We start from the raw sequence: 461,373 nt of genomic DNA, 5'->3' as shown, positions 1-461,373 counted from the left end.
GCTTTTATTATTGGCGAGAACAAGCTCCTATCAAAGATATTTTTTATCACCTACATCCAGAAGAATTAGAAAAATATACTCAAGAATATAAATATCTTTACTTCTCAGGAATATCTATTTCAAGATGGGATAATACACAGTTTAAAAGCTTTATAGAATGGTTAAAAAAATTCAAAAAATATAATCAAAAAAATGAAATTATTTTTGACTTAAATTATCGTCCAAAATGCTGGAAATCTAAAAAACAAGCTAAACTATATATCGAAAAAATTCTAGCTTATGTGACCATAGTATTAACTACTTTTGATGATGAAAAGCTCTTATTTAATGATACTAACTATCAACAAACATTAGATAGATATAATAAATTTGATATTCCTATAGTTATTATAAAACACGGTTCTAACCCTACCATACTACAATATCAAAACAATCTTAAAATGATAGCAGTTGAAAACCTAGTCAACCCTGTTGATACAACTGCAGCTGGAGATAGTTTTAATGCAGCTTTTTTGGCCTCTTTCACCAATAGTTCTAATTTAGTTAAAAATATTAAATTTGCACAAAATTTTGCTGCAGAAATTATTCAACATAATGGCGCTATAATAGACAATATTTATACTAAAAAATATAAAACTATTTTAAAGGAGTTATAAAGTGCAATTAAAAAGAATTTTAAATGAACATCCTATTATCCCTGTTGTTACTGCGAAAGATATTCATGAAGCTAATAGAATATTGTATAAACTTAGAAATAAAAATATAAATATTGTTGAATTTACACTAAGGAGTCCAGATGCTCTTAATATTATTAAGGAAATTATCGAAACAAATAATGATTTTATAATAGGAATAGGAACTATTACAAATCTTGAGCTGTTAAGAAAAGCAATGCTATTAGGTGCTGATTTTTTAGTATCACCAGGAAGTACTATAGAGATGCTAAGATTTGCAAGAGATCATAATTTACCTTATTTACCTGGAGCTGTTACGCCTTTTGAAATAATGACAATACTACAATATAGGTTTCATATAATTAAATTTTTTCCAGCAGAAGTATCTGGTGGTATTAAGTTGCTAAAGCACTATAAGGCTGTTTTTCCTAATGTCCAGTTTTGTGCTACTGGAGGTATTAACTCCACAAATAAAAATGAGTATCTAGCTCAAGAAAATGTAATATCTATAGGAAGTTCATCGTTACTATAAGTAGGAGATAATTAATGCTCAATGATAATATTTTAATGCCAATAGATAAGCAAACTAGAGATTTAGCTCTAGAAATTTATCATCATATTAAAGATTTACCAATTATTAGTCCTCATGGACATACTGATCCAATATGGTTTGATGAAAATAAAGCTTTTGAAAATCCCGTGGAACTTTTGATTAAACCAGATCATTATATTTTTAGAATGTTTTACTCACAAGGTCTAAGACTAGAAGATTTTGGGATAGATCGTAAAGATGGTAAACCTGTTGAAAATGATCCTAAAAAAATCTGGAAAAAAGTAGCTGAAAACTGGTATCTTTTTAGAGGCACTCAAGTAGGCTTATGGTTTGATGCGCAATTAAAAAATGTATTTAAGTATGAAAAAGCATTTACTCCTGAAACTGCCGATGAACTATATGAGCACATTGATGACTCTCTAAAACAACAAAATTTTCTACCTCGAGAAATTTGCAAACGATTTAATATAAAAGCTATTGCTACAACTGATGATGTTGCAGATGATCTTAATCATCATAAAAACATTACTAACTCAGATTTCAAATGTAGAGTTTTACCAACATTTAGACCAGATAGTGTAACTAATCCTGAACTTCACCCTGTTCATAAAAATATTAAAAAATTAGCTAAAAAATTAAATACTAAAATTGATTGTTATGAAGATTTCTTAAAAGTACTTGCTGAGCGTAGAGATTTTTTTAAAGAAAATGGCGCTACAGCAACAGACCATGGTGTTACCATCCCTCAAACATATGATTTAAATAAGTTTCAACGTCGAGAACTATTTAGAAAGATTGTTTCTAATACAGCTTCAGACTATGAAAAAAGAGTATTTAGCGGTCAAATGCTAACTGAAATGGCTAAAATGGCTACTGACGATGGGCTTGTAATGCAAATCCATGCTGGAGTATATAGAAATCATAACACAAGGATTCAAAGAAAATTTGGTAACGATAAAGGCTGTGATATTCCTGTGAAATGCGATTTTGTAAATGGTCTATCACCACTTTTAAACAAGGTTGGAAATAATCGTAATTTTAAAACAGTATTATTTACGATGGATGAATCTACATATTCTCGTGAGTTAGCCCCTCTTGCTGGACACTATCCAAGTGTGTTTTTAGGACCTCCATGGTGGTTTAACGATTCAGTAGAAGGGATGAAAAAATTCCGCCATGCTGTCACTGAAACAGCTGGTTTTTACAACTGTTCTGGTTTTATTGATGATACGCGTGCTCTACTTTCTATTCCTGTCAGGCATGATATTGCCAGAAGAGTAGATGCTATTTATTTAGCAGAGATGGTCTTGCTAGACCGGCTCTCAAAATATGATGCTTTAGCAGTAGCTTATGATATTACATATTCACAATCAATCAATATTTTTAACATTGAAATATAGTAATCTGGAGTAAATTTATGCAGTCTACAAAAACATATGTGTTAATAGTTGTAGCAGTAGCAGCTATTGGTGGGTTATTATTTGGTTTTGATACATCTATTATCGCCGGAGCTACACCTTTCATTCAGAAAGAATTTGTTGCTAAACATTGGCAACTTGAATTAGTTGTTAGTTTCTGCGTTTTAGGAGCTTTTTTTGGGGCATTAATTAGCGGCTATTTCACAGATAAGTTCGGGCGCAAAAAGGTAATGATCTCTACTAGTTTATTATTTATATTTGGTACATTAGTTGCAACCTTAGCACCTAATATTGAAATATTAATGCTTGGTAGATTTATACTTGGGGCTGCTATTGGTGTTGCTTCATATGCTGTACCATTATTTATTGCTGAAGTAGCTCCAGCAAGTAAACGAGGATCTCTAGTATTATGGAATGGTGCTTTTTTGACAGGTGGGCAAGTTATAGCTTTTGTGGTTGATTATGGTTTAACCAGTAGTGGTAACTGGAGAATTATGATTGCTTCCGGCCTAGTGCCAGCTATTTTATTATTCATAGGTATGTGTTTTATGCCATACTCTCCTAAATGGCTTTTTTCTAAAGGTAGAAGAAATGAAGCTCGTAAAACATTAACAAAAATTAGAGAAAATGAAACAGATATATCTGAAGAACTACAAGCTATACAAAATAATATAGAAACTTCAACCAAAACTAAATTTTCTGCTATTTTTAATAAAAAAATACGTCCTGTCCTATATATTGGTTTAGCCCTTGGAATATTTCAACAATTTTTTGGTATAAATACAGTCATGTATTATGGTCCTTACATTATGTCTAATATAGGATTCAAAGGTAGTGAAATGCAAATGTTAATGACTTTATCACTAGGTCTTGTAAACTTTATAGCGACTATAGTTACTATTATGTTTATCGATAGATTAGGTCGTCGAAGATTTCTATTAATTGGGTCTGCGATGGCTGCTCTCAGCTTATTTTGTATGATCTATCTTTTAAAAAGTCAAAATGATACATCTGCAGTATTAGCTTTAATCTGTTTACTTGTATATATAGTAGGCTATTGTATAAGTGTTGGTTCATTATTTTGGTTAATAATATCAGAGATTTTTCCTTTGAATGTTCGTGGAGCTGCTATGAGTTTTGTAGCTTCAATACAGTGGTTGGCTAATTTTGTTGTAGCAGCCACATTCCTAAGCATATTGACAACTCTTGGTGTTTCATTTACATTTGGAATGTATGCTTGCGTAGCAACTTTGGCATGTATTGTTACATATTTTTTTGTACCTGAAACAAAAGGTGTACATCTCGAAACTATAGAAGATAATTTAAATAAAGGTGTTCCAACAAGATATTTAGGCAAAACTGATTATCAATTTGTTAGAGATATTTAAGGAGTAAAGTATGGCTAATGCAAATAAAAATTCATTTGGTGAGTTTAGAAACTACATTGATAGCAAATTCCAAGATAGAGTCGAAAAAACTTATAAAGAAATGCAAATTAACCAAAACCTTGATTATGTACATAAGATGAAGGCTAAATATTTCAAACTTGATCTAGGACATATGGATATTTATGAAGTTTTTCAACTTTTAGAAAATGTTCACGATGAAAGTGATCCAGATAATGATCTACCACAAATAGAACATGCTTACCAAACAGCAGAAGCTTGTCAAAATAAGTTTCTCAAGAATGATATTCAAATTAAAAATGATACTTTAATAAAAACGTTATTTAGAGACCATGAGTGGAAAAGTATACCTAAAAAATGGCAAGATTTTTATTCTGAGAAAAAAAAATTAGCTAATTTATATAGTCATATTAAAGATTGGTCATGGCTTCCCCTAATTGGTTTTATACATGATCTAGGTAAGATTATGACATTACCTGAATATGGGAAATTACCTCAATGGTCTACTGTAGGTGATACATATCCCGTAGCTTGCCCTTTTTCTAAAGCAAATGTTTTTGCTCATAAAGAATTTTTTAGGGAATCAAAAAACTATGCTGATTATGATAAACAATGTAATAAAACATATGGAGTATACAAAAAAAATTGCGGTTTTGATATGGTCGATATGAGTTTTGGCCATGATGAATATATATATAAAGTTTTTGAACAAGGCAGCAATATACCTTATGAAGGCTTATATCTGTTAAGATATCATTCTTTTTATCCTTGGCATACCCCTCAAACAGGTGGCCATGCATACCAAGAACTTGCCAGTGAAAAAGATTGGATATTATTACCATTATTAAAAGCTTTTCAAAAGGCAGATTTATATTCAAAGCTGCCAGAACTCCCCCCTAAAGAAATCTTAGAAATCAAATATAAAACCCTATTAGATAAGTGGGTTCCTAAACAAAAAATCAACTGGTAATATTTTATATATAGTTAATCCGATAGTTATTTGACAATAATGTTATAATATTTAGAAAAAATGTCATCATATAGCCAAGATTTCAGAGATATCGTAATAACTAAATATAAAGAAGGCCTAACAGACAAAGAGCTAAGTAATTTTTTTAATATAGATATCCGTACTACTAGATCTTGGATAAACTTATACGAGACAACTGGTGATTATAAATCTAAGCAAGGCTTGGGTTGCGGTAGAGTAGCAACCTTTACAGATAAGGAAGCGATAGAAAGCTACTTAAGAACATATCCAGATGCAATGGCTTTAGATATTAGAGAAGCATTAGCTCCTGAAATACCTAGAAGCACATTTTATGATTGTCTTAACAGACTTGGTTTTAGTTTTAAAAAAAGACACCTAAATATAAGCAAAGAAAAGAACAAGATAGGCAAAGTTTTATAGAGGTTGTTGAGACTATTGAACCTAACAAACTTGTATATTTAGATGAAATGGGTATGGATAATAAACAGTCTGTACTAAGAGGATGGTCTCTTGTTGGTAAACCTAGCTATGGTGAAGTTATTGCTTATCAAACTCAGAGAAAAAGTATAGTTGCTGGTTATAACTATTTAGAAAAGAAGATTATAGCACCGCTAGAGTATACTGGATATACAGATACTATACCTTCCTGCTTATTCTCCTGATTTAAATCCTATAGAAAAAATTTGGGCCAATTTTAAAAGAATTTTAAGAAAAGTAAATAATTCTTTTGATAATTTATCTGATGCTATTACTCACGTCTTTAGCACAATATTATCAGATTAACTATATTACAAATTTTTTAAATAATATTTCATAATCTTGTTATAATTATTAATTATTTTTGTTATTGTTTTACAATAAAAAAATATTGATAAACAATAATTAAAATCTTATAATAACTATTAAATAAACCTGAAAGGAAAAACTTATGCAAAATTTACAAAAAACTAGCAGATTTTATAAAACTCTTTTTAAAATCATTTTTATTGGAATATTAATATTTGTACCTGTTTTTTGGATAATAATCCAAACAAATATAGACATATTTAATACTATTGGATTACCACAATCACTTTTCAAAAATATTTCTAACCCCCTGTCAACTAACACTAGAATATTAGCTTTTATCGTAAGCTTAATACCAACTCTAACTATACTTTATATACTTTGGTTACTAATCAAACTTTTTAGTTGTTATGAGAAGCTTGAAATCTTTTCTTCACTAGTTGTTTCGTTATACCAAAAATTAGGTTGGTCTCTAATTTATTGGTTTATTGCCCAGCTTATTTATGACCCTCTTATATCTTTGGTATTAAGTTTTAATAATCCAGTGGGAGAACGTTTTATTAGTTTAACAATAGGAACTACTAATATATTAGCATTAATAACTGGAGGGATTGTTATTACTATCTCATCTGTTATGCATAAAGCTAAAGAGATATCTAAAGAAAATGATTTAACTATTTAAATAAGGTTAATTATGTCTATTAAAACTAATTTAGCAAAAATTATGTTAGAAAAAAAAGTTAAATCAAAAGATTTAGCAAAAGCTATTGGTATTACCGAACAAAACCTATCTATCCTCAAAAATGAAAAAGCTAAAGCAATTAGATTTTCAACACTTGAAGCCATTTGTAAACACTTAGACTGTCAACCTGGAGATATTTTAGTTTATAAAAACTAAAATCTTTTAAATTTGAATAGTTTAACTATCTAAAATTATACAGATAAATTTTGCTGTTGTTCTGAATTAAGATTATCAGGAATCTTAAGTTTAAAATGATTATATGCTATTAAAGTGGCAATCCTACCTCTTGCAGTACGCATAATATAACCCTGCTGAATTAAATATGGTTCTATAACATCCTCAATAGTACCTTTTTCCTCACTTAGTGCTGCTGCTATAGTATCTAAGCCTACTGGCCCACCACCAAATTTTTCCATAAGAGTAAGTAAATATTTATGATCCATATGATCAAAACCTACAGGGTCAACTTTTAGCATAGTTAAAGCTTTATCTGCAATATCATAGTTTATTTGACCAGAACCCTTGACTTGGGCATAGTCTCTGACTCTACGTAATAGTCTATTTGCTATTCTAGGAGTCCCACGTGAACGCTTTGCAATCTCAACAGCTCCTTCATCTGTAATACTTAAACTTAAAAGTTTAGCAGAGCGATATACAATACTAGACAAATCTTTAATAGAATAAAATTCTAAACGTTGGATAATTCCAAATCTATCTCTTAATGGTGAAGTTAAAAGACCTGCTCTAGTAGTAGCACCAACTAAAGTGAAAGCTGGTAAATCAATTTTTATTGATCTAGCAGCAGGACCTTCTCCTATCATAATATCTAATTGATAATCTTCCATGGCTGGATATAGAATTTCTTCTACGACAGGACTCAATCGATGAATCTCATCAATGAATAAAACATCATTTTCCTCAAGGTTTGTCAAAATTGCAGCTAAATCACCTGCTTTTTCCAAAACTGGTCCACTAGTTTGTTTGAGTTCAACTTCCATTTCACTAGCAATAATATGTGATAGAGTTGTTTTACCCAACCCTGGAGGACCAAATATAAGAGTATGATCTAGAGCATCATTTCTAGATTTAGCAGCTGCTATGAATATCTCCATCTGCTCACGTACAATTGGCTGCCCTTCATACTCAGCTAAAGTTTTAGGTCTTATAGCTCTATCTACTACATTTTCATCCTTCGTTTTAACAGTACTAGCTGCGATTATTCTATCTGTTTCAATCATATCATTGCTCTATCAAATATTTAATAATAATTATAGCATTATTAAATCTATAAACTACCGAGCTGTATAGCCCCCATCTATGGGAATCAAACTACCTGTAATAAACTTACTTTTATCACCAAGTAAAAATATCACTAAATCAGCTACTTCTTCAGGCTTAGCAATTCTATTTAATGGAAATTCTTCCTCTTCCCCTTTATGAGCTTCAGCAAATGAAATTCCTATATTATCAGCATATTTCTGAATAATATTTCGATAAAAATCAGTATCAACCGTGCCAGGACAAACTGCATTTACTCTTATTTTATTTTTAGCTAAATCAATAGCTAAAGATTTCGTCATTTGTGCTATAGCGCCCTTACTCATGGTATAGGCAAAACTATTTTCCTTAGCTACAAAGCATTGATCAGACCCATTAAATACTATAGATGCACCTTGATTAATGTTATTTTCCAAACCTTTAATCAGATATATATTTGACCAAACATTTATATCCAATACTTTCCTGATACTTTCAATATCAACATCAAATATATTTCCTTTAACTAACACTCCAGCATTTAGGAATATACCATCAAATTCAACCTCTTTAAGTAAAACTAATGCTTCTAAAATTTCAGACTTTTTAGTTAAATCTGCTTTAATAAATTTCAGATTTTGATTAGTTCTATTATTATTGGTAATATCAAGATTAAAAACCCTATTATTTTCATCTTGTACTAGTAAGTTAATAACAGCATCACCAATACCATTTGAACCACCTGTGACTAAATAATTTCGCATACTTTTAGCTCCAAATTATATAATGGTATAAATAATAGCTGATAAGCTTTGAAAAAGATAAATATTTTGTCTAAAATTTAGTTATTAATTCCACACTTATCTAGGAGAAACTAGTGGATCTAAAAGACTTTAAAAAAATAGAACTTTCTCACTTTGATGATGTTAAATCAATTAATTATTTAAATGATGAAGTAAATAAATTACTTTATTTAAATAGCTCTGCATTACGTGTTTTTAGAGATTTTAAAAAACATAAAGCTCTAACGATCAGAGGAGACTATATCCTAAAAGATGTAAAAGCGAAATTAGTCGATAACCACAAAGATTTTATCCTTGTCACAAATGCTAATGATAAAGTTACAGGAACAATTGCTTTACATTATATCGAAGGCCAGTCACTACAAGAACGAGCTAGAAGCTACGGGATTAAACCTGCAGATTTAACGGCCAATGATGCTAAGACTCCCATTAATATGGTAAATACTGTATCTTATTCTATAATTGAAAATTCAAAAATTGGTCATATTCTTAATACACTTATAAACTCTGACTACCACCATATAGTAATTTATGATGAAGATGAAGATGGTAAAAGTTACATCCGAGGGTATTTCTCTTTACCTTTTATTAGGAGGAAACTTGGATTAGATTTAGCTCATGTATATCAAAAAGAAGGGCTTTCAAATATAAACAAAGGAATATGATTATAGGAATAAACCTATCTAAATCTTAATTAATTATAATAATTTTCTATAAGGTTATAAAAATTCTTAGCCATAATCTTATAGCCTTTTGCATTTGGATGTACTGGATCAATCATTAGATCTCTATTACCAAATAATCCAGCAAGGACATTAGGTACAAGTAAACAACCATTAGCTTTTGCAAATTCTATATAATCTTGTGCATAATCATTACTATAATATGGAATATCTAACCCTCCAATAATAACAAGAGCTCCATTAGCTTGGAGAATATCAACTATTTGCTTTAAATTATCAAAAACTACCCTTGCCGGTGTTTTCTTCTTAAGATCATTACCTCCAAGGATAATAATCACAATTTTAGGTTTCTTTGATAATACATCATTAACTCTTAATAATGCTTGCTGTGTTGTTTCACCAGATACACCCATATTTATAACTGGTTTATTTAGCATTTTAGATAATTGCATTGGATAACTACTTGACTTAACTATTCCGTACCCCGCTGTTAGACTATCTCCAAAAGCAACGATAGTTGCTCCCTGCGGTTTATTATTCACTATTGGCCAATTATTATAATTAACTGAGAAAAATAAATAATAAACCAAATACCCTAGGCTACATACAGTAATAGTTAGAATTGTTTTTTTCATAATATAAATACCAATAAGCTATTGCCAAATTATAAAAGTTTATTTTGAAAGTTCTATTGCAAATAATGACCTTTCAATTTGATATATATTTTGGATTTGTAAGCCTGCATCTTTAAATAGTTTTGTGAACTCATTTAAAGTCCTATCTTTCCCAGCTGACACATTTAACATATTTATATCATTAGTACAGCCATCAATATAGCTCTTATCATCTTTTATAACTACCCGATCAATGACAAGAATCTTTCCATTTTCAGATAATGCATTAATACAATTTATTAAAACTTCTCTACATAACTGATCATTCTTACCATGAAGAATTGCTTTGAGAATATATAAATTAGCATTTTGAGGGATTTCTTTAAGAAAATCTCCTGGTATATATGTACAACGATCCGCTATGTTTTGTTCTTGTAAAAACTTATTTGCTTTTTCTGTTAAACTTGGTAAATCCAAACAAACTCCTCGAATATCTTCATATTTTTTAAGGATAGCTACAAGAAAGTTTCCAATACCACTACCTAAATCAACTATTGTTTTATAATCAGCAAAACTATAAGTTTTAATTAATTGGTTAATATGTATTTCTGAATTTTGTGACATTGCATTATTAAATACTTCACTAGCTTTTTGATTGGTTTGTAAATATTCCCAAACTGTGGCTTTATATTCAATCTCAAAAGGAATGCTACCTTCTTTGAGAGCATCTGATAAATTAAATGCTGACTTATAAAAGTATTTAGCATGTAATTTAATAAAAGAGTTTAAACTACACTTATTATTAGTCAATAAATATAGTGACTCATTATTATTTATAAATTTTTTTTGTGGTAACTCTTCAAATATACCTTTAGCTGCGAGAAATCGTAAAACTCTGTAGAGTTTATCGTTATCGACATTTAATTTTTTAGCTAGAATTTCTATGTTATTTATATTTTGTTGTAATAAGTCAGCTATTTTTAATTTTGAAACTAAATATAAAGCTTGTGTTCCATAGTAACTAAGAAGAATATCTTTAATTAACATTTTAAACTATAGAAAAATTATTTCTTGATCTAATCATAATAAACCAATATGCTATATAACTCTAAATATTTTCTGTATAAATCCAAGCTTTACTTCCTGAACTTAGAGTCGCTTCTTTACGAATATAACTATCTACCTCATATTTATCAGCAAGTCTAAGTTCTTCATGAGTCAATGTAAAAACAGTACCATAAACTTTATTATCGATATTAGCTGTTTTTTTAAGGATTGGATGAAACAGCTTACCACTTTTTTTTACCACTTCATTATCAGTAATTTTAATTTCCGTGACGATATAGCCTACTAAAATATCAGTTTTACCACTGAGTACTCTACCAAAAATAGCAAGTTGAACATTTTCTTGCTGTAGAGTTCCATATGAAAATAAATTATTCAAAAATTTAATCTCCTAGCCTATTAATCTATCCAATTCTCTAGAAATTTTTTCAACTGAAAGATTACTTTTATTAAGTAATAACTCTTTTGTACCATGATTCAAAAATTTATCTTGAAGTCCAAAATTTCTTACTATTACTTTTTTAGTTAAATCCTTCGCAATAATATATTCATTAACAGCTGACCCTGCTCCACCAGCTACAGAATTTTCTTCTATAGTTAATAATATTTGATGAGATTTACAAACTATATCTATAATATTTTCATCAAGAGGTTTAACAAAACGCATATCGATAACAGTGGCTTGGTATTTTTCAGCTATTTTTATAGCTATAGGAAGTAAAGTTCCAAAATTTAATATTACAATTTTAGAGCCTTCTCTAATCAGTTTTGATTTACCTAACTCCAAATCAAATTCAGCAGTTATTTTAGTACCTGTGCCAGCTCCACGAGGATAGCGTACCATTGCTGGGCCATTATATTCATAGCCTAAATCTAACATATGGTGAGCTTCATTTTCATTACTCGGAGTCATAATTACATGGTTTGGAATACAGCGCATAAATGATATATCAAAACTACCATCATGCGTAGCTCCATCAGCACCAACTAATCCAGCCCTATCAACAGCATATAACACATCTAAATCTTGTATAGCAACATCATGAATAACCTGATCGTATGCTCGCTGTAAAAATGTCGAATAAATTGCGACTATTGGCTTTAAACCTTGGCAAGCTAATCCTGCTGCAAATGTCACAGCATGTTGCTCTGCGATAGCTACATCAAAATATCTATCAGGATATTGTTGAGAGAATTTTATTAAATCTGAACCCTCTTTCATCGCTGGTGTAATACCAACTAAACGAGTATCTTCTGCAGCTTTTTGACAAATCCAATTACCAAAAATATTTGAATAAGTTGGATTTGAATTTGAAGCTTTAGTCGTTGCTTCACCAGTATGAAAACTTGGCGCTACATGATGAAATTTAATAGGATCAGATTCAGCCTTAGAGTACCCTTTACCTTTTTTAGTAATTATATGCAAAAGCTTAGGGCCTTTATGATCTTTTAAAATTTTTAGGGTTTTAACTAACTCTTTAATATCATGACCATCAACTGGACCAACATAATAAAAACCTAAATCCTCAAAAAAATTTGCTGGAACAAACATTCCTTTTGTTTGTGTTTCAACTCTTTTAACAAACTCAAACATTGGAGGGATATTTTTTAAGACCTCTTTACCTTTTTCACGAATAGCATTATAAAAACCGCCAGAAATAATCTTACTAAAATGTGCAGATAACCCGCCAACATTATCCGAAATTGACATTTCATTATCATTTAACACCACAAGCATATCTTCTTTTATGCCACCAGCATGATTTAATGCTTCAAATGCCATACCTCCGGTTATAGCGCCATCACCAATTACAGCAATAGTATGAGATGATTTTTTCTTTAATCTATCGGCAGTAGCCATACCTAATGCAGCACTAATAGAAGTGCTAGAATGACCCACTCCAAAAGTATCATATTCACTTTCACTACGCTTAGGAAAACCAGAGATACCACCATCTTTTTTAATCGTTACTAGTCTATCTTTTCTACCTGTAAGAATTTTATGAATATATGTTTGATGGCCAACATCCCAAACAATATTATCATTTGGTGTATTATAAACATAATGTAGCGCAACGGTTAATTCAGTCGCACCAAGGCTACTGGCAAAATGGCCTCCACTAACATCTAGAGTATCAACTAAGCATTCACGCAATTCAAAAGATAAATCTTTAAGCTGAGACTGACTAAGCAACTTAAGATCATCAGGGTTATTTATTTTATCTAAAAGTTTATATTTTGACATAATTTCTAAGTATCTATTTATCTAATGGGTGATTTTTACCATCAAAATATTTAACATCTTTATAATCTTCAAGGTTTATATCATCAATGCAATTCATATTAACTCCATAAAAATTTGGATCAGTCCTACGCTTATTATGCGTATGTATACCACATATGGAACAAAAATAATGCTCAGCAACATGGGTGTTAAAAGTATACTTACTTAACTTACTTTCTCCCTTGATGATTTTAAGATTATCCTTAGCTACAAAAGTTATTATTGCTCCTTTTTTGCTACAGATCGAGCAATTACAACGGACAATAGTATCAATTTTTTGGGGCATAACTAATTCTAAATTAACAGCTTGACAATGACATGAAGATTTATAAACTTTATTCATCTACTATTCCCACTCTATAGTTCCAGGGGGCTTACCTGTTACATCATAAACTACTCGAGAAACTTGTTTTACCTCATTAACAATTCTATTTGATACTAAGGATAAAAAATCATAAGGTAAATTTGCCCAAGTAGCTGTCATAAAATCTATACTCACAACAGCTCTTAGAGCTATCACATATTCATATCTGCGTTGATCTCCAACCACTCCAACAGATTTGACTGGTAAAAAAACACTAAATGCTTGAGAAATATCATGGTACAAATTATGTTTATATAACTCTTCTGTAAATATTGCATCAGCTTTTTGCAAAATATCTACATATTCTTTTCTAATTTCACCTAATACACGTACACCTAGTCCCGGCCCAGGAAATGGGTGCCTATAAAGCATATCATGTGGCAAACCTAAACCTATACCTAACTTACGTACTTCATCTTTAAAAAGTTCTCTTAGAGGTTCTAAAAGTTTAAGCTTCATTTCTTTAGGTAATCCACCAACATTATGATGAGACTTAATCACATGTGCTTTTGATTTATTATTTCCAGCAGATTCGATCACATCACTATAGATAGTACCTTGAGCTAACCATTTAGCATTTTCAATTTTTGCGGCCTCTTCATCAAATATATCTATAAATAGTTTGCCTATTATTTTACGCTTTATCTCTGGGTCACTTTCTCCTGACAAAGCTTGTAGAAATCTATCTTTAGCATTCACACGAATAACATTAATATCCATATTATCAGCAAAGATGTTCATAACCTGATCACCCTCATTTAAACGAAGTAAACCAGTATCAACAAATATACAAGTTAATTGCTCACCAATTGCTTCATGTAATATAGCGGCAACAACAGATGAATCAACACCTCCAGACAAACCCAAAATAACTTTATCTGTTCCAACATTATGCTTTATTTCTTTGATATCATTTTCAATAATATTTTCGATATTCCAAAGAGTGTCACAGCCACAAATATTTACAACAAAATTTTCAACAATTTGTTTGCCTTTATCTGTATGGGTGGTTTCAGGATGAAACTGAACTCCATAAAACGGTTTCGTTTTATGAGCAACTGCTGCTATAGGAGCATTTACCGAAGATGCTATAATTTCAAAATTCTCACCCGGATTTGTAACTTTATCACTATGGCTCATCCATACTAGCTGCTCATGCTCAAGGTTAGAAAAAATATTATTATCTGAATTCAAGACACTAATAATAGCCTTACCAAATTCACTTTGATCAGAACCTTTAACTTCTCCACCATGTTGCATAACCATTGTCTGCATACCATAGCAGATACCAAGTACAGGCACACCTAATTCAAAAACCAAGTCTGGTGCATTAATATCTGAATCATAAACTGACTCTGGCCCACCAGAAAGAATTATGCCTTTAGCCTGATATTCCTTAATAAATGCATCATCAATATCGTGAGGGAAAATCTCACAAAAAACACCAACCTCTCTTACTCTTCTAGCAATAAGTTGAGTATATTGTGATCCAAAATCTAAAATTAAGATTTTATGATTGTGTATATCTGTCATTTTCTATAAATAAATATGAACGTTTGATAGGATATTTTATCTTAAAAGAAAGTAATTGTAATTAGCTTTTAATAATAAAGTTGGTATTTAACTACTTTCAAGGTTTTTAACCTCAAACATAACCTTATTGAGATTATCTTGAATATCTGAAGCTGGAGCTTGAGTAATAACAAATATTTTTAAGAATAAAGCACTAACTATAGCTACAACTAAATTATCATACGGAAAAGTAATCAGCATTAGCTCATGGGCATAGGATATTGCCCATAAACATATAATATATGCACAAACAAACCATGTTTGCTTAAATACTAGACTAAAATATTTACGCATAAAAATGAACCAATATATAAAGCATACCAGAGTAACTAGTACAACCAAACACAATAAATTAAAAGTGCCTGACCAATATATAAAATATGAGCACGAGATAAACCCTATATAGCCAAAAAACCTATAAAATGGTAACTTAAATTTTCTTTCTAACTGAGGAAATTTGTCTCTAAAAATAACTAAAACCACTGGACCTGATAGACAACTAAATAAAACTAATGATGATAAAAAATTAACTAAAGTTGTCCAAGTTGGAAATTGAAATAGGAATATCAACCCAACAAAAAAATTAATCCAAATACAAAAAATTGGTACATGATTTTTATTTAATTTTGTTAGAAGTGACTTCTTAAAAAACTCTAACCCAAACGCTTGTAAAATTCTACCTGTAACTGCCGTATAAACATTTCCTGTACCTAATGGTGCAATCATAGCATCAATAAATAAGATTGTATAAATCGCATGCAAGCTAAATAAGCTCAAAAGACCTAATAAAGGAGCTACTCCACCATTAAAACTTTTAACTGAGCCTGGTATGCAAAATATAAAGAGCATTGATAAAGATACATACATCGTTAATCCTACTACTACTGGAGCAATTAAAGATAGAGGTATTGCTAATTTTGGATTTTTAGCTGAGTTTGCAACAATCAATCCATTCTGAAATCCTGAGAAAGCAAAAGCTAAGCCAGACCCTGTTATAGCTAATAATATATGTTCAAAATTTACTGAAACATGTGCAGTATTAGCATGATAGTTTTTAAAAGAGCCATATACTGCTAGCATACCCACTGCAATAGCTAATGGTAATAATATCTTCCAGACACTTACAATAGAGTTTATTTTAGCAACATTTTTAAGCTGGAATGTATTTAGATAAGTTAAGCCAAGCATGACTAAAAAGGCAATAAAAACTCCATAATATGATAAAAACACACCTTTTGAACTAGAGTCAACTAAGTTAGGAAACCAAAAACCTAAATACTGTACAACAGACTGAGCCTCTAGTGGCAAATAAACAAGATAGCTTATCCAACCAAGCACAACAAATAAAAACCCTAAAGTTTTTGAATGAGTAATGCGTAAGAATCTCATTGCTCCAGAAACTATAGGCAGCATCGATGCTACTTCAGCAAAACATAATGCTACTAATAAAGTTAATAAAGCTGTAATAAACCAGGAAATTATAACTCCTTGCCCTGCTGTTTGAAAACCATAATATGGTGAAAACAACCAACCACTTCCAATCATTCCTCCAGTCGAAATGAAAATCACAGCCATTGTAGATAATTTTTTCATAGTTACCTTTTATTTAACTTACACATATGTATAAGTATTATCAGAATAAAGCTAACAAAACAATTTAATTATCTGGCGTTTAAAATTAAAATTAGGATACTCGACTCCAACAAAATATAATCCATGTGATTTTGCAGTCTCTGCGGCTTTTGTTCTATCTTTGGCTGCTAAAAGTTCTTTTATCCACTCTGATGATTGAAAACCAAGCCCTATTTTAAGTAATGATCCAACTAAATTTCTAATCATATGATGTAAAAATGCATTACCAACAACCTCAAAAACTATAAACTTACCATTTTTTGTAAATTTAGCTTTTTGAATATTTCTAAATGCTGTATTTGACTGACACTGTGAGGATCTAAATGAGCTAAAATCTTGTTCTCCTAGCAAATATTTACAAGCTTGATTCATTTTATCTATATTAAGTGGGCGATTCTCCCACATACTATGTTCAGCAAATATTGGTGAACTTATAGAAGAATTATATATAACATAATTATATGTTCTATTTATAGCTGTAAATCTAGAATTAAAATCTTGAGCTACTTTTCTAATATCAAGTATTTTAATGTCTTGAGGTAAAAGAGCATTAGTTCCTCGTTGCCATGCACTTAATGATCTATCTGCATTTGAGTAAAAATTTACTACCTGTGAAGTCGCATGTACACCAGTATCTGTTCTACCAGCGCAAACTACTTCAATTGGTTGGTTTGCAAGCTTTGAAAGGGCTTTTTCTAGTTCTTCCTGAATACTTGGTGAGTGGGATTGTTTTTGCCAACCACAATAGTTTTTACCAAAATATTCTATTTGTAACAAATAGTACTTCATAATTGCCCTAAAAATTTAACTACTCTAGAATGTAAAATATCCATTTCTTTTGGAATAAGTTTTGAAAAATTAATAAAACCATGAACTAAGCTATCAAAATGATAATGCTCGACTTCCACATCATGCCTAATAAGCCTTTCAGCAAATAATAATCCTTCATCTTTAAGAGGATCGTAACCTGCTGTCATAACCAGTGTCCTTGGCATATTGTCAAGATTTTTAATATAAAAAGGTGAAAGCTCTGGTGATTTTTTATCCAGATTTTCAGGTACATATAGTTCAGAATACCATGTCGTCTTTGCCTTGGTTAATATATAACCACTTCCAAAATCATCTAATGATTTAGTAGGCATATGTGATAAATCTACAGAAGGATATAAAATAATATTATTTGAGATCTTAACCTTAGCTGCTTGAATAAGGTTGTATGTAGCCAACACTGTAAGATTAGCTCCTGCACTGTCACCCATTAATGTAAATTTCTTTTTTGAAACGCCAAGTTTCTTAGAATATTTATAAACGTATTCAGCAACAAACTCAACATCATTTAAACCTTCTGGAAATTTATACTCCGGAGCTAGCCTATAGTCAACAGAAAAAACTACTCTATTAGTTGTAACTGCCAACTTACGACAGAAAGCATCAAATGAATCAAGCGTACCTGAAACAAAACCTCCTCCATGGGAAAATATAATTACTTTTAATTTTTCATCGACTTTTGGATTATAGACTCGGACACTTATGTTATGGCCATCATCATGAGGTATTTTAATATCTTCAACCTTCTGCAAATCGACTTTCGGATAACTATACAAATCTAATGATGCTGCTGCCTTTCGTGTAGCTTCTAAGTTTCTTCTATTTCCTTCACGATCAAACTTGCCTATAAAAGTAAGTAGATCTTGTATTTTTGCTGGTATTGTTTTTATACCTCCATATAGATCTGGAACTTTTTTAAGTACCTCTGATTCAAAAGCTTTCTCATGTTTAGAATTATCTTTGGCTATAATTTTTAGCCAAGCTCTCTTATTAGGTAACAAAGATTCTATTGGTGTAGATAAATATCTTGCAATGCCAAGTTCATGACAATCATTTTCAGCATAAAAAGGCAAATTATTAACCAACCACTTGAGTAGCTTTTCAGCCTTTAAATTATTAGTCTCTCTAATCTCTAAAACATTATATAAATTTCGAACATCATATGACCATGGTACATAGTCAACTATAAAATTACAGCTTATATAGTTTAGTCCTGCTTCTCTTGCCAAAGCAAATTCAGGAAAAGCTGTCATGCCAATGACTCCACCCCCCATGCTTTGAAAACATTTAGCATCTATTATTGTTGGGAACTGTGGCCCTTCTATACAAACATAACTTTGTTTAAAATGAATATTAAAATCAAATTCTTGTTTTTTTTCTCTTATTTCTTCAGCAATACTCTCTGTAATAGGTCTAGACAGAGAAACATAGTTTAGTAACCCTTGCTCACAAAAGGTGAATTCTCTCAAAGACTTTGTTCTATCAATAAATTGATATGGAATAACCATATCTCCAGGCTTAAGTTCGTCTCTCAAACTTCTAACTGATGATAAAGCTATAATAGAAGTGGCACCATGCTTTTTTAAGGCATATATATTGGCTTTATAATTTATTTGATGCGGCAAGATAGATTGCTCTAAACCTGTTCTATTTAAAAATATTGCTTCTTGACCATCTATTTTTATTTTAAATAGTCCATTTGAGCAAAGCCCAAAAGGTGTCTCTCTTGATAATTCTTCTACAATCTCAAAATCATCAAAATATTCAAAACCACTACTACCTATTATTGCCCACATATAAACTACCTAAAAATTTGCCTCTAATATTTTCTTAACCCCACAAAAAAGCTCCAATCTAAATGTATCACCTACTTCTACAATACCAACTCCTTTGGGTGTTCCAGTCATAAGTAAATCATTCTCAGCTATTGAGATATTATTGATCTGTAAAAAATCAACTATTTGCTGGGGCTTATAGATCATTAAGTCATAACTACCTTGCTGAATAAACTTCTCATTTTTATACGCTTTAAAGCTCAAAGCTGAAACTTCCTTACTAGTTATCTCAACGAAATTACTAATTACTGCGCTATTATCAAAAGATTTGGCTAGTTCCCAAGGTAACCCTTTAGCTTTTAATTTAGATTGTAACTTTCTATCTGTTAAATCTAAACCTAAACCAACAGCCTTTATTTTTGAATTTTCATCAAACATAAAAACTATTTCACACTCATAGTGAATTTCTCTACTCTTGGGTAATTCTATAGCTTTAGATATGCTTGACTTAGGTTTTAAAAAAATAACAGGATTTTCTGGCAATTCATTATTTAACTCATAAATATGATCTACATAATTTCTACCTACACAAATCACTTTTGATTTAGATATATCTTTCATTAGTCCTAAAATTCTCCACAAAAAGTATTATAAATTAATTTATTAATTCTATAATTTGAAATCCTCACCTAAATACACTTTTCTGACTGTTTCATCCTCTAATACCTCTTCTGGTGTGCCAGAGGCTAACATATTACCAGCATTTACTATGTATGCTCGCTCACAAATATCGAGCGTCTCACGAACATTATGATCAGTAATCAATACACCGATACCTCTATCTTTTAGATGTCGTACAACTTCTTTGATTTCAATTACAGATACTGGATCAACCCCAGCAAAAGGTTCATCTAAAAGAATAAATTTAGGGTCCATTGCAAGTGCTCTAGCAATCTCAACTCTCCTACGCTCACCACCAGATAAACTCATCCCTAAACTTTTACGTATATGCTGAATACTAAATTCATCCAAAAGTTGATTAAGTTTTTCATCAATCTGAATTTTGCTTAATTCTTTACGAGTCTCTAAAATTGCAACAATATTATCTTCAACACTTAATTTTCTAAAAACAGATGCCTCTTGTGGTAAATAACCAAGACCTCTCCTTGCTCTTAGATGAATAGGCATTTTAGTCACGTCTTCTTTGCCCATATAAACTTTTCCACGAGTAGCTGCAACAAGCCCTACTATCATATAAAATGATGTGGTTTTACCCGCCCCATTTGGACCTAAAAGTCCCACAATTTCACCAGTAGATACTTTCATTGAAACATTATTCACAACCCAGCGTGAACCATATTTCTTACCTAATCTTTTTGCTTCTAGAGTATATTTTTTCATATGTAACCTATATTTTTATATAAATTTACTTAGAATCAGAGTTATATGTATTTAAACCTACAACACTACCTTTGTGCTCATCTTTACCATGCTGACTAATAGGCGTAATACCTGTATTAATTCTTGTTTGATTTTGAACACCATCTAATATTATTGTTGATCTTTTTTCTTCATTACCAGGAATTGATATCAAATCATGCTCAACATCATAAATAACTTTTTCACCTTTATATTTATTATTATTTTGAGTGGCTATAGCATTTTGATATAACTCAAGATCTTTCTTAGTCATATTATAAATAATTTCCTGAGCATCTCCAACAACAGGGCCTCTTGTAACTGTTTTAAGTGTACTATAATCTGGATTTGAATTAGTTGGATAAGTATAAAATTGAGATTTTTCTGGCTCTTGTGATGACATAATTAAAGTTTGTATTTTTTTATCTTTATTTAATTGCATCACAAGTTTTTGGCCTGAAATAAAATGGCATTCTTTTTCTTCAGAACAAAGTTTTGCTGCTTTATCTAACCAACTTTTCTGTAAGTCTTTAAAAGATAAGTCTTTATCTCTAACAAAATATATTACACCACTTTTTGAGGTTTCTGGTTTATGACATAAAATATGTTTATTATGGATTTGCATAACAAAAACTCGACCAAAATAAGTTAGTACGTCCTTATCACTATCATATACAGCATTATCTGCACAAATAGTTATAGGTCCATACTCGCGCAACTGGTTATCTGCTGAATTATCTTCTGTCTCACCATCTGTAACATTATCTTCTTGCAAGGATGCATTATATAAAGGGATACTATAATCAATTTTATCGTTATCCTTAGCTAAAGAAGATGTATAAAAACATATACTACACGAAGCTATTGCCAACCACTTAGCTAGTTGCATAATAGCTCCTTACATCTTTATTAAGTTTAATAATTTTAGAACCAGAATTTCCAAGTATACTAATAGCCGTAGTATTATTAGCTGTTTTTGGATCATATATTTTTACAAACCTATCATTATAAAAATCTTTTGAATCTGAATTATAGAATATTTCAGAGGTTTTTATATACACTTGTTCAGGTGAATAACCACTTGAAGGCACTTTTTTTTGTTGATTACTTTTAGTAAAAATAATTGCATCTACTCCATCATATAGGTGTGTCAAGTTCTGACCTGTAAATTGTTGCACATAACCATATTTTGATTTAACTTGCCAAGTTTCTTTGCCAGTTTTTTTATCATAACTTTTTTCAGTTAAATTTGTCATTTTTAAATTTTGGTTTAAATAACGCTCTACATCCTCTGAAACAAGATTAGTCTCTAGATTTCCATTTTCATCATACTTATTATAATCAAATTTTGATGCTGATAACTCTACTCTATCTTTAGGAACAATTTTATCAACTGGCTTACCGCCATCAAGGGCTCTATTACTTATGTAGAGCATAGCAAATATTATAATCACTATAGAAATAACATTAGCAAATAAAGAATATTTAGTGAAAAACTTCATTATCCTTTTATTTTACCCCACCAGTTTCAAGAAAATCTTTTATAACTTGATCATATAAACCAAAATGTTTTATTAAATATTCACAAAATTCACGTACAGCTCCATTGCCACCATTATTAGTGCATATATAATCAGCATACTCTTTAACAATTTCCATACAATCAGCAGGAGCAGCAGAAAGACCAACCTTATTCATTAATGAAATATCTGGCAGATCATCTCCCATATATGCAATATTTTGATCTTCAATAGCATATTTTGATTTTAGCATATCATAAGCTCTAAGCTTATTTTTTTGACCTTGAAAAATATCACTAGCATCCAAACCAAGACTAGTTAGCCTATCTTGAACAATTCTAGACTCTTTCCCAGTAATGATTGCAATTTTAACACCTACCTTTTGGATAAGCACCAGGCCTAAACCATCTTTAACATCAAAATTTTTATATTCATTACCATCATTTGAAATGATTATTTTACTATCTGTTAAAACTCCATCAACGTCTAATATCAAGAGTTTAATACTTTTTGGATCACTTACTTTCATTTATTAAATTTAAAAAATAATTTATATTATGGAAATGATATTATCACAAATGATAAAAAGACTAAAATTTTAAAGACTAAAGAGATATTTTATTTATAGTTTTTTATAGATTTTTCAATTTCCTTCTTAGCGAAAGCTGCATTATCCCAGCCTTCAACCTTCACCCATTTTCCAGAATCCAAATCTTTATAATGAGTAAAGAAATGTTCAATCTTTTGCGTTAACAATTTAGGCAAATCATCAACATCATTGATATGATCATACTCTTTAGTTAATTTAGAGCTTGGAACAGCAACAATTTTAGCATCAACACCACCATCATCTTCCATCTTAAAGACCCCTACTGCTCTACAGTTTATTACACAGCCCACAGCTAAAGGATATGGTGCTAATACTAACACATCAATAGGATCACCGTCATCATATAATGTATTTGGTATAAAACCATAGTTACAAGGATATCTCATCGTAGAAGACATAAACCTATCTACCACGATCATATTACTATCTTTGCAAAATTCATATTTTATTGGGTCACTATCTTGAGGTATCTCAATAACAACATTAAAATCATTTGGAATATCATTTCCACAAGGTATATTTTTTAGCATCGCTATTTCTCCTATATTTTGCTAAATTATAAACGCTTGATACACTGTTTGAGAGTCTATCATAAAAACCTTTGTATTTATAATACATAAATATTAAAATACCCAAAGAACATGTCAAACACTACGCTTTAATAATTTTAAAGAGGGAAATATATGAAATTCAAAAAAATAGCTTTATTAACAGCTAGTTTAACTACAAGCATAGCTATTGCAGCTCCAAATATTACAAGTTCAGATCCATACTTTAATGGTAGTAGCAACCTTAAACAAAAAGAAATAATTGTTAAACCTGTAAATATACAGTTAGATGCTCCAGCATGGGTAGCTATGAACTACCGTACCGGTGATATTGTTAGTGAAAAAAACATGGACGTTAGAAGAGAACCGGCTAGTCTAACAAAAATAATGACTTCTTATATTATAGCTAGTGAAATTAAAGCTGGAAATCTTGAATGGGACACTATGGTTCCAATTAGTCAAAAAGCAGCCTCTACCGGTGGTTCAAAAATGTATGTTAAAGCTGGAGCTAGAGTATCTGTAAGAAACCTTGTTACAGGAATGGATGTGGTTTCTGGAAATGATGCGACTATCGCATTAGCAGAGTATATTGGTGGTACTACAGAAGCATTTACAGATCTAATGAACCAAACAGCCAAAGCCATAGGTATGAATAATACCCAGTTTGCAAACCCAGATGGATTACCAGGTGGTACGCAATACACCACTGCTCACGATATGGCCTTACTAGCAAGATCTTATATATATAATTTTCCAGAAGCATATGAAGTTTATGACAATAAAGGTTTAGTTTGGAATGCTACAAAACAAGACTCTGTAAGTATCGCAAATCGCAAACAATGCCTACCTAAATTTGATCGTTCAACAGGCGATGTTTTACAAAGTTACACAGTTAGTGATTTAGATGAACAATCAAAAGACAAATGTTCTAAACTTTTTCCAAAACGTGATAACTTTGTATTACAAAACAATAGAAATAAACTTCTTTTCACCTTTGATGGGGCTGATGGTATGAAAACTGGTCATACTGAGACTGCTGGATATTGTTTAGTTGCTTCAGCTAAACAAGATGGAGAAAGATTTATTTCTGTAGTTTTAGGCACAAATAGTAATGCCAAGCGAGATTCCGAGTCTGCAAAACTTCTAAGATATGCTTTAACTAAATATCAAGATATGCTGTTATATAAAGCTAACTCACCTGTAACAATAAGCGCTGATAACATACCAAATGCAAAAAAAGGTCAAAAAATAACTGTTATATCTAACCAAAATATCTATAAAACAGTTCCTAAAACTTATATACCACATCTAAAACAAGGTATAGTGTATGATACTGGTGTTAAAGCACCAATAACCAAAGGACAAACTGTTGGAAAGCTAGTAATTACAGTTGGTGATTCAAAAGAGATTATTGCAAGTATTCCTGTTGTGGCTCAAAATGATATTTCACAGAATGGCTGGTGGTAATTTTAAAAACTAATTATTTATAAAGGATATTAAAATGTCTGATAAAAACGATAAACAAAAAGAAACTTTTTTTGAGTTCCCTTGCCAGTTTCCTATAAAAATAATGGCAAACCCTCAAAAAGAAACTGTTGAATTTATACTTGGTGCTTTTGAAAAATATGTCCCTAATCATGATAAAATAGAATTTAAAACTAAAGAAAGTAAAACTGGAAAATACATATCTATAACAGCAGTATTTACAGCAGATAGCAAGGAACAATTAGACAACTTGTATAAAGAAATATCAGGACATCCTGAAGTTCACATGGTACTTTAAAATTTCTCACATGAATATAACCATTAAAAATATAGGACTTCAAGAATACTCTCAGACATATAAACAAATGATCGATTTCACTACTAACCGTAGCAGTGAAACTCCTGATGAAATTTGGTCTGTCGAGCATTATGCTGTTTTTACTCAAGGCAAGCATGGTAAACCTGAACATATTTTGAATCCACATAATATTCCGATAGTTGAAACAGATCGTGGTGGACAAGTTACTTATCATGGACCTGGGCAAGCTATAATATATTTTTTACTTGATATAAAAAGAAATAAAGTTGGCGCTAAAACTCTAGTTAGTAGCATAGAAAAAGCTTGTATTAACATGCTAGAAAAGCATTTTGACTTAAAAGCTCATACTATAAAAAATGCTCATGGTATCTATATTAATAATAAAAAAATTGCATCTCTTGGACTTAGAATAAAACAAGGTAAAAGTTATCATGGTATAGCCATAAACACTTGTATGGATTTAACTCCATTTAATTATATTAACCCTTGTGGTTATAGTGGTTTGCAGATGTGTCAAATAGCTGACTTTAACCCTGATGTAAATATAAATAAAGTACAACAACTATTTAATCAGGAGTTTTTAGAACTATTATAAAAATGATAATTATTTTTACCTGAGTGTTTAGCATCATACATTGCTGCATCTGCTTGATTTATTAAGTCATATGCTGTAGCTTGACTATGAACATCATATATAGCTATTCCGATACTTACAGTCTGAGAAATAAAGCACCCTTTAGTAACTTCTATTTTAGATCTAAAAAGTTCAAATATTCTATCAAGAATTTTTATAATATCTTCTTTTGAATTAAAATCAAGCAATGCTATTGCAAATTCATCTCCCCCCAAACGAGAGATAATATCTTTAGCTTTAAGATAACGTTGCAGTTTACTTACCACATCCACAATTACTAAATCGCCAACTGAGTGTCCATATACATCATTTATTGACTTATAGTTAATCTGATAATATTGTGCTAAAGACGTGAGTAATAGCATCAGATAAATTATCAAAAGAATTATTTACTTTTCTTAAAATTCTTTTAAAATTGGCCCAAATTTTTTCTATAGGATTTAAATCAGGAGAATAAGCAGGAAGGTATAGTATCTGTATATCAAACTTCTCTGCTATTTTAGCCAATTTAGGAGATTTATGAAAACTAGCATTATCCATAACAACAGTAGTCTTTGGAATTAACTCAGGATATAAATGCTCTTCAAACCACTGATTAAAAATTTGAGTATCTGTATATCCAGTATACTCTAGCGGTGCTATAATCTTCTTTTCTAAATAGTTATAACCAGCAACTATACTTTTTCTCTGAGTTTGATAAGCAATAACTTCACCATAGCTAGGTTTACCAACAAGAGACCATCCTCTTAGTACAGACTGTTTATTATCCATACCCATTTCATCTAAATATACAAGTTTGTTAGGTTCAATAGTCTCAACAACCTCTATAAAACTTTGCCTATCTTGTTCTTTTCTTTGCTTATATTTAGGTGTCTTTTTTTAAAACTAAAACCAAGTCTGGTAAGACAATCATAAAATGTGCTTCTAGGTATTTCAGGAGCTAATGCTTCTCTAATATCTAAAGCCATTGCATCTGGATATGTTCTTAAGTAGCTTTCTATCGCTTCCTTATCTGTAAAGGTTGCTACTCTACCGCAACCCAAGCCTTGCTTAGATTTATAATCACCAGTTGTCTCGTATAAGTTTATCCAAGATCTAGTAGTACGGATATCTATATTAAAAAAATTACTTAGCTCTTTGTCTGTTAGGCCTTCTTTATATTTAGTTATTACGATATCTCTGAAATCTTGGCTATATGATGACATTTTTTCTAAATATTATAACATTATTGTCAAATAACTATCGGATTAACTATAAAATCATCAATATCAATATATAAAACTGCGACGCTAGAATTATTAGCAATAGCTTTTGTTAGTATAGATGGCAATAATTTAAGAAAAGCGCCTCTATTTAACACCCCAGTTAAAGTATCTGTTGAACTTAAGATACGTAATTCTTTTTCTTGCTGCATCAACGCTTCTGCTTTAGCTGCTTTGGATGCATACTGATCTGCTAAATAAAAAAGCAACAAAACGATAGAGCTAATTATAAAACCGAGAATAAAGTAAAGGTTTGGTAATAATGGTAACAGGCTCTCATACTCTTTATCTGTGAAATATATTGAAGTACTCCAAGGCTTACCTAATAATGAAAAATCATATTCAAACACATAATGTAGATTATTACTTTTTATATTAAAATTTTTATACAGCACCTTATTTAAAGATTTAACTGTTATATGATAATTATCAGTATTGGTAGAATCTACCAACTCTTTAAATAAACTAGTACTAAATATAGCCACAAATAGATTATTTCCACCCTTAAGGCAATAATTTTGTGATTTTGTAGAATTACAAAGAGCTATCATTTGATCGGCTTCTTTTACAGAAATATCTGTATTTGAAAAATAATAATCCTGGCCATCCTTATTAAAATAAATCAATTTTAAGTTTAGAAAATGCTTTAAATAATTACTAATATCATTTTTTAAAAAATAAAAATTAACACCTGATGTCCAGTTAACCCTACTATCAAGCCTTAATATAGTATTTGACCTAGATTGAATATTATAGTTAATCTGATATCTCTGAAATCTTGGCTATATGATGACATTTTTTTTAAATATTATAACATTATTGTCAAATAACTATCGGATTAACTATATAACAATAATGAAGAATAGTTTAGCTACTTTATATAGTTTTAGATCTATCAATAATCCTGCAAATGTCAAACAAGCAAAACAAAAGGCTGTATTAAACTGCATATTAGGCCAATTAGAACTAATACTAGTCAGCTCATAGTTACTACTAAACCAACCATACATAACAACTAAAGCTAAACACAAGACAAATAAATTGCTTATAAATATAAGTTTTTTATTAATTATAACCATCTTTTTTATCCAGATTATTCGATTTTTGTGTTGTATTATTTAGCTCTTTCAAATTTTTAAGTAAGGTTGAGGCCTGACGATAAACATCTGTTGGTGTTTTATAACTTTCATGTAAATCAAGTACATTATTATCTTTTATATTAATTTTTAAAGATCTTAAATAATCAGTCTCTGTAAGCAACAGTTTGGCTAGATTAAGAACATTACTAGGATAAATTTCTTGCCCAATCTCCTTATCAGATAATTTGACTGTTGTGATATTATGGCCTATATTTTTAGCATATATTTCTAATTGGTCAACACACTGAAGTAATATATCATATACATCAGCTGGAGTTTTATCATTTTTAATCACAAAAGATTTTTCCAAACTCTGTGGTTTTGATAATATAGCTATAATATTTTTATTTGCTTGCACCATATCTTCATAAACTTCTCTAGGTGATGTTTTCTGGTATAGAATATTTTCTATTTGAATATTTGCATAAAAAATTTTATTTAAGACTTCAGATTTTGTTATATTTACTTCACTTAAAGCGCTTGGCTTAGTAATACTAATGCCTAACTGTTCTGAGGCTTGATTTATTCTATCAATATTTCTTAGCAATAAAACATCTACATCCGCTTGCTTTACTTGTAAGACCTTTTTAGGTGATGATACATACATACCGGTTACTTCAAAATTAAAACGATTAACTTTATCGTAAAGAGATATAGTTAATCCGATAGTTATTTGACAATAATGTTATAATATTTAGAAAAAATGTCATCATATAGCCAAGATTTCAGAGATATCGTAATAACTAAATATAAAGAAGGCCTAACAGACAAAGAGCTAAGTAATTTTTTTAATATAGATATCCGTACTACTAGATCTTGGATAAACTTATACGAGACAACTGGTGATTATAAATCTAAGCAAGGCTTGGGTTGCGGTAGAGTAGCAACCTTTACAGATAAGGAAGCGATAGAAAGCTACTTAAGAACATATCCAGATGCAATGGCTTTAGATATTAGAGAAGCATTAGCTCCTGAAATACCTAGAAGCACATTTTATGATTGTCTTACCAGACTTGGTTTTAGTTTTAAAAAAAGACACCTAAATATAAGCAAAGAAAAGAACAAGATAGGCAAAGTTTTATAGAGGTTGTTGAGACTATTGAACCTAACAAACTTGTATATTTAGATGAAATGGGTATGGATAATAAACAGTCTGTACTAAGAGGATGGTCTCTTGTTGGTAAACCTAGCTATGGTGAAGTTATTGCTTATCAAACTCAGAGAAAAAGTATAGTTGCTGGTTATAACTATTTAGAAAAGAAGATTATAGCACCGCTAGAGTATACTGGATATACAGATACTCAAATTCTTAATCAGTGGTTTGAAGAGCATTTATGTCCTGAGTTAATTCCAAAGACTACTGTTGTTATGGATAATGCTAGTTTTCATAAGTCTCCTAAATTGGCTAAAATAGCAGAGAAGTTTGATATACAGATACTATACCTTCCTGCTTATTCTCCTGATTTAAATCCTATAGAAAAAATTTGGGCCAATTTTAAAAGAATTTTAAGAAAAGTAAATAATTCTTTTGATAATTTATCTGATGCTATTACTCACGTCTTTAGCACAATATTATCAGATTAACTATAAAAGTGCATAATATATTTCTCTTTGAGATACATCTTCTAAAACAAAAATTTTTTGAACAGGCTTTTTTTACCTATAAAATTTGTAATTTTTTCTAGTTGATAATTTATATAATTAACTTTAGTAGTAATCAAGGAATTATTATTTGATGTCGCATCAGCACTAAAAGTGCAAAAAAAGAAAATAAAGATAACATATGCAGATAATAGTTCTTTTGTAAAAAAACATTATAAATAACCCTATTATTCCAACCATTTCACTATTATTTTATATTAAAAATGTACTAGCTACCATTTTATTAGTAAATTTAGTTAAAAATAAATAGGCTTTATGATATAAAATATTATAAGAATGTTTTCAAAAAAGAAGATCTTGAAGGGTGTTTTAGCTTTCTAAGAGCCTTAGCCTCTATCTGTCTGATACGCTCTCTAGTTACGTTAAACTGTTTACCCACTTCCTCTAGAGTATGGTCAGTATTCATACCAATTCCAAAACGCATCATAAGAACTTTAGCTTCTCTTTCAGTTAAGCCTGTTTCAATAAGTTCTTTTATAGCCTCTCTTAAATTCTCTAAATTTGCAGCCTCTATAGGAGAATAATTATTTTTATCTTCTATAAAATCACCAACAGTAGAGTCTTCATCATCACCAATTGGACTTTCCATAGATATTGGCGTATGTGAAATATTAAGAATTTTTTTGAGCTTATCTTTGGTCATATTAGGAGTATATTCGATAATCTCTTCTTCCGTTGCTTCTCGACCTTTCTCTTGAAGTATCTGACGCTTGATTCTATTAACTTTATTAATAGTTTCAATCATATGTACAGGTACGCGGATAGTTCTAGCTTGATCTGCTATTGAACGCGTGATTGCTTGGCGAATCCACCAGGTAGCATAGGTTGAAAACTTAAAACCTTTACGGTAATCAAATTTATCTACCGCCTTCATCAAGCCGATATTACCTTCTTGAATAATATCTAAAAAATGTAAGCCTCTATTTGTATATTTTTTAGCCTCAGATACAACTAACCTTAAGTTAGCTTCAATCATTTCTTTCTTAGCTTGTGTAATTTTTGCTTCACTTTTTGAAATCTCAATATTAACTTTTTTAAGCTCATCGATTTCCATCATCATTAAAGTTTGAAACTGATTTATTTGTTTCGTAAGATTGTGTATTTCACGAATAATGTTATCAGTAAACTTATATTTTTTAATCATTGGATCAAGCCACTTGATTGAACCAATCTTATAAGCTTTAATAAACTCTTGACGTGGAGTTCTGGCTCTTTCAACACATAGTCTAAGTATTTTTCTTTCAAACTCTTTAACTCTTGCAAATGGCAGTCTTATATAGTCCACAAGCTTTTGTAAATGTGATGTTGATAATCTTAAACATTCAAATTCTTCCACTATTTTAGTATATAATTTTTTTGTATGCTTTTCTTGATATTGATTAAACATAGACTCTAGATCTGTAAAAAATCCATATGCTCTTTGAGTATCTATCTTTTCATCATGATCATCCTCAGCAACCTTCTCTTCACTTACCTGTTCATCACTAAAACCAGCCATAATCTCATTAAAACGGATATATTTAGCGACTGGTTCATCTTCAATATCTTGAGATGACATATAATCTTGGGCTTTCTCTTCTAATTCACGAAAACGTTCTATATAAGTTTTAACAACAATTGGATAACATAAAATAGTACTAAAAACTTCTGTGGTGCCCTCTTCAATCCTAATAGCAATATCTGTTTCTCCTTTTTTATCCAAAAGATCAACAATACCCATTTCACGCATATACATACGTATAGGATCTGAAGTTTTACCTCTTAAGTCATCAAGGTTAGCCTCACTAACCTTTCTCTCGTCTTCTTCTTCTATCTGAGGGGTTCTATCATAAACATCAATACCAGCATCAACAAGTATAGCCTCTATCTCTTCATATATTTTGGGATCTTCTGAAACATCTCCAGGCAAAGCATCAAGTATATCAGCTCTAGTCAAATAGCCCCTTTCTTTACCGTCAACTATTAAATCTTTTAGATCTGAGAGCAAATCTTCTTTTGTCATCTAGCACTCCAATAGAATTCTTATTTTTATAAATTAAACTAACTTAGCAACTAAATATTTACGTTCCATTTCCTGAACTTCAGTCCTAAAGGGTAACGACCCTAAATATTTTAATCGCTTTTTAACACTTGAGCTTTCAACTCTCTTTAACATATTAAGCACTTGTTCTTGATACTTATCTTCAGCATGCTTTTTTAAGGTATTTTGGATACCATAGCTCAATAACTCAAAAAAATACTCTCTATAGTCAGGATAATCCTCTGTCAATAGCTGTATAAGTATAACAGCTTCAATTTCATTAGATGAGTCTTCTTTTAGAATTTTCAAGCTTTTTGCTAAAATATCAATATTTATAGATGCTACAAATATCTCAAAATCATTATTTTGTTGTATATCTCTAAAATCCCCAAGATTCACCAACATTTCTGCTAAAACGGTCTCTTCAAGCAAAAGGTTCTTAGAAATTTTTTTCTGTTGAATATTATTATCTATTTGTTCATTTATATCTGAGTAAGGCTTTTGCTTATGCACTTTTAGTAACTTTTTAACTTGATCAACTTTTATACCTATTTTACTCGAAATTGTAGTTATAATACTTTCTGAATATATATTTTCTTCAACCTCAATTAAAAAATGCTTTAATTTTTCTAGCACTTCAGCTTTAGCTTCAGCGGTTGTTAAATCTTGACCTCCAACAAAGTAGTCTATCAAATATTCTGAAACAGGTTGAGAATTATTTAATGCATCTAAAAAAGCAACCAATCCATACTCTTTTATATAATCATCAGGATCTTTAGCATTTTCAAGAGTAAGAATTTTTAATTTTTTATTACCTCCCAGTATAGGCAATACTATCTTAACAGTTCTAATTGCGGCTTTTTGACCAGCTTCATCACCATCAAAGCATAAAACTACTGAACTCACTTCTCTAAAAAGAATTTTTGCGTGATTATGAGAAAAAGCCGTACCCAAAGTAGCAACAGCACCATAAAACCCATATTGAGCTAAACCCACAACATCCATATATCCTTCGACAACAACCAGGTCTTGTTTTGATATTTCTGGATTTTGTTTTTTCCTCTCTCGATACTCATACAAACCATATAAAGTATTACTTTTCTGAAAAACAATTGTTTCTGGAGAATTTATATACTTAATGCCATCTTTATCATCTATAACTCTACCACCGTAACCAATTACATTTCCTTGAATATTGCGTATTGGAAACATAATTCTATCTCTAAAACGATCGTAGATATTACCCTTATCATTTTTAATAGCTAAGCCTGTTTCCACAATAATATTTTCAGAAATCTTTGCTGCTTGAGCAAGTTGAGTAATATTATTCCAACCTCTAGAAGAGTAGCCAATTCCAAAAAATTTAGCTAAACCACTATTTATGCCTCTTTTTTTCAAATAGTTTACAGCTTTATTTTTTGTTACTGAATTCCCCAAATTCCAACGGTAATATTTCTGAGCCATTTCTAAAAAGCTAATACATTTATTATATTGTTGTTCTTTTAATAACTCTTCTTGAGAATAATTCTCATACTCAATAGATTTGCCAACAATATCCGCTAGGCTTTTTACTGCATCAATAAATTCCAAGTTATTTATTTTTTTAACAAATGTGAGAGCATCTCCAGACTCTTGACAACCGAAGCAATGAAAAAAATTTTTATCGGGTGTTACAAAAAAAGATGGGGTTTTTTCATTATGAAATGGACAACACCCCTTGTAGTTCTTTCCTGATTTTTTCAAATTAACGAATCTTGAAACAACATCAACGATATCCGCACTAGCTACAAGCTCTTTTATAAAAGTGTTCGAAACTCTTTTTGCCATACCGATAACTTATATAAAATCCATGTTACACTAGGTTTGACTTTACAATAGCGCTAACTTTACTCATATCTGTTTTACCAGCAAGTTCTTTTTTAACGCTTGCCATAATTTTACCTATTTCTTTCATAGATGTAGCACCTACAGTTTCAATAGCAGTTTGCACTATAGCAACAACTTCCTCATCACTAAGTTGCTTAGGCATGTACTTAGTTAATATTTCAATTTCTTTCTTTTCACCCTCAGCAAGCTCAGCTCTATCAGCTTGTAAGTATTGGCTATAAGAATCTTGTCGTTGCTTAATCATCTTTGTAATAATTGTAATTACAATTTCATCTGTAATTTCTATTTTCTCATCTATCTGCTTTTGTTTAATTGCAGACAAAGCCATACGGATTGTCGTTAGCCTATTCTTATCTTTATTTTTCATAGACTCTTTCATATCTAGAGTCAATTGATCAAAAATTTGTGACATTTTAAAAAAGAATTCCTAGTAAAAGGTGAGAACTTTACGTTCTCAAAGGGTGATTAAATTAAAAGCTATATTCTAGCCATCATATTGCTCTTATGAGCTCTCTTAACTGCAACAGCTTTCTTCCTTTTACGTTCCCAGGTTGGTTTCTCAAAATACTCTCTACAGCGTACTTCTGATATTATTCCAGCATTCTCGCAAGATCTTTTAAACCTCCTAAGAGCAACGTCAAAAGGCTCTCTTTCTTTAACTCTAACACTTGGCATATCCTCACCTCACTTAAAATGCCAGTTTATAAGTTATCAAAATATAGGCCTTACGGCCGCAAACAAATTCACAGGCGATTATTTTAACATACTCTTAAATAAAAGCAAACCAAACTATAGATACCATACTGGCAATTCGACTAAATATCAAAAATTTACCCAAACTAAAACTTACTATATTTATAACCTATAAAATGTTATTATTCTAAGTTACGAATTTTGTAGAAATCATTTGGTTTAGAAATTTTGATTAAAAAAACTAAGCTTTTATTAGGGCTATCTCTGTTTTTAATAACTATTAGTAACATATATGCTGCAAGTACACGTAGTGAAATACAATACTTTGTAAAGAAATATGGGCTTTCTAGTGCTACAATTTCAATAGCAACTCAACGAACAATTACAGGGAATGATCTTTATTCATATGCTCAAAATAGAGCGATGAAACCTGCAAGTAATAATAAAGTATTCACCATGGTTGCTGCGCTTTTTGCTATTCCAGATAACTTTAGATTCACCACTTCTATTAACTACCCGTCAGATAGAGTTAAAAATCATGTTTTATATGGTGATATGTATATAAAATTCACTGGCAATCCTTCCCTCACAGGCACTCAACTTGCTACCTTGTTAAAAAAAGTCAAAACCCAGAAAGGCATATATCAAATTACTGGTGACGTTTATCTAGTGGGAGTCTTTTCTGGAGCATATATCCCAGATGGTTGGTCTGCAGGAGATAGTACATTTTGTTATGGAGCTCCAGCATCAAGCTTTACATTAAATAGAAATTGCACGGTCATAAAACTTGCTAAAAATTCTAATAGTTTAACAACCAAAGTTATAAAAATTAGTAATGCTAGCAATATAACTATCAAAAACTCAGCAATCTATACAAGCGCATCAAAAGCTACAACAATTTCAATGAATGACGATAATATTTTATATATTGGCGGATACTTATCTAGGGCTGCTGAAAAAATGTTTAAGTTAGCAATCAGAAATCCTGCCTTAAAGACTATGGATACTGTAAATGATTTCTTAACCTCAAACGGTATCAAGCACACAAATATTTCTATAGCAAATACCATACCAAGGGGCTATACCGAACAAATTGTTATAAAATCTGCGACAATTGGGCAACTTATAGATCAAACACTAAAGCATTCTGATAATCTATATGCTGAAACTATATTAAATACAATTGGATTAAAGGAAAAAGGTGTAGGCTCAACTAGCTCTGGTACTGAAGCTGTTCAAAGTATCCTTTATTCAAAACTTCATATAAATACTTCGGCTTTAAACATGTATGATGGTTCTGGTCTTTCGCATTTGGATAGAGTAAGCCCTGAATTTATGGTTAATTTCTTAACTAAATCATTCAATAGTAAAGTCGGTAAAAAATTCTATAACTATCTGCCTGCATCTGGAATGAGCGGTACTATCGCATATAGAATGGGAGGAAAACTGCTAGGTAAAGTTCATGCAAAAACTGGAACTCTTTCTGGGGTTTCAACTCTATCAGGCTATGTGCTTACCGCCAAAAATCATAGAATAAGTTTTTCAATAATGCTTAATGATCTAAAGAGCTCTCAGCGTTATAATGCTCGAAGATTTCAAGATAAAGTTGTTGATGTTTTTTATAGGTATTTATAATTATGAAAAATGTAATTAAATTAGTGTGCTTAGTTGGAATAATAGGTATTCTTGGCTCATGTAGTACCGACCGCCCTAGAAATATAAATAATGCGTGCAGTATCATTCATCAGTTTCCAGACTGGTATTATGATATGGTAAATTCATATAACCGTTGGGGAGTACCGATGAATGTCCAAATGGCCTTTATTCATCAAGAATCATCCTTTAGAGCTGACGCCAAACCAGCTATGAAATATTATTTCGGTTTTATTCCCAAAGGTCGAGCATCGAGTGCATATGGCTACTCTCAAGCTCTGGATGGCACTTGGGATCATTACAAAAAAGAAACTAAACAATCTTTTGTCTCAAGGTCAAGCTATGCAGACTCTGTAGATTTTATAGGATGGTACTTGAACAATGTTCATAGCAAAACTGGTATTAATAAAACAAATACCTACGATCTATACCTAGCTTATCATGAAGGTATAGGTGGCTATAAACGAGGTAGCCATAAAAACAATGCTTTCTTAAAAAATTACGCACGAAAAACATCTGAAGTCGCACAAAAATATTCTTCGCAGCTTAAGAGCTGTGAAGTTCCTCGCAAACCTTTACTATCTTATATTTTTTAAAAAGGTATATCTATGAATAACAAGGTCTATAAGCATATTGTAAATATTCGTTTTTCAGATACTGATAAAAATGGCCATGTAAATAATGCTAAGTATTTTGATTATTTTGAAGAGGCTCGTACCAATTGGGCATATGAAAATACCAATATTATGGAATGGAGCGAAAAAAATTCCATTCATTTTATAATAATTGAACAAAGCTGTAAGTATATTACTCCTCTTTTTCATCCCAACAAGGTTGAAATTACCCAGCACATAATAAAACATGGAGCTGCAAGTATTGAATTTGGATTTGAACTACGCATACTAGGGAGTCGACAAACATATACAACAGCTAAAGTTAAAGTTGCTTGCTACAATATTAAAAAAAATAAATTAGAAAAAATTCCTATCAACATAAAACAATCAATCTTAAAAAAACAATGATTAATAATAACCAACAAAGCCTTAAAAAACTTGAGAAGCAAATTCTAAGAAAAACAGCGCAAGCTATAAATCAATATAATATGATTGAGGATGGCGATAAAATTATGGTATGCTTATCAGGAGGTAAAGACTCATATTGCCTACTAGAAATGCTACTACTTCTACAAAAAAAAGCCCCTATAAAATTTGATATTATAGCTGTGAATTTAGACCAAAAACAACCAGGTTTTCCAGAAAATATCTTACCAGAATATTTAAGTTCTAAAAATATTGAATCCCACATTATTGAAAGAGACACTTATAGCGTTGTAAAAAGAGTTATTCCAGAAGGAAAAACAACATGTGGTTTATGCTCAAGAATGCGTAGAGGAATTTTATATGATTTTGCAGAAGATAATAATATTACCAAAATAGCTTTAGGCCATCACCGTGATGACATAGTAGAAACATTTTTTTTAAACCTTTTTTATAATGGCTCTATCAAAGCAATGCCACCTAAACTAATAAGTGACGATAAAAGAAATATTGTTATCCGCCCTCTAGCATTTGTAAATGAAAAAGAAACAACCAACTATTCACAATTTAAAAACTTCCCTATAATTCCATGCAACTTATGCGGCTCGCAAGACAATTTGCAAAGAGTTTTTATAAAAGATATGCTTAACAAATGGGAAGAAAAAAATCCTGATAGAAAAAATATAATTTTTAAAGCTCTATCAAACATATCACCATCACAGATGTTAGATAAAGAAATTTTTGATTTTTTAAATATTTCAAAAGACCACTTACAAAGATAAATAAGGAAAAAATATGAAATTAAAAAAAATAGCTGCCCTTGTATCCTGCTCTTTTTTAGGATTTGCAATTAGCTCATGCTCAGCTGACAAGGTTGATAATAATGCTAAAAACATTAAGAATCAAAATGCAAATACCACAAAAAACAATCCTACACAAAATAAAGACAATCCTGCCAAAGTAGTTAAGACAACTCCAATAACATCAAGACCAGCTTTAAAAATGAATGCAAACACCAGCTATACTGTTGGTTATCAAGTTGGATCTGGCATTGCAAAGCAAGATTTTGGACTTTATGATAAGCAAACCATTTCTGGGTTTGAGGATGCTATAAAAGATAATAAACCTAGGATTTCAGAAAACCAAATTCAAAAAAATATGGAATCTCTTAAAGACAAAATGATAAAAAAACAACTTGATGTTGCAAAAATCAATAAATCAAAATCAAAAGAATTTATAACTCAAGTTGCAAAGATGCACAATACCATTGAAGTTAATGACGGTGTATATTATCAAATGGTCAAACAAGGTGACGGTAAGAAGCCTACTCCTAATAGTCAGGTAACAATATCATATAAAGGAACCACTCCAGTTATAGCATATGAAGATGATAAATCAAAGCTTAACAAAGTTAAAGATGGGAAACTAATAGGCCCAATCTTTGACTCAAGTGATGAAGTTACATTCCCTCTGACAAATCTTATAGAATGCTGGAAGGATGCTATACCTCAAATACCAAATGGTTCAACAATAATATTATACTGCTCTCCTGATAAAGCATATGGAACTAGAGCACCTGCTGCAATAGGACCTAATCAAGCCCTAGCTTTCGAGATAACTCTTAAAAACTTCAAATAATTAATTTTTTTATTTAATAATTTCTATAGACGAGCTATTTATTTAGCTTGCATATATTTTATTATATTTAATTGATTGATATTTTATGATTATGATAAAAAGATATTTTAAAGATTATTATAAAGAATAGAAAAAATTAAAGAGATCTTACGTCGTAAGCTTCTTTACCTTTGTTTCCATCTCTAATTTGGAAGCTAACTTGTTGACCATCAGAAAGCGTACCATTTTCAATATTTGAAACGTGTACAAATACATCTTTACCAACAGATTCACAGTTAATAAATCCAAAACCTTTTGCATCATTAAAGAACTTAACAGTTCCTACTAATTCATTACTCATAATTATTTTCTTCTTCTTATTTAGTTAAATTGACTTTACATAGAAATTCTTAATCATAAATTAATATTCTAAATTTTACAATTTACTACAAAAATAAAAAGAAGAATTTAAAACTACATCGAGATAAATCTACAACAATCAATATACTACAAAAAAACTAATAAAGATACAAAAACCTCTAAATTTTTAAAATTCATTAAATTTATATAATAATAAACAAGTAATTATATCTATAAGAGAAATAATACTATAAGCTTAATACAAACACTTCATCAAAATGGATGCTTATTATGTCTAAATATGGCCTTAAGAATTCTCATAACGAAACTGACATACTGCGTAATTGGATAATTAAAAAAGATAGAATAGGAACTTCACTAAATAATTTAGCTGATAATATATTGTCTCAAGTTAATAAAAAAGAAAAAACTGATTCTAAGATTGCCAAGAAACCTCTCAAAAAATCTTAAATAAATTATAAAGTAATTTATTAGTTTTTCCTTTTGACCGCCAAATCACATATTAAATACAAAGCTTCTTTGTAATTAGACTCTGGTAGAAAACTTATGGATTGTTTTGCTTGCTCGGCATATTTACAAGCTATTTCATATGAATATTCAATAGCTCCGCTATCTTTAATAATTGTTACAATTTGAGCAACATCATACTCACTATCTTTTATAGCTTTTTTAAGTATATTTTGTTTTTCTATACTTATATTTGCTAAAGCATAAATAGTCGGTAAAGTCATTTTTCCTTCATCAAGGTCATCACCAATGTTTTTACCTAAACTTTCCACATCAGATACATAATCTAAAACATCATCTGCTATTTGAAAAGCATTACCCAAATAAACCCCATATTCTTTAATACTTCTTTGATATTGAGCGTATTGTTTTTTATCCAGACTAATAACTCCCGCTAATTCACAAGCTGCCTCAAAAAGCTTTGCCGTCTTACAATATATTACATTGGTATAATCTTTCTCTGTAAGCTCTAAGTTTCTAGCATTTAAAAGCTGAAGCACCTCACCTTCTGAAATTTTATTAGTAGCATCAGCTAATATTTGCATAATCTGCATGTTATTCAAATTAACCATCATTTGGAATGCTCTAGAATAAAGGAAATCTCCAGTTAAAATACTAGCTGCATTTCCAAAGACATTATTAGCTGTCTCCTTACCTCTACGTAGCTGAGAATCATCAACAACATCATCATGTAATAACGTAGCAGTATGAATAAACTCAATAATTGCAGCACAAGCTAAATGTTTGTTATCTTTACAGCCTAATGCGCGTGAAAATAGCATTACAAGTAGAGGCCTTAAACGTTTTCCACCACTATTTATTATATGGTGGCTTATTTGATTGATCAATACCACATCAGAAGAAAGAGAATCTATAATAAACTGATTATTACCTTGAATATCCTCTCTTATAAGTGACTGAATATCTTTTAGCTGTTGCATAGTTTGTTAGAACTAATTTATTAATTAGATTTAAGAATAAAGTAGCAGAATCTAATTATCAATAGCTATATTAATATTATGCTCTAATCGTTATCAGGAGTTATCTTGAAATGTTTTAATATTTGCTTATCCTCGGTGTTTAATGTTTCATTATTTGACTCTACTGCGCCATTAAACCCCTTCACAAACTCTTTATTATTAGATTTATTAAAAACTGTTATTTTCTTTAATTTTGACTTATATTGGGCAGCAATAATCATACCAACCTCATATGAATCTTCATCAGAGATTTTATCTATATTAGGCTTTTGATTTAGAATAGTATCATCAAAACCAGCTATAAAATCTTTTTTTACTAACTCATCTTTCGTAGCTTTAAAGCTTTTATGTGATATTTTACCCAATGACTGCCCAACTGCATATGGAGTATATTTATAACCTTCTGCAAAGGCATAGTTAAACGAAACATTTAATACAAAAAATAATAATATCAGAAACTTATTAAGCTTTCTCATTATAAGGTTATTATATAGGTCTTATTATGCTAAATATTTTAGCATATAAGTTAAGATAGTTTCAGAACCCTTTTGTAGCTCTTTATATTTTTATAATAAAAATATTGAACTATTTGAATCAAAATTAAAACAGACAAGCAACCAGAAACTATCACTGATACTATAGGCCAACCCAGAAATATAGCGCTATTTATATCACATAGTATACTTAAAAAAGAGAGTCCCAAATAAAATATACTAAAACCTTCAGCTTTTTTTTGACGAAAATTCTTATAAATCTGAGGTAACCAATAAATATTATAAATAATTCCACTAATAGAACCAAACCAAAGCAATACATCTTTATTTAGCTTAGCTAAGCAAGCAGTTGTAACTATTAAGGTTAAAAATATTAATATAAATATAGTATGTACAAATATGCGCTTTTCTCGTCTGTCATTTAAAATTTGAAGCTGCTGTATAGCTAAAAAAACCAACAAAATTATATCAACTAAAATGTATTGCCACTGCATACCAAAACCTACAGCATAGATTAGGTCAAAAGAATTTGCCAAAATCATCATTGTATGAGTCCAAATACTAATCTCAAAAGTTTTATGCTTAAGCTGATTATGTATACTTTGTGGTAAAAAATGTATAAAGTAAATTACTAAAGAAATATTTAATGTTATATAACCAATATTTTCCATTATTGTTTTCCTAATATTTTTAAAAATTAAAAGTTTGGATGATAATTATCTAGAAAATACCAAACAAACTCCCTACGCTAATATTAATTAGATCAGGTAATAAAAGGGTTAGTTCTCAGCTATTTTCAAAAAAAACAGCACCCCTGTTGTCTTGTGAGGCTTAATATAACATACTTTTCTTACTTTTTACATCTTCAATAAACAAACTAACGCATCAGTTTGACTACCATCAGATCTTTTATAATATTTCTTACGCAATGCAATTTCTTGAAACCCAAGTTTGTGGTAAAGTTTTATAGCTCTATAATTATAAACATCAACTTCTAGAAAAATTTCTGAGATATTTAACTTTGAAAGATAAGTACATGATTGCAACAATAGGTAATAACCAAGCCCTTTAGTTTGACTGGAGATATCTACACAAATATATAGTAGCTCAGCAATATTTAGAAAACTACTAAAAATTGATATTGCTACAAGTTCACCTTGACACAATAAACCTAAAACAAGGTCCTGATCCATAGATTCTAATATTTGCTTGTCTGACCAACTAAAATTTTTATCTGACTCCCTTATCAAGGAAATCACTTGGCTTGAAAATGTATTATTTAGTTGTGAAATCTGAATATTCATAGAGCTTTGAAAATATATACTTTTTGCTTTGCACACTTAACAAATTTTGATTATCAAGGATAAAATCTTTCGCAAATACATTAATGCCCTTATACTCTTCAATAGAATTAAGCTTCATTGATTGATATATATTAACCCTTGATTTAAAAAATAAGCTATTTAAAATATTTTTCAAAAAACTAATACTTACATCACTTGTTAAAAAAATATTTATAATTTTATCGCTATCATTTTTATTACTATAAAGCAATTTTGCTCTAGATGGGTTTACCAAACCTGAATATTCTCCAGCACCATTCTTATTTTGAATCTCACTAGAAGGCTGCTCATTCATATCTCTATAATTGGCCTTTAATAACCAGATATCTATATCAAAAATACCTTCTAATTGACTCTCAAAGTTCATTATTTTTTTTCTAACCTTTCTACAAGTTTTTTAGGAAAGGAATATTCCTTTAATTTAACTGATTTTCTAAGCTGATTAACTTCAGAAGGATTGAGCTCTAAGGTTTTACCTCGAGAAACAAATTTAGGAAGAGCTATGCTACCAAACCTAACCCTAGTAAGCCTACTAACTGTTGCTCCTATAGCTTCAAACATACGCCTAACTTCTCTATTTCGTCCTTCAGAAAGTGTTACATAGTACCAAATATTAGCCCCTTCGCCTCCAGAAAATTTAACATTATTAAATTTAGCGACACCATCTTCTAATTTTATACCTTCTTTAAGCTTCTTGATAGTTTCTTCTGATAGTTGCTCACCAAATACTCGTACAGCATATTCTCTTTCTATCTCATAAGATGGATGCATCAATCTATTTGCTAAATCACCATCGGTTGTAAACAATAAGAGTCCTGTAGTGTTTATGTCTAAACGTCCAACCATTATCCATCGAGATTTCGCTAGTTTTGGTAAAGAATCAAAAACAGTTTTTCTATCCTTTTCATCTTTACTAGTACAGACCTCACCCTCTCTTTTATGATATATTATTACTCTAGGTCTTGTTAAAGGTTGTCCATATAAATATAAAGCCTTACCATCAAAACTTATTCTATCTTTATCAGTCGCTTTATCACCTATAGTTGCAACTTTACCATTAACTCTAACTCTGCCTTGCTCTATAAGCTCCTCTACTTTTCTTCGCGAACCTATACCATATTTTGCTAATATTTTTTGTAACCTTTCAGGTTTATTCTCATCATTACAACTTGTTCTATTACGCATTCTTATTCATACCTCCTTGATCAGTTTTTGAAAAAAACTCATCCATATCTTTATCATTATAATTATTAGATGACAAAATGAGCTCAACCTCTGCAGCCTCATTCTTATTATGCGCATAATTAGCCAATTTAAGCCTTAGATCTAAAACACGCTTATTATTAAAAAATTCTCCATCATCCTTCATGCTATAAATAACTTTATAACATTCTTTATAGTCATTTTGCTCAAAATACATCTCTGCTAATCTTAATTTAGCAGCCCTATAATTTATCCTAAATTTATCAGCTTTTTTCATCAAAGCTAAAGCATCAACTTTCTTGCCTTGATTATACATACATTGAGAATATAAAAACAAAGTTTGTGCCATATCATCATTATTTGAGGTATACATAGATTTATTAAATAATTCTTGAGCTTTTTTATAATCTCGTTTCTCTTTACATAAGTACTGGGCATAAAAATTCATAGCTTCAAAGCTATCAGGATGATAATAAACACCATCTTCATAATATTTTGCAGCTATAGAATTTGCCCCTATCGTTTGATAATAATATCCCGCTGCATAATCAACAATTGCTAAACTATAGTCATGCTCTTTTGATAACTTCTGGGCTTTAATAAGCTTTTCTTTAGCTCTAGCCAAATAACCTTCAGTTGAGTAAATAATAGCTAATTCAGCATTTAACTCTGCTGCTTTTTTATAATTTGTTTCTGGTGTCTGATCATTTGGGACAACATATTCGACAACATTATCATCAGCATTTTTGGAAGCAGCTTTATTAGAGTTGTCTTGCTGTAAATTTTGTTTAGTATTGTTCGGGCTATCTGGATTCATACATGCAGACAAAACACTTGATAAAATAGTTATAGCCATTATTTTTCTAAAACTATTCTGCATTAGAGTCTCCAATTTTTTTTAGATACCTTTGCTTTCTACTTGTTTTATCCATTACATCACCAGCAAGTTGCCCACATGCGGCATCTATATCATCACCCCGAGTTTTTCTTACTGTCACTACAAAACCACTATTTTGTAAAAAATTTTTAAACTTATGTATTCTATTATTGCTAGGTTTTTTATATGGTGTACCTGGGTAAGGATTAAAAGGAATTAAATTTATTTTAGCCGGTACTTCTCTAGATTTCAATAATTCAACTAACTCTTCAGCATCAGAAATATTATCATTAATTTCCTGCATCAATGTATACTCAAATGTAATTTGTTTATGAGGACCTTTTTCTGCATATAATTTACAAGCAGCCAAAAGCTCATCAATATCATATTTTTTATTAATAGGCACTATTTCATTTCTCAATGTATTATTTGCAGCATGTAAAGATACCGCTAAAGACACTCCTGATTGTTCAAGCAAATCATATATCCTAGGTACTACCCCAGAGGTACTAAGCGTCACCTTACGCCTAGATAATCCATATGCCATATCATCCATCATAATGTCCATTGCTGGAACAACATTCTCAAAATTCATAAGTGGCTCACCCATACCCATCATAACAATATTTGTTACAGTATAATCATGCTCTTTATTATTTTTTGATAATGCTCTAGCAGCTATCCAAAGCTGTGCAATAACTTCTGCTACCGATAGATTTCGATTAAAACCTTGCTTACCTGTAGAGCAAAAACTACAATTTAATGTGCATCCCACTTGCGAAGATATACACAAAGTCCCTCTCCCTTCTTCTGGAATAAACACTGTTTCAACAGCACTTCCACCAACATCAATCAACCACTTATGCGTACCATCCTTAGATGCCTTACTAAACACAATCTTCGGTACAGCAATCTCTGCTTGATTTTTTAATTTAATTCGTAAATTTTTTCCTAAATCACTCATAGAATCAAAATCTATTATTCCTTTTCTATGAATCCATTTAAAAACCTGTCTGGCATGAAATTTTTTCTCACCTATAGAAACAAAATACTCTTCTATAGCTTTTTGATTTAATCCAAGTAAATTAATCTTATCTTGTTGCATAAACTATCTCTTTTAATTTATAAATTACTCATTGTAACCTATATCACCAGGTAAAATATTGTCATTCTCATTAGTCAAATTAGCAAAACTCACATACTGACCATCAAACCTTACATGAACAGTTCCAATTGGACCATTTCTCTGTTTACCAATGATTATCTCGCCTAAATTTTTATTATTTTCACTATCTTTATTGTAAACTTCATCACGATATATAAACATGATTAAGTCAGCATCTTGCTCTATTGCTCCTGATTCTCTTAAATCAGACATCATAGGACGTTTATCTTTACGATCATCCACCCCTCTATTTAGCTGTGATAATGCTATAACTGGTATATCTAACTCTTTTGCTAGAGCTTTTAAAGATCTTGAAATTTCAGAAACCTCAAGTGTCCTATTGGTTTCATATCCTGGAATCTTCATAAGCTGTAGATAATCAATCATAATCATTGAAAGACCATCATGCTCATTATATAGCCTACGTGCTCTTGAGCGCATTTCAGCTGGTGTTAATCCTGATGTATCATCTATATATAATGGCATCTCGCTCAAATCTTTCATAGCTTTTGTGATTTTGACCCAATGAGCATCATTTAATCTATTGCATTCTTTAAGGAGATTCATTTCAACTCGAGCTTGAGTTGCCAACATCCTCGTCACTATGTCCTCTGATGGCATTTCTAAGCTAAAAACTAATACTGGCTTTTGAGCAGACTTAGCAACATTCTGAGCAATATTAATTCCAAGAACCGTCTTACCCATAGATGGTCGGGCTGCAATAATTCCCATATTAGCTCTTTGAAGGCCTGATGTCATTTTATCTAAATCAATAAATCCCGTTGATATACCTGTCAACCCTGTACCAGCATCAACTATAGCACTCATCCTATCAACAAGCTTTGGGATAACTGATTTTATCGATTCTGGCCCCTTTGAAAGAGTTTCTCGCTCTTTGGTAATATCTAGAATCCTACTTTCTGCATAATCAATCACTTCATCTGGATTTTTAGCATCAGATGAGTATATTTTTTGAATTATATCATTAATACTGCTCTGTAAGCTTCTTAATTTTGCTTTATCTTTTACAATATTTGCATAAGTTTTAATATTGGATATTGAGGGTGTATTGGTTGCTAAATCAACTATATAAGCCTCTCCTCCAGCCTCATCTAGAAGTCCTTCGGTAGCTAAATATTCACTAACAATCAATACATCAAACGGCGTATTAGTCTGATTAAGTATAAATATTTGCTTATAAATAATCTTATGCCTTTTATCAAAGAAATCATCTATCAAAAGCAAATCTTCAACTAGTTCTATATTTTGATTATATAAAAGAATATTACCTAATATAGCTTTTTCTGCTTCAAGAGAATAAGTAGTTTCAGCCGCTTTAAAATGATACTCCATAGACATAAAGACCCTTACTTTATATACAAAAAAACCATGCCTAACACATGGTTTTTATAATTTATATAGATTGTGTTAGTCTGTATATTATAAGACTAACCTTCAGCAGCTACAACATTTACTTTAATATCTGCATCAACATCTGTATATATATGAACAGTTAACTCAAACTCGCCAATAGTTCTAATAACACCTTCTGGCATACGAACTTGGCTTTTTTCAATTTCTTGACCTGTTTCATTAGCAATAGCTTCAGCAACTTCTATAGTACCAACAGAACCAAATAATTTACCACCCTCACCAGCTTGTGCTGCAATAGTATAAATTTTATCTTTAATTGTACCTGCAGTAACTATAGCTGCTTCAAATCTAGCTTTTTCTGCTTTTTCTAACTCAACTTTTTGAGCTTCAAAAGTTTCAATATTTACTTTAGTTGCTTGAACTGCTTTACCAAAAGGTACAAGAAAATTTCTAGCATATCCTGGTTTAACATTAACAATATCACCTAATACACCAAGGTTCTCAACTTTTTCTTTTAAAATAACTTGCATTGTAATCAATCTCCAGATTAGTTAAAGTGACGATCACAGTATGGTAATAATGCCAAGAATCTGGCTCTCTTGATAGCTGTAGCTAGCTGTCTTTGATACTTAGCTGAAGTACCTGTTACACGACTAGGAACAATTTTACCTGTTTCAGTGATATAAGCTTTTAACTTATTTACATCTTTATAATCAATTTCTTTTACACCATCAACGGTGAAACGGCAAACTTTACGACGACTCATCTTAAAATACCTCTATTAAATTACTTCTTTTTCATTTGATTCCATCATAATAGATGGCTCTATTATAGCTTCTTTCTTTGAAAGAATTAAACGACGTAAAATAGCATCATTATATTTCAAAGATCCTTGAAGCTTCTCTAGAGATTCAGTGTCACACTCAATATTAAATATTACATAATGAGCTTTGTGAAGTTTCTCTATAGGGTAAGCTAATTGACGACGTCCCCAATCTTCAAATCTATGGATCTTACCACCTTTTTCTTCGATTATGCCACGGTACTTACTAAGCATTGTCTCAAGCTGATCTGACTGATCAGGGTGAATCATTAATACGATTTCATAATGTTTCATTTTATAAACTCCTTCCGGTTTATCATTTTATTAAACGTTACTGATAAGCCATGCGTTATTACTTCGCACAGCAAAGAGCAAGACATTATTATACAAAAAGCTCTTGTGAATAGCAATTCATTTATTACTTAATTTTACAAACTATTAATGACCACCAAATACGAAAGAAATACTTTAAATAAACAATAAAACCTTCTACTTTATGTAGAATAATTATAAATATTTATTCCAGCAATTGCTCTAATATAATAAAATCTTAGCTTCAACAAATTAAAAATCATTTATTTTTACAAGCATTTTTAATCACCTACTGCTAAAATATCAGTATAAAATCTAACTTTTTATTTCATAAATAGATCAATACAAGGTTTAAAACTATGCAAAAAAATATTTCTAAATTTGAAGATTTCCTCAAACAGCTACAAAAAAATATCACCTCAGCCTTAGAGAAATGTGAAACTAATGGAACTAAATTTATTAGCGATAAGTGGCACAAACCAAACACTCCTGACCAAAAACTCAAAGGTTATGGAAACTCAATGATTATTGAAAATGGTGAAATTTTTGAAAAAGGTGTAGTTGCTTTCTCAAGAGTTCATGGAGATGCTCTACCCTCATCTGCTACAGCTAAACGAAAGGATCTTGCAGGCAAATCTTTTTTAGCTACGGGAATTTCTCTTGTTATTCATCCACGTAACCCTTTTGTGCCAACATCTCATGCAAATTTTAGAATTTTTATTGCTGGAGCCGATACTGATAAACCTATATGGTGGTTTGGTGGAGGTATGGATCTTACTCCATACTACCCTTTTAAAGAGGACATCATCTATTGGCATCAAACTGCGAAAAATATATGTGATAAATATAACAAGGAGTATTATCCAAAATTTAAAAAATGGTGTGACGAATATTTTTATCTAAAACATCGTAATGAATGTCGAGGGGTTGGAGGCTTGTTTTTTGATGACTTAAATGATGAGTCATTTGATAAATGTTTTGATTTTGTAACTGCTTGCGCCGACTCATATATTCAAGCATATATACCAATAGTCGAGAAGAGAAAAAATATAGAATATCACCAAAACCACAAAGATTTTCAACTATACAGAAGGGGTAGATATGTAGAATTTAACCTAGTCTTTGATAGGGGGACAATTTTTGGCCTACAAAGTGGCGGGCGCACTGAATCGATACTTTCATCTATGCCTCCAGTTGCTACTTGGAAATATAACTGGCAACCTGAAGAAGGTTCTGAAGAGGCTGAAATTTATAAATATATAAAACCTCAGCAATGGTTAAAATAAGTACTTAAGTCACTTTAAAAAACAAACATCTCAATTTACCTAATTTTAGAAAAAAACTATTTTTTAACCTTAGTGCACTCTATGCTAAAATATGTTTAATGTATTTTCTAGAACATATTAGAGATAATGAAAATAAATTTCTGTGCTGGGCCTGCTGTACTACCTAGCTCAATTATTAAAAAATTACAACATTTTTTGATGGACTATAAAAAGACAGGAGTATCTTTACTATCAATATCACATAGGGATAATGTTTTTGAAGAAGTCTACACTTCAATTCAAAAAAACTTGCGTGACCTTCTTAAGCTTCCAGATGATTACTCTATTCTATTAATGCAAGCTGGAGCTACTGCTCAATTTGCAGCTATCCCAATGAATCTATCAGGAAAACATAAAAAAGCTTTGTATATATGTAGCGGTCAATGGTCTGAAAAAGCAGCTAAAGAGGCCTCAAAATTTATCGATGTAAATATAGTAAAATATGACAAAAATATAGATAAGAATTTTGAAGCTGATAAATATGATTATATATACTATACTGACAATGAAACTGTCGATGGCTTCCAAATAAACAAACTAGCTAGATCATGTAATACCAAACTAGTTTGTGATATGTCATCAAGTTTTTTGTCAAAATCAATCAATATAATTGATTATGGACTTATTTATGCTGGTGCGCAAAAAAATGCAGGTATTCCAGGTCTTACTATAGTAGTGATAAAAAACACTTTAATTCAAAAAAAATCAAATACTCCAGTAGTATTTGACTATTTCACTATGAAAAAATCAAATTCGGTTTATAATACGCCCTCTGTAATTTCTTGGGTAACGTTTGAATTAACTCTAAAATATTTAATAAAAAATTTTGGTAATATACAAGAAATAGAATTTTTTAATAATGAAAAAGCTAACTTGCTCTACTCAGCCATAGATAACTCAAGAATTTATAACAATAAAATTAAAACAAAATATCGCTCTAATATGAATGTAATATTTCATCTAACATCTCAAGAATTAACAGAAAAATTCTTAGGCAGTGCAGATAAAAAAGGTTTTTATGGCCTTAAAGGTCATCGTGATATAGGTGGATGCAGAGCAAGCTTATATAATGCTGTTTCTCTCGAAGATGTAAGAAAATTAATTAACTTTATGCAGGATTTTGAAAATGAACAATTGTTCTAAAATCATAACTATTGATGGGCCAAGCGGTGTTGGCAAAGGTACATTGGCAAAAGCTTTAGCAAAACAATTTGATTATAAATTATTAGATAGTGGTGCTATTTATAGGTTAGCTGCTTTACATTGTTTTAACAGAAATACTAACCTTAGTAGTGAAGAAGATGTTTGCCAAACACTTAAATGCTTAAAAATCAGTTTTCAAATTGAAAATAACTCAGTAAAATCTTTCCTAGCAAAAAATGATGTAACTAATGCAATACGCACAGAAAAAACTGGTATGTTGGCCTCAAAAATCGCAGCTTACCCTTCTGTTAGAAAGATATTACTAGACAAACAAAGAGAGTTTGCCAGTAAACATGGTTTAGTAGCCGATGGTAGAGATATGGGAACTGTAGTTTTTCCTGAGGCAAAGTATAAGTTTTTTCTAGATGCTAACACAACAATCACAGCTAGACGTAGATATGAGGAACTAAAACTTAAAGGATTAAATCCATCTTTTGAAACCATTCTAGAAGATATTAAAAAAAGAGATTATCAAGATCGTAATCGAAAAGTAGCTCCACTAAAACCTGCTACTGATGCAACTATAATAGATACTTCAGATCTTTCTATAAAAGAAGTATTTGAAAAAGTTATTTCAAAAATAATTTAAATTAAAACCCTGCTTTTATAACGCTGCCATTTGCTAAGCTAGCTATAGATTTTAAATATGCATTTGCTACATCCTTAGCCTTAACTGGTTGATAACCAACAAAAAATGGTCCATATTTACCTAAAGCTTCTTCAACAACTGTTGGACTTACAGCATTTATACGAAATTTTTTATATTCTAATGCTGCAGCTTTGATAAAACCCTCTAAACCAGAGTTAACAGTTGCTGCTATACTTCCCATAGCTATTGGCTCAACATTTAATATACCTGTTGTGAGTGTAAAAGAACCACCTTCATTAATATATTTTGAACCAATTTGAACAAGATTAATCTGACCTAAAAGTTTATTACCTAGACTCATATCCCAATCTTCAGATTTTATTTCATCTATTGCTTTGAAAGCAACTTTTCCAGTAGTTGATACTAAAGCATCAAAACCACCAATTTCTTCAAATAGATTTCTAATAGAATCGCTATTTTGAATATCTACAGCAAAATCACTATTTTCACCAGAAAAACTTACGGAAATAACTTCATACCCAGCTATTTTTAATACTTCTGATGTTGCTGAACCAATAGTACCACTTGCTCCTATTAAAACTATTTTTTTACTCATTTCTGATTCCCTATTCAAACTATTTATATAAATTTTTATTTTGTAACTGATAAATTATTAAATTTCTCATATCAGTAATGTACTCAATATCTTGCTTAGATAACTTTTTATCTTTAAGTAAATTATCTAGAGCTCCTATTGCCATAATTCTAGTTTCATCATTAGCATGATTAATACCTAATAATAATGCATAAGTATATCTTGCGACTACACTATTATTAGCGTTGTTTGCCATATCTAGCAAATGTTGATGATGTTTATCTAAACTTTCTTTGGAAGAAAATTTCTCTACAGATGGTTGTAATACTCCTAAATCAGATGGCTTTATTCCTTGATAAGAAAATGCACCTAAAGGCAATAAAAACAAGCTTGTAACTATAATTTTATTTAGCTTTTTCATTTTATTTCCTTATAATTTTGCTACTTAGCTTCTAAGTACTTTAAAATATTCTCTGGTGAAGACTCACCGTATGGATCATCATCAGCATTATCACGCTTACCAGGCTCTACAAACATTTTTTCAATCTTGCCATTATTTACAATCATAGCATATCTCCAAGATCTCTTACCAAAACCAATATTTGATTTATCAACAAGCATATTTAGACCTTCAGTAAACTCACCATTACCATCTGGAATAGGCTTAATATTTTTAACTTCTTGTGATTGAATCCATTTGTTCATAACAAAAGTATCATTTACAGATAAAACATAAATTTGTTCAATTCCAAGCTCTTTAAATCTCGCAGCATTATCTTCAAAACCAGGTAGTTGGTAAGTTGAACAAGTTGGAGTAAAAGCACCAGGCAATGAGAATACAATTACTTTTTTATTGTCAAAAATATCTGCAGATGTAACATCTTGCCATTTAAATGGATTCGAACCACCAATACTCTCATCTCTCACTCGAGTTTTAAAAGTTACATTAGGTACTGTTTTAGTCATATCTAGCTCCTTGGTTTTTTAACTCTACAGATATTATTGTATTACTCTTACACATAATTTAAAATATATAATATTTATAGTGACTATAAGCTTTACTTATATGAATACCCGCACCCTTGAATATATCATTTCCGTATATGAAACAAAAAGCTTTATCACAGCATCAGAAAAATGTTTTGTTAGTCAACCTGCATTGAGTATGCAAATAAAAAAATTTGAGGAACATGTTGGTATTCAAATATTTGAACGAGGAACAAAACAAATATTAATAACAAAACGGGGCATGAAAATTGTTAATCAAGCTTATAAGATCCTTGATGAAGTAAATAATCTTAAAAGAATCTCTGATCTATTACTAAATAATGGCAAAATCAACATATCTATTGGTGCTTTCCCCACTTTATGTCCGTATATAATGCCTAAAGTTCTTTCTGCTATAAAAAATGAAATCCCTAACTTAAGTATCTCTATTGTTGAAGAAAAAACAGATACTTTAGTAGATCTACTTAACCAAGGTAAACTTGATTTTACACTTTTAGCTACACCCACTGACAATTATCAATTTGAAAGAAAAAAATTATTTAATGATAAATTCTATGCTGCAGTAGCAAAAACCAACCCTCTTTCAAAAAATAAAAAAATATCTATAAAAGATTTAGTTAAAGAAAACCTTATGTTACTTGATGAAGGCAACTGTCTTAGAGATCAAACTCTTAAGCTATGTTCTTTACGTGAGTTTAATAATAATGATTTTAAAGGAAGTAGTTTAGAAACTCTTAGGCAGATGGTATCAATTGATGAAGGTGTTACTCTAATCCCTAAAATTGCTTGCACAAAAACAGACAATGTTAAATACATAGATATTGATAGTGCTGACTTTTACCGTGAAATTGACTTAGTTATGAGAAAAAGCTCTGTTTATGAAGATTTATTTGAAAAAATTGCTAATATTATTTCAAAAAACTATTAAAGCCATTCCTTCTTAACTTTATTATCTAAAATATTACTTTATCGACTAAACTCTTTTAATTTCACTATTGTAACTATCAAATAAATAATTTAATAATTCCTTCAGTGATATTGTTACATAATTTCCGTAATACGCTACCTGATTTTTTAGGTCTAATTATACTACGCTACATTATATTTAATTTATAAGTTGGTATTTGTACTTTCAAATATTTTATCCGCAGACTTAGCAACAAACCCTTGATAAAGATTATTATTTTCATCTTGGTAACGCTTAGCAAACTCATAATAACAACATGGAATCTGTTTTTTTCCATCTTTAAAATTAACTTCTGTTAAACCCGACATAGTACTAGATTGTTCAAGAAGGTCTTTTTTTGATCCTTTAATTTCACCTCCAGAAGAATTCAGCCTAAAATTATTTTCCTTGAGAAAATCATTTACTTGATAAACTTCATTAAAATTTTTAAGTTTATTTATAAAAACTGTAAAATGATTAGCTCGGAAGCCAAAGGCATAAAACCATGCTGCATACTCAGATTCTTCTAAAAGCTTTTTATAAGTCGAATAATTAATTTGCCCCCAAACTACACCAGACAATAAAAGTTGTTGTGGATCTCTAAGTAATTTCTCAGGTATTTCTTCTACACATTTTGTCAATACTTGTTGCAACTGCGCAGAAAAATTACTTGTTAAAAGCTGACTTATAAAAATTTTGGGTTTATTCTTATCCTCATGTTCTAAGTGAATAGCTTTTAATTTTTTTATTTCAAAATCATATTCATCACAGATCGTATAACCAATATTAATAAAAACTTGTGCTAGCTTATAAATATTAATTTTTTCATTATCTAATGTTCTAATGGCAATATGATCATTTACTGGATTTTCACCCCTCTTAATAAACAAATTATAAATTTCGTTAACATAAGGGTTATCAGCAATATATTGCTCCCATAACTTTTCTAATATAGAAGTTTCCATAAACTATTCCTCTAAATTAAATTTAATTCCTTGAGCAAGGGGCAGATCCCTACCATAATTGATAGTACTAGTTTGTCTGCGCATATAAGCTTTCCAAGCATCTGATCCAGCTTCACGCCCTCCCCCAGTATGTTTTTCACCACCGAATGCTCCTCCAATCTCAGCACCAGAAGTACCAATATTAACATTTGCAATACCACAATCACTACCAACACTAGAGAGAAAATTTTCGGCATTTTGTAAATTATCAGTAAATATTGAGCTTGATAAGCCATATTTAACAGAATTATTAAGTTTGATAGCTTCTTCTAGATCATCAAATGGCATCAAATATAAAATAGGACAAAAACTTTCTTCCAATACTATTGGCATATTATGATTTGCTTCAATAATAGTTGGTTCAACAAAAAAACCTGGTTTATCAATACTCTTACCACCACTTAAGACTCTACCACCTTGCTCTATCGCTAAATTTATTGTACTACAAAAATTATTAACTGATAAATCATCTATAAGTGGGCCCATTAAATTATTTTGATCTAAAGGGTCTCCAACTTTTATTTGTTTATATACATTAACTAGTTTTTCCTTAACCAAACTATAAATTGATTTATGTACTAATAGTCTTCTAAGGGAAGTACATCTTTGACCAGCTGTACCCACAGCTCCAAAAACTGCTGCAGGAATAGCAAGTTTTAGATTAGCAGATTTATCAATTATAGTTGCATTATTACCACCAAGCTCTAATATACTTTTGCCAAAGCGCTTAGCAACTTGTTGACCAACATTTTGACCAACTTTTGTAGAACCTGTGAATGAAACCAAACTAACTCTTTCATCATTAACTAATGCTTTTGATACATCTATATCTTTAGATATTACTGTATGAAAAATTTCTGGGAAATTATGCTTTTGTATTACTTTTTTACATATATTATGAACAGCAATAGAGCATAATGGAGTTTTTTCAGAAGGCTTCCATATCACTGTATTACCACATATGGCTGCAATAAAAGCATTCCATGACCACACAGCAACTGGAAAATTAAAAGCTGATATCACACCAACAACTCCCAAAGGATGCCATTGATCATACATCCGATGATTATCTCTCTCAGAATGCATAGTTGAGCCATAAAGCATTCTTGACTGACCAACAGCAAAATCTGCCATATCAATCATTTCTTGCACCTCACCATCGCCTTCCTGCTTAGATTTACCCATTTCTAATGAAACTAAACTACCTAAATGGTCTTTTTTATTACGCAACTCTTGTGAAATTAGCCTAACTAACTCTCCTCTTCTTGGTGCTGGCACTTTACACCACTCTGCGGCAACTCTCTTTGCAACTGTAATGGCATCTTCAATATCTTTGATACTATGATTTTTAACTTTAGCTAAAAGTTCACCGTTGGATGGACTATAGGTTTCTATTATATTTTCACCATTATTAACAAAATATTCCTCTAAATCCAGATCTAACTTCTCTAAAAAGCTCATTTTAATCCTCCTGTATTTAACTTGCTTGTACTAAAAGTCCCGAATCCTTATAATAATTACCAAATTTATTACTATAAAACTCATCTAAAGTGATTGATTCTTGCTGTATAAACCCTACTTTAGGTTTTTTTGAATTTAAGAACAAATCTATACTCACACATAGACTAGTAGCTGTTGTTAACTGCAATGCTGAAAAACGCCGGCCAAACATTACTTGAGAAGGATATTTCTGAGCAAAATGACGTTCAGACTTATGACCTTTGCGAATTCCATCTACAGATACATAAATCAAAACTATATCTTGATTAATCCTTGGTATAGCTCCATCCATAATCTTAACCATAAGATTTAGATCATCGCCTAATTTCATATCTTGGATTAAAAATTTCATTTTCTTACAATGGCCAGGGTGGCGAATACTTTTATAATTAATACTTTTAACCTGACCTGTATAAGTTTCAATCATAGAACCAACACCACCAGAAGTATTAAAAGCCTCATATGTTAAGCCATCAATTTTTATCTCTTCAGTATCTGTCAATGGAGCTAATGTTCTTTTTTCAAAATCAACAATACCCTCACAAGGTTTTATATATTCATTAATCAGACCCTCTGTTGACCAAGTCAAACCATATTGCAAAGTATTTGAAACATTCAACGGCAATGCCCCCACACGCATTCTAACCGTATCTATAGATTCAAACTCTTGCATAAGACTATTAGAAACAATACTAATAAACCCTGGTGCTAGCCCACATTGTGGAGCAAAAAAACTTGTGGTAGCATTTTTAGCTATTTTCTTAATATAATTAGTAGTATCAACATCCTCTGTTAAATCAAAGTAATTAAGTTCAAGCTCACGTGCAAGCTTAGCTATATCTTTATTGAAAAAAAATGGCAAACAAGATACCACTGTTTTAATATTATGTCTACTTATATAAGAACTCATATCTGATATGCTCGTAGCATCTAATTCTACGTATTTTAAATTATGAGAATTTTTTTCTATCTGCGGTTTATTATTTGGAATATATTTATCAACTAAGTGAACAATATATTCACCACTTTCAACAAGCAAACAACTAGTAAGAGAACCTACTCTACCAGCACCTAAAATTATAATATCCTTCATGAGCACCTCCTTTTGCGTCTCATTTAGTTATATCATTTGAGATGCAGTGAGTAAATAAATATGCTCTAGCGAAAATTAGTTTTATTTAAAATATTAAATAATATACTTTTTTGAATTTGCCGATATCAACAACCCATAAGAGAGTGGTTTTACCTTGTTTTATATCTATAGTTTGCCTAATATTGTTAATCTGAATGACATATTTACCACTATCTAGCTGTTGTTCAAATAAATCAATACTATTAGGTAGCAATAACCAACTTCTCAAATCTGATCGTTTTGGATCTGTTTTAGAAAGATCAAATTTTAAAGTACTTCCTAGCACCCCTCCCAAAGCAAAATTTTTATCATAATCATGCTTAAATGCTTCTATTACAACATTTTGTGTAATAAGTTTTGAGTATTCCTCTATCAAAGATTTCATAGCATATAACGTACCATCTAAGAGAGTTTCTGTATATGTATCTATTATCTTATTTGTTCCAGATGATATCGTAACTTTTTTGGGCTCAAAAAAACTATAGTCAGTTGCGTAGATAGGGAAACTCATTTTTCTTATACCAATATCGCCCAAATCTAAACCTATTTGCTTAGATCTACGAATATTTATAAGCCCTTGTTCATAAAAAATTACAACTCTTCCCATCCCCATCGAAAAAGGTGAAGTCTGATTTATAATGGCTGCTCTAAATTCGTTCATTGTCTGATTAAGATAAGTATTACCAACAGTATATTCTAGGGCTTTCTCAAGGTCTAATACTGACTTTTGATAGTCCTTTGAAACAGCAGATTCTAAAATAGCTCTAAGATAATAACTCATAGGGTTACCATAAGCATTTGGAATTTTTTTTGAAAAATTAAGCATGTTATTTAATGCTTTAAAACTTCCTAAACCTAAAGTATCACTAGTTATTTCATTTCTATCCAAATCTTTTTTAGCAAGTAGCTTCATACCCTCAGCAAGCACTTCTTGTTGAGTGCGCCATAATTTAGCTATATCTAAATCTTGAAGAGACTCTAATGCTTTGTTTGCATCATTAGTTTTTAGATAGTTTAAAGCTTGATATGTATATAGAAAACTAATCGCATAATCAGGAATGCTGTAAGCATTTCTAATATCATAATAATTATATGTATCTTTATTTAAAAGCACCTTTTTAGCTTGCTTTAAAGACTCATTTTGGTTTTTAGGAATAGACTTGATTGCCTTATCATAGAATTTAATAGAATCTTGATAATCACTATTAAGCTGGAAAAGCCTCGCTGATTCCAACTCATTAAGGTTCTTCAACTGCTTGGTATTACCTATATGATTATTTTTACTAAGAGCACCAGCTAAATCACCTTGTACTAAATCTTTTCGAACCGTATTAAATATCCAAGGGTAATTACTAGAAACAAACTCTACCTCTGCCATATCTTTTTTAGTAGTACTACAAGAGTTCAAAAACAAAGCAATAGAAAATATAGCTATAAATTTACTAACTTTTTTCATTTTGATAACACCAATGCCATGGCTCATAAATAAAACCAAATTCATTATTACGAGGAAAGCTCATCTTAAAATCAAATTTATATGCATTTTCTATAAGCCATTCAAAAGCTAATGTTTTCTCAAAATTTTCAGTTAAAACTTCTTTCTCTACACCACTGGTCAAATCAAGCGCCCTGCCTGTATGATGTTCACTCTTACCTGGTAATGCATTAACTTTCTTAATTTCTTTCAGGCTCTGGCCATCAGCAAGTTTTTTATTAATAATTTGTTGTTGATAGCTATAGCTCCTAAAACCAGATACTATAAATAAATCTATTTTGCAGTTATTTGCCGCTTCTTTTAATTGAAGCCATGCTTTATAAGTTTTTTTTTCTAATAGTAGATTTCTATTAAAAAAATCTTTACCTGCATTTAAAAGCTCATAGTCTTTAGCTTCTGGATAGATTATTTTCTTCACCATTTCACGTCTTCTTGTAGTTTTAATAAATCTACTAGGTAGTTATTATGTTTTTGTAAATTATCAATACTTGGTTCTGCTATACGAAGATTAAGCATAGTAAAATCAATATCTGAATTATTCTTACTTGTCTCTTTTATTGTTTGTAATGCCAAATCAGTTTGGCCACCTGTCATTACAAGGTATACATCTGCCAAAAGTTCACTATCTAGCAAAGCTCCATGAAATGTACGATGATCATTCCTAATGTGGTACCTTTTACATAGGGCATCAAGGTTATTTTTTTGTAAAGGATGTTTTTTTCTTGCAATCTCAAGAGTGTCTGTAATCTTATCAACATTTTTTTCTAATGTTCCAAATCTATTTTCTTTTAAAAGAGATAATTCCCAGTTTATAAATGGAACATCAAATGCTGCATTATGTATAATAATTTCAGCTCCCTTAAGAAAATCTATCATATCAGCTGCTTTTTCTTCAAAAACTGGTTTATCTGACAAAAATTCATTAGTCAGCCCATGCACAGCTAATGCGCCAGGTTCAACTTCATAATTAGGATTACAATAAAAATGTAAGTTATTACCTGTAAGCCTTCTATTAATTACCTCTACAGCACCAAATTCAACAATCCTATTGCCTATCTTATAATCAAAACCTGTTGTTTCTGTATCTATAAAAACTTGTCTAGCCATCAATTTTTTTTTACGAATAACGGTAACTATAATTATACCAAGAGATAACTATAAATATAGTGTATAGTTCAAAGAAAGGTAGTTCTGTTTTTCTTTCAAATTAGCACTCCGAGAATTTATATTTGTATAATCCAAACCTAACCAAGACCCATAAAACACATTATATCTAAAACCTGCTCCATATTGATATGAGTAGTTTCTAGTATTTTGTAATATCTGTGAATAATCAACATAAGGAATTAATCTTTTATTATATACTGTAGCTGTATAACTAGTCTGTACAGACCAAGAAGCTACATGCGACCCTGATCCTAAAAAACCATCATATATCAAATTAGCACTAGGTCTGATTGATCCAAAAAATGGTAATCCTGCTATATTTTTAGGACTTACTGCTGATGATTCATTTACTCCGCCAACCCCGTTATCAGTGATTAAAGCCTCAGCCTCAAAGTTTATATCTGATACTGCTAATCCATAGTTAATATCAAAAGCCCCAACATTTCCTCCTGATTTAGTTTGAAAGCCAGAAACATTAGAGTATGCAAGCCCAAAAAACTGGTAATCTCCTACTGTATTCATTTGATATATATACTTACTATTTAAACTAAAGCCCACACCACTTTTACTACCTGCATTTGTGACTCCAAAGTAACTATTAGTATTTGCATCCAAAAGTACAGCGTTAAGGTGTAAATCTGACGTATGGTAGGATAGATTAATATTACCACCAGACTGCATAAAATATGTACGTGTTAAGGTAGGTACGTAGTTAGAAACTATATCAAAATTACCATACATAACCGTTGAATTAGCAACATAACCAAAAAATGGAGTTTCCTGCAAATCACCAACTATAAAATATAAAGTACTAGGAAAAAAATTAAATCCATCATGGTCCTGATATAAAGAAAAACCCACTAATGAACTAAACCATTTTGATATAGTTGATGCAACATATGCATTAACATTATATGAAAATTGTTTATTTTCACCACCAGGTGGAACTTTATTTAATCGCTGCCAATCAATCAAACTAACCCTAGCACCAAAATAGATATAATCATCCTCTAAAATGCCTTGTTGGCGAGCTTGCAACATAAACAAAGGGTCACCAGTATCTTCTTGGGTATTTAGCATTGCATGAGTAAAGGTTTCACTTACTCTAAACCCATTAAAGAAAGAGGTTTTTATAGCATCTATATTCAATGCTTCATTTACTTTATTATCAAATGATTTTTTAGCAATTGCTTTCTTCTCACTATCAGTAAGAGCTTCACCTTCTTTTACTGCTAAATCTTGGATTGCTTGCTGAGCATTTTTTTCTTGTTGTTGAGTGCTAAAAGGTGCTTTATTTATTAAAAAATCTTGATTTGGAAACATTTTTCTAAATGCATTAGACTCGAGTTTTCTTATATCATTAGATGAATATTGATTATTCTTAAAATTTGGAAGATTTGATGTTGTATTATCTTGGTTTGATGCAGATACACCGATAGAAGCTATTATGAGGATGTTTAATATGACAGCTAACTTTTTCAACATGAAACTATAATTCTTCTATACTAGAACCGCTACTATTTTTGACAATATTTATAATTTGCTTCTGACTAAGAGCTTCGCCCTCTTTCATTTCAATATCATCTATCATATTAGCTACATTTCTATCTACAGGAATTTTTTTACCATCTTCATTTACATAATAAGCATAACAATAATTGCAAAAAAATATCAAAAATGTTGTAACTAATAAACCCATAAACTTCATCATTTCATTTTATACTTTTTTTACAAATAATGATTTTAATTTCATCGCCCCAAAGCCATCAATTTTGCAATCTATATCATGATCACCATCTACTAAGTGAATATTTTTAACTTTCGTACCAACTTTAATGACCTGAGATGATCCTTTTAATTTCAAATCCTTAATAACTGTGACAGTATCTCCATCCATGAGCGTATTTCCATTTGAATCTTTTATTTCTAATTTGTTTTCATTTATTTCATTTGGCTGCCATTCATAACCACATTCTGGGCAAATCAACAATTCACCATCACTATAGACATACTCCGACTGGCACTTTGGACATTCCGGTAAAGCAGACATATTTCAAAAACCTCTAAAAATTTGATTAATCACCACCTGCTAAATATAACATTATAAACCTCTAAATACCAATTAATGCCTACCGTCTCATTCTTATTAAAATCTTTAGCTCGTAAAATATCAATTATATTTTTTAAAATAAAATTATCTCTCTACTTATATAAATCAATAACTCATTACTAACTTATAAATAAAGATAAGACTACTAATTTAAAATAACTAGCTTTTAGATGCAAAATGACAGGAGAATTAGAAAACAATTAGATATTATTACAAGTCTACAACGTGATCAGATAGATATTCTGCAACCCCTGCTGGTGATGCTTTCATTCCCTCATCGCCTTTATTCCAACCAGCTGGACAAACTTCGCCATGTTCCTCATGAAATTGAAGTGCTTCAACCATTCTGATTATCTCATCCATATTTCTACCCAATGGAAGATCGTTAACAACCTGATGACGAACTACACCCTCTTTATCAATTAAGAAAGTACCTCTAAATGCCATACCGCCTTCTGACTGAACATCATATGCTTTAACGATTTCTTGATTAATATCAGCAACCATTGTGTATTTAACTTCACCAATACCACCTTCATTTACAGGAGTATTTCTCCAAGCATTATGAGTAAAATGCGAATCGATTGATACCGACACTACCTCTACACCCAATTCTTTAAGTCTTGCGGTTCTTTTATCTAAAGCTATAAGCTCAGAAGGGCAAACAAATGTAAAATCTAAAGGGTAAAATACTACAATTGCATATTTACCATTAATTGCTTCAGCAAAATTATAATTATCTACAATCTCACCATCACCTAGAACTGCCGGTGCATTAAATATTGGTGCTTTTTTTCCAACTAATACCATAACTTTATCCTCCATTTAGTAAATTTCATGGTTTACTTTTTTAATTTAGCGATACCAATTCTGCTCATTAATTATACTTATGTCAACACTATTTATTGTATATAATACATACATCAATAATGACTCAAATAGATTATATGCTTCTTCCTGTTAATAAAAACACTAAGCTACTAATTTTTGATTGTGATGGTACAATTGCAAACAATATGGATATTCATATAAATGCTTGGATTAAAGTCCTTAAAGAAACTCAAATAGAAATATCATCAAAAGATCTAGATAACTATCACGGCTTACCAACAGAATATATTCTAAAAGAAATATTTAATCTTGATAACAATAGCATCTCATCTATTAGCGATAAAATTAAAGAAGCATCATATGAGCTTTTAAGCAAAACCAAACCAATCCAACCAGTTATAGATTTAATTAAATATTATTATAAAAAAATTCCAATGCTAGTAATATCTGGAGGAAAAAGAAAAAACGTATATAAATCTTTGGATACTTTAGAAATCACCCACTATTTTGAAGAAATTATTACAGCTGATGATAATCACCCAGACAAAAGTAAACCCAAAGCATTTATATTACTTGCTGAAAAATATAATATTAAACCTAAATATTGCCATGTTTTTGAAGATGGTGTACCTGGACTTATTAATGCCCTAAAAGCTGGGATGACTGTTACTGATATTAGAAATATTGATTTATAATAATAACCAACCTTGAAAATTATCATGAAAAAAATAATATTATTAAACTTATTTTTATTTTCATCTTTAGCTTATACAAATATTGTTCAAAATAAGCTATGGAAAACTAAAGATATAGAAGAAAACTACCAAACAAAGTATTTTTGTAATAAAAATCTATCTAAAAAAGACTGTCAGAAAAATCATGATCACCTTAAAAATTATGGCATTAATATTAAATCATTAGCAAATAAAAATATTGAGAATATTGAACTAAATAAAGTCTCTTACAAAACTACAAATATTTTTCCTGCTTTAGGAGAAGTTACATCGAATGTCTCGGGATTATTAATGTTACCTGATATCAATAATCCTAAAGGTGTAATTTTATATTATCACCCCACTGTTTTTGATAATGCTGGTATACCATCGAATTTAGACAAAAAAAATAAAACTAGCTTAATGCTTAATACAATATATGCTGCCATATATGCAGCTAATGGGTATATAGTTGTATCACCAGATTATATTGGCCAAGGAGATGACTATAAAAACTATCATCCATATGTTCTCTTTCCTAGGCAAACAGTAAACACTGCTGTTGACATGCTCAACAATGTTAGCTCTATTATTCATAAAAAATACCCTCAGAGTAGCCAACTAAACCTCTATTCAGTTGGCTACTCTGAAGGTGGAGCATATTCAATATGGAGTGCGAAATGTCTAGGGTGGCACGGTAACTGCGAAGGTGTTAACCAATTGGATAAACTATATAAGTATAGAGCAGCAGCTGGACTTAGTGGTGCATATGATATTAGCCATATTACTCTAGACTTTATGACTGATAACAATAATTCTAAAGAATATGCTCTACATAATAAATTAATAACCTCTATACTAAAACCAGGATTGCTTGCAAATGTTTTCATGAGTTACCTTCATTATGGAAACGTTTCTAAAACTATTAATATTAAGGATTTTGATAAAGATTTTTTTGATATGAAATGTTCTACATTTGCACAAGAAAAATGCAATATTAACGGGAAGCACTATACCTTTAATAATTTATTTCTTCAAAAACATATATCTAATATAAAATTAGCTGATGCTATATTTAACAGTGCCTTATATAAAAAGTTTCCTCATCAAGAACTAGCCTCACACTATGTAGTACCAACTGGGAATAATTCAATGTATGACTTATTTAATCAAGAAATCTTTACTAATACAGAGTTATTAAAAACTATGGAAAGTGCAGATATTGTCAGCTTTGGTAAAAAAACTAGAACACCTATTTATCTATTTGCCCTAAATGAAGATTCTGTAGTTACTAGACTTAACTATGATGAATTTATGAGAAGTGCAAATGCTATTGTTGATGGGTTTGTTTTAGATAATAACAAAATTTTAACAAATACAACTGACTGGTTTCCCATACAACTTGATATAAATGAAGTAGATCATGTAACTGGTGAAATTTATGCTAACTTGTTTGCATATAAATATATAGATGATATGAATAGAGTCTATTCATAGTAAATACCTTAAATTATCTAAGTATAATAGCTAACTAAATCCCTTTTATAAAAAATATATCAATAACATAAATATTAATATTTATGCTAATATTTTCACAGGTAAATACTTCAATAAAAAAAGAATAAGGCTGATAAATTTAGAATGATAAATGCTATTACAGAAAGGACAGGTATTTTAGTAAACAAAAATGGTATAAGAAGCTTAGAAGAAGCTAATATTTTTGTTGCCGGATGTGGAGGAGTAGGATCTTTTATAATTGAAGCTCTTGCTAGAGCTGGAGTAGGAAAACTTACAATAATAGATATGGATGTAGTTGATTCTTCTAATATCAATCGCCAGCTTATAGCTTTACAAAGTACAATTGGAATATCTAAGGTAGAGGTTATGAAACAACGCATTCTCGATATTAATCCACAATGCAAAGTCAATGCCCTAGAAGATTTTATTAATCCGGATAATACAAAGACATTACTTACTGAATATAAGTATGACTATGTTATTGACGCAATAGACACCTTAAATGCTAAAGTGAACCTAGTAAAGATATCCCACGAGCTAAATCTTAAAACCATATCCAGTATGGGTGCTGGAGGTAAAACAGATCCTACTCAAATAAAAGTGGCTGATATCTACAAAACCGATGTATGCGCTCTTGCTCGAGCGATGAGAGTTCGATTAAAAAAGCAAAAAGTAAAAAAAGGTATCAAAGCTGTATTTTCAACACAAAAAAGTATAGCCCCATTACCACCAGAAGAGCCAAAACCTAATCAGCAAGGACGGTCTCGAGCTACTAATGGTACTCTTAGCTATATGCCATCATTATTTGGATTAACCATTGCTGGAATAGTGATTCAAGAGATTGTTGGGGATAATTTTAATAAGTAAAATTATTAAAAATAACTAGCAAAAAATATAGCTTACACAAAAACATATGCTTCCTATCTAAAAAATGTAAACTTTAAAACCTATAAGCTAATGTAGTCATAACCTTTGACTGTAGTTTCATAACCAACTTAATAGGTTTAGGAAGTTTTGTTCCTCCAGCTTTTTCTGCTTCAATCGCATGTTCTGATTCATCAATATACATTTGTTTAAGTATCTCACGAGAACGATTGTCATTTATTGGTAAGTTTTTAAGATGTAAATCTAAATGCTTCATCACCTGCTTTTCTGTTTCCGCAACAAATCCATAACTTAGATTATCACTTATAGATCCTGCTGTAGCGCCTATTCCAAAGGAGGCCCAATACCAAAATGGGTTAAGTAGGCTTGGAACAGCATCTAATTCCTGCAACCTCTGACCACACCAAGCTAAATGATCATACTCTTCATCAGCAGCATGGTATAAATGTTCTCTTGTAGTTACTGATTTAGCTACAGAAGCTTGACCTCTATATAAACCTTGTGCACAAATTTCTCCTGTATAATCAACTCTCATAAGTCCGGCAGAATGCTTTCTATCTGCTTCATTTAATTGTCCATCAACAATTTGTTTACTTGGAGACTCACGGTTTGGATTTAAAGGGGCTTTAGTGAAGTTTACATAATTATCCAACTCCTCAACAATTCTATCTAAAAATGACAACTTTCTCATAACTAATTTCCTAATTAATAAAACAGTACTATATATTAGCTGCTACCATTGCAAACAATATATTAAGTACTAAAAACACCCAACCAACGGTATACCCTTCTCGGATAGAAAATATTGAATAAATAGCCAAAGTGACTCCACCAATAATCATTGGCTCATTTCTGCCTAAGATTATACCAAAACATAAAGCAACAAGCCCTATAAAAGCACTCACTCTCGCTATATTTAACTTAAAATTAATAATATAGTATATAGAAAAAAACAAACCTAAAATTAAAATTAAAATTAAATTATATTTTTGCGGAAAATCACTAAAAACCACAATGGCACTTATAAACACTATCCCCTGTAACCCTCTAAAAAATGGCTCTTTTTGAATAATTGCAGAAAGAAATAAAAAGAAAGTTGCAAACAAAACTATCAAGTTTTTTTGATAAACATTAGTTTCTAATAAGCCAAACATAAACACTATTAGACCAATAACTCCTAAGCCAAGTCCTATATTTTTTATATATTTTTGTAACATAAATAAATTTAATAAGCATAATTAACCAATATTATAATTATAAATAATATATTGCGCAAAACATTTCATTGGAAAGAGTTAAATTATTAAGTTATAATTGCCCGCATTGACTCTTAGCAACTTTTTAGCATAATAAAGGAGATTTTAATGGCTAGAAAAAAAATAGCACTAATAGGTGCCGGTCATATCGGTGGCACACTTGCTCATTTAGCACTTATCAAACAACTGGGAGATGTGCTTTTATTTGATATAGCTGAAGGTATGCCTCAAGGTAAAGCTCTTGATCTACTACAAACCTGTCCTATCGAAGGTGTTGATTTTAAAGTTAGAGGAACAAACGACTTTAAAGATCTAGAAAATTCAGATGTTGTAATCGTAACTGCTGGAGTTGCAAGAAAACCAGGAATGTCGCGTGATGATCTTTTAGGCATCAACATTAAAGTGATGCAGTCTGTTGGTGAAGGTATTAAACATCACTGCCCTAATGCCTTTGTTATATGCATTACTAACCCTCTAGATATTATGGTAAATATGTTACAAAAATTTTCTGGTGTACCTGATAATAAAATAGTTGGTATGGCAGGTGTTTTAGATTCAGCTAGATTTAGAACTTTCTTAGCCGATGAACTAAATGTATCAGTTCAACAAGTTCAAGCATATGTAATGGGCGGTCATGGTGATACTATGGTCCCTCTTACTAAAATGTCAAATATTGCTGGTGTATCACTAGAGCAACTTGTTAAAGAAGGTTCATTAAAACAAGAAAGACTAGACTCCATTGTTGCTAGAACAAGAAGTGGTGGTGGTGAAATTGTTGCTTTACTTAAAACTGGCTCAGCATACTATGCTCCTGCTGCTGCTGGTATTCAAATGGCTGAAAGCTTCCTAAGAGATAAAAAAATGATTTTACCTTGTGCTGCTAAAGTAAAAGTAGGAATGTACGGACTCGATGAAGACCTATTTGTAGGTGTTCCAACCGAAATTTCAGCCAATGGTGTAAGACCTGTCGAGGTTGAAATTTCTGATCAAGAAAGAACTCAACTTCAAGTGTCTATAGATGCTGTAAAAGTTTTAAATAAAGAGGCAGCAGAGATTTTAGCAAAATAATTTCTCAAAAAGTTTAGGTAGTAATCCTTATACTACCTGACTCTTGCAAATCATTTTTTAAAGTCAACTATAATATTTCATTTTTTACTATTCTAAATTTTTTAAAAATTGATAAAATTTCATTATAAAAGCAAAACTATACTGAAATAGTATAGTTACAAATTTAATAAAATATATAAAATAGGGTTTTGTTATGTCCAAAGAAAAATACCTTGGCATTAATATTGATGTATCAAAAGATAGAGAGCTTTCTAAACAAGCTCAACAACTACTTACAAACTATTATTGTCTAGAAAATGAACCCTCTCCTCAACATGGTTTTGCTAGAGCGGCTGTAGCTTATTCATTTGGTGATATGAATTTAGCTCAGCGTATATATGATGCTGCTTCAAAAGGCTGGTTTATGTTTGCATCACCAGTTCTTTCTAATGCTCCTTTACCAGGTGCTAGAGTTAAATCTTTACCAATAAGCTGTTTTTTATCTTACGTACCAGATTCATTGGATGGACTTATTGAACATTCGGCTGAACTAAGGTGGTTATCTGTAAAAGGTGGTGGTGTAGGTGGACATTGGTCAAAAGTAAGAGCAGTCTCTGATAAGGCTCCAGGACCAATACCTTTTATGCATACTGTAGATGCTGATATGGTAGCTTATAGACAAGGTAAAACTCGTAAAGGATCTTACGCTGCATACATGGATGTTTCTCATCCTGATATTGTTGAGTTTTTAGGTATGCGTGTTCCAACTGGTGATGTAAATAGAAAATGTCTAAACCTTCATCATGCAGTAAACTTAACAGACAGTTTTATGCAAGCTGTTGCTAATAATGACGATTGGAAACTTATTGATCCTGATGATAAATCTGTCAGAGATATTGTAAAAGCACGTAAAATTTGGGAAACGATATTAGAAACTCGTTATCGCACAGGTGAACCTTATTTAAACTTCATTGATACAGCTAATAGAGCACTACCTAAATCTCAGAAAGATCTAGGCTTAACTATCAAAGGTTCAAACTTATGTAACGAAATACATCTAGCAACTGATGAAGATCGTACTGCTGTATGTTGCTTATCATCAGTAAATTTAGAAAAATATGATGAATGGAAAGACACTCACCTCATAAAAGACTTAATTCAATTTTTAGATAACGTTTTACAATTTTTTATAGATCATGCTGGTGATGAGATATCAAAAGCTAGATACAGTGCCTCTCGTGAAAGAAGTCTTGGACTTGGTGCGATGGGTTTTCATTCATATTTACAGATGCATAGAGTGGCATTTGAATCTAAAAAAGCTAAAGAATTAAATGAAGAAATCTTTAGGCGTATCAAAGAACAAGCAGTCGAAGAAACTTTGATGCTTGGTAAAGAAAAAGGTGAAGCTCCTGATATGATGGGTACAGGACGTAGAAATGCTCACTTACTTGCTATAGCGCCAAATGCAAATAGTTCTCTTATATTAAATACATCTCCAAGCATTGAACCATGGAAGGCAAATGCTTTTACTTCTCGAACAAGAGTAGGCTCACATTTAAATAAAAATAAATACCTCGAACAAGAGCTAGAAAAACTTGGCAAAAACAATGAAGAAGTTTGGTCTGACATTATCACAAATGGCGGCTCTATTCAGCAACTAGACTTTTTATCTAATGATATAAAAAGTATATTTAAAACCGCTATAGAAATGGATCAAGACTGGGTTGTTTATTTAGGGGGCGAGCGCCAAAAATATCTATGCCAAGGCCAATCACTGAATATATTTTTTCCAGCAGGGGCCTCTAGAGAGTATTTACATAAAGCTCATTTTAATGCTTGGAAATATGGTTGCAAAGGTCTGTACTATTTAAGAACAGAAACTTCTAATAGAGCTGAAAATATATCTAAAAAAGTTGAAAAACAAAGATTAGTCGAGTTCTCTGAACTTAAACAGTCAGAAAATGAATGTATAGCATGTGAGGGATAAGCAAAGCATGAATATAAAAATATACAGTAGAAATGGGTGTCCTTTTTGTATCTGGGCTAAACAATGGTTTGAAGAGAATAATATAACTTTTGAAGAAATTGTTATAGATGATTATAATCAACGTACCAAATTCTACAATGAAATGAATCAAAGCGGTAAGCTTAGCTTTCCTATTTCGACTGTACCACAAATCTTTGTTGATGATAAGCATATTGGCGGCTTTACAGAATTAAAAGCTAATGCTGATAAAATCTTAAATAAGAAGTAGGTAATAAATGATTGAAGTAAAAATATATACAAAAACAAACTGTCCTTTTTGTGATCTTGCAAAAAGCTGGTTTGGTACTAATGATATAACTTTCACACAAGTATCTCTTGATGATGATATTAAAAGAGCAAATTTTTACAATGAAATAAATAAGAATATACTTCTTGTAGAAGAGCATGTAAAAACTGTACCACAAATCTTTGTAGGTGATGTTCATATAGGTGGATATGATAGTCTGATGACTCGAGCTGGAGAAGTTATTAATCGTGTCAAAGGATCATCACTAACTACTTTGTCTAAAACATATAAACCTTTTAGCTACCCCTGGGCTGTTGACCTAACCATCAAACATGAAAAAGCTCACTGGATTGAGGATGAAATAGATCTATCAGAAGATGTGACGGACTGGAAAAACTCAAAAATAACCAAAATTGAAAAAGAATATATAACAAATATTCTAAGACTTTTCACACAATCAGATGTTGCTGTTGGTCAGAATTATTATGACCAGTTTATTCCTGCTTTTAAGAATAATGAAATTAGAAATATGCTAGGATCTTTTGCAGCACGTGAAGGAATACACCAAAGAGCTTACGCACTGTTAAACGATACATTAGGACTCCCAGACTCAGAGTATCACGCTTTCTTAGAATACAAGACAATGACTGATAAAATTGAGTTTATGATGGATGCTGATCCATCAACTCGCCGCGGACTAGGATTATGTCTAGCTAAAACTGTCTTTAATGAAGGGGTGGCCTTATTTGCATCATTTGCAATGCTATTAAACTTCCAACGCTTTGGTAAAATGAAAGGCATGGGTAAAGTCGTGGAATGGTCTATTCGTGATGAATCTATGCATGTCGAAGGAAATGCTGCTTTATTTAGAATATACTGCCAGGAAAATCCATATATTGTGGATAATCAATTTAAAAAAGAGATTTATCTAATGGCTACTGAAGCAGTAGAGCTGGAAGATAAATTTATTGATCTAGCTTATGAGCTAGGCTCTATCGAGGGACTCAAAGCTGAAGAAGTTAAAGAATACATTCGTCACATTACCGATAGAAGACTCAATCAGATTGGGCTAAATGAAATGTATAATATCGATAAAAATCCTCTTACATGGCTTGAATGGGTACTAAATGGTGCCGATCATACCAACTTCTTTGAAAACCGTGTAACAGAATACGAAGTAGCAGGTTTAACTGGCAAATGGGATTCTGCTTACTCAAGCTTTAAATAAAAATCTATCAAAATTCTCATATATCAATACCTAATATTATAATTTTTCATTAATTCTCTTGAAAAACCTCTAGCTCCTCTAAAGCTTCGAACCACTCTAATTCTATACTTTCAATTTTCTTTTTTAAAAGAGAGTGTTCAGAAATTGTTTGCTCTAGTTCTTCTTTATTATCATATAGCTTTTTATCTTGAAGAATTTCTTGAAATTGAAAATCTTGACGCTGTAATTTTTCCAAAGTTCTTTCAAGCTTTTTAGTTTTATCTTGGAGAAGTTTTAACTGCTTTCTTTTATCAGCTGATAACTTTCTAGGAGTTTTTTTTTGATTAGTACTAGACTTAGCAGCTGGTTTCTTAGTTTGATTTTCACTTTTTTTTATATTAATAATATATTTGTAATAATCCTTCATATCTCCTTCAAATGCTTCAACTTTCCCCTCTCCTACTAACATATATTCATCAACACTCGATTCTAATAAGAATCTATCGTGCGAAACCAAAATAATAGCACCTTGAAAACTTTGTAAAGCAACTGTTAGTGCTTCTCTAACACCAATATCTAAATGGTTTGTTGGTTCATCTAGCAATAAGAAATTAGGCTCTAGATAGACTATCATAGCTAATGCCAATCGTGCTTTTTCACCTCCTGAAAAAGTACCTACTTTTGCTAACGCCTTATCACCAACAAAATTAAAACTACCTAAAAATGTTCTAAGTTTTTCTTGTGTTGCCTTGGAGTTTAAACGCTGCATATGCAACAATGGAGATGCTTGTAAATCAAGCATATCTAATGAATGTTGAGAAAAGTACCCTACCTTAAGATTTGGATGTTTTTCAATCTTTCCAGATAAAACGTCAATTTCACCAATCAATGACTTAATCAATGTCGATTTACCAGCTCCATTTAATCCCAAAAGTCCTATACGCATTTCATTATAAATATTTAGCTTTACATTATTTAAGATTTTTTTATCACCATAACCGAGGTTTGAGTTTTGCAAACTGACAAGAGTTCCACCGAGGTGTTCTTTAACCTGCTTAAATTCAAAACTAAAATCTGATTCTGATTTCACAGATTCTATTCGCTGAATTTTTTCCAACATTTTTACACGACTTTGAGCTTGCTTTGCTTTTGATGCTTTTGCCTTGAATCTATTTACAAAACTCTCTAGATGCTGGATATGTTTTTGTTGCTTTTCAAATTGCTTCTGTTGAAGAATTTGTTGTTCATACACCTGTTTTTCATAAGAAGAATAATTTCCAGAATATGTATCTATATTCTTATTATCAATATGGAATATCTGCTTAATAACATTATCTAGAAAAATTCTATCATGTGAAATTAAAAGCAAAGAACCTTTATAATCTTGTAAATACTCTTCTAACCACAATACAGCGTCTAAGTCTAAATGGTTTGTTGGTTCATCAAGTAATAAAATATCTGATTCTTGTAACAGTGCTTGAGCTAAATTCAAACGAATTTGCCACCCTCCTGATAGTTCTTTAACTTTCTGTTGTAATTGACTAATACCAAACCCTAAACCTGATAATAACTTACCTGCTTGCGATTCAATAGCATATCCTCCCAAAGATTCATACTCTTCATGATATTTCGAATAATCAACATAGTTCTCAGTAGCTAAAGAATCATCCATTGCTATTTTTAAACTCTTTAAAGCTTCTATACCATTAACTACATAATCAATAACTCTTGCCTCAAAATCATCAACATCCTGTTTGACAGTCACAATACGCGTGTTCTTAGCTATTTCTATATTACCCTTATCGGCAACAATATTATTTTGAATAAGATTAAATAAGGTAGTCTTACCCGTACCATTTTTACCCACTAGACCAATCTTTTGATTAGGAAATATAGAAAAATTTATATCATTAAAAAGTTCTTTAACTTCTACCTGATAAGATACATCTTTAAAAAAAATCATTTGTTAATACTATTTATATTTATTGGAGGTAATTATATACACTATGACACAATATAAAAGTAGCTTATTTTATTGTAAATTTTATAATTACAAATATATGGTGAAATTATGGTGAATTAGAAACTCGCCAGTTACTTAATAAAAGCAATGACTAAATTAACCATTAATACAGAATATACTTTGCAGTTTATATCGATTCTTGGCTATTTTCTCAAATATGTCTGCATAATGATAAAAAAGCTCTTCTAATAAAATAGCTTAAGAACTTGATTAAACTGTGGCTGCTGAGTGTTCCAAAAAATAATATCGGCACCAATATAATCCTTATCAAAGCCATATAATTCAGTAGGTGTAAATTTTTTGGCGGTTTTAGGGTTGGTATATGTATAATCAGGTTCTTGCACTGCAATAGCAATAGTACTTAGTTCTGATTTATATTTATTAAAAAATTGATAGCTATTTTTCATCTGAGATTTTCTATTTGGAACAGTATCAGGATTACCTAAACCTATATTATTTTTAATGGCTGTATTAAATATTTTTTGCATGAAACCATGATCATTATTCCACTCACATGGTAAAAAATTTACATATTGAACAACTTTACTTTTCTTAAATTGTTGTTTAAGAAAAAGCATATTTCTTATAATTGAATCTAAATAAATATTACAAAAATCTTTGGTTAAGAGCTTATCATCAACATCTATGGCTGTTTCTGGTAAATTTATCCCCACTATCTTGCCATCAAATTGTTTTGCAAGCTGCTCTATGAGTTTATGAAATCTTTTTTCCACCTCTGGATTCCATTGTTTTGCTACCCAACCAGCACCTATAGGTTGACCTTCGCCAGCAAAATCAGTTTGCTGTATAACTCCATTACCATATTTTGAAGTTTGTAAATATTTTGGAACAGGTATGTTTTTTATATCAAAAGATCTATCTTGTAATTGAATAAATAGCTTTTTATGATACTTTTTTAGAAGTTGATAATCATCATTAATAGCAGAAAAATCATAACTATCTTTTTTTGGCTCTAATCTTTTCCAAGAATATATTATTTGCACTCCTGTAACCTCAGCTTTATCAATATAGCTAAGATGATCTTCTACGGAATCTCCACCCAGAAATAAATATAAATCAGGATTTTTTGCAAAACTTAAATTAAACACTATAAAACAAAATACAAGTAAAATTATTTTCTTCACCATCAACACCTTTGTAAAAAATAAATACATTAAAGTATAATATAAATTAATATATATCACAGCAACCAATGTAATACTATGAGCAAAACTAGAAAAATTATACACATAGATATGGATTATTTTTTTGCTCAAGTAGAAGAAAAAGCAAACCCGTCCCTAGCTAACAAGCCCTTTGCTGTGGGAGGTACAAACCCAAACCGAGGAGTAATATCAACTTGTAATTACATAGCTCGTAAATACGGTATACATTCTGCTATGCCAACCAAAATAGCCTTGCAAAAATGTCCTAATCTTATACTTTTAGATACTGATTTTGCAAAATATAGAGCTGCTTCCAAGCTAATTAGAGAAATTTTTAACTCTTTTACAGATAAGGTTGAACCATTATCATTAGATGAAGCATATCTTGATGTCACAAACATCAATAAATATCATAATAGTGCTACATTAATAGCACAAGCTATTAAAAACCAAATATTTGAAGAAACAGGACTTACAAGTTCTGCAGGTATTGCTCCAAATAAGCTTCTTGCAAAAATCGCAAGTGATATAGATAAACCCAATGGGCTTTATGTAATAACACCAAATCAAATCAATAAATTTATAGAAAACTTGTCAGTTAAAAAACTTTTTGGTGTAGGAAAAGTCTCTCAAATAAAGCTAAAACAAATGTCTATCGAAACCTGTTTAGAGCTACAGCAAGTTAGCTTAAATATACTAATTAATAAATTCGGTAAATTCGGTAATAGCCTATATAATTACTCCAGAGGAGTAGATGATCGTATAGTTAACCCTACAAAAATACGTAAATCAATAAGCGTTGAAAATACTTATTTAGAAGATTTAAAAACACTAGATGAATGTTTAGCGAAACTACCTATTTTATATAAAAAATTAACTAAGCGGATATCCAGTACATATATAAACCGTATTGTTGGAGTATTTATAAAATTCACTGATAATAAATTTAATAAAACTAGCATAGCAAAATCACTTAAAAATATTAATAATGATATAGTTAATCTGATAATATTGTGCTAAAGACGTGAGTAATAGCATCAGATAAATTATCAAAAGAATTATTTACTTTTCTTAAAATTCTTTTAAAATTGGCCCAAATTTTTTCTATAGGATTTAAATCAGGAGAATAAGCAGGAAGGTATAGTATCTGTATATCCAGTATACTCTAGCGGTGCTATAATCTTCTTTTCTAAATAGTTATAACCAGCAACTATACTTTTTCTCTGAGTTTGATAAGCAATAACTTCACCATAGCTAGGTTTACCAACAAGAGACCATCCTCTTAGTACAGACTGTTTATTATCCATACCCATTTCATCTAAATATACAAGTTTGTTAGGTTCAATAGTCTCAACAACCTCTATAAAACTTTGCCTATCTTGTTCTTTTCTTTGCTTATATTTAGGTGTCTTTTTTTAAAACTAAAACCAAGTCTGGTAAGACAATCATAAAATGTGCTTCTAGGTATTTCAGGAGCTAATGCTTCTCTAATATCTAAAGCCATTGCATCTGGATATGTTCTTAAGTAGCTTTCTATCGCTTCCTTATCTGTAAAGGTTGCTACTCTACCGCAACCCAAGCCTTGCTTAGATTTATAATCACCAGTTGTCTCGTATAAGTTTATCCAAGATCTAGTAGTACGGATATCTATATTAAAAAAATTACTTAGCTCTTTGTCTGTTAGGCCTTCTTTATATTTAGTTATTACGATACCTCTGAAATCTTGGCTATATGATGACATTTTTTCTAAATATTATAACATTATTGTCAAATAACTATCGGATTAACTATATATTCTCAAGCTTAGTTACCGAGCTATATAAAAAACAGAATAATTCAATTCGCTTAATTGGTATCGGAGTAAAACTTAGTGAAACTGATAACTTACAATTAAATCTTTTTGAATAGAATTATAAAGCGTAATTATCAATCAACCTTACACCTTCTACAGTAAATGCATATAATCTTCTATCATCCATATCTTCAACATAAATACTCTTAGCACCTTTAAGCTGATTAGTCTTTTGTATAGCATCTAAAACATTTTTCTCAGATTGAATAATTGATGATACTTTACTAGCTAGCTCAATACCTTTATCAGATAAATGATTATTACGTGAGCTCATAGCTAATCCAGATTCAAGCCTTAGTGTTTCACATGGAATTATATTTACATCTAGAAAAAATGCTAGAACCATCTCTTCTATTAACTTATATTGTTGATAATCTTTTTTACCAAAATAAGCATTAGTAGGCTTAACTATGTTCAAAAGCTTAAGTACAATGGTCAAAACACCATCAAAATGTCTTTTTCTTCCTCCTTCACATTTTGTAGCAAATTCTGAGTTGCAAATCATTCTAAAATCTAAATTTTCATGGTATATATTCTCTTCTGTTGGCAAAAATATACAATCAACTCCAAGTTGACTTGCTAGTTGTAAATCTTGCTCTAATGTCCTAGGATAATTTTCAAGATCATTACTACTATTAAACTGAGTAGGATTCACAAAAATACTTAGTACTGTAAGATCATTATTTCTCACACTTTCTTTGATTAAAGAACCATGTCCATCATGCAAATTTCCCATAGTAGGTACAAAACCAACTGATAGATTTTTATTTTTTAATTCTAAATGACTTCTCAATTCCTTAACCGTTTTAAAAATTTGTACCTCTTGTTTTTTACCAACTATACCACTTCCAAAACTATATTCAATGGATGGAAAAACACTACTATCAACTTCTTGACAATAATTAGATATAGCAGATTCCATTTCTGAACATCCATTCATATATTTTTTCACAAATTTAGGCGTAAAATCAGAATTCATACCTAACATATCTTGAATAACTATTACCTGACCATCTGTTACATTACCAGCCCCTATACCTATAGTTGGTATCCTTAATGCTCTAGTAATATTTTCAGCAACCTCATTAGGTACACACTCTAGAACAATACTAAAACAACCAGCCTCTTCAAGCTGTTTAGCTTGATCAAGCAATACTTCCGCACTTTTTTTAGTTTTCCCTTGGACCTTATAGCCACCTAATGTATTTACAAACTGTGGAGTAAGCCCTATATGCCCCATAACAGGCACTCCAGAATCTACTAAGTGCCTAATATATTGCTCATTACCATTTACACCTTCAAGTTTTATAGCATTAGCTCCTGCTTGCATTAATTTTATAACATTATTATTTAATGAATCTAAAGAACCTTTATAAGTCATAAATGGCAAATCAGCAATTATAAACTGTTTTGTTATTCCTTTAGTTACAGCTTGTGTATGCAATGACATCATTTCTATATCTGCATTTATAGTATCTGAATAACCATACATAGTCATTGCCAAACTATCTCCTACCAATACACAATCAATATCCGTATTATTAACAATCCGAGCCATACTATAGTCATAGCAAGTTATACATTTTATTTTTTTTCCAGCTTCTTTATACATTTGAAAATCTTGAATTTTCATTTTTGTTTCCTTCTATTATTAATTATTTTTGATTCATAAAAATCACAAAATGCTTTATAAACCATTTCAAAATCATCAGTTTTTAAACTATTTAAATTTGCTGCTATAGTATTTTTATCCTCTCTAATCAAAGGTCCTGTCAATGCTGTATTTATATCCTTTTGAATATTTTTAGATGTAGTTTCAACGTAATATTTTAACTTATCAAACGGCACATTAAATTTATCTGCCATTCTAGTCGCAAATACTTGCCATAATATAGTTGTAAAATTATTGGCACTTACACATAAAGCATGATAAAAAGGTTTTTGATCTAGTTCTATAGCAAAACTTGAATTAGGTAAATCAGGGAAAATATCACTAAACTCCAAAGCTTGTTTATTTTTATCATAAAAAAAACAAATTTGGCGATACTCTTCTATTGAATATTTTTGATTTTTAGCAAAACTCTGTAAAGGATGAACTCCTATTATATTTTCACAAGTTAATGAGCCTGAACAATGAATGACTAGTTTATCTAAACCAGGATTTTGAAGATATTCTTTTAAATACCTATTAGCAAATGATTCAATTGCGCTATCGCTTATTAAAAGTATTATTTTATTAGCGTATTGTATTTTGATATTTAACTCGTCTAAAGTATTTTTATTACGAGACCATGACTCATAATAAATATCCAATAAAGCAAAATAATGTCTAAAATGATTAGCTAACCTACCATCACCTATTAATAGATAATTATTTGATATACTCTGCATCTTAGGTTTTTTGCTTATTTATGCTTGAATCAATATAGCCTTTTACTTCTTGTATAGTATTCTTACCATCTACAAAGACTAGCTTTGGATTATGCGTTTTTAATTCTTTAGATTTATATGATGCATATGATGCTACTATAATTACATCACCCTCTTGCACATGCCTAGCCGCTGCACCATTTACACACATTTGTCCTTTATCACCTAAAATAACATAAGTCGCGAACCTGCTACCGTTATTACAATTATAAATTTCTACTCTCTCAAAAGGCAAAAGGTTTGCAGTCTCACATAACTCTCTATCTATGCTTATAGATCCATAATAATTCAAGTTAGCTTCAGTAACAGTCGCCATATGAATTTTTGATTTCAACATTGTTCTTTTCATAATATTCCTTAATATTGCTAAATAACTAACTATAGAAATAAAATTTATTCACTAATTTAAAAATTTACTTTAAAAGAAAGTTAATAAAAATCTCTTTATATAATTTTCGCAAAACACGATATACAATAATACCTATTATTGCAAGCTATTATCCAGCAGAAAACTTATAATTTATATAAACTTATTTTGATATAACTATTAATTATATTTTTTATAAAAAACATAATAATATAATGGTTAATAAATTTAATCTATAAGAACTTAAGCTATACATTTTTATCATAAAGTGTAAGACTTGGATATAAATTATAAATTCTCGAAAAAGGAAATATTAAAAATGTCTGTACTTTTAGAACCTATTAAATTAGGTGATTTAGAATTAAGAAATAAAATAATAATGGCTCCTTTAACTAGATGTCGTACTGACGATAATAGAATTCCTACAGATATGATGGTTCAATATTATAGTCAAAGAGCGACTGTAGGCATGATTATTACAGAAGCTACTTCAATATCTCCAATGGCTGTTGGATATCCCAATACTCCTGGCATCTGGTCTAATAAACAAATTGAAGGATGGAGGAAAGTCGTTAATGGTGTACATAAAGAAAATGGATTGATACTCTTACAATTATGGCATGTTGGCAGGATATCTGATCCTATATACTTAAGTGGTCAAACACCTGTTTCTTCTAGTGCTATTAAGCCTAGTGGCAATGTTAGTTTAGTTAGGCCTAAAAAAGATTTCATTACCCCTAGAGAATTAACAACTAAAGAAGTTAAAAATATTATTCAAGAATACAAACAAGCAGCTATTAATGCAAAATTAGCTGGTTTTGATGGAGTTGAGATTCATGCTGCTAATGGTTATTTATTAGATCAATTTTTACAAGATAGCACTAATAAGCGTAATGATGAATATGGTGGATCATTAGAAAATAGATCCAAATTAATATTAGAAGTAACTGATGCAGTTTGTGAAGTATGGGGAAGTGGTAGAGTTGGGGTTCATATTGCTCCAAGGTGTGATGCCCATGATATGGGAGATTCAAACCCATTAGAAACATTTACATACTTGGTAAAAGAGTTAGGTAGAAAAAATATTGCTTTTATATTCGCTAGGGCAAAAATAGAACATGACAATTTAACAAAAACTTTAAAAAGTAAATCTCAAACTAATTATATAATCAATCAAGATCTAGATAAAAACACTGCTGAATCATTAATAGATAAAGGGTATGCAGATGCTGCCTCATGGGGACAAATGTTGATAGCTAACCCTGATTTAGTATACAGATTTGCTAATAATATTAAACTTACAAAACCAATTCCAGACCTATACTATCAAGGAAATGAAAAAGGGTATATAGATTACCCTTTTGCAAAAAAATAATAAATTCCTTACCGTTAATTTCAATTAGATTAAACCTAAATTAGCTTAATGATTCTATAGGTTCTATTACAACAGAATGCCATAGTTTAGAACTATGGCAGCAGCAGCTCTGCACCCTTCTGAACTAATACTCTACAGCAAAACCCTAAAAATAAAAGCGTTACGGATGATAAGCAGGCAAATTCTATTGACATATATGAAGTCAAAAAGCCAGACCAAATGCTTCCTAAAAACTGAGAAAAGTACATACACATTAAGTAAATTGAAATTGCTCGTGTTGCAATTTCTCTTGGAAAGAGAGATTGAACTATTCCATTTAAGATTGCAACACTCATACTCCATCCCAACCCGAATAAAATTAAAAAGACTATAGTAAGTACATAATTTATCTCTATAAAAAATAAAACCCCTAGCATAGATACAAAACATAAAAAGTAGCATAAGTAGATTATATTATTTTTTGTAGTTTTTTTAACTAATGGTGGAAGTACAATGACAGTTAATAATGCCCCTATTCCTATTATGGCCATAAGCTTACCTTGTCCAGCCGCTGTCATATGTAACTTATAACGTGCAATATACGGAAGCATAGCCCATATATAGTTAATCTGATAATATTGTGCTAAAGACGTGAGTAATAGCATCAGATAAATTATCAAAAGAATTATTTACTTTTCTTAAAATTCTTTTAAAATTGGCCCAAATTTTTTCTATAGGATTTAAATCAGGAGAATAAGCAGGAAGGTATAGTATCTGTATATCCAGTATACTCTAGCGGTGCTATAATCTTCTTTTCTAAATAGTTATAACCAGCAACTATACTTTTTCTCTGAGTTTGATAAGCAATAACTTCACCATAGCTAGGTTTACCAACAAGAGACCATCCTCTTAGTACAGACTGTTTATTATCCATACCCATTTCATCTAAATATACAAGTTTGTTAGGTTCAATAGTCTCAACAACCTCTATAAAACTTTGCCTATCTTGTTCTTTTCTTTGCTTATATTTAGGTGTCTTTTTTTAAAACTAAAACCAAGTCTGGTAAGACAATCATAAAATGTGCTTCTAGGTATTTCAGGAGCTAATGCTTCTCTAATATCTAAAGCCATTGCATCTGGATATGTTCTTAAGTAGCTTTCTATCGCTTCCTTATCTGTAAAGGTTGCTACTCTACCGCAACCCAAGCCTTGCTTAGATTTATAATCACCAGTTGTCTCGTATAAGTTTATCCAAGATCTAGTAGTACGGATATCTATATTAAAAAAATTACTTAGCTCTTTGTCTGTTAGGCCTTCTTTATATTTAGTTATTACGATACCTCTGAAATCTTGGCTATATGATGACATTTTTTCTAAATATTATAACATTATTGTCAAATAACTATCGGATTAACTATATATGTTCCACTAAAAAATATAATAAAAGCATCAAAATAATTTTGCCTAAATGTAGGATTTGAGGTTATTTTCTTTACACAATCGTTAAAAGGTACTTTAGTTTTGACTATGGTCTTTTCTTCATTTTTGTATAACAAAAAATTAAAACCAACTAATCCAAATAAGATGCAAGAAATAATAAACACTAAATATGTTGGGAATAAAGCCAAAATAATTCCCGCTATAAAAGGGCCAAGTGTTCTACACAGATTAAAGCTTAAATTATTCATGATTGCCGCATATTTAATCTGATGTGGTTCCACCACCTCTGCAATGCCTGCTTGTGAAGATGACATTCTTAAAGTAGTCATAGTAGCAAATAGAAAAGTCATCAAAATTAATATTGTTGGATTCATAATTTGTTTATAAACAAATATACCAATCAATATGGCTAAAAAACTAAGTGCGAACTGTATAACTGTTAATATATGATATTTATTATATTTGTCACCTATTATTCCAGAAATAATACCAAATAGAAACAATGGCAAAGTAGTAGCTGCTTGAATTAAAGAGTTCTCTGTTGGTGAACTTGAAATATTTGTTAAAATTATTGCACAAGCCATATTTTGCATCCATATGGCACTATTACTTATTAAATTTGATATCCAAAAATTTAGATAATTCTTATTCTTAAATACTAAAAAACCTTCATATAACATTATATATCCTTAGCCCAATGAATATTATTTTCTCCCCAATCAGCTAACTGCCTCATTAAACTAACCATTTTATCTTCACAGTCTTCTTTAAGAATAAATTTTACAAGCTCTGAATTCGACATTTCCATTTGATTATATTGTTTCTCTTTGCATCCAAGAGAAAATGAATCTATTATGGAATCATGTTTTGGTAGATTAATGTCATTTTTTAGAATACCACGTTTTGGAGGGATGAGATATCTACCACCACAAGATTTCGGCTTATTACTAATAATACTTTGCTTTGATTTATTGTATACCAGTTCTAAAAAGAATAAATTTATATCTACTCCATATGCTAACTCAATCTCTTTTGATAGATTATTTCCTCCTAACCGGCAAGCAATTTCACGTAAAGTAATTTTATCATTTTTATCAATAAATACTTCTATATGAAATAGGGAGTGTATAGGCATATGATAAACATTAGTAACTAAATATTTTACAAACTTATAAAGATTTATTATTATCTAATAAACTACTTCGTAGCAGAGCTACAGGGTATTAATTCCTATATCAAAGTTAGTTGATTAGGGGCAACTGGATTCTGCCTATGCAATTTTTTGTATTTATATTTTTCATCACCACCTTGATTTTTAATATAGTTTGCAATCATATTAGCATCACCGTGTGCACCAACCATTGATACAAAATATCCATCTATCCAAAACTCTCCTTCCCATAAAGTATCTGGCTTTAATGAAGAAAACTTTTTGAATATTTATTTAGCTGTAATACTTTTAACTATTTGTACTATTTTTTTAGGACTATACATCGGTATACTTTAAACCAAAAAATGCACATGATCTTGGTCTATATCTATTTCTACAAATATAATTTCATAGCGCATAGATACCTATGAGTATCTATTTTAAAATCTTTTTATAAGTATTCAAAATTCTAAAAATCTCAGCTTCATCATCCAACTGATTAAGCTTCATCCTAAACTCTTTTGATCCTGGTAAATTTTGAAGATAAAAGCTTGCATGAGTACGAATCTCTTTAACTGCTACATTAGCAGTTTTTAGTTTTATTAATCTTCTTAAGTGCTCACCTAAAACCTCAACCTTCTCTAGAGAGGTTGGTGTAGGTATTATTTCACCTGTATTTAAATACTCTGCAATTTGTCTAAATATCCATGGATTACCACGTGAAGCACGCCCAACCATTACAGCATCTACACCAGTGTGCTCAATCATAGCTTTGGCACTTTGTGGGCAAAAAACATCACCATTACCAATTACTACTGTATTAACGGACTTTTTAACATCTCTAATAATATCCCAATTTGCACGACCTGTATACATTTGCTCACGGGTACGTCCATGTAATGCTATCGCACTCACACCAGCAGCTTCACAAGCTTTAGCAACTTCTATAGCATTTATGTTTTGATCATCCCAACCGATACGCATTTTTACAGTGACTGGTTTATGCACTGCCTTTACTATAGAACTAAGTATTTTATAGATTCTATCAACATCTTTAAGAAGCGCTGCTCCAGCTTGTAATTTCTTAGCTATTTTTGGCATTGGGCAGCCCATATTTATATCAAGAAAATCACATTCTGTATTTTTTGCAATATATTTAGAAGCTCCGACAAAGCTTTCCAAATCAGTGCCAAATATTTGTATTCCTAATGGTTTTTCACTATTTTCCATATAGAGCATTTCCATAGTTTCCCAGTTTTGCTCAATCACCCCTTTATTACTAACCATTTCAGTGTAAATTAATCCTGCTCCATGCTCTTTGCAAATAGTACGAAAAGCACTGTCGCAAAACCCTGCCATTGGTGCTAGTACAACATTATTTTCAATCTCAATATCAGCAATTTTAAAGTCCATTTTTTATTCCATCTAATAAAAACCATTGTCCCATTTGCCTAGGATTATTAAAAGTAATTCCATACTTCATAAATTCTTTTTGAACTTCAGTTACTTGATTTTCGATGATTCCTGATAGTGCTAACTTACCACCTTTCTTTAAGGAATCTACAATAATCTTTGCTAAACTAATTAAGATATTTGAGAAAATATTTGCTACTATTAAATCAAATTTTTGAGTTGGTAAATTATCACTAAAATAAGTTTTATTAGCTACTTTATTTTCTTGAGCATTTTTCTGTGATGACTCTATAGAGTTAAGATCAATATCAATACCCTCAGCATAAATAGCACCTAGCTTAACAGCCCCTATTGCTAATACTCCTGTACCACAACCATAATCTAAAACTTGCGTATCATTTGATACATGATTCTCTAACCACTCTAGGCACATTTTAGTTGTTTCATGATTACCACAACCAAAAGCTATACTTGGGTCAACTACTATATAAATATGCTTATTATCTTGTGGTGGTAACTTATGCCAATTTGGATAAACCACCATATTCTTACCAATATTAATTGGCTCATAATCATACAACCAAGCAGCTTCCCACTGTTGATCTTTAATAATTTCATAATTTATTTCACTAATTATACTTCCGCCAAATTGTTCTTTCAAATTAGCAATTATAATTTTGATATCATGATGATTTTCATATAATGTTGTCAGAGAAACTTCTTTATCTGACTTATTTATTGTAGTTATAGAACCTGCATTATTAATAAAAAGATAATCTTCGACCATTTCTAAAAAAGAAATTTTTACATCAAAAGTTAATTGGTGCCATTGTTGCATTTATTTGTAATTGTATAGCTAAAGTTTCATAAGTTAATTATAGCAATTATCCTTATAATTTATACGTTAAACTGATTCACATATAGTTAATCCGATAGTTATTTGACAATAATGTTATAATATTTAGAAAAAATGTCATCATATAGCCAAGATTTCAGAGATATCGTAATAACTAAATATAAAGAAGGCCTAACAGACAAAGAGCTAAGTAATTTTTTTAATATAGATATCCGTACTACTAGATCTTGGATAAACTTATACGAGACAACTGGTGATTATAAATCTAAGCAAGGCTTGGGTTGCGGTAGAGTAGCAACCTTTACAGATAAGGAAGCGATAGAAAGCTACTTAAGAACATATCCAGATGCAATGGCTTTAGATATTAGAGAAGCATTAGCTCCTGAAATACCTAGAAGCACATTTTATGATTGTCTTACCAGACTTGGTTTTAGTTTTAAAAAAAGACACCTAAATATAAGCAAAGAAAAGAACAAGATAGGCAAAGTTTTATAGAGGTTGTTGAGACTATTGAACCTAACAAACTTGTATATTTAGATGAAATGGGTATGGATAATAAACAGTCTGTACTAAGAGGATGGTCTCTTGTTGGTAAACCTAGCTATGGTGAAGTTATTGCTTATCAAACTCAGAGAAAAAGTATAGTTGCTGGTTATAACTATTTAGAAAAGAAGATTATAGCACCGCTAGAGTATACTGGATATACAGATACTCAAATTTTTAATCAGTGGTTTGAAGAGCATTTATGTCCTGAGTTAATTCCAAAGACTACTGTTGTTATGGATAATGCTAGTTTTCATAAGTCTCCTAAATTGGCTAAAATAGCAGAGAAGTTTGATATACAGATACTATACCTTCCTGCTTATTCTCCTGATTTAAATCCTATAGAAAAAATTTGGGCCAATTTTAAAAGAATTTTAAGAAAAGTAAATAATTCTTTTGATAATTTATCTGATGCTATTACTCACGTCTTTAGCACAATATTATCAGATTAACTATATAGAAAATAGCAACTTACTAAAATTTACTATAATAACTATTTTTTTTAAACTTCTAATTTCTATTAGTTAATAGTTTTAGCTATATAATCGCTAGGAAAAGCATAATTCTATATGCTAGACTGAAATTTAATAAGTTTTTTAAACGCATAAATACCACAACAAATTATTTATTGTGTGGCTTTTTTATTTATAGCAAAAATTAAAATCACTTCTAATATTTATACTTTAAAGGAGATATATAAAATGAAATATAAATCTAATGAAAATCCTGCTGGAACTAATGGCTTTGCATTTTTAGAGTTTACATCTACCAATGTTAACGAATTACATAAATTATTCTCATTAATGGGTTTTGTACATGTAGCAAATCACAAATCTAAAAATATCGAATTATGGAAACAAAATGATATTACATTCCTTATTAATAATACTAAAGGTGGATTTGCTGAAAAATTTGCTAAAGATCATAATGGTGGTGCTTGCGGTATGGGATTTTTGGTTAATGATGTAAACCATGCTTATGAGCATTGTATAAAAAATGGAGCAAAGTCTAAAAAATCAGATCAATGGCATAACCCTGTAGATACTAAAATTATCAATGGTATTGCTGATACTTGCTTATACCTCACAGAATGCGATGACTTATTAAACTCTGAGCTATTTGAAATAATACCAGGAGCTTTAGAAAAAGCACAAAAACATTCTGCTGGATTATTATATATTGATCATCTTACACATAATGTCTTCCGCGGCAATATGGATAAATGGGCTAAATTTTATGAAGATTTATTTAACTTTAAAGAAATTCGTTATTTTGATATCGAAGGTAAGCTTACAGGTTTAGTAAGTCGTGCTATGACTGGACCATGCCTAAAAATTAAAATTCCAATTAATGAATCCGCTGACGATATTTCTCAAATTGAAGAATTTTTAAACTTATACAATGGTGAAGGTATTCAACATATTGCTTTAGAAAGTGAAAATATTTTTGAAAGCGTTGAAAAATTACAAAATATCGGCATGAAATTTATGAAAACACCTGATAGTTATTATAAAAAAACTCATCAAAGATTACCTTATCATCCTGAAGATGTTGATAGAATGCATAAAAACCAAATTCTGATTGATGGTGCTCCTACAGAAGATGGTGGCTATTTATTACAAATATTTACTGATACAGTAATTGGTCCTGTATTTTTTGAAATTATCCAAAGAAAAGGTGATGATGGTTTTGGTGAAGGCAACTTTCAAGCACTATTTGATTCTATTGAAAATGACCAGGTTGAACGTGGCGTAATCTTAGATAAATAAGGAATATAAAATGATAACTTTATACGATTATTTTAGATCTACGGCTAGCTATAGGGTTCGTATAGCTCTTAATTTAAAAAACTTAGATTATCAGCTAAAAGAAGTTCATTTAGTTAATAATGGTGGAGAACAATTCTCTGATGAATATAAAAAATTAAATCCTTTAGCTCGTGTACCCACACTTGTTGATGATGATTTTACCCTTACTCAATCATTAGCTATTATTGAATATTTAGATTCTAAATACCCTACAAATAAACTAATTCCCGAAGATCTTGAACTAGCTGGACAAGTTAGATCTTTTAGCCAAATTATTGCTTGTGATATTCATCCACTAAACAATTCTGGTGTTATTAAATATTTACAGCAAGAGCTAGGTATTAATGATAAAAATAAAAACATGTGGTATCAGCACTGGGTAATCAACGGTTTTGATGCTATAGAAAAAATTTTAGAGTTTAACTCAGGTAAGTTTTGTTTTGGCAAAAACATAACTTTAGCAGATATTTGCTTAGTTGCTCAAGTATATAATGCTAATCGTTTTAATGTGCCACTAAATAAATATCCTAATATATTGAGAATAAATAATCATTGTTTAGAGCTTAAAGAATTTATCAAAGCTTCCCCTGATAATCATAATTTTTAAAAAATATTATTAATTTTTATTTTGTAAGGAGATAAAAATGTCATTGAAATATCAAAGTGGTTTCCAGAACTACTTTCAAACCGAAGCTAAAGACAATGCTTTACCTAAAGATAGAAATGCTCCTCAGAAAGTAAATTTTGGATTATATGCTGAACAGTTTAATAACTCAGCATTTACAGCTCAACGATATGCCAACTTTAGTACTTGGCAATATAAAATTCGTCCATCTATTAGCTCAAGTGGCAAAGCAGAATTAATCAAAGAACATTTTATTAGAGACATTAATAATCCTGATAAAGTTCTAACACCTCCTGATCAAATGCGTTGGAGTCCTATTGATATCCCTAACAAACCTACTGATCTAATTGATGGTTTAATGACTTTTATGTATAACTCAACAGCAGCAATACATTTATATTCAGCTAATAAATCAATGGATAGATATTTTTATTGTGCTGATGGAGACTGGCTATTTGTACTACAACAAGGTGCTTTACGTTTTAAAACTGAAATGGGAATAATTGATGCTGCACCAAATGAAATTGTAATTATGCCGCGTGGTATACGTTATCAAATAGAATTGCTTGATAATAATGCCAGAGGCTATATCTGTGAGAGCCAAGCTGCCCATTTTTTTCTCCCAGAAAGAGGTCCTATTGGAGCAAATGGTCTAGCTGAAGAAAGACATTTTTTAGCTCCAGTTGCCAGCTATGAAGACCTATCTGGTGATTTTGAAATGATAACTAAATTTCAAGGTCAAATGTGGAAAACACCTATCAATCACTCACCTCTAGATATAGTTGCTTGGCATGGTAACTTATATCCATATAAATATGATTTAAACTTATTTTGCCCTATAAATACTGTTTTAAAAGATCACGCTGATCCAAGTATCTTTACTGTACTATCTGCCCCATCTGCGATTCCTGGTACAGCAAATGTTGACTTTGTTATATTCCCTGAAAGATGGGTAGTCGGTGAAAACACTTTTAGACCTCCCTACTATCACCGTAACATTATGAGTGAATTTATGGGGCTCATTCAAGGTCAGTACGATGCCAAAGGTGATAATTTTTCACCAGGTGGTGGAAGTTTACATAATACTATGTCATCACATGGACCAGATAAGCAAACTTTTGATAAGGCATCTAATGAGATACTAAAACCTGTACGTTATAAAAACACATTAGCATTTATGTTTGAAAGTCGTGAAAGTTATCGTATTACTAAACTTGCTCTTGAGCATACTGCTAGACAAAAAGAATATATAAATTGTTGGGATGGATTAACATCTAACTTTAATAAATAATAAAGGAGTTTAAACTAAAAATGATTAGCGCAAATAACCCAAAATTAAAATCTTTTATCTCAATAAATACTGAGAATCACTTCCCTATTCAAAATTTACCTTTTGGAATTTTCTCAACAACTCAAGATTCTCAGAGAAGAGTTGGTGTAGCAATTGGTGAATATATACTTGATATTGCTGCATGTATAAAACAAGGTTTATTAAAAGATACTCCTCTGAAACAAGAAATGGTATATAAAAACCTAAATGAACTTATGCAACTAGGTAGGAGTAATATTACTAGAATAAGAAACTCCATAAGTGAATTACTTAGAGATACATCTAGTTTAAAAGAAAATAAAAATCTACAAACAAAAATATTAGTAAAACAAAAAGATGCTACCATGCATCTCCCTGTTAAGATATCTGGTTATACCGACTTTTATTCATCAAAAGAGCATGCCACCAATATAGGCACCTTATTTAGAGACAAAAATAATCCTTTATTACCAAACTGGTTACATATTCCTGTAGCTTATGATGGACGTGCAGGCAGTATAATTGTTAGTGATGAAGCTATTAAACGACCTCAAGGCCAAACTAGGCCAAACCCTGAAGAGCCACCGGTATTTGGTAAGTGCAAAGGTTTAGATGTTGAAGTTGAGGTAGGTATGTTTGTTGGCTTGGGTTCAAAACTTGGTAGTAGTATTTCTATGGAGCAAACCCCAGAGCATATTTTTGGTATGGTACTTTTGAACGACTGGAGTGCTAGAGATATCCAAAAATGGGAATATGTACCTCTTGGACCATTCTTAGCTAAAAATTTTGCAACATCAATATCTCCATGGGTTGTGACTTTAGATGCATTAGAGCCATTTAGAGTTACTGCACCTAAGCAAGATCCTGAAGTATTAGATTATTTAAAACGCAAAGAAGATTGGGCTATTGATCTAGAACTAGCTTTTGGTATTCAAACTCCAGAGATGAATAAGCCTCAATTCATTTCTCATACAAACTTTAAATATATGTACTGGGATATTGCACAACAATTAACTCATCACAGTATAAATGGTTGTGCCATGAATACCGGAGATCTACTTGGTTCTGGCACTATTAGTGGTCCTACTCCAGATAGTTATGGAAGTATGATCGAACTTACAGAAGGTGGTAAAAAACCAATTAAATTAGAGGATGGTAGTGAGAGAATTTTCCTAAAAGATGGTGATACAGCTGTAATTACAGGATTTTGTCAAGCAGATGGATACCGTGTAGGTTTTGGCCATGTAAGTGGAAAAATTATCCCATAAGGAACCATTAAATGAAAAAATCAAGTAAATATATATCAAGAATATCTGATGATAATGGATATATTAAATACCCTAGCAATGAACATAAAACATGGCATGATTTATCTCAAAGACAACTTAAAATAGTTAAAGACTATGCTTGTGATGAGTATATTGAAGGTTTAGAGTACCTTAAATTACCCACTGATAAAATACCTCAAATTCCAGATGTAAATAAGAAACTTAGTAAAGCTACTGGCTGGACTGTAGAGCCTGTAGCAGCACTTATAGGTTTTAATAAGTTTTTTAAATTATTAGCTGAACGTAAATTTCCATGTGCAACCTTTATTCGAACTAATGAGGATTTTAATTATGTTACTGAGCCAGATATTTTCCATGAAATATTTGGACATACACCAATGCTTACAAATAAAGTCTATGCAGATTTTATGCAAAAATACGGTGAATTAGGTATTGGGCAAAAACCATATATTCAAAAAATGTTAGCACGTTTCTATTGGTTCACAGTAGAGTTTGGATTGATTAAAACTTCCAGAGGTCTTAAATGCTATGGAGGTGGAATTTTATCATCACCTAGCGAAACGCTACATTCAATAGAAGAAAAGAATGTTCAAAGAAATAATTTTAATGCTTTAGATATACTTAGAACACCATACCGAATTGATATTAAACAATTAGTTTATTACAGTATTGAATCTTACTCTCAGATATATGATGTACTTAATAATGATTTTATATCAATAATCACCCAAGCACAAAAAATGGGGGAGTTCTCCCCCCTCTTTGAGCCAGCAACGGCTTAAAAAACAATTTAAAAACAATAATTATTAGGAGATAAGAATGAGCTTATTAACAGAAAAAAAATGTCAAATATGTGAATCAGGTGGAGTATTACCTTTATCAACTCAAGAAGCACAAGCATTACTACAATCGATATCTTGTGATTGGGAGATAAATGATAATAAACTAACTCGTGTCTTTAATTTTAAGGGATTCTATAAAACTATGGCTTTTGTCAATACTGTAGCTTGGATAGCTAATAGCGAAGGTCACCACCCAGATCTCGAAGTAAGCTTTAATAAAGCTACTGTAAATTTCACTACACACGCTGTTGATGGATTAACACAAAATGATTTCATCTGTGCTGCAAAAGTTGATGCACTTATAAATTAATTTCACTGAGGTAGGTTTTAAAATGAGTAATTTTCAAGAAACTATAATCAAAAAACTTGAGGCTTTTTCAGCAACTGAGCCAGAGATTGTTTTTCAATGGAAAGATAAAATATCACCAGCTACTGGAACATTAGTAATAAATTCTCTAAAAGGTGGTGCTGCAGGAGGTGGAACACGACTTCACAATAATATAACTCTAGGCGAAATCACAACTTTAGCAAAAATTATGGAGATTAAATTTGCCTTATCAGGGCCAGCTATTGGTGGTGCTAAAACAGGTATTAAGCTTAATCCTAATGATCCTCTAAAATATGATGTCTTAGAAAGATGGTATAAAGCAATTCAACCTATTTTAAAAAATTATTATGGTACAGGTAGTGATATGAATACTGATATCCATAAAATTAATGAAATTTTAAATAAGATAGGTATAAACAATTCTCAAGAAGGCATCATAAATAAATATACCCAAGGTAATGATCAACAAAAGCAAGCAGCTTTTGCTAATATGCAGCTTTTAAAAAGCAAATTAAATTTTGAAGATGGTAGCCAACCTTTACTTGCAGAAATGGTTACAGGATATGGTGTAGCAGCTGCAGTATTAGCTTACTATAAATCTGCTAACAAAGATATTCGTGGTAAAAAAGTGTTCATACAAGGTAGTGGTAACGTTGGCGCTGCAGCAGCATATTATTTAGATGCTGCTGGTGCATTAATAGTTGCTATGAGTGATAAAGATGCTGGATCATTTAATTTAAAAGGTTTCTCTAAACAAGACATCCTAAGTGTACTTGGATCTCGCCGTATCCTAAGTACCTTAGAAGATACTTTACCCCATGATAAGTTCTATCCCAAACTATTAAATACTGAAATTGATATTATGGTTCCTGCTGCAGGCTCAAACATAATTACTTATGATGATATTGAAGGGATGCTTAAAAATAATCTTGAAGTTATAAGTTGTGGTGCAAACCATCCTTTTAAGGAAGCTGAATATTGTTATGGTAAATGTTCTCAATATTTTGATAATAAATTAGCAATATTACCTGATTTCTTATCAAACATGGGAATGGCGAGAACATTCTATACTATGATGTCAAACCCGACTGAAAATATTACTCCAGAATTTATATTTAAAGATATAGATACAGTTATTCAAAGCTCTATAAACAAGGCTTATAGTAACCATAATGGTAAGCTTATGACAGCCTCTTTATATGAAATAGCTCTAGATAACATTAATAATACAATCTAAAAATAAATTTTAAATAACTTGGAGTAAATATGGATAATAGAGTTTCACTTATGAGAAGACTAGGTGCAGCATTAATTATAACTGGAACCTGTGTTGGTGCTGGTATGCTTGTAATACCATTAATAACCGCCTCTTTAGGGTTTGTTTTTTCATTAATTGTGCTTTTAGTAATAGCATTATTAATGACTGCTACAGCATACTTAATAGCAGAAGTTAATTTAGAAATGCCTGATGGATCGAACTTTAGCACTATGGCAAAACTTACACTTGGTCGTTTTGGTCAAATAATAGCATGGTTTAGTTTTTTATTGCTTATGTATGCACTTACAGCTGCATATACTGCCCAAGGCTCTTCATTACTTGGAGTTTGGTTATCTAATTTAGGTATATCAATACCATTATGGCTAAATAGCCTAATTTTTATATTAATTTTAGGAGCATTTGTTTATAAAGGAGCATTTGCTGTTGATTGCTTAAATAAAATTTTTATCATAATTAAATTTTTAGCATTTATAGCTCTTGTAGTATGTATATCGCCATATATACAAAAAATTCTAATATTAACTAAAACTTCTAATGTTAATTTTGTATGGATAACTCTTCCTTTATTAATAACTTCTTTTGGTTATCATACTGTTCTACCAAGCATGAGATCTTATTTAAAATCTAATAAAAAAGACTTACATACTGCTATTCTTATTGGTGGACTTATTATTCCTTTAATAATTTATATAGTCTGGGAAACTATAACTCTAGGCACAATTCCTCTTCATGCTCAGAACAATGGTAATTTCCAATATATAATAAATAATGGCAACGATATCACATCATTAATCCAAGCTTACCATATCTCTTATAATTTATTTTCAGTAGATACTTTTGCAACAACATTTACTTCAATTGCTGTTACGACATCTTTTTTAGGAGTTACTCTTGGACTTTTTAATTTTAACCAAGACACCTATAAGTTACGCTCTACTAATCATCGTTCAAAAGCATTAGTATTTATAATCACTTATTTACCACCATTTATTTTTGCTGTTTATTATCCTCAAGGGTTTGTCATGGCTCTTGGATATGCAAGTATATTTGTAGCAATACTACTTATAAGCTTGCCAGCTATGATGGCATGGAAAATACGTAATTCAAAAGGAACAAATAATTTAACTAGCAAAATCTATCTAAGCACAATAGCCTTGGCTGGTTTGCTAATGATATTTTTACAACTAGCAACAGAATTTAACCTATTGCCTGTATTTAAATAGCTTTGCTTATGACTGATTATAAGACCAAAAAAGTCGATCAGCATCTTGTCCTGGTCGAAAATCTGATTCTCTATTATCTATATATTCACCATATTTAGAATTAATAAACTCTCTGTTTGGTGGAACATATGCAGAACCTTCAGCCCGTTCCTCCTTTACCTCTGGGCCATCATACATATTGTATGGATCAGCTGGCCGCATAAAAGCATAGCTAAATATAAAACTTAATAACCCTAACAAAGTTAAAATCATTTTTTTCATAATATATCTCCTCATAAGGCTCATCAGCCTAATTTCAATTATAACTCTTTTATTATTTTTTATATGATAAATTTAATTTTTGAATAAACTTTATTTTGTTACAATTAGCTTATATAAACTTTAGCTTTAGTAACTTTATGCAAGTATATAATGAAAAATACAAGAAAAAAGCGGTTCTTTTGGTTAACCTTGGAACACCTGATAACTATGATGCTAAATCAATCAAAAGATATTTAAAAGAATTCTTATCAGACCAAAGAGTTATAGAAGCTAATCCTCTTTTATGGAAATTAATACTCAATTTATTTATATTACCTATACGTTCAAAGAAAAATATTCATAATTATAAAACAATATGGAACAAAGAATATAATAAATCCCCCCTTTTACTTTTTACTGAAAATTTAGCCAAAACTTTAGATGATTTGTTAGATGATTATATAGTTGATTATGCTATGCGTTATGGAAACCCAAGTATTGAAAATAAAATCAAAAAACTGCAGCAGCAAGGAGCTATTGAAATAGTCATACTTCCTCTTTACCCTCAATACTCAGCATCTACAACAGCTACAGTATATGACAAAGTTTATCAAATTCTTAGAAAACTACGTTGGCAACCCACTATAAAAGGTATAAATCCTTACTATGATAATATCCATCATATTCAAACTATTAGCTATCAAATTGATAAGCATTTGCAAAGACTAAGTTATATACCTGATGTGATTTTATTTTCATTTCACGGCTTGCCTAAAGAATATTTTGATAAAGGTGACCCTTACTATTGTCATTGCCATAAAACTTACCGTTTAGTAAAAGAAACTCTGCAAAATAAATTTCCTAACAGCAGTTTTGAGTTATCTTTTCAGTCACGTTTTGGCCCTAAAAAATGGTTAGAACCTTATACTACTATTAAGTTAGAAGAATTTGCTAAGCAACATAAAAACATAGTTATAATAGCTCCAGGATTTAGTGTTGATTGCCTTGAAACATTAGAAGAATTGGCAATAACTGAAAAACAGAATTTTATTGATAAAGGAGGCAAAGAATTTAGTTTAATACCATGTTTAAATGACTCTCAAGAACATGCTAGAATGCTATATAATATTATTAGAGAGGAAGTATGAGTAAGAAGATTGCTATCCATTGGTTTAGGCAAGATTTAAGACTTACTGACAATCCAGCCCTTGATAGAGCTAGCTATGCTAATGAGACAATACCTATATATATATTCGATGAAAACCAACCTATTGGAACAGCTAGTAAGCTATGGTTACACCACTCTCTTTTATCTCTAAATGACTCTCTGTTTAAAAAAATTAATTTTTTTAAAGGCAATCCTTTTGAAATAATATCTAAACTTATTATTGATGATAAAATCACAGATTTTTATTGGAATAGATGTTATGACAAGTATAGTATTAAACGCGATGTTAAAATAAAAAAGCTACTTCAAAATAATAATATAAATACCAAAAGCTTTAATGGAAGTCTCTTAATTGAACCATGGAAATGCATTAAAGGTGATGGTTCTCACTATAAGGTTTATACACCATTTTATAAATCTCTAATGAAAACACGTACATATAAACAAAATTTTGATAAACCATATTTTACAAAAATTACTAAGTTAACGAATGCTCTAGCATTCAATGATTTAAAGCTTATAGATACAAAACATTCATGGCAAAATATTATTAATAGCTGGCAAATAGGAGAAAGTGCAGCCATTAATAAGTTAGAAAATTTCTTAGCTGACAATATCCAGTCTTATAAGGTATTACGTAACTTTATGAAAGATAATGCTACATCTGTACTATCTCCACATTTACATTTTGGTGAAATATCTCCCAATCAAATTTTTAACGCTATTTATAACCAAGATGCTACCGATATTAATCATGAGCATTTTATCAAAGAGCTAATATGGCGTGATTTCTGCTATTACCAAGCATTTTATTATCCAGATTTAAATACTCAAAATATTAATAAAAAATTCAACAATTTTAAATGGAAAAACAATAAAGTTCTATTTAAAAAATGGCAACAAGGACAAACTGGTATCCCAATAGTAGATGCTGGTATGCGAGAGCTTTGGCAAACTGGATATATGCATAATAGAGTACGTATGATAACGGCTAGTTTTCTAATCAAGAACTGTCTTGTTGATTGGAAAAAAGGTGCAGCATGGTTTTTTGATACTTTATTTGATGCTGATTTTGCAAGTAATAATGCTAACTGGCAATGGGTCGCTGGTTGTGGATTAGATGCAGCACCTTATTTTAGAATCTTTAATCCAATACTTCAAGCTGAGAAATTTGAAGCTTATGAATATATTCGTAGATATGTTCCTGAAATCAAAAAATTACCAGATGAATATCTTGTTAAACCATGGCAGGCATCAGAAGAAATACTTAAAGAAGCTAATATTAATCTTGGAAAAGATTATCCTAAACCAATTGTTGATTTAAAAGTCTCAAGAGAAAAAGCTTTGGAGTTATACAAACAACTAAGTTAAAATTTTAATCATCTTCTTTACCATAACAGATGATTTAATAAGCTTAATACCAACTGCTTTTTCAAATTCAAATTCAAATTCATCATTATATGCTAGTTCAGATCGATTTTTCTAAAAAAATATATTTTAGTATTTATTATATAGATTTTAAAATTCTAACTTTATAAAATGTTTATATTGTTGATCTTTCTTCAGCTTTGCTGGGTGATTATCATAATTACCATCAAATGGACCAGGATACTGTGGTTCAAAACATATAGCATCATACTTCTTTAGTACATCACCATTAGCAAGCATATGCCCCCTACTAAAATTACAAGTATAAATTTGCAATGCTGGATATGAACTTGAAACTTTTAGTTTCCTACCACTAGTTTTATCTTCAAGCGCCACCTCTCCATCAATTATATAACAATGATCAATTCCTCCACTATTAAAATATTTTGAATCTTGATTTTTAAGTTTTTCGCCAATTTGTGATTTTTTGCTAAAATCCATTTCTTCAGGTAGGCTAATAATCTCTTTAGGTATAAGGTCTTTATCAATATTTACAAATTTAGTAGCCTCAATTTTTAATAAATGATCTTCGATTGTTCTTTTATAATCCCCAGATAAATTATAATGACAATGATTAGTCATGTTTAAAATAGTATCTTCTGAAGCTTTTGCATCAAAATATATAACTAAAGAATTATCTAATAACTCATAAGTTACATTTAGCGCTATATCTCCAGGGAACTTATCTTCTGAGGATTTCTGTATAGTACTAAATTTAATTTTATTATCTGCTAATTCCTCAAATTCAAACTGCTTATGAGTTACACAATTATAACCACCGTGCAATGTATGCTGATTTTGAAAATTTTTATCTAAAAAATATGTTTTATCATTAATATTAATCTGTGCATTTTTGATGCGCCCAGCAACCCTGCCTACAGTTGCTCCAAAATAAGAAGGATTTTTAATATATTCATGTATATCTCTATACTGTAGAACTATGTCTTCTAATCTACCATTTTTATCCTTAGTTTTAAGAGAATAAATCGAGGCTCCTAAGCCCAATAGGGTCAATTCAATATTTTCATTCTTAAGTGTTATCAAATTATAACATTTCCCAGCTATGCAAATTTCTCTAGTATTCACATCATCTCCTTAGCAAAGTCTAATATTGATTTTGCAATTTGGGCTTTTGTTAGATTAGTATATTCTTTATTATTTTGCTTAGACATTATCGTTACAGATGAATTATCTTTACCAAAGACATTAATCGAATTTGCTACTATCATATTTGATTTTTTCTTATCTAATTTAGATTTAGCATACTCTATTATATTTTGAGATTCAGCCGCAAACCCAATAGCAAATATAGTTGGATACTCATTTTTACAATTAGCCAAAATATCCGGATTCTTTGTAAACTCTAATGTCAAGTTATCATCATTTTTCTTAATTTTATTCTCAAACTTATTTTTTATTTTATAGTCTGCAACAGCAGCACAGCCGATAAAAACATCTTTGTTTTTTGCTTGCTTTAACATCTCGTAATTCATTTGATCAGCACTTTTAGTTTTTATAATATCAAGACAGGTATGTTTAAGATTAAAATCAATTGTTGTTTTTGCCTTAAGTACTGTCACATTAGCTCCTCTATTTAAAAGTTCTTTTACCAAAGCCAAGCCCATTTTTCCAGAACTATAGTTAGATAAATACCTAACACCATCAATATCCTCAACAGTAGCACCAAGCGTAATTACAACTTTTTTATTTTTAAAATCTTGTGATGATTCTATTAATGACTCAAATAAAGTCTCCGGCTCATGTAGTCTACCTCCACCGATATCTCCACAAGCTTGAATACCACTATCAGGCAATATTACATTAAAACCTAATTTTTGTAATTTTACTGTATTTTCTTGAGTTAAATTATTTTGCCACATATTTACATTCATTGCTGGAACTATATATACCTTAGAAGTATTATCATTTGCTAATATACACTGACTAAGTAAATCATCTGCTAGCCCATGTGCTAATTTAGCTATAGTATTTGCCGAAGCTGGTACGATAATTATTTTATTCGCCCAACGAGACAAGTTTATATGGGCTATGCTTTGCTTATAACATCTCATATCAAGAGATTCATCAGTATAGATATCACAGCCTAGCGCCACTAATAGTTCAGGCTTAATAAATTGTTGCGCTCCTTTAGTAATTATAGCTCTACATTTATCACCATTTTTTATAAATAAGCGAATTAAATTTATAGCTTTAAATGCTGAAACGCTTCCAGTAATTCCAAATAAAATTCTATTTTTCATATCTTATTTCTATCTATTGTAAAATTTTTTTTCTTTTATAAAATGCTATTATCAATAAAACTATAATAGCTACAACTATTGCTAGAATACTAATATTATGTCTAAAAAGTTGTTCATTTGTAACCCACCAAGCAAATATAGCACCAAACAAAATTGTACTTGTCCTACCTAATGCAAATATCATATTGCATGCTAATGAACGGATTTCTGTTGGAAATTCTGTTGCTGCATATTGCGCCCACATAATATTATAGCCACCACCTACTAAACCAATAAAAATACCATAGATAAATATGACATTGCCAGAGATATATTTATAAGCTAAGATACTAACTAAAAATATCACAATATTTATTACAAAAAATAAATTAGGTGACTTAAAATATTGATTATAAATACCACTAAAAATACAGCTAATAATATTTCCCACAAAAAAACCAAATAAAAATATTTTTACAAGACTAGCAAAATCAATATCTGACGCTATAAATTTAACCAGTGCAAACATCACAGTAATAATAAAAAAATATGGTAATGTAATTAAAAAATTCAGGATTAATGGTTTTTTATAATTTTTAAAAAGAAAAACTATACTACCAGCATTTTTAAACTGTTCTGTTTTGTAGAGTTTTATAAAATATGGGGATTCTTCTAACACTCTTCTTAATGCAAATATTGCTAATCCCGCAAAACCTCCAAAAACAAACATTACTTTATATGAAAAAATACCAAATAAGGTTGCTAATATGCCGCCCAAAACACCAAGAATATATAACAAGCTCATACCCCAAGCAGCAATTTTAGGAGGAAAAAATTCTACTATTAGCACGCTAGAAACTGCAAATTCGCTAGCCAAAGCAAGATATGCTAAAAATCTAAGTAACATAAACAAGTAGATGTTATTTACAAATATACAAAGTATTGTAGCTACAGAATATAATAAAATACTATACTTAATAACTGTTATACGACCAAATCTATCTGCTAATATCCCAAACAGTATAGCCCCAACTAATATTCCAACCATTTGAATATTATTTATAAGATAATATACCTGCTGTATCTTGGTCGTATCTAATATACCAAACTGTTGCTTCAACAAATCAACATAAGAAACACTAAATACAGTTAAATCATAAAAATCTATAAAATATCCTAAACATAAGATAAGTAGAACCCATTGCGTATTTTTCATTAATTAATCAGGAATAATTATACTAGATTGCTATTATAGATCCTATATAGTTAATCCGATAGTTATTTGACAATAATGTTATAATATTTAGAAAAAATGTCATCATATAGCCAAGATTTCAGAGATATCGTAATAACTAAATATAAAGAAGGCCTAACAGACAAAGAGCTAAGTAATTTTTTTAATATAGATATCCGTACTACTAGATCTTGGATAAACTTATACGAGACAACTGGTGATTATAAATCTAAGCAAGGCTTGGGTTGCGGTAGAGTAGCAACCTTTACAGATAAGGAAGCGATAGAAAGCTACTTAAGAACATATCCAGATGCAATGGCTTTAGATATTAGAGAAGCATTAGCTCCTGAAATACCTAGAAGCACATTTTATGATTGTCTTACCAGACTTGGTTTTAGTTTTTAAAAAAGACACCTAAATATAAGCAAAGAAAAGAACAAGATAGGCAAAGTTTTATAGAGGTTGTTGAGACTATTGAACCTAACAAACTTGTATATTTAGATGAAATGGGTATGGATAATAAACAGTCTGTACTAAGAGGATGGTCTCTTGTTGGTAAACCTAGCTATGGTGAAGTTATTGCTTATCAAACTCAGAGAAAGTATACTGGATATACAGATACTATACCTTCCTGCTTATTCTCCTGATTTAAATCCTATAGAAAAAATTTGGGCCAATTTTAAAAGAATTTTAAGAAAAGTAAATAATTCTTTTGATAATTTATCTGATGCTATTACTCACGTCTTTAGCACAATATTATCAGATTAACTATAAATCGCAATGACTATACATAAGGTTAATTAATCAATAATTATATTTTTTTCATTAGCTGTAGATTTACAAAATGACACGTAACGCTTATCAGTTACAAACAAATAAAATATAGCTGCCACAATTCCTTCGATAATATAATTGTTTACTGGTGAAACTATACAAACAAATATAATAAATGGTAGTACTAGAGGTAAAAGGTTTTTCATACCAATTCTTCTAAACTCAATGCTTCCATATATAGTCATTAAAACAACTAATATAATACTCATATATATATTAGTCTCTACTTCAACTGTGTTTAAAAGTAAAGTTAAGATTATAAAAACTACTAAACCATATAGTCTTGTTCGAGGAGCCAAAGCACCCATACTAACAGGTGCTGCCATATATCCAATAATATGAAAACCTGTTACAACAAGCATCAAACCAGACCAGTTATCTGAGAAAAACAAGAATATTGCTGCTAATAAAAAATTAGCTAATAAAGATCTACGTGATAAATTTACAATAGGTGTTATTTTAGCAAAGTATCTTGGCATTTGACCTTCAGAAGACATTGCATATAACATTCTTGATGAAGCACCTAAATAAGTATATCCTGTAGCTGATGGACTAATTATACTATCAATAATTAATAGAAAAGATATATAACCTAAACCTAATAAAGTAGCTAATTGCAATAAAGGTGATTCAAAATCTAAGCCTGCCCATCCACCTTTACTTACTAAATAAGCATGTGGCACTGCTTGCATAAATGCATATTGCAACCCAAGATACAAAATAAGTACTAAAGCTAAAGCACAAATGATTGCTAATGGAACATTCCTACCAGGATTTTTAACTTCACTAGCATATGCTACAACAGTTTGAAAACCATTAAATGTGTAAATAAGACCACCTGCCACAATTGCAGTTAAAGCTGATGTGAACCCAAAATTATTATTATTAGGAATATCTGCTGATAATAAACTTGCATGTTCGTTGCTATGCGTAAATGCATATGTGATAAATATCAAAACAATAACTACTGGTACTATTATTTTAAACGTAGTAATAGCATTATTAACTTTTGATAGAAGCTTAACACCATAGAAGTTAATTAAAAGATATACAAGTAATACAAAAAGTGAAAATGCTGTACCTGCAACAGTCAATACATTATTCTGCATTAACCAATCCATAGATTTAACCCCTGAAAGATACTGGGTAGTTGCTAGAGCTTCTGATGATATAACAACTACAATCCCAAACCAGTTTGCAAAAGCAAAAGGCATAGCAAATATATTGTTATGAGATATAGCGCTTGACCTAGTTGTAGCACCTCTAACAGGATACATAGAAACAACTTTACCCAAACATAGTGCGATCATTAAAACTAATATTGCCGCAAAAATCCATGCTAAAAATGCCCAATTACCTGCATTTTTAGCTGTTAATTGGGCGCTAAATAGCCAACCAGATCCAACCATCGAAGTAGCACCTATAAGAATAGCGCTAAACAATGACATTTTTTTAGTAGATTCATTACTCATTTTTATTTTCCTATTTTAGCTTAAAAAAATCAGATAAAGGAGAGTTTTTACTAACCTCTAAATAATGCTATTCTCTATAAAGAAAAAACACTATAAAACTTAAGTTATCACCTAGGAAATAGGTTTGCAATGTTTTTACTCCTCCAAACTCATTAAAGAGGCATTTCCCCCAGAGGCAGTAGTATCAACACTTACAGTTTTCTCAACTACAAATCTACGTAAATATAATGGTGATGCTGTTTCTATAGCTAAATTAGTACATTTATCATTTTTTGCAACAGTTTCAGCTACCAAAGGTATAATTGCTCCTCTACGCAAAGCTAATGCTTGATGTATTTGTTTAACAGAAGAGGTGCTTCCTGAGAATGCAACCAAAGCCACTTTACTATTAAATAACAAAGCTGATGTAATCTCTTCTTCATCAGATAATACTAAATGTAAAGCTTTTGAACTAACTCCAGCTTTAAGTAGTAAGTTAGTAATATTATAAGCTACTAAGTTTCCTGTATATGCTGGTTTTGCCACCACAGTATTGCCTGCTAATAATGCAGCAGTTACTTGACCTACAAACCTAATCAACAAGTCAGAACTTGAGCACATACTAACTACTACGCCTCGACCTTTTAAGCTTAACTCATCTATTTCACCAGTAGGACCTGGTAATATCTGCGGATGTGATAATTCTTTTTTAGCCTGTAAACAGTAATAAGCTACTTGTTGAATAGTTTTATCAATCTGTATATGTGCATCTTCAACTAATATATTTGATTCAACCACTAAGCAGGAAGCTATCATATAGCGTTCTTTTTCAAGTAAACCTAAAAATCTATCAATAAACTGAACTCTCTCTTCTGCACTGGTACTACTCCATGCCTCAGCTTTCTTATTGGCTAATTTGATTGCTTGATCAACAGTATTTACAGTTGCATAATACGCTTTTCCTATAACTTTACCATTTGCTGATTTTATAGCTTTAGCTTCACATTTTTTATCTTTTTTATCTCCATCAACAATACTAGCAATGCTATATTTATTTCTAATAAGTTTATTAGTTTGTTTTTCATCATTTGCTAGCTTTTCAGGATTATATCTCTCTTCAACAGCCCCAACACCTGATAGTTTTTCATTTGCTAAGCGATGCATATAATATGGGCCACCAGCCTTAGGTCCAGTACCTGACTTACCTTGCCCACCAAACGGTTGTACACCAACAACCGCTCCAACAATATTTCTATTCACATAAACATTGCCTGCTTTTATATTGTTTTTGACATAGTTCATCACTTCATTGATTCTACTATGAACTCCAGCTGTCAAACCATAGCCAGTAGAATTAATATCTCTTACTAATTCTGGAAGTTTATTTGCTTTAAATCTAACTATATGCAAAATTGGACCAAACTGCTCTCTACCCATATCTGATAAGCTATTTATTTCAAAAGTAGTCGGAAGCACAAAAGTGCCTTTTTCAGTCTGTTGATTTGATTGAGATTGGTAAACTAATTTAAATATATCTTTTTTCTCTTCAATATATAAATTTAAATCATCTGCTGCTGCTTGATCAATCACAGGTCCCACATCAGTATCTAAATATTTTGAATCGCCTATTTTTAACTCTTTCATTGCCCCAACTATCATTTTAATATAACTATCAGCAATATCTTCTTGAAGGCACAATATTCGTAAAGCAGAGCAACGTTGACCAGCACTATCAAAAGCTGAACGCATTACATCTGCAGTAACTTGCTCAGGCAAAGAAGATGAATCAACAATTAAGGCATTTTGTCCACCAGTCTCTGCTATAAATGGAACTATTTCACCATCTTTTCTAGCTAAATTTTGATTAATATCAGCAGCAACTTCGGTTGATCCTGTAAATATAACACCTTTACAGTCAGAACCTTTTATTAAAGCATTACCTAAGACTCGGCCTGAGCCAGGAACAAATTGCAATACTTTTTCAGGTAAGCCAGCTTTAAATAAAAGTTCTACCGCTGTATAAGCTATTATTGGAGTTTGGCCAGCTGGCTTAGCTACTACTGTGTTACCAGCTGCTAGAGCAGCTGTAATTTGACCTAAGAAAATAGCTAATGGGAAATTCCATGGGCTTATACATATGATAGCTCCTCTACCACTAAATTGAATTTGCTTTAAATTTTCTGATAACGCCGGTAGATCAGTCGGTTCACCAAATTCTCTTTTAGCTTGAGCAGCATAATAACGACAAAAATCAACAGCCTCTCTAACTTCATCAATACCATTTGCTAACGTTTTACCTGCTTCAATCATTGCTATAGCTATTAGTTTATTAGTATTTAATTCCAATAAATCTGCAAATTTTTCTAAAATTTCTGCTCTTTTTTTAGCTGGCGTAGCATTCCAAGTTTCAAAAGATTCTTCAGCGTTACTCATAGCTATTTTAGCAACATCAAAATCTGCTTTTTTAACTGTACCTATAACTTCATTATTATTAGGGTTTGTAACATCATCTGCTGCAACTTGATCAAACTTAATCCCTGTAACTATTGGTTCAACCTTATAATTATTTTTAGAACTGTATTTATCAATAGACTTATACATTTTATCTAACACCGCAAAATCATTAATATTATGACCTTGTGAATTTAAGCGCGGTGCAACTATATTTTTTGGATAAGGAATATTTGGATGTTGTCCACAACCATAGTCTATAGCTTTTTTAACTGGGTCCTCTATAAGCTCTTCAATAGGCAAGTTTTCATCAACGATTCTATTTACAAAAGAACTATTTGCTCCATTCTCAAGCAACCTTCTGACTAAGTATGCTAAAAGGTGTTTATGGCCTCCTACCGGAGCATATACCCTACATGGGATATCTTCATACCCCGGTTTACCAACTATATTATCATATAAAGCATCACCCATTCCATGCAAACACTGAAATTCAAAATCTTTATTACCATTAGCTAACTCCAATACTACTGCTACAGTTTGGGCATTATGAGTTGCAAATTGCGGATAAATATATTTATGTTGCTCAAAAAGCACTTTAGCGCACGCCTGATACGAAACATCCGTATGATATTTACGTGTAAATACTGGATAACCATCTAGTCCCTGTTCTTGAGCATGCTTAATTTCTGCATCCCAATAAGCTCCTTTAACCAAACGAACCATAAATCTTCTATTAGTTTTTTTAGCAAGATGGGCTAAATATTCAAGTACATAAGGAGCCCTTTTTTGATATGCTTGAACCACTATACCAATACCATCGAAACCTTCCAATGATTGCTCATGAGCCAACCTCTCTACTAGCTCTAGAGATAGTTGTAATCTCTCTGTTTCTTCAGCATCAATATTCATACCGACATTGTTTTGCTTTGCCAACTCAGTCAACTTTAGTAATTTAGGATAAATTTCTGCATGTACTCTTTGATGCTTAGCCACTTCATAGCGAGGGTGAAGTGCTGAGAGCTTTACAGAAATTCCAGGATTATTTTTAATTTCTTTATTGCTAGCATATTTGGCTAATTCGTTTATTGCATGTAAATATTGATCATAATAGTATTCTGCATCTTTCATAGTCATCGCTGCTTCACCAAGCATATCGTACGAATAACTATACCCTTTTGCTACTTTTATTTGTGAAACCTTAAGTGCTTCTTCAATAGTTTCTCCTAAAACATACTGCTTACCAACTATTTTCATTGCTTGCTTCATTGCTTGGCGAATCATTGGTTCACTAGATTTTTTAAGGAAGTTTTGAAAAACTTTACGATATGAACCTTTAGTATCTTTAAGGATTCTACCTGTTAACATCAAACTCCATGTGGCAGCATTAACAAATAAATGTTTTTCTGAACCTACATGCTCTTTCCATGCTGCACTTGTTAACTTATCTTTAATCAATAAATCAATAGTATATTTATCTGGAACTCTTAACAAAGCTTCAGCTAAACACATAAGGACTATACCTTCATCTGAAGACAAATCATATTCGATCATAAAAGCATCTATACCAGATTTTTTTAACCTGCTTTTTCTAACTTCTGCAACCAAATTATAAGCTTTTTCCCTAACTTGCGCTTTTTGAAGATTAGATATTTGTGCTTTATCAACAAGCTTTGTTACTGCTTCCTTTTCATTTATCAACCAATATTGAGAAATATTCATTATTTCCTTAGAAATAGGGTACTCACCTGTATGGTTTAGCAAATTAGTCATACAATTTCCTCTTCTAGCTTAGATTTTTGTGATTATATTTTTTCTTTTCTTGTATAATTTTTTGTATTAGATCTTTATATTTTTCTGGTGGCTCAAGCCCTTTAAAAAGCCACTCAAACATATCACTATCTTCTGAGGTTAAAAACTCAACAAACAATTTTTTATTTACAAGTCCCTCTTTCATATAGCAATTGTTTAAATAAGGTGCCAAAATTATGTCAAGCTCAAGCATTCCTCTTCGTGCTGAATATTTAATTTTATCAACAGAGCTAAATATAAGATCATTATTCTTTATTAACATATTTAAGAGATACATAAATATTAGAATTACACTAGTTTATACTATACTAACCATACAGCCAATATATACTTACTAAAATTATTTAAAAAATTACTCTTTAAATTAGTCAAACAATTAGGTATTATCTAATCTAGATTTACAAATTTATTCAAACAACTATTATTTATCTAAAATAGTTTTACCACAATAAAAATTATAAGGATTAAACCTGATGGCTATTAGTCAAAATGCTATAAAAATACTTCAAGAAATCGATGAATTAGACTTGTTTAAAAACATTTCTGAAGAGTGGTCAACTCTACTTAATGAATCAGACAATGAAATAAAGATCAAAAGACTTTATTCAGCTTTAGTTAAAGAAAGTATACGTCGTGAAACAGCTGAAAGATTAGCAAAGGATGCCAGATCATACTGTGACCTTGTACAAGAGCAATCTAAGCAAAGAATTTCTGATTTAAAAGAAAGTTTAGAAAGCCAAGTAAGTTTCCTAACTCAACAGATCAAAGACCTAAAAGATGAGTCTGCAAAAAACCTAGACTACTATAGAAATGAACTAAAAAAAGCTACTAAAGACTTAATTGATAGCAAAAGTTAGTAACTAACTTTTTCGATATCTAAAATCTCCACTAAATGAGAATACTTCACCGATACCGTTACATCCAGAAAAAACCGCTCTAGAAAAACGCTCTTGGTTATCTTTTTCTATTTCTAAACTATCACAACTAGCTAATTGACGCTTCTGACTATCTAAAACATAGTACTTAGCATCAGCTATACTTACTAAAATGAAAATTGATATTCCAAACACTAGATTTTTTTTAAACATATGCGAATATATTAAGTTTTTATTGAAATAGTATATAATATTAATATTTAAAACCCTAGACTTATTTAGATTCTACAAAAGTCCTCAAAGCTTGCATCGGTTGTGCTGAAAGCTGTAAATCGCCAATATCATTGATTAAAATAAATTTTAACTCTTTATTACTATTTTTTTTATCTACTAACATAGCATCAATATACTCTCGTATACATATATCTTTTGGCAAGTCTATCGTAATACCAAAACTAATAATAAAGTTTTTAAACTGCTGTGCCTGTTGTGGATTTATTTTTCCCAAAAAACTAGAAAAATCAATAGCTTGAGCCATACCTACTCCCACAGCTTCGCCATGCTTTAAACCCAAATATTGCTGACATTTTTCTATAGCATGACCAAATGTATGGCCAAAATTGAGTATGGCCCTAGTCCCTGTAACTTCCATTTCATCATCTGCAACTACTTGGGCTTTAATTTGACAACTTTTCTTAACCATCTCAATAAGAATTTTTTCATCTTTAGCCAATATTTTTTCTGTATTAGAGCTTAGCCAATTATAAAAATCTTTAGATATAAATGCATACTTGACAACCTCAGCTAATCCAGCAATATATTCTCTTTGTGGCAAAGATTTATAAAATTCTAACGAAGTATATACAAGTTTGGGCTGGTAAAAAGCTCCTAGCATATTTTTCCCTAAAGCATGATTTATCGCTGTCTTACCACCAACTGATGAATCTACTTGTGAAAGCAAGGTTGTAGGAATCTGTATAAACTCAACTCCTCTTTGGTATATAGCCGCAGCAAAGCCTGTAATATCACCAACAACACCTCCGCCTAAAGCTATAAGCACCGTTGACGAGCGGTTAAATTTATTCTCAAGCAATGATAATAATATTTTATCTAAACTGATTTGAGATTTATATTGCTCACCATCTTCTAAAATACAAACTTTCGTATCTATATTTTTAGGAAGAGCATTTAAAAGCTTATTTAAATACAAACTCTCAAGTATGGTATTAGTAACAATCAAGACTTGCTTATTAGCAATATAATACTGTAGGTATGAGAAATCCAATGATGAATCAATAATTATTTCATAGCTTTTACTAGATGTAGGCTTTATTAATAACTTATCTATCACAACATCGATTCTTCTACTAGAAATGTAGATATCTTATTAACAATATTTTTAACTGTTGCGCCATTTGTTTCAACAACCACATCAGCTATACTTCTATATAGAGGCTCTCTCTCTGACATAAGCTGCTCAAGTACAGGCTTTTTATCATCAACCCTTAATAAAGGCCTTTTTGTATCTTTAGCTGTTCTCTCAAGTTGCTGCTCAATTGTTGCTTCAAGATACACTACTTTACCTCTAGATGACAATAATGACCTTGTATCAGGGTCTAAAATTGCACCACCTCCAGTAGCTAGTACAATATTTTGTTTTTCAATTAAGATCTCGGAAATGACTTCTCTTTCACGATTTCTAAAACCATCCTCTCCCTCAAGATCAAAGATCCAGTTAATGTCAACTCCGCATTTTTTTTCAATAGTATCATCTGAGTCTATAAACTCTAATTTTAGTTCTTTTGCAAGTTGTTTACCAATAGTAGATTTGCCAGCACCAACTGGGCCTATTAAGAAAATATTTTTTGTTCTGATCATTTTTGACTCAAAATTATATGTTAATTACACACTGTGATAGTTAGCTACTAATCACCCCTTATATATAAAAATTATAGCTATATAAGATACCTAAATATTAACATATTTGCAACCATTTATATGCTTATCTCTGAAGTTTTGTTTCGATAACTTTAGGTGTAATGAAAATTAATAACTCACTATCGTCATCTGAAATCTTTGTATAACTAAATAAATAGCCCAAGTACGGGATATCTCCTAAAAAAGGAATTTTGGTTCGCGTTTCTGTTTGATTCTTTTCATAAATCCCACCAATCACAATAGTATCACCATCTTTAGTCATAACTTTAGTAGTTATTTCTCTTTTTATAATATTTGGAGGAAGATCTGCAGACTCTTGTGACCCTACACTATTTTTTGTTACTAGCAAATCTAAAACTATATTACCGTCTGGAGCTATTTGAGGAGTAACTTGTAGCTCTAATACGGCTTCCTGAAAGGCAATAGATGCTGCACCTGATGCTGTAGATTGATTATACGGTACATCTTGACCTTGTTTAATAAAAGCAGTCTCATTATTAGCAACTATTAAATGAGGTGATGCTACTTGGTTTGCTAGTGATTCATTCTCAAGAGCTCTAATTTCCATACTCAGCTTAACTCCTCCTGCCAAAGTATAAGCAAGCTCAGCCGTAGTTCCTATAAAGCTATCTTCACCCTCTCCTGCTGTTGAATTAAAAGTATCTAGACCTACAGTAACATTTCCAGATGGATCACTAACTCCATAGTTAAAACCTAGTTCCAAACCGCTTGTTCTACTTACTTCCACAATCCTAGACTCAATCAAAACCTGATCATTTGGAATATCTATTTCATTTACAACTTCTTTAATACGAGGTATTTTTTCTTCCGTATCTGTTACAATAAGGGTGTTAGTACGTGCATCAGAAGTTATACTACCGCGTGGAGACATTATGCCACCATTTTGCTTTGCCATAGATGTTATAACTGTTTGAGCCGCTTGTGCTGTAGTATAGTTTAGTGGAATAAACTGTGTGACTAAGGTTGCATTATTCTCTAAAGATCTTTTAGTTTGAAGCTCCAATTGCTCTTGAGCAGCAATTTCGGCAGCTGTAGCCACATATAATATACTACTCATTTTTTTAGTAGCAAGGCCTTTACTGACCAATACAATATTCATAACTTCATTCCAAGGAACATCTTTTAAATCAATAGAAATATTGCCTCGAACACTACTACTTACAACCAAATTTAATCCCGCAAATTCTGACAAAACTTGCAAGACTGTCTGTACAGGAGTATCTTTGAAAGATATAGAAATAGGCTCATTAATATTAAAACCTTCTACACGACTATTACGCCTATCTATTTTAAACTTAAATGTATCACCTTCTTTTAAATCGCTAAGTGTAATTCTATCAAGAGAATGAAGTACAAAAACCACATCATCTCCTTCCTTGTGAATTTTTATAGAATCAACTATAGTATTAAAGACTTTAGTATCAATATTACTAATCCACTTATCAGATATTGTTGTATCCTCAAATCTTATCTTTAATGTATAGCCATCTTCTGAAAGTTCAGTTTTATAGCCTGAGAAATTACTAATATTCTCCTCAAAAGTCACATCAAAGACTGCACTTCCATTTAAGCTACGATGAAATTCAAGATCTTTTATATGTTTATCATATGTTTTCTGGATATTTTCATCTCTACCCACAATCTTAGCTTCAGTTTCTTGCTCTTGTTGTATACTGTTTGAAGACAAAGTCTGGCTATCTTTAGAATCAGCTAAAGATACATTGCAACTCAAAAAACCACTTAATATTATAAATATAGCTAATAATTTCTTTTTTTCAAAAAACATTATTTTACCTTAATGTATAGTAGCTTGAATCTTTTCCCAGACTCTTTTTTGGGTATTTTTGTTCCATTGAGTAACAATCACTCCTTGTTTAGTTACATCTGACACTTGTCCATAATCTTGACCAACAAACTCTCCAATCTTTAAATATATAGGTTTACTTTCCATAGAGTTCTCAACTATGCCCCATTTTTCATTATTTTGATAAACAGTACCTTTAAATTTAAAAGAATCTAATGGGTACTGTTGTAACTTAGTGGTTTTGGTATTCATTATTTTTTGTAATTCCGGTGGTGTTATAATAGCTTTTAATTTAACAACTTTCTTTATAGTTTTTTCTTGTTTTTGGGGCACAATTTTTTCAAAAGGCAATAAATGATTAATATTAAATACATTACGTATTTTTGACAATCTCTCGAAAGTCAACGTATCACCTTTATACTCAGGTATATCAAGTTTTTCTGTACTTTTAACATTTTTCATTTTTTGATCAATAAATTGATCTACTTGTTTTACTCTAGATTCATAATTAGCAAAGCTTAAGTTGTAACAACTAACTACAAGTATAAAAAATATAATTTTTTTCTTATTATATTTATCCATATAGCTTAAGCCCCCACTCCTTGACGAGAATAGGTCTGTAAATTTAGCTCTGTAACCAATTTGTCATCAGACTCTTTTTTAATATTAATATTGGTAATTACTGCAATATCTTTCATATCAATCAATGCCACAAAGAGCTTAATTAATTGCGAAAAATCACCTGTTAACTTAGCTTTAAAATCTAAAGCATATAGATCAAGATATTTGTTTTTCTCAACACCTGCTGGTGATAAGTCTATAATTGCAACTCCAGAACTACTAATATCTTCATTTAAAGCTGATAAAAATATTGGCACAGAGTGGCGTTCTGGGATACTAAATCTTTCTTCGGCATTATGTTGCTCCAGTACTTTAACTTGCCCCTTTAGCGCAATCAAATCTTTTTGTTTTTTTACTAACATTGGAATTCGAGCTTCCATAGCTTCAATATGGTTTTTAATTTGTGTTCCTTTTGAAAGAACTGGGCTAACAAATAAACCATAAAAAATCACCATAAAAACCCAAAGGACTATTAGCATCACAGGCAACTTAAATTTTAAAGGGGCATATAAAAATCTCTTAGCGTGCTTACTAGATAAGAAATTTTCTATTTTACCCATCATCGAATACTCTCCCCTTTAAAGGCATTATCCTCACCAAACTTAAATTCAAGAGAAAAACTTCTTTTACCATTTCTTTCAGAACCTAAGTTCTTGAGCTCTACTTTTTTAACTCTAAATTCTATTTCTAAATTTTTCATAAAGACAGAAAGAAGCTTTAAATCCTCGACATCTCCATTCAATATTACATTATCAGTTCCAGAAACATAATTAATATTAGTTATATAAAGTTGGTCGGTAATAGCTCGAGAAATCTTTTCAATACCAAGTAAAATATAATATTGACTAGCTTTAATATTTGCCAAATCCGACGACATATCTAAAAGTTTATCTCTTTGAGTTTTCACAGAAGAATATTCAACAGCTTCTTTATTTAATTTTGTAATTTGAATCTGTATATAGTTTTCTATTTTCATATCATCTTCACTTGACCACGAAAATATTATAGAAAGTAAAAACATTAAAACAAATGCTACAACAGCCATAAAACCTAAATCTATTGCGATATATGTTAGCTGCTTTTTCCTCCAGCGGCCACGTATAAAATTAAGATTTTTCATACTATAACGCCTCCTGCATAGCTATTGCTATAGCAATAACATATCTATAAGGCTCTTTAATTTCACCATAATTTTCAACATTAATATTTATAAAAGGGTCTAATATTTGACATTTTTTTTGTGATAATTCTAGTATAGAAGCAAAAATACTTTCAAAATTTTGTTTAAGCCCATAAACATATACATTATTATCTTGAGCAGCATCAAAGTTTTCAAAGTCATTACTGCTAAAATCTAAAGACATAAAATCCATAAATCTTAACAGTAATTGTATAGCCTCATCAACATAGCTAGAATCAGACATATTAGAATCAAAAATTTTAACAATATCGTAATTTTTAATCTCCCCATCATAACTAAAACTATAAACCGATATTTTATCAGAATAGAGTCCTAAAAAAACACTATCATTAGAGTTTTTTGATATTTCTGATAAAAAAAGATCATTAACAAAATTAGTAATTACAAGCTTATCCAAAGTACAAACAGATAATGATTTTTTAACTTTTTTAGATATAGAATTTAACTGCTCTATTTTCTGAACATCCGTTATATAATATATATCTAGAGAGCCTTTTTCTTCCATATTAGAAGAAAAGTCATAAGCTATATCTTTATAGTTTTCTGGATATTTTTTTTTCAAAAAATGTTCACTAATATAAAAAGATGGCCCCTCCTTTGTAACAATTTCAAGAGCTTTTTTATCACATGTAATCTCTTCTCTTATAACATCAATATCGTTATAACTTGTAAAACCTAGTTTCACAAACCGTCCAAGCTTGTTTACGGCTATTATATTTGCGATAACACTAGCTATATAATCAGTTATTAATTCACCTTCAAAATATGCTTCTGAATTAAAAATCTCACTATCACAACTAACCAAAGCATAATCTTTTCCTGACTTATCAAGCTTGATAGCAGCAAGTGATGAATTATCATATTCAACCCCTAAAACAGTCCTTTGCGCTTGTTTCCGTCTCTTCTCAAGTAGTAGTGATATCATAAAGCTCTTTTCACCCATTTACTCCAAAACTAGATATTCTAATTCTAGATATATAACCCCTTTTATTCTATAATTAATTCCATACTAAGTAAACTATAGATTTTAAAGGTTAAGGCTGAAACAATTATGCGTATAATACTTCTTGGAGCGCCAGGTGCTGGTAAAGGAACTCAAGCAAAGATAATAGAACAAAAATATAATATTGCCCACATCTCAACCGGAGATATGATCAGAGAAACAATAAAGTCAGGTAGTGATATAGGTCAAGAACTAAAAAATATACTTGATGCTGGTCAACTTGTATCTGATGAATTTATAATAAAAATAGTTAAAGACAGAATCACAAAAGATGATTGTAAAAATGGTTTTCTACTTGATGGAGTTCCACGTACTATAGTTCAAGCTGAACAGTTAGATAAATTAGGCATTGATATTGATTATATAATAGAGATCAATATTGCAGATGAATTACTTATTGAAAGGATTACTGGTAGAAGAGTTCACCCAGCATCAGGTAGAACTTACCATACTAAATTTAACCCTCCAAAAGTTGAAGGAAAGGATGATATAAGTGGAGAATTATTAATCACTCGTACAGATGATAATAAAGATACTGTCAAAGAAAGACTTGCTGTCTATCACAATCAAACCTCTAAGCTGATTGATTTTTATAAAAATTTCTCATCAAATAACACAAAAACACCTAAATATATAAAAGCAAATGGTGACCAAAAAGTTGAAAAAGTAACTGATGATATTTTTAGTAAACTTAAATAAGAATTTACTTTATTCTAAGCATTTCAATAATAATTCTGGAAATGGAATATACTCTACTTTGCCATAATATGACAAGCCTATCTGACAGCTGCGATTAAAAGTAACTCCTATGTCACAATCTTTAATTTGTGCTTTTAAAGAATTAAGACTAGCTGCATTTAATTCTGGTGTTGTAAATCCTTTATCTCCAGCAAAACCACAACAGTATATTCTTTCTGGTACAACAACCTCATCACAGCATCTACTTAATGCATGAATATATTTTTGGTTTATATTTTGTTTCCTTGTTGAACAATCAATATGTAACGCTATTTTTTTAAACTTCTTAACCAAGTTTAAATTATTCAACTTACTAAGAATAATACTGTTAATATTTATTAAATTTACACCTTGATCTTTAGCAAAACTTGCACATGAACTATTATCAATAGTCACATAATCATATTTATTAAAATCAATACTTTTCTGAAGCAAATCTAGTGATCGTTTTTGTTGTTCAAAATTAGCTTGTGAATGATACATTTGACCACAGCATTGATTGTTTAAATTTTTTGGATAGCTAACATCAAAACCTAAGCTCTCTAAAATAGTTTGATTTGAATATTTCAGTTGTTTTTTTTGGCCTGCAAATATTCTATTTGGACAAGATGGTATTAATAAAATTTTTTTCTTAATAGTTTGCTTAGTATCTGTAAATATAGCTTTTTGTATACTAGGCATAGTTTCTAAATATAGTTAATCCGATAGTTATTTGACAACAATGTTATAATATTTAGAAAAAATGTCATCATATAGCCAAGATTTCAGAGATATCGTAATAACTAAATATAAAGAAGGCCTAACAGACAAAGAGCTAAGTAATTTTTTTAATATAGATATCCGTACTACTAGATCTTGGATAAACTTATACGAGACAACTGGTGATTATAAATCTAAGCAAGGCTTGGGTTGCGGTAGAGTAGCAACCTTTACAGATAAGGAAGCGATAGAAAGCTACTTAAGAACATATCCAGATGCAATGGCTTTAGATATTAGAGAAGCATTAGCTCCTGAAATACCTAGAAGCACATTTTATGATTGTCTTACCAGACTTGGTTTTAGTTTTAAAAAAAGACACCTAAATATAGTTAATCTGATAATATTGTGCTAAAGACGTGAGTAATAGCATCAGATTAACTATATATAGGAATAGACTTAAACTTACTATGTATCTGCTGAGTAACATATTGCAAATTTTTCTTTCCAACCACACTACCAACTATATTACCTAAGCTAACTTTCTGCTTAGCGTAATTTATTTGCTTAGCATGATTAAGCGATTTATTATTTTGTATTTTTCGACTAAGAATATATGCACCAGTATCTATATCTACCGGACAACGCATTTTGCATAAGCTCGTTGTAGCACAAGTTTTGACCCCATAATAATCAAAATCTTTAAGCCATTGTTTTTTTTGTAAACCTTCCAGAGTTTCTATTTTTCTAGCAACCGTATTTCTTTGTCTTGGTGAAAGACTAATATTCCTAGATGGGCATACAGGTTCACAAAATCCACATTCCATACACTTATCTATTTGATCATCAACATTATTTAGCTCTTTTAAGTTCTTTATATGTAATTTTTTATCTTTAGTAAGCTTAACATCCGGATTTAATATATTATTTAAATCAAATAGCTTTTTAATTTGCCACATAATATCCCAACATTTTTCACCCCACTCAACTATAGCGAACGGTGAAATATTACGACCACTTCCATGCTCAGACTTTAATGAACCATTATATTTTTTGGCAACTAGAGATGTAAACTCATGCATAAAACCATCATATTTTATGATCTGATTTTTATCATTAAAATCAGGAGTAAGAATAAAATGAACATTTCCTGCTAGCACATGGCCAAATATTGCTGCATTTAAATAATCATATTTTATAAACAGCCTTTTAATATCTAAAATAAGATTTGGTAAATCTAAAATATTTACAGCAACATCTTCAGTTAAAACACTACTTCCTCTAGGTCTTTGCCCTGCAATTGTTGGTAATACTCCATTACGAGCCCTCCAAAGGGTCTTCATCTCAGTTTCACCCGTTCTAAAGCCAGCCTGATGAAATATATTTTCATCTTTAGTATATTCGTTTATAACCTCTAACTTGCCATAAAGATTCTCTTTACTATCTTCAGCTAATTCAACCATTATTGCAGCAATATTTTTATCTTTTAAAGGAATCAAAAAAGGCTGTAGTTCTTCAATATTGGATACTGACTTTAATGATACATAATCCAAGAGTTCAACTGCTGATGGTGTAATTAACTTTAACTTTAGCGTTAATTCTATTAAATCATCTAACCTACCATATATAAGATTCAAAGCTTTATGTTTATATTCTGGAACAGTATTTAAAATAACGTTACTAATAAATCCTAAAGTTCCCTCAGAACCAACAATCAATCTCTCTATGATTTTAATAGGATCATCAAAATCTAAAAAAGCATTTAAACTATAACCGCTAGTATTTTTTATAGAAAATTTCTTTTTAAGAAAAGAAGCCATCTGCTGGTTATCCAATATTTGCTGGCGAATACTCAAAATTGAATCTATAAATTTTTTTTTATTTTTCTTAAATTCATCAATACTCTTAGTCTTTGCTGTATCAAGGACATATCCATCAGCAAAAATTATTCTCATAGAATAAAGTGTAGAATATGAATTTTTAGCTACTCCACAACACATCCCACTTGAATTATTTGCTATTATACCTCCAATCTTAGCAGTATCGATTGAGCCTGGATCAGGACCAATTTTACGATCATATATTTTCAAGTATCTATTAGCTTCAGCTCCAATAATACTAGACTCCAACTTGAGCTTAAAACCTTTGTTATAAACTTCATATTTAAGCCAAGAGTCTGCTGCAAGTACTACTAAAACCTCATCTGTCACAGCCTGTCCTGACAAACTTGTCCCTGCTGTTCTAAAAGTCAACTTAATACCATAAATATTTGCTAACTTAATTACTTCAACTACTTCTTGTTCATTTCTTACAATTAATACTAGCTTTGGAATCATTCTATAAAGGCTTGCATCAGTTGAATATGCATACCTTAGAAGCTCATTTTCAACAACTTGATCATAAGCTATAGAAGCTTTAATTTTAGCTTTAATTTTTTGAAACATTAATAAATTTCCCTACATATATCCTAAAAAAATTATACATTATAAAAAAATTAAGCTTAATTTTTCAATGCAAATAGAATATATCTTGTTAAGTCCCTAAGAGTATCCTGCTCTACAAAATCTGACTTATATAACCAAATTTTTAACTTTTTATTTGACCCTTGTTGAGTAACATACAAATATACCCATCCATTGATAATTATGTGTTTTTTTAGAACCCAGAAATCACTTTCATTTGAATCTATAATAAACTTTAAAGAGCCACCCTGTTCATCAGGCAAAATAATAGCTGTGATAGAAATTTTGTTTTTAACCTCATAAACAATCGATACAAACACTAGAAAAAAACCTAAATAAAATAAGAAACTTTTATCAAAATAGTAGCTTAGTATACAGCTAACAAAAAAAACTAAACACATATAAATAATAGTTCTATTTTTACGTGTTTGCTTAATTTTAATAACCTGCATACTTCCTACATCAAATCATAACCTAATGATTTTAAGGCACGATCATCATCAGACCATCCACTCTTAACTTTCACATGTGTTTTAAGATTAACTTTCATATTGACAAGCCTTTCAATATCTATACGCGAATCTGTACCTATTTTTTTCAATTTAGCTCCTTTAGCCCCAATGATTATGCCTTTTTGGCTATCTCGCTCAACAAGAATGCTAGCATAAATATCAACTATACTTTTCTCCGTATCTACTTTATAGCTATCTATTTCTACAGCTATTTGATATGGTACTTCATTACCTATAGTTCGCATAATTTTTTCACGAATAATCTCAGAAACCATAAACTTAACGCTCCTGTCTGTAATCTGATCATCTTCATAAAAAAAACTCTCTGACTCAGGCAAAAGCTTCTCAATTCTTGTCTCAAGTTCATTAACATTATGCCCCTGCTTAGCAGATACATAAATCACATCATAAAAGCTTAATTTTTCTTTAATAGATTCTATAAACATTGATGCTTCTAAAGATTTCTTCTTATCTACTTTATTAACTACTAGAAATATCGGCATCTGTGCATATTTGAGCTTTTCAACAATATTATCTTCAAGTTCTGTCCATTTACCAATTTCTACTACAAACAAAATCACATCAACATCCTTTACCATAGTAGTTGCTGCTTTATTCATAAATTTATTAATAGCTTTTGGCTCTTTTGTATGAATACCTGGAGTATCAACATATATAAACTGTGTATCACCAAGAGTCTTAACTCCTGTTATTTGATGTCTAGTAGTTTGAGGTTTACGCGAAGTAATACTAACTTTATATTTGAGTATATTGTTTAAGAGAGTTGATTTACCAACATTGGGTCTTCCTATTATTGAAATATAACCACATTTTTTCATATGCAAATTTAAAAGAGAAATAATAAGAGATTGTAGCAGTATTTAACTGGTGTGTCGATTAATGAATTTTGCTAATCTATCCATAGCTTTTTTTAATTCAGACATTTCATTAGCACAACTGATCCTAGCAAAATCCTCTAAACCAAACGCTACCCCTGGCATCATTGCAACAAACTCTTCTTTTAGTAATGCGCTACATAATTCAGCATCAGTTACAAAATTTGTATGTTTAATAAGTTCTCTTAAATCAGGAAAAAGATAAAAAGTACCATCAGCACTTTTCACATCTATATATGGCATGCTACGTAAACTATTGGTTACATAGCTCTCTTTCTCTTTATATGAATCAGCAAAATACTGTAAATCTGTTATAGGCATATTCATAGCAGTGATAGCTGCATATTGAGATATTGAACAAGCACATGTAGTTGATTGTGATTGAAATTTTTTCAGTGCATCATTTAAGGGTTTTGGAGCGATAGTAAATCCTACTCTCCAACCAGTCATTGCAAAATTTTTAGAAACACCACTAGCAATTACATATCTATCTGCCAAATCTGGGGCAACCTCAGTTATTAATGTCATTCTTTTTTTAAAAAATAATTGATCATAAATATCATCACCAATAATCCAAATATTTGGGTATTTTCTTAATAAGTTTGCTAAATCCTCAATACATTGTTTTGAGTAAATAAGGCCTGTTGGATTGTTTGGATTATTAATAATAATTGCTTTGGTTTTATCTGTAATATAATTCTCCAAATCAGCAACATCAATTTCAAATTTATTTTCAAATTTGGTGTTCATAACTATAGGCTTTGCACCAGTTAGAGAAATCATTGCAGGATAAGATACCCAATATGGAGCAAAAAATAAGGCCTCATCTCCATCCTCTAAAATACAATTAAAGATATTATGTAAGCTGTGTTTAGCTCCTGATGTTACACAAACTTGGTCTGCAGCAAAATTAACTCCATAATCTCTTTTATAACGAGCAACTATAGCTTCCCTTAATTCCTTAATGCCATCAACATTTGTGTATTTTGTAATATTCTGATTAATAGCATTTATACCAGCCTGCTTAACCACATCTGGAGTATTAAAACCTGGTTCACCAATAGCAAGTGAAATCACATCATTACCTTCATCTTTTATCTGTTTGGCCAAAGCTGCCATTGCATTAGTAGCAGAAGGAGATACATTTTGAATTTTCTTATTTAAAGAAGCCATTTTTATTCCTTATTTTATATTTTTTGTACTTTAAATTTATCTTCTGTAATCTCAATGCAAGAATAATTATCCACATAAGTATACAGTTCAGAACTAACTAATGGTTCTGATAATACAACATAACTATTCTTATGATTATTTACTTTAAATGGTAAATCAAGAGTTTTTAAAATACCTTCATAACTTATATAGTATAGCGATGGCTGATTTGTAATGGTAGACATTTTTAATGAGTAAGAAGTTTCACCATTTGAATATGCTATACTTGCCTTAACCCTTTCTTCTAAACCATTTTTAGATTGAATCTTCATAATCTGTTCAATAGACTTAACGATCGCCTGTTTTGGCTTTTTATCTAAACCGTTTGATAATGCTAATAAGAATATTGCTTCAGAATCTGTTGAACCAAACCTATATTTAAAATACTCTGGTTTAATCAGTTGCTCTATTTCTTTTCTAATATTATCAAAATCACCTACAGATCCATTATGCATAAAAATTTGATTATTAAAGCAAAAAGGGTGGCTGTTTAAATTAGCTGTTGGAGCGATAGTACTTGCTCTAACATGTGCCATAAAATTTCTACTTTTTATATGTTTTGCTATAGATAGTAAATTCTGATTATTCCATGCTGGTTGAGCATCCTTATAAATTCCAGGTTCTTTATGTAGATTTGTATACCAACCAATGCCAAACCCGTCCCCATTTACTGGAACAGCTCCAAGAGATGATTGTATACTTTGATGTATAAGTGAGTTTTCTGGATCCACCAAAAGATCACTCATCTTTATTTTATCTCCATGATACATTATCCATCTACACATATACTCTACTCCTTAACTTTCCAATGACTAGTACCCCTAAGATACACAGGAAAAGTTGCTTGAGTTAACTTATAATCTTTCTCCTGCTGTTTATATGTTTTATATACAAAATCAACAACATGGTCAACATCTAATTTAAAATCTTCATTCTTAACATCCAACTCAGCAATACTATCTCCTACAAGGTCATACCCCATATGTAAGTTTTTAGAATACTCTTCTAGTTTATAAACTTTTTCTGAAATTATCTTATCTAAAAGATTATCATATAAGCCCAAATAAAAATCACCCATTTTAGCATCAAGAATAACAGCTACATTTTCCGATTTGGTTTCAACACTTTTGGATATAGCAAACATACTAGAAAAACCAACCACAGGTATATCTAAACCAACTGCGAAGCCTTGGCAAACTGCTGCTGCAAGCCTAACTCCAACAAAACTACCTGGACCAACTCCATAAGCTATGAAATCTAATGATTTTTTATCAATCCCTAATTTATCAAAAGCTTCCTTTATCATTTCTAAAATATATTTATTATGCTGGCGAGGAATTTCTCTAGTATCATTATAAATTTTACCACCAGCTGATAAAACAATTGAGCAATATTTACTTGATGTATCTAATATCAAAAAATTCATTTCTTAATTAATAACCTTCTTTATCTGATAATTTTTATCTAAAACTACAAATTCAGCATCATAGCCTATCTTAATCTGTCCTTTTTTTAACCCTAATGATTTTGCCTGGTTTGTACTAGTCATTTTAACTGCTTCATGCAAGCTGCATCCTGTATATTTTAAAACATTTTCTAAAGCTTTATTCATGGTTAAAACACTCCCTGCAAGCACACCATTTTCTAGCCTTGCTTCACCATTTTTAACAATAACTTTTTGCCCACCAAGCTCAAAAACTCCACTTCCTGAGCTTTGAGCTGACATAGCATCTGTAATCAATGCTATATTATCACTACCCTTAATTTCATAAGTAAACTTAACCATATCAGGATGAAGATGTATGCCATCAACTATTAACTCTGCTAAAACTTTTTTTGACATTAATAGTGCTGCTGCTGCTCCAGGATTTCGATGCTCAATCGGAGTCATCGCATTAAATAAATGTGTCGCATGGCTACAACCTTGCTCTATAGCATCTAAAGCCTGAGCCATTGTACAACTAGTATGCCCAATTGAACTTATAATATTCTTACTATTGCAAAACTCTATAATTTTATTAGCGTTTCTTATCTCTGGAGCTATTGTTATTTTTTTGACCATATTATCACAAGCCATATGCCAAGCTGCCATTTTATTAACATCAGATTCTTGTAAATAATTAGGGTTTTGAGCTCCAATTTTACCTGAAGATATAAATGGACCTTCTAAATGAACACCTGTAATTCGTGCTTTTTCAAAATGATTTTGAGAATTATATAATTTAATAGTTTCCATAGCTTTTAATATTTGATCATTTGCTGCTGTCATTGTTGTAGCAAGATAACTCGTGACTCCTTGATAATATAATGATTTTGAAATAACACCCAAGCTATCTACATCAGCATCCATCACATCTGCACCTTTTGAGCCATGGATATGTATATCTATAAATCCAGGTATTACAAAATCTGCTGAATCTAACTCAATAGTTGGCAGATTAAAACTAGCTACTTTTGCATTGTCTACAATAGCACTAACAATATTATCTCTAACTATTATATCCTTATTTTCGAAACCTGTTTGATCATAAATTTTTGCTCCTTTAAGAATATAACTTTGCATATAATAGCTCTAATAGGTAAAATCTTGTTTTATATTAACTAAATTTATAATTTTTATCTACAATGTTACATTGGTTTCCTGGGCATATGCACAAAGCTACTAAAGAGTTTCGCAAAAAAATGCCATCTATTGATATTGCTATTGAAATTGTTGATGGCCGTATTCCCGACTCTAGCAGCAATCATGTTTTAGAACAGATTGTAGGCAATAAGCCTATTATTAAAATATTATCAAAAAATGATCTAGCTGATCCTAAAGTTACTAAAGAATGGCTAAATCATTATAAAGGAAGTGCTATTGCTGTAAATACACTTCAAGATAAGAATGTAATCAAAAAAATCATTGAACTTGCGCAGAGAAAATGTCCAAACAGAGGCACTGTCCTAAAACCAATAAGGGCTATTATTTTTGGATTACCAAATGTTGGAAAATCAACCATGATTAATAAGCTTGCTGGTAGAAAAGTCGCTAAAACAGGTAATGAACCTGCTGTCACAAAACTCCAACAACGTATAGACATTAGTAAAAACTTTATGATATTTGATACTCCAGGAATAATGTTCCCTAGTCCAAAAAGTGAGACTAGTGGTTTTAGAATTGCGAGTATAGGATCTATTCGAGATACTGCGATGGACTATGAAGGAACAGCTTGCTTTTTGATTGATTTTTTAAAAGAAAAAAATCCTAGTGGTTTTTTAAATCGCTATACTATAATAAATAAAAAAAGTCTTATAGAAAAACACCCCCAAGAAATACTCAAAGATATCTCTGGCTCAAAAACTAACTTCAATATAAAGCAAGCAGCTCAAAATATAGTTCATGATTTTAGAAATGGGCACTTTGGTAGAATTTCTTTGGAAGATCCGGATACTTTAACTAGAGAAAAAGAACAAATAGCTATCTCTCAATCTGAAATTTAATAAAAAACTTAATTATCTTAAATGTAAGATCAAACTATTATATAATCTAATTAGTATACCATTAGAAGCTATGCAAATGTCTGAAAAAGAGAACACTTCTAAAAAACCAAAAAAAATAGGGCCTATTACCCTAAATAAGAAAAATACAATAAAATCTCTAATCATACTAGGTATAATCAGCAGCTGTGTTTTTGGAGTTAATAGTTATTTAAGCTACAAACACCAAATGTTTTTAGAAGAACATTCAAATGCTATTTTAAGCATCCAAAATGAAGATAAAGAAGCATATAAAGAATCCTTTGAGATTCTTTCTAAATTAGCTGACAATAATAATGCAACAACTGAAGACTATTTTTATCTAGGTTACTTATATCAATACGGTTATGGTACTCAAAAAAATTACTCTTATGCCTATAAATACTATAAAAAAGCTACAACTAAAGACTATCCAAAAGCCTACTATCAAATTGCTATACTGTATAAAGATGGATTAGGAGTAAATAAAAATGACAAAAAAGCTATTGATTATCTAAAAAAATCTTATGATCTTGGTTATAAAAAATCTATTATCACCCTAGCCCAACTCATAGAAAATAACAATGTATTAATATCTATAGTTGAACCTGAAATTTTATATGAGATATATTTAGCATATAATTCCAACATGCTTATCGAAACAACTACTAATGCTAAAATCAAATATCTTACAACAGCTGCCAGAGAAGGTTATGAGCCCGCTATAATAATTCAAGCTCGTAACTTTTCAAAAGCTGGAGATAATTATAGATCCTTAATGCTGTGGCAGACTTTGCTATATAGCTCAGACCCCAAAGTATCTGAATTAGCAAAAAAACAAATAGTAAAAGTTAATAAACAGGTTAATAAACAAATTAAAAAACAGCAAGAAGAAGAAACAAAAAAACAAGCACAGGAGCGACTTGAAGAAGAAAAAATATTTAATCAAAAACGTTTAGAAAAAATTAAAAGAAATAAACAAATTCAATATAAAAAAAATGTTGGACTTTCCATACCTAAACAGGAACTTAAAGATTTTAATGGTTTAATTTATCTAAACTTATTTAATGTTGACAAAGCTTTACTCCAGCAATTTTATAAAAGTATCACCAATATTTATATACCTATAAGACTTATCAACAACTCCAAAAATATTAGTAATAACTATATGAATGACTTTTTTATAATCTCAAAACTCAAACATAATAAATCATCATTAAGAATAGACTTTGGTAATCAAAATAATAATAAATACGAAGGTATGGTTTATTATTTCTATAATGATAAAAGTAATTTTACGCAAAACATACTCAACAGTATTATAAAAAATATTAATCCAAAAAAATCTTCCTTAACGCCAATAATTATTAATCCAGAGACAGGTTTAGCACAACAAACATACCTAAACAACATAAGAACAAAAAATATTCAAGAAGAAAAGCAAAACAACACTCAAGAAGAAATAGAAGATAATATTCAACTAACTCATGAAGAGCAAATACAAAGAATGCAAGTTTTTGCTCAAAAAGGAGATTTCAGGGAGTTCTATAAACTAGAGCAAGCTGCAAAAGCTGATGATGTATATGCTATATATTATGTTGGCAAATACTACTATAATATTAAAGAATTTGACAAAGCCCTTAAATACTATGAAAAAGCAGCGGACAAAAACTATGGTCCTGCATATTATAAATTAGCTTCTTTATATTATAACGAAGAAAAAAATGGCGTTCCATATGATAAAGATAAAGCTATGCATTATTATAAGAAAGCCGCTGATCTAGGAGTCAGAAATGCTAAGCATATTTTAATGCTAATCAAGTAAATTCATATATTTATATCTACTAAATTTTAAACAAATTTACTTAAAAAAACATTCAGTATAAATATTTGCTATAACCATATTGAACGATTCAAGTATACATAGTAGTATCTGGTGCTACAAACTAGCATATCAGACCTTAACCTCCATGATTAATCAAATAAATAAAGATAGTTTCTATACTGAAGTTACAAAAAAAAACATAGGTGTATATACCCAAAAGCAGCAAAATAAATTACGTGATTCACGTATTATAATTTTTGGATTAGGAGGGGTTGGTGGCATGGAAGCAATTCTTTGTGCAAGAAGTGGTATTGGACACATAAGTGGTGTTGACCCAGATACTTTTGAGCTTTCAAATATTAATCGTCAAATGATCGCGATGTCTTCAACTATGAACAAATATAAAAGTGAATCTACTGAAAATTACTTAAAAGACATAAACCCTTTTCTCAGCACTAGTTTTCATAATATCAAAGTAACTGAGGATAATGTCGATGAACTTATCAAAGGACATGATTTAGTTATGGAGGCTCTAGATGATATGCCATCAAGGATAGTCGTGCATCGTGCAGCCAAAAATCACAATATACCTAGCATCTCAATGTCTGGTAGCCCCCCTCATCGTGGTTTTGTATCTGCTTTTTTCCCAGATGGCATTAGTTATGAAGATGCTTTAAATATCCCAACAAAAGGTAAATCAATATCTGATACTAAGATAACTGATCTTGTCAATGATATTAAGAAAAAAAGAGCCCAATACTCTGTTACAAAAGGAGCCCCTCAACAGTGGGCCAATGATTTTTGCGCAGCTAAAGCAGGATGGATAATTACACCAATAAGAGCAAGTCTTCTAGCATCTTTTAGTTGCCATGAAGCTATTCAGATACTTATCGGCGAAAAGCCATTAGCTACAGCACCAAAAGGTATATATATAGATATGGATAATCTCACCAATCCAGTGCAAGTTATCAATCCAGAATGTGGTCACTGGGAAGCTTATAAAATATAAATAAAGGATTAAGATAATGGCAAATATTGAACAACAAATCTACGCAAGAAATATTGGTGTAATAACACCTCAAGAACAAAGTAAGTTACAGAATACTAAAATTACAGTTATAGGAGCTGGCGGTGTCGGAGGTATTACTTTGATAAGCTTAGCAAGGATGGGTTTTGGTAATATTCAAATAGTTGATGGTGATGAGTTTGACCACAGCAATATTAACCGCCAAATGCTTTCTGGAATTTCTAGAGTAGGAAAAAATAAAGCTGATTGTGCTAAAGAAACTATTCTTGATATTAATCCAAGTATCAATGTCAATTCAATAAAAGAAATGGTTGATGAAAATAATATTGATGAAATAATTCTTGGCTCAGATATAGTTGTTGATGCGACAGATAACCTTGTAACTAGAGTAATAATTCATCGCGCTGCTCAGAAACTTAAAATTGATTCAATATGGATTGCTGTGACACCACCATTTAGAGGTGGAGTTATGGTTTTTAATGATAAAACCGATGATTATGAACTTGTACTTAGCCATCCTTCTCATGGTAAAGAACTAACTTCTGAGGTTAGAAAATCAATTTCTATTATCAAAGATAGACGTGCCAAAGTATCTGTTAAGCATGGAGCCTTAGCAGATTGGGCGGATGCATACGTAAGCAATAATGCCCCTTGGGCGGTAATTTGTCCCGTAGCTAATATAGTTGGAATTGGGGCTAGTTTTGAAGCATTTAAAATTGCTCTAGATAGGAAAAACCTACAACCAACCTACGCCCCAAACTTATTAAAAATAGATATGTCTCAACCAGTCATGATTGAAAAAATAACTCCTCAAAATGGAACTTGGAATAATGCAGAAATCTAAATTACTCTTTTTAACTTTAATAAGTTTTTATTTCTCTAGCCTTTATGCTAATAGCGGTATAGTTTCAAAAAACTATTATATTGAATATAATAATCAAAAAATTCACCTTAAAGAAAAAAACTCCTCAAAGAAAACTAATCAAGGTGTAATTATACTGCTAAATCCCTTAAGTATACCATCAGCTCAAGCTTTTGATGTACCTGACTATTCATTAATGGATTCATTAGCCATTAATGGCTATGATGTTTGGGCAATTGATTTTATTGGTGAAGGCTCATCATCATATCCAAACTCAATGCAAAAAAACCCTGCACCAAAAGGTATATATCCCCTTCAAGCAAAAGATGCTATTAAGCAACTAGCAAGAGCTAATGATTTTATTTTAACTCAAACCAAGCAAAAAGATTTAGCTCTACTAGGGTGGTCATGGGGTTCAATCGTTGCAGCAATGTATAGCATTGATCATCCTAAACAAGTAAATCATTTAATACTCTACGGTTCAATGTATGGTAGTCGCCTAAACACTAAAATGGATGCTATGGTTGTACAGCCATTTAAAGGTAAAAATAATAACTTTAGCGACGAACTCCCAGCTTACCAAAATATCACTTGGAAAATGATCGAACACCACTGGAAAACTATGCTTAAAAATAATAAATCAATAGTTAATCAAAAAGTTATAGACCAGGTTGGTAAAGATTATATTAAAATAGACTCAAACCCTATTATTAAAAATTCTTTACGCCGCCCTATGGGTCCTATGAAAGATCTTTTCTCAATATGGAATAACAAACCAATATATAATATTAATAAATTAACTACTCCAACTCTAGTTATTTATGGTGATCAAGACATGTTCGCAGATAGAAACTTATATAGTAAGTTAACCAATGTCAAATCAAAAAAACAAGTAGTACTTGAGCAAGCAACACACTGGCTGATTTATGAAAAAACCCGTAAACAGTTTTTAGCCCAAGTGTTAAATTTTTTAGGGAAAATGAATAATGAAGAAAGTTAAGATTCTTGATTGTACTCTAAGAGAAGGAGAACAGTCTCAAGGTGTATATTTTTCACTTGCTGAAAAAATAGCTATTGCAAACAAACTAAACCATTTTGGTGTCGATATTATTGAAATTGGTAATCCAAGTATTTCTGAAGATGACTTGCATAATTGTTGTGAAATAGTTAAATCTGTCAATAATGCTACGCTATTAGTTCACTCGCGAGCTAATATAAAAGATATTACTATCGCAAGCAAAACTAATGCTCAATGGATTGGTATATGGGCTTCCTTTAATGATATATCACTTGAAACCAAATTTAATAATAAATCACGCCAATGGATTAAAGAACAAGTAAACACATCTATCAAACTAGCTAAGGATTTTGGTTTTAAAATTAGATTTACTATTGAGGATGCATCTAGAACCTCTATAGATCAGCTTGTTGAGCTGGCTGAATTAGCTCAACAAGCTGGTGCAGACTGTATCAGCTTAGCTGATACAGTTGGAGGTTGGCATCCTAAACAGTGCTATGAAGTTATTAAATCACTCAAAACAAAACTTAACTGTCAACTTGAAATACATCTGCATAATGACCTTGGATTAGCTCAAGCAAATGCTATATCAGCAATTGAAGCTGGTATTGACATTATTGACACTTCAATAATGGGTATCGGAGAAAGAGCTGGTATCTGTGATCTAATCAATATCGCAAAAATTTTACAACATTTTTATAATTCTAAAAATTTTGATTTTAATCTTTCCCAAGATCTTACTGACAAAATCGCAAGAATAGCCCACTTTAGAGTTGAACCACACCACCCTTTAGTAGGTAAAAATGTCTTTACACACACCTCTAAATATCACACCAAAGCTGCTCAAAATAATCCAAAAGCTTACGAAATAATTGACCCAAAAGATTTTGGCCAAGAAAGAAAAATTCTTTCTAATAGTATAACTAAAACCAACGTACAGAGATTTAGCAATAATCTTGAAATATCAAAGCCTTTTATAAAAGGTGCTTCTGAGCTCTTACACCATCGTGATGGAGTCGGCTCAAGATGGGTATTTATGGATAATCGCCTTGATCCACGCAGTCAGTTATATATTATTGAAAGAACTTTCGATATTGACTATTCACAAACCTATGAAGCCCATGTAGATTCTCATGCACATAACTGCGATAGTAATTTTGTATTTATGGGTAATAATGATGATGGTTCAGGGTTAAAAGTAAGTGTTACATTTGGAAATTACCAAGACCAACACACACAAATTATTGAAAGCCCAGCATCTATATATATACCTAAAGATGTATACCATAGTTACTCCTATATTTCTGGTACAGGACGATTTTTGAATCTTGTTTTATCTCCAAATTACAATACAAGCATAGTAAATCAATAACTAATTCTTTCTTATTTATACACTCCTTCTTTCCAATGTTTACGACAAACAGACACATACCTAGTATCTATCTTTTTTAATGAATCATCGTCAACAACTATAGGATTACCTTCTTTTACTGCTTTGCCATTTTGTACCATCATATTGAAACTGGCCTTCTTACCACAATGGCAAATAGTTTTAACCTCTTCTAATGTATCTGCTATAGCTAAAAGTAATGCTGCTGTTTCAAAAGGATCGCCTAAATAATTAGTACGTAAACCATAACAAATCACTGGGATATTTAACACATCAACGATATCTGATAATTGCCAAATTTGCTCTATATTAAAAAAATGAATTTCATCTATCAAAATACAATCCAGCTGATCTTTATCATTATATTTTTCTACAAAATCAAAAATATTATCCTTATTAGACAATGAATAAGCATCTTGATCTATCCCTATACGAGATTTGACCTTATTAAGACCGGCTCTTTTATCTATTGTAGATGTTAAAATTAATGGGGTTTTATCCCTATCTTTATAATTGTAGGCAACTTTAAGAAGATCAAGTGTTTTACCCGCATCCATTGAGGAATACCTAAAATATAGTTTTGCCATTTTTTATAAAACCTTTCTTATTAAATTAATTCCATGACGAATAGGTAGAACTAAACTTTCTAAATCATCTCGTTGAAATACGTATTTATTAAAAGTATCAAGAGCTTTAGCTCGTTTATCTTGAGGATTTAAAACTTCTCCACGCCATAATACATCATCGACAATAATCAACCCATTATCAGATAATTTTTCTATTATAATATCAAAATAGTTTTGTATTTGACTTTTATCTGCATCTATAAAAGCAATATCTATTTGATTAGGTAAATTTGGTAAAATATCGATTGCATCTCCTTTAAAGTATTCAATATTTGGATACTTTGATATAAATTTTTTTGCGACATTTTCACCAGACTGATTGGGTCTATCTATAGTATATATTTTTATATCTGTAGAAATTTCAGCCATTGCAATAGCTGACATTCCTGTAAATGTACCCACATCAACACATAATTTTGCTTTTGTAATAAAAACCAAAAATTGTAGAAATTTAGCAACTATTTTTTCAGATAACATTTGAGCGCCATGGACATTATCTTTAGTATAAGTACTAATTTGATCTAAATTAATAGATAAATTACTAGTATGTTGAAGACAATATTGCCATATATCATCCTGAGTAAATTGATTTTGCTTCATCAGAAATTAAATTTAGTAAAAGACTTTTAGTATTTTGCATTAATAAGCTTTATTAGTCTAGTTAGCAAAAGTGCTTTTAATTAAATTTTATGGTAAAATTTATGCGCGTTTTATTATAATAAATCTCTAGTACTCTTATAGAAAGATTAAAATAACAAAAGAATTTAAAGGTTTAAATTAAATGAAAGAAGAAAAAAAAGTTTTCATAAAAACTTTAGGTTGTCAAATGAATGAGTACGATTCACAAAAAATGCATGACGTGCTCAATGAACATTATACAACTATAAAAACTGATGATTATAAAAGTGCTGATATTGTTTTAATAAATACCTGCTCTATCCGTGAAAAAGCTCAAGAGAAAGTATTTCATCAACTTGGTAGATGGAAAAAACTTAAAGATAAAAATGAACATTTAATCATTGGTGTTGGTGGTTGTGTAGCTTCACAAGAAGGTAAAAATATTATTAAACGAGCTCCTTTTGTAGATTTGGTTTTTGGACCTCAAACTATTCATAGACTTCCAGAAATGATTAAACAAAAAGATGAAACTAAAAAATCTCAAGTAGATATTTCATTTCCAGAAGTTGAGAAATTTGACTTTTTACCAGAGCCAAAAGCAGAAGGTGTAAAAGCATTTGTATCTATTATGGAAGGTTGTGATAAATACTGTTCATATTGTGTAGTACCATATACACGTGGGCCTGAAGTAAATAGACCTTTTGAAGATGTGTTAGGTGAGTGTGCTGCATTAGCAGAACAAGGTGTTAGAGAAATTACCCTTCTAGGACAAAATGTAAACCACTACATGGGCCCTATGGAAAATGGTCAAATAGCAGATTTAGCCTTATTAATTCATTTTATTGCAGAAATTGATGGGATTGGTAGAATTAGATTTCAAACCTCACACCCAGTTGAATTTTCAGAGAATTTGATCGATGCTTATGCAAGCGTACCAGAACTAGCAAATCACCTCCATCTTCCAGTACAACATGGTTCAGATAGAATACTTATCAATATGAAAAGAAACCATACTACTCTAGAATTTAAACAAAAAATTAGAAAGTTAAGAGCTATTCGTTCTGATATTACAATATCATCTGACTTTATTGTTGGTTTTCCAGGTGAAACAGAGGAAGACTTTCAAAAACTGCTTAAATTAGTTAAAGATATTAATTTTGATCAATCATTTAGCTTTATTTATAGTAAACGTCCAGGTACTCCAGCATCTGATTTACCAGATGATACCCCTATGGAAGTAAAAAAAGAAAGATTAAAAAGATTACAAGATTTACTAAATAGTAATGCTCAAATAATATCTAGACAAATGGTGGGCACAGAACAACGTATATTAGTAGAAGGAACCTCTAAAAAAGATGACAATGTCCTAGCGGGTAGAACAGAAAATAATAGAATTGTTAATTTTATAGGCAATAAAGCTTTGATTGGACAATTCACTAAGGTTAGAATAACAGAAAGCTTACCCAACTCTCTAAGAGGAGAAGTAATTTAATATATGAATAAAGCCCAACTTATTATAGAACCATATAACTATGACTCTATGATGTTACTTTGTGGTAATCTTGATGAAAATATCCGTGCCATAGAAAACTATTTCCATGTTGAAATAAAACATCGTGCTGATGAATTTGAAATAACTAGTGATTCAAGTACAAATAATACTCAAGCAAAAAGGTTTATTAAGTCTTGTTATGCAGAAATTCTTTCTGGAAACACCGATTTAGACCTAAAACAAATCACTACTATATTAAATGCTACAGCAAAAGAAAAAATTGCCAATGATTCTAATCCTAAGCAAAATCAACCACAAGAGACCGAGATCCAGCTTAGAGGAAAAAAACTAAAAGCAAGAACTCAAAATCAATCAATCTACCTAGATCATATAAATAATAATTTTGTAACTTTTGGAGTAGGACCTGCTGGTACAGGCAAAACTTATATGGCTATAGCCTGTGCAGTAGCAGCATATGAAAAAGGTGAGGTCAAAAGAATTGTACTTGTTCGCCCTGCTGTTGAGGCTGGCGAAAAACTTGGTTTCCTACCTGGAGATTTAGCTCAGAAAATTGACCCTTATCTACGTCCGATGTATGATGCTTTATTTGATTTTATGGGTGTCGAAAAAGTAACTAAACTAATTGAAAAACAAGCAATAGAAATTGCTCCTTTAGCATATATGCGAGGTAGGACAATCAATGACTCCTTCGTAGTATTAGATGAAAGCCAAAATACCACCAAAGAGCAAATGAAAATGTTTTTGACAAGAATAGGGTTTAATACCACAGCTGTTATAACTGGGGATATTACACAAATTGACTTACCTAAAAATGTGACATCAGGCCTAAATCATGCTCTTTCAATACTTGAAAATATTGATGGAGTTGCTATTAGCTACTTAAAATCTATTGATATTGTCAGACACCAAATAGTTCAAAAAATAGTCAATGCTTATGATAAACATGAAGGTAATGTTTAAATCATTTTTTAGATTTCCTACTTAGCTAATTACTTTTACTAAAACCTGCTGAAAAAAATCTTAATATTCCAGATAATGCAGATACTCCTAACACAGTACCTCCTAATATTTCGTGATTTTTGATGATTAATAAGGTTGAAGACCCTATAACAGCAAATATTACAATAGTCGCTAGAAATATATTTAGCATATTAAAACTAATGGCTTTATTTTCTAATTCTAACTGTTTGTTTGTATTAGCATGCCTACTTTGTTGTTCATTAGATACAATATTAATAACCTTATCAGCAAGCTCAGGGCTAACCTTATGTAATTCTATTAAGCTCTTACTATCAATAGGTAAGCTCTCAATATTTAAATTCTGTTGATAATTTACTGTAACCTTAGAGGTAAGACTTTCATCATTATTATAACTACCTGATTGTTCTAACTTGCTCATATGCTTTTGAAAAATCCTTTGATAAATTAGCTTTATCAACTTTGAAACCATTATTAATGTTGTTATCTGTATTATATTTATTTATAAAATATCCAGTAGGATAGTTTGTAGATAAAAAAATGGCATTAAATAATTTTTTTAACATATCCATTTAATAGCTCCTATTTATATACTACAGTCTACGATATTTATATATTAACATATTGCAAATATTTGTTCTATTTTATATTTTTTTAAGCTTTTCCTTAATAACTATAAAATCCTTTAAAATAAACTTTTATTTAAGATTAGTTAAATGTTTGCATTTAAGTTTTATATATTTTACAGCCAGAATTTATTATTACTTTGTACTAGTATTTAACATGAAAAGAAGTTATTTTCTCCATGTTTTGCAAAAGTATAGTTTTTTATTTTTAATCTATATGATCTTGTGCCTGTGTGTGATACCCTACTGTTAACCACTAAGTCAAAATAGACTAATATTTTTCTATGTAAGCTCTTTTGTAAACTTAGTTTATGGTATAAAATGTTAACTGATGTACTAAAAAAATGTATAATGCATTATATTTAAATACATAAAACTAAAATTTTAAATTAAAACATGTCAATAACAAGGATTTATATATTTATGTATGAGGTTCTATTTCATGTGTTAAATACTTATAACAAGCATGAAGAGAGTGCTTAAAATGGATAAATTTGACTTAAATATTATTAATGAAGATAACTACCACATACCGGATCATAACTTACTTTTAAAATGCTTAAAACTAGTTGCTCAAAAACATAATATCAATCATACTGAAGTAAATGTAAACATTGTTTCAAATGATGCAATGCAACAAATAAATAAACAATTCCGTAATAAAAATAAGCCCACAAATATTATCTCCTTTGAATTTGAGAAACCTCAAGGCTTACCTGATGATATCATCGATAATTTTTTGGGAGATATTGTTATAGCTCCTAGAGTATTAGAAATAGAAGCTAATGAACAAAGTAAAAATATTAATGAACATTGGCAACATATTTTCATTCATGGTTTGTTGCATTTATTAGGATATGATCACCAAAATGATCAAGAAGCAAATACAATGGAAGATTTGGAAATAGAACTACTAGCTGAATTAGGAATAGCCAACCCATATTTTATACAAGAGAGTTAAAATGTCAGATAATAATCCATTTATAAAAAAATTAACTTCAAGCATTTTTAATATTAAAAATGAAGATGCTCTTATAGAAGCTATAAACAAAGCAGCCAGTAATGAAGTAATTGATAAAACTTCACAAAATATGCTAATAGGAGCTATGAAAATATCTTCCCTTGATGTTGATGATATTATGATATCTCACACTAAAATAGTCGCTGTTGATATGTCAATGTCAGTTAGTGAAATACTTGATAAAACTATCAACTCAAGCCATACGAGAGTTCCAGTCTACTGTCAAAATAAAATCGAAGTTTTGGGTATACTTCACTCTAAAGATCTTTTAAAACTAATTTTTGAAAAAGAAATACAATCAGCACATGCTCAAGAATTAAAGCCTGAAGATATTAAAAACATTTTAAGGCCAGCTATTTTTATTCCTGAAACAAAAAAACTTAATGCTATGCTCAAAGATTTTAAAAATAGCCAAAATCATATAGCTATTGTTGTTGATGAATATGGAGCTATTTCTGGATTAATAACTATAGAAGACGTTTTAGAAGAAATTGTTGGAGATATTGAAGATGAATTTGACACAACTAGTGAAGATATCATCAAAATAGCAGATAATAAATACATCATCGATGCTACTACTTCAATAGAAGATTTTAATAAGTATTTTAGTACTTCTATAGATGATGATAGTGATTATGATACAGTAGCTGGATTGATTATTCAGACTCTAGAATGTTTACCAAAAAAAGGGGATAACATAGTTGTGGATGGTTTAAAATTCACGATTCAAGAAGCTGATAGCCGCAAGGTTGTTAAAATTTTAATTGAGAAATTCAAAAATAATGAAAAAAATAATCTTTAAAATACTCCCTCCAATCTTAAGCGGTATATTACTTACATTTGCTTTTGCCCCATTTAGAATTGATATATTAGCAATCATACCTTTAATATCACTTTTTTATATGCTAAATAAGTGTACTAGCATACGCAGTGCTTTCTTTATTTCAGCCTTATTTGGCATTGGTTTTTTTGGCACAAGTATTTCATGGGTGTATATAAGTATTCACCTATTTACTGAATCTATGGCAGCAGGTATATCAGCAGCACTTGCCTTAGTTATTTTGTTAAGTTTTTTACATATAATTCCTTTTGGAACTTTTAGTTATATCCTCTCTAGAAATGCTAATAATTTTGTAAAACTTTTACTATACCCAGCCTTATGGACATTGTTTGAGATAGTAAAAGCTAACCTATTATGGGGAGGTTTCCCATGGGTTTCTTTAGGTTATTCACAAACAGAATCACCTCTAATCTGGTATGCAAATATTGGTGGAGTATATTTAGTTAGCTACATAGTTGCTTTTATAGCGGCAATAATAGCCTTTTACTTATGTAATAAAATTACCATTAAAAAAATTATTATAATTCTAAGCTTTATGGCTTGTTTCTATCTGGGAGGCATAATTATTCACTATTACCAGCCTTCATTAACAACTAATAAATCTCAAAAAGTAGTTTTAGTTCAAGGGGACTTTGGTCAAGGCTTTAAATGGGAGCATGAAAATTTTGAAAAAATGCAAGAATATTATGAAAACATAGATAAACAATACAATAATTCATTAATAATACTCTCTGAAAATGCAATAGTTTCTTTCAGGCAATATATGTATCCTTATTTCAAAAACCTAACCACTATAGCTAACAAAAATAATAATGCTATGCTTATAGGCTCGTTAAGTATTGATCAGGCATCAACAACTAGGGCAAAAATTTATAACAGCTCGATAATGTTAGGCAAAGGAAGCGGGACATATGATAAACATCACCTAGTACCATTTGGAGAATATTTTCCGATTAAATTTTTTGGTTATGTAGATAGTGCTGGTCTTAGTAACTTTAATGCTGGCAAAAAAATACAACCTCTCATGCAAGCATTTGGATATTCCGTGGCTAATTTCATGTGTTATGAAACGGCATATCCAGAGCAAATTAGAGATCAACTACAAGGAGCGGGTTTTATCTCAATAATTAGCGATGATTCATGGTTTGGTGACTCTATAGCTCGTTATCAACAACTACAAATATCACAAGTTCGAGCAATAGAAAATTCTAAATATGTTCTTTCAACTACAAGTAATGGTATAACAGCTATCATAAAACCTAATGGTGAAATTATAAAAGAAATTCCTAAAGATATTAGAGCAAACCTTGTCGGTAAGGTATATATTAATCACGCTAAAACAATATGGACTTTTGTTGGTATGACACTAGTTTGGCTATTGATAATATTTAGTATGATAATTGGGCTAATTATAAAAGAAAGATCCCAAAAATAAATATTCTAACCAAGATTTTTCCTATAAAGAACACAATCAACATTTTTTAGTGTTTGTCTACGAACATAACTCATTCCAGCTTTTTTCATAACAGCTATCGAAGCCAGATGATCAATCGTTGCAAATGCAAAAATCTCACTAAATTCCAAATTATCTTTTGCCCAATTCAGTAAAGTTACCGCTATCTCTGTTGCATAGCCTTTTCCCCAATATTGATGATCTAGTAAGTAGCCTATTTCTATAGCATCTAGCTCTTCCGCATAAGCAAAGCCTGCTCGACCAATACAAGTACCTCTCTCATCAAAAACCATAAAAATAGGAGCCTTATATTTTTCATACCCACCTACAAACCTTTCTATCATTTTTGGAATATCTTTTTCTGATAGAGCCCCATTAGGAAAAAATTTTCTATTTATTGGGTTTGTATCTAATAAAACCGATAAGTTTTTATCCTCTTCACTTCTTGACATTAAACGATATTTCAATCTTGTAGATTTTGGTAATTCCATAAATAAAATCCTTAACAGTAAAACTTAACAATCTTATGATGTTGTAATACAATAACATAAACCTAATTGTTTGTTATTTTAAGCTAAAACCATGCTAGAGACTAATTATAAAAATGCTAAAGTACTGTTTTTTGGTTCAACTAATTGTGAGATGACTCAAAAGGCGATTCGTTTTTTAAAATCTCAACATTGTCAAATTACTGAATACTTAACTGACTATACTCCAACTGCAAATAAACAATCTTTGCTTACAGAAGATGTCAAAAACTGGTATGGTGATTATATAATTTGTTTTAAGACATTATTTTTAGTGCCTAGTTGGCTAATTAACAAAGCTAGTATTAATGGTATTAACTTTCATCCAGCACCCGTTGAGTATCCTGGCAGAGGTTGTATAAACTTTGCAATTTATGATAGATCTCCTACTTATGGTGTTACCGCACATATTATTGATGATGGTATAGATAGTGGTCAAATTTTAGAATGTAGGCGTTTCCATATATTTAAAAATGATGATTTTTTAAGCATTTTTGAACGTGCGCAAGCAAAAATGATGGATCAATTTTATGATATTATTACAAGCATACTTAATGGAGGACAAACACATATTAACACTCTAATAGCCAAATCAAAGCATGAGAAATGGAATGGTAGGCACCGAAAAATATCTCAATTAAATGAAATGCTAACAATTAAACATGATACATCTAAAGAAGATTTAGAAAAAATAATACATGCAAGTGATTTGGATAACAAACCACCTGTAATTTATAGTTAATCCGATAGTTATTTGACAATAATGTTATAATATTTAGAAAAAATGTCATCATATAGCCAAGATTTCAGAGATATCGTAATAACTAAATATAAAGAAGGCCTAACAGACAAAGAGCTAAGTAATTTTTTTAATATAGATATCCGTACTACTAGATCTTGGATAAACTTATACGAGACAACTGGTGATTATAAATCTAAGCAAGGCTTGGGTTGCGGTAGAGTAGCAACCTTTACAGATAAGGAAGCGATAGAAAGCTACTTAAGAACATATCCAGATGCAATGGCTTTAGATATTAGAGAAGCATTAGCTCCTGAAATACCTAGAAGCACATTTTATGATTGTCTTACCAGACTTGGTTTTAGTTTTAAAAAAAGACACCTAAATATAAGCAAAGAAAAGAACAAGATAGGCAAAGTTTTATAGAGGTTGTTGAGACTATTGAACCTAACAAACTTGTATATTTAGATGAAATGGGTATGGATAATAAACAGTCTGTACTAAGAGGATGGTCTCTTGTTGGTAAACCTAGCTATGGTGAAGTTATTGCTTATCAAACTCAGAGAAAAAGTATAGTTGCTGGTTATAACTATTTAGAAAAGAAGATTATAGCACCGCTAGAGTATACTGGATATACAGATACTCAAATTTTTAATCAGTGGTTTGAAGAGCATTTATGTCCTGAGTTAATTCCAAAGACTACTGTTGTTATGGATAATGCTAGTTTTCATAAGTCTCCTAAATTGGCTAAAATAGCAGAGAAGTTTGATATACAGATACTATACCTTCCTGCTTATTCTCCTGATTTAAATCCTATAGAAAAAATTTGGGCCAATTTTAAAAGAATTTTAAGAAAAGTAAATAATTCTTTTGATAATTTATCTGATGCTATTACTCACGTCTTTAGCACAATATTATCAGATTAACTATATATAAATGGTTACGAGTTTAGCTATAATACTAAGTGCAAAAAAAATATTGAAGCATTTAGCATTGCAAAAAAATATTTTTAATATACAATCTAAAAATTATTTTGATCAGCTATTCTTATTTATATGCGCTTATTCATAATTATTTTATCCTTATTTTTATTTATGCCACAGGCTAACTCGGCTCTAAAAGAATCTTTTAAAAGCTTGGAGGAGCAATATGGTGGTAAGCTTGGAATTTACATAATAAAAAATAATAAATCAACTATTACCTATAACAATAATTTTTATTTCCCAATCTGTAGCGTTTTTAAATTCTTACTAGTTGGCGCTATCTTAAAACAAGATATGCATAATCCAGGATTATTAGATAAAAAAATACTAATATCAAAACAATCTATAGCTAAACTTGGATACGCTCCAGTTACTGGTAAAAATATAGGAAAAAGCTTAACCATATCACAACTTTGCTATGCAGCTATACTTAGTGACAATCCTGCTGCAAATATCTTAATCAAAGAGCTTGGTGGTATCAAGAAACTAAATAAATTTATAAAAAATATTGGTGATGAAAATACGAATATTAAAAATTCTGAACCAAAAATCAACTATACTCAACCTAGTAGCAATATAAACAAAACAACTCCAAAAGCTATAACTACTGATCTATATAAACTAACGTTTGGTAATATTCTTGACCAAAAACATAAATTAATATTCACAAAGTATTTGCAAACTAACTATACTGGTGTAAATAGGATAGCTTACAGTACCCCTAAAACCTGGATTATTGGAGATAAAACTGGGACTTGTAGCGAATATGGAGCTACCAATGATATAGCTATAATATGGCCAAAAGATTCAGAACCTTTTGGAATTGGGATTATGTATACAAGCCTTAATAATAAAAAATCTCTTAGCAATGAAAAAATTATTCAACAAGCAACTAAATTAATCATAAAAGATCACTATAAATAAGCTGTTCGCCACATTGAAGAAACATTCTCAACAACTACACTTCGATTTTTAATATTAGTTAAGAAGTGCAGTCCGGTACGTTTTTCAATATCTTCTATAGATACCCTATAATTGGCAATTTTTGTTTTATTAACGCTTGAATTTGGCATAGCAAAAGCGATTGCTTTATTTTCAGATGGTACGTAAATTATTTTAAAGAAATAATCTGGCACTGCTATTTTATTATCACCAATAGTTTTATGGATCTTTTGTTTTTTATATATTGGTCCAGTATAAACATATATATTATTATACATATTTGCCCAAATACGCTCATCTCTTTCTAAGCGCTCCCAGCCTTGCCTATTCAAACCAGCCTTTTGTGGAGACATATTTGATAATAAAAATGATTCATCTGCTGATCTTTTACTAAAGTCCATAGATGCGTATGATGCTAAGTGACCTCTATCATAACCAGAATGAGAATAATCATCTAATGTAGCTCTATATACAAATGGAACGTCATCATCCTCTTTAAACTTATCATTACGCTCAAGTTTATTGGCTACTTTAGCTTTTGTAAGTTTAAATGCAACCCAGCTAGCTTCTTTAGTTGCATAATTATAACCAACCACATAACCATCTCTACATAAATAAAGATTTATTTGAGCCAAACCTTCTGTTACACCAAAACTAGGATTGCCATAGATTAAAAAATCATGGCAATAGTTTGTAACTGCAGGCAATACTCTTTTAGGTGCATATTGTTCTAAATTATCAAATTGATTTACTTGTTGTTTTTTAGCTTCCTCACTTTGAGAAAAAAACTTTGCAATTATATTTTCATTATCTTTCGAAGTATAATGTTTTATAGGTTTGCTACTAGTGAAATAATTATAAACAGCATGTCTAAAGTTTATAAATTTTTCCTTTAAATCAAATTTATCAAGGAATGCTCCTGAAAAACCCCCACAAATAGCTAAACCAAGTAATATAAATATTTTGATATATCTAAAGTTAGAATTTTTATTCTTATTTTTACTATTTTTCTTATGAGCCATGCTTATTTAATATGTCTAGTTTTAAACAATAAGAAATCTCTAACGTCTTGATCCTCTACCAAAGGCAAAACTTCCTTTCGAATCTTACTATAGTAACTATTTATAGCTTTTTTCTCAGTATATGTAAGCATCCATGTCTCTATAAGTTTATATTCATAAGGAATCAAGGTTAAATCCTCAAAACAATAAAAAGGCCCATGACCTGTTGGAGACTCTTGATTACGCTGCTTTACATAACAGAGATTTTCTATTCTAATACCAAATTCTCCAGGAAAGTACGCTCCAGGTTCATTACTTAAAATCATACCTGGCATTAGCTCTACCTTAGAAGCAGAATTTATCCTTTGAGGCCCTTCATGAACTCCCAAAAAACTACCTACACCATGGCCAGTCCCGTGACCATAATCAGCACAAAAGTGCCAAAGATGCTCACGTGCAAGTATATCAAGCTGAGAACCAACAGTACCTTTGGGAAATACTGCCCTACCTAGACCTAAATGCCCCTTTAAAACTAAAGTATAATACCTTCTATGTTCCTTTGTTGGGCTACCAAAATGCAGTACTCTTGTAATATCTGTAGTTCCATCTTTATACTGTCCACCAGAATCACATAATAAAGGTGCTTGATCATCTATTTTTTTTAGATGTGAATCTTTTTTAGCCATATAATGTATAATTGCACCATTTGCAGCATGGCCAACTATATATGAAAAACTATCCTCAACGTAACCTTTTTGCTTAGCACGAAACTCTTTGAGCTTAGCTGAGGCTTCAAGCTCATTAATACCTTGATAATTATTTTCCATCCAATGCCACCATGATATAAATGCGGCAGCATCTTTCTTATGCGCATCTTTTGCCCCGTTTATTTCGATAGAATTTTTCAGAGCTTTACTAAGTATTATTGGAGAATTATCTAAAAATATTTCACTCTTTTCTTGCTGTTCAATAGCTTGTTTCATTGCATAACTTGCACTTGAAATATCTAGTAGATATTTAGCTTCATAAGTTGTTAAATCTTCAAAAAATTGTAGGTATTTTTTTATAAGAATATTATTTGAATCAAGATAGTCTTTTACTTCTGTATTAATTTTAGAGTCATCTATATAGAAATAAACTTCTTCTAGAGTAATAATCAAATAACTAATTGCTAGAGGTGTATGACTAATATCTCTACCGCGTATATTAAGTGCCCACATAATTTCATCTAAACTAGAAATAACTAATGTATTTAGCCCTTTTTCTTTAAGATCTTTACGAATAGTATTAAGCTTGGACTCAATAGATTGGCCTGCATACTGTATTTCATGAACAAATATTTTTTCAGTTGGTACTGGTACAGCTTGATCTAATTCTTGCTGCACTAAGGCAATTAGGTTTTCACTATCAAAAACAACTTTACCACCATTTTTATTAGCAATTTTCAATATATTCTCAGCTCTAATAATCCCTATTTTTTTAGGGTCTATAGCTAATGTCTTATCTGTAAAGTTTGCACCTAACCATTCTTCTATTTTAGAGGCAAAACTTGTTTGCTTAAGTAAGGTAAAATCTTTTTTTTCTAATTGATAATCTGCCTGAGTAAAATATCTACCGTCAGCTGACAAATACGCATGGTCAGTAGTTACTAATACATCTCCCATCGAACCATCAAAGTTACTTATCCAAGCACGATACTGCCAACACTTTGGTACATATTCGTTATTATGATCATCAATTGAAGGTACTAGATAGAAATCATAGCCTTTTTGTTGCATTATTTTTTTTAACATTTGTAGTTTTTCTGACATACTATTCCTTTTTAAAGTTTACTCAAACCACACAAATGTGGCTTGCCTACCTGTGACACCCTCTTTTCGATAAGAATAAAACATTTTATTACTAAATGTACAAAGCCCAGAATCAACAATATCAAAACAATGATTATCATTTAATATCTGTCTAGCAACAAATTTCATATCAAAAAAATACTTATCTTTACTTTTCGAACGAAAAGCTTGGCTAAATACTTCATGTTGATCTACAAACTTATCGTATATATCTACACCAACCTCATAATAATTTTCTGATATACATGGACCAAACCAAGCAACTAAATCAAGTCCTACAAACTCTTTCAATGCTTTTTCTAGTATACCTTGAGATAAACCTTTCCAACCTGCATGCAACGCAGCAACTTTTGTCATTTTTTTATCAAATAAGATTATAGGCAAACAATCAGCTGTTAAAACAACACATGCTTGTTTTGGTTTATTTGTAATGATAGCATCACAAAACCCAGTTTTATATTCATCAAAATTTTTTATAATATTTGTATGATTCTGCCTTAACCACTTTATATCAGCATCTATATATGATTGAAATAAATTACGATTTTTCTCAACTACTATACGCTCATCACCAACATTATCTGCTAAATTAAATTTAGCATACTTTTCCTTACTAAAACCTTGAGTATTATTAGTATATCCTAGCTTTAACCTTGAAAATGATGTGTTAATAAAAATTACTGACATTTTTCCAGATTCACCTATGTATTATTACCATAACGATCCCTAACATATCTCTCAACAATCTCAATAAAATCGTCAGATATATTATCACCTCGTAAAGTATATACCTTTTTGCCATCAATAAATACCGGAGCAACCGGTGATTCTCCACTTCCAGGCAGACTTATACCTATATCAGCATTTTTAGATTCTCCGGGACCATTTACAATACATCCCATCACAGCTACTTTCATGCTTTCAACACCTTTATATTGTTCTTTCCATGAATGCATTTTTTCATCAAGATGATCTTTTACTTGACTAGTCAACTCTCTAAAAAATGAGCTTGTAGTTCTACCACAGCCAGGACAAGATGTAACACTTGGCGTGAAGGTTCTCATTCCAAGATTTTGCAATATTTCACGACAAACACGCACCTCCTCCGTACGAGGAGCATTAGGAGCTGGAGTTAATGATACACGTATAGTATTACCAATGCCTTGCTGTAGTAAAATACCTAAACTAACTGCACTAGCAACTATTCCTTTGGTACCCATACCAGCCTCAGTAAGCCCCAAATGTAAGGCATAATCACATTCTTTCGCTAGTTTTTTGTATACAGTTATCAGATCTTGGACTTCACTAACTTTACATGAAATTATAATTTTATCTTTTGCTAAACCAAGGTCTTGTGCATATTTAGCACTTTCTAAAGCTGACGATATCAAAGCTTTATGCATAATTTGTTGTAAAGTTAAGGGATTATCTTGTGCATTATTTTCATCAATAAGTCTAGCTAACAAAGCTTGATCTAAACTACCCCAGTTTACTCCTATACGTACAGGTTTATCATTTTCTATAGCTATTTTAATAATTTCAGCAAATTGAGTATCTTTTTTCTTACCAAAACCAACATTTCCAGGATTAATACGGTACTTAGCTAAAGCTCTTGCACACTCTGGATGCTTACTAAGTAGTGTATGACCATTATAATGAAAATCTCCAACTAATGGCACGTAACAATCATTTTTAGCTAGCTCTTTGACTATCATTGGCACTGCTGCTGCTGCTGGTTCATCATTTACCGTAAGCCTAACAATTTCACTACCAGCTTTGTGCAAAGCTAATATCTGCTTTACAGTCTTTTCAATATCTGCAGTATATGTATCTGTCATTGATTGAACAACAACTGGATTACTTCCTCCTACCAATACACTACCAATTTTTACAACATTTTTTATTTTATTCATATAAAATTCCAAAAAAATATAATTATATTTTTAAATATTTTGACTAAGTAAATATAATCTAAAATTATAACATCATAATCTAAATTATGAGATATCTATAGTTTATTAAAAACTCCTCTTTTATAAGCTTTTCTAAATGTTTTTATTTTCACCAATATAAATCCATTAATAAATTATTTTTTTTCATACACACTAAAAATAGCAAACTTGTTTCAAATAAAAGGCTAATTCTATACAATTTAAACTAATCCCCTTACAGAAACTATTTTTTAGCAACATGTACTTTAAAGATTTAGAAAATTACTTAAATGACTACTTAAATATAGAAAACTATATAGACTATGCTCCAAACGGTCTCCAAATCCAAGGAGATAAAGATATAAAAAAAGTTATAACTGGTGTTACAGCATGTCAAGAACTAATAGACGCGGCAATAGCAGAGAATGCTGATGCAATTATAGTCCATCATGGCTATTTTTGGAAAGGTGAAAAATATACGATAACAGGTATGAAATATGAGCGCATATCTAAATTAATAAAAAGCGGTATACATTTATTTAGCTATCATCTTCCTTTAGATGGACATAAAGAAATAGGCAACAATACTCTTTTAGCTCAAAAATTAGATTTGACTAATATTAATTTTTTTGGAGTAGGTCCAACTCCTAATATTTTAGTTATGGGAAATTATAATTTAAATTTAGAAAGTCTAGAAAAAAATATTGAAACAAAACTAAATAGAAACCCAACCACTATAAAAGCCAATAATATAAACAAGAAAATTGCAATTTGTACTGGCGGTGCTCAAAGTTATATTGAACACGCATATAATCTTGGGGCAGATACTTTTATATCGGGTGAAATTTCAGAGAAAACAACCCATATTGCTCGTGAACTAGGCATAAACTATATTGCTGCAGGCCATCATGCTACAGAAAAAGAAGGTGTAAAAGCTATAGCCAAACTTCTTAACGAAAAATTCAACTTAGAAACTAAATTTATAGATATATACAATCCAGCCTAGTTTATTTTTATTTCTTTTTTGGCTTTACTTATCAAAGATCTAAACTGATTATTTGAGTTTAAAGCTGAAAATACAGCTCCACCAAGCACATAACCGGCCTGTACATCACTAGACCAATGAGCTCCACATACTACTCTGCTTTGCCCATATTCATAACCTTTTTTAAGAATCTGCTCTTGATTTGATGGATTTATTTCTGCAAGCAGTAATGCAACAGCCCAACCCTCTGTGGTATGGCCTGATGGATAAGAACCATTGTTACGTAATTCTTTTTCACTCTCTGGATCACAAGTAGACTTATCAAAAAAAACAAAAGGTCTAACCCTCATATAATTATTTTTAGCAAAGCTTCCTGATTTAGATGAGGTCTTTATTGTTAAATCTATTAAATCATATATAACAGGAGTAGTCTTTTTTGAAATTTCATAACCAAAACTACTGGAAAAATTACTGGATATTTCTGTCGCTGTATATCCTGCATCTTTTTTTGCAACAATATAGCGCTGGTTATTCCCTTTGTTTCTTTTAGCAAATGATGCTTCAGAGATTGCTTTATCATTCATAAATGCAATGCTATCAGTAGAGGGTGGAGGAGGTAAAAGAGATAAACTATTTGGTACTAAGACTTTTTCTATATCTAATGCCTTTTCTGCATATACGTTAATTGAAAATATTAATAAACCAACTAAAATTGACAAATACTTAAACATATTAAACTCATTTTTTTTTAAGTTAAAATAATATACTATTAAACAAAAAATCTATAAGATTTATGAATTTTTAAATTTATTTTGCAAAACCTTGCTCAATTTCTTCAAGAGTAAGTCCATTAGTTCTTGGTATAAACTTAAATGCAATAAAGCTATATAACAGTGTACATAAACCACAAAATCCAAGTATAACCCCATAGTTTCCATTAAAATATTGAGTCACAGGCATTACAAAGGAGGCCAAAAGTGCTGAAGCCATACTATTTAAAAAAAGTGCAACCGCTAAACCTTTTCTCCTGATATTTGTCGGTAAAAGCTCAGACATAATTACCCATATATAGGCTCCTGGACCGATTGCGAAAAAGAAAATATATAATATAAAACCGATAAGTAATACCACACCTTTAGCTGATGTATCAGGCATAACATATAAAAGTATACTCAAAATTATCAAAACTATTGAAACCATCAATGTTCCAAATGTTATTACGAACTTTCTCTCAATTTTATCAGCGATAACAACAGCTATAGCTGTTGTTATAAAATTAAGACCCGTAATTGCAACACCTCCAACAACAGCAGCATATACAGAACCTAAGCCAGTTTGCTTAAGCATAGTCGGAGCATATTGTAATATGCTGTTTATTCCTGTCATTTGAGCTAAAATCGCAATAGAAAACACTATCAACATAGGAACTAAATAATGCTTTTTTGTTAAACTCGATAATATAGAACCTTCTTCTTTAGTTTTAGCAATTAATTCTTTAACCTCATGCATCTGTTTTTTTTGCAGCTATAACACCTATAGTTTTGATAAGTATTTTCTCTGCTTCGTCTTCTTTGTTTTTCATAATTAGCCATCTAGGAGATTTAATTAAAAATAATCCCCCGATAAACACAATTAAACCAGGGATTAAGGCTGTAAGAAACATTGCTCTCCAATCACCAATTTCTACTCCTGTACTAGGCTGTTTTGTTATAAATAACAGACTTACAGCTGTAGAAATCAAAATCCCAGCAGTTAGAAACAATTGAAAACAAGTCACAGCTAAACCTCTAATTAAACTAGGAACTGACTCAGTAAGATACAGTGGTACAGTTATTGCAACAAATCCAACAGCTATTCCTTGAATCAATCGTGAAACTAATAAAAAATCATAGCTTTTAGCATAATAAACCATAAGAACAGATATTACGAAAATAAGGCCTGATAATGTTATTACATTTTTTCTGCCAAAAATATCAGCAAGTATTCCACCTATAAGGATAGCAAAAGCACCACCAAAAAGGACTGAGCCTCCTAGCCAAGATTCTTGAACAGCCGTCATACCTAACTCTGATTTTATAAAAGGAAGCGCCCCTCCTATAATCCCTATATCATAACCATATAACATCCCACCCATAGCTGAGAAAAAAACAATCACAGTAATTCTAAGCTTAAATTTAATAGGCTTATCCATAATACTAGTACCTTTTTGATTTATTATTAAAAAAATTAAACAGTTTCAGTAATTTTTCTCAAATTACTTGGATTATCAGGGTTATATCCTAAAGATATAGCTAACTCATTGACCATAAGATAAAACTCTTGCAGCAACACAATAGGCTCAAGTATAGGATGAATATTTACATCTACATGTAAATGAACCTTTGCTAATGACTCAGAATCAGTAGTTGCAAAAATAGTTTTTACACCAAGATCTGTCATTTTCTTCACAATCTCATGAGTTCCTTTAGCGCTTTCATCATTTTGTAAAATTGTAAAGGTTGTAAAAGTTTGGTTCATTAATGCAAATGGTCCATGCAAGACTTCAGCTGAACTAAAAGCCTCAGCATGTATGCCACATGTTTCTTTAAACTTAAGAGCCATCTCTTGAACAATAGGAAACCCAAATCCTCTTCCTATTACAAACATATTTTTACTATGTTTCAACTCTTTTATAGCACATGACCAATCTGACTTTAGACTATGCTCTAATGCTGCTGGCAAAGAATTCAGACTATCTAATAAAAATTTATCTTGATTATATTCTGCGACTATACTAATTATAGCAACTAAAGATGTTATAACACTCTTAGTCGCTGCTACAGCATTTTCAATATCTGCTCTAACAGGTAAAACTAAATCTGCACATTCAGATAATGGTGATTTTTCTTTATTTACAATAGCTAAAGTTACACATCCTGCTTTTTTACAACCCTCCAGAGCCAATTTTAAGTCAGGGGATCCTCCTGATTGAGAAATAGCTATAGCTAAAGTTTTATCATCTCCAATATTCTTACCATATATTGTAGTTATAGATGGTGGTAAGGAAGAAACACTTAATCCAAACTGAGTTTCAAATAAATATTTTGCAAAATTAGCGACACAATCAGAACTACCTCTGGCAATAGTTATAATTCTTTTTATATTTTTTTCTTTTAAGATTTTTACTATTTCTTTAATTATTTTTTGGTTTAAATGAAGCTGATTGGCAACTTTCTCAGAACTGCTGCTAGCCTCAAGATACATAAGTGTTTTTGGCATATTTTTCACAAAAAAAGATTCGATAATTTATTATAATGTTGATTTATTTTTTTTACACTAATTTTTAATCAACCCTATAATATTTTAAACACAATATTTTCTTATTTTCATCCACATACTAATGTATACTAAATTAGTATATATAGATGTATACCAATTTGGTAAAGTATGTTAAACTCATCATCTTAACATTTATTAACTTAAGGCAAACTTATGGCGCTACTACTTATATTTTCGTTGTTTATTTTAATAATTTTACAGATTAAAAAAATCAGTTTTAACATCAGGACAATATTAGCTTTAATTATTGGGGTAACTATTGGAGTTTGTTATAATGCTCTTAATAGTAATAGCAATAGTTTTGTACAAATTAGTAATATTTTAGGTGATGGTTACATTTCATTACTTAAAATGCTAATCATTCCAATTGTTTTAACATCTATTACTCATTCAATTACGAACTTAAAAAACTATGATGGCTCTTATGTGGTTAAATTTGCATACAAAACCATAGCTATACTACTACTTCTAACAGGTGTAAGTGCTATTATAGGAGCTACTGTTGCAATTGTAATGAATCTTGGACATGGTATAGATTTATCAACTATTACAGGTAATGTTAGAGATTTAAAAACATCTTCAATATCTGAAACTATCTTAGGGTTTTTACCTGATAATTTATTCCACCAAATGAATAGCAATAATGTCATGGCTGTTGTAATTTTTGCAATATTTCTTGGTTTTTCAATGCTTATAGCACATCGTGAAGATAGCAAGCTTGCAGAGCCTTTCATTAATTTTATAGATTCAGCTTTCTTTATTATAAAAAAGCTAGCTAGAATGATAATTGCTTTAACACCATATGGTGTACTTGGTCTAATGACTCAAATGAGTATTGAACTTAATAAAGGCAGTATATCTACTGTACTTTATTTCATATTAACTTGTTATATAGCTCTAATGATCGTATTAATAATGCATATCGTTCTTTTAGTAATATTTAGAACTAATATAGTTAGATTCTATAAAAGTATTTGGAAAGCTATGCTAGTTGCTGCTACATCCAGATCTAGCATGGGTACTCTACCACTATCTATAGATGGCTTAAATAAGTACGGAACAACTAGTAGTATATCAACCTTTGCTCCTACAATGGGGACAACATTGGGCATGAATGGCTGTGCTGGAGTATTTCCCGCAGTTCTAGCTGTTATGGCAATGAATGCTACTGGTATTGATATCACATTTTCAACTATATTTATGATATCTATCATATGCATGCTTGCTTCGCTTGGTGTTTCTGGCATTCCTGGTACAGCATATGTTGCAGCTGGTGTAGTATTTTCATACTTTGGCTTACCTTGGCAAATGATTGCTTTGGTTATAGGAGTTGATTCTATTATAGATACCTTTAGAACTCCATTAAACATTCATGGAACTATGACTACAGCTATTATAGTTGATAGAACAACAACTTAAATAGCTCTTATGTACCGCAAAAAGTATACTTTACTTTTTCTTTCTCACTTGGAACTAACATATAATTTTTATTATCCTCATCATATTCATAAGGTTTTTTAATAACTTCTAATAAACTGCAAAAACCACTAAAGTTACTTTTTCCAGCAGATTTTATTGCTTTTTCTACTTGGTGGTTTCTAGGGATGTAGATAGGGTTTAATAACATTTTAGAATAATCTATAGAGTTTATAAGATATTTTTTTAACCATCTTTCCAAGCCTTTTTCTTTTAAACTGTCGTATCGTTTAAAAGCTAAATCGCAAAATGTATTTGTATAATCAAGTTTATTTTGATACATATTTATAAATAAGTCTGAAATAATTTCGTCATAATCCTTTATTGATTCATCTACTCCTAGCTTATTACAAAGCATTTTCTTCCACTTACTTTTATATATTTGTGAATACATTTGGAGCTTACTTTCAGCTAAAGCTATAGCTTCTTTCTCATCTGATGAGATCAGTAACAAAAGGCTTTCAGCAAGTCTGGCAATATTCCAACCAGCTATAGAAGCTTGATTTGCAAACCCATACCGCCCATCCTTGTCAATAGAACTAAAAACAGTATCAGGATTATATATATCCATAAAAGCACATGGACCGTAATCTATAGTTTCTCCAGAAATCGTCATATTATCAGTATTCATAACTCCATGGATAAATCCGACTCTCTCCCAGTCAACAATCAAACTACTCTGCTTTTCAATAACATATTCCAACAAACTTAAGGCTCTATTACCATCAATAACTGGAATACTATGCCTAGTAATAGCATAATCTAAAAGCTCTTGAACTTGTCTTTTGCCTTGAAGCGCTGCATATTGAAATGTTCCAACTCTAATATGACTACTTGCAACTCTTACAGCAATAGCTCCTTGCTCTAAACTATTTCTTTGAATTTTTTCACCTGTGAGTATCACTGCTAATATTCTACTTGTAGAGATACCTAGATTATGCATGGCTTCTCCTATAATATACTCTCTTAGCATTGCACCTAAAGTTGCCTTGCCATCACCTCCTCTAGAAAATTTTGTCAAGCCAGCTCCTTTTAAGTGAAAATCTACTAAACTACCATCAGCTTTTTCAAATTCTCCAATAAGAGTTGCTCTACCATCTCCTAATATTGTAAAATGACCAAATTGGTGTCCTGCATAAGCTTGAGAAATAGGTTTTTTACTATCATAACCAAGTAAAAAGCTTAACTGCTCTTTCTCTGTTAAATCATTTAAATCTAAATTTAAATCTTTTTGTAATGAATTATTCAAAAATAATAATTTAGCATTTGGATATTTATATACAGGTTGAGTTGAAAAAAACTGTTCTGGTAGCTCTGCATAAGTATATTCTAAAGAAATCATAAAATAATAAGCTTTATCAAATTTAATTTATTTAATAAATCAAATGGTATATTACAATAACTAACAACTAAACATATTTTTAGGTTAAAATATAGATATAAAGATATTATATTGGATCTTATGTGATGGAATATCTTAGACTAGCAATAGTAGACTCAGAAAATTATAATAATTTCACTTATATTTCTAAAAATAATTTTGATAGAGTTATCGTATTCACCAATAGCCAAGAACTTGACTCTAATTTTAACAAAACCCAAATTTATAATAACTTTGAACTTGTAACCATAATCTATGGTGAAGGTAACAAAGATAATATGGATGGTTATATCTGTGCCAAAGTTGGTGAATATATTGAAAGGTATAAAAACTTTCGTACTTATCTAAGCATTACAATATTTAGTAATGATCGTATATTTAAAGGAATTTCATCATATTATACACGTAAAAGTTTTAATGTTGCCACAGCTGCACCAACACAATGTGATACCGGCACTAGTAATACTGACCCTAAAACCCGTATAAAAAAATTTCTCTCATGCTTTGATGAGGTCGTAAATAAATCGTTTAAAAAAAATTTTAATGAAAGTGATAAAGATGCATTTTATCGTTTAATTAAGCGACATCTTGATAAAGATATTCCTCAACCAATCACTGATATTTTTATTGAGAATAATATTGTCTATTTCTCAAATCATTCACGTAAAATTGGAGTTGATGAGGCTAAATATAATCTATTATAATTTTAAAATCAATATTGCTTAAATTGTTATTCAAGAATAAAGAAACTACCAAAATCAAAAATAAAATACCTTTCAAAGATTATAAAAAAAATAATATAATCTATTTATGTTACTCCCTATGTCTTCATTGATATTAGGAGTTTTATTTTTTATAGGGATAAATTATGTATTTACTATAATCTTTTTAATTTTATTTAGATTGGGATGAAATATGAGTATTGCCAGCTTAAATGGAATAGTTCAGTCTCTTTTTCCAAAAGAAATTGCAACTCGATCAATTTCAATTTACTTAATATGCATGTACTTTTCTCAATTTTTTAGGCAGTATATGATCTGGTTTTTTTAACTTCATCTATGTCAATAGAATTTGCATACTTATCATCAGCAACGCTTTTATTTTAGGACTTTGTTGTAGAGCCTCAGTTCAGAAAGGCACAGAACTTTTGCGATCATAATTCTAAAAAAAGCTGTTTTCTTCTCCTTTTTCTGACATTAAAACCACCTCAAATTTACGGGATAGATCAAATTCAGGATTAAGTGTTTTAAAGTACACTAGCTATACAGCTTCTATAATGATAAAATATCGCATCTTTTTATTTTATTACTAAAAATTTTTATAGCTATGGAATACAGAAAATACATATGTATCGTTTGTGGATTAATATACGATGAGGCTGAAGGCTGGCCAGAAGATGGTATCGAGCCAGGCACTAAATGGGAAGATGTCCCAGAGGATTGGGAATGCCCTGACTGTGGTGTTGGTAAAGATGAATTTGAGCTTTTAGAAGAATAGTTCATACCAATAATAGATGTCCAACCTCTTTCAAAAAATAACTTTTGAAGGTAAAGATTTTACCATCATGAGAGACGATCTCAGCCATCCTATTTTTTCTGGTAACAAAGCTAGAAAGCTTGCATATATTTTAAATAATCTTAGTCAATATTCTCAAATTAAAACTATTATTTCTTTTGGTGGGAATCAGTCAAATTTTATGCTAGCACTCTCTCAACTAGCTAAGTTAAATAATTGGCGCTTTGATTATTGGTTGAAACCTTTACCTATTTTTCTAAAAAAAAATGCTAATGGTAACTTAAAGCTAGCACTAGAAAATGGGATGCGTCTTTTTGAAACTAAAGAAGACTTAAATTTAAAAAATATACAGAATAAATATCACTACAGCAATAAAGAATTATATTTTTTTGACCAAGGTGGTAGAGATCATAATGCTGAAGAAGGTATAGCTGAGTGCGCAATAGAGATTAAAAAATATTGCCGAGCAAATAATATTAATGACTATAGTGTAATAGTTGCTTCTGGAACAGGCACAACAGCACTCTATCTTGAAAAACATCTCCCAAATAAAGTTTTTACTATTCCCTGTATTGGTGATTCAAACTATCTAAAGCTTCAATTTAATATTATAGATAACGACTTATCTCTACCAAAAATTATCTCTCCTAATTTTAAATTTAAATTTGGACAACTTGATATAACAAACTACCAAATTTATAAAAAACTTTTAAAAGAAACAAATATCGAATTTGATTTGCTATATGACCCTATCGCCTGGCAAGTTTTATTAAAAAACTATCATGATCTTACTAAACCTATTATATATATTCATTGTGGTGGAATTAGTGGTAATGACACAATGATTTCAAGATATAAAAGATTTTTGAAAACTAAGCATATTGAGCAATAATAACTTTTTTTACACGCCTTCTAATTTCTTCAATATCTGTCTGCACAGAACGACATAAATTATGTGTTGTATCAAGCTTTTCTTTAGTTGAATTATTTACTTTAATGCTACTTAGGTTAGCCCCACTTGAAAGCTCAATAGCAGTTAAAACACCTGGCTCATCAAGACTTATAGGTTCCTGAATACAGCGTACAGCATGGCGAGCAAAAGCTTTGATTTTTTCCACATTATTATCATACTTATTATCATATTTTAAAAATTGTGCCATCTTATAGGCTATGGCCATGCGAGACTTTTCTTCTAACTGTACATATGCTAATTCATAATCAATATTTTGACTATTTACTTGCTCTGTTTTACCAAACCTCATTGAATGCCATTGAGATAGCTGTAAATCTATACGCTTTAATAATGTTTTAATAATACGCTGATTTTGGTTAAAACGATTTCTAGTTATTTGAAATTGTTTTTTTACTGACTTATCCAGCTCACCAATTCTAAGCTTTTTTATTTCATTTCCCAAAAGCTCAATATTATACTCAATATCCTCGCTAATATTTACAATCTCACATAGATTAACATTAGGTAGAACTTCCGATATAGTCAAAAATGCTTGTTTATAAACCCCTTGGATATGATTATATTTCTGCTCAATTTTTTCTCTTAATTTCTCGATAGAATTAAATAAATAATCCTTTTTTGAATCATCAAATTTAGAAATTGCTTTATAATAATAGATTCGGCGCCCAGTTAAAAGCTCGATAAAAAAAGCAATTGCATGATTAGCATCATCTAAATCAAATAGAGTATACTGACCACTACTATTATATATTTTACTTAAAAACCCAATTTTACGTTCCACACCCTTTTTAAGACTTGCATACTTACCATTTAGTGCTTGTATAAACTTAATTTTTAAAAGTTGTGGTAGCTTCTCATTAGTATCTACTTTTTTATAATATTTTGTGAATTTACGTCTATTAGTTTGACTATCAATTGGAAAACCATTTTCTTTATAAAGCTGAACTACTTGAGCAAATTCTGCGATTTCTTTACCTAGATGAATTTCAAAAGCATAAAAAATTTCCTTACTCGTAGGATGAGATTTACATAGTATTTCATAAGCAATTTTATTATTCCTAACTTCCTCAGTAAGATTTGCAAGACTCAGTTTTTTAGCTAAAAAAAGATGATTATATGATTCATCTATAACTGTGAGAAACTTATCTTGCATTTCTTCTTTTTTTCTATGTTGAATTGCATCAAATACAAGCTTACTAATAAAACCAACAAAACCAACAAAAAATGCATAAAAAGAAAAATACATAACTGTCTGAAAAGGTACTCTTGCTCCGTGACTCAAGTAATATCCTAATGAGATCGCAATAATTGTCACAGGCCCAGCAGCCCAAAAAATTGAAAAAATTGTCGAACGAATATTAGCTCTATGAATTGATGATACCAACTCATTCAAATATGAGTTATTGAGTGAATTTCTCCGAATAAATCTCTTTTTTAGATTTTCTATTTTATGTAACATTACTCAATAAATTTATCTAACTGCTTTTAATTCTAACAAATATTAACCTGCTATCCAACGGCTGCTTTGTAATGCTTTTTTATATAACTAAGTTAATTTTTTATATCAACTAGTGGCAATTAGCTTATATTACTATATAATTTACGGTGAACAGTTAGCTTAAATAATTATTATAAATCTATCTTTTCATAGTTCGTATATAATTATTTATCTTCATGAATACAATAAAAATTCAAAAAACCTTAAAATAAAGTATCTAAGTTTTTAGGTACTTTTGTCCATTATTAGTCTATAATTGTCTGTGATTTTATAAAAATAGGTAAAAACCAAATGATTGAAAATTTAAGAAATATTGCGATTATTGCGCACGTTGACCATGGTAAAACCACTTTAGTTGATAAGTTATTACAACAGTCTGGAACACTTAATACACGTGGAGCAGAAGTTGAAAGAGTTATGGACTCTAATGATATTGAAAAAGAAAGAGGAATTACAATTCTTGCTAAAAACACAGCTCTTAAGTGGAATGACTATAGAATTAACATAGTTGATACTCCAGGACATGCTGACTTTGGTGGTGAGGTTGAGCGTGTCCTATCGATGGTTGACTCTGTACTATTATTAGTAGATGCTGTTGATGGTCCTATGCCTCAAACGAGATTTGTAACTGAAAAGGCTTTTGCACAAGGTTTAAAACCTATCGTTGTAATCAATAAGATTGATAGAGATGGTGCTCGTCCAGATTGGGTTGTAGACCAAGTATTTGATTTATTTGATAGACTTGGAGCTACCGATGAGCAATTAGACTTCCCGATTATTTATGCTTCAGCTATTAATGGTTGGGCAACAAATGAGCTTGGTGAGCAAAAAGAAGATATGACTGATCTTTTTAAAGCTATAATAAATAATGTTGAGCACCCAGCTGTAGACGAGGATGGACCTTTTCAAATGCAAATATCATCTTTAGACTATTCTAGCTTTACTGGTACTATTGGTATTGGCCGTATCCAAAGAGGTCGTATAAAAACAAATACTCCTGTTACTATAGTAAATGCAGCAGGTGAAAAAAGAAATGGGCGTGTACTACAAATACTAGGTTATCTTGGTCTTGATAGAAATGAAGTCTCTGAAGCTAGTGCTGGAGATATAGTGTGTGTAACGGGGATGGAAGGTCTAAAAATCTCTGATACTCTATGTAATCCTGAACATGTTGAAGCTTTACCTGCACTTTCGGTAGATGAGCCTACTATTAGTATGACATTCCAGGTTAATAACTCCCCTTTCGCCGGTAAAGAAGGTAAGTTTGTAACTTCTCGCCAAATCAGAGAAAGATTAGATAAAGAGCTTATACATAATGTAGCTCTAAGAGTTGAACAATTAGAAGATCCTGATAAATTTAAAGTCTCTGGACGTGGTGAACTTCATCTATCAATATTGCTAGAAAATATGCGTCGTGAAGGTTATGAAATTGCAGTATCTCGTCCGCATGTAATCTTCAAAGAAGTAGATGGTGAAAAGCATGAACCATATGAACAAGCTATTATAGATATCAACGAAGAACATCAAGGTACTGTAATGGAAAGAATGGGCTTACGTCAAGGTGAGCTTAAAAATATGGAGCCAGATGGTAAAGGTCGTGTAAAGCTTGAATTTATAATACCATCTCGTGGATTAATCGGGTTCTATACAGAATTTCTAACTATTACATCTGGTTCTGGTATTTTAAATAAAGTATTTGACCATTATGGACCAATGAAAAAACAAACTCTTGAAACTCGTCAAAATGGTACTTTAGTTTCTATGGTATCAGGTAAAGCTGTTGCGTTTTCTCTTTGGAATCTTCAAGAAAGAGGTAAAATGTTTATTAGTCATGCTACAGATGTTTATGAAGGTATGATTATTGGTATTCATAATAGAGATAATGATTTAGCTATCAATCCTTGTAAAGGTAAACAGTTAACTAACGTTCGTGCTTCTGGAAAGGATGAAGCTCTTACTCTAGTAACTCCTATTAAGCTTACACTTGAATATGCTCTTGAATTTATTGAAGATGATGAGCTAGTTGAGATCACTCCTGAATCTATTAGACTAAGAAAAAAACATCTAACTGAATCTGACCGTAAAAAAGCTGCTCGCGGAGCTCTTTAAAAAAATCTGATTATTAGCAATATTATGTAATTTATAATATTGCACCAAACATATCCTATATCTTAATATGTCTTTCTTAAGAGGACTTAAACTAATGAATAGCAAAAAAGTCGACTTTAGTTCAGTATCGAAATCTTATCAAAAAGCTAGACCAAGTATTCCTATAGAAATTATTAATTTTTTGAAAAAAAACACAATATCAAAAGATATAGCCTGGGATTGTGGTACTGGTAATGGCCAAACAGCAATAAAACTAGCCGAATTTATGCAAAAAATCCATGCTAGTGATATTAGTTCAGCTCAATTGAGTAAAGCTTTTCAACATAAGAGCATAAAATATTTTGAAGCTGATGAAGCTAGTAGCTTATTTAAAGAAAAAAGTGTAAATCTCATAACTGTTTCTCAAGCTGCTCACTGGTTTAATATGCAAAGATTTGAGAGCGAATGCTTAAGAATTTTAAAACCCAATGGCTTGGTTGCTATTTGGGCATATCATCATAATATTACTATCAATGGAAAAACAGAAATAATTTATCAAGATTTTTATAAAGCTATCCGCCCATATTTTCCTAGAGGTAGAGAACATATTGATAATTTTTATAAAGACATAGTGATTAATCTACCTATACTAAAATCTCCTGAATTCAAGCAAACAAAAAAAATGATTTTTGAAGATTTTATAGAATATTTAAAGTCATTCTCAGCATATGCAGAATATGTCAAAAAACATAATACTTGCCCTATTTCATCACTTAATTTTTATGATAAATTTAAAGAATCTTGGGGTCATAATAAAAAAGAATATATTGTTAGCTGGCCAATTATATTTAAATGTTATATCAATAATTAATTAAACTTATGATTTAAAATAATGTTATTAAATAAATATATAGAACAAAATGGTTTTGGTAATCCTATAAACATCTTACAGCAAAAAGAAACTTTCTTATTAAAATATGAAAATATTCTAGTCAAAGTTCTACTTAGAACTATCAACCCTTCGGATATATTATCTATACATGGTGAGGGACAATATATCTATAACCACCCTATACCAAGAATACCTGGTTTTGAAGCTATTGGAATAATACTTAAATCAAAAATATTAGGTTATAATATTGGAGATAGAGTGTTAATAATGAAAACAGGTACATGGCAAACTTTCATGGATCTACCTTCTAAATTCTTATTTAAATTACCTAAGAACATTACAAATGAACTGGCTGTACAAGCCTATATCAACGGGCTAACTGCTTGGATTATCCTAACTGAAATAATAAATATCAATCCGAATGATACAATTATAATCAATGCTGGGAATTCTTCTATAGCTAAATTATTCATCCAACTATCAAAATATTTAAACTATAAAATTATAGTTGTTACAAGTAGTCAAAATTATCAAAAATTATATAACTATGGTGCAGATTTCATAATAAATACGAATGAATCACTAAAAGAACAAATAATAAAACGAAATATACCTACACCAAATATTGCCCTTGATGCAGTTGGCGGCTCTGAAGGTGCTAAATTACTAGATATTATAAGTAAGAATGGAAGCTTTATTATATATGGGTGCTTATCTATGCATAATTATCCAAATAATACATCAATATTACTTCGTAAAAAGCAGATAAAACCCAAAAGATTTTTTTTAAAAGAATGGGAAAATAAAGTTGGAATATTATTTAGAAACGCTAAACTTGATCAATTTATAAAATTCATATTGAAAAACAAAGTACATCTACCTGTTTATAAAATAATAGATATAGAAAACTTTAAAGAAGCTCTTCAAGAATACGAAATAAAAATAAATAGTAGAAAAGAAGGCAAAATACTACTAAGTAGCTATTAAGCAATTAGTCTAATTACTATCAAATATTACTAATATCCCGCTGCTAATTCACTACCTCTACGCGGATCTGTAGCTCCATAAACATATTGTCCATCAGACATTACTGATTCAGCGGCTCCCATAGCTGCGTATGGTATGATATTGTTGCCCATCTTTTTGAGTAAATTTATTGTATCTACAGATATACCTTCTTCAACACCCAGTTCCTCTGGCCATAGTTGGCTATGAATTCGAGGATTATTAACAGCTGATTGTAAATTCATATCAAAATCAATAATATTTAAGATAACTTGTAGAGTAGTTGTAATAATACGACTACCTCCAGGTGAGCCTGTTGATAAAAAAGGATTTCCTTTTTTATCAAGTATTATTGTTGGAGTCATTGAGCTTAATGGGCGCTTATTTGGAGCAACAGTGTTTGCCTCACCTTGGATTAAGCCAAATACATTTGCCACACCAACCTTAGAGGCAAAATCATCCATCTCATTATTTAACAAAATCCCTGTACCTGGTACAACGATACCATTACCATAGGAATAATTAAGCGTATATGTATTTGATACCATATTGCCATCTTTATCAACGACACTAAACTGTGTAGTTTGTAGTTTCTCATGATCTTCTGGATCTACATTACTGATTTCTTTACTAGGGATATGCTTATCAATTGTAATTTTTTGAGCTATTTGTTTAGCGTATTTCTTTGATAAAAATTTTGCTATATCCATCTTAACAAAATCAGGATCACCAAGATCGGAGTTTCTATCATTATAAGCATAACTCATCGCATTACTCATAAGGTTAATAGTTTTAGCACTATTATTACCATAATCAGATAATGGGAAATTTTCTAATATATTTAATAATTCTATTAAAATAACACCTCCTGAACTTGGCGGCGGCATAGAATAGATAGTATAACCACGGTATGTACCTTTTAATGGCTTCATCTCTTCAATATTATAGTTTTTTAGATCACTAAGAGTAATTAAACCATTATTTTTTTGCATACTTTTTGCTATTTTATGAGCTATAGAACCTTCATAAAATACTTTTTTACCATCCTTAGCTATAAGTTTTAAGCTCTTAGCAAGTTCTGGTTGTTTAAATATATCACCAACCTCTGGAGCAGAACCATCTTTTTTATAAAAAATTCTCATAGCTTCTGGAGATTTCTCTAACCATGGTTTAGCTGTTACAAGTGATTGATGAAAATCATAGCTTACAGGATAACCATTTTCTGCTAGCCTAATTGCAGGGGCTATTACCTGCTTAAGTGTTAATTTACCATATTTCTGTTGCGCATCAATTAAGCCAGCTACTGTTCCAGGGACTCCTGAAGCACTATATGAGCCTGAAACTTTGCTATAATCAACCTCTCCATCTTTATTTAAAAACATATCCTTAGATGCTTTAGATGGTGCTTTCTCACGATAATTTATAGCTATTGTTTTATGCTTATCTTTTAAATAAATCAACATAAATCCACCACCGCCAAGATTACCAGCTCTTGGTAAGGTAACAGCTAAAGCAAAGCCTACTGCTGCTGCTGCATCTACGGCATTACCACCCTGTTTAAGAATTTTTACACCCACTTTACTTGCCAGAGATTCTTGCGAAGAAACCATACCATGCGTTTTTACTACTGGCTGAGCTATCTGCATTTCCTCTTGAATTGGAATAAAATCATAGCCACTAGGAACTGGCGCTGCCGTTAAAGATATGCTTGGTAAAAGTACCACCATAGACATTATGGTTACAAAAAATTTTTTCATCAATAGTCTCAAGATAATTTAAAGTAATTCCTTAAATATATCAAAATTATGCTGTCAAAAAAATTTTAATGAAGTTAAATTCTAATTTATTTTGTAATAGCTTATGGTCTTAGACTAAACTTTAGCAGCTTCATTAACACTTACCAAACTACTTTTGATTATAGGAACATCAGAAGATGACTGCACAAATTTCTCCTCTCCACTAGAAGCGACTTCTGTATCAATATCTTTATTATGAATACCTAAAACACTTAGTACACTCTGGTTATCTTGTTTAGATAAGGCAGCCATTGGAACTTTTTGTTTCAAAACTTTAGCCATTCCATAATCATAGTTTTGTATATATGCATTTTCCATAGCTGCATAAGGGTCAATAGATACTTCTTGTAAATTAGAATACGCTGGGAGATAAGATACCCCCTGATTTGTATAATATACACCATACACACTCCAATTAATAGCGTATGCAGAAAAAGTCCCAACCCCTGGAGCTAAGAATAAATATGTCAATGGATTAAACATTGCATCTACACCACTAGTTATCCCTTCTAATGTCCCTGGACCAAAAATTGGCCATACAATATATGGTGAAGCATATCCCTTATCATATACCCCCCATTTATGCAGCGTCACAGCAAAGTTTTGATGATATCTAATCGGTAAATTAAACCAACTATTAGCAACATCAAAAAAACCTACTACTCCCAAAGTTGTATTTGTCACAAATCTCATACTATCATCACCAGCATAGCTCCACTGACCTTGAAACAAGTCGTTAGCTACTCTACTAGGTTCAAAAAGATTCTGAAAAATATTAAAAATGCCTTCTTGAAAAATATCAGGAATAATATAATTATAAGTTTTCGCTACAGGAGTTAAAAACTTATAAACTTTACTATTCCATTTATAAGTTTCTCTATTATATTTCTGATATGGGTCTCTTTTATCAATAGGAGTTTCCCACTGAATTGAACAACTAGACAAAATCGTGCTTAGAAGTATTGTTAATGTAACTATTTTAAATTTTGATTTCATAAGGTCTACACTATGCTTAGAATTTAACTGGTATATTATATAAATTTATTGCTATATATAAACTATTAAATTATGATTTTTTTGCTTTTTTTAAAACTTCTCAACCAAAATCGCTGTGGAGCTAAGATTTCAATTAATTTATCAAGATTAGATAACTCTTGTTTAGTTATTAGTGATGAAATAATTTTAGCTCCAAATAATGAAGAACAAAGCCCTTTTGATCCAAAACCAGATAATAGATATAATCCTTCTTCATATTTAAGCTGAGGAATTTTAGACTTCGGATAACCTTTTGATAATGGTTTATAAAAATCTTGCTCAAATGTTACATAATCAACTAATTTACCTATTAAAGGCAGATGGTCTGAAGTCACACACCTTGTAGCGACTCTTGATGCTACTATATTATATGTTTCTGTCTCTCTTTTTAGCATTTTCTTAATCTGTAATAGATTAAATTCATCATCTTCTATCCTTAGCTCTGAAGATATATCATCATTATTTCTAAAAGTAGCTCCAACAACTTGTAACCCTTGCTTATAATTTGGAATTATATAACCTTTATCCATAATAGTTTTATCAATCTCAAATTTTTTTGAAATAACTGTTAGCTGTCCTTGTGATGAATATACAGGTATCTTCTGTAAGTATGGCATTTTTTTAAAAAGCTCATACCCCCCAGCAAATATTACTATATCAAAATTATCATTAAAATTATTAAACTTTAGGCTCCAAGTATTATCTTTATTTTTATTTATCTCAACTAATTCAGTATCTAAGGTCAGGTTGGCGTTTGATAACTTAAGCCAAAGCTGACAGATACTTTTAGGAACTAAAGATAATGCGTTAGGATAATATATAGCCTCATGATTACTAGTCATATCTATAAATTTTGATAGCTCATTTTTAGATAGAAATTTTGCTAAATCTATAGGTATATTTCTTTTTTTAAAAATCTGATGATAGCGTTTTTGATCTTTCTTATCACTTAATATCTGCAAGACTCCCTGATTACATATTTCAATATCATCCTTATATTGATTGATAAAATCTAATATTATTTGGTAACCTTGTGTATGAAACTGATCTGAGTAATTATAATCACTAGTTAGGTATGGCGATAATATACCTGCAAAATTTCCTGAAGCACCACTTGCTACTTTAGTATTTTTATCAAAAATATTTATCTCAAAATCATCAGTCTGAGATAGCTCGTAAGCCATAGCACATCCTGCTAAACCAGCACCTATTATCGCTACTTTTTGCTTATTATGAACCAAAAGGTTTAATACCTTCTTTCTTGCGTTTTTGCTCAGCTCTTAAGATTCGAGCTTGCTTAGGATCTATCGTTAATTCTCGATAAATCTCAATACGATCTTTATCTTTGATAAAATCATCCAAACCAACTATCTTACCATATATTCCAACTGTTAAATTATCTATCTCCTTTAGATCTTGATAAACGTGAGTAATCTTTGATTGCTCAATAACTTGTTTAACAGTAAGAGAGCTCTCAGACTCCACAAAGAATGACTTCTGTTCTTCTGGAAGAGCATAGATAACTTCTACTTTCACTTTCCATAGACCTCTATAGCTCTTTTACAAAATGCATCTAACATTTTTTCAGCAAGTCCTTTAAATACAGGTCCCAAAGCCATTTCGACAAATTTATTTTCAAATGTGAATTCCATGTTTAATAAAACTTTTGATGAATTAGCTGTCAATGGCTCAAAAATCCAATCTCCTGTTAAGGTTTTAAATGGACCACTCATTAGATTCAGATGAATATGCTCATTTTTAATCATTGTATTGTGAGTAGCAAAATCTAACTTAACAAAACCTGATTTGATTTTCAAAGATGCCTTTTTTTCTGTAGCATCTTCTTGAAACATCTCAATATCATAACACATCGGTAAAAATTCAGGATAACTTCTAATATCATTAACCAAATTATACATTTGTTCCGCGGTATAATTTACTTCTGCAGATTTATTAACTTTATTCATTTATTTAATCTTTTGTGATTTACTGGTACTATATAAGGCTACATTGTATATCTTTTACAAAAAATAATAAAGTTATGAGTAAACATAAGGTTTCTCCAGCGACTATAGCTAGAAACAAAAAAGCATTTCATGATTATACTATCCTTGAGAAATTTGAGGCTGGTGTTGTCTTGCAAGGTTGGGAAGTAAAAAGTATCCGCGCGGGTAAAGTACAAATGGTAGATACTCACGTACATGTGCGTCATGGTGAAGCATGGCTTTTTAACTGCCTCATCACCCCCTTACTATCAGCATCCACTCACATTACACCTAATACATCAGCATCGCGTAAACTTCTTCTTAATCGCCGAGAAATAGATAAGATTATGGGCAAGATTGAGCAAAAAGGCTTTACCTGTGTACCGCTAGCAATGTACTGGAAAGGTTCTCGTGTCAAAATTGAGATAGCACTAGCTCAAGGTAAAAAAGTTCACGATAAACGTCAAGCTCAAAAAGACAAAGATTGGAAACTAGAAAAAGATAGATTATTCAAAAAGGCTCAACGCTAGAATGGCTAATTCTCAAATCTCTAAAATAGAAAAAAAACTTCGGCATTACATTACAAAAGCAATAGCTGACTATAAGCTTTTTAATAAGAAAGATAAGGTTATGTTATGCCTATCAGGAGGTAAGGATTCTTTTGGTTTACTAAAAGTAATGCATAATCTCATCAAAGAAAAAGAATATGATATAGACCTTCACGTATATACACTTGACCAATCTCAACCTGGCTGGGATGATAGTAACTTACGTAAGTATCTCGATGATCTAGGTGTATCTTATGAGATTGAAACCAAAAATACTTATGGTGTAGTTATTGACAAAATTCCAGAAGGTAAAACTTACTGCTCATTGTGCTCACGTATGCGTCGTGGTAATATTTATCGCTATGCAAAAGAGCATAAAATGGATAAGATAATCCTAGGCCATCATCGTGATGACTTGATTGAATCTTTACTAATGTCTATATTATATCAAGGACAGATTAAATCTATGCCTCCTAAATTTATCACTCAAGATGGTGAAAATACAGTCATCCGACCAATGGTATTAGTCCAAGAAAGAGATTTGATAGAATTTGCTAAAGAGCAACAATTCCCAATAATCCCATGTAATTTATGTGGCACTCAAGAAAACCTAAAAAGAAAAAAAGTTAAAAAGCTTATTCAAGATCTAGCTCATGAGAATCCAAAAGTACCAAGCAATATTTTAAATTCATTATCAAATGTATTACCTAGCCATTTGATGGATAGAGATCTAATCAGCTCTTTACAAGATTAAATTTAACCTCTTAAGCTTCAAAAAAAATTTTAAAGAATATTCTAAAACATTTAGTTAGATCATAACTAATTTATAACACTCTAAGAAAAACTAGTGATTTTAAATGTATTTGGACACCTACTTTGGTTAGCATTAGGTGTAGTAGCTAATAAAGTTGCTAAATTTTTTTGGTTTGGAGTATCCGCATTTTTAGGTAATGATATAGACACATCAACTAACATACCATCTTTGCAATTTAAATATACTTTATCACTAGAACCTGCTCCGAAACTCTGATTAAAGGCATTATCAAACCGTTTGATAGCTATATCCTTAACAATATTATGGCTAAATAATTGTTATATAGTTAATCTGATAATATTGTGCTAAAGACGTGAGTAATAGCATCAGATAAATTATCAAAAGAATTATTTACTTTTCTTAAAATTCTTTTAAAATTGGCCCAAATTTTTTCTATAGGATTTAAATCAGGAGAATAAGCAGGAAGGTATAGTATCTGTATATCAAACTTCTCTGCTATTTTAGCCAATTTAGGAGACTTATGAAAACTAGCATTATCCATAACAACAGTAGTCTTTGGAATTAACTCAGGACATAAATGCTCTTCAAACCACTGATTAAAAATTTGAGTATCTGTATATCCAGTATACTCTAGCGGTGCTATAATCTTCTTTTCTAAATAGTTATAACCAGCAACTATACTTTTTCTCTGAGTTTGATAAGCAATAACTTCACCATAGCTAGGTTTACCAACAAGAGACCATCCTCTTAGTACAGACTGTTTATTATCCATACCCATTTCATCTAAATATACAAGTTTGTTAGGTTCAATAGTCTCAACAACCTCTATAAAACTTTGCCTATCTTGTTCTTTTCTTTGCTTATATTTAGGTGTCTTTTTTTAAAACTAAAACCAAGTCTGGTAAGACAATCATAAAATGTGCTTCTAGGTATTTCAGGAGCTAATGCTTCTCTAATATCTAAAGCCATTGCATCTGGATATGTTCTTAAGTAGCTTTCTATCGCTTCCTTATCTGTAAAGGTTGCTACTCTACCGCAACCCAAGCCTTGCTTAGATTTATAATCACCAGTTGTCTCGTATAAGTTTATCCAAGATCTAGTAGTACGGATATCTATATTAAAAAAATTACTTAGCTCTTTGTCTGTTAGGCCTTCTTTATATTTAGTTATTACGATATCTCTGAAATCTTGGCTATATGATGACATTTTTTCTAAATATTATAACATTATTGTCAAATAACTATCGGATTAACTATATATTAAACATGGCAACTGCAATTGCAACAGCTGCTGCAGATCACTCCCCTATGTTAGTTATTTCTGGTGATGTGCCGCTAGATGAGACTGGCAAGGGTCTAATTCAAGATAGTAGTTCACTCGGTATAAATACTTCAGCTGTTTTAGCTCCATTAGTATCTGGGCAAGTTGAGGCTCATTCAGCACACCAGGTGCCATTTGGATTAAAAAGCTTAATGAGAAAAATGTTGACTCCTAGCACCAAAGGTCCTGTTCATTTATCAATGACACTAGATGTTCAAGAAAACGATATTTCCGAAGGGTCAACTTATAAAGCTATTTCAGAATCATTATTACATCCAAAATATTTAAATGAGTCTGCATTTTCAGAAGGCAAAAAGATTGTTATCTATGCAGGTAGCGAAGTCAGAAAATCCTGTTCATGGGATTTATTAACTAAATTTGCTGAGAGATACAGTATTCCTGTTGCCACAACAATCAGTGCAAAAGGTGTAATATCAGAACAACATAGTCTATCTTTAGGGATCGTTGGTTGGGTAATGCACCCATTTGCTAATAAAATTATAATGGAAGATGATATTGATGTAATGCTATGCTTGGGTGTGCAGCTTAATTCAGCTGAAACGATGGCTGGTAGTAAAGAGTTTGGTGCTAAAAAAACTATTGTTAGTTATCCAAATTTTCATAATGTATTTCAAAATGTTGAATATGATTATGAGGTTCTTGGTGACAGTTATTCGTTCCTTCAAAAAGCATTGGAAATTAATGATCAACGTAGTAAAATTTTATTAAAAAATAAAGTATTTCGTGAAGAATGGTTAAAAAAAGCAAAAACTTCATGCAATAACGTAAATTTTTATGATTTTGAAAATACTGAAAATACTAGCATACCAATTCATCCAGCAAGATTAGTTAAAGCGTTGCGTAATGTGTTGCCACAAAATTCCATTATGGCTATTGACTCAGGTGCTCACATGATGTTCGCTTTCCATTATTGGACAGTCACAAATCCAACCCAAGTAATTACCGCATTAGACTACATGGGTAGTATGGGCTGGGCATGGGGAGCAATAATAGGCAGCAAGGTTGCATTACCAGACCATCCACATGTATTATTTACAGGAGATGGTTGCACCCTAATGCATGGTATGGAAATTAAAACAGCTGTTGAGTATAATCTACCAATTATTTTTGTAATCTCTAATAATAGAGCTTATGGTAACCCAAAACTTCGTGCTATGAAGTTTAGTCAGAAAGTTAATGATTTTATGAACATACCGGCCTTTGATTTCGCAGCATTAGGACGTTCTTTAGGTGCTGAAGGATTTACAGTAACAGATCCAAATGAATTAGAAGCTACTATTGATAAAGCTTATAAATTAAATAAAGCCGTTGTAATAGATGTTATTGTTGGCAATGTATCTACACCAACTGAAATTTATGATAAATATTTTGCTCAGAGCTTTTTTCATGGTGGAAAATTATAGTCTTAATAATTAAGTGTAATCAAACAGTTTTTGATGGCACCGTTAATTATTGAACATACTCTTTTTCTGGAAGTCTTTTATTCATACTACTACTGGTAATATGACAAAATTAGACAATAAAAATATTAACATTTGCCATCAAGAGTCAAATTAGCCAGAATCTCTATCTTAATATACTTTTTTCAAAAAAATCTAGTAATTCGATTTTGCTAGTGATGGCAATATGCTTAATACATATCAAAATATTATTAAACAAGAAAAAATAGTCGACTTAAAAGCTAGAAAAAAGAAGCCTTGGCATGACTTTTTCCTTTTTATCTACTATATAGCTAATATTATTAGCTATATACAAAAATATTATCTGGACTCTCAATATTTACAATATAAGAATATTTCAATACAAATATTTTTTTAATCAAACCTATAATATTGATATCTAGATACCATAAGAAAGTATTAAATAATTAGTTACTCTACTCTCATGCTAAAATATATATTATTGATGATGAAGTTTGTTATATAAGTTCAGCTAATTTAACTCTTATGGGTTTTAGAAACAATTATGAAACTGTTGTAAAAATACACAATAAAGATAAAATCATGGAAATAAAACAAGAGATAAACAATCTAATACGTAGAGAATTTGTTTGTATAATGGATTATAAACCTATCATTGAGCTTCTATATACTGAACCTAAAAACTAATGGGGGTTTGAAGACTAATCTAAAGTTTTTTTACAAAGAAAATCATGAATCTATATTGATTCATTCCTATAAACTAACTTTTGACAAATTTGCTCCAGAGAAATGCCTTTTTCTCTTAACAAAACTAATAAATGAAATAATAAATCTGCCGTTTCAGAAATTAGTTCATCATTTGAATCCTGTTTCATTGCAGCAATTACAACCTCAACACCCTCTTCACCAACTTTTTGAGCTATTCTAGAAAGACCTTTCTTAAATAAGCTAGTTAGATAACTATTTTCAGGTAAGTAATCTTTTCTTTCTGCTATCAACTTTTCTAATTTATCTACTATATATAAAGAACTATTTCCTTCACCTTGCGTAAAACACGACTTACTACCAGTATGACAAGTTGGCCCATAAGGTATAGCTTTTATTAAAATTGAATCATTATCACAATCTATAGCTATATCTTTTAGCTCAAGAAAATTACCACTTTCTTCACCTTTAGTCCATAAACGTTTTTTACTACGGCTATAAAAGGTTACCTTACCTATATCCAAACTTTTTTCTAAAGCTTCTTTACTCATATAGCCTAGCATCAAAACACTACTATCAAGGGCTGACTGAATAATGACAGGTACTAAATTATCCATTTTTTTCCAAGCTATAGATTCTATGATTTTATTATTCATTGTTTATCCTATTTTACTATTCTTACAGGTATATTATTATCTAAGAGTTCTTTTTTTAGTCTTGTTATAGTTATGATTTCATCATGAAATACGCTAGCAGCCAAAGCACCATCAATATTTGTATATTTAAACACATCTATAAAATGCTGAACTTTTCCAGCGCCCCCAGATGCTATAACTGGAATGGAAACACTAGATTTAATTGCTTTTAAATGCTCCAAATCATAACCACCTTTGACACCATCTTGATTCATACAGTTAAGAACTATCTCACCAGCACCACGAGACTCTACCTCTTTTGCCCAACTAATGGGATCTAATAATGTCTGCACAGTTTTATCAGCACTACCTGTATATTGACAAACTTTAAACTCCCCATTAATAAATTTACTATCGATTCCAACAACAATACATTGTGTTCCAAATTCATAGACTAATTCATTAATTAGATCAGGCCTTGCTAATGCTGCAGAGTTTATTGATATTTTATCGGCTCCTTCATTGAGAATGGCTCTAGCATTTTCTATAGACTTTATGCCGCCAGCAACACAAAATGGAATATTTATTTTTTTAGCTATTTCTTGGACCCATTCTATAGAAAGTAATTTGTTATCAGGGCTTGCGCCAATATCATAAAATACCAACTCATCTGCTCCTACATCTGAATATTTCTGAGCAAGTTCAACAATATCACCAATAATCCTATGATTCCTAAATTTCACACCTTTAACAACTATACCATCTTTGACATCAAGACATGGGATTATTCTTTTAGTTAACATTCTAAAGCCTCTTGAAGTGTAAATTTATTTTCATATAGTGCTTTACCAATTATTACGCCATATGTATTTTGCTCTTTTAATAGCTGTAAGTCTTGTAAACTACCAACTCCACCAGAAGCTATAAACTTAATATCTGGATAAATAGCTGAATAAATTCTATATAATTCAAAATTTGGACCTTGAAGCATACCATCTCTAGAAATATCAGTACATAAAACATGCTCAAGACCATCAGCTAAATAAATTTGTAAAATCTCATCTAAAGTTGTTGTACTAGATTCTTGCCAGCCATGTGTTGCTATATAAGGAGTCCCATCTTTAATAAATACATCCAAAGCCAAAACCATTTTTTTAGCACTGTATTTCGCAAAAAATTTCTTAGTTAAAATGATATCCTTAACTGCTAAACTACCAACAACAATCCTATCTACCCCTATTTCTAAAAGCTTCTCAATAGTTTCAAAATCTTTAATGCCACCACCAACCTGTAATGTCATATTACAATTATTTCTAATTTGTTGAATAGTCTCAAATTGACAAGTTTGACCTTTTTTCGCACCATCTAGATCTACAACATGGATAAACTCTGCACCAGCTTGCTGGTATGCTTTTGCAACATTTTTTGGCTCAAGCCCATAGGTAGTAGTTTTATTAAAATCACCTTTTTCTAAACGAACGCATTTGCCATTTATTAAATCTATTGCTGGAAATATATTCATCTACAAAGCTCCTTGTATAAAATTCTCTAAAACTTTCAGTCCGATACTACCAGATTTCTCAGGGTGAAATTGAATACCATAAAAGTTATCTTTATTAACTATTGCAGTAAAATTATTTATATAATTATTAGTGGCTAAAGTATAAGTATTAAGCTCTGCATAAAAACTATGGACAAAATATACATAATCATCTACAGCTATATTTTTAAATAAAAAATGATCTTTATTTATATTTTGAAAACTATTCCAACCCATATGTGGAATACTAAAACCTTGAGTTTTTTTAAAAGCTTTTACTTTTTCTGAAAAGATACCTAAACACTCAGAATTTCCTTCCTCAGAAAATCTATACATAATTTGCATCCCTAAACAAATTCCTAATACTGGCTGTTTAAGCTGTGGAATAAGTATATCTAATCCATATTGTTTTAAATTTTCCATCGCTGATTTAGCATGGCCAACGCCTGGTAAAATTACACAATCTGCCTTTTTTATCACCTTAGGGTCATGAGTTAAAATTATTTTTTGACCTAGCTTCTCAAAAGAATATTTTATCGAGGCAAAATTGCTACCACAACAATCTACTATCGCTATCATAATACTCCCTTTGAACTTGGAATCTCATCTATACCATCTTTAGCAATCGCCTGCTTAAGAACTTTACCCAACCCTTTAAAACAAGCCTCTATCATATGATGAGTATTCTCACCGCTAACTTTAATATGTAAAGTAGCTTTTAGGCCTTCAGCAAAAGATATAAAAAAATGCTTAACTAACTCTACAGATAAGTCACCAACTATCTCACGATCAAAATTTGCTTTAAATGAACAATAATTTCTACCACTAAGATCTAAGGCTATCTCAACTAAAGCTTCATCCATAGGTAATAAAAAACCATAACGATTTATACCATATTTATCACTCAGAGCTTTTGCTATAGCTTGTGAAAAACTTATTGCAACATCCTCTACGCAATGGTGATCATCAATATGTAAATCACCTTTAGCTATAATCTCTGCACTTATGCCTGCATGTTTTACAATTTGGTCAAGCATATGATCAAAAAACCCAATACCTGTATCTATATTTCTAGTTCCTGAAACATCTAAGTTAACTTTTACAAAAATATCAGTCTCATTAGTTACACGCTTTATTTCAGCTATTCTCGGTTTATTTAGTATCTCACTAGTAATATCATACCAATTCTTATGTTTACCTTGGCCTATTTGGATAGGATTTATCTTTATATTATTAGCTAATTGAATATCTGTCTCTCTATCGCCAATAACATAACTATCCTTTAGAAGTATTTTTTGATCGATCAGATAATTCATTAATAATCCTACTTTTGGTTTACGACAAGCACAATCTTCATCAGCAAAATGAGGGCATATCAAAATATCTTCAAACTTAATCCCTTGAGATTCAAATATTTTTAACATCAGATCATGAGGAGCATCAAAGTCTATTTTCGGAAAAGATTTTGTTCCTAAACCATCTTGATTTGAAATCATCACCAATTTAAAGCCTGCTTTTTGTAATTTTTTAAGAGCTTCAAAAACACCATCGAAAAATTCTAATTTATCTATACTGTCTACTTGTTTATCTATAGCAGGTTCGATAATTAAAGTTCCATCTCTATCTATAAATAAATATTTATCTTGTTTCATATTCACTACTTAATTTTTGTAATACTTTAATTAATTTTTTATTTTCATAAGTTGTTCCTATACTTATCCTTAAAATTTTCTCATCATTAAAAAAATAAGCCATAGAACGAACAACTATCTTATTATCAATAAGCCTATTAAAGACATTCTCTTTAAATCTTACTAAGATAAAATTAGCATCTGATGACCATAATTTATCTAACAAATTCAGCTGTGATAACTTTTTGCATAAATACTGTCTTTGCACTTTTATTTCTAATATTTGATCAGCTATATTTACTAAATTTTGAGCATCAAGCATTGCTAATGCGGTATTTTCAGTAGTTTTTGGAATCGGATATGGGGCTAATATTTTTTTTAACCAAACTATTCTGTCAGCATTAGTGATTATAGTTCCTAATCTAAGTCCTGCCATACCAAAAGATTTTGATAAAGTTCTTAATACCACAAGGTTTTCATACTTATTAATAAGAAGAGATACCGACTTTTCATTGCTAAATTCAATATAGGCTTCATCAACCACAACTACACATCTACTTGATAATTTACTTAAAATTAGTTCAATATCAGCCAATATTATCGATTTACCTGTAGGGTTATTAGGAGTACATAAAAAAAGCAATTTACAGTTATTAGGTATGGTTGCTAAAAGTTCAGTAACATTAATTTCAAAATTATTCTCTTCTTTAAGCTTTAAAGTTTTATAACCTACTCCTTGCAATTGAGCTGCTATTTTATACATTCCAAAAGTTGGATCTACTGCAAATGCAGAATCTTTTTGATACTCACAATACAGTCTAAACAATAGATCAATTCCTTCGTCACTACCTCTGGTAACTAATAGGCTATTAGTACTAGTATTATATATATCTGCTAACCTCTCTACTAATAGCTTCGGCTGTGGCTCAGGATAGCGATTAAATAAGTTTTCATCACCATAGGGAGATTCATTCGCATTAAGCCATATATCTCCTTTTATTTTTAAAGAACGGGCCGATGCATAAGCGCTAAACTTTTGTAAATCTTTACGAATTAATTTCTCAGTACTCTGTTCTTGCATATTTTTATAAGTTCTCCAACCTAATTTTTATTGCATTTTCATGAGCTTTGAGACCTTCTATATCAGCTAGTCTCATTGCCATTGCACCTATATTTTCTAAACCTTCTTTGGATACATTTTGGACACTTATTGCTTTCATAAAATCTACAGTTGCTAAACCACTATAGGCTTTAGCATACCCATAAGTAGGTAAAACATGATTTGACCCTGTAATATAATCTCCCAAAGCCTCAGCTGCCCATGGACCAACAAATATAGCTCCAGCATTTTCAATACTCTCCACATAATCTTCAGCAGATTTTATATTTAAAATAAGATGCTCAGAAGCATATTGATTAGCTATATTAATAGCCTCTTCTATCGAATCTATAACTATAATTGCACTATTTACTAGAGATTTTTCAATTATAGTTCTTCTTAGAGCTATATTTGTCTGCTTAGTAACTTCTTCTTTAACTTTGTTTGCTAAACATTGACTATTTGTTATTAATAACGCTTGAGAGTCTACTCCATGCTCAGCTTGCGCTAGCAAATCTGCAGCAACAAACTTTGGATTAGCAGTATCATCTGCAATTACTAAGACCTCTGAAGGTCCAGCTGGTAAATCTATTGCCGCACCTCGACTATCATTTGCTACTTGCTGTTTTGCTTCTGTAACCCAAGAATTACCTGGACCATAAATTTTATTTACTTTAGGTATAGTTTCGGTACCATATGCTAAAGCTGCTATTGCTTGAGCACCACCTAACTTATATATTTTGGTTACATTACAAATATCTGCCGCTATTAAAATTAATGGATGCACCCTGCCATTTTGATCACAAGGTGTAGTTACATAAATTTCTTTACAACCTGCAATTTGTGCAGGAACGGCTAACATCATTAGAGTTGAAACTAATGGTGCAGAACCTCCTGGAACATATAAACCCACTTTTTCAATAGGCTTATAAACCTTTTTACAAATTACACCATCACCTGTATCGCAGGTAATAGCCTTAGGTTTCATTATCTTATGATAATTAGTTATACGAGCTACAACATTTTTTATTAAAGAAATTTCTTTTTCTGAAACTAAAGAATAACTATGTTTAATTTCAGCTTGAGAAACTGTAAAATTTTCTAAATTTACTCTATCAAATTTAGCAGCAAAACTTAAAAGAGCTTCATCTCCTTTTTGTGCCACTTCATGCAAGATGTTTTGTACACTTGTAACTAATTTAGATTTATTAGTATTAACTGGACGAGCTAAAAGATCTTGTTGCATTACTACACTAAGTTTTTGCCAATTATATATTTCAATCATTATATAATAATTACTCCAGCATTTTCTCTATTGGTAAAACTAATATAGAACTAGCCCCTGCTTTTTTTAATTTCTCTAAAGTTCCCCAAAAAACTCCTTCTTTTGTAACTAAATGTATAGCAACTTTATCATCCCCATATAAAGGCATAATAGTTTGACCTTCATGACCTGGTAAAATATGAGAAATAGTATCAACAGCATCCTTATTAATATGAAACATTATATATTTTCGTTCTTGAGCATGTTTCACTCCTTCAATTCTTCTAAGTAATAATTGGTAATACTCCTCTAGCTCAAGACTAAATTTGTGATTTGAGCGTATCAAAACTGCCTGGCTTTTCATTATTGTGTGTATCTCTTTGAGATTGTTTTCCTCTAATGTTCTACCTGTAGATACCAAATCACAAATGGAACTAGTCATTTTTAGATTAGGAGCTATCTCAACTGAACCAGAAATAGATAATGGATCTAAACCTAAATTATTTTCATCTGAAAATTTTTGGACTAAATAAGGATATGAAGTAGCTATTCTAGTATTTATTAAATCATTAAATTTATTACTAGCATCATGTGGTACCGCTATTGCTAATCTACACTTACCAAAGCCTAATTTTTTAGTTTTGACAATATCATTTTTCTTAGATGTTTTTTCAATGCTAAGTAAATACTCTTCTAGAACATTTTCTCCCACTATACCAAAATCACAAACATTACTATTTACTAACGTTGGAATATCATCATCTCTTACAAATAGAAAATCAATAGGTGCATTTACTGAGTGACATAATAAGCTACTTTTATTTGATAACTCAGTTTTAATACCTATTTTATTAAATAACTCCATTGAATTATCATATAATCTGCCCTTTTTTTGTATTGCAATTCTTAGTCTATTCCTCATTTGACCCCTCTTTTTCAATTTTGTCATAAATAATATTGTAACCTTCTGTACCATAACTAAGACATCTTGCTACTCTACTTATTGTTGTTAAACTAACTCCTGTTTCAGCATGAATTTGTCTATATGTTTTATTTTTCTTTAATTCTTTGACGACTTTCCAACGAGCTGCCATAGCTATTAAATCTACAGGTGTGCATAAATCTTCAAAAAAAAGTTGAGCTTCATTTACTGAATCAAGACTTGTAAAAACCTCAAATAAAGCCTCTAAATTTTCTTTATTATTATTTATTTCTGACATTTTATATTAAATACATAACCTACTGTAATAACATGTTATTACAGAGTGACAAAAATTACAAATATTTAAAATAAAAATATGGAATAAAAAGCTTATTCCTAATTATAGATGCTGGGATCGCATAAAGAGCTGAGTCCATTTAACCTATATATAGTTAATCCGATAGTTATTTGACAATAATGTTATAATATTTAGAAAAAATGTCATCATATAGCCAAGATTTCAGAGATATCGTAATAACTAAATATAAAGAAGGCCTAACAGACAAAGAGCTAAGTAATTTTTTTAATATAGATATCCGTACTACTAGATCTTGGATAAACTTATACGAGACAACTGGTGATTATAAATCTAAGCAAGGCTTGGGTTGCGGTAGAGTAGCAACCTTTACAGATAAGGAAGCGATAGAAAGCTACTTAAGAACATATCCAGATGCAATGGCTTTAGATATTAGAGAAGCATTAGCTCCTGAAATACCTAGAAGCACATTTTATGATTGTCTTAACAGACTTGGTTTTAGTTTTAAAAAAAGACACCTAAATATAAGCAAAGAAAAGAACAAGATAGGCAAAGTTTTATAGAGGTTGTTGAGACTATTGAACCTAACAAACTTGTATATTTAGATGAAATGGGTATGGATAATAAACAGTCTGTACTAAGAGGATGGTCTCTTGTTGGTAAACCTAGCTATGGTGAAGTTATTGCTTATCAAACTCAGAGAAAAAGTATAGTTGCTGGTTATAACTATTTAGAAAAGAAGATTATAGCACCGCTAGAGTATACTGGATATACAGATACTCAAATTTTTAATCAGTGGTTTGAAAAGCATTTATGTCCTGAGTTAATTCCAAAGACTACTGTTGTTATGGATAATGCTAGTTTTCATAAGTCTCCTAAATTGGCTAAAATAGCAGAGAAGTTTGATATACAGATACTATACCTTCCTGCTTATTCTCCTGATTTAAATCCTATAGAAAAAATTTGGGCCAATTTTAAAAGAATTTTAAGAAAAGTAAATAATTCTTTTGATAATTTATCTGATGCTATTACTCACGTCTTTAGCACAATATTATCAGATTAACTATACATAATCAAGAGACCTAAAATTAATGGTACTGTCCCACCCAACAAAAGTAGCTGTTGCTGTACTGATATAAAGAGCATCATAATACATGTAAGTATAAGTACTCCAACCTTATCTATTATATAAACTTGGATAAATAAGTGTGTCTATGGCAATACAAGAAACTAAGAGTACTTTCTTACGTCCAATCTTATCTGATACAAGGCCCCAAAATGGTGCAGTTGAAAAATAACAAATAGATGCAATCATAGTTATAAACATCGCCATATTTATTGAATAATGTAGTTCTCTTTCGAGCGTAGATGGTATGAATGCTGTTGATATATAGATCATAACATAGGCAAATAATTCAAAGTCAAAGTATTCATTACTCGTGGCTAAACTAGCAAAAATTATTTTTTTTTAAAGAGGTATTCTTATTTGTTTTGTTACTAATTTAATTTTTATACGATCAGTTTATAGTATTTATATTTTCTTCAAAGAATTTAGATAGCCAAAATATTAATAAATCTCATAAATAACTGTTGGTGTATCAAAATGTATAGATTCACTCAAACTATTGGATACAACAGCATATTTTTTACTATTTTTTATAAAAACTTTAGTGTCTGTACCCCCATAAGTTTTGTAGGTTTCTATAAGCTTGCAACTATCTTTGAATTGATAAATTATAGAATCAAGTACTGTAACAGGATTTTCTCTTGTACCACCAATAAAATTAGTTCTAAATAAATATGTATCATTACCCTCTTGGTAAACAAAAAAACTTCTTGCTGCCTCACCATCGAGACTTTGTATTTTAATAAAACTATTATTATCCCATTTATAAATTGAGCTACTATATAACAAGTTTGCAAATGCTAAATATTTTTTTCCATCATGAATAAAGTGACAAAAATCTCTCCCACCACCACGCGTCTCAATCTCTTGAAATAATTCAAATTTAGTACCATTCCATTGTAATATTTTAGATGCTCCAAGGTTATCAGCTAATGCTAAGAAGAATTTACCTCTCACTGAAAAAAAGCATGTTTCATACCCCCATATAACGGGAATACTCTGAAAAAGCTCAAATTTTAAACCATTCCAACGATAAATTTGTGAATAACTCTGTTTTTCAATATCAGCCCCTGGCTCTTTTACTCCTTGAGAATAAATAAGATAATGTTGACGCCCAATCTCAAAAAAATTACAACTTTTTGCAGCAAATGTATTAAATGCTTGAAAAAATATAAAATTATCATCAATCCATTCATAAACCTTTGAATCAACATCCATAGTAAAATTAGGGTTTACACCACCCCTAATAGAAGCCACTGCTAAAAAATGCCTCTCATTTATTGTGTAAAAGCTTACATGTTCATTTCCTTGTGATGAAATCTCCTGATACTTAACAAATTTATAATTTTGCCATTTATATATCATGACATAAGTTTCACTATTACCGCCATTCATATTAGGCTCATCACCTTTTATATCTTCAGATAATTGTGGAATTGCTAAATACAGGTCGTTTTTTATTTCAAAAACTTCCACACCTCTTGCACCACTTGATGAAATATTTTGGACTGGTCTTAGCTTCATTTTTTTACCTTTATTTTTGGGGTATCTGCTGGATAAGAACACAAACCAGTAGGAAAACCTTTTGTTAATCCTGGCAAATCCATCTTATCAAATTGCCATTTCTTAGCTACAGCTTCTCCTGCAAGCCAAAATCCAACTGTATTTGATAACATTTGCTTAGGGCTTGTTATGGAAAATTTTAACCTCTGAATAAAATGCTCTATTTGATCAGCTCTTGTTAATTCATAATCACCTGGTAGCACTTGCCTATATGGTATTTTTATATCTTTTACATGAGAAAATGCTGCTTGTGATATATAGTTAATCTGATAATATTGTGCTAAAGACGTGAGTAATAGCATCAGATAAATTATCAAAAGAATTATTTACTTTTCTTAAAATTCTTTTAAAATTGGCCCAAATTTTTTCTATAGGATTTAAATCAGGAGAATAAGCAGGAAGGTATAGTATCTGTATATCCAGTATACTCTAGCGGTGCTATAATCTTCTTTTCTAAATAGTTATAACCAGCAACTATACTTTTTCTCTGAGTTTGATAAGCAATAACTTCACCATAGCTAGGTTTACCAACAAGAGACCATCCTCTTAGTACAGACTGTTTATTATCCATACCCATTTCATCTAAATATACAAGTTTGTTAGGTTCAATAGTCTCAACAACCTCTATAAAACTTTGCCTATCTTGTTCTTTTCTTTGCTTATATTTAGGTGTCTTTTTTTAAAACTAAAACCAAGTCTGTTAAGACAATCATAAAATGTGCTTCTAGGTATTTCAGGAGCTAATGCTTCTCTAATATCTAAAGCCATTGCATCTGGATATGTTCTTAAGTAGCTTTCTATCGCTTCCTTATCTGTAAAGGTTGCTACTCTACCGCAACCCAAGCCTTGCTTAGATTTATAATCACCAGTTGTCTCGTATAAGTTTATCCAAGATCTAGTAGTACGGATATCTATATTAAAAAAATTACTTAGCTCTTTGTCTGTTAGGCCTTCTTTATATTTAGTTATTACGATATCTCTGAAATCTTGGCTATATGATGACATTTTTTCTAAATATTATAACATTATTGTCAAATAACTATCGGATTAACTATAAATGGTCTAGCATATATACTTCCCCAAACCTTATTTGATAAATATTCAAAGTCTTTAGATAAAAGATGGTTTTCTCCTAAATTACTAGGCAAATCGACATATGGAAGTATCAAAATACGCTTTGAATCTAGTATATCCCCAGCTATTGACTCAATAACAGGAACCAACCAATTTGAACCAGATGTTAACCCAGAGCCATAGTTTGTTCCTGCTAAATTATGAAGAATAATTTTGGCATGCTCCCAGTTTATTTTTTTATTAGATAGCGTATTATACAATTCATATACACTCATTAACCCCACGCAAGCAAAGCTCCCAATCATAACTGTATCAAATGAAATAGGATACTCTTCACTAGAAACATTTAAAAAATTTTTAATAACATTTTCACTAGAAAAACTATTCTTATTTTCCTTGACTGAAATTAAATAGTTTGCAGCTAATCCACAACCATAATCAACCATATTTTTTTACTAGCTCTTCTTTACCTCGTAAAACTGGTATTGATAGCTGATTTAGCCAATGCTTACTACCTTGAATTTGATTTAACTCACGCACTTCTGTTAAATGCATTATCATTGGATCAAGATGTTTTTCCCATGAACTATCTCCCATTGATTTTAAAGCTCCTAAATAGGCAATAGCTGGACCCACATGCGATAAACTAGTTAACTCATAAAACCCTGAGTTTGGTGTTGCTCGATATGATGCTGATGTAATTAAAGAATGTTTTTCATCTCCACTATACACATATATTCCAACAGAATCTGCTATGACTAAAGGACCAGATTGTGTTGTTGCATCCTCCGCTATAACCTTAGCTAAATCTTGAGCAATAGCTGTTCTATCTTGTGGATAGTCTGACTTTGTATAACCGGTAAAATCATAGTATAAATCATAAAATGCTTTTGGAGTTTCATATAATATCATTTATCTTCCTTATTAAATATTGGGGTACATATAAATGTTATGGGGCTTATAAATTGTTCTATAATAGAGTTCACTAATTCTGATTGTGTAGCAAAAGCAAAATGATCAATACCATTAATTTCACAATATTGCGAGCTAATAATATTTTTCCTTAAATATAAGCCAACTTCTACTGGGACCTCTTCATCTAAAACACTATTTATTATTAAGGTTGGAGCATTTATATTATTTAATAAATCTCTATTATCATCAAAAGCAATATTATTAAAAAAAGCTAAAATAGCTTCTTTTCTTGCTGCTATTAACATTTTAATAAACCAAGATTTCATTTCTTTCAACTGACTACTATTTTTTTCTTTTATTGCCGGTATGTATAAAATATTTGCTAACTCCTCATAGGTGCTTGTCGCCTTAATTTTTTGAGTAAAATCTGCCAATGATTCATCACTAAATCCCCATTGCCAATCTTTTTGTTTCTTAAAACATGGAGAGGCATTAATTACAATAAGTTTGCCTATCATATTGCTATGTTTGGCAGCAAAATTTAATGCTGCATGACCGCCTGATGCAAATCCAACAAGTATTGGTTTATTAAGTTTTAGTTTTTTTATGCATTGTTTAATATCAGAGACGTACAAATCAGTGATAGAATCAAAATGCTTCGGTAAAGCACTAGATTTACCATAACCACGTAAATCAATAGCTATATTGTGATAATCGCTTTTAAAATATTCAAATTGAGCAAACCAACTATCGGAGTTTAGAGGTAACCCATGAATCCATAAAATAGTTTGACCAGTACCACTTTCTTGATAATATAAATGTCCATTTTCTAATTCAATAATTTTCATTTATCATCAGCCCTTTAGATTTTCATATCAAAAATTTCATTCCCATAACTAGTCCAAATTTTATAAGCTCTTATTTATATATTTTTTAAAATCTTAGTTTTATTTCTTACCACCCTATAAAATATTGATTTAATTATGAAAAAAACTCTTATATTATCTTTTATATTAATATCAGATTTTAACCACCTATGCAAAACTCAAAAAAAGCTTTATTAATAATTTTATTCATATACCTAATTATACCAAATTTGGTTTTTTCAAAAACTAACAACACAAGTAATGATATACAAATACTAGCTTTTCAACAAAATGCTATTGCAAATGTTCAATACAATACCAATGTAACTGGAGGTGATACTGGTGTTACAACTAGAGGTGATCTAAATCAAGCTATTAAATCCTTACAAGATGCTATCAAAAACTCTCAACCTAAAACTTCTGCAATGTTACAACTACAACTATCTTTATTTTCTCTTCAAATAGATACTAAACAGAATCAGGCTGCTGAAAAAACTTTAAATTACCTTATTAAAGAATTCCCAGAGAACCCTATTGTTCAAATTTATGATACTGCTTATTTTTATGTGCTAAAGTTTAAAGACTATAGAGAATCGCTTAAAAAATTAAAAACATCAAAGTGGGCTCAGATGCCAAAATTTATAAAAGCTTTTGATGTAATAGATAGAAATTATAATCTCCATATAAACACAAGTGCCAACCAAATTGAAATAAAAGACGATTCTAATCCTGTAATTATTATACTGGGATATGCCCTTCATCAAGATGGTTCTATGGATGAAGTACTAATCCAAAGATTAGAAACTGGGTTAGAAGCTCACAAAGAATATCCTCATGCAAAAATAATTGTTAGTGGTGGTGGTGTTAGAGCTGGAACTACTGAATCTTATCAAATGAAGCAATGGCTTATAAATAAAAAAGTTCCTTCTAGCCTAATTATTCAAGAAGATCAGTCTATTAGCACCATCTGGAATGCATTTAATACTTTTAAAATCCTTGAGAATTTAAAGCCAAAGGTCAAAGATATTATTCTAATAACATCGGACTCACATATTAGAAGAGCTAATGCGGTGTTTGAGCAAGAAAGCTTAAATACTAATATGGATTTGAAGATTCATAATATAGCATCAGAAACTAGAGATTATAATATTTTAGACCCTCTTACAAACCATGAAAAAACTTTAATTGTCAAAGATACATTTAGAGTAGCTGGTATATGGCAAATGCCAGGTATGGTTTTATAATTTTCATATTAGCTTATTAATTGCGTTAATCCACCATCTCGCTTTATATCGTTTCCTGTCATAAAAACAATCTTTTATATATCATTATAAATTTGTAATAACTACTCTTTCTCAAATTCATCGATGAACTTTTGAGCTGCGGCTATTCTTTCTTTACATAATTTATAACTTTTAGAAGCTTGTTCAAGCATTGGTGCTAGTTCATCCAACAAAGCGGGGTTATCTTGTTCATCTTGTAATTTTTCATTTATTTCTTCCAAAATTTCATAATTTTTAGCAAATTTTTTACTTTGTGTCGCCACTTCTTTTTACCTCTACTTGTATTTGTCCATCTACATATATTATTTCTAAATTTTCACAAGCTTGTGCTTGATTTTTACTGGTTATATATCTACCATTTTCTAGCCTCGTTATACTAAATCCTCTCTTTAATGTAGGCCGTATAGATATTGATAATATTTGCTTATAAAGATACTCGCTAGTATGAGTGTAATATTTTATGGTACTTTTGGCAATACTACGTGATTGTTCATAAGCTTCATCTATACTATGATAATATTGCCTTATTAAATTTTGTGAATTTAGGATTACACTATCATACTGCATATCTATAGACTTAGTATATAACCTAGACATTCTTCTTGTTACTGATAGTATGTTTTTATAAAAATGCTCTATATTTTGATTAGTTTGATGCAAATAATTTTCAGTCCGATCGCTAAAACTAGTATATATATTATCCAACTGTGATTGGCTTTGTTTAGCAATATTTTTTGTTACTTTAACTATAGATCCATAGTTATACTCCGCAGCTTTTGCCTTATCAATTATAGTATTAATAATATAATTGATAACTTTTGATGGGGTATCAAATCGTTTAGTACATATTTCATCAAGGACTGTACTATCACGTTCATGACCAATACCTATCATCACTGGAATCTCACTATTACAGATATTTTGTGCTAACACTATATTATTAAACCAATCTAGATCTGCTTGTGATCCTCCTCCGCGAATAAGTACTACAGCATCATAATTGCGAGATTTTATTCTAATCTTATCAAAGGCCTCTGCAACACTTCTTGCACATTCAAGACCCTGCATTTTTGCCTCGTAAATATCAAATTTACACAAGCCTAATTTTTGAATCTTATCAGCCTCTTCAAAAAAGTCACCTTTACCAGCTGCTGTCAAACTTGTAATCACTGCAATACTTGTAAAATCTTTAGGCATACTAAGATTCTTATTTTTATCTAAAATATCTTTTTTAGATAAGGTTTCTAATATTTCTATTTTACGAGCCTGCCTATCTCCTAATGTAAAAGCTGGATCAATATCGATAATATTTAAACTAAGCCCAAAACTAACATGATAGCTTACAGATACTTTTAACAAAACCTTCATATCTACTTTTAGGTTTTCACCAGTGGTGATGCTAAATTTATTCTGAATATAATCAATCTTATTAGCCCAACAATTACATCTAATTTTCGCGATAGGATACTTACTAAGTCCATTATGCTCGATTAGTTCACCATAATAATGTTTTCCCGATTTTCTCCATTCAGAAAGCTCTGCCATTACCCAAAAACCCTCATAACCAAAACCCATCTCTATGGTACTTTTGATAAGCTCTAGAAAATCACTCAGCTTCAATGATTCATGCATATTTTTTATCGTACTAAGATTAATTTTTAAATTTTCACACTTATATAAATAATATACAAGCACTATCAACATTTAACTAAAAAACCCTAACCTTAATTATTAATATTATGTAATAATTCATATAGTTAAATATATTTCTTGGAATTACAGAATGATCGAAATATCAACGGATGCAATAAAGGAATTAAAAAGAATTCGCCAACATATTCATCAATATCCTGAATTAGGATTTGACGTACATAATACAGCCGACTATATAGCCAAAGAACTTGAAAATCTTGGATTAGAAGTAACTAAAGGTATTGGCAAAACTGGTATTATTGCAGATATAAAAGTTCAAAATGCTACGAAAACTATAGCTTTACGAGCAGATATGGATGCCTTGCCTATTCATGAACAAAATAATTGTAAATACAAATCTAAAGTTGATGGTAAAGCTCATATGTGCGGCCATGATGCCCATTGTGCTATGGTTATAGTTACAGCTCAACATTTGGTAAAAAATAAAGAGCTGCTAAATGTAAATGTACGTTTAATTTTTCAACCATCCGAAGAAGTTTTACCAGGAGGAGCTCCTGCAATGATAGCTGATGGTGCATTAAATGGTGTTGATGAAATATATGGTATACATGTTTCACCTGGTAATGATGAAGGCAAAATGGAGATCTGCACACCAGTTGCTCTTGCTGGTGTAGATCAGTTTCAAATTACTTTTCATGGTAAAGGAGGTCATGCAAGTACTCCTATGACAGCTAATGACCCTATCATTATGGCATGCCAGTTTGTAAATCAAGTTCAAACTATTGTTTCAAGAAATAGCGATAGTTTTGATCCAGTTGTCGTATCTGTTACAGCTATTGAATCTGGATCAGCTTTTAATGTAATACCTAACCAAGCTAAATTAAAAGGGGCTATACGCTATCTCAGCTCTAAAGGAATAAATATTGCTAAAAATCGCTTACATGAAATTGCTAATGGTGTAGTATCAACCTACCAAGGTAAAGTTGGTATTGAATATTATCATGGTTATCCTGAGACACGAAACGATAGTAATGCTGCAGCAAAATCAATCGCTGCAGCTAAAAAAGCATTAGGTGCTGAAAATATTATAGTCTCTAAATCACCTTGGATGGCATCTGAAGACTTCTCATATTTTGCTAAAAAAATACCTGCTTGTTATGCTTTTTTAGGTGTAAAAAATGAAAATAAAGGATTTATATCCATGGTACATGAGCCAACTTTTGATTTATCTAATGAAGCTATGCTAAATGGTGTTAAGTACTACACAACTCTAATAAACTTAGTTAGCTAAAGCAGAAGTTTCATCTAGTATAGAAGTAACTTATAAATAAATTATTATCTCATCATCAATGCCAACTACACTTTTATTAATTATTATTTTTTTGTAACTTTGCAATATAAGTACAAATATTTATTAGTTAAATCAATTTCATTTAAATAAAATATATCAAAACTTTAAAAAGTATTAAAATATTATGGTAATATGATTATGTTGTTATAATAAACAGGTTATTGTATGAGTCATGAAATTGATAAAAATGATGAATTATATGGATTTTTTGATAAAAGTAAGTCTGAAGATATTAAATTAAAAAACAAAAGTTTTACCAATGTAAATGTCTACCTTAATAAGGATGGAAATTACCTTTATGAAAATCAATATAAATTATATGCTTTTGAAAAATATTACTTAATCACAACAGCTAATAGCAATCTAAATCAATTAATAGACTGGGACTTATTCATTACTAGTCATGGTGGAAGCGAATCGACTTTTATTTCTTCAAAATATCATAATCTGAACCAGAATATTCAATATTATTTTTATAATTCATTTAATACTCTATTGTATGCTGGTAAAGAAATGATTAATTTAAGTTTATCGCCCTATTACATAGTGCATAACGGTCTTTTCCAACCATGCAACTATCAAGCAATTGATGATGTAAATAAAGATAGTAGAGCAATAACAGGATATAAATTTTATGAAAACAATGAAAAACTAGATAAAATGGTGAATATGATATTTCAACGAGAATTATTACAGCAAATTTCATCACCATGGTCGGATCAGGAAAGAGTTGAAAGATGTATTGCAAGTGTTTCAAACAACCAAATTCGACTTATACCAAGATTAGGTATGGAAATAACTCTAGAAGATATAGAAAATAAACTAAATAAATATGCATTTAATATAAGTCAAATACATATTTACGCATGCAGAACTCATAGAAATAAAGGTCTTCCATATCTTAAACCTCGAAAGGACGATTTTTATGACAAAAATCATGGTAAATATACTGAAGATGGTGTACGCACTAGTCTACAATATTTTTCATCGCCTGATAAAAAAACAATAAGTAAATTATTAAAAACTTGCTTTAATTTATATGGCAATAATATTAATCCTAATTTTTTTGAGATAATAAAAAAACGTATTAAAGAAAAAGAAGAAATATCTCTATCTCAAAGATGGTCTTAATTAATTTTATTTCTGAACCTATAATCTTTCTAAAAAATAGGATTTAGCACTATAAAGTAAGATTTTACTTTATAGTAGTATGAATTTAAAAGTATTTAACTAGGCAGTATCATAACTGGTCTTCCCTATGAGATAGAGCCATAGTCCCTCCATATATGTTTGCATGTATAGGTAGTTATCTGCTTAACATTATCATTACTAAAATTTATACTATAAGTAGAACTGAAAATATAACCCATCATCATGCTCATTGTAGTATCAAAAGGCATACGAAAACCAATGTAAGATCCATAGTTATACTCCGCAGTTTTTGCCTTATCAACTATAGTATTAATAATATAATTAATAACTTTTGATGGGGTATCAAATCGTTTAGTACATATTTCATCAAGGACTGTACTATCAGCTTCATGACCAATACCTATCATCACTGGAATTTCACTATTACATATATTTTGTACTAACACTATATTATTAAACCAACCTAGATCTTACAGTTTACAAATATTTTTAACAGAACCTTCATATCTACTTTTAGGTTTTCACCAGTGGTGATGCTAAATTTATTCTGAATATAATCAATCTTATTAGCCCAACAATTACATCTAATTTTCGTGTTAGGATACTTACTAAGTCCATTATGCTCGATTAGTTCACCATAATAATGTTTTCCCGATTTTCTCCATTTAGAAAACTCATCATTTGGTAAAAAATAAAAATCTATTAAATATAATTCAACGATTCAAAAAAGTTTTACCAGGAGGAGCTCCTGTAATGATAGCTGACGGTGCATTAAATGTCACAACTCTAATAAACCCGGTTAGCTAAAGCAGAAGTTTCATATAGTATAGAAGTAATTTATAAATAAATTATTTAATGTGTTATATTCTAGATAAAATGAATGAATAGTTTTATATAATTAACTATATTCCATAATTTATATGATTTATTTTTAAGGTTTTATTTAAACCAAATTATTATCTCTTTATCAATACCAGCTATACTTTTATTAGTTATTATTTTTTTGTAACTTTGTAATATAGATACAAACATTTATAGTTAATCCGATAGTTATTTGACAATAATGTTATAATATTTAGAAAAAATGTCATCATATAGCCAAGATTTCAGAGATATCGTAATAACTAAATATAAAGAAGGCCTAACAGACAAAGAGCTAAGTAATTTTTTTAATATAGATATCCGTACTACTAGATCTTGGATAAACTTATACGAGACAACTGGTGATTATAAATCTAAGCAAGGCTTGGGTTGCGGTAGAGTAGCAACCTTTACAGATAAGGAAGCGATAGAAAGCTACTTAAGAACATATCCAGATGCAATGGCTTTAGATATTAGAGAAGCATTAGCTCCTGAAATACCTAGAAGCACATTTTATGATTGTCTTAACAGACTTGGTTTTAGTTTTAAAAAAAGACACCTAAATATAAGCAAAGAAAAGAACAAGATAGGCAAAGTTTTATAGAGGTTGTTGAGACTATTGAACCTAACAAACTTGTATATTTAGATGAAATGGGTATGGATAATAAACAGTCTGTACTAATAGGATGGTCTCTTGTTGGTAAACCTAGCTATGGTGAAGTTATTGCTTATCAAACTCAGAGAAAAAGTATAGTTGCTGGTTATAACTATTTAGAAAAGAAGATTATAGCACCGCTAGAGTATACTGGATATACAGATACTCAAATTTTTAATCAGTGGTTTGAAAAGCATTTATGTCCTGAGTTAATTCCAAAGACTACTGTTGTTATGGATAATGCTAGTTTTCATAAGTCTCCTAAATTGGCTAAAATAGCAGAGAAGTTTGATATACAGATACTATACCTTCCTGCTTATTCTCCTGATTTAAATCCTATAGAAAAAATTTGGGCCAATTTTAAAAGAATTTTAAGAAAAGTAAATAATTCTTTTGATAATTTATCTGATGCTATTACTCACGTCTTTAGCACAATATTATCAGATTAACTATATGACGACACCGAGCGTCGTTTCTTAACCCTTTTGAGAGACATTAATATCAGCTATCTCTAAAACTACTAACAATAACATCATAAAATTGATTTCAAATAATTGAACAATTCTAATACATAATTAAGTTTAATAAAGAACCATATATTTACTCTACATCTTGCCTTTTCCTATAAATACTAAATTACACTCTATTATATCTATAACTTAACTATCATATTCTCATTATTGTTGTGATAGCCACCAACTTTTTTATATAAAAGCAACCCAATAAAAGAAAATATCAAACACATAATACAAATCACAACTGGCCCTAGCCAGATAAAACCCGTATTATCCATAACCACTAAACTAATCATGGGACAAAGACCTCCTACAAAAGCTGAATTTAAACTATAACTAAGAGCTACTCCAGAAAGTCTAAATTCTGTTGGAAAAATATCGCATAAGAAAAACAATGTGGTTGATGCTCCTACTGCATAACAGATAATCAAAACTATCATACCAATATATACACTAAATAAATCTGACATTAGGTAAAATGTTATAGGAATTACTACCAATAAAATTATACATCCTAAACTATAGATTTTTATAAGACCAATCTTATCAGATATATAACCAAAAGCTATTACTGCAATTAAGACAATTATTTGCACAAAAATCATTATAGAGCGTGTATCACTAATACCTAATAATTTTGTAATATAAAAATTAGAATATTGTAATAAAATTATGGCTCCTAAAGCAAAAAGCATTGCAAAACAAAAACCTGTAAAGATATTAATATAGTTTTCTTTTAAAAGAATTAAGATAGACTTTTTCTTTCTATGTGCAATTTTCTTAAATAATGGGGTTTCTATCAATTTTAATCTAGCATAAAATCCAAATACTGCTAACAAACCACCTAAAATGAACCCCGCTCTCCAAGCATATATCCCAAAAACATATTCTAATAAAATACATACAGTTGTAGCAAATACAAAACCTGATAACACAAAAGCAAACAAAATGCTTAATTTAAACCCTAATTGTCTTGAGCTTGATTCATAAACAATTACATAAGCAGCTGGCAACTCTCCACTTAATGCAAACCCTTGTAAGACTCTAAATATAACAAACATCACGCTTGAAACTATACCTAGCATAGCATAGGATGGCATAATTCCCATTAGAAATGATGCTAGACCCATAAGTATTATTGTAAATGTAAAAACTTTTTTTCTACCATAACGATCTCCAAATGTACCTAGAACTATAGCACCTAATGGCCTTACCACATAAGTTAAAGAAAATATTGCTACTGTAATAAAACTTTTAATTACAGGGTTTTGAATAGCTGTAAAAAAAGTATCAATAATCTCTTTTGAAAAAAGTACGTATAAGAGAAAATCATAAACTTCTAATATTGCGCCTATACCGGACAAACCTACTATCTTAAAATCTTGTCTCATATAACATCCTATTTATAGCTTAACTATCATATTCTCATTATTGTTGTGATAACCACCTTTTCTAAAATAAATACATACTCCTACTAATCCTACTATACCACAAACCATACCAACGATTGATGGTCCTAAAAAATGATATTTTGTCATAGTAATAATCATTGTACTAACTAGAGGTGCTATTCCTCCAACACAGGCAAAGGCTAAATTATAGCTTAACCCAACTCCTGAAAGCCTAACATCCGTAGGAAAAAGATAGCATAATAGAAATATAAATGTGGCTGAAACTAAAGAATAACATAACATAATTATTATAGAAGTTACTATTATAGAAAATACCGAAGCATAACAGCTCATTAGATAAAAAATAGGTAAAGCAAATATAGCAACAAGCCCAGATCCTGCTATAAACATCTTAGCAATACCAATTTTATCTGACAAATAACCAAAAATAAAAGTAAAACAAGTAAGGATAAATACGCTTGGTGTAAGTATTAAAGAAATTTGACCCGAGTTATAACTAGGTAAGATATCTTCAACAAATTTATGGATATAAAGTGTCAACATTACACCACCAAACGCAACTATAATTACAATACAGATTCCTGCAAATAAATTAGGTCCATAAGTTGATAATAATGAAGCGAATGAATGTCTTTTCTGCTTATCAATACCCTCAAACTCTGGGGTCTCATGTAAATTTCTACGTACGTAATAGCCTACAAAACCCAACAATCCACCGATTATAAATCCAGCCCTCCAAGCAAAATCACCAAAAATATATTCAAGTGCAAAGCCAACAAAATCTGAGAATAAAAATCCTCCTGTTACAAATGTAAACAAGATTGCTGTAGCAAAACCAATTTTACCTTTTACAGATTCATAAACAATTACATAAGCTCCTGGTAATTCACCTCCTAAAGCTATACCTTGCATTACACGTAATATGACAAATGCAAAGCTAGCGAATAAACCCCACTTAGCATACCCTGGCATTATTCCCATACATAAAGAACAACTCCCCATAAGTAATATTGTAAATAATAAAAGCCTTCTACGACCTATTAAATCTCCAATTATCCCAAGAATTGTCCCAGCAAATGGCCTAACAAGATAAGCTATTGAGAAAATTAAAACTGTCAAGAAAGCTTTAATTGTTGGATTAGTAATCTGAGCAAAAAAAGTTGCTGATATTTCTTTCGAAAAAATCATATATAATACAAAATCATAAAATTCTAATATTGCGCCTATCCCTGCAAGTAAGATTACATTTCTACTATTTCTATCGTACATTATAGTTATGAACTAACTTTGACCTAAAATCATCATACAAGGTTTTATTTTAGTTTAGAAGATATTATCCACATAATAATCATGTTTTAACTAATATTCAGGTAGGCTGACTATTTCTAAGTGCTGCATTTTAGTTTGTAAAAATGTTTCTCCAACAGCCTTAAACTTAAGTGGAATATCAGTAACATAAAATCTATATTTTGGAGTATTACTGAGTTCATTTAAAAGATTCTTATCAATGAGAGATTCATATAACATTTTACTCGCTTGTAATGATGGATCTATCAACCTTACATTCAAGATTTTGGATATAGTCTTTTTAATAATTGGGTAATGAGTGCAACCTAAAATTAAAGCTTCGATATTTTTATCTCTAAAATAATCAAGATATTCTTTAGATATAAGTTCGACAATCTTACCGCTCACAAACCCTTCTTCTATCATAGATACATATAAGCCACAAGCGTTACTGTAAACTTCAATCTTAGGATTACGCTTGTGAATTTCTAAAGCATAAGCATTACTACTTATAGTTGCAGGTGTTGCAATCACCCCTACACTAGATAAATCATTAACTAGACTAATACCTGCACTTATTACATCTATAACAAGTATTTCTTTAGCTATTTCTTGAATAATATCTTTAGCTATCGCTGAAATAGTATTACAAGCTATGATTATTGCTTTAACTTCTTGATCAATCAAAAACTTAACTGTTTGGACTGCAAATTTTTGGATAGTTGCTCTAGATTTTGTACCATATGGAATTCTAGCTATATCACCAAAATAGATAATATCTTCATTTGGTAATATATCCATTATATTCTTAACTACTGTCAAACCACCTATTCCTGAATCAAAGACTCCAATAGGCCTATTATTTATCATTATCTTTTATCAAGCTTCCTAATAATTTTCTTACGAGAACGTGTTGGTATTTTTTCTAAATAATCATCTTTTGCTTGAATAAATGGTAAGAGATTATCTAAAGAAAGTACTGCTTGGTTGGCATCATCTGCTATAAAGTTTTGACTTAATTGAGCATCTTCATTTGCAAAAATTACTACCGTAACTACTGGAATGCCTTTTATATATATTTTTTGTTTATATAAAAAAGTTTGTAAAACTTTTTTCTGAGCAAATGTTTGTCTAATCGGATTTTTTATAGTTTTAGCATAAACTTTATTATTTTGTGAGGTTTTTGACACATTCCATCTCTCCGCCATATTTGCAACTTGAATATAACCACGATTATTCTTTACTTCAACTATATATATTCCTTTACGAGATATAGCAATAAAATCAATCTCCCTATTGCCCACTGTAGATTTCTCATCGGGTAAAATCACTCTATTAAAAAGAACAAAATTATTACCTAGCTTTTTTAACTCCTTTAAGACAATACTCTCACCCTCTGCGCCAGATATTATTATATCTATAGGATTATCATCTTTTGTGATCAAGAAAAAAAATACAAATAGTATAAATGCTAAAGTAAAAGCTATCTCTAATGATTGAGCTACAAATTCAACATTTCCAAGATACAGGTCTACTCCTACAATCAATCCACAAAATATAATCGCAGAATATAAGCTTTTTTTTGCTCTAATTAGGTAATTTCGTAATCTCGCCCAGGTAAAACGCAGAAAAAGCCTATCTTTCTTTAATTTACTTTCTATTGCCATCTCTAATATACTTCTATTTTAAACTTATAGGTTAATAAACTTCTGCTTTACTTCTACTATCTTATCTCTAACCATCGTTGCCTTTTCAAATTCTAATTCTTTAGCATAAGCTCGCATACGCTTTTCTAAAGCTTTAATAACTTTAGTAGCTTCAGCCATACCTAGTATAGCTGAAACATCAACATCATCAACCTTTAAGCGCAAATTATTTTTATACGATTTTTTTTGCATCTCTGGAGAACTATCAAGCATATTATCAATATTTTTTATAATAGTTTTAGGTTCGATATTATATTTTTTATTATGCTCATCTTGCAATTTACGTCGCCGCAAAGTTTCATCCATTGCTTTCTTCATTGATTTTGTAACTATATCTGCATATAAAATGGCCCTGCCATTTTGATTACGAGCAACCCGACCGATTGTTTGAATAAGTGATTTCTCTGAACGTAAAAACCCTTCTTTATCTGCATCAAAAATAAGTAAAATTCCTACTTCTGGCATATCTAACCCTTCTCTTAAAAGATTAATCCCCACCAACACATCAAAAACACCCTGACGCAAATCATGAATAATTTGAACACGTTCAACAGTATCTATATCTGAATGCAAATACCTGACATTAACTCCATGCTCAGAAAGATATTCTGTTAAATTTTCCGCCATTTTTTTAGTAAGTGTTGTTATTAAAACTCTCTCTTGCTTTACTATGGATTTATTTATCTCTGATAAGCCATCTTCAACTTGTATTGCAACAGGGCGTACAAAAACTTCTGGATCTAAAAGGCCTGTTGGACGAATAATTTGCTCAACTGTATTTTGAGATTTTTCTAGCTCATAAATAGCCGGAGTTGCTGATACATATATCGTTTGTGGTACAAGTTTCTCAAATTCATCAAATTTCAGAGGTCGATTATCTAAAGCAGATGGCAATCTAAATCCATACTCAACAAGATTTGTTTTACGTGATCGATCACCTTTATACATTCCTCTAAACTGTGGTAAAGTTACATGAGACTCATCAACTATAACTAAAGCATTTTCTGGTAAATAATCTATAAGCGTCGGTGGTGGATCTCCTGGATTACGCCCTGATAAAAGTCTTGAATAATTCTCAATACCTGTACAGTACCCTAATTCTTGTATCATTTCGATATCATACTTTGTACGCTGCTCTATCCTTTGGGCCTCAAGCAACTTACCTTCTTCTTCAAAATGTTTAACTCTTTCTTTAAGCTCAATTCTAATATCATCTATTATTTGATCTTTACGTTCTTTTGATGCAACATAATGAGTACTTGGAAATATAGTTGCACGATGAATTGAATTTATTTTTTTAGAAGTTAATGAATCTATCATACTTATAGCTTCAATTTCATCATCAAAAAATTCAACTCGAATAGCATCTTTTTCAGAATCTGCAGGGAAAATGTCAAGTATCTCACCTCGCACTCTAAAGCCACCTCGACTAAAATCCATATCATTACGAGAATACTGCATTTCTACAAGTTTTATTTGTGCTTGTTTCATGCTTAATATTTCACCAACCTTCAAATGTAACAGCATTTGCATATATTGTTCAGGATCACCTAAGCCATATATTGCTGAAACTGTCGCAACTATAATCACATCATTTCGCTCTAATATCGCCTTTGTAGCAGATAACCTCATTTGCTCAATATGCTCATTTACCGATGAATCTTTTTCAATATAAGTATCAGATGCTGCAACATATGCTTCTGGTTGATAATAATCATAATATGAAACAAAATACTCTACCGCATTATCAGGAAAATACTGTTTAAATTCAGAATAAAGCTGAGCTGCTAATGTCTTATTATGAGCAACAATCAAACATGGCTTTTGAGTTTTTTGAATAACGTTTGCTATAGTATAAGTTTTACCAGAACCTGTTACCCCAAGTAAAACTTGGTGATCTAAGCCATCATTTATACCATTTACTAAAGATTTAATAGCCTCTGGTTGATCACCTGCTGGATCGTATTTTGTTACTAAATTAAATTTATCCATTCTTCCTAAATTTTTTTGATTTATTTGTTTTATAAAACATTCAAATACATTGGCCTAAAAAATATACTTTTCTATACCGACATATCTAGCCTACTAAGCAAAATATAGTGCATATCTACACTTAGAAATTATAGCTAATACCAGAAGTAATAAAATTAGCATAACCTTCTTTAAATGATTTAACATAAAGATAAGTAACTATAAAATCCATATTTTCAATTATTCCAGATGGCATTGCTAAAGATATAGGTAACGCAATCAAACCTGATTGAATATGTCTACCTTCCTGCAATTCATCTTCCTTAAAGATATCTCCTATTCCTAAGCCAATTCCTATACCTGCTTTTAAATTATCAAAAAACTTATAATTATATTTCACAAGACCTAAATATGAATTACCATCTAATTTGCTTTTCTTGTGATTAGCAAAATATCCAAGATATCTAAATTCTGCTGAGATATTTTTTTGAAAAAAATATCCCAATGTTGTAGTAACTACGCCTGTATTATGAGGAGAATCACTAACATATCCCCAACCTCCAGAAACTGTAACAAAAAAATCATTTTTATTAACAGTATTAAACTCTGATACTGCTCCATAAGCTATTGTACTTAAAAGATAAACTATCAAAACAATATTTTTAAGCATACTAGAAAAGGTACTCTTCTAACTCATATAGTAATGCTTGTTGTTCCTCAGTTAGGTCACGGTTTGCTCGTAAATCCTGCATTTCTTGATAAATATCTTCTAAAGTTTTACGTGTTTTACCTCTATGATCAACTAAAAAATCCTCAGCATCCAAACTGACAATTTTATTTAGATATTCTTGAAACTCTATTTGAGATCCTTCTGGTAGCTTTGAGAAATCTAATCTCCCTAATATACGTACAGCTCTAGCATAAAAATCTTTAGACAATTGTTTAAGTATTTTAGATTTTTGATTTATCGATAGACTATGAAATTTATTGCATTCTTTTTCATCTGCCAAACTCATAAAATTACTTTGATAAATACATGCATCACTATCAATATTCTTAATTTCAGGATATTTATACTCTAAAACATAGTCTATAAAATTAACAAAAATCTCAGAATTATGTTTTATAAAATCTTTATTTGCCTTAATAAGATCTAACCTATCTTGCGGCAACTTACCTACAAAACGAGTTTTAGCTGGCAATATCAATGGGATATCACCCCATTTCTTATTAATGGTCAAACGCCAATGTTCTGCCTCTAAACTACCAAATTCTTCAATAAAATCACTAAAGAGATAGCTATCTAATCGCAAAAATATTTCTTGGTTTTTATAATGCCTATGCTGACCTAGCTCAAGTATTGCTGACATGAAATTATTTTTATAACCAAAGACTCCACTAACTGAGATAGCTTGCTTAAATTTAAATTCTGCAACCTCTAAACCTATATCTAGTTGGGTTAAAGTATTTTCATCATTCTGTTTATTAAATTTAGCTAATAAAAATTGCCACATCTTTGAGTTTGCTGTTTTAAGATTTTTAGCTAACTCCACTGTAACTAAAACATCTGTAATAGCATCATGAGCCCTACCACCACTATAAAAACTATTCTCAATATTTAAATTTTCTAATTTTAGAGATACTTTTTTTTGTCCCTCATTGTCAATAACTTGAGGCCATTTTAATGCTGCATTACAAAATAGATAATAACAACTTACTATTGGAAATAAATCTGCTCTAGAGCAACTATTTTTAAACTGATGACTGTATGGAGGTAACATATTTTTAAAAAATGCAAAGCGTAAAAACTCATCATCAAACCCAAGAGTATTATAGCCAATGCTTATTGTTCCCGGGGTGTTGATTATTTTATGAATTTTTCTAATTGCATCATACTCTGAGATACCATAATTTGTTTGAGAAATTGAAATATGGTGGATAATTGTAGCTGTAGGACTAGGCGTCGTATCAGGATTTAATTTTACAAAAAAATTATATCTTTGTATTTCATTAAAATCTAGATCTGTTCTAACTGCAGCAAACTGCAAAACCTGGTCAAACGAATTATTAATCCCACTAGTTTCTAAGTCATAGAACAAGAAAGTCTGATTGCTAAACATTATAAGATTTTAAACTCTAATTTGATTGGATTCTTGACTAAGAATTTTAACATACCTTTAGAAAGATTAGTAACCTTGCCACAAATACCATTAAAAAATAAAATTAAAGTACAAACTTGTGTATAAAATATATTTCAATGAAGTATAGTGCTGATATCTCAAGTAAATATAATTACAAATATCTAAACTTACCTAAGATAGTCCTAATCTTAATTATTAGAAAATGGTGATAACCCAAATAAACTATTTTTACTTGCCCGTAACCTTATTTCCCCTGATCCATCTCCAGCAGCATAATTCTGAATTAATATACTACCATTTAATGTACTAATCATATAAGGAGATCCAGAAATTCGAAAATCAAAATCGGGAATATAATCAAATTTAGCTCTATCGCCTAACTCTATCTTGCCATCTTGTAAAGGAAAGCTTATTGAAAGATATGACTTACCCTCTAAACCAGGGTTTACAAACTTAAATGTAACATCTAAATTATTTCCTATTCTTGCCGTTTTAATAGGATATGCAGATACCCCTAAATCAGAAGGAGGAAGGCTCATATCTATCCGTTCTCCACGCTCGTTATAAAGTGTAATATCCACTACTAAATCATAACCAACCAAACTATCTGCTAAATCTTTATAATCATTTATAATATCACTTGTAGTAGCATTTAATTCAGTTATAGCCTGCGAGCAATTTAAAATCGTAGCACTTGGATCTTTTGCTAACTCTCCTACTAAAGATTGAATACTATAACATTTCTGTATAACTTTTGCTGCTGGCGAAAGAATCTGTGCATTCTCATTTATTTGTCTCATAGCTGTGAAATAATTGTTATTCTCAATAACATCTATATATTTCTGATAAAAATTATTTATTTTATTAACTAGCTCGGAGTTACCTGAAGCATTTAGCCAGTTTATAAAATCAGGGTTTAATAAGCGTGCTTTATCATTACGAGCATTATATAACGTACTAAGCATTTGTCCAGAACCCTCCCTCGTTTGTACAAGGGTATCATAATCATTTAAATGATTTTTATACTCAGTATCAACCCAGCCAGCTGGTGCTGCGTAGCTATTAAAAGAAGTAAAACCACTTGCATTAACCTCTATTGCTTTTAAAGGTAAATTATCTCCCTCCTTGGGATATAAATACTTTTTCTCCCTTGTTAGGTATCCTATAATACATTGTAGCAGTGTCTAACTCACCTTTAACATCACTAAATTTTTGATTAAAATCATCAGTAAATTTTTGCAAATCCTCAGGTTTAAAACTATAAGTATTTGCCTCTTCACTTTTAAGCTGCATAAGCTTATTTTCGGACTCACTACCCATAACCTTAAAATAAGAAACTGAAATACTACCATTAATATTAGTCTCACTAGCGACATTTTTTATTTCTTGAGTTAGATCGGCCACTTTTGGAATACCAAATGACATTTTAAAACGAAAGCTGTTGTAGTCACTTTGACTATTCAAATGCACACTAACCATGTATAAGATAGTAGCTTGCCCTACTGAACTTGTTGTAAAGTAAGGCCCACAATTTTCATATACAAAACCTTCTTCATGTTTAGTTGATATTTTAAAGCCACCGCTAGTCAAAGATACCTTCGTCCCACTTATAATATAATTCACTGTTAATGCACTTGTTTGTGTTTCATTCAAAGTATCTAATTCACCTCCTGCAGAAAAAGGCAATCCTCCAACCTCAAACTCTCCTTTAGCTCCTATATTTATCCCTAACTGATTAAAGGCCTGAGAAAAATTAAATTGTAAATTCCCGTTTTCATATTCATAAACTTGATTTGAATCTTGCTGAATTGGTACACATCCAGCTGAAAGCAGCCTAGGATCACGGTTTGGATATATACTAAGCATAGATCCTGGTACCGCACCATATCCAAGCATATTATTACCTGCTGAATACCCTATACCAACTCCAACCAAAGATCCAAAAACCAAAATTTTTATTATTCATATGCCGTCAAATAAGTTAATAAATAAAAAATATTAAATATTAAATATTAAATATTAAATATTAAATATTAAATTTATTATAAATTATATAGCATATATTTCAACTATTAATTACCTTGAAATAATCATCAAGACAACCATTGCGGCCAACCATTCTTTTATTAATATTTTTGCTTGAATCTAAAAGAAATACACAGAAACTAAAATATCTTGGTAAGTGAAAAATTAATATGATAAATTTGTTAATAAGTTTACTGGTGCTATAGTTAATCTGATAATATTGTGCTAAAGACGTGAGTAATAGCATCAGATAAATTATCAAAAGAATTATTTACTTTTCTTAAAATTCTTTTAAAATTGGCCCAAATTTTTTCTATAGGATTTAAATCAGGAGAATAAGCAGGAAGGTATAGTATCTGTATATCAAACTTCTCTGCTATTTTAGCCAATTTAGGAGACTTATGAAAACTAGCATTATCCATAACAACAGTAGTCTTTGGAATTAACTCAGGACATAAATGCTCTTCAAACCACTGATTAAAAATTTGAGTATCTGTATATCCAGTATACTCTAGCGGTGCTATAATCTTCTTTTCTAAATAGTTATAACCAGCAACTATACTTTTTCTCTGAGTTTGATAAGCAATAACTTCACCATAGCTAGGTTTACCAACAAGAGACCATCCTCTTAGTACAGACTGTTTATTATCCATACCCATTTCATCTAAATATACAAGTTTGTTAGGTTCAATAGTCTCAACAACCTCTATAAAACTTTGCCTATCTTGTTCTTTTCTTTGCTTATATTTAGGTGTCTTTTTTTAAAACTAAAACCAAGTCTGGTAAGACAATCATAAAATGTGCTTCTAGGTATTTCAGGAGCTAATGCTTCTCTAATATCTAAAGCCATTGCATCTGGATATGTTCTTAAGTAGCTTTCTATCGCTTCCTTATCTGTAAAGGTTGCTACTCTACCGCAACCCAAGCCTTGCTTAGATTTATAATCACCAGTTGTCTCGTATAAGTTTATCCAAGATCTAGTAGTACGGATATCTATATTAAAAAAATTACTTAGCTCTTTGTCTGTTAGGCCTTCTTTATATTTAGTTATTACGATATCTCTGAAATCTTGGCTATATGATGACATTTTTTCTAAATATTATAACATTATTGTCAAATAACTATCGGATTAACTATATCAATAAAAAAAGAACCAAGACTTACAGATAGAAAAGAGAAAACTTAATCAGTTAATTCTTTATTTAAGCTGGCTGACGAGTTGCTGCGATTGTTACATCTCTAATATTTATATTTTGAGGCTGAGAGTACATAAATATTGCCGTACGCGCTATATCATCTGCAACAAGAACTCCACCCATAGATTCCTTCCATTCTTCATATGAATCTTTTATTTCATCTGAAGTTGTATGGCTTAGAAGCTCAGTATCAACAGCTCCTGGGCATATTGTCATTACTCTTACATTATCATCTGCAACTTCTTCACGCACATTTTCACTCATTGAAGAAACAGCAAATTTTGTACCAACATACGCTGCATGATTAGGAAATGACTTTTTACCTGCAATAGAACTTATATTAATAATAGTTCCAGTTTTTCTAGCTTTCATACTACTTAAAACTGCCTGCATACCATTAAGCAATGCTAAAACATTAACATCAAACATTTTCTGCCACTCTATTGAATCCTGAGTATCTACTTGTCCAAGTAACATCATACCAGCATTGTTTATTAAGCAATTCACAGGGCCATATTCAGCTTCTGCTTCTTTTATAGCATTTTTAAATGCTAAAGCATTCGTAACATCTACTTTACGTATCATAGTATTTGGAAGACCTAATTCTTGGATTTTCTCTATACGTCTACCAATAAGTAAAAGCGAATGACCTGCTTCTGAAAAACGCTTTGCAATTGCAGCTCCAATTCCTGAACTTGCACCTGTTATTACTACTAATGATTTACTCATTTTTTTCTCCTTTGTTGTTAAAATAACCTTTACTTTCTTTCATTAATTGTAAATTCTATAGAACTTTATTAGACTAATAAATACATATAACCATAAAACATTGTTATAAAATAATGAACAATATTTACTGGCGTGGTATCTATGCTTTCATCCATGTTGCAGAAAAACAAAGCTTCACAAAGGCTGCAAATAGCCTTAACATGGCGAAATCTAATCTTAGTCAAAATATCAAAGATCTAGAAAATCATTTAAAAGTGCAACTACTCTATAGAAGCACAAGGCATGTTAGGCTTACAGAAATAGGTGAAAAATATTATCATAAATGTAAAAATCTACTAGAAGAGCTAGATATAGCTAGTCAATTAGTCACACAAGAAAATAATGAATTAAGTGGAAGTATAAAAATAAACTGTGTTGGTGGAGTGCTCGGTGAAGAAGTGGTTGCTCCAATACTATTAACTTTCCAACAACAAAACCCAAAAGTAAGGATTTATTTAGATTTTTCAAGTAACCAAACAAATCTTTTAGAAAGTGAGTATGATTTAGTCATCCGCATGGGAAACATTCCTGATTCAAGCCTAATTATTTCACCACTACAAACCGTTACTACCAAATATGTAGCTAATAAAGATTTTCTAAAAAAATATGGTGAAATAAATAATCCTAGACAACTAGAAAACATGCCGATCATTTATGGTAGTGTTAAACAATGGTCTCTAACTTCAATAAATGATAAATACACTCTTCATGCTCACAATAACTGTATATATGTAGCCAATGGCAGGGTAATGCAGCAAGCAGCCATACTTGGATTAGGTGTTACAAGATTATTAGATATATATGTGGAAGCTAATATCAAAAATGGCAAGCTAGTTGAAATACTTCCAGAATATGCAGAATCAACACAGTTAACAATATTATCTTTACCTGCAAAATATCAACTAAAAAGAATCACCTCTTTAATCAAATATTGTAAGGAAAATTTTAAGAAAAAATATCAAGACGTTTTTAATGATTAATTTTATTTAAGCACCCTATCATACCTAATTGTTATTTTTTTAAAGTTACTATTAATTTGTTCTTTTGTATAAGCAACCAACTCAATATATAAATCACTATTATGTTTTTTTTGTTGGATAAAAAGTGTTCTATATGTTTTCAGATTAATTAGCAATTCATCCATTAATAATAGTATTTTCTTATATTGATAATATTTCTTTGTAGTGGCAAATTCATATTTAGCATTCGTAAGCGTTTCGCTTAGTCCCATATTTTGATCAACAAGTGAAATTAATTTTTGATTCTTAACACTTCCATCTACTTCATCTACTAATCTTTTAAGTTCACCATAAATACTATACATCTCTTTATTAAAAAGTATTCTGTTCTTTTGTCCTCTAGTTAAGAAAGTAATCAACACAATACAAAGAGTACCTATAGCAACATTGATTACCCTAACAAAAAAAAGTTCCATACTCCAGCCTATAAACAAACCAAAATACATAACTAAATATATATGTATAAAAAAAACACTTGTAGCATAATTTAAAAATAATGAGTATATATAGAATGCAAGAGCTATCCCACATAGAACTGCAATAAATGTAAAATCTGCAGCTATATTTTTTTGTACAATCATCAATACTAAAGATCCACATAACGTTCCTAATAAGGAAAATATAACAATGGATTTACCTCTTTTATATATAACACTTGAACTAGTACTTGCTGCGACACTAATTACAGCTATTACAACCCAATAAATCCTATCTTTAAAATGTTGTTCATCAGTCATGCTAAATAAACAATACGCAATAGCCAAACCCAAAGTAGAAGCTAATAACACCCTATAAGCAAGTAACGTAGTATCAGCAAGCTTATCAATATGTTTATCCTTGAATAAGATCATCATAAGCCTCTTTAATGTTATCTATATTGATAAACATATCATCTAATAACAATACAATATCAAACAAAATTTTCTTCTTTTTTTTATCATTCTTATACTTTTCAATATAATTCATTTCAAACTTATATTTTAAATATTCTATTTCACTAAGCCTATTTTCTAACAAACTATTTTTTGCTTGTATATACAATATTAAAATTAATGTCTTTTTAAATATTTCTTCAAAATCTTGAGATAAATGTTCAACTTCCTCGATATTATCAAACCCTAAACGCATATGGTTGACATTCAAACTTTTATAATTAAGTATTAATTTAGTAATTAGCCTATTAAGCATGACCAGATTATGGCAAAAATATCTCCATTTATCTTGTTTAGCTTTGCGTAAAAACATCACCCCATGTATCTTTAAAGATTGAATATTTTTTAATTTAATATTACTTGCCTCAATAATTCTAGTTTGAGTAAATCTTCTGAAGCGAGATTTTTCAAACGTATCGTTATAATGCCTCACAAAGAACTTAAATGAATTTTTTGAAATCTTTTTAATATCTTCAACTTGCATAATCTTATAACTATTTATCACTAAAATATAAAAAGCTAGACCTATAATTAATGCTGATATGGTGAAATATTTATGGTTTTCAATACCTAAAGGATACCTAATAAAAGAGACGCAAGCCAAAACCAGTATCATTACTGGAAAAAAAGCAAAAGCCTCACCAAATTTTCTCATCCAGAAACCAACAAATATAACCAATATTATCAACATAAAGTAATTTTCAAAAATCGTATGTACATATGGTGAAATATTTATAATAAGAATAGATAATATAAGGTAACCAAAGAAAGCTCTTCTTCTTGCTTCTATGCTACCCATCAAAATACTGGCTGCAAAATTAATTATGTATAAAACAATTAAAACTATTAAGTTTTTATTAAAATCAGAAATTGTGGCAATTGCTAAAAATATAAAAAAAATTATAGCTGCTTTGATAGCACTATCCTGAAAGATTTTTATAGGGTCTTGATTAATATATTTATGATAAATCTCACTAATTTTTAGCATTATCACCTACCATATAAAATATAACCCCCTATAGTTTTAGATTATATGCCAAATCATTGATAATTAATATTAATGATGTAGTTATTTTTATAATAAAATGTAGTAAAATTTAAGAGCATAAAATAATATAAAATGATTTTCTAACTATGATTTATAATGATACATATGATGTTATTGTTGTTGGCGGTGGTCACGCGGGTGTCGAAGCTGCTGCTGCATCTGCCCGTATAGGAGCTAGAACTCTACTTTTAACACAGAATATAGACACTATTGGACAAATGTCATGTAACCCTGCAATTGGAGGCATAGGTAAAGGCCATCTTGTCAAAGAAATAGACGCTATGGGTGGAATAATGGCAAAAGCCATTGATATGGCAGGTATCCAGTTTAGAATATTAAACTCTCGTAAAGGACCAGCTGTTAGAGCTACAAGAGCTCAAGCAGATAGAGTACTATACAAAAAAGCTATAAATTCTCTAATAAATAACCAGCAAAATCTAGAAATTTTTCAAGACTCTGTAGATGATTTAATAGTTCAAAAAGATTCTGTCTGTGGAGTCATCACAAAAACAGGAATAACATTTAGATCTAAAAAAGTAATCCTAACGGTAGGTACTTTTTTGGGTGGTAAAATACATATTGGTAAAATTTCTCAATCTGGAGGAAGAGCAGGTGATCAACCATCAAATGCGCTTGCCGAACGCTTAAGAGCTTTGCCCTTCAGGGTTGATAGACTTAAAACAGGTACTCCTCCACGTATCGATAGACGTAGTGTTGATTTTAGCGTAATGGATGTTCAACATGGCGATAATCCAGCCCCTTATTTTTCATTTTTTTCTAAAGGAAAGGTAAATCACCCAGAACAAATACCTTGCCATATTACATATACAAATCCTAAAACTCATCAGATAATAACAAATAATCTTGATAAGTCTGCGATGTATAGTGGCTTAATAGAAGGAATCGGACCTCGCTATTGTCCTTCTATCGAAGACAAGGTTGTCAGATTTGCTGATAAAGATAGACATCAGATTTTTGTTGAGCCAGAAGGCCTAAATAGTATTGAATTATATCCTAATGGACTATCAACAAGCTTACCATTTGAGGTTCAATGTGATTATATCCGTTCCATCAAAGGGTTTGAAAGAGCATTTATAATGCGCCCAGGCTATGCAATTGAATATGACTTCTTTGATCCAAGAGATCTAAAACCAACTCTTGAAACAAAATATATAAATAATCTATATTTTGCAGGTCAAATAAATGGTACAACAGGTTATGAAGAAGCTGGAGCACAGGGATTAGTTGCTGGTGTAAATGCCGCAATAAGCCTAGATAGTGATAAATTCTGGTATCCTACTCGTGCCAATAGTTATATGGGCGTACTAATTGATGATCTTATAACAAAAGGTACGAAAGAACCATATAGAATGTTTACATCGCGTGCTGAGTATAGGCTAATTTTGCGTGAAGATAATGCTGATCTACGCCTATCTGATAAAGCTTGTGAATTAGGCTTATTAAATAAAGAAGACCAACTACATTACGTCCATAAAAAAACTGCTATAAATGATAATATAGCGCTAATGAAAAATACATGGATAGGTCCTCAAACACAAAAAGCTCGAGAGCTTGAAAAATTTCTAGAAAAAAAAATGACTCGAGAAAGCACTTTATATGATTTACTAAAACGTCCAGAATTAGATTACTCTAAACTACAGCAAATACCTGATTTAAACCTTAAACTAAATGATCCAGATACAATCGAGCAAATAGAAATTTCTGCAAAATATTCTGGCTACATAGAACGTCAAAATAAAGATATTGCAAAATCTGCTAGTTTTGAGCAAAAAATCATCCCTAATGATTTTAATTATAATCAAGTTAAAGGTTTATCTAATGAGGTTCTACAAAAGCTAACTGAACAAAGACCTACCACGCTAGGTGAAGCATCTCGAATACCTGGTGTAACTCCTGCAGCCATATCATTATTAACTATATATATGAAAAAAACTGGATTTATAAAATAGAGGTTAAATATATGCAAAGAAATATTTTTAAAATAACTTTATTGGCTTGTTTAACACTACTTCTTTTTTCTTGTGCCACTAGACAAAATTATATAAACCAACAAAAAGCATGGATTGGTAAAAATATAGAAGCCTATATAAAAGAATTTGGTATGCCTCAAAATGTAATCTACGTTGCTCCTAACCCAAATATTGAAACATATGTATATGTAAGTAAAGCTGTAAACCCAAATACGCCAGCTTTTGCAGGCAACCCAATGAATAGCTTAATCATGGCAAATAGAAACCCCAGATTTGTACAGTTTGGAGCACTTATGTGTACAACATGGGTTTCTATCAATAAAAACACTAAAATTATAAAAAATATTACATTTCGTGGTAATTATTGTGCAACAAGAAATTAAATCAGGGAGAGTAAATGAATATTAAACAAACATCCACACCTTTAGTCACAGGGCTTGTTTCAGCTTCTATCTGTTTTAGCTTTGGTTTTTTTACAAATGTGTTTAAATATAATGGCCTCGAGTTCTTTTATGCTTATATTGCCTTTTTAATATTACTATGTTACCCAATGAATCTAGTTGCAATATATCTACAACAAGCTTTTCCAAATTTAAACACCCATAGCAAACTAGTCACTCAAATTACAGGTAGCTCAAAGCTTAAGCCAATCAGTCTTCTACTTACAGGACTTATAATAATAATAATTTCTTTTGTAATGCTTAATATCTCATCTTATATTTTAGATTTTTTTGATAATGTTCCTGCCATAGATAGATTAAGTAACAGTAGCTTAAAATTCAGTAGTAATCTACCTGTTTATATTATCTTAAGCGCTATATTTATTACCATTTTTTTACTATTTATCTTAGTACATAGTAAAAAAATAAATCTTAATAAAATTCTAGAGACCTTAGCTCACATCTCTCTATACCTTGTTGCCATATTGATGTTAATAGTAATGTATTCACCACAATGCACTATAGGTATAAAAGAATTCTTTTTAAGCTTAAATTATCAAAATATTGGACAAATACGTAGTATGCTTGGCTTAGCTTTAGTCTTTGCAATACTTAGTAATTTCATATCTATTGCCTTTTATAAAAATATCATAAACACAAAAATCAACGACTATAACAAACTTAAAATTGACTCTTTGAAAAGCACTTTCTACAACGTTATATTTTCCCTGATAATTTGTATAACTATATATACGATTCTTGGCGATTATAAAATGTATCTACAACCAGATAATGAAATTCAAATAACAGCAATTTTTAAAATATTAGAACAGAATTCTCCTGCATACTATCTTTTACTTGAGGTTATTTTTATAACTTTAAACCTTATTGTTTTCATAGCTGCATTAAAATATATCTTTGAAATAACCAGCAAGCTTCATATAAGAATTCTCCTTTTACTTATTCCATTCATAATGACAATTAGTTTTATAACAGTCGATATTACTTACATTGATTTTTCAAAAATGCTAGGATTACACCTACTAATAATTTTTATATTCTTATTTGAAGTATTCATTATTGGATGGGTTTATGATGCTCAAAAACTAAGCTATGAAATACTAAAGAGCACAGGAACAAAACTTTCTTCACTATTTAATATAATGCTTAGAATTATTATTCCATTCATATGCTTATATGTAGTTATTGGCTACATTTTCTTGTCAATGTCAATAATCTGGCAATTCATAGCGACTTTAGCTTGTATGATAATCTATATCATCAAGGGAAGTGTTCTTAGTAAAATATTTAACAATAGAAGGTTTTAAAATGTTTTTAAATAAAAAAAATAACCAAAATGAACTTAAGAAACTCGCAGCTATTGAAGCAGCTAAACATATAAATTCTGAAATAACTCTTGGGGTTGGTACAGGCAGTACAGTAGTTTTTTTGATAGATGAGCTAATAAATTACAAAGATAAAATAAAACAAGTAGTTTCTAGCTCAGAAGACTCTACAAAAAAGCTTAAAGCGCTAGGTTTTGATGTAGTTGACCTTAATTACGCTGGTGAAATTGATTTATATATTGATGGTGCTGATGAGTGTAATAACCATAAAGAACTTATCAAAGGCGGCGGCGCTGCTCTTACACGAGAAAAAATTTGTGTTGCTGCTGCTAAAAAATTTATCTGTATCATTGATGAATCTAAAAAAGTCAATATTCTTGGGGAATTTCCCCTACCTATAGAGGTTATACCAATGGCTAGAAGCTATGTAGCTCGTGAGATAGTCAAACTAGGTGGCCAACCTGTATATAGAGAACAAACAATCACAGATAATGGTAATGTTATTTTAGATATACATAACCTAAAAATAAACAACCCTATAGATTTAGAAACTAAGTTAAATCAAATTACAGGTGTGGTGACTAATGGATTATTTGCTTTAAAGCCTGCAGATGTAGTTATTATGGCTAAAGCTAATGGAACTATTGATAGAGTTTAACTTCTTTTTTCAACCTATAGTTTTATTAAAAAATATAGCAATTATATTATAAACTTATAGTGCAAAATATTTAATCAAGAAGCTATCATTACTCTCAATTTTTGCATTAATTTCAAGCTTAAGATCTCTATCTATAGTCAATTGTATATAAAATAACATATCTTCAAGAGCTACAATATATCGTTACTTATGTATCATATAGCTTGTCTCGCTAAATATAGGAAATCAATATTCACAGATGAACTAGAGTATCTATCTAAAAGATATTTTGAAATATAATATAAACACAAAATAAACTAGTGTATTTTCCTACGAAAATAGTTCAAATGATAAACAGAACAGCTATAAAAACCTGTAAATTATAGTTAATCTGATAATATTGTGCTAAAGACGTGAGTAATAGCATCAGATAAATTATCAAAAGAATTATTTACTTTTCTTAAAATTCTTTTAAAATTGGCCCAAATTTTTTCTATAGGATTTAAATCAGGAGAATAAGCAGGAAGGTATAGTATCTGTATATCAAACTTCTCTGCTATTTTAGCCAATTTAGGAGACTTATGAAAACTAGCATTATCCATAACAACAGTAGTCTTTGGAATTAACTCAGGACATAAATGCTCTTCAAACCACTGATTAAAAATTTGAGTATCTGTATATCCAGTATACTCTAGCGGTGCTATAATCTTCTTTTCTAAATAGTTATAACCAGCAACTATACTTTTTCTCTGAGTTTGATAAGCAATAACTTCACCATAGCTAGGTTTACCAACAAGAGACCATCCTCTTAGTACAGACTGTTTATTATCCATACCCATTTCATCTAAATATACAAGTTTGTTAGGTTCAATAGTCTCAACAACCTCTATAAAACTTTGCCTATCTTGTTCTTTTCTTTGCTTATATTTAGGTGTCTTTTTTTAAAACTAAAACCAAGTCTGGTAAGACAATCATAAAATGTGCTTCTAGGTATTTCAGGAGCTAATGCTTCTCTAATATCTAAAGCCATTGCATCTGGATATGTTCTTAAGTAGCTTTCTATCGCTTCCTTATCTGTAAAGGTTGCTACTCTACCGCAACCCAAGCCTTGCTTAGATTTATAATCACCAGTTGTCTCGTATAAGTTTATCCAAGATCTAGTAGTACGGATATCTATATTAAAAAAATTACTTAGCTCTTTGTCTGTTAGGCCTTCTTTATATTTAGTTATTACGATATCTCTGAAATCTTGGCTATATGATGACATTTTTTCTAAATATTATAACATTATTGTCAAATAACTATCGGATTAACTATATATAAAACAAAAAAACTACCTTATTAATTTTCTCATCAATAAAGGAACTAATGCTAATATAGCTAAAACACTTAAAGCAGATATAAACTTAGCATCAATAAAACCTACTATATTTTCTTCTACAAGCATCTGCTTAAAATGAATTCCAAACCAAACATAAATAAATGTCACAGGAACGATTCCAAATAAAGTAGTAAAGAAAAATATATTATTTCTAACCTTCAATATAGCAGCTAAAATATTTGGTACAAAAAAAGGTATTGGTAACAACCTAGATATAAAAAGAATCATAATAGGATGATGCTCTACTAAAAACTTAAATTTTGAAACAATTTTATATTTAGATTTAGCAGATGTATCACCCCAATTATATTTTATAATTAAAAAAACTAGCATAGCTCCAGTTGTTGCTGAAAACATACAAATAATAAAACCTAACCACAACCCAAACAAAAGGCCTGCTAAAATTTTCAAAAATGGTTTAATAGGTATAGAAAAAAATACAGTAATTATATAAATAATTGAATATATAATACTAGCAATAATAGAATGTTGATTCACATAGAAACTAGTTTGAATATAAACTGACTTTAATTGTTCTAAGCTAAATGATTTATAACCATTTAAAACTAGAAATATAAGAATCCCAAAACTTAAAAAGATTATTAATAATAATCTTTTAATAAGTAATGGAGGTAAATTCTTCACTTAGAATTTTAAGAAATATTTAGGTAATAGGAATTATACTAAGCTAAAGCAGATTTTGCTTTTTCTACAACCGCTGCAAATGCATCTTTGTTATATACAGCCAATTCAGCTAATGCTTTTCTATCCAATTCAACACCTGCTTTATTTAAACCATTTATTAATTGGCTATAGCTAATATCATGTTGCCTAGCAGCAGCATTGATACGAACAATCCACAAAGATCTGAATGTTCTTTTCTTAACTTTACGGTCTCTATATGCATATTGACCTGCTTTAATTACAGCCTGTTTAGCTACTCTATAGACTCTTGAACGAGCACCATAGTAACCTTTAGCTTGTTTTAAAACCTTTTTATGACGTGCGCGCGCTGTTACGCCTCTTTTTACTCTTGACATGGTTTAGTTCTCCACTTTAAAATTATTTAATCTATGCATAAGGCATTTGTTGATTTAAGCTAGCTGTATCAACTTTTGCTACTTGATTCATACCTCTTAAATGACGCTTTCTCTTAGTTGTCATCTTAGTGTTGATATGAGCACGATTGGCACAACGATGTTTAAAACCACCCTTGCCAGTTCTTTTAAAGCGCTTAGCCGCACCACTTTTTGTTTTTAACTTTGGCATATTTAAATACTCCGCATTTATATTGCTTGTTGTTATTGTTATTTTTTCTTTGGTCCTAAAACCATTATCATTTGACGACCTTCCATTTTAGGTTGGTGTTCCACCGCACCGTATTCAGCTGCATCATTTGCCATACGCTTAAGCATTTGCATACCAAGCTCTTTGTGTGACATTTCTCTACCTCTAAATCTAAGTGTGACTTTTACTTTATCGCCTTTTTCTAGGAACTTTATCAGGTTGCGTAGTTTTACCTGGTAGTCACCCACATCAGTCACAGGTCTAAGCTTTACTTCTTTTACCTGTGTCTGTTTTTGGTTTTTTTTAGCTAGTGCTTTTTTCTTACCTTGTTCAAATAAGTATTTACCATAATCCATCAAACGACAGACCGGTGGTTTAGCATTTGCTACCATTTCAACCAAATCAACATCAGCCTGTCCTGCTAATGCTAATGCTTCATTAAGAGAAACAACACCTATTTGCTCTCCCTCAACACCTACTAGACGCACTTCTCTTGCCTTTATCTGGTCATTTATAAGTGCTTTCTTTTCTGCTTTAATAACTTTTTTCCTCCTAAAGAAATTGCTATCTTTTACTTTTTATTTCTGTACTTAGCATATCTATGAAATTTTCAACTGATATTTGCCCAAGTGATTCACCACTATGTTTACGTACTGATATGACTTGTTGCTCTTCCTCATTTCTACCAATAATCACAAAGTATGGTACACGCGAAAGAGTATGCTCACGTATTTTAAACCCAATCTTCTCATTTCTCAAGTCTAAATTTGCTCTTATGCCATTTTTTTCAAGGCACTGGTAAACTTTTGAACAATACTCGTCTTGATTGTTACTAATTCCTGTAACAACCACCTGTACTGGTGATAACCATAGTGGGAAATTACCAGCATGGTGCTCAATAAGCATACCAATAAATCTCTCAAGAGACCCAACTATAGCCCTATGTAACATAACCGGTGTTTGCTTATCTCCATTATGATCTATATAAGTTGCACCAAGACGATTTGGCATTGAGAAATCCATCTGGATTGTACCACACTGCCAACTTCTTCCAATAGCATCTTTTAGATGAAATTCTATCTTAGGCCCATAAAACGCCCCTTCACCTGGTAATAATGAAAATCCAATACCATTTTTCTTAAGAGCATCTTGCAAAGCTGACTCAGATTCATCCCATTCTTCATCACTACCAATACGATTCTCTGGTCTTAAAGCAATTTTTACATCAAAATTATCAAAACCAAAGTCTTTATAAACTTCAAAACATTGCTTTACCATTTGAATAACTTCTTCTTCTACTTGGCCTGCTGTACAAAATATATGCCCATCATCCTGAGTAAAACTTCTAACACGAAGAAGCCCATGTAATGATCCTGATGGTTCATTACGATGTACAATTCCAAATTCGGCCATTCGAATAGGAAGATCACGATAACTATGTAATTTAGTATTATAAACTTGTACACAAGTTGGGCAATTCATAGGTCTTAAAGCAAAATCTTTATTCTCAGACTTTGTTTTAAACATATTCTCCGCATATTTAGCTGCGTGACCTGATTTTTCCCACATTGAAAAATCAGCTATTAATGGAGTACGAATTTCTTTACAACCATACTTATTATTTGATGCACGCATATAGTCTTCTACTTCACGCCAGATCCTTGTACCATTATCATGCCAAAAAGCAATACCAGGAGAGTCTTCTTGAAAATGAAATAAATCTAACGTCTTACCAATCTTACGATGATCTCGTTTTTCAGCTTCTTCTAGCATATGTAAATATTGTTCTAAATCTTCTTTAGCTGCCCAACAAGTACCATATATTCTTGTTAACATCTCATTATCAGAATTACCTCGCCAGTACGCCCCAGCCAATTTGGTAAGCTTAAAAGCCTTAAGTAATGATGTGCTTGGAATATGTGGACCTCGACACAAATCACTAAAACTGCCTTGTGTATAGATTTTTACTGTTTCACTATCTATATTATCAATTATTTCAACTTTATAATTCTCACCCTGAGCTTTGAAAAACTCTACTGCCTCTTGCTTAGGAACAGCCTTATAAGTTACTGGAGTAGCTTTTTTTACTAACTCTTTCATTTTCTTTTCTATTTTTGGTAAATCAGACTCACCAATAGTTTCTTTAAAAGAAAAATCATAATAAAAACCATTATCAATAACGGGACCAATTGTAACCTCTGTACTTGGATATAATTCTTTTACAGCATGTGCCAAAAGGTGGGCACAAGAATGACGTAAAATTTCAAGCCCTTCATTATCATTTATAGTTATAAGCTTAACCTCACAATCATTTGTAAGAGCATCCTTAGCATCTCTAAATTCACCGTTTATGTATACTCCAACAGTTACTTTAGCTAAGCTAGAAGATATAGATTTTGCAACTTGCAAGGCATTAACCCCACTCTCAAACTCTTTCATAGAGCCATCAGGAAATTTAATATTTATCATGAGTTATACTTTCTTTTTATTAAAAATAATTACATACGGACTACATTATATGATATAGCTATAAATATGTAAATTACATTAATATATCCTACATCTAATAAAACAATTTTATATAAAAATATTATTATTAATCACATATAGTTAATCCGATAGTTATTTGACAATAATGTTATAATATTTAGAAAAAATGTCATCATATAGCCAAGATTTCAGAGGTATCGTAATAACTAAATATAAAGAAGGCCTAACAGACAAAGAGCTAAGTAATTTTTTTAATATAGATATCCGTACTACTAGATCTTGGATAAACTTATACGAGACAACTGGTGATTATAAATCTAAGCAAGGCTTGGGTTGCGGTAGAGTAGCAACCTTTACAGATAAGGAAGCGATAGAAAGCTACTTAAGAACATATCCAGATGCAATGGCTTTAGATATTAGAGAAGCATTAGCTCCTGAAATACCTAGAAGCACATTTTATGATTGTCTTACCAGACTTGGTTTTAGTTTTAAAAAAAGACACCTAAATATAAGCAAAGAAAAGAACAAGATAGGCAAAGTTTTATAGAGGTTGTTGAGACTATTGAACCTAACAAACTTGTATATTTAGATGAAATGGGTATGGATAATAAACAGTCTGTACTAAGAGGATGGTCTCTTGTTGGTAAACCTAGCTATGGTGAAGTTATTGCTTATCAAACTCAGAGAAAAAGTATAGTTGCTGGTTATAACTATTTAGAAAAGAAGATTATAGCACCGCTAGAGTATACTGGATATACAGATACTCAAATTTTTAATCAGTGGTTTGAAGAGCATTTATGTCCTGAGTTAATTCCAAAGACTACTGTTGTTATGGATAATGCTAGTTTTCATAAGTCTCCTAAATTGGCTAAAATAGCAGAGAAGTTTGATATACAGATACTATACCTTCCTGCTTATTCTCCTGATTTAAATCCTATAGAAAAAATTTGGGCCAATTTTAAAAGAATTTTAAGAAAAGTAAATAATTCTTTTGATAATTTATCTGATGCTATTACTCACGTCTTTAGCACAATATTATCAGATTAACTATATCAGATTAACTATATCAATAAATAAAACCTATTTACAAAAAATATTTTTCTATTGATATCAATTATTTTTATCAAAAGATTACTATTATTATGTCTAAGATCTTTTTATATTACCTACATTTTAAAATTCTTTAATTCTAATATTAAAATTAACATAAAAACATTCATATAATTTATTATTAAGCACTTTAGCTACTTATTTTAAATTTTTAAACAAAATTGATAATATTAAATAAAGCTGATCTGATAATAAAATTTAAATATCCGTATTTAAAATATATAAAGATAAGGAGTCTTATCATGAAACTAAATAAAATCACTGTATTAACAGGCTTAGTATTATTAATAAGCTCTCAAGCATACTCACATGGTTATGTAGAAAACCCTGCATCTCGTGGGCTATTATGTAAAAATGGAGCAAATAAAAACTGTGGGTCAAGAGCCCAATATGAACCCCAATCTATTGAACAAGTAGATGATTTTTTTAATTTAGGAACTCTTGACAATAATATGGGGAGTGCTGGTGTCTCAGGATTTGAACCTCTTGATGAACAAGAACAAAGCAGATGGGCTAAGACAGTTGTAAAACCTGATGAGCCATTAAAAATAAAATGGTTATTCACTGCAAATCATAAATCAAAACATTTTAAATTTTATATTACAAAGCCTAATTGGGATCCGAATAAACTTTTACAAAGATCTGATTTTGAAGATACTCCATTAAATTGTTATGATCCTCAGCCTGCTTGGGTAGCTCCTAATCAGCCACCTAAAGATGGCCTAACATTTACTTGTACTATGCCAGAACGTTCCGGATATCAAATTATCATGGCAGAATGGGATGTAGAAGATACAAGAATGAGCTTCTATAACTTATTAGATTTAGATTTCACTAATGATAAACCAGCAGGTATAGTTATCTTGCCTAATGGCACATCTGATGAAGGTGGATCAGAACAATCTGGCGTACCTAAGTATAATATAAATAATTCATACCCAACACCTGGTACCGAAGTTATTTTTGAAAATAAAATTTATCAAAATAAATGGTATATAAATCCTGGCGAGTCTCCAAAACAAAACAATGGATGGGAATATATTAGAGATTATGAAGAACAATTAGACCCTACAGATCCATTCTCAGTTGAAGCTACTAAGTTTACTATAAACCCTTTAGATATTAAACAAGGAGATAAGATTATCCTTCAGGTTGCTGAAAAATCTAAGGAAATGGTTGACTATCCTCTTTTAACTATTCCTGAAGGTATGAGCACCAATGATTTCTTTATAGAATTAACAAGCATTATAAATAAACTTAGCTCAGAAAAACTAGATAATCAAATAATTGCTGGCGTTAAAAATAATAATAATAATGTTGTACCAAATGATAATTCTCTATACATTTATCAAACAGCAGATAAACCATATGATCAAATTAGTTTCTATTACCAGCAAGCTAGTCACAATATTAAAAACATGCTTCATTTGATGGATTTTAATAATGAATATACTTTAGATACAGATGGTAAACTTCATATTAATGCTAAAATAATGTCACACAGTTCAGCTAAAGCTAATATTTCTATAGTGCTCCAGGATAGCACAGGCAAAGAGATATATAGAAAGTCTGATATAGAAATATTACCTACATATACTTATGATCTAGCCTTATCAATAGAGAATGTTAGCTCAGGTAGCTATAAACTTATCATATCAAGCAATATTGCTGGGGCTAAAGCATGGCAACAAACTATGGATATTGAAGTCAAAAGCTCAGGATCATCTGAAGACACTCCAACCCTAGATAAAAATATAGATATTACTATAGAATCAAATACTCCTTACTATCAAATCAAAGCCGATGATTCTGTGATACCTAGAACTTGGTCATCAAACATTGGTCCAACCAATCTAGTCAATTACCAAATAACTATAGCCACATGGAATAAAACCCTTCAAGCAAGTGATAATGATAATTCAGTATATACTAAGTGCCCACTACCTACCAACAATCAAACAAGCATCACATATTTAGTTAATGGAAGCCTTGATAGCGTAAGCTGTAAAATCAAATAATCACCTCTAATTGATTATTTCTACAATCAAAATTTTACTATATAGCAAATACATTTATTCAAGTACTACCTTAGTTTATATAAAATTATTCCACATGACTTTCATAATCTTGTGGAGACAACAATTTCTCTATTTCACTAGAATTTGTAGTTTCCATCTCAAAAAGCCACCCATTTTTATAGCATGACTCATTTATAAGGCTTGGATTATCTGCCAAATTTTTATTAATGCTAGTAACTTTCCCAGTCAATGGAGAATATATATCAGAAGCGGTTTTTACTGATTCTATCACACAAATTTCATCATCTTTATTATAAATTTGACCTATCTTAGGTAAGTCAACATACACAATTTCTCCGAATTCATTTTGAGAGTAATCATCAATTCCTACTCTAACAATATCATTTTTAACTTCAACCCACTCATTTGATGTTGTATATAAATATTTTTGATTAATTTCTGACATATTTTCCTCGAAAATAAAATATATTAATTATTTTAGCTAATGGATGATAATAGCATAAAAATCCTTTAAAATTAATTTGGTTAAACAAAAAACAAGCTATTTAAACCTATGGACTTAAAAAACAAAAATATAATCATTACAGCAGGAGGTACAGGAGGCCATATTTACCCAGCATTAGCAGTAGCACACCTACTAGCTGAAAATGGAGCTAATATTATATGGGTTGGTACCCCAAATAGTATGGAAGCAAATATAGTTCCTAAAGATTTTAATATACAATACATAAAATCATCAGGCATAAGAGGTAAAGGTCTTATTAAAAAGATAGTTTTTCCTGCAAAACTTGCCATAAGTACTATAAGAGCTAGATCTATATTAAAAAAATTTAATATAGATCTAGTAATTGGTTTTGGAGGTTATGTCTCTGGACCAATATGCTTAGCTGCTGTACAAAAAAAAATACCTATAATAATACATGAACAAAATGCAAAAATTGGTTTAACCAATAGAGTACTTGCTAAATTAGCTAACAAGATATGTTTAGCATTTGAAATAGAAAATTTAAATAATTATTTCACCTCCAAACAATTAAATAAAGTTAAGATTGTCGGCAATCCAATTAGAAAAGATATTGTTGCCTTAGGTAATTTTCAAATTAATTATTACCCTAACAACCAACCTCTAAAGATCCTAATACTGGGTGGCAGTCAAGGGGCTAAAGCAATAAATGATATTATTCCCAGTTTAATTACTGAACTAAATAACCAAAATATAGATATTAAAGTTTGGCATCAAACTGGACGATTATCTTTTGAAGAAACTAAATCTAAATATAAATCTATCGCTCCAAAACATATAAAAGAAATTTCTCCTTTCATTTTTGACATTGCAGAAGCTTATAAATGGGCAAATATAGTTATTTGTAGAGCTGGTGCTCTTACAGTGTCTGAATGTGCCGCAGCAGGTAAACCTGCTATTTTCATACCTCTCCCATCTGCTGTTGATGACCATCAGTTTTATAATGCTCAAAATATGGTAAGAAATAATGCTGGTTTTTGTCTAAGACAAGAACAGATGACTTTGGAGAATTTAATAGATATAATTAAGCCTTTCACGCTTAATAAAGAAAAAATAACTGAAATATCTAAAATAGCAAAAAAAACATTGATAAAAAACTCAAGTGAACAAATATTAGAGTGTATAAAAGAAATTTTAGACAAAAATAAATAATAAATAAGGATTTTAAAATGAACTTTGATATGTCAAAGCTGATGCAACAAGCTCAAAAAATGCAAGAACAAATGAAAAAAGCTCAAGAAGAAAAATCTAGTTTAGAAGTTACTGGAGAAGCTGGAGCTGGTCTAGTAAAAATAACTATGACTGGTAAATATGATGTTAAATCCGTAAATATTGATGATTCACTAATGAATGAAGATAAAGAAATATTAGAAGACTTAATTGCCGCAGCTGTTAATAGTGCAGTAAAAAAAGTTGAAGAAAATTCATCTTCTTCCAATGATATTCAAAAAATGGCGAAAGATGCTGGTATCGATTTACCTAGTGGCATGGACTTTCCTTTTAAATAATGGACAATAAAATATTTTCTCCAAAAATTACTGCCGTAATAGAGTCATTACGTAAACTTCCAACTATTGGAAAAAAGTCATCTCAGAGGCTGACATTGCACTTATTAGATAAATCTCCTGAAACTGCAAACGCTATCGCCAACTCTCTTTTAGACGCTACTCAAAATATAAAAAAATGTCAGTATTGCCAAGCTTTAACTGAAGAAACTATTTGCAATATATGTGACAGCTCTAACCGTAATGACTCTAAGTTATGTATTATTGAAAGTATGCTAGATATGATAGCTATCGAAGAAGCTGATATTTTTAAGGGTAAGTACTTTATCTTAAACGGCAGAATTTCTCCACTTGATGGAATTGGTCCAAGCGAACTAAAACTTGATATTTTAGAAAATATCATAGCATCTCGAAAAGTTGATGAAATAATACTAGCCATAAGCTCTACTGTTGAGGGTGAAACTACAGCACATTTTATATCTCAAATGATAGGTAAAAATATAAAAATCTCACGGATTGGTTTTGGCATACCTTTTGGTGGTGAGCTAGAATACCTGGATCAACAGACTCTTTTTCATGCTTTTAATGCCAGGACTAATTTTTAAATTTCAACAAATAATTATAGCACAACAATATATTCTCTGATGTTACTTATAAATTAAGAACTCTCTCAACAGTATTGCATACATTAAGCTTTCTAATCATTCTAATTAATAAATATAACTCTCTCCTATTTCTAACTACCACTACAGCTGCAAGTTTAGCTTCTTTATTATCTAACGCTATCATATCAAAGCTACGAATATCCACTCCCTCTCTTGCTAAAGTAGCCGTTATTTTAGCTATAGCTCCTGAAATGTTTTTGAGAGTTATTGCAATTCTAGCCTTAAAGCTTGGGTCATCATCACTATTAGTAAACCAGTCAGCTTTTATTTGTTTAGAGTTTTCACACTTAAGTTTAGCATATAAATTATTACAACTTTTTCTATGCACTTCAATATTTCCATCTTCATTTAAAGTGCCCATAATTTCATCATTTGGCAATGGCAGGCAACACTCAGAAATACGAGGATCATCTCCATATCTTATTTGCAGCTTAGATTCAGATGGTTTTTTATAAGAATTACGTACATCATCAACATATTTAACAATAAAATCTATAAAATTATTAGGATCGACTAAACCTAAACCAGTATCTAAATAAAAACGATTTATAGTATCAATTCCCTCATAGTTAAACAAAGCTCCATCTATTATTTCACTTGGCACTTCTCTAAGCTCAACACCCCGTAATCTAAGCTCTCCCTCAACAATATCTTTACCTCTTATATAATCTATATTTTTATACTGTTGTTTTAAAAATTCTTTTATTGCAGATTTAGCTCTACCTGTTTCAACAAAGCTTAACCAGGCTGGATTTGGGTCAGCTATAGCAGAAGTAATAATCTCGATATTATCCCCCTGTCTAAGCCTATAGTTTAATGATACATTTTTTCTATTAACCCTTGCTGCGATGCATTTATTACCTATATCTGTATGTATAAAGTATGCAAAATCAATACATGTAGAATTTATAGGTAATTCAACAATCTCTCCTTGAGGAGTAAACACAAAAACATCATTATTAAATATATCAGTTTTTACATTTTCTAAAAACTCCACTGAGCTTGCCGTATAGACATTAATATCAGATATTTTTTTTAACCATCTCTGCAATGCTTTATCAGTTTTTTCACCTATCTTATAACTCCAATGAGCAGCAATACCATATTCAGCTTGACGGTTCATTTTTTCAGTTTTGATTTGTATTTCTAGAGGTATATTATATGGCCCTAAAACTACAGTATGAATTGATCTATACCCATTAGCCTTAGGCGTTGCTATGTAATCTTTAAATTTCTGTGGTATTGGTTTATACAACTCATGCACTTTTCCAAGGGCTACATAACAATCCATTCTATTAGGAACAATAATTTTATATGCATACATATCCATAATTTCATCAAATGATATACCTTTCTTGCGCATTTTATTATAAATACTATAAAGGGTTTTTTTTCTAGCTTTAATATCATTTGGAGAAACTAGCTCTCCTAATTTTCCGACCAATGCATCTTTCACTTCATAGAAAACTTTTTCTTTATTTTTTTCAACTTTTTTAACTTTTTCCTCTAAAATATGATATCGATAAGGATGCATTCCTTCAAAAGCTAATGTCTCTAATTGTTCTTTTAATGTATTTATCCCCAACCTATGAGCGATTGGGGCAAATACATCTAGAGTTTCTTTCGATATCCTACGTTTTTTCTCAGGCTTAAGGGGAGCTAAAGTTCTCATATTATGAAGTCTATCTGCCAGCTTTATAAGTATTACACGGACATCCTTAGTTACTGAAAGCAACATTTTACGGAAATTTTCAGCTTGCTGCTCAGCTCTATTTTTATGTCTGATTTGAGTAAGTTTTGTAACTCCTTCAACTAATTGGGCAACTTTTTCACCAAAACGTTCAGTAATATCGTCAGCAGTATACTCAGTATCTTCAACAACATCATGCAATAAAGCTGCAATAATAGTGTCCACATCCATCCTCAAATTAGCTAACACGCAAGCAACAGCTACTGGATGAGTAAAATAAGGCTCACCAGAACTCCTCACCTGAGTCTCATGTGCATCAGCACCAAATATAAATGCTTGAGCGATTCTTGACCTTTCTACAGCTGGGAGATATTTTGAAATTAAATTATTAAGAGTATAGTAACAAAACATATTTATTTACTAGAAGTTTATATTTCTTAGCTAAATGATAAATTGAATTAGAAATCAAAGCAATTTATTACTACTTTGTTTTAAAAGAAACCAAATACTTTCTTGAAATAAGTGCCATAAACACTATTAAACTAATATCAATTATCAATAAAACTGTTGCTAAAACTGTGTTGTATCGTTTTTGAGAAAATACAGCTCCTTGGCCAGGAGCTGCTACAGTTAATGGATTATATACCAACCCATACCTTTTAACAATATTAGCTCCAATATCCCTAACATTAACTACAGGAACATTTTCTTTCAAAAAATTTACAGCTACTGAATTGACTGTTTGATATTCCGGAGGTAAATCTTTTGTTACTCCGGTAGGAAAACTTGGTAATTTAATAATACGTTGTTTTGATTCGCTAGACTTAGGCTTTTTAGAATCTTTATTCTTACTATCTATATCGCCATTATCACTAGTTTTTATCTTAGGCTGTTTCAACCCTATAGAGGCCATATTACCTCCTACATTTATATAAGCTTTAATCTTATTATCACCAGCAGCCTTTTTGTACATTTCCATCCGCGTATCTATAGATGTATCTGTAGCATTATGATACGGAATATTTATAACTTTATAATCATTTCTTTTTATAGCATCACTTAACTTCAAAATAGCTCCTGGTGTCATACCATAACCATTATCTCTAGAACCACCTAAAGTAGACCCCAAAATATCAAAATCAAAAATCTTTTTACTTACTAAGTTATGATAAATATCAGGCCATGTAAAATTAGGTCTATTTGCTCCAAATTGTGAGGCACCTGTTGAAAAAATAATTAAAGGCTTTAACTTTAATGTTTTAATAGCAGCAAGCATAGCTATATCTAAAGCAGGATATGACCCTGTTTCTTGTACAGCAACTGTATCACCCTCATTCAGATCCAGTTCACTAAGCCAACTGACAAATATAGCTGACATATTTGGGTTAACAGAGGATCTTTTTGCATATAAGTCACCTGAATCAGTAGTAATTTCGGTCATTGATAAACCAATTAAACCAGTACATGTGACATCACCAACTGTTTTACAGAGATACCCTTTAGACATAAAAAGTTCTTGTGTAAACTTAAAAGCTTTATCAGTTAATTCTGCCGCCTCTAATTTTTGTGTATATCCTTTAGTCTCAACAACTAGATTTTTCTCTACTATATATAAAGAAATAATCATAAAAGCACTTAAGAACAATATTATATAGCGCGACAAAAATTTACGGTGCCAATACATCGTTTTCATATTATATTCCTACTATTTGAGGGCCAATTAAAACTATTAATAGCAAACGTATAATAATGGAAGCTATTAGTAAAGAACCAACTGTTTCGATAAGTCCTTGTCTATCTATAGATAAAGCTATTAACCCTGGAATAATATATCCAATAACTTGAACCTGATTAGAATAAAAACTAGCTGCCATATACTGTGAAAAAAAACTATTACACATAGTACCTAGTATAAAAGACAAAAGCACTGTGATAGCAATTCGTCTTCTACCATAAATAATCATAAATTTTGACATAAACCTAACTATACCAAATATTACTATTGAAATAGCAATTGTAACTATAACTCTATCAGGGGCACCCATCTCTAGAGCAAAGTATCCTGGCACGACCATACCACCTGTTGACAGCCCTAAAAGTGATACAAATATCAGTCCAACTATAAGACCTATTCCTATCGAGAGTGTTAATGGATCCATATTCTCTCCTATATATTATTTAAATTAAAAACCATGTTTCTGTTTATGACTTTGATCACAATAGTCAATTAAGCTCATACCTATATCTTTTATATTACCAACTCCGACAAGCATATAAGAACTTGTCTGCTGAGCGGAATAAATCTTCTCTAAAATTTGTTGCGGCTTCATACCTTCACAAATAATTATCTTTGAAAGCTCAGAGCTACTAGCTTTAGCATATTTTTTATAGAAAGACACAAAAACATCTGTACCAGTCCCAATAAGCACAACTAAATCTGGCTTCTGCCACCCAAGTATTGCTTCGGCTATTTGCTTAGATCTATCCTCTCTATCAGCTCTACAGTTTACAACAAGCACTTTTTTATCACAACTTTCGTATTTTTCATAAAGCTTATCCCATAACATTTTTGTAGAAACTGGATCATTAGCAGCAAATGCATTTGCAAAATTCATTTCTGAATTTTGAATATCAAAATTATACTCTGTCATTGCTCCAGGATCTGGAGTTGCCTCCCACATGCCTTTCAGTGCAATCTCTCTAGGGATACCCAAATCATCAGTAACTTTAAGAGCTAATGCAACATTTATCTTAAATTCTGAATAAACAAATTTATCAATTTCTTCATCTGTGATCTTCTCAGCATCCCCTATAGAGGCTGCAATAAGTTCACTATCTCTATCTTTACAAACATATCTAAAAAAATCCAAATGCACATCTTCAGCTGTAAAATATTTTGATTTAACAGGAACTGTACCAGCCAGAGCTTTGGCAACATCTCTCTCAGTTGGGCCCATCACATCTAAATGGTCTGGTCTAGCATTAGTAAGCACTCCATGAGTTGCTTTAATTAATTTTAATTCGCATAAGGATTGTAATAGAGGTTGAAGAGCCATACACTCAATTACTATTGCATCTGCTTTAGCTCTTTTTGCTTTAAACATTATCTTAACCTGCTCAGCAATATTACTAAATCCAATTCTAAATACAGGTGTTTCTGAGCCATCAACATCAATATATCTAGCTAAAGTACCTGTAGTTTTAGCCACTGTTGTATAGCCACCAGCCCTAACCCCTGCTGCTATTAGCCTAGCAACACTAGATTTTCCTCTTGTACCATTTACATGAATTCTAATAGGTACACTTTTAATACTGCTACTATGCACAATATTCTCTATTATCAGATATAGAGACAATACAATAAAAACACCTAAAATTAACCAAAAATCCAAAACAGTCACCTTCTAAGTAAAACTCATAACAATTATAACACTGAGAATAAGAGATATAAAGATTTAGAGTTTATACTACTTAACTAATATTGCTAAATCTTGTCTCTGGCATTTTATACATTATGGGAATCATAATAATAGAGGATATAATCAAAAGCCAAGCTGGAGCTAGCATGTTACCAGAAGCTACGACTAAAGCTGTTGCTATAAATGGAATAGTTCCTCCAAAAAAAGAATTACCGATATTATAACTTAATGCATTACCACTATAGCGATATTTTGTCTCAAAAAGCTCAGGTGCAGCAGCCCCATACGCCCCCCACACAGCCATCAAAGGTATACTCAAAATCACCATAGCTAATACAAGCCACACCATTCCCTTATCCATGATTATAAAACAAGGATATGCAAATATTATATACACAAATATAGAAAACTTTATAAGAGGTTTTCTACCTACAATATCACTTAAAAATCCCCATAATGGTGCTGAAAAAGAAAAAATTAAGCTAAATAAAGTAATAATTGCTAATGAGTAAAATTCCGAATAATGTAATTCAGTAAAATAGCTTTCCAAATATGAAAGTACTAAGTAGTAAATAATATTAGCATAAGCAGATAATGCTATTGCTAAGAACAAAGGTTTGGATTGCTTTGTAAACATTTCTCTTACAGGTTTTGCAGATATATCACCTTGCTTTTGCAATTGCTCAAAAGAAGAGCTCTCAGGTATCAATAAACGCATAGTGAATGCCATTATAGCAAGAACTAAACCTATAGCATAACCTACTCTCCAACCCCATGAGTTTAAAATATCATGAGTAAATAAAGCAAAAAGTAACATTGCAACAAGTGAAGCAAAGAATACTCCTGCACCTGATGACATCGTAGCAAAACTTGCTACAAGCCCTCTACGATTAGATTTAGTGGATTCAATCATAATAACCATAACTCCACCATACGACCCACCTATAGAAAAACCTTGCAAAAGCCTCATTAAAATAAGGATAATAGGTGCTAAAATGCCAATACTACTATAACCAGGAAGCAGCATTATAATAAACATTGGCAAAATCATTAGAGATATTGAAATTATTAAAGCTTTTTTTCTACCAAAACGATCACCAAAGCTCCCCATTATAACGCTGCCTATAGGACCCATAAAAAAACCAGCAGCAAACACACCAAAAGTCATAAGTATAGCTGTATACTTACTAACATCTGGAAAAAAAATATGAGCAATTATTGGTGTCAAATATGCAAAAAGCATAAAATCATACCATTCAACTATAGTACTGGCAGAAGCAAAAAAAACATGTTTTTTTGAAAAATTTTTCACTGTCACTAATCAATAAGATATATCTTGGGTAAATACTTTATAGACTAAAATGCTAATTTGCAAACCGATATACTATAAATAGCAATAAAACAAAATGGTATAAAAATACAAACTTAGAATCAAAAAAAATCAAGGTAATTATAAGGTACTGTCGTAAACTGCCAATTATCTTATTTTGTAGTATGATTTTATCATAAATATAATTATGTTTTTATATGTTAGATTTCACAGGTAGGCACTTTACAAAACTAATGATTCTCCAAGCACTTCGTTAGCATTTATTACATCCATTAAATGTAGAAAAGTTGATGAAAGAGCATGGAGTTAGCATAGGCCATAGCACTACTATAGATCGTTGAGTCATCAAATATGCTAAAGAGCATAAAGACTACTTTCAGTAAGCATTTCAAGAAATATGGTAGTTATGTTAGCTGGAAGATGGATGAAACCTACTTAAAACATAAAGGTAAATATGGAGGTACTCTAGATTTTATGGTTTCAGATAAAAAAGATGAAAAAGCTACATGCTGGTAAGATGATTGTTTGGGTTCAGATTTATGCTATAGCTACATATAGTTAATCCGATAGTTATTTGACAATAATGTTATAATATTTAGAAAAAATGTCATCATATAGCCAAGATTTCAGAGATATCGTAATAACTAAATATAAAGAAGGCCTAACAGACAAAGAGCTAAGTAATTTTTTTAATATAGATATCCGTACTACTAGATCTTGGATAAACTTATACGAGACAACTGGTGATTATAAATCTAAGCAAGGCTTGGGTTGCGGTAGAGTAGCAACCTTTACAGATAAGGAAGCGATAGAAAGCTACTTAAGAACATATCCAGATGCAATGGCTTTAGATATTAGAGAAGCATTAGCTCCTGAAATACCTAGAAGCACATTTTATGATTGTCTTACCAGACTTGGTTTTAGTTTTAAAAAAAGACACCTAAATATAAGCAAAGAAAAGAACAAGATAGGCAAAGTTTTATAGAGGTTGTTGAGACTATTGAACCTAACAAACTTGTATATTTAGATGAAATGGGTATGGATAATAAACAGTCTGTACTAAGAGGATGGTCTCTTGTTGGTAAACCTAGCTATGGTGAAGTTATTGCTTATCAAACTCAGAGAAAAAGTATAGTTGCTGGTTATAACTATTTAGAAAAGAAGATTATAGCACCGCTAGAGTATACTGGATATACAGATACTCAAATTTTTAATCAGTGGTTTGAAAAGCATTTATGTCCTGAGTTAATTCCAAAGACTACTGTTGTTATGGATAATGCTAGTTTTCATAAGTCTCCTAAATTGGCTAAAATAGCAGAGAAGTTTGATATACAGATACTATACCTTCCTGCTTATTCTCCTGATTTAAATCCTATAGAAAAAATTTGGGCCAATTTTAAAAGAATTTTAAGAAAAGTAAATAATTCTTTTGATAATTTATCTGATGCTATTACTCACGTCTTTAGCACAATATTATCAGATTAACTATATCTAGTATTAGACAACCTATTGAATCTTTAAATAATTGGATAGAAGAAAAAACAAGAATAGAAATTGCTAGCAAAGCTCACTCAATTAAAGGCTTGATGGTACATATATTTAGTAGATTGCTACTTCTTTTGAAATCCTTACCTAAAAAACTTTGTAGCTCTTAACTGTTGATTTGCATTAAAAGCGCATGCAGCTGCTGCCATGACATCTCTTCTGTACTTAACATATGTTTTATTAGTATATTTTGTGGTTTATTAAAAGCATAAACATCGTACTTATCTATAGTTTTCATGCTTTTTGAGAGATTATCTCGACATAAATTTATTTGTTTATTGAGTAAAGCTAGATAGTTATCTTGAGAATGAGTAAAACTAAAATCTTTTATTAAATTCTGAAGTAATGTAATTGTACTATCTAGGTCTGGAGTATTAGAAGTGTCTTTGTGTAGTTGATTAACTTTTTTGATCTTTAATGACACTCCAGTAAATAGACAACCAAGATTTATATCAAAATGTTTTTTTTATACTCATCACATGCTGTTAATATACATATTTTTAAAGTATTCAGTATTAATTCATCAATATCTTTGTACACAACGTCTATTTTTTTCACTTTATATGATTCTATAGTTTCTTTTAAATAAAGTGGTAGCATATTATTTTCAGTAATAATCTGTTTCATCAAGTATATATGTTCTACATTAACTATAGAATGTTGCAAGTTTTTTTTACTCTTATCCCAGGCTTTATTACTTTCTATAAAATCAAAAAAAGCATCATTGCCTTCTTCATCAAGCTTCCAAGGATAGAATATAACATCTTGTAAAATGTATGCTATAGTTAATCTGATAATATTATGCTAAAGACGTGAGTAATAGCATCAGATAAATTATCAAAAGAATTATTTACTTTTCTTAAAATTCTTTTAAAATTGGCCCAAATTTTTTCTATAGGATTTAAATCAGGAGAATAAGCAGGAAGGTATAGTATCTGTATATCAAACTTCTCTGCTATTTTAGCCAATTTAGGAGACTTATGAAAACTAGCATTATCCATAACAACAGTAGTCTTTGGAATTAACTCAGGACATAAATGCTCTTCAAACCACTGATTAAAAATTTGAGTATCTGTATATCCAGTATACTCTAGCGGTGCTATAATCTTCTTTTCTAAATAGTTATAACCAGCAACTATACTTTTTCTCTGAGTTTGATAAGCAATAACTTCACCATAGCTAGGTTTACCAACAAGAGACCATCCTCTTAGTACAGACTGTTTATTATCCATACCCATTTCATCTAAATATACAAGTTTGTTAGGTTCAATAGTCTCAACAACCTCTATAAAACTTTGCCTATCTTGTTCTTTTCTTTGCTTATATTTAGGTGTCTTTTTTTAAAACTAAAACCAAGTCTGGTAAGACAATCATAAAATGTGCTTCTAGGTATTTCAGGAGCTAATGCTTCTCTAATATCTAAAGCCATTGCATCTGGATATGTTCTTAAGTAGCTTTCTATCGCTTCCTTATCTGTAAAGGTTGCTACTCTACCGCAACCCAAGCCTTGCTTAGATTTATAATCACCAGTTGTCTCGTATAAGTTTATCCAAGATCTAGTAGTACGGATATCTATATTAAAAAAATTACTTAGCTCTTTGTCTGTTAGGCCTTCTTTATATTTAGTTATTACGATATCTCTGAAATCTTGGCTATATGATGACATTTTTTCTAAATATTATAACATTATTGTCAAATAACTATCGGATTAACTATACATAAGACTGTAATAGATAAGTATGATGAGATTGAAGGCTAGGATTGCTATATCTACCACTACACAAAAAAACTTCAATATAACCATTTTTTTGGTGCAAATATCCAGCATAATAGATATTTTCTTCATTAGATATCGACGGATGCCCATACTGGTCATCCCAGTTAATATATTTATGTAATGATTTATCTATTCCCATTTTTAAACTATCATTATAGTTGTTTTTTATGCCTGTATTAAAATTAAAACTTTCTGTAAGAACAAAGATTCTGAAATCATCAATAGCTAAAGGGCAGTGATAACCTTGTGTTAAATTTTCATATGCAGGGTTTATGGCTTTTTCATTAGCTCTTTTATATTTAGCAGGGATAGGCTTAATATGTTCTTTTATAAGTTTTTCAATATTATTCATAAATAAATACCATGTATTTTCAGCTCTGTCGCAAACTGACAATTACCTAAATTATGTAGTAGTATTATATCACAATAATAATTTATTATTTATTATATAAATTTTATACTATCTTACTATTTAATTAATAATATAACTATTTAGATGAAATATATCTAAACATTGGAAAGAACAAAAAGATAGTAGCATAGCAATGCTAGATAAATTATAATCTAAAAGTTTAAAGTGTTTGAAAGAGAGTTAAAAATGAAGTTTATTAGGTTTTGTGAAACTCAAATAACCAAAAAGTAACTAAAAAACGTCTAAAAGGTATTTAACTCTTTCAAATAGATATTCTATAGGAGATTTACTCAGATCAACCTCAATTCGGAGTTAAATTAGTCCATTGAAATTCTTCTCTACCCAACAATTTCAGTATGAGCCATAATCCAAGTAGACAGACAGGTCATCAAATACTTTATGCCTTTTTTCTCTTAAGTTATGATACACAGATAATTTCGTCGCATCAACATAGTAGATATATGTGTGCTTACCTTGATTTGAGCCAATAAAATCAGCTAATAAACCTAAAGGCTTGAAGAACAAATTCTAAAAATCTTATATAGATTAGGATATTAAGAAAAAATCTATTTAAATATTCACATAAAAAATCATTTATTCCAGAGAAATGGTATTAGTAATGCTCCGATATTCTTTGAATTTATTTGAAACACCTTTGTGGTGCGGACGGGGAGACTCGAACTCCCACAGTTTTACCCGCTGGAACCTAAATCCAGTGCGTCTACCAATTTCGCCACGTCCGCAATATCTGGGGTGATTGATGGGGCTCGAACCCACGACAGCCGGAATCACAATCCGGGGCTCTACCAACTGAGCTACAACCACCATTACAAATTACTATTACTATTACTATTACTATTACTATTACTATTACTATTACTATTACTATTACTATTACTATTACTATTACTATTACTATTACTATTACTATTACTATTACTCATTGTAATGGCACGTCTGGCAGGATTCGAACCTGCTACCCTCGGCTTAGAAGGCCGATGCTCTATCCAGATGAGCTACAGACGCATCAAAAATGGTCGGAGCAGAGGGATTTGAACCCCCGACCCTCTGGTCCCAAACCAGATGCGCTACCAAGCTGCGCTATGCTCCGACAATATTTTAACTAATGGTGGCCTGAGGCGGAATCGAACCACCGACACGAGGATTTTCAATCCTCTGCTCTACCGACTGAGCTATCAGGCCAATGACGAGTATTATACCTATACAGATGTATTTAAGTCAATAGTTTTATTAGTATTTTACAATATTTTTTACTCATAAAAGGTTTTTATATTTTGGTCATCAGCATACGCATATAAAGTTTGGGCTATTGAAGTCGATCCTGAATGTATATTACCGTATCGATCAATAGCAATTAAACCCACATAATCACCATCTTGATCACTCTCTATTATTGTTTTATCTACAGCTTGTATTAAAGTCATTCCATCTTTAATTCTAGTAGCAATCTTAGCTGCTACTGCTTGATTTACAATATGCTCACCAATGCCAGTACAAGAAATTCCAACATACTCATTAGTAAAATTTCCTGCAACAGTAGGACTATCACCCACTCTACCTGGGTATTCAAAGCCTGCTCCACCAGTTGATGTAACAGAACATATTTTACCTTTAGAATCTAATACCACTACACCTACTGTCCCTGTATAACCTTTTTTTAATTCTAAATATTCTTGATATCTTTTCTCTGTCATTGGGTTATATTTAGGCAGCTTCATAATAGTGTGGGCAAAGTCTGTAGCTTGATTACCAGCTAAAATGCTATTATGTTGTTGCATCAGTTTACTTGCTACTTCAATAGGATTCCTAATATTCTGAACATTAATAACCCCAGCAAATTTTTTATTACAACTATCCATGATAGAAGCAGACATTCTTATTTGACCATCTTGTTGGACTCTAGAACCTGTACCAGCATTAAAAATTTCATCATCTTCTAAGAGCATAGCGGTGTAAACAGCAGTATTATTAGCATCATCAAACTTTTTTAAATACTTATGAGCTTTTTCAATAATAAGTAAAAGATGATTATGGTAGTCTATAAAAGATGTTTTTTTATCTTCTCTTGCACCACAACCGCCATGAATTATAATTTTTTGCATATATAAAACCTATTCAAGTAAATTAACAGAGAAATTAAAACACCTTGAAGCTAATATTCGACTAAACTAGTATTTAAGTCAAATTTTTGACCTTCTAGTAACATATGCATCCGAATATCTACTAAACTAATTGGTGAGTTATTACGAGCATTATGTAGCGAAGAATGCTTAAGATGGGAGAAATCTATAATAGTTACCATACCAGAACCTACAACTTCTATTACATCTTCTGAGTTCAGTAGTGCTGAAGTATCCTCATCAATACCTACACCAACCATATAAGGGTTATAAGATAATGCTGCCAACAACCTCCCTAACCTATCTCGCTGTGAGAAGTGCTGATCAACAAGAAGCTTATTAGTAAGTCCTAAGCCAGGGGCTAAATTAACCATATTACATCTAGGCATCAAACCTGCCTGACCACCAGCTATCATAAACCCAGAGATAAAAGCAGCTCCTGCAGAAGTTCCTGCCACGTTAACACCTTTAGCATTTAGTCTTCTGATTAATTGGGCTATAGGTGTACCCCCAAGCGTAGTAGATAATAAAAGCTGATTTCCTCCAGTAATAAATATACCTGTACACTGAGAAAGCTGATCTTGGTACTCTTGATTAACTGTAGCTTCCAAACGTGTTTCTATTTTCAGATTATAGACTTCATTGGCTCCCATTTCATTAAAAATATCTACATAGATATCTCCAGTATCTGGTAGTTTAGAAGCTGTTGGTATAACAGCAATTTTTGCATCTTTACCGCCAGATAACTCAATAAACTTTTCTAACACAGTCGGGCTAGCAAATTTATCTTCTCCTCCACCAATTGGCATAATAAATCCCCGATGGTCACTTTTTGCTGGCTTAGAAGGCATATTAAAAATCTCCTTTAAATAAACAGTTTCTTATATAAAAATAAAAATCATTTTCGTTAAAATAATACTAACTAATCAATAATATTTCTATAAAAATGGTTTATTTTTAGCATCTAAATAGATATATACAAAATATTTACGTCATTATTAATTGATGATATGCTATCTGGTAAGTAATTATCACTAACTAAACGTTACTAAAAATGAACAATATAAAAGCTCTGACCATCGGGGGTGCTACACTCGATACTATTATTGAATATGAGGAAATGTTTACTATGAACATGCAAAAAAAAGATACTACTGAGACTTTTATGTTACTTGAAGAAGGCGCAAAAATTGAAGTCAAAGAACATAACTCTTTTTCAGGTGGCGGAGCAACTAACGCTGCAGTTTCATTTAAAAAACAAGGCATAGATGTTAGTTTTTTTGGCAAAATTGGTAAAGATATAGCCGGTAAAAAAATAATTCAGGAGCTTAAAACTATTGGAATAGACATATCGAATATTAAATATTCTGAAAAATATGGTACCGCAACTTCCTATGTAATACCGACACTTAGCGGCGATAGAACAATTTTTGCTTATAGAGGAGCCAATAAAGACATACTCAAGGATGATCTACCGTCTCAAGCAATTATAGATAGTGATTTTATATATATAACCTCATTAAGTGAATCATCTGCAGCTAGATTACCAGAAATAGTTAAGCTTGCATCAGAAAATAATACTAAAGTAGCAATTAACCCAGGTTCAAGTCAGCTAAGTGTCGGTGAGAGCTTCATTAAAGATTCAATGTTCGGGATTAATATTCTAGTTTTAAACTATCAAGAAGCACAAAAACTGATGATTTCATTGCTTTCTATAAATGATCAAAGTATTGCAGCAACAAAAGATAGGCTAGAAACAACTATAGATGATGAAAATAGTGACTTTTTAAATGCCACATTTAGATTAAAAGATTTCTTTGGAATATGCTTAGACCTTGGTGTTAGAGTGATTGTTGTAACTGATGGTGCTAATGGAGTTTATGCTGCGACAAAAGAAAATATTTATCACAGCGAGTCTTTAAGTATTAAAAATGTAATTAATACATTAGGCGCAGGAGATGCTTTTAGTTCTACTTTTTGTGCTAATATTTATAAAGGTAAAACTATTGAAGAAGCAATAAAATATGCACTTATAAATGCCAGTCATGTAATCCAACATCCAGACGCAAAATCAGGATTACAAGAAATGGCTTCTTTAGATGAAATAAAATCAAGAATAGATACAGAATTAGATAATAAAATTAATATCACTTTCTGGTAGCAATATATTTACCTTCAAAAAAAGATTCCACATCTGCAACATAGAAATCTATTTCTTGATTATCATAAAAATTTGCCTTAGATTTATTATCATCGGCATGGACTAAAACTGTCTGCATCCCTAAATTCTTAGCTGTGACTAAGTTATGCGATGAATCCTCAAAAAATACTGCATTAGAGAAATCTATATCAAATCTATTCCTACCTATTTCGAAATACTTACTCTTTGGCTTTGCTATCAAACCTGTATCCTCTATAGTCAATATACCGTCAAAATAATTTTCTAACCCTAACTGCTTTAATACTCTAGTTGTATGAAAATCAGAAGCATTAGTAAATATATAAGTTTGATTACCTTTCTTTAATTTACCTATACATTCATTTAGATCTTGATTTGGTTTAAAGTGATCAATATCTATATCATCTATAAAATCTAAAAACTCTTTATGATCAATATTGTGATAACGCATCATCCCAAGCATAGTTGAGCCAAACTCATAATATAATTCATCACGAATAATATTAGCTTTCTCATTATCAGAAATGTTTAGTTTAAATTTAATGTATTCACTCATCTTTTTTAACTGACTATCAAATAAGCCATTTTTATAAGAATAAAGTGTATTATCTAAGTCAAATATATAGGTTTTCACTGCTTAAATTTATTTTCTTAATTAAAAAGTTATCAAACATTATAACATTTAGTTTAATAAAGTTTGATATAGCTCTTTAGCAGCATTATTCCAAGAGAAGCACCTAGCTCTCTCCAAAGATTGTTGTGACATCCTTTTCTGCAAACTTTCATCATCTAAAATAAATTGTACTTTATTACAAATATCTCCCTCATCATTAGGATCAATTAAAACAGCATATTTACCTACCACCTCTGGCATAGATGAGCTTTCTGAACAAACTACAGGCACTCCATAACTCATAGCTTCTAAAATAGGTAAACCAAAACCTTCATATAATGACGGATAAACAAATAAACTCGCATTCTTATAAAATTCTATCAAAGTTCGATTATCTACATAATTGTAAATCTTCACAAACTTATCTAAGCCTAATAAGCTTACTTGGTGATTCAAATCCACCCCTCCCCAGCCCTGAGCTCCCACAATAAAAAGTTTATACTTATTCTTTGTTGCTTGGCTTAATTTTGAATATGCATTTATTAAACTAATAATATTTTTCCTTGGTTCAATAGTTCCTACAAAAAGGATATATTTTTGACTTAATTCATTATGATTAGCTTTTATTTCACCTAAACTACTACCTGGATATATTCTAAATACTTTATTCTTTTTACCAAAATATCTTTTAATATCATTTTTTGTCGAATCTGAAACTGTTATAATTACATCCGCTTTTTTCATAGAACTAGGTACTCTTAGAGAATCAAATAATCTAGTTTTTGTCATCAATAGCTCAGGGCGAACTTTATAAACCAGATCATGAATAGTCACTATATATTTTATATTTTGTACTTTTTTAGGAAGCTTATGAGAGGGACCCCAAAAATAATCCAACTGATATCTAGAGATAATCTTATCTAAAAAAATAAACCAAAAAATAAACCAAAAAATAAGCAGCAGCTTATTAGTAAAGTTAAATTCAACTACTTGAATATTATTATCTAACTGCTCCTTTATGCTTTTATTTAATTTTAATGGTGAAAAAATAATTATGGAAATATTTGTGTTTTTAGATAAAGCTTTAATCATCTCTAAAGTATATCTACCTATACCTGTTATATTTTTCTTGGTTAAAGTATAAACATCTATACCTATAATCATAATACTGGCCTTATTTTCACTTTTTAAATATTTTTTCTTTTCTTATGATTTGTTTAATTCTTTTTATTAAGGGTAATTTTTGTAAAATATACAAAAAAGCTAATTTAATAAATATATATATCGAAAATGTATATGAATAGCCATTTTTAAGCCTACATTTTATATCTTCTAATCTTGCTTTAAAAAAATTAGAACTCGCACCGGATACTGAAAAGTAGCACCCTATAATATTTATATAATATCCATGGTAGCTTCTACTTGATCTAAGCATTCTAAGAAAAAACTCATAATCTGCTGCTACTTCAAAAGAGGTATCAAAGCCCCCTTCTTTCTGATAAATTTCTTTTTTAACATATAAGGTTTGATGGCAAAAAGGCTGATATTTATGAGCATGATTATAAAATTTTTGTGTGCCAAATTTTATACCTTTTGATATCCACTCTAATTTATTATTAAAAAAAACAGCATCACTATAAATATAGCTAATATTTTTATATTTCATCAAATGATTATTATATTTTTCAAAAATATCCTGCGAATAATAATCATCGGAATTCAAAAATCCAATATAATCACCAGTTGCTAGCTTTAAACCTTTATTCATAGCATCATAGATACCATTATCAGGTTCTGATACTAATATATCTACTATATCATTATACTCGTTAATAATATTTAGAGTATTATCTGTTGAACCTCCATCGATAATTATATACTCAATATTTTTATAATAAGTTTGATCTTTGATACTTTGTAAAGCCTTTTGTATAGTTTGCGCTGAATTATAACAAACAGTAATTACACTAAATCTTATATTTTGGTGGTTATTATCTTTCATAGCTAATTCTTACCAGCTAATATGTCTTCATATAGTTTAATATACTTCTTAGCAATCACCTTACTATCAAATTCTCTTAAAATTTTAGTGCGAGCATCTTCACAAAAAAAATCATAATTATTTAAAATCCATTCTATACCATTAGTCAAATCTTTAGTTTCAAAAGCTTTAGCTAAATAACCATTTTTCTTATGTTCTATCATATCTTTATTACCACCTATATCAAAAGCAACTACAGGCGTGTTACAAGATAAACTTTCCATAATCACATTTGATAAATTTTCTTGCTTACTTGGCACTATAACAACATCTACAGCACTATAAAGCATAGCTAGACTGATATCATCATTTAACACCCCTAAATAATGAGTTTTAAAAGCCAAGTCAAGAGGTGTTTTAGGCTGACTGCTTCCCAAAACCACGAGTTCAACATCATTTCTTTTAATTTCATTAAGCGACTGCTGAAGCTCACCAAACCCTTTACGTAAGTCACTTGTTGCTTTTATAGCACCAAAAAGAATAAGTGTTTTATTTTTAGGTAAACGATAAGCATCTCTCGCTACTTGCTTATTTAATGGCCTATATATATCTGTATTGATAGGATTTGGTAAATTGGTATGATTTTTATCTTTTAAAAGTAAGCTGTTTTTTGATATTTCATTTAACCATTTACTAAGACCTATTATAGTAATCTCTTTTTGCTTATAAATTCTTTGTTTACGCCGCATAATTTTTCTACTAGTATCATTCATATTTCTGCTAGAAAGTATTGGGCAATTACCGCATTCTTTTAAGTAATTAGAACACTCATCTGTATAGTGGCAGCCACCTGTAAATGCCCACATATCATGCAAAGACCAAACTAAAGGAGCTTTAATCTTTATTAGATCCTCTAGTTTTATCATTCCACCATTTATCCAGTGTAAATGTACAATATCTGGATTTATATTATTAATCTTTTCTATAAGCTTTTGAGATGATATATTTGCTACACTAAAAAGCGCCTGGAACTTATTTTTATATTTTCTTTTTATCAAAAACTGTTCTAATCTTGGCTTTAAATATGCCATTAATTTTTCAAAATTAGTATTTGGTGCTAACACTGTACAATCATCACTTCTTTTATCTAAAACTAGCATCTGACTATCTATATTAGCCTTGATTAAAGATTTATGTAGCCTATATGCAGCACGGCCTGCTCCACCAAACATATCTGTATAATTCACTATGAGAATTTTCATCTTGTTATTACCCGCTTAATTGACCTTAACATATACCTTAGAACTTCAATAATAGGGAATATTTTTTTTGACACTTTTTCAAAAGCTCTTATTTTTTTCCAATTTATTTTTTTCTCAACTATTTTTTTATAAATAGTTGCGTGGCTACCTTCAAGTGATCCAATTATTTCAAGACCTATCATTTTCGCAAAACTATTAAAACTATATCTAAGATGAAAAGTTTGTGGTAGATGACATTTTATTACTGGTTGAAAACAATTAGCTATTATTAAATATCCTCCTGTTTTTACACTTTTTACCATACTAGCAAAATCATAAATTGGATCAACTACATGTTCTAAAACATCTGTTGATACTAAACAATCATAACCACTCTCTAAATTATTGATAATATTTATATTTTTAAAATCAGCAGCTCTTTTAATCCCAAAATTACTAGGATGCGGTTCATAAATATGCACTTTTATATTTTGATCTTTTTGAGCAATTAATCTTGCTAGAGTTCCAAATCCACCACCATAATCTATCACATTTTTAAAATCGTTTTGTATAACCCAATTGCTTATAGCATGACGATGTTTCATAGATTCTTCATGCTGCTCTATGAAAAGTCCGTTTAAAAGCCAAACTGGGTGGTAATAGAACTTACTTATCTTTTCCCAATCAAGATTTATATTATCACAAGCATAATCTTCCCAAACCAAATCAATAAGATGCCATATTTGTTCAAGATCATTTATCTCATTTTTTTTCCTTTTTAGAAGCTCTTTGATTTCTTCTCTTTCTACTTGTGTTAAACCCTTATCTGTCAAACCGATGTTCATGCTATAAGCCTTTCAATTTCATTCATACTCTAGGTTTAATATATTTTTTTATATACCTATATAATTCCAAAACTTTTTTGGGGGTAAAATTTAACAACCAACGCTTAAAGTGATTATCATTAAACATATTTTTTTCTATAAAAACATCTGCTCTAAAAAATCTGCTAACATAAGGTGGATGGATTAAAGGAAAGTCTACGCTTTCACTTACTAAACAGTGAAATTTTGTTTTAGTTTTACAGTTACTGGCATCTTCGCCAAACCCAATATTAGATACTAGATTTTTATTTGGGGTTATTGTTAAAGAATTATTCATCCAAGTTGATAATAATAATAAATAATCCCAATGCAATTTAGATTTCTTATCATACATATTCTGAAAGATATTATTCCAGTAATATAGTGACTTCTTAGTATAAAGTACATTTTTCAAGCCATTCGATTCTTTAAACCTTGGCCATCCACACATAGAAAAATCCAATAATTCCCATGTTCTTTTCCACGTAGCCCACCCCCAAATATGAGTATAACTAGAAAAATAATAGCTATCTTTTGTAATATTCACCCCATCTTGAAAATTATTTCCAGAGATTACAGATACTCTAGCATCATCCTCATAATATTCTAACAATTCATGGCAGAATTTAAAAAAACTAAAACAAGGGACACAATCATCTTCCAAAATAATGGCTCTATCAACATGCTCAAAAACCCAACTAATCCCATTTGAAGTTGATAAAAAGCTACCTTTATTAATTTCAGAAAAATTAGTATATAGCTCACAGTCCCAATCTATATTATTGATAATAGACCTAGCCTCTAAACACTTAGCATGATCACCTGAAATGTTTTCTCTAGGTCCATCTGCTGTTATAAAAAGTTTCTGTGGTCTAACTGCTTTTATTTTTTCAAAAACTTGCTTTGTTTCATTAGGTCTATTAAAAATATGAAAAGAAATAGCTGTAGATAATAGTTTATCCTTCATCACTAGCTTTTTTCCTAAGGTTATTCCAAAATGAAACACAAGGTATTTTATCCAAATCACATCTACTTAAATATTTTTTAGCAACTTCTATAACTTCTTCAGCCAAATTTTCTTTCAAGGTTATTGGTTTCAAACCATGAGTTAAAAAACTACTATTTTCAACATATAATTCATTCTCATTATCTTCTTTTCTTGGATTAGAAATAAAATTTAATTTTGCTCCTGTAATATTTGAAACTATTTTTGCTAAATTTCGTATCTTATGCGTCTCTGTCATTTGATTAAATATTTTGACTCGACCCCCTTGTTTTGGAGGGTTATTGACAGCTATTTCTACACATCTAACTGTATCTTGTATATGGATAAAAGCTCTAGTCTGGCCACCAGTTCCATGAACAGTAAGATCATGCCCCACTGCTGCTTGCATCAAAAATCGATTTAAAACAGTTCCATAATCTCCATCATAGTCAAATCGATTTACAAGTTTTTCATCTTTTTTTGTTTCCTCTGTTTGGGTGCCCCATACTATCCCCTGATGAAGATCAGTAATCTTTATACCATCATTTTTATTATAATAAGCAAACATTAATTGATCTTGTGTTTTTGTCATATGATAGATACTACCTGGATTAGTAGGGTATAAAATCTCATAATCAATTAACTCTCCCCCCTCTTTTTCCAACTTAACTTTTAAATATCCCTCAGGTATTTTCATCCCTGCTGTGCCATACCCATAAACCCCCATAGTTCCCAGATGAACAATATGAATATCTTGTTCTGACTCTGTAACTGCTGCAAGCAAATTATTAGTACCATTTATATTATTAGTAACAGTATAGCGCTTATGCTTTGACGATTTCATTGAGTATGGAGCAGCTCTTTGTTCAGCTAAATGTACAATACAGTCTGGTTTAAATTCTTTGAGCAAGCGTAACAATAACTCATATTCTTTAGCAATATCTAAATTAATAAATTTTATTTTATTTCCTGATACTTCTTTCCAAGTTTTTATACGAATACTTATTGTCTGAATTGGAGTAAGGCTGTCAGTTTCTAATTCATTATCAATGTTTCTGCGGGACAAATTATCTATAATAATTACTTGATGCCCTAAATTTGATAAATGTAAACTTATAGGCCAACCACAAAACCCGTCACCACCTAATATGATTATTTTTTTCATCCTTAACTTCCTACTTCCTATTATTTATTATTTCACATCAATAAAATACTTTTACCAAAATCCACATAATCCTAAACAACTATAATTTAACCATTCATATTTCATTAATATCAAATATATCAGCCCATTTTGGATAAATACTAATATGTGATTCCACCTTACTTTTCCAACCATACCAATATTTTGGAAAAATAACTTTTTTCCTATTTTTCATCAAATATGCTCCCCACCAAGAGAAACTACTATTAGAAGTAATACCATACTCACATAACGTCATCAAGCTCAAATCTATTGCCATGCTATTTCTAGAGATATATTTATTTTTTATATGCGAAAAACAACATTCAACAAACTCAGTATCATCGCTTAAAAATATAAAATATGGGTTATCTACTTCTGATTCAATTTTACTGATCGCTCTTAAAAAGTATTTCTTAGGTAAATTAATCCCCTTATTATCCAAAAAACTTTCAAATAAATAGTCTCCCCTTCTTATATGAACAAACACCTTTGTATAAATATTTTCGATACTACTTAAAATTTTACTAGATTGCTCTATATATTTTGATTTTATTTCAAAATCTAATTTTCTAACATCAAAAAACTTCTCTGACTGAAAAAAATTTGTTTCAACATATTTAATAGGAAATATACCTTTTTTTTCTAGATAAAATGGTAGTGCAGATACTTCATTTCTGCATTGTTTAATATATCCAATAAGCTTTAATTTAATAAATAAATGCAATAGTTTCTTAAATATTTTTTTCATAAAAAAACGTTTATATCTACCAACCTGGTAATTTCTATTTTTTTTATTATGACATATAAAAACCTCTAAGAATTGATCCATATCTATAGTAATAATCTTTTCATTTTTTTTAGATATGGTGTTTAAAAATGCATATTGAAAAATTTGATTACCTAACCTTCCATCTGAAAAAAAAACTATCATCCTTTTTTACAACATATTATGATATTGCTTTATATAACTAGAATACATTAAATTACTTACATGTGAGCTATAAAATTTAATGTATTCTACTTTAAACATATTTTTTATTTAAAAATACTTTGTTTTTATTTTGATATATAATTTTATCAATTATATTTCTTTTGAAAAAAATTATTAATATACACTTTATACATTTTTTATTTTTTTTAGCATAAATAGACCAGTGCCAAAACCTTTCTCTTGATCATAAAAATCATATAGCTTTGTACCATAGTGATACTTTTCATCAACGACTTCAAAACCATTAAAAAAACTCAAAACATACTCTCTTGTAAATGCTCTATGTGCATTAAAATATATTTTATTTTCGATATCAACAGGAACACTTAATAATAAATACCCTCCTATCTTTAACACCCTTTTAAGTTCATTAATCGCTTTTTCACTCCCAAATGGATCTATAAGGTCTCCATACCTACCTAAACCAATATGTTCAACAACACATAATGATGATAATGTTTCTATCGATTCATTCTCAAAAGGCAATTTTAAAATAGAGCCTTTCTTAAAATATAAATTTGGTAACCTTAACTGTATAGGTCTAATATCCACCATAGTTATGGGTATAAATTGAGATAATATACCCATAGTTTTTGCAGAGCTGCCAATATCATAATGATGAGATGGTTTTAAATCAAAAATATGCTTTGCTGCCCAGCTATCTTGAAAAAAGTATGTCGGCTCAATTGGTGTATAACTACTATTATCAAATAAACATGGATAATATTCTATTTTTGAAAAATTTTTATTTTTATCCATTTTTTTAAGATGAGATAAATCCTTTAAAAACCAACTGATTTTCCTTATCATGGAGATTGGCTTAAACGAAAAAAACCCAGCTACACTTTTGTATATAATAAAAGAGTTCTTTAAAAATTTATTTTTTTTCAAAAAGCTCATAGATACAACCCTATTTTTCTAAAAATTTTACCAAGCAATCTATTTTTGTTTTTTGCTTTTGCAATATTTGTAATTATATTTTGCAAATAAATCTTAAACTCCATTTCATAACACTTTGGCAAAATATAGATAACATCATCTAATTCTAAAAGCTCCCAGCCCTCTGGAATAACTTTCAGAATATCTATTAGAGATGGCCAGTTCTCTATTTTATGAGGTTTTGGTGGCGGTGCTAAAAATAGCCTAGCATCATCAATTAAAATAATACTATTTTTCTTTAAGAAACTAAAAATAATATCAAGCTCCTCAATAAGTGGACATTCATCATTTTCTCCATACGTTTTTCCTCCACTCCAATGAGAATCTAACCAAAATAAAAGATTATTCTCTTTCTCAATAATATTTTTTAGATGATCTCTTGTATCACCCTTTAACATTATTACATTAGATATATTTTCTAAGCTAGATTTTGCTTCATTAAACATATCCTCTGACTTCTCTATAGTATAGACTTTAGAAAAATAATGACTCATCTGCTTAGCCGTGCCTCCTTTATATGTTCCGCCCTCTACGAAAACATTAAGGTTCATAAGCTTTCTTAAAAAATCGACCTTTTCTTTGGGAGCACCCATACTAACTAGTCCCATTTGTATTACCTTATTTTTATTTTATAAAATGTAAAAATTGCTTTAATTTGTAAAATAGCATTCTCTCTTGTTTTACTATAAAAAAAATCTAATGCAAAAGTTGTTACTGCAAACGATACTATAGTTGCATAAACTGCACCTTGAGCTTGGTAGATAGGAATCCAGATAATATTTAATAAAATATTGACAATAGCTCCACAAAACATAGTCATAGCAGAAAATTTAATGAGATTCTCAGTTAAAAGAAATGCTCCTCTTGCCACTCCCATATATGCAAAAAATAGCCTAACTGACATTAACGATAATAAGATACCTGCTGGTTGATAAGCTTGACCAAATAATATAACCATTATTTTATCTGCAAAAAAATAAATTGGTAAACCTAAAATTAAAAATGATAAAAAACTTAATCTATAAAAATTAAGAAGCCTATTCTGATATGCTTTTTTAGATTGCTTTTTTGCATTTTGTATTGCAGGATAAAGAGAGTTTTTTAACACAACAACAATAAAAGCCAAAGGTTCTATTAATCTAATAGCTACGCTAAGATAGCCAACCTCTTGACTAGTTGATAGGTAATTGAGCATAACTTGATCTATCCTTGCCTGTATCATCAAAAGGCTCCCACTCAAAATCAAAGGCCAACTATCTCTTAATAACGATTTTGCAATATCTAATTTAAAGCGCCATTTTTTGATATTACCAAAATGCTTTGACTGATAAAAATAAATAAAACCTAATGATAGAGTGAAACTATCCAATACAATTACTGCTGCAAAATATATTAATTTAGCTCCCACAATTATTAAGGCCACTTTTGTGATTGAAGATATTATTAATGAAATTAGATTAGCAAATGCCACAAACTTACCTTTTACTTGACTCTGAAAAAAGAAGTCTAATACATTAAAACTTTGCATCATTGTAGAAAAAGCTACTACAAATATTATACTTTTTGTATAGAAATCCTCTTCTGAAAAATAAAGAACTATTAACATCACTATTATTAATGTAAAAAATCCTAATAATTTTAGGCCCAAAGCACTGCCTAAAATGAAATCTGATTTACTTGAATCCTTTATTAATTCCCTAACTACTATTCCATCTAAGCCCAAAGTAGTTAATATACTAAAAAGAGCCACAAAGCTAGTAGCATAACTTAAGATACCAAAATCTCTTGGTCCAAGATATCTAGCAACCCATATTCCTACTATTAGAGATGCTAGTATTCTAGAAATATTACCCACAAATAACCAGCCAGTGTTTAAAAAATATTTTTTAAAACCTTCTGATAATTTAATGGTTCGAATCATTTAGTACCTCACTATAGATAGAATAATAACTCTCAACTAATTTATCTAAACAAAATACATCTTCAAATCTAGCCTGAGCATTTTTACCATATTCACTTGCTTTAACCTCATCATACCAAAGCTCTCCTAGTTTTTCTTTAAGATTTTTAACACTATTTGGCTTTGCTACTAAACCTGTTTGTTTATCTATATTTACAAAGGTTGTCCCTGTACCAATCTCACAAGTAATCATTGGTTTAGCAAATATGCTAGCTTCTAATAAAACCAATCCAAAAGCCTCTGTTCTTATGTTGGATGGTAGTACTAAAGCATAGCTTAACTTCAGCAATGATAGCTTATCTTTGTCATTTAGAGCACCTAGGAATTTTATATTTTGTAACTTCTTTTGCTCAACTTTTTTCTCCAAAAACCCTCTCTGATCTCCATCTCCTACTATTAGTAAACAATAATCTTGCTCTTCCATAGCGTCTATTAATAGATCTAAACCCTTATAGTATCTCAACCCACCAATATAAATAAAAAATTTCTCAAACCCTATATTTTTTTTCCAAAAAACATAATTTTTTTCATCAATATCATAATTACTTTTATCTAAACTCATTGGAATATTCTTTTTTGGGACTTTTATTTTTTTTAATACTTCACTAGTTTCAAGATAGTTCGGTGATGTTGGTAAAATAAATTTGGCCCCATTAAGAAATTTTTTCATTAATGGTCTATACAACAACATCAATTTCTTCTGCTTTATAATATCTGAATGATAGGTAACTATATACGGTATATTTGATCCACTTATAGTGTGCAATAAGTCAGCAAATGGATATGGAAAATGATAATGAATAATATCAACTTTTTTGATTAATTCTTTAAATTTTTTTACTGCTGATAATGAAAAAGTAGTAGAAGCCATATTTAAATCTGTTTTAGCAAAATGCAATGTATAAAAATCTTTTTTAAAGGTTTCATTTTTTTTACCCATTGCTAATATATGTATCTCAACATCGTGTTTTTTAGCTATAGCTATTGACAACTCATGTATAAATTTTTCTACACCTCCATAACTATATGGGTAAAAAGATTTAAACACATGTAAGATTTTCATTTTTTTAAATATCATTCTCTCTAGCATAAATTTGCCATCTAACAATATCTTGACAAATATCTTCTATACTTTTTTTAGTTTCAAACCCTAGAGCTTCTTTTGCTTTATTAACATCAGCAAAACTTTCTGCTATATCTCCAGCTCGTCTATCAACTATTTTATACGCTATTTTCTTACCCAAAGCATTTTCATAAGCTTTAATAAGCTCTATAACTGAATATCCTCTACCTGAACCTAAGTTATAAGCTCTCCAAGCAGAAGTATCCTGTAACATTTTTTCTAATGCCAATATATGTCCAACAGCTAAGTCTACAACATGTATATAATCTCTAATACCAGTACCATCTTGAGTTTTATAATCTCCACCAAATACACTTAACTGTTTTAACTTTCCAGCTCCTACTTGAGCTATATATGGCATTAAATTATTAGGAGTACCTTGAGGATCCTCTCCTAGCAAGCCACTACTATGAGCCCCTACGGGATTAAAATAACGTAAACAAGTAATATTAAATTTATTATCAGCATTCTGAAGATCCGCTAAGATATTTTCTAACATCAGCTTAGTTGATCCATATGGATTAGTCGCACTTAATGGCATATTTTCTGCAAAAGGAGCCTTATTCTTCATTCCATATACTGTAGCTGAAGAACTAAATACAAAGTTATAAACTTTATATTGCTGCATTAATTCAAGGAGATTAATCGTCCCTTGAATATTGTTATGGTAATAAGATAGAGGCTTCTCAACACTTTCACCTACTGCCTTAAAGCCTGCAAAATGAATAACTGAATCTATATTATGTTCATTAAAAACTTTAGTGAGGTTACTTTTATTTAATAAATCAATTTCATAAAAATAAATACTCTTAGCCGTAATTTTTTTTATCCGATCTACAACAGATTTCTTACTATTTACTAAATTATCAACCACCACCACTTGATAGCCTTTATCTAATAACTCTACTACAGTATGACTACCAATATAGCCAACCCCACCTGTTACTAATATCTTTTTATTCATATAAATACTCTGTATAGTTTTTATTAGCTACTTTCTTCACTTCTATTTCTAGTGTATCTCTTTTTGGGAAAATTAACTTAATAAGTTTGATACAAATTACTCTAAATGTTTCTATCATAATTAGCAGATCAAAAATAAAACTCCACCTTCTTATATAAACAAGATCTAGCTTTAGTTTGTTTTCTGGTAAAGTCGTATAGTTAGTTAAAACCTGAGCATAACCAGTAATCCCAGCCTTAATCTTTGTCCTATAAGAAAATTCTGGCGTCTGATTAATAAACTCTTCGATCAATTCTGGTCGCTCAGGTCTAGGCCCGACTATTGACATATCTCCAACTAAAACATTAAAAAATTGTGGTAACTCATCTAACCATAAAGGCCTAATTAACTTACCGACACTTGTAATCCGACAATCATTATCAATTGCCCAAACGGGCCCTAAATTGTCTTCTGCCCCAATTTCCATACTTCTAAACTTAATAAGTTTGAATTTTTTATTATTTTTTGTGATTCTTTCTTGAAGAAAGAATGGATTTTGCCTATCTTCTAAATAAATTAATACCGCGATCAATAGCATTATTGGGAAACTTATAATAATAAATATCGTACTAAAAATTATATCAAAAATTCTTTTAACAATTTGTGCTTCAATAGATAATCCAAAATTTTTCACATTCATAGCTAGGCTATCACCTAATGGAACAATAATAGCCCCCCAAACAGATATCTCATACTTGCGTGGAATCAATACTAACTCAACATTATATTGATTTAAAATTGATAAAGTTTCATCATTTATTTTTTTTAAAGCGTGATCTGAAATAAAAACCTTAGAATATCCAGCTATAATATTTATTAATTCAACACCTTCTTCATCAACACTAAAATAACCTTTAACCTCTTCATTAGGTAACTTAGATATATAGGTTTTCTCAAAAAGCCAATCTTGCTCTTGCTTAATACCTATTATAAGTATTTTATTGTTTATAGTACTTCTTATTAAACTCCTAAAAACAATTCTAGATAATGACAATGAAAAAATTTGAATTAAAAAACCTAAAATAATTAAACTTCGCGGAAATGAGAAGCCTCTTAAAAAAAAAGCTAATGAAGTTATAATCATCGCAATCGTTAAAGCACATAAAAAAACTTTTAGAATATTTCTTGATTTTGAAATTTTTTCACCATTTGTGTACTCTGCAATGAGAAAAACTAAAATAGAAATCACAGCTATAAAAACTGCCATGAAATTAAAAATCCTAGAATTACTAACTCCATAATCTAAAATATGAAGAGGTATAGAATAACTTAACAATATAATTAAGACTGATACTAATAACTCTACTATTTTAAAACTTATTAGCTTATTAAACCTTAGTAAGTTCATTTCTCATCTTATCAATCGTTTGCTCATAACTATCTGAATTAAAAATAGCGGAGCCTGCAACAAATGCATTCACCCCTGTTTTTGCAATTTCCACAATATTATCAGGGTTAACACCTCCATCAATCTCAAGCAAAATATCTTGACCAGTAGTTTTAATCCACTGAGAAACTTCTTCTGCTTTATTTAGCATCCTAGGAATAAATTTCTGCCCACCAAACCCAGGATTCACAGACATTAACAAAATCCTATCAATATAAGACTCTACATATTTTAAACAATCAATATTAGTTGCTGGATTTAAAGCTAGTCCAGCTTGTATACCAAATGATTTAATCAATTGCAAACTTCTATCAACATGTTCACTTGCCTCAGGATGAAAAACAATGCTGCTAGCTCCAGCCTTAGCAAAGCTCTCTATTAAACTATCAACTGGCTTAACCATCAAATGCACATCCATCCCTGCTGTTATACCATAATTTCTCAAAGCTTTAAGCACCATAGGCCCAAATGTTAAATTAGGTACATAATGGTTATCCATAACATCAAAATGAACATTATCAGCACCAGCAGATAATACAGCTTTGACATCATCTCCTAACCTAGCCAAATCAGCAGATAAAATTGATGGATTAATTTGAAAATTTTTCATATTTTTTATTTTACACAGCCCAAAGTTGAAGTTAATTTTAACATAACAACATAAAATATTTGAGCTAATACCTAACAAAAACTATAATAACCGAGTAAATATAACTTTTTATAATAAATTAAGGCAAGGTATGGATCACGTAAACAATGCAAAACAAACTTTTGATTTAGAAATTAATGCTCTTAAAAAGTTAAAAGATTCAATTGACAACAGTTTTAACGAGGCTTGCAAATTAATTCTAAAAAATAATCTTGGTCGTGTGATTGTCACAGGCATGGGTAAATCTGGACATATTGGTAAAAAAATAGCAGCTACTTTAGCAAGTACGGGAACTCCTGCTTTTTTTGTTCATCCAGGTGAAGCTGGTCATGGTGACTTTGGTATGATAACAGACAAAGATGTATTAGTAGCAATCTCCAACTCTGGTAACGCTACTGAAATTATGGGGTTAATGCCTATGGTTAAACACCTTGGCATACCAGTAATTAGTATCACAAGTAATAAAAACTCTATGCTTGCAAAAGCTAGTCAAGTCGTCTTAAATTTGTATATAGAGAATGAAGCATGTCCTCTAAATTTAGCACCTACCTCTAGTACCACTGCAACTTTAGTTCTTGGTGATGCATTAGCAATAGCTTTACTAAAGGCAAAAAACTTCTCAGCGGAAGATTTTGCATTCTCTCACCCTAGTGGTGCTTTAGGCAAAAAACTTATTTTAAAGGTTGAGAATATTATGCGTATTGCAAATGAAATACCTATAGTAAAACCAGATGATACTATTAGAAAAGCTATCCTTGAAATAAGTGATAAAGGTATTGGCAGTACGCTAGTTGCTGATGATAATAAGATTGTTGGAATATTTACCGATGGTGACTTAAGAAGAATTTTTGAAGGAGATAATTTTGACTCGCACTTAGCAATAAAAGATGTAATGACAAAAAATCCTAAAACTGCATCTGCTTCTGATATGGCTGTGACAGCACTAGAGAAAATGGAGCAATTTAGCATAACAAGTCTTGCTGTCACTACTGAAAACGATAAAATCTTAGGTGTAATAACCCTTCATGATCTTGTAAAACTTGGATTAAAGTAATTAGATTTTATTTTTTAGTTTTAATTTTGATAATATTTCTAGCATGCCATGCATACATACTCTGTAATAATGTATCTTTACTACTATCGTCAATTCTCTGAAAATCATCTATTTCAAAAGTTGCTACTCCTATATTAGCTAAACTATTAATTAAGGCATATTCTAATTGATTAAGTTTTTGAAAAATTACTCTATGATTTATATTACGACAAACACAATAAAAAAAACTTTCTTTATCTTCAAGTATTGCTATTTTTCCAAGCTTACTAATATCAAAAGGTAGGGTTACAATAGTAAGGCTAGGGTTAATTTCTATTCGAACAATATCTTCATACCCTTTGATATTGGTAAATGGTTTAGTATCAGTATCAATAATACAATCAGCTATTTCAGTATCAAAAACTAACCATTCAAACTCAATTAGCTTTCTTAATATTTCTGGCATAGCTATTTCTTTTGAACAATTCAAAATTTCTGTGGCTATCTGATGAAACTCAGGTGCTAAATTTTTATTTTTTAGTAAAAAAAACTCTATAAGAATATTTTTCAACTTTTCATCTGCGTAAAAATCAAAATATGAAAATGTATTCTGTATTACACCGTATATATTACCTACAATAAAATCTCTATACATCTTGATTGGTTTTTCTTCTGTATTACCGTTTCTAATAAGATGAGTGAAACTCTGCATTTTTAATTTTAGATCTTTTGATATATCCATTTTAAACTATATTCTATTATCTATGTAATTAGTTATTTCATTAAGCTCTGAAACAAGTTCACTAAGTTCTGGAACAAAATTATCTCTTTCTAATAAGAATGGATGCCAACCGTGTTTTTTTACTGCAAATCGAGCAAGACTTTTTACTTCTTTAATAACATTCTTACCATGAGTATCTATAATAAAATCTTCTTTTTTATTATGACCGGCTATATGATAGTAACTAATATTTTTTGAATTAATGCTATCGATAAAATCATATGGATCATAACCATGATTATTACCATTAACATAAACATTATTAATATCTAAAAGCAACTTTGCTCCACTTCTATTCAAAATACTATTAATAAATTCAATCTCTGGCATATCCTGATTATACTCATGATAATAAGATATATTCTCTAAAACCAGAGGTCTCTTAATGATATCTTGAACTTGCTGAATTCTACTACATAAATAGTCAATATTATTTTTTTCTCTAGGAACTGGTAATAGATCATATAAATAACCATTCTCATCATCTGTAAAACATAAATGGTCACTATATATTTCTATATCATATCTATCAAGAAATAATTTAACTTGATTTATAAAATTAATATTTAATGGTTGAAAACCACCTATAGATAGGTTTAAGCCATGGGCAATAAGTGGATATATTTCAGATACTTTATCTAAAAAATCTCTTTTGTAACCACCAAGGTTCATCCAATTTTCTGGTGCGAGTTCTAAAAAATCAATACCTTCTATTTTTGTGGTTGAAAGTAGTGATTGATGTTTAAATTTTAAACCTATACCTTGGGTTTTCTTATCATTAACCACAAGATCCACTTGAGCATTTTCCAGATTCAGCAGAACAAGATCCCTCTGACAATTTTGCTGAATTAGTCGTATCTTTATTTCCATTAGCTTTTAAATCTACAGAACCACTTTGTGCAGAAATAACTGATGTATCTGCTGCTTGATCCTGAGCTAAAGCAACTCCAAAAGACATTGAAGCTGTTAACGCGATTGTTAGTGGAATTCTTTTCTTCATATTTTAAGTACCTTCTATTTAGCTTTATAACATTTATTAAAAAAATAAAACATTATTATAAAACATTACCCATACTTACACAATGGTAACCAGCATCTACATGGACAACTTCTCCTGTAATACCTGAAGCCATATCTGAACATAAGAAAGCAACAGTATTACCTACCTCCATAATATCGACATTCTTTTTAAGTGGTGAAACCATCGCATTATAATCAAGCATTTTCTTAAAATTTGAAATTCCCGATGCTGCTAAAGTCTTAATTGGACCAGCAGATACTGCATTTACATTTATTCCTTCTTCACCTAATGCAAGAGCTGTATATCTAACTGTAGCCTCAAGAGAAGCTTTTGCAATACCCATAGTATTATAGCTAGGCATAGCTTTTTCAGCACCAATATAAGTAAGAGCAACCATAGAAGCATTTCTATCCTTCATCATACCTCGGCCTTCTTTTGCAAGCGCTGCAAATGAATAAGCACTAATATCATGAGCAATGTTAAATCCTTCACGACTTACACAATCAATAAAATTACCTTCTAACTGATCACGTGGTGCAAATGCTATTGAATGAATAATACCATCCAAACCATCCCATACTTTGCCAAGATCTATAAATAAATCTTTGATTTCTTGATCAGAGGTCACATCACAACGCAAAACTGCAGCTGGATTAAATTCAGCAGCAATTTTCTCTACCCTTTCTTTAAACTGGCCAACATATGTAAAAGCAAGTTCTGCACCCTCTCTATGCATAGCTTTCGCAATACCGTATGCAATTGATTTATTACTCAAAAGACCTGTAATCAATATCTTTTTTCCTGCTAGAAAACCCATGTTTTAATCTCCCTTGTGGATTTTTATTTAAACTAAAAAAACACACCATATAATCACAAAAATTTATATAGTGTAAATATTGTAAACTAATGGGTATAATTATAATTAATCACAGACTAAAACACTAGTTTAATTTTATATAGGTCACTAAATGAAATATAAAAACAAAAAAATAGTTCCTTCACATAATGGAGAGGTAACATTCGATAGGGCTAAAGCAACCTGGAACATTATGAAAATAACTGCTGAATTAGTTGAAGGATATGAGCGTTTAGATAATCTAACCCCAGCTATAAGTATTTTTGGCTCTGCTAGAATAAAAGAGGATAATAAGTATTATGCAGAATCAGTAGAACTTGCTGAATTGCTATCAAACCATGGTTTTACCGTAATTACTGGCGGTGGGCCAGGTATTATGGAAGCTGGCAATAAAGGCGCTTCCAAAGGAGGGTCACCAAGTGTTGGTCTAAATATAACCCTACCACATGAACAAAAGCCAAATCAATATCAAGATATCAGTCTAATTTATAGATACTTCTTCACTCGTAAAGCAATGTTTATTAAACATTCTATGGCATATATAGTAATGCCAGGCGGTTTTGGTACTATGGATGAGCTCTTTGATATCACCACATTAGTTCAAACCAAAAAAAAAGCATATATGCCTGTTATACTTTTTGGCAAACATTTTTGGGGTGGTTTAATGGATTGGATAAAAACCACCATGGTTGAAAATGGTGTTATTGATAGAAATGATCTCACAATTCTACATTTGGTAGATAGTATAGATGAAACTATTGAAATCATTAGAGATCACTACAATAATACATATCATTCAGCAGAACACGCAAAACTAGTATTTTAAAAGGCTTTTACATGGATATTAACTATATATCGGCAACCTTAATAAATAATTCTTTACCAATTATCACAGCTTTTAGTGTCTTAATCCATATCTTCTGTGGCCTGAGTATTGCCAAAGATATTCCAAGAATTTTAAACAAAAGAATTACTACTATATTATTACCCAAAAACATATGGATTCTAGTTGGATTAATATTTGGAATCTGGGGACTTTTAATATACTGGCTAATGCATCATTCTAATATTTCAAAAGAATAAAAAAGGAGCAATATTATGAGTAATAATAATTTATGGGAATCAAAATCATATAATTCAATAGGGAAATTCGTTACTAACTATGGCAACGAAATCGTTGAACTTTTAGCACCTTCCAAAGGACAAAAAATCCTAGACTTAGGATGTGGAACTGGTGAGCTATCAAATGAAATTAAATTAAAAGGCTGTGATGTTACTGGTGTTGATATATCAACAAGTATGCTAGAACAAGCACAAAAAAATTATCCGGATATAAAGTTTAAATACGCTGATGCACAGCACAATTTACAATTTGATTCTGAAAGCTTTGATGCGGTTTTTTCAAATGCGGCTCTTCACTGGATGACAAATCCTACAGCCGTTATAAAAAACATCAACAATATATTAAAAAAAGATGGTAAATTTGTATTTGAAATGGGTGGTAAAAACAATATAAAAAACTTACTATCTAGTTTAGATGCAGCTTCACATAAATACGGTTTAAAAAACTATAATTTAGATAATTTTTACCCTAGTATTTCAGAGTACAGTTCATTGCTTGAAAAAAATGGCTTTATAGTAAAATATGCCATATTGTTTGAAAGACCAACTTTACTAGAAGGTTTGAGTGGCTTTAAAAATTGGGTTAAAACCTTTAGAATAAATTTATTAAATAAGATAGATGATATTGATGGATTTCTGAACTACGCTGAAAAGCTTGCTAAACCTGATTTATATAAAGATGGCTGTTGGTATGCTGATTATGTTAGGTTGAGAGCTGTAGCATATAAACTATAAAGCCAATAATGGCTACTTCTTTTGAAGCTCTTCAATATCTTTTCTAACAATATCATCAACAATTTCCTTACTTAAAGTATGATCAATGTCTTCGATAAGACTAACTCTACCCCATGTACTTTCAAAAAACTTATTATCAACGATAGTATCTTTCTCAGCAAGAGTAACCCTAATTTTTTTGTTAAACCTACCTAATTTACCATTAATAAATAATAAAAAATATGCTCCTAGCATTTTTCTAATCTTAACTTTTCTAAGTACTCTCATTGTTTTATGATGAATAAAAAACGGTGTAATTAAATGAAGTTTTTCATAAAAAGTCTCATCAATAAGAGAAGAAATACCCGCAGACATAGATATGGCATAAATAAGGTCATAATTACCTGAGTTAATATCATATTTATCAATGATTCTTCTTAGCTTTCTTTTAACAAAAACTGGTCGTCCCAAGGCAACTGTAGTTACTTTAACTTTTATACCATCAACACTGACATGCTCAACCGTATCACCCTTACTATAGTAACCTCTTATTATCAATACACTTAGCGTTTTTTGTTTCGCTATACAGTTCTCCATTAGGCTTTTTCAATAAGCTCTATTTGATAACCATCTGGATCTTTTATAAATGCTATAATCTGTGATCCACCTTTTAAAGGTCCTGCTTCACGAGTAACTACACCTCCTTTTACTTTAACAGCTTCACAAGCTTTATAAACATCGTCAACTTGCATACATAGATGACCAAATGCATTACCATGATCATATTCATGATCACCCCAATTATAAGTAAGCTCTAAAACAGTATGATCAGATATTTTTCCATAACCTAAAAACACTAAAGTATACTTATACTCTTCATTATCCATCTTCTTTTGGATAGTCATTCCTAAAATATTTGTATAGAAATCTAGTGCTTTATCTAAATCTTTAACTCGTAACATCACATGGGCAAATCTCATAATAATCCTCTCTAGAATATAGTTGTTATTAATAGGTATTTTTGCTATATTATAGCAGATTTTTATTCCCCTGTTCGTAACTCTCCAGGGTAAACAAAACTACAAGGAAAAACATGACTAACTTTGATATTCTAATATTATTTACATTTATAGATTTTTTTATTTTATTTCTTGCATATAAACTATTTGGTAAAAAAGGTTTACACATTTTTATTGTAATGAGCGTAATAGCTGCAAATATCCAGGTAAATAAAGGTGTATCATATGATATTGCAGGATTTCATATTATGGCAACATTAGGCAATGTAATGTTTGGTGGAATCTTTACCGCAAATGATCTACTTAATGAAAAATATGGCAAGCAAGAAGCCAGAAGGGCTGTATTAAAATCAATATTTTTTGGACTTTCATTTGTTCTTTTAATGTTTATTTCCACTCTATTTGTGAGCCTAAATGATCAGTTCTACAACTCTGCAAATGATAGTTTAAATTTATTTTTCTCAATCAATGGAGGTGCCCTAAAGGCTGTGATCATAGGCAACCTTGTTTATCTAATATCACAACTTTTTGATGTTCTAATATACTCTAAAATTAAAAGCTATAGCTCTGATATAAAATGGCTTTGGCTCAGAAATACCGGTTCAACTTTAATATCTCAAATACTGGACACATCTTTAATTACATGCGGTTTTGCATTAGCTGGTGTAATACCTATGGAATACACTCTTGAAATAATAATCTCAACTTTAGTTATAAAATATATAATCGCTTTAATAAATGCTCCCTTATTTTATATTTTAGCATTCACTAAACCAAGACAGACTATAGTTAAAAAATCATAATAAATAATATTAAACTTATAAATCCTAAATAAAACCAATTTTGCACCTGCTGTGGTATTTTTCCAGCTAATTTAACACCTATTGACGAGCCAACAAAAGCCCCGATAATAATACCAAGAGCTGCAGGAATATATATAAACCCTAGACAATATTCTGGAATATCTACTGCATTATAACCAATAATAATATAAGAAATAGCTCCAAATAATGCTAAAAATGGAGTAATAGCAGTAGCTATTGCCGCTGCTTTTGTAAGCGTATAATTATACTGGCGTAAAAAAGGTACTATTATTACACTCCCTCCAATTCCAAGTAAGACAGCTATACAACCTGTTATAAGACCATATGTATACAACACCCTTGTTGCCGGCTCAATTTCTTCATCTTTATTTTTAAGAAATTTATGTTTTGTTGTAGAAAATAATTTCAAGCCTAACTTTATGATCGTATATATCAAAAATAGAATAAATAAAATCCTTAAAAATCCACTAGAAAGATAGCTAGTAATAGCTGCACCAAAGATAGTTCCTACGACTAGTCCGCATTTTAATTTAAAAGCAATTTTCCAAAGAATATTTTTTGCCCTATAATGAATATATGTCGTTGTTAAAGATGTGAAAACCATCGCAAATAAAGATGTAGCTATTGCAATATGCATATTATTAGCAATAAATTCTGGCTTATAAATAGTTATAAATGTAGCCACTGCTGGGACAACTATTAGACCTCCTCCAAAACCAAAAAGTCCTGCTAAAACCCCCACCAAAAGGCCTACAATTATAAAAATCAACATTATAATTAGCACTTATAAATACTCCTTATTTAACTTAAATATCTATATCAACTTTAGCTTAACTAAAGCATGATATACACCATCATGGTAGTTGGCTTTAGTTATTATATTTGCTTTTTCTTTTAATTGTTCTGAAGCATTTTCCATAGCAACTGCGATATCGACTCGATCAAACATTTCCAAATCATTATTACCATCACCAAATGCATAAATCTGATAGTCTTCTAACCCTAAGTTTTCAACCACTTTATCAATTCCATCTGCCTTTGTATGGCCTGCCAAATAACAATCAACATAACCATTTTCATTATGTGGTGCTATAACATAATCATTACCTAACGTATGCTGCAAAGCTACTGAATCAACTTTTTTACCTAACACTAAGGCATTATAAATCGTTACATTATACAGATTATGTGTTGTAATAATTTTATCTCTGTTAACAACAACATTATTATAAAAATAACTAAGATCATCAGATTCAATATTATTAACATAAGCAAACTTTCCTTCAAAAAGCCAATCATGATTATGCTTTTCACAAAATTCTAAGACTTTATCTATCGCATTTTGTGGAAAAAGTTTCTCATAAATAAGTTCATCCTGAACTCTAACAACAGAACCATTAGCTGTGATAAAACCATCCATAGGTATTTCTAACACTGCTGATGGGATAAAGCCTTGTGTCCGGCCTGTAGCTATAAAAGTTTTATAGCCTTTTCTTCTTAAGCTTTTTATAGCTTGAATATTTTTATCTGAGACAAAAAGATGACCTTTTTTCTCATATACCAAGGTTCCATCAATATCAAAAAAGAATGCTTTTTTCATTTCTCTCCTTAAGAATATAACTAAAAGCTAAAAAATATAGTAAATTTAAACAATCAACTCTCATTGCTAGATATGGCTATAAATGTTGGTCCTTTAAATTTCAGAGCCTGATCTAAGGCTTCTTTATAGTTGTTTTTATTAACTTTAATAATTTGAGCACCGAAACCTCTAGCAATACTACATAAATCTAATTCAGGATTTGTAATATCCATTCCAATATATGATTGTTCTGGAGTTGCTGGAACTTGTAGATGCCACAACTCTTTTAAGATCTTATATTCATTATTAATAGTGCATATAAATATTACAGGAATATTATATCGTGCAGCGGTCCAAATACTGTGAATTGAATACATGCTTCCTCCATCACCAACGAAACAAATACTATGTTTTTTACTATGCAAAGAAACACCAACAGCTAGAGGCATAGCCATACCTAATGCGCCTCCTCGAGGCTCATAATAAACCCTTGAAAATTTTAGGAAATAAGTTATCTCCTCTATTAATGTTTGATTAGTAGAACCTTCAATTACTATAGCAATATCACGAGCAGAATAATTTAATATATTGAACAACAAGCTACTTTTATCCAAATTAATTTCTTCTCTAAGTAAAAGAGAATTATTATTTTGTAAATTATTATCTTTAAAAAAATTATTAATTATCTCTAAATTACTACCGATATCCCCTCTAACAACATAATCAAAAGGATAGTCATATCTAGTTCTTATATTTCCATTACTAAATTGAATTAAAGTGCATTTTTCTGGTATTGTCTGCTTTTCATTATATAAAAATGACTGAATTTTTTCACCTAATAAAATAATAATTTCATAGTTAGATAATAAATCATTAGCTTCTGAAGAAACAGCAGGTATAACCCCTTTATAATTTGAAATATTAACATCAATTGATGTCTTCAAAGAAAATGGTGCCAAATATATATCAGTATCTAATTTAGTGCTTATTTCACTTAAATTTACTTTAATTTTATTACTCCAAACTGCTTCAGCATCAACTACAAAAGCTATTTTGTTTTTGCATTTTTCCAGCAAATCATTTATATCATCTAGACCTAAAGCTTGAGTGTCATTTATCAGCTTAGTTGGCTTGAAATATCCCGTATCACACTCATCAGTATAAATTTCCATTGGAATAGATAAAAAAGTTGGAGCCTTAGATTCTAATGATTCTAAATAACACCTTTGAAGAGCTATATTTAAATCAGATATATGTTGTACTTCATATTGTGCTTTAGTTGCAGTTTTAGCTAACTCCATTAAATCGCCTGATAAAATCGGCTTATGAATAAGATGGTTTCTATTTTGTTGTCCAGTTATAACAAAAAGAGGGATCCCTGCAGCATATGCATTAAACATATTGCTCATTGCATTTGCTAAACCTGGGTATGTGTGTATATTTAAAATAGCTGGCTTACCACTTTCTAGAGCATATCCTGCGGCAACTCCTGTTGCTACAGACTCGTGTAAACCCAAGATATATTCACAATTATTATTTTTTGAAATCACATCCAAAAAGGTGGTTTCTGTAGTGCCTGGGTTACCAAAAACATATTCAATTTCAAATGTATTTAAAAAATAATTTAAAATTTCCTTACCATTTTTTTGCATAAGTATCTCCATTTCATAAAGTGAACTTAAATATTAAAACTCCTATTTAACAACTTTTATTATACAGTCTAGTCAATAAATAAACATAGCATCACCGTAACTAAAAAATCTATATTTTTCAGCGATAGCGTGCTGATATGCACCCATGATTTTTTCTTTATCTGCAAATGCACTTACTAACATAATAAGTGTCGACTTCGGTAAATGAAAATTAGTAATCATTGCATCTATAATATTAAACTTCTTGCCAGGATATAAAAATATATCTGTCTCACCCTGAAAAGGTTGAATCTCACCAGATTGAGCTGCTGTCTCAAGTGAGCGTACTGAGGTTGTCCCTACTGCTATTACCCTACCACCATTTGCTTTTGTTTGCTTAATTTTCTGACAAACATCTTCCGGCACAGATACAACTTCTGAATGCATTTTATGATTATCTACATCATCAACCTGTACCGGCTTAAAAGTTCCAGAGCCAACATGAAGCGTAACATATGCAGTGTCTACCCCTTTACTTTTAATTTGTTTCATTAACTCATCTGAAAAATGCAAACCTGCTGTTGGTGCTGCAACTGAGCCAAGATCTTTAGCATATACAGTTTGATAACGTTCAGCATCAAATTCCTCATCTTCACGATTCATATATGGAGGTAGTGGAATATGCCCAAATTCTTCCATTATCTCATAGATATTTTTATCACCTTGCAACTCTAATTGATACATTCCACCATCTTTTTCTAGCACTTTTGCAAGAGTATCTTGGACATATATCTCACTACCAATAGCTGGTGAGCGATTTGCTCTAATATGTGTTTCAAAAATTTTTGGTGCTTTTATTCTTTCTATTAAATATTCAAGTTTTGCTCCTGTACTTTTTTCACCATAAAGTCTAGCTAACATAACTTTACTATTATTGAATATTAATAAATCTTTATCCGTTATAAAGTCAATAAAATCTGTAAATTTGTGATTTATTATCTCACCTGTTTGTTTATTTAATTTTAAAAGCCTACTAGCGTCTCTATTTTCTAACGGATAACTAGCAATTAATCCTTCTGGTAATTTGTAATCAAAATCATCTGTTTTCATTTAGTAATTTTTTTTTTAACTTTCTGAGCGAAATATTATCATAACTTAGATAATTGATATAACAATTTAGGTCATTTTCAATCTAATATGTTATTATGCGTAGATACGACAATTTACAATTTATATATAAATATTTATGTTATTTTCAGACCTACAAATAAATCAAGATATTCTAGATACATTAAAAAATAAAAATATCAAAACTCCTGCAAACTCACAAATCTTAAGCTTTGAAAAAATATCAGCTGGAAATAATATTTGGCTGAAATCACCAACTGGGAGTGGTAAAACATTGGCCTATATTTTACCAATTATAAATAAACTAATAGTAGAAAAAAAATCTCTAACACAAGTTGTATTTTTTACACCCACTCATGAGTTAGCAATTCAGATTAGCAACTTCATAAACGAAACTTTTTCAAGTATAGGTATTAAATCATTAGCTTTGATAGGTAAAGCATCCATAGAAAGGCAAAAAGAAAAACTAAAGAAAAAACCAAATATTATTGTTGGTTCTGTTGGACGAATCTTAGAGCTTGTAGATCAGAAAAAGCTAAAAGCAGATCATTTAAAATACTGTATCATTGATGAAGCTGATCGCATGCTTGAAGATGATAGCTTAAAAACTCTAAAACAAATAATATCTAAAAATACTAACTTACAATATATACTAGGCTCTGCAACTATCAAAAACCATGCTTTTGATGTTGCTAATAATTTTATTGAAAACCTAGAACTTATTGATAACTCAAAAGAAGAAGAAACTATCCAACATAGTTACATCATTGCTGATGGTAATCGTAAAACAGATACTTTACGAAGCCTGCTAAACAAAATATCCCCCGCTAAATCTATAGTATTTTTACATAGAAACAACGATGTTAATTTTGTCACAAAAAAAATAGATAAGCTAGAATCTGAGGTTGGTTCAATTCATGGAGAACAAAATAAAATCGATAGAGCTAATACAATCAGAAAATTTAAAAATGGACAAATTAAAGTTTTAGTCGCCTCTGATGTTGCTGCTAGAGGACTTGATATTAATGATGTTGATTTTGTAATAAACTATGATATCCCTTCAAAGCCAGAAGACTATCAACATCGAGCAGGTCGAACCGGTAGGATGGGTAACTCTGGTAAGAGTATTCTAATCATCAAAAAAATCGAATTTTCTTATATAGAAAAATTACAAAAAAAGTTGGATATTAATATTAATCGATATTAATTCTACAATCCAATTAAATTAGTAGCTCAACAATGTCTCTATTTATTACCTTTTTTCGTATTGAGAATCACAGATGTAGGAGTCCCACCAATTATAGTGTCATAACCAACCTTCAAGGAATGAGCAAAATTATCCCCTAAAGGTAAAAAACTAAGGAAATCATCCATTTCGTTCTTTGAAAGAATCTCTTTAACCATTAATCCGTTTTGAGCATCATATAAAGATTCTAAAATAATCTCCAAACCTTCATGAATCTGACTACGAACTTTAATTCTCCCACCACCTTTTGATAAATTTAATCTAGACCTAGGAATCTCACTATAAAGTTTGTCGATAAATTTCTGAATTTGTTCAAATTGGAATGATCCATAATCTTCATATAGTTAATCTGATAATATTGTGCTAAAGACGTGAGTAATAGCATCAGATAAATTATCAAAAGAATTATTTACTTTTCTTAAAATTCTTTTAAAATTGGCCCAAATTTTTTCTATAGGATTTAAATCAGGAGAATAAGCAGGAAGGTATAGTATCTGTATATCAAACTTCTCTGCTATTTTAGCCAATTTAGGAGACTTATGAAAACTAGCATTATCCATAACAACAGTAGTCTTTGGAATTAACTCAGGACATAAATGCTCTTCAAACCACTGATTAAAAATTTGAGTATCTGTATATCCAGTATACTCTAGCGGTGCTATAATCTTCTTTTCTAAATAGTTATAACCAGCAACTATACTTTTTCTCTGAGTTTGATAAGCAATAACTTCACCATAGCTAGGTTTACCAACAAGAGACCATCCTCTTAGTACAGACTGTTTATTATCCATACCCATTTCATCTAAATATACAAGTTTGTTAGGTTCAATAGTCTCAACAACCTCTATAAAACTTTGCCTATCTTGTTCTTTTCTTTGCTTATATTTAGGTGTCTTTTTTAAAAACTAAAACCAAGTCTGGTAAGACAATCATAAAATGTGCTTCTAGGTATTTCAGGAGCTAATGCTTCTCTAATATCTAAAGCCATTGCATCTGGATATGTTCTTAAGTAGCTTTCTATCGCTTCCTTATCTGTAAAGGTTGCTACTCTACCGCAACCCAAGCCTTGCTTAGATTTATAATCACCAGTTGTCTCGTATAAGTTTATCCAAGATCTAGTAGTACGGATATCTATATTAAAAAAATTACTTAGCTCTTTGTCTGTTAGGCCTTCTTTATATTTAGTTATTACGATATCTCTGAAATCTTGGCTATATGATGACATTTTTTCTAAATATTATAACATTATTGTCAAATAACTATCGGATTAACTATAATTATTATATGTTGAGGCTAACCCTGGTAACACTGAAAATATACTATAAATTCCTGCTCGTATCTCTGAGTTTTCAACAGTTTCTTCTCGAGAATTTAATTTAGAAAATATAAATTGGATTACATTAATAAATTGATCTAAATTAATATTTCGTTTTTTAAAATAATTGTAAGTAAAAGTACCTAAACCATATTCTGACCTATTAGAATTAAGAAGCTTTAAATTTGTTTCGATAATCGACTGACTTACATTTCCCATAAATACATCACGTTTCAAATTAGACATTAAAAGATTGCTTAAAATAGATCTCACACATATTATTAAGGACACTAATTGTAAGGATCCTATCTCTGTTTGTTGCCAACCAAATTTAAATTTTTGGTAACTCCACAATCTCTCTAATTGTTCAGTATTTTTCAGCTTATACCCTAGGGTTAACAGATTTTGCTCTAAAACCACAGGATCTAGCATCTTGCTATATATATCCATTTCTTTCTGATGTTTATTAATAGTTATAAGAAACATTTTTAGCCCTGAAATCAGTTCCGTCTCATTTTTTTCAAAATTAAGATTAATAGGAATTTCTAATGCTTGAGATTTTTTTATAGAAGTTACATAAGATTGATAGAATTTTGTAATAATTTCTTCGCCTTTGGTAGGTAAATCTGCTATTAATTGTGGCATATCGTAATAGCCATATATAGATTTTGCATAACGACCAAGTTCTTTCTTAATCTGTGAAGCATCTTTACTAAAATGACCTATACTTTTTCGTTCATTATTTTGACGTTCATACTCCATTCCTTGCTCAAAAGGAGTAACAAACTCCTGTATGTCAAATCCACGCTCACCAAAACTCGTCATATAGTTAATCTGATAATATTGTGCTAAAGACGTGAGTAATAGCATCAGATAAATTATCAAAAGAATTATTTACTTTTCTTAAAATTCTTTTAAAATTGGCCCAAATTTTTTCTATAGGATTTAAATCAGGAGAATAAGCAGGAAGGTATAGTATCTGTATATCCAGTATACTCTAGCGGTGCTATAATCTTCTTTTCTAAATAGTTATAACCAGCAACTATACTTTTTCTCTGAGTTTGATAAGCAATAACTTCACCATAGCTAGGTTTACCAACAAGAGACCATCCTCTTAGTACAGACTGTTTATTATCCATACCCATTTCATCTAAATATACAAGTTTGTTAGGTTCAATAGTCTCAACAACCTCTATAAAACTTTGCCTATCTTGTTCTTTTCTTTGCTTATATTTAGGTGTCTTTTTTTAAAACTAAAACCAAGTCTGGTAAGACAATCATAAAATGTGCTTCTAGGTATTTCAGGAGCTAATGCTTCTCTAATATCTAAAGCCATTGCATCTGGATATGTTCTTAAGTAGCTTTCTATCGCTTCCTTATCTGTAAAGGTTGCTACTCTACCGCAACCCAAGCCTTGCTTAGATTTATAATCACCAGTTGTCTCGTATAAGTTTATCCAAGATCTAGTAGTACGGATATCTATATTAAAAAAATTACTTAGCTCTTTGTCTGTTAGGCCTTCTTTATATTTAGTTATTACGATATCTCTGAAATCTTGGCTATATGATGACATTTTTTCTAAATATTATAACATTATTGTCAAATAACTATCGGATTAACTATAATTATTATATGTTGAGGCTAACCCTGGTAACACTGAAAATATACTATAAATTCCTGCTCGTATCTCTGAGTTTTCAACAGTTTCTTCTCGAGAATTTAATTTAGAAAATATAAATTGGATTACATTAATAAATTGATCTAAATTAATATTTCGTTTTTTAAAATAATTGTAAGTAAAAGTACCTAAACCATATTCTGACCTATTAGAATTAAGAAGCTTTAAATTTGTTTCGATAATCGACTGGCCTACGATTCTCAAATTCATCAACCATTTTATCCCCATATTTTAAATAGGTCTCCATCTGATTCATACATTTCATCTTATCACGCACAGTTAAAATACAATTAATCAAGCCATCGATGGTTGATTCAAGTATCATATAATTTCTCATATAAATTTTTCCTTAAGTTAAAATTGCAAGATATTTAGATTAATAACATTAAATTCAGATTGTACCATAATTAATAATTAACTTTAAATAATTTAAATGTTGTGTGATTAATAACCTTAATTTCATTAATTTTTTATTTTAAACCGAGATATAGCCTTACTATATATAAAATTTTATAATTATAGTTCTTTAAAATATTTGATCGAAAACATTTAGCTATTGATAAATAGCAATATAAGAATAGTAAATTAGTTACAATAATACTGTCAAAATTAATTAGAAAACAATAAAATAAAATTCGTGATTCTTTTTTAATAGCTAATTGAGATTAATTGGTAAATTTAAATTCAATTTTCCTGGTTCATTCCTTATAGTTAGGTCAAATAGCCATATGTTTTTAGTATGTTCAATACATTAGGAATCAATCCTTTATTAAACCTTAGAAAGTCTTTTTGCGCATTGATAGCCGCAGATATGACTATGTTATGATCTTTAATATATATAACGTTCGTATTAAATCCAAAATTACTACCAGTATGAGAATACACTTCAACATTATATTTCTTAATATATCATTTTGTAATACCAAGGCCATACTTATATCCATCATGTGTTGGTACCCCTTTTAGCATTTTTATCAATGCATCATTAGGCAAAATTGTTTTATCTATAAAAAGTGCATCATACCACTTAACTATATCGGGAACACTCATTATAATACCTCCTGCTGCGGGTGCAATGAATGACTGTGAAATATCAATAGGAGTAACGTTGTAGGCTAGCTCAGATTGCTTTCCATTTTTGATATAGACCCTTGGGTATTTTCTAAACACGTTCATTAAATTAGCAGGCCAATAGGGATTTTCTGGCATGTATCCTTGTGATATTTGATTAGTAATCGACATCGGAACTGGACTATGTTCATTACTTGGATAAAAATAATCAGTTACACCCATTTTAATCAGGAGTGAATCGATGGCTTTACTAAGAGGAGTTTTAGAGACAGTGTTGTATACCATTTGTGCTAAGATGTAGTCCGTATTGCTGTAGTAGAATTTTCCTGGTGTACCTGGAGGAAATAATATGTTTTGTTGAAAAGCTAGTCTAATAAGTGATTTGCTGTCCCAATGTTTCAAAGGTGTGGATTTAAATTTATTTTCATATGCTTTAGTAGTTAGTGCATCAGGAAGTCCACTAGTATGGTTTAAAAGCTCTAGTATCGTGATTCCGTGGAGCTGAGGGTAGTTTTTGATAAGTTTACTTAATTCCCCGGGGTGTTTGCTTGCAATTTCTGAAAGAGTTGTTTGTAAAGTTAGTTTGTGCTGATCAACGAGCTCCAAGATTGCAGCACTAGTGAAAGATTTTGTAATACTTCCTACTGGGAAAAGCGTATTAGGAGCCATTAACTTCCCAGTATAAATATTAGCAACCCCAGCAGCAAAAGTCTTAGTTACATGGCCAGGCAGTTTGACACTTAGAACAACACCAGGAATATTATATTCTTGTATGAATGTTTTCACGCTGTTGTCTAAGGCAGTATCAACAGGTTGATTATTCGCTGTACCTGCCATGTTAACGACTCCAAATACTACTATACTACTAATTAAAAAGTATGAAAAATATTTTATGTTTATAGTGTTTTTAAATATTTTAAACATAGTTTTTTTACCCTAAAATTAATAAAATAAGTACTGTATTTAGAATTACAGCTCTTATCTTTATAGCGCTTGTTTTACTACTAATTTTTTTACGATACTATTTTTATCAACAAATTCTAACCCAGCTCTACGAGCTTTTTTAAGATACTCATTATCACTACCAAAGACTTCTTTAAATGACTTCATCAAAACCATCATTTTAGTATTATCAAGTTTTCTTTCACGCTGATATTTATCTAAAGTTGATAGATGTCCAATTAGTCTACCTTTAGCAAAAGCCTCACTTACTACTCCTGTCAAAGCTACCACATCTTTAAAACCAATATTAACTCCTTGACCCGCCAACGGGTGGATAGTATGTGCGGCATCACCAACTAATACAACATTATCTTTTGCATAGCTAGTGGCATGGCGTTGGATAAGCTCAAAACGGAATCTCTTTGATAAAAGCTTTACATCTCCAAGCAGATTACCAATAGCTTTTGCCAACTCTACTTCAAACTTCTCATCAGTTAAACTCATCAAAAAGTTAGCATAGTTAGATTCTATAGACCAAACTATCGATATTTTATACGGGTCTTGCAAAGGCAAAAATGCCAATACTCCTTTATCATAAAATCTTTGGTACGCTGTTTGATGATGTTCTTTTTCAAGCTTAAGTGTTGCAACTATGGCAGTATGCTTGTATGGTTTGATCTTAGTCTCAAAATTAAAATAATCTCGCACAAAAGAGTTTGCGCCATCAGCTCCCACAACCAAGCCAGTTTCAATAATTTTATCTGCTAAGATTATTTTTTCAGTATTGCCATTTTTTTGGATTTTTTCAATTTTTTGATTAGTGAAAATCTCAATACCAGTGTCATTGATTTTTTCAATTAAAGCTTGCGTTATTACATTATTTTCTATGATAGTTCCTAGACTATGCTCAGCAATCTCCTCAGCTGTGATATTGATACTTTGACTAGGTTCATCATCCCAAACTTTCATTTGATAATATGGTGAAATACGATTATTTTTAACAATATTCCATATACCCAAATCTTGTAGCAACTTCTTTGATGTGTGATTTATCGCACTAACTCTTGTTTCAATTCGATTTGTACTTAAAGCTTTGCCACTAAGCTCACCCGCCTCTATAAGAGCAACTTGTAAGCCGTTTTTGTGTAGCGCTAAAGCTAGGCTTAACCCAACCATGCCAGCACCTACAATTACAACATCTTTTTGAATATTTTTAACGCTCATCTTCAACCACCTTTCTCATCAAAGTTGAACCTTTACTAAGTTTACCCATCATCACTCGTGATAAAACTTTTTTAGCTATCTTACTTCTTTGTAATAAATGTAATCCAACATTTCTACTAGTTACTAACCTACTATCATTAGAAACAAACCATTTAACAAAGCCATGTGTAACGCCAATCGTTCTATCATGATCTGGCTTTCTAGCTTTAGCAAACTCTTTTAATACATTTTCAACAGTACTTTTTGAAAACTTACTTTTTGCAAGCAAATCATATAAAAAACCTATATCTCTAATACTTAAATTCATCCCCTGGCCTGATACCGGATGTAAAAAATGTAAAGCATTACCAAAAAATAAGACATTATCCTTGTAAATATCCTTTGATTGAACAAGATATAAAGGAAAAATAGCTGGCTTTGCAACTAGTCTAATTTTCCCTAATCTAAAACCAAATCTATCTTGAACCAGCTCTTCAAAGTCATTTATATCCAATGCTAATTTTACCTTTGAATCATCTCTATCGACAGTCCAGACACAACCCATAGTAGTTTTTGATTTTGGTAACATCGCAAGCACACCATCGCTCATAAACCTTTCAAAAGCAGTATTGTCATTACTAAGATCTGTTTGAATATCAAAAACAACTGCATCTTGTTTGTAATCTATAGTATCTGCTCCTATATTAAGCATTTTACGTATACTTGAATTTACTCCATCACAAGCGATAACAAGCTTTGCAGCTATTGATTTTTTAACCTTATTCTGATCTACAACTAATGAATATTTGCCATCATTTTTTTGTAGAGCTACAACCTCAGTTTCAAAATATTTTATAATATTTGAATTATTAGCAACCTTTTGCATAGCAGCTCTTAATAACTCTTGCATCGGGATAATAGCTCCTAAAAACGGTAGATCCTCATCTTTAGCAAAAATCTCTGCCCGACCATACCTACCTTTATCAGAAATATGAACTTTTTTTATTGCCTGAGATGTGATTGCAACTTTATCCCATAATTCAAGAGTATTAAGAAAAGCTATTGATGAATATGATACAGCTATACTTCTATTATCATTTTTAACTTCAAGCTGATCTTTTTCTATATGAACAATTTTACAACCTGTTTTAGCCAGAGCTAATGAAGTTAACAAACCAACTATTCCACCACCAACAACAGCTATATCAAATTTTTCACTCACGTTAATGCCTAAACTTTTTCACTATCTATAAGTAAAACAGCTACTTTAGTATATTCGAGTAACTCCATAAAATCATCCTCACAACTTTCATCTTGACCTAGAGAATCATAATCCATATATGATATTTGCATCAAATCATGGATTGCTTCTTTAATTTCTTTGTCTTTTGAACTCTCAAAATCTAAACCGAATAATCCCACACCTGATAAAAAACCTCTAATCCAATAAGTTAGAGCTTCTGCTCTATAGCTTAGAGGTTCATCATCTTCAGGAATAAATAAATCAAAAGTAAGTCCTTTCTCATCAAACTGCGACCTAGTATAATCATATAGTTTTTTCATAGTTTGCAGAGCTGAGGCAAATATAAGATCTCCTTCTTCAATAGGCTTTGTCATAAGTGAATCAGACCAAGCTGTAAATTTAACTTCTGCCCCAAAGCTAAATAGCGCACAGAGAAGTCCATGAGCTTCTGAAGAGGTTGTCAAAGCATGCATTACCTTTAACGCCTCTGTAACATCTTCAAAATTAGGTTTATCATTTTTCATAGAAAAGTATTTATTTTATTATTTATTGCTAAATATTTTACTGCATCTAAGCTCTTAGTTATAGGTATTTTTTGAAAGATATTTTAAAAATATAAACATCAGAAATCTTAGTATCATATTGCGGAAATATTTATGCACTTTGATCTTTCTTTGGAATCCATAAATCTGCTAATTGTGCAGCATCTACTCTTGTACTAACTTGACTAGTGTCTTCAACATTTCCTCCATCATCATTAGTTATCATACTAGATAATACATCTGCTATCTTAACTGAGTTTTTTGATAAGAATATCTGAAATTCATCATTAGCATCTATAATTAAATCATTACCTTCAAACTGCTCATCAAAATAATTTTTTAAATTCACCGAACTCATTGCCTCACTAAGGTTAATCTGCAAATCATCACCTGTTTTGACTAATGATATCTGATCTCTAGATATATCATTAAGTTTCAGAGTATCTATGGCATTATCTTTTACTAGATTTATAGTATCATTACCATCACCAAGTGAATAATTATAAACATCAGCTCCCTGACCACCAGTGATAATATCATCTCCTTTTCCTCCAGTAATAATATCCTCACCATCATTACCATTTATAATATTATCATTAGCATTCCCTATTAAAGTATCCTCTGAGTCTGTACCAATTTTAATATCTGATTTATGTAAAATATAGCCATCTGCAAATTCAAATCTATCTAATGTAGTTCCTTGGAAATCTTTAAAAATTAATTTATCTGTATCAGAACCGCTAAAAGTCACATGGACATCATTACCATTATATTTAAAATTTAAATCATCCGCTGATATACCTTCGCCAAACTTAATGGTATCTCTAACATCACTCTCATATACCGTTTTAGCATAATCATTTGATAACATCTCCGTTATAGTATCTACTCCATCTCCTTTATTAAAAATATAAGTATCACTACCATAACCTCCAGCTAGAGTATCGTTACCTCTGCCTCCAGCCAATATATCATCTCCCTTATTATATTTTGCTTCCTTCTTCCTAGCATCAAAAGTAAATCTTTTATAACCAACCTCCGAAGTGATTATATTATCTCCTATTAGTGTGTCGTCTCCTTCTCCACCATAAAGAATATCTGACTGACTACCTCCATGTAAGTAATCATCTCCATCTTCCCCATATATAGTTAATCTGATAATATTGTGCTAAAGACGTGAGTAATAGCATCAGATAAATTATCAAAAGAATTATTTACTTTTCTTAAAATTCTTTTAAAATTGGCCCAAATTTTTTCTATAGGATTTAAATCAGGAGAATAAGCAGGAAGGTATAGTATCTGTATATCAAACTTCTCTGCTATTTTAGCCAATTTAGGAGACTTATGAAAACTAGCATTATCCATAACAACAGTAGTCTTTGGAATTAACTCAGGACATAAATGCTCTTCAAACCACTGATTAAAAATTTGAGTATCTGTATATCCAGTATACTCTAGCGGTGCTATAATCTTCTTTTCTAAATAGTTATAACCAGCAACTATACTTTTTCTCTGAGTTTGATAAGCAATAACTTCACCATAGCTAGGTTTACCAACAAGAGACCATCCTCTTAGTACAGACTGTTTATTATCCATACCCATTTCATCTAAATATACAAGTTTGTTAGGTTCAATAGTCTCAACAACCTCTATAAAACTTTGCCTATCTTGTTCTTTTCTTTGCTTATATTTAGGTGTCTTTTTTTAAAACTAAAACCAAGTCTGGTAAGACAATCATAAAATGTGCTTCTAGGTATTTCAGGAGCTAATGCTTCTCTAATATCTAAAGCCATTGCATCTGGATATGTTCTTAAGTAGCTTTCTATCGCTTCCTTATCTGTAAAGGTTGCTACTCTACCGCAACCCAAGCCTTGCTTAGATTTATAATCACCAGTTGTCTCGTATAAGTTTATCCAAGATCTAGTAGTACGGATATCTATATTAAAAAAATTACTTAGCTCTTTGTCTGTTAGGCCTTCTTTATATTTAGTTATTACGATATCTCTGAAATCTTGGCTATATGATGACATTTTTTCTAAATATTATAACATTATTGTCAAATAACTATCGGATTAACTATAATATCTATCCTAGAAAAATATGCCCAAATAACTACAAAAACTATTAAAAAAATCAAACAATACAACATTACCTTAAGTAGCGGGTGTGGAGGTCTATCAGTGACTTCTAAGACTCCTGGTAAAAAGCTATAAGCATCTGTGCGAGCATTTCGTTTTTCAGCAAATGCCTTACGGTTGCACCAAAAGTCTCTAATCCTCGCTGATCTTTTATACTTCTCTTTTTTATCAGGTATTTTACTATTTTCGAGGCCCATTAGATTACTCCCTGAGCTTGTGAGTTATGTAGTGAAGCATATTTACCATTTTTTGCTAAAAGCTCGGAATGACTACCATCTTCAAGAATAACTCCTTGATCTATATAGACAATACGATCACAACTTCGTACTGTAGATAAGCGGTGTGCAATAATAAAGACTGTTCTACCTTGTGATATTTGTGCCATATTCTCTTGAATAATTTTCTCAGATTCATAATCTAGCGCTGAAGTTGCCTCATCAAAGATAAGTATCTTAGGATTATTCATTAAGGCTCTAGCTATAGATAATCTTTGCTTTTGTCCTCCAGAAAAATTAGTGCCTCCTTCCTCTATAATCACATCATAACCATCTTTTAGCTCTAAGATAAACTCCTCAGCACCAGCATTGCGTGCTGCAGCTACTACTTTTTGCATATTTGCACTAGGGTTCGTAAGAGCAATATTTTCACGAATTGAGCGGTTAAACATAAAATTTTCTTGCAAAACTACACCAATATTTTGTCTAAGCCAAACAGTATCAACTGTTGATAAATCCATACTATCAACAAGCACTTTACCAGATTCTGGCTGATATAGCCTTTGAATAAGCTTAGTAAGTGTGCTTTTACCACTACCTGATCTACCAACTATACCTATAGACTGTCCTGTCTTAACTTCAAGATTGATACCATTTAAAATTAATTTACTGTCTGCTGTATACCTAAATTTAACATCTCTAAAGCTGACATTCCCTGCAAATACTGGTAATGAACTTTTACTAAGCTTATTATTTAATTCTGTTGGCGAATTTAGAATATCACCGAGTCTTCTTAAAGATACACCCACTTGCTGAAATTCTTGCCAAAGATTAACAAGCTTTAAAATTGGTTGAGTAACACGCCCTGCAAGCATATTAAAAGCTATTAGTTGACCTACGGTTAATTTACCTAGTATTACCATATGTGCACCAACAAATATATAGTTAATCTGATAATATTGTGCTAAAGACGTGAGTAATAGCATCAGATAAATTATCAAAAGAATTATTTACTTTTCTTAAAATTCTTTTAAAATTGGCCCAAATTTTTTCTATAGGATTTAAATCAGGAGAATAAGCAGGAAGGTATAGTATCTGTATATCAAACTTCTCTGCTATTTTAGCCAATTTAGGAGACTTATGAAAACTAGCATTATCCATAACAACAGTAGTCTTTGGAATTAACTCAGGACATAAATGCTCTTCAAACCACTGATTAAAAATTTGAGTATCTGTATATCCAGTATACTCTAGCGGTGCTATAATCTTCTTTTCTAAATAGTTATAACCAGCAACTATACTTTTTCTCTGAGTTTGATAAGCAATAACTTCACCATAGCTAGGTTTACCAACAAGAGACCATCCTCTTAGTACAGACTGTTTATTATCCATACCCATTTCATCTAAATATACAAGTTTGTTAGGTTCAATAGTCTCAACAACCTCTATAAAACTTTGCCTATCTTGTTCTTTTCTTTGCTTATATTTAGGTGTCTTTTTTAAAAACTAAAACCAAGTCTGGTAAGACAATCATAAAATGTGCTTCTAGGTATTTCAGGAGCTAATGCTTCTCTAATATCTAAAGCCATTGCATCTGGATATGTTCTTAAGTAGCTTTCTATCGCTTCCTTATCTGTAAAGGTTGCTACTCTACCGCAACCCAAGCCTTGCTTAGATTTATAATCACCAGTTGTCTCGTATAAGTTTATCCAAGATCTAGTAGTACGGATATCTATATTAAAAAAATTACTTAGCTCTTTGTCTGTTAGGCCTTCTTTATATTTAGTTATTACGATATCTCTGAAATCTTGGCTATATGATGACATTTTTTCTAAATATTATAACATTATTGTCAAATAACTATCGGATTAACTATAATAGCAATAGTAGTTAGCTTACTAACAAGCTCGGCAAATTGTCCTGCAATATTACCAAGGTTTTGAGACCTAAAAGATGCTTTAAACATATTCGGTAAGATTATCTTCCCACTTGCGTTGCATTTGTGGCTCAATGGCATTAGCCTTAACCGTCTGAATACCTGTAATTGATTCAGTTAAAAATGACTGATTTTTTGCTCCAGTGGCAAAAACATTATTAAGTCTATGCTTAAGAATTGGTGTTATAAATATCGAAAGTAACAAATAAATAGGTATCGTAGATAAAACAATGAAGGTCAGCTCCCAACTATATAAAAATAAAACAATAATAAATATAAAAGTAAACGATAAATCAATTACTAAAGTCAGTGCTGTACTTGTGATAAAGCTACGAATGCTATCTAACTCTTTAACTCTAGCAACATTTTGCCCAACTTGCCTAGTCTCAAAATATGCTAAAGGTAATTTCATCAAATGTGAAAATAATTTTGACCCTAATACCACATCAACTCTTGAAGTTGTATGACTAAATAAATATGTCCGTATCGTACTAAATATAACTTCAAAAATAGCTACAACCAAAAACACTATCGCTAAAGTATTTAGTGTCGTAAGACCATTATGCATAATTACTTTATCCATAACCACCTGAAAGAAAAATGGTGTAACCAAACCAAATAATTGAATAAACAACGATGCGATTAAAACATCTTTAAAAATATGTTTATATTTCCACAAAGCTGGTATAAACCATTTAATATTAAATTGCTCTTTAGTTGATTTCTGGACTTCTTTATAACTTATAAGTATAGCTGTATTATTATATACTTTATTTAATTGCTCCTCTGTTAGTTTTATCAACTCTGTAATACCCTGACGAATAACTAAATATTTATCATTTTGAATTGCTGCTAAAATAAAATACTCGCCTGCCTTATCCTGGAGTATTGCGGGTAATGTTCTAGGATTGATATTTTTAGGTTTTAAATTCATAAGCTTAGCTTTGAAATTATTTGCCCTAATGGCTCGTAATAGGCTGACCTCTGATATACTACTGTCAAGTTCGCCATACTCATGCAGGATTTGCTTTGGGTCAATAGCTACTTTATTGAAATTAGCTATTTGACAAAAACAAAATATCAAACTATTCATAATAAAATCTCTTATATGAATATAATTATTTATAATAAATAATTATTAGTAGATATAAAACTATAGTGACATAGCATTTTTAAAAAATGACAAATAAATTTTTAATTACATTGACTAGCTTACTATGTATTTTACCTAACTGCTTTGCAAATAGTATTATTTACTATTGTCCAGCCCCTAATGATTTTAAAAATATCAATAATAAGCTAATAGCTAAAACTAGTTTTCATAGCTATAATCATACTTGGCAAGTTTATGGCAATACTTCTTCACAATTTCCTGAGTATCCACTTACTTTTAAAGGAGCAAACTTAGTTCACTGTAAAAACAACTTATGTCAGCTAAAATGTTACTATTACTCAAATATTGAGGGTCACATTATTACTAGCATTATACAATCAAACAAAAATATACATATCTATCAACATCTAAATCATTATTTACAAAATTTTAATTGTCAATATACTGAGCATGTAGATTGCCCATTTATCATAGATGTCTTTAATTTTAATGACTAAAGCTTGTTTAACTCCCTTAAACCTTAAGGTTTCTATAGGAATCTTACTAAGATTACTTTATTATCTCTGTCATCTAGAATATTAACAGGTTATAAAGACTCATTAACTTCACTGTTAAAAGCTTAAATTTAACCTAGATCAAAATATCTAATCCCCTAAAAACCATACCATTAATCAATAATAAAATTTGATTATACTTTGTATTATATTAAAATAACAAAACCATTCTCTCAAAAATTATTTTAAATTAAAAGTCAAGAAGAATTTCTATGTTTTTTTGCTATAATTAGTTTAAAAAATATAATTATTTGTTATATAATTATGGTCGAATTCAAGAGTTTAGTTGCCTGGATTATTTGTGATTTAGTTACAATCTTGAGCCGATACTACTTAGAAAAGGGAGTTTTGGTATTTTAACTAGAGAGCAAGCTTTGATGCCTAGCATTTACAAAGAAGCCCAACGTTAAAATTATGACACCCAACTTGATACCAAAAAGGGATCAAGATATTGGACTAAAACGGTAATCTGGACAACTATTTTTTTTAAGCTTTCTAACTATGAACAAAAATCAAATCCGTCAAAAATTATTAAGTATACGTAATAATTTAATAGATAAAAAAACCCTCTCTAATAAAGTAAATTTAAAAGTTATACAGTACATAGACAGTAATTTTAAGAATGCTAAAATAGCTAGCTTTATCTCGCTTAATAACGAATTAAATACTGATTTAATTAATAGCCATTTTGAAAACATACATTTTCCAATAATTCATCCATTTAGAAAACATAGTCTCTGGTTTGCAAAGGATTCTAAAAATTATTATTTAAATAAATACAAAATTAAAGAGCCTTTTTATACAGTTAAAGATATAGTTACAGCCTGGGAATTGGATATTATAATAGTCCCTATAATTGGTTTTAATGAAAATAAGTACAGGATGGGCATGGGTGGAGGTTTCTATGACTATACACTCAGTTTTAAAAATACATCTAAATCGCCTTTAACTATTGGTGTAGCCTTTGATGAACAGCAAAATAATGATATTATCATAGATACGTACGATATTAAGCTTGATCTAATCATCACGCCAACAAGGATCATCTAAAATGGATAGTACCTCTGTGTCTGTAGAACTAAAAAATCAAATACTATCTAAAATAGATCCAGAAGCAGTAATTAATATCATCGATGAAACACATAAACATCTAAAACATAATGGCTATATGCCTGGAAAATATCATTTTATTCTTAATATAAATTCTAAAAAATTAAACAATATGAAAAAAATCGACTCTCACAAAGAGATATATAGAGCTGCTAGCTCTCTTATGCCATACATTCATGCCTTAACAATAAAGATTGCTCTAAAAAAGGAAATCATAAATGTTTGACCTCTTAGCAAACTTCAATGCTCATATTTCATACTTTGTAGACACTATGGGTGTATGGTTTTATGTAATTTTATTTTTTATTATTTTTTGTGAAACAGGTTCTGTTTTAGGGATATTTTTCCCTGGTGATTCCTTACTCTTCACTGTTGGAATAACTGCAGCTGCAACGGGATTAAATATCCATTTTGCAGTATTGGCAATTTTTCTAGGTGCTATAACTGGAGATACGTGTAATTATATAACAGGCAAGTTTATTGGCGAAAAAATGTTTAGTACCCACGCTAAATTTTTCAAAAGTGCTTATCTAATAAAAACAAAAAAATTCTTAAACAAACATGGCAGTAAAGCCATTATTTTTTCGAGATTTATTGCATTCGTTCGAACCATAATTCCATTTGTAGCAGGTGTTAGTAAAATGAATTATATTAAATTTATTATATATGGCATCATTTCAGCAATAATCTGGTCTTTTTCAATTACCTATACTGTATATTTTTTTAGTGATAATTTATTTGTTAAGAAAAATTTAAGCCTTATCATCGCCTTAATGATAGCATTGGTTATAGGCCAAATGCTCATAAAAAGCATTAAAAACAAAATAAAAACAAAAAAATCTTAACCTTTATGAATTATTTTTTTATAATCTAACGACAAATTATTAGCGAGTTTCATCCATGAACACTATCTCAGCACTACTAAACATTGTATTGCACTTAGATCAATTTATCAGCACCTATATTAATATTTTAGGTGATTGGACCTACTTATTACTTTTTGTAGTAATATTTTGTGAAACTGGATTAGTTATAACTCCTTTTTTACCTGGAGATTCACTCCTTTTTGCACTAGGGCTTACCGGCGCAGCTACAACACTTAATATACATTTGGTCGCGCCCATCTTAGTAGTGGCTGCTGTTTGTGGTGACTCTTGTAATTATTTCTTAGGTAGAATGATTGGTAAACGAATTTTTAAAGATGATGCTAAGATACTCAAAACAGCTCACCTTCTAAAAGCGCAACAATTCTTTAATAGGTATGGCCCTATTGCTATCATTCTTGCTAGATTTACACCAATAGTCAGAACATTTATGCCATTTACCGCCGGTATGGCACGCATGAAGTATCCAAAATTTGTTATCATGGGTATACTTGGAGCCTTTATTTGGGTTTATTCAATTGTATATTTAGCATTCTTCTTTAGTAATAATGCTTTTGTCAAAAAATATTTCGGTATTTTCATAATTTTAATTGTTTTACTATCTTTGATACCTCCGGCCATATCTCTTATCAAAGCATTATATTTAAATGCAAAATTAGATAAAATTATCTACTTTATTAAACGTAAATAATCTAGTAAAAGTTTACGGCTTTCTAACTGTTTACCAGCTAAAACAAAATCAATGTATACTCGAAGTACTTGAGAAATAGCTTTTAAATCATCTTTTGACCATAAGTCTACTGGTTGACTGATTTTTAAAAGATTTTTACCAATGATGGTATTATAACCATTAACTAAAGTTTTTTTAAAACCACTAGGTAATATTGTATAGTTACAATTATTTTCAATTGGCATGCTATCAACATCACAATCAACATATATTCCCTGACCTAAACTCTCCAGCAGTTCAAGCTCAAAGATCCTTAGTAAATACTTATAATTATTATCATTAATATTTTTTAAAATAAAATCATACTTATTAAACAAAGCAATCTCTTCATGAGAATAACTAAGCAGCAAATACATCAATTCGTTTATATACTGTAAAGACAGTAAATTAATATATGTTTTTTGATAAAATGATTTAACAAACTCAATATTATAGACCTTACTTAGGCCATCAGTTTTTTTAGAAAAACCAATCTGGCCACGTAATTTTACCAACGGCTGATATAAATTCGATGTTTTTTTTGTTGTTCTAATTAAAGCTGATATTTTACCAAATTCGGGAGTAAATATACTAGCAATTATAGAGTTTTCTTTATATTTACGCTGATGTAATATATAAAAATTATACAGCTGATCCTTCATAAATATTCTCTATAAGTTGAACTAGTTGTAAAGCATTTCTATACTTAATCTCGGGTAAACCAAAGTCATTAATAAGCTGCTCTAAAGATATATCATCTAAGTTCTCAGCATTCTCTAGCTTTAACTGCAACCACTTGGTCATAGCTAAAATATATGCATCTCCTGATACTCTATATGACACTTTTCTACCTAAAATATATAACTCGATTTTCGAAAAATTATCACTGACAACATACTTTCGCTGTTTTGCTAATATAAGACTATCGTCAACCTTAATCTTCGATAGCAAATTTTTAACCAATTTATTATACATATGACCTCACTTTTGGAGATATAGCCCTTATTAGATCTACTTTATCTATTATCAAAGACACTGCTTTTTGAATTTGCTCTTGGGTTGTTTGTAAGCCAAATGAAACTCTAATAGTTGAATCAGCCTTACTAGCAGTTAAACCAATAGCACTCAAAACATGTGAAGGTTCAACAGCCTGAGAATTACACGCAGAACCCATAGATAAACATATATTATTCAACATTGCCAACAAGGTTTCACCCTTCACCCCAATAAATGTAATACTTAGAATTCCTGGGTAGCTACTATTAAGGTCAGTATTTATTTGTAAATCATTTATTTTTAGTATTTTTTCTAAAAATAAATTCCTCATTGCGGTTACATGCTCAAGATTCCACTTTTTTTTAGCAAACATTTCTTTACAAGCTCTAGCTAACGCAAATATCTGATAATTTGCTAATGTTCCAGCCCTGAAACCAAACTCTTGCGCTCCACCATGTATTTGCTTAAGAAGTTTAACTTTAGGTCTTTTTGATCTTATATACAAAAACCCTACTCCTTTAGGAGCATATAATTTATGCCCTGAAACTGATAACAAATCGATATTCATCCTATTAATATCTATATCGATTTTACCATAAGCCTGAGCCGCATCTACATGAAATAAGACTTGTTTCTCTTTAGTTAGCTGACCTATTTCATATAAATCGTTCATACTTCCAAGTTCATTATTTACTGCCATCAAACTTACTAGTATAGTTTTTTCTGTAATTGCAGTTTTAAGCTCATCTATATTAATTTTACCAAACTGATCAACATCCAAATAAGTAATATTATAACCTTGTGTACCCAAAAACTCACATACATCTAGTACAGCCTTATGTTCAGATTTTGATGTAATTATATGTCTACCTTTTTCTTTATATTCATAAGCTATACCTTTTATGGCAAGATTATTGGATTCTGTAGCACCTGATGTAAACACTATCTCTCTTGGCAAAACCCCCAATGTTTCCGCTACTTCAACTCGTGATTTTTCTATTTTAACATTAACGATTTCGGCTTGTTCATATGTAGACGATCCTGAATTGAAAAAATCTTCATTATTCGTTATAGAATCTACCATTACTTTTTTAACACTTAAACTAAGTGGAGCAGTCGCCGCATAATCTAGATAAATAAGGCCCATTTAAACTTTAATAATTCTTTTATTTATTAGCTAATATTGCTATTATATCAAATAATTGCATACATAGTAATTTAACAAAATCGTGACAAATTAAGCATATGATTGGAGATGGTAAATCTAATCAGTTTCGCAAAAGAAATTTGGCTTAAAAAAAATTAGCGATTTATTAAACAGGTCAAAAAGACCAAAAGCGAGTTAGTTCGTTAAACAACTAACTACGAATTATATTTTTAGAAGGAAAATTTAAAACAAATGAAAAAAATACTTATAAATAGTAAAAGTAGCGAAGAAACAAGGATTGCAACCTTAGATAATGGAAAGTTAATAGATTTAGATATTGAAAATGTTGATAGAGAACAAAAGAAAGCAAATATATACAAAGGTTATATTTCAAGAATTGAACCTAGCTTAAATGCTATCTTTGTTAACTATGGCGAAGATAAGAATGGTTTTCTACCATTTAAAGAAGTGTCTGAATACTACCTTAAAGATATTCCAAAAGGTGATAATATAGCCCACCTACTTTCAGAAGGTCAAGAGTTAATTGTACAAATAGACAAAGAGGAACGCGGTGATAAGGGAGCGGCTCTTACTACATTTATTACATTAGCAGGATCATATATGGTTCTACTACCAAACAGTGGTGATGGCGGTGGAATCTCTCGTCGCGTGGAAGGAGAGGACCGAGAGAAGCTTAAAAGATACTTAAAAGATCTTAATATTCCTAAAAATATGAGTGTAATCGCAAGAACTGCCTGTGTTGAGTGTTCTTTTGAAGAGTTAAAACACGACTTTGATGCACTAGTTGAGCTATGGGCATCAATATCTCAAGCATATCACAAAATCAAAAAAACTACTCTTTTGCATAAAGAAAGTGACATTATTGTAAGAACAGTAAGAGATCACTTAAAAGAAGATGTTAGAGAAATTATTGTAGATTCTAAAGAGTGTTTTAATGATGTTAAAAGGCAATTAGGTCTATTAAGACAAAGTTTTGACATAAATAAAGTTAAATTATATAGTGAAGAATTACCCTTATTCACACAATTTGGCATTGATCAACAGATTGAAAATGCTTACAAAAGAGAAATTCGTTTACCATCAGGTGGCTCTATTGTAATTGATACAACAGAAGCTCTAGTTGCAATAGATATCAACTCATCTAGAGCTAATAAAGCAGAAGATGTTGAAACAACTGCATTTAAAACAAATTTAGAAGCTGCTGAAGAAGTTGCAAGACAATTAAGAATCCGTGACCTAGGTGGTCTTGTAATAGTTGATTTCATCGATATGTCATTTCATCCAAACAGAAAGCAAGTTGAAGAAAAGCTAATGGATGCTTTACAGCAAGATAAAGCCCGCATCCAAATGTCTCGCATATCTAAATTAGGGCTTGTAGAGATCTCTAGACAACGTCTAAGCGCATCTATAAACGAAAGTGTAATGCAAAAATGCCCCCGCTGTGAAGGTCATGGATTTATCAAAACAACTCAAGCTACAGCTCTTACAATTATACGTAAGATTAGAGCAGAAGCTATAAAAGAAGATACTAATGAAATTCGTGTGCAAGTTCCTGTGGATATAGCGGCTTATATTCTAAACGAAAAGAGAGATAGTATTGTAAATATAGAAAGAATCTCAGAAGTTAAAGTTATGATTATACCTAACTTCAACATGGAATCACCTAAATTCCAAATGCAAAGAATATGGGGTACTAGCTATAAATCAAACCGTACTAGCTCAGATTTGATTGAAGATGTTTATAGTGTCGAAATTCCAAAATCTGGCAAGAAAAAAATTGCAGCTGTAGAATTAAATAAGACTCAGCAAAACAAGCCTATAGTTAAAAATGAAAATGAACAGTTAAGTAGCAAACAAGATAAAACAACTGAAAAAAACAAACCTGAAATAAAAGCTAAAGAAGAACCAAAGAAAAAAGGTTTTTTAAGCAAATTAGCCGGACTTTTCTCCACCGAGACTGAACAAAAAACACTGCCAAAGTCAGCTCAACAACCACAAAAGCAACATAATAATAAAAGTCAAAATGCTCAAAAACCTCAGCAAAACAAGTCTCCTAGAGATAATGCTCAGCGCAATGATTCTGATCGTACTAATAAACGTAATGATAGCGGTACTAATCAAAATGCTCAAAAACCTCAGCAAAACAAGCCTCCTAGAGATAATGCTCAACGTAATGATCGTGATCGTATTAGTAGTGATAGAAATGATCACAACAAAAATAAAAGGAGTAATGACAAATTTGATAAAAAACCCAGTAATCGTAACAGCAGAAGTAATAATTTAAGCTTAAATAATGCTGAAGAAGTTGTTGATATTACAAAAGTTAAATACGGAAATCAAAACTCTACAGCCAAAGTTGATAATATAAAAAAAATCATCTCTAAAACTCCAGAAGAGTTTGTTTCAGTAATGGTTAAAGATGTCCTAAAAAATTATGATAGCTTAAAAGATGATGGTTCTAAAAAAATAACTACTGAAGAGAAAGTTAGAACACATAAGTATCTAAAATTCAATACAGTTTCTGTGGATGAAGAAATAATTGCTATTAAAGAAGCAAATAAAGCAGCTTCTAAGACTTTAATAAATGAAGAGTCTAACCAACAGGCTAATGTTGAAATAATAGAAACTCAAAAAAATGAAATATCTTCTTCTGAATTAAAAGAAAAAACTATAAAAAATAAAGAAACCAAGAAAACATCAGAAAAGATAGAAGAGAAAAAAATCATCCCTGAAAACAAGCCTAAAAAAGATAAGCAACCAGCTGCTAAAAATAATAAGAAAGATAAGCCTGTAGAAAAAGAAACTAAGCAAGAACAAGCTAAGCCTGAATATATAAACTACTCAGCTGCTATTGATTCTGAATCTCAAGCTCTAATATAAGGTTTTATGTAATGTTACAATACCCTCATATTGACCCAGTTGCTTTGCAGCTTGGCCCTATAAAAATCCACTGGTACGGTCTAATGTATTTATTTGGAATTTTTGCTGGCTGGTTTTTAATAAAATACAGAGCCAAGATTAAACCATGGGCGCCAATCAAACCAGATCAAGCTGGTGACCTGACCTTTTATATTGCTATTGGGGTCATACTAGGGGGCAGAATTGGTTATATAATTTTTTATAATTTACCTTACTACTTTCACAACCCATTACAAATGTTTTTTTTATGGGATGGTGGAATGTCATTCCATGGAGGTTTTATAGGTGTATTAATTGCATTTGCTATTTTTGCTAAAAAAGTAGGAGCAAACTTCTTTGACTTAGGTGAGTTTGCTGCTCCAGTTGTACCAATTGGCCTTGGTGCTGGTAGGATAGGAAACTTCATCAATGGTGAACTTTGGGGTAAGGTTACAGACTCACCTATAGGAATGATTTTTCCAACCGGAGGTCCATTTCCAAGATACCCATCTCAACTATTTGAATTTTTCTTCGAAGGTGTTGTACTGTTTAGCATACTGTGGCTTGTGACCATTAAAGAAAGACCCCGTTATCTAGTACTTGGCCTATTTATGCTTCTATATGGTTGTGCTAGGTTTGTTTGTGAATTCTTCAGACAGCCTGATCCTCAATATGGCTATATATTTTTTAACTGGATGACTATGGGACAAATATTATCAATCCCAATGATTCTATTTGGCGCTTTGATTCTAATCATAGTCTTTATTAAGACAAGAGGTAAAGACAGATGCAAGAATATTTAAAATTTCTTGAGCATATTAAAAAAAATGGTGCTCAAAAAGGAGATAGAACAGGCACCGGTACAAAAAGTATTTTTGGTTACCAAATGCGTTTTGATCTTCAAGAAGGTTTTCCATTAGTCACTACTAAAAAAATCCATCTACCTAGTGTAGTACATGAGCTACTTTGGTTTCTAAGTGGCAATACAAACGTTAAATACTTAAATGAAAACAAGGTTAAAATTTGGAATGAATGGGCTACTGAAAGTGGAGAGCTTGGCCCTATCTACGGTAAGCAATGGCGTAATTTTAATGATCAAGGTGTTGACCAAATAGCTGAAGTTATTAAAATGCTAAGGAACAATCCAAATTCACGTAGAATTTTAGTCTCTGCATGGAATCCATGCGTTGTACCATCTGAGAAAATATCCCCCCAAGAAAATGTTGAAATAGGCAACTCAGCTTTACCCCCTTGTCATGCTATGTTTCAATTTTATGTTGCTGATAATAAATTATCTTGTATGCTAACGCAAAGAAGTGCTGATGCTTTTCTTGGTGTACCGTTTAATATTGCTAGCTATTCGCTACTTACACACATGATTGCACAACAATGTGATTTAGATTTAGGGGAGTTTATCTGGTCTGGTGGAGATTGTCATATATATAACAACCATATAGATCAAGTTAATCAACAACTTAGTCGTAAGCCTCTAGAGTTGCCTACTCTTAGGATTTTGAAGAAACCTGATTCTATATTTACTTACAAATATGAAGATTTTAATTTTGAAAATTATAATTATCACCCTGCTATTAAGGCAAAAATATCTGTATAGAGGATCTAATAGATGAGTCAACTCTCACTAAGTAAAAAGAAAATTCCAATTCTACTTTTAGAAGGTATTCATTTAAATGCTTTAGAATCTTTTAAGGCTGCAGGATATGAAAATATTGAGCTTCTTAATACTGCTCTTGAAGGCCAAGCACTTGTAGATAAACTTAAAAATTTTAAACTAGTTGGTTTACGCTCACGTACTCAACTTACAAGAGAAGTTTTAGAACAATCTCAACACCTTACAGCAATAGGATGTTTTTGTATTGGCACAAATCAAGTTGATCTAAAAACTGCTAAGAACTTAGGCATACCTGTTTTTAACGCACCATTTTCAAACACCCGAAGTGTAGCTGAATTGGTAATTGCGCAAGCTATTTTACTCATCAGAAATGTGGTTGATAAAAATGCCAAGACTCATCGTGGAGAATGGTTAAAATCAGCAGATAATGCCAATGAAGTAAGAGGTAAAACTCTAGGAATCATTGGTTATGGACATATTGGCATGCAACTTGGAATTCTTGCGGAAAATCTTGGGCTAAATGTTATATTTCATGATATTGAAGAAAAGCTTCCTTTAGGAAATGCTCGACAAGTTAGTAACCTAAAAATACTTTTAAAACAATCAGATGTTGTATCTTTACATGTACCACAGTTACCTACTACAGCTAATATGATTTCAACAAAAGAGTTGAATCTTATGAAAGAAAATTCTGTAATCATAAATGCATCCAGAGGTAATGTTATTGATATTAACGCTTTAGTTATAGCTCTAGAAAAAAAGAAACTTAAAGGCGCAGCAATTGATGTTTTCCCAAAAGAGCCATCTGCTAAAGGTGAAATCTTTGAAAGCCCTCTTAGAAATTTTGATAATGTATTTTTAACTCCTCATATAGGTGGTAGTACTATAGAGGCACAAGAAAATATTGCTAATGAAGTAAGTGCAAAACTCATCAAATACTCAGATAATGGTTCTACACTTAATGCTGTTAATTTTCCTGAACTATCTTTACCTAGTAATACAGAAACTCATCGTATTTTACATATTCATAAAAATATTCCTGGCATAATGAATGAGTTAAACAAAATATTAGCTACTAAAAATCTAAATGTTGAAGGTCAATACCTAAGGACATTAGACAACATAGGCTATGTTGTAATGGATATTAGATCAAGTTCAAATCAAGCAAAAGATCTTATTGAGGAGTTCAAAAAAATAAAAGCTACAATAAAGGCTCGTTATTTAGTATAAATGTCTATTAGTAAAACGCATATTTTAGCTAGAATAAATAAATACAAACCTTCACAAATAATCATTGGTTATAGTGGAGGAGTTGATTCTAGTGTTTTATTAAACATTTGCAAGAATATTGAAATACCTATCATTGCAATTTATATTAATCACAATATTCACCCAAACGCATTAAGTTGGCAAACCCACTGTCAGAAAACATGTGCTAACTATCAAATAGATTTCATAAGCCACCCCTTGAAACAAGCTCCAAAAGGTGAAAGTTTCGAAGCCTGGGCTAGCAATCAAAGGATGTGTTTTTTTCAAAATATAATGAAGAAATACTCTAAGCCTCTTCTCTTACTAGGACATCATCAAGATGATCAAGCAGAAACTTTCCTTATTCAGGCAATCAGAGGCTCTGGACTTGCTGGCTTAGCAGGAATGCCAGAATATAAGAAACTAGCTACTGGATCAGTACTACGCCCTCTTCTAAACTACACAAAACAAGAAATTGAACACTTTGCTAAACAAAATAATATTGCTCATATTTTTGATAATAGTAATCAAAATTCAAAATACAGAAGAAACTTAGTCCGCAATGAAATAATTCCAATATTAAAACAAGTAAATCCAAGCATTAATCAAACACTTTCTCGCAGTGCAAATATTTGTGCACAAAGTAATAATATTCTAAACAAACTACTATTAGAAAAATTGCTATTTATATCTCAAGGCAAAAATATTATTTTCGATAAAATAATAATACTAGACAACGATATTCAAAAAAGCATCATACACCTTTGGTTTAAGCAAAACACCAACCAAAGTTTAAAAAGTAAGCAAGTCGAAAAAATACATACTGCTATTAACAGTAATACTGGTACAGGCTGGAAAATTGACATTAGCAAAGATTTTCGAGTCTGTATTGAGTATGGCCTACTTCTAATTAGATCTACAACTAAACCTGCTCAAAACATAGATCAAAAAGATGTAATTAATTGGCTTAAAACCAATTTAAATACTCAAATTGATTTTAATAATATAGTTATTCGAGATAAAAAACCAAATGACAAATGCTCCTATATAGGTAGGAATAAACCAAATAAACTAAAAATATTATTTCAAGAACTTAAAATTCCAGCTGTCGATAGAAATAAAGTTAAAGTCATTGAACTAAACAATAATATCATCGCAATATATCCATTTTTTATTTGTAACTAGTCTTTTTTTATTTTATCTGGTAACAATATAGTAAATATTAAAACAATAATACATCCTACCAATACATTAAAAAAGCGATCCATCAAGAAATTTGCAGGATGAGTATTAGCAAATAAACTAGGATCAAAGGCTGAAGATATATATACTCTTGATATTCATATATATAATCACTCCTCCAACTGAAACCCCTATTATAGTACCTAAAATTCTATGAATTAATTTTTTAATGAACATATTATAGTTAATCTGATAATATTATGCTAAAGACGTGAGTAATAGCATCAGATAAATTATATAAACTCTTTTCACTATCTAGTAAAAACTTATAATAATCTATACTTGCTTGAGCCGACACTATATGTTGCAAATAGTCTTCATTATCCAAAATAAGTAAAGGTTGATCTTTTTTCACAAACTGATTATCTTCTATAGGTATAGATTTAATTACAAAAGCTATTTGACTATTTACAGGATAAATATTAAATCTTACAAAAGCATCATTAGTATATGTATGAAGTAAATAATGCCTAAATTAAAAAAAGACTAAAAATAATACAACCATAGTCCCTAAGTGAAAAGATCTTTCTTTTGTGAATATTTTTCTCATAATAAATAATTTTAGAAATAACTATAATTATATTAAAAAGACAATCTCTCTAGTAACTACATGAAAAGATTTTTATATTTTAATCTTCTAACACTCAAAGCTATAATAAACCATAAAGCAATCATTCCAACAAGGACTAAAGCAATATTAGTAAACAAACCTTCGAAAAGATTTGCTTGTGTAATTAAATCAGTATGTTGTGATACCTCTTTAAATGAAGCTATATTTGCAACTCTAGCCCCAATAAATCCAGCAATACTACCTGTAAACAACATATACATAGCTGCCAAAAAGCTTGTGTTATGCTGACTATCTATAGCTGTGATCTCTGATAAAGCAATTGGATCAATAAACAACTCCGAAATACCTAATGCAAATATTGCAAAAATCACCCATCCAATATTAGCTTTTCCATAAATTGTAGCTTCATTAGCTGCTAATATTAATAATATAAAACATAAAAGTTGAAAAATAAAACCAAACATAAATTTTATCATCCGACCAAAATCTCCATCTAGACCTTTATAGACCTTCCACAACCATGCTATAAACCCTCCTCCTAAAATAATAGCAAAGGAGTTTACAGAACTAATAATACTAGCAGGAATATAGAATCCTAAAATATACTTATGTACATTTCTTTCTACAAACAACTCTACTGAAGTAAATATTTGCTCATCAAATATCCAAAAAACTATACCAAATAATGCAAAAGGAATTATCAATATTAATCTTTCACGCACAGGTTTATCTGCGTTAAGATATATTTTTATAAACCATAATACACTAACAATAGTTACAATGAGAATCAAATACCCTTCATACTGATATTTTAAAGCTAAATAGCATATAAATATTATTAAGAAAGATATAGCAAAGGTATCTAAAGTTTTAGCTCTCAAAGAGACTTTGCCCTCACTTGGGCATGGGATATGCTTACTACCAATCAGAAATATAATTATTCCTATTATCATCCCTACTCCTGCAAGACCAAAACCATAGTCCCAACCATAGATATTTGCAATGATACCACATACTATTGGAGCGAGCAACCCACCTATATTCCCCCCCAAATATATCAAGGTAAAAGCAGAGTCCCTTTTTGTATCATTTTTATGATATAACTCCCCAACTAAGCAAGGAACATTACTTTTAAAATAACCATAACCACATATAATAAAAGACATTCCTAAAAATAATAATTGTTCCCCATCTATACCAATTATAATATGTCCGCATGACATAAGTACTGCACCGACAATGACAGTTTGTTTAAAACCTAATAGCTTATCAGCAAGTATGCCACCAAATATTGGAGTTAAATAAACTAAAGCAACAAAAGAACCATATATAGAATATGAAAGACTATCTGAAAGTAATAGCTGTTGGGTTAGATAAAGAATTAGAAGAGTCCTCATACCGTAAAAGCTAAAATACTCCCACATGTATATTGCTATGATATACCACAAGGCTTTAGGATGCTTGTTAATTGCCATTTATAAAATTATAGCTAGTATTAGTGCTCAAATTATAACCTAATTTAATAATTAATTATTATATAATTTGTTTAAAATATTTTCATAACTATGTTTTAAAAGTATGCTAGTATTATCTATTAGATGATTATAGGAGAAATATAAATTATGAAAGATTTTTTTAAGAAAATATCTACCTTAATTATAATACTATCTATGCTTACATCCCAAGCAAGCGCTTGTACAGCAATTTCATTATCCAAAAATGGTCATGTAGTTTCTGGAAGAACTATGGAGTGGGGTTTAGACTGGAATTGGGAAGTTATCTACGAGCCCAAAGGATCAGAAAATACACTTTCAGCCCCAACCAACTTAAACCTAGCTAAACATACTTATATTTCTAAATATGCAGTACTAGGTACTGGCTTAGTTGTTGATTCACAAACTTTTTTAGCTGATGGGCAAAATAGCCAAGGCCTAAGTATAAGTGCAAATTATTTACCAGGGTTTACTCAATACCAAAATGTAAACAAAAATGACACCAAATATGCTGCTATCACACAAATTTTAACTTTAATTTTAAGTCAAAGCACAACTGTACAAGAAGCAAAAGATATTCTTGAACAATATAAAGTTTGGTCAGATGACACCACCAAGATAAATGGAGTTGTTCCAGACCTTCATTTTCTTATTACAGATAAAGATGGCAAAGGCATTGTCGTTGAGTATATTAAAGGTGTACCAGTATTTTATAATATCAAATCCAATGTAAAAGTAATGACTAACTCACCAACCTATGATTGGCATATGATAAACCTAAGAAACTACCTAAATTTAAGCAATGAAACAATAAAAAAAGTAAGAATAAAAGATGCTCTTGGGAAAAATTCATCAGACCCTATTCAAAATATCAATGCACTAGGCCAAGGAAATGGCTTCTTAGGCATGCCTGGTGATTACTCACCACCATCAAGATTTATTAAAACTGAAATCCTAGGCTACTATGCTAATAATAAAGGAGATAATCAGGAAAACTTAGTATCGAAAGTTACTCATATATTAAACAATGTCGATATTACTAAAGGTACAGTTGTAGAGAAAGATGGTAATGATATGATATTTGATCATACTGCATTTACTGCAATAAAAGATCTTAGTAATAATAAGCTTTATATTAAGGCGTATGGCCGTCCTAATGATGTTGCTGTTATTGATTTAAACACTCTAATTAAAGATAATGCTAAAGCTTTTGCTATTGATATTAGTAAATTACCCTACCCTGATAATAATATAACTAACAAGATAATATCATCGCAATAGTAATTTATTTTTTTATCTTATCAAGAAGTATATTATAAACTTCTTGTATTCCTTGAGCCTCATTTTGAATCTTATATTTTGATGTTACCAAATCATAACCATTTTGAGCTATTGTTTTTCGATGAGCTTCATCTGAGATTAAATTTTCAAGTTTAATCGCGATTTGCTGGCTTGACTGAGGCTCAACTAAATATGCATTTTGGTCATCAGTCATAATTTCAGGCCAAGCTCCTGCTTTAGTAGCTATTACTGCACATTTTGACGCCATTGCTTCTAATGCAGGCAAACCAAAGCCTTCATTATGGCTAGCGCATACTACAATATCTAAAGCTCTATACCATTGAGGTACCTCAGCAGAATCTTTTAAAAAACCAGTAAATACGATTCTATCACCTAAGCCAGCTACTTTTATTTGTTTTTCTAAAGTTTGTTTAAATTCGATATCCTTAGGAGTAGCTTCACCAATTACAACTACTGTCCATTCAGGATATTTATCCAAAACTTGAATAACCGCTTCAATAAATTCTTTTGTACCTTTGGATTTTCTAATTCTACCAAATATACCTATACCATATTTACCAGGCATATTTTTTTGCTGCCATATGATACTTTTATCTTCAGCTGGGTAGAAAACCTCTGTATTGACACCATGAGGAACTATATATGGCTTATTTTCTAAATATCCAGCCGATATTTTAGATGGACAAATAATAGCTGACATTTGATTTATATAAAATTTTGTCAATTTCTTATGATGGCGTTGAGCTACAGATGTAAAGATAAGGACTATTTTATATCTAAATATATACTTCAATATTATTCCAACTAGCATATCTATATTTCTACGCGCATGCCAAATACGCCATTTATCTCTCCAGCAACCAAATAAAAAATCTCTAAACCTGATTTTATTAAACTCACCTAACTCAAGATTGAAACCCATCCCAACAATATTTATTAGTTTAGCTTGTTCTGGCATAACAGCTAACATACTGGCATTTATACCAGAGAAGCGTCTCCCCAAAGAAGGCGCTATCACCTGAACATCCTTAATATTAATATTTTTCACTTAGCATTTGATATCAAATTTTTTAGCATATTCTCATACTAAAACAAAGATATAATATTTACAAGCCAATAAGCTATGATTATAAATATAGCACATGTTTTTATATAATAACTCGGGTCTACAGCCAACATTCTTGCATATTAAATGCTATAATGGTTTAAGGTGTTGTTGAATATAATATAATTAATTTAGATGGCTTTTTTTAAAAAAATTATAGGGGCTTTTTCTGCTAAAAAACCTATTATAAAAGAAAATACTTTCTTAATATGGGAACCCTGCTCTCATAGTCATGCTGAGATTGTTCCAGGTTATGCTAAATATCTCTTAGACTTAGGGTATCATGTCTCTATACTAATGGAACCTAAAAGATATAAAGAAGGTCTTTTTTGCAGATTTAAAAATGACAATATTTCATATAATAAAATCTCTAGAAAAAAAATAAAAAAATACTTCAAAAAATCTTCTTTAAAAAATGTTAAAGGAGTCCTAGTAACAACTTTAGGTAAACTATACGATAATAAAGATATTTCTCAAGCATATAATTTCTTTAATCCAAACGTAAATAGGAAAAAAATATTTTTTGTTGAGCATGAAATAGATACATATATAGATAATAATAATAATCCCAGACAAGATATTATTACACTACGAAAAATGAATTATAAAAATGCCAAAACTATAACTATAAATCCTCATTACTTTGGCCAGATTACTACAAAAATCAAAAACTCTCTTACAAATTTTGTAACTATCGGAGAACTATCTGATAAAAGAAAAAGCTCAAAACTACTTATAGCTGCTGCTCAAGAACTAATTGAAAAAGGCATAAATAACTTCAAAATAACAGTAATAGGTAAAGGTAGTATTAAAAACATACCTAATAGACTACAACCATATTTTGATATAAAAGGACGACTTAGTTTTGATAAGATGTACGATGAGATTGATAAAGCTGACTTTATTCTTTCTGCATACCAGGATACTAAATTACATCACAAATACATTACTTGTAAAACTAGCGGAACTTTTCAACTAGTTTATGGTTTTTTAAAGCCAATTATAATTAGAGAAAGTTTCGCAAGCATTAATGGATTTAATTCCAACAATGCTATTTTGTACCATAGAGATATAAATTATAGTGATGCTCTAAAAAAAGGCATTGATCTAACAGTTCCAGAATATATGCAAATTCAAGATAATTTAAAAAATCTTTCTCGAAACATATATAACGAATCAAAAGAAAACCTTAATAAATTGATTAAAAATAAAGAAAAGGTCTAATATAATGAATAAGGTACCTATAGTTCTTACGTTTGATAAAAGGATTATTTTTGGAGCTGCTATAGCAATCCAAAGCTTAATTGATCATGCCAAACCAACCACTTCGTACGATATTTATGTCTATCACCCAGACATAAGCGGCAATAGTATCAGGCATTTTAAAAAAATGCTAGCTAATAGTAATCATTGTATTACTTTCACACATATCCACAAATCAAGATTCAAAGGTGCTCCAATATAGTTAATCCGATAGTTATTTGACAATAATGTTATAATATTTAGAAAAAATGTCATCATATAGCCAAGATTTCAGAGATATCGTAATAACTAAATATAAAGAAGGCCTAACAGACAAAGAGTTAAGTAATTTTTTTAATATAGATATCCGTACTACTAGATCTTGGATAAACTTATACGAGACAACTGGTGATTATAAATCTAAGCAAGGCTTGGGTTGCGGTAGAGTAGCAACCTTTACAGATAAGGAAGCGATAGAAAGCTACTTAAGAACATATCCAGATGCAATGGCTTTAGATATTAGAGAAGCATTAGCTCCTGAAATACCTAGAAGCACATTTTATGATTGTCTTACCAGACTTGGTTTTAGTTTTAAAAAAAGACACCTAAATATAAGCAAAGAAAAGAACAAGATAGGCAAAGTTTTATAGAGGTTGTTGAGACTATTGAACCTAACAAACTTGTATATTTAGATGAAATGGGTATGGATAATAAACAGTCTGTACTAAGAGGATGGTCTCTTGTTGGTAAACCTAGCTATGGTGAAGTTATTGCTTATCAAACTCAGAGAAAAAGTATAGTTGCTGGTTATAACTATTTAGAAAAGAAGATTATAGCACCGCTAGAGTATACTGGATATACAGATACTCAAATTTTTAATCAGTGGTTTGAAGAGCATTTATGTCCTGAGTTAATTCCAAAGACTACTGTTGTTATGGATAATGCTAGTTTTCATAAGTCTCCTAAATTGGCTAAAATAGCAGAGAAGTTTGATATACAGATACTATACCTTCCTGCTTATTCTCCTGATTTAAATCCTATAGAAAAAATTTGGGCCAATTTTAAAAGAATTTTAAGAAAAGTAAATAATTCTTTTGATAATTTATCTGATGCTATTACTCACGTCTTTAGCACAATATTATCAGATTAACTATAAATAAGGGCGGCAGCTGGACAGAAATAGTTTACTATAGATTGCTTACTCCTGAACTTCTTCCTCAATATGATAAAGCTATCTATGTTGATGTTGATGTTTTATTTAAAAAAGATCTTAGTGGTGCTTTTAATATTGATATATCTAAATATGAATGTGCTGCTGTCCCAATTGAGCTTAATAGTGATAAAATGCTTTGTCATAAATATTTCCCAGAAAATAAAAATAAATATATTTATATTTCAAGTTTCCTAGTTATGAACTTAAAGCTTATGAGAGAAGAAAAAACTGTACAAAAATTTTTAGATATTATTGAATCATTTGATAAAAGGCTAAAATTTTTTGATTTAGACACTCTAAACATAGCCTGTGACAGGTTTTATGATTTACCATTTTCATATGGAACACTTCAAAGCATCTATTATAAAACCGATGTAACAAGTGCAGGAGAGTTTCCATTTTTGAAAGATATTTATAGTAAAGATGAACTTGAAAAAGCCAAATCAGATACTTTTTTCATCCACTATGCAGGTAAGCCAGGTAAGCCTTGGCGAATGAAAAAACCTTATACTGATTATCAAGATTATATAAATAAAATCCCAAAAAAATTAAAAAAAATTACTTTTAGAGACATTAGAAAAAAACTTCTTAGCAAATATTGAAAAACTTTAGTTTCTTTTCATTTTTTCATAGCCAATTACTTTCTTAATGATCCTTTGCGCTAAAATTGGTTTTAAAATACAATATTTCAAAGCCGCTAAACGAACTTTCTTAATTTCTTTAGTAATATATAAATAATCAATAATATAAAGTTCTTTTTTCTTCAGAAAATATTTTGATTTTATTCTTGGCTTATTACTTTCAACATAACATTTATCATTAAACCAGCACACTTGATAATTCTTAGCTAACTCAAAACCACCATAAAGCTCTTTACGATATCCTGAATATACATTTAAGCTAAAATGTTTGCCTTTAGAATCTAAAATAGCTTGATTATTACGTGTCAATATCTCAAAATTAAACTTATTTACTTGGTGACTTCCTGATAAAATCACTGAATTTTCATCTCTACCCAAACATAAATTAATAGCTTTACCAAGTAAGTTTGGACCTGTAGGACTTAAAGCATCATTGCCATAATAATTATTTTTAGAGTTTTCAACTATCATATCAATAGCTTTCTTAAAAAAAGGATGCTTAGGCTTTGAGCAAAGAAATGCTTGAAATATATAGCCATCAAATTCAAAATCTTTTAAAAATCTATCTTTAACAGATAAAAAATCTATATCTTTAGATATAATGCTAGTAAGTGATTGTAAAGGAACGTTCTTAACATCCGAATATACGCCTCCATACATATAAAGAACACAATATCTAAATAAATCAGCCTTGTATGCCTTAGGAAATATATTATTATAAGCTTGCAAAACTTCAGTATCAAAATTTAATTTTATAAATTCCAATACTTGCTCATCATTATATAAATATAGTTCCCAATCAGGGTTTTTATCTACCCATAACTGAATGTTATTATACATTTCGTCACTTAAATTATGGGAATGCCAAGTCATAAATATTTTTTTGGGAATACATACTTCCTCTATATCAATATTATTCTTTGGTAAATAAGATTTAAAATACTTCATAATGATCTATACCTTTTCATGTAAATTAATCAACCTTTGATAAAAATATTCCTAGCAAGGTAAAAAATGCAGTTACTTCATATTGTGTTGTCAAATAAAAGCCAGTACAAGACGCTATCAAATAAGCTAATATTAAAACTCTAAGATTAAATCTAGCCTCAAATGAAAAATACTTTGTAATATAAAGTAAGTTCAAGAAAAACATCAACAAAAATAATGCTGCGAAAAAGCCACCCATAAAAATATAAGTTATAAATCCATTATGTGGCTCTATTGGGTGATTTTTAATAACCATTTTATTATTTTGTAACGCTTCACTATTTTTTATCAATGATTCGGTACAATAATTTATATCTGAGGTATTCCCAGTAAATGAACAACCAAAAAAGAAAACACTAGGATACTTCTTAAAAACTTCTATAGAAGAAATATAATAGATAACCCTCAGACCAGTTGACTGTTGTTCTAGACTCTCTCTTTCTTCCTTTGTGTAACTTTTTGAAGCTACAACTCTTTCAATACTATTCACAAAATCTAAAGATTTATCGTGAAAAATTCGACTTTTATGAAAAGCCATACCAAAGACAATTATTAAAGCTAAAAATGCCAAAACAGCTGTTATTAACATTTTTCTTATATTAAACTCATTATTTCTAATGCTATAGGTTTTTATAAAAATAAAACCATAATAAAGTAATACTAAAAATTCAACAATATAACCAATCTTACTGGTATTAATAAATAAATCTGTAAAAATTACTAACAAAGCTGAACATGCAAGAAGTGTTTTACTGCTTATTTTTTTAGCCTTAATAGCTAAATTAATAAGGCAAACTGATACAAATGGAAATGTAAAAGCTATTACACCTTGGACATTAGATCCCACTCCAAAATTTCCATATATCCCTAATAAATCAATATTAGGATCATATAAAAACTTAAAAAAACACACTAATGAAAATAGTATCGCCACCGTCAAATATGACCATAGTAGATAATTTGAAAGCTGCTTATTTTTTGATAAAAAATAACTAAGTGAAAATGCATACAATACAATAACAGCTGGATTAGAATATGATATTACCTGACTAATAGGAACAGTTTGATCTTTTATAAAAAAAGCATAAATATATGAGGCTGTAATTATTATGCCGGCAAGCATCAAGAAAAACAAAGGCATGTAATACTTTAATCTAGATCTATCTAAGGAAAAATCTCTGTTTAAAAAGTAAAGTACTATGACTGTAAAAAATGATATCGAAATCACAGCTCTAGCAAATAAGAAAATACTAACAAAAATAGCTATTCCTGCTACTAAAACTACTTTAGGAATTACATTTTTTTTCATAACTAATTTAAACCTACTCATAATTATTTAAATGCATATTCTTTTAAAAACTTAAAAATCTCTTTAAATGATTTTTTTGGCTTATTTTTTTCAATTTCTCGGTGATGATTTCTAATTAACTGTCTAAGCTTTTGAATATCTAGCTCAGGAAAATCTTGTATCACTTTCTCTAAAGTTTTATTGGATTTATCAGGATCTAAAAGATTGTTACGTATATTCTCTAATCTTTGCAGTAATAAATTAGACTCTTTATCTTTATTAACAAGTGCATCATAAAATTTTTGTATTTCTTCAATATTTTCTGCTTTCCTTAAAAGCTTACCTATAAATTGTACCTGCCTTTTAAAAGCTATTTTACTCATGCTTCTAGCTGCTACTATATTATGATGAATACTCTCAGATACTGGTAGCTTCTTAAGCTGTTCATTATTTAGCGCTACAAGAGCCTTACCAAAATCTGTAATTTCTAAAACATCTTTTTTTACAGTGCTTTTACTTTTACTATCTTTATAGTGAGAATTTTCTTCTTCTCTTTGCAGACGATCAATTTCATCAAGATCAATAACTTTACTCATGGCTTTGCTTTTTATTTTATATATAAATAATATAAGATATAATTTTAAACATTTAATTTCTTTTATCCACCTAAAAAATACAGGGAGACCGCTAAATATGTTTAGCTTTGACAAAAATGACCTAAAAAATACTGATAAAGAAATCTTTGGTGCTATAGAACTTGAAGTAAAAAGACAACATGAACATGTTGAACTTATAGCATCAGAAAACTATGCTAGTCCTGCTGTTATGGAAGCTCAAGGATCGCAACTTACTAACAAATATGCTGAAGGATATCATGGTAAAAGATACTATGGCGGCTGTGAATTTGTTGATATTGCTGAAAAACTAGCTATTGAAAGAGCTCAAAAATTATTTGGGGTGGATTATGCAAATGTGCAACCACACTCAGGATCTCAAGCAAATGCTGCAGTATATAATGCGGTTCTAAAACCTGGTGATACTGTTCTAGGTATGGATTTAGGTGCAGGTGGACATCTTACTCACGGTAGTAAAGTAAATTTTTCTGGAAAAATATATAATGCGATCCAGTATGGTCTTGATGAAAGTGGCGATATTGATTATAAACAAGTAGCTGAACTAGCAAAGAAACATCAGCCAAAAATGATAATTGCTGGATTTTCAGCATTTTCAGGAGTTATTGATTGGAAAAAATTTAGAGAAATAGCAGACTCAATCAATGCGGTTCTTATGGCTGATATTGCCCATGTAGCAGGACTTATAGCTGCTGGAGTCTATCCAAACCCCTTCCCTTATGTTGATGTTGCTACCTCTACAACTCACAAAACACTTAGAGGGCCTCGAGGCGGCTTAATTCTTTGCAAAGGTAATCCTGATTTAGCTAAAAAACTTCAATCGGCTATTTTTCCAGGCATTCAAGGAGGACCTTTAATGCACGTAATAGCAGCAAAAGCAGTTGCATTTAAAGAAGCTTTAGAGCCAAGTTTTATTGATTATCAAAAACAAGTTTTAAAAAATGCTAAAGCTATTGAAAAAGTACTAAAGGAACGTGATATTAACATAATATCTGGAGGTACTAACAACCACCTATTACTTTTAGATATTACAAATACTGGTTTTTCAGGCAAAGAAGCTGAAGCTGCATTAGGTAGAGCAAATATAACTGTAAATAAAAACTCTATTCCAAATGATACGCGCTCTCCTTTTGTAACAAGCGGTTTAAGAATTGGAAGTCCAGCTATTACAACCAGAGGCTTTAAAGAAAAAGAATGTGAGATCATTGCTAATCTTTTAGCTGATGTAGTATACAACTGCGGTAATGATCAGGTTGAACAAGACACTGCCTCTAAGATTCTTAATCTATGTGACAAATTCCCTGTTTATAAATAAAACATTAAAATAACCTACCCTCTAATCTAAAACATCTCTATTATGTTAGAAAATAGTGGTGATAAAATAAAGGAGTATACAGATGTATAAATTAATTATCATATTTTGTTCAATAGTTATATTAGGAGGATGTATCAATATTACTGAGGCTCCAAAAAAAGCAAATAATAACTCAAAACAATCAACTAATAACCAACTCCTCCCACCAGAGTATCTAAGTATTGATGGATTTAAATCTTGTTTAAAAACAGAGTCTAAAGGATCTGCACAATTTTATTGTATGCCAAATAGCAAACCTGAAAGCTGCTCTGATGAGGCTTGGGAAAAGTTAAATAATCTTAAAGGCTCAGAAAAAATCCCGTCTTGTAAAAATATTTAAAGTAAAAACTAAAGCCAACCAAATAATCTCTGGAACATACTTGGTATCTCAGTCCCATCTGGACGTAGATTTATTAAAAACTTATTCTTAGGATAGTTCTTCTTAAGCACTTTAATATTTGCTTTAGCTTGATCAAATAATCCAAGCTTATTATATGCTCTTATAGTAAGGACAAGAGCATCTTCTGTTGATGTGCTTTGCGGGTAGTTCCTTATAATCTGAGAGGCTCTATCGATCGCAGCATTATAAGCTCCACGTTTAAAATAAAAGTGTGCAATATCATTATAATGCTCAGCAACTATATTGTTTATAAAAAGCATTCTACGTTTAGCATCTGGAGCAAAGCTGCCCTTCGGGTCTAATTTCAGAGCTTTTTCAAAATTTGTATAAGCATCTTTGTAACCTGTTGGATCATGGAAATTCATATCATAAGGTGCGTAAGTTTGTAATAAACCTCGGCCATCTTCAAACCCTACGACTCCAATCATATAATATACATAGCCTTTATATTTACTATATGGATACATTTTAATGAATTGCTGACCTAAAGCTAATGCCATTGTTGATTCATCATCCATATAATACACATATATTAAATCAACCATTCCTTTTTCAGCTAATGGTGTAAATGGATATTGTGCGACTAAAGACTTATAAGATCTTATAGCATCAAAATATTTTCCGTTCTGCATTTGCTGATGAGCTTTAACATAAATAAAGCTCGCAGTATAACCCGTATAGACTTGCGGTAGCTCACTATCTTTCTTAGGGCCACATGAAGTTAATGATAGAACTACCAAAATAGTAGCAACTAAATATAAAAACCTACGCATTATGATTAACTATCCTTAGAATTTTCTTATATAATTATCTATAAAATAACTATTTTTTTATAAAAAGCTCATAAAAAGCATAAATAACATGGCAAATGATAATACACTATCAAATAAATTTCAGCAAAATATTCTTCTGCAACCAGAGGATGCTGGTAAAAGAATTGATGTAGTAATTAATAATTTATTTGAGCAATTCTCACGCTCTCAAATTCAAAAGTGGATAAAAGATAATTTTATAACTGTAAATGATAAACCCATAAAGGCAAAATATATTGTCTTAGGGGACGAACATGTTGAAATAAATGTGGAACTCCTTCCAACTAATGAATGGTTGGCAGAAGATATAACTTTGGATATTATTTATGAAGATGATGATATCATTGTAATTAATAAACCTGTAAATATGGTAGTTCACCCAGGAGCTGGTAATATGACAGGTACTATTTCAAATGCACTCCTATATCATTGCAGCAATCAAGATAAATTACCACGTGCAGGTATAGTTCATCGTCTGGATAAAGATACATCAGGATTAATGGTAGCTGCTAAAAGTAGTACAGCTTACCATAGCCTAGTGCAGCAACTATCTGAAAGAAAAGTAACTCGAAAATATCTTGCTATAGTTGAAGGTGAAATATATTCAGAAGGTGAAATTAATGAGCCTATTGGTAGAGATCCAAACAATCGTATCAAAATGGCAATAAATTATAATGGTAAAGAAGCAATCACCAACTACAAACCTATTGAGATTTATGATGGCTTTACTCTTGTAGAATGTCAGCTTAAAACAGGAAGAACTCATCAAATAAGAGTTCATATGAAAAGTATCAAACATCCCCTAGTTGGAGATCAGACTTATAACAAATCATCTATTAAACTGGAGAAACTCGAAATAAATAATATCGATCGTCAAGCTTTACATGCATATCGTCTTTCATTTATTCACCCTACCAGAGGCACAGTGGCTAAATTTAAGAGTAAACTACCAGATGATATGTTAGAGTTAAAAGTTCAGCTTGAACAAACAATAGAGTCCCAAAATGATCAACTTGAAGAGGATTTTTATGATTATGAGTATATTGAGTAAAAAAATTATCTCTAAATATTTAATTATACCAATATCTTTAATTGGTTTTACTATAATCCTATCTGTAGAAACAAATACAAATTATTCTATGACAGATTATTCTATAGAATCTAAACTCCATCACTATTCACCTAAACCTGATTTCGCGGGTATTAAAGATGTTAATCAACGTAAAATCTCTTTTATAAATTATGTTTTAACAGGCATAAAAACAGCTAATGAAGAAATTTGTTTACAACAACAAAGAATAGATGCTCTTAAGCGCATATACAATAAAAAACATTCTCTAAACAAAAAACAACAGCAATTATTAAAAAACTATTCAACCCGTTATAAAATAGCGGATACCCACAAGATTTCTGAAGTATTAGATCTACTAAAAATAAAAATAGGAATAGCCCCAGCAAGTTTTGTACTTGCCCAAGCAATACTAGAGAGTGGCTGGGGTACATCAAGGTTTGCAAGAGAGTATAATAATTATTTTGGACTTCACTGCTTTACTAATACTTGTGGAATAAAAGCCCAATCATCAAATGTATACTTAGAAGTTTTCTCTAACCTTGATGAAAGCGTTTTAGGATATTACTATCGACTAAATACTGGATCAAAATTTAAAGATTTTCGAATTGTCCGCCAAAAAGTGAATTCTAATGAGCTACCTGATAGTGCATTATTTGACACGCTTGAGAATTATTCAGAAATAGGTGGTGAAGCGTACCAAGCAAGACTTAAAAATATCATCAAACAGAATAATTTAACGAAATATAACTCGATTAAATACTGTTAATATCCAACCTATAGATTGGTATTAGTCTGTTTTTTCTAGTATATTAATTATTATAGCTAGTTATTTAATGTAAAAATAAATGGAAATAAAACTTGATAAAGATACTATTTATTTTGAAGGCCTAATAACCCTTAAACAAATCAGACCAAAATTAGTTGAAAAAAAAACAGCCAATCTAAAAAATCAAATAAAACAAATAGATATAACAAAAATTAAAGCCCTTGATACTGCTGGTGCCTATTTTATTCTTAAAACTGCAGATGAGCTAAATTTAACAACAGAGAATATATTAGTTGCGAACCCTAAAGATAGAAGCCTAATTGAAATTGTTATACAAAACTTTCCAAATAAAATCGATGAGTCGTTTACAAAAAAATCTAACCTTGTTTTTAATAGTATCTATACATTAGGTAAAAACACAAATAACCTTCTTGCTGAAATCAGAGCAATAATTAGTTTTTTAGGAGCCATTTTTTTAGGTTATATGAACCTTATACGCAGGCCTTATAAATCTTTTTTTTCAATCGTACTAAATATTGCATATGACTCAACTATTAAGGCACTTGGTATAGTGATGCTCTTATCTCTAATTATAGGCTTGGTTCTCACATACTTACCTCTTGATTTAATGATGCAATATGGAACGCAAATATTTGTTGTAGATATGCTAGGAATTTCTTCATTCAGGGAGTTTGCACCCTTATTTACTGCTATTATTATTGCTGGTAGGAGTGGCTCAGCATTTACATCAGAGATTGGTATCATGAAAGTAAATGAAGAAATAGATGCTTTGCAAACGATTGGAGAAGATCCTATGCAAAGACTTGTTTTACCAAGAATTACAGCTTTAATAATCAGCTTACCAGTATTAGCAACTATAGCAATGGTTGCTAATATTATTGGTGGTATGATTATTGCAGATATGATTGCGGATATTACGCCATTACAATTTATAGAAAGACTTTTCACACATGTTAATGTTAACCATTTTTATATAGGCCTAATTAAAACACCTTTTTTTGCTTTAGTTATAGCTGGAATTGGTTGTCACCAAGGTATATCTGTTAAAAGAGATTCACAAAGTGTTGGTAAAGCAACTACAACAAGTGTTGTTTATTCAATATTTTTAATAATTGTAGTTGATGCTATTTTTGCAATAGCACTAAACGGCGTAGCTTAGAGGATCATATAATGAATGAAGATATTATTATTCAAGTAAGAAATCTAAGTACAAAATTTGGTAAAGAATGGATTCATAAAGATCTAAACCTTGATATTCCTGCAAAAAAAATTAGTTGTATAATAGGAGCTAGTGGCTGTGGGAAAACTACCCTGATGCGAGAGATCCTAATGCTACAACCTATATACTCTGGCAAGATATACCTCCTGAATCAAGAAATATCAAAATTAGCTGATAATCCAATCAAACGCAAACAGATATCTAGTAACATGAGTATGATGTTCCAGCATTGTGCACTATTCTCATCTTTAACAAATTTACAGAATGTTATATTTCCTCTTAAGCAACATACAAAGCTACCTTTAGACATCCTTACTGATATAGCTATTATAAAGTTAAAAATGGTAGGCCTTGGTGAAGAGGCATTTAATAAGTATCCTTCTGAAATTAGTGGTGGTATGTTAAAAAGAGTCGCTTTAGCTAGAACTATTGTTTTAGACCCTAAAATTGTATTCCTAGATGAACCAAATGCGGGACTAGACCCATACTCTGCCAGAGCTATGGATGAGCTTATTTTATATCTTAAAGAAGAGCTAACAATGTCTGTAGTGATGATTACTCATGATCTAAATACTATTTGGAATATCGTTGATGATATTATATACATGGATAAAATGAAGATAATGCTACATGATACAGTTAAATTTGTATCCCAACAAACTCAACATGAAAGTATCAGAAATTTTTTTGGTTCATATAATGATGATAAATTTTAGGAGCTTATAAAATGAATGAAAATAGTATCAAGAATCTCATTGCAGGACTATTTATAATTTTTATGGTATTTGTCATGATATTTATAGGTTTTTTCCTATCAGGTGGTTTTAGAAATCAATCGACAACAACTTTTATAACTAATTTTAAAAGCATATCAGGGCTAAATATAGGTTCAGAGGTTGCCTATAAAGGTTTTAGTATTGGTAAAGTTTCTAATATTTCTATAAATAAAGAAAACCCAAAACTTGTAAGTGTTTATATGATAATTAATAGTGAGATACCTATATATAAACAAACTGTTGCAACACTACAAACGATAGGTATAACAGGTCAATCAAAAGTTGAGCTATCTTTAGATATAAAGAAAAATGATATTGGCCTAGATTTACTTCCAATAAAAAAAGGACAAATACCAGAAATAAAATCAAAACCTTCTCAATTTGAGAGTATCTTAAGTAAAGTAAATGGCATAGCTGATTCTCTAGAAAAAATTTCTGGTAAGTTTAATAAAATGATGTCCCCACAAAACTTAGATAGATTTAATCAATTCACAGATAGCATAAACATATTGCTTTACAATCTCAGTAATTCTTCAATTTATTTTAATAAAACACTAATGAATTTCAATGATACAATGTCCAAAACTCAAGAGACCATAACTCGCGTAAATGATGTTATGAAAATGTTACAATACGATCCTTCTATTGTTGTTAGAGGCGTGGAACATAAGGAATAAAATTATGAAAAAATATTTATTAATAATTATAGCAATACTATTACCTTTTGAAATATTTGCTTTTTCTTTAGTTGGCGACCCTATCAAAGTCCCCACTGAAAAAGAATATATAATCTATAGTAAAGAAATAGAGGCTAAACCTCTACCCAATGTAAAAGAAGCAGACATTAATACAACCTTGCTAGTATATAATATTCAAACACAGATATCTAAAGCATCTCAAATGTTTTATATAGAAGATAATGAGCTACATAGCTTTAAAAATAGCTCATGGGCTTTACCTGTCTCAAAGATGCTTACAGTAGCAACATTTGAATATATTTTAGATCATAATATTGTTAATAGTTTAGCATTCCAAGATCTTAATATTCGTCAAGATTTCACACTATCAGGAACAACCCCTTATGGGCCTATCTTAGATTTAGATAATAATGAATTTTTCTTTTATATAACTTTTTACTTGAAAAATGAAATAAATGGTGAAACAAAAATCAAAACCATAAAATATCATAGAAAAATATCAAGTAATAATGTAAGTGCTTATGAATATGCCAAATTAACAAGTGATGGCCTATCTCACATACTCCATAGACTTAAGCCATGGTTAATAAAAAACCTCGAGATTCAAAAAAATAAAAATATAAATACACCAGCTTCAGGGAGCAGCACTTTATTAAATATGGCTACTAAGCTATAAAGCTAGCAATCAGTCCTATCACTCCACCAAATATTCCTCCCCAAACAACTAACCAGCCAAGATGTTCACGAATAATTTTTTGAATCATCTCTTTTACCATTTGAGGAGTTAATTCATTTAGACGATTATCTATTACTTTTTCAATTTTTTCAGCAGCTTTTTGAGAAATAGAGCTACTATCTATATTCAAATCTGAAATTAACTCTAAAACTTTAGTATCTAATTTTCTAACAAAAGGTTCTCTTAAACCTTCTAATCCATCTTTTCCACCTAAAAACATATCTATCATTGAGCCATATTTACTACTCATTAACATATCTATGAAACTATCAAAAAGTTTATTATAATCAATTTTTGAAGCTATAGTGTTACCAAGATATTTTTTAATATCCTCATTTGCAAGAAATTTATCCAAATTTTCCTGTGAAAAAAACTGCTCCATAATCATTTTTTTAATAGCTTTTTTGAAACTTTCAAACTTATTAGGAATAATCCCAGAACCATATAAAAAAGGAATTTTCTCAAATAGCATATATATTGCTATCCAATTAGTTAATGCCCCTGATAGAGCATAAAATCCTATATCTTTGATATGATTCTCCATAAAATACCAGCCAATTATAGCTAATATAAGAGCTACCAAATTTGTTACAAAACTTTTATTAAATATACTCATAACTTTCCCTATTCTTTAACTATTTAAGAACTTATAATAAAGAATAAACATTTTACCAAATTTTAAAATTATGAGAACTATTCGTGGTTTTTTTTCTGATATTTCGCAAGTAACTAAAAAGACAAATATTTCAGGAGAGTATTACAACTATTTCAAAAATGTTCTAAGGTTAAAAAAATATGACATTATAGAATTATTCAATAATGTTGATGGCATTCAATATCAAACAGAAATTATAGAAATAAATAATAAAAATATTAATATTAACGTTATTAGTTCAAAGAAAATAGATAGTGAAAACTCCTATGATAGCAGCCTATATTTAGCTATTATAAAAAATGAAAATTTTGAATTAGTAATTCAAAAGGCTACTGAGCTTGGGGTTAATAATATTTACCCAATTATTACAGAGTTAACAAATCATAAGTTTGATAAAAAAGGGTTTGATAAAAAAATTGAAAGATGGCATAAAATTGCAATTTCAGCAACTGAACAATGTGGTCGAGTGTTCATACCCAAAATACACCCTCCAATCCAGTTAAATAATCTAAATATACCACCTAATGCTATCAATATAGCTTTATGTCCCTACTCCAATACTACTGATAGCTTTATTAATAAAGTTAAGGCTAACTCAAACTTCAATATTTTTATTGGGCCAGAAGGAGGCTTTAGTAGTAAAGAAATGATTTCTTTCAAAAATCATAATTTTTGTCTAGTCAATCTAGGTAAGAGAATACTAAAAGCAGAAACAGCCCCTATAAATATTCTATCAATTATAAACTTTATTAAATAACCACACATGGAATTATTGCAAAAATCTAGTGTCAATGATTTAATTAGCTTTTAAATATCTTGAATTATTAAGAAAATTATCTATGCAAAAAAATTATAAAACTTTATCTGCACCCTTTTGGATTGTTTGGGGAATAGAATTTTGGGAAAGATTTGGCTTTTATGGCTTCCAAGCTATTATTGCTTTATATTTCACTCAAAAACTAGGACTAAGCGAAAGAGAAATAATTTATAGTTAATCCGATAGTTATTTGACAATAATGTTATAATATTTAGAAAAAATGTCATCATATAGCCAAGATTTCAGAGATATCGTAATAACTAAATATAAAGAAGGCCTAACAGACAAAGAGCTAAGTAATTTTTTTAATATAGATATCCGTACTACTAGATCTTGGATAAACTTATACGAGACAACTGGTGATTATAAATCTAAGCAAGGCTTGGGTTGCGGTAGAGTAGCAACCTTTACAGATAAGGAAGCGATAGAAAGCTACTTAAGAACATATCCAGATGCAATGGCTTTAGATATTAGAGAAGCATTAGCTCCTGAAATACCTAGAAGCACATTTTATGATTGTCTTACCAGACTTGGTTTTAGTTTTAAAAAAAGACACCTAAATATAAGCAAAGAAAAGAACAAGATAGGCAAAGTTTTATAGAGGTTGTTGAGACTATTGAACCTAACAAACTTGTATATTTAGATGAAATGGGTATGGATAATAAACAGTCTGTACTAAGAGGATGGTCTCTTGTTGGTAAACCTAGCTATGGTGAAGTTATTGCTTATCAAACTCAGAGAAAAAGTATAGTTGCTGGTTATAACTATTTAGAAAAGAAGATTATAGCACCGCTAGAGTATACTGGATATACAGATACTCAAATTCTTAATCAGTGGTTTGAAGAGCATTTATGTCCTGAGTTAATTCCAAAGACTACTGTTGTTATGGATAATGCTAGTTTTCATAAGTCTCCTAAATTGGCTAAAATAGCAGAGAAGTTTGATATACAGATACTATACCTTCCTGCTTATTCTCCTGATTTAAATCCTATAGAAAAAATTTGGGCCAATTTTAAAAGAATTTTAAGAAAAGTAAATAATTCTTTTGATAATTTATCTGATGCTATTACTCACGTCTTTAGCACAATATTATCAGATTAACTATATCTAATGGGATCATTTCTTGCCTTTACCGTTGGCTTTATTTGGATAGGAGGTATAATTGGTGACAAAATCTTTGGTGCTAAAAGAACAATTATCTTAGGAGCAGCAATCCTTGGTATATCTTACTTAAGTTTTAGTATTGCTGCCAAAGAAAATATTTATTATATTTTTTCTGGAATAATTATAGGAAATGCTATATTTAAAGCTAACCCATCATCATTGATATCAAAAATGTTTAAAAAAGGTGATGGGCAACTTAACAGTGCAATGACTCTTTACTACCTTGCAATCAATATTGGTGGTCTAATTTGTGTAGCTTTAACCCCTGTGATTTCACAATTTTATGGTTATAAACAAGCATTTGTTCTTTGCGGAGTTGGTTTATTTATTGGTCTTATAGGTTTCTTAATTTTTTATAAAAAAATGGATAACTTAGATACTGAAGCTGGCAAGCACCCTATTAATAAAACTTATGCAATATACACTTTTATAGGAGCAGTATCTGCATTTCTTATTATTGTGAATATACTGCCAAATACTACTTTATGTATCGAACTAACTGTTGTTGTAGTAACTATAGCTACGGTATATTTTCTATATATTGCTTTTAAACTCGAAAAACATGAAAGAAACAGAATGTTAGTAGCTTTTGTATTAATTATTGAGGCGATAGTTTTCTATTCTTTATATTTTCAAATGCCAACTACTTTAACCTTTTTTGCTCAACATAACGTTGAACTTTCAATATTTGGTTGGAATATCCCTGCGGCACAATACCAATTCTTAAACCCTCTGTGGATCTTAATTTTTTCACCAATATTAGCTATTGTATACAAAAAAAGTAAGCTAACTCATGCGACTAAATTCTGTATAGGAACAGCCTTAATGTTCGTTTCTTATACAACACTATATTGCACCCGATATTTTGCTACTGATGCTATTATCTCTGGAAATTGGTTAATCTTATCTTATGCAAGCTCCTCATTAGGAGAGCTTTTAATTTCAGGACTTGGTTTAGCAATGGTGGCTGAACTATGCCCATCTTTTATATCAGGATTTGTGATGGGTTTCTGGTTTTTAGCTACCATGATTGCTTCTTATATAGCCTCATACATAGGATCATTTATAGCACTACCACAAACTGGAGATATAATTACCAAATATCAAAGCTTAGAAACTTACACCTCAGTATTTGGATGGATCGCGGTTGGTATTTTGGCAGTGACAATTATAATGGTAATTATAACACCTCTATTGAATCGATATACAAATCAAATAACAATAATTGAAGATCATAAAGCTGACATTGATAATCTCACAGATAACTCTTCAAAATAACTGAAATAAATAGTTATTTTCTAAATATATCTCTCTCAAACTTATATAAATACTTAGTTTTTTTGCTAAAATAATAAACAATAATGAAATAATACCTTTTCAGCATGAGTACATTCTCTAATAACACATGGTTTGCAAACTACCCTAGTCAAACTCCAAAGAATATAGAAAAAAATCAATATACTATATTAGATCTATATGAAAAGGCAATTAACCAATTTCCATATCGAGATGCTGTATCATGCCATGATGTCAACTTAACATTTTCTCAACTTGATAACTTGGCTACAAAAACTGCTAGTTATTTACAAAATGAACTAGGGATAGCAAAAGGAGACCGTGTAGCTATAGTTTTGCCTAACTGCCTGCAGTTTACTGTTAGCCTATTTGCTTGCATTAAGATTGGAGCTGTATTTGTTAATGTAAACCCTTTATATAAGTCCGATGAGATTGAAGCTATATTCAATAATTGCAGTGTTAAAGCTGCGATTGTAATGGATATGTTCGCCCATCATATTCAAAAAGCACGTATAAATATCCATTCATTAGAAAAAATTATTGTTACAAATATTGCTGATCTTTACCCTTTCCCTAAAAAGCAAATTATTGGTTTCATTTCTAAATATTTAATTAAAGATAAGCCTCGATATTATAAAGGATCTTTTCTACAATTTTCTAAAATGTTAGAAGCAGATAAAAAACTATACAAAAAACCAAATATTAAAAAAGAAAATATTCTGTGTTTACAATACTCAAGTGGAACTACTGGAATGCCTAAAGGCGCCATACTCACCCATAATAATGTTGCATCAAATATACAACAGGTTTGGGCTTGGATAAATCATGACATGGATATGTCCGACCAAATGATAGTAACAGCGCTACCTCTTTATCATATATTCTCTTTGAGTGCTAACTTACTATGTTTTTTCTTTGCTGGTGCAAAAAATATACTTATTCCAAATGCTCGAGATATCAAAGACCTAATCAAAACTCTATCAAAAAATGAATTTACTATTTTTAATGGGCTCAATACTCTTTATATGGCTATGCTTGATCATCCTGATTTTGAAAAAATAAATAAAACTAGGTATAAATACTCTTTAAGTGGTGGAATGCCTATATCCCGTAAAGTATACCTGCAATGGCTTGATAGAACTGGTGTTGAACTTAAAGAAGGTTATGGTATGACAGAAATGTCTCCTGCTATTTCGCTTAATAAATTTAATGAGTCTGAAGATGATTATTTTGGTACATGCGGTTATCCAATATCTGGAACAGAAGTTAGTATTAGAGATTTAGAAACTCATAAAGAAATAAATAAATGTTTTAAAGAAGGTGAAATATGGCTCAATGGACCCCAAAAATGTCAAGGTTTCTGGAATGATAAAAAAAATAATCAATTATACTTTTCAGATGATGGTTGGCTAAAGACTGGAGATATTGGCTATATTGATAAAAAAGGCCGCTTAACTATATCTGATAGAATTAAGAATATGATTATAGTTTCTGGATTTAACGTATATCCACGAGAGATTGAAATATCTATACTTAAACTTGCTGATGTAAAAGAAGTAGCTGTAACTGGTATAAAATCTAAAACCTCTGGGGAAAGAGCAGTTGCGTTTATTTCAATAGAGAAAAACTCTAAGCTAACAGAAAATATTATAATTAATCATTGTAAAGAAAAATTAGCAAGTTATAAAGTTCCCAAAGCTTGCATTTTTGTAAACACTCTACCTAAAAATAATACTGGTAAAATAGATATTAAAAAACTTAAACAAGAGTTTATCGATTAATAAAATCTAATCAAACAAGCCAGATATTTATGAAAGTGCTTATTATACTATTTATAGCTACTGCTTTGCCGCCTATAAGATTTTAGCTAAAATTCACTATTTATTTCTCATATAATGCTATAATACATTGTTAAAATTATATAATACTTTAAAAAAGTAAATATTTAGATTTATCTATTTAAACTCTATATTTTATACGAACTGAGTTTTTTTATAAAAACCAATAAGCGAAAATAAGCCTATGCAAGCTAATACACCTAATATTGGATTTTGGAGTCAAAAAAGGACAATCGTTGCTCTTGCTATAAGCTTACTAGCTTTAGCAGAGATTGTCGACTTAACTATTGTGGCTGTTGCAATCCCTCAAATCATGGGAGCTATTGGAGCTAATGTTGAAACCATAGCAGATGTAACTACTGTATATATTGTTACAGCAGCAATATTTATACTCCTTTCTGGACTTGTTATAGAAAAATATGGTATAAAGCGAGTAGCTCTTATTTCATCAGTAATATTTGGTGTATCATCTATTATGTGTGGGCTTTCTACTTCTTTACCAGAAATGATAGTTTTTAGAACCTTCCAAGGTTTAGGAGGAGCATTTTTACCATCAGTCGCGCAAACATATATCTCTACTAGCTTCAAGAATGAAGAATATAATAAAATGATGACAGTATATAGTATGGTTATAGTTATGGGCCCTATTATAGGCCCTGTACTTGGTGGAGCTATTTGTGAGAATTTATCATGGGAATGGATTTTTTATGTAAACGTACCTCTTTGTGTAATAGCTTTTGTAGTCATTTTGTTTATGATGGAGGCAACCCCAATTAAAAAAATCAAAATTGATTATATTAGCTTTGGATTTATGGCTATTGGAGTCGGTTGTCTTGAGCTTTTTATTGATAATGGTAATACTAATGGCTGGTTTGAATCTATTGAAATGATAATTTTACTTGCTACATCAATAGTTTCTTTAAGTTTTTTTATTTGGAGAGGTCTGATTTACTCCTCTGTTGTAAAACTAAAAATATTTAAAAATCTGAACTTTGTTATAGCTTGCTTTTTATGCTTTATGTTTGTGCTATTATTCTCAGCCGCTATGGCATACTTACCAACCATGCTCCAACAAGTTTATGGGTACCCTGTTGATTTAGCAGGATATATAACAGCACCCAGAGGTCTTGCAGCAGTTATAGGGGCAGCTTTAACTCAAACTATTTTGATTAAAAAACTAGGTGTAAAAATTACAATTTGCCTTGGAATGATTACGTTCGGAATTGCTTGCTTAATTCAAGCAAGCTTCTCTGCTACACTAAATGAGTTTGATGTTATACTTACCACAGCAATTCAAGGGTTTGGAATGATGATGTTTTTTATACCTTTTATGAGTGTCCTTGTAGTTGGGGTTGCAGATGAGGATATGGGTGATATGTCAGGCTCTTTTAATTTTTTTAGAAATTTTGGAAGCTCCGTTGGAACAGCCTTTGTAGCAACTTTTATATCGAGAAACCAACAAACAACTTTTCAAGAACTATCTCAAAATATATCTTCTATGAATAATAGTTTTCAAGCATGGAGTTATAATTTCTCTATGGCTGACACTAGCACAACTATTGCTATTGCAAAACAACAGGTCATGCATCAAAGTAGTCTTTTAAGTTATATTAATTCTTTCTATGTAATAGGCATCCTTAGCATAGCCTTAGCTATTGTACCTTTACTATTAAAAGAACCCCCTAAAGATGCTTCAGCACCAATAATGCATTAAATGATAATAGGAACATCAAATGTCACAAGAAAACATACAAAAAACCAATTTAGAAAAAAAACATAAAGAATCTAAATTTTCCACTAAAAAAATAGTGATTGGTTGCAGTATTATAGCTGCTACAGCAATAGCTATTTATGGCTATTATATGTATAACAAAATATTTCCTAATACTAATAATGCGTATGTAAAAGCAGATATAATTAATATTTCACCCAAAGTTAGCGGCTATATTGAAAAAGTTTATGTTAAAAATAATCAGTACGTCCACAAAGGAGATAAGCTAGTACAAATAGATCCTCAAGACTATCAATATCAAGTGGCTCAAGCTAATACTAAAGTTATCCAAGCAAAAGGAGAACTTGCGTTAGCTCAAGAAAGAGTAAACGTAGCTAAATCTAATCTAATGAAAACGCAAGCTTCCTTAGATACTGCCACAAATATGGCTGATAGATACATCAAACTATACAAAGCTGATGCTGGTTCCTTACAGGATGCACAAAAATATATGAACCAAAAAATACAAGCAGAAAAAGCTAATGATCAGGCATATTCCAATCTTAAACAATCTCTAGTTCAAGTTGAAATTGCTAAATCTCAAATTGGTGCTGCGAAAATAGGTTATGATAATTCCAACTTAAATCTTGGTTATACCACACTAATCGCACCAGATGATGGCTATGTATCAAATTTGAAAATTTATAAAGGCCAACTAGTTTCTCAAGGCCAACCTTTATTTGGATTTATTGATAATAAAAAATGGTGGGTTGATGCAAACTTTAAAGAAACAGATCTTGATAGAATCAAGCCAGGTCAAAAAGTTAAAATAGAATTAGATATGTATAGTCATACCTACATTGGTAAAGTGGATAGCTTAAGCTATGCAACTGGATCAGTTTTTTCACTATTACCACCAGAAAATGCTACAGGAAACTGGGTTAAGGTTACACAACGCTTCCCTGTAAAAATAACTTTAAAAAATGATCTTAAATATCCTCTAAGAGTTGGTGCAAGTGCAACAGTTAAAGTAGATACTTTATAGGTAACAATTATGATTAAGAAAAAAATACTCTCTTTAACTATGATTGCTACTACACTATTAACTTCTAGTTGTAGCTTTTTTAGCCCAAAATATGAAAGACCTAAAATAAAAACTCCTGCCCTATGGAATAACCAAGATAAAAACATAGAAATAACTAAAGACTGGAATCTTACTAAACTTGCCTGGTGGAGAGGTTTTGATGATCCAGTTTTAAATAATCTCATAACCACAGCATTGAAAGATAACAATAAACTTCAAGTCTCCATAGGTAATATACTCCAAGCTAACTCTGAAATACATAAAGCTAACTATGGATGGCTTCCTACAGCAAGTGTAGGTGGTGGCGGGTTTATCGCTCAAACATTTGATACAAGCTCTAGTGCAAGCATACCAGCATTAAAAGCCCCAAATTCCATTACAGCTGGTGGCGCTTTAGTTGGCATACTTCCTAGCTATACAGTAAATATAATTAGGCAATTTAAACTAGGTGAAATTGCTAGACTTAGTAAAAAAATGCAGATCAATCTTAAAAATACTACAAGATTATCAATTATTGGCCAGGTAAGCGCCGCATACTTCTCTCTAATTACAGCTGAAGAACAATTAAGACTTCAAACGGATATGGTTAATCAATTAGAATTACTATTTCATTATGCTCAAGATCAACACAAGCTTGGAGAAAGCTCTCCAATGCTTGAAGAAATCATAAGGCAGCAACTTGAAGTACAAAAAGGTAAAGTAGCTATAATTAAAAATAATATAGTCCACTTTCAAAACACTCTTAAAATACTAATGGGCAGAAATCCAGGTAAGATTGTCACCTCTAGAACTCTTAATGATATTAATGCTAATGTTAAAGTACCTGTCAATATGCCTTCACAAATTTTACAAAATCGTCCTGATATTGCTATAGCTGAATATAAGCTTGAAACAGCAAATGCAAACATTGGTCTAGCTAGATCACAATTTTTTCCAAGCATTGACTTAACTGGTGCATTTGGCAATGTCACTTTAGCTCTTGGAGAGCTAGCTACAATGAATGCTTGGGCATGGGCTGCTGAAGCAGTAGCTGCTGTACCAGTATTTAATTTAAGTATTCTTGCTGATAGTAATAAAGCAAAAGCTCAGTTCTATCAAGGTTACTATGATTACATCAACACTTTACAGCAAGCATTTCAAGATGTTGATGATAGTCTATCTGAGAGATCTGCTAATGAGGAAAACTATAAAGAACAAACAGTCTCTCTAAAATCCACAAAAATACAAGAAAATATTTTTGCACAAAAATACCAAGCAGGGGCAATAAGTAAAGCTCAATACTCAGGTATAAATCTAAATGTGCTTTATCAAAAAATGCAAGTTAACCAGGCTAAATTACAATCTCTTATTAGTATAGTCAACCTATATCAATCATTAGGAAGTGGCTATAATGTCGATAATTATAGTAAGCCTCATTACAATAATCCTGCATTTGATAAATAAGATTTTAATCTATCGACTCTCTCTATAAAAGATGAAGATAATTACTACAAACAAATATCCTTGATATGGTAAAATTAAACATTTAAATTAAAACACTTAAGAATATAATATTAGACATTTTATGGCTTCATTATATTCTAGGTCAAGGTTATATAATAATGAAAGTAATAAAAAACTTAAAGCCTCAAGAGTATTCACAAAAATTAGTTGATTGGTTAAAAGAAAATTGTTTAAACTATCCAGCTAATGGCTTTGTAATAGGTCTAAGTGGTGGTATTGATTCAGCTGTTGCCGTAGCCTTAGCAACTAAAACCACCCTTCCTGTAACAGGGTTAATCATGCCCTCTAAAAACAATGAAGATACTGACACTCAAGATGCTGTTGAATTAGCTAAAAAACTTAATATAGATTATCACATAGTCCCTATTCAACCTACTTATGAAGTTTTTTCAAAAACAACTGAAAAAATGAATAATCCTAAAAGTGATCGACAACATGTTATAAAAGGTAATGCTCAAGCTCGTCTTAGGATGATGTATCTTTACTCTTATGCTCAACAAAACAATAGAATAGTTATAGGTACTGATAATGCCTGTGAATGGCATATGGGATACTTCACTAAATTTGGCGATGGCGCTGCAGATATTCTCCCTCTTATAAAACTGAAAAAAGCACAAGTTTTTGAGCTAGGTAAATACCTAAAGATTCAGCAAAACATTTTAATAAAAAAACCATCTGCAGGTTTATGGGTTGGACAAACTGATGAAGATGAAATGGGGGTAACCTATAAAGAAATAGATGATTTCTTAGATGGAAAACCAGTTAGTGACCATGCCTTAAGTAAAATAAATTTTTGGCATAATCGAAGCCATCATAAAAGATTACCTGCCCTAACTCCTTCATTCTAATCTTAATATTACTTCCAAATCTTAATCTAAAAGATTGATTAACTTTTATATTCTGGTTAAGATTATTAAAAAGGTCTATGGGTTATAAGATATGAAAAAATTACTTTTAATTTTACCAATAATAGCATCTGTATTAGCATCATGCGCTTTTCTAGAAAGTTATAATAAACCTAAAGAAGAGTTGTATATAAATGTTCGCACCCCTCATATTCATGATATGAGTTTTGATAAAAATAATGATTTACCTAAAGATATAAAAAATGAAAGTTACTACGATGTTGATATTTCTGGATCTGCTCTAAAAAACTGTGAAGTTAGAGATTATGGTGATGCTAAAGTTAAGCAACCTGGGAGAAACAAAGTTTTTGTAGGTAAAGCTAATGACTGGGAAATCATCCGAATAGACTGCAGTAAAGATAAAGGTAATGGTAACAGTGGTGAAAAACATGATTTAGAAATTAAAATATATACTAATGATAAGGTTTATCATGGTAAAACAGAATTAGAACACGAATAGAATAATATAACTTTTATATCCTAATTATTATAACTCGATATCACAATAATCAAATATATATAAAATTACCTTTGTTTGTAATTATTCAAAAAACTTTTTTGCATAATCTTTGACATTATCAAGCCATGTTTTACTTTTTGGAGAATGTTTGCTTTCATAAGCTTCACCTAAACTATCAGCAAATTTCTGCAGTAGATTCTTTTGCTCAGCACTTAAGTTTACTGGAGTTTCTACAACCACTTTGCATAATAAATCGCCACGCCTTTGTCCACGCAATGATTTCATACCTTTTTCTCTCAAACGGAATATTTTATCAGTTTGAGTTTCAGGGACTACTTTTAGTTGCACTTCTCCATCAAGAGTTGGCACTTGTATTTCACCACCTAAGCAAGCAGTTGTAAAGCTTATAGGCATTTCACAGTAAAGATTTATGTCTTTTCTTTCAAAAAGCTTATGTTCTTTGACCATAACTTGTACATATAAATCCCCATTCATTAAGCCACTTGAACCAGCATCGCCCTCACCTTGTAATCTTATACGATCACCAGTATCAACACCTGCAGGTATTTTAACTTTTAGAGTTTTTTGTTTTTTAACTTTACCAACTCCATGACAATCTTCGCAAGGATCTGCAATACTTGAACCACTACCATTACACACAGGACAAGTTTGCTCAAAAGCAAAGAAACCTTGTTGGCGACGAATAGTACCTTGACCATGACATGCATGGCAAGTAGTCTTTGATTTTGATTTTGAACCAGTTCCATCACAGCTATCACAATCTGACATTCTTGGTATATTTATTTCCTTTTCTACTCCAAAAAAAGCTTCTTCTAAAGTTATTTCAAGAGTATATTCAAGGTCACTACCTCGAGAAGCCCCAGATCTTGATGATCCACTTCGGCCACTACCTCCTCCAAAGAATGTATCAAAAATATCCTCAAAACCACTAAAGCCGCCTGCGTGACCACCTGCCCCACCTTGTTGGTTTACACCAGCATGACCGAATTGATCATAACGAGAACGTTTTTGATCATCACTTAAAATTTCGTAAGCCTCTGAAACTTCTTTAAATTTAATTTCAGCTGATTTATCATTAGGGTTACGATCAGGGTGATATTTCATCGCAAGCTTTCTGTAAGCTCGCTTAATTTCAGTGCCATTAGCTGTCTTTGCGACACTAAGAGTTTCATAATAACATTTCTGTTGTTGCATTATATTTTAACCTAAAAATTTAAGACAGATTATTATACCAAATAGAAAAGTGCGGATAAACCGCACTTTAGTGATTAATTAGATTTCTTATTTTTTGCTCTCGTCATCAACATCTTCAAAATCAGCATCAACAACATCTTCGTCTTTTGCTTTTTCTGTACTTGATTCTCCGCCCTCTGCGCCAGGAGCTTGTGCTTGCTCTGCATAAGCTTTTTGAGCAATAGGCGTAAATACTTCTTCAAGAGCTTTAGTTTTAGTTTCAATAGCTTCTTTATCATCGCCCTTAGAAACTTCTTCAAGCTCTTTACAAGCTGCTTCTATTGCTTCTTTTTCTTCAGCAGTTACTTTTTCGCCTAGCTCACCAATCGCTTTTCTTGAGCTATGAATTAAGTTATCAGCAGCATTTCTTACTGTTACTAACTCATGGAACTTTTTATCTGATTCAGAATTAGCTTCCGCATCTTGTACCATTTTTTCTATCTCTTCTTCAGAAATACCACCACATGATTTAATCACGATATTTTGCTCTTTTCCTGTAGCTTTATCTTTTGCAGATACGTTCATTATACCGTTAGCATCTACATCAAAAGTTACTTCGATTTGAGGCATGCCACGAGGAGATGGTGGTATATCAGCCAAGTCAAACCTACCTAAAGATTTATTTGCTGAAGCCATTTCACGCTCACCTTGAAGTACATGAATAGTTACCGCAGGCTGGTTATCTTCAGCTGTTGAAAATACTTGTGACTTCTTAGTAGGGATAGTCGTATTTCTATCAATAAGCTTAGTCATCACACCACCCATAGTTTCGATACCTACTGACAATGGAGTCACATCTAGTAAAAGTACATCCTTCACGTCACCAGAAAGTACGCCACCTTGAATCGCCGCACCAACTGCTACTGCTTCATCAGGGTTGACATCTTTACGTGGCTCTTTACCGAAGAACTCTTTTACTTTAGCTTGTACTAAAGGCATACGAGTTTGTCCACCAACTAGCAATACTTCTGTAATATCAGATTTGCTTAAACCTGCATCTTCTAAAGCTTTTTTACAAGGCTCTAATGTTCTAGCAACCAAATCACCAACCAATGATTCAAATTTAGCTCGAGTGATCTTCACATTTAAATGCTTAGGACCTGTAGCATCAGCCGTCACATAAGGTAGGTTAACATCAGTCTGTTGAGCTGAAGATAATTCTACTTTTGCTTTTTCAGCAGCTTCACGTACACGCTGAAGAGCTAGCTTATCATTATGAAGGTCAATACCTTGTTCTTTTTTGAATTCATCAATTAGGTAATCCATAAGAACTAAGTCAAAATCTTCACCACCAAGAAAAGTATCGCCATTTGTAGATAGTACTTCGATTTGGTTATCGCCATCAACATCAGCAATTTCGATGATAGAGATATCAAATGTACCACCACCTAAATCGTATACTGCAACTGTTTGCTCACCTTTCTTAGAATCCACACCATAAGCTAATGCTGCAGCTGTTGGCTCATTGATGATTCTTTTTACATCAAGGCCTGCAATTTTACCGGCATCTTTAGTAGCTTGTCTTTGACTATCGTTAAAGTAAGCAGGAACTGTAATTACAGCTTCAGTTACAGGCTCACCCAAGAAGTCTTCTGCCGTTTTCTTCATTTTTCTCAAAATTTCAGCAGAGACTTGAGGTGGTGCCATTTTTTTACCTTCTTTAGTAGCAACCCAAGCATCACCATTATCAGCTTTAACTACTGCGTAAGGTACTTTCTTTTTTATATCGTTTTGTACTGCTTTATCATCATACTTACGACCTATAAGTCTTTTGATTGCAAAAAAAGTATCATCAGGATTTGTTACAGCTTGTCTTTTAGCTGATTGACCAACTAAAATTTCGCCACCATCTGTGTAAGCCACAACTGAAGGAGTTGTTCTATGACCTTCAGCATTTTCTATCACTTTAGCGCTCTTACCATCCATGATAGCAAGACAAGAGTTAGTAGTTCCTAAATCTATTCCAATTATTTTACCCATTGTTTTATTCTCCTATTTATAACTTGTTATTTTATAATTTCAAATTCATTAATCTATATATGGCTATGTTTTGTCAAATTTCAAGAAATATTTCTTAATTTTTTACGACTATTACTTTTGCTGCTCTAACAACACGGCCATTCAACAAATATCCTTTTTGGAAGACTTCAAAAACAGTATTATCCTCAATCTCTGGATTTGGTATCATCGCTATGGCTTCATGAAAATTAGGGTCAAACTTATCTCCAACCGGATTTAATTCCTCTAAGCCATTTTTCTTCAAAACATCTAAAAGCATCTTAGATGTCATCTCAACACCTTCTTTCATAGCAACAGCTTCTTCAAGCTTCACCTCATGTTTTAATGCTTGGTCTATACTATCTGTTACAGGCATAAGTTCTTTTGCAAATTTTTCGATTCCAAACTTACGTGCATTAGAAACATCTCTTTCCGCACGTTTACGAATATTTTCCATTTCAGCTTTTGCTCTTAGAGCTTCATTTTTAAATGAATCGCATGTTTCTTCAAGTTCTTTAATAGTATCTTTTGCTTTTTCTAACTGTTCATCTATTGAAAGCTCATCTAACTGAGTGTCTGCTGATTCTTGAGCTTCAGTATTTAAATCTGAAGAATCGATATCTTTTGCTTTTTCTTTTTTACTCATTATTATAACCTTTTATTTTGCGTCTATTGATATTACAATCTGATAGATTGTGATTATTTTCATATTTTCAAGATAATTATTGATATTTTTTTAATACAGGTGGCAAAAATATAATGAAAGTTTCAAAAAAAATAAGCCTTATACTATTAACAATATTCATCTCTAGCTGTGCTAATATTACGGCTCAACACTATTTAACAAAAAAATATTCAAAAAAAGTAAAATATGAAAAATCAAGTTTTAAAGATCTAAGTAACTGGCGCGATGCTAACCAGCTAAAATCTTTTAAGGTATTTAAAAAATCTTGTGAAAAAATAATCGAAGAAAATAATCCTCAATATAATAACTGGTTAAATATTTGCAAGAAAACAATCCAAACCAATCTTAAATCAAATAATGAAGCCAAATTTTTCTTTGAAAAAAATTTTACTCCTTACAAAATTTTATATGAAAATAAAGACACTGGAATATTTACTGGCTACTATGAGCCAACAATAAAGGGGAGCTTAGTCAAAACCTTACAATATACAGTTCCAATCTATCGTACACCTGATGATTTGATAAAAAAGCAAGAAACTAATGGTAACTACTCTTTTGGCAGATACCAAAAAAATGAATTCATTCCATACTACACCCGAGAACAAATATCGCAAGGGAATATATTTTCCAACAAAGATGTTTTAGTATGGGTAAAATCCAAAGTAGATAGATCTTTTCTTCAAATCCAAGGTTCCGGACGCATACAAACAGATAGTGGTGACATTCTACTAGGATATGATAGTCAAAATGGACATCAGTACAAACCTATTGGCAAATACCTAATTGATCATGGCTATGCATCTGCTGAAGGTATGTCAATGCAATCAATAAAAGCTTGGCTATACGATAATAAAAACAAAGTTGATGAAGTATTAAACTATGATCCATCATTTGTATTCTTTAGATATTTAAATCGTAACAATGCTGTAGGTGCTCAAGATGTCGAATTAACGCCAGGATATTCTCTAGCTATAGATGATAAATATTATCCATATGGAGTACCATTATGGCTTGAAACTGATTATTACAAAGACAATAATGAAGATACAAAACCTTTAGATAGATTGATGATAGCTCAAGATACTGGAGGTGCAATACTTGGTCCAATTAGAGGAGATGTATTTTGGGGTCATGGCAAACAAGCTGAGTTTAATGCTGGACATATGAATAATCGTGGCAAATTATGGATACTTTTACCAAAAGAATAATATGAAACATTTTAACACTATAACTATAGGCGCCGGTATATCTGGAATAAGTTTTGCAAAAAAACTTTCTGATTCTGGAATAGAAAACTGTATTTTTGAAGCAAATAAGGTTGGTGGTTGTATTGACTCTATTAAATATAAAGATTTTTGGTTTGAAATGGGAGCTCACACCATCTATAACTCATACTCAGAAACCATAGAATATATTAGTAATAATTCCCTAGAAAAGGAAATATTGTCAAGAAAAAAAGCACCTTTTTTATTTGTGCAACCAAACAATAAAATCCAAAGCATATTTATAAATCTAAACCTATTTAGTTTAGCTCTAAAATATTTAAAAAACAAAAAAACTTCAAAAGAAAATAAAACTGTAGAAGAATATGCCTCAAAAGTGTTTGGGAAAGCTAACTATCTCAAAACTTTAAAATATTGCTTCAATGCAGTCCTTTCACAAGATAGTAAAGATTTTCCTATGGAATATTTATTTAAAAAATATCAGCGCAATACAGCTTTTCCCAGAAGCTTCACTCTAAGGAATGGCTTATCAAAACTTTTAAAAAATCATAATCAAAACATTATAAAAGAATCAGTTTCTCGAATATTAAGAGATAATAATAGCTGGATCATACAAACAAAAAATCAAAGCTACTCATGTGATAACCTCTGCTTAGCTACTCCATGGCATATCACAGAGGCTCTTTTAAAAGATGTAGCTCCAGTCATCGCAAAACACAACTTCCGACCGAAACTCTCCAAATTAATAAGTCTAGGGATTGTTGTTACAAAAGAATCTTTAAAACATATCAAAAACCTAGCAGGCTTAATAGGTAAAGAACAATTTTTCTATTCAGCAGTTAGCAGAGATGTTATTGAACACACAAGACTACGAGCAATAGTATTTCACTGCCATAAAGAATATTCTCAAACCATTTTAATAAAAAAAATAATTAAATTATTAGAAATATCAGAACAAGATATTCTATACACTCAGATTAAGCATAACTATTTACCAAAATATCACCGTAACCATAAGCTTTTTTTAAATGATCTCAGCATAGAGTTAGCTAAAGTTCCTAATCTATACCTAACTGGCAACTTCTTTGATAGACTTGCTATTGAAAATTGTATTAGAAGGTCTAATAACCAAGCAAATAAACTCCTCAACAATTATTTAAATAAGTAAGCTCAAGCCCAGAACAAATCTATTAAAAAATAGTGCTAAGGTAATTAAAACAATCATAATCACTAACTAGGATTGGCCTTTGTTTGAAAAAACAATTTGATTATTATCTCTATAAAATGTATCATATACACTGCTTAAAATTTCAAACTAACAACAAGTTTTAAACACTCTTGTCTAATAGAATTTTTTGCTAAAACTGAGTAATTGACAACAATAATATAAAGGAAAAAAGATGAAAACGTTTACTGCAAAACCATCAAATATCAAAAGAGAATGGCTTTTGATTGATGCTACAGATAAAACTTTAGGTCGTCTAGCTACTGAAGTAGCAATGATCCTAAGAGGTAAAAACAAACCAGAATATACTCCTCATATGGATACTGGTGATTATGTCGTGATAGTAAATGCTGAAAAAGTTACTGTAACAGGTAACAAGAAAAAAGCTAAAATCTATCATCATCACACTGGCTATATTGGTGGTATCAAATCAGTATCTTTTGAGAAACTGATTGCAACTCATCCAGAAAGAGCTATTGAAAAAGCTGTTAAAGGCATGCTTCCAAGAACTCCACTAGGTCGTGCAATGTTCAAAAAGTTAAAAGTTTATGCTGGTGAAACTCACCCACATACAGCTCAACAACCTCAAGCTCAAAATATTTAATAAAGGATGGTAAAAAATGTCAGAATATAATTATGGTACAGGTCGTCGTAAAAGCTCTGTGGCTCGTGTATTTATGAAAAAAGGTAATGGTCAATTTATTGTTAATGGACTTCCATTAGAACAGTATTTATGTCGTGAGACAGATTGCATGGTTGTTAAACAACCTCTAGAACTAACTAGCAACACTGATAACTTTGATTTCAAAGTAACTGTCAAAGGTGGTGGTACTACTGGTCAAGCTGGAGCTATTCGTCTTGGTATAACTAGAGCTCTTATCGAATATGATGAAGATCTTAAGCCAGCCCTTCGTGAAGCAGGATTCGTAACTCGTGATTCTCGTAAAGTTGAGCGTAAGAAGCCAGGCCTTAGAAAAGCACGTAGAAAAAGACAATTCTCTAAACGTTAATATATCATTTATATTAACCATTTCTATTATGCTTTTATTCCATTATTAGGAGGATAAAACTTTGGTTTTATACATAAAAAAAGATGATATCTATAGTGATATCGTAAGAACAATCCTTCTTATCAAAGGTGCTAATGCACAGCTTATAGATGTTTCCGAAGAAGAAAATTCCAAATACCTTGAAGAGCTAAATATCATCACACCAAATGGCAATATCCCAACTCTAAGTACGGATGAATTTGCTGTATATAGGCTTAATGTAGTTATAGAAGCTATCGAAGATCTATACCCTTTTCCTCCTATGTTTCCGGTATTTCCAAAACAGAGAGCTAATGCTAGAATTTTATTAGAATATGTTAATAAAACTTTTCTGCAGAATTTATTTAAGCTTCAGGAAAATAAACTAGATGAAAAGGAAGCTGATGATATTAAGCTAATTATGCAAAAAGACATAATAAACACGTACAAAACAATAGTTAATGAAAGAGAAGTTAATGCTGAAAGCAATCCTGATGCTCAAAATATTAATGTTCTGACTTTAATAATTACTTTTGTTTTTTACTACTTTATTAAGCTAAAGATCTCAATTCCTACAAAAGATAAAAATATTGTTAAGGAAATTAAAGATTTGTTTAGTGAGTCAAATTTCATTAAAGCTATCAAAGGAGAAGGAGCTTAATATGGCGATGCTTAGAGCCTATATAGTTAAGGCAACATATGACTGGTTGGTTGATCATACTTTTACACCATACGTATTAGTAGATACTGAATATGACAATGTCGTAGTACCTAAAAATTATATTGATGAAGATAAGAAAATATTACTAGACCTGTCTCCTCAAGCCATTCAAAACTTAAATATAGATGATAAACATATAACTTTCGAAGCTTCTTTTGATGGTGAAGCAATGTCTGTTAATCTCCCTATAGAAGCAGTTTTAGAAGTTTTTTCCAAAGAAACGGAACAGGGAATGTATGCTCGCGAATTTGGTTATGGTATTAATATTGATGAAGGTGAAGATGACGAAACAGCCAATCCTAAAAAAGATGGTGAATCAAACATTGATAATGTCATCACCTTAGATTAATTTGTATACTTACTCCTAACTAATATTACTTATCAAGCTTTACATTAAAATAATATAAGCATAGATTTTAACTCTTCATAGTAGCTTACTTAATTTTTGATTTTAGTAGCTACTTATTTCTAATACCCATCCACACCTAGATTATGGTGTTTTGAAAAAATTCAAAACAATATTATTGGCTCTGTTGCAACTATAGTTAATCTGATAATATTGTGCTAAAGACGTGAGTAATAGCATCAGATAAATTATCAAAAGAATTATTTACTTTTCTTAAAATTCTTTTAAAATTGGCCCAAATTTTTTCTATAGGATTTAAATCAGGAGAATAAGTAGGAAGGTATAGTATCTGTATATCAAACTTCTCTGCTATTTTAGCCAATTTAGGAGATTTATGAAAACTAGCATTATCCATAACAACAGTAGTCTTTGGAATTAACTCAGGACATAAATGCTCTTCAAACCACTGATTAAAAATTTGAGTATCTGTATATCCAGTATACTCTAGCGGTGCTATAATCTTCTTTTCTAAATAGTTATAACCAGCAACTATACTTTTTCTCTGAGTTTGATAAGCAATAACTTCACCATAGCTAGGTTTACCAACAAGAGACCATCCTCTTAGTACAGACTGTTTATTATCCATACCCATTTCATCTAAATATACAAGTTTGTTAGGTTCAATAGTCTCAACAACCTCTATAAAACTTTGCCTATCTTGTTCTTTTCTTTGCTTATATTTAGGTGTCTTTTTTTAAAACTAAAACCAAGTCTGTTAAGACAATCATAAAATGTGCTTCTAGGTATTTCAGGAGCTAATGCTTCTCTAATATCTAAAGCCATTGCATCTGGATATGTTCTTAAGTAGCTTTCTATCGCTTCCTTATCTGTAAAGGTTGCTACTCTACCGCAACCCAAGCCTTGCTTAGATTTATAATCACCAGTTGTCTCGTATAAGTTTATCCAAGATCTAGTAGTACGGATATCTATATTAAAAAAATTACTTAGCTCTTTGTCTGTTAGGCCTTCTTTATATTTAGTTATTACGATATCTCTGAAATCTTGGCTATATGATGACATTTTTTCTAAATATTATAACATTATTGTCAAATAACTATCGGATTAACTATATTTGAATATTTAAATTAATCACAGGATATCATTATGAGTAAAAATATATTTCAAAGAATAAAAACTAGAGAATTAATAGTATTGTTTATTATTATAATAGCAATTATTATACAACTTTATTTTGATAGAAAAGGTTTTAACTACTTACTTTTTATACCTTTATTTACACTTATAACTTTTTATTTTAATGAAATAAAATCTATAAAATTTGCAAATATTGAATTGAAAAATTAAATAAACCAGTAAAAGACTTAGCCAAGGCTGCTATAAATAATGACTATAAAGCTCGTAATGATAAAGAAGCAGCAGCTATAGCCTACTTAAATGGTATTATTGAAAATGGATTGTCTATGAAATCTAATTAGAATTCACATAATGATGTGAGCCGAGCCTAAACTGTTTGAAGCAATAGCTATTATATCGACTTCGAGAGACCTATTCTCATCTTCCATCCAGTTCAGTATTTTGCCTTCGTAGCACACTATGTACTCGCAAACATACCTTATTTGCAAATAACTAATTTATATTAAAAACCGAAAAAACTGTGGACTCTGCAAACAATTCCTATAACTAATTCCATATTTTAAATACCATCTAATTGCCCATAGAATTACTACACCATAGAAATACTTATGTTTGAATCCATTCATAAAAAACCAAAATCAAATAATTGCTATAGTCCAAATATCTTTGCTATCACAAACAAATAGCAGTCTGATAATTCACATCTTGGAACATGGAATTTTAAAATGATTTCTAGCCTGATATATAAAATTAATTTCCATTACCTCTATAATAACTCTTTATTACTAGTGATAAATAAACCACATATTAATAAGTTTTTCTATCTGTGAGAAAAAAAACTGGTAAATATCCCACTATGAAACTTACCGGAATACATACGGTTGCCCAATAAAAAACAAAACTCTCTTGATCTAAGAGCAAATAACAAACAAATGAACTTATGATCCCAATTATGACACTACAAATAGCTCCTACCAAATTAAGTCTCTTGCCATAAAACCCATATAATAAGCTAAAGCAGCAATAGGAATATTAAATAATAACATTTTATCAAGAATTTGATCTATGAATTCATTTGCAATAAAATAACTCAGTATTGCTATACCACAAACCGTGATCACACTATTTTTCTTAGTTTTATTTTTTTGAAAATGCACAAAACATATCGAAGCCATAGTATTCCACAGTGCAGCTATAGTTGTTAATGCTATTAAAAATAATACTATATAAAATAAGAGTATTGCTGGCTTGGCAAATAGCTGTGAAATCATAATTATCAGAGCTCTATCTGGAGAGATACCAGAAACAAAACTACTATATTTTGCTGTAGCAAAAACGGCCACAAGATAAAATAAGCTTACTATTATAGATGTCAGCAGAACTGAATAAAATGCAACCTTTGCTGATTTTGCAGCAAATATTTTCTGCCCATACCAGGGAGATATAGTTAATCCGATAGTTATTTGACAATAATGTTATAATATTTAGAAAAAATGTCATCATATAGCCAAGATTTCAGAGATATCGTAATAACTAAATATAAAGAAGGCCTAACAGACAAAGAGCTAAGTAATTTTTTTAATATAGATATCCGTACTACTAGATCTTGGATAAACTTATACGAGACAACTGGTGATTATAAATCTAAGCAAGGCTTGGGTTGCGGTAGAGTAGCAACCTTTACAGATAAGGAAGCGATAGAAAGCTACTTAAGAACATATCCAGATGCAATGGCTTTAGATATTAGAGAAGCATTAGCTCCTGAAATACCTAGAAGCACATTTTATGATTGTCTTACCAGACTTGGTTTTAGTTTTAAAAAAAGACACCTAAATATAAGCAAAGAAAAGAACAAGATAGGCAAAGTTTTATAGAGGTTGTTGAGACTATTGAACCTAACAAACTTGTATATTTAGATGAAATGGGTATGGATAATAAACAGTCTGTACTAAGAGGATGGTCTCTTGTTGGTAAACCTAGCTATGGTGAAGTTATTGCTTATCAAACTCAGAGAAAAAGTATAGTTGCTGGTTATAACTATTTAGAAAAGAAGATTATAGCACCGCTAGAGTATACTGGATATACAGATACTATACCTTCCTGCTTATTCTCCTGATTTAAATCCTATAGAAAAAATTTGGGCCAATTTTAAAAGAATTTTAAGAAAAGTAAATAATTCTTTTGATAATTTATCTGATGCTATTACTCACGTCTTTAGCACAATATTATCAGATTAACTATAAAATATAAGTAAAAGCGGTTAAGATAGCCAAAGAAATTGAAAAAGAGATTGGCAAAGATACCTTTATACCTGGCTCTTGAGATTTAGAGAAGGAAGAAACATCCATATTTAATGCAAGGTATGCTAAATATATACAAAACAATAATGAGAATATAAAACTTAATCTATCTATTCTCACTATTGATAAAAGACCATCTCTAATGGTAAATAAAAGCATAATCAAACAAGCTATACCACTAATTAGCCAATGGTTATACTCAGGGAAAAGCTGTTGAAAACAAATAGCAACTGAATGAATAAAATTAGCTCCAAAACCAAGCATTGCGACTAATAGACAGATTGCCACAAAAAAACCAAATATAGGATTATATCTTTGAGAAAAAAACTCTGAAACTGTTATAGCATCAAATCTTTTCCATTTTTTTGCAACCACAAAAGTATAAAACAATAAACCAATGAGAAATACCATACCTAAAGAAATTGCTGAGCTACCATAAATATACCCTAGGCTTGAGAAACCTATAAGTGTCGAAATATTTAGCTCTGTCATGACTAAAGTGGCGGTTAAAGCAAATATTCCTAAGCTTTTTCTTGCTGTGTAATATTTTTCTGAAGTATCCACCAATAATGTATCCTCTAAAGCAATAATTTTATTGGCTTATAACTTTTTCTATGGATATCCAATATGCCATATTCTTTTATATTCTTAAGATGCTCTTTTGTAGGGTAGCCTTTATGTTTAGCAAAACCATACTGAGGATATAATTCATCGTGCTTTAGACATATCTTGTCTCGATAAACTTTAGCTAATATAGAAGCTGCGGATATTTCTATAACTTTGGAATCTCCTTTCACTATGGCTTCGGAAGCATACTCCCAAATTGGTAGCTTATTTCCATCTACTAAAACTCTATCAAACTGATTTTTTAAATTATTTGCAACTTGCTTCATCGCCTTTAAAGTAGCTTGTAAAATATTTAATCTATCAATTTCTTGTGGCGAAACTTCTACTATTGAGTATTTTTCTGCTTTAGAAATAATTTCTAAATAAAGAGCTTGACGTTTTTTATCACTTATTTTTTTTGAATCAGTTAATCCATCAATTTTCGTTTTTTGATTTAAAATCACACCTGCGGCAACTACTGGTCCAGATAAAGGACCCCTTCCAGCTTCATCTATACCCAATATAATCATATTATTTCCCTTGATTATCCAATGATGTTAAAAATCCTCTTAAAATATTTATTTCTTGAGTCTCTAACTCGCTCCGTTGGAAAAGTCTTCTTATTTTATCTATAACATAGCCTGGTTTATCTTTATCTAAAAACCCAGTTTTTATCATACTATCTTCAAAGTGTTTATATAGCCCTTGTTGCTCTTTTACAGATGCCTTTTTATGCAAATGATTATATTCGGGGACCTCTTTTAATGAATCTGAAGATTCAGTAGCTTGTTTATATATCTCATATGCAACTAGCTGTACTGCTTGTGCTAAATTTAAAGAAGTATAACCTTCATTTGATGGTATATAAGCGTGTACATTACTCATTAACAATTCTTCATTTAATAATCCAGTTCTTTCACGGCCAAAAAGGATTGCTATTTTTTCATCATATTTTTCAATCTTACTCAAAATTTTTGTAGCAACCTTTGTAATTGACTCAATTGGTAAAGATACTCGCCTAACTCTTGCACTTGTTCCAACAACATAATCAATACCATCTAAAGCCTCTTCCAATGAATCCACTATTTGAGCATTTTTTACAACCTCTGTAGCGTGACATGACAAGGCTATTGCTTCATCATTAATTTGTTTTTTTGGATTTACAAGCCACAAATTTGTTAAACCCATATTTAGTATAGCTCTTGCCGTCGAGCCAACATTGCCACTATGAGAAGGCTCTACAAGCACAATTCTAATATTTTTAAAAATTTTATTCATTATTTTGTATTAATAATTAGTTTATATAAATCATCCGCAGTTTTTACTTGCTGAAAACATTTTTGTATATCGTCACTTTTTAGGAATATAGCTAGTTGTTTTAATAATTCCATATGAATTTCAGATATATTTTCTGGAAAAAATATACCTACAGCTATTTTTATATCATCATTAATAGAATCATCGTAATAACTATTCTTAAGCGTTACTATGACTATTTTGGTTGTATTAAGATTTTCTACCCTACAATGAGGAATATAAATATTTTTACCAATATATGTATTACCTATTCTTTCTCTTTTATAAATATTGCTAAGTACAAGATCCTCACTAACATTTGGGTAAGCATCAGCTAATCTATTAGCTATAAATTCTATTAATCGTTTTTTAGATTCAATATTTAGATTTAGAATAATATTTTTCTTATCAATTAGAGCTTTTAGATTCATAGAACAATAAGATAGGTTAAAAATGAAAATATATTATTCACTATGGTTGCATCTCATTTTGTCTTTATGTCTTTTAATTTGACGAGCTAATTTATCTTCAAGCATATCTATAGCAGCATACAAATCTTTATCTTCTGCTTTTGCTACAAACTCACTACCAGGAACTGCGACAATAGCTTCTGCTACTTGCTGGTCTTTTTCTACAGCTAAAATAACTTTTGTAGAAGTAATATTATCAAAATAATGTCCTACCTTACCAACCTTCTCATCAACATAGTTTTTAATTGAATCAGTAACTTCTACGTGTCTACCTGTAATTTGAATATTCATATAAACCTCCAGATTTAATGTCTAACACACGGTACTACCCTGTTTTAATAATCATCGAAATGATATACTTGCACTTTATAAGTATACAAGTTAAAAACCATAAAGAAAAGCGATGAACAACAATGCAAAACAAATTTTAACCTCGTTAGGATTAATTGCTGTAGCAATTATATCATTTATACTTTTTGCTCCTTTATTTATATTTTTAATAATTTTTTTAATGATTTTTTCTTTTTTATTACGTAGAAAAATTATAAAGCAAAATCCTGATTTTTTTAAACAATATAATAACAAGAAAAAAGGAAGGATTATTGATCAAGAAAACGATAATCATTTTAATAATTCTGACCCTAACCAAAAACTAAAATAGATATGTACACAAAAGACACAATCGTTGCAATAGCTACCCCACAGGGCAATGGTGGTATAGGCATAGTCCGACTATCAGGAATAAATGCTCTAAATATTGCACAAAAGCTCACAAAAAAAGAACTAAAACCTCGTCATGCTACATTTTGTAATATTTATAATAACCAAGAGATTATAGATCATGGAATTACTATCTTTTTTAATTCTCCATTCTCATATACAGGTGAAGATATTGTTGAAATACAGGCTCATGGTAATCCTTTTATACTAAACTTAATTATAAAAGCTGCTATTGATTGTGGTGCTAGAATAGCAAAAGCTGGTGAATTCACAGAAAGAGCCTTTATGAATAATAAGCTTGATTTAGCTCAAGCTGAAGCTGTGGCTGATATCATAAACGCCTCATCTGAGATCGCAGCAAAATCTGCTACTAAATCATTACAAGGCGACTTCTCAAAAGAAATAAATAACCTTCTCGAAAAATTAATTTATCTAAGAATGTATGTTGAAGCATCTATAGATTTCCCAGAAGAAGAAATAAACTTTTTAGAAGATCAGAAGATACATAATAGTCTGGCACAAATTTATAATACTATTTTAGAAGTACGTAATAGCTGTAAACAAGGAGCTATTTTAGCAGAAGGCGTTACATTAATACTAGTTGGTAAACCTAATGCTGGTAAATCTAGTCTTTTAAATGCTCTAGCTGGCAAAGAATCTGCAATTGTAACATCTATTGCTGGCACTACTAGAGACATTGTTAAAGAACATATTCAAATCAATGGCGTACCTATGCATATAATAGATACCGCAGGATTAAGAAATAGTGATGATATAATTGAAACTGAAGGTGTAAAAAGAGCTATTACAAAAATTCAAGAAGCTGACCAAGTTCTCTTTGTAACTGATGATTATATTAATAGCAAAGTCACATTTAGTGATATAAAAGATATAATTCCAGAATTTTATGCCCAAATCCCTAAGAATATAGATATTACATATGTACATAACAAAATAGACCTACTTCAAGGTGCTCCTGAAAATCAGGATAATCATATATATATATCAGCTGCAAATAATATAGGTATTGATAAGTTAAAATCTCATATTCTAAAAAAAGTAGGATATACAAACCAGAATGAAAGCATCTATACAGCACGTGAAAGACACGTGGATGCTATTAATAAAGCCTTTGATCACATCAAACTAGCTAAACATCAACTTGAGCTTGGTCATGGTGAATTACTTGCCGAAGAACTACTGATTGTACAAGAATATCTTAATTCAATCACAGGTGAATTTAGCTCTGATGACTTACTGGGAGAAATTTTCTCAAGTTTTTGCATTGGTAAATAAAGATTAGTAATATTTTTCACTTGCAGAAGTAACCCTATCCTCTAGTGCTTGGACACTACTTGAAGTATGTACTGATCTTTTCTCACGAGAATTTAATGTACTGTAGTTAACATAATTAGCATAAGCAGCTGACTGGATTAATATTAGCATCAAACAATATGTATATATTTTCATAATAAACTTAAATTTAATTATTTATATTTCTATAATTATAACATTATATTAATAAAATACATGAATAAGTTTTTACAAAGTTTATTATAAATTAAAATAATTTATAATTTTGCAAACATACGTCTATAAACTTAATAAACTCCTGTTCTAAATTATTACGTATACCCACATCTCTAACTAGATAGAAACTAGTTTCGCCAAAATAGTATTCTTCTAAAATAGGTATCACATTATCTTTATTACTTACAAATATGTTCAAAGTATTTATAATACTATTACACTTTGTTGTTAAATTAATATCATAAATTGCATTACTAAGAAATATCTTAGGCTCTATATCAACCTCCTCTCTAAGACCATTTTCTTCAGAGATTCCAATCAAATTATTTTGACATTCATTATGGTCAACGAATCCCATTATCCTATGATTTTTTAAATCTTTTACTCTTTTAGGAACACCTTTTTCTTGGACATATTTCTTAGACGCATATAGCTTACTTTTTGCTTTTACTAAAGTTTTTATTGTACAATTATTCACTTCTGGTTTTTTTGTAGTGATTGCCACATCTATACCATCTTTAACTAAATCCGTAACTTTAACAGCATAGCTGAATATTATTTTTACATTAGGATATCTTGTATAGAATATATCTAATTTATCAGCAATAACATTATCAAAGAAAATTTTTGGAAGTCCTACCTTTAATATGCCTTGAATTTCTTTAGAACTATTTAAAAGCTTTTGAAGAGTATCATTTGCTTTTACTTCTATATCACAAAAACTTTTATACAAAATCTTTCCTTCAGCTGTCATCTCTACTAAGCCTCTAGAATTTCTCTTTATAAGCTTAGTGTTCATTGATTCTTCTAAATTTTGAATTCTACGTGACACAGTACTCTGAGACACATTTATTAATTTAGCTAACTCTGTAAACGTTCCTATATTTATAAGCTTAATAAAGAGAAAAATATCATCATAACTCATAACCTCTCCTTTTGCATAATAGCTATGCATTAATTGTTATGGACAAATTAATACTACTACAAATATACTATCCTGTGTTAGTCGAGTTACTAACTTTAAACTAAAAAAGCAATTCATGGGAAAACTAAAATGAAAAAGACAATATCAAAATTTTTACTTGGCACAATTCTATTAACAATCGTTATTCCTGCTTTTGCATGCTCTGAATTAAATCATGATTTTGGAAACAATTTAGGAATATATTCTGCTAGAACAAAGGATCTATTTATAGATTTAGAACCAAGCTTAACGATTTATCCAAGGGGTACAAAGGAAAAAGGAAGGCTTACTAAGAATTCTCTTAATTGGACAGATAAGTATGGCTATGTTTCTGTAGATGAAACCAATTTATATAACCTTACCGCAGAAGGAATTAATGAGAAAGGCTTAGCTGCACATTTATTATATTTTGGAGAAATGCAACAGCCTGAAAGAGATGTCAATATTAAAGGTATCAATGGTTTAGTTTGGATTAGATACATATTGGGTAATTATTGAACAGTTCAAGAAGTTTTAAATAATCTCCAAAATTACCAAATATACACACCTAAAGTTAAGCTTAATGGTAAAGAAGGCTTTTTACCTATTCATTATTCTATCGAAGATTCTCAAGGTAATAGTGCTATAATTGAATATGTTAATGGTGAACTTAAAGTACACAAGAATATCAAAGCTATGACTAATGAGCCAAGCTTAGAAAAGCAAAATGAGAATCTTGATATAATAAAAAGTCTTGATGCTTACAATATAGATAATGTACCTGGTGGTGCTAAATCTGAAAACAGGTTCGTGAGAGCCAGTTTTATAAGTGAAAATATGCCTGAAGCTTCTACTGCTAAAGATGCTGTAAACTATATGTTTGCTGCTGCAGATTCAGTATCTGTACCATTTGTAAAAGGCTATAAAGATGAAGACTTTACAAAAGAAGGACTTCAAGATAAATGGCCAACTCAATGGAAAAGTGTAATCTCTATGAAAAATAAAATACTATATATAACTGATGTTTTAGTAGGTAATAGAGTATTCGTTGATTTAAGTGAAGCTAACCTTCAAAATGGACAGCCTGTTAAAAGCATCTCTATAATGTCATCTTCACTAGTGGGTGATCTGACAGATGAACTAACCTCAAAAAAATAACTAATCTATGCAATTTACTATAAAAATAATTTTGTCATTCTTTATACTTTTTAGCCTTATAACATCAGCAAATTCACATCCAGGAAAATTAAAATCATACTCTATGAGTGTGATACCAAAGCATCAATCTAAAAAACATACTTCTTCATCTAATTTTGCTCGGCATTATAGTCCAAAACATATAAAGTAATAAATATAAAAATATCGATAGCAAGCAAACATTTTGCTACAATATGTTAATTAAGAATATATATCTGGCCAGCATGTTATCATTAGTAGGCAAAACTCCCATAATTAAACTTAAAAATAACAAAAATAAACACAATATCTACGCAAAATGTGAATGGTTAAATCCAACAGGAAGTATCAAAGACCGTGTCGCACAATACATACTTCAAAAGCTAATTTTAAGCAAAAAAATCCAACCAAATCAACCTATCATTGAAGCTAGTTCTGGAAATATGGGGACATCTTTAGCTGCAATTGGGAAATTATATAATCATCCAGTTCACATCACCTGTCCAGAGAAAACAGGTAATATAAAAAGAGCAATGATTGAAAATCATGGCGCTCAGCTTACAATATGTAAAAATACGCCTGACTTTCAAGATCCCGAATTTTATGTAAATAAAGCTAAACAATTAGCAACTGATTTAAATGGTATATTTATTAATCAATATGATAATATTCTAAATACTGAGTGTCACTATAAAACCACAGGTCAAGAGATTGTCAGTTATTTTCTAACTCAATTGCTTAATATAGATTACTTTATAACTGTAGGTGGATCTGGAGGAACTGTCACAGGGTGTTCAAAGAAGATAAAAGAAATTTTCCCTAATTCTAAGGTTATTATGCCTGATCCTAAAGGCTCTGTATATTATGATATTTTTTACCATGGTAAAACTATTAAAGAAAATATCTATAGCTATAAAGTGGAGGGTCCAGGTAATCCAGTATTTTGTAAATCTATGGATTTATCTTATATCGATGAAATATCACAATTTACTGATAAACAAGCCATTCAAGGCTGTCTTAATTTAGCTAATGAGCAAGGTATATATGCTGGCCATAGCAGCGGTGCAAATTATTTTACTGCCATGAAATTAATAGAAAGACTACCTCAAGATAAGAACTATAACATATTGATAATGATCTTAGATAGTGGTATGAAATACAATTTTGACTAACTATATATTGTAAAACAAGCTAAACTGTATTATGTAACTATATATTAAAGGAGCAAATAGTATGCCAGGAATATTAATAAGTTTTATTTTACTTCTGATCTCTGTTTTAACTGCATGGTTCAATAGACGATGGGCAGTGATAACATTTTGTATCTTTCTTATTATTATGGGATTAGTATTTTTGCATCATACAACAAGTCATTTATCTATCTATTTATAAATAGGAGCTTATAATGAAAAAAAATACCACAAATGATTTAATTAAAGCTTTAAGCGCCATAGAAACTACTGGTATAGTCATAATAATAGTTATGGCTTTTTTCTTTCAGTTTGTAATGGATGAAATACCTTGCCCTCTATGTCTCTTACAAAGATTAGGACTATTAGCAATTGGGTTTGGATTTCTATTAAATATGCGTTTTCATATACGTCCAAGTCACTATGCACTATCATTATTATCAGCAGTACTTACATCATTTATATCACTTAGACAAATAGCTCTACATGTCACAGACCCTGTTGGTTATGGCTCAATAGTTTTAGGTATGCATATGTATAGTTGGGTATTTGTAATATCAATGTTGGCTATTATTTATATTGCGATAGTAATTTCATATCCTAAGCAATATGAAATTCATGAAAAACCTCAAGAAGTTTCCGAAGCTAAGAATAAAAAAGTACGTTTGCTTACTCACATAATATTTATACTTTTTATTCTAGTTATTTTTGCTAATTTAATTTCTGCTTTTTTTGAATGTGGACTATATGAATGTCCAGATAATCCATTAAACTATACTCTAATATAAGAAGTAATCACAAAGAATCAAACTAATAAATTACCTTAAACTTTTAAGTCATTGATTAATATTTTTTATTAAATATACAATTTTCTTTTTTAGATACCGAATAATTATCATTTAAAGAATCTATATTATCATCAGAATAAACTATACACATTCAGAATATGCTATTACAATAAGATATCACCTTATTGTTTTCAAAATCACCTAAGCTAACTTGTGAGCACCATAATGCTGGATTAGAAACAGAAATAAATACAATATTTTTTACCATCTATTTTAGATTATTTGAAAACAAATTAGCATTACACTCAATTTGTAGTATAGCACCATCATTTTTATTAACATAACAATCTCTAATATACTAGATACTTTCATTTTTTATCGTGAATCAAGTTAAGAGGTATATGACAAATTTAAAGTTATTCCTAGAAATAAACCCTATTCAAATATATCTGATAAATTAAAACACTTCAACAAGCAAATAGTATCTAAACATAAGTAAAAAGCTATGTGATTATAAGTATAAATCCCTTTAAACGCAAAAAGCCCCGGTAGAGGATATCTACTGGGGCTTTAATATGTTGCTCTTGTTGTTGAGACTTTAATATTCGAAAAAGATGGCGACTACCTACTTTCACCTGGGCAATGCCAGACTATCATCGGCGTGTTATAGTTTCACTTCTGAGTTCGGAAAGGGATCAGGTGGTTCCTACAAGCTATCATCGCCAAAACTATGTTTTGGGCATAAAGATATTTAACAATTCAGCATAGAAATAGACTTAAGTCTCTCGGATCATTAGTACTGGTAAGCTTCATACATTGCTGTACTTCCACACCCAGCCTATCAACGTCGTAGTCTCCAACGTTCCTTACTAGCTTATAGCTAGAGAGATCTAATCTTGAAGGAGGCTTCACGCTTAGATGCTTTCAGCGTTTATCCCGTCCGAACGTAGCTACCCGGCAATGCTTCTGGCGAAACAACCGGAACACCAGTGGTTCGTTCACTCCGGTCCTCTCGTACTAGGAGCAACTCTTCTCAAATCTCTAACGCCCACGGCAGATAGGGACCGAACTGTCTCACGACGTTCTGAACCCAGCTCGCGTACCACTTTAAATGGCGAACAGCCATACCCTTGGGACCTGCTTCAGCCCCAGGATGTGATGAGCCGACATCGAGGTGCCAAACTCCTCCGTCGATATGAACTCTTGGGAGGAATCAGCCTGTTATCCCCGGAGTACCTTTTATCCGTTGAGCGATGGCCTTTCCATACAGGACCACCGGATCACTAAGACCTACTTTCGTACCTGCTCGAGCCGTCACTCTCGCAGTCAAGCGCACTTTTGCCTTTATACTCTTAGCATGATTTCCGACCATGCCGAGTGCACCTTCGTACTCCTCCGTTACTCTTTAGGAGGAGACCGCCCCAGTCAAACTACCCACCATACACTGTCCTCGAATTTCTCCTGAGTTAGAACTTCAAATATTCAAGGGTGGTATTTCAAGGACGACTCCACTTAATCTAGCGACCAAGTATCATAGTCTCCCACCTATCCTACACATAAATATTCAAAGTCCAGTGCAAAGCTGTAGTAAAGGTTCACGGGGTCTTTCCGTCTAACCGCGGGTACACAGCATCTTCACTGCGATTTCAATTTCACTGAGTCTCTGGTGGAGACAGTGTGGCCGTCGTTACGCCATTCGTGCAGGTCGGAACTTACCCGACAAGGAATTTCGCTACCTTAGGACCGTTATAGTTACGGCCGCCGTTTACTGGGGCTTCGATCCAGAGCTTCGCTTGCGCTAACCCCTTCAATTAACCTTCCAGCACCGGGCAGGCGTCACACCCTATACTTCATCTTACGATTTAGCAGAGTGCTGTGTTTTTGATAAACAGTCGCAGCCACCTGGTATCTGCAACCCCCAACAGCTCAGAGAGCAAGTCTCATCACCATCAAGGGCACACCTTCTTCCAAAGTTACGGTGTCATTTTGCCTAGTTCCTTCACCAGAGTTATCTCATAGCCTTAGTATTCTCTACTTACCCACCAGTGTCGGTTTAGAGTACGGTCGCTTATACAATATACTTAGAAGCTTTTCCTGGAAGCTTGGTATCAATAGCTTCGTCAAACAAGTTTGACTTCGTCTCGTACCTCAGATCAACAAGATGCCGGATTTGCCTAGCATCTCTACCTACATACTTTTACCTGGACAACCATTCGCCAGGCCTACCTAACCTTCTCCGTCCCTCCTTCGTTCATATAAGCGGCACAGGAATATTAACCTGTTTCCCATCGACTTCACTCTTCAGCTACGCCTTAGGGGCCGGCTTACCCTACGTTGATTAACATTGCGTAGGAATCCTTAGGTTTTCGGCCAATAAGAATCTCACTTATTTTACGTTACTCATGTCAGCATTCGCACTTCTGATACCTCCAGCAAACTTCTCAATTCACCTTCATCGGCTTACAGAACGCTCCCCTACCATATATATTATCTACATATCCGCAACTTCGGTGCATAGCTTAGCCCCGTTAAATCTTACGTGCAGGCCGACTCGACCAGTGAGCTATTACGCTTTCTTTAAAGGATGGCTGCTTCTAAGCCAACCTCCTGGCTGTCTGGGCCTTCCCACTTCGTTTCCCACTTAGCTATGACTTGGGGACCTTAGTTGGCGGTCTGGGCTGTTTCCCTTTCCACTACGGACCTTAGCACCCGCAGTGTGTCTCCCGTGATTGAACTTGATCGTATTCTGAGTTTGCATCGAGTCAGTAAGGTCGTAAAACCCCCATCGTCGAAACAGTGCTTTACCCCAATCAGTTATACACGAGGCACTACCTAAATAGTTTTCGGGGAGAACCAGCTATCTCCGTGCTTGATTAGCCTTTCACTCCGATCCACAGCTCATCCCATAATTTTGCAACATTATTGGGTTCGGTCCTCCAGTTAGTATTACCTAACCTTCAACCTGGCCATGGATAGATCGCGCCGGTTTCGGGTCTACTCCTAGCGACTATACGCCCTATTAAGACTCGCTTTCGCTACGGATCCCTTATTCAGTTATCCTCGCCACTAAAAGTAACTCGCTGACCCATTATACAAAAGGTACGCAGTCACATGTCTACACATGCTCCTACTGCTTGTATGCAAGCGGTTTCAGATTCTATTTCACTCCCTTTATAAGGGTTCTTTTCACCTTTCCCTCACGGTACTAGTTCACTATCGGTCATTCAGTAGTATTTAGCCTTGGAGGATGGTCCCCCCATATTCAGACAAGGTTTCTCGTGCCCCGTCCTACTTGTTCGTATGCTTAGTTCCACATGGTATATTTCGTATACGGGACTATCACCCTCTATCGTCAAGCTTCCCAACTTGTTCTACTATATATCATGCTAAATCATACCAGGCTCTTCCCACTTCGCTCGCCGCTACTATGGGAATCTCAATTGATTTCTCTTCCTAAGGGTACTTAGATGTTTCAGTTCCCCTCGTTCGCTCTACACTCTATGACGAGTGAGTAACTAGGTTGTCCTAGTTGGGTTCCCCCATTCGGAAATCTCCGGATCATAGGTCATTTACCACCTAACCGAAGCTTATCGCAGATTAACACGTCCTTCATCGCCTCTGAATGCCAAGGCATTCACCGCTTGCACTTATTCTCTTAAGTCTATTTCTATACTAAATTGTTAAATATCTCTATTATCATGCAAATAAAATAATGGTGGAGCCAAGCGGGATCGAACCGCTGACCCCCTGCGTGCAAAGCAGGTGCTCTCCCAGCTGAGCTATGGCCCCAAAATTCTGGTGGGTCTGAGTAGACTCGAACTACCGACCTCACCCTTATCAGGGGTGCGCTCTAACCAACTGAGCTACAGACCCGTTATCTTATTTACACTAAAATATATTATCTACAAACACTAAGTCAAATCCTCTGAATCAATAGCTAAAGCTTATTTCTATTTTTTCGTATTTCCTTTAAGGAGGTGATCCAGCCGCAGGTTCCCCTACGGCTACCTTGTTACGACTTCACCCCAGTCATGAATCACTCCGTGGTAAACGCCCATTCGTTAAGCTATCTACTTCTGGAGCAACCCACTCCCATGGTGTGACGGGCGGTGTGTACAAGACCCGGGAACGTATTCACCGCAGTATTCTGACCTGCGATTACTAGCGATTCCGACTTCATGCAGTCGAGTTGCAGACTGCAATCCGGACTAAGAGTACCTTTCTGAGTTTCGCTCCATATCGCTATTTCGCAGCCCTCTGTAATACCCATTGTAGCACGTGTGTAGCCCTGGTCGTAAGGGCCATGATGACTTGACGTCGTCCCCACCTTCCTCCGCCTTGTCAGCGGCAGTCTCAATAGAGTACCCAACTTAATGATGGTAACTATCAATAGGGGTTGCGCTCGTTGCGGGACTTAACCCAACATTTCACAACACGAGCTGACGACAGCCGTGCAGCACCTGTCACTGCGTTCCCGAAGGCACCAATCTATCTCTAGAAAGTTCGCAGGATGTCAAGACCAGGTAAGGTTCTTCGCGTTGCATCGAATTAAACCACATGCTCCACCGCTTGTGCGGGTCCCCGTCAATTCCTTTGAGTTTTAGCCTTGCGGCCGTAGTCCCCAGGCGGAGTACTTAACGCGTTAGCTACGCCACTAGATCCTTTACACCGAATCCAACAGCTAGTACTCATCGTTTACAGCGTGGACTACCAGGGTATCTAATCCTGTTTGATCCCCACGCTTTCGTCCCTCAGTGTCAGTATTAGTCCAGAATGTTGCCTTCGCCATTGGTGTTCCTTCTGATCTCTACGCATTTCACCGCTACACCAGAAATTCCCCATTCCTCTACTATACTCTAGTTTGCCAGTATCAAATGCAGTTCCAAGGTTGAGCCCTGGGCTTTCACATCTGACTTAACAAACCACCTACAGACCCTTTACGCCCAGTAATTCCGATTAACGCTCGGACCCCCCGTATTACCGCGGCTGCTGGCACGGAGTTAGCCGGTCCTTATTCTTTGGGTAACGTCCTTCCCATGAGCTATTAACTCACAAGCTTTCCTCCCCAACTAAAGTGCTTTACAACCCTAGAGCCTTCTTCACACACATGGTATTGCTGGATCAGGCTTTCGCCCATTGTCCAATATTCCCCACTGCTGCCTCCCGTAGGAGTTTGGACCGTGTCTCAGTTCCAATGTGGCTGATCATCCTCTCAAATCAGCTATAGATCGCGGCCTTGGTAGGCTCTTACCCCACCAACAAGCTAATCTAACGCAGGCTCATCCATCTGCGGCAGCACAAAGGCCACCTTTAATCCACAGATATTATGCGGTATTAACAGTCGTTTCCAACTGGTATCCCCCTCAAATGGGTAGATTCCTACGCGTTACTCACCCGTCCGCCACTCGTCAGCAAAGAGCAAGCTCTTCCTGTTACCGTTCGACTTGCATGTGTTAAGCATACCACCAGCGTTCAATCTGAGCCAGGATCAAACTCTTCAGTTTAATCTAATTTCTGACTCTAACTACTGATACTCAAATTCATTAACAAAGTGTTTGTATATAACATATCTATTAAATATCTTCCGAAACCTTGGCTTCTCAACCGTTTGGATCACTCCCAACCGGTGAAGACATATAATACGCATCACCCTTCCAAATTGCAAGCACTTTATTGAACTTTTTTGGGTTTTTTAGCTTTTTTTTGTAAAACACCTCTTTTACATTTTGAATTACTATTAACATAAAATATACCTCATCTAGCTTGGATATAAATTAATTATATGAAACTACATAACAATTATGACTCAAATCTACTCATATATACCTATTTAATAGGTCAGCCTTTAGAATAACCTTATAAAAAAAGTTTCATCAAGGAGCTTTCAAGCTCCCTTTTACTATTAGATTTAAATTTTTCTTTTAATTGATCTATATATTGCTCTATAGTTCTATAAGATAAATATAAAGATAATGCGATTTCTTTAGCTGTTTTGTTTTTAATTAATAGTAAAGCAACATCTTTTTCTCGACTAGTTAGCTCAATATCACAAAGATCTAAAATAAAACTATCTTTATTAAAGTCATATAAAGTATCAGAATTAGAAACATTTAACTTCATATCTTTAGAATATACTTTATCAGCATTAAGTTTCTGAATGATTTCATTGGCTCTTCTATTGAAATAAGGAACAAATTTTGTAATCTGGCTAATATTTAAAATGAGACTTCTATATCTAGCCTGACTATAGTTACTCGTACCTAAAAAATAAAACTCACAATCATTACCTACTCTATTAATTATAGTGACTCCTTGATAAATACCAAATTTATTCGCTTCAGAGACAATATTTTTATGACTTGTAACAGTTGACCAAATAAAATAACTAGATTGATATTTATCAGCGCTTAATTCAAAAATACTTTCTAAATAAAGTTTTTTTGATAAATAATGTTTATACCATTTAGAATTATTACATAGCCTTATTTGACTGTCATCGGCAAAAGTTTTATGAAATGTAAAACAATCTAAACCAAAATGGTTTGAAAGAGGTTTAATTATAGTATTGACTATTTCTGTATATTTTAAAAATGGACTTCTATCAAAATCTAACTCTGCCCATGAATCTATAGTAATCATATTAGTTTTTTGTATCCGTATTTGATACGGATATTATAACCATTTAAACCTGAGCATACTATAAAGACACAATATTAGCATCACATTAATAAGAGGATAAATAATGACTATACAAAAACATATAGGTTTGGGTAAATTAAAAACAACTAGAATAGGCTATGGAGCGATGGGGAGTTCAGAATTCTACGGTAATATTAATATAGACGAAGCAATTAAAACAATGCGAAGTTATATAGAAGTCGCTGGTAAACATGCAATGATTGATACAGCAGATACTTATGGGTTCGGTGAAAATGAATGTTTGGTTGGAAATGTTATCAAAAAATATAAGCGAGATGAAATCGTACTGGCAACAAAAGGTGGAGTAATTAGAGATAAAAATGATTCAACTAAAAGGGGTGTTGATACGAGTCCAGAATATATTAAAAAAGCTTGTTACAAAAGTCTAGAAAGATTGGATGTTGACTATATCGATTTATATTATTTACATAGATTAGATGATAAAACACCTATAGAAGAAAGTATAAAAGCTCTTGTTGAATTGGCTCATAAAGGAGCAATAAAATATTTTGGACTTTCAGAGCCAAAGGCTGAGACTGTTGAAAAGGCATATAACTACCTTAAGGAAAGAGGTGAACAAGATCTTTTTGCGGCTATTCAAACCGAATATTCCTTATGGTCTAGAGGTGTTGAGTATGATGGTGTTTTAGAATTGTGTAGAAAATTTGATATTGGATTAGTAGCTTATAGCCCATTGGGTCGAGGCTTCTTAACAGGTAAGATAGATTCTAAAGATGATTTCAAAGAAGATGATTATAGGAAAGATTTGCCAAGATTTTCAGATGAAAATATCGAAAAAAACAAATTAATTCTTGATAAAATGAAGACTGTTGCAAAAGAGTTGGACTGTACTCTACCACAATTAGCTTTAGCATGGTTACTAAGGCAGAAAAATATTGTACCTATACCTGGCACTAAGCGTGAGAAATATTTATTAGAAAATATAAAAGCAATTGATATAAACCTTTCAAATGAAAATTTATTATTTTTAAATGATCTACCAAAGGCTTATGGTTATCGTTATCCAAAAGCAGCCATGGATCATTTCAAATATACAGATTAATTTTGTAACTTATAATCAATCCCTATAGCACAGTATGCTTTCAACAACATTGTAAAATAACGATTTTAGAAAAACTCTACCAAAATTTTCAACACAAAGCTACTCTAAAAACAAAGAAATTATCGCAAAACTAAAAAACCATCACAAATAGACTAAACATACCTTTATAAACCCTAGCTCTACTATGGCTTATTTCACAAAATATTTTAGTAATCCCTAGGATGAGAAGAGCTTCAAGAGTAAAAAGTGCTTTGACAGCTTATAAAACAATATTAACTAAAGATATAGTTAATCCGATAGTTATTTGACAATAATGTTATAATATTTAGAAAAAATGTCATCATATAGCCAAGATTTCAGAGATATCGTAATAACTAAATATAAAGAAGGCCTAACAGACAAAGAGTTAAGTAATTTTTTTAATATAGATATCCGTACTACTAGATCTTGGATAAACTTATACGAGACAACTGGTGATTATAAATCTAAGCAAGGCTTGGGTTGCGGTAGAGTAGCAACCTTTACAGATAAGGAAGCGATAGAAAGCTACTTAAGAACATATCCAGATGCAATGGCTTTAGATATTAGAGAAGCATTAGCTCCTGAAATACCTAGAAGCACATTTTATGATTGTCTTACCAGACTTGGTTTTAGTTTTAAAAAAAGACACCTAAATATAAGCAAAGAAAAGAACAAGATAGGCAAAGTTTTATAGAGGTTGTTGAGACTATTGAACCTAACAAACTTGTATATTTAGATGAAATGGGTATGGATAATAAACAGTCTGTACTAAGAGGATGGTCTCTTGTTGGTAAACCTAGCTATGGTGAAGTTATTGCTTATCAAACTCAGAGAAAAAGTATAGTTGCTGGTTATAACTATTTAGAAAAGAAGATTATAGCACCGCTAGAGTATACTGGATATACAGATACTCAAATTTTTAATCAGTGGTTTGAAGAGCATTTATGTCCTGAGTTAATTCCAAAGACTACTGTTGTTATGGATAATGCTAGTTTTCATAAATCTCCTAAATTGGCTAAAATAGCAGAGAAGTTTGATATACAGATACTATACCTTCCTACTTATTCTCCTGATTTAAATCCTATAGAAAAAATTTGGGCCAATTTTAAAAGAATTTTAAGAAAAGTAAATAATTCTTTTGATAATTTATCTGATGCTATTACTCACGTCTTTAGCACAATATTATCAGATTAACTATATCTTCGATGAAATCAACACTATATGCCCTACTGGAGCAACTTTTGGTACGCGCCATTCTCAACAGGCTATGTAAACACACGGTTTTGAATAACAACTACTAATAGAATAAAGTACCAAATATTATAGCCAAGATTGAAATATCTTCTTAGTATAGACAAATTTAGATCCACAAAATTTATATAACCTATTAAAAATTGCATAGAATTATTATTTTTTGATAATTCTACGATCAAAATTATTTGTTATATTCGACTTACATGTAACAAAACGCTATAGCAAAAATTAAATTAATTTAAAACAAGTTAATTTTTAATATATATATTTAGAAAGCATTTTATTTAAATTTTATTTGCTTTAACTTTTTTAATGATCATATAATCGAATTATAAAAGAGGTAAGTATATATTTACGAATATAGACAAGGAGAATACCAATGAAAAACAAATTCAAAATACTTTCGACCTTTATATTAACTCTTATGGGGTCAGCAACATTTGCTAACTGCACGATGGATGAAGCCAAAGATGGCTGGAGCGGATCTATTAGGTTTCACTGTGATAAAAATACAAACCTTATGGAAAATCCTATAAATTTTGAACTAACTAACGGCGTTCAAACTGGAAGCATCTGGGGACTACCAGGTAAAAATAGTGTTGTAAAGAATGGTAATAAGGTTTCTGTTACTGTTGAAAAATGGTGGCCTGAAGGACAAGGTTATATTTTACCTGCCAATAAGCCAGTAGTTCTTTCCTTCTCTCCAACCAATGTTGTAACCTATGATGCAAATTATGCTCCAGATTTTGAAGTTAAGAACTTCAATATAGGCATGGGTGATGTGCAAGAAAAAGCAACTATTACAATTATACTACCTGCTAAACCTAATTATATTACTGATCAATCGCTTCCTGATATAATACTTTATAATAATGATGAGATTAAAATTGCTGAGATTACTGATGCAACCTGGGGTTCTACAGTTTCTATTGAAGTTCCAGCCGGTGATATCAAAATAGTAGTTCCAACAATTAATGGCGCCAAAGGCATCGTAGACAATGCTAATTTTTCTGTTAATAAAGGCGAAGTTAAAACTGTAAAAGTAAACTATGAACAACCAGCGTCAGCTGAAGAGGGCTCTGTAGTATTATCCGCTGAAATAGAAATTAACACTACTAAAAAACCTACTTTTACTATAAAAGATGCTCAAGATAACATAATTACACAAGGTATGCTTAACTTTAACAACCCTATTACTATCAATAATCTTCCCGCCTCTGAAAATGGATCTAAATATACTATACTTACAAGTGAATTATCAGATAGTGGAGCTATCTATAAAGCAGATCCAGTCATAGTAAATATTACCAAATTCAATACAACTAAAGCCTCTTTGAAATTTGAAAAACAAGCTATAGCTACCCAAGATATTACTATTAATGTAAATGGCTTGCCAAATCAACAAACAGCTACTCTCACTCTAACTAATGATAAGGGTGATAAACAAGAAATTACTCTTGATAAGAATGGTAACTATGATATTAATATTCCAAAAGATAATTCTAGCTGGACTATAACTACCACTTCAATTAATGGCTACAGAGTAGCAACATCCCCTTCCTCTTTTACAGCTAATCAAAATAACCAAAGTATTAATATTAGCTTTGAACAACAAGCCCCTATCGAAGCTGATAAAAAAATTATCGGTTACTGGGAAAATTGGAAGGCTGCCTTACAAGCCCCTACTGGCACATCAAATAGTGATGCTGCTTACTATAATAATGATATCGCACCATATACTCATGTCTTATATTCATTTTTAACCCTAGCAAAAACTCCTAATCCTGATAATCCCTCTAATACCGAATGGGGTGGCTCTGCTATTTATGAATCTATGACTGCAAAAGATGTATTAGATATTATGAAGCAATATCCAGAAGGAACTAAAGATTGGGAACGTGTCGATAATTGGCAAAGAAAGAAAATTGATGCATTAATCGAATCTGTACATCAGAATAATGGTAAATTTATATGGGCCTTAGGTGGATGGTCTGATTTACAGCAAACAATTAGTCCAAGCCAAGTTGATAATCTAGTAGAACAACTTGTTGCTTTACTAAAAATTTCTGGTGATGGTATTGATTTTGACTGGGAACATATTAATCAACTTGCAAATGGTCAACCAAACCCTAATGCCCAAGAAGAGCAAGCAGTACTAGCTGAAACAATACTTAAATTACGTCAAAAACTTGATGCTGAAGGTATGCAAGATAAGCAAATTGGTTACACAACTCGATTTAATGCTTTTATGTCTGATAGTAAAAAATATGGCTTTCCTGGGTTTAATTCAGATGGCGAAGGTATTGCTATAGATGATTGGTTAAGAGCTAATGGTAGTTCATTAAATAAAATAGTCAACTGGGTCAATATAATGGCTTATGATGTTAATCCAAACTATATGCCAAACGGTGAAACATGGAATATAGATATTTATAAAGATGTTCTAAATACATTTAAATCAAGACTTGATCCAAATCTAATTGTCTTAGGTTTTGAACCTGGTGGGCAAGCTGCCAGCGGACAATGGGAAGGTATGGAAGTAGATAAAAAAGCTATCGACTATGTTGCCAGTAATAACTATGGTGGTAGTATGTTCTGGGCAATAAATCAACCGCCTTATAATAGCACAGAAAATACTGGGCTAAATTCTGACATATTAGCTGATTATTCTAGAGAGCAATTTAATCTAGACTAATCGCTTTATCTTTAATCTGTATTTATTTAAATTTTTATTTCAAAATCAAATACTTTCCCATTACTTTTTTAAAAACTCTTTTATTACTTTTTATATCAAATAGTTCCAAATTTGCTTTATCTTATATATATTAGATTAGTTAGATATTTATGTTACTTAATTTAAAGGAGTTCTACTGTGAATAAAAATTTCTATAACAATGTAAACAATAAAATCCAAGAAATTAAAGATGGCGGCACATATAAGAGTGAAAGAGTAATATCTTCGCCGCAAGCACCTGTAATTAATTTAGAAAATGGTGATACTCTTATTAATTTTTGTGCAAATAATTACCTAGGTTTTGCCAATAATTCCGAAATAGTCTCTTATGCAAAAGCTCATATAGAAGAATGTGGTTACGGCATGGCATCTGTAAGATTTATTTGTGGTACCAATAGCGTTCATAAAGAGTTAGAAAAAGAATTAAGTGCTTTTTTTGAATTTGAAGATACTATCTTATACCCTTCTTGCTTTGATGCAAATGCTGGTCTTTTTGAAACTCTACTTACAAAAGAAGATGCTATTATTAGCGATTCTTTAAATCACGCTAGCATTATTGATGGCGTTAGACTCTGCAAGGCAATGCGTTTTAGATATGTAAATAATAATATGCAAGATCTAGAAGATAAGCTAATAGAGGCTGATAAAGCTGGTGCAAGATTTAAGATGATAGCTACAGATGGTGTATTTTCTATGGATGGGATTATTGCAAACTTAGAAGCAATCTGTGACTTAGCTGATAAATATAATGCTATTGTTATGGTTGATGACTCCCATGCCTCTGGTTTTGTAGGTGAAAATGGTAAAGGATCTATCGAGCACTGCAATGTAATAGGCCGTATAGATATATTAACCGGCACACTTGGTAAAGGCCTTGGTGGAGCATCAGGAGGATATATCTGTGCAAAAAAAGAGATTGTCGATTTATTAAAAAATCTATCAAGACCTTACTTGTTCTCTAACTCTCTTGCTCCTATCATCGCTAAAACATCTTTAAAAGCCCTCGAAATAACTAAAGAGTCAAGTAAATTAAGAGAGCAGCTGCAAGCAAACCAAGCAAGATTTAGAGCAAAAATGTCTGCGGCTGGCTTTGATTTAATACCTGGTGAACACCCTATAATTCCTGTAATGATTTATGATGAGAAAAAAGCGGCTGATTTTGCTGAGAAACTTTTAGATTATGGAATCTATGTTATTGCCTTCTCTTACCCTGTAGTACCTAAAGGCAAAGCCCGTATTAGAACACAGATGTCTGCAGCACATACATTTGAGCAAATTGATAAAGCTGTGGAAGGTTTTACAAAAGCTGGTAAAGAATTAGAAATTATATAAATATATAGGATTAACAAAAATGAAAGCATTATCTAAATTGAAGAAAGAACCAGGAATATGGATGATTAATGATGTAGCAATTCCTGAATATGGTCATAATGATGTATTAGTAAAAATCAGAAAAACTGCTATATGCGGAACTGATCTACATATCTATAACTGGGACAAATGGTCACAAGAAACTATCCCTGTACCAATGATTGTAGGTCATGAATTTGTAGGTGAAGTCGCTGCAAAAGGAGATGGGGTTCAAGGATTAGATATTGGTGATAGAGTATCTGGAGAAGGTCATTTAGTATGTGGACAATGTCGTAACTGCAGAGCTGGTAAGCGCCATCTTTGTAGAAAGACTATCGGTATTGGTGTAAATGTTCAAGGAGCATTCGCAGAATATATGGTCATGCCTGAATCAAATATATTTAAAGTTCCAGATACAATATCTGATGATATTGCTAGCATCTTTGATCCTCTTGGCAATGCCATCCACACTGCCTTATCATTTAATTTAACGGGAGAAGATGTTCTTATAACAGGGGCTGGACCAATTGGCCTTATGGCTATAAAAATTGCCAGATTCAGTGGTGCTAGAAGAATAGTAGTTACTGATGTCAATGAATATCGCCTAAAAAAAGCAAAAGATTTTGGAGCAACTTTTGTACTAAATGTAGCACCATATAAAGATCAAGAGAGCTTAGTAAAAGAAATGCGCAAAATAATGTCTGGAATTGGTATGACTGAAGGATTTGACGTAGGCTTAGAAATGTCTGGTATAAACTCTGCTATTTCAATGATGCTAGATGTCATGAATCATGGTGGTAAATTATCTTTATTAGGAATATCTGCTGGTGATATCTCTGTCGATTGGGGAGCTATATTATTTAAAGGATTAACCCTTAAAGGTATATATGGCAGAGAAATGTTTGAAACATGGTACTTAATGTCTAGTATGATTCAAGCAGGAATGGACATGAGCCCCGTTATAACTCACAGACTCCATATTAATGATTACCAAAAAGGTTTTGAGATCATGAAAGAAGGTAAATGTGGTAAAGTAATATTAGATTGGAGTAGCTAGTGAAAAAACCCCAGTATTCAAACTCTACAAAAATAGATCTACAGTGGGTATTTACTCTATTTGGAACTGCAATAGGCGCTGGACTACTATATCTTCCCATACAAGCTGGTGACAGTGGTCTATGGGCATTAGTTACTGTACTAGCTCTTGCTTTACCACTCACCTATTATTCACATAAAAATATGTCTAATATCGTACTTTTGGCAGATGATGGAGGAATTACAGATGTATTTACTCACAATCTTGGCAAATTCTTAGGCCTAGTTTGTGTTGTTTTATATTTTCTTGCGATATTCCTAAATATGCCCATGTACTCTATTGGGCTTAATAGTGAATTAAGTAATTTTCTATTAAATTATAATATCGTAAATATAGATCTTTCTACAAACATATGGTTTAGTTTTGGGATTTTAATTGTACTATTAACAATAGTCTCTTTTGGAATCAATATTATCCTTAAATTTATGCAACTAATAGTTATTTTCCTAATCATTCTCGTGATAATTCTATCTATATACATAATTCCTAACTGGAACTATAAGTTTATAACTGATAATCATTTTAGTATAGTTGGATACATAACTGGTGTTTTAATGGTATTACCAATTCTTGTACTATCGATGAATCACTCGCCAGTAATATCAAGCCTTGTAATTTTTTATAGAGATTATGTAAAAATAGAAAGATCAGAAGAAAAAGAAAAAATTTATAAAATACTAAAAATAAATGCAATTATACTGTTCATTTTTGTACTTATGTTTGTAATATCATGCCTTCTGAGCACAACTGTAGAAGATTTAAGTAGAGCTAGTGCAAATAACCTATCTATAGTAACTTTAGTCCAAGAGCAACATCCGAGTATGTTATTAAATATATTAGCCCCTATGATAGTTTTTACAGCTATTATTAGCTCATTTATAGGTTGCTATATTGGGTCAAGAGAAGCTCTTAGGTATTTATTTAAATATTTCTTCAAAGATATCTGCAAAATAAAAATACCTGACTCTTTGATAAATAAAATATGCATTAGCCTTATATTTATAGTTTTATGGATATGTACAATATCTAATTTCAAAATACTCAATATAATAGGTATCTTAGTAGCACCTACTGTAGCATTTCTTTTATATGTTTTACCTGTGATTATTATTTATAAAAATATTAAATATAAGGCCTATAGAAAAGTTATTCTGGATTCAACTTTATTTATTATGGGATTAATTATCATATTTGGTTATGTTATTGGGTTACTAATTAAATAAACTCTTCTCTTATTTAAATTGCCAATTTACAAAATCTAAATCATCATTAGTGGTGATCTTAATATTATTTCTTGAACCTTCCACAACTACTGGGTTTATACCGTATAACTCCAGAGCTGATGCTTCATCTGTAATTTTATCAATTAGATTATTTGAATAACAAAAATCAAAAGATTTCTTCAGTTGACCTAATCTTGATAATTGTGGCGTCTGAGCAAGCCATATGTTATTACGATCAATAGTTTTTGCTATAATATTTTTTGTAATAACACTTTTTACAGTTTCAAAAGCTTTAACAGCAAGTATACCTGCTTGAGAATGAGAAAGCTTAGTTTCATTATATAATTTTTTAATACTACAAATATCAACACACGGTCGTGCAGCATCATGGACAAATATCCAATCGCTATTATTACAACTATCAAGAGTCTTTATACCATTATAAACACTCTCAAAACGTGTATCTCCACCCGCACAAACTTGAACTCTAGGATGTTGATAATATAAAGAATTTACCCAAAAAGAATCTTTCGAACTAATAGCAATTATAATCTTATCAAAAAAATCCATATCAATAAGTTTCGCTATAGTGTTATCAAGTACAGATTTATCGTTAATAAGCTTATGATATTGCTTAGGAATATCTAACTGCATCCTACTGCCAATTCCGGCAGCTGGTATTATCATATATTTATTCGACACTATAGAATACTTCTCCTTGTTTTACCAAACCCATATTTCCACGAGCTAGGCTCTCAAGTACTTCACTATTTTTACGCAATGAAACTACCTCTGAATATAACTGTGCATTTGTTTGAGATTTTTGTTTAACCTCTTTGGTTTGTATAGTAACAGCTTTTTGCAAAGCATGATATTTTATAATACCAGTATTACTAAACCAAAGGTTATACTGCAAAACAATTATTAATAATATAACTGCGGTTATAAATATATAAAAAAAAGAATTAGATTTAGTGCTCATGAAACAATCATTATTCTTCGACTTGAACTACTACTTTTTCTGTTTCACTTTCTTCAACAACTATTTCTTGCTTTACTGGGCGCTCGTCCTCAGAGTTAAATACAAATGTTTTTACGCCAGGATAAATAGCATTTTCCCCAAGTTCTTCTTCGATTCTAAGCAATTGATTATATTTTGCTATACGATCTGATCTTGACAATGAACCTGTCTTGATTTGACCAGAACAAGTTGCTACTGCTAAATCTGCAATAATAGTATCAGATGTTTCCCCTGAACGATGAGATACCACGCAAGTATATCCAGCTTGGCCAGCCATAGCCATAGCTTCAAATGTTTCAGTAAGAGAACCAATCTGATTAAGTTTAATCAAAATTGAATTAGCAACACCTTTTTCAATACCTTTAGCCAAAATACTTGGGTTTGTTACAAACAAATCATCACCAACTAATTGCACTTTACTGCCAAGTTTTTCAGTAAGTAATTTCCAGCCATCCCAGTCTTCTTCTGCTAGACCATCTTCAATAGATACAATTGGGTATTTCTCAACCCACTCTGCATAGTAATCCACCATTTCTTGACTAGATAGTGATTTATTTTCAGACTTAAGTTCATATTTACCATCTTTATAAAATTCACTACTAGCTGGGTCAAGTGCTATAAACACATGCTTCCCTGGCTCATACCCTGCTTCTTTTATTGCTTTTAAAATAGCCTCAATAGCTGCTTCATTTGATGGTAAATCAGGAGCATATCCACCTTCATCACCAACACCTGCAACACTATAACCATCTGCAACCAATACTTTCTTTAATATATGAAACACTTCTGTTCCACATCTTAAGGCATCAGAAAAATTATCAAAACCTGCTGGAACAATCATAAACTCTTGCATATCAACATTATTATCTGCATGAGAACCACCATTGATAACATTCATCATTGGCACAGGCATCAAATATTCTTTAACATCCATTAAATAACGATAAAAAGGCTTCCTAAGATGGGATGCCGCAGCTCTAGCTGTTGCTAATGAAACACCAAGTATAGCATTTGCACCTAGGTTTTTTTTATTTTCTGATCCATCAAGCTCTATCATAGTCTTGTCGACCAATCTTTGATCTAGTGCATCTAACCCTTTAACTGCCTGTGAAATTTTAGTATTTATATTTTCTACTGCTTTATAAACACTTTTTCCTAAATAAATTTTTTTATTTCCGTCCCTGAGTTCTAAAGCTTCTCTTATCCCGGTAGAAGCGCCTGAAGGAACCGCGGCCCTTCCAAAAGCACCACTTTCTAAAACCACATCGACTTCTACTGTAGGATTACCACGTGAATCCAATATCTGTCTTGCAAAAACTTGACTTATTTGAGATGACATAATTATATACTCCTTTAGATAAACTAGGTCTTTTCTGAATTTTAAAAACTTATACAATTATAAGCTAGCTTAATATGCTTTGCAATTAATAAACAATGGTTATCTATCATTCCACAAGCTTATCAGATACAACTTCTTGGGCCTGACTAAAACCAACACTCTCTGGCGTTACTGGAGTAAAAGCAACTGTATCTGTTGCTGATTTTCTCGAAGAAATTCTATATATAGAATATATACATAAAATAGCACTAAGCAGTGCCGTAACTATAAAAAATCCAAATGGACCAGATATTGACATTACACTAGAAATAACGACAGGGCTAATTACTGATCCTAAACCATATGCTATTGTTAAAACACCTATTGCTCCTAATATTTCATGCTCCTCAAGGAAATCACTAGCATGTGATATTGATAAAGGATATATAACAAAAGCACACCCTCCAAATATAAATATTATTACAGAAAATAGTAAAAATGAGCTATGAAAAATAAATATTAAAATAGATGCAGCTAAGATTCCTATTCCAGCAAGTAAAATTATCTTCCTTCTATCTATAATATCTGAAAGCTTACCTATAGGAACCTGTAATAACATTCCACCTAGAATAGTAGTCATCATTAAAATTGATATCATATTATGGCCACCATCAATTCTAACTAAAAATATAGGTAATAAAGTGTATATTGCACCCAGCAACGCTCCTCCTATAACACTAGCGACCATTGCTAAAGGAACTTTTTTCATGATTCTAAATGGGGAGCAAACTTCTTCTGATTGAGGAATAGGTGCAACAGTCTTAGTAAAAGCCATCAGTACAATAGCTATACTGCATAGTGATGAAATAAGACAGTATGCCAAAAGACCCTCACTAAAATGAATATTCATCATCAATTGTGATATTGCCTGAGAACCATAATATATAAGTAAATATATTGAAAAAACTAGGCCTCTATTTTTTCTCTCAGCTGATAATAGACACCAGCTTTCTATAATAATAAATAATGCGGCTAAAGAATAACCACAAATAAACCTAAACAAAATCCAAACTGGTACACTTTTATTAATTCCCACTATTAGTGTACTAATAGCCATTAAAGATGCAAATAACACAAAAGCTCTTATATAGCCCACTCTAACAATAGTAAACTGAGAAAAATATGAACCTGTAGTCATCCCAAAAAAATAGGCTGCAGAAATTACCCCTATCATCAAGCTAGAGCGGCCTAAATTATTTAACTCAATCGATGAGAATGTCGTAAAAAACCCATTACCAAATGACAATACGCACATTGCTATTATAGGAGTAAGGATTAGAAATAAAGTTTGTCTTACAGTCATGATAAAGCTCTCATAAAAAGTATCTCTACGAATACTGCTGATTATATAGAAAGCTATCTATTAAGTTAAGCTAATTATGAAAATTTTTTAAAAGAAAATTTTATGGATCATTTTTTAGTTTTAACCAGTTTATATACCCATATATAGCATTAAATAAGTAGATAAGCCACATAGCTAAAAAAGCTATTCCATCACCAGTACCAGAGAGACACTGTTCTATCCATATTATTGTCGAAAGAATATTTATAACCACCCATAAAGCCCATTGTTCAATATATGCTTTAACCATTAATACTATTGCTACTATAGACATAATATCTGTCAATGAATCAGCAACCAATCCCACTTGTTGATTAAAATAACCATTAAGAATAACCGCACCATATAAGATAGCAGCTATAGTTATACCCGATATAAGATACACTCTTTGCTTAACAGCTAAAACTCTTGTAATAACATAGTTATTTTTGCTTATATTTCGTGGCTTTGTCCAGATATATAAGCCATAAAACTGCATAGGAAAGAAGAAAAAAATAAAAAGTAAAAATTGACCATAAATTCCTTGGTTGTAGCAGATATATGCATATGTTAGATTATTTACAAATGCAAAAAAATAATTAAATATTTTACCCTTTGCTACCAAAAGCATATTAAGCATACCTGTGACAGTAGCTACGGTAGTAAGAAATAAATAGTCATTTGCTGTTAAAACACTTATTACAGCTAAGCTTCCTACAGATATTAATAACCATGCAATTTCAAAAACACTCCAGTCACAAAATATATCTTTAAACCTAAAATTACTAAACCCATTAAAATAATTTAAAACCTGCAAGTAAAAACTGTAAACAACTCTAATTAACACTTTACGTTCCAAAATAGATTTAATTAGCAACTAATTCCATAGCACCATAAATACCAGCTTCATCGCCAAGCTTCGCTAATTTAAACTCACACTCAGCATATATATCAGCAAATGAATTTCTCATTGCAACTCTCTTAATCAGAGGGAGATATTCTTCACCAACAGCCTCCATCACTCCCCCACCTAAAATAACCATAGATGGATTGATCATATTTAAGGCGCTAGCCAATCCAGTACCCAAATATATCATCGCTTCATTAAGTATATCTAAAGCTATCTCATCACTCTCATCAAGAGCTTTTTTTATATGGCTACTTTTTAATTTTCCATTATTCTTAACAACTAAATCTACAAGGGTGCTAGTTATTTGTTTTTTAGCTAAATTTTCAATCCTTTGTTCAATGCCAACCTTAGCAGCATATGCCTCTAGACAACCTTGGGATCCACAACCAGGACAATACGCACCACCTTGTTTAATAATTGTATGCCCTAATTCTGCAGCCAAACCACTATTGCCAGTATAAAGTTGACCATTTAATATCAAGCCTCCTCCAATACCTGTTCCTACAAACATCCCAACAATATCATCATAACCTACTCCAGCCCCATATTTAGCCTCGCCTAAAAGGCCCACATTAACATCATTATCTATTTCTACTACAACGTTATATGCTTTCTCTAGGATATGTTTTATATTCACTCCACTAACATTGATATTTACACTTCTACGAATAACAGAAGTTTTTTTATCTACAAGGCCAGCTATACCTATACCTATACCTTTTAAATTTCTATCTACAGGTATTTCATCTCTCAACTTATCAATAAGTTTAAACAATTGACCTAAAACTATCTCTGTCGATTCTTTTGCTTTTGATTTAACTTTTGCTGTTGTAATTATTCTCTTATTATCATCAAAAATGCCAGCAAACATATTTGATCCACCAATATCTACACCTATAAACATTACCAATTCCCTTGTAGTCGATTAAATGCTATATCCATTGCACCATATACTCCAGAATTATCACCTAAAGTAGCTATTTTAAGTTCACAGGCATCTAACATAGTTTTAAATGCATATTTAGAACAAGATTGATAAATCACACCCAAGTAATCATTTCCTATTGCTTGCATAATTCCCCCACCAAACAAAACCATAGAGGGATTTAATAAATTAATATAATTAGCCACAGCCACACCTAAATTAGTCATAGCAATATTAGCTATATCTATTGCTATAGGATCTTCTAAATCTAAAGCTTTTTTAAGGTATGAACCCTTTAGTTTGCCATTATTTCCTAATACAAAATCAATTAATATACTTTTGATGCCTTTTTTATGTAAGCTAATAAGTCTATTTTCTATCCCTACTTTGCCAGCATAGGTCTCGATGCCCCCCTGAGAGCCACAACTCTGGCAATAAGCTCCTTGAGCATTTATAGTCACATGCCCTACTGCTCCAGCACCCCCAGTCACACCATATAGAAATTGATCATTTATAACTAATCCACCACCTATACCTGTACCTACAAATATTCCTACAATATTTTTATGGCTTCTGCCTACACCATATTTCCACTCACCTATAACACCAACATTAACATCATTCTCTATAAAAACTGGTACTTTATATTTTTGACCGACTTTTTCATGGATATTCACATCATTAAGATTAACATTTGCACTAAATTTTAGTATTCCTTGCCTTGAATCAACAAATCCAGCTATCCCAATACCTATCGCTTTTAGGCCATCAGTACTTTGCTTATCTAATAAAAGGGTATCAATCACCTTATAAATTTGACCAAGCACTATTTCTGGAGCTCTTTTGCCTTTTGATTTAATCTTAGCGGTACTAATTATTTTTTTTTCTTCATTAAAAATACCAGCCGAAATATTTGTACCACCGATATCCAAACCAATATACATAATATCTCCTATACTCTTTCAAACACAGCTATAGACTCTACATGCATAGTATGAGGAAACATGTCCATAACCCCTGCACTAATTAATCGATAGCCTTTTTCATTAACTAAAACACCAGCATCTCTAGCTAAAGTAGCTGTATCACACGAAATATAGACTATACGATCAACATTAAATTTTTCGATATCATTACAAACCTCATAAGCTCCTGCTCTAGGTGGATCTAGCAACATTTTATTATATTCAAAATCATTGAACCATTCTTTATCTACAAAACTTTCAAAAAGATTTGCAGTATAGAACTTCACATTAGAAATATCATTTTTTTGAGCAGTCTCAACAGCTCTTTGAACCATTCTAGTCTCCCCTTCAACGCCAATTACAGATTTGGCGTATTGCGAGATTGGTAAAGTAAAATTTCCAAGCCCGCAAAATAAATCAATTATAGAGTCTTCTTTTGATATATCTAAAAGCTCTATTGCCCTTTTTATCATTTTTCTATTAATATCACTATTTACTTGAGTAAAATCACTCGGCTCAAAACTAATTTCAATACCATCAACTGGTTGATAGCATAGCTTAATAGGAAAAACTTTTTCTTCAGGATATAATCTAAAAATAGTATCAGGCCCCTTTGATTGTAAATATATCCAATAATTATTTTCTCCACCAAAAGACTTTAGTTTATTTAAATCTTCACTACTAAATGGCTCTAAATGCCTAACTATAATAGCAGGCCTACTATCATCTATAGCAATTTCTAATTGTGCGATATGGCTATATATAGATAATGACTCTATAAACTGAGCTATTACTGCTATTTTTTCTCCGACTAGAGGGTTAAGTACTATACATTTATCAATATCAGCTAAAAAACGCCCATTACGTTCTCTAAATCCAACCAAAACCTTCTCTTTTTTTATTACATAACGCACACCAAGTCGAGCTTTATTACGGTACCCTTCAGTGTTAATTGTACGTAATGGCTCTAAAATATTTTCTGGTTCAACTTTATTACCTATATATTTTAACTGGTTTAGTAAAGTTTGTTGTTTATGAACAACTTGCGCATCAGAAGACATGTGCTGTAAACTGCACCCTCCACATATCTCAAAATACTCACATGGCGGATTTACTCTAGCTAGAGATTTTGTTATATATTCAATAACTTTACCTTCGTCAAATTTTGCTTTCGAAAAAGTATATTCAAATTTCACTTTTTCACCCGGCAAGGTAAATGGAATAAAAGTGGTTTTTCCATCAACTCTGGCTATTCCTCTACCATCATGACTTAAAGTGATAATTTCAGCATCAAAGATACCTTCTTTGAGCTTTCTTTTTCTGGCTCTTCCCATAAATAATTTAACTAAGATATATTAGGATAATTGTATTTAATTAAGTAGTTAAATACAACTTAAAGGAAATATTTATTTTATAATCATTTTCTTACCGCCATAAGCAGATACATGAGGTGGCACAAACTTGTAAACTCCAGCTTTAGAGTGTGAGAAGATCATATCAATAGTACCATTATCTGCAAGTTTTGCTACTTTTGTAGGATATAAAGCAAAGCTAACCTCTCCTAATGATGATGATAAAATATCAATTTGACCTTTCTTTGGCTTTGTATCAAGTGGTTTCGTTGGTCCATACCCACCACCAACATTAGCAAAAACATTATATAGTTAATCTGATAATATTGTGCTAAAGACGTGAGTAATAGCATCAGATAAATTATCAAAAGAATTATTTACTTTTCTTAAAATTCTTTTAAAATTGGCCCAAATTTTTTCTATAGGATTTAAATCAGGAGAATAAGCAGGAAGGTATAGTATCTGTATATCAAACTTCTCTGCTATTTTAGCCAATTTAGGAGATTTATGAAAACTAGCATTATCCATAACAACAGTAGTCTTTGGAATTAACTCAGGACATAAATGCTCTTCAAACCACTGATTAAAAATTTGAGTATCTGTATATCCAGTATACTCTAGCGGTGCTATAATCTTCTTTTCTAAATAGTTATAACCAGCAACTATACTTTTTCTCTGAGTTTGATAAGCAATAACTTCACCATAGCTAGGTTTACCAACAAGAGACCATCCTCTTAGTACAGACTGTTTATTATCCATACCCATTTCATCTAAATATACAAGTTTGTTAGGTTCAATAGTCTCAACAACCTCTATAAAACTTTGCCTATCTTGTTCTTTTCTTTGCTTATATTTAGGTGTCTTTTTTAAAAACTAAAACCAAGTCTGGTAAGACAATCATAAAATGTGCTTCTAGGTATTTCAGGAGCTAATGCTTCTCTAATATCTAAAGCCATTGCATCTGGATATGTTCTTAAGTAGCTTTCTATCGCTTCCTTATCTGTAAAGGTTGCTACTCTACCGCAACCCAAGCCTTGCTTAGATTTATAATCACCAGTTGTCTCGTATAAGTTTATCCAAGATCTAGTAGTACGGATATCTATATTAAAAAAATTACTTAACTCTTTGTCTGTTAGGCCTTCTTTATATTTAGTTATTACGATATCTCTGAAATCTTGGCTATATGATGACATTTTTTCTAAATATTATAACATTATTGTCAAATAACTATCGGATTAACTATATCTTTCATATTTATGTTTTTATATTTTAAATCACTAGGACAAATATTACTTTTATTACTGTCTGCATAAGCAAGCGTTGAAATAGATATAGATAAGAATAATGATGTTAATATTAGTTTTTTCATAAGGTTCTCTTTCTTTACTAGTGATCTAGATAAAATTCTAGCATGTTTAAAAAGATTTAGTTAAAAGATAAATAATTAACTAAAATAGATTGTTAGATCTATAGCTTCACTTGAGTTTATTTTATTATAGATACCGTTATCAGTTTTATATTCGGTATAATAAGTTTTAGATGATATTCCATAAGAAATATAAGGGTTCTTATCAGCTTTTAAAATTAAGGCTTTTATAAAAAAAACATTCAGAACAAGATACATATACGCGAATCTAGTAACCTTATTACATTTCATAACCACACAAATAATGATAATATATATTAAATTTAAACTACTTTGAAATATACAAATGTACAAATATTTAAAAATATTAATCTTATTACTAACTTTAAACCATTTTAGTTATTCTGCAGAAGTACAAAAAGCTAACAACTTTCTAGTTAACCTTGAGGTTCCAGTTGGCAAACCTAGCTATATTATAGAACTATATTACATGAAATTATATAATAAAAAGCCTTGGCACGGTGCTAATGTATTTTATTATAATAATGGCATCTATAAAGTTGTTTCTCCAGGAGAAAGCCACTATGGTGTCTATACTCTTGAAGGTGGTAATTTTAAGCAATCGCAGTTTGATATTTATCACATATCAATGCCCTCGCAAGACTGGGGTAATAAAACAGCATATCTAAAGCTAAGCTTTGATAGTAAAGATCATACATTTATCCAAACAACGAAGCTTCAAACAGGGAATAAAGTCAATTTTGAATTTGGTACATTTAAGCTTAAGAAAAATACTTATACAGCCCCTTATAAAATAAATTGGATTGGCAAAGATAGGCCTAATAACTCTTAAAACAAAAAAGGCGATTTTAAAATCGCCTTTCGTATTGTGGTGGGTGCAGAGGGGTTCGAACCCCCGACCCTCGCCTTGTAAGGGCGATGCTCTCCCAGCTGAGCTATGCACCCAATAGCAAGGTATTATATAGAGTTTCCTAACTAAGTCAAATACTTTTTTATAGATTTTATACTAACCTTCTATTTCATTTCTAAGAATTTGCTCTGATGAGATTTCAGACTGAGCAATTTCTCTTAATGCAACTACTGTAGCTTTTTCTTTTTTTTCGTTTTCTATAGACTCTGAATAGCCTGCTTTTAATATGTTATTTGCTCTCATCGAAGCTAAAACCACTAAGTCAAATCTTGTTTCTACTTTATCTAAGCAATCTTCTACAGTTACTCTAGCCATTTTTTACTCCATTTCTTTTTAATAGTTGTTTTACTTTATTATATATAATATCAATTACAGTTTTATTTTGAGCCCCATCAGGTACTATGATATCAGCTTTTCTCTTTGATGGCTCGATAAATTTAATATGCATAGGTCTAACAGTAGTTAGATACTGAGTTACAATACTATCTACGGTACGTCCTCTTTCTTTTTGATCGCGTTGCATTCTACGAATAAAACAAAGATCTGACGGTGTATCCATATATACCTTAAAATCCATCATTTTTAAAAGTTTACGGTCATTAAACAGCATAATACCTTCAAGAATAATAACACTAACTCCTCCAATAACCTTCTCAGCTTTCGCATCGACTCTTGAATGAGTTGTATAATCATAATGAGGTATATAAATATCATTACCCTGAATTAAGTTATCTAAATCCTTTCTTAAAAGTTTGTGATCAAAAGCATCTGGATGGTCATAGTTAATTCTACAAGCTTCTTCAAAGCCAACCATCTCACCCCAATTCTTATAATATCGATCTTCAGAAATTACTGCAATTTGATTTAAATGTTTAGATTTTAATTTTTTTATGATCGCATTAGAAAACAAAGTCTTACCAGAGCCTGAACCTCCAACAATGCCTATTATAAAAACATCTTCTTTTCCAGCCATAGTTAAAACCTATAGCTCAATTTTAGGTTGCTGCTTAGTCAAATAATCCAACTCTTTTAACAAAGCTAAAAACTCTTTAATTTTATACATAGGAAATGAATTTGGACCATCACTTTTAGCTTCATCAGGCTTTGGATGTGTTTCCATAAACAAACCATCAATACCAACAGCTATAGCTGCCTTTGATAATACTGGTACAAACTCTCTTTGACCGCCAGAAGAGCTACCTTGACCACCTGGTAATTGCACAGAATGAGTCGCATCAAAAACCACTGGGCAATCAGTATTTTTCATTATTTCAAGTGAACGCATATCTGAGACTAAGTTATTATAACCAAAACTAACACCTCTCTCACAAACCATAATTTGCTCATTACCAGTAGATTTAGCTTTAGCAACTACATGCTGCATATCCCAAGGTGCTAAAAACTGTCCTTTTTTAATATTAACCGGTACACCTTGTTTACATACTTCTAATATAAAATTTGTTTGACGACACAAAAATGCTGGAGTTTGTAAAACATCTACAACTTCTGCTACTTCTGCAAATGGTGTATCCTCATGAACATCTGTTACTACAGGCACACCGTAAGCTTTTTTTACTTTTGCTAATATTTCTAGCCCTTTATCTACGCCCAACCCTCTAAAACTATTTATAGAAGAACGATTTGCTTTATCAAAAGATGACTTATAAACAAAATTTATTTCAAGCTCTTTAGTAACCTCAGCAAGATATCCCGCAGTATCCATGGCCATTTGCTCAGATTCAATCACACATGGGCCAGACATTAAAAAAAATGGTTTCCCATTTCCAACTTCAAAATTAGCAATTTTCATAAGATTATTCTATTTAAATACCATTAAACATATTTTTTATTATACAGAAAAAGACGATCCACAGCCACACGTGGTTTTTGCATTAGGATTTCTAATTACAAAATACGCACCTTCAACATCATCCTTATAATCAACATCTGCTCCAACCAAATATTGAAAACTCATAGAATCTACTAAAAGACGTACGCCATTTTTTGTAATCACCATATCATCATCTTTTATTTCATCATCAAAAGCAAAGGCATACTGAAAACCTGAGCAACCACCACCTGTGATATAAACCCTAAGGCTAAGCGAATCATCGCCCTCTTCTTCAATAAGTTCCTTAACTTTCAAAGAAGCAGATTCTGTAAAATTTATAGGATCAACACTTTGAACTTCAGCGCTCATATCTCTACCTCACTACTATAGAAACTTTCACCCTACCCATCCGGTCAATTGCTTGAACTAAAACTTCAAGCCCTTGGCCTTCAACTAGAGAATTAGTCTTAATACCTGCTTGCTCAACATCAGCAAATGGCAGATACCCATCCTGCTTACCAATCAGATTTACAAAAGCACCTGAATCTAAAAGTTTAACAATCTTACCCTTGTAAACTTGGCCTTCTTCAACTTCAGCAACTACTTCTTCAACCATAGCAACAGCCATATCTAAAGAAACTTTATTTTTAGCAAAAATCTTAACTTCACCAGTATCACTAGTGTCTATTTGAGCGCCAGTTTTTTCAGCTATACCTTTTACAGTAGAGCCACCTCGGCCAACCACATCTTTAATTTTTGCAGGATTAATGTTTAATATATGAATTTGTGGAGCACAATTTGAAACGTTTTCTTTATGCTCTTTTATTACTTCATTCATTATACCAAGTATGTGTAATCTACCAACTCTTGCTTGCTCTAATGCTTGTTCTAAAATCTCTCTAGAAATACCTTTTATCTTAATATCCATCTGCAATGCTGTCACACCATACTTAGTGCCTGCAACTTTAAAGTCCATATCACCAAGATGATCTTCATCACCTAGAATATCAGATAGTACAGCATATTTAGAGCCATCCTTTATAAGTCCCATTGCAATACCAGCTACAGGCTCAGCAATTGGAACACCTGCATCCATCATAGATAATGATGAACCACAAACTGTTGCCATAGAACTAGAACCATTTGATTCTAAAATTTCAGATACTATTCTAACTACATAAGGGTAAGCATCTTGATTGGGAAATACTGCTTGTGTAGCACGCTTAGCTAAATTAGCATGTCCAACTTCACGACGTTTTGGTGCCATACCAACCATACCACATTCACCTACAGAATATGGAGGGAAGTTATAGTGCAACATATATCTTGATTTTTCCAGACCATCTAAAGATTCTACTAACTGAGCATCTCTATCACTACCAAGAGTAGTCACTACTAAAGCTTGAGTTTCTCCTCGGGTAAACAAAGCAGAACCATGTACACCAGGAAGAATACCTGTTTTAACACTAATTGGACGAATAGTCTCTGTACATCTACCATCAATTCGCGACTTACCTTCTAGAATATTTGATCTCACAAGGTCTTTTTCAATATCGTGAAAAGCTTCTAGAATTTCTTTTTCACTATACTCCCCACTATCAACGTCGTTTGCAAAAATATGCTCTAAAACATTTTTTCTAACTTCGTTAAGCTTATGGTTCCTCTCCTGCTTAGAAGCAAAAGTATAAGCACCTTTAATTTCACCAAAAAAATGAGACTTAATTTGAGACTTAAGAATTTTATTTACCTGATAAACAGAATATTCTATAGGTGGCTTAGCGGCTACCTCAGCAATTTTATTAATAGAACTAATAATTGTTTTCAAATGTTTATGCGCATATAAAATACCACCCAACATTACAGCTTCTGGTAAGCTATTAGCTTCTGACTCAACCATTAAAATAGCATCATCAGTACCAGAAACCACTAGATCCAAAGCAGATTCTTTTAAATCTTGTTTATTTGGATTAAGGGTATATTTACCATTTATATAACCTACTCTTACACCTGCAATCACATCGTTATAAGGAGCTCCTGTAAGTGCTAAAGAAGCAGAAGCTCCGATTAAAGCTAACATATCTGGTGAAAAACCACCATCATAAGAAACTACCGTAGCTACTATCTGGATTTCATTAAAAAAGCCATCTGGAAATGATGGTCTGATAGATCTATCAATAAGGCGTGATATAAGAATCTGCTCTTCTGATGGCCTACCCTCTCTTCTCAAAAATCCACCAGGAATTTTACCTGCTGCATATGTTTTTTCTAAATAATGCACCGAAAGAGGAAAAAAATCCTGTCCCGGTGAAACTGTTTTTTTCACAACTGTAGTTACTAAAACAACATTATTGCCACAACTAACTGTAACAGATCCATCAGCCTGGCGCGCCATGCCGCCTGTCTCTATAGAGATTTGCTTATTTCCTAATTCAAAGACTTCTTTAAATATTTTCACGTTTAAACCTTAATTTTTGATTTTGTGATGTAAGAATGATTTTAGATGGATTATTTTAAAATTATCTACGTAGGTTTAATTTTTTAATTAGACTACGATATCTTTCCACATCTTTACCATGAAGATAGTCCAATAGTTTACGACGTTGGCTAACTAATCTTAAAAGACCTCTTCTTGAATGATTATCTTTTTTATGAGTTGCAAAATGACCTTGAAGATCATTAATTCTAGCTGTTAAAAGAGCTACCTGCACTTCTGGTGAACCTGTATCACCTTCAGATTGTTGATTTTCTTTTACTATATTTTGTTTATCTTGTGCTGTTAACATAACTATTTTCTCCGTTTGTTTTATTAAATTAACGTAGACAAACCGCACAAAGGAACAGTTTATCAAGGCGTAATTATATACTATAAAAAAGCAAAAACAAAGAATTAGTTAGTCAGTTTATCAGGCTTAACTCCCATTATCTGCAAACTATTTAGTGCAACTTTAGCAAATATAGGAGCTGCTACCGAACCACCTCCGTACTTATCACCTTTAGGATCTTTAACAGTTACAACTATTGCCAGCTGAGGAGCACTAGCAGGCACAACACCAACAAAACTTGCTAAATATTTAGCTCCATAAGTTCCACCTGATAGCATCCTAGCAGTACCTGTCTTACCAGCCACATGATATAAAGGAATTTTTGCTTTAGCCCCTGTCCCACCTAAATCCTCAACCACAGACTCCATCATACTCAACATTTCTTTAGAAACTTTTTTAGAAGCAACAGGTCTTGAGTCAATCTCTTCACCCACCCTTCTTTTAAGTATAGTTGGCTTGATATACTTACCATCATTTGCAATAGCTGATATACCTGCAACCAATTGCAAGTCTGTAGCATTCATACCATATCCAAACGATAAGGTCGCAAGTTGAAAATCCCCCCATTTATCTTTAACTGGAACATACCCTTCTCTTTCTCCAGGAAGCTTAATACCCGTTTTATCCCCAAAACCAAAATTTCTTAGTGATGACTCTAATATCGTTGGATCCGTTAAGCTTAAAATAGTCCTAGAAATACCAACATTACTAGATTTCATAAGAATATGCCTCAAATCTATATCACCATAATCCCTCTCATCTCGAACGGTATTTTTACCGATACGATAGAAACCAGGATGGGTATCAATAATGGGTTCTTCTGGAGTTATATCATCCCCATAGATGAGAGCTGTAGCTGCAGAAAACGCTTTCATTACAGAGCCTAGCTCATAAACATCTGTAATAGCCCTATTTCTACGCCTATCTGGATATGCATCTGCCATACTATTAGGATTATAGGATGGATAATTAGCCATAGCTAATATCTCACCAGTATGAATATCCTCAACTATCACTGATCCTGCTTCAGAATTGGTTTCAACCACACCTTCTTTAAGATACTTATAAGCTATATATTGCAATCTAGAATCTATACTTATCTGTAAGTTATGCCCGTTACTTGGGGCAACGTACTTATCTTCAACTTTAGAAGCCACTCCTCCATGGAGATCTTTCTTATATTCAAAATAACCATCTCGACCTGTTAGAAACTTATTAAATTCTAATTCCAACCCCTCTTGTCCTTTACCATCAACATTAGTGAATCCAACTATATGAGAAGCAACCTCAGCCAAAGGATAATAACGCTTGAATTCACGGATTACATGTACGCCTGTTATATCAAGATCCTTCACCTGTTGCGATAAATAAGGTTGAACTTTTCTTCGAATATAAACAAAACCACTTCTTCCTTCTCTTACCTTAACTTGATTTTCTATTTTTTCTTTATTTTTTTGAGACAAACCTAGCAAATTCATGATTTTTTTTAATTCAGGGCTCATTGCTTTTACATAGTATGGATCAACCCATATAGTATCAACTGGGGTACTAATAGCCAAAGGATTATCATGCCTATCTAAGATAATCCCTCTATAAGCTTTAATATCTATACTCCTATCGCTACGATTATCACCTTCTTGCTTAAGCTTTGGATACTGAATAGTCTCCATATAAATCAACTTAACAAAAAGTATAATAAAACTTATAATAAGTAAAACAATTACAACAAGATGGCGGAGTTTAGGGTGGTAATCACTCATTAATTGAGCTCTCCTTTTGCTCACTTAAAAAACGAATATTTTTCTGAGTAGGAAGAGTCATTCTTTCTTTTTCTGCAAATTTCTCAACAGCAGTTGGCGTAGCTAAAGAGCTATATTCTAAAACAATCTGGCTCCACCTCTCATCCAATTTACTATCTGCTAAAATCAAAGTTTTTTGTTTGTTAAGCAATAATTTATAATTAAAACGAATAACTATTAAGCTAAAAGCTGTTATTAACAATACAAACAGTAAGCCAAAAGATATTCCAACAGTCTTTCTAAAAAAACTATTTTTTAACGATTCAAATAGTCTTATTCTTATCTGCCTATTTGTTAACATCATAATTTTTCAACAACCCTTAACATAGCGCTTCTAGAGCGAGTATTCTGGTCAAGTTCATTCTGATTTGCTCTGGCCTTTTTTGTAATCCACTTAAGCTTTACCAAACCACTATCTCGTGGAAGCATCTTTGTAATTCTATTAACCTCTTGCTTAGGGTTTATTAAGGATGTAAACGTTTGTTTTACAATTCTATCTTCCAGTGAATGAAAGGATATCGCAGCTACCCTACCACCAACTTTTATTACGTCTAGAATATTCTCTAGTAAAATTTCCAAATCTTTCAACTCATCATTAACGTAAATCCGTAAAGCTTGGAAACATCTAGTGGCAGGATTCTTTTTCTCTCTCTTCCCAATAGTCGCGTGAATGAGGTCCGATAGCTTAGAAGTTGTCTCTATACTACCATTCTCGGTAATATATTCCTTAATTCTTGCTGCAATTTTTTTAGCGAAACGCTCCTCGCCATAAACCTTAAATATATAAGCTAAATCTCCTACTGATAAATACTCTAAAACTTCACTTGCTGTCATACCTTTAGTAACGTCCATACGCATATCCAAAGGTCCATCGTGCATAAAGCTAAATCCCCTCTCTGCAGTATCTATTTGAGGAGAAGATACTCCTAAATCCATGATAATACCATCTATCATACCTAGTAAACCTTTACTTTGACAATACTCATGAATTTTTGTAAAACTTTGGTGGACTATCTCAAAATTTTTATCTTTAAAATTTTTATCTGCATATTCAATAGCATCAAGATCTTTATCAAATGCTATTAAACGACCTGTTGTTAACTTTTCTAAAATGGCCCTTGAATGACCGCCTCTACCAAAGGTAGCATCTATATAAATCCCCTCGGGATTTATATTTAAATCATCTATAGACTCTTGTAGTAAAACTGAAAAATGCATCCGTTATTATACCTTAACCAACTCATTAGTTAATTTTTTAGCTTTTGAAAAATCTGTCTTTCCAGAACCTAGTTTAGGCACCGCTATCACCTTAAAATAATTTGTAGGTTTATACAAATTTTCTATGCCAGAATGCCTAACTATCTCTTTAAACTCACATGGATCTAAATCTTCTAAAGTATATAACAAGCTAATAATCTCTCCACGTTTTGTATCTGGAGTAGCAACTGCCAACACTTCAAAATCAATTTTATGAGAATCATAGCTTTCTTTACGCAGTTCATCATAAACCTTCTGCTCTAAAAGCCCTAAACTTACCATTTCACCTGCTATCTTAGCAAACCTAGAATATCTATCAACTACAGTTAAATATCCTTCACCATCAACTTTACCCTTATCTCCAGTGATATACCAAGTATACCCATACTTTTCTATCATCACATCTCTTGTTTTCTTAGGCTCATTAAGGTAGTAATCCATTTTATTAACCCCTCGGTAAATAATCATCCCCTCAACACCATTAGGTAGTTCCTCATGAGAGTCTGGATGTATTATCCTAAATTGGCCACCCGGTACAGTAAGTCCCACTGTACCTATTTTATTAGGTGATTTAGAAGGTCTATTAACCGCAGCCACCGGTGACAGCTCTGTAGTCCCATAACCCTCATTAATCACTTTATCAAACTTTTCTTCAAACATGCTCCTAACCTCTCTTGAAAGTTTCTCAGCACCAGTAATAATAAGCCTCAAACTAGATAAATCCTCTTTTTGTACAGCTTTATTTTTTGTATAAATCCTCAAAAATGTAGGGGTTGCACAAAGAATCGTTGTTTTATTTTTACTTATCAGGTTCGCTACTCCTTTTGCATCAGTCGGATCTGGATGACATGCAATATAACCTCCATGGAAAAGTGATACTAAAGAAATTGTAAGTCCAAAAGCATGGAAAATAGGTAATATTCCTGATACCGAATCATTTTCTTTACATTCAATAACGTTTGTACTTTGATACACATTCGCTAAAAGATTCTTATTTTTTATGACAATCCCTTTTGGCACACCTTCACTACCACTACTAAAAATAATAAAAGACAAATCATCTAATTTGGTCGGTTTAAGATACTTCTTAACCAACCAGTTTGCTGGCAAAACCTTGATTTCCAAAAATGTTTTAATTGACTCAGATTTAGCAATACATGCTTTAATATCTTCCAAGTAAACAATCTTACACATTGAAAAAACCTCTTCAACAAAAAAACCTTTATGGGTTAACTTTTCTACAAAAGCTTTTGATGTTACGATTGTCTTGATCCCAGCATTATTGATAGCATGTCTTAAAGCATCTTCTGAAGAAGTATAATTAAGGTTAACTATACCTTTAGCACTCATCATTAATGCTAAAATAGCTAAATAACCACCCCCACTTGTTGGCAAGCATATACCAACATTTCTTTCACCTTGAGTAAGCTTCTGAAGATTTTTGGATATTAAAACTGCGCCAGTAGCAAATTTATAGCCATCCAAAACAACACCAGTAGTATCAGTTAGAACAGTATTTTTCTTTGCATTAAGCATCTGTCTAAACCATATCTCAGCAGGAGGTTTGAGTAAACATAAATATTCCTCCCATGCCTTCACTGAAAGATCTTCCATCTCTTCATTCAATGCTCTTAAACTTTTAAGCTCTGCAACATCAAAAAACACCTGTCTATCTAAATTTTTACGCTGCGAAAAGCGGGGCATTTCTGGTCCACAAACAAATAATAAGAATCTATTTTCATTTTGCTCTACCTGAGAAACAAAGTTTTTATTTACTAAAACAAGACCTTTATGATCCCAGAAACTAATATGGTCTATATATTTGATTCCAGCCCTAGACATATTTTTTTCAAGGCCTTTCGCCCTTTCATCAAAAACATCAACAACCGTAACATGCTCATCTCCTAGATATGTTTTTAAGGCCAATACTGTAACTGTAGAAGTATCATTTGCTACAATTATTGAACCACTTTTAAACTGATTAAAATTAATATTTTTACTACAATTATATATATAGGACTGATTTAGCCTTTTATGTATAGAAGATTTAAGTTTTTTTAGATGCATTTTTTTATATCACCCGAATCACAAATGGACTTACGTATAGCATATTATGTTATCATATAGTCACTTTAATTTTTATAGCAATATTAAATTTATGCCCGAACTTCCTGAAGTAGAAACAGTAAAAAGAGGCCTAACTAAAAACATCCTTAACAAAAGAATTCTTAACATAGAAATCAATACAGATAAACTCCGCTATCCTATTGATAAAAATGAGTTTATATCTTTGATAGGTAAAAAAATCTATAGCATACTAAGACGAGGGAAACATTTAATAATTACTATAGAAGAAAACCTTCAGCTAATAATACATCTAGGAATGTCTGGAGTAATAAAAATCAAAGAAACAACAAACTATAATAAAATTAAACATGATCATATTATTTTAAATCTATCTGATAACATCAGCTTAGTATATAACGATCCACGAAAGTTTGGCTACTGGCTAATCAATAAAAACTTTTCCCCACTAGAACATAAAGTATTGAAAAACCATGGAATAGAACCTTTAACAGATGACTTTAATAGCGACTACCTACTCCCCAAACTCAAAAACACTTCTCGAAAAATCAAACAAACAATTATGGATAATAGCATTGTTGTGGGTGTTGGTAATATTTATGCAAGTGAAGCACTTTTTGATAGCAAAATACTACCAATGAGAGCCTCAAATACAATCACTGATAGAGAAGCTAAAAAACTAGTTTGCTCAATAAAAAATATCCTAACGAAAGCTATCAAAGAAGGTGGCACTACTCTCAAGGATTACAGAAATACTGAAGACAAACCTGGCTACTTTACACAACAACTTAATGTATACGGAAGAGTTAAAGAAAAATGCTATAGCTGTAATACACAAATAGAAAGCTTAGTAATAGCTCAAAGAAACACTTTCTATTGCAAAAAATGTCAAAAATAACCATATTTACATTGACAAAAAATACCTATGAACAGCCTCATTAGAAGTTAACTCAGGATGAAAAGTACTCACCAAGATATTCTTTTGCCTAGCAAGAACGGGCAAGCCATCACACTTAGCTAAGATATCCACATCCATATCTATTTCAACAATTATTGGAGCACGAATAAATACAGCTTCAATATTTTTTTGATTATTAAAATCAATTTTTCTCACAAAACTATTAATCTGACTACCATAAGCATTACGCTTAACTTCTAAAGCTATAGCATTTAAATATTTACCACCCCTTGAAAGAAGTATACTACCTGCACAAGTACCAAATACTGGCTTTTGCTTAACAAAACTTTTAAGAGCGGTCCATAAATGATGCTTATGTATCAAATTTAAAAGTGTTGTGCTCTCTCCACCAGGTATGATCAACCTATCAACACTCTCAAGTTCTTTTACAGTTTTCACCAAAATAGCTTCAACATTTAGTTGCTTAAGCATATCATAATGCTTTGAGTAACCCCCTTGTATAGCAAGCACTCCAACCTTATGTGTTATCAACCTACCATCCTCGCTGTGAATATTTTTCAAAATCACAATTAATACCTGTCATTGGCGCGCCCAAATCAGAAGAAACCTCGGCCAAAACTTTAGGATCATTATAGTATGTTACTGCACTAACTATAGCTTTAGCTCTTTTAAGAGGATCCTCTGATTTAAATATTCCTGATCCTACAAATACAGATTCTGCCCCCAACTGCATCATCAATGCAGCATCAGCTGGTGTAGCAACTCCGCCAGCTGAAAAATTAGGCACTGGTAAACTTCCATGCTCATGCACATATTTCACCAATTCATATGGAGCTTGTAAATTTTTTGCTATAGCCATAAGTTCAGACCTATCAGCATTATGAATATAACGTATTTCTTTATTTACCTGCCTTAATTGAGTAACAGCTTCTACAATATTTCCTGTACCAGCCTCACCCTTAGTACGAATCAAAGCAGCACCCTCACCTATCCTTCTTAATGCTTCACCAAGATTGGTACAACCACAGACAAAAGGTACTTTAAAATCATGCTTATCAATATGGTTAGCTTCATCTGCAGGAGTTAAAACTTCACTCTCATCAATAAAATCAACACCTAAAGATTCTAAAATCTGAGCTTCCACAAAGTGTCCAATTCTTACCTTAGCCATCACAGGAATAGTTACACTTTTTATAATCTCTTCAATAAGCTTAGGGTCAGACATCCTAGCTATACCGCCATCTTTTCTGATATCTGCAGGAACTCTCTCTAAAGCCATCACAGCAACAGCTCCTGCTTCTTGAGCTATTTTAGCTTGATCAGCATTAACGACATCCATTATAACGCCACCTTTCAGCATCTCTGCTAAACCTGTTTTTAAATCAATATTTGACATAAGATTAGTTCTCCTTCTACTTTGTCATTTTTCAGATAGCAATAGGTAGGATTATATGATTTTTATTTGCTGTAGATAAACTAAATTCTATTAAAATCATTTAATAAAATGAATATTTTGAGAAATTAAAATTATTTAAACATCTAAATTAATAACATTAAGAGCATTTGATTCAATAAAGTTTCTACGTGGTTCAACTTCATCGCCCATCAATGTTGTAAATAATGCATCAGCGACAACCGCATCCTTAACAGAAACTTGGAGTAAAACCCTGTTATCAGGATCCATAGTAGTTTCCCAAAGCTGACCTGGGTTCATCTCACCTAGACCCTTATAGCGCTGGATATCATTACCCCTTCTAGCTTCCTTAAGTAACCAGTCAATCCCAGCCTCAAAATTATCAATATACTCTTTCTTAGACCCCCTTTCAGCATATGCTCCATTAAATGACATATCAGACAAAACATCACCATAAGTAACAAGATCTTCATAATCTTTGGTTGTAAAGAAGCTATTTTTGACAATATAATCAGTATCATAGCCATTAATGTAATGATTAACCCCATAAGAGGTTGTTTCTTCTCCTCCCTCATCGACATGAGTAGACTCTATAAGTTTAAATCTTTCATATGAAAGTGCTTTTTCATTACATTTATCAACTATTTTATTCCACCATTGAGCAATGTCAAAATTTTCATCAACGTATTTTGTACTATACGCCATAACCCTAAGAAGTTTCTCTGGATATGTCTTAGCATATTTTTTAATCACTTTTTCTGATTTTTGATAAAGCTCATAATAGTTTGCCAAAATCTGACCTGAAATAGCATTACCATCCTTTAAATAAATATTTGCTCCTTCTAAACCAATATTTCCAAGATATTCTGCTAAAGCATCCTCATCCTTCAAGTATGTTTCTTGCTTACCTTTTTTAACCTTAAATAAAGGTGGTTGAGCAATATATAGATAACCCCTTTCAACTAACTCTGGCATCTGCCTATAGAAAAATGTCAAAAGCAAAGTTCTAATATGAGATCCATCAACATCGGCATCGGTCATCAAAATAATCTTGTGGTATCTAGTCTTATCTGGATTATAATCTTCTGCACCAATACCACAGCCCAAAGCTTTTATAAGAGTTGCGACTTCTTGAGAACCAAGCATTTTATCAAACCTTGCCTTCTCTACATTCAAAATTTTACCCTTAAGAGGAAGTATAGCTTGAGTTTTACGGTCGCGAGCTTGTTTTGCTGACCCACCTGCTGAGTCTCCCTCTACAAGATATATCTCAGACATAGAAGGATCTTTTTCTTGGCAATCTGCTAGTTTACCAGGAAGGCCAGCAATGTCTAAAGCACCTTTACGACGAGTCATATCACGAGCTTTACGCGCAGCTTCACGAGCTTTCGCTGAATCTAATATCTTCTCACATACAACCTTTGATTCTTTAGGGTTCTCAAGTAAGAACTCCTGCAGTTTTTCATTAACTAAACTCTCTACAGCCGACTTAACATCAGATGAAACTAGCTTATCCTTAGTCTGAGATGAGAATTTTGGATCAGGAACTTTAACAGATAATACTGCGGCCAAACCCTCACGAGTATCCTCACCAGTCAAAGAAACTTTAAGTTTTTTGTTTAATCCTTCTGACTCAATATAGCTATTCATTGTTCTAGTAACAGCAGCTTTAAGGCCTGATAAATGGGTACCTCCATCACGCTGAGGGATATTATTAGTAAAACAAAAAATTGACTCTTTATATGAATCATTCCATTGTAATGCAAGCTCTACCTGGATATCATCCTTAACTCCACTTACAGCAATCACATTATCATGAATAGGTTTTTTACTATTATTCAAATACTGAACAAATGCCTTGATACCGCCATCATATTTAAAAATTTCTGACCTATTATTGATTTTATCAATAAGTTCAATTTTAACTCCCGAATTTAAAAATGATAACTCACGAATTCTTTTCATTAAAATATCATAATCAAAATCGACAAAAGAGAATGTCTTTAAACTTGGTTTAAAAGTAATAACTGTACCACTTTTATTAGTTAATCCTACTTCTTTTAAAGGCTCCTGAGGCACACCATCAACATACTCTTGATAATGTTCAATACCATTTCTATAAACCGTAAGCTTTAACAATTCTGATAAAGCATTTACAACAGATACACCTACACCATGTAAACCACCTGAAACTTTATAGGAATTATCATCAAATTTACCGCCAGCATGCAATACTGTTAAAATAACTTCAGCTGCAGAACGTCCTTCTTCCTCATGGATATCGGTAGGTATACCACGACCATTATCTGAAACTGAAACCGAACCATCTTTATTTATAATTACTTTAATATCATCACAATGGCCTGCTAACGCTTCATCAATAGCATTATCCACAACTTCGAATACCATATGGTGAAGACCACTCCCATCATCAGTATCACCGATATACATTCCTGGTCTTTTTCTTACAGCGTCTAGGCCTTTTAGTACCTTAATACTCGATGAGTCATAGGCTTTATTTTCAGACATTAACAAGCTCCAATTTTTATTATTACAAACAAACGTTCAATAGGTAATATTATACCACAAATATTTTTTATATTAATCGAGATAAGCACCTTATAAACTTACTGACTTTATATTTTTTATAAAAGTGTTAATATTAAATATATATAGATTAAGAGATAAGGCTATATTATATTTTGAAAAAGAAAAATATACTGATCATATTAATAATTATAGTTATCATTGGCCTAAGCTTTCTAATCGGCAAAAAATCTGGTTTTAATAAAGCCTCATCTATACATAAAAGCGAACTTAAAATACTTGCTGAAAGTAAATTATCTCAAACGCCTGAAGATAGTAAGAATTGCAGACCAAGTGTTAGCTCAAAAGTAAAAAACTATGTTGTAGGCTACGGTAGTTTAATGAATAAACAATCCAGACAAATCACCGTCCCAGAAGCCACTTATGCCGCTCCTGTTTTAGTCAGTGGCTTTGAAAGACTCTGGGCTTCTCGAGGAGAGAAATCACATGCCACATTCTTATTAGCGGTACCTAATAAAGGCTATGCCATGAATGCTATCTACTATAAAGCTTCGACTAAAGATATAGCAGCAACAGATCTAAGAGAAGCATCATATTGCCGAGTACAGATACCACAAAAAGATATTGTACCCTTAGGTATTAAAAGTTTGCCAAAAGGTGATTACTGGATGTATGTTAAAGACTTTAAAGATGCTGAATTCCCTACAAAAGATTTTCCCATTTTACAAACCTATGCTGATGTATTTATGTCTGGTTGTTTACAAACCCAAGCTGCGTTCAACTTAACTGAATATGGTAAGCTTTGCTTTAATACCACCTACAATTGGGATTTAGCTAACTGGCTATATGATAGATCTAATCCTAAATATGCCAGATATTCAAAAGATACAGAGAAATATCGTACACAAATTGATAAAATCATTCATCGTTTAAGTTATGATGATGACCCATTATAAATATTAACTCTCAACCTCTAAAGACTTCAAAATGAAAATATCTAATAGAAAAATATGCATAGCTCCTATGCTCGACTGGACTGACAGACACTATCGTTACATGATGAGACTTATCACAAAAGAAACTATGTTATATACTGAAATGATAACCTTAAATGCGATCATACATGGTAACAAAGATTTCTTACTTAAATATAACCATGAAGAAAACCCTGTGACTCTACAACTAGGAGGATCTGTACCAAAAGACTTTATAAAATGTGGCCTGTTAGCTGAGAAATTAGGTTATGATGAAATAAATATAAATGTAGGCTGTCCTAGTGAAAGAGTAAAGAAAGGAAATTTTGGTCTATCCCTAATGTCAGAGCCTAATTTAGTAGCCGATTGCATCAAAGCTATGAAAGATAATCTTAACATCCCAATTTCAGTAAAATGCCGAATTGGCTATGATAATAATGACAGCTACGAAGAACTTTATAATTTTGTTGATAAACAACAAAGAAGCGGTGCTGACTACCTGTGCATTCATGCTCGTAAAGGCTGGCTAAGCGGCTTATCACCCAAAGAGAATCGTACTATCCCTGAACTTAAATATGATACTGTCTATAATATAAAAAAAGATTTCCCCAGTCTTGAAATAGGTATAAATGGTGGTATAACAACCGTTGAGCAAGCCCATAAACATTTAAGCCACCTTGATAGCGTAATGATCGGAAGAGAAGCTTACCACAATCCAATGTTATGCAAAAGTTTTGATTATGAGTTTTATAATCAAGAAAACAAAGAAATCACCCCTCTAAGTGTAGCCTATAAAATAGCGGACTATATCAAAGAGCAAATGCAAAAAGATCCTAACATTAAACTCAACAACATTACAAAACATACATTAAACCTTTTTAATGGCTTACCAAATGCTAAAGTTTATAGAAGATACTTAAGTGAGAATGCCACAAAAAAAGGTGCGAATGTAGATACTTTTTTAAACGCTTTAAAAATCTTTACTAGTTTTTAAATTTAAGCACTATTGAATTTTAATACCAAAACTAGAGGCTAAATTCTGCACATCTTGTTTATTTATTTTCTTTAAATCTTTAGTATTTAAATCTTTAATAGATTTACCATTTATCTTAGTATTTTCAAGTAATTGCTGGGCTTTCTTATCCAATCCTGCTTGTTTTGCTATTTGACTAGCTGTGTTTTTTACTGTATCTGAATTTAAAATATCTTTTAATGATGATATATCTATACCAAACCCAATGTTTTTAAGATTTCCAGAGATAACTGCATTTAAAGTAAGGCTAGGAATATTTTGTTTAAAGTTGTTAAAATTAACTCCTACATTTTGTAATTTAAGCTTCAAAGGAATATTAAAGTTAACATTATTAACCCCACTGAAATACCATTTTCCTTGACCTGTGATATTTAAATTTTTAGCATCAAGACCAACTCCTTGTATATTTAAGCCTTTTATTGCATTCCCTGCAATATTTTGCACAGTGAATTTTATAGTATTATCAATATTCGCCTGATTTGAAACAACCACATTAACACTAAGATCACTATTATTTATTGATTTAATATCTACCGTTGTTGGTTTGGCTAGTAATGCTGGGTTAGTAGATAGATTAGTTATCTGTGCTGCATACACAGTTCCTGCATCTTCATAGTTTTTAATATCTATATTCTGGATTGCAAAACTTGGAGCTTTATCACGTAAGTTCTCATTTTTAACTTCTGCATAGCCATAAACTTGAGCTTGTTGAGTTAGAGTTGGAGTCTGTAATTCATTTTTTGCTTTTGGAGCTGATTCTGTGCTTGAAGATCTAAACCTAGCTAAAAACTCAGCACCCTGCTTTATACCTTTAGCAATATTTGCAGCTTCTTTAGTATTTTCGGTTATTTTATTTAAGTCAATTTGCTGAATATTCTTTCCATAATCTTTAATCGTATCAATAACTTGTTGGTTAGTAATTTGCTGCTGTTGGCTTGATTGATCGGCCAACTTATTTATATAAAGTTTACCAGGAGTCTGTCTTTGCTTATCAAGAACTACACCATCTACAATAACATCTTTAAGAGCTATTTGCTTAGTTAATAAATTTGAAACATTAATACTAGCGCTTATCGACTTAGCATAAAATCTATCTTTATTAAGATTATTAGGATCAGTCGCTCCTAAACCGTTAATCTGGAGCCTTGCATCCGATAAACTAAGATGCAAAGATTTATAGTCAACTGTTGCACCATTAGCCTTAGTTAACTGTTGTTTAATTATATTAGAAATTAAGCTTATTTCTAATAGTTGTGGTACAAATGAAACTCCCATAGCAATTAATATAACTAGAACCACCCCCCATATTCTAAAAGGTTGTAGAAACCTTCTTGCTTGAATCTGTTTCCAATCAACTTTAGAAATATTTTTACCAAAAATTACTTTTGATGCAATTTTTACTGAGAGCTTACTTGTAAATTTTTGATAAAACTCGCTACCTTCTTGAATTCCTACCATTTTAGTAACAAAATTTTTATAAAGCCTGCCGATAACAATCCCAACAATTATGCCTAAAATTAAAGCTACAGCTACAGCCCCTGTCACAAGATAATATTCAAAACCCGCATACGCCAACACCGGTGTATTAACAGCAGCTTTAAAGATTGGTTGTGTAAACCCATCAAGTAGCCAACGTCCTATCGTAAAATTAATACCTTCCAACGGGTAGGATATAAGTTTTGCAAAAATGCTTATAATCACAAAAAAACCAATATTCACACGCAATATTAAAACCAATAGCAACACTAAGAGAAATAATAATGGAGAATAAACAAACCCTGGAACAAAACCAAAGACAAAACCAAAAATTGTCACTAACAAAAGTTGTATTGGTGTTGATGGACTAAAAATAATAGCCATTAACTTATTGTATATTTTTTTCACTAGAAGCTCCCTTTTTTTGTAACGAAATATTTAAAACGTAATTTACGATCAATATACTCAATATAATAAAAAAATTCTACCACTTAAATTACTAATTTCACTAAGAATAATCCCTCAAGTAACATTTATTTTTTTTAAATAGATATATATTGATAAAATAACATACTCAAAGCTTCCGAATAAAAGTGCCGCTAAAATATAGTTAATCTGATAATATTGTGCTAAAGACGTGAGTAATAGCATCAGATAAATTATCAAAAGAATTATTTACTTTTCTTAAAATTCTTTTAAAATTGGTCCAAATTTTTTCTATAGGATTTAAATCAGGAGAATAAGCAGGAAGGTATAGTATCTGTATATCAAACTTCTCTGCTATTTTAGCCAATTTAGGAGACTTATGAAAACTAGCATTATCCATAACAACAGTAGTCTTTGGAATTAACTCAGGACATAAATGCTCTTCAAACCACTGATTAAAAATTTGAGTATCTGTATATCCAGTATACTCTAGCGGTGCTATAATCTTCTTTTCTAAATAGTTATAACCAGCAACTATACTTTTTCTCTGAGTTTGATAAGCAATAACTTCACCATAGCTAGGTTTACCAACAAGAGACCATCCTCTTAGTACAGACTGTTTATTATCCATACCCATTTCATCTAAATATACAAGTTTGTTAGGTTCAATAGTCTCAACAACCTCTATAAAACTTTGCCTATCTTGTTCTTTTCTTTGCTTATATTTAGGTGTCTTTTTTTAAAACTAAAACCAAGTCTGGTAAGACAATCATAAAATGTGCTTCTAGGTATTTCAGGAGCTAATGCTTCTCTAATATCTAAAGCCATTGCATCTGGATATGTTCTTAAGTAGCTTTCTATCGCTTCCTTATCTGTAAAGGTTGCTACTCTACCGCAACCCAAGCCTTGCTTAGATTTATAATCACCAGTTGTCTCGTATAAGTTTATCCAAGATCTAGTAGTACGGATATCTATATTAAAAAAATTACTTAGCTCTTTGTCTGTTAGGCCTTCTTTATATTTAGTTATTACGATATCTCTGAAATCTTGGCTATATGATGACATTTTTTCTAAATATTATAACATTATTGTCAAATAACTATCGGATTAACTATATCTCCAACCTTCAAACAAATCGCATCATTTTTTATTAGAAAAGCGGCTTCAAATACGCTATTATCATACCTAATTATTTTTAAAAATTTCGTCAAACGATTAAATAAGGAAAAAATCAATGAACTTACATGAATATCAAGCTAAGGATCTTTTAGAAAGTTATGGTCTAAAAGTTCAAAAAGGTATTGTAGCTCATAACCCAAATGAAGCTGCTCAAGCATTTGATCAAATTGGTGGTAAATTTGCGGTAGTTAAAGCTCAAGTACATGCTGGTGGTCGTGGTAAAGCAGGTGGTGTAAAAGTTGTTAAATCTTCACAAGAAGCTCGTGAAGTAGCTGAAAAACTTATTGGCACAAATCTAGTTACATTTCAGACTGATGCTGAAGGTCAACCTGTTAACTCTGTTGGTATATTTGAAGACGTATACCCTGTTTCTCGTGAATTATACTTAGGTGCTGTTGTTGATAGATCAAGCCGTAAAGTTACATTTATGGTTTCATCTGAAGGTGGTGTAGATATTGAGGAAGTTGCTCATAACACGCCTGAAAAAATCCTAAAAGTAGAGATAGATCCTCTAGTTGGTCTACAACCATTCCAAGCTCGTAATGTTGCTTTTCAACTAGGTTTAGAAGGTAAGCAAATTAATGATTTCACTAAAACTATGTTAGGTGCTTACAAAGCATTTGTTGAATGTGATTTTGCACTTTTTGAAATCAACCCTCTTGCTGTAAGAGAAAATGGTGAGATCGTATGTGTTGATGGTAAAATCAACCTTGATTCAAACGCTCTATACAGACATCCTAAACTTTTAGCTCTAAGAGATAAGTCTCAAGAAAATGCTAAAGAGCTTAAAGCATCTGAGCATGAGCTAAACTATGTTGCTCTTGAAGGTAATATCGGTTGTATGGTAAACGGCGCTGGTCTTGCAATGGCAACTATGGATATTATCCAACTATACGGAGGCAAGCCTGCCAACTTCCTAGATGTAGGTGGTGGTGCGACTAAAGAAAGAGTTATCGAAGCATTTAAACTAATCTTAGATGATGAGAATGTAAAAGCTGTATTGATCAATATCTTCGGCGGTATTGTAAGATGTGACATGATTGCAGAAGCTATTATTGACGCTGTTAAAGAAGTAAATGTAACTGTACCAGTTGTTGTTCGCCTAGAGGGTAACAATGCTGAATTAGGTTCTAAAATCTTATCAGAATCTGGCTTAAAGCTTATTCCTGCAGAAGGTTTAGCTGATGCTGCTGATAAAGTTGTAAAATCTCTAAAGTAATTTAAATAAAGACAGTTAAAAAGGATATTAAATAATGAGCGTATTAGTTAATAAAAACACAAAAGTTTTAGTACAAGGTTTTACTGGTAAAAACGGTACTTTTCACTCTGAGCAAGCGATTGCTTATGGTACACAAATTGTAGGTGGTGTAACTCCTGGTAAAGGCGGACAAACTCACTTAGATAGACCTGTTTTTAACACAATGAAAGAAGCTGTTGCTGCTACTGGTGCTGATGCATCTGTAATTTATGTACCTGCTCCATTTGTAAAAGATTCTGTTATCGAAGCAGTTGATTCTGGTGTAAAGCTTGTAGTCATCATCACAGAAGGTGTTCCCACTCTAGATATGCTAGTAGTTAAAGAATACTTAAACGGAAAAGATGTGCAAGTCGTTGGACCAAACTGTCCAGGAGTTATCACTCCAGGTGAATGCAAAATCGGTATTATGCCTGGCCATATTCATCAGCCTGGTAAAGTTGGTATCATCTCAAGATCTGGAACCTTAACTTATGAAGCAGTTGCACAAACTACTAAACTAGGTTTTGGCCAGTCCACTTGTATTGGTATAGGTGGTGACCCTATCCCCGGCATGAACCAAATAGAAGCATTAAAGCTTCTTGAAAATGATCCTCAAACAGAAGCAATTATCCTAATTGGTGAAATTGGTGGTACTGCTGAAGAAGAGGCTGCTGAGTATATAAAAGAAAATGTTACTAAACCTGTAATCGGTTATATAGCAGGTGTTACAGCTCCTGCTGGTAAGCGTATGGGTCATGCTGGAGCCATCATCTCTGGTGGTACAGGTTCTGCTGAAGAAAAATTTGCTGCTTTTGAAGCTGCAGGTATTGCTTACACTAGATCACCCGCTGAACTAGGCTCTAAACTAAAAGAAGTTACTGGTTGGTAATATCTTTAAATTTATTTTTCTATTTTACATCTACTTCTTCTATAGATCATCAACCCAAATCAATAATTACATCTTTGATCGATGATATATTGCTAGATTTCAAAAAAATATCAGTTAAAGACATCTAATGACCTTTTTAATGTTTTCTCTCCTATAGCCTATTATAGTCAATTATTAGTTTATAATGACATGGACCACTTTAGTAGATGACATGGCTACTTATTTTTTGATGGCAAAATATATTGGTACAATCAGTCAATACCATGATATTACCCAATAGTATGAATTTCAATAACAACTCCTATCACTTATTCTCTATTTATGATCATTGGAGCTATAAAAACTACTATACAGCTTACAAAAAATAGATTCTCACTCTGGTCAAATAAAAATGAGATGCATGATTTAATTCATTTTCTCTACTACTTGCACTGATTATAGCTGTTATAACTTTATCATCGATATTATATAATGGCTGGAAACAATTATATTTCATATACCCGACTTTTGTTCTATTGTCTGTAAAAGGAGTCAAGCACCTATTTGATTCCTTTAAACAAAAATTTAAAATTGGAGAACTATATAGTTAATCTGATAATATTGTGCTAAAGACGTGAGTAATAGCATCAGATAAATTATCAAAAGAATTATTTACTTTTCTTAAAATTCTTTTAAAATTGGCCCAAATTTTTTCTATAGGATTTAAATCAGGAGAATAAGCAGGAAGGTATAGTATCTGTATATCAAACTTCTCTGCTATTTTAGCCAATTTAGGAGATTTATGAAAACTAGCATTATCCATAACAACAGTAGTCTTTGGAATTAACTCAGGACATAAATGCTCTTCAAACCACTGATTAAAAATTTGAGTATCTGTATATCCAGTATACTCTAGCGGTGCTATAATCTTCTTTTCTAAATAGTTATAACCAGCAACTATACTTTTTCTCTGAGTTTGATAAGCAATAACTTCACCATAGCTAGGTTTACCAACAAGAGACCATCCTCTTAGTACAGACTGTTTATTATCCATACCCATTTCATCTAAATATACAAGTTTGTTAGGTTCAATAGTCTCAACAACCTCTATAAAACTTTGCCTATCTTGTTCTTTTCTTTGCTTATATTTAGGTGTCTTTTTTTAAAACTAAAACCAAGTCTGGTAAGACAATCATAAAATGTGCTTCTAGGTATTTCAGGAGCTAATGCTTCTCTAATATCTAAAGCCATTGCATCTGGATATGTTCTTAAGTAGCTTTCTATCGCTTCCTTATCTGTAAAGGTTGCTACTCTACCGCAACCCAAGCCTTGCTTAGATTTATAATCACCAGTTGTCTCGTATAAGTTTATCCAAGATCTAGTAGTACGGATATCTATATTAAAAAAATTACTTAGCTCTTTGTCTGTTAGGCCTTCTTTATATTTAGTTATTACGATATCTCTGAAATCTTGGCTATATGATGACATTTTTTCTAAATATTATAACATTATTGTCAAATAACTATCGGATTAACTATATTAATCTGTTCCTTCTCAGGGAATGCATACTGGATAATATCCTCATATCCATTATCAAATGTGTACTTCAATATTCTAGCTGGCAACCATTGAAAAAATAAGCGAGATGATGGTTACTAGGGTTTATCGAGAATCACTGCACTAAAATATATATAGAACATGATAATAGCTCAAAAGTTTCTGTTGGACTTTCTGGATTCTGGATAATTAACATATATCTACACTTATATTACCCATCTCAACAAAAAAACTTATAATAAATTATAGTAAAGCATTTTAAAAAATAGATATAACAATACTTAAACAATATAAATTAATTCATCAAATAAAGATTCATAATGAAATCATTGCAGGAATATTTAAAATAAAGAACAATCATAAATCTAAATAATTTATATCCTCAACAAAATAATTATTACAGTTTATTAAAGTTTTTTATCCTGATATTCTTTATATTAAAGAAAGGTAATTATTCAATAAAATAAATATGTCTTATTCAAATATAAAGAAATTAATTATAATTTGTATAATTAGCTTATTAGTCGTGTGGGTGTTATACCCCTTTGTCTATGCTATACTTTTTGCTGGGTTACTTGCGATCATACTTATACCTATTCAACAAAAACTTGAGAAATATATAGGCAAACATAAAAGCAGCTTTCTTATAGCTGTAACCATATTGCTTTGTGTATTTATTCCACTGTTTTTAATAATAACATATGCGATTCATGAGATAATCATGTATGTACAAAATTCTGATTCATTAGTCCAACCTTTTAATCAATTAGGTGATTATTTAAGTAAAATTCCATATATTGGCAGTCAGCTTCAAGAACGCTTAAATGATTTCATAATAGCTATCCAAAAAGATAAACAAAAAATTATTGCCAACCTTGGTGAACTTGCTCCAACTATCAGATATGTAGGTTCAACCTCAATCAGCCTTATAACAAATTTTTTGATCGCTCTTTTACTTTTATATCAATTCTTAGTAAGTAGCACAACTCTTGAAAACTTTTTTAAGAAAGTAGTACTTAATGAATTTAATGATAGGGATAATTTTATTGCTACAGCTATAAAGACAACACGCAGAGTTAGTTTAGCAATACTTTCAACTGCCTTTCTCGTAGGTATAATAATGGGAGTAACCTATGCTATAGTTGGCTTATCAAGCCCTGTCTTATTTGCATTCATATCAGCTATTGCTTCTATGATTCCTTTTTTAGTAACTGTAGTATATCTTGCTATAGGGTTTAGTGTATTTGTATTATTTGGTACAAGCAAAGCAATAACCATACTAGCTATTGGGGTAACTTTAAATATATTTACTGATAATTTTATGCAACCAAAAATCATCAACAAGGAGGTTAAGCTTAGTTTTGCTGCATCATTGCTTGGTATCATGGGTGGAATACAAGCATTTGGTTTTATAGGTATATTTTTAGGGCCTGTACTATTTAATGTAGCTTATGTTGGTTTGGAAAAATTAATGAATAATCAGAAAGAGTTTTTATAACTTATTTAGTATTTTATTAGCTTATGCAACTGGTAAATTATCGAACTTAGGAGCATTTTTTAATGAATCTTCCCACTCTGCTTGTGATGCTAAAAAAATATGTGCTGTTGGCTGTATAGTTATTTTATCATCTAAGCTTCCAGCTGGGACAACTGTCAAATTAAATTCTGGTTGTTCAAAAGGTAGTGCTGAACCACAAGAACTGCAAAAACTTTTCATATGATTACTTGATGGTATTTTATAAGTATTAACTAACTCCTTGCCAGAATTCCAGTTTAGCTTCGCACTTGAAGAAAACAAATTAGCACCATGGACAGAACCTGTGTCTTTACGACAATGGTTACAATGACATAGAAAAAAATTGTCAAAATCACCGTCTACTTTAAACTGTACAGAACCACAAAGACATGAACCTTTATATGGCATATTTTCTCTCTTAATTATTAGGCTTAATTTTAATTAGAAAGAATATTCTATATAACAGTTTATAAAATAGCAACTATAATCTATAAAGAATGTTAGTCTAGGAGCAATATAAATCTCTATTTTAAATCCAACAACTCATCAGTAATAGATTTATAAACCTCAAATGCTAAATTGATAATGACTTATAAAAAAAGTTTGGATAGAATGAATTTTACCGTTTTTTTATTTTAAATCATAAAATGAAATCTCTAACACACCCCAAAGGACTCAAATTTCTATTTTTCGCAGAAATGTGGGAACGCTTTAGTTTCTATGGATTATCAACGATCTTGATCCTATATATAGTTAATCTTGGGTCTGTAATCGCAACCTTTGTTGTTGGTTTTGTTGGTGAGAAAATTGGCTGGCATTATGGCTTTAGTTTAGCTGCTTTTGGCATGGCTCTGGGATTAATATCTTTTGAACTGGGTAAAAAGCATTTACCTAAAAGCTGTGATGAACCTAATTTTGAGATTATGAAAAAGAATCTATTCTTAGGAATAAATGTTTGGTATGCCATAATTTTGTTTGTAATAATATCTGCATGTGTTTTTGCTTATTTAATAGCTCATCCAACAGAATCAATGGTAATAATCTCACTATCTGGAATAGTTCTATTAGTCTATTTAATCTCTCTGTGGAAGTCTCTTGAAAAATCTCAAAAAACTAATATCGCGATTTTATTAATACTTTCAATATTTATGTTGTTCTATTGGTCACTAAGTAACCAAACTTCTATTAGCATACCTTTATTTATAAAGAGCAATATTGATCTACATATTTTAGGTTTTGATATGCCAGTGACTACACTCATGGCAACACAACTAACATTACTGGTAATCATAAACCCTTTCTTTGGTGTTTTATGGCAAAAATTAAGTCAATATAAAAAAGAGCCCTCAGATGAGCTTAAGTTTGTTTTTAGTTTAGTATTTTTGGCACTATGCTTTTTATTCTTGAGTATAGCAGGATCAATAGCTGCACATGCTGGACATGCTAATGTAATATGGTTATTACTCTGCTATCTAATACTGGTATTTGGTGAGTTGTGTATCTCACCTGTTGGTTTAGCGCTAGTTACTCGACTTGCTCCAGAACATCTAAAATCTACAATGATGGGTGTATGGTGGACAATCAGTGCTTATGCAGGCTTTTTTGGTGGAGTTATTAGTTCAAAGATTGCTGTTACAAAAAACACACCCGCTAGTAGTTTTGCTTCGGGATACTTTAAGCTTTTTATTGCAGCAATTATTATGGCTCTTATATTGCTTACATTAACTCCAATATTAAAGAAACTTACTAAACTTAGGGTATAAAAATGATTCTAATTGCGAATGATGAAGGTCGTGGTGGCGTACCAGAAGCTTTTAAACGACTCAAAAATAAAGAAAATGGTTTAAGAGCTATTATAGAGGGAATCAAACTTGTAGAAAATGATACGACTATCAAAACAGTAGGTAGAGGCTCTTGGCCTGATATTTTAGGTAATGTGACACTCGATGCCTCTGTAATGGATGGCGATGATCTACGCACAGGCTCGATTGGAGCATTAAAAGGCTATGCTAATGCTGTAGAAGTGGCTTACGAGGTTATGCAAAAATTACATCACGAGATACTAGTTGGTGATGGAGCTGATAGATTTGCAAATGAGATAAATGCTACAAAAATAGACAATCTTCTACCTGAGATAAAAAAAGTTTGGCAAGACCATCTAGATAAACATCTAACTATTGAGCAAGAAAAAGATTTTCCAAATATCCCTCTTATTGAACTAAGTAAATTTGCTGTTGACCCTGAAAAGATATTTGACACTACAGTTTATCTCTCAAAAGATACTAACAATACAGTATCATCAGCTACTAGTACTTCTGGTTGGGGTTGGCGCTACCCTGGTAGGCTAGGAGATAGTCCGATAATCGGAGCTGGCTCGTATGCTGACTCTCGTTATGGTGCTTGTGCTTGTACTCATACTGGCGAGATGGCAATTCGTTGTGGTACGGCTCGCTCTGTGGTTTTATATATAAAAATGGGAATGTCTGTAAAAGAAGCAGTACTTGAAGCCGCTAAAGATTTACGCCATCTAAAAACTGGATATTTAGATGAGCTAACTATTCACGCTATTGATAATAATGACAACTACTTTGTGGCAAGCTTTAAAGGTAGTGAGCCTGTTTATTACTGGGTCTGGACTGATGATATGGATAAGCCTTTTAAGAAGCAAGCTGAGTTGATAGTATAATTTAAACTAACTTTAACTCTTGTAAAGCAACTATTTTATCTTGATTATGTTTCAGTAGTCGAATCTGCTTAAACCCAAATTTGTCATGGAATGATAATGATGGCTCATTAGGGGGTTTTATATCAATTTCTGCAAAAATACTCTCTAATGAATTTTCAATAGCCCAACTTAAAACATATTTATATAATTTTGATGCAACTCCCATGCCTCTGAATTCATCAGAAACGACAACTCTATCTATATATAAGAATTTGTTATAATTATCATTAAACCATTTATAGTTTATACTTTCATATTCAACATTATCTATAAAAGCTAGTAAAAATCCCGCTATTTTATTTTGACTCTCGATAACAATAGATACTGCTGATATTTTAATTAATCTAAGTAATTTATTCATATTCATTGGACTTAGCACACTTACTGATTTTTCATTTAATTCAAGAATGCTATCAATATCCTTATCATCTATATTTCTAATAACCATATTTACAACTACCTTTATATATTCTTTATTTTTTAACTAATTCAAAATATTTTTAGCATTTTTTATTTACAAGCTCTCTAATAGGTCTTCTTTTTAAAACACATCACAAATCATATTCTTCACCACTTGGAGTTAAGTGAATATAATTTATGCACGAGTATGTACTGTGCCATAAATCAAATTTACGATCTAAATCAAAAAATAAGCCCAATTGATATTATAATAACTTTCAAGTTTCCACATTAAAGATATTTAAGTTAAAACTTTCATTTTCTATAGATCTATAATCCTTTATAGTATCAATTACTATTCCTCCTGCCCTTTTTATTACATTAATACCTACTACATTTTTATCAAGGCAACAGATTTTTATTGTTTTAATATTTTTATCCCTTAAATATTCTTTGATTGAAATTATTGCTTTAGATACAATCCCAAAACCTTGGGCTGATTTAGCCAACCAATAACCAATTTCAGCTTCAGATTTATGATAACAAATATATTTGATATTAAATATTCCAACAATTTGATTGTTCAATATAATCTTATAACATTCAGAATTTTCTGCTATTTTATGTATTCTCTTAGATATATATCTTTCTGCAGAATTTATACATATAACATCATCAACCCAATCTAAGTAATAGAGTGCTTCCCTATTCTCATTAACTAATTCTAATATCTTTCTAGAATCACTAATCAATAATCTTTCAAGAGAAATATTATCTGTAACTTTAATCACCCAATCACCTTATATCCAAACCAATCAGGTTTTAAATCATACTCTTCACCACTTGGAGTTAGATGAATATATTTACCATCTACTGAACTAATCTCAAGACAATTATCAACCTCCATAAGATTATCTTTATGCTGATGTATAGATTTTGTTAGTAAACTATTTTTTGCCTTTTCTTTAGCTTCATTTTTATCACTAGCTACAAATAATGCAAACTCGTGTAGCTCATTGAGCTTAGACTCATCATAGCCACCAAGATTTACAAAATATAGCTTTTTACCAGAGTTTTGAGGTTTATCTTCTAGTGATATCTTATATCCATCTGCACCCTTTAGAGCTTTATAGCTATCAAGATGCAAGCCCTTGACTGTACCAAACCAATTTTGTCTAAGTTGCTGATAAGTATCTTCAATAGTATCTCCAACTACAAACTGTATATCGTGTAACTCAATATTTGCTTTTGGTGCACTACCGCCTAAATAAACTATAAATAATTGATTCATACACTTTTCCTTTATTTTATCTGTTAAGTATTATGCTGCTTAGGATTTAGTTTTGCAGTAAGAATATGGTCTTGCCATTTTCCAGATATTTTAAGGTATGAGCGTGCATAACCCTCTTTCTCAAAACCCAATTTCATCAACAACTTTTCACTACGTATATTTGATGGAATATAATTAGCCATAATCCTATGAAGTTTTAATTCTTCAAATACATATAAAATTGCTCTTTCTAATATTTCTAACATTAGACCTTTCCCTTGATATTTTTCTGCTATAGAATACCCTAAATTGCAGGCTTGAAATACTCCGTATAAAATATTAGTAAAGTTACAAACTCCTATTATTTCACTTCTTTCTTTATTTAATGCTACAAATTTCAAAGCTGTCTTATTATTGTAATAATTCTGATTTTGCTGAATTATCTTAATAAAATGTTCTAAGGTGTAAAAATCATCGTCTCGAACTGGCTCCCAAGGATCAAGGTGCTCTTTATTGTTAATATAATAATCCAACAGTAATTTAGCATCTTTGATACTTAATATTTTAATAATTGTTCTATCAGTAATAAGTTTCATGGTGATATTTTAAAATCTAGAATCTTTAATATAAAATAACAATATATAATATAGTTAATCCGATAGTTATTTGACAATAATGTTATAATATTTAGAAAAAATGTCATCATATAGCCAAGATTTCAGAGATATCGTAATAACTAAATATAAAGAAGGCCTAACAGACAAAGAGCTAAGTAATTTTTTTAATATAGATATCCGTACTACTAGATCTTGGATAAACTTATACGAGACAACTGGTGATTATAAATCTAAGCAAGGCTTGGGTTGCGGTAGAGTAGCAACCTTTACAGATAAGGAAGCGATAGAAAGCTACTTAAGAACATATCCAGATGCAATGGCTTTAGATATTAGAGAAGCATTAGCTCCTGAAATACCTAGAAGCACATTTTATGATTGTCTTACCAGACTTGGTTTTAGTTTTAAAAAAAGACACCTAAATATAAGCAAAGAAAAGAACAAGATAGGCAAAGTTTTATAGAGGTTGTTGAGACTATTGAACCTAACAAACTTGTATATTTAGATGAAATGGGTATGGATAATAAACAGTCTGTACTAAGAGGATGGTCTCTTGTTGGTAAACCTAGCTATGGTGAAGTTATTGCTTATCAAACTCAGAGAAAAAGTATAGTTGCTGGTTATAACTATTTAGAAAAGAAGATTATAGCACCGCTAGAGTATACTGGATATACAGATACTCAAATTTTTAATCAGTGGTTTGAAGAGCATTTATGTCCTGAGTTAATTCCAAAGACTACTGTTGTTATGGATAATGCTAGTTTTCATAAGTCTCCTAAATTGGCTAAAATAGCAGAGAAGTTTGATATACAGATACTATACCTTCCTGCTTATTCTCCTGATTTAAATCCTATAGAAAAAATTTGGGCCAATTTTAAAAGAATTTTAAGAAAAGTAAATAATTCTTTTGATAATTTATCTGATGCTATTACTCACGTCTTTAGCACAATATTATCAGATTAACTATATTATTATAAAGATTTATTCTATTCACAATATGGTTAAACTCGAAATATGCGTTGATAACTATCAATCTATTATAAACGCCCAACAGTCAGGGGCAGATAGACTTGAGCTCTGCTCTGCTTTAGGAGTAGAAGGCCTAACTCCATCTCCTAGTTTAGTTAAATTTGCCAAAACTAATTTCGATGGTTCACTGCAAGCAATGATTCGCCATCGTGCTGGTGATTTTTACTATGATGAAACAGACCAGCAAATTATGCTTAATGATTTAAAATCAATGCTTAAATTAGATATAGATGGGATTGTAATTGGTGCTTTAACAAAAAAAATAAAATTGATAAAGAATTTCTAGAACCCTTTATTAAAATCACAAAACAAGCCAATAAAGAACTCTCTTTTCATAGAGCTATTGATTTAACAAGCGATATACACATAAGTACAGAAGAGGTAATTAAACTTGGATTTGATAGAATTTTAACATCAGGAATGGCTGCAAACGTAATTCAAGGATTACAAACTATAAAATTCATGCAACAAAAATTTGGGAACCAAATCCAAATAATGCCTGGTGGTGGAATCAATTCAGGGAATGTAAAAGAGATTTTAGATACTACTAAAGTAACAAATATTCACTGCTCAGCTTCTGACAAAATCCTACGTGATAACTCATCAACAATATTTCCAGTCTCAGCATTAGAAATTAAGATTAGTCAAATTAAAGAAATCTCCAAGATTAAATCAAATTTAAGCTATTAGATTTTTATTACTTTGCAGTCTATATTTTAAAGTGAATACTAACACTATTCCAAGTGCTGATATTATTGCTCCTGAAATAATACTACTAGAATATGATAATCCATAGGTCATTGGCAAACCTCCAGCAAAAGCACCTATTGCATTAGCAATATTAAACCCTGCAATACTAAGTATAGACCCTAGCATTTCAGCTCCTTTAAATACATTAATAAGTAGAGTCTGAACTGCTGGTACTAAAGCAAATGAGAAGAAGCCGATACTAAAACTTAAAACTATTGATAATATCTTATATTGAGCAAATATATACATAAGTATTAAAGCTACAACCAAACCGAATAAAGTAACTAAGGTTGCATTTGTAGAGCCTACTTTATCAGTTAATTTACCACCATATAAGTTACCAAAAAACATTCCTAAGCCTGCTAAAAATAATATATACGGAACGCTACTCTCAGAAAGATGTGTAACATTGGTTACTAATGGTGCAATGTAACTATACCATGCAAACAATCCTGCAAAACCTAATGATACAACACCTAAAGCTAACCAACTATCAGCTCTCATTAATACTGACATACTACTTTGATTAGTATCATCAGCTTCACTCTCTTCTTGAGAATCTAAATGTGGGATAAATATCAATACCGTAATTACAGTCAAAAGCCCTGCTAAACCAACCATTACAAACGCTACTTGCCACCCTACTATATATGCTATAGAAGTAGCTACTGGAACACCTATTAAATTAGTAATTGTTAGCCCTGCAAACATTAAAGCTATAGCTTGAGACTCTTTACCTGGATCAGCAATTCTCATTGCAACAATTGATCCCACGCCAAAAAATGCTCCATGAGGTAAACCAGATAGAAACCTTGTAAGCATCAAAAACTCATAATTAGTAGCAAATATCGATAAGCCATTAAACAATGCTAGCATTATACTTATAGCTATTAGCAAAGTTTTAGGGCTATATTTTGATGAAAAAAATATCAATAGTGGTGCTCCTGCTATTACACCTATTGCATATATACTTATCAAATGACCCGCTTGAGGAATGCTAATATTAAAGTAATTAGCCACTTGAGGCAAAATGCCCATCATCACAAATTCTGTCATACCTATAGTAAGGCCACCTAACATTAATGGTATTATTCCTTTTTTCATTTCTTTGTTCCTGTAGATTCCATAAATTTAAGTACATTATACTTTTAATTTTTTTAATGATAATATATAAAATAATTAAATAACTTTTTAGAAAAACTAAAAGATGAAAATGTTATATGAACTACGATTATTTGTTGCTACTATCAACTATGGAAGTTTATCTGCCGCTGGCCGAGAATTTTATCTTTCCCCTGCCAGTATTAGTAACAAAATTAATGCCTTAGAAGAGCATTATCAAACTAAGCTATTAGCTAGAACTACAAGAAAAATACAACCTACAAACGCTGGTGAAAAATTATATAAGAACGCTATCAAATTATTAGAACAGCTAGATAACCTACAAGAAGAAATTCAAAACGATGAAAGTTCAGCTGAAGGAAGTATTAAAATTACGATTCCTTTTGACCTTGGCCAACAGATAATTTTGCCAATCCTTGATAAATTTAAAGAAAAAAATCCTAATATTGAGTATGATATTTTTATAACTGATGATGTAGTTTCATATAATCAGTTTCCTTTTGATATAGCTGTCAGATATGGAAATTTACCTGACAGTAACTTTATTGCCAAACACCTAGCAAAAAACTATAGGATGCTATGTGCTAGTCCAGAATATTTAAAAAAAATAAATATTACAGATGTTAACGATATAAATATTTTAGAAAAATGTCAGTTTATTACTTTAAAAATAAATTCTGCAACTATTAAGAAATGGTACCTAGTAAAAGATAACTATACAAAACATGAAATTAAACTAAATCCTTCATACATAGTTAACAATGGGTATATTATCCGTAAAATGTGCCTAAATAGTTATGGCATAATTGAAAAATCATATTGGGATGCTAAACAAGATTTAGACTCAGGAAGACTTGTTCGTATACTTCCAAAATATAAAGTTATCCTTAATCCAAACGACAAAATTGAAAATATGGTTAGCCTTTTATATCCAACCAAACAGTTTCAACCTCATAGAGTTAGAATTCTTAGTGAATTTTTAACAAAAAGCTTCTCATCTTTATAAAATAAAAGTTCTACACTTTGTTAGTACTCTCATCTTCGCTATAATTAGCGTATTAATTTTTTATAACTATAAACAATGGTTAAAAATATATTTTTTGATTTAGATGGTACCTTGGTTAATACTATCAGCGACCTAACTGTATCAATAAATGCTATGCGTAAATATTTTAAGTTAGAACCAATATCAGAGATTGTTTTAGCTAATATTATTGGCAAGGGGTATCCTACTACAGTTAGAAAGGTACTAGCTCTAGATTTCACCAATAAAAAATATATTGAATCTATAGCTGATAAAGGAGTTGAAATAGTTACCCAAACTTACAAATCTCTAAAGAGCATAAATAGCTCCGTATATCCATATGTCTTTGAAATACTAAATTTTTTAAAAAAAAGAGGTATTAAAATGGCTATAGTAACAAACAAACACAAAAATGATGCTATACAGTCTCTAACTCATTTAGGCCTTATTGATTATTTTGAAATAATAGTTGGTGGAGATACTACACCATATTACAAACCAAATTCAGAGCCTCTAATTTATGCTATGAAACAGTTAACTGCCAAGCCTAATGAAAGCTTAATGGTTGGTGACTCTATTAATGATTTCATATGTGCAACAAATGCTAACGTAAAGACTATAATGGTTAGTTATGGCTATCATAATGATATTGATCTTAAATCTTTAGACAGTTTTGCTTATATAGATAGTTTTTATGCCCTCAAAAAATTTATATAAAACGATATATTGTAAAAATAATTCCAAACATTTAAAGCTTGCTTTTGAAATTTAACTTAATCTATCACTATGCTATAATCTCGCCTATTATCTATTTAAATTTTTTACAATGACAACTCATCATAAACTAATTATTTTAGGCTCAGGCCCTGCTGGATACTCTGCAGCAATATATGCAGCTCGTGCAAACTTAAATCCTATAATTATTACAGGAATGCAACCAGGTGGTCAACTTACAACTACTACCGATGTCGACAACTGGCCAGGCGAACCTGATGGTATTATGGGCCCAGAGTTAATGGAAAAGCTACAAAAACAAGCTGAGAGATTTGATACACAAATAGCATATGACACTATCAATTCTGTAGATCTAAAAAACAAACCCTTCAAACTAATTGGAGAACTTGAAGAATATAGCTGTGATGCTTTAATTATCTCTACTGGAGCTACTGCCAAATACTTAGGCTTAGAATCAGAGGAAAAATTTATGGGAAAAGGTGTATCTGCTTGTGCCACATGCGATGGTTTTTTCTATAAAAATCAAGATGTCGCAGTAGTTGGAGGCGGCAATACTGCTGTTGAAGAAGCATTATTTTTATCAAATATCGCTAAATCTGTCACACTAATCCATCGTAGAGATACTCTTAGATCTGAAAAAATACTTATTGATAAACTAATGGAAAAAGCTGAAAATGGTAATATCAAACTACTTTGGGATACAACTCTAGAGGAAGTTTGTGGTACAGATATGGGCGTAGATTCACTTAAAATAAAAAACCTAAAAACTAATAAACAAAGTTCTCTAGAAGTAGCTGGTGTGTTTATTGCTATTGGCCATACGCCAAACACAAATATTTTTGATGGCCAACTTGAGATGGAGAACGGCTATATTAAGGTAAAATCAGGACTAACAGGCGATGCTACAAAAACTAATATTGAAGGCGTATATGCTGCAGGTGATGTAGCAGACCATGTTTACAAACAAGCAGTAACATCTGCAGGTACCGGCTGTATGGCTGCCTTAGATGCTGAAAAATATTTAGATGGCTTAGATTAAAAAAATATCAATGCTAATCAACTCTTATCTAAAATTTTTAAACCCTTAATCACTGGCCACAAAGTACATAGCGCAAGTACTGTTAACATATAAAACCATCTATTACTAGGTAATGGGTGTATATAATCAATCACAAAAAATAAGATATATACAAGCATCAAAACCAAACCTGATAAGCCGTATGCAACACCTTGGATTTTACCCTGTAAATTTATTGGGGTGTTTTTCTGAGCTATAGTAACTATGATCACCCATGATGAAATAAATATACCAGCTATTAAATATAGTTAATCCGATAGTTATTTGACAATAATGTTATAATATTTAGAAAAAATGTCATCATATAGCCAAGATTTCAGAGATATCGTAATAACTAAATATAAAGAAGGCCTAACAGACAAAGAGCTAAGTAATTTTTTTAATATAGATATCCGTACTACTAGATCTTGGATAAACTTATACGAGACAACTGGTGATTATAAATCTAAGCAAGGCTTGGGTTGCGGTAGAGTAGCAACCTTTACAGATAAGGAAGCGATAGAAAGCTACTTAAGAACATATCCAGATGCAATGGCTTTAGATATTAGAGAAGCATTAGCTCCTGAAATACCTAGAAGCACATTTTATGATTGTCTTACCAGACTTGGTTTTAGTTTTAAAAAAAGACACCTAAATATAAGCAAAGAAAAGAACAAGATAGGCAAAGTTTTATAGAGGTTGTTGAGACTATTGAACCTAACAAACTTGTATATTTAGATGAAATGGGTATGGATAATAAACAGTCTGTACTAAGAGGATGGTCTCTTGTTGGTAAACCTAGCTATGGTGAAGTTATTGCTTATCAAACTCAGAGAAAAAGTATAGTTGCTGGTTATAACTATTTAGAAAAGAAGATTATAGCACCGCTAGAGTATACTGGATATACAGATACTCAAATTTTTAATCAGTGGTTTGAAGAGCATTTATGTCCTGAGTTAATTCCAAAGACTACTGTTGTTATGGATAATGCTAGTTTTCATAAGTCTCCTAAATTGGCTAAAATAGCAGAGAAGTTTGATATACAGATACTATACCTTCCTGCTTATTCTCCTGATTTAAATCCTATAGAAAAAATTTGGGCCAATTTTAAAAGAATTTTAAGAAAAGTAAATAATTCTTTTGATAATTTATCTGATGCTATTACTCACGTCTTTAGCACAATATTATCAGATTAACTATATATGCCATTTTTTTAATAAGAACTATCAAATATTTAATTTTCAGTGCCATGAAATCTATTGATTTCATGCATTTATTATCATAATTTAAATGTACTCGAGAACATTTTTAAATACTATGATCACACAACAACAAATTGCTAAAAAACTTAATATATCTCGAACAACTGTATCTCGAGCCTTAGCAGGAAATGCAAATATTCACCCTAAAACTAAAGAAAAAGTTCTAAATTTAAGCAAAACTCTTGGTTATCGCAAAAATATTATTAGCAGTTCTCTTGCAACAAAAACTCCAAAAAAAGTTTACATTTTTATTGTTAAATCAATTAATGAAAATTACAGTTTAGAAATACGTAGAGGGATAGAAAAAGCTAAGGATGAACTAAAAAACTATAACCTAGAGATTAACACTATTGAAACATCAATAAATCATCCAGAGTCGCAATTACTTAAACTTAACAAAGTTATCAAAAATGAAAAACCAAACGGAATTATAATTATTCCTCAGCTTAAAGAGCAAATTCAGGAAATTATTAGTAGAAATCAACAAATTAAATTTATTAGTCTTGATATAAATATTAATAAAAATATTAGTCATATTGGTAGTAATTATACTCAATCAGGAAAAATCTCTGCAAACATCCTCTCATCTATGCTACGCAAAAATGAAAAAATTTTAATTCTTGATACTCAAAGCGACAAAATATCTTCAAAACAATATATAAATGGTTTTATTGATGAAGCAAAATCACAGAACCTTTCTACTGTAGGTCCAATTTATTTTGATAATATTTTAGCTAAGATTGACACAATAATTTCTAAATACTTAACTACAGATGTCAAAGCAGTATATAGCAGCCGTTATCTAGCTGAAATTCTGACACAAATTAAAATAAAAAAACCAAATATTAAACTATACGCTATAAGTAATGGTATGAGCTCAAGTATACATAACTTAATTTCAAACAATGAAATAATTGCAACAGTTAAGGAAAATCATGCTCAGCAGAGCTATTTAGCAACAAAACAAATATTTTCATCACTATATAATACCGAGGATTTTAATAATGAAAAACTATTTGTAAAACCAGAAATCATATTCAGACAGAATCTAAACTAATTTTTAACTAAACATTTATATTCTAAACAACTTATTTAAGGGGAATTATATAATGAATGGAATCTTCTCAGCACTAATGGTTGCTTTTGATGAAAATGGTAATATTGATGAAAAAGGTTTAAGAGAGATTATTCGTTTTAATATTGATACACAAAAAGTTGATGGCTTGTATGTTGGAGGTAGTACTGGTGAAAATTTTATGCTTAATACTAGCGATAAGAGAAAAATTTTCCAAATAGCTAAGGATGAGGCAAAAAATCAAACAATGCTTATTGCACAAATAGGCTCTTCTAATCTTCAAGAAGTTATTAAACTTGGTAAATATGCGACAGATCTAGGTTATAATGCCATATCCGCAGTAACGCCCTTTTACTATAAGTTTGACTTTGGAGAGATCAAAGATTATTACCAAACAATTGCCAACAATATTAATAATAAACTGATTATTTACACCATACCAATGCTAACAGGCGTTGATATGAATCTAGAACAATTTGCTGAACTTTTTGATATCAAGCAAGTAATAGGAGTAAAGTTTACCGCTGCAGATTTATTCTTACTAGAAAGGATTCGTCACCGATTCCCAGACAAAATCATCTACGCTGGATTCGATGAATTATTGCTACCTGCAGTATCTCTTGGGGTTAATGGAGCTATAGGCAGTACATATAATATTAATTCACAACGTGCAAAATCAATTTTTGAGCAAGTACACAAGGGAAATCTGATACAAGCTAGAGATCTTCAACATCAGTGTAATGATATTATTTCAACTCTTTTAAAAGAGATGTTAGTTATTCAAGGTGTTAATGCTGGTATATGTAAAAAACCTTTTAAATCATTAAGTTGCAACAGAATAACAGAGTTAAAAACTCTTAATAAAAAATACTTTTAAATAAATTAGCTTAAATCAAGGATATAGTTAATCTGATAATATTGTGCTAAAGACGTGAGTAATAGCATCAGATAAATTATCAAAAGAATTATTTACTTTTCTTAAAATTCTTTTAAAATTGGCCCAAATTTTTTCTATAGGATTTAAATCAGGAGAATAAGCAGGAAGGTATAGTATCTGTATATCAAACTTCTCTGCTATTTTAGCCAATTTAGGAGACTTATGAAAACTAGCATTATCCATAACAACAGTAGTCTTTGGAATTAACTCAGGACATAAATGCTCTTCAAACCACTGATTAAAAATTTGAGTATCTGTATATCCAGTATACTCTAGCGGTGCTATAATCTTCTTTTCTAAATAGTTATAACCAGCAACTATACTTTTTCTCTGAGTTTGATAAGCAATAACTTCACCATAGCTAGGTTTACCAACAAGAGACCATCCTCTTAGTACAGACTGTTTATTATCCATACCCATTTCATCTAAATATACAAGTTTGTTAGGTTCAATAGTCTCAACAACCTCTATAAAACTTTGCCTATCTTGTTCTTTTCTTTGCTTATATTTAGGTGTCTTTTTTTAAAACTAAAACCAAGTCTGGTAAGACAATCATAAAATGTGCTTCTAGGTATTTCAGGAGCTAATGCTTCTCTAATATCTAAAGCCATTGCATCTGGATATGTTCTTAAGTAGCTTTCTATCGCTTCCTTATCTGTAAAGGTTGCTACTCTACCGCAACCCAAGCCTTGCTTAGATTTATAATCACCAGTTGTCTCGTATAAGTTTATCCAAGATCTAGTAGTACGGATATCTATATTAAAAAAATTACTTAGCTCTTTGTCTGTTAGGCCTTCTTTATATTTAGTTATTACGATATCTCTGAAATCTTGGCTATATGATGACATTTTTTCTAAATATTATAACATTATTGTCAAATAACTATCGGATTAACTATAACTATGAAAATTGAGTTAGGTGTTATTAACTACAGTGTATTAAGCATATACTTACTAGCAACGTTAGCCATCGGAATTTATTTTTCTAAACGTAGTGGTAAAAACACTGATGCTTTTTTTAAAGCTAATGGTCATATTCCTAGCTGGGCTGTTGGAATCAGTATCTTCGCAACCACGCTAAGTGCTATTACATTTATGTCAATACCAGCTTTGGCCTATCGCCAAAACTGGGCAATTTCATTTAATAATTTAGCTATCGTTGCTATTGCCCCATTAGTAGTAATTTTTGCCGTACCATTTTTTAGAAAACTTAAGGTAACAAGTGCTTATGAGTATCTTGAATATCGTTTTAATACAAAAATGCGTCTACTTGGTAGTATTGTTTTCATGAGCTTTCATATTTTTAGAGTAGCTATTGTTATTTATTTACCGGCTCTTGCTCTTGAATCAGTAATAGATATTAATCCTATTTTCCTTACGATTATTATTGGAGCTTTATGTGTGATCTACACTTTTTTAGGTGGAATCGAAGGTGTTATCTGGTCAGATGTTATCCAAGGCATACTTTTACTTGGTGGAGCATTACTTATTATTGCTTTTCTATTTTTTAAAATAATTCATCCTGAAGATGCAATATATAATGCTGTTGTCCATCAAGGTAAATTTTTAACAGCTAGTAATTTTGGATTTAGTTTTTTTCATGCTACAGTTATTGGCATTTTTATCGGTGGCATCTTTAATAGCTTATATCAATATATTGGTAGTCAAGATGTGGTGCAACGCTATAATACTACTAAGGATATTAAATCAACAAATAAAGCTATTTATCTAAATGCTAAGCTTGCTTTTATGGTAATATTTATCTTCTTTGGTATGGGTACATTACTATTCATTTATTATCAGCAACACCCTAATAATTTACCACTCGGCTTTAATATCGATTCAATTGTTCCTTACTTTATTGTTACACAAATGCCTGCCGGGATAGCTGGCTTTATAATAGCTGCAATCCTTGCAGCAGCTCAATCAACCATATCGAGCAGCCTAAATAGTATTTCTGCATGCTTTGTAACCGATATTAGAAAGCGCTTTTTCAAAAACGCTACTGAAAAAGGTTCTGTTTTAATAGCAAGGTTTGTAATTATAATGGCTGGAATTATAAGTACTGCAATAGCATTATATATGACTATAACAGACCAAACTCATCTTCAAATATTTTTCCAATCAATTCTTGGGTTATTTGGAGGGCCTATTGCTGGAGCATTTATTATTGGCATAATATCAAAGAGAGCTAGTGGTAATGCAGTCTTTATTGCAACATTAATTAGCGTGGTAGTACTTTATTTTGTTAAACAAAGCAATATTTATTTTATGTACTATGGCTTAATAGGTGTACTCTCAAACATTATTTTAAGTTACCTATTAAGCTTTATTTTCACCAGTTCAAAAAACATTTCTGGACTTACCTACAAGACCATAAACCAATCAGTAATTATAAAAATTAACAAATAAATTAACGACCACGTAGGAAAAAACTATCCAACTGTGTAAAACCTAATTTCACCCAGGTTGGGCGTCCATGATTACATTGACCAGAATTTTCAACCGTTTCCATTTGACGTAGTAAATGATTCATCTCTGGTATGCTTAATTTATTGTTAGCTCTAACTGCAGCATGGCAAGATACTGTGGCAAGGATGTGATTAAGATAAAACTCTACACTTTTTGTTTTGCCTGAGGATGTTAGTTCTATAGCAATATTTGATATTAAACTTTGAACATCTTTATTCTTTACATAAATAGGTGTTGCTCGCACAAGTATCGCATCATCAGCAACTATAGATATTTCAAACCCTAGCCTTTCAAAAATTTGAATATTATCATCTACAATAGCAACCATACTACTAGAAAGTTGGCAAGTTATTGGTATTAATAAATTTTGCTTAAATTTATCAGCATCTGCATGCCAAGTTTTTTTCATCTCTTCATAAAGTATCCTCTCATGTGCTGCATGCATATCTACAAGCACAATCCCCTCTTCAATCTGAGAAAGAATATATATACCATGGATTTGACAAATTGCCTGACCTAAACCATTAAGTTTTAGTGATTGTGAAGTAGATGGCTCATTTTTTTGGTAACTGGTTTCACTATTTAAATATTTTTCAATTAAGTCAGGTTTTAAATCATCTTCTTTATTCTTATTTATAGAAATATCTAAATTCATATTTCCTATATTAAGAGGATTATTTACATTATATTCTTTTTGCTTAATGTTTTCCGTACTTTCAACAGTGTCTACATTAAGATCTGCGCTAGTAGTAATTGCTTTATTTACTGTACCGAACAAAAAATCATAGATAAATTTTTGGTTTCTAAAACGCACCTCACTTTTAGCAGGGTGAACATTTACATCTACCTCACGATAGTCCATATCAAGATAAAGTAAAAATGCAGCATAGCGATTACCATACATCACATCTTTATAAGCATTTTTTATCGCATGTGTAACAATTTTATCCTTGATAATACGACCATTTATATAAAAACTTTGCATATCCGGTCTTGCTCGGTTAAACCTAGGGCTAGCAACCCAACCCCACAAATGTGCATCGCCAACTTCCTTGTCAATATAAATAGCATTTTCAATAAAATCTCGACTATATAATTCTAGTACACGATTATATTTAAGTTGAGCATCATTAGCTGAAAGTAAGTCCTTAATTTCTTTACCATTATGTATAAATTTAAAAGCTATACCAAAATAGCACAGCATATATTTCTTAAGTAAATCAGCAATATGTAAAAATTCTGTATTGTCTTTTTTAAGAAATTTTCGTCGTGCTGGAGTGTTAAAAAATAACTCGCTAACTTCAATAGTTGTACCAGTAATATGTGCAGCAGGCATTACTTCTTTAGCTTGGTTATTAATTTGCCACGCATCATCTACACTCTGATATTTAGAAATAATTTTAAGTTTTGATATAGAAGAAATACTTGCTAATGCTTCTCCTCGAAACCCCATACTAGCAACTGACTCTAATTCATCAAGAGTATAAACTTTACTTGTTGCATGAGGAGTTAGTGCTAATACTAAATCTTGCTGTGTAATCCCCTTACCATCATCTCTAACTCTAATAAAAGATTTTCCACCCTCTTGGATCTCAATAGTTATATGAGATGCTTTTGCATCTATAGCATTTTCAACTAATTCTTTAACTACTGATGACGGTCTCTCGATAACCTCTCCAGCTGCTATTTGATTGGCTAAGCTTTCAGGTAATAATTTTATTTGACGATAATCTTGTATTTTTAATTGCATATATCTATAGTGGATCTTTTATAAAATCTCTAGTTGAGCACTCTTTAAAGAGTTTCTGATTTATAACTTTAGCATCTTTATTTTCATAAGGATAAATATCATCCTTAGTTAAGCCACAAAGTTTCCTTATTCTAACAGCTTCTTTTTTGTTATTCTTTCCCAATATTCATCCTTACCTAAAAAGCTCCAAAAAGCCCTCACATAGACTTTTTTACCATTATTTATGGTTCGTGCTTTAACATGATAATATTTACCATCATGGGGGTTTAATACAGCACCATCATTATATATAGGTCCATTATCTTTAAAACCACTAGACTGTACTTTTTTTGCATTCCACACAAACTCTAAACCTTGATACTTATCATGACCACTTGAATAATCATATTTATTACCATAAGCATCTCCTTTACCACAATTTTTACAGTATATGATTGGAGCATGAACCATACCATTATCAGCATTAGATAGTGGAACAAAAATCTCAGCGTTCAAGTTACCTTCATCATTTTCATAAGCATGAACTACTGATACATTAGTATTTGTAGCACTATCTTTTTGAAGCCAATATCCTTGAGCAGAGAGCCTATCTGCATTAGCATAACCAAAAAATATCAAACAAATACCAAAAAATAAAAGTACGATTCTACTTATCATTTTAGAGAAATTTTAAAAATTACTTTAAATTAAAGTATAAAGAAAATTTGCAATTATACAAATTAATTAAACAGGACTTTTAATCCCAAATTGACTCACATTATAATTAGTACAAGTAGCCGTGATTTTTTCATCTCCATTTATGTAAGCGCCTGCGGGTGTTGTACCACAATCTTTCTTAACCTTTTCATAGTCATCTTTAGTAATTCTTTTCCAGTGAGCAACTTTACCACCTAGCTCTTTACCCCATACAATATATGCAGCTTTTGCATACATTGTATCTCCACCATCTCTGACCTGTGCCTCAGATGCATAAATTTTACCATCATTAGGATTTAATACACCACCATCCTTATAAATAGGGCCTTGAGCTGGTGGATTGCCAGAACCATCCTCTTTTTGCATATTACCTGCAAATACTAATCCTTGCAAATCAGCATTCTTTCCTTTATAGCTAAATCCATTATAAGTGCCATCAGAACAATCATTACAAATTGGCTTAGGTTTGGCTGGTTCACCTGCAGCATTTACATCCATCAATGGAACAACAATCTGCATCTGTAATGTGCCCTTTTTTCCATAATTATCATTTTCAGCAAAATAAGTATGAATAATACCATTAGGCATACCACGCCCTTGATCTTCATCCTCATCAAACTGAACCCAATAACCTTCCGCTGATAGTTTGTCTTTATCATTTAGTTTTGTATCTGAATCTGCTGCATAGGCTATAGTTGAAACTCCTAAACTTGCTAAAACCATCAAAGCAATAATTTTTGTTTTTTTCATCCATATCTCCTTTTTAAAATGAAAATTTTAATAGCACTGAGTCTCCATACTAACAGAGTGAGATATTAATTCAATATTAAAATATTTTATCGACCCTAATAGCATTAACATTATTTTTTTATCACAGTCACATTATCATTTATGTAGGTTTCAAACTTTTATTTAGCAAAAGAGATTATTAAAGACTATAATAATTTAAATAGAAAAATTTCTAAAAATTATTGTGCAACAATTTCAAGGTAAAGTCATAACAAACTTCGGCGGCAACATATCAATAAAGCTTACCAATGGCGATAAAATTACCGCCCTTCAACGTAGTCATCTAAAAGGTGTATTGACTGTTGGTGATAATGTTGTTCTCGAATATACTAACTCAACTTATGTGATCACTCAGCTATTAGATAGGAAGAATCTAATCTCTAGACCCAACCAATATCAACGTAAAAATAAAAACATTGCAGCTAATATTGATAATGCTGTGATTATAATAACTCACTCTCCAGCGCCCGTTGAGCATTATATAGACAGATATTTAGCTGCTCTTCATAATAGTTATATTAACCCAATCATTGTCATAAATAAAATAGATGATCAGTCTGACAAAGATAAAATAGACATCCAAAAACTTGCTAATGTGTATAAAAATATTGGCTATCAGATTTTTTATATTTCAGCAAAAAATAATATTGGGATTGATAAACTAATTGATGCATTAAAAAATCAAACTTCTATCTTTCTAGGTCAATCTGGTGTAGGGAAATCTGAAACACTAAATACTATTTTAGGGAAAAAAATCACTGAAACTACTGCTGTTTCAAATTCAACAAAAAAAGGGCGACATACTACAACCTGCTCAACTCTGTATGAGATTAATAATGATACTAATATTATTGATTCTCCAGGAATCAGAGAATTTGGACTTTGGGATATTTCAAGAGAACAACTTTTTGATGGTTTTATAGATTTTAAAAAATATAAAGGAATGTGCCAATTTAGAAACTGTTCTCATGAAGAAGGTTCAAAAGGCTGTCATATAGTAAAACAACTAAAAGATGGTAATATCAATCCAACTCGCTTCAAGAACTATCATCGAATATTAGCTGAAATAAAAAGCTAAAAGTTAAGCATCCAAACCAATGTAATATACTATTTTAATATAAAGCTTTTGCTACAATTGGATCTAGCAATAAATATCCATATAAGAAATATTTATATTTTACATTCTTTCCGGAATTGATATTCCTAATAAATCAGATGCTATTGTCATTGCCTTAACTGTAGCAAGGCATAGTGCAATCCTAGCTTTTTGGATGTTTAAATCATCTAAATTAGTTGCTGGACAATTTACATAAAATTTATTAAAACTGTTGGCTAATGAATATGCATATTCACAGATATGATGTGGTTGAGAATTTTCATACGCTCTAGATATAGCTAATGGAAATTGTATAAGTTGCAACTGTAATCTCTCTTCATGCTCATTAATAGCTGCAACAATTCTATAATCTTTTATTAATGTTTCGATTGAATAAGTTTCACCAAATATTTTTCTTAAAATTGATTTAGCCCTAACAGCAGTGTATAAAAGATAAGGTCCTGTTTTACCTTCATATTGAGAAAATTTTTCTATATCAAATATATAGTCGTTTGAATAATTATTTATAAGGTCCCCAAACTTAATAGTTGCCATCGCTATTTGATTAATAACTTCTTCATTACTCTCATCTGGCATTCTTTCTCTAATACATGCTTTTGCTTGTGAAATTAGATCAGAAAGGTGCATAACACCACCTTCACGAGTCTTAAAAGGACGGCCATCCTTACCATTAACAGTACCAAAAGCAACGTGCTTAAGCCTACATTTATTACTAATAACTTTAGTTTTCTCAGCGACACTAAATACTTGTTTAAAATGTAGTGATTGTCTCTTATCAACGACATATATGATTTCATCAGGGTCAAAGTCTTTATTACGTTGCCATAAAGTTGCTAAATCAGTTGTCCCATACATCACACCACCATCTCTTTTCACAACAATAAGTGGTGGTATACCCTCTTTATTTGTATCTATAACCCAAGCTCCTTCATCTTCATAAACAAAATTCTCAACTTTAAAATAAGCTAGCATTTCATCTACAAATTTATTTGCGTCACTTTCACCTAACCACAAATCGAACTTGACCCCTAAACTACCAAAATCTCGTTTAATAGCCTCGATAGATATTCTTACAAAATGTTGCCATAAAGCCACATAACCTCTACGGCCTTGTTGAAGTTCAAAAGTAGCTTGACGTGCATTTTCCATTTCAACCATATCAGATTTACATCTCTTAGAAGCCCTAGGATAAATCTCTGCCAGTTCATTAACTGTAACTGGTGACTGCTGAGGATATTCACCTGAATATTTTTCATCAAAATATACCAAATCTGGTGAAGATAATTTAATTTCCTCAATTAGCATCCCCATTTGAGTACCCCAATCACCAAGATGCACATCTGAAATAACCTCATCTATATAAAAACGATGAATCCTTTGTAAAGCATCTCCAAGTAATGCTGATCTAATATGGCCCACATGCATAGGTTTTGCAACATTAGGGCCGCCAAAATCTAAAATCACTTTTTTAGATTTTTCTCTATTATCACAACCAAATCTTTCTAAATTCAAAAACTCATCTGCAAGCTTTGCTAAATAATCTTCTGCAAGTGTCATGTTGATAAAACCTGGCCTTGCAACTTCTAGTTTTGAAAATATATTTTTTTCTTCAATATTATCAATAATCTCTTCTGCAATAATAAAAGGAGGTTTTTTAGCGAACTTAGCCAAAGGCATAGCTCCATTACATTGAAAATGCCCTACTCCTTCACGAGTTGAAGTAACAACTTTTGCAAAACTTTCTGCATATCCTAGTCTATGAAAAGCTTTTGCAAGCACTTTAGATAAATAGTTTTCTATATTCATTAAATATTCCGATACCTGTTTATATAGTGTTTAAATTTAAAAATGGAAATACACAGCAAATGTAGATATAATATCATGGTTATTTTTAAAAACTCAATAAGTTTAAGGCTCACTAGGTCAAATATGTTAAAGGGGATTCGTAAATATCTGCTAGTTTGCTTTGGTACTGTATTACTTACAGTACAAGCTCATGCTGCGCGTATAATGAATAAAAACCCAATTAAAGAAGACTGGAGCTGTAAGATTGTAGATGGGCAATGGAGCTGCAAAAGATCACAAAAACCAAAAAATGTCTTTGATAAAGAGCTAAAAAAGCCTGAAAGAGAAAAAGCTCTTGCTGATGACCTTGGCTGGGTTGAAAAGAACTCTACCTTTGTTGGTGGATACTATAATAATGATAATCAATTTACTAAAGCATTGTGTAAATCTAAAAAAACAGATCTTAGTTATGAAAATGCCGAGTATGATTCTGATGGAACTTTAATAGCTTCTGGTAATGTGCAGGTTTTACAATGTGATCAAGAAATCTATGGAAACAATGCTATAGTTAACCTAGCTGACAGTAATAGTGCTATTAGATCTTTAGTTATGACTGGAGATGTTGTTGCTAAGCAGCCATCTACAGGTATTGTCCTAAGAACTAAAGAGTTAGATGCTAATATGGATGATAAAACATATAGTACTGGTGAGGCATATTTTAGAATGGTACGAGAAGAGCCTGATACAAGAATTTATGATAAAGATAATTTCAGTGGCTATCTACGTGGTTATGCAAAAACTTTCAAAAAAGAACCTTCTGGTGATTTGATGCTAACAGATGGTTATATTACATCTGGTGATCCATATGATAATGCTTGGAAAATATCTGGAGATAATATCGATATCGATACGGAAAATGAAATGGCTTATGTAAAAGACGGTTTTTTCAAGATACAAGATATTCCTGTTATGTATTTACCATATTTTTCACACCCTATTAGTGACAAAAGAAAATCTGGCTTCTTATTTCCTGGTTTCGTGCAAAACTCAAACTCAGGGTATGGTGTATCAATACCTTATTACTTCAACTTAGCTCCGAATTATGACCTTCTTTTAAATACTGTGTTATGGTCTGAAAGAGGCTTTATGGAAGAGGGAACATTCCGTTATCTTACCAAGTACTTCCAGGGCCAGTTTGAAGGCTCAATTGTACCTTATGACTTTAAGGCAGGTAAAATGCGAGGTGCATTTACATTTTCAAACACCGGTAGTTACAAAGGTATAAACACTAACTTAAAATACGAATACGTTAGCGACCAAGACTACTACAACGATTTTTCAGCTGGTAATATTAATCTAGTAACAAAAACATTATTAGATAGAGAATTTGATATAACTTATAGCAATGATTATATTAATTCAGGCATTACTGTTTTAGACTATGGTGTAGTAAATCCAGATATAGATCTAGCTAACATCCCTTATGCTAAACTTCCTGAAATAAAATTCAACGTGACATCAGAGGGATATACTCCTGATTATGTAACGATAAGTGCCGATACTTTAAATACTTATTTCTATAAGTCTTCTTGGGAAATAAATCCTGCGGAAAGTGCCGCTAGAGGTACCAATGTCAGTGGATTTAGAGGATATGAATCACCTAAAATAAAAGGGGATTTCTCTAATAGCTGGGGATATTTCAACCCATCACTTGAAGTTCCTATTCGTTACTATCAACTTAATAATAAACCTAGTGATACGATTCAATTTAATAAAAGTAGTGTTACAAGCGTATTACCTATATTTAATATTGATGCAGCAGCATATTTTGATAGAGACTATACAACCGAAGATGGGGCATATACACAAACTTTAAAACCTCGACTATTCTACACATATATTCCTTATCAAAATCAAACAGATATCCCTATTTTTGATACAAACCTGCAAAATGAGCAATACTTACAGATGTTTCAAGTTAATAGGTTTACAGGATATGATAGGATTAACAATGCCAATCAGTTAACTTATGCTTTAGAAGCTGCCACGACCAATCAGGACGATGGTAGTACTATAGCATCTGCAAAAATTGGGCAGATGATGTACTTTGACGATAGAAAAGTTAATCTATGCCAAGGTAACTCAACTTGTCCTTACCCTGGCATGATGGATAAATATTCTAAAGACACATTTTCACCTGTCCAATCTTCTTTTGAGTTTCAGGTAATCAAAAATATCTACCTATCTGCTCAGATTAACTATAGGCTCCAAACTAGCAAAGTTGACTATCAAGTTTACCAACTATCATACAAAGATAGTAACGAAAATATTTTCAATATTTCTTATAATGATATTGCTGATAACTGGAATTCTATTACGCAAGAACAAATAAACCAAGGTGAATCACCGCCTTCACAAGAAACTGTTACATTATCAACTCTGTTAAACATCACTGATCATTGGGGTGTTACTGCATTATGGAACTATAATTTCAATCAAAAGCTAACCTCTAACGTTTTTGCAGGATTCCAATATAATGCTAAATCTTGGGCTATTAGAGCTTTATGGCAGGCTAGCGCATACACAAATGAAGACCCTAACAACCCAACACAACTTGGGGACTTAAATAGTACCTATATGTTAGAATTTGAACTGAAAGGCCTAGGTGGTGTAGGTGATACTAGTAATTTATCTTCTCGCTTACAACAAATCAATGGCTACAAAGTTGGAGAATGGGGAGAAGGAATATAAATGAAAAAGATACTTACCTGTTTATCTATCTTACTATTTTTAAACTACGGATATGCTGATATTTCTTCAAGCTTATTTCAGAATTCCTTTAACTCTGACTTTGATGATACACCAAACATACCTCCCTCAACTCCTTCAAAAAACAAGCAGTTAGTTAATAAAACTGTTGCTATAGTAAATAGCCAACCAATCACATCTTTTGAGCTGGACCAAGAGGTAGCAAAACTCGAGGCAATGCAGCCAAACGAAAATTTCAATACTGATACTATCAAACTAAAAAGACAAGCATTACAAAATCTTATAGCCCAAAATGTACTGATCCAACTTGCAGAACAAAATAATATAACTATATCTGACTCTCAGCTTGATGCAGCAATAAAAGATATTGCTGCAAAAAATAGAGTTTCTGTTGAATCTTTAAAACTGAATATTGAAGCTGCTGGCATGTCCTTTGATAGCTATAAAAAACGCATTCATGATCAACTGATGGTAAACCAACTACAACAACAAGCAATCTCTCAGCAAGTTTATGTATCTCCTGAGGAAATACAAAAGTATATACAAAAACATAAGCTACAGTTTGACAAAGAGATGGCTCCAATCAAATTATATACACTTAAAAATCTTATAGTTTCCCTACCTGACTCTAAAAAATCTCAAGAAAAAAAAATTAAACAATTTGAGAAATTATCTATAGCTATTAACAAAGGTCTTATTGACTTTTCTGAGGTTGCTAAACAATTTTCTCAAGCACCAAATGCTTATTCTGGAGGAGAACTTAGTCAAGAAGTGAAATTTAGCTCTATCCCAGGTATATATAAAAAATATGTCAAAGGACTAAAAAATCATCAAGTATCAAAACCTTTCATCATCAATCACACCCTCCAGATGATATATATTGATAATCTAGATGAGAAAGCACCTTTACTAAGTAAAAAAATAATAAAATACCACGTCTATGCAATTGAGATCAGACTAGATAACAGCATGACGGATGAAGGAGCCAAAAATTCTCTAAGCCGAGCAAGACTAGCCCTTGAAAGTGGTCAAAACTTCAAAAAAGTAGCTGAAAAATATAATCAAGATTACGATCATGCAGATGGGGATTTCAAATGGGTTTCGAAACTAGATAGTCCACCTTCTTTACCACAAGCAGCTTTCTCTCAACTTGAGCAGCTTAAAGAAAATCAACTATCAGAACCTTTTCAAGCAGATGCAAAAACATGGATGATTATAAAATATACTAAAACCAAAGAGCATAATGCTACAGAAGAGCTAAAAGAACAAAAGGCTCTTGAAGCCATATTCTCAGAAAAAGCACAAGAAGTTTATAAAACATGGTTAACTTCAATGAAAGATGATGCTTATATCGAAATATTAGAAGATGACTTAAAGACACCAGAGCTATACTAAAATGCAATATAAAACGAAAGCAAAAAAATCCTTGGGGCAAAACTTTCTCCAAGATGAAAATATAATTAGAAAAATAGTGCAACTAGCCAATATTAAAAAAAATGATATTACCCTTGAAATAGGTCCAGGACTAGGTGCTTTGACTAGACATTTACTCTCTAGTTGTGATAATGTTAGTGTTGTTGAATTTGATTCAAGTATTATTGATTCGCTTATAGATAACTGTAAACAATATGGCTCAGCAACAATATATAATGAAGATTTCTTAAAATTTGATATAGCCCATATTGCTACACAAAAAATAAAATTAATTGGTAACCTACCATATAATATCTCTTCCCCGATTCTATTTAAAGTTATAGATATAAGCGACAAGATAACAGATGCTCACTTCATGCTACAAAAAGAAGTAGTCGAGCGAATAGTTTCGCAACCCAACAGCAAAACTTATGGTAGATTATCAGTTATCTTACAGTACCATTTCGACTGTAATATGATTTTAAAAATACCTCCTGAAGTATTTCATCCACAACCTAAAGTTGACTCTGCAATACTTCGATTAATACCAAAAAATAAAAAGCTAGCTCTAAAGAATTACACTTTTTTTGAACAAATAGTAAAACAAAGCTTTGCGCAACGTAGAAAAACCTTGCATAATAATTTAAAGGATATAATAAAAAAGCTTAACATTGATCCATACTCTCTGCCTATTGATACAAAACTTAGAGCAGAAAATTTAACTGTAGAGGACTTTGTAAGTTTAGCTAACTTTTTAAGTTAAGGTACAACAAGAGATGGCTACATATGTTATTGGTGACGTACAAGGCTGCTACGATGAACTACAACTATTATTAAATAAAATAAATTTTGATTTACAAAAAGATAAACTTATTTTTGCTGGCGATATCATCAACAAAGGGCCTAAATCCCTTAAAACTATAAATTTTATAATCTCCCTTGGTGATAGCGCTAAAATAGTATTAGGTAATCATGAAATACTTTTTTTAGCTATTAGTTATGGCTATTTACACTCAAGCAATAAAAATACTTTCGACGATATCCTTGATGCTCCTAACCTCAAAGATATTCAAAACTGGTTATCCAACCAATCCCTTCTAATAAATATTGATAATATATATATAACTCATGCAGGAATACCTCATATTTGGTCGCCTAAAAAAGCTATAAAAAGAGCCCGAGAAGTTGAATTTGTCTTAAAGAATGAAACTACACGTAAATTACTTTTAGCAAATCTTTTTAACAATGTAGGAAAGAAATGGAATAAAGAGCTAGAAGGTACTAAACGATGGCTTTGTATACTTAATTATTTCACAAGAATGCGTACTATAGATAAATCAGGGTGCCTTAATTTAAGTTTTAGCTCTACAGTTGAACAAGTCCCTGATAATTTCAAACCTTGGTTTAAACTCAAACATAAAAAATTAAAAAACAAATATAAAATAATATTTGGTCACTGGGCAGCTATCAAGGGAGAAACAAAAGATAATAATATTATTGCTCTAGATACAGGTTGTGTCTTTGGAGGTAAATTAAGTTGCTATAATATTGAAACAAATAAGAAAATTTCTATAAAAGCTTTAAAAAGCTACAAGGACATATAAAATATGGATATTTTAGTAATTAATGGGCCAAATCTTAATTTACTTGGGTTAAGAGAGCCTGAAACATACGGAAACAAATCACTATCTAATATTAATGATGATTTATCAAGCATGGCCGATGAATATAAAGTAAAAATAGGATTTTTCCAGAGCAATCATGAGGGAGAAATCATTGATAAAATCCAACAAACTAAGGCAAAATTTATTATTATAAATCCTGCTGCTTACACGCATACAAGTATTGCGATAAGAGATGCTTTTTTAGCTATAAATAAGCCTTTTATTGAAATACATCTATCTAATATATATAATAGGGAAGAATTTAGAACTAAGTCGCTTCTATCAGATATAGCCTATGGATGTATATTTGGGTTTGGACCAAATGGTTATAAACTAGCTTTAATAGAAGCAATAAACTACATAAATATGAAAGGAGAGTAACAATAATGGATTTACTAAAAGCAATTGATAAAGTGGCAGAGATTCTTAACTCAAGTGATATCAAGGAAATTAAAGTTAAAGATGGCGGCTCATGTATTTTTATGACTAAAAATAACACAGCTGTAGCAAATGTTGTTTCTGCACCGATTGCTAATAGTGTAGCACCAGCTGCTAGCATGTCTGACTCATCTAATATTTCATCTACACCGGTAGAAGAAAAAGAAGAAATCAATGGTGAAGAAGTAAAATCTCCTATGGTAGGAACTTTTTATGGTGCTCCATCACCTGATGCTGCTGCTTATGTCAAAGAAGGGCAAGAAGTCAAAAAAGGTGATGTCCTTTGCATAATAGAAGCAATGAAAATTATGAACAAAATTGAAGCTGAGAAAGCTGGAAAAATTATTAAAATCCTTGCTAAAGATGGCGACCCAGTTCAATTTGACCAACCTCTATTTATAGTTGAATAATACATTTATCAATTTATAAATCAAATAGAGTCTTCGTAAATCTAGTATAAACTTTTAAAGGTAATACAAAATGATTAAAAAAGTGTTAATTGCTAATAGAGGTGAAATAGCCCTAAGGATTTTAAGAGCTTGCAGAGAAATAGGAGTTCAGACTGTTGCAGTATACTCTACAGCTGACGCTGATCTTATACATGTTAAATTAGCTGATGAAGCTGTTTGCATAGGTCCTGCTGCCCCCAATCTTAGCTACTTAAATATTCAAGCAATAATAACTGCTGCAGAAATAACTAATGCTGATGCTATACACCCTGGCTATGGTTTTTTATCGGAAAATGCTCAATTTGCAAAAGCAGTTGAAGAATGTGGCTTTATTTTCATCGGTCCACGCGCAGAAAGCATAGAAGTAATGGGTGATAAAGTTGAAGCTATTAAATACATGCAAAAAGCCGGTGTACCTTGTGTACCTGGTTCCGGTGGGCCACTAGGAAGCAATGATAAAAAAAATCTAGATATCGCTGAAAAAATTGGCTATCCAGTAATTATAAAAGCTGCTGGCGGTGGTGGCGGCCGTGGCATGAGTATTGTTAGAAAGAAAGAGGATTTAATTAGTTCTATTTCTTTAACAAAAAGTGAAGCTAGAATAGCCTTTAATAACGATATGGTTTATATGGAAAAATTCCTCGAAAACCCTCGTCATATTGAAATTCAAGTGTTTGGAGATGGTCAGGGTGATGCAATATACCTTTTTGAAAGAGATTGCTCAACTCAAAGAAGACACCAAAAAGTTATTGAAGAAGCTCCAGCAATTGGGCTTACAGATAAGCAAAGAAAGCTTATTGGTCAGCAGTGCGTAAATGCTTGTAAAATACTAAAATATCGTGGCGCTGGTACATTTGAGTTTTTATATGAAAATGGCGAGTTCTACTTTATTGAAATGAATACAAGAATCCAAGTAGAACACCCTGTGACAGAATCTATAACTTCTACAGATCTTATTAAAGAACAGTTAAGGGTTGCTAACGGTGAAGGTTTAAGTTGGAAACAAGAAGACTTAACAATAGTTGGTCATGCTATTGAATGTAGAATTAATGCTGAAGATCCTGAAAAGATGATCCCATCTCCTGGAAAAATTGATATGTACCATCCACCAGCTGGTCCAAGAGTTCGTGTTGATTCGCATATCTACTCTGGCTATATAGTTCCTCCTAATTATGATTCTATGATATCAAAGGTTATCGTACGCGGCCATGATAGAGAATCAGCTCTTCAAAAAATGCGTGCTGCTCTAGAAGAAATGGTAATCAGTGGTATTAAAACCAACATACCTCTTCATCAAGAAATTCTAAATAATGAAGAATTCATAAAAGGTGGAACAAATATTCACTTTTTAGAAAAAATGTTAGAACAAAAGCATAAATCCAAATAGATCAATCTGTCATTGTATATCTACATTTAATTTTCTTTCTTTTTCTTATATAATTCCTATCAATAATTAAATTTAATAATTAATGGTAGGCTATGCATAATTTCCAAAATTTTATCAAAAATGTTCGCGAGTCAAAGAACTTAGAACTAAAAACTATCTCAGATGCTATTAATTTATCTGAGGAAACCCTTCATAATATAGAAAATGCTAATAATAATGATCTACTACAAAGCTCTGGAAGCCTATTTAAAAATCAAATTAGAAGATACTGTGAATATCTTGAAATCCCAGAAAAAAAAATTGTTTCTATTCTCAACAAAATTGATGTTCTATATTACAAAAAATCCAGATATGGGAAACTCAAAACATTTGACTATATTAATAGAGCAATTATATTAATAATAGCTCTAGCAACTATTATTTTAGTATCAAAACAGGTTAGAGATAGTATTAATACAGCAAGTATTAACTCTACTGAAAACTCAAAATCCTCAATTATATACACCCCTATTAATTATGGTATAGAGAAACCTAAAACAAATGAAGAAACTACTGCTAAAGAAGCCGATAACAACGACTCTGAACAACCTCACACAAGCATGCCTGAAGAAAAAAAGCTAAATGAAAAAGAATTGGTTGCCCACCCTCCTACAACAGCTAATATGGATAATATAGTTATTGACCCACCTTCACCAGACTAAATAGTTAAAACCTATCTAAAACAAAATATTTCTCATCTAGATCTATAACCTATCAATAAAATATACTAAGATTACAATACAGCCTAACTAAGTTAATCAAATAATGAATATTTTAAACAATATCCTTCTAAGAGTGCAGAACTATTCAATATCTTATATTTTATTTATAGATTTTTTAATATGCCTAATACTTAGCCTAATTATAATAGTCTTTGGAAGCTTACTAACTATAAAGCATAAAAATACAGTTAGATCTTCTTTTATAAAATCTTTTAAATTAACTCTTTATTTAGTTATTTGGTCATACTTTGTCAAAACATGTATTGACTTACCAGTTATAGTAAAACTTCCCAACTATAAAGATATGATAGTTTCCTATTCTGACAAGATATTTGACTTTTTTATTTATGTTGCAATTATAATTAGTTTATTTAAATTCCTCTACCAAAGTAGACAAATAACTATAGATAAGAAAAAAGCTAAAAATATCAGTGGTTATGATGACTTTAGAGATATTAATGCTATTTTTAAAGCTTTAGAGCTTGGTGCTATAGTAATTTCAATCATTTTAATTTTAGCTGCCTTTCGTGTACCTCCTACTGCTCTAGGAGCATTCAGCGGGGTCGCTATAGCTGGATTGACGCTTTCTCAAAGCACTCTTTTAACCAATTTTTTTGGTGGACTATTTGTTGTCTTCAATCGTAAATACTCTGAGGGTGATATTATTGCATCTGATATAAATTCTTCAATAAAATTTAGTGGAGCAATTAAAAAAATAGGTATTTTAACAACTCGAGTAGACAGCTATGAAACTGCTCCAATGCACATACCAAATTCTGTATTTCTAAATACTTGTATAACTACTACATCACGTCGTACACATAGACGTATACTACAGTTTATAACTATTGACTATAATCATCTTGAGCAAATCAATTTAATTAAAGAGAAAATTCTCGCTATATTAAAAACTCACCCAAATATTGATCATACAAAAACCATTAGTGTCTCGCTTGCTTCTGGAGGAACATTTATAGGCAATCGTACTGAAGGAAGTTTTGGATCAAATGGTATTAATATTCAAATATATGCTTTAGTCAACAAAGTCTTTTTTACAGATTTTGTAACAATACAAGATGAGTTACTTTTAAATATAGCAAAAGAACTAAAAAACATGGAAATAAAATTTGCTATTAATCCAATCACTATACATAATAATCAACAACTTAATTCAAAATAGTTAATTCTTTTATATCTTTTATATTTTCTAAACTCATAAATAATCTATCAAAACCTAAAGCCACTCCTGAACATTCTGGAATACCCTCTAAGCAGTTTAATAATTTATCATCAATATCTAGGATTTGCTTACCTTGCTCTTTACGAAGTTTTAGATCACTTTGAAAACGCCTTGACTGTTCTTTTTTATCTATAAGCTCATAATAACCATTAGCTAACTCAGTTCCATTATAAAAAACCTCAAACCTTGCAGCAACCTGCTGGCTATCTTTATCATTCACCTTCTTAGCTAAAGCTGATTGGTGAACAGTATAATCATGGATAAAATATATAGTATTTTGTTGTTTAAGTTCTTTCTCAATTTTATAACTAAAAAGAATATCTAAATAATCTGCAATAGTTGGATTTGTTAGACCTTGGATCTTACCAACAACCCTTTCGACCTCGCTCTTTAACTCTAATAAAGTAACATCATGAGGATTAAAATTATAGTATTTTTCAAAGACCTGTTGATAACTTAAATATTTAAATTGCAGACATGATTTAACTGATAAAAATAAACTTTCCATCTCTTGCATAAGTTCAAAATAATCTATTCCAACCCTATACCATTCTATCATTGTGAATTCATGATTATGTAATCTACCACAAGGTTCATTACGAAATGCCTTACATATTTGATATATGCTTCCACTGCCAGCTGCTAATAACCTCTTCATCGCATATTCAGGAGAGCTCTGTAGATATTTTTTACCTGCTATAGTATCTATAGCAAAAACCTCTATAAATGGATCTGTAGCACCATAATCATATGCCAAAGGAGTATCAACTTCTAACACCTCTAAGTCTTTAAAATAATTACGAATTTTTTCTAAATATTCAGCTCTTTTTATAATATTTTCTAAGCTCATTTAATGACTCTAATTTTACTTACACTAACCAAATCAAACTCTAAGACACTATTTTCATTATCCAGAAGCAACAGCTTAAGATCTTTTGATACTCCCTTAGCTATCCCCTGGTATACTTTGTTAAAATACTTAAAACTAATACTTTTATCTAGAATAAAATCATATTCTGAAAATTCCTGTAATGCTTGCAGATTCTGTTTATCAAAATGTTTAATAATACTTTTTACTAAACTAACTATCACTTTAGATATGTTAACTTCTGTTTTATTAATGATAGCTAATGACGTCCAATGCCTGTCAATATTCTCACCAATATCAAGCATATTTACATTTATGCCAACACCAATAATAATATCAAAACTTGTTTTTTTAATATTTTTTGTCTCAATAAGTATTCCTGCTATTTTTTGATCTTTGAAGTAAATATCATTTGGTAGTTTTACTTTTAAATATCTCTGAAATTCTTGAGGAATATATAGTTTAATAGCCTCCAAAACTCCCAGCGCTACTTTTACACTTCTTAAAGAATCTTTTGCAATACTAAAATTACAATGAAAACCTAGGGTTGAATATATATTATCCTTATTTTCTGAAACCCATTTACTACCACGACGCCCACGCCCTTTTGTTTGTGAATCAGCATAGCAGAAATGATATTTATGTGTATAAAGCTTACCTAAGAGGTAATCATTAGTTGAATCTATTAGCTGATAATACTCAACATCTATATTCCCTATATCAGCAGTTAATTCTCGCTCTATATATATCTGATCTTTCATTTTTGGAGCTCTTTAATATTTAATGATAAATTTACCTGTCCTAAAAATTCTTCTTTTTGCAACTGATAGCAAGCTTTTATAGTATCACCAATAGCTATTTGCTTTACTATCTTATTATCAATAGCATTAAACCATATAGCTTTAATTGACTTGTTGCTTTTATAACACAAAACTAATTGGGCATGATTTTTATCTTTACCAACAAAGCGAATTTTTTCAATAGTAAAATCATTACAGAATATAGGCTTTTCAAATTCTCTACCAAAAGGTTCTAAAGAATTTATTTTTTCTAAAGTCTTTAAATTAAAATCATTATCATCAAGTTCGAAGTCATATTCTATACACACATCTAAAACAATATTGTTATCACTAAGCAAGCTAGTAATTTGATTTTCAAAAACACTATAAAATTTATTAAAATCACTTTTTTTTAACGATAATCCAGCAGCTCCCTTGTGACCACCATATTTAATTATAAGACCTGGCTCTAAAGTTACAACACGATCTAATATTTTTTTTATATGAATATCGTCAACACTTCTAGCTGATCCAGAAATAATACTTGAGTCACTCTCTGTTTCAGAAAAAATTATAACGGGTTTACCATACATATCTTTGATTCTACTTGCAGATATACCATGAATGCCTGAATGCCCATTTTCAAGCATTATACATAAAGAATTTTTATTATGATTTAAATCTGCTGCTTGTACTATAGCCTGCTGTGTAATCTTTTTTTGAATTTCTTTACGCTGATTATTCTGATCTTTAAGATTTTCAAAAATAGCTTCTATTTTTTGTTTATCTTCCTCAAGTAAAAAGCTAACTGAACCTAATGCATCTGAAACTCTACCATCACTATTTAAGATAGGCGCTATACCAAACCCTATATATTCACTAGATAACTTATCTTTTTCAATAAAATCCCAACATAAACGACTATTCTTTCTTAATTGTTCTATTCCAAATTTAGTAACTATACGATTATTATAGCTATTTGCCATGCTTACACAATCAGCTACTGTACCAATAGCTACAAAATCTAACAAATTACTTAAGCCATAAGTTTTAGATACATTTTTTTTATTTTCAATATATTTTCTCCGCAAAGCCGCCATAAAAAGCCAAGCAACCATACACCCTGCAATAGCCTTATCTGGATAATCACAACCTGGTTGAGTCGGATTAAGAACAGCTATAGCACTCTTTGGAGCACCCTCTGATGGTATACCATGATGATCTGTCACAATAGTTTCTATACCGTTTTTTTTAAGCATCAAAATACGTGGCTCATCAGTAGATCCATTATCTGCTGTTAAAATTAAACTAGGTCTAATATTGTCAGAAAGAATCCTATTCATCAATGATTCTGATAAACCATATCCTTCTTGCATCCTATGGCCTATATAAGATCGTATTTTCTCTTTTGGATAACCAAAGACTTTTGTTAATGCTTCATAAAAAATTGCATGCGAAGTCTGGCCATCACAATCATGGTCAGTCTCTAATCCGATAACCTCACCATTTTGAAGTGCTGTATATAATCTATTTACACCTTTATCAATATCTTTGAATAAAAAAGGTGAGGATAAATCTTTTATTGAACCATTTAGTATTGAGTCAATATTATCAACACTTGTTACTCGAGCAGAAATTATCCTAGCAGAAAAAGCATCATAACCCTTAGCCAAAAGATTTTCTAAAATATTTTGATTAAGCTTTTTTTGTTTGATTAACATAAATTTATCTTAGAGGCTTCCCTTCTTCCTTTAAGGTGATTTCTAAACATATTAACTCCCGACATAAATAGCAATCCTAAAGGTATTGCAAAAAATATACCCCATAATCCCCACATTCCACCAAAAATAAGGATCGCTGAAACCACACCTACTGGATGCATATTTAAAACTTCAGAAAATAAAAGAGGTACAAGTAAATTACCATCGAGAGCTTGGATAATGAAAAACACCACTAACATTGATACAAAAGTACCATTTAAACCAAATTGCAATATACCGACCATTATTACTGGTATAGTAATCATTGCCATACCCACATAAGGTATAATAACAGATAGTCCAACACCAAATGCTAACAATACAGAATAGTTCATATCAAAGAATGCAAACCCAATATAGGTAATTACTGATACTAAAATAAATTCAATTGCCTTGCCTCTTACATAGTCTGCTAGTTTAGGTTTAAGATCATTCCATACATAGTATAACGCTCCATTTTCTCTTGGTAAGAAACCTTTAAACCATGTAATAATCAACTCTTTATCTTTTAAAAAATAAAATACCATTAATGGCACTAAAAATAGGTAAATTAAAACAGAAAATAATAATGGTAATGTTGTGGCTGTATTTTGTAGAATAAATGAGCCAACATTAGAACTAATTTTTTTCCAATCAATATTATCAAACCACGTCACAATTGAATTGATCCGATCATCTGTCAATAATGTTGGATATTTTAATGACAGCTCTTGAAGGCTTAGTTTAAGTGATGAAAGGGTATGTGAAGCTTGTTTAATAAAATCTATCAACTGATTAATGATGATTGGAAATAAGACAAATATCACAGAAAATAAAACGATCAAAAATATTATATAAACAAAGTAAACTAAGAATATTCTCCTTATTTTAGTAAATTTATACAATATAGTTACGAAAGTATCGAGTAAATAGGCAATAACAAGTGCTGCTAAAATCGGAGCTATATAATCACCTAAAAAAGCTAAAACTAGATAAAAAAACAACATCAAACCAACGAACATGATTGGTTCGCTATTTAAATACCTATTTTGATACCAAGATCTTATTGTTTTTAAAACCATTTAGCTAAGACAGTTATTTTGATAATTGTTGATATTTTAACAGTTTTAAGAAATATTTGAATATATTTAAAATATCGGCAAAGAATATTGAATGAAAAAATAGATAAATTAATTATTCATTTTTCTTTTCCTCATTTATCCAATACTCCATTAAGATAATCATAATAAATATTTTTTTAATAAACTCTAAGATGATAAACAAAAGCTTTTAGGCAGTATCAATTATTTTAACCATCTATTTATTAGCTAGTTAGTTTTGCTATTTTATTGATAATTTTTAATTATAATTACATATATAGCATTTAATTTGGTGGTATTTATGAGAATTTTAATTGTAGGAGCTGGACCAACTGGGTTATCCGCTTCTGTTGAATTAGCATACAATGGAATTAAGCCTAGAATTATTGAAAAAAGAAAAAATTCATCCAATCTTTCAAGAGCTATAGGAATAGTCCCTGCGACATTATCTCGATATGAGCATATAGGAGATATAAAAGATAAAATCTTACATGAGGGTGTTGCTATTAAACAAATAAATGTTTTCTTAGGAGATAAATCTATACTAAACTTAAATTTAGAAAAATACCTAAATTCAGAAACAATAATATCCCTTCCTCAAGATAGAACAGAAGCGATAATTGAAGATAAATTAAATAATTTTGGTTGTAAAGTAGAGTATGGAACCGAGCTAATAAAATTATATATTAATGAAGACTCAACTATCACAGCTATACTTAGCAATAATGAAGAAGCTATTTTTGATTATGTAATTGGGGCAGATGGTGCTCATAGTAAAGTTAGAGAATTAATGAATATTGAACAAAAAGGATATGTACTTCCCGAAGCTTGGCATATTATTGATTTTTATACCAAATCAACCAACATAGATGCAGCTACAATACGTAAGATAGGAAGCACTATATTTTTTATGATGCGCATGGCAGACAAAAGATATAGAATTGTATCAAATAATAAAATCAATCTTGACTCTTTACCTTATGAACTTGAAGTTGATCATACTTATAGGTCTGCCAGCTTTAAAATATCCATCAAGCAAGCTTCAACATATGTAAAAGGTAATGTCATTCTATGTGGAGATGCAGCACATACTCACTCACCCGTAGGTGGCAGAGGGATGAATTTGGGTATAGCTGATGCATTTGCTGCTGTCAATGCTATATTAGATAAAGATTTAGATAATTATAATATTAAGCAACATAAAAAAGGTAAAGAAATAATAGCTGTAACAGAAAGAATTAGAAATTTTATTGTCTCTGATAATACATTTAAACAAATAGCTTTTAGAGTACTTTTATTTATTATTTCAAAGTCACAAAAGCTACAGAAAAAGCTCGCTCAGACATTAGTAACTTTTTAAAATTTTTTACTTTTTTATTGTTATTACTGCTGGAATAATTAATGTCACAACAATTCCAACAATTAACATCATATCAAAGCTTATAGTTGACATATCCATATTACCTACTGGAATAAATCCAACGATAATAGCAACTATACAACCTATACAACCTAATAACGCCATAATAATAGTTCCCAAAGGACCTTTACATATTTCGTATTGCCCTTTTTGTAAAGGTTGACTTATTTTTAATTTAACTGCTGTGATAAACATTAAGATATATGCTATCACTGCCAACTGTGCAGTTAAATCACTAAGGTACCAATATGCTTCATTCACAGATGGCATAAAAATATAAGAAAAACAAAATATTGTAAACACTAACGCTTGAGTTATTAACATTGTATCTGGAGCATCATTCTTATTAGTTCTACCAAAAATTTGTGGCAAAATTTTGTCATTACTCACAATCATAAAAGCTCTTGATAAGCCCATAATCCAAGCTGAAGTTGTCGTGAAAGCTCCAAATATTAATGTTATAGCTATAAGATATGTCATCCATGGCATATTAATTTGACTAAAAAAATAATCAAAAGAAACCATTAGTCCAGTTACGATGTCAACATCACCTACTTTTAATTGACTACTTACTATTATTACTGCAATATTAGATAAAATTAAAGACCCTAATATAACTGACCCTGAGATCAGTAATGCCTTAGGGAAGTTCTTTTTGGCATTTTTAACATTAGCTGCGTGAATAGCACTCATTTCTAAACCGAACAAACTAAACATAACCGTTATAAATAGAGCCCAACTATTTATATTATTTCCTGATGGAATAAAGTCAGTAGCAGTTGGCAAAACTATATCATTTGTATGAGACATTGACCATATTGCAGCAATTATTATAATAATAAACATTGGTAAAAGAGTACCAATAATAGCGCCAAGAGTACTTACTGTACTAGATGTTTTAATTCCAAACAAATTAATTGCCGTAGCACTCCAAAACATCACTAAACTCATTGATATCATATACCATGGATTAGCTACTAGCTCACCAGCATTTTGAGCCGTCAAAGGCGCAATTACATATGCTATTACACCTGCAAAAAATCCACAAATCGATGGGAACCATACTAGGTTATATACCCACTGTATCCAGATAACTAAAAACCCTAACCTCTTACCAAAAGCTTTTTTTACCCATATATATATACCACCAGTCTCATTAGCTGAGCCTGTAGACATCTCAGCTGTTAATAATGCACAAGGAACTAAAAAGAAGATTCCAGCTAATATATAAAAAGTTACAACTATCCACCCTGCCTGAGCAGTAATAGAAATATTTCTTAAACTATCTACAGCAATAATATTTATCATTATCAGTCTAATTAAGCCAAATTTTTTGCTACTAATAATCTGTTCCATAGCTATTTTTTTACTTCGTCAATATCAGCGTTTAGTATATACTTAAAGCAATTCTATAACAACTACAGCCAACGCTACTTTTATGAAACTTAAACTCTTTATTCTTGGTGTTCTAATTAGCGTAACTAATTTATCATATTCTGCAGATAATGCTTATATTTGTAGTGATAAAATACTTAAGAACCCAATAAAACCCTCAAATATTAAAAATCAGATAAATTTTACAAATTGGGCTGACTATATATCTCCAGAAATAATCCCATGCTTCTCAAAACTATCAAATACTAGAGTTAAGTATATATATACTTCAGATGATAATATGACTCGTGCTAAAGTCATGACAGGATCTTCTGGTTTTGAAGTTATTGAACAAGGAGCCTTGTACTTAAATAATGAAATTGCTTCAAATGCCCTTATAAAGCTAGATAAATCGAAACTACCAAACTTAAAATATCGTAATAAAGCAGTTTATGATAAAGTCTCTCAGATAAATGATCCTGGAAATCAATATGCCGTAGTATATAGCTATGGCACAACAGGCCTAGCATACAATAAAGAAGAAATAGCGCAAAGCCTTGGTAAAGATGTTATACCCAATAGCTGGAAATATATCTTTGACAAAAAATATCTTAAAAAAATATCTTCATGCGGTGTATCTCTTCTTGATGAACCTGAACAAATATTTGGTAATTATTTCTTCTATCACGGTATTGATCCAAATACAAATAGCAAGGCTGAGTATGAAAAAGCAGCTCTAGATATTATTAAAAATATTCGTCCATATATTAAGTATTTTGATAGTAACAAGTACCAAAATGATTTCACGGCTGGCAATCTTTGCTTAGTTATGGGTTATTCTGGAGATGTAATCAGATCCGTAGCTAGAGCAAAAATTGTAAATCCAGATATTACTCTAGCCTATGTAGTCCCTAAAGAAGGCACCAACATCTGGTTTGATATGCTTATTATTCCTAAAGGAGCTAAAAATTTAGATAAAGCTTATGCATTAATGAACTACATTATAGATCCTTACGTATCTGCTCAAAATAGTAACTATCTATACCAGCCGAATGCTATTACACAAAATAGTGAATATCTTGATAATATATTTAGCGATACTAATATTCAACCTACTGATAAAATGATTAAAAAGATGTATGTCTTAAACATCCATAATACTGAAATGCAAAGCTTTATAAGTAGATTATGGATGAATGTTAAATTTGGTATTGAATTTACTCCAAAATATTACAAAAAATAATATCTCTACAAATTACTTTACTCTAAAGTACTAAAACTAATTCTTCACAGCAATGTTTATATCTATAATGGATTAAATATAACTAATTAATTATTATATAATGCAAGTACCTCAAAAATTAACGACAAGCAAGCTAGTCTTAGAACCAATAGATGTTAGTCATGCCAAATTAATTAATGAAGCATTAATAGAATCTCATAATGATTTATCAAAATGGCTCGATTGGTGTACTAAGATTCCAACTCTAAATCAAACTATAAGTTTTTGTGAATACTCAAAACAACAGTCGGAAAAAAAACTGCATATGGTTATGAGCATATTCCTAAAACAAGGTACTTATATTGGTAATATTAGTTTAACCAGAAACTCTATAGATGATAATTTTTTTGAATTAGGATACTGGTTAAGATCCTCTCAAGTAGGAAATGGATATATGCTTGAAGCTGTAAATTCCTTATTAAAATTCACATCTATTCATATGAAAACATATGAAATATTACTAACTACTGATAGTACAAATATCAAAAGCCAAGCTGTTGCAGAGAATGCAGGCTTTAAGCTTAAAAGAATCATTGATAATGATATATATGGTAAAAATAAAATAAAAAGAAATACAAAACTATATACTTATGGCTAATTATATCAATCCTAACTGATCAAAACCGACACTATTCAATGCTCCATAAAGAATAACTGCTACAGAATTTGATAAATTCAAACTACGACTGTTTTTATGCATAGGTATCTTTATTTGAGCTTCTTGAAGCTGTTCGAGCACTTCCACTGGGAGACCTCTAGTCTCAGGGCCAAAAAGTAAAATATCATCACAGTCAAAATTTACTTGATGATAATATTGCTTAGCTTTAGTTGTACAAGCCCATATTTTATTAGATTTATTGACTTGGTAAAACTCATCAAAGTTTTTATAAATTTTTAGGTCTGCAAACTCATGGTAATCTAAGCCTGCTCTTCTAAGCTGTTTATCTTCTAACTTAAACCCCAATGGTTCTATTAAATGAAGATTTGCTCCCACATTTGCACACAAACGAATAATATTTCCAGTATTAGGAGGAATTTCTGGCTCAAACAAAGCTATATTTATCATAAGCTAACTCTTTATCCACGTTGCCACATCTAATGCAGCATAAGTAAGAATAACCTTCGCCCCTGCTCTTTTCATAGATATTAAAGTCTCAATTGTAATCGCTTTCTCATCAACCAGGCCTGCTTTGGCGGCAGTTTTTATCATCGCATATTCACCACTTACATGATAGGCTGCAATTGGTAGATCAATTATATGACTAAGCTCATTAATAATATCAAGATAACTTAGTGCTGGTTTTACCATTATAAAATCAGCGCCCTGCTCAACATCTTCTACTGCTTCACGAATTGCTTCTTTCTTATTACGATAATCCATCTGATAAGTCTTACGATCACCTGTTAAAGATGAATCACAAGCACTCCTAAAAGGTCCATAATATGCTGATGCATATTTTACAGAGTATGACATAATAGCAATTTCTTTAAAATTAGCTTCATCTAGAGCTTCTCTCATAGCCAGAATCATACCATCCATCATACCACTTGGAGCTACAATATCAGCACCAGCTTCTGCATGTGATATAGCTGTTTTTTGTAAGATTTTTAATGTTTTATCATTATCAACATTCTCATTGTGATCTAATATCCCACAATGCCCATGTGTAGTAAAACTACACATACATACATCTGTGGCCACTATGATATCGGGAGCAAGTTCTTTGATTTTTCTAATTGCTTGTTGAGTAATGCCATCTGGATTATAATTTTCTGATGATACAAGGTCTTTTACTTTTGGCACACCAAAAACCATCAAACTTTTTATATTAGCATTTTTTACCTGCTCAATTATTTCACCAAACCTATCAATTGACCAATGGTATTGATTTGGTAAGCTTGAAATTTCTTTTTTAATGCCGCTACCATGTACCACAAATATAGGATACATTAAATCATCAGAACCCAATGTAATCTCAGCAACCATGTCTCGAATCCCCTGAGATCTTCTTAATCTGCGCGGACGTGAAATTGGAAAACTCATAACTTTAGCCTACTTTTTATTTAAGTTAGGGTTTTTTCTATATATAACTAATATATTACCTATCATCTGTACAAGTTCAGACTTTGTTGCTTTAGTAATTTTATCAGCTATTTCCTGCTTTTCTTCTTTTGGCAAGCGTCCAGCTTTAACTTTTATAAGCTCATGTGATGCTAATGCTAAATCTATCTCAAGTAACACATTTTCTGTAAGTCCTTTATCACCCATCAACACTACTGGTTTTAAGCTATGAGCTTCTGCTCTTAATCGTTGTTGTTGTTTTACTTCCATTTTTTTTCCTATTTTATAATTTCTAGTATTAAATTTTCTAAAATTAGCTCTTTATCAACATTTTTAAAATTAGCAAAATATTTTTTTGCCTCAAGAGCCTTATGATACATCTTGTATAAATAACTTTCTTCTAACTTAGTTGCAATATATTTGATAACGGCTAACTTATCATAATTAGCAATGTTTTGACTTTCTCCATCAAGTTTATAATAATAAACATCAATAATTATACTTGTTAACCAGTAAAGGGTATCTCTAAAATGTGGATTAGCTTCTTTTAGAAAAACATTAGGATTTATTTGGTTTACTAACACTTTCATTAAACTATTTCTAAGCTGCCAAAACTGCTGTTCTAGCTTTATTTTGGCAATCACATTTATATCACCTCGAGTCATTTGCAAAGACTTCTCTACAGCCACTTTAGTCATTCCAAAAGTATATTTGAGGTATTTATACTTATCTTCTTGATCAAATTCTATATCATAAACAAGTGATCTACTTTTAACAGTTGCTAAAACATCTCTATAACTCTTTGTAAACATCAAGAAAAAAGTATTTTCCGTTGGTTCTTCCAAAGTTTTTAACAGAGCATTTGCAGCTGATTCATTTAAAAGATCAAGCTCTTCTATGATAATAATTTTAGCCAAATTATTATGGGCTGTTAATTCACAATTTTTAATTATCTTTTTTATTTCTGCTACTTTAACTTCATCGTTTTCAGAAGCTGCTATCATTACATAAGGAGATTCGCTATAGTCTTTAACTTCTTGAGCAAGTAATAATTGACTTAAAGAATTAATAAAACTATCCAGCAAAACAGCTTCTTTCACTCTAAACAAAAAAGCATGATGCAAAGTGTTTTTAGCTTTTTGCTCTAAAAAAGTATCTAAAAGTTTCTTATGTGCGTTTAACGATAACACGTTTATCCTATATTATTTTACGTGCATACAAAAAATTTGTTAGCGTTTTTTTAACCAAAGCAAGCTTTGATTTTAAAAAACCTTTATCTTTTTTTCTAACAAAACTAACTTCATATACATCATGTTGTTTATCCAATAGGTCCATTAAATAGTCATCATATGTTTGAATTTTATCAACCAATCCTAATTCAAGTGCATCTTTACCAAACCAATATTCTCCAGTTCCAACCTTACTCATATCTAAACTAGGTCGATACGTTAAAATATGCTTTTTAAAGAGCTCATGGATATTTGCAAGATCTTGCTTAAATTTTTCACGACCTTCATCAGTATTTTCACCCATAGTAGTAAGTGTGCGCTTAAACTCTCCTGAAGTATGCATTTCAACATTTATGCCATTTTTCTGTAATAGCTCATGGATGTTTGGCACCTGCCCGATTACACCTATTGAACCAACAATTGCGAATGGTGCCGATATTATTTTATGCCCAACAGCAGACATCATATATCCACCACTTGCAGCTACTTGATCAATACAGATAGTTAAATTCAGTCCTGATTGACGAATACGTTCTAACTGTGCTGCTGCAAAACCATAACCGTTAACAACTCCACCTGGACTATCTATTCTAACAATAATTTCATCTTCTGATTTAGCCACAGCTAAAATAGTAGAAACTTCCTTACGTAAATTTTCAACCTGAGAAGCATGAAGATCACCTTTAAAATTAATTACAAAAACTTTTTCTTTTGGACTATTTTGCTTCTCTAATTTTTTTTGTTCTTTAAGCTGTTTCTTATATTCTTTTTTATCTAATAAAGTTTCTAAAACTGTTTGTTTAGTTTCTTTATAGTCATCACCTATTTTACTAATCTCTAGCTTACCTTTAGCAAGTTTAGTAACCTCTTGTTTTGCCCTAGCTAATAATGAAAAAAAGCTACTAATAATGAAAACTATAGCAAAAACTATAAGTACAACACTAAGCATAAAAAAAACAAAATCTACAAAATTTTGATACCACATACAATTTTAACCTTAACTATTTATTTGCTCGCAAAGTTTTTAAGAGCGAATCATTAGCATTGCCCTTTAAATTAGCTTTCTTAACAGAATCTCTAGCAAAAACTCGTTTTTTATAATCAAATACTGCTCCAAAAGTTTCATCAATAACAAAACCTTCTGCTTCTAAACAAATGATCAAAGCTGCAATATAACAATCTGCTAAAGTGAAGCCAGATGATACAAAAAAGTCAGAATCTCCAAAAGCTTTTTCCATAGTTAATATACTTTCTTTTAAATCTTTAAATAAAGATTTAAGCTTTGTCTTATTCTCCCTATTTTTTCTAATTTCATCAAGCACTGGATATAATTCATTATCTATTTTTTCTAATGATAATCTAATCTTGATGCGATCATTCACCAAACTTGGTAAAAGCCCTGGTGCTGGGAATCTTTCATCAATATAGATTAACAACGCTTTTCTATTATTAATACTATAATCTTTTTCTTTTAAAACTGGAAATATCCCATTAGGAGAGATCTTTTTTACCAGATTAGGGTCTAAATCTCCGGCTTCAACAACTTCCATAGCCATTTTTTTCTCTGCTAAAGCTATTCTAGCCCTAAGCGAATATGGACAATATTTAGTTGTGTATAGTGTAACTTTCATCAAAAATACCTTTTATGGATTAAAACAATTACTCTTATTTGCTATAATTGTCAGATAATAAAAACTAGTATCAAATTTTACCATATTTGTGGATAACTACAATATAGACGACCAAGGCTTTTTACTTAACTTTGATAGTTGGGATATAGATTTTTGCAAAAAAACCGCATATGATGAGGATATTGCTTTATCTTCAGAGCATATACTTGTTATTAATTTTTTACGTAACTTTTACAAAAAAAACCAAAAATCTCCTGCAATAAGAGATCTTGTAAAAGCTTTAAAAGAAAAACATGGAGAAAAAATCGGTAATAGTTTGTATTTACAAACGTTATTTCCAGTATCTCCAGCTGTGCAAGCTGCAAAACTTGCAGGATTACCAAAACCAAAAAGATGTATATAACAATTTAAAGGAATAATTTATGACTAAAGTATTATGTAAAAAATATAATGAAGAATTAGATGCTATACCATTTCAACCACTGCCTGGTGAGTTTGGTAAAAAGATACTAGCAGAAATTTCTAATCAAGCATGGCAAGCTTGGTTATCTCATCAAACGATACTAATAAATGAATATAGATTAAATCTAATGGACCCTAAAGCAAAAACATTCCTTCAAGAAGAGATGCAAAAATTTTTATTTGAGAATAAAGAAGAAAAACCAGAGCAATTTAACGAAACTAAATAAAATACTTATTTTACTTTTTTATAAATATAGCGAGGGTTTATAGTATCAGCTAAAAGCTTATTCTCAAAATCAATCCTAACTAAAATACCTAATGTATAACACATAATAAGTAAGCTACTGCCTCCATAACTTATTAGTGGTAGAGTTAATCCTTTAGTTGGAAGTAACCCAGTATTTACACCAATATTCACAAAAACCTGAAAACCTAACCAAAACCCTATACCATATGACAAAAATGCTTGATAATAACGCTTAAGCTCAAAAGCTAGTTTTGCTATACTTATTGCTCTAAAAACTATAAATAAATAAACTATAAGCAAAATCATAAGACCTATAACACCAATCTCTTCGGCAATTACAGAGGTAATAAAATCTGTATGTGCCTCTGGTAAGAAAAATTGTTTTTGAACTCCGTTACCAAGCCCATCGCCAAACCAACCGCCTCGACCAAAACCTATAAGGGCTTGGACTAGCTGATAACCTGATCCATTTGCATTCTCCCACGGGTGTAGAAAACCGGTTATCCTATGCATACGATACGGCGATATAATAACCAACATTGTGGCCATCATAATCATAGCCCCAAGCAGTAATCCATACCATCTCACTTTATTGCCTGATACAAATAGCATGCCCATAACACATATAGAGATCACAACCGTTGAGCCAAAATCTGGTTGCATAAGTAAAAGTATAGCTATACAACCCAATAAAGTTACAGGAGTAAGTATTCCTTCTTTAAACTCACCCATTTTTTTTAAATTAGTTGCTATATAACCTGAGAAAAATATAATTGCCAAAAGTTTTGCTAATTCAGCTACTTGAACATTAATAATTAAAAGAGGTATCCAACGCCTTGCGCCATTAACGCTTTTTCCGACTCCTGGCACTAAAACAGCGACTAGCACTAACAACATTATAAAAAAAATAGCATTATAATTTTTCTCATAATTTTTAGTTGGGACCAATAAGGCCAATAAAAATAAAAAAATAGAAATAATCGCAAAAAAACCTTGCCTAATTGAATAAAAATAAGCGTTATTATAATCATCTAAAGCAACTATCATCGATGCAGATGTAACCATAACCCACCCGAAAGTAAGCAATCCTAACATAATGAAAACTATAGAAATATCGATCTCAAGCTTAGCTCTAACACGTTCTTTTTTTACATTTTGACCACTCAATAGTAGCTTTAATCTATATAACACTTTTTTTCCTAACTTCTCATCGTTAACTGACTTACCAATTGCTCAAATGCCTCACCTCTCTCAACATAGCCGTCAAACTCATCAAAGCTTGCACATGCTGGTGATAGCAATATGATTTCACTAGGTTTTGCTCTTTGATTAGCCTGATCAAAAGCTTGACTCATATTATCACATAGTTGATATGAGCAAAAATCGCGAATATAACCTTCTATATACTCTTTATCTCTTCCATAAATATATATGTATTTAACATACTTACATAATGATTTTATCATCAAACTAAAATCACCGCCTTTTGCTATACCACCTACCATTAATATAATATTTTTAGTATTAGTAATACTATTTATAGCAGCAATTGTTGCTCCTACATTTGTTCCTTTTGAGTCATTAATATAGGTTATTTCATTAACTTTATTCACAATCTTACAACGATGATCAAGGCCTTTAAAATTTTTAATAGCATCAATAGATTTTGTAACATCTATACCCAGTCTATCTAATACATTTAAAACTACAATAATATTTTCTAAATTATGCACTCCAAATAAATTAGTCTCTTTAATATCTAATAACTTTATAGTATTACGAAAAATACTTCCTCGTACTATCTCGTACTCTCCTGCATATTTTATGCCATTATTATGAACATCATAAACAAAAAAATCTTTACTAAAGCTTGCTAAATTTAATTTTGCTTGTTTATATTGTTCAAAACTTAAATATCTATCTAAGTGATCTGGAGATACATTAATTATACATCCTAAATCAAAATCAACTGAATTTAATAGATCTATCTGAAAACTAGAAAGCTCTACAACACAAAAATCAAATTTCTCATTTATCTTATTTAAGATTGGAATACCAATATTACCAACCAATATGCTCTTATATCCAAGCTCTTTAAGGACAAAATCCAACATTGTTACAACTGTACTTTTACCATTAGAGCCAGTTATTGCTATCATTTTAACCTTAGTATCTTTGATATATTCATAAAACACATCAATATCACTAATTATTTTATTTTTATACTTAGACAACTTTCTATATGGAGATATATTTAGAGGAATCCCAGGACTTACTACAATAAGATCGTAGCTGTCTAAATTAAAATTCAAAAACTCATCATTATCTTGAGATATATCAATCCTTAGGCCAACAAAATCAGCTAAAAAATTACAAATAGACTGACCAGTTGCTCCATAACCAACCATAAGCAAACTCGATATCTTTTTATCATTAAAGTGAAAGCTAAACATTATCTAACCTTGATAGCTATTAAACCAATTAAAAAAAGCATTAGTGATACTATCCAAAAACGAACGACAACTTTTGTTTCAGGCCAGCCTTTTAACTCAAAATGATGGTGAATTGGTGCCATTCTAAACATTCTCTTGCCATTCCTAAGCTTGTAAGAACCCACCTGCAGCATAACTGATAATGCTTCAACAACGAATAGTAGTCCCATTATAAAAAATATCAACTCTTGGCGTATCATCACTGCTATAACTCCAAGTACCGCACCCAAAGTCAAAGAACCAACATCTCCCATAAACACCTCTGCAGGATGAGAATTAAACCATAAAAAAGCCAAACCTGAGCCACATAGTGCCGCACAAAAAACTGCTACCTCAGCTAAACCATGGTTACCTAAATAATTAAATAAAAGATAGTTGGCTAAATTACTATTTGTCTCGATATATGCATAGATCCCTAACCCTGCAGCTACTAAAACTACAGGAACTATAGCCAAACCATCTAAGCCATCGGTAAGATTAACAGCATTACTGCTACCATTGATAATAAAAAAAGTAAGAATTGTAAATAATCCTATCCCCATAGGGATATATAATCTTTTTGAAAATGGTATTGATAGATTCATTTGCCCATTTCTTGATAAGAAATAAAACAAAACCAATGCTAAAACAATTGAAAATATAGATTGCAATGCAAATTTGTGCTTAGCTCTAAGACCTTTTGGATGCTTAAGAACCAATTTCAAATAATCATCAAAAAAACCAATAGCCCCAAAAAATATTACAACTAAAATTAATATCCATAAGTATAAACTTGTTAAATCCCCCCATAATAACGAAGATACAACCACTGATAATAATATTAAAACACCACCCATAGTAGGTGTATTTTTCTTAGAAAAATGACTTTTAGGTCCATCATCTCTTACTACTTGACCTATTTGCATTTTTTGCAGCCATCTTATCATTGGCCCCCCAAGAAATAAGGTCATCAACAAAGACGTAATAGAAATCATCATTATTCTTACTGACACATAGTTACTAAATACCTCAACGCCAGTGAAATACTGCCCCAACCATTTAAAAAAATAAATTAACATAAAGCTTACAAACTTAAATAAATTGAGTTTATTATAGTAAATAAAGAGTGATTTTTATAGAGTCAAAGCCGAACTTAAACGTCAGGTTCAAATTTTTTATATTTCAAAGCAAATTCATCATCCTCAAACTGCTCATAGTTTCTTATAAATGCTTTTGCTAATGATTTATATTGTTTCTTATACTCAGTACTATCATCCCAAATATTATTTAAATGAAACACTTCATCATTATCATAGATAGATGTTAAAGCTTTAAAATTAAAATACTTTTGCCTTGCAAATTTAAAGTTAGCACTCTCCGGCTTATTTAATAAATATTCAACTATACTCTTAGTTTCTTCAACTGGAACACGTCTGCCTGTCTTATAATCACCATCTATCCAACCAACATTTACCATATAGATTTTAGCATCACTATGTTTTAAACGTTGACGTAAAATATTTGCATACCTAGTAGGCTTAAGTAATAAAAATGGCTGTGCATAACAACTAGAAAATTCAGGCTTAGGCTCAGTAACACCAGCCTCAACTCCTGTAGAAGTAGAAGTATACCCTGATAGAAAATAATATATTGCTTGGCCTTTGCTTAATTTGGCAACTCTAGGTAAAACACCTTTTGCATCTTTTGCAAGAAAAATAATAGTTTTAGGATCATCAGTATTTATAACATTATCAAAATTTTCTCTAGGAAAAGTTAAATAAGTATTGTTTTGTAAACGATCTTTCTTGCCAAAGAGAATGTTTCCTTCTTCATCAAAATTTGGATTTTCTATTAAAAGGTTATCTTCTAAAGCCTTTGCAACTCGTGAATGATCTCTCTTAAAACTAGCAGATTTGATTGTTAAGCCCGACTCTAAACTATAAACACCTCGCATCTCTGTCCAAGCAACAGCTTCATTAGCAACCAGGCTCTTATTTTGATTTAATGCCAATGTTGTTTTACCACTTCCTGACAAGCCAAAAAACATACTGCTTTGAGCCTCTGAGTCAACGCCAACCGAACAATAAAACACCCCAGTATCATTTAGTGATAGATAGTAACTCATCACCGATAGAAGAACTTTATTAATCTCAGCCAAATACAGTGTGCCTACTAATATACTCTCTCGTTGCTTTAAATTTGTGGCTATAACTTTCGAGGAATTAAGTCCAAACTCAGGATATTTATCAATCTTTGTTTCTGGAGAATGCATAATTACCCACTGAGGATCAAATGTTTTGTATTCTGACTCACTTGGAACTATTGAAATAAGCTTAAAAAAATAAGCTGCAGAAGCTTCTGTAGTTATGAGCCTAACAGCAATTCTACGTTTTTCATCTTGGTTATAAAAACCATTAACGACATATAAGTCTTTTTTCGAAACATCATTACAAAGCTTTTGCTTAATTAGCTTCCAATCACTCCTTTTAAGTCTTTTATTATCTGAACCAGTCTCACTCCACCAAACATTTTTTTTAGCATATTTTGTTTCAACAATGTACTTATCATCAGGAAGCCTTCCTTTGATCTCTCCACTATCTACTATCAATGTTTTGCCATCATGGCGAACAAAACTACTACTCTGTTCAGCATAATTTGCTAAAGTCTCTAAAGATAAATTTCGAAATACATTTTTACTAGTATATAAATATTTACTATCATCAACTGTTGATGAATCCATTAAAAATTCCTTAGCTTAGGAAGCAGTTAGGTTTAGACTAAAAATTATATCCAGTATATACTTTTTTTTCAAAAAATTATGTTATTGTTTTTCTAATAAAGTAAACTATTAATAAATTATATTAAATCAACTATTTTTATTAAAAAACTATGACTAATGAAACTAAATCAAATAAAACAAATTTCATAAAGAATATTATTAGGAAAGATCTCGGAACTAAAAAAGTTTCTAACATCCTAACACGTTTTCCTCCTGAACCTAACGGCTACTTACATATTGGACACGCAAAATCAATATGTTTAAATTTCGGAATTGCCAAAGAATTTGATGGGAAATGTAATTTACGTTTTGATGATACAAATCCAGATAAAGAAGATATAGAGTATATTAATGCTATTCAAGAAGACGTCCAATGGCTTGGGTTCAAATGGGAAAATGAGCCTCACTTTGCTTCAGAATATTTTGATAAAATGTATCAATTAGCTATTTTACTTATTAAAAAAGGACAAGCATACATATGTGATTTATCTGCTGAAGAAGTAAAAGAATATCGTGGCACATTAAAGCAACATGGCAAAAATAGTCCATTTAGGGAACGCTCTATAGAAGAAAACTTAAAACTTTTTGTAGCGATGAAGAATGGTGAATTTCCAGAAGGAAGTAAAACACTGCGAGCAAAAATCGATATGTCTTCGGGAAATATCAATTTAAGAGATCCTGCACTTTATAGGATAAAATTTTCACACCACCCTAAAACTGGTGACAAATGGTGCATATATCCAATGTATACTTTTGCTCATCCTTTAGAAGATGCTATCGAAGAAATTACTCATTCACTTTGCACCCTTGAATTTCAAGATCAAAGAGCTTTCTACGACTGGTTAGTCAACGAAACAGAGTTTGAAGCTAAGCCTCAGCAAATTGAATTTTCTAGACTTAATTTAAACTACACTATTACAAGTAAAAGAAAGTTAAAGTATTTAGTTGATAATAATCTTGTAAATGGTTGGGATGATCCCCGTATGCCAACTGTTAAAGGATATCGTAGAAGAGGATACACACCCTACTCCATTCGCAATTTTTGTGAGACTGTTGGAATATCAAAACAAGACTCAATCATTGATGTTTCAGTTTTAGAAGAATCAATCAGAAATGATTTAAATAAAAATGTGCTGCGAAAAAATGCTGTTCTAAACCCTGTAAAAGTCACTATTTCTGAAATGCCAGCTCACAAACTAAATGTACCAAACCACCCTCAAAATCCTGATTTTGGTCGCCGTGATATCACAATATCTTCCGATATATATATAGATAGTGATGATTTTGTTTTTGAACTTGAAAACGGTATGAAAAAATTAAGTCCCAATGGTAGAGTACGTTTGATAAACGGTTATGTAATACAATGTCACGAAGTAATTACTAGTCCTAATAGTGATGAAGTAATTGAATTAAAATGCTCATACTTACCGGAAACATTAGGTGGCAAAAAGCCTAACGATGGAATTAAACCTAATGGTATTATTCACTGGGTTGATGCAAATAACTGCTTAGATGCAGAAATTAGAATTTATGATAGGTTATTTAATCATGAAAATCCTGCAATTTTTGATAATCTTGACGAAGTTTTAAATCCTAATTCACTACAAATTGTTAAAAATGCAAAAGTTGAAAAATCATTAGAAGATATTTCACCTGAAGATAGTTTTCAATTTAATAGAATTGGCTATTTTATAGCTGATATAAAAGATTGCTCAAAAGATAAACTTGTATTTAATAGAACAGTAACACTTAGAAATACTTGAGAAGTACAAAAACAATTAATTGACAGTATTTAAATCTCATATATAATAATTCAAATTGTTTCTTAGCAAGAAAAACAATTTATAGTTAATCTGATAATATTGTGCTAAAGACGTGAGTAATAGCATCAGATAAATTATCAAAAGAATTATTTACTTTTCTTAAAATTCTTTTAAAATTGGCCCAAATTTTTTCTATAGGATTTAAATCAGGAGAATAAGCAGGAAGGTATAGTATCTGTATATCAAACTTCTCTGCTATTTTAGCCAATTTAGGAGACTTATGAAAACTAGCATTATCCATAACAACAGTAGTCTTTGGAATTAACTCAGGACATAAATGCTCTTCAAACCACTGATTAAGAATTTGAGTATCTGTATATCCAGTATACTCTAGCGGTGCTATAATCTTCTTTTCTAAATAGTTATAACCAGCAACTATACTTTTTCTCTGAGTTTGATAAGCAATAACTTCACCATAGCTAGGTTTACCAACAAGAGACCATCCTCTTAGTACAGACTGTTTATTATCCATACCCATTTCATCTAAATATACAAGTTTGTTAGGTTCAATAGTCTCAACAACCTCTATAAAACTTTGCCTATCTTGTTCTTTTCTTTGCTTATATTTAGGTGTCTTTTTTTAAAACTAAAACCAAGTCTGGTAAGACAATCATAAAATGTGCTTCTAGGTATTTCAGGAGCTAATGCTTCTCTAATATCTAAAGCCATTGCATCTGGATATGTTCTTAAGTAGCTTTCTATCGCTTCCTTATCTGTAAAGGTTGCTACTCTACCGCAACCCCAAGCCTTGCTTAGATTTATAATCACCAGTTGTCTCGTATAAGTTTATCCAAGATCTAGTAGTACGGATATCTATATTAAAAAAATTACTTAGCTCTTTGTCTGTTAGGCCTTCTTTATATTTAGTTATTACGATACCTCTGAAATCTTGGCTATATGATGACATTTTTTCTAAATATTATAACATTATTGTCAAATAACTATCGGATTAACTATATTAATACAGGTAAGACTACATCATGTAAAGACACCTACAATCCTAACCAACTTAAAAATATATCTGCAAGTAACCAATTTAATGGTTTAACAATTGAAATTGATTCACATAATGATGGAACACCTACTTGTAGTATAGTGTATAGCTACATCCCTTCTAATGTAATATGACTATCACTAACTCTTAGGAATATTTTAAACTATATTTTATAACTCTGTAAAAACTTCTTGCTCAGGTAATCTCTATTTTGGAAGATTTGCATTAAAATCTTGGTCTGAATTATATCCAACTGTTACAACTAAGGAAGTCATATAGCCTTTTTCTTTCAAACTAAATTGTTCATCAACTATGTGAGCTTCTATTCCCTCCATTGGTGTAGCATTTAGACCAAGAGCTGCTATACCTAGCAAGGTATTGCCAAGGTTTATATAAACCTGCTTTTCCATCCAATGAAGTAAATCTTTAAGCTCATATTTATGTAATTCTATAAATTTCTTACGCACCAGTCCTTGCATCTCTTCAAATTCTAAATTTGGAAAACGGCCATCCTTTTTTTCTTGTAAAAGAAGTTTTTGTAAATATCCTTCTTCAACATCAGTTTTGATACAAAGTACTATAACAAGAGATGAATTTTTAATATTAGCAACATTTTTTGCATGAATATTTTCAGCTGATTTGGCTATCTTAGCTTTTGCCTCTTCTGAGGTAGCTAATATAAAATGCCAAGGTTGTGAATTAACACTAGAAGGTGCAAACCTAAGCAAATCTTTTATCTGTTGAATTTGACCTTTAGTTAACTTTTTAGATGAATCATATGCTTTACTTGTAAAGCGATTTTTTGCATAATTAGCTATATCAATAGACATTGATAGTCTCTACTTATTAAGTAGATAGTAATTATAATAGAGGATCAATAATAAGTATATAATATATTTTTAACTATAATTTCTATTAACAAACTTTCTAATAACTAAGATACTTAATGAAACCAACACAGCAATTAAAATAAAGGCATCCATACCATCCGCCATATTTATTTTAGCTAGTTCAATATCATTATTTGGTATATAGAAAAAACTAGCAACAAACCCTCCTAATTTACCTCCTATACCCAACGTAATTAACCATATACCCATATACAAAGCGACAAATCCTCTAGGAGCAATCTTTGTAACTAAAGACAAACCTATAGCTGAAATACATAATTCAGATATACCAATCAAAAAATAGCCAATAATAAATGCAAACGGTGAAACTTTAATAGCTCCTGGTGTCATATATATAAACACTTCTATAACTATAAAACTAACAATCATAATCACAAATGCCATATTAAATTTATCTATATCATTTATCATCAAGCTTTTTTTACTTAAATATATCCATAACTTACCCATAATCACTGCAAACAATAAAATTGTAATAGAAACAACACTTAAAAGTTGACTAGAATTCAATAAATATTGTTTAACAGCATATTGAGTAAATAATAATAAGCTTATAAACATTTGAAAATACAAGGACCAATATACTACTGATAGGCTAAAGAATATAAAAGCTATAAACACTCTAATAAAGTTACTTTTTCTAATAGAAATAAACAAAATTACTAGAGATATTAAAACTGAACCTAGTACAGAAAAATTAGCTACTTTTGGGAACTGAAAAATATAAAAAAGTAATATTACATACAAAAATAAAACCAGACTTACTCTACATATCACTGAAAACGTTACTTTAATATCTAATAAATGCTTATCTATAACCTTATAACCAACTGATAATAGAATAAACATAGCAAAGTTTACAGCTAGACTACTATAAAATGCTGCGGCATAGCCAAAATGATCTTTAATTGACATTGCTAGAAGTAAACCTAAAAAACCACCTAGGTTAATCCCCATATAAAATATATTAAAACCAAAATCTCTTCTTGGATTGCCAAATGAAGAACGATCATAAAACCTGCCTATAAAAGCAGCCATATTAGATTTAATTAGACCGCTACTTATACATATAAAACTTAAACCTAGACATAATCCATTTTGACTTGTAGTCGACCCTAAGAGAAAAAAACCTAATAGCATTAGAGCAGATCCCAACAAACCTGATCTAAAATAGCCTAATAACCTCTCTGCAACATATCCTCCAACAATAGCTGATATATATATCATAGCCAATGTTGTCCCTACTAATGAAGTTGAGAATTCTTGAGAGATTCCAAACTTTTCGATAAGGAAAAAGATCAACAGTGACTGGACTACATAATAACCATACCTTTCTGCAAACTCTGCTAATGAGGTTATTATTAAAACTTTTTTTTCTTCTACAGCATCATGAATATCACGTTTGTAAGTTTTCATAAATCATTTTATAATTTAGATTAAGCTATCAGAAATAATAGCATATAAGGCTTCATAATAAAAAGAACATAAAAGTCAAAGGTTAAGCACCAAAAATTTACTCAAGCTCTAATAATTCTTCCCATAATGTAAATTTTTCTTCAAGCTCAGAATTTAACGAATCTAATTGGGATTGAATTTTTTCCTGTTCTTCTTGCGATTTTTGATAAAAAGCTAACTCACTCATTTGCCCTTGTATAACAGAAATACCATTTTCTAATTTTTCTAACTGATTTGGTAAATTACGAAGCAGTTTGCGTTGTTCATAACTTAGCTTAGCTTTAGATTCTTCAAGTTTTGGCTTAGCTACTATGTTTGAATGTTTCTGGGCTTGTTTACGCTGAGCTAACCAATCATTATAACCACCTACATATTCATCTAATGAATTATTATCAAAAACTATTGTATTAGTTGCAACATTATCTATAAATTCACGATCATGACTAACTATAATTATTGTACCTTGGTAGTTTATAAGCATTTCCTCGAGTATTTCTAAGGTTTCAATATCAAGGTCATTAGTAGGCTCATCCAATACTATAACATTGCTAGGTTTAGATAATATTTTTGCTAAAAGTAGGCGGTTTTTTTCGCCTCCTGATAAATGTGTAATAGGTGAATGCAATCTCTCAGGTGTAAATAAAAATTTTTGCAAATACGTAATTACATGTATTTCTTTATCATCTATATTTATAAAGTCAGAACCTTCCTTAACATTATCAATGATACTTAAACTTTCATCCAATTGGTCTCTTAACTGATCAAAATAAGCTATTTTTATATTGTCAGCAAGGATAATATCTCCTTTAGTTGGCTTTTGTGTACCAAGCAAACAATTTAAAAGAGTAGTTTTACCACAACCGTTTTTACCGATAATTGCTATTTTATCTCCCGCATGAATTTCAGTAGAAAAATTTTGAAATAAATATTGATTAGAATACTCAAAACCAACATTCTCTGCTTGAATAACTTTTCTCGATGACTTCTGTGACTGAGCCACTTTAATATCAGCTTTGCCTATATTCTGACGTCTTTGTTTGCGTTCATATCTCATCTGCTCTAATGCTCTAACACGACCTTCATTTCGTGTCCGACGAGCTTTAACACCTTGACGTATCCACACTTCTTCTTGCGCCAATTTCTTATCAAAGTCGCTATTAGCTTTACTTTGAGCTTCTAGTATTTGCTCCTTTTTTTCAATAAATTTTGTATAATTGCCATCAAAAGAATATAGGTGACCTCTATCTAGCTCAATTATACTTTTTGCTACATTATTTAAAAACTTCCTATCATGAGTAATAAAGATAATTGCACCACTAAAATCAGCTAAGAATATTTCTAACCATTTTATTGAATCTATATCAAGGTGATTGGTTGGCTCATCTAAAAGTAATAAATCTGGCTTATTTATTAAGGCTCTAGCTAAAATAACTCTTCTTTTCATACCTCCAGATAGATCTTTAAATTGAACATTCGGATCTAAATCTAGTTTTGATGCTAAGATTTCAGCATCATTAAGCTTCACCCAGCCATGGTTATTATCAATATATTTATGTATTTCTTCCAAATCAGAAGATTCAGGACTAGATTCTAAAATTTGTTGATAAGCTATTAAATGCTCGCCTAATTGTCCCAAGCCTTGAAGTATAACATCTGTAATACATCCATCAATATCATTAGGAACTTCCTGAACCATACTAGCAACCATAGCATTATTATGGAGTATAACTTCACCACTATCTGGGATAACTTGTTTTTCAATGATTTTCAACAATGATGACTTACCAGTTCCATTACGACCTATAAGACAGATCCTTTGACCTTTTGAGATTTCTAGATTAACATTGTCAAGAACAATTTGTGTTCCAAAATTTAAACTTATATTTTTAAGGGATATCAGCTGCATAAAAGAAAAATAATCAAATTTATTTAGTAGAGCTTATTGTACCCTTTCACGCAAGATTTTAATAGAAAATACAAAAATAATAGCTGCAATAAAATACATCACCCCACCAAACAAAATTGGTGAGCTTGGAGATATAGAGGACAGATGTCCCATCATAATATCATTTAAAAACCATGCAAGCCCAAAACCAGCACCAGCAGCACCCATAGCTTTACCTTGCTCCTTATCTGTAACAGCAGCAGATATCATTGACAAAAGAGCTGTATAAGCAATTAACTGAGCAGTTGATACAACTATTGCTAAAATCCATTGTGCCATTTCATTAGATAAAAATGAAACTAAAGCAAAACCTATACCACAAATCACAGTAGCTCTTACAAATGCTTTCTGATTAGATACTTTTGCAAACACCCTTGGCTGAATGAATATACTTGCCAAGGCTGTTGATAAGCCCATAAGTGCATAAAAAAGGCCTGTCATAGAGATACTATAGTTGTAAACCAAATTCAAAAACAATGCTATACCTTGACCATAAAATCCCCACGCGCATTGTACCAGCAAATATACAACGCCTACCAATCTTACACGCTTATCAGATAATAAAAATGAAATAGTCTTATATATAGTGCCAAGTTGGATAATTAAACCAGGGTTTTTAGGTAAATCTTTTTTCATTATTATTGAGATAAAAATAATATTTATAACTGCTAAGCATGCAGCAAATATAAAAGGTAATGTATAGCTAATATTCATCGTTGAAACAAAGCTAGTTACTATCGGACCTACAACAAATCCTAAGGATGCCGCCATTGTAATATATCCTAAGTTTCTAGACTTATCCTCCTCTGTAGATATATCTATAACAGCTGCTTGAGCAATTTCAAATGCCCCACCAGCTAAGCCACAGATAAACCTACTTGCGACAAAGAGTAAATAATTATGAGAATAAATAGCATATGCTGATAAAAAATATGATACACACGTCACAAAAAGAGCTGTAATTAGAATAACCTTCCGTCCATACTTATCGGATAGCTCACCTATAATTGGACAACCTATCATCAAACCTAAAGGCCAACATGCAAGAGCTATTGAGTAATACCAATTTTGAAAATTACCACCAGGGTCTCCAAATGTAATACATGATTGACCAAAAAATAATGATGGCATTATAGGAAAAACTAAACCAGCACCCATAATATCTATTACAATAGTTGTAATAAGAACCATTATTAAAATATTTTTTGAATGCAAATTCATACTTCTAAAACCTCAAAATTATAAGACTATATAAAACAAAGAAATTGAGGTTCTATACTACCTTAATGGCTGTTTTTTATCAATATTTAGATATTTGCAAAATATAGTTATATTCAAGAGATAGTTTATTTAATGCATCTAAGAACATTTTTATATAAAAAATAAAACTTTCATCTTTATCATTTAATACCTCAACATCACTAAGTAAAGGCAATATATGTTTCTCAAAACGTAATAATTCCTGATAACTAATTCTCTTACGCTTTTTAATATCATTTGAAATATCATTTAAAGATTTCATAATATGTCTTTTAAATTCTATAAAAGCTGGCTCCTTATCAAGACTTGCAATAACTTGAACATCTAGAGAAGCCTCAATATATTCATATGTAACAATCATATATCTATATAGCCTACGGATATAAAGACTCATTTTTTCAAACTCACGTACATTTTTTGCTGACTTCTCATACTTCAATTCTTTTATTAAAGTTAGATGCCTAGCAAATTCATTAAAAATATTCTCTCTAAGTTTTCGATGTGAATGATTTCTTTCAATAAAAAGAATATCAAAAAAATCATGAATCTGCTGAATCGTCTTAGCATAACTCTGCTTTAACCTTGTTTCTGCTCTTATAGGAAAAATAAATCTATTAACAATCAAAGATATTGTTATGCCTAGAGATATTTCTACCGCTCTATATATAGCTGTTTGTAGACTTGGATGCTGATTTAATATAATAATTATGAGTGTAATACCAGCTAAAGTACCTGCATAACTGTATTTTGAAGCACCTGCAAAATATACAGCTAAGAATACAAAAGGAAGAACTAATATTAACTGATAAGTAATATCTTTAATAAAAATAACTATAAGTATTGCAATACTTGCTCCAATTATTGTCCCCAAAAATCTCATAAGAGCTTTATCTAATGCTCCTCCTATATTAGGCTGAGTAGACATCACTACTAGAACAGTAATTACCATCCAAAGATACATCCTTTGAATATTAAAGATATCTCCTAGCAAATTTCCTAAGATATACGCAATAGCAACTGCAACACTTGCTTTAAAAGCATTTATAGCTGCATACTTATTGCTATTAAAAAAAGCAATTTGCATAAATAATTAAGCTCCTACTAATTAGTTCTTCTTTGTCTAACTGCCTCATACAATGTTATTCCCGTTGCTACAGAGACATTTAAACTTGAGACCTCTCCCAGCATTGGCAACTTAGCTAAAAAATCACAGCTAGCCTTTGTACGCTGGCGCATACCTGAGCCTTCAGCACCAGCTACTATAGCTATTGAATCTTTAAGGTTCATATCATACAAACTATCACTTACTTCTCCTGCTAAGCCTATCACCCAGACACCTAGCTTTTTAAGCTTCTCTATTACTCTTGCAAGATTTGTAACCACAACAATATTAGTATGCTCAGCAGCTCCACACGCAACCTTTCTTACAGTTGAATTAATAGGAGAACTATTATCTTTTGGAACAATTATAAAATCAATTCCAGCAGAATGGGCACTTCGAATACATGCTCCGAAATTATGTGGGTCCTGAACATTATCAAGTATTAAAATAAATGCTTCTTTTTGAGTTGAAATTAAACTTTCAATATCATTTTCTGAATAAGTTTTAAAATCCACTATCTCTAAAGCAAAAATACTTTGATGATTCACACCTTTCTTTATCCTAAAAGGAAGATCTTTAACATTTTCCACATGGTTAACTTTGATATCTTGAGCTACTGCAAAGCTTTCAATAGCTGATATTTTAGGGTTTAAATTTAGTTTTTTTAAAATAAAAACTTCCTTAGCCTTACCTGCTTTGATTAAGCTATCAACAGCATGTATACCATATACCAAATTACTCATTTATTCTCCAAAATTTTAATCAATCTTTCTCTTAAGCCATCAAAAGATCCATTACTCATCATCACTAACTCAACATTCTGATGGCTTAATATTATATTTTTTACTTCTTGTTCAAACATATCAACGGATTCCAAATAACATACACTACGATTTGTTAATAAAAGTTTTTTTGCATCCCACTTTAGAAGCTTATGATTATATAATAATGTCTTATCAGCCACGACTAAAGATAAGGGTAAATTATCCTTATTATCCCCTTGACGCATCGTATTTGAACGTGGATCAACTATTGCTACTATATATGCTTGTGGATTCCTATTGCGTACAGCCTCAAGTGTTAATCTTATAGATGTGGGATGGTGAGCAAAATCATCATACAACCTAACTGCTGGTGATTTATATAAAACTTCCAACCTTCTTTTAACACCTTTGAAGTTTCCTAGAGCCTGCCCAATAATATCATTTGCAATACCTATCTGCTTTGCGACAGCATAAGCACTTAAAGCATTCATAGCATTATGCTCACCAATCAAACCCCAATCTATATGCACCTTATCATTTTTATTTTTCAATTCAAAGCTTGAGTAATCAGATTTACAATTACGTATATAATAATCATCTTTACTATTAGTTTTAATTTTATCTGACCAACATCCCATCTGAATAATATTTTTAACATGCTGATCTCTAATATTATAAATAACTTTTGCCTTTGATGGCATCCTTCTTAAAAGTTGATGAAATTGCCAATAAATAGCCTCAATATCTTTAAAAATATCTGCATGATCAAATTCAATATTATTTATTACAAAAATATCTGGCGCATAGTGAATAAATTTCGAACGTTTATCAAAAAAGGCCGTGTCATACTCATCTGCCTCAATAACAAAATACTCAGAATTAGTATAACGAGATGAGACTTCTAAATCAGTACTTATTCCTCCAACTAAAAAACTAGGGTTTAGTCCAGCCTGTTCAAGTATTTGTATAGTCATTGTAGTTGTAGTCGTTTTACCATGTGTCCCAGCAATAGCTATCACTTTCTTATCTTTCAAAATATTTTCATAAAGCCACTCTGGTCCTGAAAAATAATCATAGTTATTATCAAGGATATATTCTACTATATCCATCCCTCTTCTCATCACATTACCAACAACTATTTCATCCGGTTGACTCTCAAGCTGAGATATATCAAACCCTTGAACAATCTTTATACCTTTACTTTCAAGATATGTACTCATTGGTGGATATACATTTTGATCAGAACCAGTAACTTTATAGCCTTTTTGTTTTGCTAGAACTGCAAGAGAACCCATAAAAGTCCCACAAATCCCTAATATATGAATATGTTTCGACATTATTTAACTATGATGTGATATTTACATTTATTATATCAATATAATCCACATCCTAGTATAGCTATTGGTATTTATAGATAATTTCTTTATAATTTACTAAACTAAATTATTTTTTCATAAAAAATGTTCTTAGATTTCGCCCTAAAAAATAAAGTACTTAAATTTGGAGAATTCACTCTAAAATCAGGTCGTATTAGTCCATATTTTTTTAATGCTGGCCTATTTAATACCGGTAGACAACTAGCCACTTTAGCTGATTATTATGCAAAAGCCATTAAGGATAGTAATATTAAATATGATGTCTTATTTGGACCAGCATACAAGGGCATACCTCTTGTGGCAGCTATTTCAACAATACTAGCTACTAAATATAATATTGATATGCCTTATGCTTTTGATCGTAAAGAGGCAAAAGACCATGGCGAAGGTGGTATTTTTGTCGGTGCTGATATGACAAATAAAAGTGTGCTCCTGATTGATGATGTAATGACTGCAGGGACTGCTTTTTTTGAATCAAAAACAAAATTAGAAACTATAAATGCTAAAATATCTGGTGTTATGCTTTCTATTGACCGTCAAGAAAAAGCCAAAGATAGCAATATTTCTGCAACTAAAAAAATCTCTCAAGATTATAATATTCCCGTGATTGCTGTGACGAATTTTGAAAGCATATTTGAATACGTCAAAATGAATCTTGATGAAGTAATGATTAATAAATTCCAACAATACCGTCAGAAATATGGCTCATAATAAAAATATTTATATAATTGCAGATTTACATCTAAATGCCAATCACGTAGAAATGGCAGAGCTTTTTAAAAAGTTTTTGGAAAAAATCACATCATCACAAAATAAACTATTTATTTTAGGTGATTTCTTTGATTACTGGATTGGTGATAATCATAGAGATACTTTTTATCATACGATTACTGCTTGGTTAAAAGTAGCAACAGATAATGGTTTAGAAATACTCTTTATGCATGGTAACCGTGATTTTTTAATTAGCAAAAAATTTGCTAAACAAAGTGGTGTAACGATACTTAAAGACCCATTTTATTTGAAAATTGCTGATAAAAAAATTGTGCTTTCACATGGTGATTTATACTGTACTGATGATACAAGTTATCAAAGGTATCGCAAATGGATTGCTTATAACAAACCATTAAGATTCATTTTTAAAAAACTACCTTTATTTTTGAGAGAATATACCGCTAAAAATGTCAGAAGCCATAGCTATGTCAAAAATCGTAAGCACCCAAATATTGATGTCTCCTCTAAAGGCATAGAAAAATACCGTAACAACTGTAATATCGTAATTCACGGTCACACTCACAAAATGGCTATTCATATCACAGACAACTACACTCGTTATGTCCTAGGTGACTGGTTTAAAAATGGTAATTGCCTAAAAATTTCCAAAACTGGTCAAATCACACAATATACGCATATTCTAAAAAATCTAATTAATTTAAGTAGCTAATAACTATTTTAATAATAAATATAAAAGTGCTTTCTGTACATATTTTCTATTTAAACTTTGCTGAAAAATTACAGAACAATCAGCATCTGGTAAAGTAGCACTTACCTCTTTACCTCTTAACATAGGCATACAATGCATAAAAACCGCATCATTATTAGCATATAACATGAGTTCTTCATTTACCTGATACCCTTTAAAAGAACTCTCATCCGTAGGCTCAAAACCCATACTAGCCCACACATCAGTATATACAGCATCACTGCCTATCACTGCATCTTTAGGGTTTGCAAAACTTTTTACTAAGCTTTTATTCTTTAACTGATCTAATATTCTAGAGCTAGGCTCATGACCTTTAGGGCATGCATAGTTAATTTTTATGCCCAATGTATTGGCTATAATCATTAGGCTATAAAGTATATTATTAGCATCTCCTAAATAAGTAACTGTCAAAGACTCTAGATTTCCAAATTTTTCTTTTAATGTTAATAAATCTGCTAAAGTTTGACATGGATGATATAAGTCAGTTAGAGCATTTATAATTGGTACTGTAGAATAATTTGCCATTTCACTTAAATCACTATCATTGAATGTTCTAATTACAACTGCTGAACAATAATTCTGTAAAACTCTTATAAAATCTTTCGGCTCTTCTTGTTTTCTTGTGGTGGATACACTCTCGATCACATTCCCACCCATCTCTGTAATAGCTGCTGAGAAACTAAAACGTGTTCTAAGAGAAGGTTTATCAAAAACTAAGGCTATTATTTTATCAGCTAGAGCTTTCTTATATCCTTCAGGGTTTAGTTTCATATTTTCCGCTGTAGAGATAATGTTTGCAAAATCATTACTTGTTAGCTCAGCTCCAGATAACAAGTTATTAAAAGATAAACTATTTGAATCCATATACATATCAAAATCTACAAGTTGTTCCATAATTGCCCTCTCCCCCTTTTATAAATTTATTTAATAAAATTTCCTCTTGATTTCCATTTAATATCGCAATATTTTTCTTTGAGCAATTTAAAAAACTCTTCACTGAATTTAATTTAATTTCCATACCTCCAACAACAGTCTTATTCGCAGTAAGTTCTTCAATATCTTTCGTGACTAAATTTGTTATTAATTTTCCATCCTTATCTAACACTCCCTCCTGATCTGTTAGATAAACAAGCTCATCAACATCACATACTATTGCAATTTCTGATGCAACATTATCAGCATTAACATTTACAGACTCGTAAGTATCAGTAAGACTGATAGTCGAAACTATTGGTACCAAACCTTGAGCTAATATTTTTAAAATAATATTTGGATTAATTTCTTTAATAAAACCTACATAACCATATTTATTTTTGTCAATAAAACCAGAAGTTAGTAGATTACTATCCTCTCCAGAAATACCAACACCTTCCAAATTAATGCTACTAAAAGTTTTAGTAATCTTTTTATTGACCATATACAAAGCCATTTGAATCAGCTCCATATGCTCTTTTGGAGTGACTCTTAAACCTTTTATAAAACTGGTTTTTATATTGTGTTGATGTAAAGTTTTAGTAATAAACTTCCCTCCACCATGGACTAAAATCACTTCAGCACCTTCGTCTTTTAGCTTTCTTACATCGCTACATAGATTTTTCATTATCTGATTATCTTCAAGCACTGAGCCACCTAGTTTAATCAATATTCTTTTATTGCTTAATTTTTTCATGATAAATACTCCGCATTAATGTTTACATACTGCTCAGTTAGATCACAACCCCACGCGACTGCATGCTTATTGCCTTGTGAAAATTTAATATCAATTCCTATTGTATCTTCTTTCATTAACTCTTGAAGATTTGATAAATCATCAGAAACTGGTAAGCCTTGAGCAAATATTTTTTCTCCTTGTATATAGATTTCACAACTTGATAAAGTTATCTCATCTATTTCAACCTCTCCTATTTTGGCTAAAATTCTGCCCCAATTTGGAGATTGTCCATATATTGCTGTTTTAACTAATGGACTAGAAATAATTTTTTTAGCTAATTCTTTAGCTATTATTTGATCATCTAAACCATTTACTTTAGCTTCTATTAGTTTAGTTGCTCCCTCACCATCTCTAGCAATACTTTTAGCCAAAACAACTGTTATTTCATATAATGCTTGTTTAAATATTTCTATATCACCCTCAGATGAAAGATTTACCCCACTAGCGCCATTAGCTAACATAAACACACAATCATTAGTTGACATATCACCATCGACAGAGATCATATTAAAACTATTATCAGTTGCATCTTTTAATATTTGTTGAGCTAAATTAAGATCCATATCCACATCTGTTAAAAAATATCCTAACATAGTCGCCATATTAGGATTAATCATCCCAGAGCCCTTACAAATACCAGTAATTGTGATTTCACCACCTGATAATTTTACTTTCTTATGTATTGATTTTGGTAATAAATCAGTTGTCAAAATTGATAATGCAAACTTATCTGCAATATTTGATAAACTTGTTGTAAGTCTTGGAATCGCAGCTGTTATCTTATCAATAGGCATTTGCTGTCCTATAACACCTGTTGAAGCTATCAGAACTTGTTCAGGCAAACATTTAAGCTCCTGAGCCAGAGTATCAACTATTTGTTTATTATGCTTAACTCCAACATCTCCAGTTGCTGCGTTTGCTTGACCACTATTAGTAATAATAGCTTTAATATTATCAGCTGGCAAAAGCTCCATACAATAACGTACAGGAGCAGCTTTATATTTATTTTTTGTAAATACTCCGACTGCTTTAGCCTCTTTTTCTAATATTATAGCTCCTAAATCTGGACGATAAAGCCTTATCCCACTATTGATACCACCTGCTAAAAATCCTTTTGGTAATTTAGTTCTAAATAAACTCTCCATCGTCGTCTCCTTTTCTATAACCCTGTATCTACAGGTAAACCATAATAATTATTTAAATTCTCAAGTGCTTGAGTCGCTGCACCTTTTAATAAATTATCTATACATGCAAAGATTATAATTTTATTACCTTTAATTAAAAAACCTAGCTGAGTATTTGGTGTATTAACAACATCTTTAATAGATAAAAATGATAATAGCTTATCTCCACTTTGTTCAGCTATATCTATAAATTTAAATAATGGATAGTTACTATATTCATTATCATAAGCGTCATAAACCGCCTTTTTAATATCATCACTATTTGAGCTATCCTTACTAAAATTAAGATCTGCATAAATAGACATCGAAATTCCTGAATGAACCGGTAACATAC

Annotated in this window: 457 protein-coding genes, 8 tRNA genes, 3 rRNA genes, 1 other RNA gene, 25 pseudogenes and 1 riboswitch (2 of these 495 only partly in view); of the genes and pseudogenes, 192 read left to right on the top strand and 302 right to left on the bottom strand. The window is 31.0% G+C overall.

Annotated elements, in window-relative coordinates; genetic code table 11:
- From ACR0PV_RS05050 to ACR0PV_RS05015, 8 genes and pseudogenes are all read left to right on the top strand, one after another.
- A protein-coding gene (locus ACR0PV_RS05050) for a sugar kinase (protein ID WP_488173869.1) crosses the window boundary here: on the top strand, positions 1-656 show its 3' portion. 295 nt of this gene lie to the left of the window's left edge; 656 of the gene's 951 nt are visible here — the last part of the coding sequence; its start codon lies beyond the left edge, outside the window; it ends in the stop codon at positions 654-656.
- Between the two features lies 1 nt (position 657).
- On the top strand, positions 658-1,206 hold the full coding sequence (eda, locus tag ACR0PV_RS05045; protein ID WP_488173868.1) for a bifunctional 4-hydroxy-2-oxoglutarate aldolase/2-dehydro-3-deoxy-phosphogluconate aldolase: 549 nt from the start codon (positions 658-660) through the stop codon (positions 1,204-1,206).
- A 14-nt stretch (positions 1,207-1,220) separates the two neighbouring features.
- Positions 1,221-2,627 (top strand): glucuronate isomerase, encoded by a 1,407-nt coding sequence (uxaC, locus tag ACR0PV_RS05040; RefSeq protein WP_488173867.1) that lies wholly within the window; start codon positions 1,221-1,223, stop codon positions 2,625-2,627.
- A 17-nt stretch (positions 2,628-2,644) separates the two neighbouring features.
- A complete protein-coding gene (locus tag ACR0PV_RS05035; protein ID WP_488173866.1) occupies positions 2,645-4,033 on the top strand; it encodes a sugar porter family MFS transporter in 1,389 nt (462 codons plus the stop codon).
- Between the two features lie 10 nt (positions 4,034-4,043).
- Positions 4,044-5,021: an inositol oxygenase family protein gene (locus tag ACR0PV_RS05030; RefSeq protein ID WP_488173865.1), complete on the top strand. Its 978-nt coding sequence runs from the start codon at positions 4,044-4,046 to the stop codon at positions 5,019-5,021.
- Positions 5,022-5,081: 60 nt separating this feature from the next.
- Positions 5,082-5,825: pseudogene (locus ACR0PV_RS05025) on the top strand (transposase).
- 145 nt (positions 5,826-5,970) lie between these two features.
- The gene (locus tag ACR0PV_RS05020; RefSeq protein WP_488173864.1) at positions 5,971-6,510 is read left to right on the top strand and encodes a DUF2975 domain-containing protein; all 540 of its coding nucleotides are present in this window, start codon (positions 5,971-5,973) and stop codon (positions 6,508-6,510) included.
- Between the two features lie 12 nt (positions 6,511-6,522).
- The gene (locus ACR0PV_RS05015) at positions 6,523-6,726 is read left to right on the top strand and encodes a helix-turn-helix domain-containing protein (RefSeq protein WP_488173863.1); all 204 of its coding nucleotides are present in this window, start codon (positions 6,523-6,525) and stop codon (positions 6,724-6,726) included.
- A 35-nt stretch (positions 6,727-6,761) separates the two neighbouring features.
- Here ACR0PV_RS05015 and ruvB read toward each other — a convergent pair whose 3' ends face one another.
- Positions 6,762-7,808, bottom strand: a complete 1,047-nt coding sequence (ruvB, locus tag ACR0PV_RS05010) for a Holliday junction branch migration DNA helicase RuvB (RefSeq protein ID WP_488173862.1) — start codon at positions 7,806-7,808, stop codon at positions 6,762-6,764.
- A 54-nt stretch (positions 7,809-7,862) separates the two neighbouring features.
- Positions 7,863-8,591, bottom strand: a complete 729-nt coding sequence (locus tag ACR0PV_RS05005) for an SDR family NAD(P)-dependent oxidoreductase (protein ID WP_488173861.1) — start codon at positions 8,589-8,591, stop codon at positions 7,863-7,865.
- Positions 8,592-8,704: 113 nt separating this feature from the next.
- Between ACR0PV_RS05005 and ACR0PV_RS05000 the strand changes: the two genes are divergently transcribed.
- A complete protein-coding gene (locus ACR0PV_RS05000; protein WP_488173860.1) occupies positions 8,705-9,295 on the top strand; it encodes a CBS domain-containing protein in 591 nt (196 codons plus the stop codon).
- Positions 9,296-9,324: 29 nt separating this feature from the next.
- Here ACR0PV_RS05000 and ACR0PV_RS04995 read toward each other — a convergent pair whose 3' ends face one another.
- The 15 genes from ACR0PV_RS04995 to ppa form a co-directional block, all read right to left on the bottom strand.
- Complete coding sequence (locus ACR0PV_RS04995; protein WP_488173859.1) at positions 9,325-9,948, bottom strand: arylesterase; 624 nt, start codon at positions 9,946-9,948, stop codon at positions 9,325-9,327.
- Positions 9,949-9,987: 39 nt separating this feature from the next.
- Positions 9,988-10,974 carry a methyltransferase gene (locus ACR0PV_RS04990; protein ID WP_488173858.1) on the bottom strand — a complete coding sequence of 329 codons (987 nt, stop codon included), beginning with the start codon at positions 10,972-10,974 and terminating at the stop codon, positions 9,988-9,990.
- A gap of 61 nt (positions 10,975-11,035) precedes the next feature.
- Positions 11,036-11,371 carry a gamma-glutamylcyclotransferase family protein gene (locus ACR0PV_RS04985; protein ID WP_488173857.1) on the bottom strand — a complete coding sequence of 112 codons (336 nt, stop codon included), beginning with the start codon at positions 11,369-11,371 and terminating at the stop codon, positions 11,036-11,038.
- A 12-nt stretch (positions 11,372-11,383) separates the two neighbouring features.
- A complete protein-coding gene (dxs, locus tag ACR0PV_RS04980) occupies positions 11,384-13,237 on the bottom strand; it encodes a 1-deoxy-D-xylulose-5-phosphate synthase (RefSeq protein ID WP_488173856.1) in 1,854 nt (617 codons plus the stop codon).
- A gap of 13 nt (positions 13,238-13,250) precedes the next feature.
- Positions 13,251-13,619 (bottom strand): GFA family protein, encoded by a 369-nt coding sequence (locus ACR0PV_RS04975; protein WP_488173855.1) that lies wholly within the window; start codon positions 13,617-13,619, stop codon positions 13,251-13,253.
- Between the two features lie 3 nt (positions 13,620-13,622).
- Positions 13,623-15,173, bottom strand: a complete 1,551-nt coding sequence (guaA, locus tag ACR0PV_RS04970; protein ID WP_488173854.1) for a glutamine-hydrolyzing GMP synthase — start codon at positions 15,171-15,173, stop codon at positions 13,623-13,625.
- A gap of 87 nt (positions 15,174-15,260) precedes the next feature.
- Positions 15,261-16,805, bottom strand: a complete 1,545-nt coding sequence (locus tag ACR0PV_RS04965) for an APC family permease (protein ID WP_488173853.1) — start codon at positions 16,803-16,805, stop codon at positions 15,261-15,263.
- Between the two features lie 51 nt (positions 16,806-16,856).
- Positions 16,857-17,633, bottom strand: a complete 777-nt coding sequence (gene truA, locus ACR0PV_RS04960) for a tRNA pseudouridine(38-40) synthase TruA (RefSeq protein WP_488173852.1) — start codon at positions 17,631-17,633, stop codon at positions 16,857-16,859.
- Positions 17,630-19,468, bottom strand: a complete 1,839-nt coding sequence (locus tag ACR0PV_RS04955) for an alpha/beta hydrolase fold domain-containing protein (protein ID WP_488173851.1) — start codon at positions 19,466-19,468, stop codon at positions 17,630-17,632. Before ACR0PV_RS04955 ends, truA begins: the two co-directional genes overlap by 4 nt.
- 9 nt (positions 19,469-19,477) lie before the next feature.
- Entirely contained in the window at positions 19,478-20,068 is a 591-nt protein-coding gene (locus ACR0PV_RS04950; protein WP_488173850.1) for a fumarylacetoacetate hydrolase family protein, read from the bottom strand.
- 48 nt (positions 20,069-20,116) lie between these two features.
- The gene (lptB, locus tag ACR0PV_RS04945; protein WP_488173849.1) at positions 20,117-20,848 is read right to left on the bottom strand and encodes an LPS export ABC transporter ATP-binding protein; all 732 of its coding nucleotides are present in this window, start codon (positions 20,846-20,848) and stop codon (positions 20,117-20,119) included.
- 25 nt (positions 20,849-20,873) lie between these two features.
- Complete coding sequence (locus tag ACR0PV_RS04940) at positions 20,874-21,755, bottom strand: LptA/OstA family protein (RefSeq protein WP_488173848.1); 882 nt, start codon at positions 21,753-21,755, stop codon at positions 20,874-20,876.
- Positions 21,742-22,368 (bottom strand): LPS export ABC transporter periplasmic protein LptC, encoded by a 627-nt coding sequence (gene lptC, locus ACR0PV_RS04935; protein ID WP_488173847.1) that lies wholly within the window; start codon positions 22,366-22,368, stop codon positions 21,742-21,744. The genes ACR0PV_RS04940 and lptC overlap by 14 nt, the downstream gene beginning before the upstream one ends.
- A gap of 7 nt (positions 22,369-22,375) precedes the next feature.
- Entirely contained in the window at positions 22,376-22,915 is a 540-nt protein-coding gene (locus tag ACR0PV_RS04930) for a KdsC family phosphatase (protein WP_488173846.1), read from the bottom strand.
- Between the two features lie 89 nt (positions 22,916-23,004).
- Complete coding sequence (ppa, locus tag ACR0PV_RS04925; protein WP_488173845.1) at positions 23,005-23,526, bottom strand: inorganic diphosphatase; 522 nt, start codon at positions 23,524-23,526, stop codon at positions 23,005-23,007.
- Positions 23,527-23,679: 153 nt separating this feature from the next.
- Here ppa and ACR0PV_RS04920 point away from each other — a divergent pair, with 153 nt between their 5' ends.
- Genes ACR0PV_RS04920 through lipB form a run of 3 tightly spaced genes read left to right on the top strand, consistent with a single transcriptional unit; the run spans position 23,680 to position 25,943 of the window.
- Complete coding sequence (locus tag ACR0PV_RS04920) at positions 23,680-25,011, top strand: D-alanyl-D-alanine carboxypeptidase family protein (protein WP_488173844.1); 1,332 nt, start codon at positions 23,680-23,682, stop codon at positions 25,009-25,011.
- Between the two features lie 34 nt (positions 25,012-25,045).
- Positions 25,046-25,327, top strand: a complete 282-nt coding sequence (locus ACR0PV_RS04915) for an HP0495 family protein (protein ID WP_488173843.1) — start codon at positions 25,046-25,048, stop codon at positions 25,325-25,327.
- Between the two features lie 10 nt (positions 25,328-25,337).
- Positions 25,338-25,943, top strand: coding sequence for a lipoyl(octanoyl) transferase LipB (lipB, locus tag ACR0PV_RS04910; protein WP_488173842.1), 606 nt, complete (start codon positions 25,338-25,340; stop codon positions 25,941-25,943).
- On the opposite strand, the gene ACR0PV_RS04905 is transcribed toward lipB, so the two are convergent.
- The 3 genes from ACR0PV_RS04905 to ACR0PV_RS04895 all read right to left on the bottom strand — a co-directional run bounded on the left by ACR0PV_RS04905 (position 25,919) and on the right by ACR0PV_RS04895 (position 27,870).
- On the bottom strand, positions 25,919-26,347 hold the full coding sequence (locus ACR0PV_RS04905; RefSeq protein WP_488173841.1) for a diguanylate cyclase: 429 nt from the start codon (positions 26,345-26,347) through the stop codon (positions 25,919-25,921). The genes lipB and ACR0PV_RS04905 overlap by 25 nt on opposite strands.
- Positions 26,307-27,187, bottom strand: a protein-coding gene (locus ACR0PV_RS04900; protein WP_488172542.1) for an IS630 family transposase whose coding sequence is annotated in 2 segments (ribosomal slippage) — positions 26,307-26,863 and positions 26,863-27,187 — 882 coding nt in all. Because the reading frame shifts where the segments join, the coding sequence is not laid out codon by codon here. The genes ACR0PV_RS04905 and ACR0PV_RS04900 overlap by 41 nt, the downstream gene beginning before the upstream one ends.
- A gap of 26 nt (positions 27,188-27,213) precedes the next feature.
- Positions 27,214-27,870, bottom strand: a complete 657-nt coding sequence (locus ACR0PV_RS04895; RefSeq protein ID WP_488173840.1) for a GGDEF domain-containing protein — start codon at positions 27,868-27,870, stop codon at positions 27,214-27,216.
- A 160-nt stretch (positions 27,871-28,030) separates the two neighbouring features.
- Here ACR0PV_RS04895 and ACR0PV_RS04890 point away from each other — a divergent pair, with 160 nt between their 5' ends.
- The gene (locus tag ACR0PV_RS04890) at positions 28,031-28,231 is read left to right on the top strand and encodes a hypothetical protein (protein WP_488173839.1); all 201 of its coding nucleotides are present in this window, start codon (positions 28,031-28,033) and stop codon (positions 28,229-28,231) included.
- Positions 28,232-28,309: 78 nt separating this feature from the next.
- On the opposite strand, the gene ACR0PV_RS04885 is transcribed toward ACR0PV_RS04890, so the two are convergent.
- Entirely contained in the window at positions 28,310-28,990 is a 681-nt protein-coding gene (locus ACR0PV_RS04885; protein ID WP_488173838.1) for a hypothetical protein, read from the bottom strand.
- A gap of 96 nt (positions 28,991-29,086) precedes the next feature.
- On the opposite strand from ACR0PV_RS04885, the gene ACR0PV_RS04880 reads away from it, so the two are divergent.
- Positions 29,087-29,967, top strand: a protein-coding gene (locus ACR0PV_RS04880; protein WP_488172178.1) for an IS630 family transposase whose coding sequence is annotated in 2 segments (ribosomal slippage) — positions 29,087-29,411 and positions 29,411-29,967 — 882 coding nt in all. Because the reading frame shifts where the segments join, the coding sequence is not laid out codon by codon here.
- Positions 29,968-30,313: 346 nt separating this feature from the next.
- Here ACR0PV_RS04880 and rpoD read toward each other — a convergent pair.
- The 4 genes from rpoD to rpsU form a co-directional block, all read right to left on the bottom strand.
- Entirely contained in the window at positions 30,314-32,047 is a 1,734-nt protein-coding gene (gene rpoD, locus ACR0PV_RS04875) for an RNA polymerase sigma factor RpoD (protein ID WP_488173837.1), read from the bottom strand.
- Positions 32,048-32,080: 33 nt separating this feature from the next.
- Complete coding sequence (gene dnaG / locus ACR0PV_RS04870; protein WP_488173836.1) at positions 32,081-33,892, bottom strand: DNA primase; 1,812 nt, start codon at positions 33,890-33,892, stop codon at positions 32,081-32,083.
- Positions 33,893-33,917: 25 nt separating this feature from the next.
- Positions 33,918-34,364 carry a GatB/YqeY domain-containing protein gene (locus tag ACR0PV_RS04865; protein ID WP_488173835.1) on the bottom strand — a complete coding sequence of 149 codons (447 nt, stop codon included), beginning with the start codon at positions 34,362-34,364 and terminating at the stop codon, positions 33,918-33,920.
- A gap of 65 nt (positions 34,365-34,429) precedes the next feature.
- Positions 34,430-34,627, bottom strand: a complete 198-nt coding sequence (gene rpsU, locus ACR0PV_RS04860; protein WP_488173834.1) for a 30S ribosomal protein S21 — start codon at positions 34,625-34,627, stop codon at positions 34,430-34,432.
- A 246-nt stretch (positions 34,628-34,873) separates the two neighbouring features.
- On the opposite strand from rpsU, the gene dacB reads away from it, so the two are divergent.
- The 5 genes from dacB to ACR0PV_RS04835 are packed head-to-tail and all read left to right on the top strand — an operon-like array spanning position 34,874 to position 38,973.
- Positions 34,874-36,280 carry a D-alanyl-D-alanine carboxypeptidase/D-alanyl-D-alanine endopeptidase gene (gene dacB / locus ACR0PV_RS04855; RefSeq protein WP_488173833.1) on the top strand — a complete coding sequence of 469 codons (1,407 nt, stop codon included), beginning with the start codon at positions 34,874-34,876 and terminating at the stop codon, positions 36,278-36,280.
- Between the two features lie 2 nt (positions 36,281-36,282).
- Complete coding sequence (locus ACR0PV_RS04850) at positions 36,283-36,894, top strand: transglycosylase SLT domain-containing protein (RefSeq protein WP_488173832.1); 612 nt, start codon at positions 36,283-36,285, stop codon at positions 36,892-36,894.
- 12 nt (positions 36,895-36,906) lie between these two features.
- The gene (locus tag ACR0PV_RS04845) at positions 36,907-37,320 is read left to right on the top strand and encodes an acyl-CoA thioesterase (RefSeq protein WP_488173831.1); all 414 of its coding nucleotides are present in this window, start codon (positions 36,907-36,909) and stop codon (positions 37,318-37,320) included.
- Complete coding sequence (gene ttcA, locus ACR0PV_RS04840) at positions 37,317-38,117, top strand: tRNA 2-thiocytidine(32) synthetase TtcA (protein WP_488173830.1); 801 nt, start codon at positions 37,317-37,319, stop codon at positions 38,115-38,117. The genes ACR0PV_RS04845 and ttcA (ACR0PV_RS04840) overlap by 4 nt, the downstream gene beginning before the upstream one ends.
- A gap of 13 nt (positions 38,118-38,130) precedes the next feature.
- Positions 38,131-38,973: an FKBP-type peptidyl-prolyl cis-trans isomerase N-terminal domain-containing protein gene (locus tag ACR0PV_RS04835; RefSeq protein ID WP_488173829.1), complete on the top strand. Its 843-nt coding sequence runs from the start codon at positions 38,131-38,133 to the stop codon at positions 38,971-38,973.
- A 136-nt stretch (positions 38,974-39,109) separates the two neighbouring features.
- On the opposite strand, the gene ACR0PV_RS04830 is transcribed toward ACR0PV_RS04835, so the two are convergent.
- The gene (locus tag ACR0PV_RS04830; protein ID WP_488173828.1) at positions 39,110-39,313 is read right to left on the bottom strand and encodes a cold-shock protein; all 204 of its coding nucleotides are present in this window, start codon (positions 39,311-39,313) and stop codon (positions 39,110-39,112) included.
- A 290-nt stretch (positions 39,314-39,603) separates the two neighbouring features.
- Between ACR0PV_RS04830 and ACR0PV_RS04825 the strand changes: the two genes are divergently transcribed.
- The gene (locus tag ACR0PV_RS04825) at positions 39,604-39,783 is read left to right on the top strand and encodes a hypothetical protein (RefSeq protein WP_488173827.1); all 180 of its coding nucleotides are present in this window, start codon (positions 39,604-39,606) and stop codon (positions 39,781-39,783) included.
- Between the two features lie 20 nt (positions 39,784-39,803).
- Here the strand turns inward: ACR0PV_RS04825 and ACR0PV_RS04820 are convergent, their stop codons facing one another.
- From ACR0PV_RS04820 to rpsF, 12 genes are all read right to left on the bottom strand, one after another.
- Entirely contained in the window at positions 39,804-40,781 is a 978-nt protein-coding gene (locus ACR0PV_RS04820; protein ID WP_488173826.1) for a polyprenyl synthetase family protein, read from the bottom strand.
- 83 nt (positions 40,782-40,864) lie between these two features.
- Positions 40,865-41,296, bottom strand: coding sequence for a hypothetical protein (locus ACR0PV_RS04815; protein WP_488173825.1), 432 nt, complete (start codon positions 41,294-41,296; stop codon positions 40,865-40,867).
- A 50-nt stretch (positions 41,297-41,346) separates the two neighbouring features.
- Positions 41,347-41,985, bottom strand: coding sequence for a PQ-loop repeat-containing protein (locus ACR0PV_RS04810; RefSeq protein WP_488173824.1), 639 nt, complete (start codon positions 41,983-41,985; stop codon positions 41,347-41,349).
- A gap of 51 nt (positions 41,986-42,036) precedes the next feature.
- Positions 42,037-42,140: riboswitch (TPP riboswitch) on the bottom strand.
- A 31-nt stretch (positions 42,141-42,171) separates the two neighbouring features.
- Positions 42,172-42,612 carry a GNAT family N-acetyltransferase gene (locus ACR0PV_RS04805; RefSeq protein WP_488173957.1) on the bottom strand — a complete coding sequence of 147 codons (441 nt, stop codon included), beginning with the start codon at positions 42,610-42,612 and terminating at the stop codon, positions 42,172-42,174.
- Positions 42,590-43,024, bottom strand: a complete 435-nt coding sequence (locus ACR0PV_RS04800) for a chloroquine resistance protein (protein ID WP_488173823.1) — start codon at positions 43,022-43,024, stop codon at positions 42,590-42,592. Before ACR0PV_RS04800 ends, ACR0PV_RS04805 begins: the two co-directional genes overlap by 23 nt.
- Positions 43,024-43,842, bottom strand: coding sequence for a 23S rRNA pseudouridine(2605) synthase RluB (gene rluB / locus ACR0PV_RS04795; protein WP_488173822.1), 819 nt, complete (start codon positions 43,840-43,842; stop codon positions 43,024-43,026). The genes ACR0PV_RS04800 and rluB overlap by 1 nt, the downstream gene beginning before the upstream one ends.
- Positions 43,835-44,740, bottom strand: a complete 906-nt coding sequence (locus tag ACR0PV_RS04790; protein ID WP_488173821.1) for a pilus assembly protein PilF — start codon at positions 44,738-44,740, stop codon at positions 43,835-43,837. Before ACR0PV_RS04790 ends, rluB begins: the two co-directional genes overlap by 8 nt.
- Positions 44,730-45,842 carry a dual-specificity RNA methyltransferase RlmN gene (gene rlmN, locus ACR0PV_RS04785; RefSeq protein WP_488173820.1) on the bottom strand — a complete coding sequence of 371 codons (1,113 nt, stop codon included), beginning with the start codon at positions 45,840-45,842 and terminating at the stop codon, positions 44,730-44,732. Before rlmN ends, ACR0PV_RS04790 begins: the two co-directional genes overlap by 11 nt.
- Positions 45,843-45,866: 24 nt before the next feature.
- Entirely contained in the window at positions 45,867-47,261 is a 1,395-nt protein-coding gene (gene dnaB / locus ACR0PV_RS04780; RefSeq protein WP_488173819.1) for a replicative DNA helicase, read from the bottom strand.
- 89 nt (positions 47,262-47,350) lie between these two features.
- Complete coding sequence (gene rplI / locus ACR0PV_RS04775; protein ID WP_488173818.1) at positions 47,351-47,806, bottom strand: 50S ribosomal protein L9; 456 nt, start codon at positions 47,804-47,806, stop codon at positions 47,351-47,353.
- 17 nt (positions 47,807-47,823) lie between these two features.
- Complete coding sequence (gene rpsR, locus ACR0PV_RS04770) at positions 47,824-48,042, bottom strand: 30S ribosomal protein S18 (protein WP_004287690.1); 219 nt, start codon at positions 48,040-48,042, stop codon at positions 47,824-47,826.
- A gap of 15 nt (positions 48,043-48,057) precedes the next feature.
- Complete coding sequence (rpsF, locus tag ACR0PV_RS04765; RefSeq protein WP_488173817.1) at positions 48,058-48,393, bottom strand: 30S ribosomal protein S6; 336 nt, start codon at positions 48,391-48,393, stop codon at positions 48,058-48,060.
- A gap of 377 nt (positions 48,394-48,770) precedes the next feature.
- Between rpsF and hemF the strand changes: the two genes are divergently transcribed.
- The 3 genes from hemF to cmk all read left to right on the top strand — a co-directional run bounded on the left by hemF (position 48,771) and on the right by cmk (position 51,528).
- Complete coding sequence (gene hemF / locus ACR0PV_RS04760; RefSeq protein WP_488173816.1) at positions 48,771-49,697, top strand: oxygen-dependent coproporphyrinogen oxidase; 927 nt, start codon at positions 48,771-48,773, stop codon at positions 49,695-49,697.
- 126 nt (positions 49,698-49,823) lie between these two features.
- Positions 49,824-50,879: a 3-phosphoserine/phosphohydroxythreonine transaminase gene (gene serC / locus ACR0PV_RS04755; RefSeq protein ID WP_488173815.1), complete on the top strand. Its 1,056-nt coding sequence runs from the start codon at positions 49,824-49,826 to the stop codon at positions 50,877-50,879.
- Complete coding sequence (cmk, locus tag ACR0PV_RS04750; protein ID WP_488173814.1) at positions 50,863-51,528, top strand: (d)CMP kinase; 666 nt, start codon at positions 50,863-50,865, stop codon at positions 51,526-51,528. The genes serC and cmk overlap by 17 nt, the downstream gene beginning before the upstream one ends.
- Before the next feature lies 1 nt (position 51,529).
- Here cmk and ACR0PV_RS04745 read toward each other — a convergent pair whose 3' ends face one another.
- The 3 genes from ACR0PV_RS04745 to ACR0PV_RS04735 are packed head-to-tail and all read right to left on the bottom strand — an operon-like array spanning position 51,530 to position 53,089.
- Positions 51,530-52,144: a short chain dehydrogenase gene (locus ACR0PV_RS04745; protein ID WP_488173813.1), complete on the bottom strand. Its 615-nt coding sequence runs from the start codon at positions 52,142-52,144 to the stop codon at positions 51,530-51,532.
- Between the two features lie 19 nt (positions 52,145-52,163).
- Positions 52,164-52,544, bottom strand: a complete 381-nt coding sequence (locus ACR0PV_RS04740) for a hypothetical protein (protein WP_488173812.1) — start codon at positions 52,542-52,544, stop codon at positions 52,164-52,166.
- A gap of 20 nt (positions 52,545-52,564) precedes the next feature.
- On the bottom strand, positions 52,565-53,089 hold the full coding sequence (locus tag ACR0PV_RS04735) for a redoxin family protein (protein ID WP_488173811.1): 525 nt from the start codon (positions 53,087-53,089) through the stop codon (positions 52,565-52,567).
- Positions 53,090-53,189: 100 nt separating this feature from the next.
- On the opposite strand from ACR0PV_RS04735, the gene oxyR reads away from it, so the two are divergent.
- Positions 53,190-54,059: an oxidative stress transcriptional regulator OxyR gene (gene oxyR / locus ACR0PV_RS04730; RefSeq protein ID WP_488173810.1), complete on the top strand. Its 870-nt coding sequence runs from the start codon at positions 53,190-53,192 to the stop codon at positions 54,057-54,059.
- 182 nt (positions 54,060-54,241) lie between these two features.
- Here oxyR and ACR0PV_RS04725 read toward each other — a convergent pair whose 3' ends face one another.
- The 10 genes from ACR0PV_RS04725 to ACR0PV_RS04680 form a co-directional block, all read right to left on the bottom strand.
- Positions 54,242-55,042 (bottom strand): 2-oxoadipate dioxygenase/decarboxylase family protein, encoded by an 801-nt coding sequence (locus ACR0PV_RS04725; RefSeq protein ID WP_488173809.1) that lies wholly within the window; start codon positions 55,040-55,042, stop codon positions 54,242-54,244.
- 3 nt (positions 55,043-55,045) lie between these two features.
- Entirely contained in the window at positions 55,046-56,542 is a 1,497-nt protein-coding gene (amaB, locus tag ACR0PV_RS04720; RefSeq protein ID WP_488173808.1) for an L-piperidine-6-carboxylate dehydrogenase, read from the bottom strand.
- Between the two features lie 16 nt (positions 56,543-56,558).
- Positions 56,559-57,674 (bottom strand): saccharopine dehydrogenase family protein, encoded by a 1,116-nt coding sequence (locus ACR0PV_RS04715; protein WP_488173807.1) that lies wholly within the window; start codon positions 57,672-57,674, stop codon positions 56,559-56,561.
- Positions 57,675-57,759: 85 nt separating this feature from the next.
- On the bottom strand, positions 57,760-59,169 hold the full coding sequence (locus ACR0PV_RS04710) for a COG3014 family protein (protein ID WP_488173806.1): 1,410 nt from the start codon (positions 59,167-59,169) through the stop codon (positions 57,760-57,762).
- Positions 59,156-59,629: a M15 family metallopeptidase gene (locus tag ACR0PV_RS04705; protein WP_488173805.1), complete on the bottom strand. Its 474-nt coding sequence runs from the start codon at positions 59,627-59,629 to the stop codon at positions 59,156-59,158. The genes ACR0PV_RS04710 and ACR0PV_RS04705 overlap by 14 nt, the downstream gene beginning before the upstream one ends.
- Positions 59,623-60,315 (bottom strand): DNA polymerase III subunit epsilon, encoded by a 693-nt coding sequence (dnaQ, locus tag ACR0PV_RS04700; protein ID WP_488173804.1) that lies wholly within the window; start codon positions 60,313-60,315, stop codon positions 59,623-59,625. The genes ACR0PV_RS04705 and dnaQ overlap by 7 nt, the downstream gene beginning before the upstream one ends.
- A 48-nt stretch (positions 60,316-60,363) precedes the next feature.
- The gene (locus ACR0PV_RS04695; protein WP_488173803.1) at positions 60,364-61,860 is read right to left on the bottom strand and encodes a hypothetical protein; all 1,497 of its coding nucleotides are present in this window, start codon (positions 61,858-61,860) and stop codon (positions 60,364-60,366) included.
- 4 nt (positions 61,861-61,864) lie between these two features.
- Entirely contained in the window at positions 61,865-62,083 is a 219-nt protein-coding gene (locus ACR0PV_RS04690; RefSeq protein ID WP_488173956.1) for a hypothetical protein, read from the bottom strand.
- Positions 62,084-62,092: 9 nt separating this feature from the next.
- Positions 62,093-62,425, bottom strand: a complete 333-nt coding sequence (locus tag ACR0PV_RS04685; protein ID WP_488173802.1) for a zinc ribbon domain-containing protein YjdM — start codon at positions 62,423-62,425, stop codon at positions 62,093-62,095.
- 270 nt (positions 62,426-62,695) lie between these two features.
- Positions 62,696-63,295 (bottom strand): peroxiredoxin, encoded by a 600-nt coding sequence (locus tag ACR0PV_RS04680; protein WP_488173801.1) that lies wholly within the window; start codon positions 63,293-63,295, stop codon positions 62,696-62,698.
- 137 nt (positions 63,296-63,432) lie between these two features.
- Here ACR0PV_RS04680 and ACR0PV_RS04675 point away from each other — a divergent pair, with 137 nt between their 5' ends.
- The 3 genes from ACR0PV_RS04675 to ACR0PV_RS04665 all read left to right on the top strand — a co-directional run bounded on the left by ACR0PV_RS04675 (position 63,433) and on the right by ACR0PV_RS04665 (position 66,414).
- Entirely contained in the window at positions 63,433-64,011 is a 579-nt protein-coding gene (locus tag ACR0PV_RS04675; protein ID WP_488173955.1) for an HAD family hydrolase, read from the top strand.
- Positions 64,012-64,035: 24 nt separating this feature from the next.
- The gene (locus ACR0PV_RS04670) at positions 64,036-65,526 is read left to right on the top strand and encodes an alpha/beta hydrolase family protein (protein WP_488173800.1); all 1,491 of its coding nucleotides are present in this window, start codon (positions 64,036-64,038) and stop codon (positions 65,524-65,526) included.
- Between the two features lie 144 nt (positions 65,527-65,670).
- Positions 65,671-66,414, top strand: coding sequence for a tRNA threonylcarbamoyladenosine dehydratase (locus ACR0PV_RS04665; RefSeq protein ID WP_488173799.1), 744 nt, complete (start codon positions 65,671-65,673; stop codon positions 66,412-66,414).
- Between the two features lie 73 nt (positions 66,415-66,487).
- On the opposite strand, the gene coq7 is transcribed toward ACR0PV_RS04665, so the two are convergent.
- Both coq7 and ACR0PV_RS04655 read right to left on the bottom strand, forming a co-directional pair.
- Positions 66,488-67,123: a 2-polyprenyl-3-methyl-6-methoxy-1,4-benzoquinone monooxygenase gene (gene coq7 / locus ACR0PV_RS04660; protein WP_488173798.1), complete on the bottom strand. Its 636-nt coding sequence runs from the start codon at positions 67,121-67,123 to the stop codon at positions 66,488-66,490.
- A 28-nt stretch (positions 67,124-67,151) separates the two neighbouring features.
- Positions 67,152-67,649 (bottom strand): MFS transporter, encoded by a 498-nt coding sequence (locus ACR0PV_RS04655; RefSeq protein WP_488173797.1) that lies wholly within the window; start codon positions 67,647-67,649, stop codon positions 67,152-67,154.
- A gap of 147 nt (positions 67,650-67,796) precedes the next feature.
- Here ACR0PV_RS04655 and mdh point away from each other — a divergent pair, with 147 nt between their 5' ends.
- From mdh to ACR0PV_RS04635, 4 genes are all read left to right on the top strand, one after another.
- Positions 67,797-68,756: a malate dehydrogenase gene (gene mdh / locus ACR0PV_RS04650; protein WP_488173796.1), complete on the top strand. Its 960-nt coding sequence runs from the start codon at positions 67,797-67,799 to the stop codon at positions 68,754-68,756.
- 193 nt (positions 68,757-68,949) lie between these two features.
- Complete coding sequence (locus ACR0PV_RS04645; RefSeq protein WP_488173795.1) at positions 68,950-70,722, top strand: ribonucleoside-diphosphate reductase subunit alpha; 1,773 nt, start codon at positions 68,950-68,952, stop codon at positions 70,720-70,722.
- 7 nt (positions 70,723-70,729) lie between these two features.
- Positions 70,730-70,990 (top strand): glutaredoxin, encoded by a 261-nt coding sequence (locus ACR0PV_RS04640; protein ID WP_488173794.1) that lies wholly within the window; start codon positions 70,730-70,732, stop codon positions 70,988-70,990.
- Positions 70,991-70,997: 7 nt separating this feature from the next.
- The gene (locus tag ACR0PV_RS04635; protein WP_488173793.1) at positions 70,998-72,236 is read left to right on the top strand and encodes a ribonucleotide-diphosphate reductase subunit beta; all 1,239 of its coding nucleotides are present in this window, start codon (positions 70,998-71,000) and stop codon (positions 72,234-72,236) included.
- Positions 72,237-72,285: 49 nt separating this feature from the next.
- Here ACR0PV_RS04635 and ACR0PV_RS04630 read toward each other — a convergent pair whose 3' ends face one another.
- A complete protein-coding gene (locus ACR0PV_RS04630) occupies positions 72,286-74,178 on the bottom strand; it encodes an ABC-F family ATP-binding cassette domain-containing protein (RefSeq protein WP_488173792.1) in 1,893 nt (630 codons plus the stop codon).
- A gap of 245 nt (positions 74,179-74,423) precedes the next feature.
- A complete protein-coding gene (locus ACR0PV_RS04625) occupies positions 74,424-75,383 on the bottom strand; it encodes a hypothetical protein (protein WP_488173791.1) in 960 nt (319 codons plus the stop codon).
- 78 nt (positions 75,384-75,461) lie between these two features.
- Here ACR0PV_RS04625 and dinB point away from each other — a divergent pair, with 78 nt between their 5' ends.
- The gene (gene dinB / locus ACR0PV_RS04620) at positions 75,462-76,424 is read left to right on the top strand and encodes a DNA polymerase IV (RefSeq protein WP_488173790.1); all 963 of its coding nucleotides are present in this window, start codon (positions 75,462-75,464) and stop codon (positions 76,422-76,424) included.
- Here the strand turns inward: dinB and ACR0PV_RS04615 are convergent.
- Positions 76,402-77,145, bottom strand: a pseudogene (locus tag ACR0PV_RS04615) (transposase). The gene dinB and the pseudogene ACR0PV_RS04615 sit on opposite strands and share 23 nt — an antisense overlap.
- Between ACR0PV_RS04615 and ACR0PV_RS04610 the strand changes: the two are divergent.
- Positions 77,136-77,312, top strand: coding sequence for a hypothetical protein (locus ACR0PV_RS04610; protein ID WP_488173789.1), 177 nt, complete (start codon positions 77,136-77,138; stop codon positions 77,310-77,312). The pseudogene ACR0PV_RS04615 and the gene ACR0PV_RS04610 overlap by 10 nt on opposite strands.
- 2 nt (positions 77,313-77,314) lie before the next feature.
- Here ACR0PV_RS04610 and panC read toward each other — a convergent pair.
- The 4 genes and pseudogenes from panC to panD form a co-directional block, all read right to left on the bottom strand.
- A pseudogene (gene panC, locus ACR0PV_RS04605) lies at positions 77,315-78,064 on the bottom strand (pantoate--beta-alanine ligase); the annotation flags it as partial.
- A gap of 42 nt (positions 78,065-78,106) precedes the next feature.
- Positions 78,107-78,889: pseudogene (gene panB, locus ACR0PV_RS04600) on the bottom strand (3-methyl-2-oxobutanoate hydroxymethyltransferase); the annotation flags it as partial.
- Complete coding sequence (locus ACR0PV_RS04595; protein WP_488173788.1) at positions 78,886-79,647, bottom strand: DUF2520 domain-containing protein; 762 nt, start codon at positions 79,645-79,647, stop codon at positions 78,886-78,888. The pseudogene panB and the gene ACR0PV_RS04595, both read right to left, overlap by 4 nt.
- Before the next feature lies 1 nt (position 79,648).
- Positions 79,649-80,035, bottom strand: coding sequence for an aspartate 1-decarboxylase (panD, locus tag ACR0PV_RS04590; protein WP_488173787.1), 387 nt, complete (start codon positions 80,033-80,035; stop codon positions 79,649-79,651).
- A 337-nt stretch (positions 80,036-80,372) separates the two neighbouring features.
- On the opposite strand from panD, the gene ACR0PV_RS04585 reads away from it, so the two are divergent.
- Positions 80,373-81,428 (top strand): alkene reductase, encoded by a 1,056-nt coding sequence (locus ACR0PV_RS04585; RefSeq protein ID WP_488173786.1) that lies wholly within the window; start codon positions 80,373-80,375, stop codon positions 81,426-81,428.
- Between the two features lie 92 nt (positions 81,429-81,520).
- Here the strand turns inward: ACR0PV_RS04585 and ACR0PV_RS04580 are convergent, their stop codons facing one another.
- From ACR0PV_RS04580 to prmA, 7 genes and pseudogenes are all read right to left on the bottom strand, one after another.
- Positions 81,521-82,072, bottom strand: a complete 552-nt coding sequence (locus ACR0PV_RS04580) for an MFS transporter (protein ID WP_488173785.1) — start codon at positions 82,070-82,072, stop codon at positions 81,521-81,523.
- Positions 82,032-82,775, bottom strand: a pseudogene (locus ACR0PV_RS04575) (transposase). Before ACR0PV_RS04575 ends, ACR0PV_RS04580 begins: the two are co-directional and overlap by 41 nt.
- Positions 82,776-82,801: 26 nt before the next feature.
- A complete protein-coding gene (locus ACR0PV_RS04570; RefSeq protein ID WP_488173784.1) occupies positions 82,802-83,527 on the bottom strand; it encodes an MFS transporter in 726 nt (241 codons plus the stop codon).
- Complete coding sequence (locus ACR0PV_RS04565) at positions 83,527-83,982, bottom strand: hypothetical protein (RefSeq protein ID WP_488173783.1); 456 nt, start codon at positions 83,980-83,982, stop codon at positions 83,527-83,529. The genes ACR0PV_RS04570 and ACR0PV_RS04565 overlap by 1 nt, the downstream gene beginning before the upstream one ends.
- Before the next feature lie 95 nt (positions 83,983-84,077).
- The gene (locus ACR0PV_RS04560) at positions 84,078-84,287 is read right to left on the bottom strand and encodes a transposase (protein ID WP_488173954.1); all 210 of its coding nucleotides are present in this window, start codon (positions 84,285-84,287) and stop codon (positions 84,078-84,080) included.
- Between the two features lie 145 nt (positions 84,288-84,432).
- Positions 84,433-85,410: a tRNA dihydrouridine synthase DusB gene (gene dusB, locus ACR0PV_RS04555; protein WP_488173782.1), complete on the bottom strand. Its 978-nt coding sequence runs from the start codon at positions 85,408-85,410 to the stop codon at positions 84,433-84,435.
- Positions 85,400-86,248 carry a 50S ribosomal protein L11 methyltransferase gene (gene prmA / locus ACR0PV_RS04550; RefSeq protein WP_488173781.1) on the bottom strand — a complete coding sequence of 283 codons (849 nt, stop codon included), beginning with the start codon at positions 86,246-86,248 and terminating at the stop codon, positions 85,400-85,402. Before prmA ends, dusB begins: the two co-directional genes overlap by 11 nt.
- Positions 86,249-86,380: 132 nt before the next feature.
- On the opposite strand from prmA, the gene ACR0PV_RS04545 reads away from it, so the two are divergent.
- The 9 genes from ACR0PV_RS04545 (at position 86,381) to ACR0PV_RS04505 (ending at position 95,512) form a co-directional block, all read left to right on the top strand.
- Positions 86,381-87,261 (top strand): IS630 family transposase gene (locus tag ACR0PV_RS04545; protein ID WP_488172194.1). Its coding sequence is split into 2 segments (ribosomal slippage): positions 86,381-86,705 and positions 86,705-87,261, totalling 882 coding nucleotides; the frame shifts between segments, so codons are not numbered across the junction.
- A 249-nt stretch (positions 87,262-87,510) separates the two neighbouring features.
- On the top strand, positions 87,511-88,578 hold the full coding sequence (gene hppD, locus ACR0PV_RS04540; RefSeq protein ID WP_488173780.1) for a 4-hydroxyphenylpyruvate dioxygenase: 1,068 nt from the start codon (positions 87,511-87,513) through the stop codon (positions 88,576-88,578).
- Between the two features lie 10 nt (positions 88,579-88,588).
- Positions 88,589-89,224, top strand: a complete 636-nt coding sequence (maiA, locus tag ACR0PV_RS04535) for a maleylacetoacetate isomerase (RefSeq protein ID WP_488173779.1) — start codon at positions 88,589-88,591, stop codon at positions 89,222-89,224.
- 37 nt (positions 89,225-89,261) lie between these two features.
- Entirely contained in the window at positions 89,262-90,533 is a 1,272-nt protein-coding gene (hmgA, locus tag ACR0PV_RS04530; RefSeq protein ID WP_488173778.1) for a homogentisate 1,2-dioxygenase, read from the top strand.
- Positions 90,534-90,553: 20 nt separating this feature from the next.
- Positions 90,554-91,819 carry a fumarylacetoacetase gene (gene fahA / locus ACR0PV_RS04525; RefSeq protein ID WP_488173777.1) on the top strand — a complete coding sequence of 422 codons (1,266 nt, stop codon included), beginning with the start codon at positions 90,554-90,556 and terminating at the stop codon, positions 91,817-91,819.
- Between the two features lie 11 nt (positions 91,820-91,830).
- Complete coding sequence (gene phhA / locus ACR0PV_RS04520) at positions 91,831-92,622, top strand: phenylalanine 4-monooxygenase (RefSeq protein WP_488173776.1); 792 nt, start codon at positions 91,831-91,833, stop codon at positions 92,620-92,622.
- 37 nt (positions 92,623-92,659) lie between these two features.
- A complete protein-coding gene (locus ACR0PV_RS04515) occupies positions 92,660-92,992 on the top strand; it encodes a 4a-hydroxytetrahydrobiopterin dehydratase (RefSeq protein ID WP_488173775.1) in 333 nt (110 codons plus the stop codon).
- 22 nt (positions 92,993-93,014) lie between these two features.
- On the top strand, positions 93,015-94,247 hold the full coding sequence (locus ACR0PV_RS04510; protein WP_488173774.1) for a Glu/Leu/Phe/Val dehydrogenase dimerization domain-containing protein: 1,233 nt from the start codon (positions 93,015-93,017) through the stop codon (positions 94,245-94,247).
- Positions 94,248-94,276: 29 nt separating this feature from the next.
- Complete coding sequence (locus ACR0PV_RS04505) at positions 94,277-95,512, top strand: amino acid permease (RefSeq protein ID WP_488173773.1); 1,236 nt, start codon at positions 94,277-94,279, stop codon at positions 95,510-95,512.
- A 6-nt stretch (positions 95,513-95,518) separates the two neighbouring features.
- Here ACR0PV_RS04505 and ACR0PV_RS04500 read toward each other — a convergent pair whose 3' ends face one another.
- Positions 95,519-95,773 (bottom strand): hypothetical protein, encoded by a 255-nt coding sequence (locus tag ACR0PV_RS04500; RefSeq protein WP_488173772.1) that lies wholly within the window; start codon positions 95,771-95,773, stop codon positions 95,519-95,521.
- A gap of 137 nt (positions 95,774-95,910) precedes the next feature.
- Between ACR0PV_RS04500 and hemH the strand changes: the two genes are divergently transcribed.
- Positions 95,911-96,900 (top strand): ferrochelatase, encoded by a 990-nt coding sequence (hemH, locus tag ACR0PV_RS04495; protein ID WP_488173771.1) that lies wholly within the window; start codon positions 95,911-95,913, stop codon positions 96,898-96,900.
- On the top strand, positions 96,897-98,291 hold the full coding sequence (locus ACR0PV_RS04490; protein WP_488173770.1) for a cryptochrome/photolyase family protein: 1,395 nt from the start codon (positions 96,897-96,899) through the stop codon (positions 98,289-98,291). The genes hemH and ACR0PV_RS04490 overlap by 4 nt, the downstream gene beginning before the upstream one ends.
- Before the next feature lie 147 nt (positions 98,292-98,438).
- Here the strand turns inward: ACR0PV_RS04490 and ACR0PV_RS04485 are convergent, their stop codons facing one another.
- Genes ACR0PV_RS04485 through ACR0PV_RS04475 form a run of 3 tightly spaced genes read right to left on the bottom strand, consistent with a single transcriptional unit; the run spans position 98,439 to position 101,804 of the window.
- On the bottom strand, positions 98,439-99,434 hold the full coding sequence (locus ACR0PV_RS04485; RefSeq protein ID WP_488173769.1) for an aldose epimerase family protein: 996 nt from the start codon (positions 99,432-99,434) through the stop codon (positions 98,439-98,441).
- Positions 99,431-100,609, bottom strand: a complete 1,179-nt coding sequence (gene coaBC, locus ACR0PV_RS04480; protein WP_488173768.1) for a bifunctional phosphopantothenoylcysteine decarboxylase/phosphopantothenate--cysteine ligase CoaBC — start codon at positions 100,607-100,609, stop codon at positions 99,431-99,433. Before coaBC ends, ACR0PV_RS04485 begins: the two co-directional genes overlap by 4 nt.
- A gap of 13 nt (positions 100,610-100,622) precedes the next feature.
- Positions 100,623-101,804 (bottom strand): MFS transporter, encoded by a 1,182-nt coding sequence (locus tag ACR0PV_RS04475; protein WP_488173767.1) that lies wholly within the window; start codon positions 101,802-101,804, stop codon positions 100,623-100,625.
- A gap of 96 nt (positions 101,805-101,900) precedes the next feature.
- Here ACR0PV_RS04475 and ACR0PV_RS04470 point away from each other — a divergent pair.
- Positions 101,901-102,590: pseudogene (locus ACR0PV_RS04470) on the top strand (transposase).
- 32 nt (positions 102,591-102,622) lie between these two features.
- Here the strand turns inward: ACR0PV_RS04470 and ACR0PV_RS04465 are convergent.
- From ACR0PV_RS04465 to ACR0PV_RS04455, 3 genes are all read right to left on the bottom strand, one after another.
- Positions 102,623-104,128 (bottom strand): APC family permease, encoded by a 1,506-nt coding sequence (locus ACR0PV_RS04465; RefSeq protein ID WP_488173766.1) that lies wholly within the window; start codon positions 104,126-104,128, stop codon positions 102,623-102,625.
- Positions 104,129-104,263: 135 nt separating this feature from the next.
- Entirely contained in the window at positions 104,264-108,331 is a 4,068-nt protein-coding gene (putA, locus tag ACR0PV_RS04460) for a bifunctional proline dehydrogenase/L-glutamate gamma-semialdehyde dehydrogenase PutA (RefSeq protein ID WP_488173765.1), read from the bottom strand.
- A gap of 13 nt (positions 108,332-108,344) precedes the next feature.
- The gene (locus tag ACR0PV_RS04455) at positions 108,345-108,632 is read right to left on the bottom strand and encodes an FAD assembly factor SdhE (protein WP_488173764.1); all 288 of its coding nucleotides are present in this window, start codon (positions 108,630-108,632) and stop codon (positions 108,345-108,347) included.
- Between the two features lie 211 nt (positions 108,633-108,843).
- Here ACR0PV_RS04455 and ACR0PV_RS04450 point away from each other — a divergent pair, with 211 nt between their 5' ends.
- Positions 108,844-109,227, top strand: a complete 384-nt coding sequence (locus ACR0PV_RS04450) for a kinesin (protein ID WP_488173763.1) — start codon at positions 108,844-108,846, stop codon at positions 109,225-109,227.
- A 3-nt stretch (positions 109,228-109,230) separates the two neighbouring features.
- Here ACR0PV_RS04450 and ACR0PV_RS04445 read toward each other — a convergent pair whose 3' ends face one another.
- From ACR0PV_RS04445 to ACR0PV_RS04410, 8 genes are all read right to left on the bottom strand, one after another.
- Positions 109,231-109,440 (bottom strand): hypothetical protein, encoded by a 210-nt coding sequence (locus tag ACR0PV_RS04445; protein WP_488173762.1) that lies wholly within the window; start codon positions 109,438-109,440, stop codon positions 109,231-109,233.
- Positions 109,441-109,519: 79 nt separating this feature from the next.
- A complete protein-coding gene (gene aroB, locus ACR0PV_RS04440; protein ID WP_488173761.1) occupies positions 109,520-110,596 on the bottom strand; it encodes a 3-dehydroquinate synthase in 1,077 nt (358 codons plus the stop codon).
- Positions 110,593-111,123 (bottom strand): shikimate kinase AroK, encoded by a 531-nt coding sequence (gene aroK, locus ACR0PV_RS04435; RefSeq protein ID WP_488173760.1) that lies wholly within the window; start codon positions 111,121-111,123, stop codon positions 110,593-110,595. Before aroK ends, aroB begins: the two co-directional genes overlap by 4 nt.
- 124 nt (positions 111,124-111,247) lie before the next feature.
- Positions 111,248-112,990, bottom strand: a complete 1,743-nt coding sequence (locus ACR0PV_RS04430; protein WP_488173759.1) for a type IV pilus secretin PilQ — start codon at positions 112,988-112,990, stop codon at positions 111,248-111,250.
- 9 nt (positions 112,991-112,999) lie between these two features.
- A complete protein-coding gene (locus tag ACR0PV_RS04425; protein WP_488173758.1) occupies positions 113,000-113,590 on the bottom strand; it encodes a pilus assembly protein PilP in 591 nt (196 codons plus the stop codon).
- 5 nt (positions 113,591-113,595) lie between these two features.
- Positions 113,596-114,192: a type IV pilus inner membrane component PilO gene (locus tag ACR0PV_RS04420; protein WP_488173757.1), complete on the bottom strand. Its 597-nt coding sequence runs from the start codon at positions 114,190-114,192 to the stop codon at positions 113,596-113,598.
- Positions 114,189-114,749, bottom strand: a complete 561-nt coding sequence (locus ACR0PV_RS04415; protein WP_488173756.1) for a PilN domain-containing protein — start codon at positions 114,747-114,749, stop codon at positions 114,189-114,191. Before ACR0PV_RS04415 ends, ACR0PV_RS04420 begins: the two co-directional genes overlap by 4 nt.
- A gap of 1 nt (position 114,750) precedes the next feature.
- Complete coding sequence (locus ACR0PV_RS04410) at positions 114,751-115,755, bottom strand: type IV pili (RefSeq protein ID WP_488173953.1); 1,005 nt, start codon at positions 115,753-115,755, stop codon at positions 114,751-114,753.
- A gap of 126 nt (positions 115,756-115,881) precedes the next feature.
- Here ACR0PV_RS04410 and adk point away from each other — a divergent pair, with 126 nt between their 5' ends.
- On the top strand, positions 115,882-116,532 hold the full coding sequence (adk, locus tag ACR0PV_RS04405) for an adenylate kinase (protein WP_488173755.1): 651 nt from the start codon (positions 115,882-115,884) through the stop codon (positions 116,530-116,532).
- A 9-nt stretch (positions 116,533-116,541) separates the two neighbouring features.
- Here adk and ACR0PV_RS04400 read toward each other — a convergent pair whose 3' ends face one another.
- Positions 116,542-117,252, bottom strand: coding sequence for a heterodisulfide reductase-related iron-sulfur binding cluster (locus ACR0PV_RS04400; protein WP_488173754.1), 711 nt, complete (start codon positions 117,250-117,252; stop codon positions 116,542-116,544).
- Between the two features lie 61 nt (positions 117,253-117,313).
- Between ACR0PV_RS04400 and ACR0PV_RS04395 the strand changes: the two are divergent.
- A pseudogene (locus ACR0PV_RS04395) lies at positions 117,314-117,646 on the top strand (IS630 family transposase); the annotation flags it as partial.
- Between the two features lie 58 nt (positions 117,647-117,704).
- On the opposite strand, the gene ACR0PV_RS04390 reads toward ACR0PV_RS04395, so the two are convergent.
- The 7 genes from ACR0PV_RS04390 to nagA are packed head-to-tail and all read right to left on the bottom strand — an operon-like array spanning position 117,705 to position 124,912.
- Entirely contained in the window at positions 117,705-119,711 is a 2,007-nt protein-coding gene (locus ACR0PV_RS04390) for an FAD-binding and (Fe-S)-binding domain-containing protein (RefSeq protein WP_488173753.1), read from the bottom strand.
- A 56-nt stretch (positions 119,712-119,767) separates the two neighbouring features.
- On the bottom strand, positions 119,768-120,181 hold the full coding sequence (locus tag ACR0PV_RS04385; RefSeq protein ID WP_488173752.1) for a hypothetical protein: 414 nt from the start codon (positions 120,179-120,181) through the stop codon (positions 119,768-119,770).
- A 5-nt stretch (positions 120,182-120,186) separates the two neighbouring features.
- Complete coding sequence (era, locus tag ACR0PV_RS04380; RefSeq protein WP_488173751.1) at positions 120,187-121,080, bottom strand: GTPase Era; 894 nt, start codon at positions 121,078-121,080, stop codon at positions 120,187-120,189.
- A 42-nt stretch (positions 121,081-121,122) separates the two neighbouring features.
- On the bottom strand, positions 121,123-122,310 hold the full coding sequence (locus ACR0PV_RS04375; RefSeq protein WP_488173750.1) for a pyridoxal phosphate-dependent aminotransferase: 1,188 nt from the start codon (positions 122,308-122,310) through the stop codon (positions 121,123-121,125).
- A 14-nt stretch (positions 122,311-122,324) separates the two neighbouring features.
- Positions 122,325-123,134 carry a class II glutamine amidotransferase gene (locus ACR0PV_RS04370; RefSeq protein ID WP_488173749.1) on the bottom strand — a complete coding sequence of 270 codons (810 nt, stop codon included), beginning with the start codon at positions 123,132-123,134 and terminating at the stop codon, positions 122,325-122,327.
- A gap of 5 nt (positions 123,135-123,139) precedes the next feature.
- Positions 123,140-123,775, bottom strand: coding sequence for a tRNA (adenosine(37)-N6)-threonylcarbamoyltransferase complex dimerization subunit type 1 TsaB (gene tsaB / locus ACR0PV_RS04365; protein ID WP_488173748.1), 636 nt, complete (start codon positions 123,773-123,775; stop codon positions 123,140-123,142).
- 3 nt (positions 123,776-123,778) lie between these two features.
- Positions 123,779-124,912, bottom strand: a complete 1,134-nt coding sequence (nagA, locus tag ACR0PV_RS04360) for an N-acetylglucosamine-6-phosphate deacetylase (RefSeq protein ID WP_488173747.1) — start codon at positions 124,910-124,912, stop codon at positions 123,779-123,781.
- Positions 124,913-124,974: 62 nt separating this feature from the next.
- Between nagA and ylqF the strand changes: the two genes are divergently transcribed.
- From ylqF to ACR0PV_RS04330, 6 genes are all read left to right on the top strand, one after another.
- Positions 124,975-125,832, top strand: a complete 858-nt coding sequence (ylqF, locus tag ACR0PV_RS04355; protein ID WP_488173746.1) for a ribosome biogenesis GTPase YlqF — start codon at positions 124,975-124,977, stop codon at positions 125,830-125,832.
- A 76-nt stretch (positions 125,833-125,908) separates the two neighbouring features.
- Positions 125,909-127,672 carry a tetratricopeptide repeat protein gene (locus ACR0PV_RS04350; RefSeq protein ID WP_488173745.1) on the top strand — a complete coding sequence of 588 codons (1,764 nt, stop codon included), beginning with the start codon at positions 125,909-125,911 and terminating at the stop codon, positions 127,670-127,672.
- Positions 127,673-127,817: 145 nt separating this feature from the next.
- Positions 127,818-128,681 carry a HesA/MoeB/ThiF family protein gene (locus ACR0PV_RS04345; RefSeq protein WP_488173744.1) on the top strand — a complete coding sequence of 288 codons (864 nt, stop codon included), beginning with the start codon at positions 127,818-127,820 and terminating at the stop codon, positions 128,679-128,681.
- Positions 128,682-128,697: 16 nt separating this feature from the next.
- Positions 128,698-129,543 carry a HesA/MoeB/ThiF family protein gene (locus tag ACR0PV_RS04340; protein ID WP_488173743.1) on the top strand — a complete coding sequence of 282 codons (846 nt, stop codon included), beginning with the start codon at positions 128,698-128,700 and terminating at the stop codon, positions 129,541-129,543.
- Positions 129,530-130,561 (top strand): alpha/beta fold hydrolase, encoded by a 1,032-nt coding sequence (locus ACR0PV_RS04335; RefSeq protein ID WP_488173742.1) that lies wholly within the window; start codon positions 129,530-129,532, stop codon positions 130,559-130,561. Before ACR0PV_RS04340 ends, ACR0PV_RS04335 begins: the two co-directional genes overlap by 14 nt.
- Positions 130,548-131,951: a LeuA family protein gene (locus ACR0PV_RS04330; protein ID WP_488173741.1), complete on the top strand. Its 1,404-nt coding sequence runs from the start codon at positions 130,548-130,550 to the stop codon at positions 131,949-131,951. Before ACR0PV_RS04335 ends, ACR0PV_RS04330 begins: the two co-directional genes overlap by 14 nt.
- An 11-nt stretch (positions 131,952-131,962) precedes the next feature.
- Here the strand turns inward: ACR0PV_RS04330 and ACR0PV_RS04325 are convergent, their stop codons facing one another.
- Both ACR0PV_RS04325 and ACR0PV_RS04320 read right to left on the bottom strand, forming a co-directional pair.
- The gene (locus tag ACR0PV_RS04325; protein ID WP_488173740.1) at positions 131,963-132,556 is read right to left on the bottom strand and encodes a thymidine kinase; all 594 of its coding nucleotides are present in this window, start codon (positions 132,554-132,556) and stop codon (positions 131,963-131,965) included.
- A gap of 3 nt (positions 132,557-132,559) precedes the next feature.
- Positions 132,560-133,195 (bottom strand): O-methyltransferase, encoded by a 636-nt coding sequence (locus ACR0PV_RS04320; RefSeq protein ID WP_488173739.1) that lies wholly within the window; start codon positions 133,193-133,195, stop codon positions 132,560-132,562.
- A gap of 181 nt (positions 133,196-133,376) precedes the next feature.
- Here ACR0PV_RS04320 and miaB point away from each other — a divergent pair, with 181 nt between their 5' ends.
- Together miaB and ACR0PV_RS04310 are read left to right on the top strand one after the other, a co-directional pair.
- Positions 133,377-134,705, top strand: coding sequence for a tRNA (N6-isopentenyl adenosine(37)-C2)-methylthiotransferase MiaB (miaB, locus tag ACR0PV_RS04315; protein WP_488173738.1), 1,329 nt, complete (start codon positions 133,377-133,379; stop codon positions 134,703-134,705).
- A gap of 3 nt (positions 134,706-134,708) precedes the next feature.
- Positions 134,709-135,686: a PhoH family protein gene (locus ACR0PV_RS04310; protein ID WP_488173737.1), complete on the top strand. Its 978-nt coding sequence runs from the start codon at positions 134,709-134,711 to the stop codon at positions 135,684-135,686.
- A 25-nt stretch (positions 135,687-135,711) separates the two neighbouring features.
- On the opposite strand, the gene ACR0PV_RS04305 is transcribed toward ACR0PV_RS04310, so the two are convergent.
- Positions 135,712-136,125, bottom strand: a complete 414-nt coding sequence (locus ACR0PV_RS04305) for a hypothetical protein (protein WP_488173736.1) — start codon at positions 136,123-136,125, stop codon at positions 135,712-135,714.
- Positions 136,100-136,276, bottom strand: a complete 177-nt coding sequence (locus ACR0PV_RS04300; protein ID WP_488173735.1) for a hypothetical protein — start codon at positions 136,274-136,276, stop codon at positions 136,100-136,102. Before ACR0PV_RS04300 ends, ACR0PV_RS04305 begins: the two co-directional genes overlap by 26 nt.
- 520 nt (positions 136,277-136,796) lie before the next feature.
- On the opposite strand from ACR0PV_RS04300, the gene ybeY reads away from it, so the two are divergent.
- From ybeY to lnt, 3 genes are read left to right on the top strand one after another with little or no spacing between them, the layout of a single operon-like run.
- Entirely contained in the window at positions 136,797-137,291 is a 495-nt protein-coding gene (ybeY, locus tag ACR0PV_RS04295) for an rRNA maturation RNase YbeY (protein WP_488173734.1), read from the top strand.
- A 1-nt stretch (position 137,292) separates the two neighbouring features.
- Positions 137,293-138,153, top strand: coding sequence for a CorC family transporter (locus tag ACR0PV_RS04290; RefSeq protein WP_488173733.1), 861 nt, complete (start codon positions 137,293-137,295; stop codon positions 138,151-138,153).
- Positions 138,134-139,627: an apolipoprotein N-acyltransferase gene (gene lnt, locus ACR0PV_RS04285; protein ID WP_488173732.1), complete on the top strand. Its 1,494-nt coding sequence runs from the start codon at positions 138,134-138,136 to the stop codon at positions 139,625-139,627. Before ACR0PV_RS04290 ends, lnt begins: the two co-directional genes overlap by 20 nt.
- Before the next feature lie 5 nt (positions 139,628-139,632).
- On the opposite strand, the gene ACR0PV_RS04280 is transcribed toward lnt, so the two are convergent.
- Positions 139,633-140,136 (bottom strand): GNAT family N-acetyltransferase, encoded by a 504-nt coding sequence (locus ACR0PV_RS04280; protein WP_488173731.1) that lies wholly within the window; start codon positions 140,134-140,136, stop codon positions 139,633-139,635.
- Between the two features lie 91 nt (positions 140,137-140,227).
- Here ACR0PV_RS04280 and ACR0PV_RS04275 point away from each other — a divergent pair, with 91 nt between their 5' ends.
- From ACR0PV_RS04275 to bla, 3 genes are all read left to right on the top strand, one after another.
- Positions 140,228-140,914, top strand: coding sequence for a formyltransferase family protein (locus tag ACR0PV_RS04275; protein WP_488173730.1), 687 nt, complete (start codon positions 140,228-140,230; stop codon positions 140,912-140,914).
- A gap of 42 nt (positions 140,915-140,956) precedes the next feature.
- Positions 140,957-141,837 (top strand): IS630 family transposase gene (locus tag ACR0PV_RS04270; RefSeq protein ID WP_488172194.1). Its coding sequence is split into 2 segments (ribosomal slippage): positions 140,957-141,281 and positions 141,281-141,837, totalling 882 coding nucleotides; the frame shifts between segments, so codons are not numbered across the junction.
- 129 nt (positions 141,838-141,966) lie between these two features.
- Entirely contained in the window at positions 141,967-142,818 is an 852-nt protein-coding gene (gene bla, locus ACR0PV_RS04265) for a class A beta-lactamase (protein ID WP_488173729.1), read from the top strand.
- Here the strand turns inward: bla and ACR0PV_RS04260 are convergent.
- From ACR0PV_RS04260 to ispG, 4 genes are read right to left on the bottom strand one after another with little or no spacing between them, the layout of a single operon-like run.
- Complete coding sequence (locus ACR0PV_RS04260) at positions 142,809-143,858, bottom strand: DNA/RNA non-specific endonuclease (protein ID WP_488173728.1); 1,050 nt, start codon at positions 143,856-143,858, stop codon at positions 142,809-142,811. The genes bla and ACR0PV_RS04260 overlap by 10 nt on opposite strands.
- A 2-nt stretch (positions 143,859-143,860) precedes the next feature.
- Positions 143,861-145,648 (bottom strand): M24 family metallopeptidase, encoded by a 1,788-nt coding sequence (locus ACR0PV_RS04255; protein WP_488173727.1) that lies wholly within the window; start codon positions 145,646-145,648, stop codon positions 143,861-143,863.
- Between the two features lie 18 nt (positions 145,649-145,666).
- A complete protein-coding gene (gene pgeF / locus ACR0PV_RS04250; RefSeq protein WP_488173726.1) occupies positions 145,667-146,374 on the bottom strand; it encodes a peptidoglycan editing factor PgeF in 708 nt (235 codons plus the stop codon).
- Between the two features lie 14 nt (positions 146,375-146,388).
- Positions 146,389-147,600, bottom strand: a complete 1,212-nt coding sequence (gene ispG, locus ACR0PV_RS04245) for a flavodoxin-dependent (E)-4-hydroxy-3-methylbut-2-enyl-diphosphate synthase (protein ID WP_488173725.1) — start codon at positions 147,598-147,600, stop codon at positions 146,389-146,391.
- A 277-nt stretch (positions 147,601-147,877) separates the two neighbouring features.
- Between ispG and ACR0PV_RS04240 the strand changes: the two genes are divergently transcribed.
- Positions 147,878-148,624, top strand: coding sequence for a Nif3-like dinuclear metal center hexameric protein (locus tag ACR0PV_RS04240; protein ID WP_488173724.1), 747 nt, complete (start codon positions 147,878-147,880; stop codon positions 148,622-148,624).
- Here the strand turns inward: ACR0PV_RS04240 and ACR0PV_RS04235 are convergent.
- The 3 genes and pseudogenes from ACR0PV_RS04235 to ACR0PV_RS04225 all read right to left on the bottom strand — a co-directional run bounded on the left by ACR0PV_RS04235 (position 148,621) and on the right by ACR0PV_RS04225 (position 151,861).
- Complete coding sequence (locus ACR0PV_RS04235; RefSeq protein ID WP_488173723.1) at positions 148,621-149,334, bottom strand: acid phosphatase; 714 nt, start codon at positions 149,332-149,334, stop codon at positions 148,621-148,623. The genes ACR0PV_RS04240 and ACR0PV_RS04235 overlap by 4 nt on opposite strands.
- A gap of 76 nt (positions 149,335-149,410) precedes the next feature.
- Positions 149,411-150,794 (bottom strand): annotated as a pseudogene (locus ACR0PV_RS04230) (sugar porter family MFS transporter).
- 35 nt (positions 150,795-150,829) lie between these two features.
- On the bottom strand, positions 150,830-151,861 hold the full coding sequence (locus ACR0PV_RS04225) for an SIS domain-containing protein (protein ID WP_488173722.1): 1,032 nt from the start codon (positions 151,859-151,861) through the stop codon (positions 150,830-150,832).
- A gap of 213 nt (positions 151,862-152,074) precedes the next feature.
- On the opposite strand from ACR0PV_RS04225, the gene ACR0PV_RS04220 reads away from it, so the two are divergent.
- Positions 152,075-153,340: a cation:dicarboxylate symporter family transporter gene (locus ACR0PV_RS04220; protein WP_488173721.1), complete on the top strand. Its 1,266-nt coding sequence runs from the start codon at positions 152,075-152,077 to the stop codon at positions 153,338-153,340.
- Positions 153,341-153,347: 7 nt separating this feature from the next.
- Here ACR0PV_RS04220 and ACR0PV_RS04215 read toward each other — a convergent pair whose 3' ends face one another.
- Positions 153,348-154,739 carry a protein adenylyltransferase SelO gene (locus ACR0PV_RS04215; protein WP_488173720.1) on the bottom strand — a complete coding sequence of 464 codons (1,392 nt, stop codon included), beginning with the start codon at positions 154,737-154,739 and terminating at the stop codon, positions 153,348-153,350.
- Positions 154,740-154,864: 125 nt separating this feature from the next.
- Here ACR0PV_RS04215 and ACR0PV_RS04210 point away from each other — a divergent pair, with 125 nt between their 5' ends.
- The 3 genes from ACR0PV_RS04210 to ACR0PV_RS04200 all read left to right on the top strand — a co-directional run bounded on the left by ACR0PV_RS04210 (position 154,865) and on the right by ACR0PV_RS04200 (position 157,185).
- Positions 154,865-155,482 carry a hypothetical protein gene (locus ACR0PV_RS04210; protein WP_488173952.1) on the top strand — a complete coding sequence of 206 codons (618 nt, stop codon included), beginning with the start codon at positions 154,865-154,867 and terminating at the stop codon, positions 155,480-155,482.
- Between the two features lie 622 nt (positions 155,483-156,104).
- Complete coding sequence (locus ACR0PV_RS04205; RefSeq protein WP_013922958.1) at positions 156,105-156,275, top strand: rubredoxin; 171 nt, start codon at positions 156,105-156,107, stop codon at positions 156,273-156,275.
- Between the two features lie 16 nt (positions 156,276-156,291).
- Positions 156,292-157,185, top strand: a complete 894-nt coding sequence (locus tag ACR0PV_RS04200) for a 1-aminocyclopropane-1-carboxylate deaminase (RefSeq protein ID WP_488173719.1) — start codon at positions 156,292-156,294, stop codon at positions 157,183-157,185.
- Here ACR0PV_RS04200 and ACR0PV_RS04195 read toward each other — a convergent pair.
- A complete protein-coding gene (locus tag ACR0PV_RS04195) occupies positions 157,166-158,650 on the bottom strand; it encodes a hypothetical protein (protein ID WP_488173718.1) in 1,485 nt (494 codons plus the stop codon). The two genes, ACR0PV_RS04200 and ACR0PV_RS04195, sit on opposite strands and share 20 nt — an antisense overlap.
- A gap of 405 nt (positions 158,651-159,055) precedes the next feature.
- Here ACR0PV_RS04195 and typA point away from each other — a divergent pair, with 405 nt between their 5' ends.
- From typA to ACR0PV_RS04180, 3 genes are all read left to right on the top strand, one after another.
- Positions 159,056-160,873: a translational GTPase TypA gene (typA, locus tag ACR0PV_RS04190; RefSeq protein ID WP_488173717.1), complete on the top strand. Its 1,818-nt coding sequence runs from the start codon at positions 159,056-159,058 to the stop codon at positions 160,871-160,873.
- Between the two features lie 94 nt (positions 160,874-160,967).
- Positions 160,968-161,723, top strand: coding sequence for a class I SAM-dependent methyltransferase (locus ACR0PV_RS04185; protein ID WP_488173716.1), 756 nt, complete (start codon positions 160,968-160,970; stop codon positions 161,721-161,723).
- A 21-nt stretch (positions 161,724-161,744) separates the two neighbouring features.
- Positions 161,745-162,731, top strand: coding sequence for a zinc-dependent alcohol dehydrogenase family protein (locus ACR0PV_RS04180; RefSeq protein ID WP_488173715.1), 987 nt, complete (start codon positions 161,745-161,747; stop codon positions 162,729-162,731).
- A 29-nt stretch (positions 162,732-162,760) separates the two neighbouring features.
- On the opposite strand, the gene ggt is transcribed toward ACR0PV_RS04180, so the two are convergent.
- The 5 genes from ggt to ACR0PV_RS04155 form a co-directional block, all read right to left on the bottom strand.
- Positions 162,761-164,506, bottom strand: a complete 1,746-nt coding sequence (ggt, locus tag ACR0PV_RS04175) for a gamma-glutamyltransferase (protein WP_488173714.1) — start codon at positions 164,504-164,506, stop codon at positions 162,761-162,763.
- A gap of 114 nt (positions 164,507-164,620) precedes the next feature.
- Positions 164,621-165,541 (bottom strand): MlaA family lipoprotein, encoded by a 921-nt coding sequence (locus tag ACR0PV_RS04170; protein ID WP_488173713.1) that lies wholly within the window; start codon positions 165,539-165,541, stop codon positions 164,621-164,623.
- A 65-nt stretch (positions 165,542-165,606) separates the two neighbouring features.
- Positions 165,607-166,821, bottom strand: a complete 1,215-nt coding sequence (mnmC1, locus tag ACR0PV_RS04165) for an FAD-dependent 5-carboxymethylaminomethyl-2-thiouridine(34) oxidoreductase MnmC1 (RefSeq protein WP_488173712.1) — start codon at positions 166,819-166,821, stop codon at positions 165,607-165,609.
- The gene (locus ACR0PV_RS04160; protein WP_488173711.1) at positions 166,811-167,116 is read right to left on the bottom strand and encodes an RnfH family protein; all 306 of its coding nucleotides are present in this window, start codon (positions 167,114-167,116) and stop codon (positions 166,811-166,813) included. The genes mnmC1 and ACR0PV_RS04160 overlap by 11 nt, the downstream gene beginning before the upstream one ends.
- Complete coding sequence (locus ACR0PV_RS04155; protein ID WP_488173710.1) at positions 167,113-167,547, bottom strand: type II toxin-antitoxin system RatA family toxin; 435 nt, start codon at positions 167,545-167,547, stop codon at positions 167,113-167,115. Before ACR0PV_RS04155 ends, ACR0PV_RS04160 begins: the two co-directional genes overlap by 4 nt.
- Before the next feature lie 74 nt (positions 167,548-167,621).
- On the opposite strand from ACR0PV_RS04155, the gene smpB reads away from it, so the two are divergent.
- The 3 genes from smpB (at position 167,622) to ACR0PV_RS04140 (ending at position 169,143) form a co-directional block, all read left to right on the top strand.
- Complete coding sequence (smpB, locus tag ACR0PV_RS04150; RefSeq protein ID WP_488173709.1) at positions 167,622-168,095, top strand: SsrA-binding protein SmpB; 474 nt, start codon at positions 167,622-167,624, stop codon at positions 168,093-168,095.
- Position 168,096: 1 nt separating this feature from the next.
- Positions 168,097-168,867, top strand: coding sequence for a tRNA 2-thiocytidine(32) synthetase TtcA (gene ttcA / locus ACR0PV_RS04145; protein WP_488173708.1), 771 nt, complete (start codon positions 168,097-168,099; stop codon positions 168,865-168,867).
- 93 nt (positions 168,868-168,960) lie between these two features.
- On the top strand, positions 168,961-169,143 hold the full coding sequence (locus tag ACR0PV_RS04140; RefSeq protein ID WP_488173707.1) for a hypothetical protein: 183 nt from the start codon (positions 168,961-168,963) through the stop codon (positions 169,141-169,143).
- 70 nt (positions 169,144-169,213) lie between these two features.
- Here ACR0PV_RS04140 and ACR0PV_RS04135 read toward each other — a convergent pair.
- Positions 169,214-170,094, bottom strand: a protein-coding gene (locus tag ACR0PV_RS04135; protein WP_488172194.1) for an IS630 family transposase whose coding sequence is annotated in 2 segments (ribosomal slippage) — positions 169,214-169,770 and positions 169,770-170,094 — 882 coding nt in all. Because the reading frame shifts where the segments join, the coding sequence is not laid out codon by codon here.
- Here ACR0PV_RS04135 and ACR0PV_RS04130 point away from each other — a divergent pair.
- Positions 170,085-171,632 (top strand): thiamine pyrophosphate-binding protein, encoded by a 1,548-nt coding sequence (locus ACR0PV_RS04130; RefSeq protein ID WP_488173706.1) that lies wholly within the window; start codon positions 170,085-170,087, stop codon positions 171,630-171,632. The two genes, ACR0PV_RS04135 and ACR0PV_RS04130, sit on opposite strands and share 10 nt — an antisense overlap.
- A gap of 489 nt (positions 171,633-172,121) precedes the next feature.
- Positions 172,122-172,337 carry a phospholipase D-like domain-containing protein gene (locus ACR0PV_RS04125; RefSeq protein ID WP_488173951.1) on the top strand — a complete coding sequence of 72 codons (216 nt, stop codon included), beginning with the start codon at positions 172,122-172,124 and terminating at the stop codon, positions 172,335-172,337.
- Between the two features lie 50 nt (positions 172,338-172,387).
- Here ACR0PV_RS04125 and hisIE read toward each other — a convergent pair whose 3' ends face one another.
- Genes hisIE through ACR0PV_RS04080 form a run of 9 tightly spaced genes read right to left on the bottom strand, consistent with a single transcriptional unit; the run spans position 172,388 to position 179,744 of the window.
- On the bottom strand, positions 172,388-173,011 hold the full coding sequence (gene hisIE, locus ACR0PV_RS04120; RefSeq protein WP_488173705.1) for a bifunctional phosphoribosyl-AMP cyclohydrolase/phosphoribosyl-ATP diphosphatase HisIE: 624 nt from the start codon (positions 173,009-173,011) through the stop codon (positions 172,388-172,390).
- Between the two features lie 8 nt (positions 173,012-173,019).
- Complete coding sequence (gene hisF / locus ACR0PV_RS04115) at positions 173,020-173,793, bottom strand: imidazole glycerol phosphate synthase subunit HisF (RefSeq protein WP_488173704.1); 774 nt, start codon at positions 173,791-173,793, stop codon at positions 173,020-173,022.
- Positions 173,787-174,512 carry a 1-(5-phosphoribosyl)-5-[(5-phosphoribosylamino)methylideneamino]imidazole-4-carboxamide isomerase gene (gene hisA / locus ACR0PV_RS04110; RefSeq protein ID WP_488173703.1) on the bottom strand — a complete coding sequence of 242 codons (726 nt, stop codon included), beginning with the start codon at positions 174,510-174,512 and terminating at the stop codon, positions 173,787-173,789. Before hisA ends, hisF begins: the two co-directional genes overlap by 7 nt.
- Positions 174,513-175,109, bottom strand: coding sequence for an imidazole glycerol phosphate synthase subunit HisH (gene hisH / locus ACR0PV_RS04105; RefSeq protein ID WP_488173702.1), 597 nt, complete (start codon positions 175,107-175,109; stop codon positions 174,513-174,515).
- Positions 175,106-176,182, bottom strand: a complete 1,077-nt coding sequence (gene hisB, locus ACR0PV_RS04100) for a bifunctional histidinol-phosphatase/imidazoleglycerol-phosphate dehydratase HisB (RefSeq protein WP_488173701.1) — start codon at positions 176,180-176,182, stop codon at positions 175,106-175,108. Before hisB ends, hisH begins: the two co-directional genes overlap by 4 nt.
- Complete coding sequence (hisC, locus tag ACR0PV_RS04095; RefSeq protein WP_488173700.1) at positions 176,169-177,242, bottom strand: histidinol-phosphate transaminase; 1,074 nt, start codon at positions 177,240-177,242, stop codon at positions 176,169-176,171. Before hisC ends, hisB begins: the two co-directional genes overlap by 14 nt.
- A gap of 4 nt (positions 177,243-177,246) precedes the next feature.
- Entirely contained in the window at positions 177,247-178,545 is a 1,299-nt protein-coding gene (gene hisD / locus ACR0PV_RS04090) for a histidinol dehydrogenase (RefSeq protein ID WP_488173699.1), read from the bottom strand.
- Positions 178,546-178,555: 10 nt separating this feature from the next.
- Positions 178,556-179,446 carry an ATP phosphoribosyltransferase gene (gene hisG, locus ACR0PV_RS04085; protein ID WP_488173698.1) on the bottom strand — a complete coding sequence of 297 codons (891 nt, stop codon included), beginning with the start codon at positions 179,444-179,446 and terminating at the stop codon, positions 178,556-178,558.
- Entirely contained in the window at positions 179,436-179,744 is a 309-nt protein-coding gene (locus ACR0PV_RS04080; RefSeq protein WP_488173697.1) for a YerC/YecD family TrpR-related protein, read from the bottom strand. The genes hisG and ACR0PV_RS04080 overlap by 11 nt, the downstream gene beginning before the upstream one ends.
- 200 nt (positions 179,745-179,944) lie before the next feature.
- On the opposite strand from ACR0PV_RS04080, the gene ACR0PV_RS04075 reads away from it, so the two are divergent.
- A protein-coding gene (locus tag ACR0PV_RS04075) for an IS630 family transposase (protein WP_488173696.1) occupies positions 179,945-180,825 on the top strand; the annotation gives its coding sequence in 2 pieces (ribosomal slippage) (positions 179,945-180,269 and positions 180,269-180,825; 882 coding nt in all).
- 114 nt (positions 180,826-180,939) lie between these two features.
- On the opposite strand, the gene ACR0PV_RS04070 is transcribed toward ACR0PV_RS04075, so the two are convergent.
- The 7 genes and pseudogenes from ACR0PV_RS04070 to ACR0PV_RS04040 all read right to left on the bottom strand — a co-directional run bounded on the left by ACR0PV_RS04070 (position 180,940) and on the right by ACR0PV_RS04040 (position 185,288).
- Positions 180,940-181,221: an MFS transporter gene (locus ACR0PV_RS04070; protein ID WP_488173950.1), complete on the bottom strand. Its 282-nt coding sequence runs from the start codon at positions 181,219-181,221 to the stop codon at positions 180,940-180,942.
- Positions 181,222-181,329: 108 nt separating this feature from the next.
- A complete protein-coding gene (locus ACR0PV_RS04065) occupies positions 181,330-182,412 on the bottom strand; it encodes a hypothetical protein (protein WP_488173695.1) in 1,083 nt (360 codons plus the stop codon).
- Positions 182,409-182,753, bottom strand: a complete 345-nt coding sequence (locus tag ACR0PV_RS04060; protein WP_488173694.1) for a hypothetical protein — start codon at positions 182,751-182,753, stop codon at positions 182,409-182,411. Before ACR0PV_RS04060 ends, ACR0PV_RS04065 begins: the two co-directional genes overlap by 4 nt.
- Positions 182,713-183,456: pseudogene (locus tag ACR0PV_RS04055) on the bottom strand (transposase). The gene ACR0PV_RS04060 and the pseudogene ACR0PV_RS04055 overlap by 41 nt, the downstream one beginning before the upstream one ends.
- Before the next feature lie 26 nt (positions 183,457-183,482).
- A complete protein-coding gene (locus tag ACR0PV_RS04050; RefSeq protein WP_488173693.1) occupies positions 183,483-183,971 on the bottom strand; it encodes a DUF5624 domain-containing protein in 489 nt (162 codons plus the stop codon).
- Entirely contained in the window at positions 183,964-184,437 is a 474-nt protein-coding gene (locus tag ACR0PV_RS04045) for a DUF5624 domain-containing protein (protein WP_488173692.1), read from the bottom strand. The genes ACR0PV_RS04050 and ACR0PV_RS04045 overlap by 8 nt, the downstream gene beginning before the upstream one ends.
- Positions 184,434-185,288 (bottom strand): alpha/beta fold hydrolase, encoded by an 855-nt coding sequence (locus tag ACR0PV_RS04040; RefSeq protein WP_488173691.1) that lies wholly within the window; start codon positions 185,286-185,288, stop codon positions 184,434-184,436. The genes ACR0PV_RS04045 and ACR0PV_RS04040 overlap by 4 nt, the downstream gene beginning before the upstream one ends.
- A gap of 188 nt (positions 185,289-185,476) precedes the next feature.
- Here ACR0PV_RS04040 and ACR0PV_RS04035 point away from each other — a divergent pair, with 188 nt between their 5' ends.
- Positions 185,477-186,550, top strand: a complete 1,074-nt coding sequence (locus tag ACR0PV_RS04035) for a YdcF family protein (protein ID WP_488173690.1) — start codon at positions 185,477-185,479, stop codon at positions 186,548-186,550.
- Positions 186,551-186,651: 101 nt separating this feature from the next.
- On the opposite strand, the gene xseB is transcribed toward ACR0PV_RS04035, so the two are convergent.
- Positions 186,652-186,852 carry an exodeoxyribonuclease VII small subunit gene (gene xseB / locus ACR0PV_RS04030; RefSeq protein WP_488173689.1) on the bottom strand — a complete coding sequence of 67 codons (201 nt, stop codon included), beginning with the start codon at positions 186,850-186,852 and terminating at the stop codon, positions 186,652-186,654.
- Positions 186,836-188,221, bottom strand: a complete 1,386-nt coding sequence (xseA, locus tag ACR0PV_RS04025; RefSeq protein WP_488173688.1) for an exodeoxyribonuclease VII large subunit — start codon at positions 188,219-188,221, stop codon at positions 186,836-186,838. Before xseA ends, xseB begins: the two co-directional genes overlap by 17 nt.
- Before the next feature lie 151 nt (positions 188,222-188,372).
- Here xseA and ACR0PV_RS04020 point away from each other — a divergent pair, with 151 nt between their 5' ends.
- Together ACR0PV_RS04020 and ACR0PV_RS04015 are read left to right on the top strand one after the other, a co-directional pair.
- The gene (locus ACR0PV_RS04020; RefSeq protein WP_488173687.1) at positions 188,373-189,533 is read left to right on the top strand and encodes a M20 metallopeptidase family protein; all 1,161 of its coding nucleotides are present in this window, start codon (positions 188,373-188,375) and stop codon (positions 189,531-189,533) included.
- A 225-nt stretch (positions 189,534-189,758) separates the two neighbouring features.
- Positions 189,759-190,724 (top strand): hypothetical protein, encoded by a 966-nt coding sequence (locus ACR0PV_RS04015; RefSeq protein WP_488173686.1) that lies wholly within the window; start codon positions 189,759-189,761, stop codon positions 190,722-190,724.
- A gap of 278 nt (positions 190,725-191,002) precedes the next feature.
- Here ACR0PV_RS04015 and ACR0PV_RS04010 read toward each other — a convergent pair.
- Positions 191,003-191,421, bottom strand: a pseudogene (locus ACR0PV_RS04010) (exodeoxyribonuclease VII large subunit); the annotation flags it as partial.
- A gap of 408 nt (positions 191,422-191,829) precedes the next feature.
- Between ACR0PV_RS04010 and ACR0PV_RS04005 the strand changes: the two are divergent.
- A protein-coding gene (locus tag ACR0PV_RS04005; protein WP_488173685.1) for an IS630 family transposase occupies positions 191,830-192,710 on the top strand; the annotation gives its coding sequence in 2 pieces (ribosomal slippage) (positions 191,830-192,154 and positions 192,154-192,710; 882 coding nt in all).
- Between the two features lie 203 nt (positions 192,711-192,913).
- Here ACR0PV_RS04005 and ACR0PV_RS04000 read toward each other — a convergent pair.
- From ACR0PV_RS04000 to ACR0PV_RS03950, 11 genes are all read right to left on the bottom strand, one after another.
- Complete coding sequence (locus ACR0PV_RS04000; protein WP_488173684.1) at positions 192,914-194,167, bottom strand: MFS transporter; 1,254 nt, start codon at positions 194,165-194,167, stop codon at positions 192,914-192,916.
- A gap of 12 nt (positions 194,168-194,179) precedes the next feature.
- Positions 194,180-195,457, bottom strand: coding sequence for an MFS transporter (locus ACR0PV_RS03995; protein ID WP_488173683.1), 1,278 nt, complete (start codon positions 195,455-195,457; stop codon positions 194,180-194,182).
- Positions 195,458-195,547: 90 nt separating this feature from the next.
- A complete protein-coding gene (murI, locus tag ACR0PV_RS03990) occupies positions 195,548-196,345 on the bottom strand; it encodes a glutamate racemase (protein WP_488173682.1) in 798 nt (265 codons plus the stop codon).
- On the bottom strand, positions 196,345-197,142 hold the full coding sequence (locus ACR0PV_RS03985) for a nuclease-related domain-containing protein (RefSeq protein ID WP_488173681.1): 798 nt from the start codon (positions 197,140-197,142) through the stop codon (positions 196,345-196,347). Before ACR0PV_RS03985 ends, murI begins: the two co-directional genes overlap by 1 nt.
- A gap of 24 nt (positions 197,143-197,166) precedes the next feature.
- Entirely contained in the window at positions 197,167-199,173 is a 2,007-nt protein-coding gene (gene uvrB, locus ACR0PV_RS03980; protein ID WP_488173680.1) for an excinuclease ABC subunit UvrB, read from the bottom strand.
- Between the two features lie 121 nt (positions 199,174-199,294).
- Positions 199,295-199,822 (bottom strand): hypothetical protein, encoded by a 528-nt coding sequence (locus ACR0PV_RS03975; protein ID WP_488173679.1) that lies wholly within the window; start codon positions 199,820-199,822, stop codon positions 199,295-199,297.
- 1 nt (position 199,823) lies between these two features.
- Complete coding sequence (locus tag ACR0PV_RS03970) at positions 199,824-201,272, bottom strand: exonuclease domain-containing protein (protein WP_488173678.1); 1,449 nt, start codon at positions 201,270-201,272, stop codon at positions 199,824-199,826.
- Between the two features lie 209 nt (positions 201,273-201,481).
- Entirely contained in the window at positions 201,482-202,258 is a 777-nt protein-coding gene (locus ACR0PV_RS03965) for a hypothetical protein (RefSeq protein WP_488173677.1), read from the bottom strand.
- A gap of 148 nt (positions 202,259-202,406) precedes the next feature.
- Positions 202,407-203,243, bottom strand: a complete 837-nt coding sequence (locus ACR0PV_RS03960) for a hypothetical protein (RefSeq protein WP_488173676.1) — start codon at positions 203,241-203,243, stop codon at positions 202,407-202,409.
- Positions 203,244-203,524: 281 nt separating this feature from the next.
- Positions 203,525-204,405, bottom strand: a protein-coding gene (locus tag ACR0PV_RS03955; RefSeq protein WP_488172194.1) for an IS630 family transposase whose coding sequence is annotated in 2 segments (ribosomal slippage) — positions 203,525-204,081 and positions 204,081-204,405 — 882 coding nt in all. Because the reading frame shifts where the segments join, the coding sequence is not laid out codon by codon here.
- Between the two features lie 115 nt (positions 204,406-204,520).
- Entirely contained in the window at positions 204,521-205,243 is a 723-nt protein-coding gene (locus ACR0PV_RS03950) for an SDR family oxidoreductase (RefSeq protein ID WP_488173675.1), read from the bottom strand.
- A 113-nt stretch (positions 205,244-205,356) separates the two neighbouring features.
- Here ACR0PV_RS03950 and ACR0PV_RS03945 point away from each other — a divergent pair, with 113 nt between their 5' ends.
- Positions 205,357-206,262 (top strand): LysR family transcriptional regulator, encoded by a 906-nt coding sequence (locus ACR0PV_RS03945; RefSeq protein WP_488173674.1) that lies wholly within the window; start codon positions 205,357-205,359, stop codon positions 206,260-206,262.
- 2 nt (positions 206,263-206,264) lie between these two features.
- Here ACR0PV_RS03945 and ACR0PV_RS03940 read toward each other — a convergent pair whose 3' ends face one another.
- Complete coding sequence (locus ACR0PV_RS03940; RefSeq protein ID WP_488173949.1) at positions 206,265-207,152, bottom strand: FUSC family protein; 888 nt, start codon at positions 207,150-207,152, stop codon at positions 206,265-206,267.
- A complete protein-coding gene (locus tag ACR0PV_RS03935; RefSeq protein ID WP_488173673.1) occupies positions 207,133-208,221 on the bottom strand; it encodes a hypothetical protein in 1,089 nt (362 codons plus the stop codon). The genes ACR0PV_RS03940 and ACR0PV_RS03935 overlap by 20 nt, the downstream gene beginning before the upstream one ends.
- A 146-nt stretch (positions 208,222-208,367) precedes the next feature.
- On the opposite strand from ACR0PV_RS03935, the gene mnmG reads away from it, so the two are divergent.
- From mnmG to rpiA, 4 genes are read left to right on the top strand one after another with little or no spacing between them, the layout of a single operon-like run.
- Positions 208,368-210,251: a tRNA uridine-5-carboxymethylaminomethyl(34) synthesis enzyme MnmG gene (mnmG, locus tag ACR0PV_RS03930; RefSeq protein WP_488173672.1), complete on the top strand. Its 1,884-nt coding sequence runs from the start codon at positions 208,368-208,370 to the stop codon at positions 210,249-210,251.
- 11 nt (positions 210,252-210,262) lie between these two features.
- Entirely contained in the window at positions 210,263-210,655 is a 393-nt protein-coding gene (locus ACR0PV_RS03925; RefSeq protein WP_488173671.1) for a hypothetical protein, read from the top strand.
- Between the two features lie 14 nt (positions 210,656-210,669).
- Positions 210,670-212,040 (top strand): hypothetical protein, encoded by a 1,371-nt coding sequence (locus ACR0PV_RS03920; protein WP_488173670.1) that lies wholly within the window; start codon positions 210,670-210,672, stop codon positions 212,038-212,040.
- Position 212,041: 1 nt separating this feature from the next.
- A complete protein-coding gene (gene rpiA / locus ACR0PV_RS03915) occupies positions 212,042-212,716 on the top strand; it encodes a ribose-5-phosphate isomerase RpiA (protein WP_488173669.1) in 675 nt (224 codons plus the stop codon).
- Positions 212,717-213,081: 365 nt separating this feature from the next.
- Here rpiA and ACR0PV_RS03910 read toward each other — a convergent pair.
- The 6 genes from ACR0PV_RS03910 to thrS form a co-directional block, all read right to left on the bottom strand.
- A protein-coding gene (locus tag ACR0PV_RS03910; RefSeq protein ID WP_488172194.1) for an IS630 family transposase occupies positions 213,082-213,962 on the bottom strand; the annotation gives its coding sequence in 2 pieces (ribosomal slippage) (positions 213,082-213,638 and positions 213,638-213,962; 882 coding nt in all).
- 66 nt (positions 213,963-214,028) lie between these two features.
- Positions 214,029-214,721: a TVP38/TMEM64 family protein gene (locus ACR0PV_RS03905; RefSeq protein WP_488173668.1), complete on the bottom strand. Its 693-nt coding sequence runs from the start codon at positions 214,719-214,721 to the stop codon at positions 214,029-214,031.
- A gap of 38 nt (positions 214,722-214,759) precedes the next feature.
- Positions 214,760-215,116 carry a 50S ribosomal protein L20 gene (gene rplT / locus ACR0PV_RS03900; protein WP_488173667.1) on the bottom strand — a complete coding sequence of 119 codons (357 nt, stop codon included), beginning with the start codon at positions 215,114-215,116 and terminating at the stop codon, positions 214,760-214,762.
- Positions 215,117-215,147: 31 nt separating this feature from the next.
- A complete protein-coding gene (gene rpmI / locus ACR0PV_RS03895; protein ID WP_488173666.1) occupies positions 215,148-215,345 on the bottom strand; it encodes a 50S ribosomal protein L35 in 198 nt (65 codons plus the stop codon).
- Positions 215,346-215,383: 38 nt separating this feature from the next.
- Positions 215,384-215,902 (bottom strand): translation initiation factor IF-3, encoded by a 519-nt coding sequence (gene infC / locus ACR0PV_RS03890; RefSeq protein WP_488173948.1) that lies wholly within the window; start codon positions 215,900-215,902, stop codon positions 215,384-215,386.
- 25 nt (positions 215,903-215,927) lie between these two features.
- Positions 215,928-217,832, bottom strand: coding sequence for a threonine--tRNA ligase (gene thrS, locus ACR0PV_RS03885; protein WP_488173665.1), 1,905 nt, complete (start codon positions 217,830-217,832; stop codon positions 215,928-215,930).
- Positions 217,833-218,019: 187 nt separating this feature from the next.
- On the opposite strand from thrS, the gene ACR0PV_RS03880 reads away from it, so the two are divergent.
- Together ACR0PV_RS03880 and ACR0PV_RS03875 are read left to right on the top strand one after the other, a co-directional pair.
- Positions 218,020-218,900, top strand: a protein-coding gene (locus tag ACR0PV_RS03880) for an IS630 family transposase (RefSeq protein ID WP_488173664.1) whose coding sequence is annotated in 2 segments (ribosomal slippage) — positions 218,020-218,344 and positions 218,344-218,900 — 882 coding nt in all. Because the reading frame shifts where the segments join, the coding sequence is not laid out codon by codon here.
- A gap of 305 nt (positions 218,901-219,205) precedes the next feature.
- Entirely contained in the window at positions 219,206-220,981 is a 1,776-nt protein-coding gene (locus tag ACR0PV_RS03875; RefSeq protein ID WP_488173663.1) for a lytic polysaccharide monooxygenase, read from the top strand.
- An 85-nt stretch (positions 220,982-221,066) separates the two neighbouring features.
- Here the strand turns inward: ACR0PV_RS03875 and gcvH are convergent, their stop codons facing one another.
- Entirely contained in the window at positions 221,067-221,447 is a 381-nt protein-coding gene (gene gcvH / locus ACR0PV_RS03870; protein ID WP_488173662.1) for a glycine cleavage system protein GcvH, read from the bottom strand.
- Between the two features lie 108 nt (positions 221,448-221,555).
- On the opposite strand from gcvH, the gene murG reads away from it, so the two are divergent.
- From murG to recR, 3 genes are read left to right on the top strand one after another with little or no spacing between them, the layout of a single operon-like run.
- A complete protein-coding gene (gene murG, locus ACR0PV_RS03865) occupies positions 221,556-222,677 on the top strand; it encodes an undecaprenyldiphospho-muramoylpentapeptide beta-N-acetylglucosaminyltransferase (RefSeq protein WP_488173661.1) in 1,122 nt (373 codons plus the stop codon).
- Positions 222,678-222,694: 17 nt separating this feature from the next.
- Positions 222,695-223,033 (top strand): YbaB/EbfC family nucleoid-associated protein, encoded by a 339-nt coding sequence (locus ACR0PV_RS03860; RefSeq protein WP_488173660.1) that lies wholly within the window; start codon positions 222,695-222,697, stop codon positions 223,031-223,033.
- A complete protein-coding gene (gene recR / locus ACR0PV_RS03855; protein WP_488173659.1) occupies positions 223,033-223,635 on the top strand; it encodes a recombination mediator RecR in 603 nt (200 codons plus the stop codon). The genes ACR0PV_RS03860 and recR overlap by 1 nt, the downstream gene beginning before the upstream one ends.
- A gap of 46 nt (positions 223,636-223,681) precedes the next feature.
- Here recR and ACR0PV_RS03850 read toward each other — a convergent pair whose 3' ends face one another.
- The 5 genes from ACR0PV_RS03850 to ACR0PV_RS03830 all read right to left on the bottom strand — a co-directional run bounded on the left by ACR0PV_RS03850 (position 223,682) and on the right by ACR0PV_RS03830 (position 230,116).
- A complete protein-coding gene (locus tag ACR0PV_RS03850; protein WP_488173658.1) occupies positions 223,682-225,796 on the bottom strand; it encodes a RelA/SpoT family protein in 2,115 nt (704 codons plus the stop codon).
- A 70-nt stretch (positions 225,797-225,866) separates the two neighbouring features.
- Positions 225,867-227,078 (bottom strand): poly-gamma-glutamate system protein, encoded by a 1,212-nt coding sequence (pgsW, locus tag ACR0PV_RS03845; RefSeq protein ID WP_488173657.1) that lies wholly within the window; start codon positions 227,076-227,078, stop codon positions 225,867-225,869.
- A gap of 1 nt (position 227,079) precedes the next feature.
- Positions 227,080-227,544, bottom strand: a complete 465-nt coding sequence (gene pgsC, locus ACR0PV_RS03840; RefSeq protein ID WP_488173656.1) for a poly-gamma-glutamate biosynthesis protein PgsC — start codon at positions 227,542-227,544, stop codon at positions 227,080-227,082.
- Positions 227,545-227,568: 24 nt separating this feature from the next.
- Positions 227,569-228,786, bottom strand: a complete 1,218-nt coding sequence (gene pgsB / locus ACR0PV_RS03835; RefSeq protein WP_488173655.1) for a poly-gamma-glutamate synthase PgsB — start codon at positions 228,784-228,786, stop codon at positions 227,569-227,571.
- 70 nt (positions 228,787-228,856) lie between these two features.
- Positions 228,857-230,116, bottom strand: a complete 1,260-nt coding sequence (locus ACR0PV_RS03830; protein ID WP_488173654.1) for an MFS transporter — start codon at positions 230,114-230,116, stop codon at positions 228,857-228,859.
- A gap of 369 nt (positions 230,117-230,485) precedes the next feature.
- Between ACR0PV_RS03830 and ACR0PV_RS03825 the strand changes: the two genes are divergently transcribed.
- Positions 230,486-230,650: a hypothetical protein gene (locus tag ACR0PV_RS03825; RefSeq protein ID WP_488173653.1), complete on the top strand. Its 165-nt coding sequence runs from the start codon at positions 230,486-230,488 to the stop codon at positions 230,648-230,650.
- Positions 230,651-230,738: 88 nt separating this feature from the next.
- A protein-coding gene (locus ACR0PV_RS03820; protein WP_488172201.1) for an IS630 family transposase occupies positions 230,739-231,619 on the top strand; the annotation gives its coding sequence in 2 pieces (ribosomal slippage) (positions 230,739-231,063 and positions 231,063-231,619; 882 coding nt in all).
- A gap of 166 nt (positions 231,620-231,785) precedes the next feature.
- Here ACR0PV_RS03820 and ACR0PV_RS03815 read toward each other — a convergent pair.
- The 11 genes from ACR0PV_RS03815 to ACR0PV_RS03765 all read right to left on the bottom strand — a co-directional run bounded on the left by ACR0PV_RS03815 (position 231,786) and on the right by ACR0PV_RS03765 (position 236,860).
- The gene (locus ACR0PV_RS03815; RefSeq protein WP_488172309.1) at positions 231,786-232,103 is read right to left on the bottom strand and encodes a hypothetical protein; all 318 of its coding nucleotides are present in this window, start codon (positions 232,101-232,103) and stop codon (positions 231,786-231,788) included.
- 361 nt (positions 232,104-232,464) lie between these two features.
- A protein-coding gene (locus tag ACR0PV_RS03810; protein ID WP_488172186.1) for an IS630 family transposase occupies positions 232,465-233,345 on the bottom strand; the annotation gives its coding sequence in 2 pieces (ribosomal slippage) (positions 232,465-233,021 and positions 233,021-233,345; 882 coding nt in all).
- Positions 233,346-233,391: 46 nt separating this feature from the next.
- Positions 233,392-233,808, bottom strand: coding sequence for a hypothetical protein (locus ACR0PV_RS03805; protein WP_488173652.1), 417 nt, complete (start codon positions 233,806-233,808; stop codon positions 233,392-233,394).
- A gap of 411 nt (positions 233,809-234,219) precedes the next feature.
- Positions 234,220-234,393: a transposase gene (locus ACR0PV_RS03800; RefSeq protein WP_488173651.1), complete on the bottom strand. Its 174-nt coding sequence runs from the start codon at positions 234,391-234,393 to the stop codon at positions 234,220-234,222.
- 133 nt (positions 234,394-234,526) lie between these two features.
- Positions 234,527-234,611: transfer RNA gene (locus ACR0PV_RS03795), tRNA-Leu, on the bottom strand.
- A 6-nt stretch (positions 234,612-234,617) separates the two neighbouring features.
- Positions 234,618-234,693: transfer RNA gene (locus tag ACR0PV_RS03790), tRNA-His, on the bottom strand.
- A 124-nt stretch (positions 234,694-234,817) separates the two neighbouring features.
- A tRNA-Arg gene (locus ACR0PV_RS03785) sits at positions 234,818-234,894 on the bottom strand.
- A gap of 8 nt (positions 234,895-234,902) precedes the next feature.
- Positions 234,903-234,979 (bottom strand) — tRNA-Pro (locus ACR0PV_RS03780).
- 16 nt (positions 234,980-234,995) lie between these two features.
- A tRNA-Phe gene (locus ACR0PV_RS03775) sits at positions 234,996-235,071 on the bottom strand.
- A gap of 68 nt (positions 235,072-235,139) precedes the next feature.
- The gene (locus ACR0PV_RS03770; protein WP_488173650.1) at positions 235,140-235,991 is read right to left on the bottom strand and encodes an isoaspartyl peptidase/L-asparaginase; all 852 of its coding nucleotides are present in this window, start codon (positions 235,989-235,991) and stop codon (positions 235,140-235,142) included.
- A 50-nt stretch (positions 235,992-236,041) separates the two neighbouring features.
- Positions 236,042-236,860 (bottom strand): cyanophycinase, encoded by an 819-nt coding sequence (locus ACR0PV_RS03765; protein ID WP_488173649.1) that lies wholly within the window; start codon positions 236,858-236,860, stop codon positions 236,042-236,044.
- 203 nt (positions 236,861-237,063) lie between these two features.
- On the opposite strand from ACR0PV_RS03765, the gene ACR0PV_RS03760 reads away from it, so the two are divergent.
- The gene (locus ACR0PV_RS03760) at positions 237,064-238,170 is read left to right on the top strand and encodes a carbohydrate kinase family protein (protein WP_488173648.1); all 1,107 of its coding nucleotides are present in this window, start codon (positions 237,064-237,066) and stop codon (positions 238,168-238,170) included.
- Here ACR0PV_RS03760 and ACR0PV_RS03755 read toward each other — a convergent pair.
- The 15 genes from ACR0PV_RS03755 to rpe form a co-directional block, all read right to left on the bottom strand.
- Positions 238,157-238,822, bottom strand: a complete 666-nt coding sequence (locus ACR0PV_RS03755) for a pyrimidine 5'-nucleotidase (protein ID WP_488173647.1) — start codon at positions 238,820-238,822, stop codon at positions 238,157-238,159. The two genes, ACR0PV_RS03760 and ACR0PV_RS03755, sit on opposite strands and share 14 nt — an antisense overlap.
- A 48-nt stretch (positions 238,823-238,870) precedes the next feature.
- Positions 238,871-239,965: a glycosyltransferase family 4 protein gene (locus tag ACR0PV_RS03750; RefSeq protein ID WP_488173646.1), complete on the bottom strand. Its 1,095-nt coding sequence runs from the start codon at positions 239,963-239,965 to the stop codon at positions 238,871-238,873.
- A gap of 16 nt (positions 239,966-239,981) precedes the next feature.
- Entirely contained in the window at positions 239,982-240,803 is an 822-nt protein-coding gene (locus ACR0PV_RS03745) for a glycosyltransferase family 2 protein (RefSeq protein ID WP_488173645.1), read from the bottom strand.
- A 2-nt stretch (positions 240,804-240,805) separates the two neighbouring features.
- On the bottom strand, positions 240,806-242,044 hold the full coding sequence (locus tag ACR0PV_RS03740; RefSeq protein ID WP_488173644.1) for a glycosyltransferase family 4 protein: 1,239 nt from the start codon (positions 242,042-242,044) through the stop codon (positions 240,806-240,808).
- Entirely contained in the window at positions 242,041-242,868 is an 828-nt protein-coding gene (locus ACR0PV_RS03735; protein ID WP_488173643.1) for a class I SAM-dependent methyltransferase, read from the bottom strand. Before ACR0PV_RS03735 ends, ACR0PV_RS03740 begins: the two co-directional genes overlap by 4 nt.
- Positions 242,869-242,890: 22 nt before the next feature.
- On the bottom strand, positions 242,891-243,853 hold the full coding sequence (locus ACR0PV_RS03730; RefSeq protein ID WP_488173642.1) for a hypothetical protein: 963 nt from the start codon (positions 243,851-243,853) through the stop codon (positions 242,891-242,893).
- Positions 243,843-245,036, bottom strand: a complete 1,194-nt coding sequence (locus ACR0PV_RS03725) for an NAD-dependent epimerase/dehydratase family protein (RefSeq protein WP_488173641.1) — start codon at positions 245,034-245,036, stop codon at positions 243,843-243,845. The genes ACR0PV_RS03730 and ACR0PV_RS03725 overlap by 11 nt, the downstream gene beginning before the upstream one ends.
- Before the next feature lie 94 nt (positions 245,037-245,130).
- Positions 245,131-245,988: an alpha-1,2-fucosyltransferase gene (locus ACR0PV_RS03720; RefSeq protein WP_488173640.1), complete on the bottom strand. Its 858-nt coding sequence runs from the start codon at positions 245,986-245,988 to the stop codon at positions 245,131-245,133.
- 186 nt (positions 245,989-246,174) lie between these two features.
- Positions 246,175-246,807: a DUF268 domain-containing protein gene (locus ACR0PV_RS03715; protein WP_488173639.1), complete on the bottom strand. Its 633-nt coding sequence runs from the start codon at positions 246,805-246,807 to the stop codon at positions 246,175-246,177.
- Between the two features lie 137 nt (positions 246,808-246,944).
- Positions 246,945-247,595 (bottom strand): class I SAM-dependent methyltransferase, encoded by a 651-nt coding sequence (locus tag ACR0PV_RS03710; protein ID WP_488173638.1) that lies wholly within the window; start codon positions 247,593-247,595, stop codon positions 246,945-246,947.
- Between the two features lie 5 nt (positions 247,596-247,600).
- A complete protein-coding gene (locus tag ACR0PV_RS03705; protein WP_488173637.1) occupies positions 247,601-248,908 on the bottom strand; it encodes a flippase in 1,308 nt (435 codons plus the stop codon).
- Positions 248,892-250,010 (bottom strand): glycosyltransferase, encoded by a 1,119-nt coding sequence (locus ACR0PV_RS03700; protein ID WP_488173947.1) that lies wholly within the window; start codon positions 250,008-250,010, stop codon positions 248,892-248,894. The genes ACR0PV_RS03705 and ACR0PV_RS03700 overlap by 17 nt, the downstream gene beginning before the upstream one ends.
- Positions 250,011-250,014: 4 nt before the next feature.
- On the bottom strand, positions 250,015-251,034 hold the full coding sequence (gene galE, locus ACR0PV_RS03695) for a UDP-glucose 4-epimerase GalE (protein WP_488173636.1): 1,020 nt from the start codon (positions 251,032-251,034) through the stop codon (positions 250,015-250,017).
- Positions 251,027-252,421, bottom strand: a complete 1,395-nt coding sequence (locus ACR0PV_RS03690; RefSeq protein ID WP_488173635.1) for an exopolysaccharide biosynthesis polyprenyl glycosylphosphotransferase — start codon at positions 252,419-252,421, stop codon at positions 251,027-251,029. Before ACR0PV_RS03690 ends, galE begins: the two co-directional genes overlap by 8 nt.
- Positions 252,402-253,070, bottom strand: a complete 669-nt coding sequence (rpe, locus tag ACR0PV_RS03685) for a ribulose-phosphate 3-epimerase (RefSeq protein WP_488173634.1) — start codon at positions 253,068-253,070, stop codon at positions 252,402-252,404. The genes ACR0PV_RS03690 and rpe overlap by 20 nt, the downstream gene beginning before the upstream one ends.
- 130 nt (positions 253,071-253,200) lie before the next feature.
- Between rpe and ACR0PV_RS03680 the strand changes: the two genes are divergently transcribed.
- Positions 253,201-254,163, top strand: a complete 963-nt coding sequence (locus ACR0PV_RS03680; protein WP_488173633.1) for a KpsF/GutQ family sugar-phosphate isomerase — start codon at positions 253,201-253,203, stop codon at positions 254,161-254,163.
- A 7-nt stretch (positions 254,164-254,170) separates the two neighbouring features.
- Here the strand turns inward: ACR0PV_RS03680 and ACR0PV_RS03675 are convergent, their stop codons facing one another.
- The 4 genes from ACR0PV_RS03675 to ACR0PV_RS03660 are packed head-to-tail and all read right to left on the bottom strand — an operon-like array spanning position 254,171 to position 256,761.
- Positions 254,171-254,854, bottom strand: a complete 684-nt coding sequence (locus ACR0PV_RS03675) for a putative DNA-binding domain-containing protein (protein ID WP_488173632.1) — start codon at positions 254,852-254,854, stop codon at positions 254,171-254,173.
- Between the two features lie 36 nt (positions 254,855-254,890).
- Complete coding sequence (locus ACR0PV_RS03670; RefSeq protein ID WP_488173631.1) at positions 254,891-255,718, bottom strand: MbnB/TglH/ChrH family RiPP precursor modification enzyme; 828 nt, start codon at positions 255,716-255,718, stop codon at positions 254,891-254,893.
- The gene (locus ACR0PV_RS03665) at positions 255,702-255,923 is read right to left on the bottom strand and encodes a hypothetical protein (protein ID WP_488173630.1); all 222 of its coding nucleotides are present in this window, start codon (positions 255,921-255,923) and stop codon (positions 255,702-255,704) included. Before ACR0PV_RS03665 ends, ACR0PV_RS03670 begins: the two co-directional genes overlap by 17 nt.
- Positions 255,924-255,978: 55 nt before the next feature.
- The gene (locus ACR0PV_RS03660; RefSeq protein WP_488173629.1) at positions 255,979-256,761 is read right to left on the bottom strand and encodes an enoyl-ACP reductase FabI; all 783 of its coding nucleotides are present in this window, start codon (positions 256,759-256,761) and stop codon (positions 255,979-255,981) included.
- A gap of 151 nt (positions 256,762-256,912) precedes the next feature.
- Here ACR0PV_RS03660 and ACR0PV_RS03655 point away from each other — a divergent pair, with 151 nt between their 5' ends.
- From ACR0PV_RS03655 to ACR0PV_RS03645, 3 genes are read left to right on the top strand one after another with little or no spacing between them, the layout of a single operon-like run.
- Entirely contained in the window at positions 256,913-257,626 is a 714-nt protein-coding gene (locus ACR0PV_RS03655) for an LOG family protein (protein WP_488173628.1), read from the top strand.
- An 11-nt stretch (positions 257,627-257,637) separates the two neighbouring features.
- Complete coding sequence (locus ACR0PV_RS03650) at positions 257,638-257,883, top strand: hypothetical protein (protein WP_488173627.1); 246 nt, start codon at positions 257,638-257,640, stop codon at positions 257,881-257,883.
- A gap of 15 nt (positions 257,884-257,898) precedes the next feature.
- The gene (locus tag ACR0PV_RS03645; protein WP_488173626.1) at positions 257,899-258,657 is read left to right on the top strand and encodes a class I SAM-dependent methyltransferase; all 759 of its coding nucleotides are present in this window, start codon (positions 257,899-257,901) and stop codon (positions 258,655-258,657) included.
- 12 nt (positions 258,658-258,669) lie between these two features.
- On the opposite strand, the gene ACR0PV_RS03640 is transcribed toward ACR0PV_RS03645, so the two are convergent.
- Both ACR0PV_RS03640 and gloA read right to left on the bottom strand, forming a co-directional pair.
- Positions 258,670-259,233 carry a hypothetical protein gene (locus ACR0PV_RS03640; RefSeq protein ID WP_488173625.1) on the bottom strand — a complete coding sequence of 188 codons (564 nt, stop codon included), beginning with the start codon at positions 259,231-259,233 and terminating at the stop codon, positions 258,670-258,672.
- On the bottom strand, positions 259,233-259,616 hold the full coding sequence (gene gloA, locus ACR0PV_RS03635; protein WP_488173624.1) for a lactoylglutathione lyase: 384 nt from the start codon (positions 259,614-259,616) through the stop codon (positions 259,233-259,235). The genes ACR0PV_RS03640 and gloA overlap by 1 nt, the downstream gene beginning before the upstream one ends.
- Before the next feature lie 113 nt (positions 259,617-259,729).
- On the opposite strand from gloA, the gene ACR0PV_RS03630 reads away from it, so the two are divergent.
- Positions 259,730-260,458, top strand: a complete 729-nt coding sequence (locus ACR0PV_RS03630) for a queuosine precursor transporter (RefSeq protein ID WP_488173623.1) — start codon at positions 259,730-259,732, stop codon at positions 260,456-260,458.
- On the opposite strand, the gene ACR0PV_RS03625 is transcribed toward ACR0PV_RS03630, so the two are convergent.
- From ACR0PV_RS03625 to queA, 4 genes are all read right to left on the bottom strand, one after another.
- Positions 260,445-261,263, bottom strand: a complete 819-nt coding sequence (locus ACR0PV_RS03625) for a sulfite exporter TauE/SafE family protein (protein WP_488173622.1) — start codon at positions 261,261-261,263, stop codon at positions 260,445-260,447. The genes ACR0PV_RS03630 and ACR0PV_RS03625 overlap by 14 nt on opposite strands.
- A gap of 30 nt (positions 261,264-261,293) precedes the next feature.
- A complete protein-coding gene (locus ACR0PV_RS03620; RefSeq protein ID WP_488173621.1) occupies positions 261,294-262,079 on the bottom strand; it encodes a Cof-type HAD-IIB family hydrolase in 786 nt (261 codons plus the stop codon).
- Between the two features lie 53 nt (positions 262,080-262,132).
- Positions 262,133-263,710, bottom strand: coding sequence for a thiamine pyrophosphate-binding protein (locus ACR0PV_RS03615; protein ID WP_488173620.1), 1,578 nt, complete (start codon positions 263,708-263,710; stop codon positions 262,133-262,135).
- A 72-nt stretch (positions 263,711-263,782) separates the two neighbouring features.
- Positions 263,783-264,799, bottom strand: coding sequence for a tRNA preQ1(34) S-adenosylmethionine ribosyltransferase-isomerase QueA (gene queA / locus ACR0PV_RS03610; protein WP_488173619.1), 1,017 nt, complete (start codon positions 264,797-264,799; stop codon positions 263,783-263,785).
- Between the two features lie 136 nt (positions 264,800-264,935).
- Between queA and ACR0PV_RS03605 the strand changes: the two genes are divergently transcribed.
- A complete protein-coding gene (locus ACR0PV_RS03605; RefSeq protein WP_488173618.1) occupies positions 264,936-266,024 on the top strand; it encodes a DEAD/DEAH box helicase in 1,089 nt (362 codons plus the stop codon).
- 38 nt (positions 266,025-266,062) lie between these two features.
- Here ACR0PV_RS03605 and ACR0PV_RS03600 read toward each other — a convergent pair whose 3' ends face one another.
- The 16 genes and pseudogenes from ACR0PV_RS03600 to ACR0PV_RS03525 form a co-directional block, all read right to left on the bottom strand.
- The gene (locus ACR0PV_RS03600) at positions 266,063-266,191 is read right to left on the bottom strand and encodes a hypothetical protein (protein ID WP_488173617.1); all 129 of its coding nucleotides are present in this window, start codon (positions 266,189-266,191) and stop codon (positions 266,063-266,065) included.
- Positions 266,192-266,407: 216 nt separating this feature from the next.
- A protein-coding gene (locus ACR0PV_RS03595; RefSeq protein WP_488172153.1) for an IS630 family transposase occupies positions 266,408-267,288 on the bottom strand; the annotation gives its coding sequence in 2 pieces (ribosomal slippage) (positions 266,408-266,964 and positions 266,964-267,288; 882 coding nt in all).
- A gap of 42 nt (positions 267,289-267,330) precedes the next feature.
- Positions 267,331-268,248 carry a hypothetical protein gene (locus tag ACR0PV_RS03590; protein WP_488173616.1) on the bottom strand — a complete coding sequence of 306 codons (918 nt, stop codon included), beginning with the start codon at positions 268,246-268,248 and terminating at the stop codon, positions 267,331-267,333.
- Positions 268,208-268,951 (bottom strand): annotated as a pseudogene (locus tag ACR0PV_RS03585) (transposase). Before ACR0PV_RS03585 ends, ACR0PV_RS03590 begins: the two are co-directional and overlap by 41 nt.
- Before the next feature lie 42 nt (positions 268,952-268,993).
- Positions 268,994-269,269, bottom strand: a complete 276-nt coding sequence (locus ACR0PV_RS03580) for a hypothetical protein (RefSeq protein ID WP_488173615.1) — start codon at positions 269,267-269,269, stop codon at positions 268,994-268,996.
- Between the two features lie 696 nt (positions 269,270-269,965).
- Positions 269,966-271,051, bottom strand: a complete 1,086-nt coding sequence (locus ACR0PV_RS03575; RefSeq protein ID WP_488173614.1) for a serine hydrolase domain-containing protein — start codon at positions 271,049-271,051, stop codon at positions 269,966-269,968.
- A 60-nt stretch (positions 271,052-271,111) separates the two neighbouring features.
- A complete protein-coding gene (locus tag ACR0PV_RS03570) occupies positions 271,112-272,293 on the bottom strand; it encodes a UbiH/UbiF/VisC/COQ6 family ubiquinone biosynthesis hydroxylase (RefSeq protein WP_488173613.1) in 1,182 nt (393 codons plus the stop codon).
- The gene (locus tag ACR0PV_RS03565; RefSeq protein WP_488173612.1) at positions 272,283-273,494 is read right to left on the bottom strand and encodes an FAD-dependent monooxygenase; all 1,212 of its coding nucleotides are present in this window, start codon (positions 273,492-273,494) and stop codon (positions 272,283-272,285) included. The genes ACR0PV_RS03570 and ACR0PV_RS03565 overlap by 11 nt, the downstream gene beginning before the upstream one ends.
- 8 nt (positions 273,495-273,502) lie before the next feature.
- Complete coding sequence (locus ACR0PV_RS03560; protein WP_488173611.1) at positions 273,503-274,039, bottom strand: UPF0149 family protein; 537 nt, start codon at positions 274,037-274,039, stop codon at positions 273,503-273,505.
- A 130-nt stretch (positions 274,040-274,169) separates the two neighbouring features.
- Entirely contained in the window at positions 274,170-275,024 is an 855-nt protein-coding gene (locus ACR0PV_RS03555) for a calcium-binding protein (protein WP_488173610.1), read from the bottom strand.
- 99 nt (positions 275,025-275,123) lie between these two features.
- A pseudogene (locus tag ACR0PV_RS03550) lies at positions 275,124-275,204 on the bottom strand (hypothetical protein); the annotation flags it as partial.
- 2 nt (positions 275,205-275,206) lie between these two features.
- Positions 275,207-276,087 (bottom strand): IS630 family transposase gene (locus ACR0PV_RS03545; protein ID WP_488172194.1). Its coding sequence is split into 2 segments (ribosomal slippage): positions 275,207-275,763 and positions 275,763-276,087, totalling 882 coding nucleotides; the frame shifts between segments, so codons are not numbered across the junction.
- 26 nt (positions 276,088-276,113) lie between these two features.
- Entirely contained in the window at positions 276,114-276,392 is a 279-nt protein-coding gene (locus ACR0PV_RS03540) for a hypothetical protein (protein WP_488173609.1), read from the bottom strand.
- Positions 276,392-277,396, bottom strand: a complete 1,005-nt coding sequence (locus ACR0PV_RS03535) for an ATP-binding cassette domain-containing protein (protein ID WP_488173608.1) — start codon at positions 277,394-277,396, stop codon at positions 276,392-276,394. Before ACR0PV_RS03535 ends, ACR0PV_RS03540 begins: the two co-directional genes overlap by 1 nt.
- Positions 277,356-278,236 (bottom strand): IS630 family transposase gene (locus ACR0PV_RS03530; RefSeq protein ID WP_488172153.1). Its coding sequence is split into 2 segments (ribosomal slippage): positions 277,356-277,912 and positions 277,912-278,236, totalling 882 coding nucleotides; the frame shifts between segments, so codons are not numbered across the junction. The genes ACR0PV_RS03535 and ACR0PV_RS03530 overlap by 41 nt, the downstream gene beginning before the upstream one ends.
- 132 nt (positions 278,237-278,368) lie before the next feature.
- Positions 278,369-279,439 carry an ABC transporter transmembrane domain-containing protein gene (locus ACR0PV_RS03525; RefSeq protein WP_488173607.1) on the bottom strand — a complete coding sequence of 357 codons (1,071 nt, stop codon included), beginning with the start codon at positions 279,437-279,439 and terminating at the stop codon, positions 278,369-278,371.
- Positions 279,440-279,525: 86 nt separating this feature from the next.
- On the opposite strand from ACR0PV_RS03525, the gene ACR0PV_RS03520 reads away from it, so the two are divergent.
- The 6 genes from ACR0PV_RS03520 (at position 279,526) to ACR0PV_RS03495 (ending at position 282,699) form a co-directional block, all read left to right on the top strand.
- Positions 279,526-279,957 (top strand): hypothetical protein, encoded by a 432-nt coding sequence (locus ACR0PV_RS03520; RefSeq protein WP_488173606.1) that lies wholly within the window; start codon positions 279,526-279,528, stop codon positions 279,955-279,957.
- Between the two features lie 341 nt (positions 279,958-280,298).
- Positions 280,299-280,494: non-coding RNA, 6S RNA (gene ssrS, locus ACR0PV_RS03515), on the top strand.
- Between the two features lie 21 nt (positions 280,495-280,515).
- The gene (locus ACR0PV_RS03510; RefSeq protein WP_488173605.1) at positions 280,516-281,064 is read left to right on the top strand and encodes a 5-formyltetrahydrofolate cyclo-ligase; all 549 of its coding nucleotides are present in this window, start codon (positions 280,516-280,518) and stop codon (positions 281,062-281,064) included.
- A gap of 1 nt (position 281,065) precedes the next feature.
- Positions 281,066-281,350 carry a BolA/IbaG family iron-sulfur metabolism protein gene (locus tag ACR0PV_RS03505; RefSeq protein WP_488173604.1) on the top strand — a complete coding sequence of 95 codons (285 nt, stop codon included), beginning with the start codon at positions 281,066-281,068 and terminating at the stop codon, positions 281,348-281,350.
- Positions 281,343-281,969, top strand: a complete 627-nt coding sequence (locus ACR0PV_RS03500) for a VTT domain-containing protein (protein ID WP_488173603.1) — start codon at positions 281,343-281,345, stop codon at positions 281,967-281,969. Before ACR0PV_RS03505 ends, ACR0PV_RS03500 begins: the two co-directional genes overlap by 8 nt.
- Before the next feature lie 55 nt (positions 281,970-282,024).
- Positions 282,025-282,699 carry a VTT domain-containing protein gene (locus tag ACR0PV_RS03495; protein ID WP_488173602.1) on the top strand — a complete coding sequence of 225 codons (675 nt, stop codon included), beginning with the start codon at positions 282,025-282,027 and terminating at the stop codon, positions 282,697-282,699.
- Here the strand turns inward: ACR0PV_RS03495 and recO are convergent.
- The 3 genes from recO to ACR0PV_RS03480 form a co-directional block, all read right to left on the bottom strand.
- Positions 282,678-283,379, bottom strand: a complete 702-nt coding sequence (gene recO / locus ACR0PV_RS03490; RefSeq protein WP_488173601.1) for a DNA repair protein RecO — start codon at positions 283,377-283,379, stop codon at positions 282,678-282,680. The genes ACR0PV_RS03495 and recO overlap by 22 nt on opposite strands.
- On the bottom strand, positions 283,360-283,560 hold the full coding sequence (locus ACR0PV_RS03485; protein WP_488173600.1) for a hypothetical protein: 201 nt from the start codon (positions 283,558-283,560) through the stop codon (positions 283,360-283,362). The genes recO and ACR0PV_RS03485 overlap by 20 nt, the downstream gene beginning before the upstream one ends.
- Positions 283,561-283,684: 124 nt before the next feature.
- Positions 283,685-284,860 (bottom strand): cysteine desulfurase family protein, encoded by a 1,176-nt coding sequence (locus ACR0PV_RS03480; RefSeq protein WP_488173599.1) that lies wholly within the window; start codon positions 284,858-284,860, stop codon positions 283,685-283,687.
- 252 nt (positions 284,861-285,112) lie between these two features.
- Between ACR0PV_RS03480 and ACR0PV_RS03475 the strand changes: the two are divergent.
- The 6 genes and pseudogenes from ACR0PV_RS03475 to tilS all read left to right on the top strand — a co-directional run.
- A pseudogene (locus ACR0PV_RS03475) lies at positions 285,113-286,679 on the top strand (Rne/Rng family ribonuclease); the annotation flags it as partial.
- Positions 286,680-287,143: 464 nt separating this feature from the next.
- A pseudogene (locus ACR0PV_RS03470) lies at positions 287,144-287,761 on the top strand (Rne/Rng family ribonuclease); the annotation flags it as partial.
- A gap of 11 nt (positions 287,762-287,772) precedes the next feature.
- A complete protein-coding gene (lgt, locus tag ACR0PV_RS03465; RefSeq protein ID WP_488173598.1) occupies positions 287,773-288,582 on the top strand; it encodes a prolipoprotein diacylglyceryl transferase in 810 nt (269 codons plus the stop codon).
- Positions 288,567-289,391, top strand: coding sequence for a thymidylate synthase (locus tag ACR0PV_RS03460; protein ID WP_488173597.1), 825 nt, complete (start codon positions 288,567-288,569; stop codon positions 289,389-289,391). The genes lgt and ACR0PV_RS03460 overlap by 16 nt, the downstream gene beginning before the upstream one ends.
- 12 nt (positions 289,392-289,403) lie before the next feature.
- Positions 289,404-290,639: a phosphoglycerate dehydrogenase gene (gene serA / locus ACR0PV_RS03455; protein WP_488173596.1), complete on the top strand. Its 1,236-nt coding sequence runs from the start codon at positions 289,404-289,406 to the stop codon at positions 290,637-290,639.
- Positions 290,640-291,842 carry a tRNA lysidine(34) synthetase TilS gene (tilS, locus tag ACR0PV_RS03450; protein ID WP_488173595.1) on the top strand — a complete coding sequence of 401 codons (1,203 nt, stop codon included), beginning with the start codon at positions 290,640-290,642 and terminating at the stop codon, positions 291,840-291,842.
- Positions 291,843-292,083: 241 nt separating this feature from the next.
- Here the strand turns inward: tilS and ACR0PV_RS03445 are convergent, their stop codons facing one another.
- The gene (locus ACR0PV_RS03445) at positions 292,084-292,254 is read right to left on the bottom strand and encodes a hypothetical protein (protein WP_488173594.1); all 171 of its coding nucleotides are present in this window, start codon (positions 292,252-292,254) and stop codon (positions 292,084-292,086) included.
- 251 nt (positions 292,255-292,505) lie between these two features.
- Positions 292,506-293,945 (bottom strand): peptide MFS transporter, encoded by a 1,440-nt coding sequence (locus tag ACR0PV_RS03440; RefSeq protein ID WP_488173593.1) that lies wholly within the window; start codon positions 293,943-293,945, stop codon positions 292,506-292,508.
- Between the two features lie 147 nt (positions 293,946-294,092).
- On the opposite strand from ACR0PV_RS03440, the gene ACR0PV_RS03435 reads away from it, so the two are divergent.
- Positions 294,093-295,244, top strand: coding sequence for a choloylglycine hydrolase family protein (locus ACR0PV_RS03435; RefSeq protein WP_488173592.1), 1,152 nt, complete (start codon positions 294,093-294,095; stop codon positions 295,242-295,244).
- A 4-nt stretch (positions 295,245-295,248) separates the two neighbouring features.
- Here ACR0PV_RS03435 and ACR0PV_RS03430 read toward each other — a convergent pair whose 3' ends face one another.
- Complete coding sequence (locus tag ACR0PV_RS03430; RefSeq protein WP_488173591.1) at positions 295,249-296,313, bottom strand: glycosyltransferase family 4 protein; 1,065 nt, start codon at positions 296,311-296,313, stop codon at positions 295,249-295,251.
- Positions 296,314-296,505: 192 nt separating this feature from the next.
- Here ACR0PV_RS03430 and ACR0PV_RS03425 point away from each other — a divergent pair, with 192 nt between their 5' ends.
- From ACR0PV_RS03425 to ACR0PV_RS03410, 4 genes are all read left to right on the top strand, one after another.
- Entirely contained in the window at positions 296,506-297,594 is a 1,089-nt protein-coding gene (locus ACR0PV_RS03425; RefSeq protein ID WP_488173590.1) for a hypothetical protein, read from the top strand.
- A 4-nt stretch (positions 297,595-297,598) separates the two neighbouring features.
- Entirely contained in the window at positions 297,599-297,835 is a 237-nt protein-coding gene (locus ACR0PV_RS03420) for a hypothetical protein (RefSeq protein ID WP_488174010.1), read from the top strand.
- A 46-nt stretch (positions 297,836-297,881) separates the two neighbouring features.
- A protein-coding gene (locus ACR0PV_RS03415; protein ID WP_488172194.1) for an IS630 family transposase occupies positions 297,882-298,762 on the top strand; the annotation gives its coding sequence in 2 pieces (ribosomal slippage) (positions 297,882-298,206 and positions 298,206-298,762; 882 coding nt in all).
- The gene (locus ACR0PV_RS03410; protein WP_488173946.1) at positions 298,750-299,427 is read left to right on the top strand and encodes a glycosyltransferase family 8 protein; all 678 of its coding nucleotides are present in this window, start codon (positions 298,750-298,752) and stop codon (positions 299,425-299,427) included. The genes ACR0PV_RS03415 and ACR0PV_RS03410 overlap by 13 nt, the downstream gene beginning before the upstream one ends.
- 6 nt (positions 299,428-299,433) lie before the next feature.
- On the opposite strand, the gene ACR0PV_RS03405 is transcribed toward ACR0PV_RS03410, so the two are convergent.
- The 3 genes from ACR0PV_RS03405 to yjgA are packed head-to-tail and all read right to left on the bottom strand — an operon-like array spanning position 299,434 to position 302,337.
- A complete protein-coding gene (locus tag ACR0PV_RS03405) occupies positions 299,434-300,414 on the bottom strand; it encodes a glycosyltransferase family 32 protein (protein WP_488173589.1) in 981 nt (326 codons plus the stop codon).
- Positions 300,415-300,439: 25 nt separating this feature from the next.
- Positions 300,440-301,762, bottom strand: a complete 1,323-nt coding sequence (locus ACR0PV_RS03400) for an O-antigen ligase family protein (RefSeq protein WP_488173588.1) — start codon at positions 301,760-301,762, stop codon at positions 300,440-300,442.
- A gap of 23 nt (positions 301,763-301,785) precedes the next feature.
- Positions 301,786-302,337 carry a ribosome biogenesis factor YjgA gene (gene yjgA / locus ACR0PV_RS03395; RefSeq protein WP_488173587.1) on the bottom strand — a complete coding sequence of 184 codons (552 nt, stop codon included), beginning with the start codon at positions 302,335-302,337 and terminating at the stop codon, positions 301,786-301,788.
- A gap of 97 nt (positions 302,338-302,434) precedes the next feature.
- Here yjgA and glyA point away from each other — a divergent pair, with 97 nt between their 5' ends.
- A complete protein-coding gene (gene glyA / locus ACR0PV_RS03390) occupies positions 302,435-303,688 on the top strand; it encodes a serine hydroxymethyltransferase (RefSeq protein WP_488173586.1) in 1,254 nt (417 codons plus the stop codon).
- Between the two features lie 82 nt (positions 303,689-303,770).
- Positions 303,771-304,067, top strand: a complete 297-nt coding sequence (locus ACR0PV_RS03385) for a hypothetical protein (RefSeq protein WP_488173585.1) — start codon at positions 303,771-303,773, stop codon at positions 304,065-304,067.
- Positions 304,068-304,075: 8 nt separating this feature from the next.
- On the opposite strand, the gene ACR0PV_RS03380 is transcribed toward ACR0PV_RS03385, so the two are convergent.
- On the bottom strand, positions 304,076-304,900 hold the full coding sequence (locus ACR0PV_RS03380) for an outer membrane protein assembly factor BamD (protein WP_488173584.1): 825 nt from the start codon (positions 304,898-304,900) through the stop codon (positions 304,076-304,078).
- A gap of 88 nt (positions 304,901-304,988) precedes the next feature.
- Here ACR0PV_RS03380 and ACR0PV_RS03375 point away from each other — a divergent pair, with 88 nt between their 5' ends.
- The 6 genes from ACR0PV_RS03375 (at position 304,989) to ACR0PV_RS03350 (ending at position 310,167) form a co-directional block, all read left to right on the top strand.
- Entirely contained in the window at positions 304,989-305,990 is a 1,002-nt protein-coding gene (locus tag ACR0PV_RS03375) for an RluA family pseudouridine synthase (RefSeq protein WP_488173583.1), read from the top strand.
- Positions 305,968-306,777, top strand: coding sequence for a glucosaminidase domain-containing protein (locus ACR0PV_RS03370; protein WP_488173582.1), 810 nt, complete (start codon positions 305,968-305,970; stop codon positions 306,775-306,777). The genes ACR0PV_RS03375 and ACR0PV_RS03370 overlap by 23 nt, the downstream gene beginning before the upstream one ends.
- Before the next feature lie 79 nt (positions 306,778-306,856).
- A complete protein-coding gene (locus tag ACR0PV_RS03365; RefSeq protein ID WP_488173581.1) occupies positions 306,857-307,957 on the top strand; it encodes an MlaE family ABC transporter permease in 1,101 nt (366 codons plus the stop codon).
- Between the two features lie 11 nt (positions 307,958-307,968).
- Positions 307,969-308,733, top strand: a complete 765-nt coding sequence (locus ACR0PV_RS03360) for an ABC transporter ATP-binding protein (protein ID WP_488173580.1) — start codon at positions 307,969-307,971, stop codon at positions 308,731-308,733.
- A gap of 11 nt (positions 308,734-308,744) precedes the next feature.
- Positions 308,745-309,470: an MlaD family protein gene (locus ACR0PV_RS03355; protein ID WP_488173579.1), complete on the top strand. Its 726-nt coding sequence runs from the start codon at positions 308,745-308,747 to the stop codon at positions 309,468-309,470.
- 4 nt (positions 309,471-309,474) lie between these two features.
- Positions 309,475-310,167: a hypothetical protein gene (locus ACR0PV_RS03350; protein ID WP_488173578.1), complete on the top strand. Its 693-nt coding sequence runs from the start codon at positions 309,475-309,477 to the stop codon at positions 310,165-310,167.
- Here ACR0PV_RS03350 and ACR0PV_RS03345 read toward each other — a convergent pair.
- A complete protein-coding gene (locus tag ACR0PV_RS03345) occupies positions 310,157-310,843 on the bottom strand; it encodes a DUF445 domain-containing protein (protein WP_488173577.1) in 687 nt (228 codons plus the stop codon). The two genes, ACR0PV_RS03350 and ACR0PV_RS03345, sit on opposite strands and share 11 nt — an antisense overlap.
- 70 nt (positions 310,844-310,913) lie before the next feature.
- Here ACR0PV_RS03345 and ACR0PV_RS03340 point away from each other — a divergent pair, with 70 nt between their 5' ends.
- The 10 genes and pseudogenes from ACR0PV_RS03340 (at position 310,914) to ACR0PV_RS03295 (ending at position 321,660) form a co-directional block, all read left to right on the top strand.
- Positions 310,914-311,639, top strand: a complete 726-nt coding sequence (locus ACR0PV_RS03340; protein WP_488173576.1) for a 16S rRNA (uracil(1498)-N(3))-methyltransferase — start codon at positions 310,914-310,916, stop codon at positions 311,637-311,639.
- 82 nt (positions 311,640-311,721) lie between these two features.
- Positions 311,722-311,871, top strand: a pseudogene (locus ACR0PV_RS03335) (MFS transporter); the annotation flags it as partial.
- Positions 311,872-311,919: 48 nt separating this feature from the next.
- Positions 311,920-312,800 (top strand): IS630 family transposase gene (locus ACR0PV_RS03330; RefSeq protein WP_488172178.1). Its coding sequence is split into 2 segments (ribosomal slippage): positions 311,920-312,244 and positions 312,244-312,800, totalling 882 coding nucleotides; the frame shifts between segments, so codons are not numbered across the junction.
- Positions 312,801-314,141: pseudogene (locus ACR0PV_RS03325) on the top strand (oligopeptide:H+ symporter); the annotation flags it as partial.
- Positions 314,142-314,245: 104 nt separating this feature from the next.
- The gene (locus tag ACR0PV_RS03320) at positions 314,246-315,940 is read left to right on the top strand and encodes a long-chain-fatty-acid--CoA ligase (protein ID WP_488173575.1); all 1,695 of its coding nucleotides are present in this window, start codon (positions 314,246-314,248) and stop codon (positions 315,938-315,940) included.
- Between the two features lie 241 nt (positions 315,941-316,181).
- Positions 316,182-317,711 (top strand): MDR family MFS transporter, encoded by a 1,530-nt coding sequence (locus tag ACR0PV_RS03315; protein ID WP_488173574.1) that lies wholly within the window; start codon positions 316,182-316,184, stop codon positions 317,709-317,711.
- A gap of 19 nt (positions 317,712-317,730) precedes the next feature.
- Entirely contained in the window at positions 317,731-318,753 is a 1,023-nt protein-coding gene (locus ACR0PV_RS03310; RefSeq protein WP_488173573.1) for an HlyD family secretion protein, read from the top strand.
- A gap of 9 nt (positions 318,754-318,762) precedes the next feature.
- A complete protein-coding gene (locus ACR0PV_RS03305; protein WP_488173572.1) occupies positions 318,763-320,235 on the top strand; it encodes a TolC family protein in 1,473 nt (490 codons plus the stop codon).
- A gap of 158 nt (positions 320,236-320,393) precedes the next feature.
- A complete protein-coding gene (gene nadE, locus ACR0PV_RS03300) occupies positions 320,394-321,143 on the top strand; it encodes an NAD(+) synthase (RefSeq protein ID WP_488173571.1) in 750 nt (249 codons plus the stop codon).
- Positions 321,144-321,234: 91 nt separating this feature from the next.
- The gene (locus ACR0PV_RS03295) at positions 321,235-321,660 is read left to right on the top strand and encodes a hypothetical protein (protein ID WP_488173570.1); all 426 of its coding nucleotides are present in this window, start codon (positions 321,235-321,237) and stop codon (positions 321,658-321,660) included.
- 81 nt (positions 321,661-321,741) lie between these two features.
- Here the strand turns inward: ACR0PV_RS03295 and dnaJ are convergent, their stop codons facing one another.
- The 3 genes from dnaJ to grpE all read right to left on the bottom strand — a co-directional run bounded on the left by dnaJ (position 321,742) and on the right by grpE (position 325,558).
- On the bottom strand, positions 321,742-322,875 hold the full coding sequence (gene dnaJ, locus ACR0PV_RS03290) for a molecular chaperone DnaJ (RefSeq protein WP_488173569.1): 1,134 nt from the start codon (positions 322,873-322,875) through the stop codon (positions 321,742-321,744).
- A gap of 87 nt (positions 322,876-322,962) precedes the next feature.
- Entirely contained in the window at positions 322,963-324,894 is a 1,932-nt protein-coding gene (gene dnaK / locus ACR0PV_RS03285; protein ID WP_488173568.1) for a molecular chaperone DnaK, read from the bottom strand.
- Positions 324,895-324,988: 94 nt separating this feature from the next.
- The gene (gene grpE / locus ACR0PV_RS03280; protein WP_488173567.1) at positions 324,989-325,558 is read right to left on the bottom strand and encodes a nucleotide exchange factor GrpE; all 570 of its coding nucleotides are present in this window, start codon (positions 325,556-325,558) and stop codon (positions 324,989-324,991) included.
- A gap of 113 nt (positions 325,559-325,671) precedes the next feature.
- Here grpE and mltA point away from each other — a divergent pair, with 113 nt between their 5' ends.
- The 6 genes from mltA (at position 325,672) to mglB (ending at position 330,143) form a co-directional block, all read left to right on the top strand.
- The gene (gene mltA / locus ACR0PV_RS03275) at positions 325,672-326,805 is read left to right on the top strand and encodes a murein transglycosylase A (RefSeq protein WP_488173566.1); all 1,134 of its coding nucleotides are present in this window, start codon (positions 325,672-325,674) and stop codon (positions 326,803-326,805) included.
- A gap of 1 nt (position 326,806) precedes the next feature.
- Positions 326,807-327,988, top strand: coding sequence for an NAD(P)-binding protein (locus ACR0PV_RS03270; protein WP_488173565.1), 1,182 nt, complete (start codon positions 326,807-326,809; stop codon positions 327,986-327,988).
- 232 nt (positions 327,989-328,220) lie between these two features.
- Positions 328,221-328,649, top strand: coding sequence for a 50S ribosomal protein L13 (gene rplM, locus ACR0PV_RS03265; RefSeq protein ID WP_488173564.1), 429 nt, complete (start codon positions 328,221-328,223; stop codon positions 328,647-328,649).
- 16 nt (positions 328,650-328,665) lie between these two features.
- Positions 328,666-329,055: a 30S ribosomal protein S9 gene (rpsI, locus tag ACR0PV_RS03260; protein ID WP_488173563.1), complete on the top strand. Its 390-nt coding sequence runs from the start codon at positions 328,666-328,668 to the stop codon at positions 329,053-329,055.
- Between the two features lie 61 nt (positions 329,056-329,116).
- Entirely contained in the window at positions 329,117-329,734 is a 618-nt protein-coding gene (gene mglA, locus ACR0PV_RS03255; protein WP_488173562.1) for a transcriptional regulator MglA, read from the top strand.
- A 1-nt stretch (position 329,735) separates the two neighbouring features.
- Positions 329,736-330,143, top strand: a complete 408-nt coding sequence (gene mglB / locus ACR0PV_RS03250; protein WP_488173561.1) for a transcriptional regulator MglB — start codon at positions 329,736-329,738, stop codon at positions 330,141-330,143.
- Between the two features lie 196 nt (positions 330,144-330,339).
- On the opposite strand, the gene ACR0PV_RS03245 is transcribed toward mglB, so the two are convergent.
- Positions 330,340-331,220 (bottom strand): IS630 family transposase gene (locus ACR0PV_RS03245; protein ID WP_488173560.1). Its coding sequence is split into 2 segments (ribosomal slippage): positions 330,340-330,896 and positions 330,896-331,220, totalling 882 coding nucleotides; the frame shifts between segments, so codons are not numbered across the junction.
- An 84-nt stretch (positions 331,221-331,304) separates the two neighbouring features.
- Between ACR0PV_RS03245 and ACR0PV_RS03240 the strand changes: the two genes are divergently transcribed.
- On the top strand, positions 331,305-331,505 hold the full coding sequence (locus tag ACR0PV_RS03240) for a hypothetical protein (protein ID WP_488173559.1): 201 nt from the start codon (positions 331,305-331,307) through the stop codon (positions 331,503-331,505).
- A gap of 597 nt (positions 331,506-332,102) precedes the next feature.
- On the opposite strand, the pseudogene ACR0PV_RS03235 reads toward ACR0PV_RS03240, so the two are convergent.
- Positions 332,103-332,740: pseudogene (locus ACR0PV_RS03235) on the bottom strand (SLC5/6 family protein); the annotation flags it as partial.
- A gap of 48 nt (positions 332,741-332,788) precedes the next feature.
- On the opposite strand from ACR0PV_RS03235, the pseudogene ACR0PV_RS03230 reads away from it, so the two are divergent.
- Positions 332,789-333,532 (top strand): annotated as a pseudogene (locus ACR0PV_RS03230) (transposase).
- A 3-nt stretch (positions 333,533-333,535) separates the two neighbouring features.
- On the opposite strand, the pseudogene ACR0PV_RS03225 reads toward ACR0PV_RS03230, so the two are convergent.
- The 5 genes and pseudogenes from ACR0PV_RS03225 to hpf all read right to left on the bottom strand — a co-directional run.
- Positions 333,536-334,159, bottom strand: a pseudogene (locus ACR0PV_RS03225) (sodium:solute symporter family transporter); the annotation flags it as partial.
- Between the two features lie 14 nt (positions 334,160-334,173).
- Positions 334,174-334,731 (bottom strand): ribonuclease HII, encoded by a 558-nt coding sequence (gene rnhB / locus ACR0PV_RS03220; RefSeq protein WP_488173558.1) that lies wholly within the window; start codon positions 334,729-334,731, stop codon positions 334,174-334,176.
- A gap of 1 nt (position 334,732) precedes the next feature.
- Complete coding sequence (locus tag ACR0PV_RS03215) at positions 334,733-335,479, bottom strand: RNA methyltransferase (RefSeq protein ID WP_488173557.1); 747 nt, start codon at positions 335,477-335,479, stop codon at positions 334,733-334,735.
- Entirely contained in the window at positions 335,479-335,928 is a 450-nt protein-coding gene (locus ACR0PV_RS03210; RefSeq protein WP_488173556.1) for a PTS sugar transporter subunit IIA, read from the bottom strand. The genes ACR0PV_RS03215 and ACR0PV_RS03210 overlap by 1 nt, the downstream gene beginning before the upstream one ends.
- A gap of 33 nt (positions 335,929-335,961) precedes the next feature.
- Positions 335,962-336,258 (bottom strand): ribosome hibernation-promoting factor, HPF/YfiA family, encoded by a 297-nt coding sequence (hpf, locus tag ACR0PV_RS03205; RefSeq protein ID WP_488173555.1) that lies wholly within the window; start codon positions 336,256-336,258, stop codon positions 335,962-335,964.
- 112 nt (positions 336,259-336,370) lie between these two features.
- On the opposite strand from hpf, the gene ACR0PV_RS03200 reads away from it, so the two are divergent.
- Positions 336,371-336,628: a hypothetical protein gene (locus tag ACR0PV_RS03200; protein WP_488173554.1), complete on the top strand. Its 258-nt coding sequence runs from the start codon at positions 336,371-336,373 to the stop codon at positions 336,626-336,628.
- A 2-nt stretch (positions 336,629-336,630) separates the two neighbouring features.
- Positions 336,631-337,983, top strand: a complete 1,353-nt coding sequence (gene mnmE, locus ACR0PV_RS03195) for a tRNA uridine-5-carboxymethylaminomethyl(34) synthesis GTPase MnmE (RefSeq protein WP_488173553.1) — start codon at positions 336,631-336,633, stop codon at positions 337,981-337,983.
- Between the two features lie 3 nt (positions 337,984-337,986).
- On the opposite strand, the gene ACR0PV_RS03190 is transcribed toward mnmE, so the two are convergent.
- Both ACR0PV_RS03190 and ACR0PV_RS03185 read right to left on the bottom strand, forming a co-directional pair.
- Positions 337,987-338,133, bottom strand: coding sequence for a hypothetical protein (locus ACR0PV_RS03190; RefSeq protein WP_488173552.1), 147 nt, complete (start codon positions 338,131-338,133; stop codon positions 337,987-337,989).
- Between the two features lie 115 nt (positions 338,134-338,248).
- Entirely contained in the window at positions 338,249-339,142 is an 894-nt protein-coding gene (locus tag ACR0PV_RS03185; protein WP_488173551.1) for a LysR family transcriptional regulator, read from the bottom strand.
- Between the two features lie 129 nt (positions 339,143-339,271).
- On the opposite strand from ACR0PV_RS03185, the pseudogene ACR0PV_RS03180 reads away from it, so the two are divergent.
- The 4 genes and pseudogenes from ACR0PV_RS03180 (at position 339,272) to ACR0PV_RS03165 (ending at position 342,314) form a co-directional block, all read left to right on the top strand.
- Positions 339,272-340,318 (top strand): annotated as a pseudogene (locus tag ACR0PV_RS03180) (linear amide C-N hydrolase).
- A 263-nt stretch (positions 340,319-340,581) separates the two neighbouring features.
- Positions 340,582-341,508, top strand: coding sequence for a PLP-dependent cysteine synthase family protein (locus tag ACR0PV_RS03175; protein WP_488173550.1), 927 nt, complete (start codon positions 340,582-340,584; stop codon positions 341,506-341,508).
- A 61-nt stretch (positions 341,509-341,569) separates the two neighbouring features.
- Entirely contained in the window at positions 341,570-341,728 is a 159-nt protein-coding gene (locus ACR0PV_RS03170; RefSeq protein WP_488173549.1) for a DUF5993 family protein, read from the top strand.
- 13 nt (positions 341,729-341,741) lie between these two features.
- The gene (locus ACR0PV_RS03165) at positions 341,742-342,314 is read left to right on the top strand and encodes a disulfide bond formation protein B (RefSeq protein WP_488173548.1); all 573 of its coding nucleotides are present in this window, start codon (positions 341,742-341,744) and stop codon (positions 342,312-342,314) included.
- Between the two features lie 612 nt (positions 342,315-342,926).
- Here ACR0PV_RS03165 and rrf read toward each other — a convergent pair.
- The 6 genes from rrf to ACR0PV_RS03135 form a co-directional block, all read right to left on the bottom strand.
- Positions 342,927-343,041: ribosomal RNA gene (rrf, locus tag ACR0PV_RS03160) — 5S ribosomal RNA — on the bottom strand.
- A 45-nt stretch (positions 343,042-343,086) separates the two neighbouring features.
- A 23S ribosomal RNA gene (locus ACR0PV_RS03155) occupies positions 343,087-345,975 on the bottom strand.
- Positions 345,976-346,027: 52 nt separating this feature from the next.
- Positions 346,028-346,103 (bottom strand) — tRNA-Ala (locus tag ACR0PV_RS03150).
- 7 nt (positions 346,104-346,110) lie between these two features.
- A tRNA-Ile gene (locus tag ACR0PV_RS03145) sits at positions 346,111-346,187 on the bottom strand.
- Between the two features lie 97 nt (positions 346,188-346,284).
- Positions 346,285-347,818: ribosomal RNA gene (locus ACR0PV_RS03140) — 16S ribosomal RNA — on the bottom strand.
- The 16S, 23S and 5S rRNA genes sit together here with 2 tRNA genes alongside, the layout of an rRNA operon.
- Positions 347,819-348,170: 352 nt before the next feature.
- A complete protein-coding gene (locus ACR0PV_RS03135) occupies positions 348,171-348,953 on the bottom strand; it encodes a LuxR C-terminal-related transcriptional regulator (RefSeq protein WP_488173547.1) in 783 nt (260 codons plus the stop codon).
- Positions 348,954-349,056: 103 nt separating this feature from the next.
- On the opposite strand from ACR0PV_RS03135, the gene ACR0PV_RS03130 reads away from it, so the two are divergent.
- The 6 genes from ACR0PV_RS03130 (at position 349,057) to ACR0PV_RS03105 (ending at position 357,754) form a co-directional block, all read left to right on the top strand.
- Entirely contained in the window at positions 349,057-350,076 is a 1,020-nt protein-coding gene (locus tag ACR0PV_RS03130) for an aldo/keto reductase (protein WP_488173546.1), read from the top strand.
- 334 nt (positions 350,077-350,410) lie between these two features.
- A protein-coding gene (locus tag ACR0PV_RS03125; protein WP_488173545.1) for an IS630 family transposase occupies positions 350,411-351,291 on the top strand; the annotation gives its coding sequence in 2 pieces (ribosomal slippage) (positions 350,411-350,735 and positions 350,735-351,291; 882 coding nt in all).
- A gap of 439 nt (positions 351,292-351,730) precedes the next feature.
- The gene (locus tag ACR0PV_RS03120) at positions 351,731-354,046 is read left to right on the top strand and encodes a glycosyl hydrolase family 18 protein (RefSeq protein ID WP_488173544.1); all 2,316 of its coding nucleotides are present in this window, start codon (positions 351,731-351,733) and stop codon (positions 354,044-354,046) included.
- Positions 354,047-354,223: 177 nt separating this feature from the next.
- Positions 354,224-355,417 carry a glycine C-acetyltransferase gene (locus tag ACR0PV_RS03115; protein ID WP_488173543.1) on the top strand — a complete coding sequence of 398 codons (1,194 nt, stop codon included), beginning with the start codon at positions 354,224-354,226 and terminating at the stop codon, positions 355,415-355,417.
- 19 nt (positions 355,418-355,436) lie between these two features.
- Positions 355,437-356,492: an L-threonine 3-dehydrogenase gene (gene tdh, locus ACR0PV_RS03110; RefSeq protein WP_488173542.1), complete on the top strand. Its 1,056-nt coding sequence runs from the start codon at positions 355,437-355,439 to the stop codon at positions 356,490-356,492.
- Entirely contained in the window at positions 356,492-357,754 is a 1,263-nt protein-coding gene (locus ACR0PV_RS03105; RefSeq protein ID WP_488173541.1) for an amino acid permease, read from the top strand. The genes tdh and ACR0PV_RS03105 overlap by 1 nt, the downstream gene beginning before the upstream one ends.
- A 9-nt stretch (positions 357,755-357,763) precedes the next feature.
- Here ACR0PV_RS03105 and ispD read toward each other — a convergent pair whose 3' ends face one another.
- The 11 genes and pseudogenes from ispD to ACR0PV_RS03050 form a co-directional block, all read right to left on the bottom strand.
- Positions 357,764-358,456 (bottom strand): 2-C-methyl-D-erythritol 4-phosphate cytidylyltransferase, encoded by a 693-nt coding sequence (gene ispD, locus ACR0PV_RS03100; protein WP_488173540.1) that lies wholly within the window; start codon positions 358,454-358,456, stop codon positions 357,764-357,766.
- A complete protein-coding gene (locus tag ACR0PV_RS03095) occupies positions 358,446-358,736 on the bottom strand; it encodes an FtsB family cell division protein (protein ID WP_488173539.1) in 291 nt (96 codons plus the stop codon). The genes ispD and ACR0PV_RS03095 overlap by 11 nt, the downstream gene beginning before the upstream one ends.
- A gap of 10 nt (positions 358,737-358,746) precedes the next feature.
- Entirely contained in the window at positions 358,747-360,114 is a 1,368-nt protein-coding gene (gene eno / locus ACR0PV_RS03090; RefSeq protein ID WP_488173538.1) for a phosphopyruvate hydratase, read from the bottom strand.
- A 106-nt stretch (positions 360,115-360,220) separates the two neighbouring features.
- The gene (locus ACR0PV_RS03085; RefSeq protein WP_488173537.1) at positions 360,221-361,456 is read right to left on the bottom strand and encodes an MFS transporter; all 1,236 of its coding nucleotides are present in this window, start codon (positions 361,454-361,456) and stop codon (positions 360,221-360,223) included.
- A gap of 100 nt (positions 361,457-361,556) precedes the next feature.
- Positions 361,557-362,321: a nicotinamide riboside transporter PnuC gene (pnuC, locus tag ACR0PV_RS03080; protein ID WP_488173536.1), complete on the bottom strand. Its 765-nt coding sequence runs from the start codon at positions 362,319-362,321 to the stop codon at positions 361,557-361,559.
- 19 nt (positions 362,322-362,340) lie between these two features.
- Complete coding sequence (locus tag ACR0PV_RS03075; RefSeq protein WP_488173535.1) at positions 362,341-363,288, bottom strand: ROK family protein; 948 nt, start codon at positions 363,286-363,288, stop codon at positions 362,341-362,343.
- On the bottom strand, positions 363,288-364,253 hold the full coding sequence (locus ACR0PV_RS03070) for an ROK family protein (RefSeq protein ID WP_488173534.1): 966 nt from the start codon (positions 364,251-364,253) through the stop codon (positions 363,288-363,290). The genes ACR0PV_RS03075 and ACR0PV_RS03070 overlap by 1 nt, the downstream gene beginning before the upstream one ends.
- Positions 364,254-364,261: 8 nt before the next feature.
- Entirely contained in the window at positions 364,262-365,608 is a 1,347-nt protein-coding gene (gene rlmD, locus ACR0PV_RS03065; RefSeq protein ID WP_488173533.1) for a 23S rRNA (uracil(1939)-C(5))-methyltransferase RlmD, read from the bottom strand.
- A gap of 72 nt (positions 365,609-365,680) precedes the next feature.
- Positions 365,681-365,935: pseudogene (locus tag ACR0PV_RS03060) on the bottom strand (hypothetical protein); the annotation flags it as partial.
- 3 nt (positions 365,936-365,938) lie between these two features.
- Positions 365,939-366,819 (bottom strand): IS630 family transposase gene (locus ACR0PV_RS03055; protein WP_488172153.1). Its coding sequence is split into 2 segments (ribosomal slippage): positions 365,939-366,495 and positions 366,495-366,819, totalling 882 coding nucleotides; the frame shifts between segments, so codons are not numbered across the junction.
- Positions 366,820-366,845: 26 nt separating this feature from the next.
- Positions 366,846-366,995 (bottom strand): hypothetical protein, encoded by a 150-nt coding sequence (locus ACR0PV_RS03050; protein WP_488173532.1) that lies wholly within the window; start codon positions 366,993-366,995, stop codon positions 366,846-366,848.
- A 343-nt stretch (positions 366,996-367,338) separates the two neighbouring features.
- On the opposite strand from ACR0PV_RS03050, the gene ACR0PV_RS03045 reads away from it, so the two are divergent.
- A complete protein-coding gene (locus ACR0PV_RS03045) occupies positions 367,339-367,845 on the top strand; it encodes a hypothetical protein (RefSeq protein WP_488173531.1) in 507 nt (168 codons plus the stop codon).
- A 37-nt stretch (positions 367,846-367,882) separates the two neighbouring features.
- Here ACR0PV_RS03045 and ACR0PV_RS03040 read toward each other — a convergent pair.
- The 11 genes from ACR0PV_RS03040 to migR form a co-directional block, all read right to left on the bottom strand.
- Positions 367,883-367,958: transfer RNA gene (locus ACR0PV_RS03040), tRNA-Val, on the bottom strand.
- 61 nt (positions 367,959-368,019) lie between these two features.
- The gene (rpoZ, locus tag ACR0PV_RS03035) at positions 368,020-368,238 is read right to left on the bottom strand and encodes a DNA-directed RNA polymerase subunit omega (protein ID WP_488173530.1); all 219 of its coding nucleotides are present in this window, start codon (positions 368,236-368,238) and stop codon (positions 368,020-368,022) included.
- Complete coding sequence (gene udk / locus ACR0PV_RS03030) at positions 368,231-368,896, bottom strand: uridine kinase (RefSeq protein ID WP_488173529.1); 666 nt, start codon at positions 368,894-368,896, stop codon at positions 368,231-368,233. The genes rpoZ and udk overlap by 8 nt, the downstream gene beginning before the upstream one ends.
- A gap of 9 nt (positions 368,897-368,905) precedes the next feature.
- The gene (kdsA, locus tag ACR0PV_RS03025) at positions 368,906-369,733 is read right to left on the bottom strand and encodes a 3-deoxy-8-phosphooctulonate synthase (protein WP_488173528.1); all 828 of its coding nucleotides are present in this window, start codon (positions 369,731-369,733) and stop codon (positions 368,906-368,908) included.
- Between the two features lie 39 nt (positions 369,734-369,772).
- Positions 369,773-370,123 carry an iron-sulfur cluster insertion protein ErpA gene (gene erpA / locus ACR0PV_RS03020; protein WP_488173527.1) on the bottom strand — a complete coding sequence of 117 codons (351 nt, stop codon included), beginning with the start codon at positions 370,121-370,123 and terminating at the stop codon, positions 369,773-369,775.
- A 4-nt stretch (positions 370,124-370,127) separates the two neighbouring features.
- Entirely contained in the window at positions 370,128-372,209 is a 2,082-nt protein-coding gene (gene pnp, locus ACR0PV_RS03015; RefSeq protein WP_488173526.1) for a polyribonucleotide nucleotidyltransferase, read from the bottom strand.
- Between the two features lie 61 nt (positions 372,210-372,270).
- Entirely contained in the window at positions 372,271-372,537 is a 267-nt protein-coding gene (gene rpsO / locus ACR0PV_RS03010) for a 30S ribosomal protein S15 (protein WP_488173525.1), read from the bottom strand.
- A gap of 104 nt (positions 372,538-372,641) precedes the next feature.
- A complete protein-coding gene (locus tag ACR0PV_RS03005) occupies positions 372,642-374,336 on the bottom strand; it encodes a peptidoglycan D,D-transpeptidase FtsI family protein (RefSeq protein ID WP_488173524.1) in 1,695 nt (564 codons plus the stop codon).
- On the bottom strand, positions 374,329-374,679 hold the full coding sequence (gene ftsL / locus ACR0PV_RS03000; RefSeq protein ID WP_488173523.1) for a cell division protein FtsL: 351 nt from the start codon (positions 374,677-374,679) through the stop codon (positions 374,329-374,331). The genes ACR0PV_RS03005 and ftsL overlap by 8 nt, the downstream gene beginning before the upstream one ends.
- Positions 374,676-375,593: a 16S rRNA (cytosine(1402)-N(4))-methyltransferase RsmH gene (gene rsmH / locus ACR0PV_RS02995; RefSeq protein ID WP_488173522.1), complete on the bottom strand. Its 918-nt coding sequence runs from the start codon at positions 375,591-375,593 to the stop codon at positions 374,676-374,678. Before rsmH ends, ftsL begins: the two co-directional genes overlap by 4 nt.
- A gap of 6 nt (positions 375,594-375,599) precedes the next feature.
- Entirely contained in the window at positions 375,600-377,699 is a 2,100-nt protein-coding gene (migR, locus tag ACR0PV_RS02990) for an iglABCD operon regulator MigR (RefSeq protein WP_488173521.1), read from the bottom strand.
- A gap of 91 nt (positions 377,700-377,790) precedes the next feature.
- Between migR and mutM the strand changes: the two genes are divergently transcribed.
- Complete coding sequence (gene mutM, locus ACR0PV_RS02985; protein WP_488173945.1) at positions 377,791-378,615, top strand: bifunctional DNA-formamidopyrimidine glycosylase/DNA-(apurinic or apyrimidinic site) lyase; 825 nt, start codon at positions 377,791-377,793, stop codon at positions 378,613-378,615.
- A 6-nt stretch (positions 378,616-378,621) separates the two neighbouring features.
- On the opposite strand, the gene pdxT is transcribed toward mutM, so the two are convergent.
- From pdxT to gyrB, 3 genes are all read right to left on the bottom strand, one after another.
- Entirely contained in the window at positions 378,622-379,164 is a 543-nt protein-coding gene (gene pdxT / locus ACR0PV_RS02980) for a pyridoxal 5'-phosphate synthase glutaminase subunit PdxT (RefSeq protein WP_488173944.1), read from the bottom strand.
- 4 nt (positions 379,165-379,168) lie between these two features.
- A complete protein-coding gene (gene pdxS, locus ACR0PV_RS02975; protein WP_488173520.1) occupies positions 379,169-380,032 on the bottom strand; it encodes a pyridoxal 5'-phosphate synthase lyase subunit PdxS in 864 nt (287 codons plus the stop codon).
- Between the two features lie 135 nt (positions 380,033-380,167).
- Positions 380,168-382,579, bottom strand: a complete 2,412-nt coding sequence (gene gyrB / locus ACR0PV_RS02970; protein WP_488173519.1) for a DNA topoisomerase (ATP-hydrolyzing) subunit B — start codon at positions 382,577-382,579, stop codon at positions 380,168-380,170.
- Positions 382,580-382,752: 173 nt separating this feature from the next.
- On the opposite strand from gyrB, the gene chaC reads away from it, so the two are divergent.
- The gene (chaC, locus tag ACR0PV_RS02965; RefSeq protein WP_488173518.1) at positions 382,753-383,553 is read left to right on the top strand and encodes a gamma-glutamylcyclotransferase ChaC; all 801 of its coding nucleotides are present in this window, start codon (positions 382,753-382,755) and stop codon (positions 383,551-383,553) included.
- Positions 383,554-383,584: 31 nt separating this feature from the next.
- Positions 383,585-384,565: a tRNA dihydrouridine(20/20a) synthase DusA gene (gene dusA / locus ACR0PV_RS02960; RefSeq protein WP_488173517.1), complete on the top strand. Its 981-nt coding sequence runs from the start codon at positions 383,585-383,587 to the stop codon at positions 384,563-384,565.
- 9 nt (positions 384,566-384,574) lie between these two features.
- Here the strand turns inward: dusA and ACR0PV_RS02955 are convergent, their stop codons facing one another.
- The gene (locus tag ACR0PV_RS02955) at positions 384,575-386,488 is read right to left on the bottom strand and encodes a TIGR03546 family protein (RefSeq protein ID WP_488173516.1); all 1,914 of its coding nucleotides are present in this window, start codon (positions 386,486-386,488) and stop codon (positions 384,575-384,577) included.
- 202 nt (positions 386,489-386,690) lie between these two features.
- Positions 386,691-387,571 (bottom strand): IS630 family transposase gene (locus ACR0PV_RS02950; RefSeq protein WP_488173515.1). Its coding sequence is split into 2 segments (ribosomal slippage): positions 386,691-387,247 and positions 387,247-387,571, totalling 882 coding nucleotides; the frame shifts between segments, so codons are not numbered across the junction.
- 169 nt (positions 387,572-387,740) lie between these two features.
- On the opposite strand from ACR0PV_RS02950, the gene sucC reads away from it, so the two are divergent.
- The gene (sucC, locus tag ACR0PV_RS02945) at positions 387,741-388,904 is read left to right on the top strand and encodes an ADP-forming succinate--CoA ligase subunit beta (protein ID WP_488173514.1); all 1,164 of its coding nucleotides are present in this window, start codon (positions 387,741-387,743) and stop codon (positions 388,902-388,904) included.
- A gap of 34 nt (positions 388,905-388,938) precedes the next feature.
- A complete protein-coding gene (gene sucD, locus ACR0PV_RS02940; RefSeq protein WP_488173513.1) occupies positions 388,939-389,811 on the top strand; it encodes a succinate--CoA ligase subunit alpha in 873 nt (290 codons plus the stop codon).
- A 586-nt stretch (positions 389,812-390,397) separates the two neighbouring features.
- Here sucD and ACR0PV_RS02935 read toward each other — a convergent pair.
- A protein-coding gene (locus ACR0PV_RS02935) for an IS630 family transposase (protein WP_488172194.1) occupies positions 390,398-391,278 on the bottom strand; the annotation gives its coding sequence in 2 pieces (ribosomal slippage) (positions 390,398-390,954 and positions 390,954-391,278; 882 coding nt in all).
- 538 nt (positions 391,279-391,816) lie between these two features.
- On the opposite strand from ACR0PV_RS02935, the gene ACR0PV_RS02930 reads away from it, so the two are divergent.
- The gene (locus tag ACR0PV_RS02930) at positions 391,817-392,845 is read left to right on the top strand and encodes an AI-2E family transporter (RefSeq protein ID WP_488173512.1); all 1,029 of its coding nucleotides are present in this window, start codon (positions 391,817-391,819) and stop codon (positions 392,843-392,845) included.
- A gap of 21 nt (positions 392,846-392,866) precedes the next feature.
- Here the strand turns inward: ACR0PV_RS02930 and ACR0PV_RS02925 are convergent, their stop codons facing one another.
- Positions 392,867-393,271 (bottom strand): GFA family protein, encoded by a 405-nt coding sequence (locus ACR0PV_RS02925; protein WP_488173511.1) that lies wholly within the window; start codon positions 393,269-393,271, stop codon positions 392,867-392,869.
- A 239-nt stretch (positions 393,272-393,510) separates the two neighbouring features.
- Here ACR0PV_RS02925 and ACR0PV_RS02920 point away from each other — a divergent pair, with 239 nt between their 5' ends.
- Positions 393,511-394,626, top strand: a complete 1,116-nt coding sequence (locus ACR0PV_RS02920; protein WP_488173510.1) for an oligopeptide:H+ symporter — start codon at positions 393,511-393,513, stop codon at positions 394,624-394,626.
- 2 nt (positions 394,627-394,628) lie between these two features.
- On the top strand, positions 394,629-395,549 hold the full coding sequence (locus tag ACR0PV_RS02915) for a glycosylasparaginase (RefSeq protein WP_488173509.1): 921 nt from the start codon (positions 394,629-394,631) through the stop codon (positions 395,547-395,549).
- Between the two features lies 1 nt (position 395,550).
- On the opposite strand, the gene ACR0PV_RS02910 is transcribed toward ACR0PV_RS02915, so the two are convergent.
- From ACR0PV_RS02910 to rimJ, 4 genes are all read right to left on the bottom strand, one after another.
- Positions 395,551-396,036 carry a GNAT family N-acetyltransferase gene (locus ACR0PV_RS02910; protein WP_488173508.1) on the bottom strand — a complete coding sequence of 162 codons (486 nt, stop codon included), beginning with the start codon at positions 396,034-396,036 and terminating at the stop codon, positions 395,551-395,553.
- A 229-nt stretch (positions 396,037-396,265) separates the two neighbouring features.
- Positions 396,266-396,778, bottom strand: coding sequence for a GNAT family N-acetyltransferase (locus ACR0PV_RS02905; protein WP_488173507.1), 513 nt, complete (start codon positions 396,776-396,778; stop codon positions 396,266-396,268).
- Positions 396,775-397,278 carry a DUF1543 domain-containing protein gene (locus ACR0PV_RS02900; protein ID WP_488173506.1) on the bottom strand — a complete coding sequence of 168 codons (504 nt, stop codon included), beginning with the start codon at positions 397,276-397,278 and terminating at the stop codon, positions 396,775-396,777. The genes ACR0PV_RS02905 and ACR0PV_RS02900 overlap by 4 nt, the downstream gene beginning before the upstream one ends.
- A 23-nt stretch (positions 397,279-397,301) precedes the next feature.
- Positions 397,302-397,853: a ribosomal protein S5-alanine N-acetyltransferase gene (gene rimJ / locus ACR0PV_RS02895; protein WP_488173505.1), complete on the bottom strand. Its 552-nt coding sequence runs from the start codon at positions 397,851-397,853 to the stop codon at positions 397,302-397,304.
- 100 nt (positions 397,854-397,953) lie between these two features.
- On the opposite strand from rimJ, the gene ACR0PV_RS02890 reads away from it, so the two are divergent.
- Positions 397,954-398,834, top strand: a protein-coding gene (locus tag ACR0PV_RS02890; protein WP_488172194.1) for an IS630 family transposase whose coding sequence is annotated in 2 segments (ribosomal slippage) — positions 397,954-398,278 and positions 398,278-398,834 — 882 coding nt in all. Because the reading frame shifts where the segments join, the coding sequence is not laid out codon by codon here.
- 34 nt (positions 398,835-398,868) lie between these two features.
- Positions 398,869-399,590, top strand: a pseudogene (locus tag ACR0PV_RS02885) (copper homeostasis protein CutC).
- Here ACR0PV_RS02885 and ACR0PV_RS02880 read toward each other — a convergent pair.
- On the bottom strand, positions 399,579-400,754 hold the full coding sequence (locus ACR0PV_RS02880) for an MFS transporter (protein WP_488173504.1): 1,176 nt from the start codon (positions 400,752-400,754) through the stop codon (positions 399,579-399,581). The pseudogene ACR0PV_RS02885 and the gene ACR0PV_RS02880 overlap by 12 nt on opposite strands.
- A gap of 103 nt (positions 400,755-400,857) precedes the next feature.
- Here ACR0PV_RS02880 and ACR0PV_RS02875 point away from each other — a divergent pair, with 103 nt between their 5' ends.
- The 3 genes from ACR0PV_RS02875 (at position 400,858) to trxB (ending at position 403,570) form a co-directional block, all read left to right on the top strand.
- The gene (locus tag ACR0PV_RS02875; RefSeq protein WP_488173503.1) at positions 400,858-401,778 is read left to right on the top strand and encodes a LysR family transcriptional regulator; all 921 of its coding nucleotides are present in this window, start codon (positions 400,858-400,860) and stop codon (positions 401,776-401,778) included.
- Positions 401,779-401,853: 75 nt separating this feature from the next.
- Positions 401,854-402,513, top strand: coding sequence for an HAD-IA family hydrolase (locus ACR0PV_RS02870; RefSeq protein ID WP_488173502.1), 660 nt, complete (start codon positions 401,854-401,856; stop codon positions 402,511-402,513).
- A gap of 109 nt (positions 402,514-402,622) precedes the next feature.
- On the top strand, positions 402,623-403,570 hold the full coding sequence (gene trxB / locus ACR0PV_RS02865) for a thioredoxin-disulfide reductase (RefSeq protein WP_488173501.1): 948 nt from the start codon (positions 402,623-402,625) through the stop codon (positions 403,568-403,570).
- Between the two features lie 17 nt (positions 403,571-403,587).
- Here trxB and ACR0PV_RS02860 read toward each other — a convergent pair.
- Positions 403,588-403,854: pseudogene (locus tag ACR0PV_RS02860) on the bottom strand (MFS transporter); the annotation flags it as partial.
- A gap of 49 nt (positions 403,855-403,903) precedes the next feature.
- Here ACR0PV_RS02860 and ACR0PV_RS02855 point away from each other — a divergent pair.
- The 3 genes from ACR0PV_RS02855 to ACR0PV_RS02845 all read left to right on the top strand — a co-directional run bounded on the left by ACR0PV_RS02855 (position 403,904) and on the right by ACR0PV_RS02845 (position 406,802).
- A protein-coding gene (locus tag ACR0PV_RS02855) for an IS630 family transposase (protein WP_488172194.1) occupies positions 403,904-404,784 on the top strand; the annotation gives its coding sequence in 2 pieces (ribosomal slippage) (positions 403,904-404,228 and positions 404,228-404,784; 882 coding nt in all).
- A gap of 121 nt (positions 404,785-404,905) precedes the next feature.
- Positions 404,906-405,907: a substrate-binding domain-containing protein gene (locus ACR0PV_RS02850; protein ID WP_488173500.1), complete on the top strand. Its 1,002-nt coding sequence runs from the start codon at positions 404,906-404,908 to the stop codon at positions 405,905-405,907.
- Between the two features lie 52 nt (positions 405,908-405,959).
- Positions 405,960-406,802 carry an N-acetylneuraminate lyase gene (locus tag ACR0PV_RS02845; RefSeq protein WP_488173499.1) on the top strand — a complete coding sequence of 281 codons (843 nt, stop codon included), beginning with the start codon at positions 405,960-405,962 and terminating at the stop codon, positions 406,800-406,802.
- A gap of 27 nt (positions 406,803-406,829) precedes the next feature.
- Here the strand turns inward: ACR0PV_RS02845 and ACR0PV_RS02840 are convergent.
- A protein-coding gene (locus ACR0PV_RS02840; protein WP_488172194.1) for an IS630 family transposase occupies positions 406,830-407,710 on the bottom strand; the annotation gives its coding sequence in 2 pieces (ribosomal slippage) (positions 406,830-407,386 and positions 407,386-407,710; 882 coding nt in all).
- Between the two features lie 54 nt (positions 407,711-407,764).
- Here ACR0PV_RS02840 and ACR0PV_RS02835 point away from each other — a divergent pair.
- Positions 407,765-409,273: a sodium:solute symporter family protein gene (locus ACR0PV_RS02835; RefSeq protein ID WP_488173498.1), complete on the top strand. Its 1,509-nt coding sequence runs from the start codon at positions 407,765-407,767 to the stop codon at positions 409,271-409,273.
- Position 409,274: 1 nt separating this feature from the next.
- On the opposite strand, the gene mutL is transcribed toward ACR0PV_RS02835, so the two are convergent.
- The 3 genes and pseudogenes from mutL to ACR0PV_RS02820 all read right to left on the bottom strand — a co-directional run bounded on the left by mutL (position 409,275) and on the right by ACR0PV_RS02820 (position 412,529).
- Positions 409,275-411,083 (bottom strand): DNA mismatch repair endonuclease MutL, encoded by a 1,809-nt coding sequence (gene mutL, locus ACR0PV_RS02830; protein ID WP_488173497.1) that lies wholly within the window; start codon positions 411,081-411,083, stop codon positions 409,275-409,277.
- Positions 411,084-411,087: 4 nt separating this feature from the next.
- Positions 411,088-411,740, bottom strand: a pseudogene (locus tag ACR0PV_RS02825) (DUF2147 domain-containing protein).
- A 66-nt stretch (positions 411,741-411,806) separates the two neighbouring features.
- Positions 411,807-412,529: a DUF2147 domain-containing protein gene (locus ACR0PV_RS02820; protein WP_488173496.1), complete on the bottom strand. Its 723-nt coding sequence runs from the start codon at positions 412,527-412,529 to the stop codon at positions 411,807-411,809.
- A gap of 223 nt (positions 412,530-412,752) precedes the next feature.
- Here ACR0PV_RS02820 and rsgA point away from each other — a divergent pair, with 223 nt between their 5' ends.
- The gene (gene rsgA, locus ACR0PV_RS02815; protein WP_488173495.1) at positions 412,753-413,646 is read left to right on the top strand and encodes a ribosome small subunit-dependent GTPase A; all 894 of its coding nucleotides are present in this window, start codon (positions 412,753-412,755) and stop codon (positions 413,644-413,646) included.
- Between the two features lie 99 nt (positions 413,647-413,745).
- Here rsgA and argS read toward each other — a convergent pair whose 3' ends face one another.
- Entirely contained in the window at positions 413,746-415,491 is a 1,746-nt protein-coding gene (gene argS / locus ACR0PV_RS02810) for an arginine--tRNA ligase (RefSeq protein WP_488173494.1), read from the bottom strand.
- Between the two features lie 123 nt (positions 415,492-415,614).
- Between argS and ACR0PV_RS02805 the strand changes: the two genes are divergently transcribed.
- The 9 genes from ACR0PV_RS02805 (at position 415,615) to ACR0PV_RS02765 (ending at position 425,531) form a co-directional block, all read left to right on the top strand.
- The gene (locus ACR0PV_RS02805) at positions 415,615-418,221 is read left to right on the top strand and encodes an LPS-assembly protein LptD (RefSeq protein ID WP_488173943.1); all 2,607 of its coding nucleotides are present in this window, start codon (positions 415,615-415,617) and stop codon (positions 418,219-418,221) included.
- Positions 418,222-419,634 (top strand): SurA N-terminal domain-containing protein, encoded by a 1,413-nt coding sequence (locus ACR0PV_RS02800; RefSeq protein WP_488173493.1) that lies wholly within the window; start codon positions 418,222-418,224, stop codon positions 419,632-419,634.
- A gap of 1 nt (position 419,635) precedes the next feature.
- Positions 419,636-420,415: a 16S rRNA (adenine(1518)-N(6)/adenine(1519)-N(6))-dimethyltransferase RsmA gene (gene rsmA / locus ACR0PV_RS02795; RefSeq protein ID WP_488173492.1), complete on the top strand. Its 780-nt coding sequence runs from the start codon at positions 419,636-419,638 to the stop codon at positions 420,413-420,415.
- Positions 420,416-420,428: 13 nt separating this feature from the next.
- The gene (locus ACR0PV_RS02790; protein ID WP_488173491.1) at positions 420,429-421,256 is read left to right on the top strand and encodes a symmetrical bis(5'-nucleosyl)-tetraphosphatase; all 828 of its coding nucleotides are present in this window, start codon (positions 420,429-420,431) and stop codon (positions 421,254-421,256) included.
- 3 nt (positions 421,257-421,259) lie between these two features.
- On the top strand, positions 421,260-421,697 hold the full coding sequence (aroQ, locus tag ACR0PV_RS02785) for a type II 3-dehydroquinate dehydratase (protein ID WP_488173490.1): 438 nt from the start codon (positions 421,260-421,262) through the stop codon (positions 421,695-421,697).
- A 5-nt stretch (positions 421,698-421,702) separates the two neighbouring features.
- Positions 421,703-422,164 (top strand): acetyl-CoA carboxylase biotin carboxyl carrier protein, encoded by a 462-nt coding sequence (gene accB / locus ACR0PV_RS02780; protein WP_488173489.1) that lies wholly within the window; start codon positions 421,703-421,705, stop codon positions 422,162-422,164.
- Between the two features lie 70 nt (positions 422,165-422,234).
- Positions 422,235-423,590 carry an acetyl-CoA carboxylase biotin carboxylase subunit gene (gene accC, locus ACR0PV_RS02775; RefSeq protein WP_488173488.1) on the top strand — a complete coding sequence of 452 codons (1,356 nt, stop codon included), beginning with the start codon at positions 422,235-422,237 and terminating at the stop codon, positions 423,588-423,590.
- A gap of 92 nt (positions 423,591-423,682) precedes the next feature.
- Entirely contained in the window at positions 423,683-424,291 is a 609-nt protein-coding gene (locus ACR0PV_RS02770; protein WP_488173487.1) for a helix-turn-helix domain-containing protein, read from the top strand.
- A gap of 103 nt (positions 424,292-424,394) precedes the next feature.
- The gene (locus ACR0PV_RS02765; RefSeq protein WP_488173486.1) at positions 424,395-425,531 is read left to right on the top strand and encodes a mechanosensitive ion channel family protein; all 1,137 of its coding nucleotides are present in this window, start codon (positions 424,395-424,397) and stop codon (positions 425,529-425,531) included.
- Here the strand turns inward: ACR0PV_RS02765 and epmA are convergent.
- The 4 genes from epmA to ACR0PV_RS02745 are packed head-to-tail and all read right to left on the bottom strand — an operon-like array spanning position 425,518 to position 430,059.
- Positions 425,518-426,441, bottom strand: a complete 924-nt coding sequence (epmA, locus tag ACR0PV_RS02760) for an EF-P lysine aminoacylase EpmA (RefSeq protein ID WP_488173485.1) — start codon at positions 426,439-426,441, stop codon at positions 425,518-425,520. The two genes, ACR0PV_RS02765 and epmA, sit on opposite strands and share 14 nt — an antisense overlap.
- On the bottom strand, positions 426,438-427,220 hold the full coding sequence (locus tag ACR0PV_RS02755; protein ID WP_488173484.1) for a biotin--[acetyl-CoA-carboxylase] ligase: 783 nt from the start codon (positions 427,218-427,220) through the stop codon (positions 426,438-426,440). Before ACR0PV_RS02755 ends, epmA begins: the two co-directional genes overlap by 4 nt.
- Entirely contained in the window at positions 427,217-428,959 is a 1,743-nt protein-coding gene (recJ, locus tag ACR0PV_RS02750; protein ID WP_488173483.1) for a single-stranded-DNA-specific exonuclease RecJ, read from the bottom strand. Before recJ ends, ACR0PV_RS02755 begins: the two co-directional genes overlap by 4 nt.
- Positions 428,953-430,059, bottom strand: coding sequence for an AI-2E family transporter (locus ACR0PV_RS02745; protein ID WP_488173482.1), 1,107 nt, complete (start codon positions 430,057-430,059; stop codon positions 428,953-428,955). Before ACR0PV_RS02745 ends, recJ begins: the two co-directional genes overlap by 7 nt.
- 319 nt (positions 430,060-430,378) lie before the next feature.
- Here ACR0PV_RS02745 and ACR0PV_RS02740 point away from each other — a divergent pair, with 319 nt between their 5' ends.
- A complete protein-coding gene (locus ACR0PV_RS02740; protein WP_488173481.1) occupies positions 430,379-431,437 on the top strand; it encodes an FAD-dependent oxidoreductase in 1,059 nt (352 codons plus the stop codon).
- 6 nt (positions 431,438-431,443) lie between these two features.
- Here the strand turns inward: ACR0PV_RS02740 and gadC are convergent, their stop codons facing one another.
- A complete protein-coding gene (gene gadC / locus ACR0PV_RS02735; RefSeq protein ID WP_488173480.1) occupies positions 431,444-432,853 on the bottom strand; it encodes a glutamate transporter GadC in 1,410 nt (469 codons plus the stop codon).
- 82 nt (positions 432,854-432,935) lie between these two features.
- Between gadC and ACR0PV_RS02730 the strand changes: the two genes are divergently transcribed.
- Entirely contained in the window at positions 432,936-434,114 is a 1,179-nt protein-coding gene (locus ACR0PV_RS02730) for a polyamine ABC transporter substrate-binding protein (RefSeq protein WP_488173479.1), read from the top strand.
- A 100-nt stretch (positions 434,115-434,214) separates the two neighbouring features.
- Positions 434,215-434,751: a GNAT family N-acetyltransferase gene (locus ACR0PV_RS02725; RefSeq protein WP_488173478.1), complete on the top strand. Its 537-nt coding sequence runs from the start codon at positions 434,215-434,217 to the stop codon at positions 434,749-434,751.
- On the opposite strand, the gene trmL is transcribed toward ACR0PV_RS02725, so the two are convergent.
- The 6 genes from trmL to sspA are packed head-to-tail and all read right to left on the bottom strand — an operon-like array spanning position 434,752 to position 439,075.
- Positions 434,752-435,219, bottom strand: a complete 468-nt coding sequence (gene trmL / locus ACR0PV_RS02720; protein ID WP_488173477.1) for a tRNA (uridine(34)/cytosine(34)/5-carboxymethylaminomethyluridine(34)-2'-O)-methyltransferase TrmL — start codon at positions 435,217-435,219, stop codon at positions 434,752-434,754. It lies immediately after the preceding gene.
- A 3-nt stretch (positions 435,220-435,222) separates the two neighbouring features.
- Positions 435,223-436,197: a porphobilinogen synthase gene (gene hemB / locus ACR0PV_RS02715; RefSeq protein ID WP_488173476.1), complete on the bottom strand. Its 975-nt coding sequence runs from the start codon at positions 436,195-436,197 to the stop codon at positions 435,223-435,225.
- Between the two features lie 9 nt (positions 436,198-436,206).
- Complete coding sequence (gene yhbY / locus ACR0PV_RS02710) at positions 436,207-436,485, bottom strand: ribosome assembly RNA-binding protein YhbY (RefSeq protein ID WP_488173475.1); 279 nt, start codon at positions 436,483-436,485, stop codon at positions 436,207-436,209.
- An 8-nt stretch (positions 436,486-436,493) separates the two neighbouring features.
- Complete coding sequence (locus ACR0PV_RS02705; RefSeq protein WP_488173474.1) at positions 436,494-437,405, bottom strand: DNA polymerase III subunit delta' C-terminal domain-containing protein; 912 nt, start codon at positions 437,403-437,405, stop codon at positions 436,494-436,496.
- Positions 437,406-437,412: 7 nt separating this feature from the next.
- A complete protein-coding gene (gene sohB / locus ACR0PV_RS02700) occupies positions 437,413-438,429 on the bottom strand; it encodes a protease SohB (RefSeq protein WP_488173473.1) in 1,017 nt (338 codons plus the stop codon).
- A 16-nt stretch (positions 438,430-438,445) separates the two neighbouring features.
- A complete protein-coding gene (gene sspA / locus ACR0PV_RS02695) occupies positions 438,446-439,075 on the bottom strand; it encodes a transcriptional regulator SspA (protein ID WP_488173472.1) in 630 nt (209 codons plus the stop codon).
- Positions 439,076-439,163: 88 nt separating this feature from the next.
- On the opposite strand from sspA, the gene ACR0PV_RS02690 reads away from it, so the two are divergent.
- The gene (locus tag ACR0PV_RS02690) at positions 439,164-439,478 is read left to right on the top strand and encodes a TusE/DsrC/DsvC family sulfur relay protein (protein WP_488173471.1); all 315 of its coding nucleotides are present in this window, start codon (positions 439,164-439,166) and stop codon (positions 439,476-439,478) included.
- Between the two features lie 19 nt (positions 439,479-439,497).
- Positions 439,498-439,764 (top strand): oxidative damage protection protein, encoded by a 267-nt coding sequence (locus ACR0PV_RS02685; protein ID WP_488173470.1) that lies wholly within the window; start codon positions 439,498-439,500, stop codon positions 439,762-439,764.
- A gap of 5 nt (positions 439,765-439,769) precedes the next feature.
- Here ACR0PV_RS02685 and ftsW read toward each other — a convergent pair whose 3' ends face one another.
- The 4 genes from ftsW to ACR0PV_RS02665 all read right to left on the bottom strand — a co-directional run bounded on the left by ftsW (position 439,770) and on the right by ACR0PV_RS02665 (position 444,995).
- On the bottom strand, positions 439,770-440,975 hold the full coding sequence (ftsW, locus tag ACR0PV_RS02680; RefSeq protein WP_488173469.1) for a putative lipid II flippase FtsW: 1,206 nt from the start codon (positions 440,973-440,975) through the stop codon (positions 439,770-439,772).
- An 8-nt stretch (positions 440,976-440,983) separates the two neighbouring features.
- Positions 440,984-442,237: a UDP-N-acetylmuramoyl-L-alanine--D-glutamate ligase gene (gene murD, locus ACR0PV_RS02675; RefSeq protein WP_488173468.1), complete on the bottom strand. Its 1,254-nt coding sequence runs from the start codon at positions 442,235-442,237 to the stop codon at positions 440,984-440,986.
- Positions 442,237-443,334: a phospho-N-acetylmuramoyl-pentapeptide-transferase gene (mraY, locus tag ACR0PV_RS02670; RefSeq protein WP_488173467.1), complete on the bottom strand. Its 1,098-nt coding sequence runs from the start codon at positions 443,332-443,334 to the stop codon at positions 442,237-442,239. Before mraY ends, murD begins: the two co-directional genes overlap by 1 nt.
- A 74-nt stretch (positions 443,335-443,408) precedes the next feature.
- The gene (locus tag ACR0PV_RS02665; protein WP_488173466.1) at positions 443,409-444,995 is read right to left on the bottom strand and encodes a phosphoenolpyruvate carboxykinase (ATP); all 1,587 of its coding nucleotides are present in this window, start codon (positions 444,993-444,995) and stop codon (positions 443,409-443,411) included.
- Between the two features lie 149 nt (positions 444,996-445,144).
- Here ACR0PV_RS02665 and ACR0PV_RS02660 point away from each other — a divergent pair, with 149 nt between their 5' ends.
- Positions 445,145-446,797: a glutamine--tRNA ligase/YqeY domain fusion protein gene (locus ACR0PV_RS02660; RefSeq protein WP_488173465.1), complete on the top strand. Its 1,653-nt coding sequence runs from the start codon at positions 445,145-445,147 to the stop codon at positions 446,795-446,797.
- Between the two features lie 85 nt (positions 446,798-446,882).
- Here ACR0PV_RS02660 and ACR0PV_RS02655 read toward each other — a convergent pair.
- Positions 446,883-447,764 (bottom strand): annotated as a pseudogene (locus tag ACR0PV_RS02655) (IS630 family transposase).
- Between ACR0PV_RS02655 and ACR0PV_RS02650 the strand changes: the two are divergent.
- The gene (locus tag ACR0PV_RS02650) at positions 447,755-447,985 is read left to right on the top strand and encodes a hypothetical protein (protein ID WP_488173464.1); all 231 of its coding nucleotides are present in this window, start codon (positions 447,755-447,757) and stop codon (positions 447,983-447,985) included. The pseudogene ACR0PV_RS02655 and the gene ACR0PV_RS02650 overlap by 10 nt on opposite strands.
- Before the next feature lie 72 nt (positions 447,986-448,057).
- Here ACR0PV_RS02650 and nfsB read toward each other — a convergent pair whose 3' ends face one another.
- The 7 genes from nfsB to mpl all read right to left on the bottom strand — a co-directional run bounded on the left by nfsB (position 448,058) and on the right by mpl (position 456,625).
- On the bottom strand, positions 448,058-448,675 hold the full coding sequence (nfsB, locus tag ACR0PV_RS02645; protein WP_488173942.1) for an oxygen-insensitive NAD(P)H nitroreductase: 618 nt from the start codon (positions 448,673-448,675) through the stop codon (positions 448,058-448,060).
- A gap of 75 nt (positions 448,676-448,750) precedes the next feature.
- Positions 448,751-450,178 (bottom strand): peptide MFS transporter, encoded by a 1,428-nt coding sequence (locus ACR0PV_RS02640; RefSeq protein WP_488173463.1) that lies wholly within the window; start codon positions 450,176-450,178, stop codon positions 448,751-448,753.
- Between the two features lie 97 nt (positions 450,179-450,275).
- A complete protein-coding gene (locus tag ACR0PV_RS02635; RefSeq protein WP_488173462.1) occupies positions 450,276-452,123 on the bottom strand; it encodes an ATP-binding cassette domain-containing protein in 1,848 nt (615 codons plus the stop codon).
- Between the two features lie 33 nt (positions 452,124-452,156).
- Complete coding sequence (locus ACR0PV_RS02630) at positions 452,157-453,383, bottom strand: MFS transporter (protein WP_488173461.1); 1,227 nt, start codon at positions 453,381-453,383, stop codon at positions 452,157-452,159.
- A gap of 79 nt (positions 453,384-453,462) precedes the next feature.
- Positions 453,463-454,506 carry an FUSC family protein gene (locus ACR0PV_RS02625; RefSeq protein ID WP_488173460.1) on the bottom strand — a complete coding sequence of 348 codons (1,044 nt, stop codon included), beginning with the start codon at positions 454,504-454,506 and terminating at the stop codon, positions 453,463-453,465.
- 17 nt (positions 454,507-454,523) lie between these two features.
- A complete protein-coding gene (rlmB, locus tag ACR0PV_RS02620; RefSeq protein WP_488173459.1) occupies positions 454,524-455,267 on the bottom strand; it encodes a 23S rRNA (guanosine(2251)-2'-O)-methyltransferase RlmB in 744 nt (247 codons plus the stop codon).
- Positions 455,264-456,625 carry a UDP-N-acetylmuramate:L-alanyl-gamma-D-glutamyl-meso-diaminopimelate ligase gene (mpl, locus tag ACR0PV_RS02615; RefSeq protein WP_488173458.1) on the bottom strand — a complete coding sequence of 454 codons (1,362 nt, stop codon included), beginning with the start codon at positions 456,623-456,625 and terminating at the stop codon, positions 455,264-455,266. The genes rlmB and mpl overlap by 4 nt, the downstream gene beginning before the upstream one ends.
- A 123-nt stretch (positions 456,626-456,748) precedes the next feature.
- Here mpl and pyrE point away from each other — a divergent pair, with 123 nt between their 5' ends.
- Together pyrE and ACR0PV_RS02605 are read left to right on the top strand one after the other, a co-directional pair.
- Positions 456,749-457,375 (top strand): orotate phosphoribosyltransferase, encoded by a 627-nt coding sequence (gene pyrE / locus ACR0PV_RS02610; RefSeq protein WP_488173457.1) that lies wholly within the window; start codon positions 456,749-456,751, stop codon positions 457,373-457,375.
- Positions 457,365-458,105 carry a UDP-2,3-diacylglucosamine diphosphatase gene (locus ACR0PV_RS02605; protein ID WP_488173456.1) on the top strand — a complete coding sequence of 247 codons (741 nt, stop codon included), beginning with the start codon at positions 457,365-457,367 and terminating at the stop codon, positions 458,103-458,105. Before pyrE ends, ACR0PV_RS02605 begins: the two co-directional genes overlap by 11 nt.
- Positions 458,106-458,108: 3 nt before the next feature.
- Here ACR0PV_RS02605 and argF read toward each other — a convergent pair whose 3' ends face one another.
- The 4 genes in view from argF to argC are tightly spaced (at most 14 nt apart) and all read right to left on the bottom strand, a layout consistent with a single transcriptional unit that may run on beyond the window.
- The gene (gene argF, locus ACR0PV_RS02600; RefSeq protein WP_488173455.1) at positions 458,109-459,038 is read right to left on the bottom strand and encodes an ornithine carbamoyltransferase; all 930 of its coding nucleotides are present in this window, start codon (positions 459,036-459,038) and stop codon (positions 458,109-458,111) included.
- On the bottom strand, positions 459,016-459,813 hold the full coding sequence (gene argB / locus ACR0PV_RS02595; protein WP_488173454.1) for an acetylglutamate kinase: 798 nt from the start codon (positions 459,811-459,813) through the stop codon (positions 459,016-459,018). Before argB ends, argF begins: the two co-directional genes overlap by 23 nt.
- Entirely contained in the window at positions 459,810-461,000 is a 1,191-nt protein-coding gene (argJ, locus tag ACR0PV_RS02590; RefSeq protein WP_488173453.1) for a bifunctional glutamate N-acetyltransferase/amino-acid acetyltransferase ArgJ, read from the bottom strand. The genes argB and argJ overlap by 4 nt, the downstream gene beginning before the upstream one ends.
- Before the next feature lie 14 nt (positions 461,001-461,014).
- Positions 461,015-461,373, bottom strand: partial view of an N-acetyl-gamma-glutamyl-phosphate reductase gene (gene argC / locus ACR0PV_RS02585; protein WP_488173452.1) — the end only. 667 nt of this gene lie beyond the right edge of the window; only the last 359 of its 1,026 coding nucleotides appear in the window; its start codon lies beyond the right edge, outside the window; the stop codon is at positions 461,015-461,017.

This window comes from Francisella sp. AG1, assembly GCF_057683165.1.
The sequence above is the reverse complement of the archived record's forward strand: the minus strand, read 5'-3'. Positions and strand labels throughout refer to the sequence as shown.

What these genes read in the sequence shown, in the direction of transcription:
- recJ (WP_488173483.1), bottom strand. Translation starts at nt 428,959, where the DNA reads ATGTTAATCAAACAAAAAAAGCTTAATCAAAATATTTTAGAAAATCTT.
- sspA (WP_488173472.1), bottom strand. Translation starts at nt 439,075, where the DNA reads ATGAAAGTTACACTATACACAACTAAATATTGTCCATATTCGCTTAGG.
- ruvB (WP_488173862.1), bottom strand. Translation starts at nt 7,808, where the DNA reads ATGATTGAAACAGATAGAATAATCGCAGCTAGTACTGTTAAAACGAAG.
- ACR0PV_RS03495 (WP_488173602.1), top strand. Translation starts at nt 282,025, where the DNA reads ATGAACACTATCTCAGCACTACTAAACATTGTATTGCACTTAGATCAA.
- ACR0PV_RS04475 (WP_488173767.1), bottom strand. Translation starts at nt 101,804, where the DNA reads ATGAAAAATACGCAATGGGTTCTACTTATCTTATGTTTAGGATATTTT.
- hisF (WP_488173704.1), bottom strand. Translation starts at nt 173,793, where the DNA reads ATGTTAACTAAAAGAATAATCCCATGTCTTGATGTCAAAGATGGTATA.
- ACR0PV_RS05020 (WP_488173864.1), top strand. Translation starts at nt 5,971, where the DNA reads ATGCAAAATTTACAAAAAACTAGCAGATTTTATAAAACTCTTTTTAAA.
- amaB (WP_488173808.1), bottom strand. Translation starts at nt 56,542, where the DNA reads ATGAGCTTTTTAGAGAAGTTAGATCTGGATTTAGAGGAATATTTTGTT.
- prmA (WP_488173781.1), bottom strand. Translation starts at nt 86,248, where the DNA reads ATGCAACAATGGCACCAATTAACTTTTGATGTAAAAATTTCTTTTTTA.
- ACR0PV_RS02730 (WP_488173479.1), top strand. Translation starts at nt 432,936, where the DNA reads ATGAAACTTAAACTCTTTATTCTTGGTGTTCTAATTAGCGTAACTAAT.
- ACR0PV_RS02725 (WP_488173478.1), top strand. Translation starts at nt 434,215, where the DNA reads ATGCAAGTACCTCAAAAATTAACGACAAGCAAGCTAGTCTTAGAACCA.
- ACR0PV_RS03560 (WP_488173611.1), bottom strand. Translation starts at nt 274,039, where the DNA reads ATGAAAAATGATAAACCTAATTTTGAAGATGTTACAGAGGCGTTAAAG.
- ACR0PV_RS04505 (WP_488173773.1), top strand. Translation starts at nt 94,277, where the DNA reads ATGGATAATAGAGTTTCACTTATGAGAAGACTAGGTGCAGCATTAATT.
- ACR0PV_RS03705 (WP_488173637.1), bottom strand. Translation starts at nt 248,908, where the DNA reads ATGATTCGAACCATTAAATTATCAGAAGGTTTTAAAAAATATTTTTTA.
- ACR0PV_RS04810 (WP_488173824.1), bottom strand. Translation starts at nt 41,985, where the DNA reads ATGGAAAATATTGGTTATATAACATTAAATATTTCTTTAGTAATTTAC.
- ACR0PV_RS03200 (WP_488173554.1), top strand. Translation starts at nt 336,371, where the DNA reads ATGAACAACAATGCAAAACAAATTTTAACCTCGTTAGGATTAATTGCT.
- ACR0PV_RS03920 (WP_488173670.1), top strand. Translation starts at nt 210,670, where the DNA reads ATGAATATTAAACAAACATCCACACCTTTAGTCACAGGGCTTGTTTCA.
- ACR0PV_RS03765 (WP_488173649.1), bottom strand. Translation starts at nt 236,860, where the DNA reads ATGCCTTCTAAGCCAGCAAAAAGTGACCATCGGGGATTTATTATGCCA.
- ACR0PV_RS04930 (WP_488173846.1), bottom strand. Translation starts at nt 22,915, where the DNA reads ATGAAAGTAAGTGATCCAAAAAGTATTAAACTCTTGATATTAGACGTT.
- ACR0PV_RS04835 (WP_488173829.1), top strand. Translation starts at nt 38,131, where the DNA reads ATGAAATTAAAAAAAATAGCTGCCCTTGTATCCTGCTCTTTTTTAGGA.
- hemH (WP_488173771.1), top strand. Translation starts at nt 95,911, where the DNA reads ATGCAAGTATATAATGAAAAATACAAGAAAAAAGCGGTTCTTTTGGTT.
- ACR0PV_RS03665 (WP_488173630.1), bottom strand. Translation starts at nt 255,923, where the DNA reads ATGAAGAAAAGAATTCCACTAACAATCGCGTTAACAGCTTCAATGTCT.
- ACR0PV_RS04035 (WP_488173690.1), top strand. Translation starts at nt 185,477, where the DNA reads ATGCAAAACTCAAAAAAAGCTTTATTAATAATTTTATTCATATACCTA.
- ACR0PV_RS03690 (WP_488173635.1), bottom strand. Translation starts at nt 252,421, where the DNA reads ATGAACTTACTAAGGTTTAATAAGCTAATAAGTTTTAAAATAGTAGAG.
- ACR0PV_RS03945 (WP_488173674.1), top strand. Translation starts at nt 205,357, where the DNA reads ATGAACAATATTTACTGGCGTGGTATCTATGCTTTCATCCATGTTGCA.
- ACR0PV_RS04020 (WP_488173687.1), top strand. Translation starts at nt 188,373, where the DNA reads ATGATCGAAATATCAACGGATGCAATAAAGGAATTAAAAAGAATTCGC.
- hpf (WP_488173555.1), bottom strand. Translation starts at nt 336,258, where the DNA reads ATGAATATTCAAATTACAGGTAGACACGTAGAAGTTACTGATTCAATT.
- ACR0PV_RS03045 (WP_488173531.1), top strand. Translation starts at nt 367,339, where the DNA reads ATGTACAAATATTTAAAAATATTAATCTTATTACTAACTTTAAACCAT.
- ACR0PV_RS04155 (WP_488173710.1), bottom strand. Translation starts at nt 167,547, where the DNA reads ATGAATAAAGTTAATAAATCTGCAGAAGTAAATTATACCGCGGAACAA.
- ACR0PV_RS03505 (WP_488173604.1), top strand. Translation starts at nt 281,066, where the DNA reads ATGGATAGTACCTCTGTGTCTGTAGAACTAAAAAATCAAATACTATCT.
- ACR0PV_RS04915 (WP_488173843.1), top strand. Translation starts at nt 25,046, where the DNA reads ATGTCTGATAAAAACGATAAACAAAAAGAAACTTTTTTTGAGTTCCCT.
- mltA (WP_488173566.1), top strand. Translation starts at nt 325,672, where the DNA reads ATGAAAGTTTCAAAAAAAATAAGCCTTATACTATTAACAATATTCATC.
- udk (WP_488173529.1), bottom strand. Translation starts at nt 368,896, where the DNA reads ATGGCTGGAAAAGAAGATGTTTTTATAATAGGCATTGTTGGAGGTTCA.
- mnmE (WP_488173553.1), top strand. Translation starts at nt 336,631, where the DNA reads ATGTACACAAAAGACACAATCGTTGCAATAGCTACCCCACAGGGCAAT.
- ACR0PV_RS04130 (WP_488173706.1), top strand. Translation starts at nt 170,085, where the DNA reads ATGATGACATTTTTTCTAAATATTATAACATTATTGTCAAATAACTAT.
- ttcA (WP_488173708.1), top strand. Translation starts at nt 168,097, where the DNA reads ATGGCTAATTCTCAAATCTCTAAAATAGAAAAAAAACTTCGGCATTAC.
- ACR0PV_RS04415 (WP_488173756.1), bottom strand. Translation starts at nt 114,749, where the DNA reads ATGAAAAATCTTAATTTTATACGTGGCCGCTGGAGGAAAAAGCAGCTA.
- gyrB (WP_488173519.1), bottom strand. Translation starts at nt 382,579, where the DNA reads ATGTCTGAAAATAAAGCCTATGACTCATCGAGTATTAAGGTACTAAAA.
- hisIE (WP_488173705.1), bottom strand. Translation starts at nt 173,011, where the DNA reads ATGAATAATAAAATCATAGAATCTATAGCTTGGAAAAAAATGGATAAT.
- dnaB (WP_488173819.1), bottom strand. Translation starts at nt 47,261, where the DNA reads ATGTCTATGGAGTATCATTTTAAAGCGGCTGAAACTACTTATTCTCTT.
- migR (WP_488173521.1), bottom strand. Translation starts at nt 377,699, where the DNA reads ATGCATCTAAAAAAACTTAAATCTTCTATACATAAAAGGCTAAATCAG.
- ACR0PV_RS04040 (WP_488173691.1), bottom strand. Translation starts at nt 185,288, where the DNA reads ATGAAAATTATTGAATTAGAAAATGGACATTTATATTATCAAGAAAGT.
- ACR0PV_RS04955 (WP_488173851.1), bottom strand. Translation starts at nt 19,468, where the DNA reads ATGTGGGCAATAATAGGTAGTAGTGGTTTTGAATATTTTGATGATTTT.
- ACR0PV_RS04205 (WP_013922958.1), top strand. Translation starts at nt 156,105, where the DNA reads ATGGAATACAGAAAATACATATGTATCGTTTGTGGATTAATATACGAT.
- ACR0PV_RS03575 (WP_488173614.1), bottom strand. Translation starts at nt 271,051, where the DNA reads ATGTTTAAAATATTTAAAAACACTATAAACATAAAATATTTTTCATAC.
- ACR0PV_RS03130 (WP_488173546.1), top strand. Translation starts at nt 349,057, where the DNA reads ATGACTATACAAAAACATATAGGTTTGGGTAAATTAAAAACAACTAGA.
- ACR0PV_RS03210 (WP_488173556.1), bottom strand. Translation starts at nt 335,928, where the DNA reads ATGAATCTAAAAGCTCTAATTGATAAGAAAAATATTATTCTAAATCTA.
- argF (WP_488173455.1), bottom strand. Translation starts at nt 459,038, where the DNA reads ATGGAACAACTTGTAGATTTTGATATGTATATGGATTCAAATAGTTTA.
- serC (WP_488173815.1), top strand. Translation starts at nt 49,824, where the DNA reads ATGAAAATAAATTTCTGTGCTGGGCCTGCTGTACTACCTAGCTCAATT.
- ACR0PV_RS03715 (WP_488173639.1), bottom strand. Translation starts at nt 246,807, where the DNA reads ATGGATAAAAATAAAAATTTTTCAAAAATAGAATATTATCCATGTTTA.
- ACR0PV_RS02755 (WP_488173484.1), bottom strand. Translation starts at nt 427,220, where the DNA reads ATGAAAGATCAGATATATATAGAGCGAGAATTAACTGCTGATATAGGG.
- hmgA (WP_488173778.1), top strand. Translation starts at nt 89,262, where the DNA reads ATGTCATTGAAATATCAAAGTGGTTTCCAGAACTACTTTCAAACCGAA.
- argS (WP_488173494.1), bottom strand. Translation starts at nt 415,491, where the DNA reads ATGAATATAGAAAACTATTTATCTAAAGTGCTTGCAAAAGCTTTTCAT.
- ACR0PV_RS04825 (WP_488173827.1), top strand. Translation starts at nt 39,604, where the DNA reads ATGTCTAAATATGGCCTTAAGAATTCTCATAACGAAACTGACATACTG.
- aroK (WP_488173760.1), bottom strand. Translation starts at nt 111,123, where the DNA reads ATGATCAGAACAAAAAATATTTTCTTAATAGGCCCAGTTGGTGCTGGC.
- ACR0PV_RS04310 (WP_488173737.1), top strand. Translation starts at nt 134,709, where the DNA reads ATGAATAAAGCCCAACTTATTATAGAACCATATAACTATGACTCTATG.
- tdh (WP_488173542.1), top strand. Translation starts at nt 355,437, where the DNA reads ATGAAAGCATTATCTAAATTGAAGAAAGAACCAGGAATATGGATGATT.
- rpmI (WP_488173666.1), bottom strand. Translation starts at nt 215,345, where the DNA reads ATGCCAAAGTTAAAAACAAAAAGTGGTGCGGCTAAGCGCTTTAAAAGA.
- ACR0PV_RS02650 (WP_488173464.1), top strand. Translation starts at nt 447,755, where the DNA reads ATGATGACATTTTTTCTAAATATTATAACATTATTGTCAAATAACTAT.
- rpoD (WP_488173837.1), bottom strand. Translation starts at nt 32,047, where the DNA reads ATGACAAAAGAAGATTTGCTCTCAGATCTAAAAGATTTAATAGTTGAC.
- ACR0PV_RS04240 (WP_488173724.1), top strand. Translation starts at nt 147,878, where the DNA reads ATGTACTTTAAAGATTTAGAAAATTACTTAAATGACTACTTAAATATA.
- ACR0PV_RS02800 (WP_488173493.1), top strand. Translation starts at nt 418,222, where the DNA reads ATGAAAAAGATACTTACCTGTTTATCTATCTTACTATTTTTAAACTAC.
- ACR0PV_RS04330 (WP_488173741.1), top strand. Translation starts at nt 130,548, where the DNA reads ATGAAGAAAGTTAAGATTCTTGATTGTACTCTAAGAGAAGGAGAACAG.
- ACR0PV_RS04735 (WP_488173811.1), bottom strand. Translation starts at nt 53,089, where the DNA reads ATGACTAAAACAGTACCTAATGTAACTTTTAAAACTCGAGTGAGAGAT.
- ACR0PV_RS04950 (WP_488173850.1), bottom strand. Translation starts at nt 20,068, where the DNA reads ATGAAAGATATATCTAAATCAAAAGTGATTTGTGTAGGTAGAAATTAT.
- dnaK (WP_488173568.1), bottom strand. Translation starts at nt 324,894, where the DNA reads ATGGGTAAAATAATTGGAATAGATTTAGGAACTACTAACTCTTGTCTT.
- rlmB (WP_488173459.1), bottom strand. Translation starts at nt 455,267, where the DNA reads ATGAGTAATTTGGTATATGGTATACATGCTGTTGATAGCTTAATCAAA.
- eno (WP_488173538.1), bottom strand. Translation starts at nt 360,114, where the DNA reads ATGTCATCTCAAATAAGTCAAGTTTTTGCAAGACAGATATTGGATTCA.
- ttcA (WP_488173830.1), top strand. Translation starts at nt 37,317, where the DNA reads ATGATTAATAATAACCAACAAAGCCTTAAAAAACTTGAGAAGCAAATT.
- argJ (WP_488173453.1), bottom strand. Translation starts at nt 461,000, where the DNA reads ATGGAGAGTTTATTTAGAACTAAATTACCAAAAGGATTTTTAGCAGGT.
- ACR0PV_RS04635 (WP_488173793.1), top strand. Translation starts at nt 70,998, where the DNA reads ATGATTGAAGTAAAAATATATACAAAAACAAACTGTCCTTTTTGTGAT.
- rsmA (WP_488173492.1), top strand. Translation starts at nt 419,636, where the DNA reads ATGCAATATAAAACGAAAGCAAAAAAATCCTTGGGGCAAAACTTTCTC.
- ACR0PV_RS03750 (WP_488173646.1), bottom strand. Translation starts at nt 239,965, where the DNA reads ATGATTATAGGTATAGATGTTTATACTTTAACCAAGAAAAATATAACA.
- ACR0PV_RS04685 (WP_488173802.1), bottom strand. Translation starts at nt 62,425, where the DNA reads ATGTCTGCTTTACCGGAATGTCCAAAGTGCCAGTCGGAGTATGTCTAT.
- ACR0PV_RS02915 (WP_488173509.1), top strand. Translation starts at nt 394,629, where the DNA reads ATGATTCTAATTGCGAATGATGAAGGTCGTGGTGGCGTACCAGAAGCT.
- dnaG (WP_488173836.1), bottom strand. Translation starts at nt 33,892, where the DNA reads ATGGCAAAAAGAGTTTCGAACACTTTTATAAAAGAGCTTGTAGCTAGT.
- epmA (WP_488173485.1), bottom strand. Translation starts at nt 426,441, where the DNA reads ATGAGCTTAGAAAATATTATAAAAAGAGCTGAATATTTAGAAAAAATT.
- ACR0PV_RS03190 (WP_488173552.1), bottom strand. Translation starts at nt 338,133, where the DNA reads ATGCTAATATTAATCCAGTCAGCTGCTTATGCTAATTATGTTAACTAC.
- ispG (WP_488173725.1), bottom strand. Translation starts at nt 147,600, where the DNA reads ATGAATAAAATAAAAAATGTTGTAAAAATTGGTAGTGTATTGGTAGGA.
- pdxS (WP_488173520.1), bottom strand. Translation starts at nt 380,032, where the DNA reads ATGTCAAATATTGATTTAAAAACAGGTTTAGCAGAGATGCTGAAAGGT.
- ACR0PV_RS03085 (WP_488173537.1), bottom strand. Translation starts at nt 361,456, where the DNA reads ATGACTGTAAGACAAACTTTATTTCTAATCCTTACTCCTATAATAGCA.
- lgt (WP_488173598.1), top strand. Translation starts at nt 287,773, where the DNA reads ATGTTACAATACCCTCATATTGACCCAGTTGCTTTGCAGCTTGGCCCT.
- rpoZ (WP_488173530.1), bottom strand. Translation starts at nt 368,238, where the DNA reads ATGGCTAGAGTAACTGTAGAAGATTGCTTAGATAAAGTAGAAACAAGA.
- ACR0PV_RS04645 (WP_488173795.1), top strand. Translation starts at nt 68,950, where the DNA reads ATGTCCAAAGAAAAATACCTTGGCATTAATATTGATGTATCAAAAGAT.
- ACR0PV_RS03995 (WP_488173683.1), bottom strand. Translation starts at nt 195,457, where the DNA reads ATGTACGATAGAAATAGTAGAAATGTAATCTTACTTGCAGGGATAGGC.
- ACR0PV_RS04210 (WP_488173952.1), top strand. Translation starts at nt 154,865, where the DNA reads ATGGAATATCTTAGACTAGCAATAGTAGACTCAGAAAATTATAATAAT.
- ACR0PV_RS04640 (WP_488173794.1), top strand. Translation starts at nt 70,730, where the DNA reads ATGAATATAAAAATATACAGTAGAAATGGGTGTCCTTTTTGTATCTGG.
- ACR0PV_RS04450 (WP_488173763.1), top strand. Translation starts at nt 108,844, where the DNA reads ATGGCTATTAGTCAAAATGCTATAAAAATACTTCAAGAAATCGATGAA.
- hisA (WP_488173703.1), bottom strand. Translation starts at nt 174,512, where the DNA reads ATGAATATATTTCCAGCAATAGATTTAATAAATGGCAAATGCGTTCGT.
- ACR0PV_RS03400 (WP_488173588.1), bottom strand. Translation starts at nt 301,762, where the DNA reads ATGAAAAAAAATGTAATTCCTAAAGTAGTTTTAGTAGCAGGAATAGCT.
- ACR0PV_RS03645 (WP_488173626.1), top strand. Translation starts at nt 257,899, where the DNA reads ATGAGTAATAATAATTTATGGGAATCAAAATCATATAATTCAATAGGG.
- rpiA (WP_488173669.1), top strand. Translation starts at nt 212,042, where the DNA reads ATGTTTTTAAATAAAAAAAATAACCAAAATGAACTTAAGAAACTCGCA.
- aroQ (WP_488173490.1), top strand. Translation starts at nt 421,260, where the DNA reads ATGGATATTTTAGTAATTAATGGGCCAAATCTTAATTTACTTGGGTTA.
- coq7 (WP_488173798.1), bottom strand. Translation starts at nt 67,123, where the DNA reads ATGAGAAAGTTGTCATTTTTAGATAGAATTGTTGAGGAGTTGGATAAT.
- ACR0PV_RS02930 (WP_488173512.1), top strand. Translation starts at nt 391,817, where the DNA reads ATGTCTTATTCAAATATAAAGAAATTAATTATAATTTGTATAATTAGC.
- ACR0PV_RS02635 (WP_488173462.1), bottom strand. Translation starts at nt 452,123, where the DNA reads ATGCAGCTGATATCCCTTAAAAATATAAGTTTAAATTTTGGAACACAA.
- ACR0PV_RS04515 (WP_488173775.1), top strand. Translation starts at nt 92,660, where the DNA reads ATGAGCTTATTAACAGAAAAAAAATGTCAAATATGTGAATCAGGTGGA.
- ACR0PV_RS04385 (WP_488173752.1), bottom strand. Translation starts at nt 120,181, where the DNA reads ATGCAGGTTATTAAAATTAAGCAAACACGTAAAAATAGAACTATTATT.
- ACR0PV_RS02880 (WP_488173504.1), bottom strand. Translation starts at nt 400,754, where the DNA reads ATGAAAAAAGGAATAATACCATTAATGTTAGGTGGCCTTACTATAGGT.
- hisH (WP_488173702.1), bottom strand. Translation starts at nt 175,109, where the DNA reads ATGATAGCGATAGTAGATTGTTGTGGTAGCAATTTTGCCTCGATAAAA.
- ACR0PV_RS04410 (WP_488173953.1), bottom strand. Translation starts at nt 115,755, where the DNA reads ATGATATCACTACTACTTGAGAAGAGACGGAAACAAGCGCAAAGGACT.
- ACR0PV_RS04830 (WP_488173828.1), bottom strand. Translation starts at nt 39,313, where the DNA reads ATGAGTAATGAATTAGTAGGAACTGTTAAGTTCTTTAATGATGCAAAA.
- ACR0PV_RS03730 (WP_488173642.1), bottom strand. Translation starts at nt 243,853, where the DNA reads ATGAAGGATAAACTATTATCTACAGCTATTTCTTTTCATATTTTTAAT.
- pgsC (WP_488173656.1), bottom strand. Translation starts at nt 227,544, where the DNA reads ATGGATCCATTAACACTCTCGATAGGAATAGGTCTTATAGTTGGACTG.
- ACR0PV_RS04290 (WP_488173733.1), top strand. Translation starts at nt 137,293, where the DNA reads ATGTCAGATAATAATCCATTTATAAAAAAATTAACTTCAAGCATTTTT.
- ACR0PV_RS03375 (WP_488173583.1), top strand. Translation starts at nt 304,989, where the DNA reads ATGGCAAATGATAATACACTATCAAATAAATTTCAGCAAAATATTCTT.
- ACR0PV_RS03630 (WP_488173623.1), top strand. Translation starts at nt 259,730, where the DNA reads ATGACTAACTTTGATATTCTAATATTATTTACATTTATAGATTTTTTT.
- ACR0PV_RS02770 (WP_488173487.1), top strand. Translation starts at nt 423,683, where the DNA reads ATGCATAATTTCCAAAATTTTATCAAAAATGTTCGCGAGTCAAAGAAC.
- ACR0PV_RS04580 (WP_488173785.1), bottom strand. Translation starts at nt 82,072, where the DNA reads ATGCTATTACTCACGTCTTTAGCACAATATTATCAGATTAACTATATA.
- pyrE (WP_488173457.1), top strand. Translation starts at nt 456,749, where the DNA reads ATGTTCTTAGATTTCGCCCTAAAAAATAAAGTACTTAAATTTGGAGAA.
- ACR0PV_RS03935 (WP_488173673.1), bottom strand. Translation starts at nt 208,221, where the DNA reads ATGCTAAAAATTAGTGAGATTTATCATAAATATATTAATCAAGACCCT.
- ACR0PV_RS04180 (WP_488173715.1), top strand. Translation starts at nt 161,745, where the DNA reads ATGTTATTAAATAAATATATAGAACAAAATGGTTTTGGTAATCCTATA.
- ACR0PV_RS02875 (WP_488173503.1), top strand. Translation starts at nt 400,858, where the DNA reads ATGAAAATGTTATATGAACTACGATTATTTGTTGCTACTATCAACTAT.
- ACR0PV_RS03520 (WP_488173606.1), top strand. Translation starts at nt 279,526, where the DNA reads ATGACAAATAAATTTTTAATTACATTGACTAGCTTACTATGTATTTTA.
- ACR0PV_RS04235 (WP_488173723.1), bottom strand. Translation starts at nt 149,334, where the DNA reads ATGTTTAAGTATTTGTCAATTTTAGTTGGTTTATTAATATTTTCAATT.
- uxaC (WP_488173867.1), top strand. Translation starts at nt 1,221, where the DNA reads ATGCTCAATGATAATATTTTAATGCCAATAGATAAGCAAACTAGAGAT.
- ACR0PV_RS04655 (WP_488173797.1), bottom strand. Translation starts at nt 67,649, where the DNA reads ATGTTACAAAAATATATAAAAAATATAGGACTTGGCTTAGGAGTTATT.
- oxyR (WP_488173810.1), top strand. Translation starts at nt 53,190, where the DNA reads ATGAATACCCGCACCCTTGAATATATCATTTCCGTATATGAAACAAAA.
- ACR0PV_RS04920 (WP_488173844.1), top strand. Translation starts at nt 23,680, where the DNA reads ATGAAATTCAAAAAAATAGCTTTATTAACAGCTAGTTTAACTACAAGC.
- serA (WP_488173596.1), top strand. Translation starts at nt 289,404, where the DNA reads ATGAGTCAACTCTCACTAAGTAAAAAGAAAATTCCAATTCTACTTTTA.
- rpsF (WP_488173817.1), bottom strand. Translation starts at nt 48,393, where the DNA reads ATGAAACATTATGAAATCGTATTAATGATTCACCCTGATCAGTCAGAT.
- ACR0PV_RS02745 (WP_488173482.1), bottom strand. Translation starts at nt 430,059, where the DNA reads ATGGTTTTAAAAACAATAAGATCTTGGTATCAAAATAGGTATTTAAAT.
- maiA (WP_488173779.1), top strand. Translation starts at nt 88,589, where the DNA reads ATGATAACTTTATACGATTATTTTAGATCTACGGCTAGCTATAGGGTT.
- ACR0PV_RS04340 (WP_488173743.1), top strand. Translation starts at nt 128,698, where the DNA reads ATGGCAAATATTGAACAACAAATCTACGCAAGAAATATTGGTGTAATA.
- ACR0PV_RS02820 (WP_488173496.1), bottom strand. Translation starts at nt 412,529, where the DNA reads ATGAAAAAAACAAAAATTATTGCTTTGATGGTTTTAGCAAGTTTAGGA.
- ggt (WP_488173714.1), bottom strand. Translation starts at nt 164,506, where the DNA reads ATGAAAAAATTTTTTGTAACCATAATGTCTATGGTGGTACTTTTACCA.
- lptB (WP_488173849.1), bottom strand. Translation starts at nt 20,848, where the DNA reads ATGAAAAAATATACTCTAGAAGCAAAAAGATTAGGTAAGAAATATGGT.
- ACR0PV_RS03860 (WP_488173660.1), top strand. Translation starts at nt 222,695, where the DNA reads ATGAACTTTGATATGTCAAAGCTGATGCAACAAGCTCAAAAAATGCAA.
- ACR0PV_RS03720 (WP_488173640.1), bottom strand. Translation starts at nt 245,988, where the DNA reads ATGATAGTTTTTTTTTCAGATGGAAGGTTAGGTAATCAAATTTTTCAA.
- miaB (WP_488173738.1), top strand. Translation starts at nt 133,377, where the DNA reads ATGAAAGAAGAAAAAAAAGTTTTCATAAAAACTTTAGGTTGTCAAATG.
- ACR0PV_RS03525 (WP_488173607.1), bottom strand. Translation starts at nt 279,439, where the DNA reads ATGAATAGTTTGATATTTTGTTTTTGTCAAATAGCTAATTTCAATAAA.
- rnhB (WP_488173558.1), bottom strand. Translation starts at nt 334,731, where the DNA reads ATGATTATATTGGGTATAGATGAAGCTGGAAGGGGTCCTTTATCTGGA.
- ACR0PV_RS03825 (WP_488173653.1), top strand. Translation starts at nt 230,486, where the DNA reads ATGCTAAAGAGCATAAAGACTACTTTCAGTAAGCATTTCAAGAAATAT.
- ACR0PV_RS03975 (WP_488173679.1), bottom strand. Translation starts at nt 199,822, where the DNA reads ATGCTTAAAAATATTGTTTTGATAGTTTATCTTTTAAGTACAATAGCT.
- ACR0PV_RS02835 (WP_488173498.1), top strand. Translation starts at nt 407,765, where the DNA reads ATGAAAATTGAGTTAGGTGTTATTAACTACAGTGTATTAAGCATATAC.
- ACR0PV_RS03570 (WP_488173613.1), bottom strand. Translation starts at nt 272,293, where the DNA reads ATGAGCGTTAAAAATATTCAAAAAGATGTTGTAATTGTAGGTGCTGGC.
- ACR0PV_RS04740 (WP_488173812.1), bottom strand. Translation starts at nt 52,544, where the DNA reads ATGAAAAAGCTAAATAAAATTATAGTTACAAGCTTGTTTTTATTGCCT.
- ACR0PV_RS03165 (WP_488173548.1), top strand. Translation starts at nt 341,742, where the DNA reads ATGAAAAAAAATACCACAAATGATTTAATTAAAGCTTTAAGCGCCATA.
- recO (WP_488173601.1), bottom strand. Translation starts at nt 283,379, where the DNA reads ATGAAGGATCAGCTGTATAATTTTTATATATTACATCAGCGTAAATAT.
- ACR0PV_RS04995 (WP_488173859.1), bottom strand. Translation starts at nt 9,948, where the DNA reads ATGAAAAAAACAATTCTAACTATTACTGTATGTAGCCTAGGGTATTTG.
- ACR0PV_RS02630 (WP_488173461.1), bottom strand. Translation starts at nt 453,383, where the DNA reads ATGAATTTGCATTCAAAAAATATTTTAATAATGGTTCTTATTACAACT.
- ACR0PV_RS05035 (WP_488173866.1), top strand. Translation starts at nt 2,645, where the DNA reads ATGCAGTCTACAAAAACATATGTGTTAATAGTTGTAGCAGTAGCAGCT.
- yjgA (WP_488173587.1), bottom strand. Translation starts at nt 302,337, where the DNA reads ATGAGTAAAGTTATTGATCTTGATGAAATTGATCGTCTGCAAAGAGAA.
- ACR0PV_RS02605 (WP_488173456.1), top strand. Translation starts at nt 457,365, where the DNA reads ATGGCTCATAATAAAAATATTTATATAATTGCAGATTTACATCTAAAT.
- panD (WP_488173787.1), bottom strand. Translation starts at nt 80,035, where the DNA reads ATGAAAAGAACAATGTTGAAATCAAAAATTCATATGGCGACTGTTACT.
- murD (WP_488173468.1), bottom strand. Translation starts at nt 442,237, where the DNA reads ATGTTTAGCTTTCACTTTAATGATAAAAAGATATCGAGTTTGCTTATG.
- ACR0PV_RS04215 (WP_488173720.1), bottom strand. Translation starts at nt 154,739, where the DNA reads ATGATTTCTTTAGAATATACTTATGCAGAGCTACCAGAACAGTTTTTT.
- ACR0PV_RS04260 (WP_488173728.1), bottom strand. Translation starts at nt 143,858, where the DNA reads ATGGCTCATAAGAAAAATAGTAAAAATAAGAATAAAAATTCTAACTTT.
- ACR0PV_RS04565 (WP_488173783.1), bottom strand. Translation starts at nt 83,982, where the DNA reads ATGCCTATACACTCCCTATTTCATATAGAAGTATTTATTGATAAAAAT.
- erpA (WP_488173527.1), bottom strand. Translation starts at nt 370,123, where the DNA reads ATGAGCGCTGAAGTTCAAAGTGTTGATCCTATAAATTTTACAGAATCT.
- ACR0PV_RS04185 (WP_488173716.1), top strand. Translation starts at nt 160,968, where the DNA reads ATGAATAGCAAAAAAGTCGACTTTAGTTCAGTATCGAAATCTTATCAA.
- ACR0PV_RS03940 (WP_488173949.1), bottom strand. Translation starts at nt 207,152, where the DNA reads ATGATCTTATTCAAGGATAAACATATTGATAAGCTTGCTGATACTACG.
- dusA (WP_488173517.1), top strand. Translation starts at nt 383,585, where the DNA reads ATGAAAATATCTAATAGAAAAATATGCATAGCTCCTATGCTCGACTGG.
- ACR0PV_RS04280 (WP_488173731.1), bottom strand. Translation starts at nt 140,136, where the DNA reads ATGGAATTACCAAAATCTACAAGATTGAAATATCGTTTAATGTCAAGA.
- ACR0PV_RS04885 (WP_488173838.1), bottom strand. Translation starts at nt 28,990, where the DNA reads ATGTATGTATCATCACCTAAAAAGGTCTTACAAGTAAAGCAAGCGGAT.
- ACR0PV_RS04845 (WP_488173831.1), top strand. Translation starts at nt 36,907, where the DNA reads ATGAATAACAAGGTCTATAAGCATATTGTAAATATTCGTTTTTCAGAT.
- ACR0PV_RS03185 (WP_488173551.1), bottom strand. Translation starts at nt 339,142, where the DNA reads ATGAGTTATGATGATATTTTTCTCTTTATTAAGCTTATAAATATAGGA.
- murI (WP_488173682.1), bottom strand. Translation starts at nt 196,345, where the DNA reads ATGATAAATAATAGGCCTATTGGAGTCTTTGATTCAGGAATAGGTGGT.
- ACR0PV_RS04745 (WP_488173813.1), bottom strand. Translation starts at nt 52,144, where the DNA reads ATGAGTAAAAAAATAGTTTTAATAGGAGCAAGTGGTACTATTGGTTCA.
- sucC (WP_488173514.1), top strand. Translation starts at nt 387,741, where the DNA reads ATGAACTTACATGAATATCAAGCTAAGGATCTTTTAGAAAGTTATGGT.
- ACR0PV_RS04490 (WP_488173770.1), top strand. Translation starts at nt 96,897, where the DNA reads ATGAGTAAGAAGATTGCTATCCATTGGTTTAGGCAAGATTTAAGACTT.
- ACR0PV_RS03675 (WP_488173632.1), bottom strand. Translation starts at nt 254,854, where the DNA reads ATGCAGAGTTTCACTCATCTTATTAGAAACGGTAATACAGAAGAAAAA.
- ACR0PV_RS04690 (WP_488173956.1), bottom strand. Translation starts at nt 62,083, where the DNA reads ATGAAGTTTATGGGTTTATTAGTTACAACATTTTTGATATTTTTTTGC.
- ybeY (WP_488173734.1), top strand. Translation starts at nt 136,797, where the DNA reads ATGAAGAGAGTGCTTAAAATGGATAAATTTGACTTAAATATTATTAAT.
- dinB (WP_488173790.1), top strand. Translation starts at nt 75,462, where the DNA reads ATGAGCAAAACTAGAAAAATTATACACATAGATATGGATTATTTTTTT.
- ACR0PV_RS04225 (WP_488173722.1), bottom strand. Translation starts at nt 151,861, where the DNA reads ATGCCAAAAACACTTATGTATCTTGAGGCTAGCAGCAGTTCTGAGAAA.
- ACR0PV_RS04065 (WP_488173695.1), bottom strand. Translation starts at nt 182,412, where the DNA reads ATGAAGCTAAGACCAGTCCAAAATATTTCATCAAGTGGTGCAAGAGGT.
- ACR0PV_RS02910 (WP_488173508.1), bottom strand. Translation starts at nt 396,036, where the DNA reads ATGGTTATTAGAAATATAGATGATAAGGATATTGATAGCATTCTTGAA.
- fahA (WP_488173777.1), top strand. Translation starts at nt 90,554, where the DNA reads ATGATTAGCGCAAATAACCCAAAATTAAAATCTTTTATCTCAATAAAT.
- ACR0PV_RS02625 (WP_488173460.1), bottom strand. Translation starts at nt 454,506, where the DNA reads ATGCAAATTGCTTTTTTTAATAGCAATAAGTATGCAGCTATAAATGCT.
- ACR0PV_RS04335 (WP_488173742.1), top strand. Translation starts at nt 129,530, where the DNA reads ATGCAGAAATCTAAATTACTCTTTTTAACTTTAATAAGTTTTTATTTC.
- rlmN (WP_488173820.1), bottom strand. Translation starts at nt 45,842, where the DNA reads ATGCAACAAGATAAGATTAATTTACTTGGATTAAATCAAAAAGCTATA.
- recR (WP_488173659.1), top strand. Translation starts at nt 223,033, where the DNA reads ATGGACAATAAAATATTTTCTCCAAAAATTACTGCCGTAATAGAGTCA.
- ACR0PV_RS04630 (WP_488173792.1), bottom strand. Translation starts at nt 74,178, where the DNA reads ATGATTTTTTTTAAAGATGTATCTTATCAGGTAGAAGTTAAAGAACTT.
- adk (WP_488173755.1), top strand. Translation starts at nt 115,882, where the DNA reads ATGCGTATAATACTTCTTGGAGCGCCAGGTGCTGGTAAAGGAACTCAA.
- sucD (WP_488173513.1), top strand. Translation starts at nt 388,939, where the DNA reads ATGAGCGTATTAGTTAATAAAAACACAAAAGTTTTAGTACAAGGTTTT.
- trxB (WP_488173501.1), top strand. Translation starts at nt 402,623, where the DNA reads ATGACAACTCATCATAAACTAATTATTTTAGGCTCAGGCCCTGCTGGA.
- ACR0PV_RS04865 (WP_488173835.1), bottom strand. Translation starts at nt 34,364, where the DNA reads ATGTCACAAATTTTTGATCAATTGACTCTAGATATGAAAGAGTCTATG.
- ACR0PV_RS04275 (WP_488173730.1), top strand. Translation starts at nt 140,228, where the DNA reads ATGCTAGAGACTAATTATAAAAATGCTAAAGTACTGTTTTTTGGTTCA.
- ACR0PV_RS04255 (WP_488173727.1), bottom strand. Translation starts at nt 145,648, where the DNA reads ATGTCAGAAAAACTACAAATGTTAAAAAAAATAATGCAACAAAAAGGC.
- ACR0PV_RS04425 (WP_488173758.1), bottom strand. Translation starts at nt 113,590, where the DNA reads ATGGATAAATATAATAAGAAAAAAATTATATTTTTTATACTTGTAGTT.
- ACR0PV_RS03305 (WP_488173572.1), top strand. Translation starts at nt 318,763, where the DNA reads ATGATTAAGAAAAAAATACTCTCTTTAACTATGATTGCTACTACACTA.
- ACR0PV_RS03440 (WP_488173593.1), bottom strand. Translation starts at nt 293,945, where the DNA reads ATGGCAATTAACAAGCATCCTAAAGCCTTGTGGTATATCATAGCAATA.
- hemF (WP_488173816.1), top strand. Translation starts at nt 48,771, where the DNA reads ATGCAAAAAAATATTTCTAAATTTGAAGATTTCCTCAAACAGCTACAA.
- ACR0PV_RS03640 (WP_488173625.1), bottom strand. Translation starts at nt 259,233, where the DNA reads ATGGAGAACTGTATAGCGAAACAAAAAACGCTAAGTGTATTGATAATA.
- rimJ (WP_488173505.1), bottom strand. Translation starts at nt 397,853, where the DNA reads ATGAAACTTATTACTGATAGAACAATTATTAAAATATTAAGTATCAAA.
- lptC (WP_488173847.1), bottom strand. Translation starts at nt 22,368, where the DNA reads ATGAAGTTTTTCACTAAATATTCTTTATTTGCTAATGTTATTTCTATA.
- ACR0PV_RS03650 (WP_488173627.1), top strand. Translation starts at nt 257,638, where the DNA reads ATGGATATTAACTATATATCGGCAACCTTAATAAATAATTCTTTACCA.
- dnaQ (WP_488173804.1), bottom strand. Translation starts at nt 60,315, where the DNA reads ATGGCTAGACAAGTTTTTATAGATACAGAAACAACAGGTTTTGATTAT.
- ACR0PV_RS02685 (WP_488173470.1), top strand. Translation starts at nt 439,498, where the DNA reads ATGACTAAAGTATTATGTAAAAAATATAATGAAGAATTAGATGCTATA.
- ACR0PV_RS04965 (WP_488173853.1), bottom strand. Translation starts at nt 16,805, where the DNA reads ATGAAAAAATTATCTACAATGGCTGTGATTTTCATTTCGACTGGAGGA.
- pgeF (WP_488173726.1), bottom strand. Translation starts at nt 146,374, where the DNA reads ATGTCAGTAATTTTTATTAACACATCATTTTCAAGGTTAAAGCTAGGA.
- ACR0PV_RS03310 (WP_488173573.1), top strand. Translation starts at nt 317,731, where the DNA reads ATGTCACAAGAAAACATACAAAAAACCAATTTAGAAAAAAAACATAAA.
- argB (WP_488173454.1), bottom strand. Translation starts at nt 459,813, where the DNA reads ATGAAAAAATTAAGCAATAAAAGAATATTGATTAAACTAGGTGGCTCA.
- ACR0PV_RS03075 (WP_488173535.1), bottom strand. Translation starts at nt 363,288, where the DNA reads ATGTTTATAGGTGTAGATATTGGTGGATCAAATATGTTTGCTGGCATT.
- ACR0PV_RS03600 (WP_488173617.1), bottom strand. Translation starts at nt 266,191, where the DNA reads ATGGATGATTTCCTTAGTTTTTTACCTTTAGGGGATAATTTTGCTCAT.
- ACR0PV_RS04570 (WP_488173784.1), bottom strand. Translation starts at nt 83,527, where the DNA reads ATGTTATATGAAGGTTTTTTAGTATTTAAGAATAAGAATTATCTAAAT.
- ACR0PV_RS03320 (WP_488173575.1), top strand. Translation starts at nt 314,246, where the DNA reads ATGAGTACATTCTCTAATAACACATGGTTTGCAAACTACCCTAGTCAA.
- ACR0PV_RS03425 (WP_488173590.1), top strand. Translation starts at nt 296,506, where the DNA reads ATGGCTTTTTTTAAAAAAATTATAGGGGCTTTTTCTGCTAAAAAACCT.
- ACR0PV_RS04200 (WP_488173719.1), top strand. Translation starts at nt 156,292, where the DNA reads ATGTCCAACCTCTTTCAAAAAATAACTTTTGAAGGTAAAGATTTTACC.
- hisD (WP_488173699.1), bottom strand. Translation starts at nt 178,545, where the DNA reads ATGATTGAAATATATAATTGGCAAAAACTTAGTGTAGTAATGCAACAA.
- ACR0PV_RS05005 (WP_488173861.1), bottom strand. Translation starts at nt 8,591, where the DNA reads ATGCGAAATTATTTAGTCACAGGTGGTTCAAATGGTATTGGTGATGCT.
- galE (WP_488173636.1), bottom strand. Translation starts at nt 251,034, where the DNA reads ATGAATAAAAAGATATTAGTAACAGGTGGGGTTGGCTATATTGGTAGT.
- hisC (WP_488173700.1), bottom strand. Translation starts at nt 177,242, where the DNA reads ATGCAAGAACAGAGTACTGAGAAATTAATTCGTAAAGATTTACAAAAG.
- mraY (WP_488173467.1), bottom strand. Translation starts at nt 443,334, where the DNA reads ATGTTAATTTATTTTTTTAAATGGTTGGGGCAGTATTTCACTGGCGTT.
- ACR0PV_RS04080 (WP_488173697.1), bottom strand. Translation starts at nt 179,744, where the DNA reads ATGTCAGAAATAAATAATAATAAAGAAAATTTAGAGGCTTTATTTGAG.
- ACR0PV_RS03875 (WP_488173663.1), top strand. Translation starts at nt 219,206, where the DNA reads ATGAAACTAAATAAAATCACTGTATTAACAGGCTTAGTATTATTAATA.
- ACR0PV_RS03315 (WP_488173574.1), top strand. Translation starts at nt 316,182, where the DNA reads ATGCAAGCTAATACACCTAATATTGGATTTTGGAGTCAAAAAAGGACA.
- ACR0PV_RS04715 (WP_488173807.1), bottom strand. Translation starts at nt 57,674, where the DNA reads ATGAAGGATATTATAATTTTAGGTGCTGGTAGAGTAGGTTCTCTTACT.
- cmk (WP_488173814.1), top strand. Translation starts at nt 50,863, where the DNA reads ATGAACAATTGTTCTAAAATCATAACTATTGATGGGCCAAGCGGTGTT.
- dusB (WP_488173782.1), bottom strand. Translation starts at nt 85,410, where the DNA reads ATGGACTTTAAAATTGCTGATATTGAGATTGAAAATAATGTTGTACTA.
- ACR0PV_RS03590 (WP_488173616.1), bottom strand. Translation starts at nt 268,248, where the DNA reads ATGCTATTACTCACGTCTTTAGCACAATATTATCAGATTAACTATATG.
- ACR0PV_RS04390 (WP_488173753.1), bottom strand. Translation starts at nt 119,711, where the DNA reads ATGTTTCAAAAAATTAAAGCTAAAATTAAAGCTTCTATAGCTTATGAT.
- nagA (WP_488173747.1), bottom strand. Translation starts at nt 124,912, where the DNA reads ATGCAAAGTTATATTCTTAAAGGAGCAAAAATTTATGATCAAACAGGT.
- mutL (WP_488173497.1), bottom strand. Translation starts at nt 411,083, where the DNA reads ATGCAATTAAAAATACAAGATTATCGTCAAATAAAATTATTACCTGAA.
- coaBC (WP_488173768.1), bottom strand. Translation starts at nt 100,609, where the DNA reads ATGAAAAATAGAATTTTATTTGGAATTACTGGAAGCGTTTCAGCATTT.
- rpsR (WP_004287690.1), bottom strand. Translation starts at nt 48,042, where the DNA reads ATGAGTCGTCGTAAAGTTTGCCGTTTCACCGTTGATGGTGTAAAAGAA.
- xseA (WP_488173688.1), bottom strand. Translation starts at nt 188,221, where the DNA reads ATGCATGAATCATTGAAGCTGAGTGATTTTCTAGAGCTTATCAAAAGT.
- ACR0PV_RS04000 (WP_488173684.1), bottom strand. Translation starts at nt 194,167, where the DNA reads ATGAGACAAGATTTTAAGATAGTAGGTTTGTCCGGTATAGGCGCAATA.
- grpE (WP_488173567.1), bottom strand. Translation starts at nt 325,558, where the DNA reads ATGAGTAAAAAAGAAAAAGCAAAAGATATCGATTCTTCAGATTTAAAT.
- ACR0PV_RS04305 (WP_488173736.1), bottom strand. Translation starts at nt 136,125, where the DNA reads ATGAGCAAGTTAGAACAATCAGGTAGTTATAATAATGATGAAAGTCTT.
- ACR0PV_RS03745 (WP_488173645.1), bottom strand. Translation starts at nt 240,803, where the DNA reads ATGAAAGATAATAACCACCAAAATATAAGATTTAGTGTAATTACTGTT.
- ACR0PV_RS03005 (WP_488173524.1), bottom strand. Translation starts at nt 374,336, where the DNA reads ATGAGTGATTACCACCCTAAACTCCGCCATCTTGTTGTAATTGTTTTA.
- ACR0PV_RS04510 (WP_488173774.1), top strand. Translation starts at nt 93,015, where the DNA reads ATGAGTAATTTTCAAGAAACTATAATCAAAAAACTTGAGGCTTTTTCA.
- hisG (WP_488173698.1), bottom strand. Translation starts at nt 179,446, where the DNA reads ATGAGGAATAGACTAAGAATTGCAATACAAAAAAAGGGCAGATTATAT.
- rpsU (WP_488173834.1), bottom strand. Translation starts at nt 34,627, where the DNA reads ATGCCAAGTGTTAGAGTTAAAGAAAGAGAGCCTTTTGACGTTGCTCTT.
- ACR0PV_RS04905 (WP_488173841.1), bottom strand. Translation starts at nt 26,347, where the DNA reads ATGCTATTACTCACGTCTTTAGCACAATATTATCAGATTAACTATAAG.
- mpl (WP_488173458.1), bottom strand. Translation starts at nt 456,625, where the DNA reads ATGTCGAAACATATTCATATATTAGGGATTTGTGGGACTTTTATGGGT.
- ACR0PV_RS04705 (WP_488173805.1), bottom strand. Translation starts at nt 59,629, where the DNA reads ATGGTGAAGAAAATAATCTATCCAGAAGCTAAAGACTATGAGCTTTTA.
- ACR0PV_RS03365 (WP_488173581.1), top strand. Translation starts at nt 306,857, where the DNA reads ATGGAAATAAAACTTGATAAAGATACTATTTATTTTGAAGGCCTAATA.
- ACR0PV_RS04400 (WP_488173754.1), bottom strand. Translation starts at nt 117,252, where the DNA reads ATGCCTAGTATACAAAAAGCTATATTTACAGATACTAAGCAAACTATT.
- ACR0PV_RS04050 (WP_488173693.1), bottom strand. Translation starts at nt 183,971, where the DNA reads ATGGTTGATTATGGTTGTGGATTAGCTGCAAACTATTTAATTTCAGTC.
- ACR0PV_RS04665 (WP_488173799.1), top strand. Translation starts at nt 65,671, where the DNA reads ATGATAAATGCTATTACAGAAAGGACAGGTATTTTAGTAAACAAAAAT.
- ACR0PV_RS04585 (WP_488173786.1), top strand. Translation starts at nt 80,373, where the DNA reads ATGTCTGTACTTTTAGAACCTATTAAATTAGGTGATTTAGAATTAAGA.
- ACR0PV_RS04325 (WP_488173740.1), bottom strand. Translation starts at nt 132,556, where the DNA reads ATGGCAAAACTATATTTTAGGTATTCCTCAATGGATGCGGGTAAAACA.
- ACR0PV_RS02790 (WP_488173491.1), top strand. Translation starts at nt 420,429, where the DNA reads ATGGCTACATATGTTATTGGTGACGTACAAGGCTGCTACGATGAACTA.
- ACR0PV_RS03535 (WP_488173608.1), bottom strand. Translation starts at nt 277,396, where the DNA reads ATGCTATTACTCACGTCTTTAGCACAATATTATCAGATTAACTATATA.
- ACR0PV_RS04015 (WP_488173686.1), top strand. Translation starts at nt 189,759, where the DNA reads ATGAGTCATGAAATTGATAAAAATGATGAATTATATGGATTTTTTGAT.
- ACR0PV_RS03420 (WP_488174010.1), top strand. Translation starts at nt 297,599, where the DNA reads ATGAATAAGGTACCTATAGTTCTTACGTTTGATAAAAGGATTATTTTT.
- ACR0PV_RS03460 (WP_488173597.1), top strand. Translation starts at nt 288,567, where the DNA reads ATGCAAGAATATTTAAAATTTCTTGAGCATATTAAAAAAAATGGTGCT.
- ACR0PV_RS03050 (WP_488173532.1), bottom strand. Translation starts at nt 366,995, where the DNA reads ATGAAAAAACTAATATTAACATCATTATTCTTATCTATATCTATTTCA.
- accC (WP_488173488.1), top strand. Translation starts at nt 422,235, where the DNA reads ATGATTAAAAAAGTGTTAATTGCTAATAGAGGTGAAATAGCCCTAAGG.
- ACR0PV_RS04320 (WP_488173739.1), bottom strand. Translation starts at nt 133,195, where the DNA reads ATGAAGCAAAATCAATTTACTCAGGATGATATATGGCAATATTGTCTT.
- glyA (WP_488173586.1), top strand. Translation starts at nt 302,435, where the DNA reads ATGTTTAGCTTTGACAAAAATGACCTAAAAAATACTGATAAAGAAATC.
- yhbY (WP_488173475.1), bottom strand. Translation starts at nt 436,485, where the DNA reads ATGGAAGTAAAACAACAACAACGATTAAGAGCAGAAGCTCATAGCTTA.
- ACR0PV_RS04975 (WP_488173855.1), bottom strand. Translation starts at nt 13,619, where the DNA reads ATGAATAAAGTTTATAAATCTTCATGTCATTGTCAAGCTGTTAATTTA.
- ACR0PV_RS02640 (WP_488173463.1), bottom strand. Translation starts at nt 450,178, where the DNA reads ATGAAAACTTACAAACGTGATATTCATGATGCTGTAGAAGAAAAAAAA.
- ACR0PV_RS04300 (WP_488173735.1), bottom strand. Translation starts at nt 136,276, where the DNA reads ATGGATATGTTAAAAAAATTATTTAATGCCATTTTTTTATCTACAAAC.
- ACR0PV_RS02925 (WP_488173511.1), bottom strand. Translation starts at nt 393,271, where the DNA reads ATGCCATATAAAGGTTCATGTCTTTGTGGTTCTGTACAGTTTAAAGTA.
- ACR0PV_RS02870 (WP_488173502.1), top strand. Translation starts at nt 401,854, where the DNA reads ATGGTTAAAAATATATTTTTTGATTTAGATGGTACCTTGGTTAATACT.
- ACR0PV_RS03215 (WP_488173557.1), bottom strand. Translation starts at nt 335,479, where the DNA reads ATGAATAAAATTTTTAAAAATATTAGAATTGTGCTTGTAGAGCCTTCT.
- ACR0PV_RS02900 (WP_488173506.1), bottom strand. Translation starts at nt 397,278, where the DNA reads ATGAATCAATTATTTATAGTTTATTTAGGCGGTAGTGCACCAAAAGCA.
- truA (WP_488173852.1), bottom strand. Translation starts at nt 17,633, where the DNA reads ATGAAGTACTATTTGTTACAAATAGAATATTTTGGTAAAAACTATTGT.
- ACR0PV_RS03500 (WP_488173603.1), top strand. Translation starts at nt 281,343, where the DNA reads ATGTTTGACCTCTTAGCAAACTTCAATGCTCATATTTCATACTTTGTA.
- rplT (WP_488173667.1), bottom strand. Translation starts at nt 215,116, where the DNA reads ATGTCAAGAGTAAAAAGAGGCGTAACAGCGCGCGCACGTCATAAAAAG.
- ACR0PV_RS03120 (WP_488173544.1), top strand. Translation starts at nt 351,731, where the DNA reads ATGAAAAACAAATTCAAAATACTTTCGACCTTTATATTAACTCTTATG.
- sohB (WP_488173473.1), bottom strand. Translation starts at nt 438,429, where the DNA reads ATGTGGTATCAAAATTTTGTAGATTTTGTTTTTTTTATGCTTAGTGTT.
- ACR0PV_RS04465 (WP_488173766.1), bottom strand. Translation starts at nt 104,128, where the DNA reads ATGAGTAATGAATCTACTAAAAAAATGTCATTGTTTAGCGCTATTCTT.
- ACR0PV_RS04800 (WP_488173823.1), bottom strand. Translation starts at nt 43,024, where the DNA reads ATGAACTTTGAGAGTCAATTAGAAGGTATTTTTGATATAGATATCTGG.
- accB (WP_488173489.1), top strand. Translation starts at nt 421,703, where the DNA reads ATGGATTTACTAAAAGCAATTGATAAAGTGGCAGAGATTCTTAACTCA.
- ACR0PV_RS04595 (WP_488173788.1), bottom strand. Translation starts at nt 79,647, where the DNA reads ATGCAGAGTATATCAAATAATTATCTATTAATAGGTGATGGTAGGTTA.
- ACR0PV_RS05030 (WP_488173865.1), top strand. Translation starts at nt 4,044, where the DNA reads ATGGCTAATGCAAATAAAAATTCATTTGGTGAGTTTAGAAACTACATT.
- ACR0PV_RS03370 (WP_488173582.1), top strand. Translation starts at nt 305,968, where the DNA reads ATGATTATGAGTATATTGAGTAAAAAAATTATCTCTAAATATTTAATT.
- ACR0PV_RS03770 (WP_488173650.1), bottom strand. Translation starts at nt 235,991, where the DNA reads ATGCAAAAAATTATAATTCATGGCGGTTGTGGTGCAAGAGAAGATAAA.
- ACR0PV_RS03405 (WP_488173589.1), bottom strand. Translation starts at nt 300,414, where the DNA reads ATGAAGTATTTTAAATCTTATTTACCAAAGAATAATATTGATATAGAG.
- ACR0PV_RS03360 (WP_488173580.1), top strand. Translation starts at nt 307,969, where the DNA reads ATGAATGAAGATATTATTATTCAAGTAAGAAATCTAAGTACAAAATTT.
- ACR0PV_RS02665 (WP_488173466.1), bottom strand. Translation starts at nt 444,995, where the DNA reads ATGGATTCATCAACAGTTGATGATAGTAAATATTTATATACTAGTAAA.
- ACR0PV_RS04790 (WP_488173821.1), bottom strand. Translation starts at nt 44,740, where the DNA reads ATGCAGAATAGTTTTAGAAAAATAATGGCTATAACTATTTTATCAAGT.
- ACR0PV_RS04990 (WP_488173858.1), bottom strand. Translation starts at nt 10,974, where the DNA reads ATGTTAATTAAAGATATTCTTCTTAGTTACTATGGAACACAAGCTTTA.
- ACR0PV_RS04820 (WP_488173826.1), bottom strand. Translation starts at nt 40,781, where the DNA reads ATGCAACAGCTAAAAGATATTCAGTCACTTATAAGAGAGGATATTCAA.
- mglB (WP_488173561.1), top strand. Translation starts at nt 329,736, where the DNA reads ATGGCGATGCTTAGAGCCTATATAGTTAAGGCAACATATGACTGGTTG.
- ACR0PV_RS03850 (WP_488173658.1), bottom strand. Translation starts at nt 225,796, where the DNA reads ATGTTTTGTTACTATACTCTTAATAATTTAATTTCAAAATATCTCCCA.
- ACR0PV_RS03345 (WP_488173577.1), bottom strand. Translation starts at nt 310,843, where the DNA reads ATGAGTATATTTAATAAAAGTTTTGTAACAAATTTGGTAGCTCTTATA.
- ACR0PV_RS03605 (WP_488173618.1), top strand. Translation starts at nt 264,936, where the DNA reads ATGTTATTTTCAGACCTACAAATAAATCAAGATATTCTAGATACATTA.
- hisB (WP_488173701.1), bottom strand. Translation starts at nt 176,182, where the DNA reads ATGAAACAAGATAAATATTTATTTATAGATAGAGATGGAACTTTAATT.
- gadC (WP_488173480.1), bottom strand. Translation starts at nt 432,853, where the DNA reads ATGGAACAGATTATTAGTAGCAAAAAATTTGGCTTAATTAGACTGATA.
- mnmG (WP_488173672.1), top strand. Translation starts at nt 208,368, where the DNA reads ATGATTTATAATGATACATATGATGTTATTGTTGTTGGCGGTGGTCAC.
- lipB (WP_488173842.1), top strand. Translation starts at nt 25,338, where the DNA reads ATGAATATAACCATTAAAAATATAGGACTTCAAGAATACTCTCAGACA.
- ACR0PV_RS04375 (WP_488173750.1), bottom strand. Translation starts at nt 122,310, where the DNA reads ATGGCTTCTTTAAATAAGAAAATTCAAAATGTATCTCCTTCTGCTACT.
- ACR0PV_RS02765 (WP_488173486.1), top strand. Translation starts at nt 424,395, where the DNA reads ATGAATATTTTAAACAATATCCTTCTAAGAGTGCAGAACTATTCAATA.
- hemB (WP_488173476.1), bottom strand. Translation starts at nt 436,197, where the DNA reads ATGAGTTTTCCAATTTCACGTCCGCGCAGATTAAGAAGATCTCAGGGG.
- ACR0PV_RS03615 (WP_488173620.1), bottom strand. Translation starts at nt 263,710, where the DNA reads ATGCAAAAAAATGGTAAGGAAATTTTAAATTATTTTTTAAATACATTT.
- ACR0PV_RS03540 (WP_488173609.1), bottom strand. Translation starts at nt 276,392, where the DNA reads ATGGGCCTCGAAAATAGTAAAATACCTGATAAAAAAGAGAAGTATAAA.
- ACR0PV_RS03620 (WP_488173621.1), bottom strand. Translation starts at nt 262,079, where the DNA reads ATGAAAAAAGCATTCTTTTTTGATATTGATGGAACCTTGGTATATGAG.
- uvrB (WP_488173680.1), bottom strand. Translation starts at nt 199,173, where the DNA reads ATGGATAAATTTAATTTAGTAACAAAATACGATCCAGCAGGTGATCAA.
- gloA (WP_488173624.1), bottom strand. Translation starts at nt 259,616, where the DNA reads ATGAGATTTGCCCATGTGATGTTACGAGTTAAAGATTTAGATAAAGCA.
- era (WP_488173751.1), bottom strand. Translation starts at nt 121,080, where the DNA reads ATGAAAAAATGTGGTTATATTTCAATAATAGGAAGACCCAATGTTGGT.
- ACR0PV_RS03805 (WP_488173652.1), bottom strand. Translation starts at nt 233,808, where the DNA reads ATGAATAATATTGAAAAACTTATAAAAGAACATATTAAGCCTATCCCT.
- queA (WP_488173619.1), bottom strand. Translation starts at nt 264,799, where the DNA reads ATGAAAACAGATGATTTTGATTACAAATTACCAGAAGGATTAATTGCT.
- ACR0PV_RS03240 (WP_488173559.1), top strand. Translation starts at nt 331,305, where the DNA reads ATGAGTAAAAATATATTTCAAAGAATAAAAACTAGAGAATTAATAGTA.
- kdsA (WP_488173528.1), bottom strand. Translation starts at nt 369,733, where the DNA reads ATGAAAATTGCTAATTTTGAAGTTGGAAATGGGAAACCATTTTTTTTA.
- ACR0PV_RS03380 (WP_488173584.1), bottom strand. Translation starts at nt 304,900, where the DNA reads ATGCGTAGGTTTTTATATTTAGTTGCTACTATTTTGGTAGTTCTATCA.
- ACR0PV_RS03925 (WP_488173671.1), top strand. Translation starts at nt 210,263, where the DNA reads ATGCAAAGAAATATTTTTAAAATAACTTTATTGGCTTGTTTAACACTA.
- ACR0PV_RS04420 (WP_488173757.1), bottom strand. Translation starts at nt 114,192, where the DNA reads ATGATGGGTAAAATAGAAAATTTCTTATCTAGTAAGCACGCTAAGAGA.
- ACR0PV_RS02660 (WP_488173465.1), top strand. Translation starts at nt 445,145, where the DNA reads ATGACTAATGAAACTAAATCAAATAAAACAAATTTCATAAAGAATATT.
- rluB (WP_488173822.1), bottom strand. Translation starts at nt 43,842, where the DNA reads ATGCGTAATAGAACAAGTTGTAATGATGAGAATAAACCTGAAAGGTTA.
- rplM (WP_488173564.1), top strand. Translation starts at nt 328,221, where the DNA reads ATGAAAACGTTTACTGCAAAACCATCAAATATCAAAAGAGAATGGCTT.
- ACR0PV_RS03950 (WP_488173675.1), bottom strand. Translation starts at nt 205,243, where the DNA reads ATGAGTAAATCATTAGTAGTAATAACAGGTGCAAGTTCAGGAATTGGA.
- phhA (WP_488173776.1), top strand. Translation starts at nt 91,831, where the DNA reads ATGAAAAAATCAAGTAAATATATATCAAGAATATCTGATGATAATGGA.
- dxs (WP_488173856.1), bottom strand. Translation starts at nt 13,237, where the DNA reads ATGTCAAAATATAAACTTTTAGATAAAATAAATAACCCTGATGATCTT.
- ACR0PV_RS02845 (WP_488173499.1), top strand. Translation starts at nt 405,960, where the DNA reads ATGAATGGAATCTTCTCAGCACTAATGGTTGCTTTTGATGAAAATGGT.
- ACR0PV_RS03270 (WP_488173565.1), top strand. Translation starts at nt 326,807, where the DNA reads ATGAAACATTTTAACACTATAACTATAGGCGCCGGTATATCTGGAATA.
- ACR0PV_RS03760 (WP_488173648.1), top strand. Translation starts at nt 237,064, where the DNA reads ATGAACAATATAAAAGCTCTGACCATCGGGGGTGCTACACTCGATACT.
- tsaB (WP_488173748.1), bottom strand. Translation starts at nt 123,775, where the DNA reads ATGAATTTTTTGATATTAGATACATCAAGTAAATATTGCTCAATTGTT.
- ACR0PV_RS03655 (WP_488173628.1), top strand. Translation starts at nt 256,913, where the DNA reads ATGAAATATAAAAACAAAAAAATAGTTCCTTCACATAATGGAGAGGTA.
- smpB (WP_488173709.1), top strand. Translation starts at nt 167,622, where the DNA reads ATGAGTAAACATAAGGTTTCTCCAGCGACTATAGCTAGAAACAAAAAA.
- ACR0PV_RS04890 (WP_488173839.1), top strand. Translation starts at nt 28,031, where the DNA reads ATGATGACATTTTTTTTAAATATTATAACATTATTGTCAAATAACTAT.
- ACR0PV_RS04455 (WP_488173764.1), bottom strand. Translation starts at nt 108,632, where the DNA reads ATGTTAATAAAGAATAATGATCTTATATTTAGCTCTGTTGATAAAATT.
- ACR0PV_RS04725 (WP_488173809.1), bottom strand. Translation starts at nt 55,042, where the DNA reads ATGGAAACTTCTATATTAGAAAAGTTATGGGAGCAATATATTGCTGAT.
- rlmD (WP_488173533.1), bottom strand. Translation starts at nt 365,608, where the DNA reads ATGGGAAGAGCCAGAAAAAGAAAGCTCAAAGAAGGTATCTTTGATGCT.
- ACR0PV_RS03735 (WP_488173643.1), bottom strand. Translation starts at nt 242,868, where the DNA reads ATGAACATCGGTTTGACAGATAAGGGTTTAACACAAGTAGAAAGAGAA.
- ACR0PV_RS04350 (WP_488173745.1), top strand. Translation starts at nt 125,909, where the DNA reads ATGTCTGAAAAAGAGAACACTTCTAAAAAACCAAAAAAAATAGGGCCT.
- bla (WP_488173729.1), top strand. Translation starts at nt 141,967, where the DNA reads ATGCGCTTATTCATAATTATTTTATCCTTATTTTTATTTATGCCACAG.
- pgsW (WP_488173657.1), bottom strand. Translation starts at nt 227,078, where the DNA reads ATGAAAACGATGTATTGGCACCGTAAATTTTTGTCGCGCTATATAATA.
- ACR0PV_RS03435 (WP_488173592.1), top strand. Translation starts at nt 294,093, where the DNA reads ATGAAAGATTTTTTTAAGAAAATATCTACCTTAATTATAATACTATCT.
- rpsI (WP_488173563.1), top strand. Translation starts at nt 328,666, where the DNA reads ATGTCAGAATATAATTATGGTACAGGTCGTCGTAAAAGCTCTGTGGCT.
- ACR0PV_RS02740 (WP_488173481.1), top strand. Translation starts at nt 430,379, where the DNA reads ATGAGAATTTTAATTGTAGGAGCTGGACCAACTGGGTTATCCGCTTCT.
- ACR0PV_RS03295 (WP_488173570.1), top strand. Translation starts at nt 321,235, where the DNA reads ATGAAAAAATTACTTTTAATTTTACCAATAATAGCATCTGTATTAGCA.
- ACR0PV_RS04675 (WP_488173955.1), top strand. Translation starts at nt 63,433, where the DNA reads ATGCTTCTTCCTGTTAATAAAAACACTAAGCTACTAATTTTTGATTGT.
- rplI (WP_488173818.1), bottom strand. Translation starts at nt 47,806, where the DNA reads ATGCAAGTTATTTTAAAAGAAAAAGTTGAGAACCTTGGTGTATTAGGT.
- ACR0PV_RS04670 (WP_488173800.1), top strand. Translation starts at nt 64,036, where the DNA reads ATGAAAAAAATAATATTATTAAACTTATTTTTATTTTCATCTTTAGCT.
- ACR0PV_RS03510 (WP_488173605.1), top strand. Translation starts at nt 280,516, where the DNA reads ATGAACAAAAATCAAATCCGTCAAAAATTATTAAGTATACGTAATAAT.
- ACR0PV_RS04680 (WP_488173801.1), bottom strand. Translation starts at nt 63,295, where the DNA reads ATGGTATTAGTTGGAAAAAAAGCACCAATATTTAATGCACCGGCAGTT.
- ACR0PV_RS03350 (WP_488173578.1), top strand. Translation starts at nt 309,475, where the DNA reads ATGAAAAAATATTTATTAATAATTATAGCAATACTATTACCTTTTGAA.
- ACR0PV_RS03355 (WP_488173579.1), top strand. Translation starts at nt 308,745, where the DNA reads ATGAATGAAAATAGTATCAAGAATCTCATTGCAGGACTATTTATAATT.
- mdh (WP_488173796.1), top strand. Translation starts at nt 67,797, where the DNA reads ATGGCTAGAAAAAAAATAGCACTAATAGGTGCCGGTCATATCGGTGGC.
- mutM (WP_488173945.1), top strand. Translation starts at nt 377,791, where the DNA reads ATGCCCGAACTTCCTGAAGTAGAAACAGTAAAAAGAGGCCTAACTAAA.
- ACR0PV_RS03385 (WP_488173585.1), top strand. Translation starts at nt 303,771, where the DNA reads ATGTATAAATTAATTATCATATTTTGTTCAATAGTTATATTAGGAGGA.
- ACR0PV_RS04345 (WP_488173744.1), top strand. Translation starts at nt 127,818, where the DNA reads ATGATTAATCAAATAAATAAAGATAGTTTCTATACTGAAGTTACAAAA.
- ACR0PV_RS03740 (WP_488173644.1), bottom strand. Translation starts at nt 242,044, where the DNA reads ATGAAAATTCTCATAGTGAATTATACAGATATGTTTGGTGGAGCAGGC.
- ACR0PV_RS04850 (WP_488173832.1), top strand. Translation starts at nt 36,283, where the DNA reads ATGAAAAATGTAATTAAATTAGTGTGCTTAGTTGGAATAATAGGTATT.
- putA (WP_488173765.1), bottom strand. Translation starts at nt 108,331, where the DNA reads ATGACTAATTTGCTAAACCATACAGGTGAGTACCCTATTTCTAAGGAA.
- ACR0PV_RS03985 (WP_488173681.1), bottom strand. Translation starts at nt 197,142, where the DNA reads ATGGCAATAGAAAGTAAATTAAAGAAAGATAGGCTTTTTCTGCGTTTT.
- ACR0PV_RS03700 (WP_488173947.1), bottom strand. Translation starts at nt 250,010, where the DNA reads ATGAAAATCTTACATGTGTTTAAATCTTTTTACCCATATAGTTATGGA.
- ACR0PV_RS04220 (WP_488173721.1), top strand. Translation starts at nt 152,075, where the DNA reads ATGGCGCTACTACTTATATTTTCGTTGTTTATTTTAATAATTTTACAG.
- guaA (WP_488173854.1), bottom strand. Translation starts at nt 15,173, where the DNA reads ATGACAGATATACACAATCATAAAATCTTAATTTTAGATTTTGGATCA.
- tilS (WP_488173595.1), top strand. Translation starts at nt 290,640, where the DNA reads ATGTCTATTAGTAAAACGCATATTTTAGCTAGAATAAATAAATACAAA.
- gcvH (WP_488173662.1), bottom strand. Translation starts at nt 221,447, where the DNA reads ATGTCAGAAATTAATCAAAAATATTTATATACAACATCAAATGAGTGG.
- ACR0PV_RS04815 (WP_488173825.1), bottom strand. Translation starts at nt 41,296, where the DNA reads ATGAGAAAGCTTAATAAGTTTCTGATATTATTATTTTTTGTATTAAAT.
- typA (WP_488173717.1), top strand. Translation starts at nt 159,056, where the DNA reads ATGATTGAAAATTTAAGAAATATTGCGATTATTGCGCACGTTGACCAT.
- ACR0PV_RS04045 (WP_488173692.1), bottom strand. Translation starts at nt 184,437, where the DNA reads ATGATATTATATGAAACTCCAAAAGCATTTTATGATTTATACTATGAT.
- ACR0PV_RS04170 (WP_488173713.1), bottom strand. Translation starts at nt 165,541, where the DNA reads ATGAAATCAAAATTTAAAATAGTTACATTAACAATACTTCTAAGCACG.
- ACR0PV_RS04610 (WP_488173789.1), top strand. Translation starts at nt 77,136, where the DNA reads ATGATGACATTTTTTCTAAATATTATAACATTATTGTCAAATAACTAT.
- hppD (WP_488173780.1), top strand. Translation starts at nt 87,511, where the DNA reads ATGAAATATAAATCTAATGAAAATCCTGCTGGAACTAATGGCTTTGCA.
- ACR0PV_RS04695 (WP_488173803.1), bottom strand. Translation starts at nt 61,860, where the DNA reads ATGTTGAAAAAGTTAGCTGTCATATTAAACATCCTCATAATAGCTTCT.
- ACR0PV_RS04500 (WP_488173772.1), bottom strand. Translation starts at nt 95,773, where the DNA reads ATGAAAAAAATGATTTTAACTTTGTTAGGGTTATTAAGTTTTATATTT.
- ppa (WP_488173845.1), bottom strand. Translation starts at nt 23,526, where the DNA reads ATGCTAAAAAATATACCTTGTGGAAATGATATTCCAAATGATTTTAAT.
- ACR0PV_RS03725 (WP_488173641.1), bottom strand. Translation starts at nt 245,036, where the DNA reads ATGAAAAAAATAATCATATTAGGTGGTGACGGGTTTTGTGGTTGGCCT.
- lnt (WP_488173732.1), top strand. Translation starts at nt 138,134, where the DNA reads ATGAAAAAAATAATCTTTAAAATACTCCCTCCAATCTTAAGCGGTATA.
- ACR0PV_RS03970 (WP_488173678.1), bottom strand. Translation starts at nt 201,272, where the DNA reads ATGTTTAGCAATCAGACTTTCTTGTTCTATGACTTAGAAACTAGTGGG.
- ACR0PV_RS03660 (WP_488173629.1), bottom strand. Translation starts at nt 256,761, where the DNA reads ATGGGTTTTCTAGCAGGAAAAAAGATATTGATTACAGGTCTTTTGAGT.
- ACR0PV_RS02850 (WP_488173500.1), top strand. Translation starts at nt 404,906, where the DNA reads ATGATCACACAACAACAAATTGCTAAAAAACTTAATATATCTCGAACA.
- ACR0PV_RS03480 (WP_488173599.1), bottom strand. Translation starts at nt 284,860, where the DNA reads ATGGGCCTTATTTATCTAGATTATGCGGCGACTGCTCCACTTAGTTTA.
- ACR0PV_RS04940 (WP_488173848.1), bottom strand. Translation starts at nt 21,755, where the DNA reads ATGCAACTAGCTAAGTGGTTGGCAATAGCTTCGTGTAGTATATGTTTT.
- rpe (WP_488173634.1), bottom strand. Translation starts at nt 253,070, where the DNA reads ATGAAAAATTTTCAAATTAATCCATCAATTTTATCTGCTGATTTGGCT.
- ACR0PV_RS04430 (WP_488173759.1), bottom strand. Translation starts at nt 112,990, where the DNA reads ATGTTTTTTGAAAAAAAGAAATTATTAGCTATATTTATAATATTAAGT.
- ACR0PV_RS04370 (WP_488173749.1), bottom strand. Translation starts at nt 123,134, where the DNA reads ATGTGTAGATGGATAATGTATCATGGAGATAAAATAAAGATGAGTGAT.
- ACR0PV_RS03170 (WP_488173549.1), top strand. Translation starts at nt 341,570, where the DNA reads ATGCCAGGAATATTAATAAGTTTTATTTTACTTCTGATCTCTGTTTTA.
- thrS (WP_488173665.1), bottom strand. Translation starts at nt 217,832, where the DNA reads ATGATAAATATTAAATTTCCTGATGGCTCTATGAAAGAGTTTGAGAGT.
- ACR0PV_RS05015 (WP_488173863.1), top strand. Translation starts at nt 6,523, where the DNA reads ATGTCTATTAAAACTAATTTAGCAAAAATTATGTTAGAAAAAAAAGTT.
- ACR0PV_RS03340 (WP_488173576.1), top strand. Translation starts at nt 310,914, where the DNA reads ATGAGAACTATTCGTGGTTTTTTTTCTGATATTTCGCAAGTAACTAAA.
- ACR0PV_RS04710 (WP_488173806.1), bottom strand. Translation starts at nt 59,169, where the DNA reads ATGAAAAAAGTTAGTAAATTTATAGCTATATTTTCTATTGCTTTGTTT.
- ACR0PV_RS03680 (WP_488173633.1), top strand. Translation starts at nt 253,201, where the DNA reads ATGGATCACGTAAACAATGCAAAACAAACTTTTGATTTAGAAATTAAT.
- ACR0PV_RS02920 (WP_488173510.1), top strand. Translation starts at nt 393,511, where the DNA reads ATGAAATCTCTAACACACCCCAAAGGACTCAAATTTCTATTTTTCGCA.
- ACR0PV_RS02805 (WP_488173943.1), top strand. Translation starts at nt 415,615, where the DNA reads ATGTTAAAGGGGATTCGTAAATATCTGCTAGTTTGCTTTGGTACTGTA.
- ACR0PV_RS03095 (WP_488173539.1), bottom strand. Translation starts at nt 358,736, where the DNA reads ATGAGCACTAAATCTAATTCTTTTTTTTATATATTTATAACCGCAGTT.
- trmL (WP_488173477.1), bottom strand. Translation starts at nt 435,219, where the DNA reads ATGATAAATATAGCTTTGTTTGAGCCAGAAATTCCTCCTAATACTGGA.
- nadE (WP_488173571.1), top strand. Translation starts at nt 320,394, where the DNA reads ATGAAAGTAATAAAAAACTTAAAGCCTCAAGAGTATTCACAAAAATTA.
- ACR0PV_RS03175 (WP_488173550.1), top strand. Translation starts at nt 340,582, where the DNA reads ATGTTATCATTAGTAGGCAAAACTCCCATAATTAAACTTAAAAATAAC.
- ACR0PV_RS04060 (WP_488173694.1), bottom strand. Translation starts at nt 182,753, where the DNA reads ATGCTATTACTCACGTCTTTAGCACAATATTATCAGATTAACTATATA.
- ACR0PV_RS03710 (WP_488173638.1), bottom strand. Translation starts at nt 247,595, where the DNA reads ATGGGACTAGTTAGTATGGGTGCTCCCAAAGAAAAGGTCGATTTTTTA.
- dnaJ (WP_488173569.1), bottom strand. Translation starts at nt 322,875, where the DNA reads ATGCAACAACAGAAATGTTATTATGAAACTCTTAGTGTCGCAAAGACA.
- murG (WP_488173661.1), top strand. Translation starts at nt 221,556, where the DNA reads ATGGACTTAAAAAACAAAAATATAATCATTACAGCAGGAGGTACAGGA.
- ACR0PV_RS03965 (WP_488173677.1), bottom strand. Translation starts at nt 202,258, where the DNA reads ATGCTTAGTACGTTATATAATGCTCGTAATGATAAAGCACGCTTATTA.
- ACR0PV_RS03135 (WP_488173547.1), bottom strand. Translation starts at nt 348,953, where the DNA reads ATGATTACTATAGATTCATGGGCAGAGTTAGATTTTGATAGAAGTCCA.
- rpsO (WP_488173525.1), bottom strand. Translation starts at nt 372,537, where the DNA reads ATGTTAACAGCACAAGATAAACAAAATATAGTAAAAGAAAATCAACAA.
- ftsL (WP_488173523.1), bottom strand. Translation starts at nt 374,679, where the DNA reads ATGATGTTAACAAATAGGCAGATAAGAATAAGACTATTTGAATCGTTA.
- ylqF (WP_488173746.1), top strand. Translation starts at nt 124,975, where the DNA reads ATGTTACATTGGTTTCCTGGGCATATGCACAAAGCTACTAAAGAGTTT.
- rsmH (WP_488173522.1), bottom strand. Translation starts at nt 375,593, where the DNA reads ATGCATTTTTCAGTTTTACTACAAGAGTCTATAGATGATTTAAATATA.
- ACR0PV_RS03070 (WP_488173534.1), bottom strand. Translation starts at nt 364,253, where the DNA reads ATGTATATTGGTTTGGATATCGGTGGTACAAATATTTCGGCTGGTATT.